The sequence below is a fragment of the Cellvibrio fontiphilus genome (genome assembly GCF_042646205.1).
GTDB lineage: Bacteria > Pseudomonadota > Gammaproteobacteria > Pseudomonadales > Cellvibrionaceae > Cellvibrio > Cellvibrio fontiphilus_A.
The window spans coordinates 1-461373 of the sequence record NZ_JBHRTF010000006.1 but is presented as its reverse complement, the minus strand read 5'-3'; the positions used below and the strand labels follow the sequence as shown (position 1 = coordinate 461373).

Here is a 461373-nt window from a genome sequence, read left to right as displayed (position 1 = left end):
AGAGAGGAATTCTTTTTTACAAAGTTTGCGCAATTGATTTTGCGACAGCGCCTGACGCTGGGTTTCAAAATAATCCCACAGGCTGACAAAGCCGAGGAAATCGGAATGCTCTGCCCAAAAACGGCGATGCATTTGATCCGCCGCCTGTTGTTTTTCTACCGGGCGCTCACGTGGGTCTTGCACCGACAAGGCGCTGGCGATAATTAATAGTTCGCGCACACAGGATTGCTCCTGCGCTGAAAGCAGCATACGCGCCAAACGCGGGTCGAGGGGTAATTTGCTGAGCTGCTGACCTACAGGGGTTAACTGGTTTTTGCTGTTAACCGCGTGCAATTCTTCCAGCAATTTAAAACCATCGCTAATCAGGCGATGATCGGGCGCGTCGATAAACGGAAATTTATGAATATCGCCCATGCGCAACTGCAACATTTGCAAAATAACCGCGGCAAGATTGGTGCGCAAAATTTCTGCATCGGTAAACGCCGGGCGAGAATTAAAATCCTCCTCGCTGTACAAGCGAATACAAATACCCTCCGCAATGCGACCACAGCGACCTTTGCGCTGGTTGGCGCTGGCTTGGGATACAGGCTCAATCGGCAAGCGCTGCACTTTCGTGCGATAGGAATAGCGGCTGATACGCGCAAAACCCGGGTCAATCACATAGCGAATACCCGGCACAGTAATGGACGTTTCTGCCACGTTGGTGGCCAATACAATGCGGCGACCGGTGTGTGGCGCAAACACGTTTTGCTGTTCCGCCAAACTCAAACGCGCATAAAAAGGGATCACTTCCATGTGCGCAAATTGCGCTTTGCGCAGCGCTTCCGCCGCTTCGCGTATTTCCCGCTCGCCACTTAAAAATACCAGGATGTCACCACCGCGCTGACCTGAACCGGTTTTTTCATGCAGTTCAATTTCATGCACGGCATCAACAATTGCAGCGTATTGATCCGGCTCTGCTTCGCTGTCATCACTATTTTCAAATTCATACAGCGGGCGATACCAAACCTCGACCGGATAGGTGCGCCCGGAGACTTCAATAATAGGCGCGTTATTAAAATGTTGGGAAAAACGCTCAAGGTCGATGGTCGCCGAGGTGATAATTAATTTTAAATCCGGGCGTTTGGGCAACAGCTGTTTTAAATAACCGAGCAAAAAATCGATATTCAAACTGCGCTCGTGCGCTTCGTCGATGATTAGCGTGTCGTATTTATTGAGGAAGGGATCGTTCTGGATTTCTGCCAGCAAAATGCCGTCAGTCATCACTTTAATAAGTGTATTTTCTGTGGATTGATCACTAAAACGAACCTGATAACCCACCTTATCGCCAAGCGTGGTTTTTAATTCCTCGGCGATGCGATTGGCAACCGTATTGGCCGCAATTCGGCGCGGTTGGGTGTGGCCGATTAGCCCTTTAACACCGCGCCCAATGCTCAAGCAAATTTTTGGAATTTGTGTGGTTTTACCCGAGCCGGTTTCACCGGCAAGTACCACGACTTGGTGGTTGGCAATGATCTGCGCAATCTCGTCGCGTTTTTCACACACCGGTAAGGGCGGAAATTCAATCTGCTCTGGCACCAGGGCCATGCGCGCTTGCACCCTGGCTTGGGAGCGCGCCAACTGCGCCTGCCACTTTTCCAGTGCGTCGCTGTAGGGCTTTTCAGCGCGCGCCAGCTTTTCAATTTCACTCAGGCGGCGCACCAGTTTGTACTGATCCGCCCCCATGACATTCACAATAGATTGTTTATAAGTTAACCAAATATTCGACATATCAACCCGGCATGCTGACCGGAGCGCTGCGGATTCAGCGCCCCGGCAAATAGGCTGGGGATAATACCCTGCGGGCTATTAGCGATTCAAACGGTTGATCAGCCAGGCGCGCAGCTGGCGCGATGCTTCATCGTCCAGTGGTGCAAGCAAGCCTTGCGCTGCTGGTGGAATTTGTTCACGCGGCCGGTCGTTATCACCAAAAATATAAAAATCGAACAGGGCTTTCCAGGCCGCACGCTCGCGCTCAGGCAAATCGCGAATAGCCAATAGCGCGTGTTTGAGCACATTCACACCCGGGCCAACAAACGCGGGCGAGGTTCGCCACCAGTAATTCACCAGTACATTAAACGCCCCCAAACCTTCCACGTGATGCCACCACATACTGGGAATATAAAGACCATCGCCAGCGTCTAATTCGGCCACCTGCCCTGCCGCCATCGCGGTTTTAAAACGCGGGAATTTTTCAAAATCGGGGTTGGCAAAATCCACCAAACTGATCTGCTGGCCCGCGGGGTTGAAATCCAGCGGGCCGGGATAAAGATTTGCCACTTGTTCTGGCGGGAAAATCGTAAAGCGCCGCCGCCCCACTACACTACAGGCCAGGTTGTCAGGTGCATCAAAATGGCAAGAAATACGCGATTTATTTCCAATCCATATACTTACCAGTGGCTTATCGGTGTGTGGGATTTTTACATCGTTATGTTCACGAAACCCCGGCAAACAGAGATCCACTGTGGTGGAGCCTACATAAAACGTAGGGGGCTGCTCATCGTTTTTGTGGATTAACAATTTATCCAGTATCTGATCCAGACTCGCGCGCACCGAGGTGTAGTTCAGCGCGGTGAAATCGGCGTTGTAAAAATAGCGCCCATTTATATCGGGTGTGCCTACAAATGCCCCCACGGGTTGGCCGCTATAAAACGAGCGCAAATAACCATCTGCCTCTTCGTGGGAGCGCAATCCCGCCTGTGCCAGCGGCCAGTGCGACGCTATGCCTTTGAGAATCACCGGCTCATTGGAATTGAGCAGCTCCGGTGGAATCTGGTGTGGATCTATGCCGTGAATTTCTTTCACGCGGGTTGGAATGTCTAGCATGATCAATTCTTCTTGTGGGTCACAGTAAGTTATGGGCGGTTGATAGGCCCTTTTATCAACCAGGATTATTGTAATAGTAAGTTCATTTTGATTGTTAATATCCGCAAAATCCAATTGCTATGGATCAGCACACAACAAGAATATTCATCAGATTATTTGCAGCCGATAAAAACGCAAAACCAGCGCACTGATGAAACCTTATCCCCACCCGAAACAAACAGTTTGTTTGCACTGGAAACACGGGTTATTTATAGAAATTCACCAAGAAATCCGCAATAATCGGTGGGATAAAAACGAATGGTTTACTATCATGAATGGCAACAGTTTTTTCCCACCATTACACCAACAATTCCGTTATCGCATTGATACCATCGGCAATGAAAAAACACCCGTATTAGTGATTGATAATTTTTTACATGAAGCAGAAGCTCTGCTTGGCTTTGCGATAAAATTTGGCGATTTTCGCGATGGAACAGAGTTTTACCCGGGCATACAGTCCAATGCGCCGGAATTTTATAGCCATGCATTACAGGCTTATTTGCCAGACCTTATGCATGAGGCATTTAATCTCAACCGGCAACATATAAATTACTCTTTATCGACCTATTCACTAATACTCACGCCGCCTGCACGATTGGCAACCGCACAATCCAGACCGCATGTTGATACCATCCATAAAGAAAAACTGGCGTGTGTGCATTACCTTTGCACGCCAGATAAAGGCGGTACCTCTTTTTATCGTCACAGAGCAACTGGCTTTGAGCAACTATCGCCAGAGCGTATGGATGTTTACGGTGAACATCTTGCCGTAGAGGCGCAAGATACAAGCTGGCAAAAAAAATACATAAATGGCTCAAACCAATACTACGAAGAAATTGGCCGATATGAGGCCAACTTCAATCGTTTGATTATGTACCCAAGTGATCTTTTACACTCTGCCTCTATTCCCGAAAACTTCCAGTTTCGCCCCAATCCAATTGTTGGCCGCTTAACCTTAAATAGCTTTATTTTTTTGAAATAATGCAGGCAATTCACTGAGCGGATAACTTTTCCTCGATACGAGCAATTAATTTGAGCACATTAGCCTGGGAAGCCAACACCATATAAATGCATTCCAAAAAACCTTTTGCATGAAGCTCTGCGACTGCACTGCCCGCCAAACTACTTAATTTGTCTTCATTGATGGTATAGAGCCCGGCAAGATTATTACGCTCACCATTTTTCAATGTAATTTCTAAAGTAACCACTTCCAGCAATTCATAGGCTAATAATGCGTCAACAAATTGCTCATTCAATGCAGTGCCATAATGGATATATTCCAATAGATCCACCATGGATTCCAAATAGGGTGAATAACCGCCATGGGGTAAAAATACCGGCTCACCTACAACTTCATTGACACGCGGACTGTCCATATCAACGTACACCAAACGGCTCGGCTGATCCCCCTCACCCGGTTTAGGTGGTTGAATCCCAATTAAAAATGGACGCCTTTTAACCGATGCAGGAATGTATTGCGCATCCCAACCTTTTTCGGACAAAAATAAATTTTCATGTTGGCGCAAACCTAACAACGCAACCGACATGAACTTTGCTGTTTCCGGGTCTTTCTTAAAAAAAATGGGATACTCATTTTGGATCGCACGAAACTCTTGTGGAAACGTCACTACTGACATTTCACCATCGCCATACTGTGGGAAATATTCACGAATCACGCGCAGATTTTTATGGTCAATATTATTTAATAATGCGAAGTTAGGCACGGCGCCTCCGGGAAAATGCAGTTTGAGCAAGTTACTAAAAAGCCGCTGTTTCCAGCGGCTTTTTTCGTGCTATTACATCATCTAATCAAATTAGAAGCTGTAGCGAACACCCAGGTTGTAACGCGCACCAGTTTCAACATAACTTGATGTCATACCAGTATCGCGTACATAGGTACGGGTATCTTCATCAGTCAGGTTCAGTGCTTCCATGGACACAGTCAAGTTATCAGTCAGGTCGTAGCTTACGCTAGCATCCAACTGGCCGTAGGCTTCGGTATAACCTGCGTAACCATTCAGGAAGTCATCGCGCCAGTTATAAGCCAAACGTGCTTGCAGACCATCTTTATCGTAGAAACCAATAAAGTTGGCAGAGTCACTCAAGCCATAAACAGCGAACTGTTCACCGGTTGATGCATTGTCAAACTCGGTATCGGAATCCACCACGGTAGCATTCGCCTGGAAGCCAAAACCTGACTCGCCAAAAGTGTGCTGCCACGCAATTTCAATACCATCGATAGCCGCTTCTTTGTTGTTAATTGGTCGGCTGATCTCGTAGTTAAGAATGGGGTCACCTGCAACGGCTGGAATATGGCCTTTGTCATTTACCCACTCAGGACGGTTGGCGCGAATCCAGGCAGAAATTTGCGGAGGTGTTGCGTTACCGCCGAGGGCTGCAAGCGCTTCATTCCAACGCGCGCCACCGAAAGGTGTACGGAAAGGCTCGGATATACCACCGGGCAACTCTTCGGTTGAACCTTCTTGCGGAGCAGAACCGCCGATGAAGTCAGCAACGTCTTTTTTGAAGTAACCCAGCGATACATAGCTGGAATCGGCGTAATACCATTCCGCGGATATATCAAAGTTGGTTGACTCCATTGGTTTCAGATTTGGGTTACCCGATGAGCCAGTAACTTCATTGCTACGCGGCGCAGCATTCCAGTTGAAACCACCTCTTAAGTCGGCAAAGTCGGCACGCGCAATAGTTTTGCTGAACGACGCACGCGCTTTAACATCGTCGGTTAAGGAGATATCAAAATCGACGTTAGGCAGGGTTTTTGAATAGCTACCCGTAGAGAAACCGTACTCGCTACCTGCAGGCGTCAGGTTGTATTCGTTACCGCCTTCCCAGTTGACCAGAGGCAGGTACGCAGACACATATTGTGATGATTCAACATCAGTAGTTTCATAACGCACGCCGACCGCCAGGTTAGATTCCATACCGGCAATCTCAGGCTTGAAACCAAACTGTACGTAAGCAAAGTCAGTGGTTTCGATGGTCAGATCGTCATTCAAACCATCGTTAGCTTTGGTGTTGTCACGGGTAGTGCAATAGGCTCTTGGGCAAGGACCGGAATCGGTGCCATAGAGTCTTGCACTCACATCCAACAATTCATGCCAGTTGGCGCGAACAATCGTGTTTTGGAAGTAAGGGCTGCTGAACTCGCTGTTATCGAAGTAGTTGGTCAGTCTGTCAATAATCCAGTAGTACTGTGGAATATCGCCAACACCATCAGCCCCTTGCACACCACTCCAAGTACCCTGGTTTTGTTGTTGGAGGCCGAGGAAATAATATTTGTTGGTGATCTCGTTAGTACCTGCACCCGCTTTAATGTTGTCGATAAAGCTATCGTCAAAGGTGTAAGTACCTTTTAACTGGTACTCATCCACCGCGGAGTCTTGATCCTGTACGCGGAAAATGTTGTTGGTCAACTGCATACGGGTAGTATCGGGGATCACCTGATCACGGCCATCTGCATACTCAAACTGCATCAGCGGATACTTTTTGGTGAAATCGACGTGTACCTTGTAGTCGTCGATGATACCGAAGTGGAACTGGTTATTGCCGCCCCACTTACCGTTAGGGCCAGAGTAGGAGTCTGATTTGTGCGCATCCAACTCCACCACCAGGTTATCGGTCACATCCCACTTAACATTCAAACCGGCAGACTTAAGATCAGACTTAGCCTGGTTGTGGTTGATCACATAGTTAAGTTCTTTGGTTCTTGCGACTTCGGTGTAAGAAAGCGGATAAGCAGGATTGGTATCACTCCATTCAATCTCAAGCGAACCGTCACCCGGGCGGGTAAACCAAAGGCCGGTGCCAAAATTGTTGTCCTCACGCTCCTGTTCAACATAGAGATAGTCCGCCGTCACGGTCAGCGTCTCTACCGGGCGATACTGGAGAGTCAGCTGGGCGTTGGTACGCTTGCGGTTTACTTCATTAACGCGGTACATGATCTCGGAGGGAAGCGCGCGGCTTCTGCCTTCCGGTACATCGGTATAACTACCGGGTAAGTCGTCCCAGCCACCTGTTGGCTTGTCGGCTTGATGGACAAACCAACCACTCACCTGGGATTGGCGATTGCCGCTATTACGCTCTTGAAAACTACCGGTCAAGGAAACGCCAATTTTGTCATCGGCGAAGGTATTGCTGAGCAAACCGGAAATTTCCGGAGTCAGGCCACCTTCCATAACTGAGGATTCATCGCGAACCGCCTTTCCTGATACAACGGCTTTCAAACCCGGGCTGCTGAGCGGGCGAGGAGTCAAAATATTGATTAATGCTCCCATACCACCTGATTGCACATCAGCGCGGCCGCTTTTAAATACTTCTACACCGGAAATGCCTTCAGACGCCAAATTGGAAAACTCAAATGAGCGGCTGGTGCCAAAAGAGGATGCAGGCATTTGACGATTGTTCAAGGTCACCAGGTTGTAACCACTGCCCAAACCACGAACAGTCACCTTGCTACCCTCACCGTTTACACGGTCAATAGATACGCCAGGGATACGCTGCAGGGATTCAGCCAGGTTGGAGTCAGGCATTTTGCCTATGTCTTCTGCAGAGATTGCATCGACCACACCTACTGCGTCGCGCTTGATATCCATAGCGCGCTGCAAGCTGCCTTTAATACCGGTAACTACGACTTCTTCCACACCATTGTCTTGCGCCATTACCGCACCGCTGAAGCCTGCCAGGGCATAGCTTGCAATCGCGCTTGCAATGATTTTTTTTCTAAAGTTGATTGGGGTTTGCATGAGCATAATCCTCGAACCGTTATTGTTATCGTAACTTGCCGCTCGTTGTGGTCGCTGCATACTGCACAGGACCCTGTGCCAGTTACTCACTAGTCTTATTTTTCCTACGCTTTCTGCCCCTTAAAGGCAGTCGCGCAAGCCTATAGTTGCCGCATCGCAAAGTTCGGGCGTCCGAGTTAATTGAGGATTGCCAAGGTGGGAAGTTCGAGTAAGGTGTTTTTAGGCGAACACAAAATTAGCCTTTAATATTCAATGACTTATAAACAGTTTATCGATGGGTAAAAAATCGTGAAATCAAAAATGACACCCGTAATCAGGCATGAGACGAATAACAGAAGCGGCAGTTGTGCGGGGAATAAGTACAAAAAAACCCGGCGAACCGGGTTTTTGCAGTAGTCGGGAAAACCGGAGAGGTTATTCCAGTAGGCTGCGCAGCATCCAGGCAGTTTTTTCATGCAACTGGATACGCTGGGTCAAGAGATCTGCAGTAGCTTCATCACTTGCCGCCTCAACCGAAGGGTAAAGCGAGCGAGCTGTGCGCACTACAGCTTCCTGGCCTTCAACCAGGAGGCGAATCATATCCTTAGCCGCAGGAATGCTCTCCTCCTCTTTGATACTGCTCAACTGCGCGTATTGTTTGTAAGTACCCGGCGCAGGGAACCCCAGGGAGCGAATACGCTCGGCAATTAAATCTACCGCTAGCGCCAATTCGTTGTATTGGGTCTCAAACATCAAGTGAAGGGTCTGGAACATAGGGCCGGTCACGTTCCAGTGAAAGTTATGGGTTTTGAGGTAAAGCGTATAGGTGTCTGCCAACAACCTGGATAAGCCTTGGGCGATTTCCTCGCGGTGCTCTTGGGTAATTCCGATGTCTATTTTCATGGTAACTCCTTATTGCGTTATCAATCGTGTTGCTAAAAACCAGTGCAGCTGTCTTGTAAGATAGATACTAAAAAACACCTTCGCCAGTAGCTTTTCCCTATAACCGGAATTGCTTATGACCCTATATCCAAGCGGCATCAATGCCTTGGCTTAATTCTGCTGGCGGCAAACTGGGGTGGGATTGGTATTTGCCACTAAGTCGCAAGCTCCCTGTATCCCATAAGCAGCCAATCGCGCCCACGGTTGCGATATTGTTTGTGTTTTTGGCGAATGTCATCGGGGCAATGTTCTGGCTCCAGGTCAAAACCCAAGCGGGTATAGAACTGGTGCAAATGAGGCAAGGCAAAGCAGTAACACCCCTGCGGGGCGAGCAACGGCAGCAATTGTTGCATCAATGAAGAGGCTAAGCCTTTTGCGCGCCAGTCTTTAGCCACCAGCAAATTGCGTAACCAGTAGTGGCCGGAGCTTTGGGGAACCAAACGCGCGGCGGCTATGATTTCTGCCACACCGGCTTGCCCAATATGATGCAGCGTAAATAGAGCTTCTGTACTCGCTGCTTTGACCCTGTAGCCTTGGCTGCGATAAAAACGATCCACCAACGCATAGCGATCTGTGGGTTCACGCCAAAAATGGATTTCTGAATCGAGGGGTTTACCCCCTAAGACATGGGTGTTGAACATCAGGATTTATCTTTGTTGCTGTCTTCTTCCATATTATCCAGCGGGAACAGATTATCAGCCATCAAATCATCCGGCATGGACAAATCCATTCCCGAATTGTCTTCCATCCCTGGCATCGCTGAACTTTCTGAAGCAGGCATGCCGGCCTGCGCCGCTGCGGGGGCAGTTGCAGTTGCCGCTTTTTCCTTAGCACTCTTGCTAAGATCGGCCGCGGAGGTGTTCAAGGTTTTCTCCATTTCTGCCAGTTCGTCTTTATGCCCTTTGCCAGCAATTACCCTATAGGCGACAAAACCCAACACCAGCACTAATAAATTGGCCAAACCTATCGCCACATAGATCAAGGTATTGGACGACTTATCACTCGCCGGCGCTTCCATAACCTCAGCGGCTGCTTCACTTGCCGCAGCAGAAGACTCGGCACTGACCTCACTGGACGCAGCCTGACCCGCCAAAAGACTGGCTTCATCGGGGTAGGCAAAATCATCCAACACAATAGTTTCCTGTAAAGGGCTGCCGTCCAGTTGAGCCCCTGTTACCTGCATGGAAATGTTGTAACGCGCCACTTCTACTGGCGAGAACGAGAACTCCCAGCGCGACTGCTCAATCGCATGAAGCTCACGCTCCAGATTATTGCCTTGGGAATTCTTGATAACAGCCGTCACCTTGGTGGCATTCACATCTACCAGTTCAAGATCCGCTGATGCCGTATAAACATAGGTTTTTTTGCCTTCGGCTTCATCGATACGCTTCTCCACACGAAACGCAGACTCACTGACATTTACACGATGAACAAACTCACGTTTGAAGGTTTTGCCATCGATAAGGATTTTTATGTCGTGGGCGCCCAAGTCACTGAAGCCATCCAACTGACCGGCAAATATTCCCTTTTCATCAGCGGGAGCTGTCAGGGAAATTGTTCTGCTTTCCTTACTCTTGGCAGAAGTAATAAAGGCTTCACCAGTCAATAAATTCAAAAAGTCTTTATTGGTGACTGTTTCTTTATTGGCGACAAAGGAATAAACCAGATCAAGAGTTTGATTGGGTTTGATATTGCTTTTGAGCGGCTCAACGAGCAATTGCAAATTACTGACTACCGTCACCCGGCTGCCGGGCGCCATCTCGGTTTTTACTTTCCATTGCCCAGCGGCAGGCTGCTGAACCGTAATAAGGTCGTATTTATCGGTGCGATACCAGGTAACGTTATTGGCTGGGTCGGTCGCGGAATATTCTTTGCCATCCGGCGCAATAATGACCGATGCCGGAACCTCTGCGCGACGAAATATAAGGGCAGTGAACTCCTGAATACTGCTGTCCACTAAAAAGCCATTTTCATCAAGGGGAACCCGCTCGGCAGGCACAGCTTGATCAAATATACGTAAAAACGTCGCCATTAATTCGTCGGCCGTATCGGCAACTTCAAACACCCCATCGGTTGCAATGGATAGTTTTTTCATCAGCTCCTGATCGGCATCAGCGGAAAGTGCGATGGTGTGTATGCGATAGTCAGAGGCTTTTAAGGCCGGCAGTAATTCGGTGAGTATGCGTTTGCGTTCATTGAGGTTGACCATTGCCTCTTTATTGATATCGACAACACCGTCGGTCAACAAAATCAGATGGCGGTTGTAGTCATTTGAAGGCGCGGCGTAGTCAGCCGCAGCCGCCTCCAATGCGGCGCCTATGTTAGTAAACATGGCCACAGAATTGATTGCCTTGGCTTTATTTGTTCCCTCAGTGCGCCATTGCGCATCCACAACCCTGTGTGGCACCAGCATGTTTACTGATTGGCCGAAGGTCCAGATGCCTGCCTTACTCTGATCTGGCAGCAAGCGCACAATTAAATCCACCGCTGGTTTGCGCAGGTTGGTGGGGTCAGTTTTTTTCATACTGCCCGATATATCAATCACTACCCGCACATCGGATGGTTTAGGTGTATTTGCTTCGCCAGCGCTACACATCGGGGCGACCAGCGCACATACAGCCAACCAGTAACACAGAAATTGTTGCATGGGCTTTTCCACTAAAAACGGATACTCAATTCGGGAAACCGGCGAATACAGCTGTTTTACCGGCGATATTGCCATTAGTTATAGCAGCTAGGCTCCAATTCGCCATTTATAACCAAATGTTCAGGGTAAATTGGACGTCAAAAAACGCAAAAAGCCAGCAAACTTGCTGGCTTTTTGGTATTGGACACATCGCAGAAAAACAAAAGGCGAAATAACGATTCACTAACGAATCGCGCGAATTGGCTCCTCGCGCAATAATTCATCCCGTGCAATTCGCTCCTCGCGACTTAAACCGCGGTTGGAGTTAGAGCGCCGTGCTGGTGCATCGTAGTCAAACTCCGGTTCATCATCCTGAGCATAGGTGCTGCGGCGCGATTGCCGCGAGTAAACATCAGCCGCTTGATGGCGAGTGCTGTGGCGGTTACGCGTTAACAGCTGGTAAATCAACGACACAATCAAAGCGCTGCCCCAGATACCAAGCAGCAGCTTAAGAATAGGTTTAATACTCATAAAACCGCCATCCAAAAAGCCGAACAGCATGGAGTAGATGGCAGGAGCCATAGTCATGGTTTCTGGATCTATGGCATAGGGAGTAAATAAAATCACCATCACGGTAATCACAAAAAAATGCGTGACTGCCCTTCCCCATCCACGAAATAACAGCCAGGCAGCAAGGGTACAACCCGTTGCACCTATCAGGTACAAGCCCCAGGCATATTGGTAATCTGTCATATTTTCCACAGTGGAATCTCCTTAAGGACGGTGTTCCAACACCCCATGGTTAGTTAACCCAACGGATAACGTAATCTTCAAAATCATCAGGATTAACATCCTGCTCATGCACCACACGGCCCGCCACCGATATGCCTGCACTGTGTACGGAATTGGGGTCGCCAGACACCAGAGGATGCCAGTCAAACAGTGGGATGCCCTCTGCGATCAGGCGATAAGCGCAAGTTTCGGGCAGCCAATAGGTTTCCGCTACGGTTTCTGGCGTCAGTACCGCGCACGCCTCTACCAATTGCTGCCGATCAGTGTATTCCTGACAGCGGCAGCTGTCATGATCCAAATAGCGGCAGGCAACCTTGGTGTAATACACATCGCCGGTGTCTTCGTCTTCCAATTTATGCAGGCAACATTTGCCGCATCCATCGCAGAGCGATTCAAACTCCTCTGGCGACATTTCCTGAAGGGTTTTACGCTGCCAAAAAACCTGTTGAGCCATAAGTTGCCCGATCAAATACCCAAGTGGAAAGTTAGTGGCCCGACAATTTGGAATTAAGTGCGCGCAGGCGCTCCGCTTCCGGGTCGCGTTCGTTACGCGGCGGCAATTGCAAATAAAATCCTTGAGTTTCCAAACTCTCTGCCACCTTTTCCACACTCGCATGGGCCAGTTTTTTACCCGGCGTTAACAACAACACCATCGCCTGTTGCGGACGTCCGAACAACTTTAATAAATCTTCTGGTACACGGGTTAAACCCTCATCCTTCTTCACATACAAATACATGCCCTCCTCCTTGGGGCTGCGATAAATTTCACAAATTATTTTCACAGGGATTCACCTTTTTGAATCAGTTGTTGCCGGGCGATATGCAATAAACCTTCACCAATCAATGGGTGGCGCCACCCCAGCAGGCGGGCGGGTAAACTGTATTGACCGCCATTCATGCCCGAGCGAACGATAAATTCGTAATCTTTTTTGCGAATCAACACTTCGGCCGGTAATTGCGTTTGCTCAGCAAATTCCCGCACGAAATTTTTTAGCGCCTTCATCAGAGGCCCTTCACTTTGCGCCAAAGGCGGATCAAGACGCTCTGGCCAGGTCGAAGGATCTTGTGCCAATACATCGGCCACTATTTTTAGAATAGTCTCAGTATCATTTTTTAAGGTGCGCGAAGGGATATCCGCTACACGTTGCAACTGCGCAGCATCCTGAATTTTTTTGCGCGCGATTTCCCACAGCGAAGCTTCTTTAATTAATCGATTGCGGGGAATGTTGCGGCTGCGCGCTTCCGTTTCACGCCAAATACACAAGGCTTTTAAAACGGCCAACTCCTGTTCGCGCAATTTCCAGGCAAAACCCACTTTTTGATAGGCATCGCTAAAATCATCGGCCTTGCGCGCATTGGCAACCAAATCAGCACAATCGTTTTTAACCCACTCCAAACGCTCGTTGGCTTTTAACAACTGCAACAACTTGCCGTACACAATCAGCATATGAGCAACATCCAGCGCTGCATATTTCAATTGCGCTGCACTGAGCGGGCGCTGTAACCAATCGGATCGGGTTTCTTCTTTGGGAATTTCAATGCCAAGTAAGTTTTTAATCAAATTCGCGTAGCCCATACCAAAACCCAAGCCAGCAAAAGCCGCCGCTACTTGGGTATCAAAAAGCGGCGCGGGCACTATTCCCAACCAGCGCTGGAATACTTCAAGGTCTTCCGAGCAGGAGTGCAGCACCTTGGTGACACCGGGGTTTAACAGCAATTCGCGCAAAGGCTCAAGTGAATTAATGGCCAGCGGGTCGATCAAATAACAACCCTTGCCATCGCCGATTTGCAATAACCCAGCGATGGGGTAAAAGGTATCGCTGCGCATAAATTCAGTATCAATCGCCAATGCTGCTTGTTGCTGCCAGCGTGCGCAAAGCTCAGCGAGTTGATCATCCTGATCAACCCAAATAGGTTCTGTAGGTATCAACATTAAAATTACAAACTTCTGCGGGAAGAAAAAGCGTGTGCCAGAGTACCGCCATCGATAAATTCCAACTCGCCACCGAGGGGAACACCGTGAGCAATACGCGAGACAGTGACATTGAGATTTTTGGCGCGCTCACTGATGTAATAAGCCGTCGCCTCACCTTCTACGGTGGGGTTGGTCGCAAGAATCACCTCGGTGATTGGCTCCTGCTGCAACAAGGTTATTAGTTGATCGACACCAATATCTTCAGGGCCAATACCATCAATAGGCGATAGGTGTCCGAGCAATACAAAATATTTTCCCTGATAGGTTCCCGCCTGTTCAATCGCCAACACATCGCCCGGGGTTTCCACCACGCATAACAAACTGTTATCGCGTCTGGTATTCGCACAAATACCGCAGTGGGCCTGCTCAGTAAGTGTGCGACAACGGGTGCAGCGCCCCACCCCCTCAACAGCTTTTTTCAAACTGAGCGAGAGACGTTCAGCGCCTGCGCGATCACGCTCCAGCAAATGTAACGCCATGCGCTGGGCAGATTTGGGGCCAACACCGGGCAGGCAGCGCAGAGACGCCATAAGCTCATCTATCAAAGGGCTGAACATATAAAAAAGCTACTCAGTCAATAAAAATTGCAGGTATTAAAATGGCATTTTAAAACCGGGGGGAATTCCCATACCGGCAGTCATTTTTTCCATGTGGCTGCGGCTCTGGGCTTCTACTTTGCGAACCGCATCGTTTACCGCCGCAGCAAGCAAATCTTCCAACATCTCTTTGTCTTCACTCATCAAACTGGCATCGATATTTACGCGTTTGACGTCGTGACGGCCGTTCATCACTACCGACACCAAACCCGCACCGGATTCACCTTTAACTTCAGCGTTGGCAAGCTCTTCCTGCATTTTCTGCATGTTGGCCTGCATTTGCTGGGCTTGTTTCATTAAATCACCAAGACCTTGCATAGCGTCCTCTCTTGAAAGTTTTTGAGAATATTGATGTGGTTGAATAGTAAAACAACAAAATCAGCTAACCGGTTGAATTGTATCTTCGCGCAAACTCGCACCAAACTGGGTGATCAGCTGCTGCACAATGGGATCATTTTTTATCGCATGAATGGCATCCTGTAATCGCTCTGCGCGCAAGCGAATCGCCATCATAGACGGGGTTTCTGCTGTCACTTGCCCCAGCTGGATATGCACACGCACCGGCTCAACAAAATAGTCGCCCAATAAATCAGCCAATCGTTTTTCGTGGCTTATATCAAACAAGGTGCTATTGGCCTCATCCAACACAAAAAAGAATTCATTGCCCTGACGCTTTACCAGCTGACAATTTGCCACAGTGCTTTGCAAAATACCGGTCACACCCAGGCCCAAATAAATTTCGGTCCAATCCGCGGGGCCCGCCTGCTCATAGGGTACTTTGCGTAAACTTTTTGGTGCTGGAGCCTTTGCCGGCTCATTGACCAAAGCCGCTACCGGCGGCTGAGCCGCCTCAGGCTTTTTTGGCTCGATTACCTCGGGCGCAGTCAGTGAAGGCGTTTCAAAATAGGCCGGAACTGGCTCGTATTCATCTTCAGCGGCGGGGACATAATCTTCATCAATCGGGGCGTTGTAGCCGGCATCCATCGCAGGAGGCTCATCCGCCGCATAGACCGGCGCTGACGGAGCTGCGGTGGCAATAGAATGCGCATTTGGTACCTCAGCAACAGGCGCAGCCTGACTTGCTGTCGGGCTGGCAGCCATTGACTGATTGACAATGTCTGCTGCGATTGCTCCAGTACCCTCCTGCGCAACCGGCTGGGCAACAGGAGGCATCACACTCATGGGGGACGCTTTGGGTTGTGCGACAGCATTTGATGCCGGCAAGGCTTGGGTTGGCATGTCGATCACCCCCTGGGGTTTGAATGCCAACATCCGCAACAAAACCATTTCAAATCCGGCCCGCGGATCGGGCGCGAGGGGTAAATCGCGGCGCCCCAATAACGCAGTCTGGTAAAAAAGCTGCACATCTTCTGCTGGTAATTGTTGCGCCAATTGCATGATGCGCTCGCGATCACCATGACTGTTATCCACGGCTTCAGGCAATGCTTGGGCAATGGCAATCCGATGTAATACCGCCAACATTTCGGCGATTGCGCTGGCGTAATCCGGCGCCTGCTCAGACATGCGCTCAACCGCCGCAAGTACCGATCTGCCATCCAACGAAGCCAGGGCATTAACTATGTCGTATACCGCTGTTTGATCAATAGTGCCGAGCATGGCACTGACTTCAGATTCAGTAATTTTGCCGGAACCATAGGCGATAGCCTGATCGGTAAGGCTCATCGCATCGCGCATACTGCCATCTGCCGCACGCCCCAAATGCCAAAGTGCAGACTCCTCGAAAGGAACCAGCTCTTCATTCAGCACAAATTTCAAATGCTGAACAATACGCTCGGGGTTCATGTTCTTGAGGTTGAATTGCAAACAGCGCGACAGGATTGTCATGGGCAGCTTTTGCGGGTCAGTGGTCGCCAGCAAAAACTTTACGTGGGGCGGTGGCTCTTCCAGGGTCTTGAGCAGTGCATTAAAACTGCTGTTGGAGAGCATATGCACTTCGTCAATCAGGTAGACCTTGTAGCGGCCACGAGTGGGGGCGTATTGAACATTCTCAAGCAGCTCACGGGTATCTTCTACTTTAGTGCGCGAAGCAGCATCCACTTCAATCAAATCAACAAACCGACCTTCAGCGATCTCTCGGCAGCTGGCGCATTGACCGCAAGGCTCAGAGCTAACGCCAGTTTCGCAATTCAGGCATTTTGCAAGAATACGAGCAATAGTGGTTTTACCCACCCCGCGGGTGCCGGTGAACAAATAGGCGTGATGTAGACGGTTGTGATCCAGTGCATTAATCAGGGCTTGTAGAACATGCTCCTGCCCAACCATTTCGCGGAATACACGTGGACGCCATTTGCGCGCCAGAACTTGATAGCTCATGCCAATTGCTGCTCTTGATAAGTGAAGTCTGGGTATTGCAAAAACAGGGCGCGATTATAGCCGCCACTAGCGGAAATAAATACCAAAGCGAAAACAAACAATCACTGGGCGAAGCAAGGTTTTGGATGAAAAAGCGACAAAACAACGGAGAAGATTACGTGGGGATATGGGTGGTGACCTAACCAGCCACACCCCGGCACATAACTTACTGCTACCGTTGCTCCCTTCCGGGCCTGGCGGGGTTTACAGATCATTATTGCGAGGGGACCGGCTAGATCACCATAGCAGCCTGCGAATATCTACCGAACTGAGTGCGGCATCGCAAGAGGCGCGCATTATCATCACTTTGTATCGCCAATGCAAGGCGGAATTTTTACAACAACACAAAAGCCTGCTTCGTGGAATATCTTTAAAACTGGCATTAAGTTGAGGTAAAGCAAAGATTTTATTTTGCTGTCGCTCATTGCAATTCCCTTTTGCGCCACTATCAACTAGGCTTGTTTAACGTTTTACCTATCAAACACACCTAAACGCTCAGGAGCATTATTTATGGCAACAGTGACCCTCAAAGGAAATCCATTCAACACTAACGGCAACCTGCCAGCAGCTGGCTCTAAGGCTCCCGAATTCAAGTTGGTAAAAACCGATCTCTCTGAAGTTTCTTTGGGTGATTTGGCGGGCAAGCGCGTTGTATTGAATATTTTCCCCAGCGTCGACACACCTACCTGCGCCCAATCGGTACGCACATTTAATGCACAAGCCAGCGCAATGGAAAATACTGTTGTGGTGTGTGCCTCACAAGATTTACCGTTTGCTTTGGCGCGCTTTTGCGGTGCAGAAGGTCTGGATAAGGTTATCCCTGCCTCTGCGTTCCGCTCCAACTTCGCAAGTGATTACGGTGTAAAGCTGGTTGACGGCCCGCTGACTGGATTGACCGCCCGCGCTGTAGTAGTGCTGGGTGAAGATGGCAAAGTGCTGCATACAGAGCTGGTCAGTGAAGTGGCCCACGAGCCTAATTATGATGCGGCGTTAAAAGCGCTGGCATAACAAGCAGCCATACGCCAGCTAAAAATGCCAGCCTCGCGCTGGCATTTTTTATAGTGCGATAACAAAAATCCCTGCCCACAATCCTGCATCATAAATTTATTTTTATGACTAAAAACTCTTAAAAAATAAGATTTTTTGACCCCCGCCTTTCTTGGTTTTAACGCCTGCCACCTATACTCAGCTGTATTACAGCGCAGCAATACAACGTATAGGCATCAATACACGGAGCCGGGGCAAGATGCTCAATCAGGAAGACCACCAAGTATCAGGCAATGATTTCACCCGCGAATTACTGGATGCAGTTCCCGCAGGCATTATTGTCGCGAGACAAGATGGCAGCATCAGTTATATCAATGCCGAAGCAGAGCGATTATTCGGTTATGCCCGACATGAATTGCTCAACCAAAACATAGAAACGCTCCTGCCTGACCGATTCAGCGGCAATCACGCAAGCCTGCGCCAAAGTTATTTACAACAACCCTCCACTCGCTACATGGGTGCCGGCCGCGATCTCTACGGCAAACGCAAGGACAACAGCGAATTTCCGCTCGAAATCGGCCTCCGTCCATTGGTAGCCGACGGTGAACATCTGGTTGTCGCGACCATCGTCAACATCACCCGGCGCAAACAGCTTGAGGAGCGCCTTTCCGCTGTCATCGACGCATCGCCCTATGGTCAGCTGCTGGTGGATGACAAGGGTGTTATTCAATTAATAAACCCCAGCCTGCTCGCTCTGTTCGGGTACGACAAAGACGAACTACTGGGTAGATCCATGGATGTTTTATTGCCCGAGCGCTACCGGGATGGGCATCAAAAATTACGCGAGGGATATGTACAAACCCCCTCGCTCAGACCTATGGGTTTGGGACGGGATTTAACTGGCCGCCATAAAAATGGTACTGAGATTCCCATCGAAATTGGCCTGAGCCCGGTTGAAACGGACGCTGGCAGAATGACACTGGCAGTGGTTACAGATATTTCCCAACGCAAACGCCTGGAGCTTAACCTCAAACAAGCCAACGCCCACCTGGAAGAGTTCACCTATGTTGCCTCTCACGATTTAAAGTCACCGCTGCGCGGCATTGCCGATCTGGTTGAGTGGATTGCCGAAGATTTGGGCGAAAATGTACCTGAGTCTGTTACCAACAATATTGGGCGCATCAAAATTAGAATCGGGCGCATGGAACGCTTGATTGAGGATTTATTACTTTATGCACGCGCAGGCAGGCGACATAAAGAATCTACCGCCGTGAATGTGCCTGATTTAATTTCCAATATTATCGAGATGCACCCTGTACCAGCGCACTTTTCCATTAAACAAGATATTCGCATTGCCGAAATTTTTGCTGCAAAAACGCCCCTGGAAACAGTGCTTCGCAACCTTTTTTCCAACGCACTTAAACATCATCACGGCACTCAACCTGAAATCACACTCAGTGCAGAGCCGAGCGGAAGTTATTGCCTGTTTAAAGTTATCGATAATGGGCCTGGCATTCCCGAAATTGCGCAAGAGCGGGTTTTCCGTTTATTCCAAACCTTAAACACACAGCATTCCAGTGGTAGCGGAATTGGTTTGGCACTGGCAAAGCGACTAACCGAGAGCCATGGCGGGCAAATTGAACTTATCAGCAATAGCGACCAACCGGGCTGCAGTTTTCATGTATGGTGGCCGCGCTTCCCGAGGAAAGATATCGATGACTAGTGAACAAAAAATCAATATTTTGTTGGTAGATGATGACGATGTCTCCGCTGAATCCGTTGTTCGCAGCCTGCGCAAAAATGCAGTGGATTTCCCCATTACACTGGCACGCGATGGTGTTGAAGCGCTGGAAATACTGCGCTCGGTTCACCCTCACCTGAGCATTGAAAAACCCTATTTGGTACTACTCGATCTGAACATGCCGCGTATGAACGGCTTTGAATTTTTACATGAAGTTCGCAGCGACAAAAATTTGCACAACAGTATTATTTTTGTATTAACCACATCAGATGCAGATTCAGATCGTGTGCGCGCTTATGAGGAAAATATTGCAGGCTATCTGGTCAAGTCATCCGTTGGCCCACAATTTTCAAAACTTGCCTCTTTACTGGAAAGCTATCGTTCAACAGTAAGCCTTCCCAATTAACAACCAATAAGTGCCTTTATTAATTGTTGACTCAGGATGAAAAATTAATATGCAGGTAACGACTGTTGTCCGCCCGGTATCGTTACTCGTCATTGAGGACGATGATGTCGATGCAGAAAAAATAAAACGACTACTGCGCAAAGGTGCACTGAATATCACAGTAACAACTGCTACATCCGCGCAGCAGGCTCTTAAGCTGATCGCCGAGCAACAATTTGATTGCGCCATTTTGGATTATCGCCTGCAAGATAGCCTTGGCACTGAACTGCTGCAGGAAATAAAACATCACAAACAAAACCCAACCCCCGTGATTATGATCAGCGGTAACAGCGATGAGCGAATTATTGCCGATGTGATGCGTGAGGGTGCGTTTGATTACATACCCAAACGCCAGCTGGATACCGATACTTTAATTAACACCCTTGAATCCAGTTTTGCTTGGGCAGAGCAAGCGCGCCTACAACAAGAAGATCTGGCTCGCTTTCACAATTTGGCCGAAGGCCTGCCGCATTTGGCATGGACCTGCACACCGGAAGGCGACTGCGACTACCTGAACCAACGCTGGTGCGATTACACAGGCGTTACGCAACAAGCACAAATAGGCAGCGGCTGGATCAATGCAGTACACCCGGATGATCGGGATTATCTTGCCAGTGTTTGGAAAAAAGCCGTTGAAGACAAACAGGAAATGTTTGTCAAATTTCGCATCCGCCGACACGATGGTATCTACCGCTGGTTTGACACCCGCGCGCTTCCCCAAAAAAATGAGCAGGGAAAAGTAATACGTTGGCTGGGAACAAATACCGATATTAATGAGATGGAATCCACCCGTTTGGCACTGGCTTACAGTGAACAATTATTTCACGCCGCTTTTGATTACGCGCCACTCGGGATGGTACTGATTAATATGCAGGGGCAAATTATCCAAACCAATCCTGCGTTACGTCACTTATTAGGTTATGACGCACTACTATTTGATGACACGCCCCCAACCAAATCGCTAATGAAAATTGGTGATCTTTTTAACCCTGAAGACATCACTAGTGCACTCATTGAATTAGAAAAACTTTACCTGGACAACAAACTATTCACCCAATATGAAACCCGCTTCCAGGCTTATGATGGCACCCATATACCGGTGATGATTAATGCTGCCTTTATCAAAGAGTTCTCAGGCGAGCCTTGTTATCTATTACAGATTTATGATTTGTCTGAGCGAAAACGTTACGAACACCAGCTATTAAAATTGGCTCACTTCGACAGCCTGACCGGGCTTGGCAACCGCGAAAAAATGAATCGGGAGATTGATTTTTTAATTCGTAAAGCCAGCCGTACCATGGCACCCTTTGCAGTGATATTTGGCGATCTGGATCATTTCAAACAAATTAATGATGGGCTGGGGCATGAAGCAGGCGATATTTTACTGAAAACAGTCGCGCGGCGACTGGAGCGATGCTTGCGCCATGAAGATGTCATTTGTCGTTTGGGTGGTGACGAGTTTGTGATTCTGTTGCCGGATATACCGCGTTTTGAAGCGGTGGTTTCGGTCGCAGATAAACTGTTACAAAAAATTCACCGCCCCATACGCTTGGGTAAAAACCGTATTCATGTTGGCATGAGCTTTGGTATCGCGCTCTACCCTACCGATGGTGATGATGCCAAAACTTTATTGCGCAATGCCGATAGCGCACTCTATGACGCCAAAGCTCGCGGTCGAGGCTGTTATCAACTCTATCGCAAAGAGTTAACTGAATATGTCCACAACCGTTTACAGCTTGATGCAGATTTACGCAAAGCAATTATTAACAATGAGTTTGAATTGCACTATCAGCCAGTGATTGACCTGGACACCCATAAGGTGACCTCGGCGGAGGCACTGATACGTTGGAATCACCCTCAACGCGGGCGTGTTGCCCCTGACGAATTTATTCCTTACGCTCAGGAAAGTGGTTTAATTTTGCCAATTGGTAAATGGATTATTAACGAAGCCTGTCGCCAGCTCGCACACTGGCGAAAACAGGGAATGGCTATCAACATGTCGATTAACGTATCGGCACGGCAATTTATGCAGCAGGACCTGGTGGAACAATTTGAAAATATGCTGGCGCAATATCAGTTAATGGGCGATCAGATCACTATTGAGATCACTGAACAAATGTTTTTGGAAAATACCGAAAACAATTTAAAACAAATCAATGAACTTAAAGCGCTAGGCATAAAAATATCGCTGGATGATTTTGGCATAGGCTACTCGTCACTCAGTTACATACTGCGCTTTGCCCCTCAATATCTCAAAATTGATCGCTCATTTGTGAGCTTGATTGGCACCGGTAAGGAACATGATGAAATGGTGAATGCCATCATAGGGCTCAACAGAATTATTCCCATGCAAATTGTTGGCGAGGGTATTGAAGAGGAACAACAACGGCATTTTCTCCATGCGCGCGGTTGCGATTTTGGTCAGGGCTATTATTTTGCACGCCCCCTGCCCGCGCCCGAACTTGAACAATTTATTCAACAACAACTGATTGCTGCAAGCGAGCAAACAGCCTTTTAAAACTCAAGCGATAGAACATTAATTGATGAATTCAAATAGCCTGCACACCGCTCAGATTTTTCAAACAGTGGCCTTTGGCAAGCGCCAAAAACTCCTGTACGTAAGGCAGCGCTAAATACTCGTCGCGCACTGCGGCATACAGTGTTGGCCATATTCCAGCCTTGCCCGCAGAGCGCACACTAATTAACCCCTGCGCCACATATTCAGCGGCCACCCAATTCGGCAGTGCACAAACACCGCGGCCACTTGCCACCAATTGCACCATCATCAAGGTTAATTCAGATGTGCGCACCGCAGCTGGTTCGATAGCAGCCGGGGTTAAAAAACGGGTAAAAACATCCAACCGGTTACGATTTACCGGATAACAAATCAATGTTTGCTCTGCCAAATCCTGCGGCAGCAAAAAATCTTTTTGTGCAAGCGGATGATGATTGGCCAGGGCGATCTGCATCTCGTAACCAAACAGTGGCACATACTGGATTCCCCTGATCTCCTGAGGGTCCGACGTGATCACCAAATCTATCTCGCCCTGCGCAAGGGCTGGCAGGGGCTCAAACGTAAAGCCGCCAGAAAAATCCAACTCAATGGCAGGCCACTGGTTGCGATACACATCGATGGTAGGCATTAACCAGTTAAAACAGCTATGGCATTCAATTGCCATATACAGGCGCCCAGCTTCGCCATGTACCAGTTTTTTAACATCGCGCTCAGCATCACTGACCTTGGCCAAGACTTCTTCCGCCAATAACAACAGCCGTTTGCCGGCCTCTGTAAATCGCAAAGGCCGGCTCTTGCGGATAAACAACTCGCACTCCACCCGCGCCTCAAGCTCTTTTAACTGATGCGAAAGCGCCGATTGGGTGAGGAACAAACGCTCTGCAGCTTCCACCAGGCTTCCGGTCTCCCGCAGGGCAAGCAGGGTTTTTAAATGGCGGATTTCAATCATGGCGATAAAACTCTTCAGATAACGGGCGAGCGTACAAAGAATATGGATGAGCTTTGTGTTCAACCATAAGCCTCAACACTACATTAATTTAATTCACGTTGAAACTTAAAATTAACAGTTTTATTCATATCAATCCTTGCTGAACAATGGCCTCACTCTCGAATAAATTGAAAAGGGTAATTTCATATGGCTCAACACCCCTACTAGCCCCATACGAAAAAGCCGCCGTGATAAACAGGGCGGCTTTTCATTTTTCAGGCTATTGTGAGGCTAAAAGTGACTTGGATTGATTACCAATGCCATTCAATTTCCGCTGTCAATTCGCGCCCACGACTGGGGACACCTGCTAACTTACCGACACCTTGTGAGGGCGTTGCGTAATCCTCATCCAGCAGATTTTTAACCTGGAGACTCAGGTCGTAACTATTTGCAAAACGGTAGCGCCACTGGGTATTCAACACCCAAAATTTATCCAATGTTGTTCTGGTAGTGGCTGTTGCCGGTGCTTCATGCTCACCTTGGTAAATACCAGCGAGGTTCCAGTTCCATCGATGGGCCGCGTAGTTAAGCTCAACCGAAGCAAGTGCTTCTGCTTCGCGAAAAGCCGTGTCCGGCAGATCCATGTAGGTGTAGCTGCTGCGCGCCGACCAGCGATCGCCCAGTTTTTGCAGCCACTCAATTTCCAGACCTTCGCTGCGTTCACTATCGCCATTCACATAGGTTCGGGTATTGCCCACAAACCCGGTGACTATGGGATGTTTGTAACTGTTTTGGAATACACCGGCGCTCAGGCTGGTAGCGCGCCAATTGCCCATTAATATCAAATCCCAGGTTTTTACAATTTCATGGCGAAGATCAGGGTTGCCAATCAGGGTTGGGTTGTTAATAAAAGCCGTTTCCGCAAGGCTAGGCGCACGGAAAGCCTCGCCGTACAAGAGTTTCAAGGTGTAGGTATCGCTAAGTTGCTCCACCAATGCCAGGCGCGGGCTGAAGCGCGCATCCACATCCGAGTAATCATCATACCGGCCACCAATCGTCAAACGGGTGGTGTCGCGCAAACTGCGAATGTATTGTCCATGAATCCCCATGGTTTCCTGTGAACCGGAAATACCAAGGGGGGTGCGCTCACTCATTGCGCCGTAATAAGTGATGGGGAATTGTCGCTGGATGAGTTGCACCAGGTTGTAGTTGCTGTAAGCGCGGGCTTCTATTTCTTCATGACGCGCAGCTTGCAGGCCCCATTGAGCGCTGGATTGCGCATCGATAGTCCAATCAGTGGTGTAGGCTAAACGGTAACTCTCTCCAGCTTGTGTTGCCTGAATCCGAAACGGATCGGTACTGCTGGGCAGGCTGACCGCCGCTAATGCTCCGGACCCCTGAACAAAACCCTCCAGCTCAAATGTAAATCGCTGATAACTTAGCGACAAATTGGACTTAATGGCGGGAGTCCATTCAATTCCCTGATCGACACTCAGATTCCATAATTCCCGCGCATGATCATTTACTTCATTGGCCGTATTTTCTGACAAATAAAAATCTTCTGATTCACCGCGGTAATACGTCAGGTCAACAAGGGTTTTTCCATGCCCTAGCCCTAGGTCCATGTTAATCACCCGGCGCGGGTCTTCGGATTGCAAAGGCAAACGAGTAAAGCTGTCGGTGATGCCCAGCGCCTGGCCCTTGTCTTCATACGCATGTAAATAAGCGTCGGCCACCCATTCATCACCCGCATGACTCCAAAGCGCATCCACTGCACGGCGCTCTTCACTGCCAAGGCCTACCGCGAGGGCCTTTTGCTGTTTGCGCGTAATAATGTTGATCACACCGGTAAAGGCAGAGCTGCCGTACACCGCCGAGCCGGGGCCGCGAATAACTTCCACACGCTCCACCTGCGCCAGAGGAAACAGTGGCATTGTGACATCCGGGCTGCCGCCACGCGGGTCATTAAACGGTTTGCCATCCACCAATAACAACACTTCCAGCGAGACGTGTGTAGTGCGGCGACCGCGGGCACTGTAGGTGTAGGCCAAACCGGAATTGGCATTGCGATTAAATTGGAAACCAGGCACCAAGCCCAGGAGTTCGTGGAGATAATCCACACCCAGGCGTTCAATCTGCTCATGGGTGAAAACCGATACGGCTGCCGGCACGGTTTTCAGCGACTCTTCCGTCAGTGTTGAGCCGGTTACCGGTGTTTCCAACAGCTGCTCCAGGCTCAGTTCAAGGTAGGCAAAATCGTCAGCACGCGCGCTAATACACAGCATACAAACTAATGCCAACAAGCCGCGCTGTAACTGATAAGCCTTTGGTTTGATCACCATAATGGAATTCTCCACGTCAATATTACCGGGCATAAAAACACCGGACCCAAATCATGCCAGTCAGTGGCAGCAAACCCTAAGCTGCTGACCACTGGGTTAGCCAGGCATCAAATTGCGCTGGCGGTAAGGCTTTGGAAAAGTGATAACCCTGAACCAACTTACACCCCTCATTCAACAAGAGTGAAAGTTCGTGTTCGGTTTCTACCCCTTCCGCAATGGTATCCATACCCAGTGACTGTGCGAGCCGAATGATGTAGCTGACAATTGCCAGCGAAGCCTCATCGGATTGCATGTCACGAACAAAGGATTGATCGATCTTTAAAATATTTACCGGCAAGCGGCGCAAATAATTCAAACAGGAAAAGCCCGTACCAAAATCATCAATAGCGATGCGGTAACCCAGATCACGAAAACGCTGCAATACCTGTATGGACGTATCCATATCACTCATCAACATACTCTCCGTCAGCTCCAGCTCCAGCGAATGGGGCGCAGCACCTGCCGCGAGCATGATGGTTTGTACTTCCTCCAAAAATCCGGGTTGGTGAAACTGCAATGCAGAGATATTGACGCTGACAACTACAGGTGCAACACCTGCCTGCTCCCACAAGGTCAGCTGGTGAGCCGCCTGGGCGATGACCCAATTACCGATAGGAATAATCAGGCCTATTTCCTCCGCCAGGGGAATAAAATCGTTGGGTGGAATCAACCCGCGCTCGGGGTGTCGCCAACGAATAAGCGCTTCTGCACCGTATAACCGCTGGTTATGGGCATCCACCTGCGGCTGGTAATGCAACTCAAGTTGGCCCAGTTCCAATGCCATACGCAGGTCATATTCCAGCTTAAGGCGATCCAATGTGCGGGAATTTAATAGCGGTGTATAAAATTGATAATTGTTGCGCCCTTTTTCCTTGGCGAGATACATAGCCGCGTCAGCATTTTTAATCAGCTCGCTGGGTGAATCGCCATCATCGGGGTACACCGCAATGCCAATACTCGGGCTGAGGTGTAAGGGCATTTCTTCTACTGAATAGGGTTTTAATAATTCCTCGCGCACTTTAATCGCGACCTCCGCAAGGCTTCGCTCGTCTTGCACCCGCGGTAATAACACCACAAATTCATCGCCGCCCAAGCGGGCAACCGTGTCGTCATTGCGAATCACATTTTTTAGCCGTTTGGCTGTTTGTCGCAGAATTTGGTCACCTGCCGCATGGCCAAGTGAATCATTGATATTTTTAAACCGATCCAAATCAATAAACAGCAGCCCTACTTTTTCTTCGCGCCGCTTGGCAGTATTGATTGCCATTTCCAGGCGATCATTGAGCAAGGTGCGATTAGGTAATTCGGTAAGGCTATCGTGATGCGCAAGGAAGTCGAGCCGCTCACGCGATTTTTTGCGCTCGGAAATATCGGTAAAAATCGCAATGTAGTTTTCAATTAAACCGTCGCCACCCAATACGCGACTAATAGAAAACCAAGAGGGAAATACCTCGCCGTTTTTGCGTTGGTTGGACAACTCCCCCAGCCAGGCACCGCGCTCATTAAGCACTGCAATCAAATTGCGAAAAAAGCCACGTGGATGCTGGCTTGCGCCCACTTGAGCGGCATCCACACCCAGGACTTCATGAGCGGCAAAACCCATCATTTTTTCGTAGGTTTTGTTGACCAGGACTATGCGAAATTGCGCATCCAAAATCATGATCGCCTCGTTGCTACCTTCAAACACCTTGGCCCATAAACGCAGCTCGGCTTCCTGATGTTTGCGCTGGGTGATATCGCGAATCACCATCACTATCTCTTGCTGCTCGCGCAGCATGATGCGCGCCTCCCAAGTGCGCACCACAGCATTAGAGGGCGACCATTCAAACTCCACCAATTGCTCGCCACGACCCGCAAACACACGCCTGATTTGCGGTGCAAGAATGCGATAGACAGGGGCAGGCAAATGCCCTTCCCCGCTAATTTCATCGTAACTGACCCACTGATCCATTTCGTGAGTGTAGGAACCCACTTGCATATCAATGACTTGTCCATCGCGATCAATACGCATAATCATGTCGGGAATGCCCGCGAGCAATGCGCGGGTTTTACCTTCGCTCACACTCACATCATGAAATGCTTTTTTAGCGCGCAAAATAAATTGCAATCGATAAGGCAAAGAGCCCCAACTGACTGGCTTGGTAATAAAATCGGTGGCTCCGGATTCGTAGGCAAGGTGAATGGATTCGATATCCCCCAAACCTGTCACCATCGCAATCGGTAAATCACGACCTCTTGGATCCTGCAGCAATTCCCGGCACAAACTAAAGCCGTCACCGTCGGGTAGCAACACATCAAGCAGGACAATATCGGGTTTTCGCTCAGCAAAACGCGCGCGCGCCGAAGCGCAATCTGCCGCTTCCATCACCTGAAAGCCTGCTTGCTCCAAAGTAATGTTGGTCATCAGGCGCGCCGCTTCGTCATCATCGATCACAAGCACGAGGCTGGAGCGTGTGTCGCCCAGAGTGATCAGCGGCACGCTGGTGTCGGGCGTAACATTACGCTCCGGTTCAAACATTGGGTGAGTATCTTTCATGCGGACAACTCCTTTCGCTCCAATTCCGCCAAACCTTCTAGCGATAAATCATAGAGCCGTAAAATACTGTCAACCTGATGCGCGGCATTTTCCATCTCACCATTGCGCGCGTTGGCTTCACAATCTCGACAGGCTGCAGCCAGATCAACAAGACCCAGATTAGCAGCGCTGTTTTTTAAATTGTGTGCCGTTTTGTAGAGCAAATTACTGTCCGCTTCTGCGACAGCTTGTGTTAATTGTTTCAATAGCCCGGGGCCAGCATTGCGAAACAACCCAATAATTTTTGGCAGCAAACCGGCACGCAATGCCTGTAATTGGCGAATGACTTGCTGATCAATTTCAATGAGCGTCGGGCTTGCAGCTGCGTCATCGGCGGCTTGCTCGGGCAACCAGCGACTGAGCATCTGGGCAAGCTGCTGCTGGGAAAATGGCTTGCTTAAATAATCGCTCATGCCCTGTGCCAAACAATATTCACGATCACCACTAATGGCGTTAGCGGTGAGCGCAATAATCGGGAGTGGGGATAATTTGCTGGCCTGTTCATAGGCGCGAATTTGGCGGCTTGCTTCAAAACCATCCATGATTGGCATCTGGCAATCCATCAATACCAGATCAAAGGATTCACGCTCCACCAGCGCCAGCGCTTCTTGGCCATTGTTGGCGATGCTTATCTCCAGCCCCATTTGCTGCAACATAGCTTTCGCCACTTCCTGATTAACCAGATTATCCTCTGCCAGCAAAACCCTGCCGCGCAGCACAATTGTTGACTCGCCAAATGCTGCCGATGCTGCAGAGGCCTGAATCGGTTTGAGCTGTGTCACTGACTCTTTGCCGCTCAAGGGTTGATAGATGAAATCACCTGCAGCTACCTGGGCGATCAGATCCCGTAGTTCTGCTTGGCGTACCGGTTTAACCAGTAACAATGCGCGCCGCGCCAAAGACTCCTGAATAGACACGCCCGCAGGACAAAGGATAATCACAACAAGTGGCAAAAAAATGGGTGAGGCCGCCAAGCTGTCCAATATCGCACTGGCATTCATATCAGCCATTGACCAGTCCACCAGCAACAGCTCAAAGGGTGCGTCGGTTTTTGCCTGCTTATTGAGAAGTGCCAGCGTTTCTGCGCCTGATTCCGCCAAAACCGGATTAATTCCCCAAGCAGTGAGATAACCACTGAGGATGTCGCGCCCGGCATCGCTATCATCTGCGACCAAAACTCGTAGAGGTTTAATTGCGGGAGTATCGGGAACAGGGGCACTGTTGGTTACCAATGCCGATGACTTTTCCAGCAATAAATCAAAATAGAAACGGCTGCCTTTACCCGGTTCACTTTCCAGCTGGATTTGCCCACCCATCATTTCCACCAACCGCTGGGAGATCGCCAAACCAAGGCCAGTGCCACCATATTTGCGGGACATGGAGCTGTCGGCCTGGGTGAAAGACTGGAATAGCTTTGCACTCTGCTCAGGTGAAATGCCTATGCCGGTATCGCGCACGGAAAACCGCAATTGCAATTGCGCTTCTTTGTCTGCAACAGAGAGCAGGCTCAGCTCCACCTCACCGCTTTCCGTGAACTTGATTGCATTGCCCAATAAGTTGGTAATGACTTGCCCAAGGCGCGGGCCATCGCCCACGACCGTTACCGGTGGCACAGGCGTTCGGCATAGCAATTCGAGACCTTTACCCTGGGCAATCGGGGCATAGCGTTCAGCGATATCTTCAATCAACGTATTGAGCTGGAATGGCATTAACTCCAACTCCAACTTGCCGGCTTCGATTTTGGAAAAATCAAGGATATCGTTGATGATAAGTAACAAGTCTTCACTGGAGCGACGCGCGACGCGGGCAAAACGTTTTTGCTTGCTATCCAGAGATGTTTCCAACAAGAGGCCCGTCATCCCCATAATACCGTTCAGGGGTGTGCGAATTTCATGGCTCATCACCGCCAGGAAATCACTTTTAGCCTTACTGGCGGCCTCCGCCAGTTCACGCGCGTACTGCAGCTCCAGGGTGCGCTCGAGTACCCGCTGCTCAAGCAATTCCTGATTCTGGCGCAACTCACTGTCTTGCATTTCAATGCGATCCAGCATGGCGTTAAAGCGTTTTGTCAGTAACCCCACTTCATCTTGAACGGCAGGCTCGGGCGCACGCGCATCGTAATGCCCTTGATCACCCACTCGCTGCGCCAGCTCACTCAAACTCCCCAAAGGCCGCATAACGCGAGAGATAAGCATCCAGGCCAAAACGCCAGATACCAATAGCGCTACCAACGCCGCCGCCAACACCCACACAATCTGGCCATAAAATTGTTGGCGCAGTGGTTTTAACGTGACATCAAGCTCCAAGTAACCCAGCGATTCATCCGCCCAGAAAACTTCTGCCCTGACCTGGGTATCGTAAACGGGATGCCCAGTAACTGACGATGCCCGGTACTCCGCCAATAACTGGTCATTGGACAGCATCAGGCGCGCTGCCGTCACCTTGGGTTCCACGCGCAATACGGCAAGGGTTTGCTGCGCTGCATCCCGGTCGGTAAACATACTTGGCGCAGCCATATTCAGCGCAGTTGCCTCCGCCAGAATTTGCAGCTGATTGTTTACCTGGGTGACTAGATAGTTGTACTGCTGCCAACTGGTTGCGAGTGCTGCACCCAATACCGCGATACTAGTTAGCAGCATGGCAAGCAAGCTGATCTTACGTGTGAGCGAGGTACCGGGCGTCATCTGCGGCATAGTTAGCGACGCTCCGTTTTAGGTTTTTTGGCCAGTTTGAGCAGCTGGCTACTGATCTTCACCCCGGAGCGCATTACCGCCTGTTTATTGATGAGAAACTCGATGCGGTTATCAGTGGTACGAATAAGCGCTATACCTACCTGGCTGTCGGAAGCACTTGGCTCATCGGCAACCAATAACACCCCCGAAGGCAACAATTGAGGCAATAACAGGTGTTCACCACTAACTGGCCGGTAAACCAGTTGGCAACTATCGAGGGAATTTCCTACATCGGCGTTATTGTCGAGGTAGATGATATGGACGGGGCGTTGCTGACGGGACTTTTTTTCAACCTGCGCCAAGGCCTGGCGGGTCGCTTCACCAGCACCCAAGGCACATAGCGATATTGGTTGATTTTTGGCTTGGGGCCACTCAATAAACTTTAAAAAGTTATAGACAAACGCAACACGCAAGCTCGCCTCGGACGCATATGCCGAAGCAACAAAAAAAGGCGTGGAGAGTAAAACAACCACGCCAGAATAAAACAAATGTCGACCAGCGACTTTGACCCAACTTCCCAGCACAGACTTCACCTTGTGCGATTCCCTCGTGCAACGCATTTTCAATCCGTTCAGGATAGCCCAGCACTGCGTGATTTGCGATAACGAGGTGTCGCATTTTCAAACGCTTACCCAGCCTTAAAACAGCATCAGGCCCGCTTGGCAAGACTAAGTGATATCATAGCGCCCAACGTTTTCTCTATTTAGTTGAGTGGCCAATCTTATGTTGTTGTTTGTCGATAACCTCACCAATGTCGATTTCAGTTTTCTGGATCCCCAACGTGGTTTGCTGGGTGAAACCTGGCTGGCAAACGTGCGTTTACACGGCGAGCTGGATGAACAAGGCATGGTGTGCGACTTCGGCACAGTGAAAAAAGTGATCCGCCATTGGCTGGATACTGAACTGGATCACCGTTTGGCAGTGCCCACTCAATCACCGCACATTCGCATTGAAGAAGACGGTGATTTTTTGAGTATTCACTGGCAGTTTGGCGACCAAGGCGAGTTCTTACATACCCGCTCCCCGCGCGATGCCATCGCCTTGGTAGATGCAGAAATACTCACCGAAGAATCGGTGGCGCAATGGTGCATTAGCCAGCTTAAACAACACTTCCCGATGAGTGTGGCGCGCCTGGAGCTAGACTTCACCCTGGAAACCATCAATGGTGCTTACTATCACTACAGCCACGGTTTAAAAAAGCACCGTGGTAATTGCCAGCGCATTGCCCATGGGCACCGCTCGCGCATCGACATTTGGGCTAATGGCAAAAAATCCCCCAAACTGGAGCAACAGTGGGCCGATGAATGGCGTGATATTTATTTGGGAACCCGTGAAGATTTAGTGGCAAAACCGCAGCATCAAGGTGTGGATTATTATCACTTTGCCTACAACGCCGAGCAGGGGCAATTCGAGATTACCCTGCCCCAGCGCTGCTGCTATTTGCTGGATACCGACACTACCGTTGAATTTATTGCGCACCACATCGCACAAAAAACCCGCCAGGAGAACCCTGAGAGTTTTGTGCGCGTGAAAGCCTATGAAGGAATTAATAAAGGAGCGATTGCGGAGGCGTAAGCCTGCCGCAATGCTTAGCTGCGCGTCAGCAGTTGATCAATTTTTTGCAAGTGCGCCACCAGTGGCGCGGAATGTAAATTCAGCACCGAAAAATATTCCTCCGCCATAGGCGCCACCGAACAATAACCGGGTAAATCTTGTTGTTGTTCGATAAGTGCATAGAGGCGCGGCAGCAACATAAATTGCAGCCATTGCGGAAAAGTCATGGTATCCAGCGCAAAAGGTTCGGTACTCGCCAGCGCTTCCTCAGCAATCATTTCTGCTTCCCACAACTGCAAACGGCGCAGCTCAGCCTCCACATCCATCAATACCGCCGCAACGGAAATATGCAGGTTGGTCATTAAGGTTTCACTCGTTTATTTGTGCACAATATGGGTAAAAGGTGGCAGCGAATTTAAAATCGCTTTGCCGTAACGTTTGGTGATAATGCGTCGATCCAACAAACTGATTTTGCCGGTATCAGTCTCGGTGCGCAGCAAACGGCCGCAGGCCTGAATTAATTTCAGCGAGGCATCGGGCACAGTAATTTCCATAAACGCATTGCCGCCGCGCGCTTCAATCCATTCCGATAATGACGCCTCAATCGGATCATCCGGCACGGCAAAGGGCAATTTGGCAATAATCACATGGGTGCAATATTTGCCCGGTAAATCCACGCCTTCGGCAAAACTCGCCAAACCAAACAACACACTGCCACGTCCGCCATCAATCGCCTGTTTGTGCTGCACCAGCATTTCCTGTTTGGAGTGATCGCCCTGCACCAGAATAATCTCGCGCAAGTCTTGCGGCATATCTTCCAACACATCCAGCATTTGTTTGCGCGATGAAAACAGAACCAGCGTGCCGGCATCGGGGTCAATCAAATTGGGTAGGTCGTCGATAATCGCAAGGGTGTGCACATCGGCATTGGTGGCTTCCACCGCCGCCGAGGGAATTTCCAGTGTGGCTTGCTGAAAATTAAACGGGCTGGGCACTACGTGGTAATTCGCATCTGCCGGTGTGCCGGCGCGCATTTGAAAACGCTGAAAATTGCCCAGTGCCGTAAGCGTTGCTGAGGTAATCACCGCGCCGCAGGCTTTTTCCCACAGGCTATATTCCAGGGTTTTGGCGGCGAGAATTGGGCTTGAGCAAATTTCCAAATCCAAACTGCCGCTGTTATCGACCGGAGTGATCCAGCGCGCTTTGGGCACGCTGCCGGGTTTATCGGGCGTGGCAAAACTCGCCCATAAATCGCGATTAGCTTCTGCGCGCGCCTGCCAGGTGCCGAGCACAGGGTAATTATTTTCCAAATCAATTTTGGGCACTGGGCAGTGGGCGTCTTCCATGGCCTGATTTAATTCGTCGCACATTTTTTTGAGCAGTTCGCTCAGGCGATCAAAACCTTTGTACAACTCCACACAGGGAACCAATAAATCCTGCGGAATAACGCCGTTATCAAAACGGTAGTGATTTTGGCGATCATCAAAAGCAATGGTTTGCGCGAGTTGATCAAACACCGGGTAGAGTTGATCCAGTCGCTGTTTGCAGTCGATTAAGGCCGCAGGCAACTGCTCGCCATAGCGATCCACATTGCCAGCGCCGCTCACCGCGCCGAGTATGGCACCCAAGGCTTTGTTGCATTGATCCAACCACTTGCTGGTGGAGAGCATGCGACTGTGGTGCGCAAAGTGGCTGAGCGCTTTTTGCGGCAGATGATGGCCTTCGTCAAAGACAAAAATTGCGTCTTCCGGCGCAGGCAAAATAGCGCCGCCGCCGAGGGCTAGATCGGCAAGCACTAAATCGTGATTGGTGACAATACAATCCACCGCGTGCATCGAATCGCGCGCTTTAAAAAAACTGCACACAGTTACATTGGAACAGCGGCGGCCAGTGCACTGGCGATGATCCGTGGTAATAATTTGCCACTCATTTTGCTCCAGCGCTTGTGGCCAGGTATCGCGCTCGCCATTCCATTTATTCGCGGCGAGTGACTCCACCATATTTTGATAGAGTTTTATGCTTTGCGCAGAAACGCTGGGGTATTCATCTTCATACAACGCTTGGGTGGGGTTGATGCCGCTTTCATATTCGGCAATCAAATTATCCAGCTTGCTCAAACACAAATAGCGGCCGCGCCCTTTAGCGAGGGTGAAAGAAAAATTCAGCCCGCTGTTGCGATGCAAATCCGGTAAATCTTTATTCACAATCTGCTCTTGCAGCGCCACGGTAGCCGTGGACACCACCAGTTTTTTACCAAGCGCTTTTGCCACGACCAAGGCCGGCAATAAATAAGCGATGGTTTTACCCGTGCCCGTACCCGCCTCCACCACACAAATATGACCGCCGGCGCGCTCTTCAATCAAACGATGATTTTCATCATCCAGTTCGATACTGCCGAGGGTTTTGGCAATTTCGGCAATCATCAATTTTTGGCCGTAGCGCGGCTTCAAGCCTTTATTTTCCAAAAAAGTGCTGTAGGCCGTTTGAATCTGTTTTTTCAGATCATCGCTAAGCATTAGATAGGGTTGCTCAATTTACTCACCACCGGGTTGGCATAAATGCCCAGCGCAATTTCACGCTGCCCTTCGGGAATGGCCGCCATGCGTGCGGCGAATGCGGCTTTTTCTGCGGTTAATTGCGCGGGGTTATAAGGTGTGTTGTTAACCCCATAATTCACCGCAGGCACTTGGTTGTGCAGCATTTCGTAGGCAAAACAGTTGGTGGCATGCAGCACGTAGTTGCCCAGAATTTGTTTATCCAGCGCGGCGACCAGCTCATCGGTATCGCGGTAATCCGCATCCAAAATATCGCCAAACGCCAGGTGCACATTGCCCTTGTCGCCCGCAATTCCCATGGCGATGCTTTTGACATCCTCGTGCTCTTCTTTTTGGTAACTGCCTTGGGTGCGCTGCAAATACAATTCGCGCGCCTTGGCCGCATCGCAAGGATCAAGCTCGTAAGAAATGGATACCGGCACAATGCGCAGTTGGCGAATGTAGGTCGCCAATTCTTCGGTTTTGGGTTTATTCAGGGCGATCATCCCCAGTACTGCGGAGTTGGTTTTATCAAAACCATCTTTGGCGCGGCCTTCGCGCTGGGCGATCCAAATACTGGAGTGCTCGTTGCAAATAGAATGATGGATATAAGACGACAAATATTTTGCAGCTTTTAATTTCTCACGCGGCGCCTGCGCCGAGCGATTCACAATAAAACTTTTGTTCAGGCGCATTAAGTCAGACACAAAGGGTTTGGTGAGCAGGTTGTCGCCAATGGCAATGCGGAGGGTATTGCTGTTGTTGTGGTAGAGCACCCAGTTAACAAATGCCGGGTCCATCGCAATATCGCGGTGGTTGCTGATAAATAGATACGCGGTTTTTTTATCCAACTTATCTAAGCCCGAGGAGGTGAGCGCTTTGACGCGCGTTGCCATCATGCTCGCCATGTATTTCTCTACCACATGCTGAAAGCCTTCAACGTCATTAATGGACGCCAACTGCTGGGTCAATTTGGCTTTCACCAAGGGTTTGAGCGCCCAACCAAACCATTGGTTCGCCTTGGGGAAACGCAGGCGCGCAACCGCATCGGTAAATTCCGGGTCAGCTAAAAGGCGATTAAGCGTAGGGCGAACTTCGTCATCGCGGTAGGGGCGAATATCATCAAAATCAGTCATAAACGGGAGTCATCTGGTAGGGCTAATGCGAGTTTTAACTGCAGTTTGTGTCTGGCGGGGCAATCCGTGCAGGCATGCCATCCCGAATGTGCTGGTATTGGGTGTGCTTTGCATAAGTGTGCGTTGCCGGCCAAAATAGGCGCACAAAATACCGAAAAGGGTCGCAAAATGCCACCACAAGCCAGCCACAACCCTCACGCCCCCTGCCCTTGTGGCAGCACAAAAACACTGCAGGAATGCTGCCTGGACTTTATCCAGCGCAAGCGTAACGCGCCCACTGCCGAAGCCTTGATGCGCTCCCGTTACAGCGCCCATAGTTTAGTGGCGGTTGACTACCTCTGGGATACCTGGAGTGCAGAGCAGCGCCTACGCTCTAACAAGAACGATATTCGCGCCTGGGCTGAAAGCTGCGATTGGCTGGGCTTACAAATTCTTGCCACCCAACAAGGCGGTGAACAGGACGACACAGGCATAGTGGAGTTTGTCGCTATCTATCGCCAGCAGGGGCAACTCCGGCAGCACCATGAAATTTCCCGCTTCACCAAAAGCTTGGGCAAATGGTTTTATGTAGATCATGCCGATGAATAAGGATGATTAATCCGCCATATATTTGGCTCATTCCTGATTGATTTGTGACACACACAGCGAAGCCAACAAAAAACTGTCGCCTGCTTATGCAATTGCTTAACGCAGCGGCGAGCGATGTTTAAAATAGCGCCAAAACATAATATACAACGCGCGTTTAGCGGCTACACTCTGCTGTGTGCTAACTGCCCAGACTACCCTCCCTGCCCTATGAAAATTTTGCTGGTTGAAGACAGTGCAACCCTGCGCCATGCCATGCGCAGCTACATCATCGACGCGGGCCACGAGCCGCTAATTGCCCGCAGCGGCGAAGAAGCGCTGCAACTGCTCGAAAATACGCCGGTAGATATGATCATTATGGACGTGGAAATGCCCGGCCTGAATGGTTTTGAAACTACCCGCCTGATCCGCGAATGGCTTGCCGGCCACTGGATTCCAATTATTTTTGTAACCGGTTTGAACGAGGATGAAAACTACCGCGAAGGTATCGAAGCGGGTGGTGATGATTACCTCATCAAGCCAGTGAGCTTTATGATCATTAAAGCCAAAATCCGCGCTATGGAACGCATCGCTGAAATGCGCGACCAGCTCAACCAGCTCAATGCTGAGTTAGAAGCTCTTAGCCAACTGGACAGCCTCACCCAAATCTACAATCGCCGCACCTTCAATGAGCTGGCGCAGCAGCAGTGGTCACAGGCAAAGCGCCATCAGCAACCGATTAGCGCCTTGATGATCGATGTAGATCACTTCAAATTGTTCAACGACCACTACGGCCACCCGGCCGGTGACAGCTGTTTGAAAAAAGTCAGTCAGGCAATCAAGGGCTGCCTGCATCGCACCAGTGATATCCTCGGGCGCTATGGTGGCGAAGAGTTTATTGTGTTGCTGCCAGAAACCGATGCCAAAGGCGCTATGCGCGTCGCAGAATCGATTGGTGAGGCGCTGGCTGAACTCAAGATCCGCCACGATATATCGCCCACCGATTCCTGGGTAACCGCGAGCATTGGCGGCGCTACCTGCTTACGCACCACCGGCCATGACTTGGAAGAGCTAATCAAAAATGCCGACCGCGCCTTGTATAAAGCCAAGCGTGCGGGGCGCAACAGAAGCTGGGTGGAAGAAGTCGCAACTCACAAAACCATTTTATTGGCGGATACCGATCAGGATTTGATCCGCCATTTCAGCGTTTGCTTGCAGGCACACTTCAATTTGTTGACGGCTGAAACCCATCACGAGTGCTTGGAATTGGCAGTTGAGCTACACCCGGATTTAATTCTGCTAGGCACAGGAATTGTTGATACCCAGGCGGGCATAGAGTTATGCAACTGGCTGGCGCGCACACCCAAAACAGCTAACTGTCAGCTGGCATTGGTTAGTGAGCAAAAGGATGCGGAACTGGAAGCACTGGGCGACAAATTAAAAATCACCCGCTTTTTTGACAAGAGCCTCAGCGCACCGGCCCTGCTTAATGCCATCGTCAAACTGCTCAACGATACACACTAATCGCCGGTGGGCCGACACCATAACATTACATGCCCGGACTGCTGACCGGGCTGTATTTCAAACTGATTAATTGCTGCGCAGCGAGTTATACCAATTCACCTCGCGTGCATACTTGTCTACCTGATCCGCCACATCCAACACCAGCGCAAACAGTGCCATACGTACCAACACACCATTATCGGCCTGACGGAAAATTGCCAGGTTCGGATTGGCATTCAAGTCATTATCCAACTCATTGGCATCGGCGCGGGAATCACGCGGCAGCGGGTGCATAATCACCGTATTGGGTTCGCAGTACTGGGTGTAAATGGATTGATTCAGGCGGAAACGGCCGCGATATAAATCAGCCTCCTCCTTACTGGCAAAACGCTCCTCCTGAATGCGGGTTGAGTAGGCGATATCAATATTGCCGATGCTGGACGCCAGCTCATCGGTAATCACCACCTTGTGGCCTGCGGCGCGCAGCTCCTCCACTATATATTCCGGCATAGCCAGCTCTTTGGGTGATACCAAGCACAGGCTGACGTTTTGAAACAGGCACAACAATTTACACAGCGAATGTACGGTACGGCCGTGTTTTAAATCGCCAATCATGGCAATGCGCAGGCCATCGATACCGCGACCATTGGAACGCAGCTCTTTGCGGATGGTGTACAAATCCAACAAAGCCTGGGTTGGGTGCTCATTGGCGCCATCGCCACCATTGAGCACCGGAACGCGGCTTCCCTCAGCAAACTCCGCCACTGAACCGGCCTGGGGATGGCGCATACAAATGACATCGCTGTAGCCAGACAACACCCGCGCGGTATCAAACAGCGACTCGCCTTTGGTAAGGGATGAACTTTCAAAACCCGTCGTTTCACGCACATTGCCGCCCAACAGGTTAAAGGCGGAACCAAAGCTCACCCGGGTGCGGGTACTGGGTTCAAAAAACATATTGCCCAAAATCGCCCCCTCTAATACGCGCGTGACCTTACGGCGCAGGGCATAGGGTTCCATGGCATCGGCCACGTCAAAAATGCGCTGGATATCCGCGCGTTCAAATTGTTTGATGGAGAGAATGTGCGCGCCAGTAAAATTCACAAGGAGTCCTTAGCGGTGAGACCGCTGACCAAAGAGGCAAAACCAAAGGGGGACAAAAACGGCCGCCATTTTAACGGCAGCAAAGCGCCAGACCAACGGCCAAGCGCAAAAAAACTGCTGGTACAAACACCAAACGGATGACGGGATTTTAATGGACAGGAATCAGCGACACCAACCGGGTATCGGCGCGCCGCTCTTTGGTGGGGAGCGAAGGCATGATGCGCGCAAGAGCCGCCTCAGCCGTTGCACGGTAGGTGGTCAACTTGCCCCCCATCACACTCAGCACCCGCGGATGATGCTCATCGTCTACCGAAAAAATCACATCTCGCGAGCGACCAAATGCCGCTTTATCGCTCTTGGGTAATACACGCAAACCGGCAAAGGTTTCTACCTGAGTGTCATCGAGAGCCAGGGCCGGGAAATAGTGCTTGAGAGTAGCCAGTAAATAGGCCTGTTCCTGCTCGCTGCAGTAGGCCAGATCCGGACGCCCCTGATAGGGTTTTTCGGTAGTACCCACCATTAATTTCCCCTCCCATGGCAGTACAAACACGGCGCGCTGATCACTGGGGGCTTCAAGATAAAAGTACTGGGACAAGAGCGGTGGCAGCAATAAATGACTGCCCTGCACCAGTTCTACCGGTGGATGTTTCACCGCCGGCTTGATATTGGATAAAACCTCTGTCGCCCAGGGGCCAGCGCAATTCACCAATACCCGGCAGCTGATGGATTGCTGCTGACCAGCATCCGTTTCTATATCCACCTTGCAGCACTGGCCATTGCGCTCAGCCCCCACAAAACGCGCAGGCATTGATAAATCCGCACCCAACAGCACCGCCGATTGCAGCACCGCACGCGTCAGCGCGGCATCGTCAGTTTGTGCTTCGTTGTAACGAAAAACAGCTTTGAGCCCCTGTTGGTTTAAACCTGTCAACTGATCCCACTCGGCGTGAGGTAACTGCCTGAATAAACTGTTGCGATCAAACCCCGACAAAGTCGCATACAAACTTAGCCCGGTGCGAATAGTCAGCGCTGTGCGTGTGGAATTTTCATAAACAGGAATATGCAATGGGCGCAGCTTTACCAACTCGGGCGCAAGGCGCAGCAATAAGGCGCGCTCGCGCAAACTTTCGCGCACCAAACCAAACTGGGCCGATTCCAAATAGCGCAAGCCGCCATGAATTAATTTAGAGGACTTGGATGAAGTGCCCGCTGCCGGTGCTGTTTGCTCGACCACTAAAACCGAGTAGCCCGCCGCTGCCGCTGCCTGAGCCACACCAGCGCCTTGAATACCTGCACCTATAACGACTATGTCGTATTTCATGAAGTCTCATCCGCAAGAAGAATCGGCCGCGAGAAACGTCAGCCACAAAAAAATCAATCAGAGTATAAACAGACTGATGCGAATGATCGATACACAAACTTCTGTACGGAATCACTGGCAATGAATAATGCCATCCAGATCATAGAGTTTGAGCAGTTTACTGGCAGCAGATGGCAATTGCCTGACCACAAGGCTTAACTCTTGCGCATGAGCCAGGCTTACCGCTGCCAACAACAGCGCTGCTATGGAGGAGTCGACCTTGCCGGTATCACTGCAATCCAGTGTGTGTACACCGGGCTGGATACTGGAGGTCAAGGCTTTGCGCAATTGGCTGAGTGTTTCAAAGCTGACCTCGCCGCGCACAAAAATCACCCCCTCATGCACCTGAATCTCACTCATGGTTTGTTGCCGCCTGATTATTTTGTTCCGTTAAATGCTGAAGGAATGCGTCCAGACCGATGCGATTAATTTCTTCATCAAATGCGCCGCGCGCAGTCACCACCAAACTGATGCCCTCCACATTCACGTCCACAATTTTCCACTCTTGCTGGTGCAATTCCAGCCGCAGAAAAAGAATCACCTGTTCTCCGCGCTCATTATTAACACGCATTTTCAGAGTAGTTTTGGACTCGGACGAATTACCCATTTTATTATCGCGTCCCAACATTTCAGGCTGTGTATTGCGATAGAGATAAAGTGTTTTGGTGTAAGTGCGAATCAGGTAGCGCTGAAACTCGCGCAAATATACTTCCCGCTGTTGCGCCGAAGCGCTGCGCCAATGTTTGGCTAGCGACAACTGCGCCATACGCGTAGTGGCCAAATACGGCAGGGCCGACTCAGCAACCAGCGCGCGCAACTGCTCAGGATTTTCCTGATAAAGCGCCTCATTGGTTTTTAATTGCGCCAAGACTTTTTCAATCGCCGCCTGCATTACCACTACCGGATCCTTGGGGGTGCCAGCCGGTTGTGCCCAAGCAGTGATCGACAGCAAAAAAACCATCGCTGGTAAAAAAATAGTTATGCTTTTTTGATGCAATATTGATGCAATTTTATTCACGGTTAGCCCCCTCTCCTACTTCTGTGCCAGACGCCGCAGCAGGCGCTGGTGTGGCGGAACCAGAAGCCGAATTTAATCCAAATTGGCCGATCAGTTTTTCCAACAAGAGTGCAGATGAAGTGAATTCTATAGTGTCGCCCGCCTCAAGCATTTCCTCCTCTGCGCCCACATCAATACCAACGTACTGCTCGCCCAACAAACCCGAAGTGATAATGCTGGCCGATGAATCCACACTAAATTGATAGCGGTTTTCAATCGCCATGCTGACTTTGGCCTGATAACTGTCAGTGTCCAATTCAATATGAGTTACGCGCCCCACCACCACGCCTGCACTTTTTACCGGCGCACGCATTTTTAATCCGCCAATATTGCTGAAATAGGCCTGCACTTCATAACTGGGCGCTGCGCGAAAGCTGGATTGATTCGCCACTTTCAAGGCTAAAAAAACAATTGCCGCCAAACCCAAGGCGACAAAAAAACCCACCCACAAATCCACTGCGGTGCGACTCATGATTAAAATCCTCTGAACATAAATGCTGTCAATACAAAATCCAACGCTAGCACTACCAGCGCAGAAACCACCACAGTGCGCGTTGTTGCGCGCGAAACACCTTCAGCAGTAGGTACAGCCGAATAACCTTCATAAACCGCAATCAAACTCACCGCAAAAGCAAAAATAATACTCTTGATAATGCCGTTCATTACATCCTGATGAAAATCCACCGCGTTTTGCATCTGCGACCAAAAGGTGCCGGCATCCACGCCCAATAATTGCACCGCTACCAAATAACCGCCCCCAATACCCAGCGCACAAAAAATCACATTCAACAGTGGCAGTGAAATAACACCCGCCCAAAAACGTGGCGCAATCACTCGCGCAACGGGTTGAATCGCCATCATTTCCAACGCGGTTAATTGCTCCGTAGCCTTCATCAAACCAATTTCGGCAGTTACCGCTGAACCCGCGCGGCTGGAAAATAACAATGCTGATAACACTGGCCCCAACTCACGCACCAAGGCTAGCGCCACAACCATACCCACACCATCACCAGAGCCAAAACGCTCCAGTGTGTCGTACATTTGCAAGCCCAACACCAGGCCCACAAACAAACCCGAAACCATAATAATTAACAGCGAGAGCACACCAATAAAGTAAATTTCCCGAACCACTAACCAAGGCCTGCGTAAACACATGGCAGACATAGCCACGACAGAAATAAAAAATCGACAAATAGCACCAAGCAATATCAACCGCCCCGTAACCTGTCGGCCTAGCGCTTCCACCGCCTGCAATAAAAATTTCATTGTGAAGGCTCCAATAATTGCTGCGCATAATCCGGCGCGGGGTAATGAAACGGCACGGGGCCGTCGGCTTTGCCATTAACAAACTGCGCAAGAAACGGATGTTCAGACTGGGTGATATCCGCGGGAGTACCTTCGGCAATTACACTGCCATCGGCGATCATATAAACGTAATCCACAATTTTCAGGGATTCTTTAATATCGTGAGTCACCACAATAGAGGTAGCGCCCAGTGCATCATTAAAACGCCGCACCAAGCGCCCGATTACGCCAAGGGAAATAGGGTCAAGGCCCGCAAAAGGTTCATCGTAAAGAATTAATTGCGGGTCCAGCGCAATGGTGCGCGCCAATGCCACCCGCCGCGCCATACCGCCAGAAAGTTCAGAAGGCATAAGCCCATGTGCACCGCGCAAACCCACCGCGTGTAATTTCATTAGCACCAAGCTGCGAATGACATCCTCCGGCAAATTGGTGTGCTCGCGCATTTGGAAGGCAATATTTTCAAACACGGTTTGATCAGTAAACAGCGCACCCATTTGAAATAACATGCCCATTTTGCGCCGCAGTAGAAACAAATCCTGCTGATTAAGCTCCGCCACCGACTGTCCGTCCACCAACACCCTGCCCGCTGTTGGCCGCACCTGCCCGCCAATTAAACGCAGAATAGTCGTTTTACCGCAGCCACTCCCACCCATTATCGCCACCACCTTACCGCGTGGAATGCGCAGGGTGATGTTGTCCAAAATCTTGCGCGCCCCATAACCAAAAGAGACTTGCTCCAGCGCCACCATTACCGACTCATCGCTCATACCCGGTTGCTATCCTTTTTTCGTAAAAATGACAGTAGCCTAAGTGTTGCCTGATACGGCAAAAATACAAGTTGGGGGGCTGATGTGGATCAAATGGGAGGGAATTAAGTTAAAGCTTGGCTATCTGCACAAGGCAGCCGCTATTACGCAACATCAATTTTTCAATCTGCATCAGCGCGTTAAATACTCGCTTGATAACAATTAGGACGGAATCAATCGCTTTATAAAAAATGCATATCCTGTTTTTTGCTGAGATTTCTTATCACTCTCTTTTTTGCGTATTCAAAACAGAAATTGTTCTTCTTTGGTGGACAGCACCAAACGTGCAAATGATAAAAATTATGCGGTGATCACTCTTGAAAAGAAAAAACACCTATTAGTTCGGGAAACCAATTCATAAACATCGCCTCTTCCCCCGTCCCAATAGTTGAAGGGGAACTCTGTAAGTTTGAATATGAATAAATTGGTTCGAACGATTCATCCCCACGTATGTGGGGGACGCATAACAGTCCTGCATCATCATTTTCTTTTAAACGGTTCATCCCCACGCATGTGGGGAACACGCAGCCTCATGTTCGTATGTTTTTACATTTTCCGGTTCATCCCCACGCATGTGGGGAACGCTGGTGGTGGTCGTTGTTTTTGGTGATGATCTACGGTTCATCCCCACGCATGTGGGGAACGCGGTGGTTATATTGATCCGCCCCCGGGCCCAAACGGTTCATCCCCACGCATGTGGGGAACGCATGCTGGCCAGTCCTATGAGTACAGCTCCGACCGGTTCATCCCCACGCATGTGGGGAACGCTCACTTTCAATTACTGCTGTTGTTCGCCATGGCGGTTCATCCCCACGCATGTGGGGAACGCATTCCCATCGGTTGGCAGATAGTCTTTAAAGCCGGTTCATCCCCACGCATGTGGGGAACGCTGCGTAATCTCGCTCCAATTTATCAGCGCGCTCGGTTCATCCCCACGCATGTGGGGAACGCGGCTGTCTCCAAATTCTCCAATAAAAGGCGAGCGGTTCATCCCCACGCATGTGGGGAACGCTTTTTGAGGTATTGCTCTATATACCCCAAAAACGGTTCATCCCCACGCATGTGGGGAACGCGTATCCCCATATATTTTGATTGCTGTATGGGACGGTTCATCCCCACGCATGTGGGGAACGCTGTGCATCGCAATCGCGTCTGGGTCGTGGTTGAGGTTCATCCCCACGCATGTGGGGAACGCATTGTTTGCAGGCCTCGTAATCTGTAGTGTTTCGGTTCATCCCCACGCATGTGGGGAACGCAGCTGGTTCCATAGCGAACATCCAAACTGATTCGGTTCATCCCCACGCATGTGGGGAACGCGACCAATCAATAATATCCGCTGCGGTTTTCCACGGTTCATCCCCACGCATGTGGGGAACGCGGATCTTGTGTTGTTGCTTCCATTTCAAATACCGGTTCATCCCCACGCATGTGGGGAACGCTTTGCTGGGGGCTTTCTCGGAGTTGACATCTTCGGTTCATCCCCACGCATGTGGGGAACGCCTATTTGTTGCGCGCTGTGCGGCGCGGCGGCGCGGTTCATCCCCACGCATGTGGGGAACGCACTTGATGCAACCCATTGATCTACCGAAAGAAAAATGGGTTGCGGAATCTTACCGATTTTTAAAGAGCAAAAACACACCACTCATAAATATTGATGATGTGTCAAATGGGATCAGCTTTTTTATCTGGAGGGAGGAAAGACACTAAGCGCAGCCCATCAAAATCCACCGGAATCCGACGATTGTTACCTAGTGTTTGAAAGTCAAAGCCAGATTCCGTATTCGTTACCCACGCCATGACGATATTGCCGTCTTCGATCATTTTTTCGCATTGCTGCCAAATCATTTCACGCACGCGGCGAGTGACATCGCCCACATACACACCCGCCCTCACCTCCAACAACCACACCGCAAGGCGACCCCGCAAACGGGGCGGAACGTTTTCAGTCACCACCATTAACATGCTCATTTCGTGCGATGTCCTTCATCACCCAAACCATCGGGATTAGGAATGGCCGGTGCGACAGATTCGGGGGGTATTTCCGGTGGTTTTATTTCACCTGCCGCAAGCACTTCTTCAATAGTGGGAATGATTTTTTCAAGAATATGGCTGCTGCGAAAAATATCGCGGCATGCCAAGCGCACTTCGCGATCTGGGTTGTGTGGTTTTTTACCGGCGATACGAAACGCGATGGGCACAACGGAATCAAATTTAAAAATATCCGCAATGTCATACACAAACGACAGTGGCTTTCCTGTATGGATAAAACCCACTGCCGGTGCATAACCTGCGGCCAGTACCGCCGCCTCGGTGATGCCATACAAACAAGACGTCGCCGCCGACAAACATTGGTTGGCAATATCGCCCTTCTCCCAATCTTTTACATCGTAATTGCGGCCATTCCACTGCACACCATACTGCTTCGCTAGCAGCCTATAAGTCTCACGCACTCGCGCACCTTCAATGCCGCGTAACTGCTCAACACTACGCCGTTGCGGTGGCGCCTCACCAAACCGCAGCTCATACATTTTGCGTACAACTTTCAAACGTAAATCATCATCCAATGCAAGTTTGGCTTGATACAACAACCGGTCTGCACGCGCGCCACCCGGCTGGCCGGATGCATACAAACGCACACCCGCCTCGCCCACCCACACCAATAATGTTCCCACTGTACTCGCCAACTTTACTGCCGCATGGGAAACGCGTGTACCTGGCTCCAACATTAAACAGGCCACCGAACCGACAGGAATATGAGTGCGAATACCCGTTTGATCGATGACTACAAAAGCACCATCGACCACATCAATTTGGCCGTATTGGATAAACATCATGGAGATGCGATCTTTCATTGGCAGGGGTTTTAGCGGAGGTGGTGGAATATCACTCATTGGCTAGCTCCAACACAGATGCGATTAGAGTTTCACTAATAAAATATCCAGAATCTCTAAGCTCATAGATTTTTGGTTTGATGCTTAGTAAAAATCCCTTTCGCTTCGCCAACAGCAAAATGCCCAGTGTACCGACAACATTTAAATGATGCGCCTTCGCCGCCAAACGCCCTGCCCGCTCATCGATAAGAATTGTCGCGGAGTGTTGGATTGCATATTCCAATGCAGACATTTCCCCAACGTCCAAGTGTTTGAGCGATGTTCTAACCACAGGGTCATCTACGATGATCAAACGACCATCAGCCAAGGCCTCTTTGATACGCAGAGCATCGCTAGATTCAGGTTTCGCAAGGCACTCAGCGATAACGGTTTGAGTAACACAGACTGAAGAAAATAATTGGCTTAATAAGGTTAAAAAATCCAACCGAGCCAACGCCAACAACGGGCTGGTGTCTGCCACCAATAATTGATTAATCCTTAAATTGCTCAAGCTCATCCGCTAACTCTTCCTTTGAGTAATCAACGATAGGGATTTTTTTCTCGGCCAATATATCCATCATTTCCGAGGCAGATACCCCCGCCACGCGCGCGGCCTGCACCAGCGTTGCCTGCTGGCTGGCAAACAACCGTATGGCAAGCGACATCCCAACACCAGACTCCAACAAAGCATCATCAAACGGCACCGCCACAAATACCGGCTGCCCATGTTTGGTGATAAGCGACAAATGCCCCAACTCCGCCTCGCGGATAAGCTCCCCTGTGCGATTGCGCAGGTCACGAACCGTAAACATCTCCATAAAAACCTCTATTGTGCCAACAAGTGTTGGCACATTTTGCGCGCTGGGTGGTTGTTTTTCAAGCAGATGTAGCTAAACCCGTGGAATAAGACGGGTTTGCATACGACATATCAGGCAGGAGCTATGGACAACATTCCACACCCAAAGGATTTGGCTGGGCCGATGCCCTGCTCCATCATTGCTATCAAAGCTGTGGGGTTTAGTACCTGCAAGACACCATCGAATAAAACAGTTTGAATTTTTCCGCTACGCTGTTCCTTATGCTTGCGAAAATTAAGAACCAACTCCTTCTGAATATTTAAAGACTGCAACAATGCAATATTCTCAAATTTTCGCTCAAGCCATGCCTGTTGTTGCTCTTCATGGATCAAAGGAACCCGTGCAGTTCGGGTAAAACTTTTCCCCTTTTTTTCCACAACGCCCTTTTCGGCATCTTTAATTGTTTTAATCGGATTAGCACGCAAACGAAAACGTAAAAACTGACCTTCATGCAGCTGCAAGGGAATCTCTCTGCAAGCCAACAATTCACCCTTAGCACCAGCCATGGGCTTATCCACAGACTGCATCAACAATTGTGCTGATTGGTTTTTGACAACATTTTCGACGCGAAATAAAAAACTTCTATTTTCATCGGGTCGGTCAGGAAACAATTGCCAAAGAGCTTTGTGCAGTTCATACGGATTTTTAGCATGCTCCCAACCTAGTTGAACTTTACTCAAGTACACGTGAATCTCCTTTTGCCTTACTCATATACACCATGCGACTGGCGAATTGACGTGGCTGATGAATGATTGGTACATCGCGTTTTTTCAGCGGGATGGAATTTGTACTAGATACATCAGCATAAACAGTGCCACCAAACGGCTCCACTAAAGCCAACGCTTCAAGATGATTCGCCGCAATAACTTCACATTCAAAAAGTGGGCGTGACAATGCGCAACTACGACGACCCAATACAGGTGTATATATGGGTTTTTGAATCGCAGCTTTCACCTGAGATAAAAGAATTGTTGCGTTTTCAGTATTCCAAATCGCCAATGTGTATTTGGCGTCTTGCCAATACTCCCGCCACGTTTGAATAGTGTCGTGTGTTTTTAAACCGTGATAATCCACACGCGCATCTTTAACGGTGTGGTAGTCAGTCATTTTTTGACCTTGCTGATCCACCCGCACCGCAAAACCTATACTAAGCACCAAGGCTTGCTGTGAGCTTTGATCAAGCCGATCAATACCCAAGCAAGCTCCAATCAATCCCAACAGAGCACTGCGCCCAGGAAAAAGCTCTGATGGTCGTAAACCCTCAAAACTTTCTCGCCCCCACGCCTGCAAAACTCCATCAAGTTTTAAAATCAAATAATCCTGCATGGTTACGCCTCCAAGGCTGTCCCATCATTGCGAACCCAAGCTTCCAAATCAGGTAAGGATGATTTGCGTTCAATTCCTGTAGGAAGATCTATCTCCTCCAAAGAAAACTCTGCACAGCTTTCATCCAACCCATAACCGCGATGCGTTTTATCCCAGTATTCATTTAGTTTTTTAACGGATGGTGTACGAAACCCACCACCTGAATCAGCTTTAATTGGCTGCTCAAATGCATTTGCTAATGAAATTGGCTGGTCAGAAAAACTGACCAAGGCTTGATCTGCAAGGTTATGCGCTGCAAAACTTTGTTGTTTTGCACTTGGCACTTCAGTGGCCAGCATATGCAAGACATGCGCTGCAATTTCCAAGGCTTTCTCACGTGGAGCATCGCCAAGATTTTTTTGCAACTGAGCAATGTTTAAGCTCGCATAACGGTAAAAAACGCCCGATGAAAACTCTTGGGTGTCCAAATGGCCGGAGCCAAGTTCTTGCAAATCATCCACTGCTGTAAACCAATCAATATCGGCATCGACGGAATGAGTGGTAATAGCGTGAGCTACGGCGAGGGCACCATCTATATTTGTCATTAAACCTGAGGTAGCCATACGCCCCGAAAGGGCTATATCCATTGCTTTGCCACACGCATTCGCCAATGCATCTGTGTTGTCAGAAAGAACTGATTTAATTTTTTTGAGCAAAAACTGATCTTTTATTTCAGCATTAGATAATTTAGGCTTTTTTGCAGTAGCTTTTCTTGCATTTTCTTTTTCAATAGACTTTTGAAGTTGATCTAATTCCTTTTCAGACAATGGCGTTTCATAGACTTCTTTTACCTTTGTACAGAGATATTTAAATTCTGAAATCGACCAAGGAGCCACAGCAACTTTTTTTGAATCCGTCGCCACTTCATCGTCGCCACCGTCTTCTTCGTCACCTGAATCTACAACTTTACTTGAAAATACTTCAATTGATTTAGCCACCCATTCCAAGCCAAGATCAAACGACTCATCCTTTCCAAGAATACTTTCAAGCTCTTGGCGCAGAAGATCCAACTGTCGAGTTCTTATAGATTTCTCCGGAAAGTGTTTCTTATAGTAATCACTCACTCGCATTGCACGCTTTAAACTCTGACTAGAAATGCGTACACGGCGTTTGCCACCAAACATCGCCGATTTTTGCATATTCATATCATCACGATTTAAACATGACGGGCTATGAGAAATTAACACATGAAAATTAACAAAATTCTTAGTCATACGATTTTCCTTGATAAAATTTTTAGAAATTAATTAACTTAAAGAATTAAGGATTACTTTTATAGGTAAAGTAATCTTCTAACAATTTACGCTTCGCCTGATCATTCCAAAAATAGAATGTTTTAGCAGCTTTTAACCAATCAACAACAGGCTCCGTCATTTGCAACAACCTGCGCAGCTGAACTAAGTCATTAGGAGCTTGTGAACGAACAACTGTGAAAAGTCGCTTCTCACTGACGTTGGCTTCTGCGAGCGCTTGGCCTAGGCTCATACCATTGGATTCATGCTTTATACAAGGCAAACAGTAAAGTACCCGCTGCATTGAGGGCTTACCTTCACGCCCTTGCAGCAGCATGTAAAATGCAGGCACCTCTACCAAATCCTGAATACTGACTACTCTGCGAAGTTCCGCTTTGTACCCAGGTTTTAAACCTTTGTAACGCTCATACATTCCTATAAAGTCGGGATCATTAGAATCACTCACGTTCAACTCCTTGCAATGTTTCAAGATTTTTAAGATGCACATTGATTAATTTACTTCGAGAAACCGCTAAGGCTTTCAGCATTTTTGGCTCTTGCTGGTAAGGATCAGTAGCTTGATTGAATAGATCCACAACAAGCGTCCTAAGACTTGATAAAAACTCGCTTATGTCTTCTTGGGGATTATCAAATTTTATGGAAGCAAGAACAGCATGAACTAATGCTTCTGAATTTTTATAGAACAAGCCAATAAATTTTGGCACCAAATCAACACCAGTACCGGCGACGCTCTTCTCCGGATTTTTTTTGTTCTTATACCCGTGACAAAAAAGGTTCAGGGAATTGTAAAGCGCATCTTTATAATCAAGTGCAGTTTGTATCAATTGATTTATTAGAATCTGATTAGATTCCCACCCATCAGCCAAAGAATAGATTTCATGCCGACGCTCTTCAATCATTGCCTTATTATTGCAATAACCACCGACAGCTAGAGTTACTACTCCAAAACGATAATTTTTGTATTGTGTAATTACAGGCACTTCTTCATAGCCTTCTTTTTCACCAATATCAGTCGCTATGAACTTAGCCAAATGCGTCCATGCAGGTTGATGCTTGGAAAAAGATGGGATGTACTCTTTTTTCTCACCTTTTTTAACAGAGAACATACGCGGGCTATATGGATGAGGCCAAAGCCCTTCAATTGTGTAATCAAATTTTTCTTTATTAAAACCACAGTACAAATCGCCTTCGAAGCCACAACAACTGCACACACCAACTGTATTATTTTTAAGCAATTCAAAATGAGTCCCTTGCCAAAAAAGTCCTCTAGTTAAACCCACGGAATTAATATTAATTTTTTCTTTACTTGCAACCTTTTCTACATAGTTCGGAGTCTGAGAACTTGTTTCTCTATGCCAAAAAATAAACCCATCTAACGAATCCTCAGTTAGGGTATTAAACCAAATGGTTTCGCGCAGTGTGCTGCCTTTTAGCATGACAGTTATAGGAACATTCCCTCTGATCCCAGCCTTGAATCCCCCACCAAGATTTGGACTATTATTTGCCGTATTAAAAAGAGCAATTGCAGCGCAGCCTCCGCAGAGTGAATTTGCAACTCCAAACGGATTTACAAAAACCTTATTTGTTCCATCATCCAAACCAGCCATAAGCTTCACGAAGTTTGTAACTTCCTTAGCGCTAACTCCCTTGAATTGCATAAAAGGCGTCTCAGGGTGATCTAAATCAAACCACTCAAGCTTATTCTCACAACCAATAGCATATTGTTGGTGACTTAAAGGTTTCGTAATTTTCTCAATTAAGTCTTTTTTATCAGTGGGAATAAACAGCACTTGCGTTAATGATGCCAACAACTGCAGGCATGCAAACTCCATATCATCCCGCGGAAGACATAAATCCCCCTCTTTTTCACCACAGAGCAATTGCTCTAATGTGATCTTTTCTTGAACACCTGCTTGCTGAATAGGTATCCATGAATCCGTCAATAAATTCATATAGCATCCTTTTCGTTAATTGCTTTTCTTTGTAAGCCAGTAGTCGAGTGATAGTTGTAGCACCATTCACCGAAAACCGTAGTCAGCTCGTTATTTGATTTTTTAAATTCAAGCCAAATCAGCCCAAGTTCGTCCGGTTGCGGAAGTTCAGTTTTTTTGCGCCACCAGCTCGCAGGAACAGATACGGTATTGAGATTGATTTTTTCGAACTTTTCACTTGCATGCAATTCATCCACTACTAATCCATTTATTAAACTACGCTTCCCCTTAGCATTTAAAAAATAAGGTACAAGGTTTAAACCCATCTCGCCATCTCGGGTTAATAGCGCAGCATTACCATCGGTATCGTCCATGCTAAAAGAACGATTCATATTAAATTTTGCCGTGTAACAGCTTGCCTTGGCTTGTTTTAGATATTCGTCATAACTTTTAATAATTTCTGCAGGCTCATTAGGCCAAACATCTTCATGATAAACCGGTTCAATCCAATCGCGGTAAATTGTCGGAAAAGAAAGAATAGAGTTTTGCTCAAAAACAGCTTGCTCCAACAATTTATGCGTTCGCCATAAAACTCTACTATTACCATAAATTAGCGCATGCAGCTGATAGTCAATTGAAGTGGGCACGAGCACAGAACAAAGTGCTTTTTCAAAACCAGATGGCCGACTACGACTATGACGATGCAAGCGACCCATTCGCTGAAAAAGTAAATCAACTGGGCACAACTGAGTAATTAACCAGTCAAAATCAACATCTAAAGATTGCTCAACAACTTGCGTAGCAATCAATAAATGCCCCTTCGCTCTTGCATCTTCTGGATCTGGCTTTTTTCCAAACAGGTCTACTACTCGCTTTTCTTTTACTTGGCGATCAGCAAACACAAAACGCGAATGAAAAATATCAATTTGTGATACGTCTAAATCGGGAATTTGTTTAATTAAGGCCAACAGCCGCTGGTAAGTATTTTGTGCCACATCAACCAAATTACAAATTAGGCATACCTGCGCACCGGATCGAACAGCATCAAGCATCCGCTGATCAAGCAATGAATTAGAAAACATGTTTTCGTCTTCTATTAATTCGATATGAACTTGAGTTTCTTGAGGTTGCTGCCCCGGCAACTCCTCAAGATTGAAATAGCTTGTTTCAGCGCTAACGCACTGAGTGATTAAAGGATAGGATTTTTCACTTTCGTCAAAGGATGATCCCCAAGCCTCGGTTAATTGTTTCTTTTGGTGCGCAGGTAAAGTAGCAGAAAGCAAAATCGCACTCCCGCCCGCCAAGCGCTGCTGCTGCAACACACCCGTCAACAACCCATACATATAACTATCGTAGGCATGCACTTCATCAACAATTAATACGCTACGCCCCACGCCAAAACCGCGTACAAACTTATGCTTAATGGGTAATACCGACACCAGCACCTGGTCAATTGTGCAAACACCAATTTGACCCAGAAATACGCGCTTACGACTCTGGGCCAACCATTGCCCGCACTGCACCAATGCCTCGTCCGCCGCCTGTACAGTTTGGGGAATAACCGCTTCTTTCAACCTAATAAAGTTATCCTGATAGCTTGCACGGCCATGCGCCAAAATCACATTGACGGTGTTGTCAAACAATATCGGAGCAGCTAACTCCAACCGTTTTAACATCGCATTAGAAGTTGCTTGTGTAGGTAACGCAAAGATAATGCTATCTGCCAAACCCAAAGCTAAAAGCTCCCAAGCATAAGCGAGCGCAGTTTCTGTTTTTCCAGAACCTGTAGATGCCTCGACCAAAGTTAGGCTTTGGGCAACCCGTAAGCCTTTCACCAAGCACTGAATTTGCCTTGGTTGATAACCATCTAGCAATTTAGAAATGCTGGGGTCAGGTTTAATTTGGCTAATAACACCTGCAGCATAAAGTGCATCAGAAGCCAGCTTAAGTCGTTTTTGATACCAAGTTTTTAAGGTACTGATTTCATTGATTGGAACTGAGTTATAAGGGAAAAAATCCGATGAGCCAATCCAATCACATACAGCACAAAAACCTGCCAACATGGTTTGTGAGTTTTCATAACCGCGCGATGTTTTTATTTCTGGGGGGTTATCGGCAAGCGAAAGACCTGCCGGAATCAGGAAAATGGCCTCAAGTAATCGAAGCCATTCCAAACGAGCAGACATCAAAGAATCAACAATGGACGTATCACAACTAACCGGCAACGCGTATCCGTCATCATTTGATTCACTTGCAGCGGGTATCGCACCATGATGCCCTGCAACTGGTGCAAACCAACTTATCCATGCAGCCCAATCTTCATTGTCACCAAACCGCCCATCACTTTTAAAGCGTTCTTCCAGATCTTGATAAAACCAATAAACTCCGGCAGGCCCATGATAATACTGATTAATTTTTTTCTGGTTTAATCCAGCATTTAAACCACTCATAGCTGAATTTACCTGCTCCCACGCACGAGGAGCCTTGAGCTGAAAGCGCACATCAAACTTGCCGTAGTCATGCAAGGCAATAAAAAATAAGACCCAAGCCTTAGTCTGAGCCTCATTTAAACCAGTCACCTGCAAAAAACTATTACGAATAACCTGGCTGTTGTTCCACCAAACCTCACCCACCGCCGCCACATCCAAACAATGGTATGGCAATAAGTGATAATCCGGCCCTTCGGCCTGCGGGTCTTTTTTTGCTTTCCCCCAATACTGAAAATAACTTTCCACTGATTTCCCCGTTCAATAGTGTTCGCATAGGCCGACTTTACACACATCAAAATAGTGCGCAATCCTGCTCAAAAATACAGGTAAACAGACTTTGCAGGTTTTTGGCAATTACAGGGCATTACCCCTCAAACAACCAGGGTTTTATGTCAGGCAGGTTTACACATACGAGTTGTTGCGCTTCGGGGGTGCCGTCCAGCATTTTGGTGCTGACTTGCATTTCGCGCAGTAAATACTGCACCAGACAACCTTTGGTGGTGATCTGCAGTAATCCATTTTGCATTTGGTAGTCATCTTCCAGTACTTGACGTTTTGGCGGGCTTAAACGGGGGTCGGGCTGCAAAATAATGGTGACTTGAGTGTTCCAGCCTTGATCATTTTCAGCAGTGTGTTCGGTTTTATCGCGCAATTCTGGTGTACCGCGAAAACGGCTGAGCACAAAATCGCGATACTCGCCAGATTTTTCACACCATGCACGCAAATGCCAACGTAAACCGGTATTAACAAAACTGTGCGGAGCGATAGTGCGCCCTTCACGATTAGGATTGCTGAGCGATACATAATCCACATCAATTCGTTTTTGCTGACGGATCGCCGCCACTAAACCGCGCATGGTTTCTGGTGCGATTAGGCGCGAAGGTAATATCAATGCTTCACAAATTGATGTATGCCTTACTGCCGCGCCCACTTCATGCAATTGACCGGTGTGAAGCCAGCGCAGGTAGTCATCTGGCTGAGCGGTGATATATTGAGGAATAAATTCTGACGTTGGAATATAAGCTTTACGTGAACTGTCGTAATAGAGATTGTTCGGCAGTTTCTCCTTATAGCTGTTGATATCTGCACTGCTCTGCTGGCGGCTTTGATTAAAATATTGCTCAAGGTCTTTGGCGTTGACTCGCCCCTCCCAATAGGCGAGCAATTCGATTAGTTGATAGCGGTAGTACAGCGCTGTTTTTTCCATAATCCTTCCTGTAATTAACAATGTAAAAATTTTTTTATTTAATTTTGACTATCCAACCACTCCGCCATCGCCAACTGCCATTTTTCAAAACGATTTTTTAATTCGCTGTTAGGTTGCGGGTGAAACACATCCTCCTGCAGTGGTGGGCTCCAACTCTCTGGCAAACCGGCAGCCATGCACGCAATGCCTTGCAAGGTTGCATCAGGGTTGTCGCTGCGGTGGACGTTAGCGTTGGTGAGGTCGGCGATTTTTTGGCAGACGGCATCGGCTTTGCTGAAGCCGCCGCTGATAATAATTTTTTGCGTGTCACCCAGTGCATTCATTAATTGCACGTTGATTACAATTTGAAAAATAACCGATTCAATCCACGCCAGAATTTTTTCATGGGGCGAGAGATTGTCGCTGAAACGACTGGTTAAATCGGTTCGCCAATAGGGTGCGCTCAAACCACCAACGGCGTTTAATAAATAACAATCGTGTATTGGGTTTAGTTGTAGCGCGGCATTGATGTCGGTTGGTGTCACCGCAAGGCCGGTGTGTTCTTGCATAAAATGTAAGGCGGCAGCAGCGCCGTTTACTGTGGCTTCCCAAGCGTAATATTTTTTCTGTTGTCCGTTTTGTTGAAGGATTTGTGGAAAACGCTGCGGGAACCAGAGTGGGCTTACTAATAAACCCTCAGGCACTTGCAAGTTTTCGCTCAAGCGCTGAATAAAAGCGCCTGTGCCTATATTGATGTAAACCGAACCCGCCTGCGGCACACCGCGCGCAAACAGCGAAGCGCCTTGATCGCGCGCGCTGGCTTTAAAGGGAATGGAGTGATCGCCCAAGTGCAAATCACCAAACTGACTGTTGTGGTACAAACATTCGGGCAATACGGCGCGCGGGATTTGAAAAAAATCCAGCAGGGTTTGCTCCCACTGATTCGCCTGCAAATTCCATAACAGCGTGCGCTGGGCGTGACCTGGATCTATCACAGAACTTGTTGGTGATGACTGTGTTTGCGATAAATCATCGCGCAACAAATGCCAAAACAAATAACTCACAATCGGCCCAATACTGAGACAATGATTGTTATGCGCCGCGATTACCGCTGGGTGATGCTCCAAACACCAACGCATTTTGCTGGCACCATAATGTGGCGATGCACGCAGGCCAGTGAGTTGTTGCAGTTGGGTGTGAGTGAGCGGAAAGTCAGTCAAATAGCTTTGACCGCGAATATCCTGCCAGCTGATCACGGGGGTGAGTGCTTCACCCGTGTGCTGATTCCAACATAAAAGTGATGAGCCCTGCCCCGCAAAACCAGCGCTGACAATCTGCCGCAGGTCATCGCCTAATTGATCTTGAATGTTTTGCAGGCTGCTGCGAATGCCTGCCAAAATCTCTGCCGGATTTTGTTCAATGTGCGCATAAGCCGAACCCGCTGGTTGCGAATGCTGGGTGGCGCATGGGGAGGAAAAAACACAGCGCAGTTCGCCGCTGTGGGTATAAACCGCAACACGAGTGCTTTGACCGCCTTGATCTATGGCGAGATGCAGTTGGTGATGCGGCTGAGTGGTTGCGGGGGCTGGGCACATAATACTTGCTCGATAAAGGAAGGCTTATCGAGCAAGTGTAGCGAGAAAAGCGCCGCTATTCGCCTGCGCTAATTGATGCAGGCCTTATTCGGCAGACGGCGGGCCCGGCATAAAGCTGTTGTAAGGGAACTGGGCGATTTTGTCGCCACCACCTTTAACCTCGGTAATTTTGGCGGGACCTTCTTTTTCCACCTCGTCGATACGCACTATGGCGTGCATAGGAATATAGGAACGCTTCACGCCGGCAAATTCGTTTTTGAGTTTTTCTTCGGCCGGGTCGATTAACAAACCGCTGCGCTCGCCGAACACAAACTCTTCAATTTCAATAAAGCCGTACATTTCGCTCTGATAAATTGCCGAGCAAAACACTTCGTACACTTGACCTTGGTTGTGGAAGATCACTTTATAAACGGGTTTAACTGCCATAAGTCTATAGCTCTTTACTGCGTGGATAATGCTGATAATACGCTTGCGCGACTAAAACAGACCTTGTACTCAAGGCTGTTTTGAAAGGGCGCGCAGGATAGCACAAGTGCCATGCGTGATTAGCACCAGTGAATAAAAAATAGCCAATACAAGTCCATCGCCCAACTAAGCCGACGGATTAACCGGTATACTGCGCGCCACTTTTTTCCTTTCTTTCCCTTTTTGTAGTCGATTAGTTATGAATTTTGCCTCTCTCGGCCTTGCCCAAGAACTGCTTCACGCCATTAAAGTCATCGGTTTTAAAACCCTTACCCCCATCCAGCAGGAGGCGATCCCTGCCGCACGCCGTGGCATAGACCTGCTCGCCACCGCCCAAACCGGCACCGGCAAAACTGCCGCTTACAGCTTGCCGGTATTGCAGCAAATGCTGGAGAAACCCAAGGGCACAGAAGCGGGTTTTGTGCGCACCCTGGTGCTGGCGCCTACGCGCGAGCTGGTGGAGCAAATCGCCGCCGCTATGCAGCAATTCGCCCAGTTCACACCGTTTAAAATCGCCACGCTCTACGGTGGGGTCAAACTTACCGGCCAGAGCGCCAAGCTGCGCGCCGGTGTGGATATTCTGGTTGCGACTCCCGGCCGCCTGAAAGAGCATGTGGCGCTGGGCAACATCAACCTCGCCAAAACCGAATTTGTCGTGCTGGATGAAGCCGACCGCATGATGGATATGGGGTTTGTGACCGATATGCACGCGATTCTCACCAGCATAGTGCGCAAACACCAGACCCTGTTTTTCTCCGCCACCAGCTCACCCTTGGTGACTAATTTGGCCAAGCAGGCGATGAATCGCCCTACCCTGATTTCCATCTCCAAGCGCAACTCAGTCGCCGAAACCGTAGATCACGTGCTCTACCCCGTGGATAGCAGCCGCAAGTACGAGCTGTTTATTCATTTATTGCGCGAGCAAAACTGGCATCAGGTAATGGTGTTCAGCAGCACCCGCGAAGAAGCGGAAAACCTGTACAAAGCATTGAAGGAAGACAAGGTGGACGCTGCCGTCATCCACAGCGAGAAAACCCAAGGCTCACGCCGCCGCGCCCTGCAGGAGTTCAAAGAGGACAAACTGCAAGTACTGGTTGCCACCGAAGTGGCGGCGCGCGGTTTGGATATTGAAGGCTTGGATTTTGTGGTGAACCTCGACCTGCCGTTTTTTACCGAGGACTATGTGCACCGCGTAGGCCGCACCGGTCGCGCTGGCCACAAGGGTACGGCCATCTCGCTGGTGACACCGGCGGAGGAGCACAAGATCTCGCTGATCGAGGAAGTGATAGGCACCAAAATCCGCCGCGAGAAAATCAAAGGTTTTGAAGTCACCGAGCAGGTGGTGAAAACCATCACCAAACCCAAAAGCGGCCTGCTCAAGCTCGCGGCCAAACCAGCCAGCAAATCCAAGGCGGGCAACCCCAAAAAATCGGCCTTTGCCAAAACTGGCAAAACCGGCGCAGCGGGCGGCCTGAGCGCAGCTAAAAAGCCGGTGCGTAAAGGCAGTAAAGATGCGCGCCCAGCGAGCAAACTCGGCTCATCCACGCGGCCGAAAAAGAAATAATCTGGGATAAAAGTAGCGCCCACAAAAAAGCCGCCCTCGATCACTCGGGGGCGGCTTTTTGTCGCCTTGAAACTGTATCAGTCGTTCAGGTCTTCGTCGTCATCCAGCTCATCAAACTCAGCGCGCGCCTTGCGAATGCCGTGGGTTGCCAGAATCTCTACATAAAAGCTTTCGCCACCAGCAGCCGCAACTTCGTCCATTTTTTTGGTGATTTCAGCCAAACGCACCGGCTCGGCGGTGTCTTGTGTTGCGCCAAACTTACAGTCGAACGCCCAGTAATCCACCCCCGCGGGCAGGGTTTTGCGGCGCTCGCGTTTTACGTATTTGCGCACTTCGTGTTTGATGGCCTCCAGCAAACGCTCGGGGTGTTTGCCCTCCACCTGAAGCTTGAATGTCTTTCTCATGTTGCACCTGCACTGAATAAAATGGCGCGCATGGTAACACGGCACCAAGGGCAAAGGGCTTTTGTGTAGGCTTTGCCGGGCAAGATGGCTATAATGCGCGCCTATTTTTCTGCGTGTTTTTTAATCAGCCGCAAGCGCTTACACGCCCCCGTGAATTTTCCCAGCAGGTAGTAGTGAGATGTCCACCACCGAAACGCCGATCAAAAAGCTCTACATCAAAACACATGGCTGCCAAATGAATGAATATGATTCGGCACGCATGAAGGATCTGCTGGGCGAATCGCACAATATGGTGCCTACCGAGAACCCGGAAGAAGCCGACGTAATCCTGATTAATACCTGCTCAATCCGCGAAAAAGCCCAGGAAAAGCTGTTCCATGAATTGGGTCGCTGGAAGAACCTGAAAAAGAAAAACCCTGAGCTGGTGATAGGTGTCGGCGGCTGTGTGGCGAGCCAGGAAGGTGAAGCCATCGCCAAACGTGCTCCCTACGTGGATTTGATTTTTGGCCCGCAAACCCTGCATCGCCTGCCGGAAATGATGGAAACCAAACGTGAAAACGGCGTGGTTGTGGTGGACGTGAGCTTCCCCGAAATTGAAAAATTTGACCGTTTGCCCCAACCAGATGCGGACGGCGTGAGCGCGTTTGTGTCCATTATGGAGGGCTGCTCCAAGTACTGTACCTTCTGCGTGGTGCCCTACACTCGCGGCGAAGAAGTGAGCCGCCCAGTGGCCGATGTGATGGCAGAAATCATCCACCTTGCCAAACAAGGTGTGCGCGAAGTGAACCTGCTGGGGCAAAACGTAAACGCCTATCGCGGCGCGGCCGAAGACGGCACCTTTGTCGATTTGGCTGAACTGATTACCTATGTCGCCGCTATCGACGGCATCGACCGTATTCGCTTCACCACCTCGCACCCGGTGGAATTTAGCGATGCCTTGATCGAGGTATATAACCAAGTTCCCGAGCTGGTAAGCCACCTGCACCTGCCGGTACAAAGCGGTTCCGATCGTATTCTCATGGCAATGAAACGCGGTCACACAGTGTTGGAATACAAATCCAAACTGCGCCGCATTAAAAAGAATCGCCCGAATATCAGCTTCTCGTCCGACTTTATTATCGGCTTCCCCGGCGAAACTGACGCTGATTTTGAAGCGACCATGAAACTCATCCACGAGATGGATTTTGATACCTCTTACAGCTTCATTTACAGCCCGCGCCCCGGCACACCGGCGGCGGATTTACCCGATGACACACCGGAAGAAGTGAAAAAACATCGCTTGGCAATTCTGCAAGATCGCATTACCCAACAGGCCATGGCGATCAGCCGCCGTATGGTGGGCAATACCGAGCGTATTCTGGTGACCGGCTACTCCAAAAAAGACCCTGGGCAATTGTGTGGCCGCAGTGAGAATAACCGCGTGGTGAACTTCCGCAGTGACAACGCCGATTTGATTGGCAAGTTTGCGGATATTTTGATTGAAGAGGCGCTCACCAACTCATTGCGCGGAACATTGTTAAGCTCTGAGCTGGATGCCGACTGGTCTAAATAAACCAACTATTTTATTTAACTGGATGAAAAAAATGCCCCGGCTGAGGAAATCAACCGGGGCATTTTTTTATGCACACTCACCAACTTATCAACCAAAAATCACAAAACTCAAAACTCAAAACAAAATTGCTTCCAGCTGATCCAGACTCACCGGCTTTAACAAACTGGCGGAGACGCCAGCCTCAACAGAGCGCTTTGCATCGGCCAACTCACCGCTGGCAATAATGATGCGTATATCAGGATGTCGCTCATGGATTCTGGCGGCACATTCATATCCGTTCATATCCGGTAAATGCAAATCCACTAAAACACTCTGGACTGAATCAACTTGCAATACAGAGAGCGCCTCATTAGCGGATTGAGCACTAAATACCTTCCAGCCCAATAGCGTTAATAGCCCGCCCATAGCAGCTAGAGCATCGGCATCATCTTCTACCACTAAAATTGATTTGGCTTCAGCACCAACAGCCGATTCAGTATCAGCATGTGAAGGTAAAAATCGGGACAAACAATTATAAAGCCGGGCCTGATCCAGAGGTTTACCCAAGTAGGCAGTGAACCCGGAATCAAAGCAGCGATCCATATCGCCTTTCATATGCGCAGCAGTCAACGCCACCAACGGCAAGGAAAAACCCTCTCGCCTTAATTGCTGCGCTGCTTGATGGCCATCCATCACAGGCATATGAATATCCATCAATACCAAATCAAGTTTTCTCCCTAATGATTTTTCTGTATTGAGAGTACGCACTACATCAGCGCCATTGCTCGCATACATCACTTCTGCTCCCGTTAATTGCACAAAATAACCAATTAACATACGGATATCGCGCAGGTCATCGGCGACCAATACACGGCCGGAAAAGCGGGGCACCTCCACGTTTTGTTCGCTGGCCTGCTCCATGTTGAATGACAACAATGCCGTATCAGCACCATCAAATTCATCCACAGCCATAGTAAAACTGAATTCACTGCCCTCACCCATTTGGCTGCGAACCTGAATCTGCCCACCCAATCGCTCCACCAGCTGTTTGCTAATCGTGAGCCCCAAACCAGTACCGGAGCGCGGGTGCACCTGAGCATTTTTGGATTGCACAAAAGGCTCAAATATCACCTTCAGTGTCTCCTCACAAATACCTATGCCGGAATCTTTTACAGAAAAACGAATTTTTCTTTTTGCATCTTCAACATGCCAGTCAATAGTGAGTAGAACTTCGCCCTGATTGGTAAATTTTATGGCATTGCCCATTAAATTCAGCAGAATCTGCCGCAAGCGCAAAGGGTCTGTATTGACAGTAATGGGTAAAGGTTCAGGCGCCTCTATGCGCAACTGCAGATTTTTATCAATCGCTGCCGCTTGCATTAAAAAATAAATATCCGTAAGAAAGGCAGCAAAAGAAACTGGTTGTTTTTCTAACTCTAACTTTCCCGCTTCGATTTTTGATAAATCGAGAATATCGTTTAACAACCCGAGCAAATGTTTCCCATTGCGATGCACTATACGAAGATGAGCCGCATTTTCAGCATCTGTTGTTTTATTCAATAGCAGCTCGGTAAAACCTAAAATCGCTGATAATGGTGTACGCAACTCGTGACTGAGATGCGCAAGGAATTCACTCTTGGAGCGATTTTCGGCCTCCGCTTTTAAACGCTCAACCCGCTCGCGTTCAACATCGCGCCGCGCCAAAGCATAACGAATAGCGCGCGCAAGTTGTTCGGCGCTCAGTGTGGACTTCACCAGATAATCCACCGCACCTGCTTGTAGTGCCTTGCGATCCACCTCCATCTGGTGAATGCCAGTCAGCAAAATAATGGGGCCGGAAAAACCAATACCGTGGGCAAATTTTAATAATTCAATACCATCGCGTGCACCGAGTTTGTAATCCATTAAACACAGGTCGTGCTTGTCTTGCTGCAACTGAGATTGACCTACCTCATAGGTGGAGGCCCAATCCAACATACAGCCTTGGCTAATGTCAGTTAATAAATCCTTGATCAGAAAAAAATCGTCTTCATCATCATCGATGATGAGCAACCTGACATTTTGCATCGCAAACACGCCTTGTAATTTCAGCTAGGGTAATTCAACAAATTCGACCCAATATTTACCCAGGGTACGCATTAGTTCAACCAGTGCATCAAAAGTAACAGGTTTAGCAATATAGGAAGCCGCGCCCAATTCATAGCCTTTTGTCATATCCTCTTCGGCTGTTGACGTAGTCAAAATCACAACAGGAATACGACGCAAATCAGGAGCTGATTTGATTTGCGCCAATGCTTCGCGGCCATCCATTTTTGGCATATTTAAATCCAACAGAATTAAACCAGGCATTGGGTACAAGCTGCGATCAGCATATTCATCTTCTCCGCGCAAATAGCGCAGTAACTGCACACCATCCTCTACAAAATACAATTCATTCAATACGCGACTTTCATGCATGGCTTCGCGAGCCAACAAGCGATCATCGGCATCATCATCAGCCATTAAAATAGTGAGTATTTTGCTGGGGGAATTCATAGGTTGATCCTTAAATAATAGCGACTTCATTCTGCTATGTGACGTAACCAAAAAGATCCTTCAGCGGCTCCATAGGCGTTTGTGTCATGGGTAAAAGAATAGTAAATACAGCACCTTCACCTGGCTCACTTTGCGCAGAGATACTGCCACCATGCCGCTCAATAATTTTACGGCATAGCGCCAAACCTATACCGGTTCCAGAGTACTCATCCCGGCCATGCAAACGCTGAAACAAACTAAATATGCGCTCAGCATACTGGGCTTCAAAGCCAATCCCCTGATCGGCAAACTGCAACCTACACCAGTGGCGATTATCATCAGCCAAAGGAGAAGCCACATTGCTTTCGCTGGTAACTGTGACTACAGGACGGTGATCGGGCAAATGAAATTTCAGGCTGTTGGTGATCAAATTCATAAATACTTGTGTCATCTGCAGACCATCTGCATCAATGATCGGCAGTGGATCAATATGAATTTGGGCTCCACTATCCTCAATTGCAAAATCAAGATCATCAAGAACACTGTGCATAATCTCGTTTAAATCCACAGCAATAAACGGACGCTGTTTGGTAGTAACACGGGAGAAGCTCAGCAAATCATCAATCAGAGCCGACATACGCTCAGAAGCCGCTTGCATACGTGCAACATAATCAGCGCCCGCCTCACCTAATTCGGCTGAAAATTTTTGCTGCAACCTATCGCCAAACGCCCGTATTTTTCGCAGCGGCTCCTGTAAATCGTGAGATGCAACAAACGCAAACTCTTCCAGCTCGCGATTACTGCGCTGTAGTTCTTCTGAGTATTGCAAGAGTGCCTGAGTGCGCACACCTACCTTCTCCTCTAATTCTGCGTTTGCACTTGCCAACGCAGAATTTAATTCTGCAACCTTGGTTGAGTTGCGATACCAGGTATAAAAAACACCCAACGATAACGCCAGCCCTATAGCATTAGCTAACAACAGCGCCATTATTATAAATTCGCGGTTTTCCGCTGCTATCGCTTTACTTTTATATAACTGCTGCAATTCCTGCTGCTCCATTTCTGCCAGCAACTGGGAAATTGCACGCATCAGTTCAATGCCCTTATCTGTTTTAACTTGTTTTATAGCAGCTCTAATTTCCTCGCGATCCGTGAGCGCAACAATACGCTGCATTTCACCGACCTTATCTGCCACATAACCACGCAGCGATGCGAAATAAGTTTTCTGCTCAGGAAATGCTGCCGTAGAATCCCCCAACTGCATCAGCAGCTTATTTACTACGCTCAGGGTTTGATGATAAGGCTCCAGATACTCGGGATCTTTAGTGAGCAAATATCCACGCTGGCTAGATTCAGCCGCAAGCAACTCACGATTCAGATCCTTGATCAGATTGACAGTTTGCAGGGTGTTATTGATTGCAATATTGTTTTGGGTAATCACATCAATGGAGCGATAAGCCAGCACAGCGCTGACAGCAAAAAAAGTAATTGCAGCAGCAAGCGCCATTATCCATACAGAATTAGGCAGTCGATTGGTAATTTTTTGGTTGAATAATACCCCTCCACCTAATAAAACATCGCTCATTCCTTCTCCTCGGGAATTCCCTCATCGCGAATAAAACGCGTATGCAATAGCCCATCCAGTAAATGACTGCACTGACGACACTCCAACAAAATAGTTTCAAAAATACTGATTGCTTTTCGTATATCACCGGTACGTTCCAAGGTTAACCTTCCCAATTCAGCATTCACGGAAATCGTATTAAGTGGATTTCGCATGCTGTGAATAAATTGGCTTTTTGGGTCATCCATTTCTATCTCCTTTTACAGCTCAACATTGCCATAAGTATTCAAGCGGTTATAGAGGGTTTTCAAACTGATACCCAATACTTCTGCCGCTTGCTTCTTATCACCCTCATAATGTTCCAGGGTTGATTCAATTAACTCTCGTTCTACTTCCTCTACCGTTTTTCCGACACGAATACCTGCTTGAGGTTGTCGCGCCATTTTTGAAAAGGGTGATGTGAGATTAAGGGGCAAAACCAAAAGCTTTTTTTGTTGATCCGCCATGATATAACCACGGTGTATAGCATGACGCAACTCACGCACATTGCCCGGCCAGTCATAATTTATTAACCGCTGCATACAGGCATCACTAACGCCTATTTCACTACCGTATTCCTGATTAAATAACTCCAAAAAATATCGCACAAGCAGCGGGATATCCTCTTTGCGGGCTCTTAACGGTGGAATATAAATAGGAAAAACAGCGAGACGAAAATATAAATCCTCACGCAAGCATCCTTGCAAAGCAATGTCTTCTTCCGTTCGATTAGTTGCCGAAATCACTCGCCCTTCAACATCAATACTGATTGTGGAGCCAAGACGAGTTACTTTTTGAGTCTCCAAGACGCGCAACAAATTTGGCTGCAAATCAAGTGGCATCTCGGTAATTTCATCCAAAAATAAGGTTCCTTTATTTGCCTGTTCAAATACGCCTATTTTCCGATGGCTGGCGCCAGTAAATGCACCTTTCTCGTGACCAAATAATTCACTGTTAATCAATTCGCGTGAAAATGCACCGCAGTTAGCCGCTACATAATTCCCCTCTGTTTGACTAGCATAGTGAATCGCGGCAGCGACCATTTCTTTCCCGACACCACTCTCACCCATCAACATAACATTTGCTTTTGTTGAGGCTACACGCTCAATCATTTCATAAACCTGTTTCATAGCAGGAGATTCACCTACCAGATGGTTGAAATGCAATGTCATTGATAAGGAAGGAATGGGGGAGTTAATTAAGCGCTGCTCATCAAAGAGTGATTGCAATTGCTGCAAATCAATCGGCTTAACCAGGTAATTAATATTGGTTCCATAAAAAGCAGTGACTATGGATTTAACAGAAGGATGACCGGTAATTAAGGTGATTTTTATTTTTTCACGATTAGGCAAGGCCTCCAATAGATGCAGACCACTACCATCCGGCAAAATTAAATCGAGTATTACGTGCGAGTAATTATTTTTGCGAAGTAAGTCACGCGCTTTCGCTACAGAATTAGCAGCTGTTACCTGGCGCCCTAATAAGCCTAACAACTGGACAGTTGCTTCTAAAAAACGCTCATCATCGTCAACTAATAAAACGTCAGTCACGACTCATATCCTCATGTTGCCAGTTAGCGGTTGCCGCATTCTAGCACCAGTCAGATAGGGGAACTTATCGCACTCAACAGTTAGCGATGCAATTCACTTTTTTGAAATTTTAATGCAGGCAGGAAGCGCCATCCCATTAAAAGAATACGCGACAAGCGGTAAGGAAAAGATGCTCTCGGATAACGAACCGCACCAACAGCCATGCCAATAAGTATAGGAGCAATAACAAAGGTTATAAAAAATGACCTGAATTGTGGCACTAAAATTCGCTTTTCTAATTGTTTCTGCAATGCGATTCTTTTTTGTGACAACTTCTCATTCTTTTGTTTCACTTCGGCACTTAAGTTCATTTTTTGCGCCCTGTATAAAGCTATCAATTTGCGCACGTGTATGGGGAAATGTCATACGCCTACGATATTTTACAAACAGCAACCGACAGGTCAGTAATAGTAAAACCTGTAATAAGAAAAAGGTTAAAACCCCTACCCCTGACTCACCTGATAAAGCCACCGCCCCCCAGGCAATCAATACAGAAAACGAACACCAGGTAAGCAAAATAATTGGCATCATTATCAACCAAAGCATCAACAGCTTTGGTAGTGAACTGACCGCGAGCAGAGCCTCTGCGCGCGCCAGATCCATAACCCCGCCTGCAAAATCCATCAACTGCTCACCAAGCTTTAAGGTCTGAGCAACATCTGCCTCCCAACTAGTAGAAGGTCCGCTTCGTGTTGCGCTAGCCAAAGCCTCCTGAAGCGATTCAGCTTCAGGAGGGGCTTTTATGGGCTTATCGGGATTCATAGTACACTCATTCACTTAACGACGATGAAGCAAGTAAGACACCAACCATCCGGCAGCAAACGCAACACCAACAGTCACCAGTGGTTTGGCACGCACAATCTCTTCAGCTTTTTCTTCCAACTCTATAGCGCGAGCCTTTCCTTCATTGAGACTATGTTTTGCACTGCTGGCAGTGGCATTACCGATAGAGCCCACCGCATCATAAATACTGGAAGTAGCCTCCTTAAATTGGGCAATTGCTTCAGCCATGGATATATCATCCATCTTTCCATTCTCATTGGTTTTCACTGAAGTTTGAGCTGATTGAATAGCCATGTTAATTACCTCTCTGGTTGTTGAAAAAATCACATCCTTAACAAACACATTACCTGCGACCACAAGTTGAATGTCCAGGTTCCAATTAAAACTACTATTCAACTACATTAAAAATTAAAACCACCATTTAACATATTGATCAGTGATAGTAATCACGCTTTGACCAACATCAAATTTTAGTGAAACTTAGGTTTAACTCAGCCATTTCTCTGCTGTCCGGCTTAGAAATTTTAAGAATTTTTTAACTTGTTAAAACTATGAGCGAGGCTTACTAAAAAAAAGTGACAAAACAAACAGTAAGAGAAATACAAAAAAGAGAATTTTTGCAATTCCTGTTGCCGCTCCTGCAATACCACCAAACCCCAACAGAGCTGCAACAATAGCAATAATAAAAAAGACTACTGAGTAGTAAAGCATGGGATGCTCCTTATGGAATATTCATCTTTTCACTCTCAACGAATACTCAACGAATATGCCAAGTATTCATTGAATAATGACAAAACCAAAAGCCATTGATTATTCAATAGTTTTTAGAGGGTGTTAGTTTTTATCCTCCAATGTCATGCCACCTAAGATGCTAAACAAAATTTTTTTTACTACCAATAAATCCAAAGGGTTACAATTTTTTGTAGCTATTGCAAAACGCGCAAACCATTGAAAACTTAAGTTACCAATACTTCCAACCTCATCAAGCCACCACACCTCATCAAGCCACTACACTTGAATCAGCTGATACAAAAATCATCAATCAACACCGCATCTGATTAAATCGCGATAAAAACCAACCTGAATTAGGTGCACCAACAATTAGCTTAAATCGCACCTTCCGATTGGCTGTAGATTAAGCAGTAGACGCAGTTGCCAGATATCCCGTGAGCCGCGTAGTACCGCAAACACCTTAAAAGAAAAATAATATTAAAAACATAAGGTTATAAAACAAACCTTACGTTTATTTTAAGATAGGAAAGTATTCAGCGAAGATTCAGCTGTAATTTAGGCTTTATCCCTTGCACCGAATGGTTTAGTCTTACTTTTCATTGAGTCACAAGAGTTTATTAACCACTTGAATACCCAGGTTACAACGCCCTCACCCATTGTTACCCAGCCATTAACGCTGGAGCCCAGCGATAGCCGCCGCCTTGCCAACCTAAATGGCCTGCTCGGCCAGCACCTGCGCCAGATCGAAGATCGCCTTGATATTGAAATCCGCAACCGAGGCTCGGAATTCCAGCTGGTTGGCCCTGCCAATAAAACCCGCGCGGCGGCCGAATTACTGCGCAATCTCTACGAATTCACCGGACATAGCGAACTTACGCCCGACGAAGTACACCTTGCCCTGCAGACCTCAGGAATCGAACAACTTATGCAACAACTCGACACTAACGAGTCCATGATTGACGGCGCCGCCCTCGACCCCAGCATCGCATCAACTACAGCCAATACTGACAACGCCGATTCCGAAGGCGGTATCACCTTAATTCGCACCAAGAAATGCACCATCAAACCCCGGGGCGCCAATCAACAGCGTTATGTACGCGCTGTACAACGCCATGACATTAATTTCGGCATTGGCCCTGCCGGTACGGGAAAAACTTATCTGGCTGTCGCCTGTGCGGTCGAAGCCTTGCTGAAAAACGAGATAGAACGGATTTTGCTGGTGCGCCCAGCAGTGGAGGCCGGTGAAAAACTGGGCTTCTTACCCGGCGACCTCGCCCAAAAAGTAGACCCTTACCTGCGCCCGCTGTATGACGCCCTGTTCGAAATGTTAGGTTTTGATACGGTTGGGAAATTGATGGAACGCGGTGTGATAGAGGTAGCACCTCTCGCCTTTATGCGTGGTCGCACCCTGAACAACTCTTTTGTGATCCTGGATGAAAGCCAGAACACCACCCGTGAGCAGATGAAAATGTTCCTTACCCGCATCGGTTTTGGCACCACTGCCGTAATTACCGGCGACCCAACCCAAATCGACCTGCCACGCGGCATGGCCTCTGGCCTACGCCATGCGATTGAGGTGTTGGACAATGTTAATGGCATCAGTTTCACTCATTTCACCTCCAAAGACGTAGTGCGCCACCCCATAGTGCAGCGCATAGTGGAAGCTTACGACGCCTTTGAGCAGAAGAATCCAAAGCCGGATGATGCGCGCTGATCATGGCCTACGAAATTTATATTGAAAGCAACAGCCAGAACCAAGCCTTGCCTGAAACAGAGCAGCTAGAGACCTGGATTGCTGCGGTATTGCGCCACCAACAGCTTGAAGACGCCGAAGTAAGCCTCTATATCGTCGATGAGGCAGAGGGTGAGGAACTTAATAGCCAATACCGCGGCAAAGATTACCCCACCAATGTGCTGTCCTTCCCAGCGGATATCCCCGAGGAAGTCGGTGTGCCACTCCTGGGGGATTTAGTTGTCTGCGCCCCTGTAGTCGAACGTGAGGCACAGGAGCAAGGCAAAACCCTCGCCGCACATTGGGCGCATATGTTGGTACATGGCACCCTGCATTTATTAGGTTTCGATCACATCGATGATGATGAGGCCGACGCCATGGAACAACTGGAAACTGAAATCATCACCGGGCTGGGTTACCAAGCCCCCTATCAAGTATTTACGGCAGAATAAAAACTGTGGGAACTAGCATCATGTCGGACGACCATCCGAGTAGCGCAACTACTGATAAACACGAACGCACCGATAAACACGAAAAATCATGGCTGGACAAGGTATTGCACGCTTTCAGTGCCGAACCGAAATCCCGCGATGAACTACTGGAAATCATTAAAGATGCGGCTGACAACCAACTGCTGGATCAGGAAGCCCTCAGCATTATCGAAGGCGCACTGGATGTATCCTCGCTGCAAGCGCGGGAAATCATGGTGCCCCGCTCCCACATAGTTGCCATTCGCCTGGATGACTCTCCGCAAGAATACCTGCCGCAAATTATCGAATCCGGCCACTCACGCTTCCCGGTGATTGGTGAAAATATCGATGATGTGAAAGGCATACTGCTGGCAAAAGATTTATTGCCCCTCGCCCTCAAAGGCACCGACAACTTCAACCTCGAAACCATTTTGCGCCCCGCCAACATTGTGCCGGAGAGCAAACGTGTAAACGTGCTACTACGCGAATTCCGTGAAAACCGCTACCACATGGCATTAGTTATGGACGAATACGGCGGCATTACCGGCCTACTGACTATTGAGGATATTCTGGAAGAAATAGTCGGTGAAATTGAAGATGAAACCGATGAAGAAGATGAGGCCTCAGACTTCATTAAACGTGTGAGCGAGACCGACTATATTGTCAAAGCGCTTACACCCATAGAAGATTTTAACGAATTCTTTAACACCCAATTCAGCGATGAAGACTTTGATACCCTGGGCGGTATTTTAATGCAGGAGTTTGGACATCTGCCCAAACGCAACGAGGTGGCACAAATGGACAAGATGCAATTCCGTGTGCTCTATGCAGACAATCGGCAGATCCACCTGGTACGCCTGACTATTCTGAATAATTAATATCCGTAATTGATTAATCTGACAATGGATTGGATGCATAGCACCCGCCCTTTAATCACGCCAAATCCCGCCAAACGGCGGGATTTTTTTAACCCTAAAGAAAAGAATTGAATTCATGGCAGACCTATTTCGCAATCTTCCCACGCCTATTGCCCTGATTATCGCCATCCTCAGCGGCGCCATGGTGACCTTTAGTTTTGCACCCTTCGATTTTTGGCCCATCTCCTTGCTCAGCCTGGTTGCACTTTCGTTATTACTCAAAGAACAAGCATCCAAACAGATACTCTGGCGCAGCCTGGCGTTTGGCCTTGGTCTATATGCAGCTGGTATTCACTGGATATATGTGAGCATTCATAACTTTGGCGGTGCAGCACCTTTATTTGCCGCTTTTTTAGTATTTATTTTTGCGGCATTCATGGCCGCTATTTTTACCCTGCCGTTTTACATTTTTGGCCGCTGGTTCAGCTATCACCGCCTCGCGCTCCTGATCGCGCTACCGGCCTGTTGGTTATTGGGTGAATGGTCACGCACCTGGCTGCTAACCGGTTTTCCCTGGCTATTTTTAGGCTACAGCCATATAGACACCTGGCTCGCAGGCTGGGCACCTATAGGCGGCGTCATGGCAATCAGTTTTGTGCTTGTGGCCAATGCCGGATTGGTCGCCGAACTGTTATGGCAAGGCAAGCAGCTACACCAGCAAAAATTACTGCTAGCTGCCGCCGCAATTATCAACCTGGGTTTTTGGATAAGTGGCGCATTCTTGAAGCAAGTCACATGGGCGGAGCCTGATAACAACCCCATCAAAGTAGGCATGGTGCAACCCAACGTAGATCAGAGCATCAAACTGACATACAACGAGAAAACTACTAAAGCCACCCTTGACCAACTGCGAGAATTGAGTACCGACCTCTGGACTAACGACTGGGTGATCTGGCCAGAAGCCGCAATCCCAACCAGCCTCACCTTTCACGACGCACTGCCGTTTTTGGAAGAGATGAACAAAAAAGCCGCTGAAAACCAAGCCGCACTGTTCACCGGAGTAATTTATGAGGATCGCGACAAACAAAAATATTACAACTCGATTGCCGGCCTGGGTGAAGGCTACGGTTTTTACCACAAGCGCCGCTTGGTGCCTTTTGGAGAATACGTGCCACTGGAGGATCAGCTGCGCGGGTTGATTGAATTCTTTAACCTGCCCACCTCATTTATTCACCTGGGCCCTCAAGACCAACACGGCCTTATTGCCAAGGGAGTACGTATCACCCCGGCCATTTGTTATGAAATAGTCTACCCGGACTTGATAGGTCAAGCCGCCAAAGAAACGCAGGTCTTGCTCAGCGTAAATAACCTTGGTTGGTTTTTAGATTCCATCCAAGCCAAGCAATTTATGCAGATGGCACAAATGCGTGCGCTGGAGACCGGGCGTTATCTGGTGTACAGCACCAACAATGGCCCAAGTGCGATCATCAACAACAAAGGCCAGATTCTCAACCAAAGCGACTCCTTCAATGCACAAACCTTCACCGGCACTATTTATGCTGTTAAGGACTGGACGCCATTTATGGTCACCAGCAGCGGCCCCTTGGTTATTCTCTCGGCATTCCTGTTATTAGCATTACAACTGCCGCTGTTGTATCGCAAACAACCAGACTGATTAACACTGCAGCAACCCGGGAGCGAACCTTGTGGCTCGCTCCCTGAAGTACCCATATCAAGGCTACTCTGGCTCGCATCACAAACACTATATATAGTCATAAATCAGCAAAATAATTATTAGAAAAAAGTCTAAGTCTCGCGCCAAACCGTCATAAATTGCATACATCACTAACAATGCGGCTTTGCCCCTGCAAGCACCGGCCTTTAGCGACTTGCCCCCAGTTTGTACCCCTGCGACTCACATCTTATCCACAGGTTTTCAAGCTTGCATAAAACCCCCAATCGCATTATCTTGTAGCCCATTCGCGATTTACCCCTAGATATAGGTGTTGAGCGCGCCAAGCACACAACTGGCGCCTAACTCTCCCAGGCTAAATCGTCAAGCTAAATTTGACCCAATTGAGCACTCAAACCTAGCCAGTCACAGTACAACCGGGCTTTGAGTGGCCAAAAGCAGTAAATGATTATGTTTTTGGAATCAGCTGTATGGGCACAAAACACCAGTCTTTGCCAACCACTAGATGTTGTGGTCTGGCCAACACTGGCAAAAGCGTGTTACAGACCCTGATTTTAATAAACATGACTCTACCCAAGGGCAACAACAGGGTTTACAACACCAAGCAGTACGATCAGGCAAAACGACAAGTAACACAACCAAACGAAACGAATAGCACGCAGGATTTATAAACCCACACTGGCTTTATCAATCCCTGTTTTACCAACCAGTCATTTCAACCAGGAAAGACCTCACGCGGGAGACGTCTATGCAAACTGACATTGAAACCACCTCAGCAACACGCAATGTGCAACAGGATATTCATGGTGGCGGAGCGCCACTAACGGCCACGGCACCGGGCCAACTGCGCGTGATTAAACGCAACGGAACGGTGGTTCCCTTCGATGCCAGTAAAATCGCAGTGGCGATGACCAAGGCCTTTTTAGCGGTAGAGGGTGGCACTGCCGCTGCCTCGACTCGCGTACACGAAACGGTGAGCAACCTCACCCAGCAAATTACCGCCACCTTCAAACGCCGCATGCCCTCTGGCGGCACCATTCATATTGAAGAAATCCAGGATCAGGTTGAGCTGATCCTGATGCGCTCCGGCGAACAAAAAGTCGCCCGCGATTACGTACTCTACCGCGAAGAGCACGCTCGTCTGCGCGCGCAGAAACAAGCCGCCTCCCAGGAACCGGATCCGGACTACCCCAGCCTGAACGTAATCCTGGCCAACGGCAGCCGCGCACCGCTGGACATTGGCCGTATGCGTACCATTGTGCGCGAAGCCTGTGCCGGCCTTGCGGGCGTGGAAGAGAAGGCGATTCTCGACGAAGCCATGCGCAACCTTTATGACGGTGTGGCGGAAAAAGACGTCAACACCTCACTGGTGATTACCGCTCGCACCCTGGTGGAAAAAGAGCCCAACTATTCGTTTGTTACCGCTCGCCTGCTCATGGATAAACTGCGCGCCGAAGCCCTGAGCTTTTTTGGTGTCGCCCAGTCTGCTACCCAAGCGGATATGGAAACCCTGTACGCGCAAACCCTGCCGCTCTACATCAAAAAAGGGGTTGAGCTGGAACTGATCTCCCCCGAGCTGCAAAACTTTGATTTGGATAAACTCGGCAAGGCCCTAATCGCCGAGCGCGATCTGCAATTCACCTACCTCGGCCTGCAAACCCTGTACGACCGCTATTTCATCCACAGTAACGACACCCGCATTGAACTGCCGCAGATTTTCTTTATGCGTGTGGCCATGGGCTTGGCGATTCAGGAAGAGCAAAAAGAAGAGCGTGCGATTGAGTTCTATCGCCTGCTGTCCTCTTTCGATTACATGAGCTCTACCCCAACCCTGTTCAACTCCGGCACATTGCGCCCACAGTTGTCCTCTTGCTACCTGACTACCGTGCCCGACGACCTGCACGGTATTTACGGCGCCATTCAAGACAACGCCATGCTCAGCAAATTCGCTGGCGGTTTGGGTAACGACTGGACACCAGTGCGCGCACTGGGTGCCTACATTAAAGGCACCAATGGCAAGTCACAGGGCGTGGTTCCCTTCCTGAAAGTGGCCAACGACACCGCCGTGGCGGTAAACCAAGGCGGCAAGCGCAAAGGCGCCGTGTGTGCATACTTGGAAACTTGGCATATGGATGTCGAGGAATTCCTTGAGCTGCGCAAAAACACCGGTGATGACCGTCGCCGCACCCACGACATGAACACTGCCAACTGGGTGCCCGATGCATTCATGAAGCGCGTGTTTGACGACAAAGAGTGGACGCTGTTCTCGCCCAACGACGTTCCCGACCTGCACGACTTGTATGGCAAAGCGTTTGAAGAGCGCTACGAGCACTACGAGCGCGAAGCCGCTGCCGGCAAGATCAAGGTTTTCAAAACCGTGCGCGCCTTGGATCTGTGGCGCAAAATGTTGGGCATGCTGTTTGAAACCGGCCACCCATGGATCACCTTTAAAGACCCATGCAACCTGCGCAGCCCGCAGCAGCACGCCGGTGTGGTGCACTCGTCCAACCTGTGTACCGAGATTACCCTTAACACCAAAGCAAATGACGAAATCGCCGTATGTAACCTCGGCTCCATCAACCTCGCGCAGCACATTGTGGATGGCAAACTCGATCAGGCCAAACTGGAGCGCACGGTGAAAACCGCGATCCGCATGCTGGATAACGTGATCGACATTAACTACTACGCCGTGGCGACCTCCAAGCAGTCCAACCTGCGCCACCGCCCTATCGGCCTTGGCATTATGGGCTTCCAGGACGCGCTCTATGAGCAGCGTATCGCCTACAGCTCACAAGCCGCCGTGGACTTTGCCGATACCTCCATGGAAGCGGTGAGCTACTACGCCATCAAAGCCTCCAGCGAACTGGCGGCCGAGCGCGGCAAGTACTCCACCTTTGATGGATCGCTCTGGAGCAAAGGCATTCTGCCCATCGACTCGATTGAAATCCTTGCGCAAAACCGTGGCGAGAATTACATCAAGGTGGATCGCAGCCAAACCTTTGACTGGGCGACGCTGCGTGAGCAGGTAAAAACCCAGGGTATGCGCAACTCCAACGTGATGGCGATTGCCCCAACGGCAACCATTTCCAACATCACCGGCGTAACCCAGTCGATTGAACCGACTTACCAAAACCTTTACGTGAAATCCAACCTCTCGGGCGAATTCACCGTGGTTAACCCGCACTTGGTACACGACCTAAAAGCGCGCGGCCTGTGGGATGCGGTAATGGTGAACGACTTGAAATACTACGAAGGCTCACTGCAAAAAATCGACCGTATTCCGGCAGATTTGAAAGCCATCTACGCCACCGCGTTTGAAGTAGAGCCCAAGTGGATCGTAGAAGCGGCCAGCCGTCGCCAGAAGTGGATCGACCAGGCGCAGAGCTTGAACCTCTACATCGCCGGCGCAAACGGTAAAAAATTAGACATTACTTACCGTATGGCATGGTTCAGTGGCCTGAAAACTACGTATTACCTGCGTGCCTTGGCCGCGACCACTACCGAGAAGTCCACCATTAACACTGGTGCACTGAACGCCGTATCGGCAGGTGGTGCAGGTGGTTTGAGCGCAGCGCCAGCGCCGGCAGCAGCGCCAGCCGAAGACGCAAGCTTTGCCCAAGCAGCACCAGTACCACTGGCCTGCTCGATTGATAACCCGGATTGTGAGGCTTGCCAATAAAACCCCCTCCCAGCCTCCCGCTGCAAAAGGGGAAGATAAAACCCCTCCCAACCTCCCCTTCAAAAGGGGAGGAGGTTGAACAGAGAGCAGCCAAGTTCCCTCCCCTTTCTAAGGGGAGGGCTAGGGTGGGGTTAGGATTAGGGTTAAACCAAGAATTCAGCTATTAAACGAGGATCACCATGCTAAGTTGGGATGATTTTGATACCGAAGAAGCCATCAAAGAAACTGCCCGTCAGGAGGCCATTGCCGCCAACCTGAATAAACCAGTGGCAGCGCCTGTAGCACCACAAGCGCAACCCACTCAAGTGGCGCAAGCACAGGCAACCGCTGCAGCGGCGGTCAATACTAGTTTCGCCGAAGCCGCTAAAGAAGCCGGTATTAGCCCGGAACTGGCCAAAGCCCGAGCCAGCCTTGCCGCACTTGACCCAGCTCCCGGTTTGGAAGAATTGCAAATGGGCGCTGCGCGTATTCAGGTAGACGAAAAGCGCATGATCAACTGCCGCGCCGACCTGAACCAATTAGTGCCCTTCAAATACGACTGGGCATGGCAAAAATATTTGGACGGCTGCGCCAACCACTGGATGCCACAAGAGGTCAACATGACCGCTGACATCGCCCTGTGGAAAAGCAAAGACGGCCTGACCGACGACGAGCGCCGCATTGTAATGCGCAGCCTCGGCTACTTCTCCACCGCCGACTCATTGGTAGCGAACAACCTCGTCCTCGCGATTTACCGTTTGATCACCAACCCCGAATGCCGCCAATACATTTTGCGTCAGTCATTTGAAGAGGCGATTCACACCCACGCCTATCAATACTGCATTGAATCTCTCGGCATGGATGAAGGCGAAATCTTCAACATGTACCGCGAGTTACCCAGTGTGGCGAACAAAGCCGCATGGAGTTTGAAACACACCCAAACCCTGGGCGACCCCACCTTCACTACCGGCACTCCAGAATCTGACCAGGAATTGCTGCGCAACCTCGTTGCATTCTATGTAGTGACCGAAGGTATTTTCTTCTACTGCGGCTTCAGCCAAATCCTCAGCATGGGTCGCCGCAACAAAATGACCGGTGTTGCCGAGCAGTTCCAATACATTCTGCGCGACGAATCCATGCATTTGAATTTTGGTATCGACGTAATCAACCAAATCAAACTGGAAAACCCACACCTGTGGAGCGCCGAATTCCAGCAAGAAGTGCTGCAAATGATTCTGGAAGGCACCGAACTGGAAATCCAATACGCCCGCGACTCCATGCCCCGCGGCGTACTCGGCATGAACGCCGCGATGATGGAAGAATACCTCCACTTCATCGCCAACCGCCGCTGCGCACAGCTCGGCTTAAAAGAACAATTCCCCGGCGCGCAAAACCCATTCCCGTGGATGAGCGAGATTATGGATTTGCGTAAAGAGAAGAATTTCTTTGAAACGCGCGTGATTGAATATCAAACAGGTGGAGCGTTGAGCTGGGATTAATTTTTTAATCCAAGCGTAGGTTGGCGCTGAGCGAAGCGATGCCCAACACACCATTTAGAACGGATTACATATTCCGGAGTGAATAAACCTGAACCGCTATTGAGTTTTGTCAGAGTTTTTCTGGTGGGGCTTGATGGCGGTTTTTTATTTGGAGCAGAGAATGAATATTTTTATTAGTTGGTCGGGAAGCCGGAGTAAGGCCGTTGCCGAAGTGATTAGCGACTGGATAAAGTGCGTTCTGCAGGCATCCCAACCATGGATATCCACACGAGACATTGATAGCGGAGCCGTGTGGTTCTCAGAAATTAATGAGAAACTAAAAGACACAACAATGGGTATTGTTTGCCTTACACAAGACAACAAAAATAAGCCATGGATATTATTTGAAACTGGAGCACTTGCTAAAGGTTTAACTACAAATAGAGTATTTACCTTTTTGATTGACCTAGAACCCGCAGACCTTAGAGATCCTCTTGCACAGTTCAACCATACAACACTCGAAAAAACGAGCGTATGGAAATTAGTCAAAACGATAAACAGTTGTTTCCCCCAAAACGCATTGGAAGAACGCATTTTGGAACAGGTTTTTACAACCTATTGGGAGCAACTGTATTCAAAAATAAATTCAGCAATAGAAAGCAATCCGGCCACTGAAGAAGTACAACCAAGATCAGAGCATGATCTACTAAGCGAGATCCTGAACAATACGAGAGGACTATCGCGCAGAGTTAGTGAATTGGAATCTTTACTAGAAAGTAAATCTTCGTTAGGAGGTCACACCTCCTTGGATCACCTAAGCACAAAGAAGAGGATAATCGAATCAATGCAAAATGGAGCATCCATTCAAGAAATAGTCTCCAATTTAAAAGACATGGGATTCCCCGAAAAAACCTCAAAAGAAATAATTAAAAAAGTAATGAATGAAAGTTTAATTGGATACTCATATGCCGATGGGATATTAGGATTATCAGACTATGATAGAAAACTGAAAAATAATGCGGAGCTAGGCAAGTTGTAAGCACGTAGGTTGGCGGTGAGCTTGCGAACCCCAACATTCGTAATCGCAAAAGGCACATTGCTTCATGAATGCGAAAAACCAATTAACGGCGCATGTATTTTGGTTTCGGTGGTTGCGGGGGCATGGTCATGTTGGGGTTCGTTCCTCACCGCCAACCTACGGAGCACCTTGAACGAATTACGCGCGGGCATGTAGGTTGGTGGTGAGCCTGCGAACTCCAACATCGCAATTGCAAACAGCACATTGCTTTGTGAATACGAAAAACCGATTAACTACACATGCATTTTGGTTTTGGTTTTGGTGATTGAGCATATAGATTAAAGGGGTCGTAGTGATTTTTTATTACGCACTAACTTAAGGGGATCAGACTAGGTAGATTATTAATGCATCCTATTCCACAGGGCTATTGTAAGGTCGAAGATGGGGATATGATTCGCGCTGGCGATTTGGCTCTGGGCAAGGTAAATTCTGCCTGTAGTCATAGCAGCTATGGCTGGAAAAATGTGGAACCACATTTAATTGGGCAGGAGTTTTTTGAAGGCGCTATTGAATTCGGTCATCCCTTTTTGTTAATCCGCAAAATCGATAGCACGTAGGTTGGACTGATGTAGCACATAGGTTGGGCAGCAATGCCCAACACGTAATTTCGATTATCAACAAAACAGACACAATACAATTTAAAACACGGAATTACTTTTTTAACTTTCGGCTTAAACGGAAACATGGACATGTTGGGCATGGCTGCCCAACCTACGGAACATCGAATGAATAATGAATTAATGGCGCAATTAACCAATGATATTATTCCGGCAATCATTGTCTTGTTGTATTCCGCTATGACGTCCATGTTCGTTGGTTATCGTGTCGTGGCAAAACGCCTTGCGCAAAGAGGTATGAAAAAAGGCAATGCAAAAGCCATTGGGCAAGCGACAGCATCGATTCTATTTTTGTTAATTGCGAGGATCTACTTTAAATTTTTGTATTGAGGTTAAGGTATAAAACCAATTAACGGCACACGCATTTTGGTTTTGGTGGTTGCGGATACATGGTCATATTAGGGTTCGTTCCTCACCGCCCCCTATTTTTTAAATTTGCGCTCAATGTGGTTGATGATTAAACTCTTTTAAACACTTAAAAAAGCTGAGCTTTTTATGAAAAAAATCACTCGTGCAGAAATGCGTGAAAAAGCAGTAGGTAGTGTGCTTGGTTCTTTGCGAATCGAGCAATTAACACCGAGCAATCTGGTTGTATCAGGAATGAAGTCCTGTGTGTTAGGTCAAGATACCACCCAACATTTATTACAAGAAGCGATCAAACACCATGCCCAAATACGCCGGGGGTGAGTGCTTTAAATACCCAGAGACTGAGGTATTAATCAATAAAGCCAACATTCGCACTCAAGACGCTCTGGATGCCTTTGAGGCAGACGTGACAGCAGTTCGACTCATTGAGTTACTGGACTCCCCTATTCCGGGCACCTTTGACCTTGCGCACCTGCAGGCGATTCATCGCCATATATTTCAGGACGTTTACGACTGGGCAGGGGAGTTAAGGCAAGTTGACATTCAAAAAGGTGGCAGCAAATTTGGCAACTGGGCTTTGGTGCCAAATTACTTAAACAAAGAACTCAAAAGAATCGCCGCGCAAAATTTCTTACTAAACCTGCCACCTGAAAAATTTATCCCTGCAATCGCACACTATCTCTCTGAAATTAATTCAGCTCATCCATTTCTTGAAGGCAACGGCAGAGCACAACGCGCATTTTGCTCACAACTCGCAGAGCAAGCCGGATTCTTCATCGACTTTGAGCAAATAGGCCGCGATGAAATGATAGGCGTGATGATTGCCAGCTTTAATGGTGACGAAAAGCCATTAGCCAACCTGCTGGAAAAAATCACTTCTATTATTGAATGATCACCATGAATAATTATTCATTGACACTTGAAGCCGAAACGCTAGTTTGCACTGAACTGCACAAGCCTTCGCCAGTGCACTCTGCCTTACGCTTTTGGTAGCCGCGCACAAGGGGCAGGCAAAGTTAAAAACTCACACACCACACAAAAAACTTACATGACAGCTACCGCCCTCTACACCGACCTCTCCGGCTATTACGATTTAATGTGTGCAGACATTGATTACCGTGAGCAGAGTGATTATGTGCGGCGGCTGCATGAGTTATTGGGCAATGGTGGAAAACACTACTTGGATTTGGCCTGTGGCACTGGCCCGCATATTCGGCATTTTATTGATTTTGGATACCAGGCTAGCGGTGTCGATATTAATCAGCCGATGTTGGATATAGCGCAAAGCCGCTGTGCAGAGGCGCATTTTAGCCAGCAAGACATGAGTGCACTGCAGCTGCATGAGGAAATGGATTTAATTAGCTGCTTTTTGTATTCCATTCATTACAATCAAAGCATCGCTCGTTTAACTGAGTGCATACAAAGTGTTTACCGCGCGTTAAAACCCGGCGGTATGTTTTGTTTTAATGCAGTGGATAAAGACCAAATAGATAATCGCCCCGGTATAAAACGCAACATCACCTACAACAACAGCGATTTTTGTTTTCAATCCGGCTGGTATTACAGCGGCAGCGGTGAGCAGCAAGCGCTGCAGTTGCGTATAGAAAAAACCACTAACGGCATTACCGAACAATGGCGCGACCAACACAGCATGGTGGCGATTTCGTTTGCGCAATTAACCGAGCTGCTCACCCCCCTGTTTGAAGTTCACCGCCTCAGCCACGACTACCAACGCATCACCCCTTGGCAAAACCAGAGCGGCAATGCGTTTTTTGTGGCGATCAAACACTAAAATCATTACCGCACCCACAAATACTCACAAAAACGGGCATGGAAAATAATTATTTTGGTGTATATTTGTGCCGGCCTCTCGGCTGAAATCGCGGTAAAACTAATAAAAAACCGCTCTCTTTTTATTTTAGGAACAAGGATTACACGATGTTAAAGAAAACCAAACTCGCATTATTTGTTGTGGCAGCATCTGCCTGTGCCTTCAGCGTTGCTGAACCTGTAAGTGTTCAGGCTAGCGTACCCTACGCTGCCGACGCCAAAATTGCACAAAATATCCGCAACGAATGCACCAAGCTAGGTACACAGTTCGCGGAGTTCACGCAGCAATTCGGCAAAAAGAATGGTGTTGAAGTTCAGCTGGTAAACAGCCTTGATACCGCCAAAGCAGGCCGTGTTTTGCAAATTGAAATCACAGAGGCAGTCAGCATGGGCAATGCGTTTATGGGACACCATAAATACTCTGCCGCGCGCGGCACTCTGTTTGAAAATGGAAAAAAACTGGCCTCTTTTGAAGCCCGCCGCCAATCCATGGGTGGTGCGTTTGCCGGCTATAAAGGTTCATGCTCAGTGCTGGGCCGCACCGTAAAAGCTATGGGCAAAGATGTTGCCGCCTGGTTGAAGCAACCAAACGACAACGCGCTGTTGGGTGATCTTTAATAGGCAAAGGCTGTGCGGATACTAAACCCGCGCAGTCGCAGAGGCTGGTCAACCATGGTTATCCCGGCTGTCCAGCTTCACACAATTTTGTTATTTCACTGCGAGATAATTTATGCGCTTGGTTAGCAATGCGATTTTAAGTTTTAACTTACTGCTATTAATTGCGTTTTCAGTTGTGCAGTGGAACGACCCCGATCCTTATATGTGGATTGCTTTTTATTTGTTGTGTGCGGCTGTGCCACTCTTGGCGCTGTTAAAAAAGCCATTGAAAATAGTGGTGATTCTGGCGGTAATCGCCTGCCTGCTGGAAATGGGCCGCACCATGCTTGGTGCTTACAATTACTATTTGCATATGGCGCAAGAGCCGCTGATGCAGGGCATGAACCCCAATAAGCCTTATATTGAAGAAGCGCGCGAGTTTTTAGGTTCCTTGATTGCATTAATATTGGTCATAATTAGCCAGTGGCTCACGCGTTTCAGTAAAAAAGAGGAAGCCGCCACGCCAAAAGTCGGCTAATCAGGGTTTACCGTTTTATTCCGTAGCTAATAACAAGAGGAGTGGACTCAATATGCATTTTCAGAAAAAACTGGGGCTGGGATTTATTGCATTTGGCATAGTGGCAATTGTGCTTGCCTACTTGCTTACCAATAGTGGTGCTTTTGTATTTTCTGCATTAATCGGTTTGATGGCGATCTTCTTCGGCGCATTCCAATTGATGATCTCCAACCTTGCCCAACAAACCAAATCTGTGGCCAAGCCTGCAGCAGGCAAATCCAAAAAAGCCCGCCGTTAAACCAGACCTGTTGATGGCGCTATTCATCAAACCAATAGCGCCTTGCTGTTTCCCGCCGTAACTCCACCGCTAACAACTGCTCATTGCGCCAACGAAAAATTAACGCGCCCTGCTCTGCCGTATTAAATGCCGTGCTTCCTATGGCTGCATAACGCGCCTTAATTTGAGGGTGCGGGTGCCCATGCTGACTGCGATACGCCGCCGAATAAACCACATACCGTGGCTTGGTATGTTTTACCCAGAGTTCACCAGAGGAACTGCGGCTGCCGTGGTGAGCAGCGGCAACTAGTGCCATTTCTGATGGAACCTGACCGGTATAAAGCAGCTGGTGTTCAACGCTGGTTTCTATATCGCCAGGTAGCAAGATATGCTGATCACCATAGCTAATCAGCAGCACACAGGATTGGTTATTGGATTTATGGCGCAAGTAAACCGATGCGGTTAGAAAACGGAACCCTATTCCTTGCCAATCCCATGGCGGTGTTTCATGGCAATTACGGGCTTGCGGAGTATTAGCGCTAAGGTTTGACCCTCGCCCCAATTCCCCCTCGTAAAGGGTTTCAACACGCATTTTATCGAGTAGCCCTTTAAGGCCACCGGCGTGATCCATATCCCTGTGGCTAATTACCAGCACATCAATTGCACTGATGCCTTGCGCCTGTAAATAGGGAGCAACTATCGCGCTGCCCGCATCAAAACTCCGGGTATATTGCGGGCCGGTGTCATAGACCAAGGTTCGCGAACCCACTTGCACCACTATGGCAGTGCCCTGACCCACGTCCAAAAAGGTGATTTTTAAATCGTCTGGCTTAGGCGGCGCAACAAAAAAATTCAAACCCGCGACCAGCACAAGGCCCAGCAGCGCGAATTGGCGCGGCAACAATCCGCGCGGCAGGAGGATAGCAGTAATACTCAACGCCAATAGCGGCAGCAACCAAGGCGAAAAAACAACCAAGGGGCTAGCCCAGGAACCAGCGTGCGCCAGTAAAAAATCCAGGAACTGTGCCAAATATTCCATAGTGCCAGCCGCCATCGACAGCAGTGCTTTACTTGCAAGAAGCCAGCTATCACCCAGCGCAGCGCCAATCAGCAACAAAGGCACCACCAGAAAAGTGATTAATGGAATGGCAATCGCATTAGCTATAGGTGCCACTAAAGAAACCGTGCTGACCAGCAGGCTCAGCGGCAACACCAGACCAATAAACATCACCCACTGGGAGCGAATAAAACCAATAAGCGCATCCTTTGGTGAAAACCCGGTCCATGGCTGGGGTGATGATTTAGCAATCAATCGACCAGAAAAATATACCAACAATAAAGCAACTGCCCCGAAGGAGAGCCAAAAGCCCATGTCATAGGCAGCGAGCGGATCCAACAATACAATCAGTGCCAGTGACCAGCAAAATATATCGCTGATAGCTATTTGACGACGCGCCAAACAGGCGGCGTAAAACAACCCCAGCATGATAAAGGTACGCATGGTAGGGATATTAAAACCGGCCAACGCCGAATAAAAACCGGCACACATCAGTGCGCCCAACCAGGCAAATACCAACGCGGGACAAGCATGCCAAACCAGTTGCACACACTTGCCCAATAGCAGCCCCGCATAAAAACCAAAGATGGCGAGAAAACCGACATGCAAACCAGATATGGCAATCAAATGGCTGGTTCCCGTTTGCTGCATACGCTGCCACTGCTCCTTTTCCACTAGCGCCGAGTCGCCAATTAACAGTGCCACCAGAATGCCGCGTTCACTACTGCCCGTATTCTCTACCACCCATTCCTGAAGTTTCTGGCGCCGCTGATTTATCCAGTCCTGCCAGTGAAATATCTGGCGCGGAGCAGCAAGCGCCTGATTGTCACTACTGGCAAGCACGTAACCAGTGGCGCCAATGCCCTGACGCAATAGCCAGGCCTGATAATCAAACCCGGCCGGGTTAACGAATCCGCGCGGACGTTTCAGGCGGACGCGCAATTGCCAATATTCACCAATAACCAGCGCGGGTAAAACCGCGGCGGCAGCCTCTTTATCGGCAAAATCACCATAGCCAGATGGCAAATACCAACTCAACTGCAGTTTATCTGGCATGTCTGCCTGGGCTAGCGGCTTACCACGGGCATCAACTACAGAAACAGGGCGAAAATCAAAACGCAGCCGTCGACTGTCGCGCTCCGGCAGACCGCTGATATGGCCAGTCACCTGTAGATCCTGCCCCACCAACGCCTCGGGTAATTGCTGATCGACCAGATCATGGCCTGCAGTCAACCCCCAGGCCAGGCCAAGACCAAAGGCAAGGACAAACCACAACCGTGGCCACACAAGAGCAGATAGAAAAATAGGGATAAGCAGTGCAATCCACCAGAGTGACAACAACTGCGGGGAGAAAGAGAAGGCAATAACGCCGAGACTAAAAACTAAAAGTTTTAACGACAATTGAAGATTCATCCTTGATGTTGTGACCTTTTATTTTCATCTTATTGAATGCCACCAGCCATAGTGTCATCCAATTGCAGTGGAGCTTATGGCAAGATCACTATGCAAACAAGTGCAATAGCCCGCCGCTTGAATAGTGTTAATTCGAGATTAAAGGCATAATGCACCATCTTTTACGCTGTACTCTGGTTTCCGGCATGGCACGCAATTTACTCAAACGTTTTTTCCCGTCACCTGCAGCAATTAAAAACAACCCCGGTTTACACTTTCTGGGTGATTTACTCCACGACCCAAACCTTTTTCATTTGAATCGCCATTCAGTATCTGTGGCTTTTTTTTGGGGATTGTTTATCGCGCTACTGCCTATTCCCGGACAAATGCCGGTAGCAGCGATTGCGGCGCTGGTATTTCGCTGCAATTTACCTATTTCTGTCGCACTGGTATGGATTACCAACCCTTTCACTATGCCCTTTTTCTTTTTCATCACTTATCAGGTGGGAAGGCTGATTCTGCAAAGTGAACCCTTACTGGTACAACCTGAATTAACCTGGGATTGGCTTGCCAATGAATTTGGCCACCTGTGGAAGCCCCTGCTTGCAGGATCTGTGCTTACCGGGCTGGTATTTGGCACGCTGGGTTATTTTGGAATGCAGCTCTATTGGCGCTGGCATGTGGCTCACAATTGGCAAAAACGCAAACGCCAGCGCGCCAGTAAAACACCCCAATAGTGCCTTCAATAAAAAAACCGCCGAAGCGGTTTTTTTATTGGCTAATAATCTCTTTTCACACGACTTATCTATTTACCCCTATCCGCCCGGTTTCTTATCTGCTTGGCTCAATCGGCAAATTATTCATACCGCAAAGCATCGGCAGGTTGAATTCGCGCGGCGCGCCATGCGGGGTAAAGTGTTACCAGAAAGCTGATAGCCAAGGCAGTAATTACCACTTTAGCTACATCTGCGACCACCAATTCAGATGGCAAATAGGTGATCGGATACACATCGGAATGCAAAAATTGCACACCAAAAACGCCCTCTATCCACTGCACCATTGGCGTCACCCAATGGGATAAGGCGATACCCAGCACCAGCCCAATTGATGTGCCGATCAAACCGATTAAACCGCCCTGAATCATAAAAATTGCCATAATTTCGTAGGTTGAAGCCCCCATAGTACGCAAAATGGCGATATCACCCTGTTTATCAACTACCACCATAATCAAGGTAGAAACCAGATTAAACGCGGCGATGGCAATGATCAAAAACAGCAGCATGCTCACCATGTTTTTTGACATCTGGATAGATTGATATACACCACCGTGGGTACGCATCCAGCTAACGCCATAATAATCGGCAGGCAAATTCTGCATAACCTCACGCACAATTTGAGGGGCCGCAAACAAGTCATCCACCTTGAGGCGTATGCCGGTCACCTGCCCCGGATAACCCGACAATTCAGCCGCCGTTCCAATATCCATTAATGCCAGAGCATTATCGATATCGGTATGAGTATCCAAAATGGCGATGACTTTGAGCACTTTTACTTTGGGCGCTGCATTTCCATCAGAGGGTAAAATCAAACTCAGGCTATCCTGAGCATCAACACGTAATTTTTCCGCTACGCCGCGACCAATCACAATCGCAGACGAATCGCCTGATAATTTGGCCAGGGTTCCATCCGGTAAAAACTCGGGTAATTTTGATGTAGTGTGTTCAAGCGCTGTGTCTATGCCAAAAATATTCACTGGCGCTACACGCCGCTGTTGACTAAGCAAGCCCTGCAGTTGCACAAAGGGCGTGGCCCCCAGCACACGGGGGTGGCGTTTTAGTTCAGCAACCAATGCTTGCGGATCTTCAATTGCCTGACGGTGATACACCATTGCCTGTGGCATAACGCCCAAAATATTCTCGCGCAGTTCTTTTTCAAAACCGCTCATGATCGACAACACCAAAATCAACAGCGCAACACCGATTGCCAAGCCTGCCGTTGATAAGCGGGAGATAAATGACACCAGATGGCTTTTGCCTTGCGCTACTCCGTAACGCGCACCGATAAAAAATAGACTGCGGCTTTGCATTAATAAGCACCGCTAGTTGCTGTGTTTTGGTCTTGAGTAAGCACCCCATCTACCAATCGCAGTGTACGATCCAGGCGTGCGGCAAGACGCGGATCGTGAGTGACCACGACAAAACTGGTACCTATAGATTGATTGAGTTCCAGCATCAGATCCTGAATTGAATCGGCGGCGTGACTATCCAAGTTACCGGTTGGTTCATCCATAAGCACACATGCCGGGTTAGTGACCAGCGCACGGGCAATGGCAACACGCTGACGCTCACCACCAGACAGTTCGGAAGGTTTGTGATCGACACGTTTAGCCAAACCAACACGCGCCAATAATTCCAGCGCACGCGCTTTAGCTTGTGCGACTGGGCACTTACCAATCAACAATGGCATGGTCACATTTTCAAGCGCCGTAAACTCAGGCAACAAGTGATGGAATTGATAAACAAAACCCAGGCTACGATTACGCAAACGGCCTCGCGCATCTGCACTCAAGCGCGACAATTGCTCACCTGCGACTATCACTTCACCCTGATCGGGCACATCCAACCCACCAAGAATATTTAACAGCGTTGATTTACCCGAGCCAGAGGCGCCGACAATAGCAACTCGCTCGCCCTTATGGATGACGAAATCCACGCCCCGCAACACATCCACTGCAAACGAACCCTGACGATAAGATTTGCTGACCCTACGACAAACCAATACGGGAGTAGCATCATTCATAGCATTTTCCAGATTATTCATAACGCAAAGCTTCGGCTGGTTCAATTTGGGCGGCGCGGTAGGCAGGGTACAAGGTTGCGACAAAACTGAGGAGAAGCGCGACCGAGCAAATGAGGACAACATCTTGCCAGAGCAAGACTGAAGGTAACTGGCTTATAAAATACACCTCGGGATCAAATACCTGCAGCCCCAACAGGGACTCCATAAATGGCATTAGCGAAGGCAACAACAGGGCAACAAGACAACCTAAAATCGCACCAATAAGCGTACCAAAGAACCCAACCGCACTACCCTGCACAATAAAAATACCCATCACTTGACGAGCACTTACGCCCATAGTGCGCAGTACAGCAATATCGGAGCGCTTATCCGCCACCATCAGTACCAGGCTGGAAACTATATTAAAGGCCGCTACTGCAATAATGATCATCAACAGTGAGCCAATAACAATCTTTTCCATCTTCACTGCCTGGAACAAGCTACCTTGGGTTTGGCTCCAATCTTTCACTTGATATTGATCCGCGCCCAACTGCTGACGCAATTCAGCCATGACTCTGGCAGCGACATACAAATCCGTCGTTTTAACGTGTAAACCTTGCGCCCCCTGATGGCGGAGGAATTTCTGGGCATCACTAAGGTGGATAAGAGCCAGTGTTGAATCAACCTGGGCCTTGGCTTCAAATACCCCTACCAAGGTAAAACTGCGGGATCGAGTGAATGCTCCCATCGGAGTCATATTAATTTCCGGCGAAGTAACTCTCACCTTATCACCGGGAGTAAGCATCAACCGGCTTGCCAGCAAGCGCCCCATCACAATTCCATATTCACCGGGCTGCAAGGCTACCATATCTCCCACCACCATTTTCTGATCGACGATGGAGACTTTTGATTCAACATCCGGCAGAACGCCCTGCAGCTCTATCGCCTCAAAACCACCGGAATAACTCACCATAGCGCTGCTAGCAATGTAAGGCGCGGCGGCAACCACTTCTGGATGCGCCTCAACCTGAGCAGCGAGAATTTTCCAATCGTCAAGAAATGGCGCTTGGTCGATGAAACCATGAGGTACTACGCTGAGAATGCGTTCTTTCATTTCACGATCAAACCCATTCATCACCGATAGCACGATTATTAGTGCCATGACACCCAGCGCCATACCAAACAACGAAAAGGCGCTAATGAAGGAGATAAATTGATTGCGGCGTTTGGCGCGTGTGTAACGCAAACCGATATAGAGAGGAATGTTTTTCAGCATGGGCGCATTAAACCTAATTGCCTGCCATTGCTCAAGTAAAAGTCAGAACGCCCAACAGCCAATAGACAAATCGACGCCACCAGAACCAGCTTGTGCTATGGTTATTCCATCATCCACAAGGGAAGATTTTGATCATGAGTGAACGCCGCAGCTACTTTCGTATTGATGAAAGTATTGCTATTGAGTTTAAAGAGGTGGAAGAGATTACCGCCAATACTGCTGCGCCCGAGTTGCAGTTTCCCGACACCCTCTCACTGAAATTCTTCGCTGAGTTACGTAAGATTGATAACGACAATGCGCATTTGTTTCATCAAATCAAAGAGGCAAGTCGGGCACTGGGCGAATACTTGCAAAACCTCAATCGCAAAATCGATATTATCAGCCAACAGGTAATGGCAGACTCCAAACCCTTGCCACCATCCAAAACGATCAAACAAGTCAACTTGAGCGAGGGAGGGGTCGCATTTGGAAGCTCCCGTTTTGTGGCTCCCAATTCGTTTATTGCCATGCGATTAATTTTTTTACCCAGTAATGCCGGGCTGGCACTGTTTGCCAAAGTCATTCGCTGTGAATCCAATAACAGTGGCGAATATCAAATTGCGGCAAAATTTCATCGCGCAACAGAAGCGCACCAACAACTGATCGGCCAGCAAATTATGCGTGCGCAAATGGCCGAACGACGCAAAAGTCATTCCCTGCAGTAATACGAGGCAAACGAATGGGCACTCTGAAAAATACCAGCCAGACTCTATTTATTTGGCTACTAGCAGCGAGCGGTATTAGCGTTGCGGCCGTCACACAGGCAGAGCAGATCAAAGTGCCCATAGGCCAACAAACTGCCGCTCAAGAAATAAAAATGCCGTCAAAAGGTATGAACAAAACCAAGGTTCAAGCCATATTTGGAGAGCCGCTTGAAACCACTCCAGCCAAAGGCCAACCGCCCATTTCCAGTTGGAAATATGCGGAGTTTATTGTGTACTTTGAGCATGAACACGTAATACATTCGGTCGCTATTTTCAAACCTCAGAAGGATCAGGAAATCATCCTGAAGGAATAGATACGATAGGTATTATCCCAAAAAATAAGGGCGCATCACGCGCCCTTATTTTTCATTTTCTCGCCCCTAGCGACGACTGATTCGGTTGATGCCATCTAATGCAGCAACCCGGTAAGCCTCAGCCATGGTTGGGTAGTTAAAAATATTATTGAGGAAGTAATGAATGTTATTGCCCTCGCCTTTTTGCGTCATAATTGCTTGTCCAATATGGACAATCTCCGCCGCTTCAGCGCCAAAACAATGCACACCCAATATTTCCAAAGTATCAACGTGAAATAGCAGCTTTAACATGCCTACATCTTCACCACTGATCTGCCCGCGAGCGGTGTTTTTAAATAAAGCACGCCCCACTTCGTAAGGCACCTTAGCTTGAGTTAGTTCAGACTCTGTTTTACCTACAGAACTAATTTCGGGAAGTGTATAAATACCTGTCGGGACATCTTGCACCGGCCGACACTCATCACCAAAAATTCCACCAGATACTGCACGCCCTTGCCCATAGGAAGAACTTGCCAAACTTGGCCAGCCAATCACATCACCCACCGCATAGATATTTTCAACCTGAGTGCGATATTCATGATTCACTTTTAAATTACCGCGATGATCAGCCTCCAAACCAATTGCTGCCAAATTTAATTGGTCGGTATTACCACTGCGCCCATTACACCAAAGAATGGCATCGGCTTTTAAACGTTTACCCGACTGCAGAAACAGAGTGACACTGCTGTCGCTTGCCTCTATCGCTTCATATTCTTCCCCGTGGCGAACAGTGACGCCGCTATCGCGCAAGTGGTAGCTCAAAGCATCGGATATCTCATCATCCAAAAATGACAATAGTCGCTCGCGATTGTTGATCAGATCAACACGCATGCCTAACCCGGAAAAAATAGAGGCATACTCGCAACCGATCACACCAGCTCCATAAATAATAATGTGGCGCGGAGTATGCTGCATTTCCAGAATCGTATCGCTGTCATAAATGCGCGGATGGTTGAAATCAACATCGGCCGGGCGATAGGGGCGCGACCCGGTGGCTATAACAATTTTGTCGGCATAAATCGTTTCTATACCGCCATCCAGCATGGCCAAATTCACGGTATTTTTATCGTGGAATGATGCCTCGCCCATGTGCACAGTAACTCTGTTGCGCACATAAAAATTGGTATGCAACTCCACTTGTTTAGGGATAACTTTTGCAGCGGATTGCAATACACGGGGAAATGTTAGTCGACGGCTATCGCCAATTTCACGAAACAGGCTGTTGGCTTTAAATTGGATAATTTGCTTTACAACATGACGCAAAGATTTGGATGGAATGGTTCCCTTGTGAGCGCAGCCCCCACCTACAAGTGCCCTATTTTCAACCACACCGACACGCTTACCTGCTTTGGCGGCTGCTATAGCAGCACTTTCTCCTGCAGGACCGGAACCGATTACCAAAAGATCATAGCTATGATCTGCCGATTTTTTACGACCAGTCAATTTATTCCCCTTAACCGATTAACCCACTGATATGCATGGACTTGCCAGATCCAGCAATATTTATTCCTTTTTCTTACTCGCGTCATATGAAAGCTCATCTGCCTTCAATTCACTACGGGTAGGTTTAGCTTTTTCCTCTGCACACTTAGCCTCATCGCCACCGCAGAGTTCACACACATAATTAGGATCGCCCAGCGCTTTTCCCACACCACCACAAGAACCAGATACCGGTTTACGGCCAGCCAGAACACTGATGGACAAGGCAAACGCAACGAATAACATCACTATTAATGTAACCACAAGTACAGCCATGATGAACCTCCAGGCTTTACTGCTTTTTCTAAAAAGCAAATGAACTATTGTTTAAAAAAAAACGAGGCGGGTTTCCCTGCCTCGTTTTCCTTTTCATTAACCGCCGAAGTCGTCTAGTAAGATATTGTCGTCTTCTACACCAAGACTTTTCAACATTTTAATCACGGCGGCATTCATCATCGGTGGGCCACACATGTAAAACTCACAATCTTCTGGCGCCGGGTGATCTTTCAAGTAGTTCTCGTAGAGAACATTGTGAATAAACCCGGTTAAACCCGTCCAGTTATCTTCAGGTTGTGGATCCGAGAGAGCCACATGCCATTTGAAATTAGGGTTTTCGGCTTGCAGCATATCGTAATCTTCTTTGTAGAACAGCTCACGCAGAGAGCGTGCACCGTACCAGAAAGACATTTTACGATCAGTCTTCAAGCGACGCAGCTGATCGAAAATGTGAGAGCGCATTGGCGCCATACCCGCACCGCCACCAATGAATACCATTTCGGCTTTGGTATCCTTCGCAAAAAACTCACCGAAGGGGCCGTATACAGTTACTTTATCACCCGGCTTCAAACTAAAAACAAATGAAGACATTTGACCAGGTGGTATTCCTTGAGACTTGGGTGGTGGCGTAGCAATACGAATATTGAACTTAACCACACCCTTTTCTTCAGGATAGTTAGCCATTGAGTAAGCGCGAATAACTGGTTCAGTTACCTTTGACTCCAAGTTAAAGAAACCAAAGCGCTCCCAGTCACCACGATATTCAGGCTCAATATCAAAATCAGAGAACTTCACGTGATGTGGAGGGCACTCCAACTGCACATAACCACCTGCACGGAAGTCAACGCTCTCACCTTCAGGTAAACGCAAAGTGAGTTCTTTGATGAAGGTAGCTACGTTGGGGTTTGATTCAACAGTAGTAACCCACTGTTTAACACCAAACACCTCTTCCGGCACATGAATCTTCATATTTTGCTTTACCGGAACCTGGCAACTTAAACGCCAGCCTTCATTTTGTTCACGACGATTAAAATGCGGTTCTTCAGTTGGCAGGATAGAGCCGCCGCCTTCGTTCACCACACATTTACATTGCGCACAACTACCGCCGCCACCACAAGCAGAAGCCAAAAATACATTATTGGCTGCCAGTGTTTGAAGTAATTTGCCGCCTGCAGGTACAGTGATGGTTTTCTCATCATTGATGAGAATTTGTACATCACCGCTATTAACTAACTTAGCCTTGGCCACCAAAATCACCACCACCAACGCGATGACGATTGCGGTGAACATGACTACACCTAATACAATCTCGATATTCATTGAATTTTATTCCTCGTCTCGCTTAGAGAGAAATGCCGCCAAAAGACATAAAGCCTAATGACATCAATCCCACGGTGATAAAGGTAATACCCAAGCCACGCAGGCCTTCGGGTACGTCGGAATATTTCATTTTTTCGAGAATACCGGCAAGCAGGACAATCGCAATCGCCCAACCTGTGCCCGAGCCCAGACCATAAACCACACTTTCAACAAAGTGATAGTCACGCTCAACCATAAACAGAGAACCACCCATAATCACACAGTTCACTGTGATCAATGGCAAGAACACACCGAGCGCGTTGTACAGCGCAGGCATAAACTTATCCATGACCATTTCCATGATTTGTACGATCGCGGCAATTACACCGATGAATGAAATGAAGCTAAGGAAAGTGAGATCAACACCGGTAACGCCAGCCCACGCCAAGGCATCTTCTTTTAACAAATAAGTCAAAATCAGATTGTTAGCAGGAACGGTAACGGTTTGCACCACAATAACGGCAATGCCTAAACCGATGGCTGCGTTAATTTTCTTGGACATCGCCAGAAATGAACACATACCCAAAAAGAAAGCTAATGCCATGTTCTCGATAAAAACCGAGCGCACAAACAGACTTAATAAATGTTCCATTATGCGATCTCCTGCGTTTTAACAGAGTTGGGCGCTATCTTGAACGACTCTTTCTCTACCTGATTTTTCTTCCAGGTACGCATAGCCCAAATAATGATGCCAATGATAAAGAACGCACTTGGCGGCAGCAAAAGCAAACCATTAGGTACGTACCAACCGCCTTCTGATATGGTTGGCAGGATTTGAATACCAAACCACTTGCCAGCACCCAGCAGCTCACGGAAAGTAGCAATAACAATCAGCAACGCTGAGTAACCAAGACCATGACCAATACCATCAAGGAAACTTGGGACTGGTGGGTTCTTCAATGCAAATGCTTCTGTACGCCCCATGACGATACAGTTGGTAATAATCAAACCAACAAATACCGAGAGTTGCTTGCTGATATCGTAAGCAACAGCTTTCAGCACCTGATCCACAACAATTACCAACGCAGAGATAATAATCATCTGCGCAATAATACGTACGCTGCTTGGCAAGTAATTGCGCACCATAGACACAAACAAGTTGGAGAAAGCTGACACCAAAGTCAAACCTATCGCCATTACCAAACTCACTTTCACACTGGACGTTACCGCCAGCGCAGAACAGATACCCAGAATTTGTAAAATAACGGGGTTATTTTCCAAAATGGGTTTGATGAGGAGATCTTTTGCTTTAACGCTCATGATTAGGCCTCTCCATTTTTCAGATTGGTCAGGAAAGGCTTGAATCCGTTATCGCCCATCCAGAATTTCATCAATTTGCTAACACCGTCACTGGTCAAGGTAGCACCGGCCAAACCATCTACTTTGTAGCCCGAATCTGGTGTTGATTCATCTACATGGCCTTTAACTACACTGACTAAAACCTCACCGGATTCGGAGTAGATTTTCTTGCCAATCCACAATTGTTTCCACTTCGGATTATCAACTTCACCACCCAGGCCTGGAGTTTCTTTTTGATCATAGAAACCGAATCCGAGAACAGTGTTAAGGTCTTTATCCAGTGCAACAAAACCAGACATAGTTGACCAGAGGCCGTAACCACGAACAGGAAGAATCACTTTGGAAAGATTGCCGCTTTCATCATTCACCAGAAACACTTTCGCGTATTTTTCACGACGAATGATTTTGGCTATATCAACCTCAGGAGCTAGCTTGTCAGACAACTCAGGCTTTTTAGCGGAAGCTGTTTGATCAAATTTGTCGACATCCGCAACCGCGTCAGTAAATTTGCCCGTTTGCAGATCGATGATTTTTACATCCACCTTTTCAAACTGGGCATCAACTGATAATGACGAATCATAAATGCCGGCAATTTTCAAAACGTTAGTTTTAAAATCCAAGGCTTTGTTTGCAGCTTGTGCGGGCTTTAAAAGAACCGCAGAACCTGCCACTAATACGGATGCCACCAAACACATAATCAATGTGACTGTGATGGTATATTTTGCTGTTTGTTGGTTAGCCACGCGCCAGTCTCCGCTTAATGTTGGATTGAACGACGAAGTAGTCGATGGTCGGTGCAAACATGTTTGCAAACAAGATTGCTAACATCATGCCCTCAGGATATGCAGGGTTGACTACACGAATAGTAATCACCATGAAACCGATCAATGCACCATAAATCCATTTGCCTGCATCAGTCATAGATGCAGATACCGGGTCAGTTGCCATGAAGAAGAGACCAAAAGCAAACCCACCGATAACAAAGTGCCACCAGAATGGCATTTGGAACATTGGGTTACTGCTGTCTGCTCCAGCCCAGTTATAAAGCAAGGTAGTCAAGGTCGCACCAATCAACACACCCACCACAATACGAGTGGAAGCTATACCCATAATTAACAGTGCAACACCACCAATCATCAGAGCCAGCGCAGAGGTTTCACCAATTGAACCCTGTTCAAATCCAATAAAGGCATCAAACCAACTGACATGGTTGACTACAGCATCCATCCCCTGTTGTGCAGCAATAGAAAGAGTTGTCGCACCGGTGTAACCATCAACCGCAGTCCAGACCGCATCACCAGACATTTCTGCAGGGTAAGCAAAAAACAGGAATGCGCGACCAGTCAGTGCGGGATTGAGGAAGTTTTTACCAGTGCCGCCAAATACCTCTTTACCAATAACAACACCAAAACTGATGCCAAGAGCAGCCTGCCAAAGTGGCAAATCCGGAGGACAAGTCAAAGAGAAAAGAATAGAAGTAACAAAGAAACCTTCATTTACTTCATGGCCACGGGTAGTAGCAAACAGCACCTCCCAAAAACCACCCACGATAAACACCGTGGCGTAAATAGGCAGGAAGTAAGCAGCACCAAGCACCAAGTTATCCCAGATGCTGTCAGGGTTGTGACCAGCAAACATAGCCGCAAGCGCGCCATGCCAGTTGTCAATCCCGGTAGCACCGGTTGCGGCAAGGATGGTATTGGCTTGCAAGCCTACGTTGTACATACCAAAGAACATAGCTGGCCATGCGCACAACCAGACGGTGATCATAATCCGCTTCAGGTCGATACCATCACGAACGTGCGAAGTGGATTTGGTTACGTCTGCCGGCTTGAACAAACCGGTGTCAATAGCCTCATAGAGGGAGTACCACTTTTCATATTTGCCGCCTTTGTGGAAATGCGGCTCCATGTTGTCGAGTAAACGTCTCAGACTCATCAATTAGCCCTCCTGCTCGATGCGAGTAAGGTTATTGCGCAGGATCGGGCCGTATTCGTACTTGCCGGGGCACACAAAGGTGCACAACGCCAAATCTTCCTCGTCCAACTCAAGGCAGCCAAGTTTTTGTGCTGTTTCAGTATCACCAACAATCAGCGAGCGCAGCAGTTGCGTTGGCAGGATATCGAGAGGCATCACCTTCTCGTAAGAACCTACCGGCACCATCGCACGCTCTGAACCATTGGTTGAGGTGGTAAAAGCAAACTTTTTACCGCCAAACAGCTTGGATAAATAAATACCCATCACCGAGAACTTATTAGTACCCGCACGCAAGTAATGCAGCATTTCACGCTCGCGACCTTCCAACAGTACGCTTACTTGGGTATGAAAGCGCCCTAAGAACGTCAAACTGCCATGGGAACGACGACCGCCAAATACTGAACCGGAAATTACACGATTCTCACCTGACTTTAGCTGCCCTTCGACCAGCGCCGATAAATCAGCCCCCAAACGAGTGCGAATCAAGCGAGGGCGTTCAACCTGTGGACCAGCCAGCGCTACAACGCGTTCAGTATTCAATTGACCGGTCACAAACAATTCACCGATAGCAATCACGTCCTGATAGCCAATAGTCCATACCGTTTTACGCGCATTGACTGGATCAAGGAAGTGAATATGGGTACCGGGGTTGCCCGCTGGATGAACACCAGCAAAAGTTTCAGCCGTGATGTTGGCGCCCTGGCCTTTCGGTAACTCAACACCAGGAGCCTGGCAAACAAAGACTTTACCTTGTGTAAGACGTGCAATCAGGGTCAAACCATTGGCAAAAGCATCTTTCTTGGCCGCAATCACAACTGCAGGATCAGCAGCCAGAGGATTGGTATCGATCGCCTGCACAAAAATGGAGCTTGGCTTGGAGTCTAATGCAGGAGCTTTACTATATGGGCGAGTGCGTAATGCAGTCCAAAGACCTGATTGCACCAGATTGTTTTGCACACTTTCACGGGACAAGTTTGCAAGCTCTGATACTGGGTATTTGGCGAACTCAACTGCTTCGCTACCATCCACATCAATCACAATCGAGTGAAATACTCTCTGATCGCCGCGATTGATTGCGGTAACGGTACCTGCTGCTGGTGATGTGTAGATAACACCGGGAGTCTTCTTGTCTGAAAAGAGCTCCTGACCGAGTTTGACTTTATCTCCTACCTGTACCGCCATAGTGGGCTTCATACCATGGTAATCAAACCCGATTAAAGCTACTTGGCGAACCTGCGGGCCATCCTCTATAGATTGATTGGGGCTGCCGGTGATGGGCAAATCCAATCCTCGACGAATCTTGATCATACGTCTCTGCCTAGTCGTTCGTGTGGATGTAGACCTGGATAACCAGGCCGCGAGGATGCGGTTAACAAGCCTAAACCAGCTATTGAAGACCGGTTACTTCCTGGCGGGAACCGGACACAACTTATGGGCGCTTGAACCGCGAGCACTCCGAGCTTATTTGCAACAAACAAGCAATACGCAACAAATAAACGAGCGGAGCATTTGAGCCAAGAACTTTCACGACATCTCTTGAGTAACTTAGTTAGTAGCCCAAAGATATGCACAAGAGATTGATTTTTGTGAAGTTTTAGATGGCCCAAGAAAATCAGCGGGATTATAAACGCGCCTCCCTACCAGCACCATAGCCATGCATCAATTTGACGCAGCTTTTATTGCGGTTTTATTGCTTCCGATTCGATACTGCAGCCGCCAACTGAAAAATAAATGCAAACAACAATAATTATCAAAAACAGCCGAGTGAGTCTGGCTGCACCTGTTTATTTCCAAAATCGACAAGCTGCGCGCCACTCACTTTCATAAAACGCAGGTAAAATGCACGGCAATTTTATTCAGCCTGGGCTCAATTGCGCGTCATGACTTATCAACAAACCAGCAAACCACCTATCTCAGACAAACCTGGCAACCGTCAATATTGGGGGCAACTCCACGGAAGTGCGCAAGCACTCACCATAGTTAATGCAGCAAAAGGTTTTGAGGGACTCAGCCTGGTAGTGACAGCAGACACCAGTACGGCAATACGTTTGGAGTCAGAGCTCAGTTTTTTCGCCAAGGGTTCCACAGATCCACTCCCGGTTTTGCATTTGGCAGACTGGGAAACCTTACCCTACGATAATATTTCACCCCATCAGGACATAATCTCAGAGCGGCTGAGCACACTTTATAAGCTACCCAATCTAAAAAAAGGCATCTTAGTGGTTCCCGTGACCACTCTTTTACAGCGCTTGATGCCTCAATCCTACTTGCTCGGAAATAGTTTGATGGTATCTGTGGGCGAAAAATTCGACCCTAATGAACTGCGTCAAAATCTTGAGCGAGCAGGTTATCACTGTGTAGATACAGTATACGAACACGGCGAATTTGCTGTGCGTGGCTCATTAATGGATATATTTCCCATGGGCAGCGAGATGCCCTACCGCATCGATTTATTTGATGACGAAATAGAAAGCCTGCGCACCTTTGACCCCGAAACACAAATGACAGTAGATAAAGTTGAGAGAATTCAACTACTACCTGCAAAAGAGTTTCCGCTCAATAAACAAGGCATTAATTTATTTAAACAACAATGGCTGGAACGCTTTGATGTCAACCACAAGGCCTGCCCGGTATTTCAAGACGTAAGTGCGGGAATTTCTCCACCGGGCATTGAATACTACCTTCCACTTTTCTTTGATGCCTGTAGCACGCTATTCGATTACCTACCCATCAATACTGTGGTTTATGCATTAGGTGACATTGAAAAATCCGCTGAAAATTTTTGGCTGGAATTATTGCGCCGCTATGAGAGTCGTCGAGTTGACCCTCTTCGACCACTGCTGGAACCGCGCACTATTTACTTGGCGATTGACGAGTTTTTTGGTCAACTTAAAAAATATTCGCGAACATTCATAGAATCTGGTGCTCTTGAAGAAAAAGCAGGCAACTACAACTTTGCCTCTAATTCTACGCCCGCTTTACCTATTAGAGCGCAAGCAGAAAACCCACTGGCCGCTCTTCAAGCATTTTTAATGGATTTTGATGGCCGCGTATTATTTTGTGCCGAATCCGCTGGCCGTCGTGAAACCCTGCTGGAATTATTGGGGCGAATTCGTATACGCCCGGACTCGCTCGATAGCTGGAACGATTTTTTAAATCACCCGGAAAAACTTGCGATTACTATAGCGCCGCTTGAACAGGGTCTCTTGCTCACCGAGCCCAAGATCGCGCTGATTTCAGAAGCACAACTATTTGGCGAGCGCATTCAACAGCAGCGTCGCCGCAAACAAACTCAGGATAATGCAGACCTTGTTGTTAAAAATCTTACCGAATTAAAAATTGGCGCCTCAGTTGTTCACATAGATCATGGCGTGGGCCGTTATCGCGGTCTTGAAACTATCACCATAGATAACCAAACCAATGAATTTTTGACGCTGGAGTATGCCGATGAAGCAAAGCTCTATGTGCCTGTTACCAGCCTGCATTTGATTAGCCGTTACAGCGGCGCGGATGATGACTTAGCGCCGCTTCACAAATTAGGCAGCGAATCCTGGCAAAAAGCACGCCGCAAAGCAGCAGAGCAAATTCGTGATACTGCTGCTGAATTATTGGAAGTTTATGCCCGCCGCGCCGCACGCAAAGGTTTTGCATTTCCAGACCCGAAAACAGCATACGAAGCGTTTGCGGCAAGTTTTCCCTTTGAAGAAACGGCAGACCAACAACGCGCTATTGAAGCAGTGATACAAGATATGCTCTCCAACAAACCCATGGATCGTTTAGTTTGCGGTGATGTTGGTTTTGGCAAAACAGAAGTGGCTATGCGCGCGGCATTTATTGCCAGTCACGGCGGCAAGCAAGTGGCCATACTGGCACCAACTACCCTGCTCGCACAACAGCATTACGAATCGCTCAAGGATCGTTTTGCCGATTGGCCGATTACTGTAGAAGTACTATCGCGCTTCCGCACTACCAAAGAAGTCAATCAAGTTCTTGAGCGTATTGCCGAGGGCAAGGTAGATATTGTGGTTGGTACACACAAACTGTTATCGCCCGATATTAAATTTAAAAATCTTGGTTTACTGATCATTGATGAAGAACATCGCTTTGGTGTGCGGCAAAAAGATCAGATTAAAGCCCTGCGCTCTGAAATCGACATTCTCACACTGACCGCCACACCAATCCCCCGGACACTCAATATGTCTATGGCTGGCATTCGTGATCTCTCTATCATCGCTACACCCCCCGCACGTCGGCTGTCGGTAAAAACCTTTGTTCGCACCTATGATGAAGCTGTTATCAAAGAAGCCATCTTGCGGGAAATTTTGCGCGGCGGCCAGGTTTATTATTTACACAATGAAGTAGACACTATTGAAAAAGTCGCGCGCGATATACAAGAGCTTATTCCGGAAGCGCGCATTGGTATCGGCCACGGACAAATGCGTGAACGCGACCTGGAACGAGTGATGTCTGATTTCTATCATAAGCGCTTCAATATAATGGTGTGCACCACAATTATTGAAACCGGAATCGACATTCCCAGCGCCAATACCATTATTATCAATCGTGCTGATAAATTTGGCTTGGCGCAACTGCATCAATTGCGCGGTCGTGTTGGCCGCTCACACCATCAAGCCTACGCTTATTTACTGACCCCTGATCGTCGTTCAATGACTGATGATGCACAAAAGCGTCTGGAGGCAATTAGTGCGGCCGAAGACTTGGGCGCAGGTTTTACACTGGCTACCTACGACATGGAAATTCGCGGCGCGGGTGAGCTACTTGGCGACGAACAAAGCGGCCAAATCCAAACCATTGGTTTCTCGCTTTATATGGATATGCTGGATCGCGCCGTAAAAGCGATTCGTCAAGGCAAGCAGGCAGACTTGGAAAAATCCCTTAGCGAAGCGATTGATATTAATTTGCGAATTCCTGCATTAATACCTGCAGACTATTTGCCGGATGTGCATAGCCGCCTGGTCATGTATAAACGTCTGGCCAGTGCAGAAAACGAAGATGGATTGCGCGATTTACAAGTGGAAATGATTGATCGATTCGGGTTATTGCCGGAGCAAACCAAAAACCTGTTCCGCGTCACCCAAATCAAAATCATGGCTGAAAATATTGGCATCGCCAAACTTGAAGCCAATGCGCGCGGAGGAAAAATCGAGTTTTCCAGCGATACGCGAGTCGATCCACTAAAAATTGTGAAGCTGGTACAAAGCCAACCACGCATCTATAAGTTGGAAGGCGCCAATCAGCTAAAATTTACCATGGACCTCGAATCAACCGAAAAACGCATTCAAACCGTGATGGATTTGCTCAATCATCTAGGTACCGATAAATAACAAAACTCTTTTTGCTATCAGTGGATTTAATTTATGGTTTATCGATTATTACAACAAATATTCAGTATCGGGTTTATAACTCTCGCTGTAGGCACATTTTATACTGCACCGAGTTATGCACAATCAAAACCATCAAATCATGAAGGCTGGTATCAGGTTGAATTGATCGTATTCGCCCGTAAAAACGATACCAGCCAGGAGCACTGGCCAAATAATATCAAGTTGCGCTATCCGGCAGACTGGGTTGAATTAAAAGAGATAAGCGATACTGAAACTAACGCTCCCGATCTCACCAAGGAGGCTTTTTATCGCCTGTCAGTCAGTGAGCGTCAACTTAACGCCCAAGCGCAGAAGCTGGAGCGAAACCCACGCTTTCAAGTGTTATTTCATAACGCTTGGCGACAAATTATCACCACCGAAAAAATGGCCAAATCTATTTTGATTCAAGGTGGGCAACAATTTGGACAACACCAGGAACTCGAAGGTAGCATTCGCTTAAGCGTAGCAACCTATCTCAAACTGCAAACTAATTTGTGGTACTCCCAATTCGATTTAAATGTCGGGCAAGAACAAACCCGACAATGGCCTGAGCTACCCAAGCAGCCAAATTATTTGGCGACGCCCATTGCGGGCCTGTCTCTAGACTCTTCACTGGAACTGGACCAAGCACTGGCAATAGAAAATCAGCAATGGGGCGAATCTATTGCCGAAGCTGGTGATGAGGCGAGTGCGAACAATAGTTATCTGACGCGTCAAATTATTTTATTGCAACAAAGCAGGGACATGCGCAGTAGCGAACTTCATTATATTGATCACCCCGTGATTGGCCTTATTATCCAAATAACACCCTACCCCGGTGCAACTCCCGCCGTCCAATGACGCCCAGGATGCTGTAGAAACAAAAACACCAGCCGGAGCTGGTGTTTTTATGGGCACAATAGATCTCAATTACTTAGCTAACTTAGCAGCAACACTACATCTTCTGCTTGCAAGCCTTTATCTCCCTGCTGTAATTGAAATTCAACACTCTGGCCTTCAGCCAGGGAACGGTAGCCATCGGCACGGATATTTCTGTAATGAACAAAAATATCCTCCCCTCCTTCTCCGCGAGTAATAAACCCATACCCACGCACGTTGTTAAACCACTTTACAGTACCAATTTCACGTTCAGACATATGAAACACCTCTAAAGCCTTGATGCTTATTGTTATTTGCTCGGTTTGCTTCATCCAATGATCGCCAGCTTAAGCCCGCGGTTATCCAAAACAACCCGGCATTTGGCACCAATGATTAGAACCAAAAACCTGGAGTTAACAGATATTAACAAATGTTTGTAATAAGAAGGAGTATTTTTATTGCTGAGTTTTCGAACGATTGGTTATATAGGCATCGTAATCCGGCACCAAGTGCGTTGATACACTGCAGAACAACGGTGAACTAATAATAAAATCGGCCGAACTTTGATTACAGGCCACAGGAATATTCCAGACCGCTGCAATGCGTAATAAAGCCTTTACATCGGGGTCATGGGGCATTGGCTCAAACGGATCCCAGAAAAAGATCAGCATATCCACCTTGCCTTCGGTAATCAGCGCACCAATTTGCTGATCGCCACCCAGCGGGCCGGAAATTAATTTATTCACCGGTAGCCCGGTTTCAGTGGCAATTAAACTGCCGGTAGTGCCAGTTGCGCAGAGTGTGTGCGCCATGAGCTGTTCTTGATGCTGCTTACACCATGCCAATAAATCTTGCTTTTTATTGTCATGGGCCACAAGAGCAATAGATTTTTTTGCCGGCAGTACAATATTTTTGTAATCCATAACTGGCTCGCTTGTGAGATATTAAATAAGTTGAGGTCATAAAAAAATGACCTTGTCCGATTATAGACAAGGTCATTTTTAATCACAGCATTGCTAGCACTTAGGTGGAAAAGCCGTTTAGTGGCTTAACTCCAACAGCAATTTATTCAAGCGCTGCACATAGGCTGCTGGGTCATTCAGCTGCGCACCTTCTGCCAAATTTGCTTGATCAAACAGAATATGCGCCAAATCGCCAAAGCGCTCCTCGTTAGCTTCGGCCTCCAATTTTTTCACCAGCGGATGCTCGGGGTTGAGTTCAAAAATTGGCTTGGATTCTGGAACCTTTTGCCCTGCTGACTCCAGCAGGCGACGCATTTGTGCGCCCATATCGAATTGACCAACCACCACACACGCAGGTGAGTCAGTTAAACGATGGGTGATACGCACTTCCGATACCTGCTCACTCAAGGCAGTTTTCACACGCTCCAGCAGCGGCTTTAATTGTTCGGCCACTTTTTCCTGCGCTTGCTTTTCCTCTTCGCTATCCAACTTGCCTAGGTCCAGTTCGCCTTTACCCACATCCTGGAACTGTTTACCTTCAAACTCTTGCAAGTGGCTCATCAGCCATTCGTCCACACGGTCAGAAAGGAGTAAAACCTCAATGCCTTTTTTGCGGAACACTTCCAAGTGCGGGCTGTTTTTTGCGGTATTAAAGTTTTCGGCAGCAATGTAATAAATTTTTTCCTGACCGTCTTTCATGCGCGCCACATAATCATCCAGCGATTGATTCTGTTCGGCACTGCCAGTATGGGTAGAGGCAAAACGCAGCAATTTGGCGATTTTTTCGCGGTTGGCAAAATCTTCTGCCGGGCCTTCTTTCATCACCTGACCAAATTCTTTCCAGAAGCTGGCGTAATTTTCTGGCTCGCTCTTGGCCATTTTGCTCAGCATATCCAACACGCGTTTGGTGAGTGCGGAACGCATAGAGTCGATGTTGGGATCTTTTTGCAAAATTTCGCGCGATACGTTCAAACTCAAATCGTTTGAGTCCACTACCCCTTTGATAAAACGCAAATAGAGCGGCAGGAACTGCTCGGCGTCATCCATAATAAAAGTACGCTGGACATATAACTTCACACCGCGCGATGCATCGCGATTGTACAAATCAAAGGGCGCACGCGCGGGAATGTAGAGCAAGCTGGTGTAATCCAAATTACCTTCTACACGGTTGTGGCTCCAACTTAATGGATCGGTGAAGTCATGGCTGACGTGCTTGTAAAACTCTTTATATTCTTCATCAGTCACATCAGAGCGTGAACGTGTCCAGAGCGCTGTGGCGGTGTTGATGACTTCATCTTCAGGTTCAGCGGCATCTTCACCAGCAGCTGTTTGTTTTTGCATCACCACCGGAATGGCAATGTGATCGGAATATTTTTTGATGATGGAACGCAAGCGCCAGTGGTCAGCAAATTCCAGTGCGTCATCTTTTAAGTGCAGCTCCACGGTCATGCCGCGGCCTTGCTTTTCCACTGACTCAACGGTGAACTCGGCATCGCCAGAACATTCCCAGCGCACCGCTTCATTAACCGGCGCACCGGCACGACGGGTGGTAACAACCACTTTGTCTGCAACGATAAAAGCAGAATAAAAACCAACGCCAAACTGGCCGATTAATTGCGCGTCTTTTTTCTGGTCGCCGGAGAGTTTTTGCATAAATTGGGCAGTGCCGGATTTGGCAATAGTACCCAGGTTTTCAATCACTTCATCGCGTGACATACCTATGCCGTTATCGCTGATGGTGAGAGTTTTGGCCTCTTTATCAAAACTGATACGGATTTTCAGTTCAGCGTCACCTTCGTAAAGATCGCCATTAGAAACCGCTTCAAAACGCAACTTATCCGCCGCATCGGATGCGTTAGAGACTAATTCGCGCAGGAAAATTTCCTTATTGGAATACAAAGAATGGATCATTAAATGCAGTAACTGCTTGGCTTCGGTTTGAAAGCCACGAGTTTCTTTGCGGGCATCAACGGTCATGTTTAACTCCTGAGTCAAATGCACAAATAAGTGAAATGAAAAGCCATCAGAGCGATAGCAGTGGGTTCTAAATGGGGCAATCAAGCAGAAATTCAAGTGGAGGTGACTAGCGGATACAACACAGCGGAGGCAACAGCGAGAGAAAAACTACAAAACAGCAAAAGTAACAGACAATAAAAAAGCCGCTTAAATAAGCGGCTTTTAAAATTGGTAGGACTAAGCAGACTCGAACTGCTGACCCCCACCATGTCAAGGTGGTGCTCTAACCAACTGAGCTATAGTCCTAAAACGCAATCCCTTTCGGGTCACAGGGCGCGCACTTTACCAAGCTGAAATCCCAAGGACAAGACCCAAACAACTTTTTTTGAGCCTTGTTTCGTCAAAGGCTTAATAACTGCCTAAACCACGCACAAGGTCGGCTTTTAAATCGCCAATATCTTCCAGGCCAACCGCGATCCGAATCAGGTTTTCGGTAATGCCAGCCTCGGCTTTTTGCTCGGATGTCAAACGTCCGTGAGTCGTTGTTGCCGGGTGCACTATGGTGGTTTTGGTGTCGCCCAGGTTGGCAGTCAGCGACATGATGCGCGTCGCATCTATAACTTGCCACGCCTCTTCACGTCCACCTTTAACGCTGAACGACAACACTCCGCCAAAAGCCGATTGCTGTTTTACCGCGAGATCATGACCAACATGACTGGGCAAACCGGCATAAAAGACCTTTTCCACGCGCGGGTGAGCATCGAGCCATTGCGCCAATTCCAGCGCATTGCGTGAGTGAGCCTCCATACGCAAACGCAGGGTTTCCAAGCCCTTAAGAAAAACCCAGGCATTAAACGGGCTCATGCTGGGGCCAGCGCTGCGGATAAAACCCAGCACTTCATCTACCAATGCTTTTGCACCGGCAACCACGCCACCCAAACAGCGGCCTTGGCCGTCGATATATTTAGTAGCTGAATGGATAATTAAATCGGCGCCGAACTTGAGCGGCTGCTGCAAGGCAGGTGTGCAGAAACAGTTGTCCACTACCAGCAGCGCACCATGCGCGTGAGTCATGTCTGCCAATCGCTGCATGTCTACAACATCGCACAGCGGGTTGGAGGGGGTTTCTACAAATACCAGCTTGGTATTGGGCGTAAAGCCCGCTTCCCACTCTGCATAGTTGGTGGGGTTTACAAAGCTGGTGGTGACACCAAATTTTTGCAGGTACTTGGTAAACATTACCGTGGTAGTGCCAAAAACACTGCGCGAGCAGAGGATGTGATCGCCAGATTTTAACAGCGCAATACAGGTGGCTAAAATCGCCGCCATGCCCGATGAAGTTCCCACCGCTGCCTCTGCACCCTCTAGCGCAGCGATACGCTCTTCAAACATGCGCACCGTTGGGTTGGTGTAGCGAGAATAAACATTGCCGGGTTGCGCGCCCGAGAATCGCTCGGCAGCTTCTTGCGCGCTACCAAACACATAACTTGAAGTAAGGTACAGGGCTTCGCTGTGCTCACCTTCGTGGGAGCGTGTTTGGCCAGCGCGAATCGCGAGTGTATCCAGTGCGACACCGAGCAGCGGGTCGCCAGCTAATTGATCGTCCAGGTTATCCATCTCAGCTCCTAATCAAACGCTCAGCCGCGTGCGGCTCCGTTGTGTAAACCAATCGGCAATTCCATTTGTTTTACTTTTTTGCCGGATTTGGCGCTGTCGTTGCGCGCTGCAGCCACTTTTTCCAAATATTCCGGTGTGACATCGCCCGCACAGTACTCGCCGGTAAAGACCGAGCAATCAAAGGCGGTGACCTGACTATTACCTTCGGTGGATGCCGCAATCAAATCGTCCAAATCTTGGTAAATCAACCAGTCGGCACCAATTTCGCGGCACACTTCTTCATCGCTGTGGCCATGTGCGATCAGCTCAGCCGTCGTGGGCATATCAATACCGTAAACGTTAGGGTACTTCACCGCTGGTGCCGCCGAGGCGAAATACACTTTTTTAGCCCCTACATCGCGCGCCATTTGAATAATTTGCTGGCAGGTGGTGCCGCGCACTATGGAGTCGTCCACCAAGAGCACGTTTTTACCTTTAAATTCCAGCTCGATGGGGTTTAGCTTTTGGCGCACCGATTTTTTGCGCTGCTGTTGGCCTGGCATGATAAAGGTACGGCCAATGTAACGATTCTTAACCAAGCCTTCGCGGAACTTAACGCCCAATTTCTGCGCCAGTGCTTGACCTGCAACACGGCTGGTGTCAGGAATGGGGATAACCACATCAATGTCATGATCCGGGCGTTCACGCAGAATTTTTTCAGCGAGTTTTTCACCCTGGCGCAAACGCGCTTTGTAAACCGAAATGCCATCCATGATGGAATCAGGGCGAGCAAAATAAACATGCTCAAAAATGCAGGGGGTTAGACGCGTTTCTTTAGCGCACTGGCGGCGATGCAATTCACCTTCTTCGGTGATGTAGATAGCCTCGCCCGGCGCGACATCGCCAATTAATTCAAAACCCAATACATCCAGAGCAACGCTCTCAGATGCCACCATGTACTCCAGACCGCCCTCTTCCGCTTCGCGCTTGCCGTAAACCAAAGGACGAATGCCGTTGGGGTCGCGGAACGCAATCAGACCATAGTTGGCAATTAATGCCACCACCGCATAGCCGCCGGTAACACGGTTATGCACGCCGGCAACTGCGGCAAACATATCGTCGGCAGTCGGGTTTAACTTGCCTTGCACTTGCAGTTCATGGGCAAACACGTTGAGCAGCACTTCAGAATCTGAGTCAGTGTTTACGTGACGCAAATCAGTTTTAAAAATATCTTCACTTAATTTGTCAGCATTAGTGAGGTTGCCATTGTGTGCGAGCGCAATACCGTAGGGCGAGTTCACATAGAATGGCTGCGCCAGCGCGGGGCCTGAGCTGCCTGCTGTGGGGTAGCGCACATGCCCAATGCCCATGTTGCCAAGCAGACGCTGCATGTGACGGGTGCGGAATACGTCCTGCACCAAGCCATTGGCTTTTTGTTGGCTCATCCGGCCATCCTGACAGGTGACCATACCGGCGGCGTCCTGACCACGGTGCTGCAAGATAGTCAACGCATCGTAAAGCTGCACATTCACATCGCGTTTACCCACAATACCTACAATGCCGCACATAAAATTGCCTCAATAACAATTAAACAAAATTAAACTTTTTCGGGTGACTCAACGCTACCGAACAACGTCATCAACCATTCACTGGTTTCTTTATAAGCCGCGACTACCCAGTCTTCACAGGCTAAAAAATGGGGGATCAGTTGCGCTTCATGCCACCATTGATCCTGGTCAACTGGCAGGAAACCTGGTAACAAAATCAATAGCGCCATCACAATAATAAATGCCCGGGCAGCGCCGAAAACCATACCAAGCAGACGATCGGTACCCGATAGTCCCGTAGCACGTACCAATGCACCAATCAGGTAACTTGCCATAGCACCGAGCAATAAAACGGCAACAAACAATACTGCGTAAGACGTCATCAAACGAAGAGATGGCGATTCAATTTGATTTACCAAGAGCGCAGCGAATTGCTCGCCAAACAATTTGGCGATTATTACTGCAGCTACCCAGATAACTAAGGACAGGGCTTCACGAACAAATCCCCGGATAATGCCAATCAAACAGGAGAGCGAGAAAATTGCGATAATGGCCCAATCAGCCCAGTTCATAAACTCGCCTGCTCCCATTTCAGCAATGAGTGATTTACAGAGGCGCGCATTCTACCAGAGGTATGCTAAAAATTGCTTTAAGGTTTGAAGGGTAAAACGCTGGAATTAACTTTTAAACGGGCATCCAGTTGTGTTTTAAGGGTCATGGCTTCCGCTTTTGTTTGCTTGGGACCAATAAACACTCGGTAAACTGTCTTCTCACCCAAGGGCACTGACCTGACATAAGCTCTATGGCCTTCAGACTGCAATTGATCGCGGAGCTTATTCGCTCCATCCTGAACACTTAAACTAGCGACCTGGATGACCCACCCCTCAGGCAAAATATGTGTCGCCACTTCGCTGGAAACAGTCTGGGAAATACTTACCGATGAAAAAGAATTACCCAGAGAGGATGCTTTGCCTGAAGAGCTGCTCATGGAGATAGCGCTTTTGGTTTCTTTAGGCAAAGTTTCTGATGCCAGCGGTTCAGCTTCATCCGGTACGAACATAGTTTCCGGTGCCGGTGCAGGCTCTATGCCCTCTGGCTGCTCTGGCTCGTTGAAATCAACCGCGGTGATACTGGGGCGACCGGGAATTTGCGAATTAGTATCCACCTGAAATTGCTGGCGATCTTTAAAAAAGCTGGGCAGGAATAAGACAGCAATAGCAGCCAAAACTGCGGCCCCAATTAAACGGTGTTTTACTGACTCTCTCACTATAACCCCTGCTGCACACGATAAATTGACACACTACAACGGACTACCAATAGCTTGGAGACCCGCAGCGACAGTGTAAAAAGAACCAAACACCATGATCAGATCATCCGGTTTGGAAGCCTGATAAGCAGCCTCAAGACAATCTGCAACACTACCATTGAAACCTACAGCGCAACCCAGAGCAGCAAGCGTCTTTTGCATCTCTAAAACACTAGCAGCGCGAGGTACAGCTCCTAAGTCAGCCAGATACCAGCGAGTGACAACGCCACTGAGATTGGACAAACTTTCACTGCGATCCTTATCTACCATCATGGCAACTACAGCATGAATTGGCCCGGACAATAACTGTGACTCTTGCAAGCGTGTCAAAAGATAAGAGGTCGCGGCGGGATTATGTGCGACATCAAAAATAATTTTTCTTTCACGCCATAATAATTGCTGGAAACGGCCAGGCATTCGCAACTTGGCCAAGCACTGAAAAGCATCTATTTTTGCAAGATCCAACCCCAACAACAAAACAACTTTTAATGCCGCTGCAAGGCTTGGCAAAGGCAATTGAGGAGCAGACTGATCATCAAAACGATGCGATGAATCCCACCAGGTCCAGAGCTGCTCAGCCGATTGCAAATAACCAAAATCGCACCCGATAAGATAAAGTTTTGCACCGGTTTTTTTTGCGTGATTAGCAATCGATTCCGGCGGGAAAGCATCGGCACAAACAACAGGCCTACCAGCGCGCATTACACCGGCTTTCTCAAAACCAATAAGCTCGCGGTTATCCCCCAGCCAATCAGTATGATCAAGTGCGATGCTGGTAATTACAGCGACATCGGCATCAATAATATTAACCGCATCCAGCCTTCCACCTAGCCCGACTTCAAGAACTATGGCATCAACGCCATGACGCCGAAATATTTCCAGCGCGGCAAGAGTACCGTATTCAAAATAGGTCAAACTAATGGGGTCAGCAGATAACTCATCAGCAAGCTGACAAGCAGCAAAGATCGTATTAAAAGCACTGCAAATTTCGTCGTCAGAGGCAGGCTCACCGTCAACCACAATCCGCTCGTTATAGCGAAGTAAATGGGGTGATGTATAGACGCCGGTAGAAAAACCGGCCGTGCGCAACAGAGCCGCCGTAGCAGTCACGCAGGAACCTTTACCATTGGTTCCTGCCACTGTTACCACCTTGGCACGGGGCTCCAGCAAGGACATTCTTTTGGCTACCACCGAGATTCGAGCAAGACCCAAATCAATTTCACGTGGATGATTCTGCTCCAACCACGAGAGCCAATCGGAAAGCGACATTAATTCCATGAAAAAATAAAGCGCCTGATTTATACAGCGGCTTTACGTGTAAATTTCGCCAAAAGTGAGGCCAACCTATCACGCATATCGCGACGATGAATGATCATATCAATGGCACCGTGTTCTAACAAAAACTCAGCTCTCTGAAAACCTTTAGGCAATTTTTGACGGATGGTTTGCTCGATGATACTTGGGCCAGCAAAACCTGCGCGCGAACCAGGCTCACAAATATTCAGATCACCCAATAGCGCCAAACTTGCGGACACACCACCATACACCGGATCAGTCATGACTGAAATGTAAGGCGTGCCTTGCATTTTCAAGCGCTCAATAACAGCACTGGTCTTTGCCATTTGCATTAACGAAATCAATGCTTCCTGCATACGCGCGCCGCCAGTTGCAGAGAAGCAAACAAAAGGAATATTTTCCTTAAGCGCGATGGTTGCTGCGCGGGTAAAACGTTCACCAACAACGTAACCCATAGAACCACCATGGAAAGCAAATTCAAATGCCACAGCAACAACAGGCATACCTTTTAGCTCACCACGCATGGCAACCAAAGCGTCTTTCTCACCGGTTTCTTTTTGCGCAGCACTCAAGCGGTCTTTATATTTTTTAACGTCTTTAAATTTCAAACGATCAATTGGCTCAACGTCAGTGGCTAATTCCTGACGATTTTGTGGATCCAAAAACATATTCAAACGTGCACGTGCACCAACACGCATGTGATGGTCACACTTAGGACAAACATTGAGTGTTTTTTCCATTTCTGGTTTGTATAAAACCGCATCACACTTAACGCATTTCTCCCACAAACCCTCAGGCACTTTATTGCTGCGCTTGGTTTCGGTGCGGGAAATACTGGGGATAATTTTATCTAACCAACTCATGGTTGCTTCTCTGTGCTCAATGTAAATGAAATTTATGGGCGCCCTATCAGACACCCCAACTATCAAGAGTCAAATTCGCCGCTCAAAGATCATCTATAGCAGCGCGAATACCACCAACTATCTGACCTACTGCACTGGCAATTTCCTCTGGATTCCGATCGGACATACTTCCCATCTTGTCTACCAATACACTGCCTACGACCACGCCATCTGCCAATGCAGCAACCGCTCGTGCAGTTTCTGGATCTTTGATGCCAAAACCGACGCACACCGGAAGGTCTGTTAACTTACCAAAATCGGCCAATTTTGCCTTTACTGCATCCACATCCAAATGACCTGCACCTGTAACACCTTTGAGCGAAACGTAGTACAAAAAGCCTGTGGCGTGAGCCGCAATTTTTTGTGCACGCGCCACTGTAGTGGTAGGAGCAAGCAGAAAAATATTGTCGAGGTCATAAGCATCCAAATGAGCTTTCAGCTGCACCACTTCTTCTGGAGGCAAATCAACCGTCAGCAACCCATCAACACCTGCGTCAGCAGCTGCTTGCGCAAAGGCTTGATATCCAAAACGCTCAACAGGATTTGCATACCCCATAAGCACAATCGGTGTTGATGTATTGGTGGCGCGAAATTGCTTTACTAACTCCAAGGTTCCCTTGAGGCTAATATGGTACTCAAGCGCTCGTTCATGGCCTTTCTGAATAACCGGACCTTCCGCCATAGGATCAGAGAAAGGAACACCTAACTCGATTACATCAACGCCCTGCTTCACCAACTCATGCATAGTTGGTAATGTTGCCTCTGGGTGAGGATCGCCATTTACGATATAAGCCACGAGAATTTTTTTGCCTGCACTTTTTGCTTGCAATAAACGCTGGGAAATACGACTCATCAATAATTCCTGATTTTTTCTGCGATGTTGTTCAGCAGTTAGATTTTTATTGGTTGAATTAAACGGTAATTCCGTCAAGCCCAGCCACAGTCAAAATATCTTTATCACCCCGCCCTGAAAGATTGGCGATAATTACTTGATCTTTGCTCATGGTTGGCGCCAGTTTTTCTACATAAGCCAATGCATGACTGGATTCCAATGCTGGCATGATACCCTCTGTTCTGGTCACTTTACGGAAGGCAGCCAGCGCCTCATCGTCGTTAATTGCAACGTAATTTACGCGACCAATATCTTTTAACCAGGAGTGTTCAGGGCCGACACCGGGATAGTCCAAACCAGCTGAAACCGAGTGAGTTTCAATAATCTGGCCGTTTTCATCTTCCATTAAATAAGTGCGGTTACCATGCAGCACGCCAGGAATCCCCCTGTTTAAGGGAGCCGCATGCTTGCCGGTTTCTATACCCAAACCACCGGCTTCCACACCGTACATTTGTACAGATTCGTCAGTCAGGAATGGATGGAACAAACCGATAGCATTAGAACCTCCGCCAACACACGCAACTAACGCATCAGGCAACTTGCCAGCCTGCTCAAGAGATTGACGACGCGCTTCGCGACCAATTATGGATTGAAAGTCACGAACTAATTGAGGGTAAGGATGGGGGCCAGCAACAGTACCAATAATGTAGAAAGTGTCATCCACATTTGTAGCCCAATCGCGCATAGCTTCGTTCATCGCATCTTTGAGTGTGCGTGAACCGGAGGTTACCGGAAAGACTTCAGCACCCAGTAATTTCATGCGGTAGACGTTAAGTGCCTGACGCTTGACATCTTCTGCGCCCATGTAGACGCGACACTTCAACCCAAGGCGAGCAGCAACTGTCGCAGTAGCAACACCGTGCTGACCGGCACCAGTTTCAGCAATAACACGGGATTTTCCGGTGAACTTGGCTAACAGAGCCTGGCCAATTGTGTTATTTACTTTGTGGGCACCGGTATGATTCAAGTCTTCTCGCTTTAAATATATCTGTGCACCACCCAACTCACGAGTCCAGCGCTCTGCCAGATACAACGGCGAGGGACGGCCAACATAGTAAGCCATATCTTTATCGAACTCAGCCTGGAAGCCTGGATCGTCCTTCAAGCGCGAATAAATTTCCTGAAGCTCATCCAGTGCATAGATAAGCGTTTCAGATACAAAACGACCACCATAGGGGCCAAAGTGACCTTCCTCATTCGGAAAAGCACTGTAATCAATCGCTGAAAAATGCTCAGTGTTATTCACCGTTTAACCACCTGTTCGGAGCCGACGATCCGCTACATTTTTGAGCAGCACGCCGTGCGTTATTGATAAATAAAGCTATTTGTTTGTGATTTTTTTTACCGGGGGAAGATTCTACACCACCGCTCACGTCAACCCCATAAACGGCAGTTGTTGTGATCGCATCACCGACATTCTCTGCGGTGAGACCGCCAGCCAACACAATGGGTACAGATGATTGACGAGGAACCCGCGTCCAATCGAAGGTCTCTCCTGTTCCACCCGGCACACCTGGGCGATATGCATCCAGTAGGATTCCCGACGCGCTGGGGTAGCGTGCGATCTCCGCGTTCACATCAACATTGGGCCGCATACGAATGGCCTTCATGTAGGGGCGCCCAAAAGATACACAATATGCCTCAGGTTCATCCCCATGAAATTGCAATAATTGCAAAGGCACCCTGTTCAATACGCTAGTCACAAACTCTGGATCAGCATCAACAAATAAGCCGGTAACTGATACAAAAGGACCAGCAGCAAGAGAGATCTGACGTGCCAACCCAGAATTGACAGCACGTGGACTGGCGGCATAGAAAACCAACCCAAGCGCATCAGCACCAGCGTCAACAGTGGCATACGCATCATCAACCGAGGTGATGCCGCAAATTTTAATGCGCATACAGGACAAAACCGGACGCTCCAAAAACCAAAGATAGACAGTGCTTATCGCAAAAGATCTGCGCATAAAATTGTGCAGGATGATAGCAGAGTTTACATGCCATCGCCGCAAAAACACCCTTCACGCCTAAACCTCACCCGCAAAACCACCAAGAGGTTCGGAGAAATAAAGAGGCCCAGGCAACACACTAGGCAACCCAAAAACGACAGGGTAATCAACCCCAACCAAATACAAACCAAACGGCTTTGCCGTAACACCCGCTGCACTGCGATCACGGGCAGCGAGCACATCGGCAACCCACTCCGCAGGCTTATCCCCTGCACCTACGGCCATAAGCACACCAACAATATTGCGTACCATGTGGTGCAAAAAGGCATTTGCCTGAACCTCTACTATGATCAACTCTCCACGCCGCACTATATGCAAATACTCTATTCGACGAACCGGACTCTTTGCCTGGCACTGTGTCGCCCGAAAAGAAGTAAAGTCATGCTGACCCACCAAATATGCAGCAGCAGCACGCATAAGATCCAGAGACAAAGGACGTGATGACCAAGTGATTTGATCGTGCAGCAACCCCGAAGGCACCTTGGCATCCGTAATCAAATATCGATAAGTACGATTCTGCGCACTAAAGCGCGCATGGAATTGAGGAGCAACCTCTTTGGCCCAACGCACACTGACCGAATCGGGCAAATAGGGGCGAGAACCACGCAACCACGCTTTTTCCGGACGGACAGCAACGGTATCAAAATGCACCACTTGGCTTGTGGCGTGCACACCCGCATCAGTTCGGCCAGCACAAACAAGCGATATTGACTCATTAGCAACGCGCGAAAGCGCCCGCTCAAGTGCCTGCTGAACTGTGCTTACACCATTGGGCTGAATCTGAAAACCATGAAAATCAGAGCCTTTGTATTCAACTCCCAGCGCAATCCTATGCATACCCTCTGGCCAGACCGTATCAGCCACGATTTCGCCACTGCGCACATAAGGTTTGGACAAAGGGACATAGTTATCAGTCATACAACACCAAATTTAAAACCTGAAAATAAAAAAAGCCTTGCAGGTTAGTGCAAGGCTTTTTTGTAAATCTAACAGTTAAACGATACGACCAAGCAGCTCATTGGCTTCGTTGCGCTGCTCTTCACTGCCCTCACTGACAACCTCAGTCAATATATCTTTTGCGCCATCGATATCACCCATATCGATGTAAGCTCTAGCCAAATCAAGCTTGGTTGCCGCTTCGTCAGCATCAGCAAGGAAATCGAGCTCCGAATCCATATCATCATCACTCAAGCCAGCCAGCTCTGATTCACCACTAGAATAAGATTCAAGATTTAGTTCATCTGATTCCGATGCAAAATCAGATAAAGCCTCAGCAAACAAATCTTCGTCTTGCTCTACCTCAAGAGGCTGCTCAAAACCAGGCAAATCCTGCTCTGCCTCAGCAGACAGAGGCGCATCGAAACCGCTGGCAACCTCTGGAAGATCAACTACTTGCCCAGGGATTTCATCATGCAACTCAAGATCGACTATATCTTTATCGCCATCAGGCACCACTGGATCAAGAACTTGTTGATCGAGCCCTGCAAACTCTTCATCCAGGTCTGCGAGGTCAAAATCCCCCGAATCAAGCTCAAGCGATGAACCGCTATCATCTTCCATGGACAAATTGAATTCGTCATCACCTACAATCGTCGCTGGACCAAAATCAACTTGACCAACCTTATCCAAGTCATCAGTCAGATTCAGCTTGGTTGAACCCAAGTCTTCAGCCAAAAGCTCTAAATCATCAGAGCCGTGCAATGGTGCAATATCATCATCGAGATCCAAGCCGAATTCAGCCTCATCTTTGGCAATCTCCCCAGCAACAAATTCGGCGATTGCAGGCTCCTCATCCAAAGCAGCCTCGTCATCAAAATCAACATCCAAACTTTCCATCTCATGATCAAGCGCAGCCAGATCAACATCCTCAACATTCATGTCAAGATTAAAGTCATCAGCAATAACTTCCAGACTTTCACCTGTTGCATTGAGATCAGGCTCAGCATCACTCAAAGCAAGGTCATCATCGAAATCGAATGTGAACTCTTCTTCAGCACTCTTGCCTTCGGTGGAAGCATCACCAATTTCATGATTTGAATCCAACTCACCAAAGGCTATTGACAGTTCAGAGACCTTGTCACCTTCCTCAGCAGAAGCACTTTCATCAAGCTCGGAGAGATCAAAATCAAACTCCGATGCGCTATCACCATCAAGTGCTGGTGCATCTCCTGAAGCGAGAGACGCTATAGTCGACTCGTCATCATCCAAATCCAGATCAAAATCAAAGTTGAACTCTGTCTCGGCATCACCTGCTAGAGACGAGGTGGCATTGTCGCTATCAGCAACTGTTTGTGTAGCTGACGATGCAGAATCATCTGAATCAAAACCATCTAATGAAAAGTCAGCGCCAAAATCATCTGAAACTTCACTGGCAACATCTGCATCCGCAGAATAATCACTCGCACCAGAAATAGTCTCGCGTAACTCAGACGCTTTGGATATGAGCGCGGCTCCTGCCATGGGTAACAGTAGCGCATAGTGTTTATCAAATGATGGAGCATTTTGCTGTTGAGCATAAACCTCCAATAACTTCATTCTGATATCAGTAGAGTTAGGGTCTTTTTCTAAAGCGTTGATCAGCATTTCCTCTGCCTGATCTAACTTACCGTAAGCTATATAGATATCAGCCTCACCAACAACATCGCCAGTTTCAGCAACAGCAGTCCTTTCACTATCATCTTCGAACAGAGAGGAATCTATTTCCTCAGAGATATCATTATTTTCATGAAAGCTTGGTTCGTCCTGCTCACCAAGAGATTCATCCACTGTGAATTGATTTTCATCTTCGTTGTGTTGTTGTTCTTGCTGCTCCTTGCGGCGGCGATAAGCATATGCTGCGCCACCAACTCCCAGCACTCCCAGTCCGGCAAGAGCCAGCAATAACGGGTTGCTGGTTACCGACTCAACCAGACTTGGCTCAGGCTTTGGCTGCTGAACAACAGGTTTAGGTTTGGGGGCTGCAGGCAAGGGAGGCTGGACAGCAGCTGCCGCACTTGATAGAGCAGACTCTTGCAGTGCAGCAGACGATACTTGGGCAATCTCTGCAGGAGCAGAATCTGGCTTAGCTGGCTCTTGGCCTGCTGCAACTTGCAGCGCACGAAGCTTTTCATTGCTAACCGCAACAAGCCGCTCCATAGTTTCGATTTGTGCCTCAAGATCTTTAACACGAGAGCCTAACTCAGTGTTTTCGGATTTAGTTTTATCCAACTCCTCCAAGGTTGCAGCAAGCTCACTTTCAAGCGCTCTGCCCGCACCGTCATTTGCACCACTCCCTTGACCAGCATTACTCCCAGCGGAGGGGGCAGCCAATTTAACCCGACCACTGACCTCCGCGGATTCAGCCTGAGTGCTACTAGAACGACGGGATGCGTTGAGCTGGGCTCCATAATTTGAGTCGCCGGTAGCCTGTGCAAACTGATTAACCGCTTCCGTTTTTCCTACAGAGCGCATTTCGCTTGCATCAGGAACGCGTAGTACTTGACCACGTCGCAGCTTGTTAATATTTCCATTAATAAAGGCATCAGGATTTGCTCGATAGAGCGCCATCATACTTTGATGTACCGAGACGCCTGAATCCTGGCGCACCCTCATGGCGATTTCCCACAGAGTGTCATTTGCCCGAACTTCATACTCACTTGGACTGATAGGAGCGCCACTCTCTACCGCCGACTTACGAGAAGGCGATGCAGACTCTGCAACAGAACTGCGAGGGGCCACAGCAGGCGCCGACTGGCGTGTTGATGTTGTAATTGCTGCTGCCGGGGCAACAACGGAAGAGGAGCGCGCATCTTCATCGAAGGTGGGCAGATCCATTAAGAGTGTGTACTCACGCAACAGCCGCCCTGCTGTCCAACGCGCCTCAATAAGGAAGTTTAAGTAAGGTTCGCGCACGGGATTACGCGAGCGAATGATAACCTTAGGGCCATCCGCGGAATCGAGATCAACCTGAAATTGTAACTCTGTGTAGAAATAAAGGCGGTCAACACCATTTCGCTCAAAGTCAGCAGGAGAAGCCAAAGTAACTAGAATTTGCTCAGCGGTCAAGTCGCGAGTATCGAGCAACTTCACCTCAGCCTCCAAGGGCTGGTTCAACGATGACTTGAGTTTAACCTCACCTAAGCCCAAAGCACTGGCATAAGGCGACAGTACAAAGGACGAAAGACCACAGGCTAAAACCAACTGACGAAGACGCATAGCGCTATCCTTTTATTATTCCACGGCTGCATTGAACCAGAGTAGGCAGACATTTTAGTTGATAAACACAGCGTCATGCAGGTTGAGTATGCTGTGTGGGAGAGGCATAAAACCTCGAATGAATCTTCAGTATCGTTCGTAAGTATTCATTATAAATAGCTTTTTATCAATACTCGGGGTCTTGACAAACCCTGCGGACACGACACTTTTTAATAGTTTTTAGGCGCTTAATGATAAAAATGTGAAAAAAGACTGACATTTAAATCCTTATTTGGGTGTTTTTGGTTATCAAAAACAAAAAACCCGAGGATTTTATCCCCGGGTCTTTTCGATACATAACACTAATAATGACTATTTAGCTTCTTTAAGGATTCGCAGCATGCGACGCAGCGGTTCGGCCGCCCCCCACAACAACTGATCACCAACGGTAAAGGCAGATAAATACTGCGGCCCCATGTTCATCTTGCGCAGACGCCCCACTGGGATATTTAAAGTACCAGTCACCTTGGTGGGTGTCAGATCACGCATGCTTGACTCGCGCTCGTTAGCAACCACGCTCGCCCATGGATTTGCGTTTGCAATCAAAGCTTCGATATCCGCGATAGGCACATCTTTATTCAGCTTGATAGTCAGTGCCTGACTATGGCAGCGCATGGCACCAATACGCACACATAAACCATCCACAGGAATTGGGTTACCATCACGCCCCAGGATTTTGTTGGTTTCCACCTGCCCTTTCCACTCCTCTTTTGATTGGCCAGTTTCCCACTGCTTATCTATATAGGGCAGCAAGCTACCTGCCAGAGGATGGCCAAAGTTAGCCTTTGGCAATTCTTCACTGCGCATTGTCTCAGCGATAATGCGATCAATTTCCAAAATAGCAGACTTTGGATCAGCCAGTTTATCGGCCACAGAGGCATGCAAAGCACCCATTTGCGAGATAAGCTCGCGCATGTTTTGGGCGCCCGCACCTGAAGCTGCCTGATAGGTCATTGATGAAACCCACTCGACCAAGCCAGCCTTAAACAAACCACCCAGCCCCATCAGCATGAGACTGACAGTACAGTTTCCGCCGATGTAATTTTTTACGCCACTGGCGATTCCATTTTTGATGACATCACTATTCACTGGATCGAGAACTATGATGGCATCTTTATCCATGCGCAGACTGGATGCAGCATCTACCCAGTAACCAGCCCACCCAGATGAACGCAGTTTCGGGAAAATTTCGTTGGTGTAATCGCCACCTTGGCAAGTGACGATTACATCCAATTGTTTTAAGTCATCTACTGAATAAGCATCTTTTAGCGCAGGTAGACCGGATGCAACAGCCGGTGCAGCGCCACCCACATTAGAAGTGGTGAAAAATACCGGCTCTATATCAGCAAAATCTTTCTCTGCTTGCATACGCTCCATCAATACAGAGCCCACCATACCACGCCAGCCTACAAAACCTACTTTCATGTATTTCTCTCTTTCGTCAACTATTGGTTACGCCAGCGCTGCAACTACGGCATCGCCCATTTGCGAGGTAGATACTTTAGTCGTACCTTCAGTATAAATATCTGCGGTGCGGAAACCTTGATCCAGCACCTTGCCGACTGCAGACTCAATTACATCTGCCACCCGTGGATAACCCAGCGAGTAACGCAGCATCATCGACACCGATAATATAGTTGCCAGCGGGTTGGCTATACCCTGCCCGGCTATGTCCGGCGCCGAACCATGGCAGGGTTCGTACATACCGCGGCCATCTTTATCCAGGGACGCCGAAGGCAACATGCCGATGGAGCCAGTTAACATGGCTGCCGCATCGGACAAAATATCACCAAACATGTTACCCGTCACTAATACGTCGAACTGTTTGGGCGCACGCACTAGCTGCATAGCGGCATTGTCAACATACATGTGAGACAGCTCAACATCAGGGTATTCTTTGTGCAAGGTATCCATCACTTCGCGCCACAGCATGGTTGCCTCCAACACATTCGCCTTATCTACTGAACAGACTTTGCGATTGCGTTTGCGCGCCATTTCAAATGCGGTACGACCAATGCGAATAATCTCACTCTCGGAGTATTTGTAGGTGTTGTAACCTTCGCGCTCACCGTTTTCCAACACACGAATACCGCGCGGCTCACCAAAATAGATACCGCCCGCCAACTCGCGCACGATCAAAATATCCAAACCTGAAACGACTTCTGGCTTGAGCGAGGAAGCCTCCACCAATTGCGGATACAAGAGTGCCGGACGCAGGTTTGCATACAAACCCAACTGCGAACGAATCTTTAACAGCCCCTTTTCCGGGCGAATCGCACGATCCAACTTATCCCACTTGGGGCCACCCACAGCACCCAGCAGAATCGCATCGGCTTTGCGCGCTTTTTCAAGCGTGGAGTCCGCCAGCGGAACACCGTAAGCATCAATTGCACAGCCGCCCATGTGGTCGCTTTCAAAGGTCAACCCCAGATCGAATTTGGTATTTACCAGATCCAATACTTTGCGCGCTTCACGCACGATTTCCGGGCCGATGCCGTCACCTTCCAGAATTAAAATATGTTTGCCCACAAGCGATCTCCAGATAAAAAATTATTTAACGACATCAAACAACCAAGGCGCTTCCACGCGACGTTTGGCTTCATAGGCGCGAATGGCATCTGCATGCTCAAGAGTTAGACCTATATCGTCCAAACCGTTCAACAAGCAATGTTTACGAAATTCGTCGATCTCAAACGGGAAGCTATCACCCCCCGGGGTTTTGACCAGCTGCGCGGAAAGATCAATGGTTAACTCGTAGCCTTCAGTGGCGTACATTTCGTTAAACAACTGATCGACAATCGCATCGCTCAACACAATGGGCAGCAAGCCATTTTTAAAGCAATTATTGTAAAAGATATCCGCAAAACTGGGCGCGATGATGCTGCGAAAGCCGTAATCATCCAAAGCCCAAGGTGCATGCTCGCGACTGGAGCCACAACCAAAATTTTCACGCGCGAGCAGAATGCTGGCACTTTGGTAGCGCGGGAAATTCAGCGGAAACTCGCTATTTAACGGGCGACCTTCACAACTTTGATCCGGTTTACCTTCATCCAGATAACGCAACTCATCAAACAAGTTTTTACCAAAGCCGGTGCGCTTGATGGATTTTAAAAACTGCTTGGGAATGATCATATCGGTATCGACATTCGCGCGATCCATCGGAGCGGCAATGCCTTGCAATAGAGTAAAACTTTTCATGGCTTCTCCTATGGATTAATTAAAAGTGCGCACATCAACAAAATGACCGGCAATCGCCGCCGCCGCTGCCATCGCAGGGCTGACCAAGTGAGTGCGCCCGCCATAACCCTGACGCCCTTCAAAGTTGCGGTTCGAGGTAGATGCACAGTGTTCACCATTACCTAATTTGTCGGCATTCATTGCCAAACACATGGAGCAACCTGGCTCGCGCCATTCCAAACCGGCGGCGATAAAAATCTGATCCAAGCCTTCGGCTTCTGCCTGAGCTTTTACCGCGCCAGAACCTGGCACAACAATCGCCTCTTTGACCGATGCCGCTTTTTGCTTGCCCTTCACGACTTGTGCAGCGGCACGAATATCTTCAATGCGCGAGTTGGTGCAGGAACCGATAAAAACACGATCCACATGAATCGACGTGATTGGCTGATTAGGTTGCAACCCCATGTACTGCAGTGCGCGAATCATGTCATTGCGCTTGACCGGATCCGGCTCATTGGCTGGATCTGGCACCTTATCCTCTACTGAAACCACCATTTCGGGTGAGGTACCCCAACTAACCTGAGGCTTGATGCTGGCGCCATCAATTTCGATGACTGCATCAAAGTGTGCGCCTTCATCACTCACGTAACTTTTCCAATCGGCGACGGCTTTTTCCCACAAGTCGCCCGTGGGTGCGTAGGTACGGCCTTTAACGTAGTCGATAGTAGTTTGATCCACCGCGACCATACCGGCGCGCGCGCCAGCTTCGATGGCCATATTACAAACCGTCATGCGCCCTTCCATACTCATGTCGCGGAACACTTGCCCACCAAATTCCATGGCGTAACCCGTGCCACCGGCAGTGCCAATTTTGGCGATAATGGCGAGCACCACATCCTTGGGGGTAACCCCCAGACCGAGCTTGCCCTCAACCTTAATCAGCATGTTTTTCATTTTTTTGGCCACCAAACACTGGGTAGCCATGACATGCTCCACTTCACTGGTGCCTATACCGTGCGCCAAAGCACCCAAAGCACCATTGGTTGCGGTATGTGAGTCGCCACAAACCACTGTCATGCCGGGTAAACAAGCGCCAGTTTCCGGGCCAATAACATGCACTATGCCTTGGCGCTTATCGTTAATTTTGAATTCGACGATGCCGAATTCATCGCAGTTGTCATCAAGGGTTTGCACCTGAATCAACGACACAGGATCTTCAATGCCCTGCACGCCATTAGCGCGCTCTTTTTGGGTGGTGGGTACGTTGTGATCGGGCGTGGCGAGGATGGAATCCACGCGCCACGGCTTGCGACCGGCCAGACGCAGACCATCAAACGCCTGGGGTGAAGTCACCTCGTGAACAATATGGCGATCAATGTAGATCAAGGCTGAACCATCGTCGCGCTGCTGCACGAGGTGGACATCCCAGAGTTTGTCGTAAAGGGTTTTAGCGGTCATGGATAGCTCCGGACAATCGGCGTACATATAAAGAGGGTTCAGCAGTCGCTCAAGAGAACTTAACTGGCTGCATGAGGGGGGATATTAAAGTGCAGCAAACCATAAAACAAACTTATCTTTTTTATACATTGCATTCCATTTTGGAATGGATTAAAAAGCCATATGGATACCCAACACCTCCAAGCCTTTGTCGCCATTGCCGAGAGCGGTTCATTTTCTGCGGCCGCCGAGCGCATGCACCTAACCCAACCGGCGATTAGCAAGCGCATAGCACTGTTAGAAGAGCAGCTGGGCACGCATTTATTTGATCGAATTGGCAGACAGGTCGCATTAACCCAAGCCGGTCAGGTTTTATTAAGCAAAGCCCGACTAATATTGAATGAGGTAATTGCGGCACAGCGAGCGATTGCCGACTTGAATGGACAGGTTGATGGCAGCTTAAGCATTGCTACCAGCCACCACTTGGGTTTGCACTACTTGCCGCCGTTTTTGCGCGCGTTTTCGGTGCGCTATCCCAAAGTGAAGTTTGATTTACATTTTTTAGATTCAGAACAGGCCTACCATGAAATACTCCAAGGAAAATTCGACCTCGCCCTCATTACGCTTGCGCTCGAACAAGACCCGCGGCTCCAAAGCCATCACCTCTGGGACGACCAGCTCCTCTTCGTCGCCGCGCCCAGCCACCCTCTTGCAGCGCAACAAAATCTTCAGCTGGCCGATTTAAGCCAGCATTCGGCAGTAATGCCAGACACCAGCACCTATACCACCCAACTCATTAATCAGCTATTCGAGAGCCAAGGTGCCATGCTCACCATTGGCATGGTCTCGAACCACTTGGATACGATTAAAATGCTGCTCAGTATCGGGCTTGGCTGGGGGCTGCTGCCAAAACGCATCCTGAACAGTGAGCTGGTGGTACTGGATGTCAAACACGACCCCATTAAACGGCCACTGGGTTGCATTCACCACAAACAACGCTCACTCAACAATGCAGCGCGCGTGTTTTTAGAGCTGCTCCAAGAGCCACACATAAAAACCTGAAAGCATTTTTTGAGTTACAGCAATCCACCTGTCACGCACGTTGACTTACACTGGCCACCAATTTAGCCCTTTAACCCAGGGGCACCCCACAACAAAAGGAAAACCTGTTATGAAAGCGCTTTCTTGCTTAACCAAATATTCACTGGCAGCAGCCTCACTGGTCATGGCCAGCCAAGTCAGTGCCGATACTGTTTTTGGTATCTACGCTGGTGCCGGCAGCTGGCAAAGCGAATATTCAGGCGATGTTGGCCAAACCTCAGCATCACTCAATGACTTGGGTGTGGATGACAATAACAACAGTTTTTATTACATCGCTGTTGAGCACCCTATTCCGCTGATCCCCAATATTAAATTGCAACAAAACGATATCAGCAGCCGCCAAACTGGCACTTTGAGCAATGATTTCAACTTGAATAACCAGTCCTTTCCAGCCGGCACTGCAGTGACTACTGACTTCGACCTAAGCTATACCGATGCCGTGCTCTATTACGAAATTCTGGATAACTGGTTAAACCTGGATGTAGGCGTTACGGTGCGCAAATACTCTGGCGAGTTAATAGCCCAATCATTAAATGCCAGTGACAGTGTTGATGTGGATGTCACCCTGCCCCTGGGTTATGCCCGCTTTCAATTCGACTTGCCCCTGACTGGTTTCTCCGCCGGGGCAGAAGCCAACCTGATTCGCTATCAGGACAATTCAATCTCTGATTACAGCGCAAAAATCAGCTACATGTTTGATTCAGCCTTGGATTTGGGGGTTGAGGTGGGTTACAAAACGGCGTCAATTCAAATCGACGAAGATGATGTTAATACTGATATTCGTTTGAAAGGCCCTTACGCAGCTGCGATTTTCCACTTCTAAACCGCACCGGAAAATTATCGCTAATCAAAACAAAGCCCCGCACCTGCGGGGCTTTGTTTTTATATCACGCAATTTACGTCAACCGATGAGCACTAGAGTGCACCAAGCTGCAAGTACAGGTTGTAATCGCCACTAAAGGTAAAACCATAACCCAAGTAAAGCGGCCCTAGCGGCGTTTCACCGCCAAGGTAAATGACTGCCGAATCCAACCAACCCTGCTCCGCACCTAAAATGTAAACCTGCTCCAAGCGTGCCGCCTCAAACCCTAAGCCCAAGCGCATATCACCATTTAAGCCCAACGGCATGCGTCCAATAATTTGTTCAGCTCGCAGGTGCGCATAAAAAGCATCATCACCCAGCAACTGATTGCGTGCATAACCGGACATATTTAAAAAACCGCCCAGCATTACCGCGTCGTATACCGGCAACTCACTATTTAACGCCGTGATGTGTGCGGCGCGCGCACCAAGTACCACATCATTCAATTTATAAACACCGCCCAGATCCACACTCAGCTTTTTGTAACCCTGCTCCTGTGAGTCAAAAAAACTAACATCCGCCCGCCAGCCGTGCGATGGGAAGTAGAGGCGATTGCGACGATCCAGATTGAGTTCAAAAATCAGCCCGCCATATTCCTCGTCGATATTGGGTATTTCAAAAGCGCTGATATCGGCACTGCCGCGCATATGATAGTCGCGCCACCCAAAGGTGGATTTACCGAAAACTCCCAAATTTTTACCAACGCTAAGCTCATAGTAAGAGGTGTCCAAGGTGTATTCAGCAACCTCATTGCCATTGACATAAATACCAATAGCGTCACGTCTTCTGGCGTAGAGCGGCTCTACAAAAAAGCGCTGGCTAGGCACTAAGGGCTGATAGAAATTTAATTCCAGTGATGGGGTTCCACCCACATCCAGCGCTGCAAAAAACTCACCGCCGTAACGATTAATCCAAGTATTGCGGTAGGCACCGCGAAAATTAAAGTTGGCTCCCCGCCGGTATTCATTATCAATCGTAAATCCAAAGGTTAGGTAATCAGCCCCCCAGTCTTTCTCACGTACTAGGATCTCCAGCGTATTTTGTTCCGCTTCGCGAACCACACGGTAATCCACATTGCTATAAAAACCATCGCCATAGGTGCGCAATAAATCCTGCTCCAGAGCGGCACGATCCAGTAGCTGATTGGGTTGCTGGCGAATATGGCGCGCCACGTAGTCTGGATGCGCGCGCTTGGTGGGAGCAATCCGGATTTCATCAATTATGACCGGCTCACGAGCAGGACTATGGCGCGTCGCCTGCCAGCGTGCATAGGCTTCGGGACTGACTGCAAGTTTGCGCAGCTGCGCCAGTTGCTGATGCGTCGCACGGTTGCCGGTTTCAGCAGCCGCCTCGTAACGGGCAAAATCTGTTGCTTTGATGTCACCCAGCTCGGGAGCGATATAAATATCAGCACCCGTCAGGCTTGAGAGGGAGCGCTCTACATTCTGCTTGGTTAAGATACCAATCATCTGCGCCGATACACTCAGCAACGAACCTATTTCCTCAGGTGCCTTAAGCGGGGAACCTACATTCACTGCAATCACACGATCCGCCTGACACAGATCTCTGGCAACCTGAACGGGCAAGTTATCCACCAAGCCGCCATCCACCAATTTACGCCCCTGATACTCCACCGGCGCCATCAAACCCGGCACCGACATGCTGGCACGCATGGCTTGGGTGAGGCTGCCCTCGCGAAACACCACCCGCTCGCCATTCCCTATATCAGTAGCAACGATTGCAAGCGGGATAGGTAGCTCCTCGATGCTGCGCTCACCTAAGTCCTCATCCACCAATTGATTGAAAAAAAGTTTGATTTTCTCGCCAGCAACAACCCCCGGTTGAATTTGCAGCCCGCGCTCCGACAAACCAACTTGAGCACCAGTAAGGTAGCGGCGGCTAATACGTTTTTGGCGATAACTCAACTGGGAGTAGTCGGCCAGATCGAGAAACATATCCGTCCAGTCTGCCTCTGCCAATTTGGCACGCATCATTGCTGGTGACAGACCTGCAGCATAAGAACCAGCCACTAAACCGCCCATGCTAGTGCCCACCACACAATCGATGGGAATACGCTCCTGCTCCAGCACCTCTATCACGCCAATGTGCGCTGCGCCACGCGCACCACCGCCACCTAATACCAGCGCAATGCGCTCTGGCTGCGCCACGGCAGGCAGAGCCATTAGCCCGCACAGGAACACCAAACCCAACTTTTTCATTACCGCACTATTCCCTTTCTGTTAGTTGATCGCGGGTGTTGGTGTAGCCGGCACCCTCAAGCCTGATTGGCGAAACCGTTTACTTTTTAGCCTATTTTGATTGCTGGGAGTTACATTTTCGTCGCCTTACGCCTTTTTTTGAAGGATAGATATTTTTAAATTCAGGCAAAAGTGAGGATTAATAAGATGATGATCTTTTTATTTCCAAAAACCACAACAGAAGCATCCCAATAAAAACAATAATTAAGTTATTTTATCTTTATTTATAGACTCAATTAAAAAAACCATCCCATCTTTATGGTGATAATAGGTAGAATAGCCTCACATTGATTTTATAGGAACTACTGCAATGACCAATCTGCAAGTTGATGACCTTAACGTCGTCTCACAAGAGCTGCTGATCTCGCCAGCAGCCTTGAAAGCAAAAATCCCATTAACTTCGAAAGCCCAGGAAGTTGTTACCCAGGGGCGCGAAGTGGTGCGTAATATTCTCGATCGCAAAGACCATCGGATATTCGTAGTTATCGGCCCCTGCTCAATCCATGATGTTGCCGCCGCCAAGGATTACGCTCAACGCCTGAAAAAGCTGGCCGATGAAGTCAGCGATACCATCTACGTTGTTATGCGCGTTTACTTTGAAAAACCTCGCACCACGGTGGGCTGGAAAGGTTTGATTAACGACCCTTACCTGGATGACTCCTTCAAAATCGAAGAAGGTCTACACATTGGACGTCAGTTGTTACTGGATATCGCTGAACTTGGCCTGCCAGCAGCAACCGAAGCGCTTGACCCTATTTCACCGCAATACTTGCACGACCTCATCAGCTGGTCAGCGATTGGCGCCCGGACAACAGAATCACAAACCCATCGCGAGATGGCCAGTGGCTTGTCATCAGCTGTTGGCTTTAAAAACGGCACTGATGGTGGACTGACTGTTGCGATCAATGCACTTCAGTCAGTATCAAAGCCTCATCGTTTCCTTGGGATTAATACTGAAGGACAAGTTGCCATTATTCATACCCGCGGCAATGGTTACGGTCACGTAGTATTGCGTGGCGGTAATGGCAAGCCCAATTATGACTCGGTAAGTGTTGCAGTTTGCGAGCAGGAGCTAGCCAAGGCAAAAGTAGTTCCCAACATCATGGTGGACTGCAGCCACGCCAACTCCAACAAAAACCATGAATTGCAAACGCTGGTTATGGAAAACGTTGCCAATCAGATTCTGGAGGGCAACAACTCAATCATCGGTCTAATGGTGGAAAGTAATATTGGCGCCGGCAATCAAAGTATTCCCGCCAACCTGTGCGACCTGAAGTACGGTGTATCAGTGACTGATGCCTGTATCGATTGGGAGACAACCGAAGCTAGCCTGCGCAAAATGCGCGATACCATCAAGGAAGCACTGGTCAAAAGGGCGCAGCAATAACCTCCCCCCTCTATCAAAGCGGCCATTGACGGCCGCTTTGATTTATAGAACATTTCTACTTTTTACCTCCAATAAAGTTAGCCTCTTCACATATTGTTAAAGACATCGACACAACCCCCTACCTTTGTGTGGTCTTTTGACTATATCGCTGTTAGATTTTCCTCCCCCCAAAAGTGCACGGAACGCTGCAAAATCCCGGATATAACCGCTAAGCACGAGGGTTTCTATGAGTATCAATCCACTGTTAAAACCCGCTCTCACGAGTCAGGCAAATAACTCTCACGCCCAAGGATTTACACCTTTACTCAAAGCGATAGAGGCAGGCGAATTTGTATTAAGTGTTAGCAATATGCTGGGCTGCGATTACATTTTCATCAATCACAAGGGCGCTCATGCTCTTTTAAGCCCCCACCAATTACACAAGACCATTCGCGAACTTCTGGACATACTGGACACATCCCCCCGCCAAAGCTTGATAGTCAGTGCAGACCAGTCAGATTCAGGTGCGCTGATATTTACCCGATACGATTACGTTTGGGAAAACCGCAAGGTAGTTCGGGTCAATGCAAACGCAGTTAACAATCCAGAACAAATAGATTTCATGCAGATGATGCTCGACTGCAGCTCAACTTGCTGATGCAGATGCACTAGCAAGCTACCTATCAATAGCCTAAGCTTTAAATCATTATTAAACGGCGCGTCAAAGAACCGCTGTAAGTATCGGCAACCTATTCAGTCAATCAGTTGGATATCAGATCCCGAACCGGGCTAGACCTCACCCTGCAGGCTAGCAACCAGTAGCAACACTTTGACGAGTAGCACCTCTATGCCGAGCCTTTTTCGCAAGACCATCGCCACAATCTCAGCCCTCTATCTTGCTTTCTATGCACTTGGCCCAACTGCCGCAGAACAAAAAACTGTGGTTACCAACATGAAATCCAATGTCCAGACGGATTACATGAATGGCCTTTTAAAACTTGCACTTTCTTATTCATCAACAAAGTACACCTTTGCAACCACGCCCGAGGTTTACTCCCGCCCAAGGGTTATGGAATCGGTTCGATCCGGCAGCATCTCCGTTATGTGGGGAGGTACATCAGAAGAAATGGAGCGCGACTTTATCCCGGTTAGAATTGATGCCTACAGAGGGCTGATGAATCATCGACTGTTTTTTATCCGCAAGGGTGATCAAGCACGCTTCGACAATATCTACAGCCTTGAAGATCTTAAAAAAGTAAGAATGGGCCAAGGACGCAGCTGGCAAGATGCGTCCATTCTGGAAAATGCCGGTTTCGAGGTAATAAAAGCAACTAAAAAACCCAGCCTGTATCACATGTTAGATGGTGGTCGATTTGATGCATTCCCCCGTGGCGCTAACGAGGTATGGACTGAATTGAATGCATTTCCTGAGCTGGCACTCACTGTAGAAAAACGCTTGGTTTTAATTTATCCCCTACCAACGTATTTTTTTGTTAGCCCCAAAGACCCTGAGCTGGCAAAAGACATAGAAAATGGGCTTGAATCGGCGATTAAAGACGGCGCCTTCGATAAATATTTTTACGGCAGCCCTGAAGTACAAGAAGCCTTGGAAAAGGCAGACCTACCCAACCGACGCGCCATTCGTATCGATAACCCCTACCTGCCCAAAGCAACACCACTAGACAGGAAAGAGCTGTGGCTTGATCTGACCCGTCAAATGCCAGCACCTGACGCTACCCCAGACACCACTATCCCGTTAGATAGCAGCGCGACTGATTAATAGCATTCCCTCGCCACCAAAGCACCTTAATAGACGAGCCAGGAAACTTTCTGGTATTAAAAGAATCCCTTTAACGCCCCCTGCCCGCCTTGGCGGGCACTCTCCTTTTAATCACCCTTTTCCGCTATCATGACCAAGGGGCTGCAGTTGTTTCGCCCTATGACAATATCGATCCAATGACGCGCCGCGTTTTTGACCTTTTGAGATGCTCTGTATGCAAATTGCTGTTGTGAGATTGTTAAAGTTTACAATGATCGGCTTTTTAATAGGACTTTCGCTGAGGGGGTTTGCGGCCACAGAAGAGCTGTCACCCACCCCCGAACAAAGCAAGGCAGTTGTCGATCTAGTAGAAAAACTCAACAAAGAGCACTACCGCGATCAAGAGCTTAACGACGCCCTCTCTTCCCGTTATTTGGATGAGTATCTAAAGTCACTGGATAATGCCAAGAATTTTTTCTTGCAATCCGATATCAACGAGTTTGAAAAATTTCGTAAAACCTTTGATGACGACTATAAAAAGGGTCAGTTGGACAATAGTTTTGCCATTTATAACCGGTTCGATAAGCGCATGGTCGAGCGCCTGGAAAAAGTCATCAAAGAATTAGAAGATCCAAAAACCAAATTCAATTTTGATGTAGAAGAATCAATCAGCATTGACCGCGAAAAAGCAGCTTGGCCCGCCGATGCCAAGGAAGCCGATAATTTATGGCATAAATACCTTAAATCAAACTTACTTAATTCCATGCTTGCGGGAAAAAGCCTGGAAGAAAGTAAAACTACGCTGCGCAAACGCTACGCCAATCAGTTGCGTAGACTCAAGCAACAAACTCCCGAAGAAGCATTCAGTGTGATGATGAACTCACTCACCACGCTCTATGATCCGCACACCAATTATTTATCGCCAGAGAATGCCGAAAACTTTGATATCAGCATGTCTCTTGAATTGCAGGGCATTGGCGCCGTGCTGCAGAGCGAAGACGATTACACCAAAGTAAGCAGCCTGGTTGTTGGAGGCCCGGCACACAAACAAGGCCAGTTAAAACCCAATGATAAAATTGTATCCATCGCACAGGGAGCCGACGGCGAATTTGTGGATGTGGTGGGATGGCGCTTGGATGAAGTTGTGAAACTCATTCGCGGCCCTAAAGGCACCATTGTTCGCCTGGAAGTTATGCCTGCTGATCCGACCGCGACAGTAAACAAACAAATTACTATTAAGCGTGAGACGGTAAAGCTGGAAGATCAAGCCGCCAAAAAAGCCGTTTTTGAAATTAAAAATGGCGATTCAATTTATAAGCTGGGCGTGATTGACATACCTACTTTTTATATGAATTTTGAGGCTTACCAAAAAGGTGACCCCAACTATAAAAGTACCACACGCGATGTTTACAACTTGCTGAATGAGCTCAATAAAGAAAAAGTTGACGGCATAATTATTGATTTGCGTGATAACGGTGGCGGCTCTCTGCCAGAGGCAGCAATGCTCACAGATTTATTCGTAGATCCGGGTCCGGTAGTACAAATTCGTCAAAGTGACGATACCATTTCACGCAATTATCGCGCCTACCAACCTGCAGTTTATCGCGCACCAGTTGCTGTATTAATCAACCGTTTGAGCGCTTCGGCATCAGAAATTTTCGCTGGCGCGATTCAGGATTACGGACGCGGTATAGTAATAGGCTCTACCACCTTCGGTAAGGGTTCGGTACAAAATCTGGTGGATTTAAAGCATGGCCGTTTAAAAATTACCGAAGCAAAGTTCTATCGTATTTCTGGCGATAGCACCCAGCACAGAGGAGTCATCCCTGACGTCACATTACCCAGCTTGCTGGACCCCAATGAAATTGGTGAAAGCAGCTATGATAATGCCCTGCCTTGGGATCGAATTCACCCTGCACCGCATCAGAACTACTACAACATCAGTAAGTTCCTGCCGCGCATTGAGACTGCGCATCAAGAACGTTTGGCGCAAGATCCCGAATTCATCTACCTGAACAAACAGAGCAATTTATTTAAAGAAGCTGCCGCAAAAAAAGAAGTTTCGCTGCGCCTTACCACACGTAAAGAAGAACAAAAACAACTTGAAGATCGCCTGTTAAAAATGGAAAACGAATTGCGCGCAGCTAAAGGAGAAAAGCCTTATGCAGACTACGCAGCACTCAAAGCAGACAAGGGTGAAACTGACAGCGAAGACGCACCAGAACAGGCACAAAACAAAGAGATAAACCCTAAAGAAGATCCCTATTTGATGGAAGCGGGTCATATTCTGGCGGATTTCATCGGTCAGCTCAAACCAGCCGAATCCAAAGTTGCCCAGCAATAATTTTCTCTAACCTACTAATTACACCCGGGCAGAAGTTGCCTGGGTGTTTTTTTAATGAGTTCAGTCATGAAGGCAATATCTTTTAACGTCAATAGCATACGTACCCGCCTGCACCAGCTCACAGCAGTGATTAATACACACAATCCGGATTTTATTGGGCTGCAAGAAACCAAAGTAAATGACCCCGACTTCCCCCTGCAAACAATTCAAGAACTTGGCTATCACGTAGAATTTTTTGGCCAAAAAACACATTATGGTGTCGCACTACTTTCAAAATATCCCTTCAAAAAAGTTATTAAAGGTTTCCCAACTGATGTGGATGATGCACAACGCCGTTTTATTGGCGGTGTTTTTGAAACTCCGCTTGGAGAAATCACTATTTACAATGGCTACTTCCCCCAAGGCGAGAGCCGTGACCATGCGGTGAAATTTCCAGCCAAGCGAAAGTTCTATGCAGACCTTATCGACTACATCGAACAATCAGAATCGCCAGATAAACAGCTAATCGTTATGGGCGATATGAATATTTCTCATCAGGATTTGGACATAGGCATTGGCGAGGTAAACCGGAAACGCTGGTTAAAAACAGGTAAGTGCAGCTTTTTACCGGAAGAGCGCGAATGGCTGGATAATCTTCTTGCGTGGGGGTTAAAAGACAGCTTCAGGGAGCATCACCCTGATGTGTGCGATTTATTCAGCTGGTTTGACTACCGCAGCGGCGGTTTTGAGGATACCCCCAAACGCGGCCTGCGAATTGACCTGATTCTCTTAACCAAAAGCCTGCAGGAGAAGTGCGTAGCCAGTGGTATTGATTACGATGTGCGCGCGATGGAGCGCCCATCAGACCACTGCCCCGTTTGGGTTGAATTTAAACAATAAAATGAAGGCGCCAATTAGTAATCGCTAATTGGCGCCCACTATCAGTTTACCGGCTACCCGCACATTTTAGGTAAATGAGTTTTCAATATTTCCGCCAATCTCCGCGTTGCGGGCCCGGCAAAATCGCGATCAGCAAAAGTAAGGTAAGTCGTTACCTCGCGCACCGCCCCCAGATCAACAGGCAAATACTTTAATTTTCCTGCCGCAATATCATCCTGAGTGTAAGCATCCGGTAGCCAGGCATACCCCAGACCAAGGCGAATCGCATCAAGCGAGGTTTTGATGTGACTCACCGTCCAGCGTTGATCGGCCTCCTGCCAGCCTTCACTGCGACGACGATACTGCCCCGAGTCGCGCACGATAATTTGTCGATGCTGACGCATATCCTCATAAGTAATGGGCCGGCCAAGGTGCTGCAATGGATGATCCGGGCTGGAAACACCACGCATAGTCACTGTAACCAGCTTTTCCCCCATAAAGCCGGTAGGAACTCGCCCTCCAATTGCCAGATCAACCTGGCGTTGTAGCAGCGCATCTTCAGTGCCACTGAGCACAGACTCAAACACTTCAACTCGTGTATCAGGAAAATCCTCTGCAAAAACAGCCAGGCACTGAAGCACACGCGCAGGAGGAATGATGATATCAGCAGCAATTTTCACCAAAGGCTCGACCTGTACCGACAAACAACTCGCCGACTTTTCCAAACGTTCAGCTTGCTCCAGCAACTGTTTGGCACGTCGATACAACAACTCACCTGCAGGTGAGGCTACAGCCTTTCGCCCCTGCAACTGAAATACTTTCACACCTAAAGCAAGCTCAAGCTGGGAGATGGCATAAGAAACGGCGGATTGGCTTTTGTTAAGCAACTCCGCTGCTTTGGCATAACCCCCAGCGTCTATTACCGCCAGCAGCGCGCGCCACTGTTCTAGCGTCACTTTATTTTCAGTAGTTACCAAACCTGTGGGAGTTTGATCCTGCATCATGATTTACCTGTAGCGGCCCAGTATCGATTAAATAATTAGATCATAAACCACTAAATATCACTATTTATCATTCATCACTCAAATCATTAAATAGCCTCATGGCAATAAGGCCAATTAAATGAGGACAATGAAATGGCAACTCTTTTACAAATTAATAGCAGCTTGTTTGGCGAAAATGGCAACTCCAGTCAACTGACCCAGGAGTTTGTGGCGCGCTGGAAAGAACAGCATCCTGAAGGCACAGTGACAGTTCGGGATTTTGCCAAAGAGTCTGTGCCCCACCTGGATGCAGCGCGTGTACAGGCGCTTTTCACACCAGAAACGGATCGCACAGCTGAGCAGCAAGCTGTAGTGGACTACTCGGATAAAATTATTGCTGAGATCCAAGCGGCCGATGTGATTGTAATCGGCGTGCCGCTGTATAACTTCGGTGTACCATCAACTTTAAAAGCCTATTTCGACCACATTGCCCGCGCTGGCGTCACGTTTAAATATACCGAGACAGGGCCCGTTGGACTGCTCGACAACAAGCCGGTTTATATAGTGGCAGCACGCGGTGGCGTTCACAAAGGCCAGCCAAGTGATACACAAAGCCAGTTTCTGACGAACTTCCTGAGTTTTGTGGGCCTCAAAGATGTACGTTTTATTTATGCTGAGGGGCTGAATATGGGCAAAAAAGATGAAGCCTTTAGTGCCGCCAAAGCAACCATCAGCGAGGAAGTGGCCGCCTAAGCGGCACTTCCAGCGCACAATCCGTTAAGGGGGTAAACCATGCAACGCCAGTTACAACAAATCCTTCAGGGACGCGAAACCAGTGACGGCGCCGGTGTGCGCATAAAACGTAGCCTTGGGCAAAATCAACATGCACGCTTTGATCCATTTCTGATGCTCGATGAATTCGGCAGCAGCAGTGCCGATGATTATATTGCCGGCTTTCCCGCACACCCTCACCGCGGCTTCGAAACTGTCACCTACATGCTGGAAGGCCATATGCTGCACGAAGACCACATGGGCAATAAAGGTCATTTGCGCAATGGTGATGTACAGTGGATGACAGCGGGACGTGGCATCATTCATTCGGAGATGCCACAACAAGAACAAGGGTTGATGCGTGGTTTCCAACTGTGGCTTAACCTGCCGGCAGCAGAAAAAATGAAGCCCGCGCATTATCGGGATATTCCGGCTGCGCACATACCCACCGCAGAATTGCCCGGTGGCGGGCAAATTAAAGTGATTGCAAATACTGCCGTAGTCAGCAACAACATCGTGAGCGGCCCAATACAGGGGTTATCCACCGAAGCTATTTATTGGGATATTCATCTGCCGATAAATGCAGTGTTTAACCACGCTATTCCGGGCGAACACAACACTTTCATTTATGTATACGAAGGTGATGTTGCCATCGGCGAGGACAAGCGAAAACTTACCCGGGGTAACGCCGGATTATTGAGCAAAGGCGATGAGCTGAGGGTTGAAGGGCTGCAGGAAAACACGCGCTTTCTGGTCATATCGGGCAAGCCACTGAAGGAACCCATTGTTCAATACGGCCCATTTGTGATGAATACAACGGATGAAATTGAACAAGCTATTCAGGATTACCGCGCAGGTACGCTGACCGGTTAAATCGCCATCAAACAAAAAGCATCGCCACCTTCCGGGTTAGCGATGCTTTTTAATAAACAAACACGCTTTACAAGATCACAATTTCAGCGCTGGATTAACATTCTTCCACCAAAGTACGCAAATCATCTTGCGTTTGTTTTTGGCAATTACATTCAATCAGCCTGACCTTTGCATATTGCTCCGCAACTGCTATGGCCGCGCAGTTGATGATATCCAAATTACCGGCATAGGTCGGCAAGTAATCGCCAACACCCTCAACAATCAGCTCAATTTGCACACCACCATCAATAAGCTTGGGCGATCCTTGCAATTGATAACCTGGCACATAGGTCTGCACCCGCTGTTCCATTTCATTCAAGGCAAGCTGCAACTTTGCAAGATCAATATTATCTGCATAGGCACAAATTCTATTTAACATAGGTTTGCCTGCATGTGCCTCGTTGCTCAGCAGTGCCACTTCAATCGACTCAATACCTGTGTATTTGTATAAACCGCTGCGAGTATTGCGATAATACTCTTCGATATTAGCAAGCGTTGCCGGCCCTATAGAATCAGGTGAAACCAGTGATGTAACGCTCAGCTGTTGGATATTAGGGATCACCTTCACCAGGGCCTGCGCCAGAGGAATAGAGGATTGACCGCCACAGGAAATCATACTGATATTTTTATTTTCCAACACTTCGTTCATCCCCAGCGCAGGCACGCAACATTCGCCGATTTGGGAAGGTGTCAGATCAATCGCAAAAATGCCCAACTGATCTAGGCACTGCGCATGCGCAACATGGTCTGCTGCAGAAGTCGCATCAAATACAATGTCACAATGAATATTTGGAGCAAAAAAAGTATTAATCCCTTTATCCGAAACCGGGATTCCCAAACCCTGGGCGTATTGCATACCCGCTGACTGCAAATTTCTTCCCGCAAAAATGACAGGTTCCAACCAAGCAGAGCGCTTAACTTTCAATAAAAGATCAGTACCTATTTTCCCCGTCCCCAGAATACCTACACGTAATCGACCGGAAAACTCCGAACCACTCTTATGTTTTTTATCTGCAAAAATATCATCCTTCAAAACTGATGTAATGAACTGCATAATCCAATCCTTAAAATTATCTCATCAACCGAATTTTTTCGGCTGCCACTATAGCGGCGCAACAATTTCACAATAATTTCAGAATGAGAACAGTAAGGATCAATTTTCGCGAAACACCTCGCATAAAATAAAAATCAAAGCCTATGAAAATCATATAAATATAAATTTATAAATATGATTATTTTTTGATTTATCTATGTAATTCATGAATTTTTTAAACAATACGGCAATCACGCAATTTTAAACGCCATAATTTTTTTGTTTTCTTGAAAAGGCCTACCATCTGATCATTCAGATGTTCATAATCGCGCGCCCGCCTCACAGGCAAAATCATAATAATGAATGGCGGATGAAAAAATCGTTTAACGATCATGACTGTACTTTGACCTGAGGTTTTGTCGAAGTGATTTTTTTTGACAATTGACAACCCTTAAAAACACAAAGAAAGGAGTATCAGATGGTTAAACAACCGAAATATTATTTTGAATCCATTCTGGGTATAGCAACACCTTGGTACATTCAAAACTTTGAAATTGATGAAAGAAATAAAATAATAAAAATCACCATTGGCTATCACACAGAAAAATCTGCTTTTTCGCTCTTCAGTAAAAAGAACGATACAAAAGCTTCAAGAATTGAACAGAACAATCAACAAAAGCGCTGGACACATACGCGAATCGGGCAATATAGCTGCCAGGTTATATCTTCTTTTTACGATTCAACTATTTGCACTGCAGGAATTGGCCGCGAAAGTTTATTGCAGCCTCATTTTATTGGTGAGGCTAATCGCACCTACACACATCAGTTGCGTCAGCAAGTGGCACTGGCAAATACACGAGGTCTAACTAGCGAAGCCATATCCTACATGTTACTGGTTGAGTTATCGCTGGTTGAAGAAATAATTAACGACATTGAAAAAACGCCAGAGACTTATAGGCAAGCATTGTTATTGCCAACCGAAATTGATCCCATCTGGGAAAACATGGTTTACGACAAGTTTCACCTAAAGACTCAATCATTCCCACTTCGCTTAATGCTCTCTAAAATAAAGTTGAATATTATTGACCCCAATATAAACAGCTCGATTAGTGAAGCTGTTACTGAGTTACGGAAATTTTTCATATCCCAAGTTAATCATTTGACTACAGAAGTTAGCCAAGTCTGTGCAATAACAGCTAAAAAGCAAGATACTGAAGAGCGCCAAACCGGAGCAGCCAAACTAGTATTGCCTGCGTTAAAAAATAGCATTTGGCTTAAACTTATCACCGGAAAACTTGACTTAAAATCCACCAATGTTCCGTTAAACTTATTTCTGGTTCGCTTACGTCACGCATTTTCACAGACAGATGACAACCAACAGCGAATCAATACCCTTAATTCACTGCGCGAATTCTTCAGAAAAAATGCACGCAACCTTAAGCGGGAATTGATTTTAATTAATCAATTAATGAATGCACCGGAAGATAGCCAATTTACACTTCCTGATGCGAGCAGTAGTGTCTGGCAGAAAATACTCAAAGACGACTCATTCATTCCAAGCTCCCATATTGCCTATAAATTATTATTAGCCAACCTGCGCTCACAACTATTGATGAATCCCGACCCTGTGGTTGAACTCAACGCTGCCCGCAAAATCAGAGACTTCATTAAACACAATCAGCGCTTTATGCAACAAGAGTTGCGTTTGGTAATGACCAACAGCCAAACATATTAATCTGTCACCCAAGGAGCAACCTATGGCATACGAAGCCGATATTAGTATTCGCAGCGAGCTCATCGGGCGCGCAGAACTTATTGAAAAAATAAACCGCGGTGATTATTTAGTAATTGCTGCAGATGAATCCCTACTGGCTGATCTACCATCCGGCAATTGGATAGCAGGTACAATCCCCTACTTTATGACAACAGAGGGTGGTAAGGCTGATCGCACATCGATGTTTGTACACACTATAGAGGGCGTACAACCATCCAAGGCACCGCGTATTGCTCTTTATGATGTCAATTCTATTTCCCGAATAGCACAAGAAGCGCCGGAACACGGTTTCACCATCGTAATTTTGCCAGCCATGTCAGAGATTCATTTGAGTTATGCGCAACATTCGCCTGAATACCCGAATATGTATTTCTCTCCCATTATTGGTTGGATTTCTGGTGTGCATTTGGATGAGCTGGGTAAAAATAGCGCCAAAGTTGGCTTTGGACCGGCGAGAGGCATGCTTTTTGATCAGCAAGCAGTTGCAATGCACATTCCACTGCCGGTAAATCAATTAGCGAACATAAATATTGTTAATTTATTTACCCAAGGAACAGGTCCGGAAATCAAATTTAAAAACACCGGCTTCAGCGCTAGCGATTGCACCATCAATGGTGAGCCAGCCAATCTCGTGGATTACATCAAACACGCCAAAATTGACACTCGTTTACCGCTGGTTGCGAATTATTCGGGCGTGATGGTCAATGTCAGTATCCAGCAGCTCGATGAATACAATAACAAAGTAGATTTATATGCACCGGTGTTTGCCGACATCAGTTATCGATTTGCCAAACCAGTAGACAATTATTTGGAAAGTTTTAACAAAGAATTATCTGCGTCAGCCAGCGAGGGAATCTCTTTCTCCTGCAACTGTATTTTGAATTATCTTTATTCTGAACTCGAAGGGAAAAAGACCAGAGATCTAACCGGCCCTATCACTTTTGGGGAGGTTGCCTATCAGCTGTTAAACCAAACCTTGGTATACCTGAGCTTAACAGGTGGCTCTCGCTAACCCGGTTATCAGCTTTTCAAGACTGTCTAATAATTAACAATAAATAATAAAAAGAATTACCGGCGGGAAATAAAAAGGCGGACATTGTAGTGTCCGCCTTTTGTTTTAGGAATGAGCCAAAAAAATTAACGGCCAGCACTATATGCCTGAATGTATTGTTGCAAGGTTTTTTCATTGCGGCGAATAAAATCTATGTCGGCTTGAGGAACGGCTAGCACTGCGGGGTCGGCTTTTTCTTTTAATTCTTTAGCCTGCTCTTCAGTTACCTTGCCTAGGTCACCCAATAAAAAATAAGCAGCTATAGCATTACCCAGCTTCGTACTTAAACGCATATATTCGCCTATCGACTTCCAGCCATGTTGACGCGCTACTTTAGTCGCCTGCTCCATTAAGTTTGCCTCGCGCAGTACGCGCTCAATTTGCTCATCTTGCTGCAGCGGCGATAATGCCTCAAACGTTTTAAATGACTCAGGGGTGAGATGATAGGCATCCACTGCTTGTACCAGTGGTGCCATGTCACGATTACTTTGCATCCAACGATTGACTGACTGCACATTCAAATTATTGTTGTCTGGCAGCAACTGCGCATTTGCGCTAACCGCAAGAAGGCCGAAAAAAAATAATTTACATACAACAAAAAAAGCGTTCATTTTTTATAACCAATCTATTTAAGAGACACGCAAACTGACGGCGGTGGTTAAAGACCACACCCAAAAGAAAAAGAACACCAGGAATGGTGTCAGTAAACCCAACGACAAGCCTGCAACCCCCTTGCCCTCGTAAAACGGATAAAACACAAAGAGTTGGATCAAGGTTGGAATCAGCGCGATAACAAAACTGCGTGCAAAAGTACTACTTGCATAAATGGGTAGCAAAAATAACAAGCCCCATAAACCGCCCCACACAATACGCGGATACATCCAATGGGGTGATACCGAGCCAGACAGACGCACATTTAACGACTGTGTGATTCCGTAATAACTGAACAACCACATCACCACACACATAACTAACCCACCCAAACAACCTGCGCCGAATACCGTCAATGCATTTCTCATAATCACCTACTTATTACTAATCATTAATAACCGGAGCATTACCAGCCTTGGTGCTGTTTATTTTGCCCCTCGCAAAGGTATCGGGCGACAGTGTAGCACCGCAACTTAACACTTGGTTACACGAAGTCCCCGGAGTGAGCTGCTACAATAGCCGCACAGTTTTTAGCCAGCACTTTCCGGCGAAAACCCGTTTCATTCATTTATTACCGGCGATTGTATTATGTTTCGTTTTTTTGAAAGCCTGATAAAACCCTTTCCGCCTGAAGAACCCACCAGCCCACCCAAAACCCTCTATGCCTTTTGTCGCCACTACAGCCGTGGCGCTGAGTTTTATTTAATCGCCATGGCACTATTCACCGGCCTGATTGCGGTTTTGGAGGTGTCGCTCTTTGGTTTTTTGGGCGATTTGGTGGACTCACTCAACCAACACTCGCCTTCCAGCTTTTGGGCGGAATCGCGCCGTGAATTACTTTGGATGAGTTTTATTCTGCTGGTGGGTTTGCCGCTGTCGGTGTTGATGCACTCACTATTAATGCACCAAACCCTGCTCGGCAATTTCCCCATGCGCATTCGCTGGCAGGCGCATCGCTACTTGCTGGGGCAGAGTTACCAGTTTTATCAAAATGAATTTGCCGGTCGCGTCGCTACCAAGGTGATGCAAACCGCGCTGGCAGTGCGCGAAACCATTATGAAATTACTGGATGTGCTGCTCTACGTTATGGTGTATTTCAGCAGCATTCTGGTGCTGGCTTTTGCGCTGGATTGGCGCCTTGCCCTGCCGCTGATTGTGTGGTTTTTTGCCTATTGCGGTTTGCTCTATTACTTCTTACCGCGACTTTCCAAAATCTCTACCGCGCAGGCTCACGCTCGCTCAGACATGACCGGCCGCTTGGTAGATACCTACACCAACATTTCTACGGTTAAATTATTTTCGCATTCCAATCGCGAAGCCGATTATGCCAAACAGGGCATGGAATATTTTTTAACCACGGTACACCCGCAAATGCGACTTGCGACTTTGTTGGGCACTAGCGTTTGGGTGATTAGCGTTATTCTTATTTTTTCCATTGCCGCCACATCACTCTGGTTGTGGTCTAGTGCCGCGATTACCACCGGTGCTATCGCCGCTGCTGTGGGTTTGGTGCTGCGTTTAAACGGTATGGCGCAGTGGATTATGTGGGAAGTCTCTGCCCTGTTTGAAAATATCGGCACCGCTCGGGATGGGTTAAATACTCTGGCGATTCCCCGCGACGTTCAGGACAAACCTCAAGCCAAAGCCTTGGTGGTACAACAGAGCGCGATAGATTTTCAGGCGGTTTGTTTTAATTACGGCAAACCCCAAGGCCTGCTACAACATTTTAATTTGCACATTAAGCCCGGTGAAAAAATTGGTTTGGTGGGCCGCTCTGGCGCGGGCAAATCCACACTGGTGAATTTACTGCTGCGTTTTTACGATGTGGATGCCGGCAGCATTCTGATCGACAACCAAAACATAGCCGAGGTCAAACAAGAGAGCCTGCGCGCGCAAATTGGTATGGTGACTCAGGATACCTCGCTACTGCATCGCTCAATTCGCGACAACCTGCTCTATGGCAAACCCGATGCGACCGAAGCCGATATGATTCGCGCTGCACAACAAGCGGAAGCTCACGATTTTATTATGGGCTTGAGCGACAACGAGGGGCGCACCGGTTATGACGCCCACGTGGGCGAGCGCGGCGTGAAGCTCTCTGGCGGCCAGCGCCAGCGCATTGCGATTGCGCGCGTGCTAATCAAAAACGCGCCCATTTTAATTATGGATGAAGCGACTTCAGCGCTGGATTCAGAAGTGGAAGCGGCGATTCAAACCAATTTAACCACACTCATGCAAGGCAAGACGGTGATTGCGATTGCCCACCGTTTATCCACGATTGCGGCGCTGGATCGTTTAATTGTGTTGGACAAAGGCCAGATTATTGAACAGGGAACCCACGCTGAACTCATCGCCTTAGGCGGCGTTTATGCGCAGCTGTGGGCGCATCAATCGGGCGGTTTTTTAGGCGAGTTTTAATTTTTTATTTAGATGTTAAAAAAAAATCGGCGGGTCACACCAACCCGCCGATTTTTTATACTAGACCTTGCACTGTGAGCTTTATTTTTTAGCGAAGTACATATCCCAAATCACCAAGACAATGCCTACAAAAAAACCAATATGCGCAACCACAGCTCCCAGGGCAAACAACCAGCCCATCCACAAAGCGCCGCCGGTTTCCGGGTTAAACAAGCTGTAAAGCATGATCGGTGCGGCACAAACAAGCACCAACATTAAACTGAGCGCAATAATTTTTATACCGCGTGGCGATTGACTGCGCAGCACCGCGCGGATGGGGTTCCACATAGCCCTACCACATCAAATCATCGGGGATGACATAATCCTTGTAGGGGTCATCTTCATCGACTTTGTTGTCTTGTTTGGTATTGGCAACCACTACGTATTTTTCATCGCGCTGGGCGATTTTATCGGCCACTATGCGCGGCACTAATTCATAGCCCTCGCCGAGTTTCACAACCGCTAACAGGCCACGGGCAATTTGCTCTAGCACCAGTGGCGATACCCGCATTTTTTTAATCAGTTTGCCATCGGTAAAGTTGTATTCCACATCGTTTTCACCGGCGCCTTTTTTCTGGCGATGATTTTCAATCAGTTGTTTGATTTGGGCGGCTATGGCTTTTTGTTGCAACTCCAAATCCCGCTGGCGATTTAATTCGCGGTCGCGCTCAGCTTTTTCCAAACGCGCTTGCTCGGCGGATTGTTTTATTTCATCCACTTTTTCTTCGTTGGAGCGGCGCGCCACATTATTTTCTTTGCGCTTTTCTTTGTTGGCTTGTTTCGCTTTTTTGGTGTCGATTAAACCGGCTTTTAACAGTTGATCTTGCAGTGAGGCCATAAAAAATTCCGATCAAGTCTGGTGATTGGCGAGGTAGTTAGTGGCTGAATAGTGTTCCCTAACCCACTGCGCGCGTTTGGCGATAGCTGCGCGTTTTTCCGCGTTGTGATTATCCAGGTGTTTAACCTGCAAGGCCAAACGCGGGTGATTTGCAAATCGCGCGCGATGCGTTGCCAAAAATTCCCAATAAAGCGTAGTGAAAGGACAGGCGTTGTCGGTCTCGGCTTCATCGGGTTTATAGCGGCAGCCAGCGCAGTAGTTGCTCATTTTGGCAACGTAGCGGCCAGTGGCAATGTAGGGCTTGGACGCCATTATGCCACCATCGGCGTATTGGCTCATCCCTAAAACATTCGGTAGTTCTACCCACTCCACGGCATCCACATACATGGCCAAATACCAGGCGTGAATCTGATGCGGCTGGGTTTGCCACAGCTGGGCAAACAAGCCCGTCACCATCAACCGCTGAATGTGGTGACCGTAACCATGATCCAGTACTTGCTGAATGCTCTGCGCCAAACACCGCATATCCACCTGCCCCGTCCAGTAAAAATCCGGCAGGTTATGCCGGGCATCCAGCGCATTCATGCTGTGCCAATCCGGCATCAAACTCCAATACAAACCGCGCACAAATTCGCGCCAGCCCAGAATTTGGCGAATAAACCCCTCCACGGCATTCAGTGGCGCCTTGCCCTGTGCATAGGCTTGCTCGGCGGCCTGAATCACTTCCAGCGGCGACAGCAGTTTGAGGTTAAGCGCTGCCGATAGCCGCGAGTGGTAGAGCCAGGGTTCATTAGTCCACATGGCATCCTGATACTCGCCAAACAGCGGCAGTTGCTTGGCGATAAAAAACTCCAACAACTGCAGTGCCTGTTGGCGCTTCACCGGCCAGCCGAAACTCATCAAGTTGCCGGGGTTGTCAGGCAACAGGCGAGTGACGGTGCTTATAGCCGATTGGGTAATCTCATCCGCAACAAACAGCAACGCCTCGTCCAGCAGCCCCGGCCCTTGGCTGGAGAAGGTGCCGCGATTGTCTTTGTCGTAGTTCCAATCACCGCCTTCGGGTTGGTCGCCGCGCATAAGAATGCCGGTGCGCTTGCGCAACTGGCGATACCAGTACTCCATGCGCCACTGCTTTTTACCCTTTTGCCAAGCGCTGAACTCACCGGGTTTGGCGATAAAGTGATTGTCTGCCAACAACTCCAGCGGCAGTTGCCGGTCAGCACAATAGTGTTTGAGGCTCTGCAGTACCCGATAATCCCCCGGCAGCACCAGCTTCAGGCTCTGCACCTGATACTGTTGCAGGCTGTGCGCCAGCGCGCTGGTTAAACTCTGATGCGCCGAGTTGATTGTCGCCTTACCTTCGTTTGGCGATAAGTCGCTTGTATCCAAGGATAAATAATCCAGCGGCAAACCTTCGTCGCGCAGGCTCTGGGCAAAGTGGCGCATGGCCGCCAAAAACAGCACGCTGCGCTGCTTGTTGGAGGGCACGTGAGTGCTCTCCTCCATGACTTCGGCCATCCACAGGCGATCTTTTTGGGGGTCAAAACCTTCGAACAATAAGCTATCGCGGTTGAGCTGATCGCCGAGAATCAGGCATAAATGGCGAATCGCTTGCCGTGCTTGGGTATTAGGCATGGTGTGAATTGTCCCCAGTGGTTTTGGGTGAATGTTTACGCGCCGCGGCGCCACAGGCTTTGGAGCAATACTTAACCTGCTCCCAATCGCGCTCCCACTTTTTACGCCAGGTGAAGGGGCGCTGACAGTAAACGCAGGTTTTTTGCGGCAGATGTTGTTTTTTCATGATGTTGTTTTTTCATAGCGATATGGCCGTGCAGCTTATGGCGACAGAATACGTTGCCGCTGCCCACTGGTATCATTCGCGTCTGTTTTTAATCCCAACTGGTTAACTGCATTCTGCCTATGACTTCTACTACCCCCAATAGCTGGGACATTTTTTGCCGCGTGGTTGATAACTTTGGCGATATAGGTGTCTGCTGGCGGCTCGCCCGCCAATTAATCAATGAACACCACCAAAACGTGCGTCTGTGGGTAGACGACTTGAGCGCACTCACCCGTATTTGGCCAAGCGCGCAAGTCAGCCCACAACAATGGCTGGAAGGCGTTGATGTGCGCCACTGGCCGGTGGAGTTTGATCCTACTATTGAACCCGCAGCGGTGGTGATTGAAGCCTTTGCCTGCGACATGCCCGCATGTTTCCTGCACACCATGGCAGCGCGCAAAAACCAGGCACAAGCACCGCGCTGGATCAATTTGGAGTATTTGAGTGCAGAACCTTGGGTGGAGGAGTGCCATGGCATGGCCTCGGTTCACCCCGCCACCGGGCTGCGCAAGACTTTTTTCTTTCCCGGTTTTACCCAACGCACCGGCGGCCTGTTGCGCGAGCAAACGCTGTTGGCCGAGCGCGATGAATTCCAGGAAACTGCACGGCACACATGGCTTGCGCAGCTGGGTATTGAACCCGCCGCTGACAGCTTATTGATTTCACTCTTCGCCTACGAAAACCCGGCGATAAATGGCCTGCTGCAGGCGTGGCAGCAATCGCCCCAGCCGATTTACTGCCTTGTGCCGGAAGGGAAAATTCTCAGCAGTATCAACACCTATCTGGGTAAAACCCTGACTGCGGGGGATAGTTATAGCAGTGGCGCGCTCACCCTCAAGATCATTCCCTTCCTGATCCAAACGCAATACGACCAGCTGCTCTGGGCCTGTGACATCAACTTTGTGCGCGGGGAGGATTCTTTAGTGCGCTCACTCTGGGCGGCAAAACCCATGGTGTGGCACATTTATGTACAGGAGGAAGACGCGCATCTGGTCAAATTAAATGCATTTCTGAATCAGTACGCGCCGGAGTTACCTACGTTAAATATCGCACTTCAGCAATTCTGGCGGGATTGGAATGAACAGGGCTATAGCGATGCAAGCTGGGACCAGCTCATAAAATGGCTGCCGCAGTGGCAGCAACACGCCCGCCGCTGGAGCGACCAACTGAGCCAGATGCCTGATTTGGCCCGACAACTTATCAACTATTGCCAGCAAACTTGAGCCAATACGGCCTTGTGCAGGGCAAAAAGCACTACAGAAAAGCCATAAACAACTGTATAGTAGCGCGCCTATTTTCACCTTTGGGGAGCCTTGGCATCACGCGCTGCGTGGTCTTGGGTCGCCCTGCTCTTACATTAACCATTGCAAATCAGGATCTACCATGAAAATTGCACAAGACTGTCGCGCTGGCAACGTCGTAATGATCGACGGCTCACCCTGGGTTATCCAAAAAGCGGAATACAACAAATCTGGCCGTAACTCTGCTGTTGTAAAAATGAAGCTGAAGAACCTGTTGAACGGTATCAATACTGAAACCGTATACCGCGCTGACGACAAGTTCGAAGACATCCAATTGGATCGCAAAGAAGTAACCTACTCTTACTACGCTGACCCAATGTACGTATTCATGGACCCAGAGTTCAACCAATACGAAGTAACTGCAGAAGAATTGGGCGACCTGTTGCCCTGGATGGAAGATGGCATGGAAGACGTGTGTGATGCCGTGTTCTACGAAGGTAAAGTTATCTCTGTAACTCCACCTAACGCAATCACTCGCGAAGTGGCTTACACCGAACCTGCAGTGCGTGGCGACACCTCTGGCAAAGTGATGAAAACCGCAAAACTCAACAACGGCACTGAATTGCAAGTGGCTGCGTTTGTTGAAATCGGTCAGAAGATCATCATCGACACCCGCACCGGCGAATACAAATCACGCGCTTAATCGCGGATTAGTTTCGCAATAAAAAATGGCGCCCTGGGGCGCCATTTTTTAGGGTGTCTGTTTAAGCTGCACGTAAAGCCTGTTGGTTGCCGTTTGCAGCAATGACAACTGAATTGCGCTATCGCCCTGCACAAATTTATGCACCTCGGCATTGCCATCCGCACGTAAAACTTCGTGGCTGAAACCAGCATCCACAAATCCCTTCAGGTAATGATCAAGCGCGTCGGTTAATGCCGCTCTGCCTTCGTAATCTACCGTTAACAATTCGCCATCACGCGCAAACGCGGTACGCACCAAACCGGGGAAGCGCGCCACCGGGCCTGGGTCAATACCACTGACATCGCGCTCGGGCAAAGCCTTGTTTAGGTCAATGTTAGGCATCATTTGCTCCACCTGATTTTTTAGCTCAGGTACTACATTTTGCGCCTGCTCCACCAACTCCAAGGCTTGAGCCTGAGCTTGGGCTTTGACTTCTGGCACCACATTTTCCAAAGGCTGGGTGAGTTCCTGCAGCGGCTGTTTAAGCTGTTCAAGTGGTTGCCCGAGTTGCTCTAGCGGCTGTGCCAGCTCCGTTAAAGGTTGTGTGACCTCCTCCAGCGATTGCGCAAGTTCTGGTGAAAGCTGTTGTAGTTGTGCCAGTGCATTTTCTGGAATCAGCGAACCCATATCACCCGAGGACGCTTTGCCCCATAACCAAGCAGCTATGGAAATCAGCAACCAGAGTAACAATGCCACCAGAGTGAGAATCACCACCCCGATAATAATCCAGGTGCGTTTTTTAATACGCCCTAAAAACGACATCGCTTTCATTGCCCCACCGGTATTGTGCATATTCATGGAATGTTTCTCTCATCAAATTGATTTAATAAAAACTGATTTTTAATCCTTAACACCTGGATTACTCAATTCAAAACACACCATTCATCACACCATAAACACCTACACCTCATTCGCGAAAGATTATTTTTGCTGCAGCGCCCAATAGCAGCGCGGCAATAAAACCAGTAACAACACCACACCCAAAACCGTCGCCTCAAAATAACTGGAGCGCACCTGCATTAATACATGAATCCAGCCCAATATGGCGATGAGATAGATGGACTTGTGCAGACGCATCCAGTTGGCACCCATGCGCCGCATCATGCGCTGGGTAGAAGTAATGCCCAAGGCAATAAGCAAAACAATCGCCGGCAGTGTGACCAGAATATAAGGTCGCTCGACTAATTCTTTCGCAAAGCGCGACACATCCAAACCAAGAATAAACACCAAAAAAGCAGTCATATGGAGCAGCGCATAAAACAAAGCGAACAAACCCAGCATGCGGCGATGGGCTTGCAGCCAGCGAAATTGTAAGTAGCGGAATTTAATTAAACGGCGCAGCGGCGTTACCGCCAGGGTGATAAATAAAAAATACAGCGCCCATTCGCCCGTAAATAATACGATGGTGCTGGCGGGGTCGGCGCCGAGTTGTTGAGTGAGCGTTTGATAAACAATAAACGCCAAGGGAATCAGCGAGCAGAAAAAAATAACCAAGCGGCGCCACACAACAGGCATTAGTTTTGGCCTCAATAAAATTTACGCAAATCCATGCCTTTATACAGGTGCGCCACCTGCTCCGCATAACCATTAAACAATTGGGTGGGAATAATGTTGGGTTTTAGCAGACCACTCGGCAAACGCCGCTCCTCTGCCTGGCTCCAGCGCGGGTGACTCACCTGTGGATTTACATTCGCATAAAATCCATATTCATCCGGTGCCAACATGCTCCAAGTAGTTTTGGGTTGTTTTTCCGTGAATTCAATTTTTACGATGGATTTAATGTATTTAAAACCGTACTTCCAAGGCACCACCAAACGCAGCGGCGCACCATTTTGATTGGGCAAAACCTTGCCATATAAACCTACCGCCAGCGTGGTGAGTGGGTGCATGGCTTCGTCCATGCGCAAGCCTTCGCGATAGGGCCAATCGATGGTGCTGAAGCGACTTTTTTGTTCCGGCATTTCTGAAGGTCGCTCAAGTGTGGTGAAGGCAACAAATTTTGCGTTGCCGGTTGGCTCTACACGCTTGATTAAATCTGCCAGCGAAAAACCTATCCAAGGCACTACCATCGACCAAGCCTCCACACAGCGCAGGCGATACACGCGCTCCTCCAAGGCCACACCTTTTAATAAATCCTCCAAGGTATAAGTACCGGGCTTGGCAACTTCACCAGCAATTTCCACCGTCCAGGGGTGCGCGGTCAGCGTGTGGGCATTCGCAGCGGGATCGGTTTTGTTGTAACCAAACTCGTAAAAATTGTTGTAGCCAGTGACATGCTCGTAGGGAGTGAGCGACTCCGTCAGCTGGGTTTGAGCTGCCTTGGCGCTGGCAATTTGTTGCTTGAGCCAATCCGGGCCTTTGACCTCGGCCTCTGCCACATGCGCAGGCTCCGCTAAAACACGCGGCGCGGCTGACATGCCAATACCCAGCGCAGCTACACTCATGGCACCGCGCATAAATTCACGGCGCGCCTTGTAAATTGCTTCGGGGGTAATCTCGGAGGATGGAATATCACTGGGTTGTTTGATCAGCATAGCGCCCTCGGTGTAACGCCTTTAAGTTTCACGCCGGAATTTAGCGTCTTACAAACACAAGGTTTTTACCTTGGTAATCACACACATAATAAAGTTCACCCAAGACGGAACAATATTCAGCGCTCAAGCCAGCAGGCGAGTTGATCGCTTCACTCACCGCCATGGCGGCTTTATCTTGTTTTAAAAACCCAAACATGGTTTCAAAGCGCTGGGCGAAATCCAAGCCTTTGGTTTGTAAATCTTGATAAAGAAAGGCGAACTTGCGATAACTCATGGTCACTCCACAGAGTCCAATTTCACACATCTTGGCGATGTACTGTTGGTAAGCTGCGGCCAAGTCATAGGCGCGACCAGTTGATGCGGGCAATTCCATTTTATTCGCTGCAGTTAACACGCCCGGGGTTAAACGGTGATTGGCACGATTACCGGTTAAGCGATAACTGACTTGCCCACATACCAGTTCAGACTGCCGTAGCTCGCACTGGTCCGCTGCATTCGCTTGAACAGTATTACGCAGTGTGGCACGCGCAGGTTCACTGGTATGCAACGGCCTTGGCGCTGAATGGGAAGGGCTAACACTGGTTGCATCCACCGGCGCCGTTGCTGCTTGTGCCGCCGGTACAGCAGGCGATTTTTTACTGGGTGCAACCAAAGCAATCCCATTGCGCTGCGCCGGGCGTTTTAGCAACGAGAACTGCACCTGTTCATTATTTTTTTTAAATTGATGAAACGGCGGCAGCTGTTTGGTTTGCGCCTTGGCTTGTAACTGGCAGTAGACCTGCTCGTAATAAGTTTCTGCCGCCGCAAAACAAAATTGATTAGCATCTGCGCCACTACTGAGCAGCATCATTATAAAAACACTGGCATTCAGGTAGCGCATAAGCCTGCTCATGGTTGGGGGTTTAGTGTCGAATCAGCCAGCACTGGTGGATTTTGCCATTGCGTTTGAAATCCTCATCAATCGTGCGCGCACTAATATCTTCAATAGTGAAATTCGCCAGTGCGTCGCTGTCCAATTTAAAACTGCGCAGGTTGTTGGAGAAAATCAAAGTACCGCCTTCTGCCAGCGAGCGCATAGCATGGTTAATCATGCTCACATGATCACGCTGTACGTCCAGCACATCTTCCATGCGTTTGGAATTGGAGAAGCTCGGTGGGTCGAGCAATATAAGATCAAACTGTTGATCGTTCTGCTCCAACCATTTTAAACAGTCGGCCTGCTCCAAACGGTTGCGCGATTCACTCAAACCATTTAACGCAAAATTTTTGCGCGCCCAGTTGAGGTAAGTGTTGGACATATCCACACTCACCGTATAACGCGCACCTGCCATAGCAGCATGCACACTGGCGGTAGCGGTGTAACAGAATAAATTCAAAAAGCGCTGGTCTTTAGCCATATCGGCAATCATGAGGCGCACCGGGCGGTGATCCAAAAACAAACCGGTATCCAAATACTGCCACATATTAATGTGCAGCTTGGCAGCGCCCTCCTGCACACTGAACAGGTCGCCGGTGGGGCGCTCACTCAGCTTTTCATACTGGCTGGTACCTTTATTGCGCCGGCGCTGTTTGTAGCTGATGTTCGCTGCGGGAATATCCAGCGCAAAGGGCACGGCCATTTCAATTTCTGCAAAACGCGCTGCTGCTTTTTCTTCATCAATGGATTTAGGGGCAGCGTATTCCTGCACATGGGCATACAACTGCGGTGCGCGATTAGGTTGGGTCTGGCCGCGATAAATATCAATCGCCGCGGCATATTCCGGCATATCGGCATCGTATAAACGATAACAACTGATGTTGTTTTTCTTCGCCCATTTTTCCAGTTGTTTCATATTTTTTTGCAGGCGGTTAACCAGCATCTGCGCACCATTAGTCAGTGCGGCGGCCTGCTCTTTTTTGTTTTCAACTTTTACCTTGGCCTCGGCTTGTTCGCGCACCTCGGCATCTTTACTGAAGCGGGCGTCTTGCTCTACGCGGCTTTGCACAAAGGCATCGGCGTTAATAGAGAATATCAGCAATTCGCTGGCGATAGTGCCGTTAAAAAATTTGTATTTTTTATCCGCGCGCAAACCCATTTGTTTGCCCAGCTCCGGGTTACCGGTAAAAACACCGGCGCGCCAACCTTGGAATTCATTACGCAAACGCTCACCCAAGTGGGCGTAAAGTAATTTGAGCGATTCGATTTCCCCCAAGCGCTCGCCGTAAGGCGGGTTGCTCAGTACCAAACCAAATTCCATGGCGTGGTTGTGGGTGGGTTTTACAAAATCTTTTAATTCTTTGCGGCTGACACGCAGCCAGTGATCCAACTCGGCGCTGACAATATTTTCCTCTGCGGCGCGGATCACTTTAATATCGGCATCGTAACCGCGAATTTCCGGCAGATTGTCCCGCGCGAGGCCGGCTTTTTTGCGTGCAAAGGCTTCATCGCGCAGCTCCAACCAGATATCGCTGCGGTGATTGAGCCAGCGCTCAAAACCAAAGCTGCCGCGCAGTAAACCGGGGGCAATATCCGCCGCGATTAACGCTGCTTCAATCAAGATGGTGCCCGAACCACACATAGGGTCGAGCAGTGCGCCACCTTGCGCGGCAATCTCCGTCCAGCCGGCGCGCATCAAAATGCCGGCGGCAAGGTTCTCCTTCATGGGTGCACTGCCCTGTTTGATGCGATAACCACGGCGGTGCAGGCTGTCGCCCGACAGGTCGATACTGACAATCACTTTGCTCTTGGCAAGGCGCACATTGACGCGCAGATCCGGGTCGCGTTTGGCGACCGAGGGGCGCTCGCCGCTGAAGTCGCGCAGGCAGTCCACAATGGCATCCTTCACCTTCAGGGCGCCGAATTGGGTATTGCGGATGCCATCGTTAGTGCCGATGAAATCTACCAGCAAACTGCCGCTGGGGCTCAGATGCTCCTCCCAGCGCAGCTCGCGCACACCGTCGTACAGTTCCTCCTGGCTGTTGGCCTCAAAACTGGCCAAGGGCAGCAGCACCTTGTTGGCAAGGCGCGACCAGAGGCAGACCCGGTAGGCGGTTTCTATCTCACCCGAGAAATAGATGCCTGCCACTGTCTCGCGCAGCTCTTGGGCGCCCAGGGTTTGCAGTTCGGTGTAGAGCAAGCCTTCCAGCCCTTTGGGGCAAGTGGCGAAGTATTGATAAGTCATTAATGCTTCCAGGATGAACTTTTGTGCCAGAGTGAACTTTTATGAATGCCACCTGACTAAAACAAGGTGTTTGTCATTAAGTTGTCAAATACATTTGCTAGGCCGATATGCCATATAGAACGGCCTATGTATAAAAATTTAATCGTTCACGGTTCAGGTTAAATCTGGTGTACTCACCAAACCTGTCAATTCCAAGGAGAACCCAAGAAACAGTCATACCGGCAAGTGAAAGACCGCAACACCGCTTTCGTCGATAAATTTATCTATCGATAATCCACAACTTAGAGGTGCTATTACTGATGAAACGTCAAAAACGTGACCAAACAGAACGCGCATTTGTAAAAGGGTATCAAGCAGGTATTGATGGGCGTTCAAAAAGTCTCTGCCCCCATGAAACTGGCCAAGCTCGCCAACAATGGCTGAGTGGCTGGCGCGAATCGCGCATCGATCAATGGGATGGCTACAGCCGTTTGGCACAGGTTCAAAAAGTCAGCAACATTCAACCCATGTCCATGAGTGGTTAAACCTACCTTGGCAACCACTTATTTAGTACTCCACTAACACTGAGTACACTCAACAGACCGATTAATTATTTATCAATCATGTCCAATGAATAAGCCCGCTACTGCGGGCTTCGCTGTTTCTATAACCACCAGAAATTACAAACCCTTTTGGTAACTGGCGATACCTCCTGCTGCTCGTGCGACCAGTGCCGGACCTTCGTAAATAAACCCGCTATACACCTGCACCAGGCTGGCGCCCGCGCGAATTTTATCGGCCGCACTGGCACCATCCAAAATCCCACCAACGCCGATGATGGGCAACTTACCGCCCAAACACGCATTCAGGGTTTTTACTACATAAGTGCTTTTGTCGCGCACCGGCAAACCACTTAAACCACCTGCCTCATTGCCGTTTTCGTATTCTTCTACGCCCACACGGGTGATGGTGGTATTGGTGGCAATCACGCCGTCCATACCCTCTTGCAGCAACACACCAGCAACCTGGTGGATCTCGCTTTCATCCATGTCAGGTGCGATTTTTACCGCAATCGGCACATAGCGGCCGGTCGCTCTATGCAATTCAGCCTGCGCTTTTTTGAGCGGCGCCAGGAGTTGCGACAGCGAATCGCCAAACTGTAAATTGCGCAGGCCAGGGGTATTGGGCGAGGAAATGTTGACGGTGATGTAATCGGCGTAGTCATAGACCTTGCGCAAGCAGATCAGGTAATCGTCAACTGCATTTTCTACCGGCGTCACCGCGTTTTTGCCGATGTTAATGCCCAAAATGCCTTTGTAGCGGCGCTTTTTCACCTGTTCTACCAAGTGATCCACACCCTTATTGTTAAAACCCATGCGATTGATGATGGCCTGAGCTTCAGGAATGCGGAACAAGCGAGGCAAGGGGTTGCCCGGCTGCGGGCGCGGGGTAATAGTGCCAATCTCCACAAAACCAAAGCCCAGAGCGCCCAGCGCGTTGAAGTAATCGCCGTTTTTGTCCAAGCCTGCGGCCAAACCCACGGGGTTATCAAATGTGAGGCCCATCACCTGTACCGGATTACTTGGCACCTTGGCAGTAAAAAGCCCAAGCAGGCGTAAACGCTCGGCAGCACCAAGCATATCCAGACTGAGTTCATGGGAAGTTTCGGCGTCGAAGCGGAAAAGCACATCGCGAATTTGCTGATACATGGCAGGCTCTTGGCGGATCAATAAGGAGATTCAAGGGAGATTAAAAACAGGCCGCAAGGATACTGGATTACGCCCCTCAAATCACCCCAAAAGCCGGTATTTGTCTGTCGGGATTAGCCCAACCGCTGGATGGATTGAAAGCGATTTTGCTCATCAAAGTTGATTTGAAAGATACCGCTCACGCCGTTATGTAGCACAAACGGCCGCAGTATAGCGGCCGGAAAACGGATACTGCGCCCATCCACACTTTGCGCATGAACGGTTTTGGCACTGCCTTGGTACAGCCGCTGGAATTCCTCGGCAGAAATAAACAAGCTGACTACGATTGTGTTCAAACAAACCCCGCTTCAACTGAATAATGCAAATCACGCTATTCAGATTTTAAATTGCAGGGTGTTTTCCAACAAGCGATCCGCGCCTTGCCGCAAATTCAAACTGTACCCCAAGGTTTTTTGTACCTGATCCAGGATATTTTCAGAGGAGTCGCCAAGCTCGCGTGTGCTGCGCGACATTTGTTCCGCAACGGCCGCTTGCTGCTCGGCCGCTGTTGCAATTTGGGTATTTAAATCGCGCAGCATTTCTACGCTTTGCACAATTTGTTGCAGCGACTCACCCGCGCTGGCCGCACTTTGCACTGAATTCTGCGCTCCTTCAAAACTCTGCAAAATAATATTCACCGCTTTACTTGCCCGTTGCTGCAGCTTTTCAATAACACCCCGAATTTCGGCGGTGGAATCCTGGGTACGTTTTGCCAATGAACGCACCTCATCCGCCACCACGGCAAAACCTCTGCCCTGCTCTCCGGCGCGCGCGGCTTCAATGGCTGCATTTAATGCCAGTAAATTAGTTTGCTCGGCGATACTGCGAATCACCTCCAGCACAGCGCTGATATCAGCAACATCACCCTGCAACTCGGTGATAATCATTTTTGCATCGCCGACATCACTGCCCAAACGATTAATGGCTGCAATCGCCTCATTCACGCGCGTGCGCCCTTCCAGCGCTGTATCCCGTGCAACATCGGTGGCAGAACTGGCTTCTACACAGGTGCGCGCTACTTCGCGTACCGTTGCCGCCATTTCTGTTGCCGCCGATGCAGACTGCTGGGTTTGATTATTCTGCTGATCCAACTCACCTTTGGTTTCATCGGTAACGGCTTGTAACTCTACCGACAATTTATTGACCTGATCCGCAGAGCTTTGGATGTTGTTAATCAAGTGCGCCACCTGCCCCACCATCGCCGCCAGGTTATGTGCCACCTCGCCGATAACATCCCGGCTGTGAACCGCGAGCGTTTGGGAAAAATTACCGTTTTTTAGTTGCTGGGTAAGGTTGTTGACTGAATGCACACTATGATTCAAGGCCGTGAGAATCCCCATAGCGACATAACAGCCCAGGGCAATACAGGCCAAGGCCACTGCCAATAATAAAAGACGGGTATTTTCCGCCTGATCGCGCGCCAGTGAAGCACTTGCCAGTAACTCTTCGCTGGCCAGGGCATCAACCGCTGCAAGCGCATCAATCGCGGCCGTCGCCTGGGAGAAAAATACCGTGTTGGTAACACGCGGGGGGACAATCGCAAGTGCATCCTGCAGTAGCAGATTATCGAGCTGGGAAATTGCCGTTTTGAATTTTTCTACCGCAGCGGAAAAGTGATTGGCAAGGTCGCGGTTCTGATTCAGCAATTGTATTTGTTGCTCAAAATCGGCCAGGGTGCGCTGCATACCAAAATGCAGCCCTACCAAAGTTGCACGCTCTTCGGCGGTTACCTGCTGATCAGTTAACGCACCCGCACCACGGCCACGCAACTGCCCGAGCAATTCTTGCAATTCGGGAATCTGGAACAGGGTTAATTGTGAAAGATAATAATTGTCGCGTGTGGATTGCAGTTCAATATCAAAATAATCCACCAACAAAGTCATTTCTGCATGCACCCGCGCAATTAAACCGGTGTGAGCAGTAAAACTTTTGGCCGCATCTTTTTCGATGCTGGATAATTTCAGGCTGCGCCAGGCTTGCTCTATATTGCCCAGCTCGGTTTTAAACTCCGTTGTTTCATTAATGCGCTTAATAATACCGGCAAGATTCTGATCCAGAGACTGCTCTAACGCCTGCAAGGCTGCAGCCTTGTCATTGGCACCAGACAAATACTGCGCCATTAAGCCGCGATGTTGTGCAAAACCCAAAGCAATAGGTTTAACGGCCAGGATCAAATCGACTCCAGTCTGGGTTCGCTCTGCCGACACTAATACGCGGCTACTTTGCGACCACTGCAGATGCAGTAACCACAAAAATGGCACCAGAAATATTAAGACTATGGTGAGCAACTTGTTGGAAAACGACATGGTATTTGCCAACTTGACCGCTGGCGCAAAAAGACTGGACATAACAACTCCCTGAAAACGTTCACTGCACCAAAAATGCGCAGCAAAATAACAAGCAAGACAATAACTATTGTCACTTGAGAGATACTAGTAGACAAACCAGCGGAGGCAAACTCTTTTCAGGTTTCAATGATTTCAAACAACTTTTAATAAGGTTACGTAGTTTTTAATATTCTTAAAAAAAATAATAAAAAACCCCGAGCTATGTCGGGGTTTCAGATGTGTTGGTATAGGTATTGGTTTTAGTGTTAGTAAAAAAACACTTAACCCACCGGCTAACGCGGCTTGCGGAATACCGTCACTGCGGTGCCCTCCACCTGCGCCATGGCGCTGAGGTTAGTCAGGTTGGTGGCGCCGGTGGTGTTGGCGACTTGCGCCCACACACCTGCCGGTAAATTCACAAAGCGATTAGCGCCGCTGTTGTACACAATAAATAAATCATGGCTATCCCGCGGGCTGGTGATGTGCCCGGTGACCACTTCTCCGCCAAACTCTGCCGGGCGCGCCACCGCCAAATACTGGGCGATTTCAGCATTGGTAGTCATGCGCAAACCGGCGTGGCTGCGGCGCAGATTGATGAGATCTTTGAAGTATTTAAAGGTCGCAGCGTTACTGATTTTGTTGTTCCATTTGATGCTATTAAAACCATCGGGCGCGTTGTAAGTATTGTGCGTGCCGCCGTGGGCGCCAAAATTCCACGCACTGGCAATGTGCATTTGCTCGTTGTTGGTTTTGGTGCGCAAAAATTCATCGCCGGCGTGTACAAAGGGAATGCCTTGGCTGGTGAACACTATGCCCATACCAAAATTCGCCACACGTTTGGCATAACCCAAATTAGCCGGTGGTGTCAGGCTCAGCACTTGATGCGATGAATTTTGCACCACGTTGCTGGCAAGGCTTAAATAAATCTTGTCCCACAAACCGAAATTATCGTGCGCAGAAATATAGTTAATACTCTGCTCCGGGTCGGCGCTGTAATTGCGGAACCAAGTGCCGTTGCGCGAATCATTGGCGCTGTAGGGCGATGCGCGCATGCCGTCGTAAATCGCCCAGCCACCATCGGCAGGGTTCAAATTATTAAACATGTAGGCGGTGCTGGTGCCATCGTTATTGCCTTTAATGGCATCGCGGAAAGCTCCGTTAAATACGCCTACATGTTCCTCCACCATAAAGCGGGTGGTGCCATAGCGCACACGCTGACCTTCTTTGGAGTCACCGGCATAACCGTTCCAGGGCTCGCCGTAGAGCAGCAAATTGCGATCCGCAAATTTAGTATTTAAATGGCGCCCCCACTTCTCCACTTCGGCGTAAGAAAAAATACCAATCAAATCGAAACGGAAACCGTCGATGCCATATTCCTCCACCCAGTATTCCAATGAATCCTGAATTAAACGGCTCACCATAGGTTGATCGGCGTCGATGGAATTGCCGGTGCCGGACAAATCGGTCGCGGTGTAATATTTTGACGAAATAGTTTCAAACATTTCTTTGGCAAAGGTGTGGTTGTACACCACATCCATAATCACGCGAATGCCAGCTTTGTGAAATTCATTCACCATGGTTTTGAATTCGCGCATGCGGTTTTCGTAATCCAATGGTGTTTGTGAATAGCGCTCTTCCGGCACGTTGTAATTGCGTGGGTCGTAGCCCCAGTTGTAACAGGGGTCGGAATCCGGCAGGCCATCGCAGGTGGCATAGTCATACACCGGCAAGAGTTGCACATGGGTCACACCCAATTCTTTCAGGTGATCCAGCCCGGTTTTGGTGCCATTTAATACAGTGCCTGCTTGCACCATGCCCAAATATTTTCCGCGGTTATTGGTGAGTACACCGGAGCTGGGGTCGATGGTGAAATCGCGCACGTGCACTTCATAAATAATTGCATCTTCACGCGCAACTAACGCGGGGCGCGGCGCCCAACCACCCGCTAATTGCGTGCGACTAGTGTCCATGACGATATTGGTATTGGTTTGCGGCTTAATCATTTTGCCGTAGGGGTCGCGCACTTCGGTGCCGTTGATGAGGAAGCTGTATTCCGCAAGGCGCAAATCACCATTCACCGCCACCTGATACACATTGGTGTAGCCGTTAAAGTCAGGCACTTTTTGCAGGTTGTGCGTAATGCCATTGACCTTAACCTTGACGTTGGCTGAGTCTGGCGACCAGATAGAAAAAATCGTTTTTTCTGGCGTGTAAACCGCACCTAACGTAGATACTGCCACTGGGCAATTTTGCGTGCAGGCGAGTTTTTCCAGTGTGAAGGCACGGGTCTGGTCGTTGACGGTAATTTTGTAATCGCCGCTGCCTGTTTGATAAATATCGGCACCAGATTGATCGAGAATTTTATCGCTATTGGTGTCGCCATAATTTTGCGCCCAATTGCCATACACATCGAACTTGAAGCGCTGATTGGTTTGACCATCCAGGCTGACCGTTAATTGCCAGGTATTGTTGCCCACCAAGGTCATGGGTGTGGCCGCCCAGTTATTGGCTGTGCCGCGGAAATAGAGCGATGGAAAAACCTTGCTGAATCCACTCTGGTCGCAACTGCTGACCACTTGCGCGCTAATGCTGTTGTTGGTGGTATTAAACGAAATTTTGTAACGGGTGTTGGCGTTCACCACATAATCGGTCGCGGGAAAACTTTGCGCCCAGTTGCCGTAGCGATCAATTTTAAAACGCGGCGCGCCGTTGCTGTCGCCTGCACCAAACAGCTGGCAGGTTTCAAAACTGGTGGCAGAAGTTTGTGTCATGGCCGTAGCGGCCCAATTATTGGGTGTGCCACGGAAAAACCAATCGGCGTAACTGTATTGGGAAATACTGACGGCAGCGAATAGTCTCGCCGCCACTAACATGGCATTGCGTGATGTCATTTTACTTGCCTCGTTATCATTATTATCGGCTGTCAAACTGATAGCCTGTGTATACACATGGATAAGCCATAGGCTTGCATACATGGTCGGCTATCGGCTTGTAAAAAAACAGGCTGGCGCGTAAAGCTGCATACGTATTCATAATGCCCAACCGATTTTTTTATAAAAAATCAGATGGACTCACAATGCTGGGTGGCCTGCGCCAGATCCAGTAAATCGCGTAAAGCGACAGCAATCATCGCAAAATCGGTGCCGTTAACTGCCTGCAGTTCATTCACCATGGATTTCCAGCGCCCAATCAGCAATTGATGTTGTGCACTCCAACGTTCAATTAATTGCTCAACGTCTAATGGCTCAACCTTTTCAAGGTCATCCATAAACCTGACCAACGACACGCTCAGGTTGCGCAATTGCGATTCCAAATCACCAAGATAGGCTTCGCGCGCCATGGCCTGCCAAAAATTATCCACTGGCAAGTTGGAAATCTGGGCAGAAAACCAGGGCAAACTCAAGTGATTGCCCAGCGCAAAATATACCTTTGCCAAGTTATCGACCGATTGATTGGCGATGCGCGCCGCTTCTACCACGCTCAAGCCGGAATAGAGATCGGCAGGGTGTGCCGCGCGTTTCACCAGCGGCTCAGGCAACCCCAGTGTGCGCAAATGTTCGCTGGTCGCTAACCACTCTTGCAGCGCCTCGCCGCTTAATAAATTCTCTAAATTTTCGTTGATATGCATCATGCCTTGGGAAAACAATTGGACTTCGTTAACCGGGTTCAAATAACTGCGCCGATTGCGTAAAAACCAGCGAGTGGCGCGGCGAATTTTACGCATCATGCTGTTAATTAATTGCAGCTGCAGCGCCGCTGAAATATTTGCCGAGCTGCGCTCCAGCGCCGCCAGGAACTCGGGCATCGCATAAATATCGCGCGCAATCACATAGGCTTTGGCGATATCCGCCACACTCGCGCCCGTGGATTCCATTAGCCGCTGCGCAAAACTGATGCCCATGGTATTCACCATGTCATTGGCGATTTGGGTTGCCACTATCTCGCGGCGCAAACGGTGGTTGCGCAAGGCCAATGGAAATAGCTGCGCAATTTTTTGCGGAAAGGCCGTTTCAATAAACGCGGCCATGTAATCATCATCGGCGATAGTCGTTTGTGTTAAATCCTCTTTTAACACGGCTTTGGCGTAGGAAATTAAAATCGCCAACTCTGGTCGCGTTAAACCTTTACCCTGGGTTTGGCGCTCCAACAACAAATCATCCGTAGGTAAAAATTCCAGTTTGCGATTCAGCCGGCCCTGCTGCTGCAAATAATTCATGACCCGACGATACTCGGCGCTACGCGCCAAAGCCTCGGATTGCGCCACACTAATGGCTTGCACCTGCCGGCGATTGTTATAGAGCACCAGCTGCGCCACATTGTCGGTCATATCCATGAGTAATTGGTTGCGCTGCTTGGCGGTTAGATCGCCATTGGCAACTATTTCATTCAATAAAATTTTGATATTCACTTCATGGTCAGAACAATCAACACCACCGGCGTTATCGATAAAATCAGTATTACAGGCGCCGCCATTTAAACAGTATTCAATGCGACCGCGTTGGGTCATGCCTAAATTGCCACCTTCGCCAAATACCTTACAGCGCAGTTCCTCGCCATTCACCCGCAGGTTGTCGTTAGCTTTATCGCCAACATCAGCGTGGGTTTCTGTGGCCGCTTTGACATAGGTGCCAATGCCGCCGTTCCAAATCAAATCAACCGGCGCTTGTAACAATTGGTGAATAAATTCAGTCGGTGTAAGGCTGGTGGCATCTATCGCAAAACAAGCGCGCATTTGCGGCGTAATCGCAATAGCTTTGGCGCTGCGCTCAAATACGCCGCCACCTTCACTCAGTAATTTTTTGTCGTAATCTGCCCAGGTACTTTTTGGCAGTAAAAATAAACGCTGCCGCTCCGCAAAACTCGCAGCAGCTTCCGGGTTGGGATCAATAAAAATATGTTGGTGATTAAATGCGGCGACCAATTTGATCGCCGATGACAAGAGCATGCCATTGCCAAATACATCGCCCGCCATATCGCCAATACCCAGCACGCTGATCGGCTGGTTTTGCACATCGATACCTTTTTCATGGAAATGGCGCTGCACTGAAATCCAGGCGCCGCGCGCGGTAATGCCCATGCCTTTGTGGTCGTAGCCCTGACTGCCGCCTGATGCAAACGCATCGCCCAGCCAGTGGTTGTATTGCTGCGAAATTGCATTGGCGATATCGGAAAAACTCGCCGTACCTTTGTCGGCAGCTACTACCAAGTAGGGATCGTTTTCGTCGTAACACACCACTTCAAGCGGTGCGACCACACGGCCATCAATAAAATTATCGGTAAGGTCAAGCAGGCCGCGAATAAACCATTGATAGCAGGCAATGGCCTCTTGCTGTTGTTGCTCGCGCGTTGCATTGGCGGGCATTTTTTTACACACAAATCCGCCCTTGGCACCACTCGGGACAATCACCGCATTTTTAACTTGCTGGGCTTTTACCAGACCCAAAACTTCCGTGCGATAGTCCTGCAGGCGATCCGACCAACGCAGCCCGCCGCGCGCAACTTTACTGGTGCGCAAATGCACCGCTTCCATGCGCGTGGAGTAAACAAATATTTCAAACAGCGGGCGCGGTTCAGGAATTTCCGCCAAAGCGCGCGGCGCAAATTTTATGGATAGATAAGGTTTATAACCCCCTTGGTCATCGCGCTGGTAAAAATTAGTGCGCAGGCTGTTATCGATCAGCGCCATAAAACGGCGAATAATGCGATCATCATTCAGGTTTTGCACTTGATCCAATTCACTCACAATACGCGCGCGAATTTGCTCCAATGCGGCCGCTGTTGACTCGCTCTGCTGCTGCGGATCAAATTTGGTGTGAAATAAATTAATTAACTGGCGCGTTAAGCTCGCCTGATTAACCAAGGCCTTGGCAATATAAGTATTGGTTAATGGAAACAGGGTTTGGTGCATGTAGCTGGCGTAAGCGCGCAAGAGTACAACTGATCGCCAGGGCAACCCCACACTACCAACCAAGGCATTAAAAGTATCGTCATCCGCCTCACCCTGCCAGATTGCAATAAACGCATCCGTCAGGACATTTTTTAACAGCGAGAAATCAAGCGTCGCTTGCGACTGGTGTTCCAGTTTGAAATCGTGCACCCAAACAACTTGCCCCGATTTATTTGCAATATCGTAAGCCGTTTCACTGACCACCCGAAAGCCAAGGTTCTCCAATACCGGAATAACATCGGACAGCGCCAGAGTGGTATGGGGATGAAAAATTCTGAACTGCAAACTGGCACCAGCCTCCTGCCCCCGCAATTGATAAATGCTCAGCGCGATAGGCGCTACCTGACGCAGGCTGCGTTTATCGGCAGGTGTTGTTTGCTGTGCGGGCAACTGCTGCAAAAGTTGCTGGATAATCTGGATATCCTGCACCGCCGTGCGCGCGTCATATTGCTCCTGATAACCGGTTGGAAATGCATCGCGGTATTCACGCAGCAGTTGGGCACTGGCTTCTTCGCCGTGCGCCTCTTGCAAGGCGCCCAGTAAAAAATCCTCCCAGGAGCGGGTGATATTGACTATGCCCGCTTGCAGCGCAGCCACATCAACTTGGAGCGGCTGGTGTTTATCCAACTTAAACACCAGATAAACCCGCGCAAGAATGGATTCTGAAAAATAGGTAGTAAATTCACACTCTTGCGAGCCAATCGCTTTACCAATTAATTCCTGGATTAATAGGCGAATACGGGTGGAGAAATAATCGCGCGGCACATAGACAATAAAATTAATAAATTTTCCAAACGGATCGCGCCGCATAAACAAACGCACCATAGAGCGCTCGTTGATTCGCGCTACCCCCATGAGCGTTTCAAATAATTCTGCACTGCTACTTAAAAAGATTTCATTGCGCGGAAACGTTTCCAACAACTGACGAAAGTTTTTGCCGTCGTGACTGGATTCCTGCAATCCGCTGCGTGCAAATACCTGTGCAACTTTGGTGGCAATCAGGGGAATGTCGTTGGGGTTCATCAAATACACCGCAGAGGTGTACAGCCCAAGGAAACGCGCCTCACCTATCACTTCACCGCGCTCGTTAAACCGTTTAACAATTACATAATCGGAATAAGCGTAGCGATGCACGCGCGAACGCAAGGAGGATTTGGAAAATACAATCGGCTGGGGCACCAAATGGAAACGCGCCATGCCGTCATTGAATTGATCAACGGCCAGCAGCGCTGGTGAGCTTTGGCGCAAAGCAAAAATCCCCAGGCGCTGAGCGGGAATTTCACGCAGCGCCTTTTTACCCTCCAGTTCGCAGAATTCATATTCTGAATAGCCGAGGAAGGTAAACCTGTCCTCCGTCAGCCAGCGCAAAAACGCCTTGGTTTCCTGCACCCGCGCAACACAGGCAGGGTCCTGGATGTGATTGAGGTTTTGTTCGGCAGCCAGTGCGGCGGCTCGCATTGGTTGGTAGTCGGCGACAACCCTTTCCACCTCGGCCAGTACGCTGTGCAAGGCCGCTTGTATGGCGGCCATTTCCTGCGCATCGCTGTGCGCGCTAATCTCCATCACAATCAAGGCTTCGTGATTGTCGGCAGCTTCGGGGCCATTGCGCTCACTCAGGCTCACTAACTGCGCCCCATCGCGCATCACTTTTAATACGGTGCTTTTAATGGTGTAAATGGGAATGCTGCGGCGGTTCAATTCAATGCGCAGCGAGTCCACCAAAAAGGGCATGTCGCGCTGTAGCACCGCCAGTACACTGTGCGAACTCACCCAACCGTCCTCTGCGAGCGAGGGATTAAAGAGGCGTATTTTGGGCTGCTGGCGATCAAACACCGCCAGAAACTGCCACCATTGGTAGACACTGCCAAAAACATCACTCAGGCGTTTGCCCTGCAGTTCATCCAGCGGGTAGTGATTAAAAAAATAACCGGCAAACTGGTTAAAGGCGGGCGGCTCGCTAGGGCCCAGCTGCTCCTTGGCGTAGCGGGTAAATTCTTCAAGAAACCCGGCGGGATGACACTGGCTCACCAAAGCGCTGTTCATAGAAACTCCCTCGTCTTTGCATCGCGGTTGAATCCTTTAAGCCTAGCCGAAAAATCCCTGTAAACACTTGAAATCACAAGGAACTGACACCAACAAGTGCAGTCTATTGAGCGCTTTGTGAAGCCGTAGCGCAGGCAGGTAACGCCGTCAGTCATCAGGTATCAATCAATACCCAACCCTGACAGCTCTCTTAATGACAACCAAAGGTCTTCAATCCCAATGCAGGCACATGAACAATTACAGTCGCTGAACACCTGGCTTAATGACCAAATTATCGGACAGGAACACCTCATCCAACGTTTGTTAATCGCACTGCTGGCCGATGGCCACCTGCTGGTAGAAGGCGCTCCCGGCCTTGCCAAAACCAAGGCGATTAAAACCCTCTCCCAGGCGATTGAGGGCAACTTCCACCGCATCCAGTTCACTCCCGATTTACTGCCTTCCGACGTTACCGGCACCGATATTTATCGCCCCGAGCAACACCGTTTTGAATTCCAGCCCGGCCCCATTTTTCACAACCTGGTGCTGGCGGATGAAATTAACCGCGCCCCGGCCAAGGTGCAGTCAGCACTGCTGGAAGCCATGGCCGAACGTCAGGTGAGTGTGGGCAGCAAAACCTACCCACTGCCCGGTTTGTTTATGGTGATGGCAACCCAAAACCCCATCGAACAGGAAGGCACCTACCCGCTGCCCGAAGCACAGCTGGATCGCTTCCTGTTACATGTGGTGGTGGATTACCCAAGCATTGATGCCGAGCGCCGGATTCTGCAGCTCGCGCGCAACGAAGCCGCGGCAGTTGCGGTAGCGCAGCCACCGGTTATTTCACAAGCGGGTATTGAAGCGGCGCGCAAAGAGATTCTGAACATTCACATGGCGGAGAGTGTGGAGGACTACATAGTCCACCTGATTAACGCCACCCGCCGCCCCGCCCAGTATTCCGCAGATTTAGCGGAGTTGATTGAATACGGTGCCAGCCCGCGCGCCACCATTGCACTGGATCGCTGCGCGCGCGCCCACGCCTGGTTGGAAGGCCGCGATTTTGTCAGCCCCGATGATGTACAAGCGGTTGCCCATGACGTGCTGCGCCATCGCCTGATTTTAAGTTTTGAAGCAGAAGCCACAGGTACTACGGCCAATCAGGCGATAGACCAACTACTCGCCGCCGTGCCGCTGAGCTAGGAAGCGCGTTATGGCTAACCTCCAGCAGGATTTAAACCCGCGCGGTGCCTACACCGAGTTGGCGAGTTTGCTGCGCTGCCGTTTTTCTGCGCAGGATCTAAAACTGTTTGCCCATCGCCCCGCGCGCAGTTTGTTGTCGGGCGGCGAGCGCACTCGTTTCCGCGGCCGGGGTATGGATTTTGAAGAAGTACGCCTTTACCAGCCGGGCGACGATATCCGCTCCATCGATTGGCGGGTTACAGCGCGCACCCAGGTGGCACACACCAAAATTTTCCGCGAGGAGCGTGAGCGCCCGGTGTTTATGCTGGTCGATCAACGCTCGCCGCTGTTTTTTGGTAGCACCCGCTGCTTCAAATCAGTAATGGCAGCACATATCGCCGCCCTGCTCGGTTGGGCCGCACTTGCCAATGGCGACCGTTTGGGTGCATTGGTATTTGGTGATTACAGCCAGCGCGATGTTCGCCCGCGTCGCAGTAAACACGCGGTGCTGGAATTGCTGCACCAATTGCAGGATTACAACCATCGCCTGACATCGCCAGTTACGCCAGAACCGACGACGACCGCGTCAGGGCAAATTTCCACAGCCAATACACTAACTGACATGCTTGCCGATGCGCGGCGCATTGCCAAACCCGGCTGCGCGCTATTTATCATCAGCGATTTTCACGACCTGGATGGCCATGCCGAGCAACAATTATTTGAGTTAGCTCGCCATACGGATGTCACGCTGATTCATGTTTACGATCAGCTCGAACGCGAATTAATCAGTAATGCAGCACTCACCATCAGTAATGGCAGGGAGCGCTTGCAACTTGCGGCTAACCAAAAGGCTTTTCAACAGGCTTACAAAAACCAGTTTGATCAGCAATTACAGTTGCTCAGCGGTTTGTGTAAACGGCTGCGCATCCCCTTGTTAAGTTACGCCACGCAAGATGATATCCACGAAGGCCTGCGCAAAGCATTCGGGCGTAGGAAATAATTCAGGGTTTTATCGCCAAGGCTTTAATGCTCCAACAAATAATTAATCTGTGAACAATAGCTATGCAACCAACGCCAACTCCCTTGGATCAATTAGCCGATATTCATTTACCTGCTGAACCCGGCTGGTGGCCGCTAGCGCCCGGCTGGTGGATATTACTGGCACTGGCCATTGGTGCGCTGATGTTATTTTTGTGGTGGCGCCATCGCCAACAGCAGAACCGTTACCGGCAGATTGCACTGCAGGAACTGGATGCAATTTTTAACCAATACCAGCAACAGCAAAACGCTGCCGACTATTTACACCAACTCAGTGTGTTGTTGCGCCGCACCGCTATTACCGCTTATCCGCAGAGTTTCAACGCCAGCATAAAAGGTACTGAGTGGTTGAATTGGTTAGATGCCAACTGCCCCGCCCTGAGCACCAGATTTTCCAGTGATTTAGGGCAAAGTTTAGTGGCCAATGCCTATCAAAAAAATCCACAGGTTGATGCACATGCGCTTTATCAGCTGAGCAAGGAATGGATCAGCTTGCATCGCACAACATCAGCCAGGAAAAAAATATCCACCAAGAAAACAATTACCAAGAAGACAACCACTGCGGTGGAGACAACTCATGTTTGAAATGCAGTGGCCCTGGCTCCTCCTGCTCGCCCCTTTGCCGCTGGCGATGCAGTTATTGCCCGCTAAAAAGCGCGTGGAAGCCGCGTTGCGCGTTCCTTTTTATCAACACGCAAGCCAATTGGAACAACACCACAAACTGGGGCTGAACAAACGCCCGGCAAAATTATTGTTGCTGTGGCTTATCTGGTTATCCTGTTTGCTGGCTGCCACCAATCCGCAATGGGTAGGCGAACCCACCAGCATGCCATCCAGCGGGCGGGATTTATTAATGGCCGTGGATATCTCCGGCAGTATGGAACAAACCGACATGACCATCGCCGGGCGCGGTGTTACGCGGTTAATGGCCGTAAAAAAAGTGATTGGTGAATTCGTAGTGCGCCGCAACAGCGACCGCATGGGTTTAATTTTATTTGGTGCCCAAGCCTATTTGCAGGCGCCACTCACCTACGACCGCCAAACGGTTAACCAATTATTGCAAGAGGCACAAATTGGTTTTGCCGGCCGCGAAACCGCAATCGGCGATGCGATTGGCCTTGCCGTAAAACGTTTACGTGACCGCCCCAATGCCAGCCGGGTCTTAGTGTTATTAACCGATGGCGCTAACACTTCCGGCCAGCTCTCGCCCGAGAAAGCCACCGAATTGGCACAACAAGCCAAGATTAAAATTTACACCATCGCCTTTGGTGCTGAGTCTATGGAAGTACAAGGGCTTTTTGGCTCGCGCACCATTAATCCTTCACGCGATTTGGACGAGCCAGGCATGATTAACATTGCCGAAAAAACTGGCGGTAAATATTTTCGCGCGCGCAATTTGGAAGAGCTGGAAAATATTCACCGCGAATTGGATCGCCTCGAACCTGTAGAAATGGAAACAGAAACCTTTCGCCCGGTTCAAACCTTATTTTATTGGCCACTCGCCCTTGCCTTGTTGTTGAGCCTGCTGCTTGCCAGCTGGCACCTTTGGCAGGGCCGCGCAACCCGTGTGGAGCAGGCATAATGCTGGACACATTTATTTCCCAATTTCATTTTTTGCGCCCGCTGTGGTTAATTGCACTGGCGCCTGTGCTAGTGATTGCACTCTTACTCTGGTATCAAAAACACACGGCTAAACAGTGGCAGCAAATGGTTGCACCGGAACTGTTGAAATATTTATTGGATGGCCAAACCACGCGCATCAATCCCTGGCAATTTTTGGTGTTGTTATTAGCCTGGGTTATTAGTTGCCTTGCACTTGCCGGCCCCAGCTGGGAAAAACGCCCGGTCGCCGTGGAGCAAAATTTACAAGCACTGGTGATTATGTTGGATCTCTCACCTTCGATGATGAGTGAAGATGTAAAACCCTCACGTCTGGTGCGCGCCCGCCTAAAAATTGCCGACATACTGCGTGCACGCAAAGATGGCCAAACAGCTCTGTTGGTTTATGCCGGTGATGTGCATGTGGTTACACCACTCACCGACGATGGCGAAACCATCAATAATATTATTCCCGCACTCCACCCCAATATAATGCCCGCGCGCGGCAGCAATACCGAAGCTGCAGTAAGCCGCGCATTGCAACTGTTGAAAGATGCCTCCATCACCCAGGGCGATTTGTTATTAATTACCGATGGTGTCGATGAAGATGCACAGTACACAGTGCGCGACATCATGCAGCGCGAACCGCAATACCGTTTATCTATCCTCGGCGTCGGTGGCGATACCCCTACCCCCATTCCCAGCAGCAAAGGTGGTTTTGTTCGCGACAATAGCCGTAATCTGGTCACCACCAAACTCAATAGCGGTGAATTGCAGCAGTTAGCTGGCGATAGCCGTGGGCGTTACCGAACACTGGGCAATACCAGTGCAGATATAGATTACCTGCTCAATTTTCCTGCGCCGGTACAAGCAGAAACACAAAAAGTAGAACGTGAATTTGACAGCTGGTATGACCGTGGCCACTGGCTGGTGTTATTGCTATTACCCATTGTGCTTTACAGTTTCCGTCGCGGTGTATTGCTGGGCTTTTTGTTAGTGCCACTGCTGGGTTTAACACCGAACACCAGCTACGCCATGGAGTGGAGCGATTTATGGAAAAACAAAAACCAGCAAGCGCTGGATGCATTGCAGCAAGGCAATGCAGAACAAGCCGCGCAAAATTTTACTGACCCACAATGGAAAGCCAGCGCCCAATTCAAGGCGGGCAATTATGCTGAAGCCGCCAAGGGTTTCGCCCAAGAGGATAGCGCAGTAGGCCACTACAATCGCGGCAATGCCCTGGCAAAATCCAATCAATTACCCGAGGCTATCAAAGCCTACGATGAAGCATTAAAACGCGACCCTGAATTTGCTGATGCAAAAAAGAACCGCCAATTGGTAGAAGAAGCTATCAAGCAGCAACAAAATCAGGATCAACAAGACCAGCAAAATCAACAGCAGGAAAATAAAGAGCAAGACAAACAGGATCAAGGTAATAAGGATCAACAAAACCAGGATCAGCAAGACCAACAGCAACAGGACCAAGATCAACAGGACAATAGCCAGCAAAATAACCAACAAGATAATCAGGATCAGCAACAACAAAACGATCAGCAAAACAACCAACAAAACGAACAGCAACAAAATCAATCTGAGCCTGAACAACAAGATCAACAGCAGGATCAAGAGCAGCAAGAACAGAAAGAACAGAAAGAACAGAAAGAACAGAAAGAACAGAAAGAACAGCAAAAAAATGACGCCCAACAAATGACCGAAGAAGAACAAGCAGCGGAAGCGCAAAAGCGCGAACAAGAGGAACAAGCCGCGCAAGCTGAACAACAAATGCTTGAACAGACAGAAGACGAGCTGACCGATGAAGAGCGTCAGGCCATGGAGCAATGGCTGCGGCGAGTGCCTGATGATCCAGGTGGTTTGTTACGCAACAAATTCCAGTATGAGTATTACAAACGCAATCAAGAAATTATGAATGGCGATTGGACACCACCGGAAAACGGTGCTGAAAACCGCTGGTAAATCGCCAGATAAAACTCAAGGTAACACAGCGCCCGGGCGCGCAATTGCAATGGAAAAAACAATGAGAGAATTTGCTTTTGGTTTTCAATGTCACGCGCGGCGATCATTTGGAGTGGCATTGTTATTAACCCTGTTATTCACTGCCGTTAATACCTATGCCGCCAACCTGACCGCCAGCGTCGACCGCGACATTCTGGGTTTGGACGAAACCTTTACTCTGGTGCTGCGCTACGACCGCCAAATTAATGCAACACCGGACTATGAATTGCTGCGCAAGGATTTTGATATTCTCAATACCCAAAGCGGCACCCAAATGAGTATTATCAATGGCAACATGGAGGCCTCTACCGAGTGGAAAATTGCACTGGCCCCCAAACGTATTGGCCAGCTGTTAATTCCCTCGTTCAACATAGACGGCGCCGTCAGCGATGCAATCCAGATTACCGTAGAAGGGAAAAGTCGCTCACCACAAAACGGCGACAATCAGGTCACAGTCGAACTGGAAACCAATAAAGATTCTGCTTACGTGCAAGAGCAAATTATTGTCACCCTGCGCCTTTACACCACAGTGGGTTTAAGCGGAATTGATTTGCAACCACTGCAAGTGAAAGACGCCTTGGTAGTACAGTTGGATGAAAAACAATATCAAACAAAAATTAATGGGCGCCCCGGCGCTGTGGTAGAAACCCGTTACGCCTTATTCCCGCAACAGAGCGGCGAATTATTAATTCCCAGCGTGCTTTATCAGGTGTCGCTGGACGCAGGGCAACAGGATTTATGGGACAGATTTTATGGCAACAGCCAAAGCAATATTCGTCGTTTGCGCACCGAGGAACAGCGTTTAGCGATCAAATCCGCACCGGCTGCCAACAATAGCCAAGCCTGGTTGCCGGCGAACAACGTCGAGTTGGTGGAGCACTGGAGCGCCAGTGTGGATTCACTCAAGGTGGGCGAACCTATCACCCGCACTATCACCATAAAAGCAGATGGTTTAACCGCAGGGCAAATCGCACCACTGCAGCTGAGCAATCCAGATGGCCTCACCTTTTATAACGATCAGGCACAAACCGACGATCAAAAAACCACGGCGGGAATTCTGGGTTCGCGCATAGAAACCATCGCAATAGTTCCCACCAAAACGGGCAGCTTCACCCTGCCGGAAATCAAGGTCAACTGGTGGGACACCAACAACCAGCGCTTTCAAACAGCAACCCTGCCTGCAGTCACCTTGAATGTAAGCAGTGGAGCCATGTCATCCACACTGGATGACACTGCTAATGCTCAGGTGGATGACACCACTGAGCCTGCTGCAGTGCCAGTAAATACCGACCTCAGCAGCTTAAGCACTACCGATGCCGACACCCAAACAGAGAGCGCACCAACCTGGCTTTACCTGACTAATCTGCTGACTTTATTGACCAGCTTGTTTTTTGGCTGGCAGTGGTTGCGCGCGAAAAAAATGCAGCAAGCCGTGCAAGATACCCATCAACACGAAAAATTATCGCTTGAATCTGAAGCGGCAGCCTGGAGTAATTTAAAACATGCACTGGGCGACAACAATTTGCCGCAATTGCGCAAAAGTATTATTGAGTGGAGCCGCATCTATTGGCAGGACAAAACCCTGAGCAGCCTGCAGGGTGTAGCGGCGCGCGCAAAAAACCCTGAGTTGGATATTCATTTACAAAATTTGGATAGCGCGATTTTCAGTAGCCAAAACACTGGTGTGGATACTGATCCTTTGTTGCAATTACTGGTCAATATTCGCCGTCGCAAATACAAAAAAACGGCTGCCGGTGAGCAGTTGCAGCCGCTGTATAAAACATAATGTTTAAACTAGCCGGCGCACCCACCAACCCCGAGTGCGCCGGCAATTACGCAGAATGATATTCCAATTGTTCAATCTGGCGATCAAACTGATTTAACACATGCTCAATGCATTTGGTTGCTAACCTGAAATAATCCTGCGCTTGAATACTTGGGCGGTCCACCACCAGTTGGGTTTCAATACAATGCAACAAGTGTTGAATTTCACGGCGCGACTGTTCTGGCCAGCTTGCATCCACACTGGATGCAATTTTATTGCGTAAATGATTTAACTGAATGCGCAACACACTGGAGCACTGCCCTTTTGCTGCAACGCCGGTGCCCAAGGCCCGCGCCTGGCCTATGTATTCAGCAATCGATAATAAATAGCGCCAGTCGGTATCCATGGCATCGCCCGTGATTTTGGTCAGGTGATGTACATCAGCCACATCGTCAATTAAATAAAGTAGATTCGCGATAAAAATATTGTGTTGTTTGAAATTTTTATCGGCATCACCTTGCTGGTATAAAACACCCAAGCGCGACCAGTGATCCAGCAAACTACTCCACTTAACATTGTTGTGCATCCATTCACCGGCTGCATCCACCTCCGCCATACTTCGCTTAATCTGTTGCTCAAGAAGTTGTATATCCAGTTTGGCTGCCTCATTACCATTGATAAAACCCGTGGTTAAACCGCGGTGCTGTTGCACGTAAGTTAATAAACTGCGCAATATTTTTATGTAGGTAATGCCCTGCATAAAAAGTTTTGAAGCGGCCTGCCGCCGCAGTTGTAGAGAGGCCAACAAAAAAACAATAAAACCTACGGGAACGGCCAACAGCGCCAGTGTGAACAACAGGGGAGTTTCCATTATTTTTACTCCGCTTGATAAGTCAGTTTATGAAGGTGATCTGCAATTTCTGCCGCTTGTCCGGCCCGAAAACTATTCTGATTAGCCAGGTCGGCAACGGTTTCTATATGTTTTGAAATTTCGCGCGCCGCAATACTTTGCTGGCCAGCGGCCACAGCAATTTCATCGATCAAACCAAACACTGTAGTAGTGGTTGTTAAAATAGCGCTTAGAGAGGCATCTGCATTGGCAACTTCTCTCAAGGAGTTATCTGTTTTTTCCACCACGCTCCTCATACTGCCGGACACCTGCTGCATGCTTTCTTGCACGCGCGCGATATTGGCTGCAATTTCTGCGGCAGAACCATGACTGCGCACCGCAAGCGCACGCACTTCATCCGCTACCACCGCAAAACCGCGCCCATGCTCACCGGCGCGCGCCGCTTCTATAGCCGCATTCAAGGCCAACAAATTGGTCTGGCCGGCAATATCACCAATGATTTTGGACATGGAGGTTACGTTGAGCATGAGTGCATCCAACTGACTTACCCGCGCTTCGGTTTCTCGGGCGAGGCTGGCAACATCATTTACCTCGCGACTGGCGCCCGCCAGGGATTGGCCGCCTTGTTTGCTCAATTCACAAGCGCTGGTTGCGGCATCGCGTGCGGATGAAATACGGCTGCTGATATCATCAATACTGTGACTGATCTCGGTAATGGCTGCCGCGCTGGATGTTGTTGCGTTGGACTGATAAGCCGCACTTTTTGAAACTTCTTTGGCGTTGGTGGCTAACTCCAGGGATGAGTGCCCCATTTCTTTCACTGCATCGCGATACTCGGCATTGCGCCGTTGGCGATTTTTAAATACATCGATAAAGGTATCGTGCAAACCTTGCAAAGGGCCAACAACCAGTTGGTTCCAATCCGCCGCCTGTTCGCGATCCACTGCCAGTAAATAGTGTTTTATGCCGGCAATATCTTTATTTAAACCACCAATAACCCCCAATATCAAAACCACAATAAACAACAGCGGCACAATCATCCAGATATTCACGGTTTCCAGTGCGATGGCACTTGCCACTAATAACAGGTTGCCAAAAATGGCCGCCAACAATACCCAGGATTTAACAGAAGCAACTGCCTGCCCCAAAAAACGCACCATTACCGCCTCCACACACACCTTTCACCCGGTCAACCTTATCGCTTTAATGTTTGTTCATTTAAGCTGCATCAAAAACCGGAACGCATTGACTGCTTCACTGTTTTTTTGCCCTGTGAGGGCGCAGTTTTTTAAACAGTGCACCATGAGTGATAACAGCTAATAGCGATAAGTTTCATAAAATAAAAAAGCACTGCTTTTTTAAGCTTTCAGCCGTTAGTTATAAAGCATCACGGACAAAAACCGAGCATTGCATTAGGTGTGCTTCAACATTCGTGCCATTTATTGCAGAGATGGAATTAGCGGCGAGAGCCACTGCTTTTAATGCGGAGTGTTATGGGAAAGGTGCGACTCATTTGCCAGTACAACACCATTGCGACCATTGGCTTTGGCTAAATATAAAGCAACATCAGCGCGTTTAAACCAATCATTGACTTTGCTGGAGTTCAGCTCTGCCACACCAAAGGAGCAGGTTATCGCAGTTTTTGAGGAGAGCTTATGGCCGGCAATTAATGCGCGCAAATTTTCTGCCAGACCAACTGCACCTTTAGCACTGGTATTGCAACAGATGATGGCAAATTCTTCGCCACCCCAGCGCACCAAATAGTCATCCTCGCGTATATGTTTTTGAATAAATCGCGAAAGCTCTATCAATACTGCATCACCTTCTGCATGGCCAAATAAATCGTTAATTCGTTTGAAGTGGTCTATGTCCAACAAAATCAGTGAAGAAATATTATTTTTGCGGATATACAAGTCAATCACTCTGGTTAACACATCGCGCAGCCCCGTTCTATTCAAGCAACCGGTTAGTGCATCGTGTTTTGCCATGGACTCGTATTTTTCTTTCTCGATACTTAAAAATTTATTGATCTGCGCCAGATCAGCCTCGCGCTTGCGCGCTTGTTTATTTTCCTGATGAAGTTTATTGAGATTGTAAATGGCGTGGACGACTGAAAATACCAACCAAAAAATAACTAACACCAAATAGAGATCTTTTGCTGCAATCCATTTACCTGTCAGCTCCATTTGGATAAACCCGATATTCACCAAACGCTCAAGCGTATTGTCACCGGTAGAAATTTGCAGGTATTTGATGTTATCAAACCGAAGCCCGGCATATGTCGCCTCCGGGTGTGCAAAAATCCACCAGGACGGCAAATTAAACCCGGCCAAGTTCATTTCATAGTCTGCAATACCAGTGACCGGCGCCAGGGTATGCATATTGGCTCGCCCGTGTATGTTGCCTGCCCTGCCCTCATCATTGAGCAAATACACCAGAATGGTGTCTGGCTCAGTTGACTTGAACTCAAGTGTCAGTTTCATCCTGTCAAAGCGCGACAAATCCAACCCTTGTTTGGATGCATCTGCCAGAGGAATCATCAAACTACAAAACGGAAAGGTGGAGGATTTTTTAATCTGACAATTCAGGACAATCTTGTTTGATTGTGCCTCCAGACTGGCAATAGAAACACCGCCATTAAATTCATCGTTGAGCATGGAGATTGGCAGGTCACTTGCTGCAGATACCAAATAGCGGTAGTTCATTCCCCAGTGCTGCCAAACTATCAACACTATGGATAAGACTACCGGTATAAGGTAAACATAACTCTTTGATGGTAATTGGATAGAGGAAAATTGCATAAGAAGCCAGCAAGGCGCAGCCATTATTCGCTTAGGTTCATTCAGTATAGACCGACATCAAAAACCTTGTTTTGCAGATCAACATAAAAAATGGCCGCTCCTGGGGCGGCCATTTTTTAAAAAGCTGCTGCGCTTTATTTGCAAATTTCTCTAGCGCAGGCTTTTGCTCACTACTTCAAATACATCTTTGGAAAGCTCAGGCTCGGCCATAATTCGCTCCAACTGGGCCCTCATCAACTGCTGGCGAGTTGAGTTGTATTTTTTCCACTTGGTGAGCGGTGTTAATAAACGCGAGGCAATTTGCGGGTTTTGTTTATTAAGCTGGATTATTTGATCCGCTAAAAATGCATAACCTGCGCCCTGATTCGCATGAAAGTTAATTGCATTGCTGTTGCAGAAGCTTGCAATCAACGCGCGAATTTTGTTGGGGTTTTTGCCATCGTAGCCAGCATGATTTTGCAGCGCTTTTACTTTATCCAGTGTATTGGGCAGCACACAGCTGGCTTGCACTGTGAGCCACTGGTTAACTACTAGCGACTCATGCTGCCAACGCGCATAAAAATCGGCCAATGCCTGCTGTGCAATTGTCTGCCCCATCTGGGCTTCACTATTCACCAGCTGGGTTAACGCCGCCATCACATCGGTCATGTTATTGCTAGTGCGATATTGGTTTTCACAGGCGTGAATAAATTGCTCATCGTTCAGCAACATTAAATAGGCGAGCGCCACATTTTTTAAGCTGCGCGCCGCTATAGCGTCAGCGGTTGCCGCGTAAGTTTGCTGATGATCATACGCGGTATAAATGCGCGCAAACTCATCGCGCAACTCACGCGCCAGTGCTTTACGCACAGCTAAACGGCTGTAGTGAATCGCCTCCACATCCACTTCATCGGCCAGTTCACTCAAATAAGCCTCGGATGGCAAACTGAGCATATAGGCCACCATTGCCTGATCCAGGCTTTGGTCCTGCAACACACTGCGATAGGCAGCGATTAAATCGGCATCTACAGCCCACCCGGACAAGTCGCCGCCCTGCTGGAACTGTTTCATCGCTGCGGCAATCGCTTGTAAACCCAATTGTTGGCTAGCTTCCCAGCGATTAAAACCATCGCTATCGCGGCTCATCAACAACACCAGGTCAGCACGACTGTAATTAAAATGCATTTTTACCGGCGCAGAAAAACCACGCAGCAAACTGGGTACAGGTTTTTCCTGTACGCGTTCAAAGACAAAGGTTTGTTCCGCCTGGGTAAGCTCTAACACCTTGTGGGTGTTATCGCCGGTTTCAAAATCCGGTGCAGTGCCCTTAAGGTTGAGTGGCAAGTCACCTGCGCTCCCCAAAAGCCCCATAGCGATAGGAATGTGGAAAGGTAATTTCTGCTGGCATTCCGGTGTGGGTGGGCAGGATTGTTTAATGGTTAACGAATATTCTTGCGCGGCTTCATCGTAATGCTCAGCGATATCCAAACGCGGGGTGCCCGCTTGTGAATACCAACGTTTAAATTGGGTTAAATCGCGGCCTGAAGCATCTGCCAACGCAGCGACAAAATCTTCGGTGGTAACCGCTTGACCATCGTGACGCTCAAAATATAAATCTGTGCCTTTGCGGAAATTTTCTTTGCCGAGCAAGGTCGCTAACATACGAATAATTTCAGCGCCCTTTTCATACACGGTCATAGTGTAGAAGTTGGAAATTTCAATATAGGACTCAGGGCGAATCGGGTGCGCCATGGGGCCGGCATCTTCAGCAAATTGCAGGGTGCGCAACAGGGTTACATCTTCCACCCGTTTTACCGTGGGCGAGCCCATGTCCGCAGAAAACTCTGAATCGCGATAAACGGTAAAACCTTCTTTCAAACTCAACTGGAACCAATCGCGACAAGTGACGCGGTTGCCGCTCCAGTTGTGAAAATATTCGTGTGCCACCACGCCTTCTACCCGCTGAAAACCAGCATCGGTGGTTGTTTCAGGCTTGGCGAGAACGCAGGAGGTATTAAAAATATTCAGGCCTTTATTTTCCATGGCGCCCATATTGAAATCATCCACCGCGACAATCATAAAAATATTCAGGTCGTATTCGCGGCCATAAACATCTTCATCCCAGCGCATGGAATTTTTTAGCGAGGTCATGGCGTGCTCGCATTTATCCAGGTCTTTGGGTTCAACAAATATTTTTAAGCAGACGTCGCGCCCGGAGCAGGTGGTAAAACTATCTTCAATGTGCGCCAAATCACCGGCAACCAGCGCAAATAAATAAGCCGGTTTTTTAAAGGGATCGTGCCATGTTGCATAGTGGCGATTATTTTCCAGCTCTCCCTGATCAATCAGGTTGCCATTGGACAAGAGCACCGGGAATTTTTTATCCGCTACCACTGTGGTAGTGAATTCACTCATGACATCCGGGCGATCCAGGTAGTAAGTAATTTTGCGAAAGCCTTCTGCCTCACACTGGGTGCAATACATAGTGCGCGAGCGGTACAAACCCTCCAGCGAAGTATTGGCTTCCGGTTTTATTTTAGTAATGGTGAGCAGTTTAAATTCTGCCGGTGTATTAAAAATGGTGAGGCTCTCCTCGCCAAATTGATAATCACCCTCTGCAAGTATTTTTCCATCCAGCGCGATAGAGACTAACTCCAGATCAGCACCCTGCAATTTGAGTTGGGTGGCTGTACTGGTCGCCGCCGGGTTGCGATACAAATCCAGCATGGCACTGACAATCGTCTCGCCCTCATAGATTTCCACGCGCAAATCGGTTGTCCTGATCAAATAATCAGGTACTTGATAATCCTTTAGGTAAATCGTTTTGGGTGGTTGGTTTTGGGCGGGAAGCGATTGTTCAACTGCAGTCATAATAAATTCCTGGGTCGCTAAAAAATAAAAAGGTTATTCAACCCACTTGATGGGTTTATCGCTTTGAGCATGGTCATGATCGTGATCCTCGTCACCGCAAAAAGTGTGCGGCTCAGGCGGAATGTAACCTGTGTGTTGATCTGGCGGGAGGTTTTTGTGCTCATACGCGATAACAGCTTGCATACATAATTGGCGCTGCTCACTGGAGAGGCGATTGCCGTCGGGCCACTTACCCAACTCCACAGCGCGCTTCAGGTTTTGATAAATTTCCGGTGTGAGACTGGAAAGTAATTGTTGTAAATTCATAAGTCAGCTCTGACAAAAAATAAAACAAAAATAATTCACACGGTGATACGGCGACTAGTCACCAGCGCGTAGCAAGCCCCGGCAACCAAACCACCAAGATGCGCTGCATTGGCCACTGAACCGGCAATAAAATAATCCACAATTCCGGTCATACATAACACCAGCCAAAACAACATAAAACCAATCAGTGCAGGCGATACAGCCACCAGAGGATGAGGGTTTAAGCGCTGGCGCACCGCAATAAATCCAACCAAGGCGTAAACCACGCCTGACATACCGCCAAAATTGGACACGCCACTCCACCAATATTGCGTGAGGTTGGATGCAACACCCGTTACTACTACAAACAATAAAAAGCCCCACCGCCCCTGTAAGATTTCCAGGCGGCGACCTAAATCCCACATCCACAGGCTATTAAACAAAAAATGAAAAATGCCAAAGTGCAAAAAAATCGGCGTCAGTAAACGCCATAGCTCACCGCGCGCATAGGAGTCGGCCAAAGGCACATACTGGGTATCGGTAAAGTCCTGAAAACTGAACAGGTGCAGCAAAGCGCGGCCAGTTTCCGTAGCAACCACCAAGGCACCCAACCCACTCAAGGCAATCAGGATAAGTACCACGGGTGTGTAAAGCGCTTGTGTCATCAACGACATCTCTGAACCCGCGGAATAGACAGCAGCATCAGGCGCAGTTTGTGCATCGATCACCGGTGATAATTGTGCACGACCATCGTCCAATTGCTGTAAAAAATCTTGCAGTGCAGGAATCACATCTGCATCCACTACCGCTAAACATTGGCGGGCATTTTCTTCCGTGATGCGATGCACCAAACCGCGTGCCTGCAAGTATTGGCTGAGAGCGGTTAAATCCTGATCCAGGGGAAAATATTTTACGGCGATCCAGTTCAAAAGCAGTTTCCACTCAGCGTAAGGGCACAAAATAATTAAGGATCAACATAGACCCAAACAAATTTATCGCGCTGCAATTGTGCCTCACCATCCATACGGTATGCCACCAAACGGCCGTATTTAACTGCGCTGTAATCCAGGCAGGCCAAATTATTGGCGATAGGTTTGGGGCTGCCAGTAAGCCAGTAATGACCTACAAACAAAGGGGGCTGCTGCGCGTCGTAGTAGACCATTTGCGAGCGATGTTCGGGCGCTATATCCATGGTGGCTATGTGTTCCGGCAGCGGATCTGGCTGAAACAACAATTGCCCGTAAGTTTTGGCATCCGGCACCCAAAACTTGGTGCGAAACGCATGACGCACGTACCCATCGGACGAGACTATTTCAACACCCTCAGGCAGAGGCAGGTCGATACCTCCGGTCAGGCGCGCACGCGTGCGATATTCCACACTGCCTTTGTCGCAGGAGCGCCGCACAAACTCCCAATCGATACACCCATCGCCATAACGCGCCCTGTGCCTATGAATTAGCGGCGAGTCCCAACAAGCATGTACGGCGCGGAACACTTGATGGGTCAGGGGGTGCTCGATTTCCAAAAACAGCGGCAAGCTTGCAAACCAATCCAAAAATCCACGCCACTCATGGGGATAAGCAGAAAATTGTTGCAGGGTTTCAGCAATCTGGCGGGCCGCCGAGGGGGTGTGTTTACGCAGGTATTCATTGCTGCCGGGGGCAACCGGCGTGCAATAGGTCATGGCATTAAATTCATGATTGCCGAGCACAATCAACGCGCTGCCCTGCTCCACCATGTTGCGCACCAGATGAAGGGCTTCGCGCACCCGGGGGCCGCGGTCAACTATATCGCCGAGGAAAATCGCCTGACGTGAACTGTGGCGATAGACACCGCGAATCTTTTTATAGCCCATTAACTCCAGCAGGCGCACCAGCGTTTGTGCACAGCCGTGAATATCGCCGATCAAATCGTAGCCCTTGGCCTCACCCAGGCTTGCAGCTACTGACACCGGCGCCTCACTCTCGACCATAACAATGTTTACTCTCGCAACAAGTGCCCACCCCAGCCCAACTTGGAGCGGCAGCGCTGGTAGAAGTTGTAATCAAGCGGATGCAGTAGCTCCAGCAACTGCTCCTTTTTGCGGATGCAGATTTCATCCCCTGTTTGCACCTCTACGTGAGAGCTGCCATCACAGGTCACCATTGGCTCGGCGCGATTATGTTCGCCAACACGAATGCTGATTTCACTATTGCCGGCCACCACAATCGGGCGACTGCTGAGCGTGTGCGGATTCATTGGCACTACCACTATGGCATCCAGGGTGGGATGCAAAATCGGCCCGCCACCACTGAGCGAATAAGCGGTAGAACCAGTGGGAGTGGAAACAATCAAACCATCGGAGCGCTGGCTGGTGACAAATACGCCATCCACATAAATTTCAAACTGCAGCATGTGGATAAATTTCCCCGGGTGCAGCACTACATCGTTGAGCGCATCAGCCTTGTCTATCACTTGGCCATCACGCTTGACCTCCATATCCAACAGAAAACGCTTTTCTGCCGTGAATTTACCGGCCAGCACTTCATCAACCTTGTTTTCAATATCGTCGGGGGTGATGTCGGTTAAAAAACCCAAACGGCCGCGATTTACCCCCAATAGGGGCACATGGTATTTAGCCAGTGCACGAGCACCGCGCAACAAGCTGCCATCGCCCCCCACCACAATAACCAGGTCGCATACCTGGCCCAGGGTTTCCATGTCGATTACTTGCTGCGCCGCCGCAACCAAACTGGCGTCAGTAATCAGGCCAGCGGTTTCCGCCTCAAGTACAAACGCTTTATTGCGCAGCTGTAAAAACCGGATAAGCCGCTTGATGGAATAAACCGCGCGCTCGTTGTTGAGGTGGCCAATTAGGCCGATGGTAGAAAAATGTGTCATAAGATTCACTGGGAGCGCCAAGAAGTGGGCCTAAGCCGGAATGTCTGTGGGCTATTATAGCCCTCATCAGCACCGAGGCTTCACTTTATGCAAACCCACACTATCGTCAACCTGAACCTATTGGCCTCATTGCGTCACCAGGCAGTGCGCGACCTCGCCTGGTGCTGCTTTAGCTCACCGTTACTTGCAGCGCTCCCCGAAAGCGATGCACAGATTTTACCGCTCCCGGATGGGGGTCATGAAATAAACCAGTGGCTGACACAGCTGGATCGACATCCCGAGCCATTACTCCAGAGTCTCGCACAAGCCAAAAGCACACGGCTGGGCATTTATTACGAGCACTTGTGGCGCTTTTATTTTTCCCAGCACCCCCGCTGGCAATTGCTTGCTCAAAATCTGCCGGTTTACAAGGGCAAGCTCACACTCGGGGCATTCGATTTTTTGTGCAAACACGGCGATGAATATTGGCATATTGAAACTGCAGTGAAATTTTATTTATGCGACACGCATGATCCGCAACAAGCCAACGCTTGGCACCATTGGCTCGGCCCCAATAGCAACGACCGCCTGGATCTTAAACTGGCACATTTGACTGAGCACCAGTTGCCGCTGCATCAATCGGCAGAAGGACAAGCATTACTGACAAAAACCTTTCCACAAGCCAAGCATTGGCACACAGGCCTCTGCTTGCAGGGCTATCTCTTTTCGCCTGCACCACCAAAACTTTCCAGCAGTGACTTGGCGCAATCCATTCCTGGCAAGTACTTTCTGAGGCCAAGTCACAGCCACACCAATCAGGGCAGCGGCTTTTGGTGGTATTTACGGGATTTTTTAGCGCTGATATCCGATTGCAACACAGCAACCGACCAACACGCAGCCGCAGATCTTCACTGGGTAATTCTGGAATATCATCAATGGTTTTCACCAATTGAATTGAGAGATGAAGCCAGCCTGCAGAATCCGCTTCGATTATCAGAGCGTATCAGCCAACATCTGCTACAAACACAACGGCCGCTGATGTTAGCGGCCGTTAAAAAATATGATGCTGGTGATAAATCTACAGAAATCGTTTGGCGTGAACACCTGCGCGCGTTTGTAGTACCAAACGAATGGCCCCACCAGCAAACAAAGCACTAGCCCTATTTGCCGGCTACCGCCAAGCCATCACGCAGCAAATAGTTTTGCGTATCCGCCAAATAGTGCAGGCGAGCATTGGGGGTAAATAATTGATCACAAGCATCCAGCGCCAGGGTTTTGTAACCCTGTTGCGCTAACAGGTGTGCTGCTGCCCGGCTGCGACGCCCGGTGTCGCAATAAAATACGTAAATATTTTCTTTGTTTAGCAGCCTGCTTTTTATAGCGAGGATGTGAAGCGGAATATTCGCCGCCTGCTGTAGATGCCCCTCGCTGTATTCATCCTCACTGCGAACATCAACCATTACTGCGCCCTTGGCAAGCGCGCCCTCTAATTCGTTAAAGGCCAGCGTTGCAACCAGCGGTTCTTTTAGCAGACGATAGAAATCTTGTTTGGCAAGGCACATAAGAACGCCATCGGTGCGCATTACCACACTGGCATTGCGCGGTGCATCATTGACCAATGCATCCTCACCAAAGCAACGCCCCACACCAATGGTAGCCAAATGTTCGCGCTTATTACCCTCATGGCGCATCACATCGGCCTCACCCTCTTTAATGAAATAACATTGGTCGCCAATTTCACCCTGGCGAATAATCACATCGCCGGCATAGACAACTTGTGAGCGCAAGCGGGAAAAAATTTGCTCCACATTTAACGGTGGGACTTTAAAAAACAGGTTGGAGCGCAACACTGTCATCATCCAGTCCACGTCTTCATCCAAATCGCGCTCACGGGAAATATTCAGCTGCAGATAATCCGCCACTTGGCTCCAGGTCAGCAATTTATCCAATTGCTCGCTGTTGATTCGCAACAGACTGCAATCTGTTTCAGCAACCGCCGTCACCTGTCGCGGCTGTTGATGCGCAATAGGAAATAAAGAGGAGCGCCCTTTGATTAAACTGCGCGAGCCATCCTCAGCTACCAGGCTCACATCACCATGCAACAAATAAAGGTGCTGCCCGTCATAATTCCCTGCGCTGAACAACAACTGACCGGCACAGAGGGTTTCAGGTACAGCATGCTCAAGTAGCGCAAGCAAATGGCTTTCACTCATGTCCTTTAGTGGCACTAGGGTATGCGTTAAATTCAGATCAAATTCAACGTCCGGCAGAGGTAGAGATTTTTGTGCATGCATAACAACTTCCTTCAAGGTGAAAGCCGATTTTCAAGGGCAGATAAACCCGCGCCGCCCCTGTAAACCACCCGAGTGAATCGCAACCAGACGCGAACCGCGCGGCCAATAGCCTTGTTGCGCCAGGGAATGAATTCCCCAAAACATTTTTATTGTATAAACCGGGTCCAAACGTATCGCTGTCTCACGCTCAAACCTACGCCAAAACTCAAACAATTCGCCACTGGGCTTTTTAGCGTAGCCTCCCGCATGAAAACCGGAAATTAATCGCCAGTTATCTGCAGCGATGGAACGTGTAACACTCAATTGGCGATAGGTACTGGCAATATCCAATCCCAAGCTACCCTCACCTTTCAATACCGAAAAGCCAATGGCAGCTTTTTGTTGATCGATACCGGCTGCCAATCCAGCCAAACTGGTGCCGGTGCCTACCGCTATACAGGCCGCGGTATAGTCGCCCTGCATTTGCAGCTCAAGTGCTTGCCCCAATAGCTGCATACCACGAGCGCCCTCAAGATTAGCGCCTCCCTCAGGAATAAGATATGACACGCCATAACAAGCTTGCAGCTCGGATAACCAATCTGCCTGGGTTTTGCGATCGTACTCAGTACGGCTGATGAATATCAATTTCATCCCCCAAGCCTCAGCATCGATCAATGTTGGGCTTAACTTCACCGGTCGTTCACCACGAATTACACCAAGCGCCCTTAAACCGTAGCGATTGGCTGCCGCAGCCAAAGCATGTAAGTGGTTGGAATAAGCACCACCAAAACTGATCAGCTGGGTGTAACCTTTAGTTCGGGCAGACTGCAAATTAAAGAACAGTTTATAGAATTTATTGCCTGATAATTCTGCATCCAACAAATCATCCCGACGCACCCAAAGCTCAATACCCTGCTGGGAAAGCTCTCTGGTTTTTACCTCCTGCAAAGGCACGGCTAGTGCCGTCTTAAGCAATTCTTGAGCTGTATCTATGACCACTTGGCACCACACTCGCTGCATGTATAAAGCCACTGCTCGCAGCCAGTACCAAAACTGTTAACTACGGCTATCAGCTACCATTCCCAAAGCAACCGCTTGATGCTGTGCACAGCGATCACTCTCACCCGGGTGAAATTCTAGCGGAGTTTCAATCGCACGAATGCTCCGCCCACAGGCCTTGCCACGTGCATCAGTAGCATTACAACATGGCATCTGATGGTGAGCCAACCAGGCAAGGTATACCGGTTCATTGACTCCAACCTTGGCTGCTGCATAGGCATTGGGGTTCTCCAAATAGACACCTATATCATCCAAAGGAATAGCCACCTCGCCCAAGCCGGGCAAAAAGGTCACCAGATTTACCCCCGCCTTGACCAAGCGGGCAAGCAATTGATCACCGCTATTTTTTAGCAGCTGTTGGGTTTCCTGTTTTAACTGCGCTATCTCTTCCTTGAGCGTATTTTCATTTTGATGTCGATAAAACAACTCGACTTCGCGCATATCCAGCATTTCACGCAGTTCCGCTGTGGCCGCTTGGATCTTTGCATCCAACTCCAAGGCAAAATTTTCCTGCAGCAATTGAATTTGACTGGACTCGCCCTGCTGGGCAGCCTTGAGTTTATGGGCAAAGTACTCGCGCATCCCCTCAACTTTGGTGGCCTGTATATCAAGAGTTTCTTTCAATGTTTGATTGCGCTCTTGCAGGTCTTTGTTCTCTTGGGACAATTGCTGCAACTTTTGCTGGTAAGCCAACACTCGCTCCTGATGCTCTTGCTGCAAGCTGTGCAGCTTCACCTGTTTCTGATTCATCAAGGTGGCGATATGTAAACTTTGCTCTTTTGTTAACTGCTCTACTTGCTTTGCCAACTCAGCGTTGTAGTACTCGTGGAGACGTTGCTCCAAGGCAGCCTGCTCGCGCGCAAAGGCTTGCTGATCAAATGTCGCTTGCGGCGCAACAGCTCCACTTGACACAGTAACCGTCGGTTTTTCCGCCTTTGCTATCAACCCGAGACGGTTTGCTCTGACTGCATCGCGAATCACAATAAAAGTATTGTTACCCGCTTGCATCGATGGATCCCAGAGATTTTTTTGGTGCCAAGCCACAGGACACTGGCTATAACAAGCTAACCTAACAGGGCCACCGCCCATATCTGGCCCAGTACCTGCAGACTCCAGTAACTGCTGTAGAGGCACATTCCAGCGCCTATCCACCATGCCTTTTGCGTCAAAACTAATCAGGAAAAATACTATACCGACAACCCGGAGCTCGGCATCCAACTGCAGATAAGTTGCCTTGGCAGAGGTACCTGCAAAATCAGGTACGGGAATAAAACCATCAAGAATGGCCTCAAATTCGGTATACAAAAGCTCACGCGCCAATCGCCCCTGATCAAATAGGAAAACAGCCTCAAAGCTTGGGGTATTCAGGTGCGCACTGGGGGAATTGGAGTGTGGCATGGGCAGAAATCTCAAGCCTGAATTAGGGACAACTTGAGTATAGGAAATGAGACGCCAAAAAACCGTGAACAATCGCCCGTCAAAATGACTTTAAAAGAAATTTGCAACCGCTTCGACGGAAAGAAGCAAAAAAGAAAAAACGAGCCAAACCTGCAGTTATTAGCTCTGAGAGAACAAGAAAAGGATGGTTATAAAAAGAGAAAGAATCAAAAGGAATAAAAGTAGTGCCTTCAGCTTAACGCCCCAGCTTAAATGTCCGAATAATCTTCGTATGAATCATCATCACTATCGTCGTATTGACTGTCTAACAGGTCTTCAATGTAGTCTTGCATGCTTAATCTCCTTTGTGTGTCTTTGATACGCCAATGGATGGACAAACAGATCAATATCTTGTTCCCGCACCAGAGCGCATACAGAAAAACTAACAAGAAGATATGACATTTTGATGTCAGCAGAAAAACAAAAAGCCCGCAACCAGTGCGGGCTTTTATAAAAGTGGCGGACCGGACGGGGCTCGAACCCGCGACCTCCGGCGTGACAGGCCGGCATTCTAACCGACTGAACTACCGGTCCGCATGCTTCTCAAACGTAATTTTGCATTGTTTATAAAAACGTTATCGCTTTTTAAACAGCTCTTGTTCATGAGAGCACAAAATTTTGGTGGGCGGTACAAGACTCGAACTTGTGACCCATGCCTTGTAAGGGCATTGCTCTACCAACTGAGCTAACCGCCCCTCGTTGAGAGGTGCGCATTCTATCGAATCTGTATCTCGTGTCAAACTTTTTTCAGCAAAACAACAAAAAAAGTTTTCATCAGGACAAATAAAGGCCAGCAGCGCACAAAACATCGACAAGGCGGCGAAAAGCTGAACTGTAATTGCCTTGCAACCCGTTGAACTCGATATATTTAAGCCTAACGAGTAAATTATCCTCTTAGTAGCGGCCCAAATAGTAGCAAGCAATGAAGATACCAGACCCATTTGCCAATCTATCGCCTAACGACTCAATTACCGGCTTAGGGTTGATAGTGATTTTTTTGCTGATTTTACAAACCCTGCTCATTATTGGGTTGCAGCGCAGCAGGATGAGCAACAAGCGCGCCCGCAACGCGCTCAAGGAATCACAAAAAGCACTTGAGCAGCGTATTCGCGAGCGTACCGATAGCCTTTATCTGACTAATAATTTACTTGTTGACGAAGTGGCTCGCCACGAAAATACCGGGCGCCAACTGCGTGAAACCAAGCTCTATTTACAGAGCATGATCAACTCCATGCCCTCAATTATTATCGGCGTCACTGCCGATGCCGAAATAACTCACTGGAATGCAGCAGCTGAAAATACGTTTGAAATTTTTTCGCAGGACGCACTGGGCAAAAAAATAACCTCGCTACTGCCGCGCTTCCCTATCACCCTGCAGATGATTCAAACAACTATTCGCGAGGGAGAGCAAGTCTCCACACAACATGCCGAACAAAAACCTGAACAAAAAAATCGTTACTTTGAAATTACTATTTACCCATTGATTTCAAGCAGCCAACAAGGCGCAGTCATTCGAATGGATGACGTAACCTTTAAAGTCACCATTGAAAACCTGATGATCCAAAATGAAAAAATGTTTTCTTTGGGAGAAGTTGCCGCCGGGATCGCTCATGAGATTAATAATCCGCTCAGCGTTATTTTACAAAACGCCCAAAACATAACACGCCGCACCGACCCAAACCTTGCAATGAACCAAGCGCGCGCACAACAGTTATCTGTAGATTTGCAGGCATTAGACGCCTATTTAAAAGCCAGCGATATTCCACAGATGTTGGATGCAATGCGTGAGGCCGGAGAGCGCTCTGCCAGCATTGTGCGCAACATGCTTGAGTTTTCGCACAATTCAAAACGTGTTATTGATTTTATCGATATAAAACATGTTATCGACCAGACCATCGTACTCAATCGCAGCAGTCAGCATGCAAACACAATAAACGATAATATCCCGATAAAAATCACTACTGAATATTGCGAACCACTACCGCCTGTGAAAGCGTCCGCACCTGAACTTCAGCAAGTACTTTTAAACTTATTACGCAATGCAACCCAGGCATTTGACCAACAAAAACCAGATAGCCCTTGCATTTGGATAAAAGTATTTACAGACGCTAATCATCTTGTGATAGAGGTTCAGGACAATGGCCCAGGCATGACAGATACTGTGCGCGAACATATTTTTGAGCCATTCTTTACCACTAAAGAAGTTGGTTCGGGTACAGGCCTTGGGCTATCGGTTTCCTACTTTATTATTACTGAACGCCATCAAGGTTCTATTGACGTAAAAACATCCCCCGGTAAGGGCAGCTGTTTTATTATTAAATTACCCATAGGAAATTAATAAAAATGATCAACTTCCGCCAAATTACTCGCTTAAGCCTAATCACATTGTTGTTGAGTGGTTGTGCAGCCACCCCACCAACTAGCGACAACAATACGCTTGCAGCTGCAGCAGAAAAAATTCTATACAAGAATGTTTATTACAATGAAATTTTTGCCAAGTGTGCAGCACTAGGCGGAGAGATAGAAGTTGATGCAATAAATGTTCAGCAGGATTGGCTAAACGCCAATGCCAAGCTCGTTGCCGCTGCTGATAACTTTTACAGCCAACAGCAAGCAGACAATAGCTTCGAGTATGCAGGGCTAACGCTTGCCCCCACTGCGATTCGTATGGCATTACAGGCAAGCCAGGAAGCCCAAACTGAACTGTCACTCAACAAACGTAGCATTGCAAACCAACAAAAAACTTGCTCTTTTATGCTTGCCAAAATGTCAGATGCCGGCCTGTCATTGACCTCAGACCCACAGGTTGCCAACGCACAGGCAGGCCTAATGAACGAACAACTTTTAGATATCAATGCTCTTAATTCACCACGTTTGGCCGGCAATATAAAAAGCATCCCCGCCGGAAAAAGCTATTTCAGTATTAACAAAACCCACCAAAACAACTGCCCGGATGCCTATACGCTGGTCATAGCCAATGATTGGCCAAAAGAAGCCTATGCTAATTTTTGTGGCAGCAAAGCCATGGAAGTCCTGCTATGCGACTGGGGCAAATGTGAGGCAAAAAAGTTATAATGGCCAAAAACAAGCTCCGGCAAGCCGGAGCTTGAGCCTTTTATAATGAGCTATTTATGAATCCTACCGACTTCTCCCCTGCCAGTTACCAGCATCAACTAGACGAAAAAATTCATCGCATCCAAGCAGATTTCTCCGTTTTTTCTCTTCCTGATATTCAAGTCTTTCCGTCGCCGGAAAAACATTACCGTATGCGAGCTGAATTTCGTGTATGGCATGAGAAAGAACGCACTGACTATATTATGTTTAGCCAGGACGAATTTAAGCGCCCTTATCCGATTTATGAATTTCCGGTGGGTTCAGTATTAATTAATACGCTGATGCCACGTTTACTCACGGAAATTAATAGCGATGAATTGCTGCGCCACAAACTTTATCAGGTTGAGTTTTTAACTACCCAAAGTGGCGAAGCATTGATAACACTGATTTATCACAAAGCACTGGGAGAGGACTGGATCACGCGTGTTAGCCGCCTGAAAACCGAACTCGGAATTGATGTGGTTGGCCGCAGCCGCAAACAACGTGTATTGGTTGATCGCGACTATGTAATAGAACACTTAACTGTGGCGGGACAAACCTACGCCTATCAACAAGTAGAGGCCAGCTTCACCCAACCAAATGCAAGTGTATGCGAGAAGATGCTGGGTTGGGCTGTTGAACATAGCAAAGAGATAGGCGGTGATTTATTGGAGCTCTATTGCGGAAATGGCAATTTCACCCTGCCCTTATCGCGCAATTTTGACAAGGTACTGGCAACCGAGGTATCAAAGACCTCCGTTGAATCTGCACAATTTAATATTGCAGCCAACAAAATTAACAACATTCAAATTGCGCGCATGTCGAGCGAAGAATTTTCACAGGCAATGGATGGTGTGCGGGAATTTAACCGTTTGCGTCATGTAAATTTGGCTGACTATAATTTTTCAACTATTTTTGTAGATCCACCACGCGCCGGTCTTGACCCACACACTACAAGTATCGCCCAAGGCTTCGATAATATTATTTACATATCCTGCAACCCGGACACATTGCGCGATAATTTAACATCCATTACGCAGACGCACACAATTACCGCCTTTGCTATTTTCGACCAGTTTCCCTACACCCACCACCTGGAATGCGGTGTAATCCTGAAAAGAAAATAAAGAGTCAAACCTGCAGAGATTTCACCATATAAAATGCAGGCCCCGCATAAGTTGCTAAATGCTGTCGCTGGGCTTGCATCAAGTTTTCAAAAGTCACAAACCCCAACTTCTCCCAAAAGCCTTTTGAATTCTGCACTGACACCAAGGCTGCGTGAGTCAAAGCATCATGTGGCACCTGTGCCAAGGCATGCTTAACGATAAATGGCCCCAAACCATAACCGACAGCCGCACGGCTGATTGCAAGATCATGCATATAAAATGTATCGGCTGATGGCTTATGTGAAAACTCACAACCCCAAGGGCTGACTTCTCCCAAATTTGTGTAATAACCCACCAGATAACCGCACACCTCACCGCGTCGCTCAACTACCCAGGAGGTGTCGGCTGTTTGGATAAAACGCTGGGTTATGACTTCGTCTGTTTCAAGTATTTCATCAACATAAGCTTCAGACTGAATGCGAATAACATCCGCGAGATCACGCAATTGCATAGCGCGACAAATAAATGGGGACATAAATATTTCTGCTTAAAATGTACGACCTAAAATACGCTTGGCGGCATCCATTACAAAATCATTAAAGGTAGCCTCCTGTTGCAGTCGTTCAATATCGAACTTGCGCTGTTCAGTTACCGAAAGCTGCTTCCAAGCCTCCAGATAAGGAATATGGCTGGTTTTATCACGCAGCTGAAAAAAGGCGGAAAATTCTGTTTTTACCTCGCCATTAATATCAAGACTCTCCAACAAGCCCGCTATACGAATACTTGCCTCAGTTAAACTAAGTTCATCATTGTGGAGCGCCTGGGCCAATATCTGGATACTTTTATTAATCCATTCACGTTGCGCCATTTGTGCCTGTTGATTAGCTAATTCTTGCGCAGCTAATTTTTCTTTGCGCGCCTTCTCCTGGCGATAAACTAAAAACACCAAACGTCCGGCAATTGCTGTCAAAACCAGAATAATAACCAAGGCAAAAATCATAACTACAGATGTTAAATTCATACTTAATCTCTTTTATGCTCCAAATCAATCAGGCTTGGATGCGGTAGATTCCTGCTCTTCATCAGCGCCAATCAGCAATTCTTCACTGTCCGGCTCCGCCCCTGCATCCTCCAGTAAATGACTGGCAATGGTCTTTTTGGTTTTTGCGCCCAAACGTCGAATATCATCCACTCGTTTAACCAAATTGCCGCGCCCTGTCTGCAACCTTTCACGGGCTTTGTTGTAGGCCTCCTGGGTTTTATTTAGCGAATTACCTATGTTATCCAGCGATTCCAACAACAACACAAACTGGTCGTGTAATGCACCGGCATCCTTGGCAATACGTTCGGCATTCTTATTTTGCTTCTCGTAGCGCCAGATATTTTCTACAGTGCGCAGAGTAGCCAAGAGGGTTGTTGGACTTACCAAGACTATGTGGCGATCATAAGCCTCGCGGTACAAGCCAGGCTCATGCTGTAAGGCAAACATAAACGCAGCTTCGATAGGAATGAAAATAAAAACGAAATCCAGCGCTTTTATCCCTTCAAGTTTTTCGTAGTCTTTAATACTTAAATTCTTAATATGATTACGCAAAGAATTAACGTGGGCGTTTAAATAATATTTACGCTCGGCTTCATCTTCAGCGCTGCAAAATTTTTCGTAATCAACCAGCGAGCATTTTGCATCGATAACTATGTCCTTATTTTCCGGCAAATGGATGATGACATCAGGCATCAACCGTGATCCGTCACTGGCGGTAAAATTAACTTGCGTATCGTACTCACGCCCTTTTTGCAGCCCCGACTCCTCCAGCAAGCGCTCTAGCACCACCTCACCCCAGTTCCCCTGAGCTTTAGTATTGCCCTTCAAGGCTTGAGCCAAGTTAACTGCATCTTCACCAATTTTTTGCGCCTGTTTTTGTAGCTCTACCACTTGGCCGGCCAAACGGTTGCGCTCAGCACTCTCTTTTTCATAGGCATCTTCCACTTTTTTACGAAATTCAGAGAGTTGTAATTTTAATGGATCAAGAGTGGTATCCAGCAAGCTTTTACTGTTGACATTAAATTGCTGCTGTTTATTTTCAAAAATTTTGTTAGCGAGGTTTTCAAACTCTTTAGCCAAATCTACTTTTGCGTTTTGCAGCAAAGCCAACTGCTCGGCAAAGTGTTTGCGCTCTTGCTCCAGACGGGTTTTGAGCTGGGCATTTTCTTGCTGGGAAGCAATTAGCTGATCGTCCTTACGCAATAGTTGTTGCTGCAAATCAGTAAAATGTTGGGTTTTTTCGCGCAAGGCTGCCACTTCCTGCTGGGCAACTCCGAGTATCTGGCGCTGTTCGCGCTCTTGCAGCTGCGTATTATTCAGTTCACTGCGCAAATCACCCAATTGCATTTTTACCTGGGCTAATTCGTGCTGTTGGGCTGCTTCGCGCAGTTCATGGGCATGCTGCATTTGCACACGCACAGCCTCAAGCTCAAGCGTTTTGGCCATCAGGGTTTGATCTAAACGACGGTTGAACAACCAGTAAACGAGCAGCGCCCCGGAAAACAACCCGCCCAGTGCAGCCATTAACAAGATTATCGAAGGATTCACAAACAACTCCAGAGGTTGAAACACAGCTAGGCTTTACCAACGCCGGCCGCTAAAATTGCCGGCATTTTAGCAATATATCTTCAGTTGCAGGCTAGCCGATTTGTCCCAGTCCCATAGTTCCCCAGTACCCCAAGCCAAGCCCGCCACTATCCTGGTATTCGATTCCGGCGTAGGCGGCCTGAGTGTTGCGCGCGAAATCCAACAGCGGCTGCCCGCCCATCCCTTAATTTATGCTTCGGACAACGCTTTTTTCCCCTATGGCACCAAAGGCGAAGACGAGTTGATTACGCGTGTGGATAAGGTTATTGGCGAGCTGTTACTGCGCTATCAGGCAGAGATATTAGTGATAGCCTGCAACACTGCCAGCACCCTTACCCTGCCTCATTTGCGTGCCAAACTGGATTTACCCATTGTGGGTGTGGTGCCAGCCATTAAACCCGCGGCGCAACTCACCAAGAGCGGTGTAATAGGCTTACTGGCAACACCGGCGACTGTTGCACGCCCTTACACCCATGAATTGATCCGTGAATACGCCCCCCAATGCGATGTTATTTCCCTAGGCAGCAGCGAGCTGGTAGAAATCGCTGAACAGAAGTTGCGCGGTGAAAACATTGATCGCGCTGCACTGGCCACAATCGCCGTTAAATTGATGCAGGCAGACAAAACAAAAACAATGGATGTACTTGTACTTGCGTGCACTCACTTTCCATTATTGCGAGAAGAATTAGCGCAGCAGCTACCCAGTGAACTCAAATTGATTGATTCAGGTGAGGCCATTGCGAGGCGCGTAGAGTTTTTATTGACGAGCCACAACAAATTGCCGGCCAGCGATGATCCGCGTCCTTTACACCGGGCAGTTTTCACCAAGCATACCCCGCAGGCTCAAGCGCTTGGCCCTGCCCTCGCAGGATTTGGCATCCAGCATCTGGACTATCTGGAGATTTGAAGCTCCATCGCCCTTTCGGTTAATACCCGAAGATATGCGCAAGCCTAAGCTCAACGACGAATCCGCAAAAAACATTCACCCCAAAACAAAAACGCCGCCTACTCATTTGAGTACGCGGCGTTTCCACAAAAAATAATGCTTAACCGATGGTCAGTTAGCAACCAACATTACAGATCCGTGATTGGCTTGTATTTGGGAACCAACACTTTCATCACGCCCCAGGCCAGCAAATAAGCAAGTGCGCAGAAGCCGAACATGATCGCGTAACCCGTTTCGATCTTGCCCAGAGAATCGTAGTAATCAAATAACCAGCCCGCTGTTTTTGATACTGCCACACCACCCATACCGCCAGCCAAACCGCCAATGCCGACAACCGAGGCAACACTTTTCTTGGGGAACATGTCTGACACTGTGGTAAAGATATTTGCCGACCATGCCTGGTGAGCCGATGCACCTATACCAATCAAGATAATTGGCACCCAGAAACTAATGTGACCAAATGGTTGTGCCAAAAGTACAACCAATGGGAAGAGTGCGATCAACAACATCGCCTTCATGCGGCCATCGTAAGCGGTATAACCACGGTTAATGAAATACATGGGCAATGCACCACCGCCAATACTGCCAATCATGGTCATACTGTAGAGCACGGTAAGTGGCAACATTAATTCTGTGCCTTTAATCCCGTATTGTTTGGCGAGGAAAATGGGCAGCCAGAACAGGAAGAACCACCAGACACCGTCGGTCATAAACTTGCCAAAGGTGAAGGCCCAAGTCTGACGATAAGTCAGCAATTTAAACCAGGAAACTTTTTGTTCACCGGCATCATCCAGCTGCAGCTGTTCTTTTTCACTGTCACTTTCAATGTAGGCGCGCTCGTTGGCACTCAACCGTTTTTGTTCAGTGGGTTTGTCATAAAAGATGTGCCAGAAAATCATCCAGACAAAACCTATAGCGCCGATGATGATAAACGCTGTTTGCCAGCCCCAATGAGCTGCAATCCAGGGCACTGTCAGCGGCGCCAGAATAGCGCCTACGTTTGCACCCGAGTTAAAAATACCCGTCGCAAAGGAGCGCTCCTTCTTGGGGAAATACTCTGCCGTTGCTTTGATTGCCGCCGGAAAGTTACCCGCCTCACCAATGGCAAGCACTGCGCGCGACATCATAAAACCAATAATCGATACCGGAACCGCGGCGATACCTGCCAGGGCCAATACATGGTTTGACCACTCGCCAATCGGCACTGCATAAGCATGCATGATAGCGCCCAGTGACCAAACAAAAATGGCGAGCTGATAACCCCACTTGGTGCCGATCTTGTCGATAATACGGCCGGCAAACAGCATGGAAATAGCGTAGACAAATTGGAATACGGCGGTGATGTTGGCGTAATCCGAGTTGGTCCATCCGAACTCTTTGGAGAGGTCAGGAGACAAGAGGCTGAGAACTTGCCGGTCCAGGTAATTGACCGTGGTGGCGAAGAATAACAAGGCACAGATGGTCCATCTGTACTTACCAATGGTGTTAGTGCCAATGGTTTGCTGGCCAATAGATTGCTGGTTCATAAGGTCACTTGCTTATCGTTATGGAACTCAAAGGAGTTAATCGCCGAACTTTTGTGATCGCACAACCCAATACAGCCAGAAAACAATATCGTTAGATGCGCTACAAAAGCCGGGGGCGATGAGATGCTCCTCACCGGAAGTATTGACCTTGATTTGCCTGATTGCTTACGCAAGTTGCCTTTTCGGCATTCTGAGTGCTTTCCTTTAGCAGTTGCACAGTGAGCAGAGCTACTGCGACCTTGAACATCCGGCTGTTCGTTTTGTTATTGTTCAAAAAGTACCATGATTCCCGCAGGCAAACAAGCAAAGAGATTTGCTAACTCCTTGTGTGACAAAGGCTTATAACCAAACTTTACACCCTGTTGCGGTCAACACCAGCGAATCTGCAGGTCGCAAGGGCAATGGTTAGGGTGCCATAATGACGCCCACTTTTTCGTGCTATCGATTACAAAGCCCAGGCGATATTTATCATGGTTGATACCTATTTCGAGATTTCCCCATACCTTCAGGCTATCCAGCAAAACCAATTGATCATCACCGCCAATAATCGCTTGCGCAACCATTTGCTGCGCGCTTACGGTCAGTGGCAACTGGGCAACAATACCAGCGTGTGGCCTACCCCACGGGTTTACTCTTTGAGTCAGTGGATCAGCTCACTGTGGGGTCTGTTGCAACGACGCACCTACCCTGCGGCAGCAGTGCGTATAGTGAATAATCTGCAGCGCCAGCTGCTGTGGGAAAATATCATCAAAGAGTCATCGCTGGCCGAGGCACTCTTGCAGGCCGAACCTCTGGCACAAACCGCCGACAATGCCCTGCGCAATCTGGAACTTTGGCAATTAAGCTATCAGGATGTAAAAGATGCCGAGCCATTAGCCGGCACACAGACAAATAGTTTCTGCTGGCTGACCTGGGCAGCAGAATTCAACGCAAAGCTTGTTAGCCTCGGTTTCATCACTCAGGAACAAGCCAATCAAATAATTATTGATGCATTTAAACAGGGTGCATTGCACACCGAGGCAGTCATTCATCTCACTGGATTCGATGACATACCACCGCAACATCAGGATCTTATTAACTCTGCCTGCCAAGTACTAACCAGTATTAAACCGCACCAAAACCACAGCCGATTAACGCGTACAGAAACACCAACACCGGAACAGGAAATACGCGCAGCGGCACTCTGGAGCAAACAACAACTGGAAAATAATCCTGAGGCTATGATTGGCATTATCGTGCCCAACCTTGGGCAGTGCCGCGATCAGGTAGAGCGAATTTTTATTGAAGTGTTTGAACCCCTGGCGGCATTACCAGACCAGCCACGCTACACCTTGCCCTTCAATTTTTCAGCCGGCACACCACTTGCTACCACCCCAATTATCGCCGCCACATTAGATTTGCTCGAATTGCAAAAATCCACCTGGAACCTGGAAGCGATTTGCAACCTCTTGCTTTCACCTTTTTTTGGCGATGCCGATAACGAATTGATATTACGCGCGCAACTTATTCAACGCTTGCGCAAACTCGGCCGCTTTACCATTAGCCTGGGCGACCTCCGCTATTATTGCCAACAGCTTTCCAGCAAATTGCATATTCCCGATAGCAACACTCATCTGGCAACTCGCTTGGTGCAATTGGAAAATTATCGACGCCAAAGTTTTGGATTTCATACCGCAGAATATTGGTGTGACTTTTTTCAACAGCATTTACAGCTATTGGGCTGGCCTGGCTCACGCCGGTTGGATAGCCAGGAATACCAACAGCTCATGTTGTGGAATCAAGTACTGGATAACTTTTTACAACTGGATGGTATGGGTGTTCATTTCAGCTACAGCAATGCCATCCAACAACTGCGCAGCATTGCAGGCAAAATGCCATTTCAGGCACAAACTCCCCAGTCGCCAATCCAAATTTTGGGCGCTCTGGAGGGCGCAGGCTTGGCATTCAGTCACTGCTGGGTAGTCGGGCTTCATCATCGCCAGTGGCCGCCAGTACCGGCCCCCAACCCACTGCTGCCCATCAATTTACAGCGCAACAAAAAAATGCCACACGCTAGCGCAGAGCGCGAATTAGAATTTGCACGCGCCTTAACTGCCCACTATCAATCCTGTGCCCCTGAAGTGATTTTTAGTTCTGCCCACAGCGATGATGGCAGCGAGTTAAGCCCCAGCGCATTAATTCGTCATTTATCACCAACACCACTGAGCGACATCATCCATAGCGACACCAGTAGTGCCGAAAACTATCGCCGCCTTGCACAAGCAAAAGACTGGGAGCTGGTAGATTGCGCCACAGCTCCCCTGCTGGATATCACCCGGGAAACTGTGCGTGGCGGCGCCAACCTTTTTAAAGAACAAGCGGCCTGCCCGTTTAATGCGTTTGCCCGTTTGCGCTTGGGTGCGCAAACAATCGATGCTCCTGTGATTGGTTTTTCTGCAATCGAACGCGGCAATTTACTGCACGATGCACTGGCCAATATCTGGCGCGATTTAAAAGATCAAAAAAACCTTATTGCGCTAGCCGATGAAACACTCGTCAACTTAATCAATAAACATGCACAACAAGCCATAGACACCCTTAAACAAAAACGCGGAACCAGTATTGGTGCCTATTATGCGCAGCTGGAACAAGAGCGATTGAGCGCACTATTAGCTGATTGGCTAGCGCAAGAAAAAACCCGCCCTCCATTCAAGGTTATTGCTATTGAAGAGGCCGTAGAAATTAACTTCACCGGTTTACCACTGAAATTACGCATAGACCGTATCGATGAACTGGCTAGCGGCGACTTAGTATTAATTGATTACAAAACTGGCAACCCCAAAGCTGCCAGCTGGCAAGGCGAACGTATGGATGAACCCCAGCTGCCACTTTATGCGGTTACAGCACACAACAAGATTAACGCCATTGCCTTCGCCCAAATTAATGCTAAAGCCATGCAATGGATTGGTACCGGCGAATTGCAAGTAATGCACGAAGGCATTTTCCCCGGCAAACAAAGCTGGCAGGAGCAGATACACGAGTGGCAAACCAATTTGCAACAACTCGCGCGGGATTTTATTCAGGGGGATGCCCGCGTCGATTTGAAAAACCCTGCCGCCGCTCAATACGCTGAAGATTTATTAGCCTTGAATCGCCTACCTGAAGCTGATGCGCTCACCACTTTTATAAAAAATCCGCAGGGAGCTATTTAATGACGGATATCAATAACCAATTGCTGCAGCAACCTGTTGACCAACAGGTACGTATAGATGCGCTCAACCCACAGAGTTCATTTGCGGTATCTGCACCCGCAGGTTCCGGTAAAACCGGGTTGCTCACACAGCGAGTGCTAACCCTGTTGGCCAGCTGCGATGAACCAGAAGAAGTGTTGGCAATTACCTTTACCCGCAAGGCCGCGGGCGAAATGCAAGACCGTATTATGCAGGCTCTTTGGCATGCAGCCGACACGCCGGAACCGAGCGACCCACACGCCCTGCGCACCTGGAAAATTGCACAAGCGGTTCTGCAACGCGACCAGCAACTGCAATGGAATTTATTGCAAAGTCCGCAGCGCCTTCGCGTGCAAACCATTGACAGTTTATGCCGTTCAATCACCAAACAATTGCCACTCGCCAGCGGCATAGGCGCACAACCAGACACACTGGATGATGCTGAACAAGCCTATGCCTTGGCCGTGCGCGAATTATTTACTTTTCTGGAAGATGACACACCACTACGCCAAGATTTAACGCAGTTACTTCGACACCTGGATAACAACCTTCCAGCTGTCGAAAAATTGTTAACCGGTTTACTTGGCAAACGGGAACAATGGCTTGGCATTCTTTTGCAAGCACGGCATGAAGAAGCGCGCATCTACCTGGAAGCAGTATTGAGTGATGTGATTCGTGAACATTTACAGCTAGTAACCCGCAACCTGCTGCTGCACGCCAGCGAAATCTGCCAAATTGCTGATCGCGCCGCAACTAACTTACAAGATGAAGGCGAACGAAAAAATCGCATTCACGAATTATCAGGTATTACCCATTTGCCAGCAGCAGAGCCGGAAGCCATACCAGAATGGTTAGCTATTTGCGATTTATTGCTGACCAATAGCGGCGGCTTTCGCGCGCGCCTGACCAAGAACGAGGGCTTCCCCGCCGGCAAAGAACATGCTGAATTAAAAAACCAATTCAGCGCACTAATTGCCGCGCTCAGTGAAACAGCACCCGATACCGCAGAAATTTTGCATGAAGTGCGCAGCTTGCCACCTGCGTTTTATGCTGAACACCAATGGCAATTGCTCGACAGCCTCACCAGCATTCTGCCGGTGCTCGCCGCACAACTAACAGTGGTTTTTAAACAATTACGTGCAACTGACTACACAGCCATCAGCCAAGCCGCATTAAATGCACTGGGCGATGAAGACTCACCCAGTGATTTAGCCTTGCAATTGGACTATCGCATTCGCCATATTTTGGTCGATGAATTTCAAGATACCGCCAGCCCCCAACTTGAATTACTAAAAAAACTTACCAGCGGCTGGCAAGCGGGCGATGGCCGCACACTGTTTATTGTGGGCGATGGCATGCAATCCTGTTATGGTTTTCGCAATGCCAATGTCGGTTTGTTTTTGGATGCGCGCCAGCAAGGCATAGGCACAGTGCATTTATCAGCGTTGGATTTGCGCGTGAATTTCCGTTCACAAGCCGGTGTAGTCAACTGGGTAAATCAGGTATTCCAACACGCTTTTCCTGCACAGGACGACATTAGTCGCGGCGCAGTGTGTTACTCACCTTCAGTCGCTTTTAAACCCGTATTGGAGGGCAACGCCGTCGATTTTTATATCTGCCCCTTCTCTGCAGAAAATAAAAATAACTATGGTGATGAAGGCGATGAAGACACACAAGACGATAGTTTATCCAAAACACAAGCCCAGCAACTGGAGGCCGAAACAGTTGTAACACTGGTCAAACAAGCAAAACAAAATGATGCTCAAGGCAGCATTGCGATTCTGGTACGTACACGCAATCACCTTAAAAGTATTTTGCCAGCGTTAACCGCCGCAGGTTTGGATTACCAAGCCACTGAAATTGATAGCCTCGCCAGCCGCATGGCAATTATCGACTTACTGTCCCTGACTCGCGCTCTATTAAATCCGGCCGACCGCATAGCCTGGTTGGCAATTTTGCGCGCGCCCTGGTGCGGGTTGGACCATCACGACTTGCATGCAATAACTACCGCCGATTTAACCGATATCAATCCACGTCTTAACGACAATGAATTTGCCGTGCTGCTGCTGCAATTATTAAATTTTGAAAAAATAACGGCACTTAGCAACGCAGGAAAGAGTATTTTAAAACGTGTAGTACCAATACTGCAGAACACCCTTGCGGAAAAATATCGCAAGCCACTGCGTCAATGGATAGAAGGCGCATGGTTTGCACTGGGCGGCCCAGCGACATTACTGGACAACAATGATCAGGAGAACATCAACAGTTTTTTTGCACTGCTAGATAAACACCAGGAAGGTGGCAGCATTCCTGACTGGCAGGCATTTCAAACAGCGATTGACCGGTTATTTGCCGCGCCCAAAGCCGATGCAGATCCGAAACTGCAAGTGATGACTATTCATAAATCCAAAGGCCTGGAATTTGATACGGTAATCATTCCCGGCCTTGACCGCAGCGCCCGTAAAGACGACAAACAATTACTGCTATGGCAAGAGCGAATCAATCACCGTGGAAAAAAACAACTGCTGCTAGGCTCACTTGCCGCGACAGGCAAAGAAGAGGATCCGCTCTACCGCTTCATGCGCCGCGAGGCTGAAAAACAGCAGGCGTTTGAAGCAACTCGTTTGTTATATGTAGGCTGCACTCGCGCCATTAAACGTTTGCATTTAATTGCCTGCATCAACCACAAAGATGAGATTGCGCAAGCACCAGCCAAAAACTCACTACTGCACAGTATTTGGCCTTTTGTAAAAGACCATGCACAAACACTAAAACACAATGCATCGTTCAACGTTGAAATTAATCGTGAACGCAAACCAGGTTTGCAACATTTATTGCGCCTCAAACCCGATTGGCAAATGCCACCACTGACGGATGTAAAACTACTGGATGCTTACCGCGGTCATGAATTTGGCAGCAACGCCGCAGAGACGCTTGAAAACCCATTAAACATCCCCGAAGTGGAAACCACCAATGCACGACTCGCTCGTCACACCGGCACTATTATCCATAGCGCTTTGCAAGCACTGGTTGAAAATAAACTGGTAAGCAAAAATTACTGCGTACCGGCGGCTGAATTTATCCATCAGCAACAACCATTGTGGAAAATTCAACTGCAACAACTTGGCTGGTATGGCGACAAGCTGGACAAAGCATTAGGTAAAATTGATCTGGCAATAATGCGAACGCTCGCCAGCGAACAAGGCCGCTGGTTATTGGATTGTGATCACGAGCAAAGCGCTTGTGAGCTATCGCTTATGCAAAAAAATAGACTCGATATCAAAGAATCCATTATCGACCGCACGTTTATCGCAAACGGAGTGCGCTGGATTGTCGATTACAAAAGTAGTGAGCCTGACAGCGAAGAACCAGAAGACGAGTTTATTGCGCGCGAGCTGGCCACCTACAAAACACAGCTGGCAAATTATGCAAAGCTGTTGGGAGCAACAGCAGCACACCCGATAAAAACAGCACTTTATTTAGTCCAACTCGCAACATTGGTTGAGATTTCCTAACGCCATAAGACCAACACTTTAATTCGCCACAGCCAACCAGTATCTGATTGACCCAAGTCAAACTATTGTTTGCCTTGGATGTTTTAATGGCTCCACTAATAAGGAGCCTGGCATGAGAGAAAGATTTTACAAAAAAATGGCGGGAACTTCGGCGGTGTTTATTCCGGCGGATTTCAACCATGCATCACCGGTAGAGCGCGATGGCCTTGTGTGGACGGATACAGAACTTAGTATGCCGGATAGCCCGCAAATCTTGCGCTGGAAAGCACCACTGGAAACATCGCTGGCGCTGGAAGGGCTGGAAGAATATGACCCGCCTTCTGCGGGCGATGCGCGTTATGTAGTAAAACTGGGAATCGGGTTTGTCTATATTGGCAAAATCCGCGGCTGGGTAGCACTGACGGATTTTGCGTGACCGGCGCTAAACCGTTCGCCGCCAAATGAGCATCCCCAGCCAACCAAATCCAAAGGAAAACACCAGCCCAATAAAATGACTTTTGTTTATTCCCACCGCGACAACCGCTTGGTTGTTATCCTCAGGATTTACATAAACCGGTATCCGGTCGCCATTTTTTAAGCCGGCAGGCGGGCGACTGATACCAAACCCGACCCGGGTACCGCGAAATTCCCTGCCATCAATCTCGTAGCGATACGTCAGCCAACGGCCTCCGTAGTAACCACTGGAGAATCCGCTACGTATTTCGTTGGTTACTACCCCCGTGTGCACAGGCCAACTTGCCGCCGCCGAGCTTTTTGCCATGTTGCGCGTACTGGATAAAAACAACATCACTGCAGCAATAATGCACAAACCAAAAAAAATCGAGCGCAACCGCTGGTATTTAATCTCTATTTCCTGACTCATCATGTTCCTGCCCGGTATTCTTTGCTGATCAATATACATCAGCGGAAATTGCTGCATTTAGGCTTTGTTTTTCTTTACCACTGATCATTAAACAAACCGAACCGCATGACTTATCAAATGTATGTTCTGAAAAATGGGAGGCCTGAATATATATTATCGCGCCATAAAAATTTAAACCTATACTCTTAAACAAGTTACACACTGGAGAAGCAATACAGCAACCGGACAGTTGCTGCAGGAACAGGATAAAAGTTGGAGACTTTTTTGAACCTATTACATCACTACCGCACATTATCCCCTACCCAGCTCTGGCGACTTGGCAGTCAACGGGAAAAAGCCCTTATTTTTGGTGGTTGGTGTGCACTGGTACTGGCGAGTGTTGCACTCGGACTGTTATCAGTCATGAACAGTTGGTCGGGATTGCCACTTGCGTTTGGCGGGGTCACTGTTTACCTCACCGCTTATCCCACACTCATTATCTGTTTGTTTCTCACGCTTACCTGCGGCTGGCGCTGGGGCGCCATACCGGCGTATTTATCCACTTTGGCACTCGCGTTTTATTCCGGCATGCCCTGGCACTGGGCGATAATCTTTGCCTGTGCCAATCCCTTGGGGTTTGCAATTATGGCAGTGGGGTATCAAGCCATTCCCGTCAGTAAAAAGCTGCGCGATTCCAATTCAATCCTGTTTTATATCCAGCTGAGTTTTGTAGCCAGCATATTCAGCTCAAGTGGCGCGCTTATTTGGTGCTACACCAACCATATTGATCGCACAGGCTTATTAGCCATCTGGCAGGGCTGGTGGCTGGGCGGGTTTCTCCAGAGCGTGCTTATTGTTGGCCCACTACTGGCTGTTACCTGGCCATTTATTACGCGCTGGCAACACCGCCACCCCAAATATTGGCGGGCAGCCAGTGGCAATGTTCGCCGCTCAGTGCTGCGGCTATTGGGTGCCATATCCACCAGTGTGCTGGTTTATGGGGCGGCCACCATTGAATTGGCAGATGCAAACCTGAATCAGGCTCTCGCCGCGAATCCTTCCGCAGTGACAGATGCCATCTCGGTATTACAGCAGACGACCTGGGTATTTTTCTGGGTGTTTGCGATGATAATTTTGTTCATCGCCTTCTTTGGCTATCAACTATTCACCCGGTGGCAGCAATCCACCGACAAGTTGCTGCGTGAACTGCACAGCGCCAATGAGCGTCTGGAAAGCCTGGCGCAAATCGATGGGCTGACGGGTTTATTAAACCGTCGCACCATGGATGAACGCCTGACCAAAGAATGGCAGCGCGCCAAAAGAACCGGCAACGGCAGTGCGCTAGTATTGCTGGATATAGATCACTTCAAAAACATTAATGATCGATATGGCCACGCAGCAGGCGATTTGGTCATCCGTACTATCGCCGGGGCAATTCAGGCTGAAGCCAGGGGCATGGACCTCGCCAGTCGCTATGGCGGTGAAGAGTTCGTGATTTTACTGCCCCAGACCGACACCAGTGGCGCAGTACAATTTGCCGAGCGAATACGCGCTCGTGTGGCTACTGCTGTCGGCTACCACGAAACCCATACCTTACAAGTGACCGTCAGTTTGGGAGTCGCTATTTTTTCACCGCAAGACAACAACTTTAACCAGTGGCTAGCGCGAGCTGACCGGGCGTTGTACGCCGCTAAGGCTGCAGGGCGCAACCAAGTGATGGTGGCAGATTAATCCAGCAATCCCCAGTAATAAAAAAACCGCACATAGAGTGCGGTTTTTAGAAGGTTGCCTGTCGAGCGACAGGTCAAACTAGCGAGACGAATTAGAGACCAATTACGTTTTCCGCTTGCGGACCTTTTTGGCCCGGCTTCACATCAAACTCAACACGCTGACCTTCAGCCAGGGTTTTAAAACCCGAACCACTGATAGCGCTGTAGTGTACAAATACATCTTGCCCGGCTTCACTTGCGATAAAACCAAAACCTTTGGATTCATTAAACCATTTAACGGTACCAGTACTTCTAGCCATAATTAACCTCGGTGTTTTTAATAAAAATGAATACTCCACAAGGGATTAAGCTGGTGAATTCAGATCTTACTTATGAAAAACAGAACGAGGTGCTAATAGTTTTACTGCTAGAACAACGATGCGACTTACCATAAATAATGCTGCTAACTGACCAGCAGATCCAATATATTATCGAGCCAACTGCAAGTAAAGAGGCTCTTTTAGCAAACCAGCCTTCTTTTTGGTTATAAGCCGACATCAATAACCAGTGTTGCCCCAATACCGATATTTCCGCTCACATTTGAGCTAAATCAACTATTTACCACCTCCAGTAAAGCTGCAACAATCCCTTTTTATCTGGTGGTGCAAGTGCTAGCACCATGACTATTAATCGAGGTGCCGGCGCCATGACAGTTAATCAAAATATCGTAAAAACCCAAGATGCAAACTGTCCTCACGATAAACGAGTCAGCTGCGGTAATTGCCGGCTAAATACCATTTGCCTACCTATCAGTTTGCACATTGAGGATATCGACCGCCTAAACGGTATCATCCAACGCGGTAAGCCTTTGCAAAAAGGCGATTATCTCTATCGCGCCAATGACCATTTTCACTCGGTTTATGCAATACGCTCCGGTGCGGTAAAGGCGCTGACCCTGAGCGATAATGGAGAAGAGCAAGTCACCGGTTTTTATTTGCCCGGAGAAGTAGTGGGCATGGATGGCATAGCTGACAACCGTTACACCAACTCCGTAATCGCACTGGAAACCGCATCTGTGTGCGAAATCCCCTTCAATCGGATGGAAGAATTAAGTTTACAAATACCTAATTTGCAACGTCACTTCTTCCAACTTATGAGCCGTGAAATAACCCAGGACCAGCAGATTATTACCTTACTCAGCAAAAGCAGTGCCGAAGAGCGCATAGCCGCATTATTACTGAGTATTTCCAGCCGCAATAGCCGCCGACAACTTTCGGCCAATGCATTCCGCCTGCCCATGTCACGCACCGACATAGGCAATTACCTGGGTTTAACCATTGAAACCGTCAGTCGTATTTTCACTCGCCTGCAAAAGCAAAATGTTATTTCAGTCGATAAAAAAGAAGTACTCATTACCGATATGGAATTACTCCGCAATATCGCTAATGGCGATGGCCACTGCTAAATTGCAGCATAAAACTTTCATGAGAATCCGTAATGATTAGCAACCCGCGTTTGCAAGCCACCCTCTCTGCGTTTGATAGAGCCAACCTGCAAGACCCCAATACTGAAATAGTGGACGGCAAGCCTGTTGCCAAAGAATGGATTTACGGGCAGCGAATGAGCAAGCAGCTGCAAGTATTTTGCCCCCAAGCTTCAGAGGCACTGCAGCTCGCCGCTCGCAGCCAGCATATTTGTCGCTGGAAAATACCTCGCGCTGACTATCCTATGGATCGTGCGGGTTACAAAAGATGGCGACTGGATCTTGCCCAATTACACGGTGAAATAGCCGGCAATATCATGGCTGAAGAAGGCTACGATGAAACCATGGTCGCGCGCGTGAAAGATCTGTTGCTAAAACGCAGTTTGAAGCGCGATGAAGAAGTGCAAACACTGGAAGATGTTATCTGTCTGGTATTTATTGAATTTTATCTGGAAGATTTTGCCAGCAAACACGATGAAACCAAACTGATCGATATCATCCGGAAGACCTGGAACAAAATGTCAACCAAAGGTCACGAAGCCGCATTGAAATTGCCATTACGCGATGAAATGTTAACCTTGGTTGGCAAAGCACTTAGCACCGACAACTGATCTCTATTGCTACAACCCTGTTGATCCAATTCTTGGCGTAAATTATTAAAAAGGAAACCACCGTGTACCTAGCTCTAAAACACCTGCATTTAACCTTCGTTGCTCTCTCATTATTGATTTTTGTAGTGCGCGGCCTCTGGTTATTTATGCATTCAACCATGCTTGACAAAAAACTATTCAAAATAGCACCACATATTATCAATACCATTATGTTGGTGAGCGGTATTATTTTGGCTGTACATCTGGGCATGAAACTCGGTGAGCATACTTGGCTGATGGCTAAAATTATCGGCTTGATTGTGTTTATTATTTTGGGTGTGGGCGCATTCAAAGTTCGCCATCCGCTTGCGCAAAAAATACTCTGGGTAGATGCCCTGGTTGTTTTTGCCTATATCGTCAGTGTGGCAATCACTAAAAGTCCAATGGGATTCCTCAACTAAAAGGACAAACACGTCAGTGGCGGTTAGACGCCGCTGATGTGTCATCCAGAGGCTGCAATACGCAATTTCACCCTCACCTCGCCTTTGCTAAAACACTGCATTTATCAAGTACTTATCCCTTTCTCTTCCCACCTTTAATTACCCTGTGCAAGAACAATACATTTATTTGCATTTTTGGATATTTGAACCATATTTAGATCAAGAAGTAATTAATAAGGTTGATTTTATTTACAATACTTGACGTTTTTTAAAAAGTGATTTATATCACGTATCTGCTGTTTAGCTTTCCAATAACTTTAATAATCGGCGAACTCTATGAATAAAATAATCTCGACCATTATCCTTTTTTGCTTTGCTCAAATGACATTTGCGTGCGATGAAACATGCAAACGCACCAAAGCTGAAGCGGCAAACAATATTAAATTTGCCACCTATCTCAACGCAAAATACTGCAAAACCACCGGTGTGGATTTTTTGCTTCAGGGGCGTAAAAGTTTACAAGCTTATCGTGAAAAACAACTGCCAACGGCGCATCGCGGTGGAGCTAAAAATATCCGCAACTTTATTCTGCAACGCAAAGACTGGCTGCAAGAGTGCGACAATTACCTGCAGTTAACTGAACAGGGCCGTATTTTTCGCGATAAAGAAAGTACGGAAAAAATTCTTGGCTCATTGACTACTACTGCTGAGGAACTGCACAAAATCATGATGCGGCCACGTGCGGAGGTCGAGAGTCTGGAAGTGGTTACCGCTCCGGCAGCACAAAAATTTGATGAATTATTCAAGCATGTAGACACGCACTACCTTGAGCTACAGCGTCGCGGCTTGCTTTAAATAGTTATTATTTACCCCATAAAAAAAACCGGCGAATTTACGCCGGTTTTTTTTATGGGTATCGAACGAATCAGGATTTCTTTTTTAGCGAAAGCACAGGGCGCTCTGGTTTGTCCGGGCGCTCAGCGAATTGGCGAGCGAGTTCTTCACGGGCCTTTATCGCTTCTGTCTTGGCAGTTGCCGCGGGACTAGACTGCCAGGATTTAGGTGCACTACCACCGGACTTCGCCAAAAACTCCAAGCCGGATCGCAATAACCGCGCCTGATCGACAAAACTGATGCCCTCAGGAAACTTACCTGGATAAACATCGCTCGGATCCTTGGGATTACCTTCGATGCGGATACTAAAACCGCTCGCATGAGTTGCTGTGCCAGCGGCCAAATCAGCCACCCAATCCTCAAAATTCATAGATACCACTAATACTGATTAACGAAAGGCTGCATTAAAACATAAATTATTTATGTGACAAAATAGCGTTTTACTATTTCTTGTCCATGTAAGGCAACAGGTGATAGCGCCGCACCATTAGCCATTTACTGCTGCTGCATTATCGGCAGCTTGGGATTTACGGCGCTGCTCTTCACGCATCTCCAATTTCTGTGCGCGACGCAACTGCCGTTCTGGAGGCAATACACCTATATGCCCCTGATTGCGCTGTTTGGCCAACTCGATTTGTTTTTGACGTTCGGCGAAACGGGTCTTTTGTTCAACGGTAAGCTTGTCGTAACAGCGCGGGCAGCAAACTCCCAACATGTAACGATCAGACTGTTTATCTTCCTCAGTAATCGGGTAACGGCAGCCATGGCATTGATCATAAACGCCTTTTTCCAATTTATGATTCACCGCCACACGGTTATCAAACACAAAACATTCGCCGCGCCACAGGCTCTCTTCCTCTGGAACTTCCTCCAGATATTTGAGTATGCCACCTTCCAAGTGATAAACCTCTTCAAACCCCTGCTCTTTCATGTACGCAGTGGACTTTTCGCAGCGAATACCACCAGTGCAGAACATGGCAACTTTTTTGTGTTTTTTCGGGTCAAGATTTTCTGCAACATAAGCCGGAAACTCACGGAAGGTTTCCGTTTTTGGATCAATTGCCCGTTCAAACGTGCCAATTTCATACTCGTAAGAGTTACGGGTATCTATGACCACTACATCGGGGTCACTGATGAGCGCGTTCCAGTCTTGGGGTTTTACATAGGTGCCCACAATTTTTTGAGGGTCTATGCCGTTAACTCCCATAGTGACGATTTCTTTTTTGAGCTTAACCTTCATGCGATAAAAAGGCTGCTCTTCATAAAAAGACTCTTTATAACTGAGATTGGCAAAGCGGCCGTCAGCATCCAAAAATGCACGCAAGCCATCAATCGCCTCACGACTCCCCGAAACTGTCCCGTTGATCCCCTCCTCTGCCAACAACAAAGTTCCTTTGATTCCCAGCTCATCACACAGGCTTTTTAAGCGCGGCACCAAGCTTTCATAATCAGGCAATTTGACAAATTTATAGAGGGCAGCAACAACAATCTGGGTCATAAATGGCACTTAAACAGTAAGAGTGAACATAAAAGTAAATCTGAAATGATCGATCAGATCACAGGGCGCGCATTATAGGCGCTTGTTTTTTGTACAGCCAGTATTTATTGGTCGTCGTGTTTACTTCCACCAAGACACTGCGGCGATGCAGGAACAGCCTTGTTTGCAAGCCACTCTTCCGGGCTAAAGGTGTGCAAGGCCAGTGCGTGAACACCATTTTGCAACTCCTCAGCGAGGCAGGCATAAACCGCCTGATGACGCTGTACCTGGCGCTTACCCGCAAACACTGCGGTAGCGAGTAATACCTTGAAGTGAGTCTCTGAACCGGGAGGTACAGAGTGCATATGGCTTTCGTTTATGACTTCCAGATGCATTGGCTGGAACTGCGCCGTCAATTTGGACAGTATCCGGCTTTCAACAGGCTTCATGATCGGGTCACTCCAGAGGTACAAAATTTTACGCGCATTCTAACGACAAAGGCCTAGACTGTGTTGACCTGAAACAATTTGTCACCTTTTTTCATCTATTTATCGACCCACACAGGTGCCATGCCAACCGGGGAACTTCCATGAGCGATCAGCGATTCTTTTTTGATCGACGCAAAGGTGCTGACCGTCGCCTTGATCGCGACCCCTGCAAATATTTGCCGCTCGATTTGTATCACCGCAAGCGCCGCAAATCCAAGGAGCGCCGCACCGCCGATCGCACGCTACAGCAGGATGTAGAAGCCTTTTTAGGACAAACCGCTTTAGGCGGAACGCAGGATAAAGATATTTCACACTGATTGAGCTGCAATTCCCCAAGCCAGTAACAGCATAAAAAAAGCCCCGCACAAGGCGGGGCAAACAACGACATCGGGATAAGGACTGAAGTTTAAAACGCACCGGCACTGGCTTTGGCCCGAATCAGCGTAGGTATACAGCCAGTTTGCGCTTGGTAATTTGTTTCGACGGCGGCCATCAAACGAGGAATAACTGCTGCTGGAGCAACAGCAACCACACAGCCGCCAAAACCGCCGCCCGTCATGCGGGCGCCAGCCTGCCCAGCTCCTGCCTCGACCAATATATCTACCAGGGTATCAATAGCAGGCGTGGTGATATTAAAGTCATCGCGCATGGAAGCGTGGGACGCAAGCATTACTTCGATCAAGGCAGACAAATCGCCGGCCGCCAATGCCGCCGCCGCGGCAAGCGTGCGGGCATTTTCGGTCAATACATGGCGCGCACGACGAAAACTTAAATCATCCAACTTACCTTCCGCCGCCAGCAATTGATCAAGCTCTACCGCGCGCAGGGAAGTCTGACCAAAAAAGGCCGCCGCCGCTTCACACTGCTGGCGACGCTGGTTGTATTCACTATCGACCAAACCACGCTTTACACCGCTGTGTACGATCAGTATTTCCCAATCCGCCGGCATAGACACAGGGCGAACCGAAAGATCCTGACAATCGATTAACAGCGCCGCATTTTCCTGGCCACGGGCAGAAATCAACTGATCCATGATCCCGCAGTTACAACCCACAAAATTATTTTCTGCTGCCTGCCCGACCAAAGCCGCTTTTGTCGGGTCAATCACTTCGCCACTGAGCGCAAGTAAGGCGCGGATCAAGGCAATCTCCAGGGATGCAGAACTACTCAAACCTGCACCCGCCGGTACATTACCAGCGATATACAAATCACCACCGGCCAGACGAAAGCCGTTTTTACGCAATTCCTGAACTACGCCGCGTACATAATTTGGCCAGGATTCCTCAGCGTTATGCGCTTGAACCGCATCCAAATCAACAGTGCAGGATTGGTTATCAAAGTTATAAGCAACCAGCTTCAGCTGTCGATCATCTCGCGGTGCTATAGCGATATAGGTGTTGTAGTTGATCGCCGCTGGCAGCACAAAACCGCCGTTGTAATCCGTGTGCTCACCAATGAGATTAACGCGCCCTGGCGCCTTCAAGGTAGTCACTGGTTGATAGCCAAAAAAAGCGGCAAACATTTCGCTCACACGAGCGTTAGAAAGTGTTGTCACACCCACTTACCTCAATCTGAAATGAATAGGGGATTGCTGGCGCAAGCGCTCGGCAGCTTGTTCTGGCGACAGATCGCGCTGGGCCTCGGCCAACATTTCATAACCCACCATAAACTTGCGCACAGTGGCGCTGCGCAACAACGGCGGGAAGAAGTGGGCATGCAATTGCCAATGTGCGGCGCTATCCGCATTAAATGGTGCACCGTGCCAACCCATTGAGTAGGGGAATGAACACTCAAAGAGATTGTCATATCGGGCGGTAATATCGCGCAGTATGTCGCCCAGGCTGATTTGCTGGGCCTGATTCAATTCGGTAATACGGGCACAAGCCTGCTTGGGTAAGAGCAGGGTTTCATAGGGCCAAGCCGCCCAAAAGGGCACTACCACTAGCCAGTGTTCATTTTCTACCACCACCCGCTCGCCACTCACCGCTTCTTTGCGAGCATATTCAAGCAATAGCGATTGCTGATGTTGTTGGAAATAAGCGCGCTGTTGCTCGTCCTCTTTACTCACCAACGTAGGAAGCTGTGACTGCGCCCAAATCTGGCCATGTGGATGCGGGTTTGAGCAGCCCATTACCGCACCTTTATTTTCAAATATTTGTACGCTGGGGAACTGCTTGCCCAGCTCAGCAGCTTCATCCATCCAGGTGCAAATCACTGCGTGCATCTCTTCATCAGTGAGCAAGGGCAGGGTTTTGCTGTGATCCGGCGAAAAACAAATTACGCGGCTGGTGCCGTACTCTGCCTGAATCTGGAAGAGAGGGTCGCCAGATGCAGGAGCGTCTGGAACTTGCGGCATTAGCGCAGCAAAGTCGTTGGTAAACACAAACGTGGTCTTGTAAGGCGGATTGCGTTCGCCACCTGCGCGTTGATTGCCAGCACAAAGATAACAACTGGCATCATGAGGCGCGCTTTCTGGCCATTGGTTGGACTCTTGCTGACCTTGCCACGGGCGCTTGGTGCGATGGGGTGAAATAAGTAGCCATTCACCGGTGAGGGGGTTATAGCGGCGATGCGGGTGCTCGTTAACCGAAAAAGTTTCTGCCATAAATTACCTGTCACTTGGGCATATAAATATGATAATTATTTAATGAGCCTAATTTACCCCAATCGCCAGCAGATCACAATCCATAAATCCTGCTTTTTTATGGCAAATACCAATGCTCAAGAGCCACAAATTACACTGGGGAATTCATCTTTGCCCCACTGAAGGCTGATTAAAAAACAAAACCCCGGCAACAGCGATTGCCGAGGTTTGTAGACGCCAATAAAAATCAGGCAAAGCGATTAAATGCCACTATGCCCCACACAATAGCCAACAACAACAAACTCATAAATACCAGTGCCGAGCCTATATCCTTAGCGCGACCAGATAACTCATGGCGCTCGGAGCCAGTGCGATCCACCACCGCCTCTACCGAAGAGTTGGCGAGCTCCGCCATCCACACCCAAAAGATACTGCTGATTAACAGAATCAACTCTATGTGGGTTTGCGCCAACCAAAAAGCGACTGGAATCAGCAGAACGCCCATAGTGATTTCCTGACGAAACGCCGCTTCATACTTCCAACTGGCAGACAAACCTTTCATTGAATAGCCAAAAGCATCAATTACTCGCGCTATACCGGTTTTACCTGGCTTACCCATTCGTTATCTCCACCACTTTTCATTTATGAACCCGGGAAAGGCACTGTTGCCCTGCCCGCCAAATGTCATTGCACCTTCACCAAGCATTCACAGAAGCGTCATACAGCAGTGCTAAAAATGATCGCGGAGAGAGCAAAAAAACTTCGCTCTTGTTCATCTGCAAATCACTAATGGCGGTGAATCATGAATACTTTCCTACAGCGAGTCCATCACTTGGACACACTGGCATTCTTGTGGGTACATGTGACAAAACGCTTTCAATATCGTCGTTCCGTGAGATTTATTTCCGCCACCGGTGATGGCCCCACCTATTTGTGTATCGCACTGCTATTGGTGTTACTGGAACCACTAGCCGGTAGCGCTTTTTTTTGGGCAGGCATTATCGCGTATTGCTTTGATGTGAGTCTTTATCTACTCCTGAAAAACCTGATCAAACGCGACCGTCCAGCAGTAAAAATTACTAGCTACCAAGCATTTATTACCCCCTCTGACCAATTCAGCTTCCCCTCCGGTCATACCGCTGCCGCTTTTTTATTTGCTTGTCTGGTACTGAATTTTTATCCGCTGTTTGCGCTGCCGTGTTTTATCTGGGCAGCAGCGGTGGGCGCTAGCCGCGTACTTCTGGGTGTGCACTACCCCACCGATCTGGTGGCCGGGGCAATCCTGGGCAGCACTTGTGCGTTCTGGGGAATTTATTTGCACCAACTGTTAATCACATTGCATTAACGCAAGAAACAACTGATCCAAGTACTAATTACGCCATTGTTCAGGAGCTCACTGCATGAAAATTTTATACGGCGTCCAGGGTACTGGAAATGGGCACACAACCCGCGCAAGGATAATGGCAAAAGCACTGGCGAATGCGGGAGCTCAAGTCGATTGGGTATTTTCCGGCCGCGCGCGCGAACAATATTTTGATATGGATGCCTTTGGCGACTTCAAAACCTTCCGCGGCCTTACCTTCGCGACGGAACATGGCAAAGTGCGTTACCTTAAAACCGCGCTGACCTCAAACCTTGCGCAAGCTTATCGCGATGTAAAAAGCCTGAATGTAGATGGCTATGATTTTATTATTAATGACTTTGAACCCATCAGTGCCTGGGCGGCAAAACTAGCGGGAAAACATGTCATAGGCATATCCCACCAAAACGCATTTTTTTATGACATACCCAAAGCTGATGACAATATTTTTGTGCGCTGGTTTATGCGCAATTTTGCTCCGGTAAACCAACCCATTGGGTTGCACTGGCATCACTTTGGGCAGCCCATTCTGCCACCGCTGGTAGAACACAGCTCCTACACCAACACTATTACCCCGAAACATTATTTGGTGTACCTACCCTTTGCAGGCCTGGACGATATTCTGCCGCAGTTACAGGAATTTCCTGATTACCATTTTTTTGTTTATCAACCAGTACCTGCCGCTTATGACCGCGATCATATTCATGTTCGTCCCTTTTCACGCGAAGGATTTCAAATAGATTTACACCGCTGTGAAGGCGTTATTTGCAGTGCTGGATTTGAACTACCTAGCGAAGCAATTCATTTGGGTAAAAAAATTCTGGTGCAACCTGTCGCCGGGCAAATGGAACAAAAATCCAACGCTATAGCCTTGGAAAAATTAGGTTTAGGCACAGCGACCAAACAATTGGATGTCTCCACCCTAGCCCGCTGGTTACAGCAAGCCACCCCCAATCGCCCACGCAATTATCCGGATGTAGCAAAAGCATTAGTCGATTGGCTGGTGACTGAGCGAGGCAAAAATATGGAAGCCTTACAGCAACAATTATGGCAACCCTTGTTGCTGCAAGATTCGAGTGATGCACTGCAGGCGAAAGAAAAACAACAGGCAGGCGCTCTCGCACATTCTGCGAATGCGTGAGGTAACTCAATCAAAAGAAATTTTTTTCTGCCGTGCGGATTTAATAGCGCCACGCTGGGCTTTTTCATCCATACGTCGCTGCCGGGATGAAAATGTAGGGCGTGTGGCATGACGAGCCTTGGGGACTTTGAGTGCCTCCAGAATAATCTCGCGCAAACGCATCAATGCATCATCGCGATTTTGCTCCTGGGTGCGATAGGTCTGGGCCTTAATCACCAAGACGCCATCATTGGTGATACGTTTATCACCCAGAGCAAGTAAACGGGATTTGCAAAATTCACTTAACGAAGAATTGGGGATATCAAAACGCAAATGTATCGCACTCGACACCTTGTTGACATTCTGGCCCCCCGCCCCTTGAGCGCGCATCGCAGTCAGTTCGATCTCACCAGCGGGAATGAGGGTAGACGCATTAATGCGCAACATATTAATGCTGCTCTACAGGTTGGAAGAAGCGCAGTGTTTTTCGCTCGTCCACCAATACCGGCTGCAGCTCTCGATCAAACCGGGTTCGCCATGAGTGCCAGCGAACAATAAGCCCGCCTATTGCCAAGCCGGTAAAACCCGCCAAGGTAGTTATCGCTTCCTGGGCAAAAAAAGCGTGTGCCAATGAGGTAAGTGTCACCAACGAGATGATTGGCACCAGGTAAACCAATAGCGACCCTTTGGCGATCACCTCTTCAGGAATACCTATCTGGATTTCGTCACCCAATTTGTACTGGGCAGGGTCGCGACCATCCAGCAGCACCCATATATAGGCGCTGTGACCATCCCACTTGTTGAGCAAACTGTGACCACAGCCCTTTTCTGCTTTACAGGAACCACAGGCGGACTTCTTGATAGTCTCTACCCACACACCTTCAGTTTCCACAGAGACAATTCGGCCATTTTCAATAATCATGGGATAACCCTGCGCGACTTAAATACCGCTTATATTTTGCGCAATTTTTTGCGCCGTGACGACAGGAATTTCACCAACAACTGTAATCCGGTAATTTTTATCACCGCTCGTTAGAGCATCCATCACCGCAAGGGTGGCACCACGCTGGGCAACACCTTCGGGAACGGCGCCAGTAGCCTCCTCAATAAATACCGAAAAAGTCGTCAGGCCATCGGTGTACATCAACATATCAATTTGGCTTTTAACCTGCCGCTGACCGACAAAGGCAAAACCTGGAGGAACCCACTGCAAGCTCCAACGCTCCGGCTGTTTGTTGGCGGAGGGATTGCAATCAGCAAGTTGTGGTATGGCCGCGCGGTGCAAACGCGCTTTTGGCTCGCGCAGATTTTCTATCTTAGGACTAAGATCGAGATCGATAAACTGATAGCGCTCCAAAGGACGTGCGGATTCATCTACCAGCCATGACTTGAGTACCAAGCCGGTTTCATTATCAATTGTCAGTAGGGAACTGTGCCTGAAAGGATCGAGCGGCAAAGCCAATAAAGCTGTCGCCTCACGGCCAGCTACTCGCTCGGGGCCACGAATTTCGAATCGGTACAGCTGATCGAGCCGTGTGAGGTTCACCCCCAGCTGACTGATTTTCCCCTGCAGTAATTGATCCCCCAGAGACTCACACCCAAGGGTTTTACCGGTGCGAATCACCTCGCGCTCAGGGCCATTTAAATACTGCAAACGCTCATGCTCTACCCCATCCTCTACCCAGTGGATAATCCTGAAACTCTGTAACGCCGGATTATCTTTATGCTGATAGGTAAACGATCCCTGATAATTAAGGGTTGGCGGGATAGTGGCCATTTTACGCAGTAAGCTCGCCACCTCTGGCGATTGAATTTCAGCCGCCGTTGGCGCTACAACAGTAGATTGCGCAGAAGCAGGAGCCGATGAAAACGCCCCATCACTTTGTGCTGCAGCAAAAGAAGAGGATAGCAACAAAATAATCGCCGAGGCTGTACCAAACTGAAGGGTTTTATGCAGGGATGCAGGAATTAACATGCTGGACTCGAAGAGAGGAAATCAGGTGCGCAGCATAACTGCTTCACCTGATTTTACAAATATTGCCGGGAGGCGGATGACGCAGACGAGCGTTAACTGATTATTCCTCCTCGACCAAAATTACCCGGGTGTAAGGCAACATACCCTGACCGCTATTCAATGAAGCGTTATCAGTGTGCTCCTGAATTAACTGGTTTACGTAACTGCTGATATCTTCATTGTAAACCGGGGCGGCCTGCTGGCGCGGCACAAACATCACACGCCGACTTTCCTGTGGGCGGGATTCATAACCACTCTGGACTGCCACAGTGCGCGCCGACAACGCTGGGGCATTAATACCTGAAGGTAAATTAGCCGCCTTGCTTTCTGAAGCTGGTGCCGGAGCAGCAGCGATCCCACCGGATGTCATAGCATCAAGATCCGCACCAGGAGCTTGGTATTGCTGAACACCTAAAATAATCGCACCCGCTACTGAAGCAGCTACAGCCACACGCCCTGCTTGCTGCCACCAACGTTGTTGGGGAACAGAAATTGCCGCCTCTGCAGTTTGCCCGGATAAAGCAGTACTGACAGATGCCGCGACTGAATAGGTTTCTTCTGCGTCAATCGCTGCGCTAACACGAGAGGCAAAATCGCTACTTGCCAATACCGGGATGTCACCCTTTAAGCCTGCACTGGCGATTTGATAACGCGACCAGGTCGACTTCAGTTCAGGATCCGCTTGCAAAGCTTTGAGCAACCTCTGCAGCTCTAGTTCGGAAGCCTGATTATCCATGAGTGCTGATAAAGATTCGGCTAGCACTGGTGATTGGTTTTGCTCTGTCATTCTCGCTAAAGCCTCTTTGTGCAAATGCAGGGGGTGCAAAAAGCAGTGGTGGTATTTCCAGTTATGTAACGCTGTACCTGATATGACTAAACACTAGTCAATTGGTTCAAAGATTTACAAAAAAATGTGAAAGTTTTTCAAGGGACATTAAATATCCTCAACCAAGGGTTTGATTCGCTTATCAATTGCCTCCCGCGCGCGGAAGATCCTCGAACGAACAGTCCCCACAGGGCAATCCATAGCCTCAGCAATTTCTTCATAACTCAAACCATCAATCTCGCGCAGGGTCACTGCCGTGCGCAAGTCATCGGGCAAATCCTTAAAGGCTTGGGCGATAGTATTCTCAAGCTCCTCACACAACACATTGTGCTCGGGTGTATTGAGTTCATGCATACCGTCATTGCCGTCAAAAAACTCGGCATCTTCAATTTCCACATCGCTGGATGGTGGGCGGCGGTTGCGGGCGACTATATGGTTTTTGGCTGTATTGATGGCGATCCGGTAGATCCAGGTATAAAAGGCGCTATCACCGCGAAAATTAGGCAGGGCGCGATAAGCTTTTATAAATGCCTCTTGGGCCACGTCCTGAGCCTCGGCATGATCACGGATAAAACGACTAATTACCGCCAGCACTTTGTGCTGGTATTTAATCACTAGCAAATCAAACGCGCGTTTATCGCCTTTTTGAACTCGCTCGACCAGTTGCTGATCAACATCAGGCGCTAGTTGCGCTGTCATTCTTAAACCCCCAAGGGAAACACATCTTATGCAAAGTCTATTGGTTCAAAGCCGCTTATAGACAAAACCCCAAATTAAAAGTTCAAGCGGTATTATACGAGGTTATTAACCACAAGGCTGTTTAGTTCGTATATAGCACTTGATCCTTGGCCGCGACCGAGCCAGAACGCTTAATAACAGCAAGGCTTGGTATACTTACCGCACCTTCACCCTTTCTTTATATATTCCGGGTTTGATTTGAATGAATAAACACTATCAGTACGACGTTCTGGTAATTGGTTCTGGTGCAGCCGGTCTGACCCTGGCACTGAGCCTTGCAAAACATGCCCGCGTTGCGGTGCTCAGTAAAAATGCAATCAATCAGGGCTCTACCTGGTATGCCCAGGGTGGAATTGCCGCCGTACTGGATGATCAGGACTCTATTGATGCCCACGTTGCCGATACCTTGATCGCGGGGGCCGGTCTTTGCCATGAGGATGCGGTTCGTTTTACTGTCGAGCACAGCAAGGCTGCGATTCAATGGCTGATCGATCAGGGCGTAAATTTCACCAAAGAAACCGCCAACGGTGATTACCACCTCACCAAAGAAGGTGGGCATAGCCACCGCCGCATCATCCATAGTGCAGATGCAACGGGCCAAGCAGTGCATTCCACCCTCATCGAACAAGTACAAAAACAGCAAAACATTGATATTTTTGAAAACCATGTCGCCATCAACCTGATTTCACAAGCTGATGCCGATTCGCGCAAACTGCGCTGTAGCGGCGCCTATGTACTGGATAACAACAATGACGCCATCCATGTTTTTCAGGCAAAAGTGGTGGTGTTGGCGACCGGAGGTGCGAGCAAGGTTTACCTTTACAGCAGCAATCCAGATAGCGCCAGCGGTGATGGTATCGCTATGGCTTGGCGCGCGGGCTGCCGCGTAGCAAACATGGAATTTAATCAATTCCATCCAACTTGCCTCTTTCATCCACGCGCTAAAAACTTTTTAATCACAGAAGCCCTGCGTGGTGAAGGCGCCTATTTAAGGCTGCCGAGCGGCGAACGTTTTATGCCGCGTTTTGATGAACGCGAAGAGTTGGCGCCACGCGATATTGTGGCTCGTGCAATCGACCATGAAATCAAACGTTTGGGCTGCGATTTTGTTTATTTGGATATAAGCCATAAATCGCCAGAGTTCATCGCTGAGCATTTCCCCACAGTAAAAGCTCGCTGTCTCGAATTCGGCATAGACATCACCAAAGAACCCATTCCCGTTGTACCCGCTGCGCACTACACCTGCGGAGGCGTGGTAGTGGACAAAAATGGCCAAACTGATTTGCAACATTTATACGCGATTGGCGAGACGTCTTTCACTGGTTTACATGGTGCCAACCGCATGGCTAGCAATTCCCTGTTGGAGTGTATCGTCTACGCCCAATCTGCTGCTCAACATATCCTCGCCAAGCTCGATAAGATCAATCCGCCCGATAGGTCTCCCCACTGGGATGCCTCACGAGTGCGCGATTCCGACGAAGACGTGGTGATTTCACACAACTGGGACGAGCTGCGCCGTTTCATGTGGGATTACGTGGGTATAGTGCGCACCCATAAACGCCTGGAACGCGCTACTCATCGTATTAAACTGCTACAAAAAGAAATTGCTGAGTACTACAGCAACTACAACATCAGCAGTGATTTGATTGAGCTGCGCAACCTGGCGACTGTAGCCGAATTGATTATTCGCTCAGCCCATGAGCGCAAAGAAAGTCGCGGATTGCACTTCTCTCTCGATCATCCTGAGAAGTCACCTATCGCGCGCGACACTATTTTAGTACCCACTAATTTTGCCGGGCAGGATGTTATTGTCAGCAAGGATAGTTAGCGCGGCCTAGCTCTTGGGTTTCAAACAAGCTCGCAACCAGGTGCGCAAACGCGCCTGGTCCCTGGCATCAAGGGCATCCATCGCGATAAACACGTTTTTAATTACCCCAGCCTGGTTTTTGAGCGGCAACATAATCAGCCAAGGCCAACAGAGCACCTCCCCCGCCAGCTGATACTTAACATCGCCTCCCGATCCAGTAAAAATCCAGCAGCCCTCTTCAACACTATCCACTACTCCCGAATAGCCTCCACTTGCTGCTTGATAAGCTAGCAAACCCACCGGAATTGCGGCCTTTTGTCTCAAGTACAAATGCACTAACCAGCCACTGGATAGTATTGCAATGCAGAGACAAAGAATGGATTTAACAAGTCCGGTATTGCTATCAACCCAGTAAGGAGCAAACGCGACCCATATTGCGGCCACCATGGCGCAATAAAACATCAGGTATAAGCGACGTAAAAAAGAGGAATCTGAGATGGAGAGCACCGCCAGAGGAGGCAGTGCCCTGAGTTGGACATCAGACAGTTCAAGCGAACCGATAGTAGACTGATCCGAAGGTTGAGAATCAGTGGTGAGTTTTTTGAAGCCCTGTATTTGCACGAATAACATCCACAATCCGTTGTAATTCCGGTTTATCCGGATTTTCGCGACGTAAAAACCAGGCAAACAAATCCTGATCCTGTTCCTCTAGCAACAACCAATAAAGTTCCTTATCGCTTTGCTCCAGAGTTGGATAAATATTCTCCAGAAATGGCATTAATACCAAATCAAGCTCCAACATACCGCGTCGACTAGCCCAAATTAAACGATTTTTATCCACGCTAATACCTGCATCAATGATGTAAAGCCCACATTATAAACGAGCAACTTGCCAAAGGTTTAGTTTGACTAGAGAATCGCGCTGCCTTTGGTTAATTTGCGGAAATTGCACCATGTTTACTCCAGCTGTATCGCCCACCACCCACCTTGTTGGGCTTAGCAATCAAACACTGTTATTGATCAGGGGCCCTGATGCCAGTAAGTTCCTTCAGGGCCAAGTCACGTGTGATATTAAAGAATTAAGCCAACAGGTCACTCGTCTGGGCGCACAATGCAATCCCAAGGGTCGGGTTCTACTCAGTTTCCGCGCTTTACAAATGGATAGCGAAACTATCGCTCTGCGCTTGCCAGCAAACATGATGAGCTCTGCACTCAACACATTGGGCAAATATATCGTTTTCTCCAAAGCCAAACTTCATGACGCACACAATGATTTTGTGATCATGGGTCTATTTGGCGAATCGGCACACAAGGTTGCAGCTGTTTTTTTTGATCAGCTACCTGCCGGTGACGATGCATGGATTACAAAAGACGGCAGCTACCTTATCCAATTAGCGCCCGATCGATTTGAGTGCTGGATACCCTCAAGTGAGCTGGACACTTTTCTCGCCGCTGTCGGTCCACAAACACAAAATGCCACCATTAATGATTGGCAACAGCTGGATATTGCCGCAGGAATTGCCGAGGTTTATCCCGAAACCTTTGAACTCTTCACACCACAAGAATTAAATTACCAACTGGTAAACGCCATCAATTTTCGCAAAGGGTGTTATACCGGGCAGGAAATTGTTGCGCGCCTGCACTATCGCGGAAAACTTAAACGCCATATGTATCGCTGTGAATACAAGGCTCATGAATTGCCATTACCCGGAACACCAGTCATCAACAGTTCAAACGGCCACACCATGGGCGCAGTGGTCATGGCAACAACAAGTAACGAAGGAAAAATTGAGTTACTCGCATCACTGTTTGATGAAGCACTGGATGAGGCACAAGTAGAGTCCGCCACAGAAAAACTCGGCCGATTAGACCTACCTTATGCTATACCTACAGCAGACGGCACCCTTCAATAAATAGATGTCAGGACAAGCAATGAATCCCATCGCAGAAAAAGTACGCCAGGAAATCATCACTGCCATTGAGAAAGACCAGCTAGTTTTACCTACCCTGCCGGAGGTTGCGCTCAAAGTAAGAGAGGTTGCAGACGACCCGGACGCGGATATCGATAAGCTCACACTGGTTATTGGCAATGACGCGGCGTTAAGCGCTCGAATCATTCGTGTCGCCAATAGCCCTTTACTGCGCGCCAGTCGAGCAATTGAAGATTTACGCACAGCGCTTATGCGCCTTGGCATTCAGTACACCTGTAATATTGCTACCGGTCTGGCCATGGAGCAGATGTTTCAAGCGACCTCGGATCTCGTCGATATGCGCATGCGCGAAGTTTGGAGCCGCTCCAGTGAAGTTGCTGGCATCAGTCACGTTCTCTGTAAACACTACACCAAATTGCGCCCGGATCAGGCAACCTTGGCTGGCCTTGTCCACAAAATTGGTGTTCTACCGATTCTTACGTATGCTGAAGACCATCCTGCCCTACTAAAAGACAGCTTTACCCTGGATGCAGTAATCGAAGAACTCCATGCTCCCTTGGGTGATTTGATACTGAAAACTTGGGGATTTCCAGAAGAGCTGGCCCATATACCTACGCAACATATAGATTTTCAGCGCTCTATACCCAAAGCCGATTATGCCGATGTGGTTACCGTTGCCATGCTACAAAGCTATTTGGGAACAGACTCAGCCATGACAACAATTGACTTCACCAAAGTCAGGGCGTTTGAGCGCTTGGGGCTTGATCCCGACATGCAAGTCAGTGAATCAGAAGATTTAAGTGCAGACATGGAAGCCGCCATGTCCATGCTTGTGTAGGAATTCGATCAGCATCTACTCGAAAGTGGCTCCGGGGCACTGGGCCACTTTCCCAACATTCCACCAATCAAATCATTTCACTCTGGTCGATTTTCCGGCCACCTTCTCAACAGATTTACCCGGCAATAACGGGCCAGTAGATTCGCGAAGAATAATGCTCGAGTTCAGCATGCTGGCAGGTAGCTGTATATCCTTACCTCGCAATTGTTTGAGCAGTAAGTCAGTCGCTTTTTTTGCCATCTGACGAATCGGCTGGCGAATAGTAGTTAGAGATGGCCATATTTGATGTGCAACCGGCGTATCGTCAAACCCGGCCACGGACAAGTGACCGGGAATTTTTATATTCATTTGATGAGCTACCATCATTACACCAGCGGCCATGTCATCGTTTGCTGCAAATATCGCCGTTGGCCTATCGGCCAATTCCAGCAATTGTTGCGCACAGGCCTCTCCGGACTCAAACGAGTTATCCCCCTGCGCAACCAAGACCGGCATAAGGGGTAATTCGTTTTCAATGAGCGCGGCCTTGTAACCCTCATAGCGCAGTGACATTGCACGGTGATCCGGATGCCCGCAGATAAAACCAATACGTGAATGCCCCTGGGCAATAAGCTGACAGGTCATATCGTAGGATGCTTCTTCATCATTGGTTTCAACATAGGGTGACGCCGATTTATTCTCCGTCGGTGCAACACGCACAAAAGGGATATTCATTTTTTTGAGCAGCGATATCACCGCCATATTGTCGGAGAGCGGCGGCGTTAACATCACACCATCAACGCGCTTTTCCAAAATCAAATCCGTTACTTCCTCAATCAGATTGGGGTCGCGATGAATAGCCGGGTGTACCAACAACTCGTAGCGCTGCGGACGACAAATTTCCAGCACGCCCTCCTGAATATCCAACACATAATGCGCACTGGGGTGCCCGTAAATTAACCCCAGCAGATAGGAGCGATTACCCGCCAGACTGCGAGCAGATTGATTAGGGCGATAACTCAACTCACGGATAGCGGCCTCTACTTTCTCACGCGTAGCCGGCCTAACATTGGGCTCGTTATTCACCACACGCGACACAGTTTTCATTGAAACACCGGCCAGCGCAGCAACATCATCAATGGTTGCTTTAGTCAATTGAATTACCTCTGCTTTATATTTTTATAGGTCAATGTGACCATAAGAAAACGAGCTTGCAACCGATTGTAGTCCGACCACAAACAATGTGACAGCTTTATAAGCTTGCATTATAGTACCGCGCGCTTACGTCAGCTTGCTCAAGCCGCGTAAAGACGCCAAGGTTATATCGGCAACTTTATTTTAAGACCACGACAACGACAAACAATTTATAACAACGAGGTAACAACCCCATGGCCAGCATTCCGCAAGGCTCAACACAACCAGTAGATTCGAATGACGAAACGTCATATACGATTCCCTTGATTATTGTAACTATCTTGTTTTTTATGTGGGGCGCCATTACCTCACTGAACGACGTACTTATCCCCCACTTAAAAGGGATTTACAATCTGAGCTTTGCGCAGGCAGCACTTGTACAGGTGTGGTTTTTTGGCGCTTACTTTCTGGTATCAATTCCTGCAGGCTTGTATGTACGCAGCTTTGGCTATCAAAAAGGTGCGGTTACTGGTTTGGTAATCGCTTCTGCAGGTTGTGCGCTGTTCTATCCTGCAGCATCCAGTGGCTATTATTTTTTCCTCTTTGCACTTTTTATTCTCGCGTCGGGCATTACCGTACTACAAGTCGCGGCAAATCCTTATGTTGCTGTACTTGGACCAGCAAAAACTGCATCGAGCCGCCTTACACTTACCCAGGCATTCAACTCACTCGGAACAACGCTTGCACCTAAATTTATTGCCGGATTAATTCTTGGCGGTGCGACTTTTCTTACCGCTGAAGAAATAGCAAAACTTGACCCTAATGGATTAGCAGCTTACCGCCTACAAGAAGCCTCTTCAGTGCAAGGCCCATACCTTGTTGTAGCCGGCATGCTACTAACCTTGGCAATTGTTTTTGCAATTATTAAATTACCTAAAATCGCTCAAGCTGAAGATGACGCAAAACAAAGCTTTAAAGAGGCATTTGTCTCTAACATTGAAGCCATTAAACAATTCCCTCACCTCTCTCTTGGCGTTATAGGAATTTTTGTTTATGTAGGAGCCGAAGTCTCTATAGGCACCTGGCTTGTTAATTATTTAGGGTTAACTAATATCGCAAATATGGATGAGGCTGACGCAGCAGCTAACTACCTTTGGTTGTATTGGGGAGGCGCAATGGTGGGTCGATTTATTGGTTTTGCTGCACTACGCTTTTTCCGCCCAGGCATGGTACTGTTTACGTGCGCCTCGGTATGTACATTGCTACTAATGTCTGTGGTATTTATGGATGGAAAAATAGCCATGTGGTCGATCATACTTATTGGTCTATTTAACTCTATTATGTTCCCAACTATTTTCACTATGGCACTGCATAACCTTGGCAAATATACAAGTCAAGGCTCAGGCTTGCTGTGTATGGCCATTGTTGGCGGAGCAGTAATTCCTTACATGCAAGGCACGTTGGCTGACAATATTGGCCTGCAATTGTCATTCCTGCTACCAGCAATTTGTTATGTTTTCATTTGTTTCTATGGTAAAAAATACGCATCACTTTACGATAAAAAACAATACTCGTGAGAGCATTTGCAACAAATAAAAAATGGGCGCCGGGCGCCCATTTTTTATTTAACGCTCCGATTAATTCACCTCACCAACGCTCACTTGCAGCTTTATCCGCCTGATTCTCCTCTACCCATATTTCGCCCTCCTCCGTAATTTCCTTTTTCCAAAAGGGAGCTTGGGTTTTTAAAAAATCCATTAGAAATTCTGCCGCTTGAAATGCCTGTTCGCGATGCTTACTGGTCACGCCAACAAATACAATTTGATCCATCAAATGCAATCGGCCAACTCGATGAATAATGCGGACTGACAACAAATCCCAGCGCTGTTTTGCACTCTCCAATATTTGTTCCAATACCAGCTCTGTCATACCAGGATAATATTCCAGTGAGAGCCCCGATACACGCCGCGATTGATTCATCTCCCTGACTCGGCCAACAAAAAATACCACCGCTCCAGCATGTGCATCACCCGTTACCAAGCTTGCGTACTCATTACCCACATCAAAATCATCTTTTTGAATAGCAATTGAAAAAGGCATATTAACCCCCCGTTACCGGTGGAAAAAACGCCACTTCATCACCAGCCTTTAATGACAAATTACTCCGAACATATTGATGATTAAGTGCGATAAGTATTTTTTTGCTCTCGATGAATTGCTTCCAGTGCGGATTGATCTCACAGAGGTATTTTTTCAATTCATCAATCGATTTAGCTTCAGCCGCTTGAACCTCTATACCCTCACAACCGAGCTGCTCACGCAATTGGGCTAAAAAAACAATCCGAATCATTCTCAAAGCACCTCGGTTTGCACACGTCGATAATGACCACGCCGACCGCCCATTTTCTCCAACAGGCAGACTTGCTCAATCACCATTCCCATATCTACAGCTTTACACATGTCGTAAATCGTCAGCGCGGCTACACTTGCAGCGGTAAGCGCCTCCATTTCTACCCCGGTTTGCCCAGTTAATTTGCAGTAACTGGTAATTTCGACACAAGAATTTGCCTCATCCAGACTGAAATCTACCGAAACTTTACTCAATGCCAAAGGGTGACATAACGGAATCAAATCGGCACATTTTTTTGCCGCCTGAATTCCCGCAATGCGCGCCACCGCCAGAACATCACCTTTTTTCAGGCTGTTATTTTTAACCTGCTCCAAAGTCTCGGGCTGCATAACTACGCGCGCAAAGGCTCGCGCTTCGCGAATGCTGGCAGGTTTATCAGACACATCCACCATGCTCGCGCAACCATGAGAATCTATGTGAGTTAATGACATAAACGGTTTCTTCCTCATATTGGGCCAGTTTGCTGTGCAGCCCTATTCAAATATCGATATCATAAAGCACCATGCCAATAACAATTGGCATTTTATATTACGCCTTCATATTTCGAACCCTAATGACATCACCTAAACTCCTTGATCACCGCTTCACGCTCGCCCCCATGATGGAATGGTCTACTTCAGACTGTCGTACCTTTTGGCGCATGCTCAGCAAAAAAGCCGTGCTTTACAGTGAAATGGTAACCACAGGTGCGCTTTTACACGGTGACCGCAAACGTTTTTTAGATTACAACGCCTGCGAACATCCGCTTGCTCTACAGCTTGGAGGTAGTAACCCCAAGGATCTTGCCCAGTGCGCGATCATCGCAGAAGACTGGGGTTACAATGAGGTAAACCTGAACTGCGGCTGCCCAAGCGACAGAGTACAGAACGGCATGATTGGCGCTTGTTTGATGGCGGAACCTGAATTAGTGGCTGAATGTATTGCTGCCATGCGCAACGCGGTAAAAATTCCGGTTACGGTCAAGCACAGGATTGGTATCGATGACATGGAGGACTACGCGGGTCTCGAAAACTTCGTGCGAACCATTGCCGCCACAGGTTGCGATACCTTCATAGTACATGCCCGCAAGGCATGGCTTAAAGGACTTAGCCCAAAAGAAAATCGTGAGATTCCACCCCTACAGTACGACAAAGTTTATCAGTTAAAACAAGACTTCCCTCACCTGAATATTATTATCAACGGCGGCATCACCACACTGGAACAATGTAAAAATCTACTGCAAGAAGTAGATGGTGTAATGATTGGTCGGGAGGCGTACAGCAACCCTTATCTGCTTGCCAACGTTGATCAGGAAATTTACGGCTGTACAACGCCTGTTATTAGCAGGGAGCAAGTCATGGAACAATTCAGGGGATATTGCATCGAACAATTGCAATCAGGGGCTCGCTTAAACCATTTAACACGGCACATCCTGGGGCTTTATCAGGGACTTCCGGGCGCCCGACAATTCCGCCGGATAATTAGTGAACAGGCACATAAGCCAGGCGCTGGAATAGAGGTACTGGAACGCGCGCTTGCTGCTGTAAATGAGTTACCATGAGCAGAAATCAGATAAATTAGAGAACCTGAAAGGTTATGCATTTATCGCTTTATAAGAAATGAGCACTTCATTCAAAAAGTCATTAAGACTATAATATTTCTAACGGCAATAAAACGAACATCAACCACGTTATATCAGCAATAGGATTACTACTGTGACTAGCAAACTCGAACAACTGAAGCAATTTACCGATGTTGTAGCCGATACCGGCGATATTGAAGCCATTCGCCTTTACAAACCACTGGATGCAACCACCAATCCATCACTGGTGTACAAAGCAGCACAAATGCCGCAATACCAAGATTTGTTAACTGCCTCTATCGCCGCCAGCAAAAGCATTTCGAACAGTGCAGAACAACTGAGTGCCGCCTGCGATCATTTGGCGGTAGGTATAGGTTTGGAAATATTGAAGATTGTTCCCGGCCGTATATCCACTGAAGTGGATGCTCGCCTGTCATTTGACACCAAGGCCTCTATCGCTAAAGCCCACCAATTAATTGCTCTGTACGAAAAAGGTGGAGTTGATAAATCGCGCGTATTGATCAAACTGGCGTCCACATGGGAAGGTATTCGCGCCGCAGAAGTTCTGGAAAAAGAAGGCATCAACTGCAATCTGACATTGTTGTTTGGATTTAATCAGGCCGCTGCTTGCGCAGATGCGGGTGTATTTCTGATTTCCCCTTTTGTTGGTCGTATTTTGGATTGGTACAAAGCCAACACGGACAAAAAAGAATATACCGCTGAAGAAGATCCGGGTGTGATCTCTGTGCGCCAAATCTACAACTACTACAAGCAAAACAACTACAACACTGTGGTTATGGGTGCGAGCTTCCGCAACATCGGTGAGATTGAAGCGCTTGCCGGTTGCGACCGCCTCACCATCAGCCCTCAATTGCTACAGGAGCTGGATCAAGACAAGGGCGAGTTGAAGCGCATTTTGTCTCCTAACAACGTGGGAGAGAAAATTGCAAAACAAATCGAAACTGAAGCTAGCTTTCGCTTTGGTCTTAACCAGGATGCAATGGCGACAGAAAAGCTCGCCGAAGGCATTCGCGGTTTCGTGAAAGATCAAATCAATCTAGAGAACCTGTTAAAATCCCGTGTTTAATAAGCTCTCCAGATTTATCGAGCGCCACCTGCAAATAGGTGGCGACTCTCTCGCGCTTACTGACCACCAGAAACAACTGGCGGTTGCTGCATTGTTAGTAGAAATTGCAATAGCAGATCACAAATTTTCAGAAGCGGAAACCGTTAAGCTCAGTCAGTTGCTCGCACAAAAATTTTCTATTGAGACAGAAGAAATAAACGAGTTAATTGATCTCGCCAAAACGGAATCTAATCACGCCACCTCTCTTCATCAGTTTACACATATAGTGAATAGTCAATGCTCGTCAGACGACAAACTACGACTGATAAAAGCAATGTGGGAGATAGCCTACGCCGATGGGAATCTGGACAAGTACGAGGATTATATGATTAGGAAGATTGCAGATTTAATTTACGTTTCGCACAGCGATTTTATCAGGACAAAAAACCTGGTCAAAACCGGACTGAAGCTGTAACGAAGAGTTTGAACGTTTGCGACCGGGAAAATCAGCAGTTCTCGAGCATGTTAACAAGATTGCGAAAGGTGTCTGCGTTTGTCGTATTTAATCCCATCAAAATTTTGTGCGCTTCCAAGACCTTTTCTTTCACAGCCCTCTCATCACAGTTAACGCAATTTAATGGCTGGGCATCCAACACAGGCGCATCCAAACTATCAACTATCGCAAATATATCGTTGAAGCCCATGGTTTGAAGAATACGTTGAATACTGGGGTTGCTTGCAAGAATCACCGGCACTATACCGCATCGCTCCTGCCCCAAAATCGAAATTTTTGCCATTAAACCAAGTGTTGTGCTGTCTATCGCTTCAGCATCTGAAAGATCGAAGAGCACTGAAGTGAAGTTTTCACTTTTAAACATAGCATCGATAAATTGATCGAATGATACGCACAAAGTCAGGCGAACATCACCTAGCATTTTAATGATGTAAACACCATTGTGGTCGGCAACTAAAATTTGGCCGGGTTTCATCAATTTATACCCCTAGAAATCGATAAGACCGCAATATCATCAGGATTATCGCGAATCTCTTTTATCACCAAAGTATTACAGACTGAATCCAAAGTGCCAGTGCTCGCAGCAACCAACTCTAGTAAATGCCTCTCTTTTTCGGCCAACTCAGACTGAGGCAAAGTTTCCAACACACCATCTGAAAAACATACTAGTGCAAAGGTTTCAGGCAAATCTCTCTCATAAAGCTGCCAACTGACATCTTTAAAAATGCCGGCCGGCTTTCCCTGACCACCAAGGTATTCCGCCCCTTTTGCTGTGATTAAAATGGGCATTGGCAAATGTCCCGCCACTACATAATGCAGTTTGTGCGTTTGGGTATCTATGACCCCCACAAAAAGCGTCAGATGATGACTCAGTCGTGTCTCATGCAGCTCGCGGTTGATTTGTCGCAGCATCTGATCGGCACCATCAACAAAGGAGTTTTCGTCGCCAAACAATCCCTCTTCACGCACCATTCGACTTACCAGATGCTTCAGCCAAATAGTAACAAACGCAGACGAAGCGCCATGGCCGGAAACATCGGCAAGATAAAACGCAAGATAACGCTGCTTTATGTGAGCGTAGTCAACAAAATCACCACTCAAAAAAAGTGATGGAATTATTGTGTGGGCTACTTTATACCCCTCCTGCGTGGTCAGACCTGATGGCATCAGTCGTCGCTGTACACGGCGTCCGGCTATCTGATCACGCTCCAAAGCCCTAAGGTTTTCTTTAAGTTCGCGGTTGGCATTTTCCAATTGCACCCTGTAGCGCGAATTTTCAGCCTCCAAATCCTGCCTATCCAAGACTTTATTAATCGAATGAACAAGAACTTCCAAGTCCACCAGAGGTTTTATCAAGTAATCGCGAGCCCCAAGTCGCAAAGCAGCGACAACGTCGTTCATCACACCCGCCCCCGATACCACAATAACTGGCAATTGTGGGAACTTTTCATGAACTGTTTGCAACAACTGCAAACCATCGCCGTTGGGCATGCGTAAATCTGTTATCAAGAGATCGGGGAGTGTGACAGCTGATTGAAGAAGGTGGAGCGCAGAGTGAGTATCTGTTGCAAACTCCACAGCAAAACCACTATCCGACAGATAGGTAATAAGGCTTTGGCGGACGAGGGCATCGTCATCGATGATAAGCAGCTTGCGGCTTGCGGGTGTCATCTTCTGCTCGGACGTGAGGTTCAAATGGATCGAAGGCCGATCAATAAAGCGCGTAACACTACTCCTTCACCAACAGGGTTGCAAGTTGATCTTAGCTATTCCAGATAGGCTTTTATTGTGTTTAATTGGCGCAGCAAAGGCTTGATCGAAACCGATAACTACGCCGACAAAAAACCAATTTTATTGAGGCTTTTTATTCTTTTTGTCACGTTCAGCCTTTCTGCGAAGCTCAACCAGTTGGCGCTGCGTCAACTTGGCCTTACGCTCTGAATAGGGGTTCTCGTTATTACGAAACTCGATTTTTATCGGCGTGCCATGAAGATCCAATACGCGGCGGAAAGTTTTCTCCAGATATTTGGTGTAATGACTAGGCACATCGTTGGTCTGGTTGCCATGGATGACAATAATCGGTGGGTTATGCCCACCGGGATGGGCATAACGCAATTTAATACGCCGCCCTTGAATCATAGGCGGTTGATGCTCGCGCACGGCGTCTTGCAAAATTCGGGTAAGGTAATTGGTGCTAAATTTGTCGGTGGCGGATTGGTAAGCCAATTCGATGGATTTGTACAGGTTCCCTACCCCAGTGCCATGTAAAGCTGAAATAAAGTGGATAGTTGCAAAATCCACAAATCTTAGCCGACGCTCAATTTCCTTTTTCACATACTGTTTATGTGATTCATCCAAACCATCCCACTTATTGAGAGCAATTACCAGAGCGCGCCCCGCCTCAATAGTAGTCCCCATAAGATGAAGATCCTGTTCAACGACGCCTTCACTGGCATCCATTACCAGAACAACTACATTAGCGTCAGCAATAGCCTGCATGGTTTTAACAATAGAAAACTTTTCTACCATCAGATCTATGTTCTTGCGTCGACGCACACCTGCGGTATCGATAATGGTGTAAGGCTTATCAAAGCGAGTGTAATTTATGTAAATACTATCTCGTGTAGTGCCAGGCTGGTCATAGACAACTACCCTATCCTCGCCCAGCAAGCGGTTTACCAGTGTTGACTTTCCTACATTCGGGCGCCCCACGATGGCGATTTTGATGCCTGTGGCCTCTTCTGGCTCATAACCTTCGGGAAACTCAGGAATCTCAGCCAGAACTTCTTCCATAAGAGATCTGACACCGCGACCATGACTTGCGGTTGTTGGATACACCTCACCTAAACCCAATTCATAAAAAGGAGCCAATGCTATATCTGGATCTGTGCCATCAATTTTGTTGGCAACCAGATAGGTTTTTTTATTATGTACACGCAGATGTTTGGCGATCATCTCGTCAGCCGGATTCAACCCTGCACGACTATCAACGATAAAAAGTACTATGTCAGCCTCTTGAATAGCCAGCAGGGATTGCCCGGCCATCATGCTGTCTATGCCTTCTTCTTCACCGCTGATTCCACCTGTATCTATCACAATAAAGCGACGGTTTTCCAAGACGCCTTCGCCGTATTTACGGTCACGGGTCAACCCTGGGTAATCTGCCACTAAAGCATCGCGAGATTGGGTCAGGCGATTGAAAAGAGTGGATTTACCCACATTAGGGCGGCCTACAAGTGCTATTACAGGGATAATCATAGAGGTATCAATGAGGTAGATGTCAGAGTGAAGGCGGGAATCGCCTAAAAATCAATTTTGCCTAAAAACAAAACCAGCCGCAGTGAAGTTTACCATTAATCACTCAAGGTAAATTCAGCGGCTGGTTTTATCTAGTGGTAAATATGGAGCCTACTTTTCTTTCTCAGCGCGAAATGCGATTAACTTGCCACTATTGGTGAACACATAGAGTGTTTCGCCATTGGTTTGCATGGGAGCACGGGCACCTTTACGATCCACTCTTGTACGGGCAGCAAATTGACCATCATTTTGATTGAGAACATGCATGTAACCCTTGTAGTCAACCACCGCCAGATAATCGCCAAATACCTGAGGGCCATTTAAGTTACGACGCAACAATTGTTCGTTAACCCATAACTGCTCGCCGGTAGCTGTGCTGTAAGCAGCAACCTTTCCATCGGAGAGAGATACAAACACCTTGTCAGCAGAAACAGCAAGGTTTTCACTGGTAGATCCGTCGATACCCCACAGTGGGCTACCTGTACCTCTTGATATGGCACTGACTCGTCCCTGAAAAGTACCAACATAAATAACGCCATCCCGCAGGATAGGACTCGCGTGTATGTCAACCATACGCTCCAACTCAGAACGTCCTTTGGGTGATGCAATCCGCTGCTCCCACAAAATCAACCCATTAGAAGGGTTGAATGCCATCATCCTGCCGTTTGAAAAACCTGTGTAAATGGCGGTGTCGGTGACAATTGGAGAAGGTGTTCCACGCAACGTAAGCACTGGGGGTTGGTTGTCATAAAACCAAAGCTGCTCTCCGGTTTTGGCATCCAGCGCATACAACTTACCGTTCACCGACTGTGCAGCTACCACAGAGCCGTTAGTGCGGGGAGCGGAAACTACCTCTCCGGGTAGCTGTTTACGCCAAAGTTCATCGCCACTCTCTTTGGACAAAGCCATGACTTCGCCCGCGTAGGTCGCGACCAACAACATACCGTTTTCGGCCGCTATACCACCAATAATCTGACGATTGGGGTCCGCCGCAACGAAAAAGCCTTTTAACCAAGCCCACAATCCTTGATTGGCTTTGTTAATCTTGCGCGACCAGAGCTTTTTACCAGTTTCAGCATTCACCGCAACGACAAGCCCTTCAAAGTCCACGGCATAGATGGTGTCGCCATCCAATGCTGGAGTGAGACTACTAAAACCTTTGTTTTGACCTTCGCCTATACCACGCTTCCAAACCCGATCCAAGTCGATGGTTTCTTCAAAATCGACCAATTCCATAGGTTCGTTCCCGGTTTTTTTGCTAAACCAGGAACATCCGGAAACAGCGAATGCACAAAGCAAAACCAGCCAGCTAAAGTGCCTCACAGAGACTTGCGTCATTTATTTCTCCTCAGCAACAGGGGCTGCCGGTACAGAATCGTTCACTTTCAAATCATCAACTTTCATTTGCAACAACATGTAACGCTCTTGCTGCTGTGGATCAATTGAAGCCAAGGCTTTTTCAAATGACGTTCTAGCTGCGTCCAAGTCACCCTGTAATTTTAAAATATCACCGCGCGCTTCGGCATAATCAGCAACAAACGCTGCCGCAGGCTCTGGCGTTAATTGGGAAAGCGCCTCATCGTAGGCTTTTTGTGCTGTTAATACGCGAGCCAAACGCAAACGCGCCAACTGCGCGGTTGCAGCATCGGGTTTGGCAGATAAAACCCATTTAAGTTCACTTACTGCTGCATCCAGCTTGTTATCTTCAACAGCTAATTTTGCTAGAAAAAATGCCGCACTGTGTGCATACATACTTTTGCTATTGATTTCTTTGAGTTGACCTGCCAAATGAGCGACTGTCGCTTTATCGGCATCGGCAATTACTTTGCCTGACTCAACGGTTACCAACTTCAATAACTCTTCATAAATCATTGACGCTTTTTCTGCAGTCTGACGCTTTTGATCCTGCCATGTGGTGTAACCGAAATAACCAATTACAGCAACCAGCACAGCAATCACAACGGTTTTACCGTAATCTTTCCACCAACGTTTCATTACTTCTAATTGTTCTTCTTCTGACAAATGTACGCTCACAATCGACTCCTATAGGCTTTGCGCAGGACGCAAGAGATATTAATGATTTAAAAACGTTATTTTTTTATTCAAGCGATTGCAAATAAACAATCGCTTCATCAAAGCTTAGCAACTGCTGCTCTAGCTCATCGCGCAGGAATTTGATACCAACTTTGTCGGATTTAACTTCATCCTCACCCAGAATTAATGCCATCTCCGCACCACTCTTATCAGCTCGTTTTAATTGGGTTTTAAAATTGCCACCACCGCAATTAACCATCAACCTTACAAAGGGTAATTCGTCGCGAATGCGCTCAGCAAACTTTATTGCCTGTGGTTGCACATCACCCACCGCAACCAAATAAATATCCGTTTGCTGGTCCAATCCATCAGGTACAACCTCAGCAGCTTGCAGCAATAACACCAAACGCTCAAGACCAATACCAAAACCAACTGCAGGTGTTGGTTTTCCACCCAATTGTTCAACTAGGCCATCGTAACGTCCACCTGCACAGACAGTACTCTGGGAGCCTAATTTGTCAGTGACCCACTCGAACGCCGTTTTACCATAATAATCAAGCCCGCGCACCAAGCGCGGATTTACCTGATAAGCCACGCCTGCAGCGTTAAGAAGACTTTTCAGGCCTTCAAAGTGCTCGCGTGAAACCTCGTCCAGATAATCCAACAAAACAGGCGCTGCATCTAAAAGACGCTGGGTATTAACATCTTTTGAGTCCAGAATACGCAAAGGGTTTGTATCAAGACGGCGCTTACTATCTTCATCCAGCTGATCTTTTACACCATCAAGATAAGCCACCAAGGCCTGTTTATAAGCGGCGCGCGCGTCTGCACTGCCAAGCGAATTAATTTGTAAACGAACATGTTCCGCCACACCCAAGTCCCGCAAAATTCGCGCGCTTAATACCAAAACTTCTGCATCAATATCGGGTCCCTGAATACCGAAGGTCTCAACACCGATCTGGTGAAATTGGCGATAACGTCCTTTTTGTGGACGTTCGTGGCGAAACATAGGCCCCATATACCAGAGGCGTTGTGTTTGATTGTAAAGCAGACCATTTTCTTCGCAGGCACGCACACAACAAGCAGTACCTTCCGGGCGCAGAGTCAAACTATCGCCATTGCGATCCTCAAAGGTATACATTTCTTTTTCTACAATATCGGTTACTTCACCGATAGAGCGTTTAAAAAGTTCGGTCGCCTCAACAATAGGAAATCTGATTTCTTGATAGGCATAGCGCGCAAGTATGTCAGTAACTACAGACTCTACGTATTGCCAAAGTGGCGAATCTGCCGGAAGCAGATCATTCATACCGCGAATTGCTTGTATTTTTTTCAATTTAAAACCTTGTCAGTCGTTTTAAAAACATCAGGCTTTCGCGATGATATTTTTTGCGTCTTCATCAATTTTTGCCTGCTTTTGTGCAGCTTTTGCACGAATAAGGCGTTCGAGATTGTCCACTAGATTCTCATTGGTTAGTTTTTGATTCGGCTCACCATCAATGTAAATCAAATTACTTGGCGTTCCTCCTGCAAGCCCTAAATCAGCCTCTTTAGCTTCACCGGGTCCATTTACTACACAACCGATCACAGCGACATCCAGAGGCACAGTAATGTCCTCTACTCGCTGCTCCAAGTCGTTCATCGTTTTAATCACATCAAAATTTTGGCGAGAACAACTGGGGCAAGCGATGAAATTCACACCTTTACTGCGTATTTTTAAACTGCGCAGCATATCCCAACCGACTTTGATCTCTTCAACTGGATCGGCAGCCAACGAAACACGGATGGTATCGCCTATACCATCCATTAACAGTGCACCCAAACCAATCGCCGATTTAACGGTACCTGAGCGCAACCCACCTGCTTCAGTAATTCCCAGATGCAGTGGCTGCTCAATTAAGCTAGCCAATTTGCGATATGCAGCCACAGCCATAAAGACATCAGAAGCTTTAACACTCACTTTAAAATTCTGAAAATTTAATTGATCAAGAATTTCTACGTGACGCAACGCAGATTCAACCAATGCATCAGGAGTTGGCTCGCCGTATTTTTTCTGCAAGTCTTTTTCTAGAGAACCGGCATTAACGCCGATACGAATAGGAATATTCAAATCACGGGCTTTGTCGACGACCGCCTTAATGCGTTTTTCGCGGCCTATATTGCCAGGGTTAATACGCAAGCAATCAACACCCAAGTCAGCAACACGCAGGGCGATACGATAATCAAAGTGGATATCGGCAACCAACGGAATGGTAACCTGCTTACGGATAGCACCAAATGCTTCTGCAGCATCCATTGTCGGCACGGATACCCTCACTATATCGGCGCCTGCAGCCTGAATGCGACGAATTTGCTCAACAGTCGCACTGACATCTGTAGTTTCGGTATTGGTCATGCTCTGTACCGAAATAGGCGCATCACCACCCACGGCAACATTTCCAACCATAATTTGTCGGGACTTACGACGTTTTATAGGAGACTCGCAATGCATAACTTTTCCCGATTTATGTCCAATGAGATGATCGGCCTACTGACCTACTTTTAATGAAAGAACATTAGTTGATGATAATGGTGTAAATGCAAAAGGCTCACCATCTAATAAAATATTGGCCGCCAATGCATTGCCCAGCTTTACATCGAATGGAGCTCGGCCACGCAACTGCAGCGTACTTCCAGCTGCCTGTAAATCAGCTGCAAGCACATCGCCATTAGCATCGCTGACTTCGACCCAACACTCAGCACTGAATGTCAACGTAAGCACGGAAAGCTCAATTGAGCCGGAGGTTCTTGGCTGGCTTTGCGACTCCGAAGAAGATTCCGTAAAAGCACTCAATTCTGCAGCTGCAGAGCTAATCTCTGAGTTTACAGTACTGCTTTCTGTATTTCTGACAGCGTTATTTCCTGTATTTTTAACAGCATTACTTTCTGAATTAACGGGACTACTGTCCGCACTCGAGGAATTTGCAAGTGCTTGTAGGTCGTCAGGAATTTTGACTACCTCAGCCTGCAAGGCAAGAGAGCTTGTGGTGTCACCTACCGATATGTTTGTCGGTGATTCTGAACTCAGCGCATGTAAGCTGACAGTACTTTTTGCTGGAATTTCACGTACATCTAATTGCGGTACGACGGCTGCAGGACGATTGATAACAGATTGCTGGCGGTTATCAAAAAACCAAATAGAAATCAGCCAAATTATCGCCAATAAAATCACAATAGCTGCAGCAAACTTCCCAATAGGTTTTGCGGCGGACTCAGTCTTTCGAGGGAGCGACTGTTCCGTCGCTCCCGTCTTTTGTAAAAATCGATCATAGGCAGCTAACAGCTGCAGCACATCCAAGTGAACCAGATTGGCGTAGGCGCGCAAGTAACCACGCACAAAAGTGTCAGCCCCCATATGACGATAATCATCCATCTCCAGCGAACGGACTTTGGTAAGCGTCATGTAAAGCTCTTTTGCAACTTGCTCCTGGCTCAGATTGGCCCGTTCACGCGCCCATACCAGTAACTTACCCGGAGAAAGATCTCTTGAGCGGCCATCGTCAATGTTTTTTTTGTCGTCGTCAGAAATCATTTTTAGCCTGTAAAAAGCGCAAATTGCCTCACATCATCGTTTGTTTGTATTCAAGATATTCTCTTGAATAGGGATAGCGATTTTTCAACATCAATAAATAACTAGCTTCTTTGTCTTTGTTACCAAATACACGCTCCAGGCGAATGCCCAATAACAATGAACGAGGCGTTACCTGCCCCAAAGCTTGATATCTATCCAAATGCTGTTTCGCGGCAGCGTAATCTTGCTTTTGGAAGTTAATATCAGCTAGCTCTATATGTGCATCAGCCATACCGCGATCAAGGACGGCGGCGTGCTCCAAGGCAGCTTTGGCGCGCTCGTTTTTACCCAACAACAAAGCAGTTCGCCCTACATTAACCAATGCCGATGCACGATCGGTATATTCAATGTCAGCTGCAGCCAATTCAAATTGCTCCAACGCCTCTTCGTAGCGTTTTGCACCAAATAAAAATACACCGTAATTGTTGCGCGCCAATGTGAAATTCTTTTTGGCTTTTATAGCCTTCTTAAAAGTTTCCTCTGCCAACTCTGGCTCACCTTCGAGTTGATACAAACGCGCCAAAGTCTCAGTAGCATCAGCTGAGTTGCGATTTATTTCCGCCGCCTTACGCAAATGATGGCGCGCAGACTCACGGTTACCCCTATCGATATACCCTTGAGCCAATTTGATGTGCAATTCTAAAGACTTGGCCTTATCGACAGGTCGATTCGGTTTTCCACCTTCAGAGACACATCCCGTCAATAACACAATCGCCATCAGGCTCAAGGTCAGTAATTGCAGTAGTTTATGCTGTTTATTGCTTTGCATTAACGCACCTACCTTCAATCAAATTGCCAGTGTTAAGAGGCCAACCAGAACTACTGGTTAACAATTTTAATACTTTGCACTTCATCAAACTGCGCGCGATAGCGCTCACTGCGGCGGGTAACATCATTCACCTGCCCCGCTAATTGACCGCAAGCGGCATCGATATCGTCACCGCGCGTGGTACGCACGGTGGTGATATAACCCGCCTCCATCAAAATATCCTGAAACTTGCGCAACGCATTGTTGCTAACGCGCTTGTAGTTAGACAAATTAAAGGGATTAAATGGAATCAAATTAATTTTTACCGGCACATCACGCAGTAACTCAGCCAACTCGTGAGCGTGATGTGGGCGATCATTCACCTGATCGATCAAGGTATATTCGATAGTGATTTTGCGATGGGTGTCTGGCATGGCCTCAATGTAGCGCTTGGCCGAGTCCAGCAACATGGCGATAGGATATTTACGATTGATGGGCACCAATTCATTACGCAGCTCGTCATTGGGCGCATGTAACGAAATCGCAAGACAGGCATCGGTATACTGGCTCAAGCGATCCAACTGCGGCACAACACCGGAAGTACTTAATGTGACGCGACGCTTGGAAATGCCATAAGCATTGTCGTGCATCATTAAATTCATTGCGTCAACGACATTGTCGAAGTTTAAAAGCGGCTCACCCATTCCCATCATCACCACGTTAGTCACACGACGTGGACCATTGGCAGCCAGCTGACCAAAGGATTTTGCGGCAATCCACACCTGCCCAATAATTTCTGCGGCAGTCAAATCGCGATTAAAACCCTGTTTGCCGGTCGCACAGAAGCTACAATCCAACGAACAGCCAACTTGCGATGAGACGCACAGCGTGCCGCGATCACCATCGGGAATAAAAACCGTTTCAATGACGTTGCCGCCACTCACTCGAATTAAAAATTTGCGTGTGCCGTCGGTGGAATCAAATTGCTGCACCACTTCAGGCAGGCGAATTTCGGCAATATTTTTTAATTTTGCGCGCAAATCTTTACTAACATTGGTCATGTCATCAAAGTTGTCAGCGCCGAGCTGGTGAATCCATTTCATCACTTGAATGGCACGAAATTTTTTTTCGCCGATGGATTCAAAAAATGCAATCAATTTGGCTTCGGGCAGGCCCAATAAATTCATTTTGGCAGAGCCTTCTGCAGCAACCGCATCTGCGGATGAAATAGAATTGGTTACTTCAGACATGGCTCAACACCTATAAAAAAATAAAAACAATTAACGCAGATTAACTTCGTTGCTGGCAAAGAAATAAGCAATTTCACGCGCAGCGGATGCTGGCGAATCGGAACCATGTACAGCATTCATATTGATTGCTTCAGCATAATCCGCGCGGATAGTACCCGGCGCCGCTTTTGCCGGATCGGTTGCACCCATCAGCTCACGGTTTAGCGCGATAGCATTTTCACCGGATAGCACCTGCACAACGACCGGGCCAGAGGTCATAAATTCAACCAAACCCTCAAAAAAAGGCTTGCCATGATGTTCAGCATAAAAACCTTCTGCCTGAGCGCGGCTCAACAACATCATACGCTGGGCAGCAATTTTCAAACCGGCCTGCTCGAAACGGGCAACAATCGCACCGATCAGATTCTTACGCACTGCATCAGGCTTGATAATGGATAAAGTTTGTTCAACAGCCATGAGAGACTCCACACAATTTTCTGGTTAAGTTAGCGCCTTCTATACCGCAACCAGCGATTCAGGGGCCCACAAAATACAAAACCCGCGAATTATACGCGGGTTTACCGTATTTTTATATGTAGCTATTTGATTAATAAACAAAAACAGCCAAGGTTTTAAGGCTTTACCAAGGGTTTAGTTCACGCTGAGGGCACGATCCTGTATTCGCTTAACCATGGCCTTAAGCCCATTGCCACGCGTAGAACTGAGGTGCTGCAACAAATCCAGCCGGGCAAAATAAGCATCAATATCAAATGCCAGGATCTCGCCGGGTGTTTTACCGTTAAACGCAGCCAACACCACACCCAACAATCCTTTCACGATAAACGCATCGCTATCAGCCTGAAAAAACAATTTTCCATCACGCTGCTCATCCACCAACCATACCTGGCTTTGGCAGCCCCGCACCAAGTACTGCTCAATACGCAGGGCAATATCCATGGGAGGCAACTCTTTGCCCAAGTCGATAATGTATTTGTAGCGCTCCTCCCAATTATCAAAAAAACCGAGTGTATCTATGATGTCATCAGCGGTTACATCTATACCGAACTGGGTCATTAAAAGTCCTCAATGGGGCACAAATACCCGCAAAAACATAAAACTCATCAATAAAACATACCCGTTTGCAGCTGGGCTTCTTCACTCATCATGTGGCGCTGCCAAGGAGGATCAAATAACAGCTCAACCTTTACCGACTTTACATTCGGCACCAAACGCACACGGTATTCCACATCGCCCACCAACACCGGCCCCATACCACAGGCGGGCGCAGTCAGTGTCATACGCACCTCTACCTGCTTGGTTTGCTGGTCGATATTGACACTGTAAATCAACCCCAGATTAACCAGATCCACCGGGATTTCAGGATCGTAAACACTGCCGAGTGCCTGCCAAACTTGATCTTCCTGTATTAGATCATCTGCGGGCGCTGGAAACTCGATGTTGGTAGGCTCAAGCCCTAGCAGGTGAGCATCAGTACCATCCACACGCACCATTTGACCATGATAAGTAAGAGTGTAGTTACCACCCAAGGCTTGGGTTATGGTAACGAAAGTACCTTCAGGAATTGTAAGCGGTGTGCCGTCCGGCACCCGCCGGGCCGGGCAATCGGCCTGGGCAACCACCATGCGTCTTTCAGACATAGAAATTCTCTCGGCAGACGCCGCTTAATTAATGCTAAAACTCTCACCACAACCACAGTAATCCTTGGCGCGCGGATTGTTAAATTTCAATTGGCGATTCACACCTTCGGTCACGTAATCAATCTCAGTACCACTGACGACAGATAAACTGGCTGAGTCCACCAGAAGCTCGACCCCCGCCTCCAAAGGCAGATGCAAATCATCAGCCTTGGCCTCAGAAACCAAATCAACCACATACATCCAACCGGTACAGCCGCTTTGTTTTACGCTCAAACGAACGGCTGAGGCATTTTTACTCGCGCTCAATTGGCGCTTGAAATGCGCAGCAGCAGCCGGGGTGACAACGACCGTGTCTTGTTGCGGATCAAATGAAGCGATACTCATGATCTACTCCGATTTACAGCTCAATCAGGATGATAGATTTATCATCACACTAAAAAGGTTTTTGCTTTTTCAATCGCCACAAACAAGCGATCTATTTCGGCAAATGTATTGTAAAAACTAAAGCTGGCGCGCACAGTCCCGGGAATACCGAATTGATCCATGATGGGCTGGGCGCAATGATTGCCGGTACGCACAGCAACACCCTGCTTATCCAACAATACCCCCACATCGGCGGGGTGAGCGCCGTCAATCAGAAAGCTCATCACCGAAGCCTTATTGGCAGCAGTACCTACCAGCGTCAAACCTTCCGTTGAACGCGCTTTTTCCTCGGCATAGGCCAGCAATGCCAGTTCATGTTCGGCAGCAGCCATACGATCTAACGACTGTAAATAATCAATTGCTGCACCGAGCCCGATGGCTCCAGCAATATCCGGCGTTCCGGCTTCAAATTTATAGGGCAGCTGATTAAAGGTAGTCCCCGCAAACGAAACAGTTTCAATCATTTCACCGCCGCCCTGATAGGGAGGCATAGACTCCAATAAATCCGCCTTGCCATAAAGCACACCCAAGCCTGTTGGGCCAAATACTTTATGTGCGGAAAAGGCATAAAAATCGCAATTCAGTTTTTGCACATCCACCGCCCAGTGGCTAACTGCCTGAGCACCATCGATCAGCACTCGCGCGCCCACAGCATGCGCGAGCTTAATAATTTTCTCGACAGGGTTTACGCTACCCATAGCGTTGGAGACATGACCAACTGCAACCATTTTTACCCGGGCATCTAACATGGCATCGAATGCCAACATATTGATACTGCCACAGGCATCAACGGGGATAACCTCCAGTACCGCACCGGTAGATTGGGCAATAAGTTGCCAAGGCACTATGTTGGCGTGATGCTCCATAGCAGACACCAAAATACGATCACCGGGCTGCAAGTTAGCTTTACCCCAAGAGGCTGCAACCAGGTTAATGCTCTCGGTAGTACCACGCGTCCAGATGATTTGTTTGGTCGAGGGAGAATTTAAAAACTGTGCAACTTTTTCACGCGCAGCCTCGAACTTTACTGTGGCGCGATCCGCCAAGGCATGGGCACCCCGATGTACATTACTATTGTCATTGCGGTAGTAATCGCAAATCGCATCGATCACTGCATTGGGTTTTTGTGTGGTGGCCGCATTGTCCAAATAAACCAGCGGCTGCCCATTCACTTCTTGATGCAGGATCGGAAAATCTGCGCGAATTTTTTCCACATCAAAGGCCGACTTAGTCATTTGCCAACTCCAAACTCAGCTCGCGACCAAACAGTCGGGCCAGGCGCGGCTGCAGATAATCATGCACTGCTGGCTGAGCGATTTGCTCCAGAAGCTCATTGATAAACCCAAAGCTCAACATAACGTCCGCCTCAGCGCGCGACAGACCGCGACTGCGCAAATAATAACGGGCATTTTCATTCAGCTGACTGATAGTTGCACCGTGAGCGCACTTCACATCATCGGCATAAATTTCCAATTCCGGCTTGGTATTCACTTCCGCCTTGTTGGATGTCAGTAGATTTTTATTGCTCAATTCCGCCAAGGTTTTTTGTGCGTCTTTATGAATGTAAATGCGACCATTAAAAATCGCCTGCGCTGAGTCGCTCACAATGCCACGAAACACTTCATTCGACGTACAATGGGGAACCCAGTGACAAGTGTTGGTGTGGTAATCCACTAGCTGTTGGTTGCGCGGCAAATAAACACCCTGCAAATCCAACTCTGCACCAGGCCCGCGATGGTTCATCTGATAATCAATGCGCATCAATTTAGCGCCCAGCGCCAACGCAAAACCGCGCAGCCGGGCATTACGCTGCAAATCCACATGCACTGCGCCAATATGCTGTGCATGCTCCGCTTCCATATTCAAACGGTAATGATGCAAATTGGCACCATCGGCCAATTGAATTTCAGTCAATGCGTTTACAAAGCCGGATGAAGCGTCACTAGTTGCGATGTAATGCTCAACAACTTCCGCCTGGGCATTTTCTTCCAGCACAATTAGCAATCGCTGATTGGTGGCAACCTCTTCGCCTGTCGCGACATGAATAAGGTACACAGGTTTTTCCAAACGCTGTGCACGCGGCACATGCAATAAAACACCATCGTCCAGCCATGCATTATTAAGCGTGGCAAACAGGTGGCGCTCACCCTGTACAATTTTGCCGAGGTATTTTTCGATTAACGATTGCTGCTCATTATTTGCCTCGGAAAAACGCACCACACATTCTGCTTGTGTAGAGTTTTTAGCACTAAATACGCCATTGATAAAAACCAAACGTATCGCATCCAGAGGAATCAAATGGCTATTAATAGCTTCATCCAATTCAGCTGATTGGCCAAACGCAGGCAACAGCGTTTTTTGCAGACCTTGCAAAGGTGTGTACTTCCAATGCTCGGTTTTACGTGTTGGCCAGGTTTGCGCTAACCAATCATTAGCAGCCCGGGCACGAAAGTCTTGCAACCAACTCACTGGTTGCTGCTGCGCGGCAAGTAAGATCGCTTGCTGTTGAAAATCTGTCATGGCTTATACCGCTCCAGTTTCAAGCCAACCGTAGCCTTTCTCTTCCAGCTCCAGCGCTAATTCTTTGCCGCCAGTTTTTACGATGCGACCATTGGCTAACACATGGACATAATCCGGCACTATGTAATCCAGCAGGCGCTGATAATGCGTTACCACAATAAAGCTGCGCTCTGGTGAACGCATGGCATTTACGCCATTGGCAACAACTTGTAGCGCATCAATATCCAAACCTGAGTCGGTTTCATCCAGAATGCACAAGCTGGGTTCAAGCAGCATCATTTGCATAATTTCGTTGCGTTTTTTCTCGCCACCGGAAAAACCTTCGTTGACGCCACGCTTTAAAAAAGCCTGATCAAGGCTGACACGCTTACTGGTGTCACGTGCAAGCTTCATAAATTCCACTGCTGACAATTCAGGCAGACCGGCATGTTTGCGTTTGGCATCTACCGCTGCTTTCAAAAATTCCATATTGCTGACACCGGGAATCTCCACCGGGTACTGAAATGCCAAAAAAAGACCTTCGCGAGCGCGCTCCTCAATGTCCAGATCGAGCAAATTTTTACCATTAAACGTGACGCCACCACCGGTAACCTCATAACCATCGCGACCTGACAACACATTGCCCAGCGTACTTTTGCCTGCGCCGTTAGGCCCCATAATCGCGTGTACTTCACCGGGATTAATCGTTAAATTTAAGCCCTTGATAATTTCTTTCTCTTCAACACGCGCAAACAAATCAGTAATGCGTAACATAAATTTTTTAGTCCGATAGTTTTCTAACACGGTAAATTCAAATTTTAATTTTTGTTGGGCCAAAATAAATTCGCACCAGCAACCAGCCCAACCAACATTTTTATGGTGGGCGTTAACCCACAGAGCCTTCCAAACTGACTTCCAATAATTTGCCCGCTTCTACGGCAAACTCCATGGGCAGCTCTTTAAACACTTCGCGACAAAAGCCATTCACAATCATGGACACTGCTTTTTCTGCATCCAAGCCACGCTGTTGGCATAGGAACATTTGGTCTTCACTCACCTTGGAGGTGGTTGCCTCATGCTCTATGACCGCGCTTGGATTTTTACTTTCAATATAGGGAAAAGTATGTGCGCCACACTTGTCGCCAATCAGTAGCGAATCACACTGGGTGTAATTGCGCGCACCTTCGGCGCCCGGGTTAATACGCACCAGACCACGATAGGCATTGGAGCTTTTACCGGCGGAAATACCTTTGGAAATGATAGTGGACTTGGTGTTTTTACCAATGTGAATCATCTTGGTGCCGGTATCGGCTTGCTGATAATTATTGGTGAGCGCGACCGAGTAAAACTCGCCGACACTGTTGTCGCCACGCAAAACACAGCTTGGGTATTTCCAGGTTACTGCCGAGCCAGTCTCCACTTGTGTCCAGGAAATTTTGGCATTGGTGTGGCACACGCCGCGCTTGGTCACAAAGTTGTAAATACCGCCCTTGCCTTCCTCGTTACCTGGATACCAGTTTTGTACGGTGGAATATTTAATTTCCGCATTATCGAGCGCAATTAATTCCACGACTGCAGCGTGTAGTTGGTTTTCATCGCGCATGGGGGCGGTGCAGCCTTCGAGGTAACTCACATGAGAACCTTCATCAGCAACAATCAAGGTTCGCTCAAACTGACCGGTGTTTTGTTCGTTAATGCGGAAATAGGTAGACAACTCCATAGGGCAACGCACACCTTTGGGGATGTATACAAAGGAGCCATCAGAAAATACCGCTGAATTGAGCGCGGCGTAGTAGTTGTCTTTTTGCGGCACCACCGAGCCAATATATTTTTTAATCAGCTCGGGATATTTTTGTACCGCTTCACTGATGGAGCAAAAAATCACGCCCGCTTCCAGCAGTTTTTCGCGAAAGGTAGTAACCACAGACACAGAGTCAAACACCACATCCATAGCAACACCAGCAAGCGCCGCTTGCTCGTGCAGAGGAATGCCAAGTTTTTCGTAGGTGCGCAGTAATTCGGGGTCGACTTCATCCAAACTTTTGGGTTTGGAATCCATGGATTTTGGCGCTGAATAATAGGAAACAGCCTGAAAATCAATATCGTCGTATTTGACGTGCGCCCACTCTGGCTCAGTCATTTCCAACCAAGCGTGATAAGCCTTAAGTCGCCATTCCAATAACCACTCTGGCTCATTTTTTTTGGCCGAGATAAAACGAATCACGTCCTCGTTTAAACCGGGCGGCAAAGTTTCGGCATCAATCGCCGTGTGAAAGCCGGCGGCGTATTCTTTTTTAATGAGCTGTTCAACTTGTTCGGACATGATAATTACCCTGTGTGCACCGGCCTGCATCAGGCCTTTTGCAATTTGCTGATAACACTGCGCAAATGCTCAATCGCAAATTCAATTTCTTCGGCCGTGGTGTAACGGCCAAGACTAAAACGTAAGGAAGCTTGCGCAGTTTCATCACTCAAACCAATCGCTTTTAATACATAACTGGGCGACATACTCGCCGAGTTACAAGCAGAACCGCTGGATAGCGCCAAATCGCGCAGCGACAGCAGCAACATTTCGCCATCAGCACCGTCAAACGCGACATTTAAAATTCCACTGACGCACTCATTAACAGATCCGTTGCGTGTTACACCGGGCAGATCAGCAATACCCTGCCAAAGACGATCACGTAGCACTCTGATACGTTGGGAATCAGCATCAAGATGCGCCTGCGCGAGCCTGGCTGCCTCACCCATTCCCACCAATTGATGGGTAGCAAGCGTACCTGAGCGCATACTGCGTTCATGGCCACCACCGTGGATTTGCGCAGCAACTTTGACGTTGGCCGCACGCTTCACATAAAGCGCACCAACACCTTTGGGGCCATAAAATTTGTGCGCCGACAGCGAGAGCAAATCAACACCCAGGCCCTGCACATCAATAGCGATTTTGCCGGCGCTTTGGGCGGCATCGCAGTGAAACAAAATGTCGCGCGCATGACACAGCGCCACTAGCGACTTGATATCGTTAATACAACCCAACTCATTGTTGACTTGCATAAGGCTTACCAAAAAAGTATCTGCCTCAAGCGCAGCAGCCAGGTTTTCCACTGTTACCAGACCCTCTGCATTTGGCACCACACGGGTTATGCGAAAGCCGCGCGTTTCAAGCCAGGCAGCAGGGTCTAATACTGCTTTGTGCTCAATCGCCGAAACAACAATATGACCGCCAACCGGATGAGCAAGACGATAAGTTTCTGCAATGCCTTTTAACGCCAGGTTATTGGACTCTGTCGCGCCGCTAGTCCATACAATTTCGCGCGGATCGGCATTGATCAGCTGGGCAACATTCGCACGCGCTTCCTCAACCAGTTCTTCAGCTTGCCAACCATAGAGATGCGCGCGCGATGCGGGATTGGCAAAAGTACCGTCCAGCGTAAGACATTGGGCCATGGCAGCAGCAACTTCAGGAGCAACTGGCGTGGTGGCGGCATAATCGAGATACACTGGTTTACGCAAAAACGGATTACCTTGATACAAAGGGAGAAAAAACCAACATCTAAACCAATTAAAACTAATTAATTTCGCTAACCACTATATGGTCGGCATGCGATTGGGATGAGCGTAAACGTAAATTTTGCAGTTCACTGACCGCACGAATATCTTTGCGCGCAACCAAATCAGCAAGGCTGATTTCACTTAAAAACCGATGAATTTGTTCGCTCAGATTTTCCCACAAATGATGTGTCAGACAGACCTCACCCTCGTGGCAATTACCCTTGCCCTCGCAACGGGTAGCATCCAGGGACTCACTGACTGCATCTACCACCTGGGCCACGGAGATATCTGCAGTACTACCCATTAATTGATAGCCGCCCCCTGGGCCGCGCACGCTTTTGACTAGCTTAAACTGGCGAAGACGCGCAAAAAGCTGCTCAAGGTAGGATAAAGAGATACCTTGGCGCACCGAAATATCAGCAAGGCTTACCGGCCCCTTGTCGCTGTGTAGCGCAAGGTCCAGCATCGCTGTTACCGCATATCGTCCTTTGGTGGTGAGTCTCATAGTCGCTAAACCCCGGGGGAGCAGAACGCCAAATCGGCGCGAGGGAGGCAATTATTGGCAGGCAAAAAACCTGCCGCCTAATTCCGAGTATTTTACTCAGGTATTCCGCCTTTTCCAACACCCAAGCCCTCCTGCTTTGCCAGAGTGACTGTTCTAATTGGCTATTCGAGCGGTTTATTGGTGCTGTTTACATCTTTAGTGAGATCGCGCATGGCATCCAAACCGGGTTTGTGACCTAGCTTGGTCATGACCTTGCCGCTGTAGTGGATATAGTTCTGCACGGCCGTTAATACACCGCGCAGAATATTGAATTCCATTTGGTCCATGCGCACCCGGTTGTACAGCCGGCGCAAGCGGGTCATGGTTTGTTTGGGGTTGTCGCGATCCAGAAAGTCCAGCTCCACCAGGGTTTGCTCCAAATGCTCGTAGTAGCTTTCCATGGCCTGGGCATCAACCGGTGGCATGTCCCACTGGTGTTGCGGCAGAGTATTACCCTCCGCCGCCATCAAATAGGCCATGCGGATTTCATAGCTAATCACCTGTACTGCAGTCGCCAGGTTGAGCGAGCTGTAATCGGGGTTGGCTGGGATGTGCACGTGGTAATTACACTTGTGCAGCTCTTCGTTGGTGAGGCCGCGATCTTCGCGCCCAAACACTATCGCCACTTCATGACTGGCTGCCTCTGACCAGACACTTTCACCGCACTGACGCGGATCCAGCAGCGGCCAGGGAATACGGCGCTCGCGGGCGCTGGTGCCTACTACCAAGCTGCAACCGGCGATGGCTTCATCCAGGGTTTCCACCACTACGGCATTATCCAGCACATCGGTTGCGCCCGCTGAGCGCCAGACGGCCTTATCCGAGGGAAACTCTTGCGGCGACACCAAATAAAGTCGCCCTAAGCCCATGTTTTTCATCGCCCGCGCCGTACCGCCGATATTGCCCGGGTGACTGGTATTAACCAACACAATGCGAATATTGTTAAAAGGCTGGGCTGACATAGGCGATCTCGCTGACAGGGTTGATGGAAGCAGGCAAATGGCGCGCAGTATAACGACACTTATGACTAGCCTCCAGCACAGGCTTACCGCTATAATTCGCGCCCTCGGCGAGAGGTAGGGCAATGAATGCCCATGACCTGCGGCCCCGCTCTTTTACAATCCCCACCCCTGAACAATCAGGCGCGCTGGCATCTATCCATTATGGAGATGTGCTCCAGCAGCCATTAATTGGTGCTTTATGGAACCCATGTTAACCATTGCTTTGCGCGCTGGTCGCAAAGCTGCCGAACTGATTGAACGCGCCTTTGAACGCGTCGACCTGCTCACTATCGAAACCAAAAGCCGCAACGACTATGTCACCGAAGTGGACAAAGCGGCCGAAAAAGAAATCATCTACCACCTCCGTAAAGCCTACCCGGATCACAGCATTCGCGGTGAAGAAGGCGGCCACCAAGCCGGTAAAAATCCAGACTACGAATGGATTATTGACCCGCTCGACGGCACTACCAATTTTATTCACGGGGTTCCTCACTTCTCTATTTCCATCGCCTGCAAATATAAAGGCCAAATCGAACACGCCGTTGTTATCGACCCGATTAAACGCGAAGAATTTACTGCCAGCCGTGGCCGTGGAGCCGCCTTGAATGGCCGCCGCCTGCGTGTTTCCAGCCGCCGCACACTGGAAGGCTCACTGATTGGCACAGGTATTCCCTTTAGTGGTTACGCACTGGAACATATTGGCCCTTACCTCGCCTGTGTGCAGGAAATTGCGGGGCAAACTTCCGGCATTCGTCGCTGCGGTTCAGCGGCGCTGGACTTGGCCTATGTAGCAGCCGGTCGTTTTGATGCATTCTGGGAAATGAACCTGAACGAGTGGGATATTGCTGGCGGTGTCTTGCTGGTTAAAGAAGCTGGTGGTTTGGTGAGTGATTTCAATGGCGGCGTGGATTATTTGGAAACCGGCCACATTGTGTGCGGCTCGCCAAAAGTGTTTAAGCCGATTTTGCAAATCGTGCAGAAAAATCTGGGGCATTTGAAATAAGCTCATGACACAGCAGCTTTTTTAAAAAATGCTGTCATAAAAAAACGGCGAGTCAGCAATGGCTCGCCGTTTTTTTATGGGTTAACACAATACTTACACCTTGGCTTGAACCGCTATTGCATCCCAACTGGCATGGATGATTTGTTCGAGCATGGTGTCATCAACGCTCACGAAGCCCTGCAGGGATTTACGGGCAATCTCGAAATAAGGCTCAAATGCCAGCGAGAAAAGAATTTCGTCAGGGAAGTTTTTAAGCAGCTGCTGCTCGCGCCCGCGAATAAAAAAGGTGAACAAGGGTTCCAGTACAACTTTCGCCTCTTCGTGCCGACTGCGCAGTAAGTCTGCGGGTAAATGATCGAATTGACCTTTGCTTAAAATCATTTCCGGCTGCTGCTGGAATAGCGCCCAAAAACGGCGACACATACCTTGAAACTGCTCGTACAACGACATTTCCTTTTCCACGCTGATAAATACCTCCCGCCCTACGGTTTCAATAATCTGACTGTGTAATTTTTTGATCAGATCTTCCCGATCAGCAAAATACAAATAGACCGTACCAGTGGCTACGCCTGATTCTTTGGCAACATCGCGAATGGAAAAGCCGTGAAAACCACGGCTCGCCAAAAGTTTTAAGGTTGCCGCCAGAATCAGCTCACATTTATTAAGACTCATAAGATGACTCAATGCGTTTTATGGTCGTCCGCTGGCTTGGCTGGAAACCAACGCTGGGCCAAGCGGAATACCACGACAAAAAATACCGGCACAAAAAATATCGCCAGTACCGTTGCAGAAAACATACCGCCAAATACACCGGTGCCTATGGCATTTTGGCTGCCTGAGCCAGCGCCAGTGCTAATCACCAAGGGGGTTACACCGAGCATAAACGCGAGGGAGGTCATGATAATGGGGCGTAAGCGCATGCGCACGGCCTCCATAGTTGCCGCAATTAAGTCCATACCCTGCTCGTAAAGTGCTTTGGCGAATTCAACGATCAAAATCGCATTTTTTGCCGCCAACCCAATAGTGGTCAGCAACCCCACCTGAAAATACACATCGTTGGATAGGCCGCGCGCCATGGCAAACACTACCGCACCAAGAATCCCCAGTGGCACAACGAGAATGACTGCAAAAGGCACCGACCAACTCTCATACAAAGCCGCCAGACAGAGAAAAACAATCAGGATCGACAAGGCATACAACAGCGGCGCCTGATTACCTGACTCGCGCTCCTGCAGTGACATGCCCGTCCATTGGTAGCCAATACCGGCGGGCAATTTCGCGATGATCTCCTCCACTGCCAACATCGCATCACCCGAGCTGACACCCGGTGCACCCTGTCCGATGATGTTCAGGGAAGGCACGCCGTTGTAGCGCTCCAAGCGCGGCGAACCATAAATCCAACGGCCAGAGGTAAACGCCGAAAAAGGAACCATCTCGCCTTTGTCGTTGCGTGCATACCAGTTTTTGACATCCTCCGGCAGCATGCGGTACTGCGCATCGCCCTGTACAAAAACCTTTTTCACCCGCCCTTTATCGATAAAGTCGTTCACATAAGACGCCGCCCACACGGTAGAAAAGATGGCGTTGATGTCGCTCAGCGATACGCCCAGTGCGGCAGCTTTTTCTTGGTTGACGTCCAACTTGAACTGGGGGTTATCCTCCTGACCGTTCGGGCGCACACCGACCAAGCGAGCGTCCTGGGCAGCCATGCCGAGGAATTGATTGCGCGCTTGCATCAAGGCCTCATGCCCCAAGCCGCCCAAATCCTGCAGCTGCAGGTTAAAACCCGATGAGGTGCCCAGTTGGGTAATCGCCGGTGGCACAAAGGGGAATACCATCGCTTCTTTGATTTGCGAAAAAGCGCCCATGGCTCGCCCGGCAATACTTTGCACATGCTGGGATTCGTCGGTGCGCAGGCTCCAATCTTTCAGGCCAACAAAAGCGATACCGTTATTCTGGCCGCGCCCACTAAAACTAAAACCAATCACCGAAAATACCGAGCGCACATTGTCCGCTTCGTTTTCCAGATAGTGCTGCTCTACACGATCCATCACCGCCATGGAGCGCTCTTTGGTCGCCCCGACCGGCAGCGTCATTTGGGTAAACATAATGCCCTGATCTTCATCGGGCAAAAATGAACCCGGCAAGCGGGTAAACAACAGCCCCAGCACAATGACAATCGCCACATAAATCGCCATATAGCGACCGGTTTTACCCAACATACCGCCTACGCTGCGCTGATAACCGTCAGTGGCGCGGTTAAAGTTGCGGTTGAACCAGCCAAAAAATCCACCTTTTTGATAGTGATCATGACTGACCGGCTTGAGCATACTGGCGCAGAGTGCGGGAGTAAGGGTGAGCGCAACGATGACCGACAGCACCATCGCGGATACGATGGTGATAGAGAACTGGCGATAAATAACCCCGGTAGACCCACCAAAAAACGCCATAGGTACAAATACGGCTGAAAGCACCAGAGCAATACCAATTAATGCGCCGGTAATTTGCTGCATGGATTTACGGGTAGCCTCGCGTGGCGAAAGCCCCTCCTCCGCCATCACCCGCTCCACGTTCTCCACCACCACAATGGCATCGTCCACCAGCAAGCCGATGGCCAGCACCATGGCAAACATAGTGAGGGTATTGATGGAGAAGCCGAATACCGAGAGCACTGCAAAGGTTCCCAGCAATACCACCGGCACCGCAATGGTGGGGATCAGCGTGGCGCGGAAGTTTTGCAGGAAGAGGTACATCACCAAAAACACCAGAATGATGGCCTCAATCAGGGTTTTTACCACTGCTTCAATCGATAGTTTCACAAAGGGAGTGGTGTCGTAGGGGTAGACAATTTCCAGCCCCTGCGGGAAAAAGCCCTGCAGCTCGGCAATGCGCTTGCGCACCGCGTCGGCAGTATCCAGCGCGTTAGCACCGGATGCCAAAGTGATTGCTAAACCGGTTGCCGGGCGATTGTTGTACTCAGTTTCAAACTGGTAGTTTTCACCGCCCAGCTCAATACGCGCCACATCTTTCAAGCGCACCTGTGAGGCGTCTTGATTAACACGCAGCAGGATATTGCCGAACTCCTCCGGTGTAGACAGGCGTGTCTGTACCACGATGCTGGCGTTGATATCCTGCCCCGGCAAGGCGGGTGTACCGCCCAACTCGCCCGCCGCGATCTGCGCATTCTGTGCACGGATAGCGGTGGCAACGTCGCTGCTGGTCAAGCTGTAGGTGGCGAGTTTGCTGGCGTCCAGCCAGATTCGCATCGCATACTGGGAGCCGAACAGGGTGATCTGCCCCACCCCGTTAACCCGGCTCAACTGGTCTTGCACATTGGCGGCTACATAGTCGGCAATGTCGTATTTATCCATGCTGCCATCGCTGGACACAAAACCTATTACCATCAAAAAACCGGCAGAGGATTTAGTCACGCGAATGCCCTGCTGCTGGACTTCCTGAGGCAGTAGGGGCATGGCGGTTTGTAATTTATTTTGCACCTGTACCTGGGCGATGTCCGGGTCGGTACCGGCCACAAAGGTCAGAGTCACTTCACCGCGCCCGCTGGACTCACTGGTGGACGACATGTACTGAACATTATCGATACCGGTTAGCCCCTGTTCGATAATCTGGATGACAGTGTCCTGCACTGTCTGTGCAGATGCGCCCGGGTAATTCGCACTAATGCTCACCGCGGGCGGTGCCACATCAGGGTATTGGGCGACCGGCAGCTTGAAGATGGAAAGCGCACCCGCGAGCATGATGATGATGGAAATCACCCAGGCAAATACCGGGCGATCTATGAAGAATCTGGCCATTAGTTACTCCCCCGCTGAATTACTATCGGCAGCGGGAACCGCTTTTACCGGCACGCCGGGCTTCACTTTTTGCAGCCCTTCTACAATCACCTGATCGCCTTCCGCCAGACCATCCAACACCAACCATTGATCGCCAACAGCACGGCCAGTGATTAACTGACGCTGTTCCACTATTCCCTCTTGGCTGACCACCATGGCGGTTGCACTGCCGGTGCGGTCGCGAGTCACACCGCGCTGGGCAACCAAGATGGCATTATTGCGAACCCCTTCTTCCACTTGGGCACGCACAAACATTCCCGGCAATAACAACCGGTCGGGGTTGGGGAATTGCGCCCGCAGGGTTACCGTACCGGTCGACTCATTCACCCCGACTTCGGCAAACTGCAAACTACCCTCGTGTTCATAGAGACTGCCATCCTCCAATATCAGACGCACCTTGGCAGAATCAACGGCGACTACCTGTCCATGCTTCATTTGGCGACGCAGCTGTAACAGCTCATCAGCTGACTGGGAAACATCTACATAAATGGGATCAAGCTGCAATATATCCGCCAGTACATCTGCCTGGCCGGCATTGACCAGCGCCCCTTCGGTCACGGCGGACTTACTGATCACACCATCAATAGGCGCCAGCACACGGGTGTATTTAAGGTTGATACTGGCAGACTCAAGCGCCGCCTTGGCAACAGCAACCGCAGCCCTGGCCTGATTCCGCGAGGCCAGTGTATCGTCGTAGTCTTGTTGGCTAATTGCCTTTATCGCCACCAAGTTTTGATAGCGCTTTTCTCTGGCGTCAGCGGCTGCCAGTGCCGCTTGGGCGCGGGCCAATTCAGCTTGGGCACTGGAAACAGCAGCTTTATAGCTTGCCGGATCTATCTGATAGAGTGCCGTACCCGCTTTGATCTCTGCCCCTTCGGTAAATAACCGCTGTTGGATGATGCCACTGACTTGTGGGCGGACCTCCGCTTTGCGAAATGCCGAGGTACGCCCCGGCAACTCGGTTTGCAAGGGCAAATTACTCGCAGCAACTGTCACGACTCCCACTTCTGGAACAGCTGGGGCTGCTTTGGCTGCACCGGGGCTTGTACTGTCACAACCCGCTAACAACAACACCAAAAAGCTTGCGACAGCAAAAGGCGCAGCGCGCACAACCTGAACCCGAGAGCGAGGCATCATCTTGAAACTCCTTAAACAACTGCCACTCGTTGGCGTACCAACATCAGATAGCAAGAATGAAAAATAAAATGAACAATCGTTCATTTTGAGAATGATAGAGATTTCAAGGGCAAAGGCCACCCGACTTTGCATTAATTAACTTTATGCAAAGCTGGGTAACGGGCGTAGGGGTAATAGCGGGGCGATTACCCCAGGGGAGCCAAATAAGGCATAAGCTAGTGGTCGTGGAGCAATTGGTTAAACACATCAATCAGGCGATGAATATCTACCGGCTTGGTCAGGTAATCAAAAAAACCGGCACTTCGCCCTCGCTCTATATCATAGGGCATAGCATTCGCCGATAAACCGATCACCGGCACCGCACTGGTCGAAGGGTCGCTTTTCAGCACACTCAGCACCTCATAACCGTCCATGCCAGGCAGGTTGATATCCAGAATGACCAAGTCAGGATTGAGACTGCGCGCTTTGTAGATTCCCAGAAAAGCCTCCTCGGCCACCTCCAACTCCAGCTGTGGGTAACGATCAAAAATTTGTCGCAGCAACCGCACATTGGTGGGGTTGTCCTCCACGTACAATACCTTGCAAGAGCGAGTAACATTTAAACTGGCAGGAGCGTAGTTTTTGGTGCCAGATGGTTTTTGGATAGGCTCATCATTCCACTCAGTGGCAATCGGAAAATCTATCCAGAAAGTAGTGCCAACGCCCTCCTCACTGACAAAATCCAGCTTGCCCCTCATCATCTCTACTAATTGTTTGGTAATAACCAAACCGACACCGGAACCTTCGATATTGGAATTTTCAGCGCTCAGCCGATTAAATGGCTGAAATACCTCATTTTGGCGCTGCAATGGAATACCGCGCCCCGTATCGCGCACACTAATGCGCAATTGCGCGCCGTCCACAACCGCCAAATGCACCTCAACCTCGCCGCCAACGCGGTTGTATTTCACCGCATTACTGAGCAGGTTGAGCAATACCTGTTTTACCCGCACATTGTCCGCTACTGCATAGGTATTGTTCAGTTGGCCAAGGCTCGCACTCAGGCGAATGCCTTTCGCATCAGCCAGCGGTTGCACGAGGGTAAAACACTCATTAATCAGGCGCGACACCAATACTGGCTCCAACGAAACCGTCATATTGCCCGATTCAATCTTGGCCAAATCGAGCACATCATTAATCAATTGCAACAAGTGCTCTCCGGCCTTGCGAATCTCGCGCACATTTTCAATTTGCTGGGGCTTGAGGTTGCCGTCATATTCAAACAGCTGGGTATATCCAAGAATGGCATTGAGCGGTGTGCGCAGCTCGTGGCTCATGCTGGATAAAAATTCAGATTTGGCACGGTTGGCCTGCTCTGCTTGCTCCTTGGCTTGGATTACACGCTCTTCTGCTCGCTTGATTTCGGTAATGTCCATATTGCTGCCGGACATCATAATTGGCTGGCCCTGATCATTAAAAACGGCACGACCACGGCCGCGAATCCAGCGAATGTCGCCCTGCTGGCTCACCAACCGGTATTCAACATCAAAGGGCGCACGGCCAGCCATGTGCTCGATCAAGGCATTATCAAAAATAGGCAAGTCTTGCGGGTAAATATGCTTGCGCCAGATTTTTAAGCGATCCTCACCCTCGGTCAGCACATCATCCAAATCGTCATAACCCAGCAACTCCCAACAGCGATGGGAAAAATGGAAGCCTCCGCGATCAGCGTACCACTCCCAAATACCATCGCTGGAAGCCTGAATAATGCGCACTTGACGCGCTTCACTTTCACGCAGCGCCGCTTCCACTTTTTTAATTTCGGTGATGTCGAAATTCACCCCGGACATAACCGTAGCCTGACCACTTTCATCACGCAGAGAATCGGCGCGCACCTGAGTCCAAATATAATCGCCAGACTTGGTTCTAATGCGATAAGAAACATCCAGGGGTTTGCCGCTGCGCAAATGCTGACGCGCGGCTTCTACTGCATACTCGCGGTCGTCGGGGTGCATATACATGAGAACTTTACCGGCATCGCTAATACTCTCCGCGTCTTCGGGGCCATAACCCAAGCGCTCCCAAAATCCACCAGACCATTCGATGTGCTGGGTATGTAAATTCCACTCCCAAAAACCGTAGCCACTGCCGTTAAAAATTCGCTGAAAGCGCCCCACCGTTTCACGCAGGAGTTCAATATCGTCGCTGAACTGTAACGATGGACTGAAGCTGATGTGTTCGATCATAAGAGTTTGCCGCAAGTGTACTGAGTGAAAAGATGGCCGAAATTCTTTGCTCACACAAGGATTAAAAGATCATGCCCTGAAAACAACAACAGCGCCAAAAGGCGCTGTTGTTTAACACAAGGATTATCAAGGTGCCTCATGCCCCTCGACACCATCTTCCTCTTTTGGTTTGGGCATTAAATCTTCTTTGGTAATGCCAAGCGCAGCCGTTATGTTTGCACAGATATACACAGAGGAATAAGTACCAGCAACAATACCGATAATCAGCGCTAAGGCAAAACCTTGCAATACCTCTCCCGCGATGAAATATAAACAAAAAAGCACAATAAATACCGAGGCAGAAGTCATGATGGTTCTACCCAATGTTTGGGTAATAGAAATATTGATAACTTCATGCGGATTGGTTTTGCGTAAAATCCTGAAATTTTCACGAATACGATCGTAAATTACGATGGTATCGTTAATCGAATAGCCGATAAGAGCAAGGATTGCCGCGAGTACGGTTAAATCGAAATCCCACTGAAAGAACGCAAAAAAGCCCAAGGTTACAATGACGTCGTGAACCAATCCAATGATTGCACCGATTGAAAACTTCCATTGGAACTGCACAGCCACATAAAGGAAAACCAGCACAAATGCGACAACCATGCCTAAACCGCCTTGATCGCGCAATTCATCACCAATTTGCGGTCCCACAAACTCACTACTGCGCAATTCGATATTTGCCCCTGTAGCCTGCTCCAGATCAAGAATTATCTGATTGAGGTAAACAGAATCAATTGAGTTTTCCAAATTAACAAGCAGCTTGCCGTCGCGCTGTTGGTACTGGATACGGCCATATTTATCCGCAGTGAATAGGTTTTGCTGTTGAACCAATTGTTCACTGATATTGGCGATCACCAAAGTATCAGCAAACCCTTCGAGTTCACGCGCCGGGCGCTCCAATGCTTCGAGGCTGGCACCATTTCCCAAGGCAGCGACAGTAGCAGCTAATTTTTCCTGCGCTTTTACTTTCATCTGATCCTGGGTGCGAATCATTACTTCTTGATCCGAACCAAAGAGCACAGCAACCGGGCTTTTCAACTCCTCTTTTTCCAACACTTCACGAATCTTATCCAGATCAGCCGGACGGTCGAGTAAGACCTCCAACTGGGTACCACCAGTAAAATCAAGACCAAGCTTCAAGCCATTGATGGCGAGAGATCCAATTGAAATGATTACGATGATGATGGACAGTGCAGAGGTGTAGTGCCTCATGCCCATAAAATCGATAATACGTAGTTCTTTTGTCATGGCAGCAGCCTCTTAAATCGAAATTTTTTGTAAGTTTTTACGGCGGCCATAAACCAAGTTGGCAAGGGCGCGGCTACAGCTAACAGAGGCATACATGGTAGTTATGATCCCAACGATCAAGGTGACCGCAAAGCCTTTGATTGGACCAGTACCAATCGCAAACAAAATCACACCGACAATCAATGTCGTTAAGTTCGCATCAAGAATCGTGACAAATGCCCGTTCATAACCTGCATAAATTGCCTGTTGCGGTGAAGCGCCATTTTTGAGCTCCTCACGAATGCGCGAGTGAATCAACACATTGGCGTCCACCGCCATACCTATGGTTAAGACTATACCGGCGATACCGGGGAGGGTCAGGGTTGCACCAAACATAGACAACATGGTGATCACTAATAATACGTTTAAGGCAAGCGCAATATTGGCAAAAATACCGAATACACGATAAGCAAGAACCATAAATAAAACGACGAGACCAAACCCCCAAAGAGTAGCGTTCACGCCGTTTTTGATATTTTCTGTGCCCAGAGAAGCACCAATAGTACGCTCCTCCACAAAGTGCATAGGCGCCGCAAGTGCACCGGCACGCAACAATAAGGCAAGCTCGGAAGCCTCAGCAGGGCTATCAAGACCGGTAATGCGGAATTGCACTCCCAGCGCACTCTGAATAGTTGCCAAGCTAATCACTTTGCGCTCTACATATTGAGTCATCTTTTCCACGTCTTCGCCCGCCGCATTTTTCACAATTTGTGTGCGGGTTTTGTATTCAATGAAAAGAATACCCATTTGACGCCCCACATTGTTGCGGGTTACACGGTGCATGTGCGTTCCGCCGAGACTATCCAACGTAATATTTACTTGCGGCTGATTCGTTTCAGGATCAAAACTACTGGTGGCGTTAGATACGCGATCACCAGTGACAATGAGTTGCTTTTCCAATACAGCATTACCACGCTGCATTTGCATCAGTTCATCTTTAAAGGGGAACTCTTCTTTATTGGATACCAAGGTGTCGGGTGATGCACCTAAACGGAATTCGAGGTTGGCCGTTTTACCGATAACTCGTTTGGCTTCTGCCGGGTCTTGTATCCCTGCAAGCTGAACGATAATACGATTGCGACCTTGTCGTTGCACAATAGGCTCAGACACACCCAATTCATTAACGCGATTACGTAATGTGATCAGGTTTTGGCTGAGTGCGTAATCCTCTATCTCGCGAATACCTGCTTCAGTAAAACTGGCGATGTAGCTGAACTCACTCGCACCTGAATCAGCATCTACTTTGCTAAATAGCAGTGTTGGATAATCGCTACGCAAAAGGCTTATCGCTTCATCGCGCGCTTCCGCAGTGCGGAATCTGGCAACAATCTGGTTATCTTTTTGAGCAGCTACTGAGCTATAACGTACCTTGGCTTTGCGCATCTTGTCTTTCATGTCATCGGCATTTATTTCCTGGCGTTTGGCAACCGCAGAAGCTGTATCCACCTCCAGCAAAAAATGCACACCACCCGCAAGATCAAGGCCCAACTTAAGCGGCTCAGCCCCTAATGCCTGCAACCAGGCTGGAGTCGTTGGAGCAGTATTTAATGCAACCACATAACCATCTCCAAGCGCCTGCTGGACAGTTTTGCGGGCAAGCATTTGCTGCTCTGCTTTTTTTATGCGCAGCATTGCTGTTTTTTCATTCACCTCGCCACCAAAAGCTTCGATATTAGCCGCCTTTAGTGCCTCCTCCATTTTGGCCAAGACCGGTGCATCGATCACTTTGGCGCTCGAATCGCCAGAGACCTGTATTGCTGGATCAGGCGCGTAGAGGTTAGGAATAGAATAGATGACACCAACTACCGTGAAAAAAAGTAGCAGCAGATATTTCCATAATGGATAGCGATTTAGCATAGGGTTTTCCCAAGTTGTCTGTGGCGGAGACTAGCAATCGCACAAGCGTTACATCTAATTACGCGAATCTATTCCACCTTATTTTTACTTGCACACCGTCTGATTGTGGACGGCGGTATGGTCAAGGGCACCGGATTATAACCCTAATTTGCGCCCAACAACGATGCCGGTATTAACTAGTCGGCGCCGGTGGAACATCCAAGCCCTGTCGCCCATAAAAATTGCTCAAAAAGGCATCAAATGTCCCATTACTTAAGGCTGTACGCATATCAGCCATTATGCGCTGGTAATAACGCAGGTTGTGGATGGTATTGAGCTGGGCGCCCAGCATCTCATTACATTTATCCAGGTGATGCAGGTAGGCGCGGGAGAAATTTTGGCAGGTGTAGCAATCGCACATCGCATCAAGCGGGCCAGTATCTTCACGATATTTTGCATTGCGTAGCTTGATAACACCCTCGCTAGTAAACAGGTGGCCGTTGCGGGCATTGCGAGTAGGCATAACACAGTCAAACATATCCACACCGCGGCGCACCCCTTCCACAAGATCTGCAGGCTTACCCACCCCCATAAGATAACGGGGTTTGTGCTTGGGCATTTGTGGAGCGAGATGCTCCAGGATGCGCAGCATATCCTCCTTGGGTTCCCCTACCGAGAGGCCGCCAATGGCATAACCATCGAAACCTATCTCCACCAATCCAGTGAGCGATTCGGTGCGCAGGTTTTCGTACATTCCGCCCTGAACAATGCCGAACAAGGCAGAGGGATTATCACCATGGGCAACTTTGGAGCGCTTGGCCCAGCGCAATGACAACTCCATAGAATCGCGCGCTTCATGAACAGTCGCCGGGTAGGGAGTGCACTCGTCAAAGATCATGACTATGTCGGAACCCAAATCGCGCTGAACCTGCATCGACTCTTCCGGCCCCATAAATACTTTGTTGCCATTGATTGGCGATTTGAAGGTAACCCCGTCTTCGGTAATTTTGCGCAGTTTGCCCAAGCTGAACACTTGGAAACCACCGGAGTCGGTCAGGATCGGCCCCTTCCACTGCATAAAATCATGCAAGTCACCATGGGACTTAATTACTCCGGTGCCAGGGCGCAGCATCAAGTGAAAGGTATTTCCCAAAATAATCTGAGCACCTATGTCTTCAATATCCCGCGGAGTCATACCTTTTACTGTGCCGTAGGTGCCCACCGGCATGAATGCCGGGGTTTCCACAGTACCGCGCGGAAATTTCAGACGGCCGCGACGCGCCCTGCCCGTCTGGCTGTCCAACTCAAATTCCATAAAACAATTGTCGCTCACAATATTCTCTCTGAGGTAGGGTACTTATGCCTGGGCCTGACCAACAGGCTGCTGGGCCGCGGCGGGATTGCGGGTGATAAACATGGCATCGCCATAGCTGAAAAAACGGTATTGCTGCGCTACTGCTTCTCTATAAGCCGCCATAGTAAAACCATAACCAGCAAAGGCAGACACCAGCATAATCAACGTGGATTCAGGCAAATGAAAATTGGTGATCAGTGCATCCACCACCTGAAAGCGGTAACCGGGGTAGATGAAAATGTTAGTTTCGCCCTGATAGGGATGAATCTCACCCTTTTGCGCAGGATCAGCAAAGCCCTGTGCTGCGGATTCCAAACTGCGCACGCTGGTAGTACCCACGGCGATTACGCGCTTACCCGCCGCCTTGGTCGCTCGAACCAGTTCACAGACCTCCGCCGATACATCCATAATTTCCGAATGCATCTGGTGCTCGGCGATATTATCGACGCGCATGTTTTGAAAAGTACCTGCGCCCACATGTAAAGTAACAAACGCGATATTCACACCCTTTGCACGCAGCTCTTGCAACATCAATTCATCAAAGTGCAATCCAGCAGTAGGCGCCGCGACTGCACCTTGCTTTTCCCCATAAACTGTTTGGTAACGCTCGCGATCCGCGGCCACATCTTCACGATCAATGTAAGGTGGCAATGGCATATGACCGATGCGCTCAAGCACTTCCAGCACCGGATCATCCCCCAGGAACTCCCACTCAAACAATGCATCCTGACGGGCAGCCAATTGCACGCGAGTTCCGTCTTGCAAGATCACCTGTGAACCCACTTTTGGCGCTTTACTGGCGCGCGTATGGGCGAGCACACGGCGATTATCCAGAACACGCTCGACTAAAATTTCCACCTGACCACCGGAAGTCTTCTGGCCAAACAGACGCGCTGGAATTACCCGCGTGTTGTTAAACACCATCAAATCACCCGGCTCAACAAGATTGAGCAGATCGGGAAACTGGCCATGATGCAACTTGCCGGTAACACCATCCATCTGCAGCAGGCGACTACCGCGCCGTTCGGCAGCTGGCATCCGGGCGATAAGGGCATCAGGCAAATCGTAATAAAAATCCTGGCGACGCATAGGAAGGAACTTAAAAACTTAAAAAGGTTGAATGATAATTCCAGACTGGAACGACAAATAAGAATCGGCTAACTGCCAAAAAGTGGGCGCAAGGGTATACCAATTTGCGCCAAGTTTAAATTAGCGAGGCTTGCCGATGCTCCAGGCTGTTGCCGACAGAGTTTTGTTCACGAAAAGCTAATTTTTAACCAAACCGTTCAGCAAATAACGGTTTTAAATCATTTTTGAAATTAGTGTTTGACAGGAGAGTTCAAATCATTAGAATGCGCACCACTCGCCAGTGTGGCGGAATTGGTAGACGCACCGGATTCAAAATCCGGCGCCCTTAAAAGCGTGTCGGTTCGAGTCCGACCACTGGCACCAAATCCGAAAAGAGCTTACAGCAATGTAAGCTCTTTTTTTATGCCCGGTATTTACCACCTCACTGCTATCAGCAGGAATGGTTTTGCGCAGACCAGCCAAAGCGCCTATCATTCGTCACCTGCCCCCGTCCATATTTGCCACCCCATCGACACAACATGAATCAATACAGCCAACCACAAGCAATTATGTTTGCCGATGTTTCTGGCAGCTCAGCGCTGTACAAACGCCTCGGCAATGAATCTGCCAAGGCGATTATTGACGAGTGTGTGCAATTTATGACGGCACTCACCATAGTGCATGAAGGTACGCTGGTGAAAACCATCGGCGATGAGATCATGGCGCGCTTTGACAAGGCCGGCCAGGCCTGTGAAGCCGCCATCGCCATTCAACTTCGTGCCATCAAAGAGCCACACCTCAAAGAGCTGGGAATACGAATCGGGATCGCTTATGGCGAGGTGCTTATTACTGCGGATGATGTCTTTGGCGATCAGGTCAACAGCGCCGCCTGCGTTGCACAAATAGCCCGCGCCAATCAAATTGTCATCACCCAGGCAACAGTGGATGCCCTCAGTCCACAGTTGCGCCGCGACTGTCAGATGTTCGACCGGATCAATATCAAGGGAGAGCAGGAAGAGACTGTTATCTATCGCTTGCAATGGGAACACACAGGCAACAACAACCGCGCCACTATGGTGGTTCCATTGGATGACATCACTGGTTTTGCCGAAAAATTTCAACTGCAATTACAGTTAAAAAAAGGGACGACTTTATTACTCCCCGAACAGACGCCCTTCGCCATAGGACGCGACCTCAACAGAGCGCAACTGCTCATCGAAAGCGAATTCGCATCGCGTGAACACTGCCATATAGAATTTCGGCGCGGCAAATATGTGTTAGTTGATCACTCAACCAATGGCACCTACGTTTATCAGGAAGATCAACCACCCATTTATTTACGCCGCGAGGAGCTTCCTTTGCAGGGCAAAGGGTTTATCGGACTTGGCCAAACACTCACCGGTGAACACGAATGGGCGATTCATTTCTCGCTTTAATACCTTTACACGAACCCAACCCTCCGGCTCTAAAACTTCCAAAAGGCCTCGCACAAAAACGCCATGACCAACTCAGCGAACACACCAAAAACCACCACCCAACACAATGATCAATACCAGGCACCCAGCCTCGCACGCAGGCTGGCAGCAATGGTTTATGACAGCCTTTTGCTGATGGCAGTAAGTATTTTGTATGGTGCCCTGGCGGTCGGGCTCAACCTATTAATCAACGGCGCACCAGCGACTGGAGAGCGAGTCAGTTGGGGGCATTGGGGGATTCTGGTTTTTATTGGCTGGATCTTAACGCTGTGTTTATTTTTTTGTTATTTCTGGTGCAAATCCGGTCAAACCCTTGGCATGAAAACCTGGCGAATAAAAATGTTCGACAGCCAATCAATGGATTTACCAAGCCTAAAACAAGCTGCTGTCCGCTGCGTGTTGGCACCAGTATCCATGTTACTTTTCGGGGCAGGCTATTGGCTTATTTACATCAACCCGGAGCGCCAGACATTACACGACAAACTCAGCAAAACCCGGGTTTTATTATTGGCAAAAACCAAAAAATAAATCAGCAAAAGCAATATCAACACAACGCGATCAGCGCGCCCTATTAAGCAAGTACAAACCCAACAAGATACACAGGCTAATCGGAATCAAAACCGCAATGATCGGTGGGAATCCGAATACCAAGCTTGATGGTCCGAGTAACTTTTGTAACAGCAGAAAAACAACACCGAAGACTACTCCGGTAAAAATACGCTGCCCCATAGTCACACTGCGCAAGGGGCCAAAAATAAACGAAATGGCGATCAGCACCAAACTGGCCGTAGCAAGTGGCTGCAGGGCTTTTTGCCAAAAAGCCAAGCTGTAATTGCCAGCGGACAAGTTTTGCTCATGCAAATAGTTTGTGTAGTAGTGCAAATTACGCATCGACAGATCTTCCGGTTTTAGCACCAGAATATTGAACAAATTAGGGGTAAACGGCGTATCCCAACGGCGCGATGGTATAGTTTCATTGCGCAAACCATCAGCGGTTATATGCGTTATCGAGACATCCTGCTCCTGCCAATACCCATCCTCATAACGCGCCTGCTTGGTAAAACTGGCTGACTGCAATCGCTGCTGTTCATCGAACTTATAGCGCGTCAGACCATAGATAACGCCATTAGGCAAAACTGCACTCACGTGCATGAATTCGTTACCTTCCCGATTCCACATATTTTGCGGCGCGGCCTGGGTAGTGTTGTATCTCAAATAATGCCGGCGGTTATCGGCCATTTGCTCGGTATAGGGTGCAACAAACTCACCAAGCAACAAGGCCACTGCAATAAAAATAATCGCCGGGCGCAGCGCGATCCAAGTAATACGCCTTACCGACACCCCGGCAGCACGAACCACCACCAACTCACTACTGCTAGCCAAGAGTCCAAGTCCGGCAAGGCAACCGATCAAACAAGAGTATGGAATAAGATCATACAAACGGCGCGGTACAGTAAGCGACATGTAATAAAAGGCTTCCAGCGCGGTATAGGCACCCGATGTTTTTTCCAGCTGGGCAATCAAACCAAAAATAAAATCCAACGCAATAAAAACCAGTAAGGTCATTGCGATTGCATAAAAAACGGTGCGCGATATATAGGCAGTGATTTTAGACACGAGCACCTCCAACTACTTTGGCACGCGACAGAAATAAAGCCTGCCAATTGAGCATCAACAGCCCCAATACTAAAAACGGAATATGCACCACCCACAAGCCGAGGTTGTAATGCAGATCACCTTCGCTCACCGCACTGCGCGCGTTAATTAAAAAAGCAAGGTAAAAGATATAAATCAGAATTGCTGGTAGCATTTTTAGATAACGCCCTTGCCGCGGGTTAGTTTTGCTTAACGGCACTGCAAACAAGGTGGCAATCAACACCATAAGCGGCATGGACAAGCGCCATTGCAAGGTCGCTTTACTTTCCAGATCGTCCGCCGCAAAAAGTGCCGCTGTTGTTTTTGCATCTGACTCACTTTCAATTTCAGCAGCACTGGTCGTGGGCGGCAAATACCTGCCCCACTCGCTAAAACTGGTGATGGTGAATTCATTAGTTCCCGGCAAACCCTCGTAGCGATATCCATTATTCAACACAAGATAACGCTGGCCATATTCGGGGTTGTAAGCTTGAGTTCCGGTTTGTGCGACAACAATCGTCGAGCCGTATTGCGAATCACGCTGGGCAACAAATACATTCTGCAGCAACTTGTTGTCTTCACTCACCTGTTGCACATAGGTCATGATGCGCCCTTGGCCTATGGCTTGAAATCGCCCTTGCTGCAGACTTTCAAACTCACTGCGATTGCGCTGCTCGGTCAGTACTTGCTGGGTCATTTGCGCCCCCAAAGGGCTCAACCAAAAACTGAACAGGGCCACAATCGCAGCGACAATAATTGCAGGCACCATGGTCATGCGCACCAGCTGCCACTGACTCATACCTGTCGCCGATAAAACCACCATCTCACTTTCGATATACATACGCCCATAGGCCAGAAGTACTGCCAAATAAAATCCAAGCGGCAATATCAATTCCAACAAGTTGGGCATGCGATAAGTGATGATGGTAAACAACACATCCACCGCAAGTTTGCCTTCAGCGGCATCATCAAGGTAATCGCCAAATTTGCCTGAGAGGAAAATGGTTAACAGCACTGCACTTACAGCCAGCGCAGTAACCAATAAATCACGCGAGAGGTATCGAAAAATAATCAATGGACTAATCCTGTCGGTAAGCATGGCGTTGTGCATAACCTTGTCGTAGCAAGATTTCAGGCTAGTGACACAAACCTCTTTTCAAGGTTCCGCTGATGCCACATTTTGCCGCCATAAACGCTAAAAACTGTGGCATTATCACGCACAGCGCCCGATTTGTCTTGAGCGAATTATCAATTGCCCTAGCATCCATAAAGGACACCTTATGACCTCCGCTAAAAGTACCTCAAAGAAAAGTACCGCCAAAAAAACCGTCACTAAAAGTACTGAAAACACAGGTTCCAAAAGCCTGGGCAAAACTGCAAACCAGCAGGCAAAGACCAGCGCAAAAAATAACCTGATTCAATTCACTAGCAAAACCCTTGACCCTGTTACGCAAAACTCCGACTGCCTGGTTATTGGCTGCTACGAAGGCTTGAAACTAACCGCTGCCGGCAATGCAATTAATGCGGCCGATGCACAACAATTGGAAGCGCTGCTTAAACGTGAAAACTTTCAGGGAAAAGCCGGGCAAACCTTATTGCTGTTAAACCCGCAAGGTATTGCCGCTGAGCGCCTGTTGGTGCTGGGCTTGGGAGCGACAAAGGAAGGTGCGGTAACTGCAGATAACTTTCGCAAAGCCGTACAGAAAATCGCCGATGCTCTGCGTGCTACTCCCTGTAAAGATTTAACCTTAGATCTGAGTGATGTGGTCGTGCATCAACAATCGCAGTCCTGGCAAGCGCGTCAGGTAGCAGAACAGTTAAGCCTACTCGACTATCGCGCCGACAAACTCAAAAGCAAACCGGCAGAAGTAAGCCTTCAATTAAAAAAAGTTATCTTTGCTGCCAACAAAACCGAAGTTGCCGAGGCAAATAAAGGCCTGACATTAGGGCAAGCCATTGCCAAAGGCGTCAACCTGGCAAGGGAATTAGGGGATTTACCTGGCAACATTTGCACCCCCAGCTATCTCGCGGATCAAGCCAAAAAACTGGGGCGCAGCCATAACAAACTCACCGTTAATGTGCTGGAAGAAAAACAACTCAAGGAATTGGGTATGGGATCTTTCCTGTCAGTCGCCGCAGGTAGCGATCAACCGGCAAAGTTGATAGTGCTGGAATACAAGGGCGCAGGGCAAAAACAAGCTCCGGTCGCCCTGGTAGGCAAAGGCATTACCTTTGATACCGGCGGCATCAGTCTAAAACCGGGCGCAGCCATGGACGAAATGAAATATGACATGTGCGGCGCAGCCAGTGTGCTCGGCGCTTTCCAAACGCTGATAGACCTGGCACTGCCAATCAATGTGGTTGGTGTGATTGCGGCCACCGAAAACATGCCTAGCGGCGGCGCCACCAAACCCGGCGACATAGTGACCTCTATGTCTGGCCAAACCATCGAGATATTAAATACAGATGCCGAAGGCCGCTTGGTACTTTGCGATGCCCTCACCTACACCGAGCGTTTCAAACCCAAAGCAGTAATTGATATAGCCACCCTGACCGGCGCCTGTGTTATTGCCTTGGGCAACCATGCTACCGGCCTGTTCAGTAACAGCGACACACTAGCCAAAGCACTTCTGGCTGCCGGTGATGAAGCGGCAGACCGAGCCTGGCAAATGCCGTTGTGGGATGAGTACCAGAAGCAACTGGACAGCAATTTTGCCGATATGGCTAACATTGGTGGTCGCGAGGCTGGCAGTGTGACCGCGGCCTGTTTCCTGTCACGTTTTGCCAAAAAGTTTGACTGGGCACATTTGGATATCGCCGGCACAGCCTGGCGCTCTGGTGGAGCAAAAGGCGCAACGGGACGCCCGGTTCCGCTACTGGTGCAATTCCTGTTGAATCAAATTAACTCCAGCAAAACCAAATGACGCAGATTGATTTTTATGTACTGCCCGAAGCAACCAGCGAAGCCCGCTGGTTGTTTGCGTGCCGCCTGATCGACAAGGTACAGCGACTGGGCATGAGAACTCTGGTGGCGATGGATACAGAAGCAGAGGCCCGTCAGTTTGATCAACTGTTGTGGACGTTCAAACCGGAAAGTTTTGTACCACACCAGCTGATTAACGCCGGCAAACCAGCTCCGGTAGAAATTACCTTCAATGATCAAACTGGAGATCACCAGGGTTTATTGCTTAACTTGAGCAAAACCATACCTGCCTATTTCAGTCGCTTTGAGCGCCTGATTGAAGTGGTAATCCAGGAACCGCTGAGCCTGCAAACCAGCCGCGAAAGGTTCAGTTTTTATAAGCAGCGCGGCTACCCTATTGAAACTCGCAAGCTGTAATTTACCCGGCAGCAAGCATCAGGTAAAAAATATTATGGCCAATAGCAATAAAACCAAAGCCGAAATTTTACAAGAACTTGAATCTATCAAAGGCCTGCTTTTGGAAGAGGATGACATCCCTATCTTGCAGGCTATTGATCAGAGCTTTCAGGAAGAACCACCCGCCCCCTCGGCGACACAAGTTCATAACCCGTCTGTACTACCGGGCCAGACTTCCTTATTTGGTGACGAGCCAAACCAGGCGCGCCAACAGCCATTTATGCAGACAAAACCCCTGCAAACGCCCCAAAACATGGCTCGCCCACTTGCCAAAGCCAGCGGTGAAAACCCCTTTTTGCCACAACATATTCGCGAGCGATTGCACGGCAACAATCCGCCACCGTTATTTGAATATGAAACCGCCAAAAAAATACTGAACTCAACCAAACATATCGCACATAAAATCAACAAACCGCGACAAGCCTTGGTGGATGACGTACTCGGCAGCCTTATGCCATTAATAGAGCGCGAATTGCGGCATCGCCTGTTTGCGATGAGCGTGGAGGATTTGGAAAAATTGCTCAATGAGGATGAGGATTAGACCGGCGTTAATTCATCTGCCGATTTCACCTGAGCAAAGGCCCAAATTGCGATTAACACCAAAACAACATTTACCATAAACACCTGGTGATAACCAAAATAATCGGCCACCAGCCCCACCAATAAACTACTGAATAAATTGCCTAGATGGGTGGAGTTGGTATATAGCGCTGACGCACTCCCCGCACGCCCCGGCATAAGCGCCTGAATAACCGACACCCCCACGCCAGCCAACAAACCAATAAAAATCGCATTAAATAATTGCAGCAAAAATAGATGCCACAACTTAGTAGCAAGATACACCCCCACAAACAAACACAGCGCGGCAATACCGGCACAGCGAATAAGATTTAGCAGCCGAAAACGGCTGGCATAGTGCCCGGCAAGCAACATAAATGGTACTTCCAGTACCGCTGTAGTGCCCATTAACCACCCCATCCACTGAGCCTCAATCTGCAGATTATCTTTCAAATGAATCGGCAAGCTAATGAGATAGGCGTTATTCACGCCCCACAGCAGCGAAAAGGCCAATACACAAAACCACAATGACCGTTTTACCGCAGGTGTCAGAGGTGGGAGCATCAAACCTGCATCCCTGTTGCAGCCCTGCGCCGATTTTTTTTCAAGGCGCGGCAACAATTTAAAACTCAGGAGTGCCACCACCAAATACAACACTGAGGCAACAAAATAACTCAGCGTAAAACTGAAATAAGTCGCCAACAAAAAACCGGCGGGCGGGCCTGCTACCCAGGCAAACGCAATTTGGGCTCGCATAATCGCGTTAAAGAGCGGAATGCGTTCGGCGGGAATTTCTGCCTCGGCGTAATCCAGGCTGTAGGCCATAATCTGGGCAAAGGACACCATAGATAAACTGAATAGCAGGATTGCAGTCACTGCCACCAACCAATAATTGCGCGAGAGCGCAAAAATCACGCAGGCAAAAAATCCCAACACACAAAAACTGACCACCAACGGACGACGATCCGCAAGCCGGTCAGACCAGTGGCCTATCCAATGGTTGTAGACAATACTGGCGAGAGCGATTCCACCAAATACCAAGCCCACCAGCAGTGGACGCACGCCAATTTCCTTGGCCAGGAACAGGCTAAACGTCGGCAGAACCAAGGCACCAACAATACCGACGATAAAAAACAGCAGGTAAATTCCCAGAGCTGTCGGACGAAACAAGGGAGAGGACACAGGTATTACCCAAGGTTAAACAAGAAACCCCATAATAGCTGAAACCGGTTACCCCCCCTAGGCTGAGCAAGTGATTTACGACCTGACATCGGTGCTTTCTGTATAATCGCGCCAATCGCCCAAGGGCACTCGTCACTGAGGACAGAACATGCACTGCATCAGTATCCAAATTTCTCCCAAACACGCACGCGACTTTGATCGGGCCGCGTTTTTACAGCGTGTACGTGCCATTCGCTCACCAGAGGTGGATGCTATTGAAGAAAAGGGAAAATTGTTTTTAAGCTTCAATTTTTTTACCGAGTTTCCAGCCCAACTTTGGCAAGAATTGCAGCAAGCGCTTTACCTTGACGCCAGCTATGCCCCCAAAATCGCCCCAGTTTCCATCGCTATTTGCGAAGGCGAAACCGAAGACGATTGTTTACTACTGCATCACTTTAACGGCGACGAACCACTCGACCGTTTTGCTTGATCACCCAACATCAGCTCAATCCGCCCAGTACAGAGTTATTCATGTCGACAATTAATTGGTTCCCCGGCCATATGCACAAGGCCCGCAAGGAAATTGCGGAAGTAATGCCCCATGTAGATGTGGTGATAGAAGTTATCGATGCACGCATCCCCTTCTCCAGTGAGAACCCATTGGTGCCCAGCCTGCGTGGCGATACGCCGCTGATTAAACTGCTTAACAAGGCTGATCTGGCTGACCCTGCAATTACTGCACTCTGGGTAGAAAAAATGGAGCAGGAAAAGGGCGTAAAAGCCCTGCCCGTCAGCCAACAGCGGCCCGATCAAATTCGCAACCTGCTCAATGTGTGTACCTCACTGGTAAGCGAACGTCAGCGTGAGGTCCGCCCTGCGCGAGTGATGATTATGGGTATTCCTAACGTGGGTAAATCCACGATTATCAATACCCTTGCGGGACGCGTGATTGCCAAAACCGGCAATGAAGCGGGTGTGACCAAGGCACAGCAGAAAATCAAATTGGAACAGGGTATTTTGCTGACCGACACCCCCGGGTTCTTGTGGCCCAAATTATCGCCACCATCCTGTGGATACCGCTTGGCTATTACCGGCGCAATCAAAGACACTGTCTTTGACTACGCCGACATCGCCCTTTATGCCGCTGAATATTTACTCAAGGCCTACCCTGAAGCCTTGAAAAAACGTTACGGTTTGGATGAGCTGCCAGAAACTGATGTGGAGTTGCTGGACGCAATTGGTATCAAACGCGGCTGCACTCGCAAAGGTGGCGGTGTGGAAATCCAAAAAGTTGCTGCGATTTTGATTACTGAATTACGTGCAGGACTACTCGGCCCAATCAGCTGGGAAACACCAGCCATGACACAAGAGGAAGTACTGCGAGCAAAAGAGGAAGACGAGCGCAAAAAAATTGAAAAAGAAGAAGCAGATCGTATCCGCCGGTTGAAAACCCGTAAAAATCGCCGCTAAAGCCATTGCAGTAGTTCAAGCAGCTAGCTGCTTGAACTACTAGCGCGCTACAGACCCCAACAAACTACGCACGTAAGCGGCCAATGCCTGAGGTGTTGGATTCTCAGCTAAATCCTCAGGTAATTTTTTTACGTGCCAAACCACAACCCAATCCAGGTGTTCACCCGGCGCAAGCGTTTGGATGGATGCCTGCTGCTTCATTTCGATAAAGATATGCTCAACGTGGGCAAAAATTTCGATCTCACTTTCACCCTTGGCAGTGGTGCCTGCAGGGCTGTCGCTAAACTCTTTAACCAATAGATAGCCTTGATCCACATAAGCCATCCAGCCCTCTTTTCCGTCTTGCATCATCTTGTGATGATCGGTGCGAATTTTTTTGCGGTCGTAATCGAACCAGGTAAGTTCATCAACCGTTTGCACATCCAGAGAGTAAAAAAGGCCGCTGGAAATTTCACTATCCCCACTGGGAAAAAACAAACTGCCCGATGATGGCAAACGGGTTACCTCCAGCGGTGCAAGATTTTTAGACTCATTGCTGTGATTGGTAATGCGATACTCAATAAGGATTCGGTCATCACCATTGGGGCGGTAAGTTTTGGTGAATTGATAACCGGTACGTGGATCGATTTCACTCATCAAGACCACACGATCATCTTCAGTGGTCAGGCGATAAGGTTTGTTATCCAGAACATCGATTGGCGGCCAGCCCCAATCAGATTGAGGGCTAGACCAAAGTACGGTTCCCCAATCGGTGACCTTGTCCAGGTCCACAATAGGAACCAGTATTTCGTGACCAGCATACTTGAGGGAGGAAATACGCCCACCGACTTTGGGCATAATTTCCATACGCACCTTACCCTGCTTTATCAGCAGGCGGGAGCCATCCTGTGTGCAAAAGTGGGGTAAGTCTGCCGCCTCCTCGTTACCTTTGCCGCATCCGGTCATAGCCAATGTGGCCAGAACCAACGCTGCGATCAGGGAATAGCGTTTAATCATTGTCTATCGAAATCCTCTAGCAGTAGCGCAACTGCTACCAAGGTTTAAGCCGCTGGGGCAAGTATTTACAGTAAATTTACACTCGCCCCAGTGTACCCATTTTTTGCGATGGCAACCATTTTAGCGGCGGTAAAGCCTAGTAAAGCAAGGTAAATAATTTACGCTGGAACTCAATGGACAAGGGGTCGGCTTTGCCCAATGAGGCAATAATTGCGTTGAATGACTGGCGCGCCTCACCTTCCGCAAAGTTGCGATCCTTGCGCAAAATTTCCAGTAAATGCTCCAGCGCCAGCCGATGCTCTGCCTCTTGGTGGTACTGCAGCGCCAATTGCAAACGCAGTTGCATATCCTCCGGCGCGCGCGCATAAGCTTCTTCCAGCGCCGCTAATTCCGGTGTTTTTGCGGCTTGTTTTTTCAGCGACAACTGCGCCATGAGCTGCTGGTAAAACTGATCCTGATCCACCATTTTAATGCCGGCCAATACCGCCTCGGCATTATCAATGCGGTTTAATTCCAAATGACACTGGGCGATAAGCAAGGCTACTGCAGCAAGCTGGTTCGATTGTTCATACACCTGCCGCAATAATGGTAACGCCTCAGAATATTGGGACTGGCTGATGAGTTCCCGCGCCTGCTGAAGCGGTGCCTCCCAGGGTTTAGGCAAATGTTTACTCAGTAATTCGCGCACTTGCACTTCCGGTAAAGCGCCGGCAAAACCATCGATTGGCTGACCGTCTTTCATGACCATCACGGTAGGCAGGCTGCGCACCCCAAATTGCGAGCTAATCATCTGCAGATCATCAGCATTTACCTTGGCGAGCAAAAATGCGCCGGCGTATTCAGTGGCTAGTTTTTCCAGCACAGGCATTAAATTTTTACAGGGGCCACACCACTCAGCCCAAAAATCAATCACCACCGGGCGTTTGAAGGACTCATCAATCAGATACTGCTGGGCATTTTCCAGGCTAATATCGACCTGGGTTAATAAAGAATTAGATAAAGCCGCGTTAGTCATTGTTCTTTACTCCATCTCACGCACACTGACAGTAATATTTTCGCTCGCCGTAGATACATACGCTATGCCTTCGGTAATGGTGACACTGAGTTTCATGGTTTTATCCGCTAGAGCAGATAGCTGTTGTAACTCATCCGCCGCAAAATAATGAATGCTCACCTTAGCCAATGCACGAATTGCAGCGGCGTTGCTTTTCCACCAAATATCCATGCCGCGACCATAACTGAATACCCGCACAGCTTGCGCTTGGCTGCAGGCTTTTTTGAGTCGGTCCGGTGCTGGCTGCCCTACTTCGATCCATTGCAAAATGGTGCCGTTATCATGTTTTAACCAGAGATCCGGTTCGTCAACGGATGATAAGCCTTTGGTAAAAGTTAAATTTTCCGCAGCGCAATAACAAAAGGCTAGAATGCGCACCATCATGCGCTCCAGGGTTTCCGAAGGGTGTAATGCGACCGTCAGGTTATAATCGCCGTACACACCGCGATCCATATCCGCCAGGGTAATTGTCGCCTTATAAATAGTTGCCTTTTCTGCCACTGTTGATTCTCACTTAATCATTGAATTTTCATTTATTAAAAAGTTAACCCATGCCCGATACCTCGTTTGAAGCACCGCAAAAATTTGAATTAATTGTCACCCAAGCTGAACAAACAGCACTGGATTTATTAACCGAAGGTACCGGGCTTTCCAAACAGCGAATCAAAGATGCGATGAACAAGGGCGCAGTCTGGTGGACACTCAAAGGCAAAACCCTGCGCTTGCGCCGCGCGACCAAGGTTTTATACAAGGGGTCTCGCATTCAATTTTTTTACGATGAACAAGTACTGGCACGCAAACCGGAAATCGCCCGTTTAATTTACGATGCAGGCAACTACAGCATTTGGTTCAAACCGCCAGGTATGCTGTCGCAGGGATCACAATGGGGCGATCACTGTAGCATTTTACGGTGGGTAGAAGTGAATGGGCAATTTAGCCAAGGGCGGGAAAAGCGCGAGTGTTTTCTGGTGCACCGCTTGGATGGCGATGCCAGCGGGCTCATTATCCTCGCACACGACAGCCAAGCCGCAGCAAAATTATCCACGCTGTTTCAGGCGCGCGACATGCGTAAATCCTATCAAGCCTGGGCGGTGGGAGAATGGCTCATACCCATACAAGGCCTAACCATCGATGAAACGCTAGATGGCAAAACAGCCATCACCCATGTCAAAAAAATTCGTACAGAAAATAATAAAACGCTGGTTGATATCAACATCGACACAGGGCGCAAACACCAGATACGCCGACACCTTGCCAATCGCGGCCACCCAATTGTGGGTGACCGCGCTTACGGAACCAAGGCCAGTGTAGGTTTGCAATTACTGGCCTATCGCTTGGAATTTATTTGCCCCTTTAGTCAGCAAACTGTAGTAGCAGAGCTGCCTAAAGAGATGCAATTTAACTGCTAGTTATTCAGTCAGCGCTTGTAGTGCTGCCACCACATACACCAAGGGTGCGTTCCAGTTAATCGCAATTTCGTTACTTGCGTAACTGCAATAGTGGTCAAGATAGGACTTAGCTGGAATAGCTGATGGATAAGGCACCGGACAATCACTTTTATCCTGTTGCTGTGGTTGGGGACCGCCGGCGATAAACCCGGGGATAGGCGCCTCTATGCCATCGGCGCCCGAGGGACGATGATGCGGATGCAGGGTAGATTTGTGGCCAAAACCAGTTACAAAGGATGTATCCACCGCATTGCGACCCAATACATAATCAAGCGCTGACTGCGCCGCATCCAAATAATCGCGCTCACCCGGATTTAACTTATAAGCTTGCACCAGCATCATTGCCTGCCCCAATGCAACTGAATTGCTGCCCCAGATAAAATCGCCTGTCTGCATAGTGACGCGATAAGCGGAACCCGCCCATACCGAGCGCAATTGATTGGCCAGCCCTTGAATGCGCCCAAGAATCAACGTCTGATCTGCTACTGCACTGAGGCCGGCACGATGGTGAGCCAATGAGATCCAACCCAAGCTGCGCACATCACCCCAGGAGGGCACTGTCGCACTGGTATTAGCGGCGTTGGCTGCCTGATAGTAGCTATCGTTTTGGGTGGCTATGTAAAGTTCGGCCGCCGCCCAAAAAAACTCATCGCCCAGATTGCGGTCGCCATATTCACCCGTTTTGATATCCGCAGGTTGCTGGTAAACAACCGCAGGGTTGGCCTGTGCCCACTGCCAAGCTGATTCAGCAGCTGCCAGCATGCGCGCAGACAAGCCCGGCAGTTCGTTCTCATAAGCTGCAAATATCCGGCTAGCAGTAGCCATTACCGCTGCAAAATCCAGTGCTGCCGCCGTCGTTTTTTGCACCAGATAACGCTCACTGATGGCTTGATGCGGCATTACCTCACCATCAAAATTTTTATTGGTGAGCTTGTGATAAACACCTCCATCTGCGGGATCTTGCATGCTTAGCATCCACTCCAGATTCCACAGGGCTTCATTTAATAGATCGGGGATGTTGTCACCGCTTTCAGGAATATTCAGGCGCTGTGCGGCGAACAAATCGGGAAAATGCTCGTAAGCGGCCAGCAGTGAATAAGTCGATATGCCGGAGTTAACAATATATTTGTTGTAGTCGCCTGCGTCGTACCAACCTTTGGGGCTGCTAACAACCGTACCCTCTGGTCGCTCTGCTGTGGCTGCAGAGGCATGGATCAACACTCGCGTATCGGGGTGCCCCAGTGGGCGCGCATAAACACCTGCATGCTGGGGCAATAACTCAGCGCTGCTGCGATTGAAATAAAAGGCTTTAATACTCGCCGCCGTTAGCGCTTCATATACATCCTCCGCAATATCAAACGCCGCTGAATCAGCCAAGCCGTCTACCCGCAACTTATAAGTGCCGGGGGTTTTAACGCTGGAAAAATCTGCCAGTTTTACTTTTTCGTCGGCTTCCGCCCAAGTTGCTGCCGCCGTTAAATCGCCATTAAAAACCACAGTACCACTGGCCGAATCAACCAGTGCAAAACCTGTGGCAGCCACATCAGGTATCAGCGCCCATTTAGCTGAACCGGGCAAAAAACCTAATTGGTTGAGTTTGATCTGCTGCGCTGTCGCACTGGCACTACTACTGCTCGCAGCAAGCGCGGAGGAAGCTGTTTTTGCCGAGCTTGCCGATTCGCCTTGATCGCTACCACCACCGGTGCAGCCCGGCAGTAAAACAAACAAGCCGAGCAGCATAAGTACAGGCATCACTGGGTTCGATGTCATTAAAGTCATTCATTTTTCTCCGTTATCCGGCAAGGAGGGCTTGCCGTTGTCGTCGCTATTGCTGTTATCTTTTTTGTTTATCGGTGAATAAAACCGGGGCAAAACTATCAAGACTGCGACAGCATTACGCCCCGCTTTGCGCTAAAAACCCAAAGTGGTGATTCAGTGCAAGCGGAGTCTGGAGATGAAGCGGAGGGAGATCAAATCGCTAATATTTTCTTTACAAAAGGAATAGTAAGTTTACGTTGCTCAGCCAAAGAGGCGTGATCGAGGCGCTGCAACTGCCAGAACAATTCATTTGTGTCGCGCGGCAAACGCTGAATGATGTACTGGGCAACCTCATCACCCAGTTCCAACCCACGAGCACGGGCGCGCAACTGCAGAGCTTGCTGCTTATCTTCATCATTCAAACTTTGCACTTGATAAGTCAGCCCCCACTGCAGCCGGGAACGCAAGTCTTCAAGGCCAAGGGCCAGCTCACGCGGGCTTTGTTCAGCCGCCACTAATAACCGCTTGCCAGCATCGCGCAAACGATTGTAGAGGTTAAAAATGGCTAACTCCCAGTCAGACCGCCCGGCTATCGTGGGAAGACAGTCCAGGCATACAAAATCCACTGCATCCAAACCGACAAACAGCTCATCGGGTGCATAACCAGCTAAATCGCGCAAAGGTAAATACTGTACCGAAAAACCAAGGCGCTGCGCCTCATGACAAGCGGCCTGCAGCAGATGAGTTAAACCACAGCCGGGCGCCCCCCACAGGTAGACAAACAAATCACCCGCGCCATTGAGCTGCTGACGCAGCCCCTGCAACACCATGGCGTTATGGGTACCCGCGGGGGCATAAAAGTTTTCAAATGTGGCGTCATCATTCAGGTTGACGCCAAGGGATAATTGCTGTGGCAAGTTAACCATGATTACTTCTGCCAAACATAAACCAGGGGATCCTGCAGACTACCGGCAGGGACTACCGCTGTTACACTGGCGTCAGAGGTCTGGTCATCCGCAGCAACTTCAGCTGCACCGCCATTAGCCATCTGCTCGCTAGCAAGTGCACGTTCAAAGTCCGCCATGGCCTCAGCATCTATACCCTCAGGCAATGGCGCCTCACCCTCAGTTGATGACGCTTCGTTCCCGGCTGACACCTGCGGCACAACCGAAGCCACATTCTCCTGCACCAAATTCAACCGACGCCCAAGCGCTAAGGTGTTCATCAATAAACGAACATCAGCTTCTGTGGTTAAGCGCACAACCACAGACTCCGCTGTTACTGAAACAATTTCCATTCGCTGCACCATAGCAAGCCCTTGAAGATAGGCCTGAGCCTGCTTGAAGGCAGCAAAACTCTTAATATTGCCAATCCGCAACACAATAGGCTGCGCCCCTTGGCTGCTGGGCATTATGGCGTACTGATTAGCGAAATAATCTGCCGCCTGCTCAATAGCGTTATTGAACAAGCCCTTCACTTCAGGTGTTTCGTCTTTCTGGGTTGTTTGATTATCACCATGAATCAACAACCACTCCGCCAACCAAGGGCCCTGACTCGGCTCAACTGGCAGTTCGGTCGCCGCACTTGTATTTTCTTGCGGCACACCGGGCGCCTCAATATCAGTAGCAGCAATCTCAGTCGCTAGTGGATCAACAATCACCGCGGGAGGTATGGGGCCCATGCTGGAAGGGGTATAGCGGCCAATCAAGATCGCATCAGCCTTGTAACGAACAGACGCTGCCTTTATTTTCTCCAGATTCAAATCCCACAGATCACCGGCGGAAAGTAGCATTTCTTCCGTTTGATCATGCTTGGGAAATACCAATGGCAAACCACGATAACTTGCAGCACTGTTGAGCGCCTGCATATCAATTACTTCAGGCACCACACTCAAGCCACGCTGATCCTTGGATACTAACCAGACCAATAACTTGGGGCGCTGGGCTGGCCAAATAGGTAATTGGGCATCTTTTAACAGTTTGCCAATCGCCTGGGGTTCGTAATCCAACTGCAATGCCAGTGCAGTAAAACTGCGAGTGCCCTCGATGAGCTTTTCGCTGGATGATTTGTAGCTAAAACCAAACAGATAGTTTTGTGCATTTGGCACTGCGGCACGAATAACAGGGTTATCCAGCGCATCGCGTTGCCCTGAAACACGCACAATCAACTCACCAAAAGTCGCACGCGCTGCGGCATTGCGTTCAGATTCGGACTGCGATTTCACCAGCGCCTGGGCGCGGTAAATATCCACCTGTTGCGCGGCATGAAGATGGGCGGCAAGACCGAAACATTGCACAAATAAAAGAAGACTAACTGCTAATGGTAGGCGCACCAGATTAACCCCTGAAAATGGCCACAAAATAGAAAGGTCTGCATTGTAACAGGCTTAAACCAGCCAACGGCAAGCAAAACCAACCCCCGAATAACTTTCAAGGCTAAAGCGCTTTGCACTGCAAGGTGCTGGATAAGCTGTTAGAATGGCGGCCTTTGTGCGACACGAGAGTGTCTCCTTTGAAATGCTACCCACAGGTCTGCGGAGTTTTACTCTTAGGTAGCGAGGCGAAAGCCTGACCTTATCTTAGATACACCACCCCTGCGGGATTCCATTCCGCAAGGGATTGGACTCTCCCGCATACAAACGAGAGAGGTATCCACAAGAGCTTGCTGTTAACCAACAGTCCTTGCTCACATCAATCAAAGGGGCATTAATGCTCCGTTTCGTAATGCTTGGCTCCAGACTATCGGGGTATCAAGCCTGACATGTGTCTGTCAGTTCACTAGATCGACATGCGTCGGAGGCCAACTCCTGCGTGTGAAGCTCGATTGACAATGTCCCTACCAGCTTGCTGGTACTAAATCTTGGTAACAAGGTTGGTTCAAGCCCGAATTGCACGGGTTTGAAGAGGCTAGTGACAGTACCTGCATGGCTAACTTATGTGAATCATCGACTGAACCCTCGTCACCATTGATGAGCCTACGGCAATTATCGGCTCTAGCCAAACGGCACCGCAGTTGGTCTGCACAGTAAAGGTATGTGTAGCGACACCACACAACTTGCCGGGGGAAAGATGAAGCCTAAACAGGGAATCGGTGCGAAACGGGGAACGTGGCAATCCCGACCACTCGCCAACGGCCAGAACATCGGTACAGGCAGGCAACTCGCAAGGGGTGCTGATGGGTGTGGGGAATGGGAGGATGTAAGAAGCGAATGACTCCTTGTAATGAGGGGTATAGCGGTTGAAATATTACCGACTGGGGCAACCCTGGCTGACGTACATCTGGTTTACACGCGCGTGAACTTTTGCTGATTTCAATCTATTAACTCACCTGAAGGGTAGACACTGCCCTTCGGGGGAGTAGTCCGCCTGACGGGTAGTTATTTCTATCCATTCAGGAGGACTGTATGAATCTACCATCGGAAACGATGCACGCTGCGTCCTCTGGTGGGGCGACAGGCTGGCACCAGATTGACTGGGAAAAGGCTTATCGCTCCGTTCGGAAGACGCAATTGAAGATCGCGCAGGCGACTAAGGCCGGTGATTGGCGAAGGGTTTTTCGACTTCAACGATTACTCGCTCACTCGTTTTACGGGCGCTGTATGGCCGTCAAGCGGGTAACAGAGAACCGGGGTCGCAAGACACCGGGCGTGGATGGTGAAACATGGAGTACGCCCACCGCCAAATGGAATGCCGTGAAGCGTTTATCACACAAGCGGGGCTATCAACCAAGACCGCTAAAACGGGTATGGATACCCAAACCCGGCAAGCAGGAAAAGCGTCCACTAGGCATCCCGACGATGTTGGATCGGGCAATGCAGGCGCTCTACTTGCAAGGATTGGAGCCTGTTGTAGAAAGCACCAGCGACCTGAAAAGTTATGGCTTCCGGCCTGACCGATCAACCGCTGATGCGATGGTGGAACTCTTTCACTTACTGGCGCCCGCTGTGGCACCGGTATGGATTCTGGAGGGGGACATCAAGGGCTTCTTTGACAATATTAACCACGAGTGGCTATGCCGTAATGTTCCCATGAACAAATCGGTGTTAAACAAATGGTTAAAAGCCGGTGTGATCGACAAGCACCAGTTTGCAGAAACGAAGGCAGGAACACCGCAGGGTGGCATTATTTCGCCCTGTTTGGCTAACGCCACACTGAACGGATTGGAAAACCAACTAAAAGCATATTTTGTGCAAACGGTTGGGCTGACCAAATCCAAAAAGCTTGGGTTACAGGTGGTGAGGTATGCGGATGATTTTGTGATTACAGCCTTCTCGAAAGAGCTGCTGGAAAACGAAGTGAAACCTTGGGTAGAGGAATTCTTGTCGGTACGAGGGGTTCAGCTATCACAGGAGAAAACGCGCATTACTCACATCAACACCGGCTTTGATTTTCTGGGATGGAATTTCAGAAAATATGTGCCCAAGTCGCCGTATCGAAAGGCCAAGCTGTTTATCAAACCATCCAAGAAAAATGCGCAAGCGTTTTACCAAAAGGTGGCAGCGATTATTAAAAACAGCGGCGCACTAACGCAGGAAGCGTTAATTGGCCAATTGAACCCGGTGTTGCGGGGATGGGCGGAGTACCATTCTCCAGTGGTGGCAAAGCAAACCTTCAGCAAGCTGGAGCATCTAATCTTCTGGCGAATCTGGCGGTGGGCAAAACACCGGCACCCTAATAAGTCCACTGAGTGGATTCGGAAGCGATACTTCAAATCCATTGGTGAACGAAAATGGGTGTTTGCGCTAGCGCATAAATTGCAATCAGGAGACGTAAGGTATCGCCGACTCTACGGGTTAGCGAGCACCCCAATCGTGCGCCATAAGCGTCTACCAACGGACTACCATCCGTATGACGCGGAGCACGAGGAAAAATGGGAAGCACTAAGAATCCAGCGGATGCGGCATAAACTGCGCTACCGCAAAGAAGTCTGGTCAATTTTCGCCAGACAACTGGGTTTGTGTGCTTACTGTGGTGGCGGAATATCAATGCAAAGTGGCTGGCATGATCATCACATCGTAAGACGTGTTGACGGCGGGTCTGATCGCAAAGATAACCGTGCATTGCTTCATCCTAACTGTCACGCTTTGGTTCATAGCCGAGGTTGCCCAGAAAAATTGCGATATAGCGGCTTGGAGGCGTAGAATCCGCACCTTTGTAACGTGTAACGTCGCCGGTCAGATTTTCTGACTTGCTGTAAGCTTGAGCCGTGTGCGATGAAAGTCGCACGCACGGTTCTTAGGGGGGAATGGGGCAGTAATGCCCTGTTCCTACCCGACTTTTAAATCACTCCAATTGCAAGAGCTGTGAGCCACTTCATATGAGCCAAAACCAAACCCCTACTCCATCCCTTAGCTACAAAGACGCTGGTGTTGATATCGAAGCCGGCGATGCACTGGTCGAGCGCATCAAAAGTGTCGCCAAACGTACCCGTCGTCCTGAAGTGATGGCCGGTCTGGGCGGTTTTGCCTCTCTCGTAGAAATTCCAGCGGGTTATCGCCAACCTATTCTGGTGTCCGGTACTGATGGCGTTGGCACCAAACTGCGCTTGGCAATGAACCTCAACAAACATGACACCATAGGAATCGATTTGGTTGCCATGTGTGTAAATGATTTGGTAGTCACTGGCGCCGAGCCACTGTTTTTCCTGGATTATTACGCAACCGGCAAGCTGAATGTCGATGTTGCCGCTTCGGTTGTTGCTGGTATTGGCGATGGCTGCGAACTTGCCGGCTGCGCTTTGGTGGGCGGCGAAACCGCGGAAATGCCCGGCATGTACGAAGGTGAAGATTATGATTTGGCCGGCTTCTGTACCGGAGTAGTGGAAAAATCCGAAATTATTGATGGCAGCAAAGTGCAAGTGGGCGACACCCTTATCGCGCTTACCTCAAGCGGCCCTCACTCCAATGGTTATTCGCTGATCCGCAAAATCATCGAGGTTACCAACGCCGATCTGACGCAGGACTGTGGCGGCCGTCCACTGGGGGATGCGCTCATGGAGCCAACCCGTATTTACGTTAAATCGGTACTGAAACTGATCAAAGAATCACAAGTGAACGCCATGGCACACATCACTGGTGGCGGGCTCACAGAAAATATCCCCCGTGTATTACCTGAAGGCACCAAAGCAGTTATCGACACCAAAAGCTGGGCTTTCCCACCGGTGTTCCAATGGCTGCAACAAGGCGGCAACGTGGATATGCGCGAAATGTACCGCACCTTTAACTGCGGCGTGGGCATGGTTATCGCTATACCTGCTAGTGAGAAAGACAATGCCTTGGCTATTTTGCGCAACGCTGGCGAAAACGCTTTTGTGATTGGTCATATTGCGGCTGCAAGCGCGGAAGAACACCAAGTGGATTTACAAGGCCTCTGATACATGTCCACCATTCACCCAAGCCCGCTGCGAGTTGTTGTACTTATTTCCGGCAGCGGCAGCAATCTACAAGCACTCATAGATGGCATGAAAAGCGGCGATTTGCCCATCGAAATTGCCGCTGTTATCAGTAATCGCCCCGATGTGTTTGGCCTGACGCGCGCGCAAGAGGCAGGCATCCATACCCAAGTATTGGATCACAAAAACTTCGATAGCCGCGAAAGCTTCGATGCTGAACTCATTCAGACAATTGATAATTACACGCCAGGCCTTGTTGTGCTTGCGGGCTTCATGCGCATCCTTACGCCGGAATTTACCCAGCATTATTTGGGGCGAATGCTTAATATCCACCCGTCACTGTTGCCCAAATTTCAGGGCCTACACACTCATCAACGTGCGCTGGATGCGGGCGAAAGCCACCACGGTGTAACTGTACATTTTGTTACCGCAGAATTGGACGGTGGCCCTGCCGTAGTTCAAGCGCGAGTCCCCATATTTACTGGTGATGATGCCAGCACTTTGGCAAAAAGAGTTCAACGTCAAGAGCACGTCATTTATCCCCTTGCAGTAAAGTGGTTTGCTCTGGGTAAATTGACCATGCAGGAAGGTCACGCAGTGCTAAATGGTGAACTTTTACCGGCCACGGGTTATCAAATTGAAGCCAACGAGCCATAAAAGGATCCCCTATGTTTCGCTTTAGAGTTGTTTTGTTAACTGCCAGCCTACTGATAGGCACTACGACCGCGTGGGCCGCAGAAGCGCCCAAAACGTTCGATAATGAATACAGAGCCAAACTCTATGGCTTTAACATTACCGTGACCAATAGACTCACTAAAACCCAAGATGGGAAATACGATTTATTGTTCAAAGCTGACTCAATGATCGGGAGCATTACCGAGCAGAGTCACATGCAATGGAATCAAACACAACAAACCATTACTCCCCTGACTTACACCTATGCTCGCCGCGGACTAGGCAAAGATCGCGACGCTAAATTAACCTTTGACTGGCCAACGAAAACCGTCACCAATAACGTACAAAAAACCAGCTGGGAGATGGATATCGCTCAAAAAGTTCAAGATAAATTGAGCTACCAGTTACAGATGCAGCAGGATTTGATCAATGGGCACAAAGACTTTGAATACCAAATAGCCGACGGTGGTCGCCTAAAAAAATATAAATTCACCACGGTGGGCGAAGAGCTATTGGAAACCCCCCTGGGCAAAGTAAACACCGTGAAAATAAAACGCAGCCGGGAAGACAATGACCGTGTCACCTACGCCTGGCTAGCCAAAGACTGGAATTATTTGCTGGTTCGCTTGCAACAAGAGGAAAAGGGAGACGTTTATACCATCTACATTCACAAGGCGACGTTAGATGGAAAAGTAATTTCCAACTTCTAATACATTAATCGATTTAACTTAACCATAAAGGCTCATTATGAACATCTCAGAAAATTGCGTTGCAAGCTTCCACTACACCCTGACTGATGGCTCAGGCAAAGTACTCGACTCGTCCGAAGGCCAGGAGCCGCTGTCATACCTGCATGGTGCTGGCAACATTATTCCGGGCCTTGAAGATGCATTGGAAGGCAAAAAAGTAGGCGATAAACTTAATGTTGCTGTTAAAGCTGCCGAAGCCTACGGCTTGCGCGACGATAGCTTGGTGCAACAGTTGCCATCCAACATGTTCTCAGGCATCGATAAAATTGAAGTTGGAATGGAGTTTCATGCAGAAACTGAACAAGGTCTACAAGTTGTGACCGTCACCCAGGTTGAAGGCGACCAAGTCACTATCGATGGGAACCACCCTTTGGCAGGCGTAGACTTAACGTTTGATGTTGAAATCACCGATATTCGTGCAGCGACTGAAGAAGAGCTAAACCACGGCCACGCCCATGGCGCAGGCGGTCATCACCACTAAGAAATCGATAGGCATACAAGCCACAAAAACAACAAAGGCTCCACTCAGGAGCCTTTGTTGTTTTTGTATGATGCGATTTATTTCAATTCAACTTTTTGCTCGCCACAGCGAGCGCACTTATAAACAGTCACCAACTTTCCCTGCTTAACATCAAACCGCTTTTCCTTCACGACCTGCCATTTATGAAAACCACTTCGACACAAAGTCTTGCCCTTATGTTTATCGACAGGGCTAGGTTTTTTAAATGGGATAATATCGCCCATAACAGCACCACAGAAAGTTAAGTGCGCGGGAGCGTAACACCACGCTGCCCCTGATACTTACCACCCCGATCACGATAGGATGTTTCACAAACCTCATCTGTTTCAAAAAACAGCATTTGCGCGACGCCTTCATTAGCATAAATTTTTGCGGGCAGCGGCGTGGTATTGGAGAACTCCAGCGTAACGTGCCCTTCCCATTCAGGCTCCAAGGGAGTGACATTTACGATGATGCCGCAGCGCGCATAAGTAGATTTACCCAGACACACGGTCAAAATACTGCGAGGAATACGGAAGTATTCAACAGTCCTCGCCAAGGCAAATGAGTTTGGCGGGATGATACAGACATCACTTTTTATATCGACGAAACTTTTTTCATCAAAATTTTTGGGGTCTACAACCGTTGAGTGAACATTGGTAAAAATCTTGAATTCATCAGCGCAGCGAACATCGTAACCGTAGCTAGATGTGCCATAGGAAATGATACGCTGGCCGCCAGCGTCCTGACGAATTTGACCCGGCTCAAACGGTTCAATCATACCCTGCTGCTCTGCCATACGGCGCATCCACTTGTCAGATTTGATGCTCATAGCTTCCCCTATTGCAATTTGTTAAATGGCGCGCATCATAGCCCTTTTAGCATCGAAAAACATCCGAGGCTATGAATTCACAAGCCTGAAAGGCATGCCTGCTAACTGCCCCATTGGAGGTAAATCACTATTGTCGCCAGTCTCTCGAATGCACTCCTCCATCATAGATTCGATACTACTGCGCATAGTTTCAAGAGCAATCAGCTGCTGCTCAAGCTGCTGCAAATAAGTACTTAATAATTGCGCCACTCCCTGATTGCGCCGCATTGGGTCGGAATAAAGTGCCAATAACTCCCTGCACTCTTCCAGTCCGAATCCAACAGCCCTGGCCCGCTGAATAAACCGCAACCGCTCCACATCATCAAGGGAATATGATCTGTAACCATTGGACAGCTGGCGCGCAGGCACCACCAAGCCAAGCTGTTCATAAAAGCGAATGGTTTTGCTCGGCAAACCCGAAGCCTGCGACACCTGACCTATATTCATCTCTCAACCTTTTTTTCCGCTGACCAAACCTTACATTAAAGGAAAGGTTTGAGCATCAAAATTTTATTTCTACGATCTGATTGACCGCTGAATCACATACTTTTTAGTCAAATTTTATGATTAAAAACTATTGTCAGCACCCAATAAATTTTATTTATTTATAAAAATCAAAAACTTACAATTAAATATTGACAAAGTAATTTAATAAACCAAAATAAACTCAACAACCGATCTAAATCCCCTCAAGAAAACATGAGAAGCAGCAATGGAATACCTCGACATTAATCATGCCGAATGGCCAAAAATGTGGGATGAACTTGCCAGCTATGGATTGAATGCTGGAGACCCCTTGTGCGTGAATGAAGGTCATTGCTGGGAATACATGGGGTCAAGCGCACACCATCACCACCTGCGCCACAGCTGTCATCCACTAACCAACAAAACCGAGTACGTTTATATTGAACGTGCTGGCGCAGCTTTACGTTGGGCATGATATTCAACGCCGCTGAACAAGCGTGACCTTTGCCACGCTCGCTGGATTTACCATCCTATCTACTGCAAAAATATGTTAAGGTTTGGCCGCATTAAAACAGCGACACACCATTAACCCTAAAACTACAAACCAACAATAACAATGAAACGCTTCGCCCTATTTGTTGGCATTGGCGGGATATCCAGCCTAATCCAATTCCTACTATTAATAGTCTTTGTTGAATCGAAACTCTTGTCGGAAGTCACAGGCTCCGCTGCAGGATATTTGCTGTCATCATTTTTTAATTATTGGGCAAATTACCGTTTCACGTTTAACAGCAAACGCCGGCACCGGGAAGCATTTCCCAGATTCGTTGTAGCGGTTGGTATTGGCCTGTTATGCAACACTTCATTATTTGCAATTTTCTTATGGCTCTTCGACAACTTCTTACCCATCCCTTGGGTAGAGAACTATCTAGTCGCTCAGTTCATCGCAACCGGACTAACGGTCTTTATTAATTTTGCGGTTCAAAAATTCTGGATATATAGGAATCATTAACATGGCTAGCCACACTCCCTCTCTCGCCGTTGTCATCCCCTGCTACAACGAAGAAGAAATGCTCCCCAAGACTTTAGCCACTATGCTTTCTCTGCGAGAGGGGATGATAAGCCGAGGAAAAATAAGCGCCGATTCTAAAATTTATTTGGTGGACGATGGCAGTAAAGATAGAACATGGGAAATTCTCGCTCGTGAAGCCACAGCGAATTCGGCATTAGTTGCGGTAAAACTCTCGCGCAACAAAGGGCACCAAAATGCGCTGTATGCCGGATTATGCGCGACAACCGAAGACATTACTGTAAGCATCGACGCTGATTTACAAGATGACCCAAAAAACATTGAAGCTATGGTGGATGAATACCTGAAAGGTAACGATGTAGTTTATGGTGTACGTTCAGCGCGTAACACCGATACATTTTTCAAACGTTTTACCGCTGAAGGTTACTACCATTTAATGAAAAAAATGGGCGTTGATTTAGTATTCAATCATGCTGATTTTCGCCTACTGTCACGCCGTGCGTTGGAGTCACTAAAAGAATATGATGAATCCAATCTTTTTTTACGCGGTATAGTACGTGAAGTAGGTTACCCCTCATCTGTAGTGGAATATGAGCGCCAAGCTCGTGAAGCCGGCGAAAGCAAATATCCACTTAAAAAAATGTTGTCATTTGCATGGAAAGGCATTACTGCATTTTCTACTGCCCCACTGCGCATGATCACTGTTCTAGGGCTTGTCTCCGGCTTTGCTTCTTTTTCGCTCATTGCCTGGGTGTTAGCGATACGCTTTTTTACTGATAACGCAACTCCTGGTTGGGCATCGGTATTATTACCTTTGCTGTTTATTGGAAGCGTTCAGCTTTTATGCTTGGGCGTTATCGGGGAATATCTCTCAAAAATTTACGAAGAAGTCAAAAGACGCCCTAAATTTCACATCAGTGAAATAGTAAAAAAGGATTAATTTCAACGCTCTCTAAATAGAAACTATTTATGAATGCTCAAGAATCAAAATTGGCGCCCCGCACCATTAGACCTTTGAATGGATTCTTACCAATATCACACCATGTCACTATGCCTAATAGCGTGCTACAGGGCTACTTGATGTTAGTGGTGACTATAAATTTTGCCTTCTTATTTTTGAAAGGATACAGCCAAGATTTGGGTTACTGGCAAGACTGGGTAAGGCAACTTTCTACCGGTGGCTACGATGGCTTTAATGGCAACTACCCTCCTGTTTATATTCATTGGCTTTTTCTAGTTGGAAAGTTTTACAACCTCACCGCAATACCGCTTGAGCACAATGATTTACTAAAATTTCTCACGCAACTCCCTGTAGTAGCATCTCATTGTTCGCTAACAGTCATTATTTTTCGTCAGTTGCAGAAAGCAAGAGCTAATCCTCTCGCACAACAAATGGTCATGATTCTTACCGTATTTAATCCCGCCATTTTGGTAAACGGCCCCATTTGGGGGCAGATAGACCTAGTTCCTGCCGTCATGGTCTACTGCAGCCTGGTCGCTGCCAGCAGCTGGCGCTACGCATATCTTGCAATCCCCTTGTTTGCATTAGCATTACTCACAAAGTTCCAAAGCATTGCTTTTGCCCCTGTATTTGGTTTTTTATTTTTTACTAAAATTCGCCAACATATTATTGGCATTCTGATTTCGCTCGCACTGGGAGTGTTAATTTTTTTACCATCAATTATTGCAGGTCACTTTTGGCAATCTGTCCGCCAAGCGTATATAGACACTTTAGGACAGTACCCGATGACAACCTTCAATGCGGCAAATATATGGATTCTACTCACGGGCAATACAGTACCCGATAATGTGATTCTTTTTGGTGTACAGGGCGACACCATTTGGGCGCGCATATTTATGGCTAAGCATTTCGGAATGTTATTATTCTCATGCGTATCACTTTTAGTGTTTGCTCATGGCATTTATTTTCTAATAAAAAATAAAATCTATATCGCCAGCAACCAACTCCTCAGCTACTCACTGTTCTCTGCCAGCATTTGTGCGCTCGCTTTTTTTGCACTCCTGCCTGCAATGCATGAACGCTATCTTTTCCCCGCTGCGATAATGGCACTGGGGTTCTGCGCCTCGGCTCGTCAGAAAATATTCTATCCCGCACTGATAAGCATGGCCTGTGCGTTAAATATGCTCATCATTCTAGAAATCAATGGCTCGGACATCTGGGTAGGCTTATCCTGGTTAACCCTTGGCCTATTGATTGTAGCGCTCATAGATCAGCTATCTAACCACCAATTTCTTTCCAAAGCAGCACGAGGCTTAAAACATCTTTACCGGATTCCGCTGTTCGGACTTTGGTTTTTCATATTAGCCAGCAGTGTAATGTTGCTGTATTTTTTTGACCGCTATCACCTACATCAAATACAACTCAGTGAACAACAAGTTTTATTAACAGATTTGCCACTTAACTATGCGCGCCAGGATCATGGGGCCATGGCAATTAATCGAAGCTTTGACGGCAATAAGTTATCTATTGCAAACCGTCGATACGCTCAGGGAATTGGCACTCATTCGAGATCAGACATTCAATATCAACTACCTGAAAGTGCAAAAACTTTTAGCTTCAAAGCAGCACTTGATGATGAAGTTGGAACCGCTGATGTTAAGTTTTCGGTGTGGGGCGATGGAAAACTACTATGGGAATCACCCGCGATATACGGTTATGAGCGCAACATCCCTACTCAATACATAGATGTTACTGGTATCAAGCTATTAAATCTTAAAGTTGATCCCTTAAAAGATGACAAATGGGATCACGCCAATTGGGTGAATACAATAATTGAGTTAGAAGCTAAGCAATAACAGTAAATCTTGCCAGCAGATAAGCAGGCGACCAACAAATAACGACGACATAAACAATTCAGGGATAACAATAAATGAGACAAGTATTTTCAAGCTTTTTCAGATCGAAAACCGTCTATGTTTTGATCACCCTAGCAATTCTTTTTGTATCTACACTAAAAATCACTCAACCAAAACTCTCAAACTTTTCGCTTATTGCACCCTCTGGCAACCTTTTACAGATCGATCACCCCGGATTTATGCAATCTCCGGAAAGTGGTGTTTATCGCCTCAGCGGGACGCTAACAATAAAGAAATTTTCCACTGAAATTTTAAGGTTCATTCCAGATGACGAAATTCTTTCGCTCACAGTAAATGGCCAACCTATCAATCTGAATATTATTCCAGATCATCTGCGCAAAGATTACAACCGCGGCTTTACCTATGACCTCAGTAGTTATTTGAATGATGGCGACAATAAGGTTGAGATGGTTTACACAGACCAAGGCGGCTTAATGGGGATAGTCATTAGCGGTGAAGCGCATGGTGTTCCGCTTGGATTGATGTACCTTCTAGGCACATTGTTTTCGATAGTCCTATCGCTAAAAGTACTCGGCAAACTACAAGTCGCTAGTCCTATAAAAGTTATCTTCATCGGCGCACTCTTAATTCGGATTTTTTATTTTTCCGTAACGCCCGCTGATGTGCGCGATCATGACTTGGGAGATCACATAGGCTATAGCGAATACCTAAGTAAACACTGGATGCCTCCGCCTGTTGATTACGCAACCGGCGGTGCCTTTTTTCACCCCCCGCTTTATTACTACACTGGTGCACTGGTTTATCGTACAACCCAGCTGTTTGAGCCTCACAACAAGGTAACGATCTATCGCGCGCAACAAATGCTTAGCCTTTTTTACTCAATGGGCTTTGTTTTATGCGGGTTATTAATACTTAACGAATTATTAAATGAGTATCAGCACAGGTTAAAAACACAATCACGGGCTGAGATATCAGCGATCAAGTCAACTGAATCTTCATTATTTTGGTTAATGGGTTCACTCTTCGCTTTTTGGCCAGTTTCAATTATCCATTCCGTTAGGATTGGCAACGATCCAATGCTTTACTTTCTATTTAGTGCCAGTTTGTACTTTATTGTTCGCTGGTATCGCAGCGATCAGAAACGCCACCTGATGCTGGCAAGCATCATTGGTGCAGCTGCAATAGTAACAAAAGCCAACGGAGAGATTTTGGTAGCTGTACTGGGTGTGATTGGCCTTTTCAAAATGATTAAAAGTGGTGAGTGGGCCCGTTATTTTAAAATGTCTATCGCACCAGTGTTGATTATGTTTGTAGCGGTAGCCATTACAGTTGGCCCCGGTTTAATTCTTAAACTCGAAGGCAAACGCGACAAACTGTATATTGATAATATCGACGGGCTTTCAAAGGCAAACCTGGTGGGCAACACAGCAGCAAATTATTTTTGGTTTGATGCCAAGATATTTATTACCGAGCCTTACACTGACCCTTATGACGACCGCATGGGACGTCAATTTTTTTGGAATTACCTGGGCAAAACGGGCTTATTCGGGGAGTTCAAATATCCAAGCCTGCTCTCAACCAACATGGCAGTGGTGTGTAGTTTTTTTGCGGTGTTGATGCTCCTGTACTGTGTCACCGGCCTCTATCACATGGGAAGGCAGGATATAGCCATAATGGCTCCGATCTTGTTATCCGGATTCTTTCTGTGGGCCGGAGTAACATACATGCGTATGACGTTTCCGGCGAATATCGATTTCCGCTACATAGTGCCAATCCTGATAACCTTCTGCGGGCTTTATTCCGCAAGCATTTTAGTGTTTGAGCGCAAAGGTATTATCAGGATGGCGACTATAGGAAAAACAATTGCATTTGCGTTCATATCGAGTGGTATTCTTTTTATTCTTGGTATCGCCTGATTTCACACAGATTAAACAGCGCGCGCTTCGCGCGCTGCGACACCGGTATATTTCCACTTACCTTGACGCCAACGCCATCCTTTAATTAAAGCTCGAACTAACTCATCGAGTATCGCAGCAATTAATAATCCATAAAGCCCCAGCCCTAATGGAATCGCCAGTACATATGCAAGGGGGACAGAGAAAAGCCAAATAACGGTAATGCTGGATACAGATGTAAAAGTTGCATCACCCGCGCAACGTAAAACACCGCCAACAATAATATTTACAGTGCGCCAAGGCTCCGCTAAAAAACTCATCGCAAAAGCCCAAATTCCTATGGCTATAACCTCTGGGTCGTCACTAAAAACAGCAAGAATGGGCTGATTGAATACCAACCAAACGAGCGCCAATATTGTTGTACCCAAAAGGGCAATTTTTAAGCTCTGTTTTAATTGTCGATCAACACGATCAAATTCTTTGCGCCCTACAAGTTGGGCAATAATAGATTCTGTAGCCATACCAAGAGCCACAGATACCATCAAACAAAATAAAAACGTATTGTAAGCATAAACTTTAACTTTTAACGCGAGATCACCTACTTCTGCAGCAATCCAATTCAATGCAATCATATATGCTTGGAAAGACATAGGCTCAAGCACTGAGGGTGCAGCAATCATTATCACGGGCGCCATGAGTACTGAAAAATTTTTCCAACCCTCGCGCAATGGAATATGTATCCGCAATTTTAAATGCACAACAAGAGCAACAAATAATAAACTTGAACCAGCTGCAATAACGCTAGCAACAGCAACCCCTTCAACACCCGTCGGTGGAATCCACATAAAACCGTAGACAGCAATCGCATTGCCGATCACATTCACCACAAACAAGATAATGTTGCTGTAGGTATTCCACTGTGGTTCACCGTAAATATTTAATACAGTTTGATAAATTACACGGCAGCCCCAAAGCGCTACCATCCAACCGATGATGGACAAATATGTACGCGCATGCTGTTCCACATCCGCACTTAAAGACATAGCTGATGCAACCCAGGGGCCACCATTGTTAAGGGTCAATGCAGCAATTAATGCAAGCACAAGCACGAAAATGGCATAGGCAGCGATAGTGGCATTACCGCGTTGATAATCATTGGCACCTATACGTTGGCTAGCGATACTCGCCCCTGCAAAAGCGCTAACAATGAGAAAAGCATTAGCTACAAACACCAAAGGAGTAACTGCTCCAACCGCAGCAGCTGCACCATCCGAGATTCGGCTCAAAAAATACATATCAATCAAGGGAATCGTATAAGTTACCGCCTGATCCAGGAACATTGGGCGGCTCATCCCCCAAATACCTTTATCCAACACGCGGCTTTGCGGGACAGTTTTATCGGAAGATTTCATAGCGTACAACTTGCCAGATAGAGGAAGGAAACCAAACCCGGTCTGCGGGCTTGGTTGTAGTGCATATTATATAGCGGGGCTTATTTTTTGGGACTAGTTCCTACAGCCACCTATGCCGCCTCGCGCAACACCACGGCAGGAGGAGTAGTTACAGTGTGACGACAGCAGATGTAACCCAGGGAGGCAACAAACAGCGCACCACTTAAAGGAGAAATCAACCAAAACAGGTAGTGTGGCTGAATAGGAGTTTCCAACACAAAAGTCTGCAAACTAATCAGTAAAATCTCTGTTCCCACAATAGCAATTAAACCGGCGAGAAAGCCCAATATCGCAAATTCAGCACAAATACTGCCAACAATTAAACGACGCGGACTTCCTAGCGCACGTAACAGTCCTGCCTGTTGTTTTCGTGTAGCAATACTACCCATAACCGCAGCAAGCAACACCAAGCAACCACCAATAAGTGTTAACCATAAGACCAGCAAAACGCCATCACTTACCTGATTAATAATGGTGCGAATCTGGCCGATGATTCGATCCAACTCCATGACTAAAATAGTAGGGTGATCCAATAATAATTTATTGATTACCGACTTTTGATCAGCAGGCAAATAAATACTGGTGATAAAAGTGGGTGAGTAGGAATCCAGCGATCCCGGCTCGAATATAAAAAAGAAGTTCGGACGCATACTGCGCCAATCCAGACTCCTAAAACTGGCAACCTCTGCATCCATCAACAAACCACCGAATGAGAACTGCAGTTTATCGCCAAGCTTCAAACCGATTTCTTTTGCCGTACCCTCCTCGACTGAAACACCGGGTAGATTTGCTGAGCTTCGCTGCCAGGTATCCCACCACTTTCCTGCAAGAATTTTATTATCTTCAGCAAGCTTGTCAGACCAGGTAACATTCAACTCCCGACGCAACGCATTAGCTGCAGCGCGCTGTTCCTCGGTAGTTTCAACACCATTGATGTGTGTGAGACGCGCACGCATCATCGGATAAATGGGTTCAGGGCGCACATTGTTATCGGCCAATATAGCCTGCACATCACTGAGCTCAGCGGGAGGAATGTTGACAAGAAAGTGATTCGGCGCTTCATCAGGCACCTGCACCTTCCATTCTTCAATGAGCGAAGTGCGTACAATGGTAAGCGTAAATAACAGCATAATAGCTACCGCAAACACCAGAATTTGCACCAGACTTTGACCGCGTTGTCGCTGTAAATTAGCGAATGCCAAGCGCCAGAATCCCCCAAGATGCAATACCATTTTTTTGCTCAGCGCTAATAAACCAAAGGCGGCAATAATAGTGACCAGAATGACTGCCAATAAAGCACCACTAATACTTAGAGCCAGTGCAATATCGCGGCTAAACAATACCACCAAAGAAAGTACTGCAAATAGCGCCAGTAATCCTTGTTGCCATACTTGAGGCATACTCACACTCAGTTCGCGACGTAAAATTTTTAGTGGTGGTATACCAGGCAAATGCCATAGCGCAGGTAACGCAAAAAAAACCAGGCATAAAATACCGCTAAAAAAACTCAAAGCATAAGGGTAGAGACTCGCTGAGCCCAAGCGAATTTGGTAGGCCTGTTGCAAGCTTAACGCCACAAAACGCTGAAGCAACTCCCCCACAAATAAACCGATTAGCGATGCGATAATGGCAAGCAGCAGTAGTTGCGAAAAATAGAGGCTGCGAATTAACTTGGCGCTTGCACCTAAACTTTTCATCAATGCAACTTGATCTGTATGTCGCGCCGAAAATTGACGCGCACTAATTGCAATTGCAACTCCAGCAAGCAATACCGCAATAACTGCAGATAACAATAAAAACTGACGACTAGTATCTAACGTGCGCCCTACCCTTTCTTGTGCAGAATTAATATCAACCAATCGCTGATGCTTATTCAGCTTTGGTTTTAAATCTGCAATAAAACTTTTCAATCGATTATTATCATCCGCAACTACTAACCATTGATAGTCGACTCGACTGCCGGGCTGCACAACTTGGGTTTTTTCCAAGTCAGCAATATTCATTATCAATCGCGCCCCAGTCATACTAAAAGGATTAGCGCTATCGGGCTCACGAATCAGTACACGGCTAATGCGCAGTTCATACTCACCTACTGCAACACTGTCGCCCAGCTCAATTTTTAACAATGGCAATAGGCGTGAGTCTACCCAGGCCTCTCCTGATTGTGGAACCTGTGTAGCGACTTCAATATCACTGGCTTTCATCGCAAATGGTATAGTGCTGACCTCAAAATTACCGCGTAATGGGTAACCTTGATCCACTGCCTTAACCGAAGCGAGATGCATTTCATCGCCGGCAAATACCATAGAAGAAAACAATGCCGCTTTAGTGTAACGAATGCCTGCTTGTTCAGCCTCCTGCTCCCATTCGCTGTTGTGGGGCTGGGAGCCGCGTACAATATAATCTGCGCCCAATACGCTATTGCTTTCGCTAATCAGTGTGGCTTCCAAGCGATCAGTAAAAATTGCGATGCCACTGAGCACCGCTACCGCCAACATTAACGAAAAGCCAAGCAGTTTTAATTCGCCGCTTCGCCAATTGCGTCGCAATAAATTAATAGCTAGTTTCATACTGCTACTCCCGCCCGGAAACCAAAGTACCTGCTGCCAATTCAACGCGACGCAAACATAACTGGGCTAATCGCTCTTCGTGTGTAATAAAAATTAGTGTTGTGCCCTGAGCGCGATTCAATTCAAAAAGAAGCTCAATAATGCGTGCGCCTGTAGCACTATCCAAATTGCCTGTAGGTTCATCGGCAAACAATACCTTGGGTTCACTGGCAAAGGCGCGGGCAATTGCAACACGCTGTTGCTCACCGCCCGATAACTGTTGAGGGTAATGATGTAGCCGTTGCCCCAAACCGACGCGCTGCAAAAATTCACGCGCTTTGCTGCTCGCCGCTTTGTCACCACGCAACTCCAATGGCAACATGACATTTTCATGGGCACTGAGCCCCGGTAATAACTGAAAGGATTGAAAAATAAAGCCCAGATTGTCTGCGCGAACTTTTGCGCGCCCCTCCTCATCCAAGAGTGAAAGATTTTTCCCATTAAGAATTACTTCTCCACTGGTTGGCACATCCAGCCCAGCAAGAATACCTAGCAAGGTTGATTTGCCCGAACCGGAAGCGCCGGTGATAGCCAGCGATTCGCCGGGATTTACATTGATCGAAATAGGATGAAGGATTGTTAGCCTGCCCTCCTGAGTATCAACCTCTTTAGTAACTGAATTTGCTTGAACCATAGCAACAACAGACATAATTAAGTAACCTTTATCCAATAGCGGTGTTAAACAACCCAGGAAAATAACGAGCATTCGTACATCATTAGAATCATTCTATTAACATAGGATTTTGATAACCATGCGCAAGCTGAAGATTTACTTGTTTTTACTCCTGACAATTGTCACCAGTCAGAGCTATGCAGAGGCACCGACAAAAATCCTGGTCATGGGCGACAGCTTAAGTGCAGGCTATGGAATAGATATCAACGATGGTTGGGTTAGCTTGCTCGAAGAACAATTAACGCAAGAGAGCAATGTTCAGATCATTAATGCAAGCGTTAGTGGAGAAACCAGCTCTGGAGGTAAAAATCGTTTACCGGCGCTGTTGACTCAACACCAGCCCGACATAGTGATTTTAGAGCTGGGCGGAAACGATGCACTACGCGGCCAACCACTCAAATTACTCGAACAGAATTTACAGTTCATGATAGACGCCAGTAAAAAAGCCAACGCCAAGGTACTACTTGCAGGGATGCAGATACCCCCCAATTACGGCGCGAGATACAGCAATCAATTTAAAGCGCTTTTTCCTGCATTGGCAGAAAAAAATAAAACAGGGTTGATACCTTTTCTGTTAGAGGGCATTGGCGGAAACACTGAGCTGATGCAGCGGGATGGCATTCACCCTACGGCAGAGGCTCAACCCATTATTGTGGAAAATGTTAAAAAGGAATTGGTAAAAATTTTATGAAAAAAGCAAAAGCTTTAGTGAGTTACAACCACCGGTTCAAGGTGATCAACCAATAGCTGCAAATTTGTTTTACCACGGAATTCGTTAATGTCTAGCTTAAAAGCAACACGAATTTTTTTTAGCTCTTGATTGGGCCAAAAAGTGGTGTCTACATTGAATGCAATCGCATCAATTAACTGCTGACCTTGAGCATCAATTGCCAAGGTCATTTTCAGATGGTTGGCGCCAACGAGCTTTTGTTGTAGCAAATAAAACTCACCATCAAATACCGGCTCAGGAAAATGCTGCCCCCAAGGACCAGCATCACGCAGCTGACTAGCGAGCTGTATAGAAAACTCCTGCGATTGAAGTTCACCATCACTTACAACAACAGCTTGCAAATCCTCATCTTTTAATTGCCGCCGAACTTCTGCATCAAAAGCCCGGGCAAACTCATCAAAATGCTCGCGCAACAAACTCATTCCAGCTGCCATTGCATGGCCACCAAACTTTTGCAACAAGTGTGGATGACGTGCAGCTACAGCATCCAGTGCATCGCGAATGTGAAACCCGGGAACAGAACGAGCGGATCCTTTGATTTGGCCATCACCGACATCCGCAAAAACAATCGTTGGACGGTGATATTTATCTTTTATACGCGAAGCCAAAATACCTATCACTCCCTGGTGCCAGGTTTCATCAAATAAACATAATCCCCAAGGTAGCTTATCCGCATCATCATGTAATATTTTTTGCAGCATAGTCATAGCCTCCTGCTGCATACCTGTTTCTATAGCCTTGCGATCGCGATTTAATTCGTCGAGCTGGGCCGCCATTTCCCGCGCAAGATTTTCACTTTCGCACATCAAACATTGAATACCGAGGGACATATCATCTAAGCGCCCCGCTGCATTTAAACGCGGCCCCAATGCAAAACTAAAATCACTTGCCACCAATTTGTTAGCCTGTTTGCCCGACACTTCCAGCATCGCTTTGATTCCAGGGCGGCACACACCTGCGCGAATACGCTGCAGGCCCTGTGCGACTAATATACGGTTGTTGTAATCCAGCGGCACCACATCAGCAACGGTTCCCAATGCTACCAAATCTAAAAAGCCCGCCATGTTTGGCTCCGGAATACCGCTCTCTTCAAACCAACCCATTTGGCGAAGTTCAGCGCGCAATGCATTCATCACGTAAAAAATAACACCCACGCCAGCAAGATTTTTACTGGGAAACTCGCAGCCAGGTTGATTGGGATTCACAATCGCATCGGCATCAGGCAATTGCGTACCCGGTAGATGGTGATCGGTTACTATCACCGCAATACCAAGATCACGAGCCACACTTACTCCATCGACACTAGAGATACCATTATCCACAGTAATAATAATGTCTGGTTGCTGTGCCGCTGCGACAGCAACAATTTCTGGTGTTAGCCCATAGCCATACTCAAAACGGTTTGGAACCAAAAAGTCCACATCGGGCAAACCAAAGGCTTTTAATGCCAATACTGCTAAAGCACTACTAGTTGCTCCGTCTGCATCAAAATCACCAACAACAAGTATTCGGGCCTGAGCAACCACCGCGTCTGCCAGTATACTCACAGCCTCTGCCAACCCCTTGAACGTGGGCTTGTGTAAATTTGCCAATGAATATTGCAGTTCGTTAGCACCTAGCACACCACGCGCTGCATAAATACGCTGTAACAAAGGATGAAATGAGGCATCAAACTCAATTAGATTTGAATACTCGCGACGGCGTATTTTTTTTTGCATAAAAATATTCTTGAAAAATAAGGGCGATGATTGAGCAAAACTTATGCTCTATATATCAATTCTTGATTGCAAATAAAAACGCCGCAGGAGTTGATCCCTGCGGCGTTTTTCTCACGGTATTTCAGCGAGATTATTTGCGTACATTTGCGGCAACAAATTGCTGCACTTTAGCCAAATCTTGCGGAAGTACAGTGTAACGTTCATCGCGCTCGAAAAGATCCTGCATATGATGCGGCAATGCCGGGTCAGTATCCTGACCTGCTTTGCGTACCGCCTCGGGGAACTTGGCTGGATGTGCAGTTGCAAGTACTACCATTGGAATATCCTTGCGGCGACGTGTTTTACGCGCCGCCTCAACCCCAATAGCGGTATGTGGATCAAGCAGGTATTCGGTGCGATCGAATACTGAACGAATTACATCGATAGTAACCTCATCACTCACACCATAACTGGTAAATAATTCGCGCGCGCGTACCAATGCTGATTCTTTTAAAGTCATACTGCCAGATTTAAAATCTTCCATCAGCTGACGAATGGCATTGCCATCGCGATCGTATAAGTCAAACAACATACGCTCAAAATTGCTGGACACCATAATATCCATACTGGGCGATAGAGTATGCTGCAACTGATGTTTACTATGATCATTGCTACTGATACAGCGATGCAAAATATCATTGCTGTTGGTAGCAATAACTAGTTGATCAACGGGTAAGCCCATTTTTTTGGCCAAATATCCAGCAAAGATATCGCCGAAGTTACCAGTAGGAACCGAAAAGGCAACTGGGCGATGCGGTGCACCCAAAGCCAGCCCAGCGTAAAAGTAATAAACGATTTGGGCCATAATGCGCGCCCAGTTGATCGAGTTAACTGCAACCAATTGGCGGCCATCAGGTAGAAAAGATTGGTCGCCAAAACTGGCTTTCACCATATTCTGGCAATCGTCAAAATTTCCTTCGAGGGCGATGTTAAATACATTAGGAGCCAACACCGTCGTCATTTGACGGCGCTGAACATTCGATACACGGTTATGCGGATGCATAATAAAAATATCGATATTATCGCAGCGACGACAGCCTTCGATCGCAGCAGATCCTGTATCACCAGAGGTAGCGCCCATGACTACTACTTTTTGGTTGCGCTTTTTCAACAGGTGATCAAGCAAGTGCCCCAGGAATTGCAACGCAAAGTCTTTAAATGCCAGAGTTGGCCCCTGGAACAATTCCAGAATCCACTCGTTGTGTGCGGTTTGTACCAGCGGAGCAATGGCATCGTGACGGAATGTTGAGTAAGCATCAGCGATAATTTTTTTGAAATCCTCATCGCTGACGGCGCCAGCAACAAAAGGTTTCATCACATTAAATGCCAGTTCTTGATATGACAAACCCGCCCACGAGGCGATTTCTTCCTGGCTGAAGGTTGGCAAGGTTTCTGGCACATACAGCCCACCATCAGGTGCCAAACCGGTGAGCACAACCTCTTCAAAATTAAGTGCTGGCGCAAGGCCGCGGGTACTGATGTATTTCACGGTAGGAATCCTAAATTATTTCAATGCTTCAACACGGATGCGCTGTACCGCACCGGTAATAGAGTCAAGCGTTTCTATGCTACGAATCGCGGCGGTGAGTTTCTTGTCCTGCACTTTATTGGTAAGCAAAATCAGTGGTACGGTAGACTCGCCCTCTTTGGCTTCGCGCTGAATCATCGCCTCGATACTAATGCCCGAATCGCTCAGGATAGTGGCTATTTTTGATAAAACACCCGGCTTATCCTGCGCCGACATGCGCAAATAGTTAGCGGTTTCTACCTCTTCGATAGCCAGTATGGGCTGCGCCGAAACAAAATCTGCACCAAAACCCAAATAAGGCACACGGTGTTCCGGCGAAGCCGTAAGCGTGCGCGCCACATCAACAATATCACCGACAATTGAGGAGCCTGTAGGTTCAGCACCCGCGCCTGCACCGTAATACAACGTAGCGCCTACAGCATCACCTTTTACCAACACTGCGTTCATCACACCATCAACATTAGCAATCAGGCGCTTTTCAGGGATTAGCGTGGGATGTACACGCAGTTCAATTCCTTTATCAGTACGACGTGCAATGCCAAGATTTTTAATGCGATACCCCAGCTCCTCAGCGTAGGTCACGTCCTCAGTAGCAATTTTGGTAATTCCCTCAGTAAATACCTTGTTGATTTCAAGCGGAATACCAAATGCCAGCGACGCAAGGATTACCAGTTTATGCGCAGCGTCTATACCCTCAACATCAAAGGTTGGGTCAGCTTCGGCATAGCCTAGCGCCTGGGCTTCGGCCAAGACATCTTCAAAAGAGCGACCCTTGTCGCGCATTTCAGTGAGAATGAAGTTACCCGTGCCGTTAATAATGCCGGCGAGCCATTCAATCTTATTTGCTGCCAAACCCTCGCGAATCGCCTTGATAATAGGGATACCACCAGCAACAGCAGCCTCAAAAGCAACGGTCACACCTTTGGCTTTTGCCGCAGCAAAAATTTCATTGCCGTGATGGGCGATCAAAGCCTTGTTAGCGGTAATAATGTGTTTACCATTTTCAATCGCTTTGAGAATAAGATCCTTAGCAACAGTGGTACCACCCATTACTTCAACCAGAACATCTACATCCGGGTTATTCACCACATCAAATACATCTCGAGTCACATTAAATGCGGATGTGTCGCAATTGGGGTTATCACGACGTGCGCCAATTTGCACTATGGTAATGTCGCAGCCGGCACGGGCATCAATCAGCGCCTTATTGCGCGTGAGAATATTTACTGTACCACTGCCCACGGTGCCAAGACCGCAGATGCCAACTCTTACCGGTTTCAAGGTGAATTCCTCGTTAAATGCTAGTGAAAACTACGCCAATAATAAAAAGACGGCCACCATACTCATGGTGGCCGTCAGTGTCAATGCAGGGGTAAAGCGGTTGGCAAGAACTTTCAAAGTAGGGGTAAACACACCATAAAAGTTATATACCCAGAGTTTTTGCAAGCTCTTCAGGAGGCAAATAGCCGGGCATCAATTTGCCATCCGGCAAGAACAGCGCGGGCGTTCCATTAACCCCCAACTGGCCACCTAACTGAAATTGTTTAGCTACCGGATTATCGCAAACCGCATTGGCAACTGTTTGGCCTGCCTTTAATTTAGTCATAGCATCTTGCTTGTCTTTGGCGCACCAAGTAGATATCAGCTTATCCGCAGAAGGGCTAGGAATACCCGCGCGCGGATAAGCCAAATAACGGATCTCTATACCTAAATCGTTGTAGCCCGGTTTTTCTTGACCACCTTCGTTGTAGGTGTGCATCTGACTATGCAACTTGCGACAGTATCCGCAATCGATATCAGTAAACACATACACAACAGCTTTGGTTTTACCTTTCGGTTTAAAAACAATACTGTCTTTTGAATTCAAGCTAGCTAGAGCCTTTTTACGCTCCTCGATAACATAAGGATCTTCAATTTTTGAAAATCCACTCGCATCAATTCCAAACACTTCACCAGCGATAAATTTGTCACCCTCTGGTGTAACGAACAACAACGGCCCACCCGGAACCTGCACTTGGTACAACCCCTTAATAACAGCAGGGCGAGGCTCACCAAAATTAATATCAGGACGCGCCTGACGCAGTTTTTCCAAAATGGTTTCCTCAGTGGTTTTACGCTTTAACAGTTCACCCTGGGCTGAAGCGATAGGTACCGATATGCATGCACTGCCTGTAAAGCCCAGCAAAGCGATAAAACCAAATTTTTTTAATGTTTTTATCATCTAATTATCTCTTAAAAGTGAAGAAAATATGGATTTAACACCTGACTCCTAACCGCGCGGATGATGCTCTGCGTGTTGCTGCTTCATGCGCAGTTTTGCCACGTGGGTATAAATCTGTGTGGTGGACAGATCACTGTGACCGAGCAGCAACTGTACCACACGCAAATCGGCACCGTGATTCAATAAATGGGTCGCGAAAGCGTGCCGTAAAGTATGCGGCGACAAGTCCTTCTGTATTCCGGCCACACTCGCCCAGTGCTTAATGCGATACCAAAAGGTCTGGCGCGTCATCAGCTGGGCACGCGCGCTGGGAAATACTACCTCATCAGGAAGATTATTCAGCAAAATAGGTCGCGCTTCGCAAAAATACCTCTGCAGCCATGCCGCCGCCTCTTCCCCCATTGGGATAAGCCGCTCTTTGCTGCCCTTTCCCATCACACGAACAACATTTTGTCGCAAATTAATCTGTGACATGGTCAAGCCCACCAGCTCACTCACCCGCAGCCCACAGGCATAAAGAACCTCTAACATGGTTCTATCACGCAAACCTATGGGATCATCAGTATCGGGCGCAGCAAGCAATGCTTCGACATCAGCTTCAGTTAAAGATTTCGGCAAGGAAGGCGATAATTTTGGATTATCGATAAGCGCCAGAGGATTTTCAGATAACCTGTTTTCACGCAAAAGATAACGATAAAAGCCGCGCAAGCATGACAAAAAACGTGCTGCGGTCCGACTGGAAAGCCGGGCTTGCAGGCGATCATTCAAATAATCCTGAATCAATGCCGCGTCAGCACTTATAAGATCCCTTCCACAGCCCGCCAACCATAGGGCAAACTGACTCAGGTCGCGCCGGTAAGACTCTTGAGTATTAGCACTTAGGCCTTTTTCCATCCAAATAGCATCAAGGAAATCTCCAATTAATAAGGAATCCCCAATAGAAATATTACCTCGACTATCCCCGGTCATAATTCTCAACTGTTTCGATAATCATTTACGCGGACTTTAGCCATTTACTCTCGCCACGGCAACGCCATGCCAATAAACAAAAAGCCGGACAGTATCCTGTCCGGCTTTTTGTTTTTCACACACTCGTTAAAAAGCAAATGTGAAAAGTAAAACTTATACCAACTTCTCTTTGATACGAGCAGCCTTACCAGTAAGGTCACGCAGGTAATACAGCTTAGCTTGACGCACATCGCCACGACGCTTGAGAACAACGCTCTCAATCAATGGACTGTGAGTTTGAAAGGTACGCTCAACACCAACACCGTGAGAAATTTTGCGCACGGTAAAAGCAGAGTTCAAACCACGATTACGAATAGCAATTACAACGCCTTCGTAAGCCTGTACACGCTCGCGATCACCTTCTTTTACTTTCACGTTTACAATAACAGTATCGCCTGGTGAAAATTCGGTAACGCTTGCTTTCAGTTGTTCGTTTTCCAACGCCTGAATAATTGGGTTAGTCATTGATATTCTCCTAAGAGTCTATAGCTTCACAGCTAGAGTTTGTCGTATCAAGGTCACGACGATATTCCGTCAACAGCTTTTGCTGCTCCTCGGTTAATTTTATTGCATGCAATAAATCTGGCCTTTTTAGCCACGTTCGCCCTAACGCTTGTTTCAAACGCCAGCGCCGAATAAGTTCGTGATTACCCGACAACAACACCTCAGGTACACGCATTCCTTCAAAATCTTCCGGACGAGTATAGTGGGGGCAATCCAACAAGCCGTCCGTAAATGAATCCTGCTCTGCAGAGAGAGCGTGCCCCAAGGCACCGGGAATCAATCTTATCACTGCATCGATCAGCACCATTGCTGGCAGCTCACCGCCGCTTAGTACGTAATCACCAATGGACCATTCTTCATCGATAACAGTTTGCAATAAACGCTCGTCAATCCCCTCATAGCGACCCGCCAAGAGAATCATTTTGGAGCATTTGGCCAACTCAGTTACACCAGCCTGATCCATTGTTCTGCCTTGTGGCGACAGGTAAATAACTTTTGCGTCATTACCCGCCCATTGCTTCGCCTCTGCAATTGCATCGCGCAAAGGCTGAACCATCATTACCATTCCAGGACCACCGCCATAGGGGCGATCATCTACTGTTGAATGGCGATCATGGGCAAAATCACGTGGCGTTATAACTTTTAACTCGACAAGCGATTGCTTAATCGCCCTGCCGGAAACACCAAACCCGGAAATCGCATTAAACATTTCAGGGAAGATAGAGATAACCGCAATCTTGAGCAATTGACGATAACTCCTCTCGCCTTTAATGTGCGCGATCGACTGGTTCCTAGAACTCGGGATCCCAATCCACCAGCATTTCGCCAACGGTCAAATCAATCGACAAAACGAACTGATCCGGCACATAGGGAATCAAACGTTCACGCTGGTCGATACTTCCAGCATCGCCGGCAACTACCAGCACATCATTAGCGCCCGTCTCCATGATTTTGGAAACAACACCTAGACGCTGCCGCTTGCCATCAAACTGCGTAAATACCACTAAGCCTTCCAACTGACTCCAATAGTATTCACCCTCATCCAGCTCAGGCAGCAAATCACGTTCAATTGCAATATCAGCCGCAGTGTACTGCATAGCTAGATCACGATCATCTACACCAACAATGTGCGCAACAAAAGCGTCGCCATGCGGTCTGGCATCATCGATTTCGATTTTTTTTACACCATGCTTGCTCTTCAGGAACCAAGGATGATATTCAAAAAGATTCTCTTGCGGCTCAGTGTAAGAGTGGACTTTCACCCACCCTTTCACACCGTAAACAGCGGTAATTCGCCCGACGTTAACTAAATTGGATTCCGCAGACATCAGGCGCCTTTACTGTTATGAGCAAACGATTAAGCTGCTTTCTTGCTTTCTTTAACCAGTTGTTCAGCGCGCTCGGAAAATTGCGCACCTTGACCAACCCAGTATTGCAAACGATCTGCATCGATGCGCAGACGCTCTTCTTGACCACGGGCAACCGGATTGAAGAAACCGATGCGCTCAATGAAGCGGCCGTTACGGGCGCTACGGCTGTTAGTTACGGTCAGATGATAAAAAGGGCGCTTTTTAGAGCCACCACGTGACAGACGAATAGTTACCATTGAGGTCTTCTTCCTGTGTTTACTGTAAGGGAAAGGCAAGCCTTTCAAGTTAAAATCGTTAGTCGCACAATAAGCTGTACGAAAGGCGCGGCATTTTAAGGGAAAGAAATAGCTTTGTATAGGCCGCAGAGGCAATCAACAGTATTACCCCCCCCTAGTGACTGTGGGTTGGAGTCAATCCAACCACTAAATCTAGTCAAACATATCCGCAAATCGATTAGTAAATTGCAAATCAATAGCTTGCACGAAACCCGGGAGAGTCAACTGCTGCTGATCCACCCGGATCATCGACTCATCAATCAGCCCTTCACCAAAATGGTAAATAGTAGAAAAATCACCTTTCAGTGCAGCCGCATCATAATCAGTGGCCGCCGCCTGAACCTGCTGCCTAGCAGCTTTGTACTGGGCAAACTTTTGTTCGCCATAACGACGCTCTAACATTGCATCCACAATATGAGGGGCAAAAATACTGGCGGTCGCATTGTTACCACCAAAGCCTTTTGAATTCAGAAAGGCAACATCGATTGGCTCTTGACGAATTTGGTCGCTGGTGGAGATAGCCAGTCGCTCCGCATAAACATCATCAGCCACCTTATCGATGGTTTTGATGCCCGGCACTATGCCGTATTTAAAAACCCCCAAACTGGCAATCAACTGCTCGCCGCTTGCGGCCGATAAAGAATGACCCACATAAGCTTTGACCGCCGCCACAGGCCAATTGGTAATATTAAAAACTTTGGCGATCTGATCAAAAATCTGCGATTCAGTCACCCGATTTTGTGGCGTGCTTGAACCATGCGCCTGAATCAAGGAGCGCTTCTGCACAGACTCATCACCAAGGATTGCCCGGGCAGAAGCGACAGCCTTAGCCATGGTGATGTAATTGCCTGGCCCCGGTGCAGAAATGGACTTTTTAAAACCATCCGCATTGATGAATACGTCACCCACGGCGCCATGAACATCCGCACCCAACTCCATCACTAATGCATCATCCATCAATACGATGTATTGGCTCGCCTCTGCCATAGTAAAGCCAGCATTCTCACCGAAAGGTCGGCTGGTGCGACGCGGATCTGCCTCGTCCACGCCATCCAATTTCTTCAGCTTGTCTTCGCTTGCAAGCGCCCCCATGGTTGCGTAACCATCTATGATTTCAGCCACTATCGGGGCTTCCGCGCAACCAACCAGAGCGACGCGGCACTTACCGGCAGATATATCATCAGCGGCCGCCTGTAGGTTGTACAGAAAGGATGCGCAAGCACCGGTGATAGCACCCGTCTGCCCTACACTTCCCAGAATATAGGCATTCACGAAGTCAGCTGGCATGGTATTCAAACCCAAAGGGCACTGCTTAGCGCTTACCCGATTACCTTTCAAGCGGGATTGCAACAATCCACCAAAGCCGTTTTCATCCATCTGGCTCATCACATTACTGGCATACACCCCAACCTCATCAGGCTGTACCGCGCTAATAATTGTCTGCCAGGATAGACCTGTCGACCTGAGCGCATCTGAAGCACCTATGACCGCCAGTTGCAATGCACGGGGATGGTAATGTGAGTTATAGAGCGAACCCGGTTCAAAACCGCGCGGCATTTGGCCAGCTGATTTCACCGGCAAATCGCGGTAGCTATCAAACTTGACATTCAGCCCTGACGGCGCGGTTACGCGCACCCGATCAGTATCCACCTCTTCCAACTGCCAGCCCTCTGGAACAGGCTCCGGCAGGTCACGCTTGCGCAATTCAAATACCAAGGGCGCGCCCTCAAGCCCAATGGTCGCCGACTTTTGCCAGTGCGCAGCATCCACATCAAAAAAGGTTTTATCGATACGTCTTATTAGGGTCCCGTCCAGAATTTCGGCGCCGTATCGCACCTCAATCTCCGGCAGACCCAACGGCTGGCCTTCCCGATCACGGTAACTTCCGTCAGCAAAGCTGATCAACCCCATCATCACTGCCAATCCAGCCAAGGTCTCCTGGCGTTCTGCAGCATCAAGGCTTTCGATGACCATCCGGCGATAAGCATGGTGACCCGAACTACGCCCTGCGGCGTTGAATCCCCCAAACCCCACAATAATCGGCAGGCGTGCAAGTGACATAAAAACTCCACCATAAACAGCAATAAGTAGAGCAAGTGTATGGCGATAAGCTTTTTTCACTACATTTTGATTTAGCCATTTTATCTGCTAAATTGGCCAATAGAACATATTCCTTTGAACTAAAAAATGACCAACAACCCGCCAGTAAAAATCTGCTTTGTGCTATGTGAACAAATGCTCGCCACAAGCAGCACCCTGCCGATGGAAATGCTGCTGGCAGCCGAAAGCGCTGGCCACACCATGCCGGAAGCCTCCCAAAGACGGCGAATCGACATCCAGACAATAGCCATTTCGCCCGATCCAGTGATGGTTCGAACCGGTATGCACTGGCACCCAGACAAGACAATCAACGACACCGCGTCATACGATTTGATCTACATCCCGGGACTTTGGCGCAACCCCCGCCCTATTGTCAGGAGAAACGCTGCCCTCATTCCCTGGCTGCAACAACAACATCAAGATGGAGCGATCATTAGTGCGGTGGGAACAGGGTGTTGTTTTCTCGCCGAGGCGGGACTACTGGATGGTAAAGCAGCAACTACGCACTGGCATTATTTCGACCAATTTCAGCGCGACTACCCCTTAACCCATTTGAAGCGACAATACTTTATTACCCAAGCGGGAAGTCTTTACTGCGCCGCCAGTGTCAACTCTCTTGCAGATTTGACTGTGCATTTCATTCAACGCTTTTTTGGAAAAAAAATTGCAAGCCATGTGGAACGGCACTTTTCACATGAAATCCGAAAATCTTATGAAGCAAGCGGATTTTTTGAAGCCAACAACAACCCTCACCCCGACGAACAAATTACCCAGATTCAGATTTGGCTGGAAGATAACTATCATCGCGAGATTTTATTTCCCCAGGTAAGTGAACGCTTTGGGATGAGTGTGCGCACACTCAACCGGCGTTTTAAAAATGCATTGGGAAAGACGCCTCTAGAATATTTGCAAGACATCCGCATTAATACCGCGAAAGACCTTTTAAAAACCAGCAACTTATCAATCGCTGAAATCGCAGACAAAGTAGGCTATCAAGATACGAATTACTTCACCATGTTGTTTAAAAAGAAATTGGAGATAACTCCGAATGCTTATCGCGAGACAGTGAGAGCAAAACTCTTCAGAACCTAACTCGCTAAAACCAAAAGGCCCCGCGATCTTTTGATGCAGGGCCTATTACGGGTTAGGGGAAATTAATTTTCCAACTTATGCAGCACTAACCTGGTCGTTAATCGCGGCTGTGTTTTCATTTGGTACTACAGTAAGCTTTTCTGCAGTTTGTATTCCAATAGGAATACTGCGCGGCTTCATGGACTCAGGAATAATTCGCTGCAAATCTATGTGCAAAAGACCATTTTCGTAATGCGCTGATTGTACCTGTACGTGATCAGCTAATTGGAACCGACGCTCAAAACTACGCGCCGCTATTCCTTGATGCAAATAAGTGCGCTGTTGCTCATCACCTGTTTTGTTTGCCGATACAGTGAGGTTATTTTGGTTCACCTCAATATTTAATTCCGACTGATCGAAACCGGCAACCGCCATGGTAATACGGTATTTATCTTCACCAGTCAGCTCGATATTGTAAGGCGGATAGCTTGGCTGGTTCTGTTCGGTGCGAGAGAGACTATCCAGCAAATTAGCCATGCGATCAAAACCAATTGCTGAACGATAAAGTGGAGAAAAATCAAAATTACGCATATTCAATATCCTCAAATGAGCAATAAGAAGTAGTTTGGGCCTATCATCAGATCAAGCCAGTGTTGCAATGTAATCCTCTGCCGAGCGATCACATTGACAAAATTAAGGGCGCTCAAAGAATTTTCAAGGACACGCAAGTTATTTTTTCAAAATTTTTTTCAATGCCTCCGCTAAACTAGGATATAAATATTCAAACCCTTGCTGCTCAGCATTTCGCGGCACCACCCTTTGACTGGATAAAAGCAACGCATCCGCCATTTCACCGAACAGCAAGCGCAAGACGAAAGCCGGCATTGGCAGGAGTGCTGACCGCCCAAGACATGAAGCTAATGTTGAGGTAAAAAGATTATTGGGGACAGGCATGGGCGCCACGCCATTGAACACTCCGACAGCCTGCGAATGGGCCAGCAGATAGACAAACAGGCGAACCAAATCCTCCCGATGGATCCATGACATATACTGATCCCCGCTACCCATTCGCCCGCCCAACCCCATTTTAAAGGCCGGAAGCATTTGTCTTAATGCGCCACCATCAGCATCCAAAACTATACCTATACGAACCAAGCACAAACGGACGGATCGAGAAGCAAACTGCTGCGCAGCCGCCTCCCAATCGCGGCACAATTCAGCCGCAAAGCCTTCACCAACAGCAGACGACTCAGTAAGACACTCCGAACCTCGACTGCCATATACCCCAATAGCACTGGCGTTAATGACAACCTCAGGAAATTGCTCTTGCGCTAAAAAAAACTGATAGAGACGATTTGTAAAATCAACCCTACTCTGCCTAAAACGTAACTTTAGGGAATGATTCCAGCGCCCCGCCCCCAGCGGCTCCCCCGCCAGATTCACCAAAGCAAAAAACTCTATACCAACCAGCCCATCTAACTGCTCAACCACCCGAATACCAGCACCAAGCTTCTTTATTGCGCGACGAGAATTACGCGACAAAACCCATACTTCACAACCCAACTTAATCAACTCATGACAAAGGTGGCCGCCAATAAATCCACTGCCACCTGCAATCAAAATCTTTTTACCCGCCAGGGATACATTTTCCATTTGCAACACCATTAATTCATTTTGCACGACTGATGTTTTTTTACTCTGAAACGGCATAGATCGATCAGTATACATACCCGACAGAAGCAAGGTATGACATTAAGATCAGAAAGTGCTAAGCAAGAGATCAAAATATTATTAAGAAAACCAGTGTCAAAACTTGATATTTATTGAAGGACGTTCCATATAAGAAGAGAGGGTAATAATACTTATCAATAGGTCAACATCCCTCCTTCCATAAACGTTAAGGAGCTTTACGATGAAACCTGCTGTCGACGTTGTATATCGTGATCTGGACTCTTCTGCCGCACTAAACGACATCATCACCAAAAAACTCGAAAAACTTAACCGATACACCGATCAAATCGTTCACAGTCGAGTTGTTCTCGATGCTCCTCACCAGCACAAGCACAAAGGCAAACAATACCGGGCGTCTATCGAACTAGACATCAAAGGCCATCCTGTCGCAATTACCCAGGATGACGAATCTATACACGTAGCTGTACGTGATGCATTTTCTAGCGCAGAGCGCAAAGTGAAACAAATTGCAGCGCGCTATCGCAATCGCTAAGCAAATATCAGTTCGTCATTGCCCGCAAATAAAAAGGCCGGAACCCATAGGATCCCGGCCTCTGTTAAAACTTAAAATATTATTTGGATAGTTTTGTAGATTTTTTACTGATCAATACATTTAAATTATTGAGGGATTGCATATGACTATAAATCAATTCTAATCCATCACGCTTAAACAAATCCAAAACATCCGCATCGGCAAGAGCTTTTAACTTTTCACGCTTAACAACGTAAAAGCCAGTAAGGTTCATATTGGCATCTTCGCGCCCTTTGAACGTGATATTCGCTTGCATCGGTTCAAGCAAATCCAACTCATGAAGACGTTTGCAAAACACTTTGGTCATTTCAGCGCGATACTGGTAATCCTTTAAAAACTCCACCACCTCTTTCAAATGAGCGCTCTGCTCACCATTTTCCTCAAATAGCTTGCGCCCTTTACTTCCATCTTTAATCACCGTTGAGCTATCTGCATCGATACACAATGCCATAGTATCAGCGGCTTTATCGCCGCCCAGCACAAAGGGATAACGACGTACAAACGCCGGAATGTAACGAGAAGTAAATTGGTTTTTCTCGTTCAAAAGCAAGTTCTCACCTTCTTTCAGCCCCATAACAGCCAGTGGAATATATTCCCCCTCAGTGGCAGTAGCCGAAAACACAATGGGGAACTCGGCAGCCGCAAAAGGAATTTCAGTTGCCAACACAGGAACTGAGATCATGTGTGACACAAAAGAATAATCCTCAACCATTACTGCCCAGTTGCGATGAGTTTCGGATGAGAGCGGTTGAATATTGTCATAAATCATTAATTGCTTTGCCACGAGAATACCTCTATTTATTTTCTTTGCAGGGATTTAGCGATAAATAATACAAGCTCGAATGTTAGCACTTTAACAAAAGCTTGCCACTAGAGATGAAAACAAGAGAAAGGAGAGGGTGCGAACAATGAAAAACAATGGCAATAAAAAAGCCGCTTAAAAGCGGCTTTTTTATTGATTGGTCGGAACGGCGGGATTTGAACCCACGACCCCCACACCCCCAGTATGGTGCGCTACCTGACTGCGCTACGCTCCGACATTTTCACAAGCTTGGCCAGAGTCTGGCCCTCGCGAAGGATCGGCATAATACCCTAATTTATTAGTAATGCAATTAGAGTTTTCTACAATTGGTTCTTTGTCATGTGGTGCAATGGTGCATATTTGCCAAGAAACTAGAAATCGACACTAACGAATTGATAACGCTATTTAACACTCAGCAAATCAAGAACATGCTCCAAGTCATCAATCATGCGCTCGACTAGCCGATTAAGTTGGCTTGCGTTTGCTGGCGCAGAATCATTAGACATCTGCAAGCGGGCACCACCAATTGTGAAGCCTTGATCGTAGAGCAAACTGCGTATTTGACGTATTGTCAGCACGTCCTGACGCTGGTAATAGCGCCGATTACCACGACGTTTCACAGGATTTAATTGGGGGAACTCCTGTTCCCAGTATCGCAATACGTGCGGCTTCACTGCACACAGCTCACTGACTTCACCAATAGTGAAATAACGCTTACCGGGTATTACGGGAAGTTCGTCGTTATGACTCGGTTCCAACATAAGCTTCTACTCGCGCCTTAAGTTTTTGTCCTGGACGAAAGGTAACAACGCGACGGGCGCTGATGGGAATTTCTTCGCCCGTTTTGGGATTACGTCCAGGACGCTGGCTCTTGTCACGCAACTCAAAATTGCCGAAACCAGAAAGTTTGACCTGTTCATTGTTTTCCAAAGCATGGCGGATCTCTTCAAAGAAAAGTTCCACCAGCTCTTTGGCTTCACGTTTATTGAGTCCGAGATCCTCATAAAGTTTCTCGGCCAAATCTGCTTTGGTCAAAGCACCATCCGACATAGTTATTATTCCCTATCTGAGGGTGGCGGAAAAATTCACCTCCAGATAGCGAACAATCGAGTCAATGGAGGCGTTGATCTCATCTTCATTAAGAGTGCGTGAAGGATGCTGAAAGGTCAACCCCATTGCGACACTTTTTCTATGTGGATCAATGCCTTTGCCCATATATACGTCAAAAATCTTTAAGTCGATGAGCTGTTCACCTGCCTGGGATTTTACGGCTGTAAGCAAGACTTCCGCACTCAATGCACGATCAACTAACACAGCCAAATCACGACGCACTTCCGGGAATCTGGACAGGGAAGCAAACGTAGGAATACGGGCAGACAACAAAGCCGACAAGCGAATCTCAAACAAATATACGGCCTGTGGGAGATCCAACTGTTGCTGCAGGCTTGGATGCAAGGCACCAATTACACCCTGCCACTCGCCATCTCGATAAATACCGGCGGTTTGGCCGGGATGGAGCGCAACCTGCGCCTCAGGCCTGAACTCAAATGCTTGTTGATCACCTGTCAAGGCAAGCAAAGATTCAACATCGCCCTTAAGATCAAAGAAATCCACAAGCTCCGCCGCATTTGCCCATGACTCCGGCGAGCGATTACCGTAAATCAAACCGGCGAGCATAGACTCTTGTCGCAACCCATCCGCTGCAGGAACAAAGCGCAAACCTGACTCAAATAAACGTACACGGTTTTGCTGGCGATTAAGGTTATTGCGCAACACTGTTACCAGGCCAGGCATAAGGCTGGTACGCATCACCGCCATATCGGCACTGATAGGGTTGCGCAATGTGACAGGAACTATCGCTGGGTCGAACAAAGCCGATAGCTTCGGTTCAATAAAACTGTAAGTGATGGCTTCTTGATATCCACGGGCGATCAGTTGCTTGCGCAGTGCCGGCAGCCCTATTTTGGCCTCTGGATGAGCCTCGATATCCATGGGAGCGGCCAGACTGCGAGTCGGCAAGCGATTGTAGCCGTACACCCGCGCCAACTCCTCAAGCAAATCTGCCTCAATAGAAATATCAAAGCGATAACTCGGGATATTAAAAGTCCAGCCCTCAGCGGACTGGGACTTAAGTTTCATCCCTAGACGAGAAAGTATATCCACCACCTCCTCATCAGCCATTTCAAGACTCAGTCCGCTCAGAATACGAGCTTTACGTAAAGTCACTTCACGCGTTTGTGGCAAATGTTCATTGCTGGCACAGATCAACGGCCCCGCATCGCCACCAACAATTTCCAGTAATAATTGTGTAGCGCGCTCAATTGCATCTACCTGAAGCTCGTAGTCCACTCCACGCTCGAAGCGATGAGACGAATCAGTGTGCAATCCATAAGAGCGGGCGCGACCAGCAATCGCAAGTGGATTGAAAAAAGCACTTTCAAGGAAAATGTCACGCGTTGTTTCAGATACGGCACTGGCCTTACCACCCATTACTCCGGCAATTGCCAGCGCGGCGCTTTTATCGGCAATGACCATGGTATCAGCATTGAGTTTTACCTCTTGCCCATCCAACAGCACCAGCGACTCTCCCTGATGGGCAAGGCGTACATGGATCGCTCCATTCAAGCGAGCCAAGTCAAATGCGTGCATCGGCTGCCCCAATTCAAGCAGCACATAATTAGTAACATCTACTACAGCATCGATACTACGCAAACCGGAGCGAACCAATTTATCTTGCAACCAAGCCGGACTAGGGCGGCTAATGTCGATATTGCGTATGACACGCCCTGCATAACGACTACAAGCATAGCCAGCCTCCAAATGGACCGGAAAAGTATCGTCTATGGTCGCAGATACTGCAGGAATAGCCGGCGCGGTTACTGGGGCACGGTTTAATACACCCACCTCACGCGCTATACCTTTCACACTCAAACAATCACTGCGATTGGGCGTCAGATCCACCTCGATCAATTTATCATCAAGATTTAAATACTCACGAAGGTTCACACCAACCGGAGCATCGGCAGGCAGCTCCCACACGCCAGAATCATCATCGCCCGCTTTCAATTCAGTCTGGCCACACAACATGCCAAAGGATTCAATACCGCGCAGCTTGGCTTTTTTAATTTCAAACTCGGGCAGCTTTGCGCCAATAGTGGCGAAGGGAATCTTGATGCCTACACGGGCGTTAGGCGCACCGCAAACAACCTGTGAGAGACCCTCGAGGCCTGCCACTTGGCATACGCGTAATTTGTCAGCATCAGGATGCTGCTCACAGCCTACAATTTCACCAACAATAACTCCGCTAAAATCACCTGCAACTGACTCAACCGCATCCACCTCAAGCCCGGCCATAGTTAACTGCGCGACCAACTCGTCGGTGCCTATTTCAGGATTAACCCATTCACGCAACCAGGATTCACTGATTTTCATAATTTATTCGTTCCGTTAAAACTGTTTTAAGAAGCGCAAATCGTTTTCAAAAAACAGACGCAAGTCATTCACGCCATAGCGCAACATTGCAAGACGCTCTACCCCCATACCGAAGGCAAAACCGGTGTAAACCTCAGGATCAACACCGCTGGATTTAAACACCTCAGGATGCACCATTCCACAGCCACCCACTTCGAGCCAGCCAGTGTTCTTACACATACGACAGCCCTTACCGCGGCACTGGGTGCACTGTATATCCATCTCAGCAGAGGGCTCAGTAAAAGGAAAATAAGAAGGACGGAAACGCACAGGAACATCAGCTTCGAAAAATGCTTTTAGAAATTGATCCATGGTGCCCTTCAAGTCGGCAAAACTGATATTTTTATCAACCACCAAGCCTTCCACCTGATGAAACATGGGGGAATGAGTTACATCAGAATCGCAGCGATAAACGCGCCCAGGACAAATCACCCGAATCGGTGGCTGCTTATTTTCCATAGTTCGCACTTGTACTGGAGACGTATGAGTACGCAGCACATGGGTGTCATCGACATAAAACGTATCGTGCATTGCACGTGCGGGGTGATGTGATGGAATATTAAGTGCTTCAAAGTTGTGGTAGTCGTCCTCAATCTCCGGGCCGACTTCAACGCTGTAACCCACAGCGGCAAAAATTTCTTCAATACGTTGTAATGTGCGAGTAACGGGGTGCAATCCACCCGTATGCTGGCCGCGCCCTGACAAGGTGACATCGATAACCTCATTGGCGAGCTTTGCATCGATTTCTGCCTTCTCAAGCAAGTGCTTGCGCTGACTCAATGCCTCTTGAACTGCGTCCTTTGCCTTATTGATTTCGGCTCCGGCAGTCGGGCGCTCTTCCGGTGTCAACTTGCCGAGCGTTTTCATCAGCGATGTAATGCTGCCATTTTTACCCAGATAGTTCACGCGCACGGAATCCAGTGCAGCAAGATCCTGGGCATCATTAACTGCTTTGAGCGCTTCTTGGGTAAGCGCAGCGAGATTTTCCATCTGCTTTTCCAATTTGAATCGTTAAATAAAGCCATAAAAAAAGGGAGGAACCAAAGCTCCTCCCCTTTTCATCGCGTTCACAAAAACTCTTTCGAGCTTTCCGTTGCTGGACGATTAAGCAGCCAGAGCTGATTTAGCCTTCGCAACAACAGCAGCAAATGCCGCCTTGTCATATACAGCCAAGTCGGCCAGTACACGACGATCGAGAACGATGCTCGCCTTTTTCAAGCCAGCAATCAATTGGCTGTAGGTCAAACCTTCAGCGCGAGATTGAGCATTGATACGAGTGATCCACAAAGCACGGAAATTACGCTTTTTAACGCGACGATCGCGGTAAGCATATTGACCAGCTTTGATAACAGCTTGCTTGGCAACACGGAAGGTACGCGAACGTGCACCGTAGTAACCTTTAGCAGCTTTTAATACTTTCTTGTGACGACGACGCGCCTCTACACCACGCTTAACACGGGCCATATTTCTATCCTCTCAAAATTAATAAGCGCTATTAGATAGCACGGAACAAACGTTTTACGCGTGGTACATCGGCTGCATCAACGATGCTGGTGCCGCGCAGTTGGCGCTTACGCTTGGTCGTCATTTTGGTCAGGATGTGGCTCTTGTTAGCGTGCTTGAATTTGAAGCCCGCGCCAGTCTTTTTGAAGCGCTTTGATGCGCCACTGTGTACTTTAGCTTTGGTTGCCATGTGATAGAACTCCACACATTTAGGTAAATAATATAAATAATCAAGGCAGCTAAAAGCCCGACTATTTTCTCTTTTTGGGGGCGATCACCATGGTGAGCTGCTTACCTTCCATTTTGGCAGCCTGCTCTACGGTGCCCAATTCGGTGAGGTCGGCTTCGATGCGTTGCATCATCTCCATCCCCAACTCTTGGTGGGCGAGTTCGCGGCCACGAAACTTTAACGTTATCTTGGCCTTGTCCCCATGCTCCAGGAAGCGGATTACAGCTTTCAACTTCACCTGATAATCTGCTTCCTCCGTCCCTGGGCGAAATTTCATTTCCTTCACCAACTGCTGCTTTTGTTTCTTCTTGGCAGCAGCTTTGGTTTTTTTGATCTCAAACAGATGCTTGCCGTAATCCATAATCTTACAGACTATTGGATCGCTATCAGCAACGATCTCTACCAAATCCAGTGTTGCCGCTTGAGCCTGCGCGAGCGCTTCACTCAGGGGAACGATACCAACTTGCTCACCTTCGGCATTAATTAAACGAACCTGTTTGGCTTCGATCTGATCGTTGATCCGCGCCTTTTTAGAATTGCCTTTGGCTGCGGGAGCGTTATCTCGTTTGATAGTTGTATCTCCAAATAATTAATAGGAACGAATCTTTTGCTTTTTCACACTTATCAGGCAGAAATATTTCTGCCTCGACGCGCTATATCGGCGGTCAAGTGCGCGATGAAAGCTTCCAGAGTCATTACACCCAAGTCTTGTCCGTCCCTTGTGCGAACTGCAAGTGATTGATTTTCAACCTCTTTATCGCCAATGACGAGCAGGTAGGGTACCCGCTGAATTGTGTGCTCGCGGATTTTAAAGCCGATCTTCTCATTTCTCAAGTCCGGAATTACCCGGAAGCCCTGCTCGCGCAAGGCTTTTTCGATCATTTTGACGTAATCAGCCTGATTGTCGGTGATATTCATGACCGCTACTTGAGCTGGCGCAAGCCATGTAGGGAAAGACCCCTCGTAATGCTCAATCAGTATGCCCAAAAAGCGCTCGAAAGACCCAAGAATCGCACGGTGCAACATAACCGGGCGCTTGCGCTGATTGTCTTCAGCAACAAATTCCGCATCCAAACGTTCTGGCAGCACATAATCCAGTTGGATAGTACCGCACTGCCATGAACGACCAAGCGCATCCTTGATTTGATATTCAATCTTCGGACCATAGAAAGCCCCCTCACCCGGCAACTCTTCCCACTCAAGTCCAGCCGCTTTGAGTGCAATACGCAAACCCTCTTCTGCCTTGTTCCAGGTTTCCAAACTACCTGCGTATTTTTCTGGGCGCAGAGACAGTTTTACCGCGATATCGGTAAAGCCAAAATCGTCGTAAACGGATTTGAGCATTTGGTTGAATGCAGCCACTTCGCTAATCACTTGCTCTTCAGTACAGAAAATGTGCGCATCGTCCTGCACAAATCCACGCACACGCATAATGCCGTGAAGTGCACCAGAAGCTTCATTGCGGTGACAAGAGCCAAATTCAGCCAAACGCAGCGGCAAATCTTTATGCGAGCGCAAACCATGGTTAAAAATCTGGATATGGCCGGGGCAGTTCATCGGCTTAACTGCAAAATCGCGTTTTTCCGATTCAGTGGTAAACATATTGTCGCGATAGTTTTCCCAGTGGCCGGATTTCTCCCATAGGGTGCGATCCATAATCAGCGGCGTTTTTACTTCCTGATAGCCCCAGTCATTTTGTTTGGTGCGCATGTACTGTTCGATTTGTTGCCACAGCGTCCAGCCTTTTGGATGCCAAAACACCATGCCCGGCGCTTCATCTTGCAAGTGGAACAAATCAAATTTCTTGGCGAGCTTGCGGTGATCGCGCTTGGCCGCCTCTTCCAACAAATTCAAATAAGCTTTTAACTGCTTGGCATCGGCAAACGCAGTGCCATAGATGCGCTGCAACATTTTATTGTTGGAGTCGCCGCGCCAGTAGGCGCCTGAAGTGCGCATCAATTTAAAGTTCAAGCAAAAACGCATGTTGGGCACATGCGGGCCACGGCACATATCCACGTATTCTTCATGGTGATACAGACCCGGCGTGGCATCTTTAGGCACGTCGCGATCCAAAATTTCCAGCTTGTAAGTCTCGCCACGCGCAGTGAAAACATCATAGGCTTCTTGCCAGCTGACTTTCTTTTTTACCACGTCATATTCGGTTTTTGCTAATTCCAGCATGCGCGCTTCCAAACGGGCGATATCCTCGTCGGTCAGCTTGTGCTCCAAGTCGATGTCGTAATAAAAGCCGTTGTCGATGGTTGGGCCGATGGCCATTTTCACATCGGGAAATAGCTGTTTGATTGCGTGACCAAGCAAGTGTGCGCAAGAGTGGCGGATGATTTCCAAACCATCTTCATCTTTCGGAGTGAAAATAACCAAGTTAGCATCTTCAGTGATCAAGTCATGTGCATCGACACGCTGGCCTGTGGTATCACCATTTAAATAGACGCGACCACCTAAAGTAGCCTTGGCCAAACCAGCGCCGATAGAGGCGGCAACTTCATAGACAGTAACGGGATTTTCAAACGGACGTTTGGAGCCGTCGGGGAGAGTAATTACGGGCATGATAAACCTCAGTCAGTGGTGGCCCCTACGAAAGGTCACGTGATAAAAGCGGGAATCGCAAATAAAAAGCCCGCACTTACGAGCGCGCGGGTCATTGGGCTGGCGAGTATAGGGGACTCGGGGAAGCTGAGGCAACCTCAGGAAGATGACAACAAACAGCTGCGGTTGCACCATTTAAGCACTGCCACTAGCAAGCCAAATAATGCGCATGCACTTAATGCGACCATTATCTCGTGCCAATGGGGAGAAAAAATCACCGTATATCCCTGTCCTTTAATCAGCGATGAAAAACTGGAAACCGCAAAAGGCATCCAGAATAAACGAAAGGTTTGCCAGGGATTCGCCCATGGTGATTGCCCACTACTCACACTCAGCATCAGGGCAATACCAATAACAACACTGATACCCACCGCATTAATCCAGATTTTGGGGTTGGGATCAAAGTGGAAATACACGGTAACCAGATACCAAATTAAATAAAACCACAGCACCATTTTGCCTGGTTTGAGTTGGGCAAAATAATTGACAACCGATAGCAAAAACACTGGCATTTTTCCTCTTGATCTTAACTGGATTAGTAACATCCAAGCACCAGCAGGAACAATGCCAGTTATAACGCTACTCTTGAACAGCAAGTGCCCAGCCACCACCGAGTGCTTTGTATAAATCTACTGCGGCATTCAAACGCGACAAACGTTGCTGCACCAGCGAATCCTGGGCTTGGAACAAACTTCGCTGTGCATCCAGTAGCGACAACAAATCATCGCTTCCGGCCCTGTAACGCGCCTCGGTCAATGTCAAACTGCGCGCAGCATTCGCCACAATTTCTTGCTGACTGGCTTCCTGGCGCTGGCCGACATCGGCTGCAACCAGAGCGTTATCCACTTCCTGTAAAGCCGTAAGAATGGCTTTGTGATACTGCAAGAGTAACTCACTGCGGCGCGCTTCACTTAATCGTTTCTGATTCAGCAAACGCCCGCCATTAAATACAGTTTGTGCCAGCGATAGCGCCCAGCCAGATGATTGTGTGACCGGATTCAAACTGAACAATTCGGTTGCTGATTTTCCCGCGTTAGCACTTAAGCTGATACCAGGCAACAATGCCGCGCGGGCAACATCTATATTGGCATTAGCCGCACGCAGATTAGCTTCGCTCGCTGCCAAATCCGGGCGACGGTTTACTAAATCGGCGGGCGTACCGGCGGCAATTTGCGGTACAGCAATATCCAATAAATATTCTGTTGCAAGCGCAAATTCTTGTGGTGTTTTTCCTAGCAAAATAGCCAGCGCCGATTGGGTTTGACGTGCCTGCAACTCCAAGGGCAAGAGTGAAGATTGCTGGGTTAGCAAGTTGGTTTTTTGCTGCGCAACATCTGCCGCTGTTGCCGCACCATTGTTGTAACGAGCCTGAACGATATTTTGTACGCGCTCAGCAATAGCAACATTTTTATGTGCAGTGGCGATGCGCTCCTGTAGCGCCAACCACTGGAACCAACTGCTGGCAATGGCTGCATTAATACTCAAGGCTGCCGCCTCCTGATCATAACGGCTTGCGGCGTAGCCCGCTTGTGCAGCGGTGCGCCCAGCTGCAATACCGCCCCACAAATCCACCTCATAGCTGATGTTTACACTCGCACGGGTTGATTCACTGCGACTGTTACTTCCGCCTTGCGGTTCAGTTCGCGATTCACCGGATGATGCACTGGCACTGAGCGATGGAAATAAACTTGCATTGGCAATACGCATTTGCAACTCAGCTTGTTTTACCCGCTCTGCCGACATTAATAAATCCAGACTCTGCTGTTGCGCAACTTGCATTAAATTATTTAACACTGGCGATTGAAATGCGTGCCACCAATTCGAATCCAGGACTGTATTTTTGGTAGCCACTTGATGAGAGACAGATGAATAGTTATCCGCATAATTAATCTTTGGCGTTTGCACCGGGCCTGATGCGCAAGCCGTAATGAATACTGCTGAGCTCAGTAGCGATAATATTTTAATTTGCATAATTACTCCGTCGCCAAGGCTGTAACTGGATCAAGGCGAGCTGCTTTGCGCGCAGGCAAATAGCCAAACAATAACCCCGTAAGGAACGCACAGCTAAATGCCAGAATCACCGGTGTTAATGAATAAGCAACAGGGGTTCCAAGCTTGGCAATTAACATCGCTGCGCCAAGCCCAATAGCAACACCAATGACACCGCCCAGTGCAGACACCACCAAAGCCTCAATTAAAAATTGCTGCATAATATTGCGTGTGCGTGCACCGGTTGCCATACGCACACCAATTTCCCGGGTGCGTTCGGTAACACTGACCAACATAATATTCATCACACCAATTCCGCCCACTAATAACGATATGGCGGCGATGGAACCCAATAAAAATGTCATGGTATTTTGTGTTTCAGAAACCATATCAATCAGCGATGACATACTGCGGATATGGAAATCTTCCGTGCCGTGCCGTTCCAACATGAGTGCATGCACACGGGTTTGCACTGCTTCCATGTTTTTTTCATCATCGACAGAGATAGTGATATTGCGCAGAAACCGCTGACCAATAACACGCAGGCTGCCAGTTTTAAACGGTACAAAAACCCGATCATCTTGATCTTGCCCACCGGGATCTGCACCGCGCTCACTCATGACACCAATCACTTGAAAGAGCACATTATTGATAATAATAAATTCGCCGAGTGGATTTTTATCCGCAAACAATTTTGTTGCCACCGACTTACCCAGAACGACCACGGTGGCATAATTTTTTTCGTCCTCAGTGGTAAAAAATGTACCGCTGGCAACAGGCCATTTGCGCGCATCGGGAAATTCTGCAGCGGTAGCATTTACTTCGGTGGTGTGATCTACATTGCCGTAACGCAGGGTAAAACTGCCGTTGAGTTCGGGCAGTACAGCAGCAATATGTGGCAGCTGGGCGATAGCAGTTACATCTTCCGGCACCAAGGTAGCCACTTCACCACGTCCGCGCTGGTTAGGGCCGCCCGGGCGCACCAGCAATAAATTACTACCCATAGCGCTGATGCTGTCCACAACCGATTTTTTTGCCCCGTCGCCAATGGCCATAAGGGCAATGACAGAAGCCACACCAATCACAATACCCAAGAGCGTTAATACAGTACGGAAAATATTGCTATGCAAGGAGCGAAACGCAGTTTTGGTTGCTTCCAAAATTTCGGTTTTAAGTTTGGGTGCACCCTGCAACCTGTGCTCACTTGCTGGCAATACTTGCGGGATAGTGGGGCCAGGGTCGGCAATAATTTTTCCATCGCGGATTTCAATCAAACGCTGCGCATGGTGTGCCAATTCTGCATCGTGGGTAATTAAAATAATGGTGTGCCCCTGTGCAGATAATTCCTTTAACAAGCGCATCACTTCTTTACCGCTGTGGCTATCCAATGCCCCTGTTGGCTCATCAGCAAGAATAATCTGGCCGCCATTCATCAAGGCGCGCGCAATAGAAACACGCTGCTGCTGACCGCCAGATAATTGATTGGGGCGATGATAAAAACGCTCCTGCAAACCCAGGGAGCTTAATAATTGTGTAGAGCGTTCACGTCGGGCCTGCGCTGTCATACCCGAATAAGTCGCTGGCATCTCCACATTTTCACAGGCGTTGGAACCGGCCAGCAAATTGTAACTCTGAAATACAAAACCAAAGGCTTCGCGGCGTAGTTGTGCAAGGCCATCGCTGTCCAACCCAGCCACATTATTGCCATTAAAAAAATATTCACCGCTTGTCGCGCGATCAAGGCAACCAAGAATATTCATTAACGTCGATTTGCCCGAACCCGACTGCCCCATGATGGCAACAAATTCACCGGGATAAATTTCCAGATCAATACCCTGCAATACCTGGGTTGCAATTTCGCCGTTGCGAAATGTTTTGGTTACAGCGGATAATTTAATTAAGGGCTGCATGGGATTAGTCATTTCCATTAACGTCTGCCCATTCCCATACCTGGCCCACCCATGCCCATACCTGCCACTGGTTTGGCTTGAGTGGGACGCGAGCTGCCGCTGATAACTTTTTCGCCTTCGTTTAACCCTGTGATAATGTGTGCCTGCACACGATTGGTAACCCCCACCAATACCTTGCGCTCTTCAATATCGCCATTATCTTGCATGATTTTTATGGTGGCGGGCCGCTTGTGCAACGCGCCGCTACTAGCGGCGTTAATATTTTCACTGCGCGATTTCCGCTCAGCATTCGGCGCATCACTCTGTGACCGCTCCGCACGCGGCGTAGCAAAAGTGACCGCAGACATAGGTACGAGCAGCACGTCTTTTGCTTGTGATTCAATAAAAAAAACTTGTGTGCTCATTTGTGTCATTAATAAACGGCTTTCATTCGGAACATCAAATAGTGCGTTATACAAAACCACATTGTTAAGAATTTCTGGCGTAGGTTGAATACGATCCAACTTGCTATACCAGCGCCGCCCCTTGCTACCCAGAGTGGTGAAATAGACCTCCATACCTTTGCGCAGCCTACCTATATCTGCCTCGGAAACCTGCGTCTGTACTGTCATAGTAGAGAGGTCAGCAATACGCATAATGGTCGGTGCCATTTGATTGGTATTCAAGGTTTGGCCCTGACGTGAAGTGATGGAAACGACAGTGCCGTCAATCGGCGCATAAATTTTTGCGTAATTGAGATTGGCCGCCTCCACCCGCAAGGTAGATTCGGTTTGCTCGATCTGCGCCTGCAAAGCCTTGAGTTGTGCTTGCGCTGATTTCAAACTGGCTTCAGCTGTTTGTAGCGATTCGCCAGTAGTTGCCGCCTCCTTAAACAGATTTTTTTCGCGCGTATATTTAATGTTTGCCAAACTCAATTGCGCTTCGCGATCCAATAGTTGGGCCTGCTGGGTGCGCAGGGAAGCGCGGGTAGCATCCACGCGCGCGGCATAAACCGTTGCATCTATTTCGGCCAGCAAATCACCGGCTTTTACTTCTGAACCCACATCGACATGCAATTTTTTTAATTGCCCGGAAACCTGCGCCCCCACATCTACGTAATCTTGCGGTTGCAAAGTGCCTGTCGCTGTCACCAGATTTTCGATATCACCACGAACCACAGTTTCTGTTGTGTAGGTGACGGAAGTATTGTCATCCGCCCACAAGATTCGCCATAAACCAAAAACGGCCAGCAACACCAATAAAACAATCAGTGCTGTGGTGCGACCAATAGAAAATAAATAATTAACTGTAGAAAAAATAGCCATGAACAATAGCATCCATTAAATCTATAAACGGCAGAACTGCCATAAACACAGGGAGGTAAATATAGTGATTATAGGGATTGTGCGGTGACAGAAGTGTCACTCACGAGAGGGTTTAACACTTGTTGCACAATCATCAGCGATGATTAAAAGGAAAGAAACGAGTGTTAATACACATCGCGACAGTAGCGCTGCTGATCCGCCAGCTGTGCCAACAGTTCCGAACCTAAAATATCAAGCAATGCTTCATCCACTGCTTGGGCCATACCTTGCAAACTGCCACACACGTAAATAGCTGCGCCGGATGCAACCCACTCGCGAATCAAATCTGCTTTGGGCGGTAATAAATCTTGCACGTAACACAGTTGACCCGCTTGCGCATCGCGCGAGAAAACTTTATCCACGCGGTTCAGCAGTCCAATTTTTTGCCACTGCTGAATATCGGCCGCAAAAAAATCATCGGCAAATTGTGTGCGCTCACCAAAAAACAACCAATGTTTTCCCGTAGCACGCGCCGGGTTGGCCAGATGCGAGCGCAGCCCGGCAATGCCCGTTCCGTTACCAATTAAAATGAGTGGCACTTGTGCTGGGGGCGAATGAAAATGGGGATTAGTGCGCACCCGTAAATGAATGATGCTATTCAATTCTGCCTGGGCAGTTAACCACCCGGAACCCAAGCCTAGCTCGCCATTCGGCGCACGCACCTGACGCACCAATAAATCGAGTGAGCCTTCCGCGGGCACAGTAGCGATAGAGTATTCGCGATGCGGTAAATCAGGAGAATTGCGCGGGCCTATTTCCACAATATCACCCGCCTGCCAAAGCGCTAAATCAGCAGTCAGCAACCCGTTCAGGGGTTGTAACTGTAAGTGATAAGCTGGCGCACCCGGGCTTGCCGGATTAATACATTCGCGCGCGACAAGCCGCCATTCTTCGTAAGCTGGTTTGCTCCAATCGCTAAAATAAGAATTGCCGGAAATTTGCCCAAGATAATATTGCCAATGGCGCAAAGCACTTTCATCAAGCTGATCCACCTCTATCACATCGGTGAGAAAATTAGCGCCGCGCTGATGCAATTGATGATAGAGCTGATGTGCAAAGCCACAAAAATGTTGATAGCTGGAATCACCTAAACCCAACAGTAATACCTGCAAATGCGACAAAGCATTTTGACCCAAGGGCGACAAATGACGCGCCATAAAACGGTTGCCGTTATCAGGCGCCTCACCCTCCCCATAAGTGCTGGCGATGATTAATAGCTGCTGTGTGTGTAATAAATATTCCGCTGTGAGTTGATTAAGTGCAATCAACTCTGCTTTTTTTCCCGCTTCACTTAACTGCTGTAAAGTTTGCCGGGCGATACGCACAGCGTTGCCAGTTTGGCTGGCATAAGCAATTAGTATCCCAGCATTAACAGCAGACGAGACAGCAAGTGGATTTTGCCCCGCTGGTTGCTGCTGTCGTTGCTGTTGCCGAAAGTTGCGCCAGCAGAACCAGCACAACAACAGGTAAATTAAAATTAAAGCGCTTGCGGCTAGATAACGCACAATTTATTCCGGCAATACTTCAAAGGTAGCGACATAACTGCCTGCGCGAACACTGGCCGGTTTTTTGGCTTTATTATCGCGGTAATTTGCACTTAACCAATACATGCCTGCATGCGGCCAGGTGACAGAAATATTGCCCTTGTTATCGGACTCAAGTTCAATCGCCGCCTGGTCATTACGGTAGCGCATGCCGCCAGGAATAATGGTCACCTTCACGCCAGCAACGGGTTTGCCATCCATTTGGAATTGAAAGTTCGCTGCTTCGCCGGCAAACAAATCATTCGGATGAGTAATGGGCACCAATTCCAAACCTTGTTTACTGGGTGTTAATACCGAGTCACTGGGCGAGCCGGCAGTCACAAACGTTTCCATACGGCGAGAGAATTGCGACACTTCTAAATTCTTGGCTTTTTTAGGCACCATTTTGTCAAAGTCGGCTGGATTAGCCCGCTCACCGCGACCTGGCCACATTTTTCGCTCACCACTTTCTGTTTCCCAACGCGCCATTAAACCGCTGGATGCCACTGCGATTTTATAGGTGCCTTTTTGTGGCAATTGCACATCAAACGTGCTGCGGTATTTTGCGGTCATGGCATTTTGTACTGGCAGTGTGGCACCATCCGGTGCGGTAACCACAACACCTTCTGCACGCATGGGGGCATGATCGGCGTGAAAAATATCGTTGGACACGGCGGCATCAATACTCACCCAGGCATCATCACTGGAGAGCACGGTGGCACTTGGCAATAACCAGGCGCGGTGAGCTTGTGCTGTTAATGGCAAACACAGAACCAGTGCGGTGCAGAGTGTGGTTTTGAGTAAACGATTCATCATTATTCCTCTTAAAAAATCCAGTTAATAAAATTTTTATACAATAATTCCTGCCCTTAAGGCGTGATTTTTACTTCACCCAATTCTTTTTTGCCGGTGGCGGATTGCACAGCAGTAACAGGCCAGGTAAAGGGTACTTTTACCAATTCACGCCCACCTACTTCGCGCGCCGCGTCCACCATCAGCACATAATTACCCGGTTTTAATTTGCCCAGAGGCGCTTTGCCCTCAGCAAAAGTGACAGTGTGTTTACCGGGTGCACGTGTTGCACCACTCACACCATCCACCGGCATATCGGTATCGCGACCGATACGGCGCCACCACTGGCGCATATCTTTCAGCCACTCTTCTCCCTTTTCACTTTTTTCACCGCGCGATTCCAGTTGATACCACACCGCTAAATTAGTGCTCTCGCCTTTTTCATTTTCCAGCCAAAGTGCAACATAAGGTTTGTGATATTCAGCAACCTCAAGCGTTGGAATTTCTACCGATACCTGTAAATCCGCAGCCATGGCTGAAGAAATACTCATAACTGACAACAGCGAACTTATGGCATAACGCAAACGCATATTAACTCCCTCACTTCACAGTATTTTTTAATGGATAAATAATAAAAGCAGCACCCAGGGCGCCACCAAACCCAACCCAACCATAGGCCAGGTTGCGGGGCGACCACTTGCATAACGCTTTAACAAGAGCAAGCCTGTTATACAGAAAATAATGCAGGCAATTGCAAAAAAATCGAGAAACCAACTCCAGACTTCAGGGGTATTGCGGGCCTTGTGCAAATCATTGAAATAGGAAATCCAACCGCGGTCTGTCAGTTCGTAAGTCAATTCGCCGGAAGCCAAATCAATACTTAACCAGGCATCACCACCGGGGCGCGGCAGCGACACATAAATTTCATCCTCACTCCACTCGGCTAATTGCTTGTGAACCTCAATGTGCTGCGTATCTGCCAACCAAGCGCGCAGCGTTTCTGGCAAGGGTGCTTGTTCTGCGTCCGGCACAGATATGGCAGCCAGTATTTGTGCCGGCAACTGTGCTTCTTTGGTGATAATTTCCGGCGTCGCTTTTATATCCGCCGCATGATTAAGCGTGATGCCGGTGATGGAAAATAACAGCATGCCCACCAAACAAATTGCCGAACTAATCCAATGCCATTCGCGCACACTGCCTAGATAAAAACGAATTGGTTTTTTAGCGTTTAGCATTACACCTGCGCCCACTGCCGCAATAAATTATGGTAGTGCCCCGTTAGCCCCAGCACTTCATCACAGTCGCCCACTTTTTGGCGCAGTGCTTGGATATTGCAATCCAACTCATGCAATAAACTGCGCTGCCAATCGTCGCGCACCATGCTTTGGGTCCAGAAAAAACTGCACACACGTTCGCCACGAGTGACTGGCGCAACCTGATGCAAACTGGTGGAGGGATACAAAATCAAATCGCCGGCCGGCAGTTTTACTTCGTGGCTGCCGTAGGTGTCCTGCACAATTAATTCACCACCGTCGTACTCATCGGGTTCAGACAAAAACAAGGTTGAAGAAACATCGGTGCGCAAACTCAAATTGCTACCGGGCATCAAACGGATCGCACCATCGACATGAAAGCCGTAATGCTCACCACCGCGGTAGGCATTAAATAGTGGCGGCACTATGCGCAGCGGTAGCGCTGCCGACATAAACAGTGGATTGGCGTAAAGTGTTTTCAAAATAATTTCGCCCAACTCACGCGCAAGGGGGCTATCCACAGGCAGCTGGCGATTATTTTTTACTTGCGCCCCCTGCACACCGACAGTGGCTTTGCCATCTACCCAATCGGTTTGTTGCAAGCGCGCACGGAATTCTGCCACCTGCTGTTTGCTTAATACCTCTGGAATGTGGATTAACATTATGTCCCCGCAGAAGCGCAATAAATTGCGCCCGATAAACAGTGGCTAAAAAATTAATGTTCAACAAATAAACGGTGCAAATAAATAAAGGGCGCAATAAATTGCGCCCCTACGCAGCATTGTGTTTTTAATTAAAACGAAAAATTCACACCCAAACGTGCCGACAAGGGCGCACCGGGGTAATAGCGTGAACCACCGTTATTCAAACTCGCCACATAATCTTCATCGGTGATGTTGAGAATATTGAGCTGAACACTGAGGTTTTTAGTCACCGGGTAAGAGGCCATAGCATCAAATACCCAGTAATCGCCAAACTCCAACATAGAGCGTGTGCTTTGTGCCGCCGCATTCACCGTGCTGGAACTGACCATAGAATCCACATAACGCGCACCGCCACCAATTAACAAACCGCTGTCAAACGTGTAGCTGTTCCACAGCGTAAATGTCATCTCTGGTGACCACTGGATAGCACCACCTTCGTTGTTGCCCGAGGCTTCATTGGCAGGAGTATCCGGGTTATCCACTGTGCGATTGCCACGGGTAATTTCATTATCCATAAATGCCAAGCCCGCGCTGATTTGCCATTTGTCGGTTAATGAACCCACTGCGCCCAACTCCACACCCTCCACTTGCTTTTCACCCAGAGCAACAGAGGAGCCATCAGGATTGGTTGCAATTTCGTTTTCATTGGTACTGCGGAATAACGCGGCGGTCAGGAATAATTTATTGTCCAATACATTCCACTTGGTACCCACTTCGGCATTGGTGCCTTTTTGCGGATCAAGATTCGGATTGTTGATGTTATTCGCAGCGTTGGTAGTATTGAGTGCGAAATTGGCGCCGCCCGGTGGCAATTCCGAGGTTGCATAACTCACATACACAGAGCCGTTGGCTGTTGGTTTATAAACGCCACCCAATTTCCAACCGAATAATTCATCGCTGAGTTTGGCATCGCTCGCCAACAAGGTGCCTACCGGAATGGTTTGCACTGCAGGTGCAGTGACAGCGGCTTGGCGAGTCACCACATCAGTTTTGGTATGGAAGCGGTCTGCACGCACGCCCGCGCTCAATTCCCACTGATCATTCAAGGTGATGGTGTCCTGCGCATAGAATGCGTAAGTGGTGGTTTCACCATCAGTTTTTGCACCGGTGCGATGCACCGGTTGGAATACATCGCGCGTGCTTGGGTTATAAAGATTGGCACCAACCTGACTCACAGTCGTCGAGGAGGTTGACGATGTGAACGGCATGCTCATGGTGTAATTTAATTGGCTTTCGTAAATAAATTCGATGCCTGATACCAGATCATGCTTTACACCACCCGCATCAAACGAAGCGGTTAAATTTGTTTGGTTAGTGAGAATTTGGTTGGTTTGGTCTTTACCTTGACGCGAGCGCGAAATCGTCCAGCTTTCGGAATTTGCAGGCGTCGCAAAAGTGATGGCATTAACGCCCGTTAACAGCTGGTCTTGATTGGTGCGACCGTAACGCGAGGTGTTGCGCAGGGTGACGCCTTCGGCCAGATCTTGCTCAATGCGAACAGTGACCATGTTGGCTTTTACATCGTTGAAATCGCTGGTGGAACCGTAGAAATTTTCTGTGTCTACGCGCTCCGGTGTTTGGCCTGCCAGCGCGCCAGTTGCAAAAATTGCGTTGTAATAACCATCCAAACCAATTGTGGGAATACCACCATCAGGCACACCGGATTGCTCCATCGACAACACATTTATGTAGGTGCGGGTATCGGTTCCCAGACCTAAACCCAATGAAGCAGCAAAGCCCTGGAAGTTGTTTTCCACTTCATCGCGACCGTCCACGCCGGCATCCTGTTTCATCAGGTTTACGCGCACTGCGGTGTTTTCACCCAAGGTGCGATTGACATCCACCGTGGCGCGTTTGTAATCCGCTGTACCACCAATAACAGTGCCTGAAGTTGCATCCTCCTGATTAGCCACTTTTGAACTCAGGTTGACATAACCCGATGCCGCACCGCGGCCGTTATCCACACCGGCCGGGCCTTTGGCGATTTCCACTTGCTCGGTATTAAAGGTATCGCGGCTAATGCTGCCTAAATCGCGAATACCATCCACATAGATGCTGCCTTGGGTATCAAAGCCGCGCATAAAAATGGAGTCGCCGGTGGAGGTATTGCCGTTCTCACCCATCAACATGGTAATGCCGGGAGTATTGCGCAGGGCTTCACTCAGGGTGGTGGCGGACTGCTGTTGGAATAACTCTTTTTTCACCACCACGATGGTTTGCGGAGTATCCACCAATGGCTGGGTAAATTTGGGTGAACTCACCTGCTCTGCCTTGTAGGAGTCCAGCGCCTTGGCCTCTACTTTTACGGTATTCAACTTTTTTGTTGTCTTGGGCGCATCTTGTGCCAGAGCGCCGGGGGTTGCAGCCAGAAAAATAGCCGACGAAAGTGCAGTAGCCCCAAGCTGTAATGCCTTCACATGCTTTTTGGCCACAATGGATGAGTTGGTTGGTTTTCCGATGGTCATAACAAGCCCTTGTAATAGTAAAGAAACGGATCACTGTGCGGCGCGCATAATAACGAGAACCATTATCAATAACAATAGTAATAATTCTCATTTACTTATGGTAATAAGGCTTGTTACGGTGTTTTTACATTCCCTTTTAAGTTCTTTGACGTATTGACATATAACCAAAAGAGATTAATCATCAATATTAATATTACAATTCTTAGAACAGGTGATTTATCCATGCTGCCGCGATCTCTGGCCTCACTCGTGTCACTGCTGGTAATCCAACTCCTGACCAGTCACCCGCTATTTGCATCCTCACCCAGCCACCCCTCCGACACACAAACCGACGACATTAAATTGCGCTTGGGTGCAGAAGACTCCTGGCCACCCTACAGCGATGCAAGCGGCAAAGGCATCTCCGTCGACCTGATTAAAGCGGCATTTAAAAATTCCGGGGTAACGCCTGTTTTTCATGTTCTGCCCTACGCACGGGTATTACACGATCTGGACTCAGGAAAAATTGACGGCGGCTTTAACGTTAATCGCCAGTCCACCACAGAGGCGAAATACATTTTTGGCGAGGTGCCGCTACTGAGGGTGAAGTCTTATTGGTTTTTTGCGGCGGGCCATCACCCGCAAATCCAATCGATAAAAGAAGTGCCGGATAAATTTCGTGTCGGTGTGATTCGCGATTACGAATACGGCGATGATTACGAGCAACAGCGCTACCGCTTCACCGAGGTTAAAGTAAGCCAGCAATCGCAAATCATCCGCATGTTAAAACAAGGCCGAATAGATGCAGGCATTATGTTTGAACGGGAAGCCGAATACGCTATGCGCCAATTGCAAATTAAAGCGGGAATTTTTGACAAGCGTTTTTTGAATCATGAGGGCGATGTTTATCTCGCCTTTTCCCATAAAAGTCCGCGCGCACGCTGGATGGCACAAGAGCTGGATAAAGGCTTATTAATGCTGAAGCAAACCGGGGAATATGATCGCTTGATTGCCCATCAAACCAATCACTAACCATCGCAGATTTAAACCGCAAGCCTGAGTGTTTTATCATCCACTGGCACTAACCGAATCTGTGGCGATGGATGAAAAATCGCTTTCACTAAATAGCGGTAAATATCTTTATCAATTTGTGGTTTGGGGTTATTCGCCAAAATCTCCCCATAGTCGGCTGGCGATTCCGCAATACCTAAAATGCACCAGTTGTTAATCAGCAAATGCTGCTCCATGCCATTCCCGGCATTCTTTTCAATCAGCGCCAAGGTGCCGCGATAAGGCCAAGTTTTTAGTGCCTGCTGCGACAGCGCATGCAATAGCTTCACATTGTGCTGCAGCGCAGATTCTTTGCCCACACAAAAACCCTGGCATTTTTTTAATTGATGACTGGTGCAAGGTCGATTGCTGCCGGTTTCAATAGCACACACCTGGTAACACAAATTATGCTGTTCGCACAGACGCTGCAATGTTTGTTTGGCTTTTGCCGCCGCCGGGAATAAACCATAGACTTTTTGCTGCGCCGGCAACTGCTGGCTAATGGGAATAATACGCGGACTGAGCAGTTGATTCTGCTGCACCAATTCAATGGTATAAAACTGGCTCACGCGCCGCAGCTTGCGGTTGTAAAGCGGCTGCAGGGCTTTGACTTTTTTGGATTCCAAAATCAGCGCCGACAATTCTCCCGCGGTTTGCTCATAAGTAATGCTGCGCGTCTGCTGGCAAATGGTCATCTCTTTGGCCGATTTATGGTCGGCCGTAAAGTGCGATAACACCCGTTTGCGAATATCCACACTTTTACCTATGTAAAGTAACTCGCGCTGCTCGCCCCAAAAATAATAAATACCGGGGCTGGAGGGCAGCTCGTCAATCAAACTCGCATCCACCCCTGTGGGCATTGCGGTGTTGCGCTGCTGCGCGGCAATCGCATCGGCCAATTCGCTGGGGGATTTTTCGCGCTCGGCAATGCGCATAAATTCGTAGGTCGCCAGCGCATCATCCAGCGCGCGGTGGCGCTGATTCACAGTAATATTGTGGCGGGCGATAATTTTTTCCAAACTGTGGCCGCTGTGCTGCGCATATAAATAGCGCGACAATTTTACTGTGCACAACAATTTGGATTTAAAGCGATAGGCCAAACGTGCAAATTCGTTGCGAATAAACCCGTAATCAAAGCGCACATTGTGCGCGACAAACACCTTGTCCTGCAGGCGCAGCACAATTTCTTTTGCCACCTGCTCAAAATAGGGCGCATCCTCCAGCATCGCCGGCGTAATCCCGGTAAGCCGCTGAATACCCGCGGGCACATTGGTGCGCGGATTAATCAGGGTAGACCAACGGCTCACGCCCTCGGCGGTAACCTCAACAATCGCAATTTCAATAATGCGATCACGCGTTACATTACCGCCGGTGGTTTCTATATCCACTATGGCGCAGGGCAGAGGAAAATGGTTGAACATATGGGGATGGGTCGCCGTTGGTATGACTTCGCTTTGGTAAGGAGCCAGGTCGCTAGGTAAAGAAATGGATTACGTACCCTCAAGCTTGCAGGATCATCCAGACCGAATCCTTCGTATTCACCAGCAATAAATAACCCGACACCTGTAAATCTTTTTGATCCCAAGGGGGACTAGCCCTGTCGCGTTTAATACAAAGCCACTGTACTTTACAAGATACAAGAGTGATACAGAGGAGGTTATTGGTACTAATAAAGGAGAGAAGGTATGATTGCGTGCTTATTAATAAAAACAGGGACCTACTATGACAAGAATGCTAAACACCACGACAACGACAAGAATGCGGCTCAGATCCTTGGTGCTGGGGGCAATTTTCCTGCAACTACTTGGCTGCACAACTGTAACGCAGCAACCCAAAAACATAACCACGCCTTTTCACACTTCGGACTGGCAAACAGAATTACCTAAAGAAGGAACTGCCAGAATCAGTTTTAGCCTGCCCCAATATGCTACTGCAGAAATAAGATTATTGAAGGGTAAATCAGAACCTAAAAAAAACCCTGCCACAGTCATCAGACTAACCGATGAAAATTGTACCCTTGGTCATTTAACCTCGGTCAGCACATTTAAAAATTACGCCGAAAAGATTCACTACTTTGAACAAGAAGCGGCTTGGAATAACAACCATAGTCTTACCCTGTCGTGGAATAAACAGGGCAAGCTAAGCGTTCAATTGAATGGCGAGCAAATGGAAGTATCGCTTGAGCGTGATATTAATAGGTTACACATTACCAGCGCACACAAACCGGTTTACATAGAACAAATTGAATTCGCAACAAAATAATAGCAAGGAGCTTATATGTCTTTATCAAACAAAACCAAGTTTATAGTTGCAGCACTCATCACATTGTGGAGTAATTTTCTGTGCGCTGACTTTGAGCTTGGAATGAATTACTACAATGCCGGTGACTTTGAAAATGCCTATAGGGAGTTTTATGACGCTGCGCGCTACGGTGATCACGATGCACAAAATAATATTGGCGTTATGTATTACCGCGGTGAATACCAGCCCAAAAATATCATTATGTCATACGCCTGGATGGCACTCGGCGCACAAAATGAACCTGCGAGCGACGCAGCGCTGCACAACAAAATTTTGGCAAAAATGACTCCCGCTGAGCAACAAATAGCCAAAGAAGAATTTCAAAAACTATTAGCAGAATATGGCGATGCGGCGATAGAAGAAAAACTAACTCCAGCACTTGCTGGCACTTCTCTTGATGTTAAAAGCCAGCGTGCGATTAAACGGGTTCCACCTAGCTATCCAGATGCCATGCTCAGACAGGGCGCATCCGGTTTTGTAGATATGGTTTTTACCATCGACAAACACGGGTTTACGCGCGACCACACCCCTACCTATTCTGTTTCAACCGCATTTACAAAAGCAGCAACCACGGCGCTGCGTCAGTTTCAATTTGAGCCGATGAAAGTAAATGGAAAGCCGGTAGATGTTAACGGAATGCGTATGCGGTTCACATTTGAGGTTAAGGGAACTAGCTACAGCAAAAGTAAGCTCGATAAAACCATCGTTGATATGCGCGCAAAAGCCGAATCGGGGAGCGATAAAGACAAGCTTGGCTACGCCTACTTCCTGGAACTACTCCCCTCTTTCGCCAGCGATTACAAAACTGATGACAACCCCAATAAATGGTACGTAGAGGCCGCCAATCAGGGCAATGGCGTGGCGAGCTACTTTCTGGGGCGCAATATTCTTTACGGCAATATGTGCACCCAGAATTCAGCGCAAAGTATGGGTTGGTTGTTAAAAGCGGCTAAATCCGGTGTTGTGGATGCGCAATACATGCTCGCAATAGAATCCTTCAGTGGCGCGCGTTTTGAAAAAAATGAAGATAAAGCTTTTTATTGGCTAACACGTTCAGCAACTACCAGCCCAGCTGCAAAATTACGCTATGCCTGGATACTCGCAACACATCCAGACACCAAACGCCGTGATGGAAAACTGGCGAACCAGTACCTTTCACAAATTGCCAAGAACCATTTGGATCGCCAGACTTACTTACGCACCCATGCTGCAGTTGCAGCCGAAAATGGTGATTTCAAACAAGCGGTTAAATGGCAAAAACAGGCATTAAGAGACGCGCGAGCGCTGGATCTGCCTGATGAGTATTTACAACAACAACTCGCCAGTTATTCCGCACAAAAACCCTGGCGAGAAGAAATTTAATCGCGGCAATTAATGCCACAGAAAATAAAAATCCCGCTGCGGTTACACCCCAGCGGGATTTTTTATATCAAGCACTTCAATTTCACATAGGCAATTACATATAGGCGTTAGTACGATCCGTATGGTCGGTGACATCGCGAATGCCTTTTAGCTCTGGCAGTTTATCCATTAGCTGGACTTCAATGCCCTGCTTGAGGGTGATGGCGACCGACCCGCAACCCTGGCAACCACCACCGAATTTGAGTACAGCGATCATATCTTCGGTCACTTCCACCAAACTCACATTGCCACCGTGGGAGGCAAGGCTGGGGTTTACATCGTTATAGAGCACATAGTTGATGCGATCTTCCAGCGGGCTGTCGTCGGTCACGCGCGGCATTTTGGAGTTGGGGGCGCGAATAGTGAGCTGGCCGCCCATGCGGTCGGGTGAGTAGTCCACCTTGGCGTCTTCCAAAAATGGCAAACTGCGCTCTTCAAAATACGCGTTAAAGCCTTTGAGCGGCACCACCACATCGCCCTCTTTTTGCTCGCCGGGGCGGCAGTAGGCAATACAGGTTTCCGCGCTGGGTGTGCCGGGGTTGGCGACAAACATGCGAATGCCTATACCGTCGTTGTCCTTTTGTTTATCGAGCAGTTCTTTCAAGTAGTCCTGGGCGGATTCGGTGATATCAACGTTGACCATATAAACCTTTCAGAAGCTGGGGGCATTCGCTGAGTGATAACTACCGACTTGGCGACTGCACAGATGTACAAATAATACCCGATTAAATTACTCGGGTATTCTACTGTAAACTCCCCCCGCAGGCACTAGCCACGCCGGTAAAGAAGCCGCTAAATTTCTATGGGGGTCATAGTCATAGTTGATTAACCGGGCTAAACCAGCGCCCCAACGTGGCTTTTCTGCTAGAATTTGCGCCACTTTTTCTATATCAAACTTTTTTGATATAGCTCTGCCATTTCTTATCAAGCTTTATATACAGACAGGTTCCCCATGACTGCACCCGCTGCCCTGCAAGCCCGCATTAGTTCACTCCACCAAGCCATTAAAGAGCGCATCCTGATTCTGGATGGCGGCATGGGCACCATGATCCAAAGCTATAAGCTGCAAGAGGCTGACTATCGCGGCACACGGTTTGCGGATTACCACATGGATATCGCCGGCAATAACGACCTGCTCAGCATCACCAAACCCGAGGTGATCCGCGAGATCCAGCGCGCCTACTTAGAAGCCGGTGCGGATATTCTGGAAACCAACACCTTCAACTCCACGCGCATTTCCATGGCCGATTACGACATGGAAGACTTGGTGCCGGAGTTAAACTTCGCCGCTGCCCGACTCGCGCGCGAGCTGTGCGATGAGTTCACCGCCGCCAACCCCGGCAAACCGCGCTTTGTGGCCGGCGTTGTTGGCCCAACCAGCCGCACCTGTTCTATATCGCCCGATGTAAACGACCCCAGCGCGCGCAATGTGACCTTTGATCAGTTGGTGGAAAATTACGTTGAAGCCACCGATGCACTGGTCAAAGGCGGCGCCGATATTATTTTGATCGAAACCATTTTCGATACGCTCAACGCCAAAGCCGCCGTGTTTGCGGTGCACAAATATTTTGATGAAGCCGGTTTTGAATTGCCGATTATGATTTCCGGCACCATTACCGATGCCTCTGGCCGCACCCTATCCGGCCAAACCACCGAGGCGTTTTACAACTCCCTCGCCCACGCGCGCCCACTGAGCATGGGTTTGAACTGTGCGCTCGGCGCCAAAGAGTTGCGCCAATATGTGCAGGAAATGTCGCGCATCGCCAACTGTTTTGTGAGCGCCCACCCCAACGCCGGTCTGCCCAATGAATTTGGTGAGTACGACCAAACCGCGCAAGAAATGGTGGCGATTGTGGAAGAATTTGCCGCGAGCGGCTTCCTCAATATTATCGGCGGCTGCTGCGGTACTACACCTGCGCACATTAAAGCCATCGCCGAGGCCATGGCCAAATACCCGCCGCGCCAAATTCCCGAGATTGAACCCGCGTGCCGCTTGTCTGGCCTTGAGCCGTTTAACATCACCAAAGACTCACTGTTTGTAAACGTGGGCGAGCGCTGCAACGTGACCGGTTCGGCGCGCTTTAAAAAATTAATCGTGGAAGAGGACTACACCACGGCGCTGGAAGTAGCGCTGGAGCAGGTGGAAAACGGCGCACAGATTATCGACATCAACATGGACGAAGGCATGCTCGATGCCGAAAAAGCCATGGTGAAATTTTTAAACCTGATTGCCGGCGAACCGGAAATTGCACGCGTGCCAATTATGGTGGACTCCTCCAAATGGGAGGTGATTGAAGCCGGTCTGAAATGTATTCAGGGCAAGCCGATTGTGAACTCTATTTCGCTTAAAGAAGGCGAAGAAGAATTTTTGCAAAAAGCCAAACTCTGCATGCGCTACGGCGCAGCCGTGGTAATTATGGCCTTTGACGAAAAAGGCCAGGCCGACACCATGGCGCGCAAAAAAGAAATTTGCGAACGCTCTTACCGCACACTGGTCGATAAAATTAATTTCCCACCGGAAGATATTATTTTTGACCCGAATATTTTTGCGGTCGCCACCGGCATAGAAGAACACAACAACTACGCCGTAGATTTTATTGAAGCCACCCGCTGGATTCGCCAAAACCTGCCCCACGCCGGCGTGAGCGGCGGTGTGTCCAACGTGTCCTTCTCCTTCCGCGGTAACAACCCGGTACGCGAAGCCATTCACTCGGTGTTTTTGTACCACGCGATTAAAGCCGGCATGAACATGGGCATTGTGAATGCCAGCCAGTTGGCGGTGTACGACGATTTGCCGCAGGAATTAAAAGACAAAGTAGAGGATGTGATTCTCAACCGTCACAGCGGCAGCACCGAAGCGCTGTTGGATATTGCCGAAAAATATCGTGGTGACGGCGCAGCCAGTGAAGCAAAAGAAGACGCCGAATGGCGCTCATTGCCCATTGCCAAACGCATCGAGCACGCATTGGTAAAAGGTATTTCCACCTATATTGAAGCGGATACCGAAGAAGCGCGTAAGCACTACCCGCGCCCGCTCGATGTCATCGAAGGCCCACTCATGGATGGCATGAACGTGGTAGGCGATTTGTTCGGCGCCGGCAAAATGTTTTTGCCGCAAGTGGTTAAATCCGCACGCGTCATGAAACAATCGGTTGCCTATTTGCAGCCGTTTATCGAAGCCGAAAAAACCGAAGCTTCCAAACCCAACGGCAAAATTTTAATGGCCACAGTAAAAGGCGATGTGCACGACATTGGTAAAAACATTGTCGGTGTAGTGCTGCAGTGCAACAACTTTGAAGTGGTTGATTTGGGCGTGATGGTGCCCTGCGATAAAATTCTGGACACCGCCATCGAACAAAATTGCGACATCATTGGGCTGTCCGGTTTGATTACACCCTCACTGGATGAAATGGTATTTGTCGCGCGCGAAATGGAACGCCGTGGCATCAACAAGCCATTAATGATTGGCGGCGCTACCACCTCCAAAGCGCACACCGCGGTAAAAATCGACCCGGTATTTAACCTCAACCAAGTGGTGTACGTGGCAGACGCTTCACGCGCGGTGGGTGTGGCCAGCACACTCTTGTCCGATGAACTGCGCCCCAAATTTGTGGAAGATTTGCAGCAGGAATATGTAGAAGTGCGCGAGCGCAACGCCAACCGCAAACCGCGCGGCACAGTGCGCTCCTACCCCGAAGCCATCGCCAAGGGTTTAAAACTGGATTGGGACAACTACACTCCGCCAGCACCCGCCTTCACCGGCATCAAAGTATTTGAAGATTACGATTTAAATACGCTGGTGGATTTTATCGACTGGACACCATTTTTTATCAGCTGGGACTTGGCCGGAAAATTCCCGCGCATTCTAGAAGATGAAATAGTCGGCGAAGCCGCGCGCGCCTTGTGGGCAGACGCGCAACAAATGCTGCGCAAACTCATCGACGAAAAACTGATCCGCGCCAACGGTGTCATCGGTTTCTGGCCAGCGAATTCCGTGGATAGCGATGACATCGCCGTATTTGATGCAAACGGTAAACAAATTTCCACACTGCATCACATTCGCCAGCAACATTTAAAACAAGGCATGGAAAGCAAACCGCACATGTCACTCGCGGATTTTGTCGCCCCCAAAGCAACCGGCAAACAGGATTACATCGGCGGCTTTGCCGTGACTACCGGCATAGGCGCAGAAGAACTCGCCAAGGAATACCAAAACGCGGGCGACGACTACAACAGCATTATGGTCAAAGCCCTCGCCGACCGTTTGGCCGAAGCCTTTGCTGAACACATGCATCAACGTGTGCGCAAAGAATTCTGGGGTTACGACCGCGATGAAAATCTGACGAACGAAGATTTAATCAAAGAACAATACAAAGGCATCCGCCCCGCCCCCGGCTACCCCGCCTGCCCGGATCACACCGAAAAGGCCACGCTGTTCAAGTTATTGGATGCGGAGAAAAACACCGGCATCACCCTAACCGAACACTTCGCAATGCTGCCAACCGCCGCCGTATCCGGTTGGTACTTCGCGCACCCGGAGGCAAAATATTTCAATACGGATAAGATTGAAAAGGATCAGGTGGAGAGTTTGGCGTTGCGTAAGGGTGTATCAGTGCAGGAGATTGAGCGCTGGTTGAGTCCGGTGTTGGCTTATGAGCCAGGGGCTGCGGAGTAATTCGTAGCCCGCAAGGAGTGAACGGATTGCGGGGCTTTGCCGAAAGGTGAAGCCCGCATTTCGCTAGGCTTCATGCAGGCTAGTTGCTAGGTGTTTCATGGAGCGAATTGCAAGCAATCCGCTCCATGATATTTAGAAAAACACAATAATAACCGTGATTAAAACAACAATAGTTGATAGCAGTAGTTTTGTACTTACTTTCAACCGATCAACACACAAAAGTAATCTCAGTAAAGATTCAGCACTAGCCGATTTTGACTCCAAAATAACCAACTTCAAATTTTTCTCTTCCACTTCCAAAGAAATTTTTTGATTCGCCATAAAAATGATTCCTGCAAATTGAGTATAGAAAGTTAAAAAAGCAGTTACTTCCATACACAACAGAATCAGTTTTACCATCTACTTTTGGCATTAGCTTGTTTCTTATACATCCAAACAAATTTGGGGTGCGTCGAATTTTTCGTATAAAACCGGTAAATTCCATCTTAACCAATAAGCACTTTATACCTTCAATTATTGCCCTTCTAATGCAATTAATGGTGTAAAAATCTTTATAACTTCTTAGCCCGAAGGTGCCATACGCATCAATCCTTCCCCAACGAGTTTTAAAATTATTCGAATTGCTTTCAAATGCAGAAAACGCCTTCGTCATTGCAATAGCAATTTTCGAAGCGTCAAATGGAACAACAGTTCCATTTCGTTTAATAACCCTTAGCTCCCCCCTCAACTCTCTTTCAAGCAGCTCGATATTAATTACTTTGTGGATCCCAACTAAATGTGAATTATCTTCCTCTCGGCAAATTGAACTATTCATATGATGATCTCTCGTTCACTTCCATTCACTTTTATTGCCACAGTGCCGCCATTTTTCTGGGCCTCTACGGCAAGCTTTAAGAGCGTCAAAGATCTGCGCAACACATCAGAATTATTGCTTAAATGCAGAGCCACTCGGAGCTCATCTATCAACTCAAGAGTATGTTCATCAAACCTGTAAGATTTAAGAGTTTTCGACATAATCAAAATCTACGCTAAAACAATGTATGCCAAATGTACATACAATTAACATACATTGCAATAGAACTCGAAAAATATCATGACTTCCCTTTTTTAATGGTTTCAACCACCGTAGTACTGGGGCGCTTCTTAGCTTCGCTGACGGGAATGAATTGACCAGTTTTAGCGTCACGCCCGATTTTTGAGGATTTTGATTTAGCCATAACATGCTTCTATTGAATTGACTGGATATGGGTTTTAAGTACAGAGCACAACATACTGTACAGGCATCCAGACCCTACGCCGATCAAAAAATATACGCAATACCTGTATATAGATAATTTTTTTGTTTAAACACAGAATAATCCAACATATTGGGTCACATGCAATTCAACAGCGAGACTCCAAATCCAATAGTTTCAATTTATACGCTACGAGCGTATAGTTAAATCTGTACGCAAATAACGTATAGGGATATTATGAAAGCAACCTTTGTGGAACTGCCGCCGTTTGAGCGGTATCGAAAGAACTACCTTGATGACGAAGCGTTTCGCGCTCTCCAACAGGAGCTAATGCAATCGCCTCTGGCGGGCGATGTCATGATGGGCACAGGAGGTTTACGCAAACTCCGCTTTTCTGACCCGCAGCGAGGCAAAGGTAAACGCGGCGGAACGCGGATTATTTATTATTGGTGGGATGGCGGTTCGCAATTTTGGTTATTCACGCTCTACAACAAAGACGAATTGGCAGATTTAACCAATGACCAACGACAATTACTTTCTCAAATGTTAAAGCAAGAATTAAAAGCCAGAGGTGCCCAATGAAACGCAACTTGTTCGACGAGTTAAGCGAAGGCTTTCAATCACTCCGCGATGAACGCGAGGGTAAAATCACTTTAAAGAAACATGCCGCTGAAAAAATTGCAGCACCTGAATTAAAAAGTGGTGAACTTGTGCAGCTGCGCGAAAAACTGAATGTATCCCAAGCAGTGTTCGCACAATACCTGCGCATTAATAAACGCACATTGGAAAACTGGGAGCAAGGCCGTGCAAAACCTAATGCTCAGGCAGCTGTGTTAATTAAATTAGTCGAGAAATATCCCGATACCTTATCCCGCTTGGCAAATGTTTAAATGGAGCACGCTATGACCGAAGTAACACGTGACGAATTACTCGAAGCTTTAAAAATTGCCTTTTGTTATATGCCTAAAGCCATTGAGGTAAACAAATACGAATACGGTGATAGATACCAAACCGTGCTCGACCATATTCAAACAGTGCGTGAAACTCTGCTAATGAGTGGTATAGACCCGGAAGAAGTTTATGGTGAGGTGAACCCGGATATCACGCCGAATTCCTCTTACTGAAAACCGATTACTAACTTTATGGCTTAGGCAGTAATGCCAATTTTTTAACTGATACGGAAATTAAAAAATGAATAAAAAAATTATTATCAGCGCCCTCACCTTTTCATGTGCCTTTAGCGCTGCAGTAAACGCTGAAATTATTCACTGTAAAAATGCTGCAGGTAAATTGGTATACACCGATAATCCACGCAATTGTGCGGATAAGCATCAATTACCACAAACAGTAAAAATTACTCAAACTGAAAGCTTTTACAACGAAATCCCAGATTTACTGCAAACCTTAAACAAGGCTGGTTTTGCGGGTGATGGACAGCAATTTTGCGCACCGGTTGCGGTTTCTAATTCGCTTGTGTGGCTGGAAGACAATAAGGATGAGCAGTACCAAATTGAGTTAGTACATAAACTCAGCTCAGCAGCCTACATGAATACCAACACCAACAACGGCACCAGTGTTTATGAAGTAGCCCAAGGTGTACACAAATATGCAACAGAACGCTGGGGCAGTTACAAAACATTGCAGTACAGTGGCTGGCGGCCAGTAGCAAAGCAGTTTCGCAGCGGGCAGCAACCCACGGTGGATTGGATGACCAGCGCCTTACATCGCAAAGGCGCGGTTTGGTTGAATGTAGGCTGGTATAACCGCAATGGAACCGACTACCAGCGGGCCGGCGGCCACTGGGTAACGCTGGTAGGCTATGAACAGGGGAAATTAATTATTCACGACCCTGCTCCACGCGCGGGGCAAAGTTTTAGCAACCAGTACATTACCTTGGAACCCATCAGCGGCGGCAAGCTGATTCACAAGCAAAGAATCACGCCCGCCCAAGGTTATTTTGTTATTGCAGATGGCATGTATACCTCATCCAAAGGTTCACTCGCAGTGCTTGATGGCGCGGTGAAATTTGAGCTTTATTAACGCACTATATTTGCCTACAAAACATTACAACTCCCGCCACCAATATTTCTAAAATCCCTCAAGATAACTACCCATTTCAAAGGAGGATTTATGAAAATTATTAAGCCACTGGCGCTACCCCTCGCAATCTTAGCTGCGCTGTTGACCGCTTGCGGTGGAGCAAACTCTAACCCAGCTGCAAAGGCGGAGCCGAATATGCAGCAAGCCAAACCCAGCAAGCAGGTTAAAGTTTTTAAAGCTGACCAGTCTGTTCAATGTGAAAGCGAAGGCATTGCACTGGATGATGCGCGGTTGGAGCTGGCGAGTGCGGGAATAGATGTGATTTGTGCGCAAAAAGGTCACGATGGTTTAAACCGAATTGCCATGTGCGGCGCCGACACCGGTAGTTTGAATGTGTTTGTCATTCACCCCAACAACCTGGTGGACGCAGAAAAACTGGGCTTTCAATCCACTAGTGAATTGCCTGAGTATCAAGATCGAGTCTGCGAGAATTAAAAAACCTTCTACTAAAGCCGTTGGGCAATAAGACCAACGGCTTCATAAGCTGCCATTGCCTCACTCACCGCGCTTAGTCGCAATAATTTTCAGCTACACTCTAGCTCAATGTTCCCCCTGCATGAGCGGCTTATGGAAATCTCACAGTTTTTAAACCTGATGGTGGAAAAACAGGCGTCGGATTTGTTTTTTAGTACCGGCGCGCCGGTCAATATAAAAATAGAGGGCATTACTCACCCATTACAAATGCATACGCTGGCACCGGGGGAAATAAAACAGCTGGCCTATTCGCTGATGAGCCAAAAGCAAATCGCCGAGTTTGAAGCCAAGCTGGAAATGAATATGGCGATTTCCGCAACGGGTATTGGCCGTTTTCGTATTAATATTTTTTTGCAGCGCGGCGAAACCGGTATGGTGATTCGCTACATAAAATCCAAAATCCCGCCGCTGGCTGCCTTGGGTTTGCCGCCCAGCCTTGAAAGACTGATTATGCTCAAGCGCGGTTTGATTCTGGTCACAGGCGCGACGGGTTCAGGTAAATCCACCACGCTGGCCGCGATGATTAATCACCGCAACGAGCAGGCCACCGGCCATATTTTAACGATTGAAGATCCGCTGGAATTTATTCACGAGCACAAGCACTCCATTGTGGATCAGCGCGAGGTGGGGCTGGATACACTCTCCTACGAGGAGGCGCTTAAAAACGCTCTGCGCGAAGCGCCGGATGTGATTATGATCGGCGAGATTCGCGACTTGGCTACCATGCAGCAAGCACTGAATTACGCAGAGACTGGGCATTTGTGTTTATCCACCCTGCATGCCAACAACGCCAACCAAGCGATAGAGCGGATAATTAATTTTTTCCCTGATACTGCACGCCATCAATTATTGCTCGATTTGAGCATTAATCTGGCAGGCATTATTTCCCAGCGTTTGATTCCCGGCCTACACCAAAAATTAGTGCCAGCTGTTGAGGTAATGTTGCAATCGCCCTACATCAGCGATTTGATCAGCAAGGGCGACATTTCCAGCATTAAAGAGGCCATGAGCCGCAGTAATGATTTAGGAATGTGTACTTTTGATCAAGCGCTCTACCAACTCTTCAAAGAAGGGCGAATATCGCAGCAAGAAGCACTGCAGAATGCAGATTCACATACTGATTTGGCCCTGCGTATGCGACTGGAAGGCGGGGTGGAAACCAGTGCGACGGATAAGGCTCTACATCAGCTATCTATTGATGAATAGCACTTGCCTTGATCTACTCGGTAAAAATACTGGCTGATAAGGCTTAATCCTGCCCGCTAAAAATACGCATAAACATGCAGTAGTTTCAGGTAAGCTAATCCGGTTTTTAGTTGGGCAGCGCTCGGTGAGCGCCTATCCACTGGCCAAATAAAAAATGGCCGATGCCTGTTCACTTTTTTGCTGTAACTGATACTGACCATGAATTTAATTTTACTCTCCCCCGAAGATTTAACCTCGCCTTCCAGCGCTGTAATAACAGATTTGCGCCGTTTAACACACATCAAAAACATTCACGGCGCTGCAGTGGGCGATACACTCAAGGTCGGGATGCTCAATGGCAATATGGGCAAAGGCACAATTACGGGGCTGGGTGAAAGTGAAATTTCACTGGCACTGGATTTAACCGAGCCGCCGCCAGCAGCCCTGGATTTAACGCTGGTATTAGCACTGCCGCGCCCAAAAATGTTGCGCCGAATTTTGCAAACCATTGCGACCCTGGGTGTTAAAAAATTGCACCTGATTAATTCTTACCGCGTGGAAAAAAGTTATTGGCAAACGCCGTTTTTGGAAGCGGCCAATATTCATGAGCAATTATTACTAGGCTTGGAACAGGGCTGTGACACGCGCTTGCCACAGGTGCACCTGCACAAGCGTTTTAAACCTTTTGTGGAAGATGAATTGCCCGCGTTAATTGCGGGCACCCGCGCACTGGTAGCGCACCCCTACACGCCCAATGTTTGCCCCAGTCAAATTGATTATGCACTTTCGCTGGCCGTTGGCCCTGAAGGTGGTTTTATTGAATACGAAATTGCACTGCTGCAAAAATGCGGTTTTGAAGCGGTACATTTGGGTGAGCGGATTATGCGGGTGGAAACCGCCGTGCCGTATTTATTGGGCCGATTGTTTTAACGCGGCCCTTATTATTTTTGGCAGGCTTTTGAGGATTGTTAACGCAGTTTTACCTATTTTCCCGCGCCAGTATCACTTCAAATTCGTTGATGGGTACGGCGCGGGAGGCCAGATAGCCTTGGTAATAATCGCAGCCGTAGGATTTTAAAATTTCCAGTTGCTCTTTTTCTTCCACACCTTCAGCAACTAATTCCATATCCAGCAAACGGCCCATGGTAATAATCGTTTCTACCAAGACCCGGTCGTTGCGATCCACAATAATATCGCGCACAAATCCCTGATCGATTTTTAACGTGCTTACTGGCAGACGTTTCAAGTAACTGATGGATGAATAGCCGGTGCCGAAATCATCGAGCGAGAAGCTGACGCCCCGCTCATTCAGGGTAGTCATGGTCGCAATCGCATCATCCACTCGCTGGATAACTATGCCCTCAGTAATTTCCATATCGAGCGAATTGCAGGGAATAGCATATTTATCCAGTACGGCTAGCACATCGTCCACAAAGGCATCGCGGCGGAATTGGCGCGGGCTGATATTAATACTGAGCTTCATACCTTCTTGCCAAAGCCCGGCTCGTTTCCACTGCACTAGTGTTTTGCAGGCATCTTCCAATACCCACTGGCCGACATCGATAATCATGCCGGAGGTTTCCAGCACGGGAATAAAATCGCCCGGCGGTATCATCCCTTTCGCTGGATGATTCCAGCGCAGTAGCGCTTCAGCGCCCACCACGCGGCCAGACTTAATATCGATTTTGGGTTGGTAATAAAGCTCAAATTGCGCTTCATCCAACGCGCGGTGTAAATCGCCTTCCATAGTGAGCTGGCGACTCACTTTATCGGCCATTTCTTCGTTGAAGAATTCAATCGAATCGCGACCCTTTTCTTTTACCTGGTACATGGCGGTGTCGGCATAACGCAGCAGCTCATGTACGGAATTATTTTTGTCCGGATAAACCACCACCCCCACTGAGCAGGTCACACGCAATTCCATGTTGTCGTACAGGTAGGGTTGGGAAATGATGGTGCGAATTTTTTCACTGATCTCGCCCGCGCGCAGCGCAGCAGTTTCTATGTTTTGATCCAGCACTGTGAGCACTACAACAAATTCGTCGCCACTCAAACGCGCCACCAGATCTTCTTCGCGCACTGACTGCTGCAAGCGCTCGGCAACCACTTCCAACACCCGGTCACCCACCGGATGACCCAGTGAATCGTTAATGGTTTTGAATTGATCCAAATCGATAAATAACACTGCACCAAAATAACCGTGGCGTTCGGCGCGGCGCAACTCATGCTCCAAACGCTCCACCAGTTGCAGGCGATTGGGCAGGCCGGTCAGTGCATCGTGGTGCGCCATAAATTCCATTTTGGCTTGGGCATTTTTGCGCTCGGTAATATCGACCGACACAATAAGCGCAACTTTTTCGTCGTAAAACGCCAGCGGCATAATGTGGGTTTGCAAAAATAATTGTTTACCCGTCGCGGTCACAAAACGCTCTTCAATAACATCCAGCTCTTCATTGCCGCGAATCACGCGATAATCATTTTGCAGCATGGTGTCTATATCAAATACTGAATTTTTGAGTAGCTGGCGCACGTGCAAGTTGCGCATTTGTTCCGGCGTATAACCCAATTCATTGGCGAGGGCTTTGTTAGCAAACAGGTAATAGCCGGCGATGTTGCGCGCACCAATCATTACCGGTAAGTGGTCGATAATCTGACGTAGGTGCTCTTCACTTTTGCGCAGCGCTAATTCCACCGCGCGGCGTTTGGCGAGGGATAATTCCACCACATCTAACAATTGGTTGGAGCTGGCAATTAACTGGGCGAGTTCATCTTTGCGATGCGGGGGTAATTGGGTGAGGCGGTTTACACCGGGGTGATCGGGGTTGATGTTGTTGATCTCACGCGACAAACGCACCAGCGGTTTAGTGAGGGTGTAATAAAACACAATAAATAACAGCAATACCAAAAACATATTGCGCAATAAACCAGTCATCAACGCCGTTTTGGAGCGGTTGTAAAAACCCTCCAGCGCCAGATCCATGTCCACCGAAAAACGGATACTGCCCGAGGTGCCATCGCTGTAGCCCGGCAGTAATAAATTGGCGGTGTATTCGCGGGTATTGTCGGTAATTCTGCTGGTGAGCCAGCGGGTGGTGACTTCCGGGCGCGCGCTGCTGCCTTGGGCGAGCACATTGCCGGTATCGTCATAAATCACCACTTCATAAATAAAACCGTAGCGCAGCAGGCCATTCACAACTTCGTAGGAGAGTTCATCGTCCAGTGTGGATACCGAGCGAACGGCCGGCGGCGTAGCAACCTGGATAACACGGTCGATAAGGGATTTAAGTTCTTTTTCCTGATTGAGGAAATCCAGATAAAGCTGAACGGAACTCAGCAGAAAACTCAGCACAAACGCCAGAATGATGCCGATCTTGGCAAGTTGAAAAGATATGCCATTAAAAAATGAAGGCGCTTTATCTCTCATTAACCTTGGACTTCCGGGATATGAATGTTTTTATCGGGAGGGCATTTACGTTACATCCGGGAGCGCAACTCTGGCGGCGTAATCGCTGCAATTACCCCGGATGTTTCCTTGTTTCGCCAGAGTATAGAACAAACTAATCGCTGGCGCCGGAATCAATAAATTTATTTTCATAAGTTTCAATAACCTAAAGCAACTCCGCCGCATCGCGCCAAGACATAGAAAAACTGCGGCCAACGGCGGGCTGGGTCAGCTCCCCGCGGCAAATATTCAGCGCTGCCCTGAAATCAGCATCCGAGTTAAGCGCAGCGAGGCCGGCATCGGCAAGGCGCAATATGTAACCCAGTGTGGCATTGGTCAGGCCCAGCGTTGCTGTGCGGCCTACGGCACTGGGAATATTGGCGACACAGTAGTGAATCACCCATTCCTCCACATAGGTTGGCTGATGATGGCTGGTGGGACGCGAGGTTTCAAAACATCCACCCTGATCAATTGCCACATCCACCAGCACACTGCCCTTTTCCATTTGCCCGATAAGGTGGCGAGACAGCAAACGCGGAGCGCTGGCACCGGCATTTAACACGCTACCGATAATCAAGTCGGCCTGCAGCGCCGCGGCGTTGATCCGCTCCTGAGTGGCGAATTCACAGACTACCCTGCCGCGCCAAAGGTCATCCAACTGGCGCAACCGGGGAAGGGATTTATCCATAATTCGCACCTGCGCCCCCAAGCCCACCGCCATAGCAGCCGCATTGGCCCCCACCACACCACCACCCAGAATCAGTACATTGGCTGGCGCAACGCCGGGGATTCCCCCCAACAATATGCCCTTGCCACCTTGCGCCATTTGCAGGTGGTGCGCGCCCGCCTGCACCGCTACCCGTCCGGCAATTTCTGACATAGGTGCCAGCAGTGGCAAACGCCCGCTGTGATCAGTCAGGGTTTCATAGGCAAGACAACTGGCGCCAGAGGCGAGCAGTGCCTCGGTAAGCGACTGGCTGGCAGCGAGGTGCAGGTAGGTAAACAACAGATGGTCTGGCCGCAGTAGTGAATATTCTTCCGGCTGCGGCTCTTTGACTTTAACGATTAGCCTTGCGCCTGCGTATAACTCTGGGAGGCTGGCAACTATTTGGGCACCAGCTGCCAAATAGTGGTCATCGGTGAAGCCAGAGGCTGCACCAGCACCGGTCATCACCAGCAGCTGATGCCCACGCTGTACCAGCTCAGCAGCACCTGAAGGAGTCAGTGCCACGCGGTTTTCACCGGGTTTTATCTCTTTGGGGATACCAATTCGCATAAACACCTCCACAGTTATAAGGGGAGTATAGCGAAGGGCTGGCGTGCGGTGATTGGATTAAAAAACAGGCAAATTGGCCTGAGTTATGCTGCACTTAGGTTGTAGTGGTTTTTTGACGCCAGTTTTATCACCGTCAGTGAAGCAATGAAGTGCTGACTGATTAAGGCGTAACGAGGTAGCTATGGGCATCTGTGTCAATGAATTAAGTGAATGGATTATCAAACCCAGCCTGGAGGCACTAGGGAACTATTCCCCACTCGCCGAGCAATTACTTCTGGCAACTGCCGCCCAGGAATCGCTGCTGGGGCTGCACTGCTACGATGGGAAAAGCGAAGGTATGGGGCTTTATCGCATCACCAAAGCCAAACATCGCGCGCTCTGGGATGGCTACCTGATCCAATTCCCCGACCTCGCCTCGCGACAGCGCGGCCTCGCCAGCCAACAGCAGTTTTTACTCGACCCCGAACGGGAGCTGATCACCAACCTGAGTTACAGCACTGGTATGGCCTGGATGATTTACCGACAGGCCGGCATTAACCCCGGAGCTGCTTGCGATCCACTCAGCATGGCGCAGCTCTGGGCGGCGTTTTTTGATAATGGCTGTGGCGCTGTAAGGAATACCGACGTGTTTCTACACAATTACCAGCAGTTAATTGCACCCTATTTACCGCGCAAAGTGGCCTGAAAAATCGGCTAGTGGATATCCAACACATCCACGTATTGCACCGCATCGGCGATGGGTTTAGTCGGCAGGCTAATACTGCAACTATCGTCCTCATCCCCTGCCGGATTCTGCTTGTTGATTTGCAAATTCATAAAATCAAACAAATTCACATCACCCAATTGTGATGGCTGGACATTGCGGATCGCCGAAAAAATGGTTTCCGTGCGGCCGGGGAACTGGCGCTCCCACTGCACCAACATATCTTTCACCACCTGACGCTGCAGGTTTTCCTGGGAGCCGCAGAGGTTGCAGGGAATAATCGGGAAGCCTTTCATCTCCGCAAAACGGGCTATGTCCTCTTCCGCGCAGTAAGCCAAGGGGCGTATCACTATGTTGCGCTTGTCGTCGGAGAGCAATTTGGGCGGCATGGCTTTTAATTTGCCGCCGAAGAACATGTTCAAAAACAGGGTTTCGATAATGTCGTCGCGGTGATGCCCGAGCGCGATTTTGGTCGCCCCTATTTCATCGGCAAACCCATAGAGAGTGCCGCGGCGCAAACGTGAGCAGAGGCCGCAAGTGGTTTTTCCCTCCGGCACCACTTCTTTCACAATGCTGTAGGTGTCGCGCTCGATGATGTGGAAAGGCACACCCAGGTCGGCCAAATACTGCGGCAGTATGTGCTCGGGAAAACCGGGTTGCTTTTGATCCATATTTACCGCCACGATTTCGAAGGAAATGGGCGCGGTTTTTTGCAAGCTGAGCAGTATGTCCAGCATGGTGTAGGAGTCTTTTCCACCAGAGAGGCATACCATTACCTTATCGCCATCCTCAATCATGCCGTAATCCACAATGGCGGAGCCGGTCAACCGACGCAAACGCTTTTGCAGCTTATTAAATTCAAGACGATCTTTGCGTTCGTGTAACTCTTTCATGGACGTGCACTCATGGCTTCAGGACAAGACATTGCCGCGACCAACCGGCGGCGGCGCGCATTGTACGGATTTTACCCGCAAGTTGAAATCAATGACCGCCAGTAGGCAAACCTTTGCCGGTTCCAGCCCAGTATCAGCTAGCGTAAAGTGGCCGCAAGCCCGTAAAGACTGGCTCATAGGCGACTGGCACAGCGCTTGCTCTACTCAGGACAAATGCCCCGCCTATTGCTGCCGGGGCGACCTGTTGCCGCGAGGAGTTTTCATGTCGTTTTTCGATAAATTCTTTAAAAAAGACCAGCGCAAAGACGCAGGCAATAACACATCAAACGCCAGTGACAGCGCCACCCGCCTAGCCGTACCCGATGAGCACCAATCGCTCTGGGACTTAAAAGACCAGCGACAATTGCTGGAGGTAAAAATTACCGGCAGCAGCCGCAGCTACCAAAGCATGATCATCGCTATCGACCAGGAGCGCGGTTTACTCTGGCTGGACGACTTGTTCCCGCAGCAGTTGATACTGGATGCGGGTGATGAGCTGTGCATACGCCACCACCGCAACACCGAAGAGCTAGTCATTTGTGCACCGGTCATCGCCCTGGGCTCCAGCTATGGCACCTCTGGCATTGCCATTGAGCTGCCGCCTTTTGCTTACTACCAACCGCGCCGTCGCTACCCGCGCTACACCATCGGCCACCAATCTCCACTGTCGGTAAAAATCCGCCCCATAGGCCAGGACCCCAGTTTTGGCACACTGCAGGATATTTCCGTTGGCGGGATGCGCATTATGGTCGCGGGCAACTTGCTGCCGCATTTGCGCCATGGTGCAACCATGCCGCTGTGCGAGGTCAACTTGAGCGATGAGCTACAGATTCGCTGTAAGGCGCGCATCTGCGCTTTCCGGATGGGCCGCAGCCCTTACCGACACACCCAAATCAGCCTTGAATTTCTTGACCTGCAGGAGGACAAACGCGCGGCCTTGGGCCGATTTCTGCGCGAGCAACAATTTAATTCCAGCCTGGAACTCGGCGCGCTACAACAACATCGCCCGGGCACCGATAAATCACGCGGACGCGCTTACGCCGCATGATCGCAATGAGCCAGAGGCATCACCCAATGACTCCGCCAGCGAATAGTCGCACTAGAGATTCGGTATTTTTGAACTAGGCTTGATTAACCAGCTGCCGTAAACACCCAAGCAGCGGCGGGGATTTCATCGACGTAACTCAGGATTTACACATGCGTAACAACGGCCATCTCACCGGTAGGGAAGTACAGCTTTCATCAAGGGATGAAATTGTCTCTTCTTCTAATCTGCGCGGCGACATTGAATTTTGCAATGATACCTTCTGCCGCATCTCCGGCTTTAGCCATGACGAATTAATCAATCAACCACACAATATTTTACGGCACCCACAGATGCCACCAGCGGCCTTTGGCATGCTGTGGGAAACCTTAAAAGCCGGCAAACCCTGGATGGGCATAGTCAAAAATCGCTGTAAAAACGGCGATCATTATTGGGTAGATGCCTACATCACCCCGCTGCGCCAAAATGGTCAAATTTATGGTTATGAATCGGTGCGGGCAAAAGCGGAACCACACCTAATCAAGCGCGCCGAAGCGGTTTACGCGCGAATCAACCAAGGTAAAGCGCCCTACTCCGCCGCTGAAAAATATTGGAGCCAGTACGGCAATAGTGCGATTGTTGCTGCTGTCAGCTGGGTATTGTTGTTAGTCGCCAGTGGTTTTCTTGGCAATCTGTCGGCTGGAGTTGCGCTAACCAGCCTGGTTTTGGGTGTATTATTCGGGGGCGTGGCGCATACGCTGCAACAAAGCCGCATCGCTCAAGCGCTACAGGAGGCTCGCGCTACTATTAACGATCCATTTGCAGCCTACATCTACACAGGCCGCTGTGATGCTATGGGGGAAATCGAACTGGCACAGCATGCGATTAAATCGCGCCTGCGCACCGCCCTTGGCCGTTTTGGTGAATCAGCAAAAGAACTACAACACAAAGCTGAAGCCGCGCATCATCACGCCAGTAAGACCTATGAAGGCATGACTGCGCAGCAACGCGAAACAGCCGGTGTGGCGGCCGCCATGCAACAAATGGCACAAGCGGTTCAGGAAGTGGCCAGCGGTGCCAATCAGACATCCATCGCCACTGGCACCGCGATTGATGAAGTGGAAAAAGGCAATCAGGTAATTGAGGGTGCACGCACAGCTATTGATGATTTATCCAAAACAGTTGCCAACCTTGGCAATGTGCTGAACAAACTCAGCGAGGACAGCAGCAAAATCGCCAGCGTCGTTGATGTGATTCGCGGTATCGCCGAGCAAACCAATTTGTTGGCACTGAACGCGGCGATTGAAGCGGCGCGAGCCGGTGAACAGGGGCGTGGATTTGCGGTAGTAGCAGATGAAGTTCGCTCACTTGCCCAGCGCACTCAGGAATCCACTGGTGATATCCAACAAATTATTGGCAATTTGGGTAAGGCGACCGATGACGCCAGCGTCAATATGAAAAATTGTTTGAATCTGGCTGACCGCAGCGTGTTGGAAATGAACAATGTGCGCGCCGCGCTGGATTCCATCTCGCAATCGGTAAATACCATCGATCAAATGTCACACCAAATTGCCACTGCAGCCGAGGAGCAGTCCTCGATGGCCTTGGAAATTGAACGCAACACCCAAACGATTGCGCAAATTTCTGATCAAACCCAGCAGGAAGTCAGCATCGCCGATGGGCTTAACAGCGAAATGGACAAGCTATCGCATAAGCAGTTGGATTTGATTGTCCGCTTTAATTAATGCGGCACTTCACTTCGGCGAAATAGATTCAGATTTTTGAAACTTTTTTCGCTAAAGTGGAGCCACATTGTTTAGCATTATCGGCATGCCGGTTTTGGACTTTCTCATGATATACAACCATCAAATTGCCCCACAGGATCTACTCCGCCTGGATCGCGAACACGTCTGGCACCCCTATACCGATTTCACCAATCCCGGTTTGATTACACCCATCACCCGCGCGCAAGGAGTGGAATTACAACTCGCCGATGGCCGCGTATTAATTGACGGCATGTCCTCTTGGTGGGCAGCGGTGCATGGTTACAATCACCCGGTACTGAATCAGGCAGTGATTGATCAACTCGGCAAAATTGCCCATGTGATGTTTGCCGGTATAACCCACGAACCTGCGGTTAAACTTGCAGCAACTCTCGCCCGCATTACGCCACAAGGTTTAAATAAAGTTTTCTTTTCTGATTCAGGTTCAGTGGCAGTAGAAATAGCGCTGAAAATGGCGCTGCAGTACTGGCACGCCCAGGGCCAGGCCCAGCGCACCATGTTTTTAACCTTAAAACGCGGCTATCACGGCGACACCTTCGGCGCCATGTCGGTGTGCGACCCGCATTCGGGCATGCACCATTTATTTCATCACACCCTGGCGCATCATTTATTTGCTGAAGCACCGACCTGCGGATTTGATGACACCTTTCAAGAGAGTCACATCGCCAAATTTGCCCAGCTAATTCAACAACATCGCCAAAAAATCGCAGCGGTTATTTTGGAACCTATAGTCCAAGGGGCTGGAGGGATGCGCTTTTACTCGCCGGAATATTTGCGCCGGGTGAGAGAGCTGTGCGACAAGCACGAAATTTTGCTGATAGTTGATGAAATTGCGACAGGCTTCGGGCGTACCGGGAAATTATTTGCGTGTGAGCATGCCGGTATAAGCCCGGACATTATGTGTTTGGGTAAAGCACTCAGCGGCGGTTACATCACCCTTGCAGCAACACTGTGCAATGACAAAGTCAGTAACGGCATTGCCAGCGGCGACAATCCGGCTTTTATGCATGGGCCTACCTATATGGCCAACCCCCTCGCCTGCGCTGTTGCCAATGCGAGCATTGAATTACTGCTCAGCACTAATTGGCAGGAACGCGTTGCGGCCATAAGCCAGCAAATGCGCGACGAATTAGCACCTTGCAAGGATTTTTCCTACGTAAAAGACGTTCGCACTCTGGGCGCTATTGGCGTAGTGGAATTACATGAGCCAGTAAACACAGCGCAACTAATGCCGCTATTTATCGAACAAGGTGTTTGGGTTAGGCCTTTCGGCCATATTATTTATTTGATGCCGCCATTTATTATTAACCCGGAGCAACTTAGTCGATTGACTTCTGCAGTATTAAAAGTCGTTTCTGCTCTCGCAGACTGAGTGTAATTTTTTAACATCAAAAATAAAAACGCCCGCGTATATCCCAAAAAATACGCGGGCGTTTTTATTACCAAGTGTTCACTAGCGCACTTTATTTTATCTTGCGAATCCCAACTGCCTCACGCACTTTTTCCAACATAGGCTTGCTGTAGGCGCGCGCTTTTTCTGCACCTTGCTGCAACACTTCCTCGATATGCGCAGGGTTGGCAAGCAGCGCTTCATATTTCTCGCGCGCCTCCGCCAACTGACTGTTAATTAATTCAAACAACTGCCGTTTGGCTTCACCCCAAGCTATACCATCAGCAAATTGCTGACGCATTTCTGCCGTTTGCTCCGGGGTAGCAAAGGCTTGCCAAATTTGGAATACCGGTGAAGTATCCGGATCTTTCGCCTGACCTGGCTCAAGCAAGTTAGTGAGAATTTTATTGATGGATTTTTTTAGTTGTTTTTCTGGCAAAAATAACGGGATGGTATTGCCGTAGCTCTTGCTCATCTTGCGCCCGTCCAAACCTTGCAATACTGCCACACTGTCATCGACCAAAGCCTCCGGCAATACAAAATGCTCGCCGTAGTGGTGGTTGAAACGACCGGCAATATCGCGCGCCATTTCAATGTGTTGAATCTGATCGCGACCTACCGGCACCTTGTGCGCATTGAACATCAAAATATCCGCAGCCATCAAAATCGGGTAGGAATACAAACCCATGGTAATAGCAAAATCCGGATCTTCACCTGCCGCAACATTGGCATCCACCGATGCTTTATAGGCATGTGCACGATTCATTAAACCTTTGGCCGCCATACAAGTCAGCATCCAACAGAGTTCGGGAATTTCAGGCACATCGGACTGGCGATAAAAAATAGCGTTGTTGACATCCAGGCCCAAGGCGAGCCAGGTGGCGGCAATCTCGCGCGTTGATTGATGAACCAGTTCAGGCTCCTGGCATTTGATCAACGCATGAAAATCAGCAAGGAAATAAAAGGATTGTACATCCGCACGCTGGCTGGCCTGGATGGCCGGGCGAATCGCGCCCACATAGTTGCCCAAATGCGGGGTGCCCGTGGTGGTAATGCCGGTTAAAACACGTTGCTTGCTCATGGTGCCCTATCTGTTATTTATCAAAATATTCACAGGAAAATTCAGGGCGCCATCATACAGGCTAGCGAAACGCCCAGCCAGCATAGTCGGAACCGGGCGAGCGCACGGGACTACAGCGTTAATCAGCGTCAAATCCCGTGGTAACAGGCTTCGGCGTCGCGCAGCACATAACAATCAAAACCCGCCTGGTTTAACAAATGCGCTGCGACGTGACAGCGACGACCAGAATCGTCAGTCACCAAATAAACATTATTAAAATCGAGATTTTTTAAATGATTACGCAGTTGGTTGAGCGGAATATTTTGACTGCCCGGAACCGCTTGCATACGACGCTCAAGAGGCAGGCGCACGTCAATGATTTGATAAGGCGCAGCATCGGACGGACGATTGCGCAACTCTTCAGCACTCATATAACGCAGCACCGGCTCCTGCAAAAGTTCACGAAAATCCTCCTTGTTCAAGCGCATCACCTTGCCCGGCGTCAGCATTTTTACTGTGGCATTGCGCGTGGTTTCACCCACCAGCGCCTCCTCGCCAAAATAATTACCGGGGCGCAGCGCCGCAAGAATTTTCCCCGCCGGATCAATTACCGTAGCGCTGCCGGATTCCAACACATAGAAAAATTCACCGCGCTCGCCTTGTTTAATGACTATTTCATCGGCCTGAACTTTTTGCGCCACAAAACGGATGAACAGCTGACGGATATTGGCAGGTGGCAAACGGCTAAACAGTGGTGACTGCAAAAGCGACGACATCCAATCGTTATCATCATGCAAGCTCACTCCTGGAATCTCTACCTCTTCGTCGCTGGATTCACTCCAGGCAAGCACCAGATCGAGAAAATCACTGTCGACCGCCAGTAGTGTCACGTCGGATTTTGCGACCGCAGACACTTGAGTCGGCTGGGTGATATTCAATGGAGAGCGACGTGATTCGCTCGCAGGGTTAATGGTGCTGACTTGAAAAGCAGAGTCGATCAAGTCAACCGTACCGCCAACAAGGTATACCTTCTCGGGAAATGGGCGGCCGCGCTTGAAAATAATCGTGCCCTTGGGCACATCGCGCAGCGAGGCCTTCTCGGCAACCTGAATTAGATACTCATGGCTGAGCGTATTGAAGGGCGCAAAAGAAGCTAATACATCAAGGCTAATCGCCATGGGGAAACTCCATTAACACAGCAGTGAATAATAAAACCCGATGCTAATGGAGGTATTTCATCGGGAAAGCGGCGCGATTATAAGCGTAGCCCTTGGGCTTGGCGCAGACTTGTCCCTAGTCTTTGTACTGGGTCACAGCACAGATGAGAGCGATGGCGCGTCAACGACTGCTTAGCAAGGCCATCGGCGGCTTGGCGTAACAGAAATACACCACCACCGCGCGGTATAAATTCCAGGCATCCTGTACTCCAGCCAACTCGCGAATGGAATGCATGGCGAAGGTTGGGCAACCAACATCAATTGTTTTTACACCGACTTCAGAGGCGACTACCGGGCCGATAGTACTGCCGCATCCCATGTCAGTGCGCGCCACAAAGGCCTGCACCGGCACATCAGCCGTTTCGCAAAGCAGACGGAAAAATGCACTGGTTTCGCTGGTAGTCGCGTAACGCTGATTAGCGTTGACCTTGATAACCGGGCCACGATTCAGCAATGGGCCATGATTCTCGTCATGTTTATCCATAAAATTGGGGTGAACACCATGAGCATTGTCCGCTGAAATCATCATCGAACGCTCGATAACACGAATGCGCGATTCGGTTTCGGGCAGCAATCGCATCAAAAATTGCTCCAGCATCGGCCCTTTGGCACCACAACAGGAGGCACTGCCTACCTCTTCGTGATCGGTGCAGATCAGCAAGCTGGATACCTGATCATCCGCCTCCAACAGCGCTTGCATGCCCACATAACAGCTAAGCAAGTTATCCAGACGGGCACTGGCAATAAAATCCTGCTCCAAGCCAACCAAAGCGGGCGGCTGGGTGTCGTAAAGGCTTATTTCATAATCCAATACCTGGCTCACCGGCAGCTGTGGCTGGCTGGCTTGCAGCTCCGCGTGCAGAAGACTGCGAAAATCCGGCAGCACGCTATCCTCAGTGGGCAACTGCAATATCAGCGGCACTATGTCTTTTTGTGCATTGATAGAACGGTTGTTATTGGCATCGCGATCCAAATGAATAGCAAGGCTCGGCACGATTGCAACGGGGCGCTTGAAATCCACCAGTGCACTGGCCATCTGCCCGGACTCATCGCGATAAGTTACGCGGCCGGCCATGGATAGATCACGGTCATACCAGGGAGCCAATAAAGCACCGCCATACACTTCCACTCCCAACTGGAAATAGCCGCGACGGTTTAACTCGGCGCGAGGTTTTACCTTAAGGCAAGGACTATCAGTGTGAGCGCCCAGCATACGAATCCCGCTGTCCAACAAATCTGAACGACCATAGATGAAAGCAATGATAGAGGAATCATTGCGGGTAACCAGGTAGCGCTTGCCTGGCACTAATTGCCACGAATCCGCCTCATTCAATTGCTCAAATCCGGCTGCTAAAAAACACTCAGCCAGATTGCGTGTTGCATGAAATGGAGTGGGAGATGCTTGCAGGAACTTAAGCAGGCCAAGGTTAAACCCGGATTGGGTATAGACAGCAGAACTCATAAGGTCACCAAAAATTTGTTCGCAGGTTATTTCACTAACAAGTCATGAGTATCGCGAATACGCTGGCGCTTTTGCCAGGAGACGGTATCGCGCAGGTACACAGGCTCTGCTTCAAGTACATTTATCGCCGCCCCTTCTTGCCATAAACGAGCGGCAATCAAGGCCATATCTTCCGCCGAGGGATGTACATCCAAAATCAGCGATTGCGGTGCAAGTTTTTGTAGCGACGGGTAGTGCCAACCAGGCCCAACAGCAGCAAAACCACCCGGTATAACCGGTAAAACCTGCTCAACCAGCAGTTCTGGATTTATCACCACTTCATCGACCATAGGTTCCAGAAGCCCAGCGGCTTGCCCAGTGGGTTGATAGGCACACCAGTAGATTTCATTCATCCGCGCGTCCAATGCAACCATCACCGGCTGTTTGCTGGTTGGGTTATTACGGTAAAAACCCAGCGCCATTGCCTCCAGGGTAGATACCGGAATAACCGGAAGATTCGCCCCAAAAGCTAAACCTTGCACTATACCTATGCAAATACGTAAGCCAGTAAATGAGCCTGGGCCACGCCCAAACGCAATAGCATCCAAATCCGTTAACCCAATTCCATGTCCGGCCAATAGCTCATCCACCATGGGCAAAAGCCGCTGGGTATGGCTTTTGGCCGCAAGTTCAAAGCTGGAACTCAACTCGCCATTCGCATATAGCGCCACAGAACAAGCATCGGTTGATGAATCGAGGGCTAGAATAACTGCCATAAAACGCGACCCTTGCAGTAAACCAATAAAAATCAGCGATAAGATAGGAAGCAGCTGTTTGACCTGACAGCAAAAACGGCAGGCAAAAAAATAGGCTCCGGAGAGCCTATTATGAACGCTAAAGCGCGATTAACCCAAGACAGTCAACAGCTGCTGACGAATAGAATCAACGCTACCTATACCACTGATACGAGTGTATTTAGGCACTTTGGTATTACCCGAGGCTGCAAGCTCCTGATAAAAACCCACCAAAGGCTCGGTTTGATCGTGATAAACACCCAAGCGTTTGCGCACAGTTTCTTCTGTGTCATCAGGGCGTTGGATCAGCGGCTCACCGGTCACATCATCATGACCTTCAACTTTGGGGGCGTTATAAATAATGTGATAGACACGCCCAGAAGCTTCATGCACGCGGCGACCACTCAAGCGGGAAACTATCTCTTCATCAGGAACGTGGATTTCGATCACATGATCAATATCAACACCCGCTTCCAGCATGGCTTCTGCCTGTGGAATAGTGCGAGGAAAACCGTCGAACAGGAAACCATTGGCGCAATCAGTAGAAGTAATTCGCTCTTTTACCAGTGCAATAATCAGATCATCAGGCACTAATCCACCCGAGGCCATTATATCCTTTGCCTGTAAACCAAGAGGTGTACCGGCTTTTACGGCGGCACGCAGCATATCGCCAGTGGAGATTTGGGGAATGCCAAATTTCTCCATAATCAGTTGCGCTTGAGTCCCCTTACCCGCACCTGGCGCGCCCAACAAAATCACTCTCATCTCGGATTGCTCCTCAGCATTATTTTTTATCGCGACGGCATCAAACACCCTACGCGAACAGCGACACAAAAGTGCCTGACAAAAGAGGCGATACGATACACGCCCATGACGGCAATCACAATACGCGCCCCCGAGGCCAACCTTTCGTTACCTCGCCGAACAACAGCACAACCATTGCAACAGATGCCCCCTTAGCACGATTAAAACCATCCTCATTTTATTTTCAAAACAGCGCTTTCATCCTATAATAATGCCTAATCACTCGCACCTCCGGGATAAGTATATGCCTGCCTCTATTGAACTTGATGAATATGACCGCAAAATTTTGCGTGCACTCCAAGAGAACGCTGATTACTCAATGGCTGATTTGGGCGCCATGATAGGCCTGTCTCACACCCCTTGCTGGCGCCGCCTGAAACGTCTGGAAACTGAAGGTGTGATTCGCGGAAAGGTCACCCTGCTCGATCCCAAATTATTAAATTTGGGCGTCACTGTTCACGCCTACATCACCATCAAAAATCACGATGGCAACTCACTGGAAGCATTTGAGCAAGCAGTGCAGGCGATTCCAGAGGTGGTTGAATGCTATTCAACCAGTGGTGAGAAAGATTATGTATTGCGGGTGGTAGTTGAAAGTGTTGAGCACTATGAGCGCCTGATGAAAGAGACCTTAATTCATCTACCCAATATTGGTTCAATTAACTCTGCGTTTGCGCTCAAACAAGTCAAATTCACGACCCAGCTGCCGCTTTAAAACGCGGCCTTTTACCGCCGCGTTGTGCAACCATGCATCAAACTCGGAACTGGGCTAACAACTGTCTTAATTGAATCGACAATTCATTCAGATGCTGGCTCTCCTGCGCAGTTCGGGATGCATCCTGGGCTGTATTCATCGCCAGCGAGTTGATTTGCACCAGATTCTTGTCTATCTCCGCCGTTACTGAACTCTGCTCTTCTGCTGCCGTGGCGATTTGCAACGTCATATCTGCTATTTCTTTTACTGCCGCGCCAATTCCCTTGAGTGATTGACCTGCGTCGTTTGCTGATGTTGCTGCTTCGGCAGTCATTGTAGAGCTGCTACCCATAGCCTCTACTGCACGCTGCACGCCTTGCTGTAACTGCCCCAACATCCCCTGGATATCAGCGGTAGATTGCTGCGTTCTACTGGCCAGAGTACGCACTTCGTCAGCCACCACTGCAAAACCACGCCCCTGTTCACCCGCGCGCGCAGCTTCAATCGCCGCATTCAGTGCTAACAAATTGGTTTGCTCAGCCACTCCGCGAATGACATCAATCACCGATGTTACGTTTTTGGCCTCCCCTTCTAAATGCGACATAAAATCAGCAGTTTCATTGATACGAACCGCCAACTGTTGCACTCGCTCTACTGCAATACGAATTCGCTCCTGACCACTATCGGTAATATTGGTTGCCTCGCGGGTATTTTGCGCGGTGCTACTGGTGTTACGCGCCACCTCCTGAATAGCCATACTCAATTCGTTAACGGCTGCAACCACCATAGTAATAGCCTGACATTGATCATCCGCAGCGCGCTGACTATTGCTGGAGACCTCCAGTAATGCTTCCGCCGTTTTGGAAACTTCGGCGGCATTATTCAAAACACTCGCGATGATGCGCTGCAACTTCTCCATAAAGTGATTAACGTGAGTAGCCAAATGGCCGAGTTCATCGTTAGTTTCAACAGGAACACGAATGGTCAGGTCGCCATCACCCTCGGCAATGTTTTGGATGCGATGACTAATCTGGCTCACTTGATTGGCCACAAGAACGGGTAAGAAAAATGCTGCGATCAAACTAACCAGCGCACCCGCTATCAACGACATTAATAAATAGCGCTCAGCCTCATCTTGGCTCAGGTCAATTTGACGACTAAATTCATCGACATGAGCCAAACGCTTTTCTTGTAACTGATCTATATAGGTACGCACATCATCAAATGCTGTGGCGGCTTCACCATAGGATTTTTGTAATGCCAAAGCACGGGTGTTTTCATCGGAAGCGCGCGCATCGCGCACCACCTCATTGGCCAAATCACTCCAGCGCTTGAATAAGCGAGCGAATTCGTCGCGCTCGGCTTGGGTTGAACTATTGGACAAATCCAAGGATTTATTAATTCGATCAAGGGCTTGCTGGGCGTTATCGCGCTGCTCGGCAACTAATGCATCTGCAGCCATGTCAGATTGCAACAGTGTTCGCTCGGCAACCAGTGCTTGGTATAAATCCCTATCCGCTTGAATGAGCAACTCAATTTCGGGCAGGTTAACCTTGGCGATGGTTACAGCATTTTCACCTAGTCGATGACTGGTATTCATCGAGTAGATTCCCATGTAAACCACCAACACCACCAGCAATAGCAGCGGCAACCTGATTTTCCAACGGAGATTCAACCCCTGATACCAAGCAAACATAATGCACCTCTTTGGATTTCTACATTGCAGGAACTGCTTGATATGTCGCAGGAACTGCCTGATGTAAAGTCTAGTAAAATTCGGCAGACTTGCTATTTAGTTTGGGGATTTATGATTTTTATTACCGATAACACAAATCAAAAGTTCTCATTGATGTATTTAATGTTCAAGTAATCATCCAGCCCATAAATTGAACCCTCCCGTCCCCAGCCCGATTGTTTTATGCCGCCAAAGGGCGCCATTTCATTAGAGATCAGACCGGTATTAATTGCTAACATGCCGGTTTGCAACTGCTCACCCAATCGCTGAATGCGGGCGTAATCGCGGGTAAAAACGTAAGCAGCCAAACCATAAACACTGCGATTGGCTAACTCGATCACCTGAGCTTCCTCATCAAATGCAATCAGAGCGGCAACTGGCCCAAAAATCTCTGTTTCTGCCAAGGCAGCATGGGCAGGAACCTGGGTTAATAAGGTGGGAGGATAAAAATATCCCTGTGTAGCGTTAACTGATGATTGATAGGCGACTTGCGCACCGCAGCTTATGGCCTCATCGACCAACTGCTGCACTTTTAATAGTGCTGCTGGCGAAATAAGTGGCCCGATTGTTGTTCCCTGTTCAGCACCCTTGCCAATACGTAAAGCGCGCATCGCCACCTCAAGTTTTTCACTAAAAGCGGTGTAGATATCACGCTGCACATAAAAGCGGTTGGCACAGACACAGGTTTGTCCGGCATTGCGAAATTTGGATGCTATGGCACCGGCTACCGCCGCATCCAGATCTGCATCATCAAACACTATGAAAGGTGCATTGCCCCCCAACTCCAAGGTGATGCGTTTTACATCCGCCGCACACTGTTGGATTAACAATTTGCCCACCGCCGTAGAACCGGTGAAGGAAATTTTGCGCACCAGCGGATTGCCAGTTAATTCTGCACCTATAGCTGCCGCATCACTGCCTGTCACAATATTAATTACCCCGGCAGGAATACCAGCCTCTTGGGCAAGTGCTGCAAGCGCAAGCGCCGATAGCGGTGTTTCTGCTGCAGGTTTTGCAACTAAGGTACAGCCAGCGGCCAATGCGGGAGCGAGTTTGCGGGCAAGCATCGCGTTAGGGAAATTCCATGGGGTGATCACAGCAACTACACCAACGGGCTGCTTGATAACCGATATGCGCTGATGACGAGAAGGCGCAGGAATAATATCGCCATTGATACGCTTGGCCTGCTCCGCAAACCACTCTATATAACTGGCGCCATAGGCAATTTCTGCTCTGGCTTCGGCCAGTGGCTTGCCCTGCTCAGCCGTCAGGATTTGTGCGAGTTCCTCCTGGTGCTGCATGACTAAATCAAACCAGCGCCGCAGTAAAAGGCTGCGCTCTTTAACAGGTGTTTGCGCCCAATCAACCTGCGCTTTTGCAGCGGCCTGAATCGCACGCCGTGCATCTGCTGCATCCATATCAGCAACTTGAGCGATCAGCTCACCACTCGCTGGGTCAAACACCGGAAATTGTTTGCCTGATTCAGCTTCGCACCAATCTCCGGCAATCAATGCTTGTGTGCGCAGCAGCGCTAAACCATCGGGAAAGATCATGATAAATCTGGGTCGATCGAGGATTTGGAGCGTTTTTTGGCAATGGGTTTCACACCAATCTTACGCGCTTGGTTGCCATCTACTTCAGCCACTGTCCACAACATGCCGCTCCACTCAGCGTTATCACCCACCACCAACTTGTCGCCTACCAAATGGGTGATAAGTTCATTAAGGGTTTTGTGATGTTCGTATCCTTTCATATCCAGGGAGTACAGCATTGCCAAATCATTCAGTTCGGCATCGCCCTGAATGATAAAGTCGCCAAAAAAAGTTAAATCCAAATTACGTTTGGGCGCCTGACTAAAGAGTTTACCCAGTGCGGGCAGATCGGAATCATGACCAATAACACAAAGCACATCTCCTGCCATCAGGCGGGTACTACCTGATGGATGGAGTAGTTCATGGTCGCGGAATAAGGCGGCAATACGCGTGTTTTCGGGCATATGCAGCTCACGCAATGCAGCACCTATGCACCACTTTTCGGCCCCCAATTTGTATACAAACAATTCCCACTGGCTGGTGACATGAATTTCCAGCCCTGCACGTGACATAGGTGATGGCACCGAGGGCACAACCACCCTTGCCTTACGCGCCGCCAGCCCCAGGGTAGTACCCTGTACCAGCAGCGACACCAGCACAATAAAAAAGGCAACGTTAAAAAATAATTGCGCATTAGGAAGCCCCGCCATTAAGGGGAATACCGCCAAAATAACCGGCACAGCGCCGCGCAAGCCAACCCAGGAAATAAACGTGCGCTCGCGCCAATGAAAACTGCGAAATGGCAAGAGACCAATAAATACAGACAAGGGACGCGCAAACAAAATCATCCACAAAGAAAGCAGTAACGCTGGAATCGCGATGGGCAATAAATCACTCGGCGTAAGCAACAGCCCAAGCACCAAAAACATGCCTATCTGGCTGAGCCAGGCAAGGCCATCAAACATGTGCAAAATACCGTGGCGATTGCGAATGGGGCGATTGCCCAACAGCAACCCGCAGACATAAACGGTCAAGATTCCACTGCCACCCACGGCACTGGAAATGGCATAAAGCATAATGCCGCCACTTACGGCTAACAGCGGGTAAAGGCCACCAGCAATCGAAAGTCGATTAATCAATTGCAACAACAACCAGCCGCCAGCCAACCCCAGGAGGATCCCCAAACCAAATTGCTGTATGAGACTGGTTAATACCGACCAACTAAAACTGGTCTCACCCGCCGCCAGCATCGCAATAAGGGTCACGGTTAAAAACATAGCCATAGGGTCGTTACTACCGGATTCAATCTCCAAGGTAGAACCAACCCGCTCATTCAAACCCTTGCCATTTAATAAATTAAAAACCACAGCTGCATCGGTAGAGCCAACAATCGCACCTATTAATAGGCCTTCCAGCAACGACAAATTAAATAACCAGGCAGCCGCCAACCCCGTCAGGCCGGCAGTTATAACCACGCCAACGGTTGCCAGAGACAAGGCAGGCCAAAGCGCAACGCGGAAAGTGGCTGCACGGGTACGCATACCACCATCCAGCAGGATGATGGCAAGGGCCAGGTTACTCACGAGATATGCGATTGAATAATCGTTAAAGACTATGCCGCCGGGGCCATCCACACCGGCCAGCATACCCACCCCCAGAAAGATCACCAAAATAGGTACGCCAACCCGGGTAGAGATGGAGCTCAGCAAAATACTGGCGGCAACCAGTAGCGCGCCAATTAACAATATGTTGTTGACTGTGATGACGTCCAAATAAGCAGCCCTTTCTCAGGAAGTTCAATAAAAACAAGCACTAATGGAAATCGATTGTAACCCGCCAATGCCGCAGGCTGTCAAAACAAAGCGTGAACTACAGGCGAATTTACCCAAGCTATCGCCTGCTGAATGCCTCATTTTCGTGCGACTTCAAGCCAAAAATGCAGCTATAATTCGCGCCATTACTTTCACTGATTAAGTTGTCCTTCATGCTCAATAAAGATGCTCTACAACAACTCTCGCAATTAAAGTCCAGTATTGTCGCCGCAAAAGATATAGCTCAGGGCACGGTGCGCACCACGACCAAACGTTTTGGTTTTTTAATTCTAGACGATGGACGCGAAGCATTTATCGACCCAGAGCAGATGATGCGTGTACTGCCTGACGACCGGGTTGAAGCAGAAATAAACACCAACAGCAAAGGGCAATTTGAAGCAAAACTTACTCGCCTGATTACACCCGGCCTTACCGAATTTGTCGGCAAGTATGTCAACAAGGGTTCTACCGATTTTGTTGAGCCCGATGTACCCAACTTTAATCGCTGGTTATTTATTCCGCCCTCTGAGCGCAAAGGCTATAAGGTTGGCGACTTTATCCAGTGCACTGTTGCCCGCCATCCATTTAATAGCGAAGGCAAAACCCAAATACACATTTTGCAACGCCTGGGCACAGCCGATGAGCCAGGCGTAGAGAGCCGCTACACAATCGCCAAATTCCAAATGCCGTTTGAGTGGAACGCGCCAACACAAAATCAAGCAGGTAGCATTAATTGGTCACCGCTGACCTTTGACAAAGGTGAATTGGATCTAACCCAATTGCCGTTTGTCACCATCGATTCTGAAAACACCCGCGACATGGACGATGCAATTTATATTGCTGCTACTGACGATGGTTGGGAGCTGATCACCGCCATCGCCGACCCTAGCAAACATATCGATTTTGGCAGCCCGCTCGAATTAGCTGCGCGGGCACGTGCCAGCACCCATTATCTGCTCGGCCAAACAGTAACTATGTTGCCGGTGGATTTATCGCATGACACTTATTCATTGGTGCCAGAACAAAAACGCCCCGCATTGATCTGCCGCATGCAAATTGCACGCGATGGCGCCATTAAACAATTTGAATTCGCCGAGGCGCTGATTCGCTCCCAATCAAAATTGAGTTACCAAGGTGTCTATGACGCGCTGACTGCCGAAGTATCTACACTCGGTGCGCCTGCTCATATTCACGACATGCTGGTGCAACTAAAAGATTTTGCACAGGCGCGTGCGCTTTATCGACAAACCTATGCGCTAGTCATGGAAGATCGCCCTGACTATGCATTTGTGTTGAATGATGTGAAAAAGATTGATCATATTGAAAAACGCGAACGCAATATTGCGCACCGGATGATCGAAGAAGCCATGTTGGTTACCAATATTTGTGCAGGCGAATTATTTTTGCAGCACCCGGGCTGCGGTATTTTTTCCAGCCATGTTGGCTTCCGCCCCGAGCGTTTGAATGATGCTCTTTCCCTTATTCAAGAAGACCGCCCGGATTTAACACCGGGTGATTTAACCCAACTGGATAACTTCACCCGCCTGTTTCGTGAGTTGCGCCAAAACAGTGACAACAATCCGGTAAATAGCCGTTTACATTCTCTGTTGCAGCGCATGCTACAGGCTGGCTCCCTCACTTTTGATCCTGTGGGTCACTTCGGTTTAGGGTTTAATGCCTACGCCATGGTTACCTCACCAATACGCCGCTACAACGATTTATTCAATCACATGGCAATAAAACGCATTTTGCGTGGTGAACCGCCATTGGCATTAAAAGATAAAAAACAGTTTGCCGAGCAATTACAAAACCAATTAAACAATGGTCGTCAGGCCTGCCGCTATGTTGAAAGCTGGCTGGGCTGTCACTTCGCCAATCAACACATCGGCAGCGTGCATCTCGGTAGTGTTGCGCTGGTCAATTCTTTTGGTATAGGAATTAAATTGGATGATTGGGGGCTGGATGGTTATGCACTGCTCGCACCCAAGGATGGCGAAATCAAAGCGCAATTTGATTCCCGCCGTTTAAGTTTAACCATCGAAGGCAAAACTTATCGTTTGGATGACAAGGTCCATGTACTCATCCACAGTGTTGAACTGGACAAACGCAAAATAAATCTGGAAATCATCAGCGAAGAAACCGCGCAGCGGCTGAGCGCCTGGCTCTAGCAGCGCAACATCACGGCGGGAAGTGGCATGGCAAAACAATATTGGTTGTTCAAAGCAGAACCCCATATTTATGGCATAGATCACCTCGCCGCAGCGCCTGACAAAATCGGCCGCTGGGATGGTATTCGCAATTATCAGGCGAGGAATTTTTTACGCGACCAGGTAAAACTGGGCGATGAGGTATTTATCTATCACAGCAGTTGCAAAAATGTTGGCATAGTCGGCACCGCCAAGATTATAAAAACCGCGTACCCCGACCCCACTCAATTTGATCCAGAAAGTGATTACTACGATCCAAAATCCAACCGCGAAAATCCGCGTTGGGTTTCAGTAGATATTCAACTGACTAAAATATTTACCCGACTGATTCCGCTTGCAGAACTAAAAAGCCACCCAGCGCTGGAAAATATGGTGCTGATTAAACAAAGCAGGCTTTCCACCCAACCGGTGAGCGCGCAGGAGTGGAGCACTATCCACTCTCTGTTGAAATAGTTTGCAGTAACGTTGAAGTAATTTATAAAAACAAAGGGCGCTATAAATAGCGCCCCTGTGAAAAAACAATAATTAAATTACTCGTCCGCCATGCGATCCTGGGCTTTACTCATGCCAGTTTCCGGTTCGTCTTTTTCATCGATGGGATCCAGACCTGCGTCATCGCCATCCTCTTCATCTTCTTCAACCGCGCCATCGGACATTTGACTCTCTTCAATCAAAATAGCTTCCGGCGTTTGAATACCAATGTGATAGGCCGCAAAACCGGGCAACACTACCTGATCCAGAGCCATACCAATAATTCGGCCGGTATAAGGTGACTTAATAGTAGTGCGCGCATTAGTGATAGGGTCTGTTACCGTGCCCAAAACATCATCCTCCTTTACGCGCTGGCCGAGTGTCGCCTTACTAAATAAAATTCCACTTTGGTTAGCGCGCACCCATGCCGAACGATAGTAAACAGGGGCTATACGAGTCCAACGTTTTTGTTTCCCATACATACCCATCTTGGCCAAAAGGGTATTCACGGCAGCAACGCCCTCATCCACGACACTGCTCTGTATGGCCATAGGTTCGCCAGCCTCCAGCGTTACTGCGGGAATTCCTGCACGCACCGCAGCTGCGCGCAATGAATTGGGGTTACCGCGGCTGTTCAGCACCGCTATTGCTCCAAAACTTTGCGCAAGCTTGGCAACATTTTCATCGCTCAAGTCAGCACGCAATTGCGCAAGGTTGGTGCGATGAAATGAACCCGTGTGAATATCCACAAGCGCATCACAATGCATAATTACATTGCTAAAAAAAGAGTGCGCCAAACGTGATGCAGAGCTGCCATGGGTATTGCCGGGAAAGTAACGATTCCAATCGCGACGGTCAGGCAAATAACGCGAGTTACGACGAAACCCCATGATATTGGCAACCGGCACACCAATAATTGTGCCCGTCAGATTCGCCGGCTCTATGCCATAAACGACACGACGAATCATTTCTATTCCGTTTAATTCATCACCGTGTACTGCGGCGGTCAAACACAAGGTTTTACCGGGCGTCGCACCGTTCACTACCAGAATCGGCGTTTCCTCACTGAAACCACCAACGGCAGTTTCTGAACTCCAGGTCAAACGTACCGAACTGTTGGGTTTTACTTCTTGCCCCAATATAAATTTAGAGAGAGAAATGGGCTCTGCAGCCCCATCAAGCGCAACTCCAGCTTCTATAACTTGTCCGGCCAGTGGCTGGTTATCTTGCACTAAGGGTGTTGAATCCTGCTTTCTCTGCAACGCCGGTTCGCTTGATTGGCTACTGAATGACGAAACCATACTACTTGCGAGACTTGCACTGGATGTAGACGACACGGACATAGCACTGCTTTCACTCACAGCGGACGACAGCATAGCTACCGATTCAGTGTCAGAAATTGAAGACGATGAAATGGCAGCAATGGAAGAAGCTGCCGCCAGACTGGAAGCGGATGATGGAATTTGGTTATGCTGCGCCGCTTCGAGCCCTGTATTAGTACCAACAGGGAGTGTGCGCTGATCCTGGGCTGCTAGCGGCAGAGAAAGTGCCGCTGCAAAGCATCCAACAAACAAACTAACACGCATGAAAGGGCTGGGTTTTAAAGTGTGATGACTCATAGTAGATATCTGTTGAACAAGCCGGCGTCTCATCAGTCTGGCACCTGGATATTAAAGTCGCAATTATGCAAAGAACCGTTTGGAGCACAGCGCTTGACGCTAGAAAACAAATAATGGATAAAAACAATTTCGATGGTGTCAGAATAGTTCTTGCGTTGATTGTTGTTTTTGCACATATCTCAGCACTCACAACGCTGCCTGAATTTCACTCTCTTGCAACATTCTTTGATTCAAATTTCGCCGTAAAGGGGTTCTTTGCAGTTAGTGGTTTTCTGGTGACAAAAAGTTTTGTGGGTTGCAATAGCTTGATTGAGTTTGCCGAGAAACGTTTCCGTCGCATATATCCAGCCTACACAGCCAGTCTATTACTCTGCCTTGTCATAGGCATCGCAACCTCTTCACTCGCGATAACAGAGTTTCTTTCATCACCCGAAACCATCAAATACCTGTTTGCTAATCTCGCTTTTTTAAATTTCCTTCAACCTGAACTGCCTTACGTTTTTGATGACAACCCCATGCGCGAGCTGAACGGTTCACTGTGGACAATAAAAATAGAAGTGATGCTTTATTGCTGCACGCCACTGATTGTTTATTTATTCAGCAACTGGGGAAGCTTGAAAACAACGGCAATAATTTTCGCACTCAGTGTTACATGGGTCTATTTTTTTAAATCACTTTACACCGGAAATATCGGCGAAGTGATTGCCCGGCAATTTCCCGGACAGCTCAGCTATTTTGTAGTCGGAGCCTTATTCGCAATTAACACTTACGCCATGAAAAAACTGATCTGGATAACTTTATTAAGCACATTAGGACTATTCATTTTACATGCCCCTTTGGCCAGACTACTTATCGAGCCAATAGCCTATTCATCAATAGTAATTTACTGCGCAACCAAAGCTGCGAGAAATTTTCACCTGGGGCGATATGGCGATATATCCTACGGTATTTATTTGTATCACTTCCCAATCATCCAACTATTAATACATTGGGGATTGTTTGCACTTGATCCTTGGCTTGGATTAACACTAAGCCTGATAATAACTCTTGGTGTTGCTCTACTCTCTTGGCACTTTGTTGAAAAACCTTTTCTCAAACGAAGCTCGCATTACCTTATTGCAACCAAGAGCTAGTTCCTAGTAGCGAATAGACTCGGCTGACCAAGTATTGCCCTGGCAGGTCAGCCGCTCTTAACTATTCCCACTCAATGGTCGCTGGTGGCTTGCTCGATACGTCGTAACACACGCGCGATACACCAGCAATTTCGTTGATGATTCGACCTGATACCTTCTCCAGTAGTTCATAGGGCAAATGTGCCCAGCGCGCGGTCATGAAATCGACGGTTTCTACCGCGCGCAGTGAGATTACCCACTCGTAGCGACGACCATCACCAACCACACCAACGGATTTCACCGGCAAGAACACCGCAAAGGCTTGTGAGGTTTTGTGATACCAACCGGAAGCGTGCAGCTCCTCCAAAAAGATGGCATCGGCTTCACGCAAAATATCGGCATATTCTTTTTTCACTTCACCAAGAATACGCACCCCCAAACCCGGGCCGGGGAATGGATGACGGTAAACCATGTCGTAGGGCAAGCCCAACTCCAAACCGATTGCGCGCACCTCGTCTTTGAACAATTCGCGCAGCGGTTCAACCAGTTTAAAGGCCATGTCTTCTGGCAAACCGCCCACGTTGTGGTGAGATTTAATCACGTGCGCTTTGCCAGTTTTGGCAGCGGCAGATTCAATCACATCCGGATAAATAGTGCCTTGCGCTAGCCATTTCACCTCTTTGAGCTTAGTGGCTTCCGCATCAAACACGTCGATAAACGTACCGCCGATAATTTTGCGTTTTTTCTCCGGGTCACTCTCGCCCTTGAGATTATTCAAAAACTGGTCTTGCGCATCGGCGCGAATCACATGCACGCCCATGTTTTTAGCAAACATGTCCATGACTTGATCGCCTTCGTTTTTGCGCAACAGACCGTTATCCACAAATACGCACGTCAGCTGTGAGCCAATGGCTTTGTGCAACAATGCCGCCACTACCGAGGAATCCACACCACCGGAAAGGCCGAGCAACACCTTGTCGCCACCGACTTGTTCACGCACTTTTTTGATGGCGTCTTCAACGATATTGGCGGGGGTCCAGAGCGGCTCGCAGCCACAGATTTGCAACACAAAATGTTCAAAAATGCGCTTGCCTTGCAGAGTGTGAGTCACCTCCGGGTGGAACTGCACACCAAAGAATTTTTTCGCTTCGTTGTACATGCCGGCAATCGGGCAAGAGGGCGTGGAGGCCATCAAGCTGAAACCTTCGGGCATTTTGGTGACCTTGTCGCCGTGGCTCATCCACACATCCAACAGCGCACTGCCATCGGTATCTACATGGTCTTTGATGTCGCTTAACAGCGATGACTCGCCCGCAACTTTAATTTGCGCGTAGCCAAACTCACGAATGTTGGAGCCTTCGACCAAACCACCCATTTGCATGGCCATGGTTTGCATGCCGTAACAAATGCCAAATACCGGCACACCCAAATCAAACACCGCTTGTGGTGCACGTGGCGAACCTGCAGCCGTGGTAGATTCAGGGCTGCCCGCCAGAATGATGCCTTTAGGGTTGTAGGCACGAATTTCTTCGTCGCTCATATCCCAAGCGCGAATTTCTGAGAAGACACCAATCTCACGCACACGACGCGCGATTAACTGGGTGTACTGCGAACCAAAATCGAGGATCAGGATTCGCTGTGCGTGGATATCGTGAGACATATGGGTTCCTGCTCAATAAATAAAAAGAAGATAAAAAAGAAATCGACTTAAATGAAAAACTCGGGCAGAACCCGAGTTTTTGCGATAAGACTGAAGCGAAGTAAATTAACGACCGCTAATCGGGTAGTTAGGCGCTTCTTTGGTAATTTGTACATCGTGCACATGGCTCTCACCCATGCCCGCTGCGGTTACACGCACAAATTCAGGCTTGGTGCGCATGGCTTCCAACTCTGCACAGCCGGTATAACCCATGGCTGAACGCAAACCGCCCATGAGTTGATGCACAATCGCCGCCAGTGGGCCTTTGTAGGGAACGCGCCCTTCAATGCCCTCGGGTACCAATTTTTCAGCACCGGCGCTGGCATCTTGGAAATAGCGGTCGCTAGAACCTTGTGTTTGCGCCATAGCACCCAGTGAACCCATGCCACGGTAAGCCTTGTAAGTACGACCTTGATACAGCTCTACCTCGCCCGGCGCCTCTTCGGTACCCGCAAACATAGAACCCATCATCACCGCGTGAGCACCTGCGACGACGGCTTTCGCAATATCACCTGAGTAACGAATGCCACCATCGGCGATTGCCGGAACACCGGTTCCTTTAAGCGCAGCTACCACATTGGCGATAGCAGAAATTTGCGGCACACCGACACCGCTGACGATACGGGTGGTACAAATCGAACCTGGGCCAATACCTACTTTGACCGCATCCGCACCAGCTTCAACCAGTGCGAGTGCCGCAGCGCCAGTGGCGATATTGCCGCCAATGACTTGCACCTCGGGGTATTTGGCTTTGATAGCGCGCACGCGATCCAATACGTTTTTGGAGTGACCGTGGGCAGTATCTACCACCAGCACATCCACACCGGCTTCCACCAGCGCCGCAACCCGCTCGTCGGTGTCACGACTGGTGCCCACACTGGCACCCACACGCAAGCGCCCTTCCGGGTCTTTACAGGCGTTGGGGTATTTTTCAGCCTTGTTCATGTCTTTAACGGTAATCAAGCCGGTTAGCTCAAAGTTATCGTTAACCATCAGGACTTTTTCAATGCGATGTTTGTGCAGCAAATTGCGCACTTCTTCCGGGGTAAAACCCTCTTTGACGGTCACCAGCTTTTCTTTGGGGGTCATGATACTGGAGACGCTGGCATCCAGATTGGTTTCAAAGCGTACATCGCGACCAGTCACTATGCCGACCAAATCGCCATTATGCAGTACCGGAACGCCCGATATGTTGTGCTTGCGCGTGAGCGCGATCAGATCGCGAATGGTCGCCGCTGAGTCAATGGTGATAGGGTCTTTCACCACACCGGCTTCAAATTTCTTGACCGCGCGTACTTCCGCCGCCTGGGCTTCAATGGACATATTTTTGTGGATGATCCCGATACCACCTTCCTGCGCCATGGCAATCGCCAAGCGGGATTCGGTTACGGTATCCATCGCCGCTGAAATAAGGGGGATATTTAATTGAATCTTGCGAGTCAACTGAGTCTTCAGGGAGACGTCTTTCGGGGTGACATCCGAATAACCTGGCACCAATAACACATCATCAAAGGTGAGGGCTTCTTCAGCAATTCGCAACATAGCATCCAACCTCAAAGCGGAGAAAAATAAGCGCGAAAGTATAGCGACTTGGGCGCCGCCGGTAAACCAAAAACCACAATATCTAGTGGTCGCAAACCCGGCTGGGCGCCGATTAAGGCTATACCCTGCGGGGTGCATCCCCTAGAATGGCACCCTATGACAACTACACATTTCACCGCCGATCCAGCAAGCAGCCCCGCCAATAACGGGCGCGAGATTTTCAGCGTGAGCCAGCTCAATCGCCACGCGCGCCAACTGCTGGAAACCCACCTGCCACTTTTGTGGGTAGAGGGCGAACTTTCCAATGTCTCCACCCCCTCCTCCGGCCACTGGTACTTCACCCTCAAAGACGACCAAGCCCAGGTGCGCTGCTGCATGTTCCGCAATCGCAACATGCTGGTGCGCTTTAAGCCCCAGCAAGGGCAGCATGTGTTGCTGCGCGCACGAGTCAGCCTGTATGAGGGGCGTGGCGACTACCAACTGATTGCCGAACACATGGAGGAAGCCGGCAGCGGCGCCTTGCAACGCGCGTTTGACGAACTCAAACATCGCCTGTCGCAAGAAGGCCTGTTTAACGAGGCGCACAAAAAAGCCCTGCCACCACTGCCGCAACACATAGGGGTCATTACCTCGCCCACCGGTGCCGCAATTCGCGATGTATTGAGCGTACTGGAACGGCGCTTCCCGAGCATTCCGGTCACCGTGATTCCAGTTGCCGTGCAAGGCAAAGAATCGGCGCCACAGATCGTCAAGGCGATAGAGCTCGCCAATCGCTGCGGTTTATTTGATGTACTGCTACTCACCCGCGGCGGCGGCTCGATGGAGGATCTCTGGTCGTTTAACGACGAAAATGTCGCCCGCGCGATTTTTAACAGCCAGTTACCTATAGTCTGCGGCGTGGGCCACGAGGTTGACTTTACCATTGCCGATTTTGTCGCCGACCTGCGCGCGCCCACACCTTCTGCAGCGGCCGAGCTGCTGGTGCCAGACGGCGACGAGTGGCTGGATAAATTTATCGGCTTTGAAGTGTTGTTAGAGGAAGCTATGCAGCGGCGACTACAGCAGTGGCAGCGGCATTTACATCACCTACAGCAACGTTTACGCCACCCGCGCGAGCGCCTGGAGCAGCAAGCCCAGCGTTTGGACAACCTGGAGCTGCGCCTGAAAAACCACATCAAACAGCTACTGAGGGACCACAAAAATAATGTGCAGCAACTTAGGATTCGCCAGCAAGCGCACCATCCGCAGCTGCGACTAGAACAACTGAAGGAGCGAATTGCCGCAAACAGCGCAAACTTGCACAAGGCACAAATACGCATTCTTCAGCGCAAGCAGCAAAACCTGATCGAAACCCTGCGCCTATTAAATACACTGAATCCGCTTAGCACCCTGGAGCGAGGTTACGCGTTAGTCACCGATTCCCAAACCCGTAAAGTTATCACCAGCAGTGAACAGGTGATTCCGGGCAGCGAAATCAGCGCGCGCCTCGCGCAGGGTGAATTAATCTGCAGAGTGGAACAAGTGAGAAGCAAATCCGATAGCTGAGATATGAAAGCCCAGCCAGATAGATCTACTTACAAAGATAGATCTACTCATAAATACTAGTCGTATAGATTGCGAAGTAATTTTGCGGCCAGTATATTGGCCAACTTCTTGTCGGAGCGCCTTGGTGCCTCACCTGCGGGTGAGCCATACGGAGGCTGAGATGGGTTCGGCCCAATCCGTAGAACCTGAACAGGCTAATACCTGCGGAGGGAACAAGGCACATCGCAACTGCTATTGCCCGCTCTCCGCCTCGACACTGGGGCACTATGACAACCAAATCGACAACAACTGAAGCGACAAACACCTCAACACCTGAGCGAATTGCTATTGCTGGCGCAGGCTTATTGGGGCGCCTACTCGCCTGGCAACTCAACCAAGCAGGAATTGATGTCACGCTGTTTGAGGCTGGAAGCTTCACCATCACCAATCCGCAATCCAACCGCGCCGCCGCATTCACCGCCGCCGGCATGGTCGCACCACTGAGCGAAGCTGTTGTATCGGATGCGGGTGTTTATCGCATGGGGCAATTTGCCCTTGGGCATTGGCCGCAGTGGGTAAAACAATTAATAGATACGTCCGCTTGCTCACCCAACGACGAATTATTTTTTAATAAGGGCAGCCTAGTGGTTGCCCACCCACAAGACACCGCCGAGCTGGAACAATTTGAACGGGAATTGAAATTCGTTATTCCTGAGTGTCGCCATTACCAGCGAGTCACCCAATCGCAGATCCATGAACTGGAGCCAGACCTGAGCCAACACTTTCAGCATGGCTTATTTCTTGAAGAAGAAGGGCACTTGCACAACCGCCGATTTTTACACCAGCTAGGTGAAGCGATTTTGCACAGTAATATCCATTTGCGCGAACACAGTCAGGTAAGTGTTTCTCCCGGCAAAGTTTCCTTTGATGGCATCAGCGAAAATTTTGATCTAGTGATCGATTGTCGCGGCATAGGCGCCAAACCACAATTAAAACAATTGCGCGGTGTACGCGGCGAAACACTGCATGTGCAAACAACAGAAATACAATTGCAGCGCCCTGTGCGCCTGATGCATCCTCGCTATCAACTCTATGTAGTTCCGAAACCGGACAACTTTTTCGTGATAGGCGCAACACAAATCGAAAGCGAAGACCGCTCTCCCGTTACCTTACAATCTAGTCTCGAATTGAGCAGCGCGCTCTATACGCTGTCACCCGCATTTGCAGAAGCGCGAATTATTGAAATGGACAGCAATTTGCGCCCGGCATTTATGGACAACCTACCCAAAGTCACCGTTGCGAATGGGCTTATCACGGCCAATGGTTTATTCCGCCACGGATACTTGTTAGCACCGGCAGTCGTTGAAAATATTCTCGCGCATGTTTTGCAGCGAGGCGAGCCTGTTTTTTCAGATATTCTAAACCGACATTAACTTATGAAAATTCAATTAAGCGTTAATAATGAGCCGCACGAAATTGCCATCAATACCTCACTTGGCGATGCATTGACAAGATGGGGTTATGGCGATGGCAAAATTGCAGTGGCGATCAATGGCGAATTTGTACCGCGCTCCACCTACAGCGAACGCTTGCTCCAGCAAGGCGATTTAATCGATATAGTCAAACCCGTGGGCGGAGGCTGATATGAGCATTACCACACCTGAAAAAGATTTCACTCTCTATGGCGAGCATTTTTCCAGCCGTTTTTTATTAGGCACTGCACTCTACGCATCACCGCAATTAATGCGCGACTCAATCACACAATCGCGCTGTGAAATAGTCACACTGGGGTTACGCAGGCAAAACCCGGCCAATCGCGATGGCGATGCTATTTGGCAATATATTCAGGAAAGTGGCTGCCGTTTACTACCCAACACTGCAGGCTGCAAATCCGTTAAGGAAGCAGTGACGCTTGCAGAAATGTCGCGCGAGATTTTTACTACGGACTGGATCAAGCTGGAAGTGGTTGGCGATGATTACAATTTGCAGCCCGATCCTTTTGGACTAGTGGAAGCGGCCGAAATTTTAATTAAAAAAGGTTTTAAAGTTTTACCCTATTGCACTGACGATTTAATTTTGTGCAAACGCCTGTTGGATGTCGGCTGCGAAGTGCTGATGCCTTGGGGTTCACCGATTGGCACAGGACAGGGTTTATTAAACCGCTACAACTTGCGCACCCTACGCGAGCGCATTAAGGATGTACCGATGATTATCGACGCAGGACTTGGCGCCCCCTCACAAGCGACAGAGGCAATGGAAATGGGCTTCGATGGCATCCTGCTAAATACTGCGGTCGCCAAAGCCCATAACCCACCACTCATGGCAGAAGCCTTCGCTGATGCAATAGATGCAGGCCGCAAAGCGTTTAACGCGGGGTTGATGCAAAAACGCCAAACGGCCAGCCCCAGCACACCTACGATTGGGCAACCATTTTGGCACCAGCAATAGCCGAAAGCTTTAGCGCAACCATTAATTCAGCGGCTGATCCGGGCGCTCCAGATAGCCGCTGATATTCATAAAACCTTCTTCAATGCGCGCGCGGATTGTTGGATCTTTAGCCTCACCTGACGCAATATACATTTGCACCATTCTACTCAAGCGCTGCAAATGAAATAGCATTTCCTGCTGCACCAGTGACGCATCGGCCACCACCTTGCTCATCCCTACACCCTCATCGCTTGCCATAGACTCCAGGGACTCTCGCAAATCCGCCTTGAATAACATGGTGCCTTTGAAAGTGGTTGCTATGTGAAAGATAATATTCTGCAGCGCATGCAGCTTTCTATCACCATGGGTATAACCCACTGCCGTTAAACAATCGCGCAACTGTATAAACCAATTTTGTAAATGTAAATTTTGCTGCAGCATACGCTCAGCAAATTCCGGCACACCACTGCCGTGCACCACATTCGGCAAAGGTAATTCACTGCGATGAATCATAGTCGATACAATTTCACAACTGCGATAAAGATAAGCTGCACGATTCATTTCCAGCACAGGAATCACCTCTCGCCAGCGACGCCCCTGTGCTTTAAAACGATTAAAATAAATACCAACAACAGCATCAGCAACTGCAAGTATCTGCCCCGCAAGTGATAATTCACTTTCCACTTTGGCAAGTGGATAGCCAGTACCATCACACCGCTCGTGATGCTCCGCTACCGCAGCAACAATAACTGCAGGAAGCCCAGGAACCGAGGCCAATATAGAGCGGGAAATTTCTACATGCCCTTGAATATGCTGCCAATCTTCTGTGCTCAATTTTTCGGTTTTATGTAAGATTTTTGGATCAACAAAAAGCATGCCTATGTCATGCGTCATGCCCGCCCAAAAAACGTCAGCTGCATCACTTGGCGGCAGGCGCATTTCTTGCGCGATATATAACCCCCACAAACCAACACAAAGTGTTCTTTGGAATAAATCATTCATCTGGGAGGACATGACTGTCAAAAATTGTTGCACCAAGGGAAACTTATCCAATTCAGCACAAACAGGTTCGAGTGAACTGAGTGGATGTTTACGCTCTGCAAGCGACTGAAAGTATTCCGTAGAACGAATGGTATCAAGTAGATACTGCAACAAACCGGCTGCGCTAATGAGAGAGGATAACCGCACATAGTGGGCAAGCGGCTTGGCAAGTTGCTTACCCTGTAAAAGACGATAAGCCTGTTCATCGACCGGAGCAGCTGCCGCAAGCAACAAGTTCCCATCAACAGTAACAATATCTTCTATTACAGTGACCGGATTGGTTGTCGACAAATTAACGAGATAACGCAGATAAGGATCCAAAGCTGATGGACTCCATTCAAAAAATTGACCTCCCCTGCCGATGTATTTTTATTTACGGCAAGCCTCCTCCATGTTTTATTTTCCTATCAATCAATTCAAAACAATCACTCTAACCAATCTAGAAAAATACAAAAGTAATAAAGTGTTACCCACTTAGCGAATTGTCATGCTCCACACCCACACGCTAACCAAACCTAATAACAAACTATAACCCACCACCGAGGCAGCCAAACGCGGCGCCAAATTGTGCGCTGTAGCCAATACGCCGGCTGAAATCATCGCCGGCATAGCCGCCTCAAGCACAATCACCTCAGCTGCCACACCTTGAATACCAAATAGCTCAAGGCCTAGCCATGCAAATGCAGGGGTGACAATCAAGATATAAAACAAACCTAACAACAGTGGAGATAAATACTCCCGCTCAAGGGAAAGCTGCCACTGCAGCCCCACGGCAACCATCACCACAGGAACCAGTGTAGATGATATTCGCGCAAGCACTAGCTGCAACCACTCAGGGTAAACCCCAAAAACACCCACCAGAAATGCAATAACCAGAGTAATAAACGGCGGAAAAAGCATAATATTGCGCAAAATTTCCACGACCGAACTATGCCCAGCTGAAAAGTAACAAGCCATGGCTACACCCACCGTATTGAGTGCGATAAATGTTCCCAATTGATCGTACAAAATGGTGTAAGGCAAAGCCTCTGCACCTAAATGCGCCTCTATCAGGGGAATACCTACAAACCCCGTATTGCCGAGAGTTACCAAGAGCATCATCGCCCCCGTCACTGGCCTTGACCATGAAAGCACACGCGCCGTAACCCAAGTGAGTAGCGCTGCAAACAACATAATCAGCCAAGCGGAAACGACAGTAATCACTGCCTGATGGTTGAAGTGAAGCTTGGGAATTTCAAGTAACACCAACGCCGGCAAGGCGACATAAATCACGTACAAATTAAGCGAAGCTGCCGCATTCTCTGGCAAACGTTTGCTGCGCCGAAATAACAGCCCAACCAATAAACAAATGATCACTAGCGCAATATTGGACATAAATAGAGTTAAAAATAATTAATCAATTCCAGCCAGTAGCCCTAATAGCCGCGTCCTGCAACTTAAAGATGGCTAGTATTCTAGCCGCCGGATTTAACCTTGATCAGAAACAATGGCATAAAAAAACCGCATTGCTGCGGCTTTTTATTTTTATGAACGGTGTAATTTAAACATGGTGCCCGAGGCCGGACTTGAACCGGCACGACCAAAAGATCGACAGATTTTAAATCTGTTGTGTCTACCGATTTCACCACTCGGGCAGAGTGCTTTTACGTCGGTACGCAAAAGGGAAAGTGGAGGCGCGATCCGGAGTCGAACCGGACTAGCTGGATTTGCAATCCAGAGCATAACCGCTTTGCTATCGCGCCTTTTCGGTCGGGTAGGAACAGGTCATTACTGACCCATTCCCCCCTAAGAACCGTGCGTGCGATTTTCACCGCACACGGCTCAAGTTTACTGCAAGCTGATATAACCAGCCGGCAACATCAGAGAGGCGCGAATCTTACACACCTAACCCACTGTATTGCAACTCTTTTATGCACCCTTGACTATGAATCAAGGCGTGACAATTTGGATGAAGCAATGCGCGGTTATCTTTGCGATCAGACCCGCCATCAACACGTCTTACGATGTGATGATCGTGCCAGCCACTTTGCATTGATATTCCGCCACCACAGTAAGCACACAAACCCAGTTGTCTGGCGAAAATTGACCAGACTTCTTTGCGGTAGCGCAGTTTATGCCGCATCCGCTGGACTCGCAGTGCCTCCCATTTTTCCTCGTGTTCCGCGTCATACGGATGGTAATCCGTTGGTAAACGCTTGTGGCGCACGATTGGGGTGCTCGCTAACCCGTAGAGTCGGCGATACCTTACTTCTCCTGATTGCAATTTATGCGCTAGCGCAAACACCCAACTTCGCTCACCGATGGATTTGAAGTATCGCTTCCGAATCCACTCAATGGACTTGTTAGGGTGTCTGTGTTTTGCCCACCGCCATATTCGCCAGAAGATTAAATGCTCCAGCTTGCTGAAGGTTTGCTTTGCCACCACTGGAGAATGGTATTCCGCCCATCCCCGCAACACCGGATTCAATTGGCCAATTAACGCATCCTGCGTTAATGCGCCGCTGTTTTTAATAATCGCCGCCACCTTTTGGTAAAACGCTTGCGCATTTTTCTTGGATGGTTTGATAAACAGCTTGGCCTTTCGATACGGTGACTTAGGCACATATTTTCTGAAATTCCATCCCAGAAAATCGAAGCCGGTGTTGATGTGAGTAATGCGTGTTTTCTCCTGTGATAGCTGAACTCCTCGTACTGACAGAAATTCCTCTACCCAAGGCTTCACTTCGTTTTCCAGCAACTCTTTCGAATAAGCTGTAATCACAAAGTCATCTGCATATCTCACCACCTGTAACCCAAGTTGTTTGGATTTAGTTTTACCAATCGTCTGCGCAAAGTGCGTTTTTAATTGGCTTTCCAATCCATTCAGAGTGGCGTTAGCCAAGCAGGGCGAAATAATCCCGCCCTGCGGTGTTCCTGCCCTCGTTTCTGCAAACTGGTGCTTGTCGATCACACCGGCCTTTAACCATTTGTTTAACACCGCTTTGTTCATGGGAACATTACGGCATAGCCACTCGTGGTTAATGTTGTCAAAGAAGCCTTTGATATCACCTTCCAATATCCAAGTCGGTGCCACAGAGGGCGCCAACAAGTGAAAGAGTTCTACCATCGCATCAGCGGTTGATCGGTCAGGCCGGAAGCCATAACTTTTCGGGTCGCTGGTGCTTTCTACAACAGGCTCCAATCCTTGCAAGTAGAGCGCTTGCATTGCCCGATCCAACATCGTCGGGATGCCTAGCGGGCGCTTTTCTTGCTTGCCGGGTTTGGGTATCCATACCCGTTTTAGCGGTTTTGGTTGATAACCCCGCTTATGTGACAAACGCTTCACGGCATTCCATTTGGCAGTTGGCGTACTCCATGTTTCACCATCCACGCCCGGTGTCTTGCGACCCCGATTCTCTGTAACTCGCTTTACGGCCATACAGCGTCCGTAGAATGAGTGAGCAAGTAATCGTTGAAGTCGAAAAACCCTTCGCCAATCACCCGCCTGCGTCGCCTGCGCGATCTTCAATTGCGTCTTCCGAACGGTGCGATAAGCCTTTTCCCAGTTGATCTGGTGCCAGCCTGTCGCCTCGTCAGAGGACGTAGCGTGCATCGTTTCCGATGGTAGATTCATACAGTCCTCCTGAGTGGATAGAAATAACTACCCGTCAGGCGGACTACTCCCCCGAAGGGTAGTGTCTACCCTTCAGGTGAGTTAATAGATTGAAATCAGCAAAAGTTCACACGCGTGTAAACCAGATGTACGTCAGCCAGGGTTGCCCCAGTCGGTAATATCTCAACCGATATACCCTCGATTACAGAGAGTCATTCGCTTTTTACACCCTCCTATTCCCCACACTCATCAGCGCTTCTTGCGAAGCCCCTGCCTGTGCCGATCTTCTGGCCGTGGGCGAGTGGTCGGGATTGCCACGTTCCCCGCTTCGCATCATTTCACTGTTTAGGCTTCATCTCTCCTCCGGCAGCTTTGAGGTGTCGCCGCACATACCTCTACTGTGCAGACCAGCTGCAATGCGATTTTGGCTAAAGCCGATAATTGCCGTAGGCTCATCAATTGTGACGAAGGTTCAGACGATGATTCACGTATGTTAGCCATGCAGATACTGTCGCTAGCCCCAATAAACCTGTGCAATTCAGGTTTAAACCTGCCTTGTCACCAAAGCATGGCACTGTAGAACAGCAGGGACATTGTTAATCGAGCTTCACACCTCAAGGTTGGCCCTCAAAGCATGTCGATCTAGCGAACTAACGGACACACGTTAGGCTTGATACCCCAAACAAAGATATGGAGCCAAGCAATACGAAACGGAGCACATTTACATGCCTCCGATGTTGAAGTAAGCAAGAACCGTCAAGCGACAGCGAGCTTATTCTGATATACCTCTCTCACTTGTATGCGGGAGAGGTAGCCCATACGGGATACATCCCGCAGGGGTTAATAATGATAAAACTAATATGCTATTTGTTTTTGGTGGCTAGCTACCACGCACCGGAGACACGTAAAACGTGTCGCACAGAGGCCGCAATTCTAGCGGACTCGTTTTGAAAATCCTAGTCTTTTATCAGACTGCTTATAAGGTTTTTTAGCGATTGCTCAAATGCTGTGCAAGTCGATTAAAAAGCCGTTATTTTTTTTCTTGCGCTGGCAATAAAAAGGGCCAAGCAGCGCGCAAATAAAGAATCATCGACCAGAGCGTCAAAATGGCTGCACCCGCCAAAGCGACAAAGCCTATCGGAATTAATAAAGGGATATTGGTTAGCAACACAATAATGGCCGTCATTTGCAGGGTCGTTTTGATTTTACCAATACTGGATACCGCCACACTGGCGCGCTGGCCCACCTCAGCCATCCACTCACGCAATGCCGAAATAACAATTTCGCGCCCTACAATCACGGCCGCTGCCACCACAAACCAAGCCGATTCATAGTGCAGGGTTACCAACAATAACAAGGCGATAGCTACCATTAGCTTATCTGCAACCGGGTCCAGAAATGCGCCAAAAGGAGTGCTTTGGTTGTATTTGCGCGCAACATAACCATCTGCCCAGTCAGTGATGGCAGCCAAACTGAAAATGATGGCGGTAACTATGTGGGACCAACCGAAGGGAAGATAAAAGACAATTACAAACAGCGGAATCATAAATATCCGCAACAGGGTCAACTGGTTAGCAAGATTCATAGCGGGGTCCAGGGTGGAGCTAAAAGTCATATAACTGATCGCGATAATACACCAGCACCGGGGTTTTCACATCCCATGACGCTTTTGTGACACCACAGTAAAACCTAAAACTCACATCAGTCGTTATGGAAGAAACCGTAGATTTCTTCAGCGAGCTTTTGGCTTATTCCGTTTACACGCGCCAAATCACTGATGCTCGCGTTTTGTATTTCCTGCAAGCCACCAAAGTGACGCAGCAATTCACGCCGCCTGCTTGCGCCTATACCGGGGATATCCTCCAAGGTTGAGGTTTTACGTTTTTTATCGCGTCGTTGCTTGTGCCCGGTAATAGCAAATCTGTGCGATTCATCGCGGATGTGTTGGATCAGATGCAGCGCCGGCGAATCACCGGGCAGGACAATCTCCTCTCCGGTGTCACCATCAAATAGCGTTTCAAAACCAGCCTTGCGCGTAGTTCCTTTTGCCACACCAATCAACTGCACCCCTTGCACGCCCAAGTCGGCAAGCACCTCAATGGCTTTCCCCAGCTGTCCCTTACCACCATCAATCAACAATATATCGGGCAATTTGCCTTCGCCGTTCTGCAGCCGGGTATATCGGCGAGTTAAGGCTTGCTCCATTGCTGCGTAATCATCGCCAGGGGTAATGCCTTCTATGTTGAAGCGACGATAATCTGACTTAAGTGGGCCGTTGGTATCAAAGACTACACAACTTGCAACCGTTAGTTCGCCGCTACTGTGGCTGATATCAAAACATTCAAGACGCTGCGGAGTCTCCTCCAATCCCAACGCTTCTTGCAGAGCTTCAAAGCGATCCAGCGAGCTTTTTTTGTTGTTAATGTGGGCAATCAAATTTTGATAAGCAGCCGTTGCAGCCATCTGCAACCATTGCGCCCTGTGGCTACGTACCTGATGGTTAATAAAAACTTGTCGCCCTGCTGCCTGCTGCAAGGCAGATGCAATCACCTCGCCATCCTCCAGCGGCTGACTCAGGATAACCTCGCGGGGAATATCGCGCCCGGTACTGGCCAGATAAAACTGCGGAATAAATTCGGCGAGAATCTCGGCAGGCGTTTCGGCCAAGGTCGCCGAGGGATAAAAACTTCGACTACCCAGAATTCGCCCCTGACGAATAAATAAAATATGAACACAAATAGCCGCCGCACGCATTTCAGCTGCAATTACATCTATATCACCATTACCTTCCTCAATAACCTGCTGGGATTGCACAGTGCGCAAAGCCGTGATTTGATCACGATAATTTGCCGCCTTTTCAAACTGTAATTGCTGTGCGGCGCCATCCATTTGGTCCGCCAGTTCAGCCAGCAATTTGTCACTGTTTCCCGTTAAAAAAAGGCGGGTGTGATGAAGGTCTTTTTTATAGTCCTCTGGTGAAATGAACTCTACGCAAGGCGCAGTACAACGTTTGATTTGGTACTGTAAGCAAGGTCGAGTGCGATTTTTAAATACGCTGTCCTCACACTGGCGTGTGCGAAAAGTTTTTTGCAAAAAGTTCAGGCTATCTTTAACCGCACCCACATTAGGAAATGGCCCGTAATAGTCCCCACGTTTTTTTTTGGCGCCGCGATGAAAAGAAATGCGCGGATATTCCTCGCCACTGGAGATAAAAATATAAGGGTAGGATTTATCGTCTCGCAACAGAATATTGTAGGGTGGACGATTGGATTTAATCAGGTTCTGCTCAAGAATTAAGGCCTCTGTTTCGCTGGCCGTAACTGTGACTTCAATTCGCGCGATACGTGCAACCAATGCCTGGGTTTTTGGTGTCAGGCCAGTTTTACGGAAATAGCTGGAGAGCCGCGCCTTGAGGTTTTTGGCTTTGCCGACATAAAGGATTGCACCGTCAGCACCGAACATTTGGTAAATGCCCGGCTGCTGGGTGGTACTACTTAAAAAACGGGAGTGATCGAAAAGTTCGGCAGGCTCTTGTGTCATGACAGCACTGTTTGCCAAATCTCAATATTTAACAAAAGGAGCGGCAGCCACTTAAACGACTGCCTCGGGATCAAGAAGATTATGTTTCACCGCCAACAGCGTCAGCTCGACATCACTATTAATGGAGAGCTTCTCAAAAATGCGATAGCGATAGGAATTAACCGTTTTTGGACTCACGCAAAAAGTAGTTGCTATATCGTTCACTTTTTGGCCATTCGCAATCAACATAGCAGTTTGAAGTTCACGTTGTGACAGTTTTTCAAAAGGCGATTCCTGATTACTCGCCCCAGAAAAAGTTCTGAGTGCTAATTGCTGCGCAATTGAATTGCTCATGTAGAGCTCGCCGCGAATCACCTTATTGATGGCATCCGTGATTTCAGTAAACTCCGCTCCTTTGGTGACATAACCCACCGCGCCCGCCTGCATCAAACGGGTTGGGTAAAGATCATCATCACAAGCGGTAACAGCGATAATTTTCAGTGTGGGATTAACCGAGAGCAGCTTTTTGGTCGCTTCAAGGCCGCCCATACCGGGCATTTTTACATCCATTAATACTACGTCAGGCTTCAATGCGCGCGCCTTGGTTACCGCCTCTTCACCACTTTTGGCATCCCCAACCACTTGATAGCCGTTTACATCGGCCAACATACGCACTATCCCCATGCGAACTAGATCGTGATCATCGACTACGAGAATCTTTGTCAAACTAGCCCCCAATCCGAAACCGGACTTATCAACATTGTTTTTATTAAAGCGACAGCCAACCCAGGTTTGCTGCTACGTTTTTCACGATTGTAGTGAGACTCCGGACAAACTACCACTACTTAATCGCCCGTTGGCGCATTCTTAAATACCGATAATCTTTTTCTCGGGACTTTTATTTAATACTTTAGTTATGAAGAAGGTTGATCGTCAAAAACCAGCAAGCTCCGCCAGTAAACAGCCCGGTCAGGGATAGACACGCGGCTCCATTTCCAAACTGACCCCAAACTCGGCATATACCGAATCCTGAACCCGTTTTGCCAAGGCTAACACCGCGCTGCCGTATAAGTGTTGCGGATTGGTCAGCACTAGCGCTTGCTGCACGTGGACTTGGGCACCATCGGCAGTTTTGCCGCGCCATCCCGCTCTATCTATTAACCAGGCAGCAGCTAACTTGGCAGAATCCTCATTTACAGCATAGCTGACAATATCCGGATACTTGGAGCGTAAAACAGACAGTTGCCCGGTACTGATAATAGGGTTTTTAAAAAAACTGCCAACGTTGGGAATGAGCGCAGGATCTGGTAGTTTTTCCGACCGTATAGCAATAACTGCATCGCTGATTGCTTGCGGAGTTGGCTTCTCCACACCTGCGAGTGCATGTTGCAACGCAGGGTAAGACAGGTTTGGTCTGGGCGTTTTAGCCAGGCAAAAAGTGACCGATGTAATCACATACTGGTCTTTCAAGGTGTGTTTAAAAATACTGTCGCGATAGCCAAAACGACAACTTTCATTAGTAAAGTTAACTGTCAGGCCTGAGCGAATTTCAAGCGCAGTTAGCTCGCTGATCAAATCCTTTACCTCAACGCCATAAGCACCAATATTTTGAATAGGTGCCGCCCCTACACTACCCGGGATAAGTGATAAGTTTTCCAACCCATAAAATCCCTCGGCCAGGGTGTACTCAACCAGTTGATGCCAATTTTCGCCGGCGGAAACTTTTAACCAAACAAAATTTTCATCTTCCGCGATGAGTTCTTTACCCTGGGATTTGAGCTGGATTACCACGCCGGGAAAATCGCTCTGCAATACTATGTTACTACCGCCCCCCAACAACAAATGAGGCAGGTTTTCAGTGCGCGAGAAAGCCAAAGCCTCACGCAGCTCGCTATCGTTGTGTACTGCCACAAAATAATCGGCGATGGCGGGTACAGCGAGGGTATTTAATTTCTGCAAATTAAAATGGGGCAAAAAAAGTGGCACAGCAATTTCACCTGAGGATTGGATTTGTGTAGAAGCTGGTTGATAGGTTGTCTAATACAAGCGCTGACGGATATGCGTTAACAGGCCTTCGGCAGCCGCTTCCACTAAATCCAACACCAATTCAAAACCATCTGCACCACCGTAATAAGGATCAGGCACCTCGCGATAATCACTGCGGTTACCAAACTCCAGAAACAGCCCTAAATGACCGGCAAAATGCTCAGGTTTGATGCGCTGCAAATCTGCCAAATTAGCTTTATCCATTGCCAACACATAATCAAATTCATCAAAGTCGCTGGTTTTCACTTGGCGCGCACGCAGTACGGACAAGTCATAACCGCGCTTGCGCGCAGCAGCTACAGTACGGGAATCTGGCGCCTTACCAACATGCCAGTCGCCGGTACCCGCTGAATCTACGGTAATTTTTTGATCCAGCCCCGCTTTTGAAACCAATTCACGAAAAATACCGTCAGCCGTTGGCGAGCGACAAATATTGCCGAGGCAAACAAATAAAACCTTGGTCATAAACCCTCTGCAAATATCGAATTAATTTTCAAGTAATGATTTAACGCGTAGCAAATCTGCTTCGGTATCTACACCGCCCGGTACAGCAGCACAGGCTTCAGCAATGTGGATGGCTTCACCATTGGCCAACACCCGCAGTTGTTCAAGTGATTCAATAGTTTCAAGCTGTGCTTGGGGCCAGGTTACAAAACGATGCAATAAAGCCACGCGATAAGCGTAGATACCAATATGGCGCTGAGCGGGAAAATTATCAGGCAGGGAATTAACATCAGCCCGCGCAAAAAAATCGCGTGGCCAAGGGATAGGCGCACGACTGAAATAAAGCGCCCTACCCCGTTGGTCAGCCACAACTTTCACAATATTCGGATTACGGAAATCATCCAATGAATGAATTGGCTCACTCAAAGTTGCCATACCGGCAAATTCATTACTGGCAATATTTTCAGCAACCTGATTGATAACCGCAGGCGGAATCAACGGCTCATCGCCCTGCACATTGACCACTATATCGCCCTCACCCAGCCCCAGCTGGGTGACTACTTCCTGCAACCGATCTGTACCGGAGTTATGCGCAGCCGACGTCATGCACACTCGCGCACCAAAACTTTTTGCTACAGCCTCGATGCGTGCATCATCAGTGGCAATCACCACCTCTGTGGCGGCACTTGCACAGGCGCGTTCGTAAACATGCTGGATCATGGGTTTACCCGCTATCTCTTTGAGTGGTTTAGCGGGTAGACGAGTAGAGGCATAACGCGCAGGAATAACAACATAAAAACGCATGGCAAGATTCCGCCTGATAGTAAAAGTTAAAGCCCAAAACGGGATTTTTTTTGTTCAATAATTCGTTCAATTCGCTGGATAAAAGCCGGCCAAAATGTATCGGGCAAGGTTGCATTGATTGCCAGGTAATACCAATCCGGCTGGGCAAATCCCTGGCATTTGACGGCGTCTTTTTCTGTCATTACTACCGGCAAATTGTTATTAAAAATAAAATCGTTCGCTGTGTATGCATGATGATCAGGGAAGGCGTGCAAAACTCCGTGAATATTGCATTCGGCAAGGGTATTCACAAATCGCTGGGGGTTACCAATACCCGCAACAAGGTTTACGGCTTGTCCGTCCAGATAAGCCAGCGCCTGAACTTCACCGGTTGCCACTCGCACCAGTGACTGGGCGCAAATTTGCATAGGAATGAAATACATATTCTCGAATCTGGGCAGGGTGAAATTGTCGTCAGGCGAATTCACAATAACCCAGTCGACACTGGCCAAACGGCTGACCGGTTCGCGTAAAGGGCCCACCGGCAAACGCCAACCATTGCCAATCCCTCGCTGCCCATCCACTACAGCAATTTCGATATCGCGCCCCAATCGATAATGCTGCAAGCCATCGTCACTGAGCAATAGATCGCAGCCCAGGTCTTCCAACAAGCGTGCGGCCGCAAGGCGATCAGCACCGACGCAAACAGCGCAGCCAGTCTGTTGGTAGATACTCATGGGCTCATCACCTGCCTGGGCTGCTGTGCTATCCGCCCCCAGCAAATAAGGATAGTTTTCTGCCCGACCACCATAGCCACGACTCACCACACCCGGATTGTATCCCTGAGCCTGCAGGCCTTTAACCAGAGCAATCAGCAAGGGAGTTTTGCCAGTACCGCCAACCGAGATATTGCCCACCACTATAAGCGGCGTGGCGAGAGTTTTTTGCTGCCAGCGCAATAAACAGTATCGACGAATCATCGATAAAAGGATGAATAACCAATTCAGAGGGAGGAGCAACAAAGTCCAGCGACTTTTGCCATACCAGGCAGACAACCAGATGTCACTGGCGCTGGTCTGGTGTTTAGCCTTGGAGGAGGAATTCAATCGGGTAACCTTGTTCTTTAGAGCACCAAAATGACGAGGGCTTTTGTATGATTCACACAAAAGCCCTGCGAAATCGCCAGGGTAACTGGCGCAAATTGTAACCGAGTTGTCAGTCTTTTTCAGGCTCGGGTTGACGGGTAGTAATGCTCAAACGCGCAAAGCCCAGTTGTCCGGCGACATCCATGGCTTGAACCACGGCTTGATGGGGGGTTTTAGCATCAGCGGTTATCACCAAGGGCAACTCATTATTGCCTTCCGAGGTTTTCTCCAGGGCGGACTTCAGGGTAACCGCTTTATCGTTTACCAAAGCCAGCCCATTAACAGAGTAACTGCCATCGCTATTGATAAGGATTTCAATTTGTTCAGGCAACTCACTGCTCTGCTCACCTACGGCTTCAGGTAAATCCACACTCAAGTGAGTTTCCTTGGTGAAGGTGGTTGAAACCATAAAAAAGATCAGCAGCAGGAATACCACATCGATCAGGGGCGTGAGGTTAATCCCCTGATCTTCTACTTGTTGGCGACGAAATTTCACCTTGCGAGACCCCGCAGCTTAAACCAGTTTCACATCGACACGGCGGTCGCTGTGCAGGGCATCCACCAACTTGATGGCTTCTTCTTCCATAGTGACCACTATGGTATCGATGCGGCGCTGGAAGAAGCGATGGGCAATCATAGCGGGAATCGCCACCACCAAACCTGCAGCGGTTGTGTAGAGCGCGACCGAAATACCGCCAGCCAATACCCCGGTATTACCGGTGCCCTGGATCATAATCGAGTTAAACACCTGGATCATGCCGAATACCGTACCCAGCAAGCCCAATAAGGGGGCGACATTGGCAATAGTGCCCAGAATATTCACATAGCGCTCCAGCTCATGAATGACTTGGCTGGCGGCCTCCTGAATAGAATCTTTCATAACTTCACGGCCATGTTTGGAGTTGCTCAAACCGGCTGCCAAAATTTGGCCAAGCGGGGATGACTGCTTAAGCTCGCGCAATTTAGTGGCATCCAACTGGTTGTTTTTAATCCAACTCCAGACCTGTGCTAACAGGGTTTTGGGGGCAATTTTGGTAGGGTTCAGTGTCCAGTAACGCTCGGCACTTACAGCAATAACAATTAATGAACAAGCCAGAATCGGCCACATCAAAAAACCACCAGCCAGAAATATTTCAAACACAGAAACCTTCCTCTTTTTAATTATCCAAAACCGGGGGCGCTTAGCGCCAAACGCGGCGTACATTACCACAAGATTTCACCCTTGCCATTGAACCTCATGCGATAGCATGCCAACAGGGATACAAAACTTTGAGCAAATACAAACTTTTTGCCACTTAACCTTCATCTTGGGCAATTAATCTTCAGAAGTATGTGTTTTTACACCCACATTCTGCAGATACCCAAACAGAGGGAAGGCCATGAAAATTGCTCATATCACCAGCCTGGGAAATCAATTTGACCAAACCATCCAGCGCTACAAAGCCTTGGTATATCCGCGTCGACATATCGAGTATCGCCGCTGGCTGCGCCAACAAACGCGCACATCGCCAAGCCATCTCCAGACACTGGGACAACCATTGGTCGTGTTTGACTTTCGCGATAATCGAATTGACGGCCCGCAAGGCCGACGGTTTTACGGACTTTTTATTTTTTTTGTTCGCAACGGATTTCATCCCATTTTTACCGATAACTATTTGGTACTCGGCAACATTCAGGAGAAGTTCAAGCAATTATGCTTGCGGGAAGATTTTAGTATTTTGTCCCATGAGCAGGATTTAACCGATGGTTATGTGTTGGTAACGGACAAGTGGTATTCCAGCCTTTCCCGACGCGCCGGAAAAATTATCACGATTAATTATCAACCGGATTATTCAGCAAGTGATGCTTGTTTTCCCATGCCATTTCCACTCTTTCCCTCGCTTTACGCTACCGGAGAAGATTTGCGACTGAAGGATTACCGTAAACAACAACGGCAGTGGAAAATATTTTTTGGTGGCGATGCAGCAGCAAAAAAATACAACAAAAATTCCATTCGGAAAATTTATAACAAACTTAGCCGCGCGCAAATATTGGAAATATTATCGGCCAGTTTACCCGGGGAATTATTGCTGGAACTAACCTCCGACGAAACACTTCGCCGCGCCGAACAAACCATCAGCAAGGGAGTGGTAATTATGAATACGCGGCATTGTAAAGTGGAAAGTGAAGCGTGGCTGGGCACCATCGCACGCGCCGATTTTTTCCTCGCCTGCCCCGGCGTGCGCTACCCCATGTCGCACAATCTGATTGAGGCCATGGCCGTCGGCACCATTCCAATAACCCAATACCCGGAGCTGCTTTTCCCCGCATTGGAGCAAGGCAAAAATTGTCTGGTGTTTACCTCGGCAGCCGAATTACCCGCCCTAATCCACAAGGCAAGGGCAATGCAGGGCGAGGAACTCGCCGCGATGAAAGCCAATGTGCAAAGCTACTATGATGAATTTCTCTCACCGCAATCGGCCATTCCACGCTTACTGGCGCATCGCCCAAAACACATCAGCCTGAGGTTGCTGCCCTTCCTCAAACCGGGAGGCGGTTTTGCGTGATCCGTGAGAGTGGCGTCTGGATTTCCCTTGGTGCTGCTCTATAGTTACTGGATGCAATGGGTTTAAGCCGCTGCATATACCAGCAGTTAGCCCTTGGAAAACCTTGGCACCCGGAACACCTTGGCAACAACCAAACTCCCCACCTGTCCAGTAGAGAAGCGCATGATCGATAGCGAACAGCAGCATTATTGCCGCCACTTGATTGAAGCGAATAAAAAGCACCGGGTGACAACCACCCAACCTATCTACAACCGCCAAGGGGTACTGCTGTTAGCCAAAGGTGCCGATATGGACGAGCGGCGCGCACAGGTACTGCTGGAACATAAACTACTCAAACCACTGGAAGAATGTGTCGCCATTGCCGATAGTTTAAATGCACATCAACTGTTTGATTATCTGAATAACTTTTCCCGCCGGCTGCCCGGCTTATATGCCGTTACCTGCCAACCGGAATTCCAAAACACCCTGCGCTCCATGTGTTTGTTTTATGAACGCTACCCGCTCTTGCACCAAAACCTGACTATGCTGGCACTCAGGTGCAAATCGATTTATTACCAGGGGCTATTTTGTGCGCTCGCCGGTGTGGCCATCGCCAGTAAACTCCGGCTCAGTTTACAAGAACAGCAAACTACCTTTGTTGCCAGCCTTTTTCACGATGTTGGTTTCTTGTACCTGGCGCCCGAGTTATGCACCAAAACCCAGGATTTCACCGCTGCAGAATGGAAGGCTTTGCAGGCGCACCCACTGATTGCCCAACGTTTTTTAGCGATGGTGCCCGACCTGCCCGGCGCTATTGGCGAGGCGATTGCCGATCACCACGAACGCATTGATGGCACAGGCTTTCCACGTTATTTATTTGGCGACAAGATATCCATGGTCAGCCAGATTATCGCCGCCACCGACAACATAGTGCACAACCACAATCGCTACCAAAGTTATGGCCCGCATGCGCACCAGATGCTGCTCGCCGCACTGAAGCTCAGCGACAATATTTATTTCGAATCGGTTTACGATGCAGCGACGGTACTCTTCAAAATCGCGCCCAAACCTACTGCGGCGATTAACCAACTGCCCTCCAGTGACCTGTTGCTGGCGCGCCAACAAAAATTGCGCACACAATTTTCCACCGCTAAAACACTGGCACAACAACTGACCCAACACTCCAAACATCCCGGCGTGCGCTCCATGCTGGCAGCCATGGCGCGCCTGGGAATCTGCGTGGCGCGCAGTGGAATCCTGCAGCCCGAGCAAGAGGAATGGCTGCGCGGTATAAGCAGCGAAAACAGCAATCAGGATGGCTTTTCTCTTATTGAAATCAGCGTAATGCAAGACCAAATCTACGATCAGCTAGTACATTTGAAAAACCTGATGGAGCGATTGGTAGAGGCACTGCCGCAGGACGATCAACAACTGGCACATTTCAATACCAGCCTGGAAAAAATCGATTTGGATACCACCGCCTTTGCCTAGCCTTACCAATCGTTTGTCCGTTGAAACCGTGAGTATTTTTATCGCCGAATGATAGGGACAAATGGCGCTTGCGTATTGCAGGGAAACAGAAAGGAGTTACGCAATGCGCAAAGCGATTTACTGGTTTAGATATGATTTACGTTTGGAAGATAACCCCGGCTGGAGCCAACTGGTAGCCAATAACGATTGGGTGATTGGTGTTTATGTGATGCCATCGCGCTGGCTCTTACCCCAGCGCTACCAACAAAAAAGTCTGGGCCTGCATCGTCAGGAGTTTTTATTGGAATCGCTGCAACAACTGCGGCAAAACCTGCGCGAAAAAGGCAGCGAATTAATTCTGATAGTGGGTGAACCTGCCGCAGCGCTCAGTCGCCTCATTGAAGAATGGGACATAGGCGCCATAACAGTGGCGGAGCATCCGGGTAGCGATGAACAGGCAGACGTGCAACGCCTGCGAGAAAAAATTGATATCCCCCTGCGCACCGTGGAAAACTTCACACTGTTTGATCGCGCCGAGTTGCCGTTTAATCTCACCGAGCTTCCGCTGATTTTTTCCCAATTTCGCAAATGGGTAGAAACGCGCCCCTTCACCAGATCATTACCCCCGGCGCCACGCTTGCGCCAGCCTGTTGTGTTGAACAACTCGCCCTGTGAACTGGATCAATGGCTGGGTATTGTGCGTGCGCAACAGTTGGTGCAACCGGGTGATTCCAAACGCCTGCCCTTTCGCGGTGGCAGTACTGCTGGTCTGGCGCAGCTGCATTATTTTTTGGCCGGGCAGCATTTAATCAACAATTACAAAAATACCCGCAACGGTTTGGATGGCTGGGATTTCTCATCAAAACTGTCACCTTGGCTAGCCAACGGCTGCCTGTCAGCGCGACAGGTAGCACAGGCCATTAAAGATTATGAACAGGCCCACGGTGCCAATGAGTCCACTTATTGGCTCTACTTTGAATTGCTGTGGCGTGAATATTTTCAATGGCTCGCTTTCCGTTTTGGCAAACGGCTGTTTGCATTGCGCGGCATTCAGGATAAAAACCCGCTGCTGAGTTTTTACCCTGAGGCTTATACGGCTTGGTGCGCTGGCAATACCGGCAATGCTTTTGTCGATGCGTTTATGCGTCAACTCGCCGCTACTGGTTGGATGAGCAACCGCGGCCGTCAAATTGTCGCGAGCTATCTCATCAATCAACTGGGTGTCGATTGGCGCTATGGCGCGGCCTGGTTTGAACAGCAGCTTATCGATTACGACTGCGCCGCCAACTGGGGCAATTGGCAATACCTGGCGGGTGTAGGCACAGATCCACGCGGACGGCGGGAATTTAATATCCAAAAACAGCGCGATAGCTACGACCCAGATGGAAGCTTCATTGCGCGCTGGGTCGGCTAGGCCGGGCGCGCAAGCCCGGTCAAAACCGGCGTGAAAGGGATCGCGATTCACAAAATGGCTTTATACTGGCGTCCCTTTCCAATAGTTATGGGTAAACCATCTTGAGCATCAATTCCCCTGCCCCGGCATACAACGCCAGCACCAATACCTCTGAAGCTGACCGCGCCGCGTTTATCAGCTGGTTAACCGCCAACACTGTGGCGGAACTACAGGCCGCGCGCGATAACGAAGCCGCCTTACACCAAGCGGTGAAAAACTATGTTCAGCACGCGCTTGCCGCTGAGCTGCCATTTGAAGACATAGAAGAAATACTGGGTATTAATGAGCCTTGTATTATGGACTTGGCGGAATTATCCGAAGCGGATGAGGAAGCGGTTGTTGATGCATTTGAAGACCTGTGCAATGCCTGATATGTCTAGCTCATCGCTCTGGCAACACCAGTCCACAGACCAGTCTGAACTCTACCATCGCCGCTTTAGCGGGGGCGATCAAACCAGCCTAAAACAAGCCGTGGAAGCCTGCGCAACCAAAGCTGTTGAGCTTTTGCACAGAAACATTCAGGATGAATCGCTGTTTCTGTTGTTTGAATGGAACGCCGCTACAGCTCAACTCAGAGCAGTGGTTACCGATGCCGATAAAAAAATCGATAGCCCCTGCGTGGTTCTGGCAGAGTTTGGGGATCTGCTGCAATCAGCCACTGCTGACATAGCGACCAACATCCAATTTTTGTTGAGTGATTTTTTAGCGAGCTATAGCCCATTTTTTCGCTATTCACTCGTGGCAATGTTTCACAGCGGTTCGCGCGCCGCAACAACCCTGCTCTAAAACAATCCATCCCCAACGCCGGTTGTGCGATCCTCAGCTATAGTTAGTTGACTGCGGCCATAGGCATATGGCCGCAGCCTTCTGGATGCTCATCGTCTACTCATGATTTGCCGGAGCCAGCCTATGAATCCCTATCACCAGAGCCTGATTTTGATTGGTATGCCCGGCGCGGGCAAAAGTACCCTGGGCCTGTTATTGGCCAAAAATCTGGCAAAAGATTTTATCGACACCGACCTGCTGATCCAGTTGGAGCATCGCAAAACATTGCAAGATATTTTGCATCAACAGGGCTATATGGCACTGCGCGAGCAGGAGGAAAAAGTACTGCTGAATGCCCATTATCCCAACCACGTTATAGCAACTGGTGGCAGCGCGGTTTACAGCCAGGTGGCTATGAATCACCTCAAGCAGTTTGGGCCTGTGGTTTTTTTGGACTTGGGCTTGGACGCTTTGGAAAAACGTATTACGAATATGGATAGCAGAGGCATAGCCCGCCCCGCCGGGCAAAGTTTTGCAGAGGTTTACAGCGAGCGACGCCCACTGTACTTGCGCTACGCGGATATAGTGATCGACTGTAGCGATAAATCTGCGGATGAAATAGTGGATGAAGTCATTTGCCAGGAGGCGAATGCTTTTGCAGCCGCCGACGCCTGAGTATTGCAACACGCCATGTATTAAAACAATTCTATCCGGCTGTCGTGCTCCTCAGCATGTTGCACGGCAGCATCAGGCGCATCAAGTAAATGTGCAACGTTATCCAGCTCCTGTACCAGACTACGGAAATGCTCCTCCACTGCCTCGGTCGTCTCCTGCAAACCCTCCAGTGATCCAAGTGCTTTTTCTGATAACCCCAGCAGCGCCGATTCCTGTTCCATATTCAAATCAAACCCCGTAGCCAGCAATCGCAAAGAGTCCGACAGCTCCGTCATAATGTTCTTGACAGCATTGCGATTATCGCGCGATGACATTTCCAACAACATCATTACGGTGCGAGTGTTGTCCTGCTGGGCTTTTAACAGGGAATTCACTTTCAGCGTTTTTGCGCGGGCTTCTGCGATAGAAACCAAATGCGCCAGTACATCGCGCAAACGGCCATAACGCTCCTCCTCATTCACCGGAGCATCGGTAATTAACAATTGCAGGTGAGTGAAACTAAATAATAAAAAGCGCCCTTGGGAAACAATTCGTGCGTCTGAATCCTGAGCTAAATTTAACAGCCGTAAGTAGGAAGGCGAGATATCGGGCGGGAATAAATGAACTTCATCGTCAAAGATAAATTGCACCATGCCATTCAGGTTTAAATCGGCAAGACAGGCATGGATCAATTGTGCCAATCGCTCCAGCTCCATGACTTCTTGCACTTTCTCAGCAAAAATGGCCACTGTGCCCATTTCCGATGCCGATGACATGGCAGTAAAAGCAATAGCAGAAAAACTTTTCAGCTCTTGCTGCATTGCCTGCAGTGCGCGTTTGTCGTCCTGTACTTTTTTCAGGATTAAAGCGTAATCGGCGGCGCTACTCACGGCGGAAACATAGGCATCCACATAGTGGTGATTGAGCGGCATTTCCAAACCAGGGCGCGGTTTTCCATTCAACAACATGAGTTTTGGTAGCTCCGCCGGCAGCAAATCAAACCAATCAGGTTCCGCCAGGCTTAACCCCTCCCCCATCACACAAGCACCTACCGAGCAGGCCAATGCAGAAAATGCATCAGCAGAATTGATTTGTTGGCGATAGGCCGCTGCTGTTTCCGTTAACTCGCCGGCGGCATTCACAAGCAAATGCTGATCGGGCACCCGATAATACTCGGCAGGGTTTCCTAACAACCACAATACATCCATAAAATCATCCTCGACATAAACTCACTCTGCCGATCAATTTGATCGCAGTGACTAAAATATAGCCAAGAATTCACACCCGGCTAAGTTTTTTACTTGGCCTCAAGGGTGAAATTTATGTGCCATCAGCGTAGAGTGCGACCCATAAACAAACTCGGGAGTTTTTATGGACAAGATCAATGAGCAAAACAGCGATGCCAATCCAGACACCCCCGGTGGCGAGCAGACACACGCAGCAGCGATGGAGCTGAGCGCGATAGAAGCGCGGGTTTTGGGCGCATTGATGGAAAAGCAACTGACAACACCCGATCAGTATCCGTTGACACTGAACAGCCTCGCCCTGGCTTGCAACCAAAAAACCAGCCGCGAACCTATCAGCAATTATGAAAGCGGCCAGTTACAGCGCTGCCTGAGTGAACTGCAAGACCGCCAGTTAATCAGTGTGGATTATGGTGCCCGCGCCGCGCGTTATGACCAGCGCCTGACACGGGTGCTAAGCGTGGACAAAGCTACCCAGGCGATATTGACGGTATTGTTACTGCGCGGCCCGCAAACCGTTGCAGAAATTATGACGCGCACCCAGCGTATGGTGGAGTTTGCCAGCCATCACGTACTGGAAGAAAAGCTGCAGCAGTTGTGCGCCAAAACCAAACCAACGGTAATGCATATCCCCAGACAAATGGGGCAACGGGAAGATCGTTACATGCACCTTTTGTGTGGCATGCCGGATTTGACTGCCATTGCCGCCATGCAAAGCAGCACAATCGCCAGCCGCAGTGGTAGCGAAGAACACAACACCCAGATGGAACAAAAAATCGAACAGTTGGAAAACCGTATTATGTTATTGGAAAAACAAGTCGCTACGCTGATGGAATTAAATGGCGTTAGCAATGCGGATATTCAATAAGTTTTTTCAAAATCACTTTTTTAAATGAAGTAAGTTTTTTAATAGAGCAAGTTAGCAAGGTAAAAACCATGACCGATGTAAACACCAAAAAAGCCCCACAACGCAGTAAACGTTTGCGTAAAAAATTATTTCAAGACGAATTTGCCACCTTCGGCTTTGAGTTGGAATGTGAATTTAAAAGCGACCTGAGCGAAGAGAAAATCAGTGAATTTGTGGACAGTTTTTTTATTGATGCCATCAATGGCGAAGATTTGGTGTTTGGCGGCGGCCTGTCCAGCAAACGTCTCTCCGGTTTTGTTGGCTCCGCCAAACGTTACGGCTCTGCAACCGAAGCAGATAAAGCCAAGCTGCACGCCTGGTTAAGCGCACAACCACAAGTGGCCAAAGTGGAGCTGAGTGAAATTATTGACGCTAACTATTACAGTTAATTGAATAAAGCACAGCCACCAGGTTTGGCTGTGCTAAAAAGATATAATGCCTGCCTTCTTTTATACCAACAGTTGAAATACTATAGAACGCAGAGGTTAGTGCTCAGGGATGCGCACAGCGTTAAGAATAATGAAGATGTAATGGATCTGTAAGGTGTTTTTGTTTTCATGACGGTGGGAACGCTCTTTATATGACAATTGAGTTTTATAAGCGTATTGCCTATCGTTTGATGCGAGCAAGCTTAGCGATAGCCCTAACTCTCGGGCTTATTGTTGCTGTGTTTCAGGTGGTTGTAGATTTAGATAATCAACGCCAGCAAATTGATAATCATGTCGATGAAATTTTTAGTGTTGTAAGAAATTCTGCGCAACGTGCAGTGCACCAATTGGATGCAAACCTGGCTGACGAAGTTATCAAAGGCTTGGAAAATTACAACTTTATTACCTACGCCGCTATTTTGGATGATCGCGATCAGGTCATCGCCGATTACTCTTCAACTCCCCCGCCCTCCGATACCCTGTGGCTAACGCGACTCATTGCCGAGGAGATCAAAACCTACCAGCTTGACCTTATCTATACCAACGGCATTTATGAGGGGAAACTGGTACTGAGCGTAAGTAATGACTTGGGTTTTGCACCTTTTTATGATCGGGGAATCACTATTCTGGTGTCGGGCATTCTCAGAAACCTCAGCCTGGCGCTGGTACTTTTTGCCCTTTTCCATTTTATGCTCACGCGCCCTCTGGTCACTATCGCCAAGCGCTTCTCACTAATCCGGCCCGACCAAACCGAGCAAAAACGTATCGACCATGTTGACGGCCATCAATTTGATGAACTCGGCTACATCGTCAACGATGCCAACAATTTTCTTGCGGCACTCGAACGTTGGCAAACCGGTTTAACCAAAAGTGAACAACAATTGCGCCTTATTTTGGATACCAGCCCCAACCTGGTATTTGCGGTTGATGACAATTATCGGTTTATTTTTGCCAACACCACCACTGAACAGTTTTATCAGAAACCGCAAGTCGATCTGATTGGTCAGGATTACTGCAGTGTGCACAAAAATATCAACAAGGAAGAAGCCAAAGCATTGCAGCTTAGTTTGGATCGGCTGGATTTTAACGACCCGCAAGGGCTTACGGTGGAGCACAGCCTTACCAGTGCGCGCGGCGATAGGCTGGTGATCCAAATGACCTTTATCGCCTTCCATCTCGATGGAAAAGCCTGCGTGCTTATTGTTGGCTTGGATGTAACCCAGCGAGTCAAAGCGGAAGAGCGTGTCGAATATCTGGCTTATTTTGATACGCTCACCGACTTGCCCAATCGCAACTTATTTCAAAACCAATTAAAAAAAGATGTTCGCCGTGCAAACCGCACTCACACTTTTGGTGCGCTTTTGTTTATCGACTTTGATGAATTCAAACGCATTAACGACACCATTGGCCATTCGCTTGGCGATGAACTTTTACTAAAACTCTCAGTAAAAATACGCAAGTTATTACCGGAATCTGACACGCTTGCCCGTTTAGGGGGCGACGAATTTGTTATCAGCTTGCCGGATTTGGACAAAGACCTCGAGCAAGCCAAAGACCAGGCAATAACCCTGACCAAACACCTGCTCGCAACAATCAACGCACCGGTAGCACTGAGCAATGGGGCTGAATTTGTTGTCAGTGGCAGCATCGGGATTGTGATGTATCCCTTCGAGGACAGCGATACCGAGGTTCTCTTGCGTTTCGCCGATACCGCCATGTACAAAGCCAAAGAGCATGGCCGCAATGGTTATCAGTTATTTGAAGAATCCATGGCGGCAGAGGTTCACAGGCATGTGCAATTGGAGTCAGATCTGCGCGAAGCGATCAAGACAAAGCAGTTTTCCATGGTGCTGCAACCTATAGTGAATGGCCTCTCGGGCAACCTGGTGGCAGCAGAGGCTTTGATTCGCTGGAACCATCCAACCCAAGGCTTGGTTTCACCCAATGACTTTATTCCCTTCCTTGAAAACTCCGGCATGATCGTCGACGTTGACTATGTGATGGTGGACAAAGCCTGTGCGTTTTTAAAAGAGTTAATGACCGCAGGCGCACTTCCCGCTGATTTCCGCATCACCCTAAACCTGTGCGCCAACACCCTGTATCAAGCCGATTTTGTTGAGCGTATTGTTGCTATTGTAGAAAGCTACGGCGTTTCAGAGCGCAATATTGAGTTTGAAATTACCGAGCGCGCCGCACTGCATCGCCTTGATGAAGTGGTCGCTAAAATTGTCACACTACAGCGCCGTGGCGCGACTTTTTCACTGGATGACTTCGGCACTGGCTACAGCTCGCTCAGCTACTTAAAGCGCATCCCGATCAATAAAATCAAAATCGACAAATCCTTTATCGATGACCTGATGGTCAACAGTGAAGATGAAGTGCTGGTGGAATCCATCATCGCCATCGCCCGCACCATGAAATTGGCAGTAGTTGCCGAAGGGGTTGAGACACAGATGCAGGCAGACTGGCTGAATCGCTATAGCGATATTTGTTTTCAGGGATACTTGATTGATAGACCCATGACACCAACCGCCTGCCGCCTGAAATACATGCCCAAGCAATCGCCAGAGCTGCAAATAGAGAAGTAACCGCTGGCAGAACAGGTCACTTAAAGTGGCCAAAACTGGCGAATATTCCCAAAAAATATGTGACACGCCCAACAAAATAAACTTTTTATATACTATTTCTAAATAATTAAATTTATTTTTAATAACAATAAAGAATATATAAATACAGTTATAATCCTCATTTTTTTATACCGATCCGGCCTATCCAAGGATTCTTATTAGCTCAAGTTTCAGGCTAAAAACCGCGCAATTTCGGACAAGTTGCAGAACTTGAGGCTCTTCACTCTGTTCACTTTTTGATTTGCAGTTTCCCAATTCACTCTGGCATCAAACGCTTTAATCGAACAAAAAACACCCAAAGCAAAAAATTGCGGCACTGTCGTCAAAATTCACATCTGGATATAATTTGCTCACTTTGAAATCACCGAAGGGATGCGCAACGCGAGATTTATCCTGTAAATGCTAAACCACATCAAGTTACTCGATTTAAATATCCCCAGCGATCAACAAATACTTCCTAGCGCTCCACTCAACCTCTCACGAGAAACCTCCACCTACGCGGATATGATCGTCAACTATCTGCAACTACTGGGCATCGATAAGGTGTTTGGTGTGCCGGGTGGCGCTATAGAACCCTTGCTTAATGCCCTGGCGCGCTCCGAGCGCAATGGCGGCCCGCGATTAGTCGTGGCGCGGCACGAGTGTGGCGCCGCGTTTATGGCCGAAGGTTACAGCCGTGAAACGGGAAAAATGGGCGTGGTCTGTGCGACTACTGGCCCGGGCGCCACTAACTTGATCACCGGCATCTGCTCTGCAATCAGCGAAGAAATACCCATGTTGGTGATTACCGCGCAAACTCCGCTGCCAAAATTTGGCAAGCGTGCGCTGCAGGAATCCAGCTGTACGGCGATTGATACAGTGGGCCTGTTCCGCCACTGCACCCGCTACAACACTCTCATATCGCACCACGAACAGCTGGAAAGTAAATTGGTGTCGGCGTTAATGGCCGCCCATCGCACTCCCCAAGGGCCGGCACACATCAGCATTCCTTCCGATGTATTGCGTACACCGGCACAGATAAAACCGCACATCCATGCTGATCTTTTGGTGCATGACTTTTTTGTTTCCGACGAGTCGGCCATCAATCGTCTCTGCGAAAAATTGGGGCGCGTGAACACTATTGCGGTTTATGTAGGCAACGGCGCGGGCAGCGCGCACAAAGAAATTATTCAATTTATTGAGTTGACGGGCGCCGCCTTTGTCACCGGCCCTATGGGAAAAAGTTGGGTAGATGAAACCCACCCGCAGTATCGCGGCGTCTATGGTTTTGCCGGCCACGACAGCGCTAAAGAGTTATTCCAGGGCGATAAAATTGACCTGATTATTGCAGTGGGTGCCGCCCTTGGGGAGATGGGAACCAGCGGCTGGAACGATGATTTGCTCAATACCAAGCTGGTGCATATTGATTCATCCGTAGAACACTTTACCCGCTCGCCCATGGCCAACCTCCATGTATTTGGCAATTTGCACACCATATTTACCCGGCTGATTGAAAACGTGGCAGCGGCGCGCAAGTGGGGCCGCACCTGGCAAACCATTCCCGGCAATACCGAAAAAAATGTCTTGGGCGCCATGGTTACCCTGCGTGAACCGGAAAAATGTTTGAGCGATGCCAGCCCCATTAAACCCCAGCGACTTATGGCGCATTTGGCGCTCACCTTGCCTGAAGATACACGCGTATTTGTCGATGCTGGCAATGCCTGGGCCTGGGCGACCCATTATTTTGTGCGTTCCAATAACGAAGGTTATTACCGCATCGCCATGGGTTTTGGTTCCATGGCTTGGGCAATTGGCGCGGCGATTGGTAGCGCTTTTGTGAAAGACACCGGCCCTACCCTGTGTTTGGTGGGCGATGGTTCCTATTTGATGAGTGCACAGGAAATAACCGTAGCGGCGCAGCACCAACTGCCGGTGGTATTTATGGTGTTAAACGATGCCGCACTGGGCATGGTGAAACACGGCCAGCGCTTGGGCAATCAGGAATCCATCGGCTGGGAACTAAACAGTATCAACTATGCCGCCATGGCCGAAGCCATGGGTGTTGAGGGTATCGTCATTACCTCACCCCAAGAGTTGTGCGATTTGGATATGCCTGCACTCTTCGCCAAAAACGGCCCCACCCTCATTGATGTGCGAATTGATCGCGATGAGGTTCCGCCCATGGGCGATCGTATCAAAGGCCTGGCCATGAATGGCTCGGCAACCCCCGGTGGCTAAGCAGATCAAACCTGATCCCTATAACAACCACCCATGATTTTCCTGAATTTTTATCCACACTTATTGTATTAAATGAGAGGTTTTGCCGTGTCCCATATAGAAGCAACCGGTAGTTATCTACCCTCCACCGTCGTCCTCAACAGCGAATTTGTGGGCGGTAACGCCCTGTTTGAATCCATGGATGAATACTTCTCCGGCTATGAAGAGCGTCGTCATGCCAGCGCAACGGAAACCGCCTTGATGATGGCAGTAGAAGCCGCTAAAGATGCCTTGGCCAACAGTAAATACACAGCGCTGGATATAGATTTGATTATCGGCATTATCCAACCCAGCCGAAATGTGTATGGCGATGATTTGAATTTGATGCAACATGAATTAGGCGCATGGAACGCCTCGGTGTTGCCAATCAACACCGCCTGTTCCTCGTTTATTACCGCATTAAATACGGCGGATGCCTTAATCAGTACCGGCAAAAATAAAGTGGTGCTTATTGTGACCTCCACCGACTGGGTTCACACCATGCTGGACACCACCAAACCCAATTTTGCTTTTGCAGGGGACGGTGCTGGCGCGGTGATTCTGGATGGTTCTACAGAATCCTTTATTGATAAATATGAACTCAACAACACCAAGCCGGAAGTGTTTAATGCGCTGGTAATGAAAAACGCGCAATTTACCCAACAGAAAGAATTTTTTACCGTGCGCCCGCCAGAGGGCAGAACTACCGTGAAAGATTTAATTTTATTTCCCATGTCAGTTGCCAAAACACTGCTGGATAGAAACCCGCAAGTAGCCGTCGATAAAGTCATCATGCATCAGTCAGGTTTGAAAATGATGCAAGTCTGGGCGGATAAACTGGAAATTGCCGAGGACAAAATTCGCCACACCATAGGCCTCTACGCCAATATGACAGTGGCCAATATTCCAGTCACACTGGATTACTGGCGCAAAAAAGGTGATTTACAACGCGGGGAAAAAATATTGTTTATGGCACCCTCAGCGGGCGGATATTCCATTGCCATGTTGTGGCAGTATTAATTTCTAAAGCGATTTTTTAGACGAGCCTCTGAGGCCAGCAGAGGCTCGGCTTTACTCCGGGTGATTCAATTATTTAACCAGCGTGGCGTAAGGCCCCAAAATACTTGCCAGCTCACCCGATTCGCGCAGCATTTCCAACTGGGTATTTAACTGCTCGATAAATTGGCTATTTTTAGCGTTTTTATGGCACACCACTGAGGCGCCCTCGCCTTCAAAAACAGATAGCGATTTATTGTATTCCGGAATAGCCACCCCCAGTTTTTGCGCGGCGAGAAAAACATCCGGCGTAAAACCGACAATCGCATCTACCCGTTTTTTGGTGAGCATATTGACGCGCACTTCTTCACTGGCGACTTCGTCAACCGTTGCATTAATTCCCTGCAAATAAATATTGCGATCAAAGCCCAACCAAATAGCCACTTTTTTATTGTTTAACTCGTTAAACGCAGCAATGGTTTTTTCACCTTGCCGTGTAAAAACGCGCATGCTGATGTAATCAACAGGGTTAGACGCAATAAACTCGTAGCCTTTGGTTTGTTCCGCAAAATGAGTGCCGAGTGAATTTAAGGATGATGGAAAAATACAATCGGCGCCCTCAGTGAGGTTGCGCACCGCACGCGTCAGGGGAAAAATCACCAGATTAAAATCCAGTTTTTTTTCAGCCAATTTTTCTACGAGTTTATTGTATTGGTCGCTGCCATTTTCACGCAGCCGGTACTCCAGCGCCACGCCAGCAATTTTGATGGGGGCATCGCCTTGGGCATCAAGGTTAGCTTCAAGGTTGGATTCAGTGCTGGCATCAACCGTAGTCTGCGCCACTGCAGTTGCAGCCAGCAAAACGCCCGCCAGAAAAAAACCGCTTTTGTAGAGTTGTTTAAGGTTCATCGCCGCCAATCCTATGTTAGAAGCTGTATTCCAGCGCAAGCCCAAATTCACGTTGACGACCATAGGTCGCACTTGAAATTCCCACCGAGGCCAGTTCACTCACACCACTGAGGAAATAGGTTTCATCCGTCAGGTTGTTGCAAAACAGCGAGGCCTTAATAGTCTCCTGCGGGTTGAGCCAACTGAGCGACGCATTCACCAAGGTAAATGCGGGTTGCGCGATGGATTCGGTATTTAATGGATCATTATAGGTTTTACTTTTGTAACTGAATTCCAATGCACTGGTCAGGCGACCATAATGCGTGAGCGAATAATCGTATTCGCCTCTGACAAAACTATTCCACTCTGGAATTTTTTGTAGCTTCTGGTTTTTATTTAACAACGCCCCCTGCTCTAACTCAACGTAGCGCGCATCCAAATACCCAAGCCCCGTGCGCAGGCGAACATTATCGGCCAGTGTCACCACTGCCTCAAATTCAGCGCCATCAATAGCAGCTTTAGCGGCGTTGTCGATAGTCACCGCAATCAAATTATTAGCCCCAATGGTGAGCACCGACACCTGCATATTGGTGTAATCGGTAGTAAACACCGCGCCCTGTAAATACAGCCAATCGTATTGTTGTTTGAAACCCAGTTCGTAGGTAGTGGCGTTTTCCGGATCAAAGGTATCAATCACCGGCGTGCCGCTTTGTGTGTCGGTGGCCGGGTTGACCAGGCGGCCGTTGTAACCACCGCTTTTAAAACCTTCGCTGTAACTGGCGTAGAGCATGCTGTGCTCATTAAGGTCGTAAGAGATATTTAACCCCGGAGATACTTCGCGCCAAACGTCTGCCGGTTTGTGTTGCGGGCCAATCAGTTGCACACCGGTATTGACGGTGGCGTTGTCGATAAAAAATTCTTTTTGTTCACGCGTCATGCGTAAACCACCGGTGACTTCCCAGGCTTTGTGCGTCCACGACAGCTGACCAAACAGCGCGCGGCTATCAACATCCACCTCATTATTCACATCAAAGGTGGCGTCGGCGGCACCGCCGGTGGCTTCAAATAAGCCGCCCAAAAAAACCACGTCTTGCTGGTTGGTAATCGCTTCTTGCAAATAAAAAGCGCCCAGCGTCCAGGTCAAACTCTCGCCGCTGCTGCCGGTCAAGCGCAGCTCCTCGCTGAATTGTGATTGCTCATCGCGGTTCACCACACTGCCATAAGCCAGTGGAGAGCCATCGGCATCGCGCGCATAGGTGCCTTCCATCGCGCGGTAGCCGGTGACGGAGGTCAGGGTCAGGCTGGGGGATAATTCAATATCGCCGCTTACCGACACACCTTTTACCTCCAGATCGTCCTGTGAGGGGCCGGTGCTGAAGGTGTTAAAACCATCGCCTGTGGGGAGCCAGCGGGTATCCCACTGGGTATCAAATTGCGGGCCGGCGATGAGTGCATTAAATAGCTCCCAGTTGGTCAGCGGCTCGCCCGGCGGCAGCGTGCTCAAATCGCGGCCTTCGGTGATATCAATCATCACCTCGGCGGCACCGTTTTGACGCTGGTGGGTGTAGTCGCCACTGAAACGGAAATCCATATGCTCGGCAGGCTGCCAGTGCAACAGGCCTTTTAAAGTGCTGCGGTTGATATTGCCCTGATCTTTGCCGTCCAGTGTGCGCTCTACATATCCATCGCGATTTTCATCGAGCAATGAGAGACGGCCAGTCAAATTATCGGCCAATGGCCCTTCCGCGCTGAGTGCCAGATCTTGTCGATCTTTACTGCCACCGATGACGGTGACACTGCCGCGCGCCTCGCTGGCGGGCAGGCGCGAGATCACATTCACCGCGCCGCCAATGGTGTTTTTGCCAAACAGGGTTCCCTGGGGGCCGCGCAATATTTCCACGCGCTCGATGTCGTTTACTTTGAGCACACCACCCACCGAGCGGGCGATGTAAACGCCATCCAAATAAACACCCACACCGGGGTCATTGGTGGCGAGAAAATCATTTTGGCCAATGCCGCGAATAAATACGGCTGCCGCATTGCTGGTGCCGGAAATAGGGGGCGATGTGGAAAATTCTACGTTGGGCGCCAGCGCCGCCAAATTGGAAATATCGCTGATGGTGGGGCTGGAAAGTACATCAGCACCAAAGGCGGTGATGGCGATGGGTACATCCAACACGCTTTCTTCACGCTTTCTGGCGGTGACCATCACCTCTTCCAGCGGTTTTGTTGCTGAGGTTTGCGGCGCGTTATTGTCATCCTCGCTGAGCGCCGGTAGTGTCCATCCTTGGCCAAGCAGCAGCAACAGCGCTGACAGGCTTAATTTATTCTTAGCAGAATAAAAGGACATGTATTTTTACCTCGAAGGGCATGTGGGTAGGTTGAAGCTAACAACCATTCTTGGCGCATGAAACCATTATTGGCGCATGACATCAAACCATTTCTGGCGCATGACTGGCGCATAAATAGTAGCTTGGTTAGGCGACAACAACGACAGGTGATGAATGAATAATACAAAACAACTGGTGCTGGTTTACGACAAAGAATGCCCCGCCTGCGATAACTACTGCCGGCTGGTACGCATACGCGCCGACATCGGCGAATTGGTGCTGTGGGATGCGCGCGAACCCGGGCCAATCATGGATGAAATTACCGCACTCGGGTGGGATATAGATCAGGGCATGGTATTAAAACTGGAACAACAACTTTATTACGGTTCGGATGCAATCCACATGCTGTCGCTGCTCAGCAGTCGCTCGGGAGTTTTTAATCGCCTGAATTACTGGCTATTCAAATCCAAACGGCTAAGTCACTGGTTATACCCGCTGTTGCGCAGCTTGCGGAACCTGCTGTTAAAAATATTGGGCAAAACCAAAATCAATAATTTGGGTTTATCCAACAACCATAGGTTTTAGCGCCGGCCAATAGTGTTAAGCCTGCAACGCGGGCATCACAAACGGCAGCAGTGTCAGGCCCGCAACAAAAATAATCGCGATAACCAAACCGATAAAACGCAGGGGTTGGGCACAAAAATGTTGCCACAGGTTGGGCGCCTGCCCCGCCTCTACGAGCTGGGCATAATTTTGTTGCTGGCGCGCCGCGCGTTCGGATTGGTAGTCACCCAGTAATTTGCGCGCCTCTTCTTCGCGCGAGCCGTCTGCCAACCAAATTGCATCCAACCCCACGCGAAATAATCCCGCATCTGTTTCGTAGTAAGCAATCTGGTGTTCATCCAAGAGGTTGCGAATTTCCTGAGCTTCATCGTCAGGCACCTGTGCGAGTTTAAATAATAATCTGGCCATAATTGTCGTGAGTTAAGTGGATGGGGAAGTTTAGCCTGGCGGGGATGAGGCAAATTTCATTTTCCATGTCATAGCGACTATGATCAAGCCTAACACCTCATGTGCAAGATAAGGATGACTGTGTTGCTGTTTCGATTCGAACTGACCAATAACCAAGATCCTGCTAGCCAAGATCCTAACAAAAGAGATCAGGCGCAACAGGTGCAACTTCACCTGAGTGGCAACTGGCAACTTGGCAAAGCTCCCGAGGGTGAAAGCCTCTGCGCGGCAATTCCACCCGGCTGCCAACAGATCACTGTTATTAGTGACCAACTCCAGCAGTGGGACTCCAGCCTCGCCGCTGCGCTTCTGCAGGTTGCCCGCCAGTGCGAGCAACAACAAATCACACTGGACACCCGCCAAACCCCGGAAGCCTTGCAACAACTGCTACAACTCGCCACCGCCATCCCCAGTTACAAACCCCAAACAAAAACCACCGATTCGCGCTGGTTCAGCCAATTGCCAAACACCCTCGCTGCACAGTGGAAAGGGGTGCGGCGCACGCTGGTATTTGTCGGCGATATTAGCCTCGCCTTGGGCAACTGGTTGGCAGGCAGGGCGAAAACTCGCCGGCAGGACTTGTTCTTTTTTATCCACCAGGTGGGGCCGCGCGCACTGGCGATAGTGACGTTGATTGCACTGCTGGTGGGCATGATTTTGGCCTATTTGGGTTCAGTGCAATTACGCCAATTGGGTGCGCAGGTTTATGTCGCCGATTTGGTAGCGATTGGTATGGTGCGTGAAATGGGTGCGTTAATGACGGCCGTTATTATGGCGGGCCGCACCGGTGCAGCTTATGCAGCGCAACTGGGCACTATGCAAGTGAATGAAGAAATTGATGCGCTCAAAACCATGGGTATCTCCACCATGGAATTTTTAGTGCTGCCGCGTTTGCTGGCTCTGGTTTTTATTATGCCGCTGCTGTGTATTTATGCCGATGTAGTCGGCATTTTTGGCGGTGCGCTGGTAGCCACCAGTATGGATGTGAATCTCAACCAATATATTTTACAAACCCAGGGCGCAGTGGATTGGGTGGACATTACCACTGGCCTGATTAAAAGTATTTTCTTTGGCATATTGATCGCTATTGCCGGGTGTCAGGCCGGTATTGAATGCGGCCGCAATTCCGATGCCGTGGGTATGGCGGCGACTAATGCGGTAGTGCGCTCAATTGTTTATCTGGTCGTTGCAGATGCCGCGTGTAATATCCTTTACGACAAGCTGGGTATTTAAATGAATCGCTCAACACCATTTATTCAGGTACAGAATTTAAGTATCGGCTATGGCAGCCGCATAGTGCAGCAGGATTTGAATTTTAACGTTCGCAAAAACGATATCTTTTTTATTATTGGCGGTAGCGGTTGCGGTAAAACCACTTTATTGAAACACATGATTGGTTTAATTGCCCCAAGTCAAGGCGAGGTATTGTATGAGGGCGTTAACTACTACCAAGCCAGCGAAGAAACCCAATTGAGTTTATTGCAGCGCTGGGGAATTACCTATCAGTCCGGTGCTTTATTTTCCAGTATGACCCTGGCTGAAAATGTTGCCCTGCCCTTGCAGCTGTATACGGATTTATCGAGCAAACAAATTGCAGAAATAGTCTCCTATAAATTGGCGCTGGTTGGACTTGCCGGTTACGAGACATTCTACCCGGCAGAAATTAGCGGCGGCATGCATAAACGTGCCGGGCTTGCCCGCGCTATTGCGCTGGACCCGCAATTATTATTTTTTGATGAACCCTCCGCCGGGTTGGACCCTATCAGCTCCCTGCGGCTTGACCAGTTAATTGTGCAGGTGTGTAAAGCGTTGAATTCCACGGTGATTATTGTTTCGCACGAATTGCCCAGTATTTTATCCATAGGCACCAACTGTGTATTTTTGGATGCACAAGCCAAAACCATGCTGGCCTCGGGCGACCCGAAACACCTGGTGCAACACAGCCAGAATGAAAAAGTGCGGCAATTTTTGAGCCGCGCAGGTACAGCCCACACTGACACCCAATTGCCACAGACGTAGAAGCTAAACATGAGCCAACAAAAATCTTTTGCTATAGGTGCTTTTATTGTAGGCGCCATCCTTTTGGTGTTTGTCGCACTGCTATTTTTTTCAGGCGGAAATTTATTTTCGCAAAAGGAACGGATAGTCATGTACTTTGAGGAATCAGTGCAAGGCTTACAGATAGGCGCCCCCATCAAACTCAAAGGTGTGGTGCTAGGGGAAATCACCGACATCCAAATTAATTTTCCCGATGAAGATGAGGGTAAAAACCCGGTCATCGGCAGTGAAAAAAATACCATCGCCACGCGCGTAACCGCTGACCTGGCCCTGCAGCGCATCAGCCGCACCGGCACCACAGTTGACCGCAGTTTTTTTGAAGACGCCATCAGCAAGGGGCTGCGCGCGCAATTAAATTATCAAAGTTTTTTAACTGGCTTGTTGTATGTAGAACTGAATTTCTTCCCTGATACAGAACCAAAACTCTACAAGCTGCAAGATGATTATTTGGAGATTCCCACCGCCCCTACCGCGTTTGAGGAAATATCCAAAAACCTGCAAGAAATAAACATCAAAGGTTTAATCGACAACCTGGACAAACTCACCACCAGCGTCAATAAGCTGGTTCAAACCGGCGTTATTGAACAGACATTGAGTAGCGTAAAAACAGCGGCAGACTCTTTTACCCAAGTATCGGGCACCATCAATAACGAAGTTGTGACCTTAAGTAAAAACCTGACCGCAACTAACCAAGAACTAAAAACGCTGCTGTTAACGCTTAACAAAGAAACGCCTTTACTCGCCGCCAACATGAACAGCAGTTTGGTAGAGCTGCAAAAAAGTTTGGATCAGTTCAGCAAAGCGGCCGGTGGTATTAACCAGAGTTTTTCTGAAGATTCCCCGCTCATTGTGCAACTGACCGAAACACTGGAAGACGTAAGCCGTTCAGCCAAGGCCTTTCGCAGCCTGAGTGAAACATTGGAACAACAACCGGAAGCGCTATTGCGCGGCAAAAAAATAGCGGATGAGGAACCTTAAAATGATGCGCATAACCCTGCTTCTGGTGTTAGTCAGTGTGATTTATGGCTGCCAGCAATCCCCGCGTAAAAATATTTATTTACTCAGCGCCGACCCAGTGCCTGCCGCTGAACAACATGCAGCGATTAATCAAGTAATTGGTTTAGGCCCGATTAGTCTGGCAGATTATTTACAGCGTTCATCCATAGTGCGCAACAAGGATGCCAATCGCTTGCAGCTAGTTGATATTGAACACTGGGGCGAACCGTTGGACAAAGGCATCAGCCGGGTATTGGCGATTAACTTGATGAATAAAAATCCACAGCGGGTGATTGAAAACTTCCCCTGGCGCAGCTATGCCACACCAGACTACAGCCTGCGCATCACCGTTTATGATTTGCAAGTGATTCATGGTGAAGCGAGCATTAATGCCAACTGGAAATTAATGAGTAACGACAATAAAAAAATCATTCATCAACAACATTTTGTGCGCCGCATAGCCTGTGGCAATAGCGCCGCAGAAATTGCAAAAGCCTACAGTGAATTATTTGCCGAGCTGGCGACAGAAATGGATAAGGCGATTGCCTTGGCGGAATAACACTGCACCATTTTTGTTGCGGCGGTGTTTTATCAACAAACCATTTTCATGACTGAAAAGTGCAAGGAGTTTTTATGAAAGTCGCTGTATTCAGTACCAAACCCTATGACCGCGAATTTTTAACCCAAGCCAATGCACTGCTCGCACAGCCACATGAATTGGTTTTTCATGAAACCCAACTCAATACTCACTCTGCATTACTCGCCCAGGGTTGTCAGGCAGTCTGCTGTTTTGTGAATGACCATGTGGATGCCGATGTACTGCAGCAACTCGCTGCCCAGGGCGTAACACTGGTGGCACTGCGCTGCGCCGGTTTTAATCAGGTTGACTTGGCGGCGGCCAAAAACCTGGGCATTACTGTGGCGCGGGTGGCGGATTATTCCCCCCATGCCGTGGCCGAACACGCGCTGGGGTTGATGTTGATGCTCAACCGCCATTTGCATCGCGCCTACCACCGCGTGCGTGAAAACGACTACTCGCTCAACGGCCTACTGGGTTTTGATATGGTGAATAAAGTGGTCGCGGTGATTGGCACCGGCAAGATCGGTGAAGTATTTGCCCGAATTGCACTCGGGCTGGGCTGCAAACTCATCGCCTACGACCCCCAACCCAACCAGGCACTGGTGGAAGCCGGTGTGACCTATGTACCACTGGAGCAGCTTTGGCCCCAGGCCGATGTCATTTCCCTGCACTGCCCACTCAATAGCAGCACCCATCATTTAATTAACAGCGAGAGCATCGCGCGCATGAAAGAGGGGGTGATGATTATTAACACCGGGCGCGGCGGGCTGATTGATACCCGCGCCGTCATCAGCGGTTTGAAAAGTAAAAAAATCGGCCATTTGGGATTGGATGTGTACGAGGAAGAAGGCGATTTGTTTTTTGAAGACAACTCCAACCAATTGCTGCAGGACGATGTATTTGCGCGCCTGCTGACCTTCCCCAATGTGGTAGTTACCGGCCATCAGGCATTTTTTACACGCGAAGCATTGACCGCTATAGCGCGTGTGACCCTCGCTAACATCACCCACTTTGAGCACAACGAGCGGGACAAAATGTGCACCGTGAATTAACGCGCAAACTCAATACGCAAACTCAATAAAGGATCTAGCGATGCCCAACCTCAACCGCCCATTACCCCCGGCACTCGCCATATTAAACACCCTGGCGGCTGACCTCTGGTGGAGCTGGAACCACGCGGGGGATGCGCTCTGGCACAGGCTTAACCCCGCGGTATGGCAAAACACCGGCAACCCGGTGAGCGTATTGCAATTCACCAGTAACCAGCATTTGGAAAAACTGGCGACCGATCAGGAATTTCTGCAACTACTCGCCCAGTTGGTCGCCGAGCGCGACCGCTATCTGGCGGCGCCGGGTTGGTATGACCAGCACTGCCCGGAATCGCCGCTCAAAACCATCGCCTATTTCAGCATGGAGTTTGGTGTGTGTGATGCCCTGCCCCTCTACGCGGGCGGCTTGGGTATTTTGGCGGGGGATTACCTGAAAACGGCCAGTGACTTAGCGGTGCCGCTGGTCGGTGTAGGGCTGCTGTACCAGGAGGGCTACTTTCGCCAAAGTTTTGATAACCAGGGCTGGCAGCAACAGACCTATCTATTTAACGACCCCGGCAGTTTGCCCTTGACCCCGCTGTTGGATAGCGATGGCAGTTGGATGGATGTAGCCACCAACTTCCTCTGCCGCGAAGTTTTGTTTCGCGTCTGGGTAGCGCAGGTCGGGCGGGTAAAACTCTACCTGCTGGATAGCAATCACCCCTGCAACCAGCCGCGCGACCGGGGCATTACCAGCCAGCTGTATGGCGGTGGCACCGAACTGCGGCTGGTACAGGAAATCGCCCTGGGTATTGGTGGTTGGCGACTGTTGGAACAGCTGGGTATTGAGGTGGATATTTGCCACCTCAACGAAGGCCACGCCGCCTTTGCCACACTGGAGCGCATTCGCGCCTACTGCACCAAATACCGCGTCGATTTTTGGCAAGCACTTTGGGCAACCCGCAGTGGCAACCTGTTTACTACCCACACCCCGGTCGCCGCCGGGTTTGACCGCTACCCCGCCGAGTTGCTGCGCCGCTACGCCGGAGAAATAGCACCGGAAATGGGTGTAAACATGGAGGACATACTCGCCTTGGGCCGCGCCAACCCCAAGGATGAGCAGGAAGACTTCAACATGGCCTATTTGGCCATGCGCACCTGTGCTTACAGCAACGGGGTCAGTGAATTACACGGCCGCGTAAGCCAGCGTATTTTCCAACCTTTGTTCCCCCGCTGGCCCCAGCGCGAGGTGCCCGTCGGCCATGTCACCAATGGTGTACACATTCCCAGCTGGGCCTCGGATGCCAGCAACAGGCTGTGGCAGCAATCGTTTGGCGATCATCTCTGGCAGGGCGATGAAACCGGCCTGACCCCGGATCGCTGGAAAACCCTGAGTGACGAGCAACTCTGGCAACTTATCAGTAGCGGCCGCGCAGATTTGGTGGACTACGCGCGGATGCGCTACCAGCGCCAGTGGCGCCATGAATCCAGCGGTGCCAGCTGCAATGTGCCACCGCCACGGCCGCTGGACCCCAATATTCTCACCCTGGGTTTTGCGCGCCGTTTTGCCGAGTACAAACGTCCGGACCTGTTACTACATGACCCGGAACGTTTGGCGGCTCTGTTATGCAATCACCGCTATCCGGTACAACTGCTGGTGGCCGGTAAAGCCCACCCGGCCGACAAACTGGGGAAAGCCAAACTGCAACATTGGCAGACGTTTTTGCAGCGTGAAGACATAGCCAAACACTTGATGTTTATCGAAGACTACGACATCGCCCTCGCCCGCCGGCTGGTGCAGGGCGTGGATGTATGGATCAACAACCCGCGCCGCCCCTGGGAGGCCTGTGGCACCAGTGGCATGAAAGTGCTGGTCAATGGCGGGCTGAATTTGTCCTCGCTGGATGGTTGGTGGGCCGAAGCCTACCAACCGGAGCTGGGCTGGGCGCTGGGCAAGGGCGAGGAATATGGGCCGGAACATGACGCGGCCGAGGCGGAACAGCTGTATCAACTACTGGAGCAGCAGATTATCCCCTGCTTTTACGAGCGCGATAACAGCGACCTGCCGCGCCGCTGGTTGGGGCTAGTACGCACCAGCATGATGCAGCTCACCCCGCGTTTTAGTACCAATCGCATGCTGCGCGACTACCTTGAACGCTACTACATTCCCGCCGCACACCAGTATCAGGAGCGCACCGCCAATCAGGGCGCGCTTGCCCATGAACTTCAGCAGTGGCAGAAACACATGGCACAGCATTGGCATGAAATTCATCTTGGCAATCTGGTGGTTGGTGAAGATGTAGATGGTCTTCTGGCAGAAGCCCAGGTGTATCTGGGCGGTATAGCCCCCGCGCAGGTGGTAATTGAAATTATTGCCGACCCTGTTGGTGAGCTGCCCGCGGCATCGGTTCAGATGACGCTGGCCTACCCACTCAGCGGTGCAATTAATGCCTACCATTACCAGGCCAGGTTGCCCGCCCATCGCCCCGCCAGCGATTGGAGCCTGCGCGCCCGAGCCTACCACCCCAAGGCACAATTGCCGGCCGAAAATCCGCTCATTCTGTGGGCGGACTAAACCATTCACCGGCAAAACACTGCCAATAGGCTAACCTTCAGTTGAGCGCGGCTGTTTATACCAAGCAGCGCAATTTGCGCCCACTGTGATCAATTTAACAACAAGCCGCGTAACTGGATTAGGCGGTGAAATTGGTTTTTTCAGGAGTTTGTTGTGCTGCGATTCGCTCTGGCTTGTTTCACCGCGTTATCCATAACCTATCTCATGCTCCATCACCCCATGGCCAGCGCGAGCACTAGTGCCCCGGCAGTCAATACGGTGCGCATCGCCACGGGTGAATTCGCACCCTGGACTGGCAAAGACCTGCCACACAGCGGCCACGTCAATCATATTATTGCCAGTGCTTTTGCGGCCGAAGGCATTGAAGTTGAATTTATATACCTGCCCTGGAAACGCGCCTTTGAAGAGACTCGCTTGGGTAAATTTGACGCCACCAGCTACTGGTATGAAAACAGCGAGCGGCGCGAGGCTATGTTATTTAGCGATGCCCTAATCGTTAACCGTACCGTTTTCTTCCAGCGCGCCAGTACCGAGCCTATTGATTGGAAAAGCTTTAGCGACCTCAGCCAATACCGCATGAGCGCCACCCTCGGCTTTACCTACACCGAGGCGTTTTACCAGGCGATTGAAGCCCACACCATCAACCCGATTATGGTTCCCTCGGATATCCAAAACATAAAACTGCTGCTCGCCGAGCGGGTCGATTTGTTTGCCACCGACGAGATGTCAGGCTTTTACATGGCAGCGCAACTCAGCATAGATCCGCGCAAATTGCGGGTCATAGAACCTGCACTCAACTCCCCCGAGGGTTACTTACTCACCAGTAAAACCCACCCCAACGCCCAGTGGTTAATACAAACCTTTAACCGCGGCCTCAAAAAAATCAAAGCCAATGGCAGCTATCGCAACATTCTGGATCGGGTAGATAACAGCAGCTTTTACAACCCAAGGGTGAGCAGCAAATAACCGGTACTAGCTACCGCAATGCAATACACCAGCGCAGGAATCAGGGTGAAACGAATTACCTCGCCCTCGCGCCCCACCAGTTTCACTACCGACACCGCCGCCACTACATTCAGCACACACACCATATTGCCCGCGTTGGCACCCAGCATTTGAAGGGCGAGCACCCAGTGTTCCGGTAGGCTTGCGGCCTGGGCGGCATCCTGCTGCAGGCGGGCAAACATCATGTTGGAGAAGGTGGAAGAACCGGCGATAAAACTACCCAACGCCCCAATAAACGGGGCGACCAAGGGCCACTGGCTGGCAAAGGTCTCGGCGGCAACCTGCCCCAGCGCCTTGGGCATAGCCGCCAAACCGGCGTGATTAACATCCGAATTTAAAAAGATACGCACCATAGGCACAGACGTACCCAAGGCAATACTCGTGGGCAACAAACGTCCGAAGGAAGCGACCCAAACCGCGCGGGTCTGCGCCAAGGGCAAGCGGTAGGCCAGTGCAATCGCCGCCGCGACCAACACAAACACCGTACCCGGCAAGTACAAAGGCGTTATGCGCGCCGATATGCTGGTGCCCAGCAAGCCCGTAAACTCAATCGCCACAGCTTGCAACATCGCCTTAAACGGCAACGCATCAAGGCGCGTCAGCACCAGAACACCCGCCACTAGCAGGTAAGGAAACCAGGCTTTCAGCAGGCTCATGGCTGGCTTGGATTGACTTAGTGAATCTGCTTCGCTGTTAGCAGGAAGCTCTTGCGCTGGTTCCGGCAGGCGCCAAACGGTTTTGGGCAAGAGCCAGCCGCGTTTTGCCGCCGTTACCACCAGCACCAAGCCGATTAACGACCCCAACAGGCTGGGAAATTCCGGCCCCAGCAGCTGTAACACCACAAAGGCTGGCAGGGTAAAAGCCACACCGGACAAAAGCGCAAAACGCCAGAGCACCAAGCCCTCGCGCCAGCTGCGGTTAGCGCCAAAAAAGCGGGTTAACAAACTCACCATTAACAGCGGCAGCCAACTGGCGATAAACACATCCAGCGTCAGCGCACTCGCGGCAATTAACTGCAACTGCTCGGGTGTCGCCCCTTGCATGCCCTGCCCCAAGCCCACTACTACTGGCGTGCCCACCGCACCAAAGGAGACCGGCGCACTATCGCCCAAGAGCGCCATAACCACCGCCGCCATAGGCGGAAAACCCAGTGCCACTAACAGCGGCGCACCAATGGCCGCCGGCGTACCAAAACCGCTGGCACCTTCCAAAAAAGCGCCAAATAACCAGGCGATGATAATGACCTGCACCCGATGATCTGGTGAGATGCGCGCAAAACCAGCGCAAATCACCTTGATCGCCCCCAGTGCCGTAAGAGTGTTCAGCAGCAGAATCGCGCCAAACACGATCATCAAAATAGTGAAGGCGATTACCCAGCCTTCCAGTACCGACGCCGCCAACTGCACCGCCGGCACCTGCCACACATAAAACGCAAAGGCAGCGGTAATAACCAAACTCAAGGGCATAGCGCGGGTAGCTGGCAGGCGCAGCAGCACCAGCAAGACAAATACAGCGAGGATAGGCACAAGGGTGGTGAAGAGTTGCAAATTGGTCATGGTTTACCAAACACCCTGGCGAAGAACCTTGTGATCTCAAGGGCGCATGGTTTCAACCATGCGCACAAAATCATCAACACCATTGCGCACCTGAGCCAAGCCACTCGCCACCTCACTGATACTCTCCTCACCGTGCAAAGCAATACCAGTGATCTGGTTAAGTTTTGAATCTATGTTGTTAATCAAATTCGTGTTGTTTTGTACAACCTTGCTAATTTCAGCGGTAGCTTTTGCGGTGTCTGCTGCAAGTTTTCTCACCTGATCGGCGACAACTGAAAAGCCCCTACCGGAATCACCGGCGCGCGCCGCTTCAATTGCCGCATTCAAAGCAAGCAAGTTAGTCTGGTCTGCAATCGAACGTATGGTGGTTACTATGTCATTAATATTTTTAGACTGAATATTTAATTGCGCTCCGATTCTGGAGGCTTCTTTTACTTCATCGGCAATGTGATGCGACGTTTCGATCGCTTCATTAAGAACTGTTACCGCATTTGAAGTAATCTGGGAAGTTTGTTCAGAAGTCGCTGCTACCGCAAGCGATTTATCCAAAGCAAACAATACGGCATTTTTGTTGTTCAGCTCCACCTGTGTCTTAGTCACATCACACGCAATTTTAATAATTTTGATTACTTTTCCATGCGGATTTTTTACAGGAAAATAATTGGCAGACAAAAATATGGGCTGGCCAGTTTTACCCATTCGTTCAAACGTGCCCGAAAATGACTTACCAGCAGTTAAATCCCGTCAAAAATTTTCATATTCGCGTGTTCCGGCGATAGCAGAACTGCAAAACATTCGGTGGTGCTTACCAATGACTTCATTCTTAGAGTAACCGACCACTTCCAGGAACAAATCGTTAACATCCAGTATGTGCCCTTGTGGATCAAAACTAATAACAGCGGTATTGTTGTGAATTGCCTTCAAATCATCCTGTAAGGATTCCAATTGCAGTCTTTCCGTTTCTGCAGCTAGCTTTTCACGACCACTTTTCATTAGCGAAAAAAATTCCACAGTGCGCTCCTTGGGTAATTGCTCTTAAACTACAGTGACATAGGCAGAAATGAATTACAGTTTATTGAACAACAATCAACTTTCGTACCACATCCCTTTACCCTACTTAAACCTTATAGGCAGCTAATTGCCGCTGAATATCTTCCGACAGTTGGGACAAAGCTTCTGAAGCGCGCAGCGTTTCCTGGGCACGCACCTGATTCTGATCACCCGCTGCATTGATATTGGAAATACTTTTATTGATATCTTCCGCAACATGGCTTTGCTGAACAACCGCATGAGAAATCCCACTGTTCAGATCACTGAGCGACGAGACATTACGCAATACAGCCTTGATTGACTCGCCTGAACTTTGGGTGCCCGTCAGATTAGTGCGCATCATTTCATCAGCTAATCGCATCTGCTCCATTGCACGCTCAGAATCGCTCTGGAAGCGTTTAACCATAGTATCTACTTCAGCAGTAGACGCTTGGGTACGGCTTGCCAAAGATCGAACCTCGTCTGCAACCACCGCAAAACCTCGCCCTTGTTCACCTGCGCGTGCGGCTTCAATTGCCGCATTTTTGGCTAATTCACCAATTTCATCTTCTCGCGCAACATTAAAACGTAACGTTAAATCGCCCTCACCATCAACTATATCGTGCAAACGTGCCGTAGTTTGATGCAGGGGAGCAACAACCACTTTTTGAATAAGCAGATAGACAATAAGCAAAAATACCAAACCAATCACAACAATAAACGCACTCAACATTAAAGAGAGATCACGCACTGTGGACTGAATTTCAGTCACAGAATAAGCAGTGATAATTTCATAACCCCAAGCATCAAAACGCGAGGTTTGCAGGCGCCATTCACTACCGGGATCAGCGAGGATTTTTTGGGCGGTTTCTGCAGAGACGTTGTCAGAGTGGACTCTTATCGCACCGGCATTATCGCGAATGACCACGAACCCTTGCTCCAACACGCGGCTAGATGCAATAGCGGTAAATAAATCGCTCAAATCCGCTTTGTAACCTACATACCAAATACCAAGGGTTTCACCCCGTCGATTGGACATAGGTTCATAACCAGTGAGATAGGGGCTACCTAAAATATCAACCAGTCCGTAGAACGCAGCTCCTTGCTGAATCTTTTTGATGGCGGCACCCTGCGGCGCGAGGATAGTGCCAATCGCTCGACCTGTAGGGGTCATCACGTTAGTTGAAACACGAACAAATTCTTCGCCGTCCCTTGCAAAAATAGTGGCGGTGCCACCCATGATGTTAGCTACCCGATCCACAAGATCGAACTGATTCGCGACAGGTGTTTCGCCCAACAACAGGTTATTAGTCTCGCGGTCATTGACGCGTATCCGCTCGCCCACTTGTGGTTCACCTAATTCGGCGCCAAATTCCCGCAATAACCGCATGCTGCTTCTCACCCGCTCCATCATCATGGTGTCGGTGAGAGTTAATAAGCGTATCGCTTCACGAGAGATATTGTTGCTTTCGAGCAGCGCACGATCCTGCACCAGTTCGCTTTGATGTCGATATACCAACATCACAGCCACAAGAACCGCGAGCAACAAAATCGCCCCCAAGGAATACATAAATTTTTTGGCGATGGACATATACCTCTCCTGATATTCAACTCCCAGTCGCACCACTTTGTCGCCGCTAAAACCTGCATAAATAAAGGGGAGCAACATCAGTGTAGTGCGAAAAACAACCAGCTCCAGCGCCAAAATAAAATTTTTGCCAGGCGAAAATCACCACGCTTTTAACAGTAGATTGGATCAAAAAATATTTACAAATCCTCACTACCCTGGCTTTTGACGCCAGAGGTATAGTGCGCAGCTGTTTTATTTGTCGGATTTTTGGTTATGTCTGCCTCCCAACCCATGGTTGCTACCGGCTTCCCTATTGGCCCCGCGCAATACCTCTCCACCCGTTTTGCCTTTCTGATTACCGGCCTTGCCATGTCCGCTTGGGCACCGCTGATTCCTTTTGCCAAGGCGCGTTTGGCGATTGGCGAATCTACCCTCGGCCTGCTGATTCTCTGTTTTGGCATAGGCTCGCTGATGGCTATGCCAGTGACCGGGCCGCTAGTGAATCGCTACGGTTGCCGCCGGGTCATCACCATCAGTTTATTGTTGATGTGTATCAGCCTCGTCTGCCTTGCCATTTCCCCCGGCATTCCCGGTATGGCGTTAAACCTGCTTGTTTTTGGCATGATGCTCGGCGCTACCGATGTCGCCATGAACATGCAGGCGGTGGTAGTAGAAAAAGCCAGTGGCCGCGCCATGATGTCGGGCTTTCACGGGTTTTATAGTTTGGGCGGGATTTTCGGTGCGGTGATTATGAGCGCGTTAATGTGGTTGGGTTTATCGCCCTTCCATGCCCTGCTCTGCCTTGCCTCAGTGCTATTGCTGATGCTGGCCTACGCCGCTAAAGATCTGTTACCGGCGGATCGCAATGAAAATACCAACGGCGAGCGCGAACCGTTTTTTGTGGTGCCGCGCGGTAAAGTGTTGCTCATTGGCAGCCTGTGTTTTATCGCCTTTCTCGCCGAAGGTGCTGTGCTGGATTGGAGCGCGGTATTCCTCAACACCCTGCGCGGAATTGATCCGGTGTATGCCGGACTGGGCTTCGCCTGCTTCTCGGTTGCTATGACCATTGGTCGCTTTACCGGCGACAAAATCGTCAACGCATTGGGCGGCACCCGTGTTGTGCTTTGGGGTGGGTTGTTTGCCGCGAGCGGATTTTTACTCGTCGTTCTGGTTCCCTACAGCCCTGCCGCCTTTATCGGTTTCACCCTGATTGGCGTGGGCGCCTCCAATATAGTGCCGGTACTTTTTACCGCCGCCGGCAACCAAACCTCCATGCCCATGGGCTTGGCCATAGCCGCCGTAGTAAGTATGGGTTATGCAGGTTTATTGGCAGGCCCGGCAGTGATTGGATTTATCGCCGAGCTGACCAGTTTGAGTGTGTCTTTTGGCTTGGTCGCGCTGGGTTTATTAGCGCTGGCAAGTGCGGCGAAAAAGGCGACTGCGCGATAAGGCTGACAAATTATTCGGAAAGCATTTTTTCTGCGGCAACTTTCAGCGGTTCCAAATATTGCTCTATCACCGCTGCAACTGATTGAGGGTCTATATCCCCCAAGTAGTTGTGCACCAGAATATTGCGAAAGCCGCTGATTTCGCGCCAGGGGATTTCAGGAAATTGTTGCTTTAATTCGGCAGGTAATTGCTGTGTAGCTTCAGATAAGGTCTGCAAATTACGCACTGCAGCATCGTAGAGAATATCATCCTGCTGAATATCGCCGCGCGCCTGGATACGGCGTATTTTGGCAATGGAATCCAGGATATGCAGTGCATAGGGCTGCCAGGATTTAGTCATAGCTCCACCGCTTCACTCAAGACCGAGGCGCGGAGGTGGCAATTTAGTTCGTGCTCCGGAATCAAATCAACCCTGCGCCCCAAGAGGCTGGATAAGCGCTCCGCTAGCGGCAGGCGCTGCTTGAACAAATCGTATCCTTGGGGAAAATCTACCAGGAAATCCACATCACTCTGAGGACTTTCCTCTCCGCGGGCGACTGAACCAAATACACGAATCCTGCGCGCACCAAACTGCTGCGCCAAGGCGTTAATAGTCGCTTTTTGCTGGTGTAAATCTTCGAGCAACATATATCCCCCCAACTAACGCAACACACTTCAGACTAAATCAATTTATAGTCTACGCCTTGGCAATTATTTATCTAGCGCGAAAACACCACCGTCTTGGTGCCATTAAGCAATACCCGATGCTCCGCATGCCAGCGCACAGCGCGGTTTAAAACCACCGCTTCAATATCGCGACCAATTTCTGCCATTTCATCGGGCGAGTTGACGTGGGAAACACGCTCAACTGATTGCTCGATAATCGGGCCTTCATCCAAATCCGCCGTTACAAAATGCGCGGTGGCGCCAATCAGTTTCACGCCGCGATCAAAGGCTTGATGATAGGGTTTTGCGCCTTTAAATCCGGGCAAAAATGAGTGGTGGATATTAATCGCGCGGCCATTGAGTTTGTGACACAAATCATCGGACAGAATTTGCATATAACGTGCGAGCACTAAAAAATCCGCCTGCAAATCCTGCATGAGTTGCCACAACTGACCTTCTTGCTGGGGTTTGGTATCTGCCGTGATGGGCAAATAATGAAACGGCAGTTGATACCATTCGGTTAAATCGCGCATCACATTGTGATTGGAAACCACACCGACAATATCAATCGGCAGCGAGCCGTTTTTCCAACTGTTCAGCAACGCATTCAAACAATGCCCCCATTGCGAAACCGCAATCAGCACACGCGGCTTACTCGCACTATCAAAAATATTCCAATCCATTTGGTACTGCTCACCCAGCGGTTTAAACAGCGAGCGAATTTGCCCTAGGTTGTAACCATTGGGGCATTCAAAAACCGTGCGCATAAAAAAGCGATTGCTTTGCACATCTTCAAATTGCGACGACTCTTTAATGTTAAAACCCAAAGTCGCAAACAAGGTAGCAACGGCGGCCACCAAGCCTTTGGAATCCTGACAACTAAAGGTTAAAACGATTTCCTTAACAGCAGACATGTGATTTCTCTTTATCAAATTCAATTCAGGGCAACAGTCATCAATAGTGATAACAGCATTGCACCACAATTATCATTTCATTTTCAACGCGATAAACCAGCCGATGCTCGCGATCAATCCGCCGCGACCAATAACCCAACCAATGATGTTTTAACGGTTCAGGATCGCCAATGCCACTGAATGGTTGGCGTTGAATTTCGTTAATCAGGGTATTAATGCGTTTTAGTGTTTTTGTATCCGTTCGCTGCCAGTAAAGGTAGTCTTCCCATGCATTATCCGCCCACGCCAATATCATTCCTCAATCAACCCCCGCTGCGTCGCCTTCCCGGCGGCAACCTGATTAATTGCATCATTTAAGCGCGCGGCATTTTTTGGGCTAGCCATCAAATAGGCGGTTTCTTCATAAGCCTGAAAATCCTCCAAGCTAATCACCACCGCTGGCTTACCATTCTGGCGGGTAATCAACACCGGCTTGTGATCGTCATTCACCTTGTCCAGCACACTGGCCAGATCATTGCGAAACGCGGTATAGCTCATTGTATCCATAGGTCATCTCCCCAAAAGGATATGTAGAGACCTCATGCTACCTGTACTTATTTCTGTACGCAACCAAGATAGTAGGGGGATTTTACAAGCAGGTGCGCAACTTTGAAGGCTGGGGAAATGTGTATGGCGCCCTTAGGGGAAACAGGCGCCCATAGAATTTAAATTTCACTCAACCCACGCATTTCTAACTTCAGCAAACTCATCAGCGGACTCACCTATTTCCCGCCAATTATCTATAGCTTTATTCAACACGTCGTCCTTATGCTCATAGACTTCATCTATTTTTTTAGCGAGTGAAACTGCTACACGACGAAGGTTTATTTTTTCTCCGATATTAATATCTAGTTTCCCATTCTTGTAGTCACTCTCTTCAACCAACTGAATCAAACGTTTACCGATAATATTTTTAAATGAAGCAGGAAAAAAACCGTCATTCTCATTTAAAATTCGGCGGGCAATTCCCATTCCCTCTGCCAAGCTGGCCGATCTATTCCATTGAATAAACTGGATTAACAATCCATAACTTTCTGACCACAAATCAACCAATTTTCGGTTTAAAGCAATGCAACGAATAGCCCTATGCGCATCAATTTGTATTATTTTATTATTCCCATGTAATGCATCAGCAATGAGACCCATCAAGGTTTCTCTTAATTCAGGTAAAACATGTATACACGCAGCACGAGCTTCAAGAGTGCGAATCTCTTGACTGCGCATATCATCTAACAAATTGAAAAGTTTAGTTTTTTCCTTTTTTGCCAATCTGGAATTAAGACTAGGTCCAATAGCGATTGCAATTAGATCAGCAATACGGCCTAAGCGCTTATGAAACTCCTGCTCTCCGCCAAACAATCTATTCTGACTAGGACTTTTCTCATTTTCTAATCTATTTTTATCAGCCTTCCACCAAAGCTCAACTTTTTCTAAAAGCTTAAGTGCATCCTTTTTCACCCAAAGTTGATCATCACCCTCTGATGCTCCGATGATTTCATGAACTAAAGTGATATCTCCATCTGTAACTTCATACCCCCGCTCACTAGCCTGCACAGGAAAGTTAGCGCCATCCACATACTGTTTAAATATCTCCTTCGGAAAAATATCGTCAGGATGTGGTAATTTCAGAAACACAAATTTATAAAAATCAGTATCGGCGGGAAATCCAATCTCATCGACTTTAGCCCACAAAGCATTAGAGAAGCGCTGCTTTTGAGAAGCATCCAAAATATTTAATTCACATAGTTTACTTAAAGAAGTCACTGACCATTGCCGCTGCTCTGCGCTTGCATTCAGTGCACCCAGCAACAAACCATCTATAGTTATGTCAGCAACATCCATTTTCGGTTTAGACTCACTCTTTCTATCACCAATAGTTAACCATTGCGTTAATGAGACATAATTCATTTGATCTCGTAGACCCAAGTTCCGAGGGAAATCAACATCAAGAATTTTAGTTAGAAATTGGTACTGCTCAGGTTTAGACAAGCATGCAAAAAAACCACGAACCAACTTATGGATATTGAAGAATTTATTCTTGTGTGCCGAGGCGTAAACATCCGTTATGAACGAGAGAATTCTATCCTTAATCTGAAGTGAACACTTGCAACAAAAGCGAGAAATGACATCCGGTAGAACACTCGCTAAGCGATTTTCCATGCAGTCGCCTCCAAACAACTCCCCGCGCTTTAACGCCGCATGAAAGGACTCTAGCGCCCCCAAGCAAGTGCCAATTAAATCATCGCATTCAACTGCCTTTAACTTGCATATACTCTCGCGATTAAAGAGCTGATCAATTACACGTGAATTATCCCCCAATCGAAAGAATATTGAGCGCACCCAATAGGGCGAATCATTTGCCAAATGCGGCAAATTAGTCACTACAGACTTCTGCTCAAATATCATATTTCGAACACGAAAGGAAAACCCTACATCTTCAAATAATCGAAAAAAAGAATAAGCATTTAGCCTATCCTTATCTTGCCCGAAATAACTAGACCCACTGGATAAAAGTAATTTCAATTCACCCCACGGGTCACATCTATCAGACTTAAGCTCATCCCAGCGCTGATTAAATGATTTTGCTTTTTTTGATCTAATCTCACTTCTAACAGACCTAAGTAGTTCTTGCCACTTACTCTGCCTACCATTTACATTTTTATCGCCTTTCCAATCCTTTTCTCCACTCCAATCTTTTTTATCTTTCAAGTCATCCCAGTCTTCTTTCCATGTAACAAACATATTGCCTTCCCTACTCCAATCTTCCTGAAAACGCGCGCACATTAATTCCTCTTCCATAGAAGATGCGACCGTATCCCAGCGATCAAGATCCCACTCTAACCACCTACAGGCAACCATTTGATAGGCCTCATGCGACAAACCCACAACAGTATTAGCATCTTTCCCTGCTTGATACTTTATACGAGTCTCATATAACGCCTCCTCTATCTCTGACTGTATTTGCCCCCCATCAAACTGACCCAATTCTGCCATAGCAAAGCAACGTATACTTTTCCAAAGTGGTTGGGATGAGGTAGGCTTCCACTTTCTTAAAGACGTTCTTGCATTAGACAAATCCAATTTGAAAAGAAAAAATAGATATTCTTGGTAATAAAAAAATTCACTCTGCTCGTCAGAAAAATGGCTACGCCTCGACTCTAGCCGACGCTTTAACTTATCCCATTTTTCATCTTTACCCTTTTCACGATAATAGCGTAGGAGAGAGAAAGCTATTGCTAACCACGCAGATTTAATAGCATCCCATTCAAGAGAGTTATTTGTTTTATCAGTGCAACGTATAGACGCACCCATATCGGCATCTGAATCCCCCTCAAATGGACAGTACTTTTTGAGCATGCTTTCGCAAGATTGAGCAACATGATCAAAGATAGGCAGCAAGCACTTTTCAATACGCCAAACCAATTCCCCAAAATATTGAATATCTAATCCATCGCGAAGTTCGCCTACTTCAGCATCCATTTCAGCAGACAACCAACGAGACGTGTAGAAAAATAAATTCGCACGATTTTCATGGGGCAACACAAGCCAACCTGGATAGGTTAAGCGCTGATCACGCCAAAACTCCACTACATCTTTCAGTTCAATTAAGGAAATTTTTTGGTTTGTTGGCCCCCATAATAAATTGCGACTTTCATGAGAAGACCGAGGCCAATCCAAACGACTAGGATCCTTAATGTCGAGAAATTCGAATAATTTAGTTAATGCCGCTTTGTGATCATTTTTGGCAACTCCATCGCATAGCGACATATCCACCACAATAATATTTCGTTTGGCCAGCAATAGTTGCTGGGCTGTAGAAAAAGAACTGGCACTGATTAAATAGATAGGCTGGGTACCTTCACCCCCAACCTGATCCCTAACCCAACCAATCCAATGCAAAAAATTTGGATCATCTCCAGAAAAGCCTATTAGACATAGAGTATTTTCAAGCAATGCTTGACGCACGGTGTTCACAAAGGCGGCATGTGTTTGCGGATATTTACGATAGTCTTCTTCAGTGATAATAAAAGGGAGATGCGCAGGAAAACTACCATGCAATTTTATAATTCTCGGCTTTTGCGCATAGGGTAAATCGCTTTGGTTAACCATATACGAATAGCGGTGTTTAATAACCTCACGACAAGCCCGCTCAAGCAGGGTATCGTAATTGGTCGTTAGAACATCTACCCAAGGTAAATTCAATAGACCAACATGAAGGTTTGATGGTTTAGCACCAAGATCAGGAATATCACTTTTTAATAGCGCATCAAGTGCAGGGCGGCCAACTACAGATTCCACCTCTTCCGCAACCTTCAACAAACTGATATAGGATTTATCGTCAGCGTCAGGCGTTTTGCCATGCGCCTTTTCATATAGTTTGTCACCTAGCTGCGCCCAAGTGGGATAATCACGACTAGCATTTTTGCTAAAGCCAGCACCTACCATAACTGCAGCTCGGCCACTCCAAAGCCTTTCGGCAATTTGGGATAGGTGGGGGGCGATTGAATCGGGGATTGATTTATCTTTTGCCATTATTGACTCTTCCGTAAATGTTCCATGCATCGGAATAGTAGCAGTAAATTGTTGGGCCTGACCTCAACTCCTTTGTAGCAACGAATAATTTTCGGCAGCGATTTCCATATCTACCCGAAAACCAATCGTTCCATCAACTAGTACCTAGTAAAATGCCAACCTGAAGCATACTGATTCCCCAATACCCTAAACACTGCCGAAACATATGAATAAACCGGGCTGAGGCATTCGGGAATTTTGCGGCCATCGAAGTACTCTGCTGGAATTAACACAACCCCAACCTCAGTAAAAAGACATCTATCTGCAGTAAAATTGATAAGGAAAAGGCTGAAAGCAAGTTAACTTTAGAAATGAAGACACTCAACTTGGTCTTGCCATATAAAAGACAGAGGTCAAAAACTGAAGTAGTTTTTACCAAACGTCTAATAAAAGAAACGTCTTACAAAGCAGCTTCAGGGGAGAAAGAGATGTATAGCGCGGCAGTATTTTGTGTTAAGTCAACGTCAGAGTAATACAAAGAAAACTCATATTGTTCTTTTAATGCATGACTCAGTACTTCAAATATATTATTGGCCTGCTCAGTCGTGCTCGCAGCGACAGAAATTTTACATTGCGTTGTCCGGCAAGTGACGCCTTGCAGAGCCAACCCGGAAAATGCTTCATTATTTACAAACCAATTCGATAACTTCTGCTGTTCAGCTTCTGCCCATTGTTGATTAACCGCTTCGCTATTAAATTCCTGCGCGAGCACGCTGGATAACTCTTCAGGATTGTTATTAATCTTTCCGAGTATTTCGTTAGCTATCATTTTGGATTTTAACGTTTGTAACTCCAGGGCAGTTTGCTTATTTAATTCAGTCTGCGCAGTATCCAGGTTATCTGACTCGGCAGTTTGGATGATCTCCGTTGATGAACTGCTTTGCGCTATCGCCATACGTTTGCGCAGACTATTAAGTTCTTGCAACAAGTTGGCATTTTGATTTTTTAGCTGTTCAAGCAGCACAAGTGTTGATTCGTTTGATTGGGCGATTTTATGCGAGGCATTATCTGCGGGTGTCGCATAAAAATTTCCCATTAAAAAACCTGCAACTAGAGCTACGCCAATCAAAACCACTTGTTGTTTCATAAAATTCCCTCTGGTTTAAAAAGCCCTTACTTTGTTCAAGCAAGGGCCAGTATTCAGATTTCACTACCCGTCATTTTTATTAAAAAATTAAGGGTTAGTACACGTGGTTTTCTGACAAACATAAGTACCGTTATTCCAAACTGTGGAACCACCGGCTGCAGAACATGCACGGCCGAAAGACTCCATACACCAGTTCTCGCCATTGCATGACTGACCAATATTGATATTGCTAGTTGTGCACACGGGCGCAGGAGTTGAACTTACCGAACTGCTGGAGGAGGCACTGCCTAAATAAAACGATGGGTTAGTACAACTGCCCAGGTTTACATATGGAGAGTTGACCGTAATGGTACAGCTGCCGGTGTTAGTTCTTGTACGCTGGGCAATTAATAGTGGCGCCATTTGTGGCCGAGCAATAAAGCAGCCATCGACTGATGTCCAAGAACCGTAAGCGCCGCCACCGCCCAAATAAGTCCAGCTACAGGAAACAGGAGTATTTGCCTGTGCATTCATTGCAATTGATGAGACAAAAACAAAACCAAGCAGGCTTAAGAATTTCATAAAACGCATAAAGTACCCTCTTCAATTAATATCCAAATTTGCCTTCCGTCCTTGATGACATCAGTGTCAAAGGATAGGCCGAAGCATTTAGTCATTCTTACTAAAAGGTGTCAAGTTAATGAGTGACAAAACCCCATGCGCAAATAAAAAATTAAGTAGTAAATAATTTTTACGAAATTAAAAAATTTCTCTAATAAATAAAATTTCATATGAAAATTTTTTTGCAGCATTTAAAAATCAATTTCGCTTAAATCATCCTAAAAATTCCCCACGCAACATAGTGCACGCCTTTCCGCTCAATAAAACACGCTCACCTTGCCAATCCAGAGTTAATAATCCGCCACGAGGCGATGTCTGGTATGCACGCAGATGTGTTTTACCCAAGCGATTCCCCCAATAACAGGCCAGCAAACAATGCGCAGAGCCTGTGACCGGGTCTTCATGGATACCTACCTTGGGTGCAAAAAAACGCGACACCATATCCAAGCCGGAACCTGCATCGCCCGGAGCAGTGAGGATTAATCCGCGCGTGGTAAAGGATGCAATCAAGTCTGCATCTGGCACAAAACAACGCACCGCTTCTGCGCTATCTAACACAGCGATCACATCATCGCGCCCTTGTCCAAACCACTCGGGTTGTTTGGACAGCAGTTGCACCAGCGCGGCTGGAACCTGTGCGATAGGCTGGGGAATATCTGCCGGAAAATTCAGTTGGATTTCATCGCCCATTCGCGTTGCAGATAACAAACCACTGGCCGTGTGAAAATTCAGTGTCGCTGCTGTCTCACCAGCATGCTGCCAAAGTGCATGGGCAGCGGCGAGGGTGGCATGACCGCAGAGGCTGACTTCTACTTGCGGTGTAAACCAGCGCAGGTTCCAACTGCCATCAGCGCGCTGATGCACAAAAGCTGTTTCGGCTTGATTCATTTCCAATGCGACATTTTGCATCCAGCTGGCAGGCTGTTCTTGATTCAAAATACACACACCTGCGGGATTGCCACTAAACGGTTGGTCGACAAAGGCATCCACTAAATACATGGGGTAGTGCATAGCAAGCTCCTGTTGAGGTGAATGGGATAATTTACCGAAAGCACTTGCACTTGGCGCGTATAACTTTACTTTTCGCTGTTATTGTAAATTTGCTACCCTGAAATTCTTTTTCACATCAAGGCAGTAGCCCTCTTTATGGAACCCATCATTATTCTGGTCGCTTTTGCTGGCGGCCTCGCGGCATCGTTTTTGCGTTTGCCGCCCCTCACCGGATTTTTAGTAGCCGGTTTTGCCCTGAATTTCATGGGCTACGAACTCAACGACAATATTCAATTTATCGCCGATTTGGGAGTAACCCTGTTGTTATTCACCATCGGGCTGAAATTAGACGTGCGCTCACTGCTCAAAATAGAAATTTGGGGCGGCGCTACCCTGCATATGCTGCTGACAACTGCGGCGATTACGCTGTTGTTTATCGCACTTAAAAGCCTGGGCTTGGCGGCGCTGCTGAATGACATGCAGTGGAGCAGTTTTGTGCTGATTGGTTTTGCGCTCTCCTTTTCCAGCACGGTTTTTGTCGTAAAAATGCTGGAGGAACGCAGTGAGAGCCAATCCATTTATGGTCGCATCGCGATTGGCGTGCTGGTCATGCAGGATATTTTTGCAGTAATTTTCCTCAGCGCCTCCACCGGAAAACTACCCAGTATCTGGGCGATTTTGCTGCTGGGCCTTATTCCCTTGGCGCCCATTCTACGCCGCCTGCTCGACCGCCTTGGTCACGGTGAAATGCAGGTTTTGTTTGGATTTTTGTTGGCGATGGTCGTGGGCTACGCGTTATTTGAAGCCTTGGGCGTAAAGGGTGACTTGGGGGCATTGGTGGTGGGAATGTTGCTCTCCACCCATCGCGCGGCACCGGGTTTAGCAAAATCGCTATTCAACATTAAAGAGCTTTTTTTGGTCGCCTTTTTTCTCAGCATCGGCCTGATGGCTGACCCAAGTTGGGAGCATTTGGCCTGGGCTGTGGGCCTGCAGTTATTGCTGCCGCTACAAATTTTGTTATTTATGCTGCTCTTGCCACGGTTTCGCTTGCGCTTGCGCACCAGTTTCCTCACCAGCCTTGGCTTGGGTAACTATTCCGAATTCAGCCTGATTTTAGCCAGCCTTGCAGTTGCGGCCGGTTGGCTGGCCATAGATTGGCTGGTGATTATTGCGCTCGCGGTATCTTTAAGTTTTGTATTTTCTGCCATCGCCAATGCTTACAGCGAACGCCTTTATCAATACTTTGTTGCCAAGCGCCCTGACCTGCCGCTGGAAAAATTGCGCCCACAAGATCGCCCGCTGGATTTAGGCGATGCACAAGCGATTGTATTTGGTATGGGGCGTATTGGTCGCGGTGCTTACCATCGCTTAAACGACACCTATAAATTGCGGGTATTAGGTGTGGACAACAACCCACTGCGCATTGAACACCTGCACAAGGTGGCCGATATGTGCCTTGCCGAAGGCGATGCATCTGACTCGGATTTTTGGGATAAGTTGGTAAATACCGATCAGATACAATTGATTGTGCTGGCGATGCCTTATCACCAAGGCAACGTGTTTGCACTCAAACAATTAAAACACCGCCGCTTCAAAGGCAAAATTGCCGCCATAGTGCAATATGAAGAAGAGGTAGAGATGTTGCGCAGCCTTGGCGCCAATGCCATTTTTTATGTTTACGATGGCGCCGGCCAAGCGCTTGCTGACAGTGCAATGCATGAGCTGTTGTCTATGCCAAACGCGGCAGCCAGTATTTAGGGCAAAGCTCGCCCAGTGATATCACACTGACAACCGCCAATTATGCAGAATTCACTCTTTGATGAATCACCCCAGTCACAGGCTGGGTTGATTCAAACATCTGGCAATTTTGTTGCGCCAATGACACCGCAACCGGAGTGCATAGCGCTTGCAGAAGCGCTGCCCGCGAAGGTGCGGCTCGGTACATCATCCTGGAATTACCCAGGCTGGAATGGACTAGTGTGGAATGGTGATTACACCGAATCAAACTTATCGCGTCATGGACTGGCAGCTTATGGCCAGCATCCACTGTTTCGCACCGTCAGTATCGACCGCAGTTTTTATCGCCCACTTAACCTTGCCCAGTTCGCGCAATATGCCGCGCAAGTCAGCAACGATTTTCGTTTTGTGGTGAAAGCCCCGAGTTTGGTTACCGATGCGTTGGTGCGCGATGACAGCGGTCGCGGCAGGCGCGCCAATGCCAATTTCTTAAACGCCGCAGATGCTGTGCAATTATTTGCGGAGCCGGCACTGCAAGGCCTGCAACACAAATTAGGTGCACTGGTTTTTCAGATCAGCCCCCTGCCCGCTCACTGGCTCGCACAGATGCCCAAATTAATAGACCGTTTGCACCTGTTATTAAAATCCATTCCCGATTTAAAAAGCATCGCCCCTGATGGTGTTGTCGCCGTTGAAGTGCGCGACCCGCAGTGGTTAACACCGCAATTTGTGGCGGCATTACGCGATACCGGCGCGACTTATTGCATGGGTTTACATGCAAAAATGCCGCGTATTAGCGAGCAGCTTCCCATTCTGCGCGCGCTCTGGCCCAGGCCATTTGTCTGTCGCTGGAATTTAAACCCGGTACATGGCGCATTTGGTTATGAAGATGCCAAAGATGCCTATGAGCCTTACGACAAGATCATCGACCCGGACATAGAAACACGCATGGCGCTGGTAAAAGTGATTAGCGGAACAGCCAGTGGTGGGCAGAATGTATTTGTCACACTCAGCAATAAAGCAGAAGGCTCCGCGCCTTTATCGGTAATCGAATTGGCGCGGGCCCTTAAAGGAAATAGTTAGTACAAGTTCAGGCTTATCACCCGCTAAAACCGAAAACGCCCGGATAACGAATACATATCCACTACCTGATCCGCCAGATAAATCCGGCGCGCACTAACCCCGTAGGACAAGCGCTCGGTTAAACCCAGATCCAACCGAATTCCCGCCAGCGGTGCAACACCACTGTCGCTTTGCAGGGTGATTGCTTGCTGGTTAGTTTCTTTTTCGTCTTGCCACAAATAAGCGCCCGCCTCCAGGGAGATAGTCACCGGTTGGTCGCGCAGCAGGGTTAAACCCTGCACTAGAGTCCAACCACTGGCGCTGACCGGGTAGGCATTCGCGAAGTCGCGCTTGAAGGCGGTTAAGTCGGTGTCACCATCCAGTGTCATATCCACTGTTACATCGCCCAGCTCCAGATAGCCCAATTCGCTGTAGGTGTAGTCGTGCCATTGGTAGCCCAGGGCAATTTGGTAGCCACGGCGGTCAATGTCGTATTTGTCCACCGTGAACGCATGACCCGCCGCACCCAGCGATTGGGTGAACATGGCTTCGCTTTGGTCGCCTTCCACATTGATAAGGTCAACCCGCACAAAGGCTTTGCCGTCGGTAAGTGCCTGGGTGGAGGCCGAGGTGGCGATCAGTGCCAGGGCCATCAAGCCCCGGCGGTTTTTTCCTGTAAACCATTTCATCATCAATACGCTTCCTAATAACAAGAGCCAGAGTCCGTTAACCGCACCACCGCCTTTGGATTTGACAGTGACATCCGGTGCTGGCGGCGGAGGTGGTGGTGGCTCTACCGGCAGTGCACTACTTACCGCACCTGGGTCTACCACCGCGGAGTTCACCAAACCATCGTCATCGTTCGGGCCGCCATCTTCAATGGTTAACTGCACGCACATATGGCCTGCGGTCAAGCCGGGTGTCCAATCTGCTGCACCGGGCGGTGGGCAGTAACCGGGGTTGCCAGCAGCTGAATGTACGGCGTTGTCCGCATCTGCAATAAAGGTTACCCAACGACCATTCTGGTACTTGCGATAGACCGCATTGGCCGGAATCGCCGACCGCTGCGGAATAACTACACGTACTGATTGGCCGGGGGTTGGCAAATCGCGAATCGCAAAGTCAAACACGCCACCCACAGGCTCAAAGGCGGGGTCGACAGCCAGATTGTCGAGCTGCCCTATTTCCTGATCCAGAATCTGCACACCACCGGAACTACTGCCACGCGCAAACAAGCCCAAACCACAGCGTACCCCCGGATCGCACTCAATCAGGAAGGCGTTGGTGGTATTACTCTGCTGCGGCAGTATGTTGGTCGATGGCATGTTATCCAAATAATCAGGAATACCGTTATCATCGCTATCGCCGGTACCTTCCAATGAATCGCTAATGCCGTCCTGGTCAGTATCAGTATTGATATCCAACACTGGCAGGGTACTTACTACGCGGAAGTAAGCTGAAGCTCTCACGCTGGCACCGGCTGAGTCGGTTACCGTCAGTTGCACTTGTTGGCTGCCCACCAATCCTGTTGCATCAAATATTCTGACCGAATTGGTGATATCGCCATCAGTGTCAGCCAAGCCGGTGGTGGCAGACCAATCGTAGCTATGGGTATCACCCTTGTTGGCATCGTTGACCGTTGCGGTGACAGAAACGGGGCCGCCATTTGGTGTAATCAAGCTGGTATTCACACCACCTTGGCTAATACTCAGGCTAACAATAGGAGGGATATTGCCTTGGCGAATCTCAATTGTGTGACGATTAGCCGCACCCGCATTAATCCCTTCCCCGAGCACCACCACCAATTGACTATCGCTAAAGCCACTGACAGCAGCAAGGCTTACCGGAACAGCCACTTCCAATTGCCCGGCCTGGGTGAAGGTGACACTGCCACTCACCAGGTTATGTTCTGCTGGTGTTGCTGTAGTTGAGGCATCAACCACAAATGGCACGGTAAGTGGGTATACAGGTGATGGGCCATTGAGCAATACACGGAACTCCACCTCACTGTCGCGAATAGCAATTTGCGACTTACTCAGGGACACGATTGGCTTGATATTTACTAGCTGTATCGCTTCACCTGTTACGCCCACCGCATTGGTGGCACGCCATTGCACCTCGTGACGACCTGGCGGCAACAACACTGTATTTTCTGCCGTGAAGCCTTCTGCAAATGTGGTGCAGCATTCGTTGCCGGATACACCATCTGCAGCCAAGGCCTTGAGCAGAGCGTTGATGCTCTCTGGGGTTGCATCAGGATTGGCGCCCAACAATTGACGCAGAGTGATCGCCGTAAACAACCCGGTGGCATTCACTTCCAAATCGGCAGGCGCAGTGACCACTGGCTGTAATGGGTCGATGGTTGACAACACTTCGATATCAAATGCCGGCAAATCCGTTGTGGCCACACCATCGCTGACACTGATAACAATGTTGCCCGATGTACCCGCATCACTGCCTGCTGGAGTGCCAGTCAGTGCGCCGGTGGCCGTATTAAAGCTTGCCCATGTTGGTTTGTTAGTGATGCTAAAGGTCAGAAGGTCACCTGTATCTACATCGCTCGCGGTTGGAGTGAAGCTGTAAGCAGTATCCTGATCCAAGCTGGTTGATGGCGTGCCGCTGATCACTGGCGCATCGTTCACCGCTTCAACCGTCACGTTCACAGTGATACTTGCACTCAGGTTGCCATCGCTGACGGTGACAACAAAATTATCGCTACCCTGGTAATTCGCTGTAGGGGTGTAACTTACAACGCCAGCCGCTGAAACACTCGCATCGCCCTGTTGTGCAGGTGCAGTAATAGTCCAAGTCAAGCTGTCACTTTGGGCATCTGTTGCAGTAAGACTCAAGCTGAACGGCGTAGGGCTTCCATCCTCACTCATAGACACATTAGTACTGCTGCCCTGAGTAATCACTGGGGCCGTGTTCTCCGTTGTTACCTCAAATGACTGCTCCACCGGCGCAGCAGCTAAGTAGGCACTATTACCGCTCTGACTCGCCGTGAGCGTACAAGTACCTTCAGCAATCAGGGTAACAACGCCACCCGATGTCACGGTACAAATGCCAGTAGTTGAGGAACTAAAGGTAGGCGTTAGACCAGAGGAAGCGGTCGCAGAAACCGTAAGCGGCGCGCCGACCAATTGATCAGCCAGAGCGTTAAATGTGATGGTCTGCGATCCGATAGGCGTTACCGCATTGGAAGCCGCTGAAGCAGCACCAGAACCAACACTGTTAGTCGCCACTACCGTAAAGGTGTAAGCGGTGCCATTAGTCAAACCGGTAAAGGTATAGGGCGAGCCGGTTGCCGCACGGGTAATGCCACCGGGGTTCGCTGTCACTGCGTAACCTGTGATAGCTGAACCACCATTAGAGGCTGGCGCAGTAAAGGTCACAGTGGCTTGGGTATTGCCAGCGGTTGCTGTGCCAATCGTTGGGGCATCCGGAACTATGGCATTCACCGCAAAGCTACGGCTCACTTGGGTTGCAGCTAAATAGCTGCCATTACCTGCCTGGTCAGCATTAATCGTACATGTCCCTGCACTTACAAAGGTGAGTAGGCCACCGGTAGTGATAGTACAAACACCGGGCGTTGATGATGTAAAGGTCGGCGTCAGGCCGGTTGCGTCAGTAGTGGCTGTAAGGGTTGGCGAAGTACCAAAGGTTTGCGGTCCCGGATTCGCAAAGGTAATGGTCTGGGTGGCCGCCGGAGTGATCGAATTGGATGCGCCCGATGAAGGGCTAGTACCGGCTACGTTGTCGGCTGTCACGGTAAAGGTGTAGGCCTGTCCGTTGGTCAAACCGTTGATCACAATCGGCGAAGCGGCACCGTTTACCGGTGCTACATCCGGCGGGCTGACGGTCACTGTATAGCCAGTAATTGTGGTACCGCCTGTGTTGACGGGCGCAGTAAATGCCACGCTTGCCTGGGTATCGCCAGCAACGGCAGTTCCTATGGTTGGAGCACCGGGCACTGCAGGGTTAACAGTGAACGAACGGCTCACCTGGGCTGCAGGCAAGTAGGATGAATCGCCTGCCTGATCCGCATTAATCGTACAGGTACCTGCCGTTACAAAGGTCAACACACCGCCACTGGTAATAGTACAAACACCGGTAGTGGATGAGGTAAAGGTCGGCGTCAAACCGGAATCGGATGTCGCTGTCAGTGTTGGCGAAGTACCGTAAGTCTGCGCTCCGGGGTTGGCAAAGGTAATGGTTTGCGGTGCTGCCGGAATAATCGAGTTGGACGCGGCTGACGCTGCACCGGTACCAGCCGAGTTAGTGGCAGTCACCGTGAAGGTATAAGACACGCCGTTGGTCAAACCGGTCACAGTGATTGGAGATCCAGCCCCTGTCCCTGTTGCACCACCGGGGTTGGCAGTGACGGTGTAACCCGTAATCGCCGCCCCGCCAGTGCTGGCAGGTGCGGTGAAGGTTACTGAAGCTTGGGTGTCGCCCGCAGTGGCAGTGCCAATGGTAGGCGCGCCCGGCACTACCGCATTTACAGTGAAGCTGCGGGACACAGTGGGTGCAGCATTAGTACTGGCGTTGCCCGCCTGATCTGCGTCAATGGTACAGGTGCCAGCGGTCACAAAGGTCAAGGCACCACCAGAGGTAATAGTACAAACACCGGTTGTGGACGAGGTAAAGCTAACGGTTAAGCCGGAGGTTGCGGTCGCGCTCAGCGTTGGCGTAGTGCCAAAGTTCTGCGCACCGGGGTTGGCGAAGGTAATGGTTTGGTTAGCTTTGGGCGTTGCCGAGTTGGAGGCACCCGATGCTGTACTGGTGCCAATCGCATTGGTTGCAGTGACGGTGAAGGTGTAAGCCGTTCCATTGGTCAAGCCGGTCACGGTAATGGTACAAGCTGCAGGGCCAGCACAACTACCGGTGGCACCACCGGGACTAGCCGTAGCTGTGTACTGGGTAATCGCCGAACCACCGTCACTACCGGGGGCGGTGAAGGTGACATCTGCCTGTCCATCACCCGCCGTTGCAGTGCCAATGGTCGGGGCGTCAGGTGCAGAGATAGCATTGCTCACAGTCACGCCATTGCCGGTGGTATCGGCAATAACCACTGCAGCATCTGCACCGGCGTTCCAATCTTCAGCGGCTGCCAGGTTATAAGTCGCCCCCCCCACTGAGCTGGTGCCATTTTTATTCAAAAGCAAGTTAACTGCGTTACGGTCGGTTGCACTGAGCGTAAGGGTGAAGCTGGTACCGGAAGTCACTTCTACATTGCTGGTATCAGTCAGGGCATAGGTGCCGCCGCCCTGCCCGGTAAAGGTAAATTTGTTGGCCACTATGTCATTGGTAGCGCCATTTGATTTCAACAAACCTGTAGCAGTTACTACCAAGGCACCGGTGGAGGCATCGTAGGTGGAACTGGTGATGGCGGGCACAGCCACATTACTTACAGTAATACCGTTACCAGAGTTATCGACAATCGCCACCGCAGCATCGGCGCCAGCGTTCCAATCTTCGGCCGCCGCCAGGTTGTAGGTGGAAATATCCGTGGAGAGAGTGCCATTTTTGTTGAGGATCAGGTTAGCCCCTGCCCTGTCTGTTGCACTCAGGGTTAACGTAAAACTGGTGCCTGAGGTGATCTCCACATTCGCCGTGTCAGTCAGGGTATAGGTGCTGCCACCTTCGCCGGTGAAGGTGAATTTGTTGGCGATAATTTCGTTGGTGGCGCCACTGAGTTTTTTCAGGTCAGTGCCTGTAACAGCTAATGCCCCTGTGCTGGCATCGTAAGTGGCAGATGTGACAGTAGGCACAGCAACTGTCGCTGTTATGCCATTGCCTGTCAGGTCAGCAATGGCTGCTGAGGCAGCGATAAAACCCGCCGCACCGGCGAGGTTGTAGGTAGTACCACCAGTAGAGCTGGTACCGTTTTTATTCACAATTAAATTCACTGCCGCACGGTCAGTGGCGCTGAGGGTCAGGGTGAAACTGGTAGCAGAGGATATTTCAACATCGGCGGTATCAGTCAGCGTATAAGTAGTGCCGCCCTCACCGGTCAGGGTTAAATCGCTCGCATCAACATCATTGGCTGCACCGCCGGTTGCAGTGAAGGTAGTGCCAGTAACTACTAAGGAACCGGTAGTGGTGTTGTAAGTGGCAGAGGAGATGGTGGGTGTTGGTACCGTATTGAGGACAAAACTATCGAAAACATCGAAGAAGCCTGAACTATTTGAGTAAATTACAACACGATCAACATTATCAAAAGTACTGTTCAGGGTAACCGTGTAGGCTCCTGCCGTTTCATCAAAACCAGTTCCCGTAGTTTGCGTACCCGTTGAGGCGGCATCCCTGAAGCCTTCTGCCGAAGCAAAGCCTCCGCCAAATGCATTGATATAGAAGCTGGTGAAATCGAATTCGTTACCCGACGTGGTCTGGATAGTAATCGTTTCAACGCCAGTAAATGCACCAGCAAAAAGGCCTGCACTACCACCCTGCCCATCATCGGTATCCTGAAACCAATTGGCTGCGCTGTAGGTAATGGTGAAATCACCTTGGGTAAAAACAGCCGACCCATGGTCAGCACTTTCGACGAACCCGGAAGCATTAAAATCGATGGTGACATTGGATGGTATTGAGGCGCCATAGCTCAAAACACTTATCATCATGGTTACCACAAAGCACAGCATGGAACACAACCTGATGCCAATGCTCTTGCTCGCCGGTTTTAATGGTCGAGCCAAATAATGGTCGTGATGACCGGTTTTGCAGCTTGTCATAAAAGCCTCTCAACAAACTAATGATCCACTGAAAAAATTTCGATAACTCGAGAAATGCTTGGCTCTCAAGTTATCGAAGTGCATTGCCCTGCTTTACATATTAAAGACGAAATATTAATTACGTGATGGATATACACCTTCCAACGCAATAATAAAATTCATACCCAAGTAAGGGTTACGAATTCCCACCGGCTGCCCACCGCCAACTGGAGCCACTGCGACAGTGCCGCTGGGTGTAACACTACCATGCGCACCACCAAGGTTTGCCTTGGTTGAATCCGGAGCAGTTCCCGAAAACAAACCATTGAAGGTCACATTACTCGGGCCTGCCTTTGCCGTAGTTGCAGAAAGGTAGGTAGTCGCACCGGCAGCCGGTGCAACCATCGCCGTTGCTGTGGTAGTTGCAACATCAACCGTGGTGGTCACATTACTTGGAGTTCCGGTAAACGTTGCTGTTGGAGCGTGAACTGGCAGCTGTCCGACAGTAAGGTTAACGTTTTCAACACCGGCAACCTGCCCAAGGACAACAGGAGTCAACCCGCCGCCAGTGCCCGTACCCACTGGGCTGCGACCTTGCAAGTTGGGTAACCCAAAGGTTGTTTGCCCATTACCACCGTAAGTAGTACCCAGGATAGAAAAGAGTGCACTATTGGTAGAGATGGCCAACAACTGCCCATTACAAAACGCCCAGCCACGTGGAGCAAAAGTACCGGCAAACATGCGAATTTCGCCAATAAACGGATCAGACATGATTTCTCCTTAACATTTAATTTGAATAACATTGATTTTTTAGCATCCTTAACCTCAATAAGCTTACAAACCCATTAAAGCGCTACAACTCCTGATTTTTACCATCACCTTAACGCAGCAACAAACCGCCTGCGGCTTCAAGCTGGTTAATGACACTTGAGCTTAGGCCAGAGATAGCAGAGTTACCATTACACCAGATAACGTCATCCACGATTGATAACCCACCAATCTCTACCAACACAGCAAATCATGAGTCGCAGAAGATTCAATCACGCTGAAACCCAAATTCAGATACAACTTTTTTGCGCCTATATTCTGCTGATCAACACTCAACTGCACTCGCAACTTCTCTTGCTGTGCAAGATCTTTCAAGCTACGCAAGATGGCGGAGCCATAACCCTTGCTGCGTTTCTCTTTGAGCAAAACAAAATCGATCAGCCGCAAATAGCTATCGCTGATATCCACTAACAATTTACCAATAGGCTGATTGAGAATTTCGATAATGTATAACTGTGCAGCGGGAAAGTTCGCGCAGTAAGAGACCTGCTGCAGTTGATATTGCTGTTTTAATAATCCGTCTATTTGCTGGGGAGCCAAGGGTAGCTGATAAAAATGTTCGCGCGTGGAAACGAATAACGCCTCTGCAAAATCCGAGTCGTTTTCTGTGGCGCGGCGCAGGCTAATTGCACCGGGCAATACAAGCCTCCTAAGCATTTGTAACCTCTGCCTTGATATTGTTATTTATCAATCGCTGGTAAGTCTGGCCCAACTCTGCGTTTATTCGTTCAAGATTATGCGAATCAAATACCTGTCGCTTTTTAACACTATCGTTGGCAAACATCTGATCAGTATGCTTGGAATGAAATCTTAGGCGATTATTAATGCTGCGCTCTGCCCGGTTATCCAGCTCACCGCAAAAAAAACGACATAGCGCGACTATTTGCCGTGACCCCAACTGGGAATAATCCATCACACAGGAGCCGCTAGTGGCGGCAGACATTTCATCAAGCAAACTAGCAATGACATGAACAGGATAGTCCAAACCGGAAACTTCGTAGTCTTTTTTATGCAACTGGGGAAATGCCTGTGTCAACAAAGTGTCGCCCACCATGTGCCTGCCCGGAAATTTCTTGTGGGACGCCAAAATCTCAACAGGGTCGCGCACCAAAAATACAACAGGTACATCGGGATACATTTCGCGAATTAGATGCCAATAAAAAATATCCCAGGCATTCCATTTAATAACCATATGTGGTCGCTGGGGGAAAGCGGCGGCTTGTAAATTAATAAATGTGCGCAGTGAAACTTGTAGCTGTTGTTGCGACAACTGTTGGTCCAGCAATAATTCCGTGAGCAGTGGCGACTCAGAAAACACGCAGGTAGATTCAAGTTCCGACAGGCACCCGGATACCAGCGTTGAACCGCAGCGCGAGAGGTGAAAAATAAAACCTGCCGGTTGAGCTTGGGCAACAATAGCCTGTTGTGCAAATGCCAAGGTTGTACATGGCTGGACAATTTGATTTAACAACAGCTGGCGATAACGGGAAATTGTTTCATCCTGAAACGGCTCAGTGGCATGGCCAACAGGCACTAACCACTTCACCCACTGGCCTTTGGTTTGATAGCGATAAGGTAACCAGCGGCCCGCCAGCGAAACCTCGGATGAACCAGAAACTACGGGCAGATCAATGGGTATTTGGTTTAAGCGATTAATTTCACTCAGCAATTCATCATTATTTAACTGCGGGCAACACCACAGGTTTTTTAGATAAGCCAGCAACTCGCTTAAGGATTGGATCTGGCAGCAAATAGCCACATGCTCTGGTGAACTGATCAATCTGCAGTAGTGCGAAAAGTAATTACTCATGTGCAACACCTGCATAAATTTGTTCGCACAACCAGGTGTTGGCGACACAATCAATCACCAGATTAATCCGGTCTTGGCTGCCGCGATTATAAACTTCGTGAAGTTGATCGGCGTTGAAATACCAAAGTTCACCCGCGCGCATGGGAATCTTTTTGTTGTCGACTAAAAAACTAACGGCATCACTGGTATGAATCGGCAAATGCAAACGCGCTTCACCGTATTCGATGCTTAACTGATGGTCGCGATGCGGTTTTATTTCTGCGCCGGCTTTTAAACGCATTAAACGCGCCGCTTTAATGGGGCACTGCAGTTGGTTAAAAATGGAAGTAATTACCGGGCAATGTGCTAAAAGGGGTAAATTTTCCCAGTCATCGCCATCGGCTATGGCAAAACCTTGCAGGATCGGATGAGCATCCAGATATTGTCGCTGACAGCGTAGCGGCAGCACATCCCAACCGCCGCGGTAATCGTTTTTATTAACGTGCTCTACCCACTCACCTGATGCTGGTGTTATGCCAAGCAGCTGGTTAACTTCATACTGCAGGGCCGTTTGCTGAAGGCTACAGGCAAGCCGTGCAAAAGAAACCGTTGGATTTTCCATTCACTACTCTCTTATCTCTTGAACGAAAATCCATTTCATTTTTTGCCAGATAAAATTTCAAATAACACACAAGGGCCGCAAAGTCACAAAATTGCCATCAGCAAAAACGGTAGCCCGATGAATGCCAGAAGTGTAGACACTAATACCATTGCCGCCACTTCTTCCGGTTTGTGACCGTAACGCAGTGCCAGCAAGTAGTTAAACACTGCCACAGGCATGGCAGATTGCAATAACACCACATTACGCGAAACACCGGTCAAGCCCATTAATTCACACACTAATATGCCCAACAGCAAACCGCCGCCCACCCGAATAACGCTGAAAAACAAGCTGCGTTTCCAGAAATGAATTTTTAAGGTGGCCAGTGAAACGCCCAGCGCCAGTGTCATTAAGGGAATGGCGATACCACCAAGCAAATCCAAGGTGTTGGTCATCCAACGCGGTAACTGGGTGTTAGTGAGCAACAGGGCCACAGCAATTGCCATGGCATAAATCACCGGTTGTTTGGCGATTGATGCCATGCGTTTGAAAATATTGCCTTCGCTAGTGGCGACCATCAATAAACCGACAGTGAAGGTCGCCACCATCATCACCATAAATGAACCCAGCGCGAGTGCAAGCCCCGTCTGGCCGTAGGCAAACAAACACAAGGGCAAACCCATATTGCCGTTATTGGGAAAAACCAGCGGCGGCAAATAAGTGGCGATTTCCAATTTCATCCAGCGCAGCAAAAACCAGCCAAACAATCCCATGGCCGTCATGATGATTGCCGTAGCCAAGGCCACCTGCCCCATCACCGCCGGCTGAATTTCCACCTTGGTCATAGCGCTGATAATCAAACAGGGCGTGCCTATATTCATCACCAGGCGCGAAATAAAATCCGCCGGAAAATCGCTACCGGATTTTCCCCAAATAAAACCGGCGCCAACAGAAATCATAATGGGAGCAAGAATGGCGAAAAGTTCGCTGAACATAGAGAGCACTTAACAATCAAGGTGATTAAATTTAACGCTGTCATACCCTTGTCATCTTTTCGCGGCAGGATAATTTCTGTACGCAAGGAAGCCTAAGGATAAAAACAGCAATTAAGGAGAAGAAAGGATCTCGGCAGGGCTGCAGGTAGGGATATCGATAAGGATATAAGCTACAGAATTAACAAAGGGGCAAACGCCCCTTTTTTATCTCCCCAGGTAAAACAACCCACCGGTTAAAACAAACTTTTTGCCACCATGCGGATTTCTTGCACATTGGTCATCACCAGAGTGAGGCCGCCAGCCACAATGGAATTATCCGGCGGCTCCAATTTTTGATAGGCCGTTAACTCAGTGATGGGCGGCAAATCATTTTTTGCATGGCTAAGTTTGATCGAGTGGTACAGCCCCAGATTGAGAATATCGATTAAATTAATTGGCCCTTTATTTTCGCCAGACCAATTACCGATATTGTGAATAACATTTAAATACTGGCTGTCCACCTGCCAGTTTTTTAAGGTGATAACACCCAGTGATTTAGCGTACTCACGACAAAGGGCGACATAGACCGGCAGCTCAGGTGTTTCATCGGTTTTTTTAAATGCCGACAAAACCGCCAGAGTGCCTACTTCACTCAACAAGGCAGCCATCAGCACCTGGTCCGGCACCACTTTACCCACGCGCTTGGCGATAAAAATACTCAGGCTGGCTTTCAGCGCCATGCGCCGCCAAGCCTCTACAAACAAGCGCTTGTGTTTGAAGGAATGCACCGAAAATAAACTTTTGATGGAGTGCACCATGGTGATGCGCTCCACTTGATTCATTCCCAGCAGGCGTACTACTTCCAATAAGGTTTGCGGTGGGGTTTGCAAACCAATCAATGGACTTGAAGCGTATTTGAGCAAAATGGCAGACAGTGCAGGATCTTTGGCGAGCAGTTTACTCAGCTCAACCATGGACAAATCAGACTGCTCCAGTGCATTGCGAATTTCAAAGGTAATGGAGGGCAAACTGGGCAACTGTTCATTGCCCGCAAGTAAATCGCTGACCAGGCCGCGATAAATGGAGTAATCAGGTTGAACGGGCTGCACATTCAATTCCATAAGGTAGATAAATTTTTAATCCGCTATTTTTGGCTGGGCAAAGCCTAGCAGATTTGCGCGCCCTCGCCTATTCACATCGCCTCTGCCTGCGTTAACCAAACTGTTATCAAAGCTTCAACAAACTGTCGCTTTTCTGTCGCCGTTCTGCAACATGGAATGTTTTTAATCGCTTGCATCCGCATTTTGACGCCGTTTTTTATCACTACAATTAGGAAGCAACCGATGACCGACCATACCGCTTATGAAATTGACAACTCTGGTATAGAGCCAAACCGCAATCACTCCAGTAACCCTCACTTTGCCGACATTCTGCAAAAGCGCCGCCAGTTCCTCAAAGGCAGTTTGAGCACAGCGGTTGTGGCATTTATGGGCACCAGCCTGGTTGGCTGCGGCGGCGATGATGACAATGACAATCGCTCCTCCAGCAGTTCCTCTTCCAGTTCCAGCGCACCGGCGTCTTCCAGCAGCAGCGCAGCTTCATCCTCAGTAGCTCCACTGCTGGGTTTCACCGCGATAGCCACTACCCGCGCCGATGCCATTACCGTCCCGACAGGTTATACCGCCACCGCGTTTGTTCCCTGGGGCACTCCTCTCACTGGCAGCATGCCTGCCTTTAAAGCGGACGCCAGCAACACCGGCGCCGAACAAGAACAGCAAGTGGGCGCGCACCACGACGGTATTCATTTTTTCCCGATGGATGCCAAAACCACCGCTACCAATTCCAGCGAAGGCCTGCTGGTGATGAACCATGAGTACATCGACCACAACCTGATGCATCCCAATGGCCCAACCTTGGGCGCAACACGCCCAACCGATGAAGTGCGCAAAGAAATTGCCGCCCACGGTGTGAGCGTTATTCACATCCGCAAAAACGGCAGCAACTGGGAAGTAGTGAACGGCAGCCCGTTCAACCGCCGCATCACCGGCGCAACGCCAATGGACATTCGCGGCCCAGCGTCTGGCTCGGCGAAATTGGCAACCAAATACAGCCCCAACGGTACTTCCACACGCGGCACCCTGAATAACTGCGGCATGGGTTCAACCCCCTGGAATACTTACCTGACTGCAGAAGAAAACTGGGCCGGTTATTTTGTTAATAAAGATGCAACACCACCACGCGAACACAAGGAATACAGCGTACCGGCTAACAATGGTCGCTATTACTGGGAGCTGGCGGATTCCGGCGCTGACGAATACATCCGTTTTGATGCATCAACCAAGGGTGCCAGCGCAGTAGATGACTACCGCAACGAACCCAATACCTTTGGCTGGATGGTAGAGATTGACCCCTTCGACCCAGAAAGTCGCCCGCAAAAGCGTACCGCTTTGGGCCGCTTTGGCCATGAAGGTGTGATTTTTGCCCCCGCCGTAGAGGGCCAACCTATTGTGTGTTACTCCGGTGACGACTCGACTAACGAATACATTTACAAATTCGTCAGCGCCGAGCCTTATCACAAGGCTACTGCCGGTGGTTACTTGCTGAATACCGGCACTCTCTATGCTGCTAAATTCAACGCTGATGGGACTGGTGAATGGCTGCCACTGGATATCACCAACAGCAACTTCATCGCCAAAGCCGCCACTGCCGGCGTGACTTTTGCCGACCAAGCGGATGTACTGATCAATACCCGCCTCGCCGCCGATGTGATGGGCGCGACCAAAATGGATCGCCCGGAATGGGGCGCGGTTCACCCGGAAACGGGCGAGGTGTATTTCACCCTCACCAACAACACCGGCCGCACCACGACCGATGCTGCCAACCCGCGCGCCAATAATGCTACTGGCCATATCATCCGCTGGCGCGAAACGGCCAACAGCAACACCAGCTTTAACTGGGATATTTTCCTGCTCGGCGGCGATGTTGGCACTACCACCGGCGAAGGAGCCTCTGCCGTTGCCCTGACAGCGGATAACCACTTTGCCAGCCCGGACGGTTTATGGATGGACCCACGCGGCGTGCTTTGGATCCAGACCGACATGAGCGGCAGCCAACAGGCTAGCGGCCCATACGGTAACAACCAAATGCTGGCCGCTGACCCGGTAACCAAACAAGTCAAACGCTTTTTTGTAGGGCCGGTAGATGCTGAGGTAACTGGTGTAACCGCAACACCAGACATGAAAACCCTGTTTGTAAATATCCAGCACCCCGGTGACCGCTCTACCCCCACAAACTTCACCAGCCACTGGCCAGAAGGCGGTAACGCACGCCCTCGCTCGGCAACGGTTATTGTGACCAAAAACGATGGCGGCATGATCGGCGCCTAACACAGGCCAACTGATTTAATAATCCAGCCGACAGGGAGGTCGCCTAAATAATAAACCTGCCTTTTGAATACCCGAGCGGATTTGCCCTCGGGTATTTTTCGTTACAACCAACAAATGTAGATCTATGCGCCAAGCGCCATCAAAGGTTTATCTCGCACACAAAAAATGCGTGACGCAACCAACAAAATTTGATGCCACAAGCAACGGGAAAGAGTTTTTTTTATTGCAAAGTGATATTTTAAAAACAAAATTGACAGCGCTATCATTTATTCCCGAAATGCACTGCGGCAGGGGTAAAAAATACTGCATCCAGCACAATAACCCTTTTTAATACAAATACTTATAATATAAATGAACACCCTGCAAGCATGATAACACCTGAATTTTTGTACCAATAAAACACTGTTCACCCATAACAATAATAGCGATAGCAAACACAACAATAACAAGCGGCAAATTCAATCAACCAAGCCATGGCTGGTGTGCGTTTTAAGAAACAGTAAAACGCCCTACAGGAGTAACAACGGTCCATACCCACCTGCAGTTCATTTTTGGTAAATACAATAAAACTACCGGGATGATAGGTGAAAAAACAAAAGTGCTCTGGCACTTTCAACACCACACGCAAGGATCAATACGATGAAAACTTCATTGCGCAAAACCCTCGGCATAGCGTCGCTGCTAGGCCTGAGTATGGTTGGCGTGAGTCAGGCTCAAGCGGCAGTTTGTAGCTACACGCTCAACAACGAATGGAATACCGGCTTTCAGGGAACTATCAGTATTACCAACAATGGCACTACCGCCATCAACGGCTGGACAGTCGGTTGGGCCTATACCAACAACCGCATCACCAGCTCATGGAACGCTACTCTCAGTGGCAACAACCCCTACAGTGCCAGTGCATTGAGTTGGAACAGCAGCATCCAACCCGGGCAGACCATCAGCTTTGGTGTTCAAGGCAACAAAAACGGTAACACTGCCGAGATACCAGCCATCACCGGCAGCGTCTGCGGTAATACTCCCGGCAGCTCCGCGCCCAGCAGTGTGCCGCCCGCCAGCTCATCCAGCCTGGCCAACACCTCCAGTAGCCAGCCCAACCAGTGCGCATCACAATGTAATTGGTACGGCACGCTTTACCCAACCTGCAAAACCACAACCAATGGTTGGGGTTACGAGGACGGCAGAAGCTGTATCTCTACCGCTACCTGCACCAGCCAACCATCGCCCTTTGGTGTGGTATCAAACTGTGGCATTAGCTCCAGTGCAGTAACTACCAGCTCGTCATCATCCCTGCGCTCATCCAGCTCAGTGGCGACTACGCCTTCCTCCTCAAGCGTTTCATCAAGTCTGGTGCCACCAAGTTCCAGCTCGATCAGCAGCTCATCACTCATTAGCAGTTCAACAACCAGCAGCAGTTCCTCGGTTGTTAGCAGCTCAATCGCCAGCAGCTCCGCCGTCAGCATGAGCAGCTCAAGCGTTGGCAGTGTTGGCCCGCGTTTGGATAACCCCTTTGTCGGTGCACAGTGGTACATAGACCCTATCTGGTCGGCCAAAGCACAGGCGGAAACCGGTGGTTCCAAAATCGCTAACTACAACACAGCGGTGTGGATGGATCGCATCGGTGCCATTGCCCCTACCGATGGTAGCTGGGGCCTGCGCGACCATTTGGATGCCGCGCTGGCGCAAAAAGCTAACGTGATCCAGGTAGTGGTCTATGACCTGCCCAACCGCGATTGCCATGCGCTGGCATCTAACGGCGAGTTGAAACAAGGCGTGGAAGGCACTACCCGCTATCGCACCGAGTACATCGATGTGTTGGCGTCCATCTTTGCCGATCCGAAATACCGTGAATTGCGCATTATTGCGATCATCGAGCCGGATTCACTGCCTAACCTGGTGACTAACCTGAGCACTCCAGCCTGTCAGCAA

409 protein-coding genes, 7 tRNA genes, 1 other RNA gene, 1 pseudogene, 1 CRISPR repeat array and 1 riboswitch (1 of these 420 only partly in view) are annotated in these 461373 nt (G+C 48.7%); of the genes and pseudogenes, 146 read left to right on the top strand and 272 right to left on the bottom strand.

Translation table 11 applies throughout. The annotated features are described in order from the left end of the window. Positions 1-1770 carry the 5' portion of an ATP-dependent RNA helicase HrpA gene (gene hrpA / locus ACFODX_RS15870; protein WP_378120932.1) on the bottom strand. 2193 nt of this gene lie to the left of the window's left edge, so 1770 of the gene's 3963 nt are visible here — the first part of the coding sequence; it begins with the start codon at positions 1768-1770; its stop codon lies off the left edge, out of view. A gap of 78 nt (positions 1771-1848) precedes the next feature. Continuing rightward, positions 1849-2865, bottom strand: coding sequence for a cupin-like domain-containing protein (locus ACFODX_RS15865; RefSeq protein ID WP_378120930.1), 1017 nt, complete (start codon positions 2863-2865; stop codon positions 1849-1851). A gap of 190 nt (positions 2866-3055) precedes the next feature. Between ACFODX_RS15865 and ACFODX_RS15860 the strand changes: the two genes are divergently transcribed. Continuing rightward, positions 3056-3886 (top strand): DUF6445 family protein, encoded by an 831-nt coding sequence (locus ACFODX_RS15860; RefSeq protein WP_378120928.1) that lies wholly within the window; start codon positions 3056-3058, stop codon positions 3884-3886. 10 nt (positions 3887-3896) lie between these two features. On the opposite strand, the gene ACFODX_RS15855 is transcribed toward ACFODX_RS15860, so the two are convergent. The 14 genes from ACFODX_RS15855 to ACFODX_RS15790 all read right to left on the bottom strand — a co-directional run bounded on the left by ACFODX_RS15855 (position 3897) and on the right by ACFODX_RS15790 (position 17375). Beyond that, the gene (locus tag ACFODX_RS15855) at positions 3897-4628 is read right to left on the bottom strand and encodes a SapC family protein (RefSeq protein WP_378120926.1); all 732 of its coding nucleotides are present in this window, start codon (positions 4626-4628) and stop codon (positions 3897-3899) included. Between the two features lie 90 nt (positions 4629-4718). Next, positions 4719-7667, bottom strand: a complete 2949-nt coding sequence (locus ACFODX_RS15850) for a TonB-dependent receptor (protein WP_378120924.1) — start codon at positions 7665-7667, stop codon at positions 4719-4721. 414 nt (positions 7668-8081) lie between these two features. Next, entirely contained in the window at positions 8082-8549 is a 468-nt protein-coding gene (locus tag ACFODX_RS15845) for a Dps family protein (RefSeq protein ID WP_378120922.1), read from the bottom strand. A 194-nt stretch (positions 8550-8743) separates the two neighbouring features. Continuing rightward, positions 8744-9229: a GNAT family N-acetyltransferase gene (locus ACFODX_RS15840; RefSeq protein WP_378120920.1), complete on the bottom strand. Its 486-nt coding sequence runs from the start codon at positions 9227-9229 to the stop codon at positions 8744-8746. Next, entirely contained in the window at positions 9229-11235 is a 2007-nt protein-coding gene (locus ACFODX_RS15835) for a VWA domain-containing protein (RefSeq protein WP_378120918.1), read from the bottom strand. Before ACFODX_RS15835 ends, ACFODX_RS15840 begins: the two co-directional genes overlap by 1 nt. A gap of 222 nt (positions 11236-11457) precedes the next feature. After that, positions 11458-11967 (bottom strand): hypothetical protein, encoded by a 510-nt coding sequence (locus ACFODX_RS15830; RefSeq protein ID WP_378121027.1) that lies wholly within the window; start codon positions 11965-11967, stop codon positions 11458-11460. A gap of 49 nt (positions 11968-12016) precedes the next feature. Beyond that, complete coding sequence (locus ACFODX_RS15825; RefSeq protein ID WP_378120915.1) at positions 12017-12460, bottom strand: YcgN family cysteine cluster protein; 444 nt, start codon at positions 12458-12460, stop codon at positions 12017-12019. Between the two features lie 31 nt (positions 12461-12491). Continuing rightward, positions 12492-12788, bottom strand: coding sequence for a YcgL domain-containing protein (locus ACFODX_RS15820; RefSeq protein WP_324258823.1), 297 nt, complete (start codon positions 12786-12788; stop codon positions 12492-12494). Continuing rightward, positions 12785-13939: a ribonuclease D gene (gene rnd / locus ACFODX_RS15815; protein ID WP_378120913.1), complete on the bottom strand. Its 1155-nt coding sequence runs from the start codon at positions 13937-13939 to the stop codon at positions 12785-12787. The genes ACFODX_RS15820 and rnd overlap by 4 nt, the downstream gene beginning before the upstream one ends. Before the next feature lie 5 nt (positions 13940-13944). Then, entirely contained in the window at positions 13945-14538 is a 594-nt protein-coding gene (gene recR / locus ACFODX_RS15810; RefSeq protein ID WP_378120910.1) for a recombination mediator RecR, read from the bottom strand. 36 nt (positions 14539-14574) lie between these two features. After that, entirely contained in the window at positions 14575-14895 is a 321-nt protein-coding gene (locus tag ACFODX_RS15805) for a YbaB/EbfC family nucleoid-associated protein (RefSeq protein WP_378120908.1), read from the bottom strand. 60 nt (positions 14896-14955) lie between these two features. Beyond that, positions 14956-16911, bottom strand: a complete 1956-nt coding sequence (gene dnaX / locus ACFODX_RS15800) for a DNA polymerase III subunit gamma/tau (protein ID WP_378120906.1) — start codon at positions 16909-16911, stop codon at positions 14956-14958. A gap of 177 nt (positions 16912-17088) precedes the next feature. After that, an RNA gene (gene ffs, locus ACFODX_RS15795) (signal recognition particle sRNA small type) lies at positions 17089-17184 on the bottom strand. A 68-nt stretch (positions 17185-17252) separates the two neighbouring features. Beyond that, positions 17253-17375, bottom strand: coding sequence for a hypothetical protein (locus ACFODX_RS15790; RefSeq protein ID WP_378120904.1), 123 nt, complete (start codon positions 17373-17375; stop codon positions 17253-17255). A gap of 85 nt (positions 17376-17460) precedes the next feature. On the opposite strand from ACFODX_RS15790, the gene tpx reads away from it, so the two are divergent. The 4 genes from tpx (at position 17461) to ACFODX_RS15770 (ending at position 22641) form a co-directional block, all read left to right on the top strand. Then, positions 17461-17958: a thiol peroxidase gene (gene tpx, locus ACFODX_RS15785; RefSeq protein WP_324258818.1), complete on the top strand. Its 498-nt coding sequence runs from the start codon at positions 17461-17463 to the stop codon at positions 17956-17958. 238 nt (positions 17959-18196) lie between these two features. Continuing rightward, a complete protein-coding gene (locus ACFODX_RS15780) occupies positions 18197-19660 on the top strand; it encodes a sensor histidine kinase (protein ID WP_378120901.1) in 1464 nt (487 codons plus the stop codon). After that, the gene (locus ACFODX_RS15775) at positions 19653-20084 is read left to right on the top strand and encodes a response regulator (protein ID WP_378120899.1); all 432 of its coding nucleotides are present in this window, start codon (positions 19653-19655) and stop codon (positions 20082-20084) included. Before ACFODX_RS15780 ends, ACFODX_RS15775 begins: the two co-directional genes overlap by 8 nt. A gap of 49 nt (positions 20085-20133) precedes the next feature. After that, the gene (locus ACFODX_RS15770; protein ID WP_378120896.1) at positions 20134-22641 is read left to right on the top strand and encodes an EAL domain-containing protein; all 2508 of its coding nucleotides are present in this window, start codon (positions 20134-20136) and stop codon (positions 22639-22641) included. A 31-nt stretch (positions 22642-22672) separates the two neighbouring features. Here the strand turns inward: ACFODX_RS15770 and ACFODX_RS15765 are convergent, their stop codons facing one another. The 5 genes from ACFODX_RS15765 to ACFODX_RS15745 all read right to left on the bottom strand — a co-directional run bounded on the left by ACFODX_RS15765 (position 22673) and on the right by ACFODX_RS15745 (position 31814). After that, positions 22673-23650: a LysR family transcriptional regulator gene (locus ACFODX_RS15765; RefSeq protein ID WP_449245636.1), complete on the bottom strand. Its 978-nt coding sequence runs from the start codon at positions 23648-23650 to the stop codon at positions 22673-22675. A 227-nt stretch (positions 23651-23877) separates the two neighbouring features. Next, positions 23878-25941 carry a TonB-dependent receptor plug domain-containing protein gene (locus tag ACFODX_RS15760; RefSeq protein WP_378120894.1) on the bottom strand — a complete coding sequence of 688 codons (2064 nt, stop codon included), beginning with the start codon at positions 25939-25941 and terminating at the stop codon, positions 23878-23880. A gap of 43 nt (positions 25942-25984) precedes the next feature. Further along, positions 25985-28483, bottom strand: a complete 2499-nt coding sequence (locus ACFODX_RS15755; protein WP_378120892.1) for a two-component system response regulator — start codon at positions 28481-28483, stop codon at positions 25985-25987. Next, a complete protein-coding gene (locus tag ACFODX_RS15750) occupies positions 28480-31215 on the bottom strand; it encodes a response regulator (RefSeq protein ID WP_378120890.1) in 2736 nt (911 codons plus the stop codon). Before ACFODX_RS15750 ends, ACFODX_RS15755 begins: the two co-directional genes overlap by 4 nt. Before the next feature lie 2 nt (positions 31216-31217). Continuing rightward, positions 31218-31814 carry a YfiR family protein gene (locus tag ACFODX_RS15745; protein ID WP_378120888.1) on the bottom strand — a complete coding sequence of 199 codons (597 nt, stop codon included), beginning with the start codon at positions 31812-31814 and terminating at the stop codon, positions 31218-31220. Positions 31815-31977: 163 nt separating this feature from the next. Between ACFODX_RS15745 and ACFODX_RS15740 the strand changes: the two genes are divergently transcribed. After that, positions 31978-32829 carry a 6-carboxytetrahydropterin synthase gene (locus ACFODX_RS15740; protein WP_378120885.1) on the top strand — a complete coding sequence of 284 codons (852 nt, stop codon included), beginning with the start codon at positions 31978-31980 and terminating at the stop codon, positions 32827-32829. A gap of 14 nt (positions 32830-32843) precedes the next feature. Here ACFODX_RS15740 and ACFODX_RS15735 read toward each other — a convergent pair whose 3' ends face one another. Genes ACFODX_RS15735 through ACFODX_RS15725 form a run of 3 tightly spaced genes read right to left on the bottom strand, consistent with a single transcriptional unit; the run spans position 32844 to position 36478 of the window. Beyond that, entirely contained in the window at positions 32844-33170 is a 327-nt protein-coding gene (locus ACFODX_RS15735) for a YqcC family protein (RefSeq protein WP_378120883.1), read from the bottom strand. 15 nt (positions 33171-33185) lie between these two features. Continuing rightward, entirely contained in the window at positions 33186-35324 is a 2139-nt protein-coding gene (gene dinG / locus ACFODX_RS15730) for an ATP-dependent DNA helicase DinG (RefSeq protein ID WP_378120881.1), read from the bottom strand. After that, the gene (locus ACFODX_RS15725; RefSeq protein WP_378120879.1) at positions 35324-36478 is read right to left on the bottom strand and encodes a 1-acyl-sn-glycerol-3-phosphate acyltransferase; all 1155 of its coding nucleotides are present in this window, start codon (positions 36476-36478) and stop codon (positions 35324-35326) included. The genes dinG and ACFODX_RS15725 overlap by 1 nt, the downstream gene beginning before the upstream one ends. A 168-nt stretch (positions 36479-36646) precedes the next feature. On the opposite strand from ACFODX_RS15725, the gene ACFODX_RS15720 reads away from it, so the two are divergent. Beyond that, the gene (locus ACFODX_RS15720) at positions 36647-37066 is read left to right on the top strand and encodes a YchJ family protein (RefSeq protein WP_378120877.1); all 420 of its coding nucleotides are present in this window, start codon (positions 36647-36649) and stop codon (positions 37064-37066) included. A gap of 207 nt (positions 37067-37273) precedes the next feature. Next, complete coding sequence (locus ACFODX_RS15715) at positions 37274-38566, top strand: diguanylate cyclase (RefSeq protein ID WP_378120875.1); 1293 nt, start codon at positions 37274-37276, stop codon at positions 38564-38566. A gap of 66 nt (positions 38567-38632) precedes the next feature. Here ACFODX_RS15715 and ACFODX_RS15710 read toward each other — a convergent pair whose 3' ends face one another. From ACFODX_RS15710 to ACFODX_RS15615, 20 genes are all read right to left on the bottom strand, one after another. After that, a complete protein-coding gene (locus ACFODX_RS15710; RefSeq protein ID WP_324258803.1) occupies positions 38633-39649 on the bottom strand; it encodes an aspartate carbamoyltransferase in 1017 nt (338 codons plus the stop codon). Between the two features lie 148 nt (positions 39650-39797). Beyond that, positions 39798-40970, bottom strand: a complete 1173-nt coding sequence (locus ACFODX_RS15705) for an FAD-dependent oxidoreductase (RefSeq protein ID WP_324258802.1) — start codon at positions 40968-40970, stop codon at positions 39798-39800. Between the two features lie 111 nt (positions 40971-41081). Beyond that, positions 41082-41369 (bottom strand): STAS domain-containing protein, encoded by a 288-nt coding sequence (locus ACFODX_RS15700; RefSeq protein ID WP_324258801.1) that lies wholly within the window; start codon positions 41367-41369, stop codon positions 41082-41084. Then, positions 41362-42027, bottom strand: coding sequence for an MlaC/ttg2D family ABC transporter substrate-binding protein (locus tag ACFODX_RS15695; protein WP_378120871.1), 666 nt, complete (start codon positions 42025-42027; stop codon positions 41362-41364). Before ACFODX_RS15695 ends, ACFODX_RS15700 begins: the two co-directional genes overlap by 8 nt. Continuing rightward, positions 42020-42538: an outer membrane lipid asymmetry maintenance protein MlaD gene (mlaD, locus tag ACFODX_RS15690; RefSeq protein WP_378120869.1), complete on the bottom strand. Its 519-nt coding sequence runs from the start codon at positions 42536-42538 to the stop codon at positions 42020-42022. The genes ACFODX_RS15695 and mlaD overlap by 8 nt, the downstream gene beginning before the upstream one ends. Positions 42539-42540: 2 nt before the next feature. Continuing rightward, positions 42541-43332 (bottom strand): lipid asymmetry maintenance ABC transporter permease subunit MlaE, encoded by a 792-nt coding sequence (gene mlaE, locus ACFODX_RS15685; protein ID WP_378120867.1) that lies wholly within the window; start codon positions 43330-43332, stop codon positions 42541-42543. Then, positions 43329-44138 (bottom strand): ABC transporter ATP-binding protein, encoded by an 810-nt coding sequence (locus ACFODX_RS15680; protein ID WP_378120864.1) that lies wholly within the window; start codon positions 44136-44138, stop codon positions 43329-43331. The genes mlaE and ACFODX_RS15680 overlap by 4 nt, the downstream gene beginning before the upstream one ends. Before the next feature lie 473 nt (positions 44139-44611). Further along, positions 44612-45738: a CRISPR direct-repeat array (repeat unit 29 nt; unit sequence CGGTTCATCCCCACGCATGTGGGGAACGC). Positions 45739-45839: 101 nt separating this feature from the next. After that, a complete protein-coding gene (gene cas2e / locus ACFODX_RS15675) occupies positions 45840-46145 on the bottom strand; it encodes a type I-E CRISPR-associated endoribonuclease Cas2e (protein ID WP_378120862.1) in 306 nt (101 codons plus the stop codon). Next, entirely contained in the window at positions 46142-47068 is a 927-nt protein-coding gene (gene cas1e, locus ACFODX_RS15670) for a type I-E CRISPR-associated endonuclease Cas1e (RefSeq protein WP_378120860.1), read from the bottom strand. The genes cas2e and cas1e overlap by 4 nt, the downstream gene beginning before the upstream one ends. Then, positions 47061-47564 carry a DUF3368 domain-containing protein gene (locus ACFODX_RS15665; protein ID WP_378120858.1) on the bottom strand — a complete coding sequence of 168 codons (504 nt, stop codon included), beginning with the start codon at positions 47562-47564 and terminating at the stop codon, positions 47061-47063. Before ACFODX_RS15665 ends, cas1e begins: the two co-directional genes overlap by 8 nt. Then, positions 47539-47859 (bottom strand): type II toxin-antitoxin system prevent-host-death family antitoxin, encoded by a 321-nt coding sequence (locus tag ACFODX_RS15660; RefSeq protein WP_378120856.1) that lies wholly within the window; start codon positions 47857-47859, stop codon positions 47539-47541. The genes ACFODX_RS15665 and ACFODX_RS15660 overlap by 26 nt, the downstream gene beginning before the upstream one ends. Positions 47860-47975: 116 nt before the next feature. After that, a complete protein-coding gene (gene cas6e / locus ACFODX_RS15655) occupies positions 47976-48584 on the bottom strand; it encodes a type I-E CRISPR-associated protein Cas6/Cse3/CasE (protein ID WP_378120854.1) in 609 nt (202 codons plus the stop codon). Then, positions 48577-49230, bottom strand: coding sequence for a type I-E CRISPR-associated protein Cas5/CasD (gene cas5e, locus ACFODX_RS15650; protein ID WP_378120852.1), 654 nt, complete (start codon positions 49228-49230; stop codon positions 48577-48579). Before cas5e ends, cas6e begins: the two co-directional genes overlap by 8 nt. A gap of 2 nt (positions 49231-49232) precedes the next feature. Then, positions 49233-50483, bottom strand: a complete 1251-nt coding sequence (cas7e, locus tag ACFODX_RS15645) for a type I-E CRISPR-associated protein Cas7/Cse4/CasC (protein ID WP_378120850.1) — start codon at positions 50481-50483, stop codon at positions 49233-49235. 46 nt (positions 50484-50529) lie between these two features. After that, the gene (gene casB / locus ACFODX_RS15640) at positions 50530-50967 is read right to left on the bottom strand and encodes a type I-E CRISPR-associated protein Cse2/CasB (RefSeq protein ID WP_378120848.1); all 438 of its coding nucleotides are present in this window, start codon (positions 50965-50967) and stop codon (positions 50530-50532) included. After that, positions 50960-52474, bottom strand: a complete 1515-nt coding sequence (gene casA / locus ACFODX_RS15635; RefSeq protein WP_378120846.1) for a type I-E CRISPR-associated protein Cse1/CasA — start codon at positions 52472-52474, stop codon at positions 50960-50962. Before casA ends, casB begins: the two co-directional genes overlap by 8 nt. Beyond that, positions 52471-55188 carry a CRISPR-associated helicase/endonuclease Cas3 gene (cas3, locus tag ACFODX_RS15630; protein ID WP_378120844.1) on the bottom strand — a complete coding sequence of 906 codons (2718 nt, stop codon included), beginning with the start codon at positions 55186-55188 and terminating at the stop codon, positions 52471-52473. Before cas3 ends, casA begins: the two co-directional genes overlap by 4 nt. A 118-nt stretch (positions 55189-55306) precedes the next feature. Then, the gene (locus ACFODX_RS15625) at positions 55307-56149 is read right to left on the bottom strand and encodes a helix-turn-helix transcriptional regulator (RefSeq protein WP_378120841.1); all 843 of its coding nucleotides are present in this window, start codon (positions 56147-56149) and stop codon (positions 55307-55309) included. Positions 56150-56187: 38 nt separating this feature from the next. Further along, complete coding sequence (locus ACFODX_RS15620) at positions 56188-57723, bottom strand: FGGY family carbohydrate kinase (RefSeq protein WP_378120839.1); 1536 nt, start codon at positions 57721-57723, stop codon at positions 56188-56190. An 84-nt stretch (positions 57724-57807) separates the two neighbouring features. Next, on the bottom strand, positions 57808-58149 hold the full coding sequence (locus ACFODX_RS15615) for a DUF1820 family protein (RefSeq protein ID WP_378120837.1): 342 nt from the start codon (positions 58147-58149) through the stop codon (positions 57808-57810). Positions 58150-58387: 238 nt separating this feature from the next. Between ACFODX_RS15615 and ACFODX_RS15610 the strand changes: the two genes are divergently transcribed. Further along, the gene (locus tag ACFODX_RS15610; RefSeq protein ID WP_378120834.1) at positions 58388-59752 is read left to right on the top strand and encodes a DEAD/DEAH box helicase; all 1365 of its coding nucleotides are present in this window, start codon (positions 58388-58390) and stop codon (positions 59750-59752) included. Positions 59753-59829: 77 nt separating this feature from the next. Here the strand turns inward: ACFODX_RS15610 and ACFODX_RS15605 are convergent, their stop codons facing one another. Continuing rightward, complete coding sequence (locus ACFODX_RS15605) at positions 59830-60156, bottom strand: DUF6172 family protein (RefSeq protein ID WP_378120832.1); 327 nt, start codon at positions 60154-60156, stop codon at positions 59830-59832. 178 nt (positions 60157-60334) lie between these two features. Here ACFODX_RS15605 and miaB point away from each other — a divergent pair, with 178 nt between their 5' ends. Then, on the top strand, positions 60335-61708 hold the full coding sequence (gene miaB / locus ACFODX_RS15600; protein ID WP_378120830.1) for a tRNA (N6-isopentenyl adenosine(37)-C2)-methylthiotransferase MiaB: 1374 nt from the start codon (positions 60335-60337) through the stop codon (positions 61706-61708). A gap of 114 nt (positions 61709-61822) precedes the next feature. Here miaB and ACFODX_RS15595 read toward each other — a convergent pair whose 3' ends face one another. The 9 genes from ACFODX_RS15595 to ACFODX_RS15555 all read right to left on the bottom strand — a co-directional run bounded on the left by ACFODX_RS15595 (position 61823) and on the right by ACFODX_RS15555 (position 68887). After that, a complete protein-coding gene (locus ACFODX_RS15595; protein ID WP_378120828.1) occupies positions 61823-63754 on the bottom strand; it encodes a response regulator in 1932 nt (643 codons plus the stop codon). A gap of 24 nt (positions 63755-63778) precedes the next feature. Continuing rightward, positions 63779-64222 (bottom strand): response regulator, encoded by a 444-nt coding sequence (locus tag ACFODX_RS15590; RefSeq protein ID WP_378120826.1) that lies wholly within the window; start codon positions 64220-64222, stop codon positions 63779-63781. 34 nt (positions 64223-64256) lie between these two features. Further along, a complete protein-coding gene (locus ACFODX_RS15585) occupies positions 64257-65786 on the bottom strand; it encodes a sensor histidine kinase (RefSeq protein ID WP_378120824.1) in 1530 nt (509 codons plus the stop codon). Then, positions 65783-66013 carry a histidine kinase gene (locus ACFODX_RS15580; RefSeq protein ID WP_378120822.1) on the bottom strand — a complete coding sequence of 77 codons (231 nt, stop codon included), beginning with the start codon at positions 66011-66013 and terminating at the stop codon, positions 65783-65785. The genes ACFODX_RS15585 and ACFODX_RS15580 overlap by 4 nt, the downstream gene beginning before the upstream one ends. Before the next feature lie 12 nt (positions 66014-66025). Then, the gene (locus ACFODX_RS15575; protein WP_378120820.1) at positions 66026-67354 is read right to left on the bottom strand and encodes a sigma-54-dependent transcriptional regulator; all 1329 of its coding nucleotides are present in this window, start codon (positions 67352-67354) and stop codon (positions 66026-66028) included. 80 nt (positions 67355-67434) lie between these two features. Next, positions 67435-67704: a hypothetical protein gene (locus tag ACFODX_RS15570; RefSeq protein ID WP_378120818.1), complete on the bottom strand. Its 270-nt coding sequence runs from the start codon at positions 67702-67704 to the stop codon at positions 67435-67437. Further along, on the bottom strand, positions 67670-68155 hold the full coding sequence (locus tag ACFODX_RS15565) for a hypothetical protein (protein WP_378120817.1): 486 nt from the start codon (positions 68153-68155) through the stop codon (positions 67670-67672). The genes ACFODX_RS15570 and ACFODX_RS15565 overlap by 35 nt, the downstream gene beginning before the upstream one ends. 15 nt (positions 68156-68170) lie before the next feature. Then, the gene (locus ACFODX_RS15560; protein ID WP_378120815.1) at positions 68171-68470 is read right to left on the bottom strand and encodes a hypothetical protein; all 300 of its coding nucleotides are present in this window, start codon (positions 68468-68470) and stop codon (positions 68171-68173) included. A gap of 255 nt (positions 68471-68725) precedes the next feature. Further along, a complete protein-coding gene (locus ACFODX_RS15555) occupies positions 68726-68887 on the bottom strand; it encodes a DUF1328 domain-containing protein (protein WP_378120813.1) in 162 nt (53 codons plus the stop codon). A gap of 646 nt (positions 68888-69533) precedes the next feature. Between ACFODX_RS15555 and ACFODX_RS15550 the strand changes: the two genes are divergently transcribed. The 15 genes from ACFODX_RS15550 (at position 69534) to ACFODX_RS15480 (ending at position 84099) form a co-directional block, all read left to right on the top strand. Further along, a complete protein-coding gene (locus tag ACFODX_RS15550) occupies positions 69534-70622 on the top strand; it encodes a PhoH family protein (RefSeq protein ID WP_378120811.1) in 1089 nt (362 codons plus the stop codon). A 2-nt stretch (positions 70623-70624) separates the two neighbouring features. Beyond that, complete coding sequence (gene ybeY, locus ACFODX_RS15545) at positions 70625-71092, top strand: rRNA maturation RNase YbeY (RefSeq protein WP_378120809.1); 468 nt, start codon at positions 70625-70627, stop codon at positions 71090-71092. Positions 71093-71112: 20 nt separating this feature from the next. Next, positions 71113-71988, top strand: coding sequence for an HlyC/CorC family transporter (locus ACFODX_RS15540; protein ID WP_378120807.1), 876 nt, complete (start codon positions 71113-71115; stop codon positions 71986-71988). A gap of 115 nt (positions 71989-72103) precedes the next feature. Then, positions 72104-73642 (top strand): apolipoprotein N-acyltransferase, encoded by a 1539-nt coding sequence (gene lnt, locus ACFODX_RS15535; protein WP_378120805.1) that lies wholly within the window; start codon positions 72104-72106, stop codon positions 73640-73642. Positions 73643-74408: 766 nt separating this feature from the next. Continuing rightward, entirely contained in the window at positions 74409-77339 is a 2931-nt protein-coding gene (locus ACFODX_RS15530; RefSeq protein WP_378120803.1) for a ribonucleoside-diphosphate reductase subunit alpha, read from the top strand. A gap of 179 nt (positions 77340-77518) precedes the next feature. Beyond that, positions 77519-78817, top strand: a complete 1299-nt coding sequence (locus tag ACFODX_RS15525; protein WP_378120801.1) for a ribonucleotide-diphosphate reductase subunit beta — start codon at positions 77519-77521, stop codon at positions 78815-78817. 160 nt (positions 78818-78977) lie between these two features. Further along, the gene (locus tag ACFODX_RS15520; protein ID WP_378120799.1) at positions 78978-79835 is read left to right on the top strand and encodes a TIR domain-containing protein; all 858 of its coding nucleotides are present in this window, start codon (positions 78978-78980) and stop codon (positions 79833-79835) included. A gap of 383 nt (positions 79836-80218) precedes the next feature. Beyond that, positions 80219-80431, top strand: a complete 213-nt coding sequence (locus tag ACFODX_RS15515; protein ID WP_378120797.1) for a hypothetical protein — start codon at positions 80219-80221, stop codon at positions 80429-80431. Between the two features lie 168 nt (positions 80432-80599). Beyond that, positions 80600-80821 (top strand): hypothetical protein, encoded by a 222-nt coding sequence (locus ACFODX_RS15510; RefSeq protein WP_378120795.1) that lies wholly within the window; start codon positions 80600-80602, stop codon positions 80819-80821. A 165-nt stretch (positions 80822-80986) separates the two neighbouring features. Continuing rightward, positions 80987-81178 carry an antitoxin VbhA family protein gene (locus ACFODX_RS15505; RefSeq protein WP_378120793.1) on the top strand — a complete coding sequence of 64 codons (192 nt, stop codon included), beginning with the start codon at positions 80987-80989 and terminating at the stop codon, positions 81176-81178. After that, on the top strand, positions 81156-81749 hold the full coding sequence (locus ACFODX_RS15500; protein WP_378120791.1) for a Fic/DOC family protein: 594 nt from the start codon (positions 81156-81158) through the stop codon (positions 81747-81749). Before ACFODX_RS15505 ends, ACFODX_RS15500 begins: the two co-directional genes overlap by 23 nt. Positions 81750-81905: 156 nt before the next feature. Further along, positions 81906-82649 carry a class I SAM-dependent DNA methyltransferase gene (locus ACFODX_RS15495; RefSeq protein ID WP_378120789.1) on the top strand — a complete coding sequence of 248 codons (744 nt, stop codon included), beginning with the start codon at positions 81906-81908 and terminating at the stop codon, positions 82647-82649. 146 nt (positions 82650-82795) lie between these two features. Then, a complete protein-coding gene (locus ACFODX_RS15490) occupies positions 82796-83305 on the top strand; it encodes a hypothetical protein (protein ID WP_378120787.1) in 510 nt (169 codons plus the stop codon). 112 nt (positions 83306-83417) lie between these two features. After that, positions 83418-83822, top strand: a complete 405-nt coding sequence (locus tag ACFODX_RS15485; RefSeq protein WP_378120785.1) for a transmembrane 220 family protein — start codon at positions 83418-83420, stop codon at positions 83820-83822. A 52-nt stretch (positions 83823-83874) separates the two neighbouring features. Then, positions 83875-84099: a hypothetical protein gene (locus ACFODX_RS15480; RefSeq protein ID WP_378120783.1), complete on the top strand. Its 225-nt coding sequence runs from the start codon at positions 83875-83877 to the stop codon at positions 84097-84099. A 19-nt stretch (positions 84100-84118) separates the two neighbouring features. On the opposite strand, the gene ACFODX_RS15475 is transcribed toward ACFODX_RS15480, so the two are convergent. Beyond that, entirely contained in the window at positions 84119-86536 is a 2418-nt protein-coding gene (locus ACFODX_RS15475; RefSeq protein WP_378120781.1) for a DNA internalization-related competence protein ComEC/Rec2, read from the bottom strand. 197 nt (positions 86537-86733) lie between these two features. Between ACFODX_RS15475 and ACFODX_RS15470 the strand changes: the two genes are divergently transcribed. After that, positions 86734-87264, top strand: coding sequence for a DUF2062 domain-containing protein (locus tag ACFODX_RS15470; RefSeq protein WP_378121023.1), 531 nt, complete (start codon positions 86734-86736; stop codon positions 87262-87264). Between the two features lie 119 nt (positions 87265-87383). Here ACFODX_RS15470 and ACFODX_RS15465 read toward each other — a convergent pair whose 3' ends face one another. Genes ACFODX_RS15465 through ACFODX_RS15455 form a run of 3 tightly spaced genes read right to left on the bottom strand, consistent with a single transcriptional unit; the run spans position 87384 to position 90581 of the window. Next, on the bottom strand, positions 87384-88613 hold the full coding sequence (locus ACFODX_RS15465; protein WP_378120779.1) for a lipoprotein-releasing ABC transporter permease subunit: 1230 nt from the start codon (positions 88611-88613) through the stop codon (positions 87384-87386). Beyond that, positions 88613-89347 carry a lipoprotein-releasing ABC transporter ATP-binding protein LolD gene (gene lolD, locus ACFODX_RS15460; protein WP_378120777.1) on the bottom strand — a complete coding sequence of 245 codons (735 nt, stop codon included), beginning with the start codon at positions 89345-89347 and terminating at the stop codon, positions 88613-88615. The genes ACFODX_RS15465 and lolD overlap by 1 nt, the downstream gene beginning before the upstream one ends. Then, positions 89340-90581, bottom strand: coding sequence for a lipoprotein-releasing ABC transporter permease subunit (locus tag ACFODX_RS15455; RefSeq protein ID WP_378120775.1), 1242 nt, complete (start codon positions 90579-90581; stop codon positions 89340-89342). The genes lolD and ACFODX_RS15455 overlap by 8 nt, the downstream gene beginning before the upstream one ends. Before the next feature lie 134 nt (positions 90582-90715). Between ACFODX_RS15455 and ACFODX_RS15450 the strand changes: the two genes are divergently transcribed. Together ACFODX_RS15450 and ACFODX_RS15445 are read left to right on the top strand one after the other, a co-directional pair. Beyond that, positions 90716-91285, top strand: coding sequence for a PilZ domain-containing protein (locus ACFODX_RS15450; RefSeq protein WP_378120773.1), 570 nt, complete (start codon positions 90716-90718; stop codon positions 91283-91285). 14 nt (positions 91286-91299) lie between these two features. Then, positions 91300-91638, top strand: a complete 339-nt coding sequence (locus ACFODX_RS15445) for a hypothetical protein (RefSeq protein WP_378120771.1) — start codon at positions 91300-91302, stop codon at positions 91636-91638. A gap of 66 nt (positions 91639-91704) precedes the next feature. Here the strand turns inward: ACFODX_RS15445 and sthA are convergent, their stop codons facing one another. The 8 genes from sthA to ACFODX_RS15405 form a co-directional block, all read right to left on the bottom strand. After that, complete coding sequence (gene sthA / locus ACFODX_RS15440; RefSeq protein WP_378120769.1) at positions 91705-93120, bottom strand: Si-specific NAD(P)(+) transhydrogenase; 1416 nt, start codon at positions 93118-93120, stop codon at positions 91705-91707. Between the two features lie 60 nt (positions 93121-93180). After that, the gene (nqrM, locus tag ACFODX_RS15435; protein ID WP_378120767.1) at positions 93181-93432 is read right to left on the bottom strand and encodes a (Na+)-NQR maturation NqrM; all 252 of its coding nucleotides are present in this window, start codon (positions 93430-93432) and stop codon (positions 93181-93183) included. Between the two features lie 96 nt (positions 93433-93528). Further along, on the bottom strand, positions 93529-94752 hold the full coding sequence (nqrF, locus tag ACFODX_RS15430; protein ID WP_378120764.1) for an NADH:ubiquinone reductase (Na(+)-transporting) subunit F: 1224 nt from the start codon (positions 94750-94752) through the stop codon (positions 93529-93531). Between the two features lie 22 nt (positions 94753-94774). Further along, positions 94775-95383 (bottom strand): NADH:ubiquinone reductase (Na(+)-transporting) subunit E, encoded by a 609-nt coding sequence (gene nqrE / locus ACFODX_RS15425; protein ID WP_078043125.1) that lies wholly within the window; start codon positions 95381-95383, stop codon positions 94775-94777. After that, on the bottom strand, positions 95383-96051 hold the full coding sequence (locus tag ACFODX_RS15420; protein WP_378120762.1) for an NADH:ubiquinone reductase (Na(+)-transporting) subunit D: 669 nt from the start codon (positions 96049-96051) through the stop codon (positions 95383-95385). Before ACFODX_RS15420 ends, nqrE begins: the two co-directional genes overlap by 1 nt. Before the next feature lie 2 nt (positions 96052-96053). After that, the gene (locus ACFODX_RS15415; RefSeq protein WP_378120759.1) at positions 96054-96833 is read right to left on the bottom strand and encodes a Na(+)-translocating NADH-quinone reductase subunit C; all 780 of its coding nucleotides are present in this window, start codon (positions 96831-96833) and stop codon (positions 96054-96056) included. Further along, on the bottom strand, positions 96826-98028 hold the full coding sequence (locus ACFODX_RS15410; protein WP_378120757.1) for an NADH:ubiquinone reductase (Na(+)-transporting) subunit B: 1203 nt from the start codon (positions 98026-98028) through the stop codon (positions 96826-96828). The genes ACFODX_RS15415 and ACFODX_RS15410 overlap by 8 nt, the downstream gene beginning before the upstream one ends. A 3-nt stretch (positions 98029-98031) precedes the next feature. After that, positions 98032-99375, bottom strand: a complete 1344-nt coding sequence (locus tag ACFODX_RS15405; protein WP_378120755.1) for a Na(+)-translocating NADH-quinone reductase subunit A — start codon at positions 99373-99375, stop codon at positions 98032-98034. A 572-nt stretch (positions 99376-99947) separates the two neighbouring features. Between ACFODX_RS15405 and mfd the strand changes: the two genes are divergently transcribed. Beyond that, positions 99948-103412, top strand: coding sequence for a transcription-repair coupling factor (gene mfd, locus ACFODX_RS15400; RefSeq protein ID WP_378120752.1), 3465 nt, complete (start codon positions 99948-99950; stop codon positions 103410-103412). A 33-nt stretch (positions 103413-103445) separates the two neighbouring features. Then, on the top strand, positions 103446-104291 hold the full coding sequence (locus tag ACFODX_RS15395) for a CsiV family protein (protein ID WP_378120750.1): 846 nt from the start codon (positions 103446-103448) through the stop codon (positions 104289-104291). A gap of 77 nt (positions 104292-104368) precedes the next feature. Here the strand turns inward: ACFODX_RS15395 and ACFODX_RS15390 are convergent, their stop codons facing one another. The 19 genes from ACFODX_RS15390 to leuC form a co-directional block, all read right to left on the bottom strand. Next, positions 104369-104587 (bottom strand): cold-shock protein, encoded by a 219-nt coding sequence (locus ACFODX_RS15390; protein WP_324258751.1) that lies wholly within the window; start codon positions 104585-104587, stop codon positions 104369-104371. A 177-nt stretch (positions 104588-104764) separates the two neighbouring features. Then, positions 104765-105232 carry a methylglyoxal synthase gene (locus ACFODX_RS15385; RefSeq protein WP_378120747.1) on the bottom strand — a complete coding sequence of 156 codons (468 nt, stop codon included), beginning with the start codon at positions 105230-105232 and terminating at the stop codon, positions 104765-104767. 117 nt (positions 105233-105349) lie between these two features. Next, positions 105350-107248, bottom strand: coding sequence for a molecular chaperone HtpG (htpG, locus tag ACFODX_RS15380; RefSeq protein WP_378120745.1), 1899 nt, complete (start codon positions 107246-107248; stop codon positions 105350-105352). Positions 107249-107456: 208 nt separating this feature from the next. After that, positions 107457-107533, bottom strand: a tRNA-Val gene (locus ACFODX_RS15375). Positions 107534-107635: 102 nt separating this feature from the next. Then, positions 107636-108844: an O-succinylhomoserine sulfhydrylase gene (locus ACFODX_RS15370; RefSeq protein WP_378120743.1), complete on the bottom strand. Its 1209-nt coding sequence runs from the start codon at positions 108842-108844 to the stop codon at positions 107636-107638. 20 nt (positions 108845-108864) lie between these two features. Beyond that, a complete protein-coding gene (purF, locus tag ACFODX_RS15365) occupies positions 108865-110391 on the bottom strand; it encodes an amidophosphoribosyltransferase (protein WP_378120741.1) in 1527 nt (508 codons plus the stop codon). 29 nt (positions 110392-110420) lie between these two features. Then, a complete protein-coding gene (locus ACFODX_RS15360) occupies positions 110421-110942 on the bottom strand; it encodes a CvpA family protein (RefSeq protein ID WP_378120739.1) in 522 nt (173 codons plus the stop codon). Positions 110943-111019: 77 nt separating this feature from the next. Then, positions 111020-111637 (bottom strand): SPOR domain-containing protein, encoded by a 618-nt coding sequence (locus tag ACFODX_RS15355; RefSeq protein WP_378120736.1) that lies wholly within the window; start codon positions 111635-111637, stop codon positions 111020-111022. A 33-nt stretch (positions 111638-111670) separates the two neighbouring features. Continuing rightward, complete coding sequence (gene folC, locus ACFODX_RS15350; RefSeq protein ID WP_378120734.1) at positions 111671-112954, bottom strand: bifunctional tetrahydrofolate synthase/dihydrofolate synthase; 1284 nt, start codon at positions 112952-112954, stop codon at positions 111671-111673. Positions 112955-112974: 20 nt separating this feature from the next. After that, entirely contained in the window at positions 112975-113835 is an 861-nt protein-coding gene (gene accD, locus ACFODX_RS15345; protein ID WP_378120732.1) for an acetyl-CoA carboxylase, carboxyltransferase subunit beta, read from the bottom strand. An 82-nt stretch (positions 113836-113917) separates the two neighbouring features. Then, positions 113918-114727, bottom strand: coding sequence for a tryptophan synthase subunit alpha (gene trpA / locus ACFODX_RS15340; RefSeq protein WP_378121021.1), 810 nt, complete (start codon positions 114725-114727; stop codon positions 113918-113920). 58 nt (positions 114728-114785) lie between these two features. Then, entirely contained in the window at positions 114786-116012 is a 1227-nt protein-coding gene (gene trpB / locus ACFODX_RS15335; RefSeq protein ID WP_378120730.1) for a tryptophan synthase subunit beta, read from the bottom strand. After that, positions 116005-116667 carry a phosphoribosylanthranilate isomerase gene (locus ACFODX_RS15330; protein ID WP_378121019.1) on the bottom strand — a complete coding sequence of 221 codons (663 nt, stop codon included), beginning with the start codon at positions 116665-116667 and terminating at the stop codon, positions 116005-116007. Before ACFODX_RS15330 ends, trpB begins: the two co-directional genes overlap by 8 nt. A 126-nt stretch (positions 116668-116793) precedes the next feature. Beyond that, entirely contained in the window at positions 116794-117693 is a 900-nt protein-coding gene (gene truA, locus ACFODX_RS15325) for a tRNA pseudouridine(38-40) synthase TruA (RefSeq protein ID WP_378120728.1), read from the bottom strand. A 75-nt stretch (positions 117694-117768) separates the two neighbouring features. Further along, positions 117769-120969: a FimV/HubP family polar landmark protein gene (locus ACFODX_RS15320; RefSeq protein ID WP_378120726.1), complete on the bottom strand. Its 3201-nt coding sequence runs from the start codon at positions 120967-120969 to the stop codon at positions 117769-117771. A 351-nt stretch (positions 120970-121320) separates the two neighbouring features. Beyond that, complete coding sequence (gene asd / locus ACFODX_RS15315) at positions 121321-122433, bottom strand: aspartate-semialdehyde dehydrogenase (protein ID WP_378120724.1); 1113 nt, start codon at positions 122431-122433, stop codon at positions 121321-121323. A gap of 27 nt (positions 122434-122460) precedes the next feature. Next, positions 122461-123537, bottom strand: coding sequence for a 3-isopropylmalate dehydrogenase (leuB, locus tag ACFODX_RS15310; RefSeq protein ID WP_378120722.1), 1077 nt, complete (start codon positions 123535-123537; stop codon positions 122461-122463). Between the two features lie 21 nt (positions 123538-123558). Next, positions 123559-124206, bottom strand: coding sequence for a 3-isopropylmalate dehydratase small subunit (gene leuD, locus ACFODX_RS15305; RefSeq protein WP_378120720.1), 648 nt, complete (start codon positions 124204-124206; stop codon positions 123559-123561). A 15-nt stretch (positions 124207-124221) separates the two neighbouring features. After that, a complete protein-coding gene (leuC, locus tag ACFODX_RS15300; protein ID WP_378120718.1) occupies positions 124222-125643 on the bottom strand; it encodes a 3-isopropylmalate dehydratase large subunit in 1422 nt (473 codons plus the stop codon). Between the two features lie 162 nt (positions 125644-125805). Here leuC and ACFODX_RS15295 point away from each other — a divergent pair, with 162 nt between their 5' ends. Next, positions 125806-126684 carry a LysR family transcriptional regulator gene (locus ACFODX_RS15295; RefSeq protein WP_378120716.1) on the top strand — a complete coding sequence of 293 codons (879 nt, stop codon included), beginning with the start codon at positions 125806-125808 and terminating at the stop codon, positions 126682-126684. A gap of 109 nt (positions 126685-126793) precedes the next feature. Next, a complete protein-coding gene (locus ACFODX_RS15290) occupies positions 126794-127546 on the top strand; it encodes a TIGR04219 family outer membrane beta-barrel protein (protein ID WP_378120714.1) in 753 nt (250 codons plus the stop codon). A 92-nt stretch (positions 127547-127638) separates the two neighbouring features. Here ACFODX_RS15290 and ACFODX_RS15285 read toward each other — a convergent pair whose 3' ends face one another. Beyond that, a complete protein-coding gene (locus tag ACFODX_RS15285) occupies positions 127639-129804 on the bottom strand; it encodes a patatin-like phospholipase family protein (protein ID WP_378120712.1) in 2166 nt (721 codons plus the stop codon). Between the two features lie 349 nt (positions 129805-130153). On the opposite strand from ACFODX_RS15285, the gene ACFODX_RS15280 reads away from it, so the two are divergent. From ACFODX_RS15280 to xthA, 5 genes are all read left to right on the top strand, one after another. Continuing rightward, a complete protein-coding gene (locus ACFODX_RS15280; RefSeq protein WP_378120710.1) occupies positions 130154-131230 on the top strand; it encodes a 3-deoxy-7-phosphoheptulonate synthase in 1077 nt (358 codons plus the stop codon). Positions 131231-131456: 226 nt separating this feature from the next. Continuing rightward, positions 131457-131867, top strand: a complete 411-nt coding sequence (locus ACFODX_RS15275) for a hypothetical protein (protein ID WP_378120708.1) — start codon at positions 131457-131459, stop codon at positions 131865-131867. Between the two features lie 189 nt (positions 131868-132056). Continuing rightward, entirely contained in the window at positions 132057-132989 is a 933-nt protein-coding gene (locus ACFODX_RS15270) for a diguanylate cyclase (RefSeq protein WP_378120706.1), read from the top strand. A gap of 250 nt (positions 132990-133239) precedes the next feature. After that, complete coding sequence (locus ACFODX_RS15265; RefSeq protein ID WP_378120704.1) at positions 133240-135312, top strand: carboxy terminal-processing peptidase; 2073 nt, start codon at positions 133240-133242, stop codon at positions 135310-135312. A 66-nt stretch (positions 135313-135378) separates the two neighbouring features. Then, on the top strand, positions 135379-136191 hold the full coding sequence (xthA, locus tag ACFODX_RS15260) for an exodeoxyribonuclease III (RefSeq protein ID WP_378120702.1): 813 nt from the start codon (positions 135379-135381) through the stop codon (positions 136189-136191). A 53-nt stretch (positions 136192-136244) separates the two neighbouring features. Here the strand turns inward: xthA and ACFODX_RS15255 are convergent, their stop codons facing one another. Next, positions 136245-137174 carry a LysR family transcriptional regulator gene (locus ACFODX_RS15255; protein ID WP_378120699.1) on the bottom strand — a complete coding sequence of 310 codons (930 nt, stop codon included), beginning with the start codon at positions 137172-137174 and terminating at the stop codon, positions 136245-136247. 132 nt (positions 137175-137306) lie between these two features. Between ACFODX_RS15255 and ACFODX_RS15250 the strand changes: the two genes are divergently transcribed. Next, a complete protein-coding gene (locus ACFODX_RS15250; protein ID WP_378120697.1) occupies positions 137307-137906 on the top strand; it encodes an FMN-dependent NADH-azoreductase in 600 nt (199 codons plus the stop codon). Positions 137907-137945: 39 nt separating this feature from the next. Next, the gene (locus tag ACFODX_RS15245) at positions 137946-138797 is read left to right on the top strand and encodes a pirin family protein (protein ID WP_378120695.1); all 852 of its coding nucleotides are present in this window, start codon (positions 137946-137948) and stop codon (positions 138795-138797) included. Between the two features lie 94 nt (positions 138798-138891). On the opposite strand, the gene ACFODX_RS15240 is transcribed toward ACFODX_RS15245, so the two are convergent. Then, positions 138892-139890 (bottom strand): acetylating acetaldehyde dehydrogenase, encoded by a 999-nt coding sequence (locus ACFODX_RS15240; RefSeq protein ID WP_378120693.1) that lies wholly within the window; start codon positions 139888-139890, stop codon positions 138892-138894. A gap of 457 nt (positions 139891-140347) precedes the next feature. On the opposite strand from ACFODX_RS15240, the gene ACFODX_RS15235 reads away from it, so the two are divergent. Further along, positions 140348-141604 (top strand): hypothetical protein, encoded by a 1257-nt coding sequence (locus tag ACFODX_RS15235; RefSeq protein WP_378120691.1) that lies wholly within the window; start codon positions 140348-140350, stop codon positions 141602-141604. 22 nt (positions 141605-141626) lie between these two features. Then, positions 141627-142655, top strand: coding sequence for a DUF6976 family protein (locus ACFODX_RS15230; RefSeq protein WP_378120689.1), 1029 nt, complete (start codon positions 141627-141629; stop codon positions 142653-142655). A gap of 125 nt (positions 142656-142780) precedes the next feature. Here the strand turns inward: ACFODX_RS15230 and ACFODX_RS15225 are convergent, their stop codons facing one another. Beyond that, entirely contained in the window at positions 142781-143305 is a 525-nt protein-coding gene (locus ACFODX_RS15225) for a hypothetical protein (protein WP_378120687.1), read from the bottom strand. Between the two features lie 18 nt (positions 143306-143323). Further along, a complete protein-coding gene (locus tag ACFODX_RS15220) occupies positions 143324-143713 on the bottom strand; it encodes a hypothetical protein (RefSeq protein WP_378120685.1) in 390 nt (129 codons plus the stop codon). A gap of 220 nt (positions 143714-143933) precedes the next feature. On the opposite strand from ACFODX_RS15220, the gene ACFODX_RS15215 reads away from it, so the two are divergent. Next, the gene (locus tag ACFODX_RS15215) at positions 143934-145763 is read left to right on the top strand and encodes an ABC transporter ATP-binding protein (RefSeq protein ID WP_378120683.1); all 1830 of its coding nucleotides are present in this window, start codon (positions 143934-143936) and stop codon (positions 145761-145763) included. An 81-nt stretch (positions 145764-145844) separates the two neighbouring features. Here ACFODX_RS15215 and ACFODX_RS15210 read toward each other — a convergent pair whose 3' ends face one another. Genes ACFODX_RS15210 through ACFODX_RS15195 form a run of 4 tightly spaced genes read right to left on the bottom strand, consistent with a single transcriptional unit; the run spans position 145845 to position 148441 of the window. Further along, complete coding sequence (locus tag ACFODX_RS15210) at positions 145845-146090, bottom strand: hypothetical protein (RefSeq protein ID WP_378120681.1); 246 nt, start codon at positions 146088-146090, stop codon at positions 145845-145847. 4 nt (positions 146091-146094) lie between these two features. Then, on the bottom strand, positions 146095-146640 hold the full coding sequence (locus ACFODX_RS15205) for a DUF2058 domain-containing protein (protein WP_378120679.1): 546 nt from the start codon (positions 146638-146640) through the stop codon (positions 146095-146097). Between the two features lie 12 nt (positions 146641-146652). Beyond that, complete coding sequence (locus tag ACFODX_RS15200; RefSeq protein ID WP_378120677.1) at positions 146653-148275, bottom strand: cryptochrome/photolyase family protein; 1623 nt, start codon at positions 148273-148275, stop codon at positions 146653-146655. Further along, complete coding sequence (locus ACFODX_RS15195) at positions 148268-148441, bottom strand: DUF2256 domain-containing protein (RefSeq protein ID WP_378120675.1); 174 nt, start codon at positions 148439-148441, stop codon at positions 148268-148270. Before ACFODX_RS15195 ends, ACFODX_RS15200 begins: the two co-directional genes overlap by 8 nt. 119 nt (positions 148442-148560) lie before the next feature. On the opposite strand from ACFODX_RS15195, the gene earP reads away from it, so the two are divergent. After that, positions 148561-149703, top strand: a complete 1143-nt coding sequence (gene earP, locus ACFODX_RS15190) for an elongation factor P maturation arginine rhamnosyltransferase EarP (protein WP_378120673.1) — start codon at positions 148561-148563, stop codon at positions 149701-149703. Positions 149704-149863: 160 nt separating this feature from the next. Next, positions 149864-150424: an elongation factor P gene (gene efp / locus ACFODX_RS15185; protein ID WP_378120670.1), complete on the top strand. Its 561-nt coding sequence runs from the start codon at positions 149864-149866 to the stop codon at positions 150422-150424. 48 nt (positions 150425-150472) lie between these two features. On the opposite strand, the gene ACFODX_RS15180 is transcribed toward efp, so the two are convergent. The 5 genes from ACFODX_RS15180 to rlmKL form a co-directional block, all read right to left on the bottom strand. Beyond that, positions 150473-151261 (bottom strand): hypothetical protein, encoded by a 789-nt coding sequence (locus ACFODX_RS15180; RefSeq protein ID WP_378120668.1) that lies wholly within the window; start codon positions 151259-151261, stop codon positions 150473-150475. A gap of 123 nt (positions 151262-151384) precedes the next feature. Next, positions 151385-151978 (bottom strand): protein-methionine-sulfoxide reductase heme-binding subunit MsrQ, encoded by a 594-nt coding sequence (locus tag ACFODX_RS15175; RefSeq protein ID WP_378120666.1) that lies wholly within the window; start codon positions 151976-151978, stop codon positions 151385-151387. A gap of 11 nt (positions 151979-151989) precedes the next feature. Continuing rightward, on the bottom strand, positions 151990-152997 hold the full coding sequence (gene msrP / locus ACFODX_RS15170; protein WP_378120664.1) for a protein-methionine-sulfoxide reductase catalytic subunit MsrP: 1008 nt from the start codon (positions 152995-152997) through the stop codon (positions 151990-151992). A gap of 40 nt (positions 152998-153037) precedes the next feature. Further along, positions 153038-153889 (bottom strand): hypothetical protein, encoded by an 852-nt coding sequence (locus ACFODX_RS15165; protein ID WP_378120662.1) that lies wholly within the window; start codon positions 153887-153889, stop codon positions 153038-153040. 10 nt (positions 153890-153899) lie between these two features. Further along, a complete protein-coding gene (gene rlmKL, locus ACFODX_RS15160) occupies positions 153900-156158 on the bottom strand; it encodes a bifunctional 23S rRNA (guanine(2069)-N(7))-methyltransferase RlmK/23S rRNA (guanine(2445)-N(2))-methyltransferase RlmL (protein ID WP_378120660.1) in 2259 nt (752 codons plus the stop codon). A gap of 299 nt (positions 156159-156457) precedes the next feature. Between rlmKL and rmf the strand changes: the two genes are divergently transcribed. After that, positions 156458-156682: a ribosome modulation factor gene (gene rmf, locus ACFODX_RS15155; RefSeq protein ID WP_324258706.1), complete on the top strand. Its 225-nt coding sequence runs from the start codon at positions 156458-156460 to the stop codon at positions 156680-156682. Positions 156683-156817: 135 nt separating this feature from the next. Here rmf and ACFODX_RS15150 read toward each other — a convergent pair whose 3' ends face one another. The 5 genes from ACFODX_RS15150 to ACFODX_RS15130 all read right to left on the bottom strand — a co-directional run bounded on the left by ACFODX_RS15150 (position 156818) and on the right by ACFODX_RS15130 (position 168202). Then, entirely contained in the window at positions 156818-157846 is a 1029-nt protein-coding gene (locus ACFODX_RS15150) for a quinone-dependent dihydroorotate dehydrogenase (protein WP_378120657.1), read from the bottom strand. Between the two features lie 113 nt (positions 157847-157959). After that, entirely contained in the window at positions 157960-158181 is a 222-nt protein-coding gene (locus ACFODX_RS15145; RefSeq protein WP_378120655.1) for a DUF2835 domain-containing protein, read from the bottom strand. 39 nt (positions 158182-158220) lie between these two features. Then, positions 158221-160233, bottom strand: coding sequence for a methyl-accepting chemotaxis protein (locus ACFODX_RS15140; protein ID WP_378120653.1), 2013 nt, complete (start codon positions 160231-160233; stop codon positions 158221-158223). Between the two features lie 272 nt (positions 160234-160505). Further along, positions 160506-163103 carry an alpha-amylase family glycosyl hydrolase gene (locus tag ACFODX_RS15135; protein ID WP_378120651.1) on the bottom strand — a complete coding sequence of 866 codons (2598 nt, stop codon included), beginning with the start codon at positions 163101-163103 and terminating at the stop codon, positions 160506-160508. A gap of 170 nt (positions 163104-163273) precedes the next feature. Further along, on the bottom strand, positions 163274-168202 hold the full coding sequence (locus tag ACFODX_RS15130; protein WP_378120649.1) for an NAD-glutamate dehydrogenase: 4929 nt from the start codon (positions 168200-168202) through the stop codon (positions 163274-163276). 219 nt (positions 168203-168421) lie between these two features. Between ACFODX_RS15130 and ACFODX_RS15125 the strand changes: the two genes are divergently transcribed. The 6 genes from ACFODX_RS15125 to ACFODX_RS15100 all read left to right on the top strand — a co-directional run bounded on the left by ACFODX_RS15125 (position 168422) and on the right by ACFODX_RS15100 (position 175796). Beyond that, positions 168422-169381, top strand: a complete 960-nt coding sequence (locus tag ACFODX_RS15125; RefSeq protein WP_378120647.1) for an AAA family ATPase — start codon at positions 168422-168424, stop codon at positions 169379-169381. 10 nt (positions 169382-169391) lie between these two features. Next, positions 169392-170360: a DUF58 domain-containing protein gene (locus tag ACFODX_RS15120; protein WP_378120645.1), complete on the top strand. Its 969-nt coding sequence runs from the start codon at positions 169392-169394 to the stop codon at positions 170358-170360. 62 nt (positions 170361-170422) lie between these two features. Continuing rightward, positions 170423-170983, top strand: a complete 561-nt coding sequence (locus ACFODX_RS15115; RefSeq protein ID WP_378120643.1) for a DUF4381 domain-containing protein — start codon at positions 170423-170425, stop codon at positions 170981-170983. Continuing rightward, the gene (locus ACFODX_RS15110) at positions 170976-171980 is read left to right on the top strand and encodes a vWA domain-containing protein (RefSeq protein ID WP_378120641.1); all 1005 of its coding nucleotides are present in this window, start codon (positions 170976-170978) and stop codon (positions 171978-171980) included. The genes ACFODX_RS15115 and ACFODX_RS15110 overlap by 8 nt, the downstream gene beginning before the upstream one ends. Next, a complete protein-coding gene (locus ACFODX_RS15105) occupies positions 171980-173971 on the top strand; it encodes a vWA domain-containing protein (protein ID WP_378120639.1) in 1992 nt (663 codons plus the stop codon). The genes ACFODX_RS15110 and ACFODX_RS15105 overlap by 1 nt, the downstream gene beginning before the upstream one ends. Positions 173972-174083: 112 nt before the next feature. Continuing rightward, entirely contained in the window at positions 174084-175796 is a 1713-nt protein-coding gene (locus ACFODX_RS15100; RefSeq protein ID WP_378120637.1) for a BatD family protein, read from the top strand. Positions 175797-175842: 46 nt separating this feature from the next. Here the strand turns inward: ACFODX_RS15100 and ACFODX_RS15095 are convergent, their stop codons facing one another. From ACFODX_RS15095 to ACFODX_RS15060, 8 genes are all read right to left on the bottom strand, one after another. After that, positions 175843-176646, bottom strand: a complete 804-nt coding sequence (locus ACFODX_RS15095) for a nitrate- and nitrite sensing domain-containing protein (protein ID WP_378120635.1) — start codon at positions 176644-176646, stop codon at positions 175843-175845. Positions 176647-176651: 5 nt separating this feature from the next. Further along, on the bottom strand, positions 176652-177785 hold the full coding sequence (locus ACFODX_RS15090; protein WP_378120633.1) for a methyl-accepting chemotaxis protein: 1134 nt from the start codon (positions 177783-177785) through the stop codon (positions 176652-176654). A gap of 318 nt (positions 177786-178103) precedes the next feature. Further along, positions 178104-179426 carry a GGDEF domain-containing protein gene (locus tag ACFODX_RS15085; RefSeq protein WP_378120631.1) on the bottom strand — a complete coding sequence of 441 codons (1323 nt, stop codon included), beginning with the start codon at positions 179424-179426 and terminating at the stop codon, positions 178104-178106. A gap of 150 nt (positions 179427-179576) precedes the next feature. After that, positions 179577-182276 carry an aminopeptidase N gene (gene pepN, locus ACFODX_RS15080; RefSeq protein ID WP_378120629.1) on the bottom strand — a complete coding sequence of 900 codons (2700 nt, stop codon included), beginning with the start codon at positions 182274-182276 and terminating at the stop codon, positions 179577-179579. A gap of 33 nt (positions 182277-182309) precedes the next feature. Next, the gene (locus ACFODX_RS15075) at positions 182310-182582 is read right to left on the bottom strand and encodes a YeaC family protein (RefSeq protein ID WP_378120627.1); all 273 of its coding nucleotides are present in this window, start codon (positions 182580-182582) and stop codon (positions 182310-182312) included. A gap of 35 nt (positions 182583-182617) precedes the next feature. After that, complete coding sequence (locus tag ACFODX_RS15070) at positions 182618-183490, bottom strand: rhomboid family intramembrane serine protease (protein WP_378120625.1); 873 nt, start codon at positions 183488-183490, stop codon at positions 182618-182620. A gap of 35 nt (positions 183491-183525) precedes the next feature. Then, positions 183526-184533 carry a metallophosphoesterase gene (locus tag ACFODX_RS15065; protein ID WP_378120623.1) on the bottom strand — a complete coding sequence of 336 codons (1008 nt, stop codon included), beginning with the start codon at positions 184531-184533 and terminating at the stop codon, positions 183526-183528. Positions 184534-184541: 8 nt separating this feature from the next. Next, the gene (locus ACFODX_RS15060; RefSeq protein ID WP_378120621.1) at positions 184542-185441 is read right to left on the bottom strand and encodes an NAD(+) kinase; all 900 of its coding nucleotides are present in this window, start codon (positions 185439-185441) and stop codon (positions 184542-184544) included. 87 nt (positions 185442-185528) lie between these two features. On the opposite strand from ACFODX_RS15060, the gene ACFODX_RS15055 reads away from it, so the two are divergent. After that, positions 185529-186578, top strand: a complete 1050-nt coding sequence (locus ACFODX_RS15055; RefSeq protein WP_378120619.1) for a DUF1853 family protein — start codon at positions 185529-185531, stop codon at positions 186576-186578. A gap of 2 nt (positions 186579-186580) precedes the next feature. Here the strand turns inward: ACFODX_RS15055 and ACFODX_RS15050 are convergent, their stop codons facing one another. The 3 genes from ACFODX_RS15050 to ACFODX_RS15040 are packed head-to-tail and all read right to left on the bottom strand — an operon-like array spanning position 186581 to position 190150. Next, positions 186581-187714 carry a cyclic nucleotide-binding domain-containing protein gene (locus ACFODX_RS15050; RefSeq protein ID WP_378120617.1) on the bottom strand — a complete coding sequence of 378 codons (1134 nt, stop codon included), beginning with the start codon at positions 187712-187714 and terminating at the stop codon, positions 186581-186583. Positions 187715-187744: 30 nt separating this feature from the next. Next, positions 187745-188713: a 1-aminocyclopropane-1-carboxylate deaminase/D-cysteine desulfhydrase gene (locus tag ACFODX_RS15045; RefSeq protein WP_378120615.1), complete on the bottom strand. Its 969-nt coding sequence runs from the start codon at positions 188711-188713 to the stop codon at positions 187745-187747. 36 nt (positions 188714-188749) lie between these two features. Beyond that, a complete protein-coding gene (locus tag ACFODX_RS15040; RefSeq protein ID WP_378120613.1) occupies positions 188750-190150 on the bottom strand; it encodes a hypothetical protein in 1401 nt (466 codons plus the stop codon). An 84-nt stretch (positions 190151-190234) separates the two neighbouring features. On the opposite strand from ACFODX_RS15040, the gene ACFODX_RS15035 reads away from it, so the two are divergent. Continuing rightward, positions 190235-190369: a hypothetical protein gene (locus ACFODX_RS15035; protein WP_378120611.1), complete on the top strand. Its 135-nt coding sequence runs from the start codon at positions 190235-190237 to the stop codon at positions 190367-190369. A 277-nt stretch (positions 190370-190646) separates the two neighbouring features. Here ACFODX_RS15035 and ACFODX_RS15030 read toward each other — a convergent pair. Both ACFODX_RS15030 and ACFODX_RS15025 read right to left on the bottom strand, forming a co-directional pair. After that, positions 190647-190723: transfer RNA gene (locus ACFODX_RS15030), tRNA-Asp, on the bottom strand. Between the two features lie 85 nt (positions 190724-190808). Next, positions 190809-190884, bottom strand: a tRNA-Val gene (locus ACFODX_RS15025). A gap of 227 nt (positions 190885-191111) precedes the next feature. On the opposite strand from ACFODX_RS15025, the gene ACFODX_RS15020 reads away from it, so the two are divergent. From ACFODX_RS15020 to trmA, 3 genes are read left to right on the top strand one after another with little or no spacing between them, the layout of a single operon-like run. Continuing rightward, positions 191112-192527 carry a two-component system sensor histidine kinase NtrB gene (locus ACFODX_RS15020; protein ID WP_378120609.1) on the top strand — a complete coding sequence of 472 codons (1416 nt, stop codon included), beginning with the start codon at positions 191112-191114 and terminating at the stop codon, positions 192525-192527. A gap of 5 nt (positions 192528-192532) precedes the next feature. Then, positions 192533-193264 carry a hypothetical protein gene (locus ACFODX_RS15015; RefSeq protein ID WP_378120607.1) on the top strand — a complete coding sequence of 244 codons (732 nt, stop codon included), beginning with the start codon at positions 192533-192535 and terminating at the stop codon, positions 193262-193264. A gap of 56 nt (positions 193265-193320) precedes the next feature. Next, positions 193321-194409 (top strand): tRNA (uridine(54)-C5)-methyltransferase TrmA, encoded by a 1089-nt coding sequence (trmA, locus tag ACFODX_RS15010; RefSeq protein ID WP_378120605.1) that lies wholly within the window; start codon positions 193321-193323, stop codon positions 194407-194409. 4 nt (positions 194410-194413) lie between these two features. On the opposite strand, the gene ACFODX_RS15005 is transcribed toward trmA, so the two are convergent. From ACFODX_RS15005 to rmuC, 3 genes are read right to left on the bottom strand one after another with little or no spacing between them, the layout of a single operon-like run. Beyond that, complete coding sequence (locus ACFODX_RS15005) at positions 194414-194923, bottom strand: GNAT family N-acetyltransferase (protein WP_378120603.1); 510 nt, start codon at positions 194921-194923, stop codon at positions 194414-194416. Between the two features lie 12 nt (positions 194924-194935). Further along, positions 194936-195409, bottom strand: a complete 474-nt coding sequence (locus ACFODX_RS15000; RefSeq protein WP_378120601.1) for a DUF2489 domain-containing protein — start codon at positions 195407-195409, stop codon at positions 194936-194938. A 24-nt stretch (positions 195410-195433) separates the two neighbouring features. Beyond that, entirely contained in the window at positions 195434-196978 is a 1545-nt protein-coding gene (rmuC, locus tag ACFODX_RS14995) for a DNA recombination protein RmuC (protein WP_378120598.1), read from the bottom strand. A gap of 100 nt (positions 196979-197078) precedes the next feature. On the opposite strand from rmuC, the gene murI reads away from it, so the two are divergent. Further along, on the top strand, positions 197079-197924 hold the full coding sequence (gene murI / locus ACFODX_RS14990; RefSeq protein ID WP_378120596.1) for a glutamate racemase: 846 nt from the start codon (positions 197079-197081) through the stop codon (positions 197922-197924). 167 nt (positions 197925-198091) lie between these two features. Here the strand turns inward: murI and ACFODX_RS14985 are convergent, their stop codons facing one another. Continuing rightward, positions 198092-199489 (bottom strand): MFS transporter, encoded by a 1398-nt coding sequence (locus ACFODX_RS14985; protein WP_324258676.1) that lies wholly within the window; start codon positions 199487-199489, stop codon positions 198092-198094. 470 nt (positions 199490-199959) lie between these two features. Between ACFODX_RS14985 and ACFODX_RS14980 the strand changes: the two genes are divergently transcribed. The 3 genes from ACFODX_RS14980 (at position 199960) to ACFODX_RS14970 (ending at position 206628) form a co-directional block, all read left to right on the top strand. Next, the gene (locus ACFODX_RS14980) at positions 199960-202680 is read left to right on the top strand and encodes a PD-(D/E)XK nuclease family protein (RefSeq protein WP_378120593.1); all 2721 of its coding nucleotides are present in this window, start codon (positions 199960-199962) and stop codon (positions 202678-202680) included. Continuing rightward, positions 202680-206213: a UvrD-helicase domain-containing protein gene (locus tag ACFODX_RS14975; protein WP_378120591.1), complete on the top strand. Its 3534-nt coding sequence runs from the start codon at positions 202680-202682 to the stop codon at positions 206211-206213. The genes ACFODX_RS14980 and ACFODX_RS14975 overlap by 1 nt, the downstream gene beginning before the upstream one ends. Before the next feature lie 112 nt (positions 206214-206325). Continuing rightward, positions 206326-206628, top strand: coding sequence for a hypothetical protein (locus ACFODX_RS14970; protein ID WP_378120589.1), 303 nt, complete (start codon positions 206326-206328; stop codon positions 206626-206628). Positions 206629-206634: 6 nt separating this feature from the next. Here the strand turns inward: ACFODX_RS14970 and ACFODX_RS14965 are convergent, their stop codons facing one another. After that, positions 206635-207078, bottom strand: coding sequence for a DUF3592 domain-containing protein (locus ACFODX_RS14965; RefSeq protein ID WP_378120587.1), 444 nt, complete (start codon positions 207076-207078; stop codon positions 206635-206637). Between the two features lie 261 nt (positions 207079-207339). On the opposite strand from ACFODX_RS14965, the gene ACFODX_RS14960 reads away from it, so the two are divergent. Further along, positions 207340-208785 carry a GGDEF domain-containing protein gene (locus ACFODX_RS14960; RefSeq protein ID WP_378120585.1) on the top strand — a complete coding sequence of 482 codons (1446 nt, stop codon included), beginning with the start codon at positions 207340-207342 and terminating at the stop codon, positions 208783-208785. A 91-nt stretch (positions 208786-208876) separates the two neighbouring features. Here ACFODX_RS14960 and ACFODX_RS14955 read toward each other — a convergent pair whose 3' ends face one another. Further along, positions 208877-209083, bottom strand: a complete 207-nt coding sequence (locus ACFODX_RS14955; protein WP_007641948.1) for a cold-shock protein — start codon at positions 209081-209083, stop codon at positions 208877-208879. Positions 209084-209469: 386 nt separating this feature from the next. Between ACFODX_RS14955 and fnr the strand changes: the two genes are divergently transcribed. The 4 genes from fnr (at position 209470) to ACFODX_RS14935 (ending at position 212131) form a co-directional block, all read left to right on the top strand. After that, positions 209470-210228, top strand: coding sequence for a fumarate/nitrate reduction transcriptional regulator Fnr (fnr, locus tag ACFODX_RS14950; RefSeq protein WP_378121017.1), 759 nt, complete (start codon positions 209470-209472; stop codon positions 210226-210228). 32 nt (positions 210229-210260) lie between these two features. Next, positions 210261-210857, top strand: coding sequence for a DUF4202 domain-containing protein (locus ACFODX_RS14945; RefSeq protein WP_378120582.1), 597 nt, complete (start codon positions 210261-210263; stop codon positions 210855-210857). A 62-nt stretch (positions 210858-210919) separates the two neighbouring features. Next, positions 210920-211297 carry a SirB2 family protein gene (locus ACFODX_RS14940; protein ID WP_378120580.1) on the top strand — a complete coding sequence of 126 codons (378 nt, stop codon included), beginning with the start codon at positions 210920-210922 and terminating at the stop codon, positions 211295-211297. Between the two features lie 360 nt (positions 211298-211657). Continuing rightward, positions 211658-212131 carry a hypothetical protein gene (locus tag ACFODX_RS14935; protein WP_378120578.1) on the top strand — a complete coding sequence of 158 codons (474 nt, stop codon included), beginning with the start codon at positions 211658-211660 and terminating at the stop codon, positions 212129-212131. Positions 212132-212201: 70 nt separating this feature from the next. Here the strand turns inward: ACFODX_RS14935 and ACFODX_RS14930 are convergent, their stop codons facing one another. The 3 genes from ACFODX_RS14930 to ACFODX_RS14920 all read right to left on the bottom strand — a co-directional run bounded on the left by ACFODX_RS14930 (position 212202) and on the right by ACFODX_RS14920 (position 214096). After that, positions 212202-212540, bottom strand: a complete 339-nt coding sequence (locus ACFODX_RS14930) for a hypothetical protein (protein WP_324258667.1) — start codon at positions 212538-212540, stop codon at positions 212202-212204. A gap of 117 nt (positions 212541-212657) precedes the next feature. Then, positions 212658-213668 carry an oxygen-dependent tRNA uridine(34) hydroxylase TrhO gene (gene trhO / locus ACFODX_RS14925; protein ID WP_378120576.1) on the bottom strand — a complete coding sequence of 337 codons (1011 nt, stop codon included), beginning with the start codon at positions 213666-213668 and terminating at the stop codon, positions 212658-212660. A gap of 104 nt (positions 213669-213772) precedes the next feature. Further along, positions 213773-214096 (bottom strand): BolA family protein, encoded by a 324-nt coding sequence (locus ACFODX_RS14920; RefSeq protein ID WP_378120574.1) that lies wholly within the window; start codon positions 214094-214096, stop codon positions 213773-213775. Between the two features lie 140 nt (positions 214097-214236). Between ACFODX_RS14920 and ACFODX_RS14915 the strand changes: the two genes are divergently transcribed. Continuing rightward, positions 214237-214452 (top strand): hypothetical protein, encoded by a 216-nt coding sequence (locus ACFODX_RS14915; protein WP_378120572.1) that lies wholly within the window; start codon positions 214237-214239, stop codon positions 214450-214452. Between the two features lie 89 nt (positions 214453-214541). Here ACFODX_RS14915 and galK read toward each other — a convergent pair whose 3' ends face one another. The 3 genes from galK to ACFODX_RS14900 form a co-directional block, all read right to left on the bottom strand. After that, complete coding sequence (galK, locus tag ACFODX_RS14910) at positions 214542-215690, bottom strand: galactokinase (RefSeq protein WP_378120570.1); 1149 nt, start codon at positions 215688-215690, stop codon at positions 214542-214544. Between the two features lie 6 nt (positions 215691-215696). Then, on the bottom strand, positions 215697-216740 hold the full coding sequence (locus ACFODX_RS14905; protein WP_378120568.1) for a UDP-glucose--hexose-1-phosphate uridylyltransferase: 1044 nt from the start codon (positions 216738-216740) through the stop codon (positions 215697-215699). 226 nt (positions 216741-216966) lie between these two features. Beyond that, a complete protein-coding gene (locus tag ACFODX_RS14900) occupies positions 216967-217338 on the bottom strand; it encodes a diacylglycerol kinase (protein ID WP_007641976.1) in 372 nt (123 codons plus the stop codon). A 183-nt stretch (positions 217339-217521) separates the two neighbouring features. Here ACFODX_RS14900 and ACFODX_RS14895 point away from each other — a divergent pair, with 183 nt between their 5' ends. Both ACFODX_RS14895 and ACFODX_RS14890 read left to right on the top strand, forming a co-directional pair. Beyond that, a complete protein-coding gene (locus ACFODX_RS14895; protein WP_378120565.1) occupies positions 217522-218064 on the top strand; it encodes a phosphatase PAP2 family protein in 543 nt (180 codons plus the stop codon). A gap of 55 nt (positions 218065-218119) precedes the next feature. Continuing rightward, positions 218120-219220, top strand: coding sequence for an MJ1255/VC2487 family glycosyltransferase (locus ACFODX_RS14890; RefSeq protein ID WP_378120563.1), 1101 nt, complete (start codon positions 218120-218122; stop codon positions 219218-219220). A gap of 6 nt (positions 219221-219226) precedes the next feature. Here ACFODX_RS14890 and arfB read toward each other — a convergent pair whose 3' ends face one another. The 5 genes from arfB to rpoE all read right to left on the bottom strand — a co-directional run bounded on the left by arfB (position 219227) and on the right by rpoE (position 222738). Then, positions 219227-219646: an alternative ribosome rescue aminoacyl-tRNA hydrolase ArfB gene (arfB, locus tag ACFODX_RS14885; RefSeq protein ID WP_378120561.1), complete on the bottom strand. Its 420-nt coding sequence runs from the start codon at positions 219644-219646 to the stop codon at positions 219227-219229. Position 219647: 1 nt separating this feature from the next. Further along, the gene (locus ACFODX_RS14880) at positions 219648-220121 is read right to left on the bottom strand and encodes a SoxR reducing system RseC family protein (RefSeq protein WP_378120558.1); all 474 of its coding nucleotides are present in this window, start codon (positions 220119-220121) and stop codon (positions 219648-219650) included. An 18-nt stretch (positions 220122-220139) separates the two neighbouring features. Next, positions 220140-221174: a MucB/RseB C-terminal domain-containing protein gene (locus ACFODX_RS14875; protein WP_378120556.1), complete on the bottom strand. Its 1035-nt coding sequence runs from the start codon at positions 221172-221174 to the stop codon at positions 220140-220142. A gap of 100 nt (positions 221175-221274) precedes the next feature. Continuing rightward, positions 221275-222000, bottom strand: a complete 726-nt coding sequence (locus tag ACFODX_RS14870) for a sigma-E factor negative regulatory protein (RefSeq protein ID WP_378120554.1) — start codon at positions 221998-222000, stop codon at positions 221275-221277. Positions 222001-222147: 147 nt separating this feature from the next. Next, positions 222148-222738: an RNA polymerase sigma factor RpoE gene (rpoE, locus tag ACFODX_RS14865; protein ID WP_324258654.1), complete on the bottom strand. Its 591-nt coding sequence runs from the start codon at positions 222736-222738 to the stop codon at positions 222148-222150. 241 nt (positions 222739-222979) lie between these two features. On the opposite strand from rpoE, the gene nadB reads away from it, so the two are divergent. Further along, entirely contained in the window at positions 222980-224605 is a 1626-nt protein-coding gene (gene nadB, locus ACFODX_RS14860) for an L-aspartate oxidase (protein WP_378120552.1), read from the top strand. A gap of 6 nt (positions 224606-224611) precedes the next feature. Here the strand turns inward: nadB and ACFODX_RS14855 are convergent, their stop codons facing one another. Together ACFODX_RS14855 and ACFODX_RS14850 are read right to left on the bottom strand one after the other, a co-directional pair. After that, the gene (locus ACFODX_RS14855) at positions 224612-225205 is read right to left on the bottom strand and encodes a protein YgfX (protein WP_378120550.1); all 594 of its coding nucleotides are present in this window, start codon (positions 225203-225205) and stop codon (positions 224612-224614) included. After that, positions 225171-225425, bottom strand: a complete 255-nt coding sequence (locus ACFODX_RS14850; RefSeq protein ID WP_378120548.1) for an FAD assembly factor SdhE — start codon at positions 225423-225425, stop codon at positions 225171-225173. The genes ACFODX_RS14855 and ACFODX_RS14850 overlap by 35 nt, the downstream gene beginning before the upstream one ends. 112 nt (positions 225426-225537) lie before the next feature. Between ACFODX_RS14850 and ygfZ the strand changes: the two genes are divergently transcribed. Then, positions 225538-226497 (top strand): CAF17-like 4Fe-4S cluster assembly/insertion protein YgfZ, encoded by a 960-nt coding sequence (ygfZ, locus tag ACFODX_RS14845; RefSeq protein WP_378120546.1) that lies wholly within the window; start codon positions 225538-225540, stop codon positions 226495-226497. Positions 226498-226516: 19 nt separating this feature from the next. Continuing rightward, positions 226517-227353, top strand: coding sequence for an HDOD domain-containing protein (locus ACFODX_RS14840; protein ID WP_378120543.1), 837 nt, complete (start codon positions 226517-226519; stop codon positions 227351-227353). Between the two features lie 72 nt (positions 227354-227425). Here the strand turns inward: ACFODX_RS14840 and ACFODX_RS14835 are convergent, their stop codons facing one another. Beyond that, entirely contained in the window at positions 227426-228487 is a 1062-nt protein-coding gene (locus ACFODX_RS14835) for a LacI family DNA-binding transcriptional regulator (protein WP_378120541.1), read from the bottom strand. A 233-nt stretch (positions 228488-228720) separates the two neighbouring features. Here ACFODX_RS14835 and fucP point away from each other — a divergent pair, with 233 nt between their 5' ends. Beyond that, positions 228721-230043, top strand: coding sequence for an L-fucose:H+ symporter permease (fucP, locus tag ACFODX_RS14830; RefSeq protein WP_378120539.1), 1323 nt, complete (start codon positions 228721-228723; stop codon positions 230041-230043). A gap of 70 nt (positions 230044-230113) precedes the next feature. Here the strand turns inward: fucP and moaE are convergent, their stop codons facing one another. Genes moaE through moaC form a run of 3 tightly spaced genes read right to left on the bottom strand, consistent with a single transcriptional unit; the run spans position 230114 to position 231307 of the window. Further along, entirely contained in the window at positions 230114-230566 is a 453-nt protein-coding gene (moaE, locus tag ACFODX_RS14825) for a molybdopterin synthase catalytic subunit MoaE (protein ID WP_378120537.1), read from the bottom strand. A gap of 1 nt (position 230567) precedes the next feature. Beyond that, entirely contained in the window at positions 230568-230816 is a 249-nt protein-coding gene (gene moaD, locus ACFODX_RS14820; protein ID WP_378120535.1) for a molybdopterin converting factor subunit 1, read from the bottom strand. Positions 230817-230818: 2 nt separating this feature from the next. Next, positions 230819-231307 (bottom strand): cyclic pyranopterin monophosphate synthase MoaC, encoded by a 489-nt coding sequence (moaC, locus tag ACFODX_RS14815; protein WP_378120532.1) that lies wholly within the window; start codon positions 231305-231307, stop codon positions 230819-230821. A 122-nt stretch (positions 231308-231429) separates the two neighbouring features. On the opposite strand from moaC, the gene dusA reads away from it, so the two are divergent. The 3 genes from dusA to ACFODX_RS14800 all read left to right on the top strand — a co-directional run bounded on the left by dusA (position 231430) and on the right by ACFODX_RS14800 (position 233978). Continuing rightward, positions 231430-232416 (top strand): tRNA dihydrouridine(20/20a) synthase DusA, encoded by a 987-nt coding sequence (gene dusA / locus ACFODX_RS14810; protein ID WP_378120530.1) that lies wholly within the window; start codon positions 231430-231432, stop codon positions 232414-232416. Between the two features lie 154 nt (positions 232417-232570). After that, positions 232571-233524, top strand: a complete 954-nt coding sequence (tal, locus tag ACFODX_RS14805; protein ID WP_378120528.1) for a transaldolase — start codon at positions 232571-232573, stop codon at positions 233522-233524. Continuing rightward, complete coding sequence (locus tag ACFODX_RS14800) at positions 233517-233978, top strand: tellurite resistance TerB family protein (RefSeq protein ID WP_378120526.1); 462 nt, start codon at positions 233517-233519, stop codon at positions 233976-233978. The genes tal and ACFODX_RS14800 overlap by 8 nt, the downstream gene beginning before the upstream one ends. A 31-nt stretch (positions 233979-234009) precedes the next feature. On the opposite strand, the gene ACFODX_RS14795 is transcribed toward ACFODX_RS14800, so the two are convergent. The 21 genes from ACFODX_RS14795 to trmJ all read right to left on the bottom strand — a co-directional run bounded on the left by ACFODX_RS14795 (position 234010) and on the right by trmJ (position 254573). After that, entirely contained in the window at positions 234010-234492 is a 483-nt protein-coding gene (locus ACFODX_RS14795; protein ID WP_378120524.1) for an STAS domain-containing protein, read from the bottom strand. Continuing rightward, positions 234492-235688 carry a PP2C family protein-serine/threonine phosphatase gene (locus ACFODX_RS14790; RefSeq protein ID WP_378120522.1) on the bottom strand — a complete coding sequence of 399 codons (1197 nt, stop codon included), beginning with the start codon at positions 235686-235688 and terminating at the stop codon, positions 234492-234494. Before ACFODX_RS14790 ends, ACFODX_RS14795 begins: the two co-directional genes overlap by 1 nt. A 180-nt stretch (positions 235689-235868) precedes the next feature. Then, entirely contained in the window at positions 235869-237272 is a 1404-nt protein-coding gene (gene der, locus ACFODX_RS14785) for a ribosome biogenesis GTPase Der (RefSeq protein ID WP_378121015.1), read from the bottom strand. 153 nt (positions 237273-237425) lie between these two features. After that, positions 237426-238652, bottom strand: coding sequence for an outer membrane protein assembly factor BamB (gene bamB, locus ACFODX_RS14780; protein ID WP_378120520.1), 1227 nt, complete (start codon positions 238650-238652; stop codon positions 237426-237428). After that, positions 238653-239348: a YfgM family protein gene (locus tag ACFODX_RS14775; RefSeq protein WP_378120518.1), complete on the bottom strand. Its 696-nt coding sequence runs from the start codon at positions 239346-239348 to the stop codon at positions 238653-238655. It abuts the gene before it with no gap. A gap of 64 nt (positions 239349-239412) precedes the next feature. Next, complete coding sequence (gene hisS / locus ACFODX_RS14770; protein ID WP_378120516.1) at positions 239413-240684, bottom strand: histidine--tRNA ligase; 1272 nt, start codon at positions 240682-240684, stop codon at positions 239413-239415. Positions 240685-240714: 30 nt separating this feature from the next. Beyond that, entirely contained in the window at positions 240715-241839 is a 1125-nt protein-coding gene (gene ispG, locus ACFODX_RS14765; protein ID WP_378120514.1) for a flavodoxin-dependent (E)-4-hydroxy-3-methylbut-2-enyl-diphosphate synthase, read from the bottom strand. 36 nt (positions 241840-241875) lie between these two features. Next, positions 241876-242919: a RodZ domain-containing protein gene (locus tag ACFODX_RS14760; protein WP_378120512.1), complete on the bottom strand. Its 1044-nt coding sequence runs from the start codon at positions 242917-242919 to the stop codon at positions 241876-241878. A 28-nt stretch (positions 242920-242947) separates the two neighbouring features. After that, positions 242948-243727 (bottom strand): type IV pilus biogenesis/stability protein PilW, encoded by a 780-nt coding sequence (gene pilW, locus ACFODX_RS14755; RefSeq protein WP_378120510.1) that lies wholly within the window; start codon positions 243725-243727, stop codon positions 242948-242950. Positions 243728-243777: 50 nt separating this feature from the next. After that, positions 243778-244956, bottom strand: coding sequence for a 23S rRNA (adenine(2503)-C(2))-methyltransferase RlmN (gene rlmN / locus ACFODX_RS14750; protein ID WP_378120507.1), 1179 nt, complete (start codon positions 244954-244956; stop codon positions 243778-243780). Positions 244957-244986: 30 nt separating this feature from the next. Then, the gene (gene ndk, locus ACFODX_RS14745) at positions 244987-245412 is read right to left on the bottom strand and encodes a nucleoside-diphosphate kinase (protein ID WP_378120505.1); all 426 of its coding nucleotides are present in this window, start codon (positions 245410-245412) and stop codon (positions 244987-244989) included. 174 nt (positions 245413-245586) lie between these two features. Next, positions 245587-246009, bottom strand: a complete 423-nt coding sequence (locus ACFODX_RS14740; protein ID WP_378120503.1) for a SufE family protein — start codon at positions 246007-246009, stop codon at positions 245587-245589. Between the two features lie 47 nt (positions 246010-246056). Further along, positions 246057-246593, bottom strand: a complete 537-nt coding sequence (gene sufT, locus ACFODX_RS14735) for a putative Fe-S cluster assembly protein SufT (RefSeq protein WP_378120501.1) — start codon at positions 246591-246593, stop codon at positions 246057-246059. Between the two features lie 24 nt (positions 246594-246617). Continuing rightward, positions 246618-246977: a HesB/IscA family protein gene (locus ACFODX_RS14730; RefSeq protein WP_378120499.1), complete on the bottom strand. Its 360-nt coding sequence runs from the start codon at positions 246975-246977 to the stop codon at positions 246618-246620. 44 nt (positions 246978-247021) lie between these two features. Then, positions 247022-248251, bottom strand: coding sequence for a SufS family cysteine desulfurase (locus ACFODX_RS14725; RefSeq protein ID WP_378120497.1), 1230 nt, complete (start codon positions 248249-248251; stop codon positions 247022-247024). Beyond that, on the bottom strand, positions 248244-249536 hold the full coding sequence (gene sufD, locus ACFODX_RS14720; RefSeq protein ID WP_378120495.1) for a Fe-S cluster assembly protein SufD: 1293 nt from the start codon (positions 249534-249536) through the stop codon (positions 248244-248246). The genes ACFODX_RS14725 and sufD overlap by 8 nt, the downstream gene beginning before the upstream one ends. A 3-nt stretch (positions 249537-249539) precedes the next feature. Then, positions 249540-250319 carry a Fe-S cluster assembly ATPase SufC gene (gene sufC / locus ACFODX_RS14715; protein ID WP_449245659.1) on the bottom strand — a complete coding sequence of 260 codons (780 nt, stop codon included), beginning with the start codon at positions 250317-250319 and terminating at the stop codon, positions 249540-249542. An 82-nt stretch (positions 250320-250401) separates the two neighbouring features. After that, positions 250402-251838, bottom strand: coding sequence for a Fe-S cluster assembly protein SufB (gene sufB / locus ACFODX_RS14710; RefSeq protein WP_378120491.1), 1437 nt, complete (start codon positions 251836-251838; stop codon positions 250402-250404). A gap of 29 nt (positions 251839-251867) precedes the next feature. Then, positions 251868-253028 (bottom strand): aminotransferase class V-fold PLP-dependent enzyme, encoded by a 1161-nt coding sequence (locus tag ACFODX_RS14705; protein WP_378120489.1) that lies wholly within the window; start codon positions 253026-253028, stop codon positions 251868-251870. Positions 253029-253083: 55 nt separating this feature from the next. Then, positions 253084-253572 carry a Fe-S cluster assembly transcriptional regulator IscR gene (gene iscR / locus ACFODX_RS14700; RefSeq protein WP_324259163.1) on the bottom strand — a complete coding sequence of 163 codons (489 nt, stop codon included), beginning with the start codon at positions 253570-253572 and terminating at the stop codon, positions 253084-253086. Between the two features lie 161 nt (positions 253573-253733). Continuing rightward, positions 253734-254573 (bottom strand): tRNA (cytosine(32)/uridine(32)-2'-O)-methyltransferase TrmJ, encoded by an 840-nt coding sequence (gene trmJ, locus ACFODX_RS14695; protein WP_378120487.1) that lies wholly within the window; start codon positions 254571-254573, stop codon positions 253734-253736. A 238-nt stretch (positions 254574-254811) separates the two neighbouring features. Here trmJ and ACFODX_RS14690 point away from each other — a divergent pair, with 238 nt between their 5' ends. After that, complete coding sequence (locus ACFODX_RS14690; RefSeq protein WP_324259161.1) at positions 254812-255615, top strand: inositol monophosphatase family protein; 804 nt, start codon at positions 254812-254814, stop codon at positions 255613-255615. A 93-nt stretch (positions 255616-255708) separates the two neighbouring features. On the opposite strand, the gene ACFODX_RS14685 is transcribed toward ACFODX_RS14690, so the two are convergent. The 8 genes from ACFODX_RS14685 to queA all read right to left on the bottom strand — a co-directional run bounded on the left by ACFODX_RS14685 (position 255709) and on the right by queA (position 268442). Further along, positions 255709-256287, bottom strand: coding sequence for a TetR/AcrR family transcriptional regulator (locus ACFODX_RS14685; protein ID WP_378120484.1), 579 nt, complete (start codon positions 256285-256287; stop codon positions 255709-255711). 8 nt (positions 256288-256295) lie between these two features. Next, positions 256296-259430 (bottom strand): efflux RND transporter permease subunit, encoded by a 3135-nt coding sequence (locus tag ACFODX_RS14680; RefSeq protein ID WP_378120482.1) that lies wholly within the window; start codon positions 259428-259430, stop codon positions 256296-256298. A gap of 3 nt (positions 259431-259433) precedes the next feature. After that, entirely contained in the window at positions 259434-260606 is a 1173-nt protein-coding gene (locus ACFODX_RS14675; protein WP_378120480.1) for an efflux RND transporter periplasmic adaptor subunit, read from the bottom strand. A gap of 215 nt (positions 260607-260821) precedes the next feature. Continuing rightward, complete coding sequence (locus ACFODX_RS14670; RefSeq protein WP_378120477.1) at positions 260822-262831, bottom strand: hybrid sensor histidine kinase/response regulator; 2010 nt, start codon at positions 262829-262831, stop codon at positions 260822-260824. 126 nt (positions 262832-262957) lie between these two features. Next, positions 262958-264124, bottom strand: a complete 1167-nt coding sequence (secF, locus tag ACFODX_RS14665) for a protein translocase subunit SecF (protein WP_378120475.1) — start codon at positions 264122-264124, stop codon at positions 262958-262960. 12 nt (positions 264125-264136) lie between these two features. Further along, on the bottom strand, positions 264137-266020 hold the full coding sequence (gene secD, locus ACFODX_RS14660; protein WP_378120473.1) for a protein translocase subunit SecD: 1884 nt from the start codon (positions 266018-266020) through the stop codon (positions 264137-264139). 172 nt (positions 266021-266192) lie between these two features. Then, positions 266193-267314 carry a tRNA guanosine(34) transglycosylase Tgt gene (gene tgt / locus ACFODX_RS14655; protein ID WP_449245657.1) on the bottom strand — a complete coding sequence of 374 codons (1122 nt, stop codon included), beginning with the start codon at positions 267312-267314 and terminating at the stop codon, positions 266193-266195. A gap of 42 nt (positions 267315-267356) precedes the next feature. Beyond that, a complete protein-coding gene (queA, locus tag ACFODX_RS14650; RefSeq protein WP_378120469.1) occupies positions 267357-268442 on the bottom strand; it encodes a tRNA preQ1(34) S-adenosylmethionine ribosyltransferase-isomerase QueA in 1086 nt (361 codons plus the stop codon). Positions 268443-268718: 276 nt separating this feature from the next. Here queA and ACFODX_RS14645 point away from each other — a divergent pair. The 3 genes from ACFODX_RS14645 to ACFODX_RS14635 all read left to right on the top strand — a co-directional run bounded on the left by ACFODX_RS14645 (position 268719) and on the right by ACFODX_RS14635 (position 270424). Then, positions 268719-268805 (top strand) — tRNA-Leu (locus ACFODX_RS14645). Positions 268806-268960: 155 nt separating this feature from the next. Further along, the gene (locus ACFODX_RS14640) at positions 268961-269857 is read left to right on the top strand and encodes an adenylate/guanylate cyclase domain-containing protein (RefSeq protein WP_378120467.1); all 897 of its coding nucleotides are present in this window, start codon (positions 268961-268963) and stop codon (positions 269855-269857) included. Positions 269858-269920: 63 nt separating this feature from the next. Next, positions 269921-270424, top strand: a complete 504-nt coding sequence (locus ACFODX_RS14635) for an RDD family protein (RefSeq protein WP_378120465.1) — start codon at positions 269921-269923, stop codon at positions 270422-270424. A 30-nt stretch (positions 270425-270454) separates the two neighbouring features. Here the strand turns inward: ACFODX_RS14635 and lptG are convergent, their stop codons facing one another. Both lptG and lptF read right to left on the bottom strand, forming a co-directional pair. Further along, positions 270455-271513 (bottom strand): LPS export ABC transporter permease LptG, encoded by a 1059-nt coding sequence (gene lptG / locus ACFODX_RS14630; protein WP_378120463.1) that lies wholly within the window; start codon positions 271511-271513, stop codon positions 270455-270457. Further along, on the bottom strand, positions 271506-272606 hold the full coding sequence (lptF, locus tag ACFODX_RS14625; RefSeq protein WP_378120461.1) for an LPS export ABC transporter permease LptF: 1101 nt from the start codon (positions 272604-272606) through the stop codon (positions 271506-271508). Before lptF ends, lptG begins: the two co-directional genes overlap by 8 nt. 205 nt (positions 272607-272811) lie before the next feature. On the opposite strand from lptF, the gene ACFODX_RS14620 reads away from it, so the two are divergent. The 3 genes from ACFODX_RS14620 to ACFODX_RS14610 are packed head-to-tail and all read left to right on the top strand — an operon-like array spanning position 272812 to position 275451. Continuing rightward, a complete protein-coding gene (locus ACFODX_RS14620) occupies positions 272812-274455 on the top strand; it encodes a leucyl aminopeptidase (RefSeq protein WP_378120459.1) in 1644 nt (547 codons plus the stop codon). Further along, positions 274452-274871 carry a DNA polymerase III subunit chi gene (locus ACFODX_RS14615; protein ID WP_378120457.1) on the top strand — a complete coding sequence of 140 codons (420 nt, stop codon included), beginning with the start codon at positions 274452-274454 and terminating at the stop codon, positions 274869-274871. The genes ACFODX_RS14620 and ACFODX_RS14615 overlap by 4 nt, the downstream gene beginning before the upstream one ends. A 34-nt stretch (positions 274872-274905) precedes the next feature. After that, entirely contained in the window at positions 274906-275451 is a 546-nt protein-coding gene (locus ACFODX_RS14610; RefSeq protein ID WP_378120455.1) for a hypothetical protein, read from the top strand. On the opposite strand, the gene ACFODX_RS14605 is transcribed toward ACFODX_RS14610, so the two are convergent. Continuing rightward, on the bottom strand, positions 275448-276650 hold the full coding sequence (locus tag ACFODX_RS14605; RefSeq protein ID WP_378120453.1) for a sugar efflux transporter: 1203 nt from the start codon (positions 276648-276650) through the stop codon (positions 275448-275450). The two genes, ACFODX_RS14610 and ACFODX_RS14605, sit on opposite strands and share 4 nt — an antisense overlap. Before the next feature lie 148 nt (positions 276651-276798). Between ACFODX_RS14605 and ACFODX_RS14600 the strand changes: the two genes are divergently transcribed. Then, positions 276799-277119 carry a hypothetical protein gene (locus ACFODX_RS14600; RefSeq protein ID WP_378120451.1) on the top strand — a complete coding sequence of 107 codons (321 nt, stop codon included), beginning with the start codon at positions 276799-276801 and terminating at the stop codon, positions 277117-277119. A 41-nt stretch (positions 277120-277160) separates the two neighbouring features. After that, entirely contained in the window at positions 277161-278099 is a 939-nt protein-coding gene (gene ylqF, locus ACFODX_RS14595; protein ID WP_378120449.1) for a ribosome biogenesis GTPase YlqF, read from the top strand. Between the two features lie 39 nt (positions 278100-278138). Here the strand turns inward: ylqF and ACFODX_RS14590 are convergent, their stop codons facing one another. The 3 genes from ACFODX_RS14590 to ACFODX_RS14580 form a co-directional block, all read right to left on the bottom strand. Then, positions 278139-279095 (bottom strand): DUF4380 domain-containing protein, encoded by a 957-nt coding sequence (locus ACFODX_RS14590; protein WP_378120447.1) that lies wholly within the window; start codon positions 279093-279095, stop codon positions 278139-278141. Between the two features lie 136 nt (positions 279096-279231). Continuing rightward, the gene (gene trxA, locus ACFODX_RS14585; RefSeq protein WP_378120444.1) at positions 279232-280110 is read right to left on the bottom strand and encodes a thioredoxin; all 879 of its coding nucleotides are present in this window, start codon (positions 280108-280110) and stop codon (positions 279232-279234) included. Between the two features lie 6 nt (positions 280111-280116). Beyond that, positions 280117-280650 (bottom strand): YaeQ family protein, encoded by a 534-nt coding sequence (locus tag ACFODX_RS14580; protein WP_378120442.1) that lies wholly within the window; start codon positions 280648-280650, stop codon positions 280117-280119. A 50-nt stretch (positions 280651-280700) separates the two neighbouring features. On the opposite strand from ACFODX_RS14580, the gene ACFODX_RS14575 reads away from it, so the two are divergent. After that, positions 280701-281558 (top strand): RluA family pseudouridine synthase, encoded by an 858-nt coding sequence (locus tag ACFODX_RS14575; RefSeq protein WP_378120440.1) that lies wholly within the window; start codon positions 280701-280703, stop codon positions 281556-281558. Here the strand turns inward: ACFODX_RS14575 and ACFODX_RS14570 are convergent, their stop codons facing one another. The 3 genes from ACFODX_RS14570 to ACFODX_RS14560 form a co-directional block, all read right to left on the bottom strand. Further along, positions 281559-283376, bottom strand: a complete 1818-nt coding sequence (locus ACFODX_RS14570; protein ID WP_378120438.1) for a glycoside hydrolase family 9 protein — start codon at positions 283374-283376, stop codon at positions 281559-281561. A gap of 191 nt (positions 283377-283567) precedes the next feature. After that, positions 283568-284281 (bottom strand): DnaA regulatory inactivator Hda, encoded by a 714-nt coding sequence (gene hda / locus ACFODX_RS14565; RefSeq protein WP_378120436.1) that lies wholly within the window; start codon positions 284279-284281, stop codon positions 283568-283570. 2 nt (positions 284282-284283) lie between these two features. Then, positions 284284-285687, bottom strand: coding sequence for a DUF2066 domain-containing protein (locus ACFODX_RS14560; protein WP_378120433.1), 1404 nt, complete (start codon positions 285685-285687; stop codon positions 284284-284286). A 1071-nt stretch (positions 285688-286758) separates the two neighbouring features. Here ACFODX_RS14560 and ltrA (ACFODX_RS14555) point away from each other — a divergent pair. From ltrA (ACFODX_RS14555) to slyD, 5 genes are all read left to right on the top strand, one after another. Continuing rightward, the gene (ltrA, locus tag ACFODX_RS14555; protein WP_378120431.1) at positions 286759-288495 is read left to right on the top strand and encodes a group II intron reverse transcriptase/maturase; all 1737 of its coding nucleotides are present in this window, start codon (positions 286759-286761) and stop codon (positions 288493-288495) included. Between the two features lie 176 nt (positions 288496-288671). Further along, positions 288672-289727 (top strand): phosphoribosylformylglycinamidine cyclo-ligase, encoded by a 1056-nt coding sequence (purM, locus tag ACFODX_RS14550; protein WP_378120429.1) that lies wholly within the window; start codon positions 288672-288674, stop codon positions 289725-289727. A gap of 3 nt (positions 289728-289730) precedes the next feature. Continuing rightward, a complete protein-coding gene (gene purN, locus ACFODX_RS14545) occupies positions 289731-290402 on the top strand; it encodes a phosphoribosylglycinamide formyltransferase (protein ID WP_378120427.1) in 672 nt (223 codons plus the stop codon). An 11-nt stretch (positions 290403-290413) separates the two neighbouring features. Next, positions 290414-291130, top strand: coding sequence for a DUF3108 domain-containing protein (locus ACFODX_RS14540; protein WP_378120425.1), 717 nt, complete (start codon positions 290414-290416; stop codon positions 291128-291130). A gap of 37 nt (positions 291131-291167) precedes the next feature. Next, entirely contained in the window at positions 291168-291650 is a 483-nt protein-coding gene (gene slyD / locus ACFODX_RS14535; protein WP_378120423.1) for a peptidylprolyl isomerase, read from the top strand. A 77-nt stretch (positions 291651-291727) separates the two neighbouring features. Here the strand turns inward: slyD and ACFODX_RS14530 are convergent, their stop codons facing one another. From ACFODX_RS14530 to ACFODX_RS14520, 3 genes are all read right to left on the bottom strand, one after another. Beyond that, positions 291728-291913, bottom strand: coding sequence for a hypothetical protein (locus tag ACFODX_RS14530; RefSeq protein WP_378120421.1), 186 nt, complete (start codon positions 291911-291913; stop codon positions 291728-291730). Positions 291914-291930: 17 nt separating this feature from the next. Beyond that, the gene (gene dcd, locus ACFODX_RS14525) at positions 291931-292500 is read right to left on the bottom strand and encodes a dCTP deaminase (protein ID WP_378120418.1); all 570 of its coding nucleotides are present in this window, start codon (positions 292498-292500) and stop codon (positions 291931-291933) included. Between the two features lie 69 nt (positions 292501-292569). Continuing rightward, entirely contained in the window at positions 292570-292986 is a 417-nt protein-coding gene (locus tag ACFODX_RS14520; RefSeq protein WP_378120416.1) for a MerR family transcriptional regulator, read from the bottom strand. Between the two features lie 265 nt (positions 292987-293251). Between ACFODX_RS14520 and ACFODX_RS14515 the strand changes: the two genes are divergently transcribed. The 5 genes from ACFODX_RS14515 to ACFODX_RS14495 all read left to right on the top strand — a co-directional run bounded on the left by ACFODX_RS14515 (position 293252) and on the right by ACFODX_RS14495 (position 298788). Then, positions 293252-293479, top strand: a complete 228-nt coding sequence (locus ACFODX_RS14515; RefSeq protein WP_378120414.1) for a 4-diphosphocytidyl-2C-methyl-D-erythritol kinase — start codon at positions 293252-293254, stop codon at positions 293477-293479. 141 nt (positions 293480-293620) lie between these two features. After that, positions 293621-294016: a GtrA family protein gene (locus ACFODX_RS14510; protein WP_378120412.1), complete on the top strand. Its 396-nt coding sequence runs from the start codon at positions 293621-293623 to the stop codon at positions 294014-294016. A gap of 1 nt (position 294017) precedes the next feature. Then, a complete protein-coding gene (locus ACFODX_RS14505) occupies positions 294018-294974 on the top strand; it encodes a glycosyltransferase family 2 protein (RefSeq protein ID WP_378120410.1) in 957 nt (318 codons plus the stop codon). A 29-nt stretch (positions 294975-295003) separates the two neighbouring features. Further along, entirely contained in the window at positions 295004-296851 is a 1848-nt protein-coding gene (locus ACFODX_RS14500; RefSeq protein WP_378120408.1) for an NPCBM/NEW2 domain-containing protein, read from the top strand. Between the two features lie 74 nt (positions 296852-296925). Beyond that, a complete protein-coding gene (locus ACFODX_RS14495) occupies positions 296926-298788 on the top strand; it encodes a hypothetical protein (RefSeq protein WP_378120406.1) in 1863 nt (620 codons plus the stop codon). Between the two features lie 11 nt (positions 298789-298799). On the opposite strand, the gene ACFODX_RS14490 is transcribed toward ACFODX_RS14495, so the two are convergent. The 3 genes from ACFODX_RS14490 to ACFODX_RS14480 form a co-directional block, all read right to left on the bottom strand. Beyond that, positions 298800-300179 carry an MATE family efflux transporter gene (locus tag ACFODX_RS14490; protein ID WP_378120404.1) on the bottom strand — a complete coding sequence of 460 codons (1380 nt, stop codon included), beginning with the start codon at positions 300177-300179 and terminating at the stop codon, positions 298800-298802. Positions 300180-300289: 110 nt separating this feature from the next. After that, entirely contained in the window at positions 300290-302788 is a 2499-nt protein-coding gene (locus ACFODX_RS14485) for an ABC transporter permease (RefSeq protein ID WP_378120401.1), read from the bottom strand. A gap of 4 nt (positions 302789-302792) precedes the next feature. Next, the gene (locus tag ACFODX_RS14480; protein WP_378121013.1) at positions 302793-303476 is read right to left on the bottom strand and encodes an ABC transporter ATP-binding protein; all 684 of its coding nucleotides are present in this window, start codon (positions 303474-303476) and stop codon (positions 302793-302795) included. A gap of 103 nt (positions 303477-303579) precedes the next feature. On the opposite strand from ACFODX_RS14480, the gene ACFODX_RS14475 reads away from it, so the two are divergent. Then, positions 303580-304191 carry an arylesterase gene (locus ACFODX_RS14475; protein ID WP_378120399.1) on the top strand — a complete coding sequence of 204 codons (612 nt, stop codon included), beginning with the start codon at positions 303580-303582 and terminating at the stop codon, positions 304189-304191. Between the two features lie 14 nt (positions 304192-304205). Here ACFODX_RS14475 and recJ read toward each other — a convergent pair whose 3' ends face one another. From recJ to ACFODX_RS14425, 10 genes are all read right to left on the bottom strand, one after another. Next, complete coding sequence (gene recJ, locus ACFODX_RS14470) at positions 304206-305948, bottom strand: single-stranded-DNA-specific exonuclease RecJ (protein ID WP_378120397.1); 1743 nt, start codon at positions 305946-305948, stop codon at positions 304206-304208. Between the two features lie 130 nt (positions 305949-306078). Beyond that, positions 306079-307476 carry a threonine synthase gene (thrC, locus tag ACFODX_RS14465; protein ID WP_378120395.1) on the bottom strand — a complete coding sequence of 466 codons (1398 nt, stop codon included), beginning with the start codon at positions 307474-307476 and terminating at the stop codon, positions 306079-306081. Positions 307477-307491: 15 nt separating this feature from the next. After that, positions 307492-308796, bottom strand: a complete 1305-nt coding sequence (locus ACFODX_RS14460) for a homoserine dehydrogenase (RefSeq protein ID WP_378120393.1) — start codon at positions 308794-308796, stop codon at positions 307492-307494. Positions 308797-308938: 142 nt separating this feature from the next. Continuing rightward, complete coding sequence (locus ACFODX_RS14455; RefSeq protein WP_378120390.1) at positions 308939-309736, bottom strand: DsbC family protein; 798 nt, start codon at positions 309734-309736, stop codon at positions 308939-308941. Between the two features lie 48 nt (positions 309737-309784). Further along, positions 309785-310705 (bottom strand): site-specific tyrosine recombinase XerD, encoded by a 921-nt coding sequence (gene xerD, locus ACFODX_RS14450; RefSeq protein ID WP_378121011.1) that lies wholly within the window; start codon positions 310703-310705, stop codon positions 309785-309787. A gap of 153 nt (positions 310706-310858) precedes the next feature. Further along, complete coding sequence (rplS, locus tag ACFODX_RS14445; protein WP_255356037.1) at positions 310859-311215, bottom strand: 50S ribosomal protein L19; 357 nt, start codon at positions 311213-311215, stop codon at positions 310859-310861. 4 nt (positions 311216-311219) lie between these two features. Beyond that, positions 311220-311993 (bottom strand): tRNA (guanosine(37)-N1)-methyltransferase TrmD, encoded by a 774-nt coding sequence (gene trmD, locus ACFODX_RS14440; RefSeq protein ID WP_378120387.1) that lies wholly within the window; start codon positions 311991-311993, stop codon positions 311220-311222. A 46-nt stretch (positions 311994-312039) separates the two neighbouring features. After that, positions 312040-312576 (bottom strand): ribosome maturation factor RimM, encoded by a 537-nt coding sequence (gene rimM / locus ACFODX_RS14435; protein WP_378120385.1) that lies wholly within the window; start codon positions 312574-312576, stop codon positions 312040-312042. A 29-nt stretch (positions 312577-312605) separates the two neighbouring features. Next, on the bottom strand, positions 312606-312854 hold the full coding sequence (gene rpsP, locus ACFODX_RS14430; RefSeq protein WP_007642190.1) for a 30S ribosomal protein S16: 249 nt from the start codon (positions 312852-312854) through the stop codon (positions 312606-312608). 192 nt (positions 312855-313046) lie between these two features. After that, a complete protein-coding gene (locus ACFODX_RS14425; protein WP_378120382.1) occupies positions 313047-314954 on the bottom strand; it encodes a beta-ketoacyl synthase in 1908 nt (635 codons plus the stop codon). 126 nt (positions 314955-315080) lie between these two features. Here ACFODX_RS14425 and ACFODX_RS14420 point away from each other — a divergent pair, with 126 nt between their 5' ends. After that, positions 315081-316085 (top strand): GlxA family transcriptional regulator, encoded by a 1005-nt coding sequence (locus tag ACFODX_RS14420; protein WP_378120380.1) that lies wholly within the window; start codon positions 315081-315083, stop codon positions 316083-316085. Positions 316086-316160: 75 nt separating this feature from the next. Here ACFODX_RS14420 and ACFODX_RS14415 read toward each other — a convergent pair whose 3' ends face one another. Both ACFODX_RS14415 and ACFODX_RS14410 read right to left on the bottom strand, forming a co-directional pair. Continuing rightward, a complete protein-coding gene (locus ACFODX_RS14415) occupies positions 316161-316655 on the bottom strand; it encodes an Hsp20 family protein (protein ID WP_378120377.1) in 495 nt (164 codons plus the stop codon). A gap of 138 nt (positions 316656-316793) precedes the next feature. Beyond that, positions 316794-317774 carry a TIGR01777 family oxidoreductase gene (locus tag ACFODX_RS14410; RefSeq protein ID WP_378120375.1) on the bottom strand — a complete coding sequence of 327 codons (981 nt, stop codon included), beginning with the start codon at positions 317772-317774 and terminating at the stop codon, positions 316794-316796. A gap of 202 nt (positions 317775-317976) precedes the next feature. Between ACFODX_RS14410 and ACFODX_RS14405 the strand changes: the two genes are divergently transcribed. Next, positions 317977-318288: an HPF/RaiA family ribosome-associated protein gene (locus ACFODX_RS14405; protein WP_378120373.1), complete on the top strand. Its 312-nt coding sequence runs from the start codon at positions 317977-317979 to the stop codon at positions 318286-318288. A gap of 79 nt (positions 318289-318367) precedes the next feature. On the opposite strand, the gene ACFODX_RS14400 is transcribed toward ACFODX_RS14405, so the two are convergent. From ACFODX_RS14400 to ACFODX_RS14305, 20 genes are all read right to left on the bottom strand, one after another. Next, the gene (locus ACFODX_RS14400) at positions 318368-319111 is read right to left on the bottom strand and encodes a SapC family protein (protein WP_378120371.1); all 744 of its coding nucleotides are present in this window, start codon (positions 319109-319111) and stop codon (positions 318368-318370) included. Between the two features lie 176 nt (positions 319112-319287). Beyond that, positions 319288-319364: transfer RNA gene (locus tag ACFODX_RS14395), tRNA-Pro, on the bottom strand. Between the two features lie 166 nt (positions 319365-319530). Then, entirely contained in the window at positions 319531-319890 is a 360-nt protein-coding gene (locus tag ACFODX_RS14390; protein ID WP_378120369.1) for a MerR family transcriptional regulator, read from the bottom strand. Next, positions 319871-320179, bottom strand: a complete 309-nt coding sequence (gene ihfA, locus ACFODX_RS14385; RefSeq protein WP_007642205.1) for an integration host factor subunit alpha — start codon at positions 320177-320179, stop codon at positions 319871-319873. Before ihfA ends, ACFODX_RS14390 begins: the two co-directional genes overlap by 20 nt. 12 nt (positions 320180-320191) lie before the next feature. Beyond that, the gene (gene pheT / locus ACFODX_RS14380; RefSeq protein WP_378120366.1) at positions 320192-322561 is read right to left on the bottom strand and encodes a phenylalanine--tRNA ligase subunit beta; all 2370 of its coding nucleotides are present in this window, start codon (positions 322559-322561) and stop codon (positions 320192-320194) included. Between the two features lie 15 nt (positions 322562-322576). Beyond that, entirely contained in the window at positions 322577-323590 is a 1014-nt protein-coding gene (pheS, locus tag ACFODX_RS14375) for a phenylalanine--tRNA ligase subunit alpha (RefSeq protein ID WP_378120364.1), read from the bottom strand. A gap of 114 nt (positions 323591-323704) precedes the next feature. Further along, entirely contained in the window at positions 323705-324064 is a 360-nt protein-coding gene (rplT, locus tag ACFODX_RS14370) for a 50S ribosomal protein L20 (RefSeq protein WP_039913342.1), read from the bottom strand. 31 nt (positions 324065-324095) lie between these two features. Next, the gene (gene rpmI / locus ACFODX_RS14365; RefSeq protein WP_007642209.1) at positions 324096-324293 is read right to left on the bottom strand and encodes a 50S ribosomal protein L35; all 198 of its coding nucleotides are present in this window, start codon (positions 324291-324293) and stop codon (positions 324096-324098) included. A 61-nt stretch (positions 324294-324354) separates the two neighbouring features. After that, complete coding sequence (gene infC / locus ACFODX_RS14360; protein WP_324259189.1) at positions 324355-324903, bottom strand: translation initiation factor IF-3; 549 nt, start codon at positions 324901-324903, stop codon at positions 324355-324357. A 53-nt stretch (positions 324904-324956) separates the two neighbouring features. After that, a complete protein-coding gene (gene thrS, locus ACFODX_RS14355; RefSeq protein WP_378120360.1) occupies positions 324957-326900 on the bottom strand; it encodes a threonine--tRNA ligase in 1944 nt (647 codons plus the stop codon). A gap of 137 nt (positions 326901-327037) precedes the next feature. Continuing rightward, positions 327038-327451: a hypothetical protein gene (locus ACFODX_RS14350; RefSeq protein WP_378120358.1), complete on the bottom strand. Its 414-nt coding sequence runs from the start codon at positions 327449-327451 to the stop codon at positions 327038-327040. Positions 327452-327518: 67 nt separating this feature from the next. Then, positions 327519-328910, bottom strand: coding sequence for an efflux transporter outer membrane subunit (locus ACFODX_RS14345; protein ID WP_378120356.1), 1392 nt, complete (start codon positions 328908-328910; stop codon positions 327519-327521). Positions 328911-328912: 2 nt separating this feature from the next. After that, a complete protein-coding gene (locus ACFODX_RS14340; protein ID WP_378120354.1) occupies positions 328913-330856 on the bottom strand; it encodes a MacB family efflux pump subunit in 1944 nt (647 codons plus the stop codon). Continuing rightward, complete coding sequence (locus ACFODX_RS14335) at positions 330856-332142, bottom strand: efflux RND transporter periplasmic adaptor subunit (RefSeq protein WP_378120352.1); 1287 nt, start codon at positions 332140-332142, stop codon at positions 330856-330858. Before ACFODX_RS14335 ends, ACFODX_RS14340 begins: the two co-directional genes overlap by 1 nt. A 164-nt stretch (positions 332143-332306) precedes the next feature. Then, positions 332307-333686: a sulfite reductase subunit alpha gene (locus tag ACFODX_RS14330; RefSeq protein ID WP_378120350.1), complete on the bottom strand. Its 1380-nt coding sequence runs from the start codon at positions 333684-333686 to the stop codon at positions 332307-332309. A 3-nt stretch (positions 333687-333689) separates the two neighbouring features. Further along, positions 333690-334517, bottom strand: coding sequence for a DUF4198 domain-containing protein (locus ACFODX_RS14325; RefSeq protein ID WP_378120348.1), 828 nt, complete (start codon positions 334515-334517; stop codon positions 333690-333692). A 56-nt stretch (positions 334518-334573) separates the two neighbouring features. After that, entirely contained in the window at positions 334574-335086 is a 513-nt protein-coding gene (locus ACFODX_RS14320) for a DUF2271 domain-containing protein (protein WP_378120346.1), read from the bottom strand. Positions 335087-335113: 27 nt separating this feature from the next. Continuing rightward, on the bottom strand, positions 335114-335731 hold the full coding sequence (locus tag ACFODX_RS14315; RefSeq protein ID WP_378120344.1) for a PepSY-associated TM helix domain-containing protein: 618 nt from the start codon (positions 335729-335731) through the stop codon (positions 335114-335116). Next, the gene (locus ACFODX_RS14310) at positions 335731-336411 is read right to left on the bottom strand and encodes a Fe2+-dependent dioxygenase (protein WP_378120343.1); all 681 of its coding nucleotides are present in this window, start codon (positions 336409-336411) and stop codon (positions 335731-335733) included. Before ACFODX_RS14310 ends, ACFODX_RS14315 begins: the two co-directional genes overlap by 1 nt. Positions 336412-336542: 131 nt before the next feature. Further along, positions 336543-338918, bottom strand: coding sequence for a catecholate siderophore receptor Fiu (locus ACFODX_RS14305; protein ID WP_378120340.1), 2376 nt, complete (start codon positions 338916-338918; stop codon positions 336543-336545). Positions 338919-339140: 222 nt separating this feature from the next. Here ACFODX_RS14305 and ACFODX_RS14300 point away from each other — a divergent pair, with 222 nt between their 5' ends. Continuing rightward, entirely contained in the window at positions 339141-339929 is a 789-nt protein-coding gene (locus ACFODX_RS14300; RefSeq protein WP_378120338.1) for a substrate-binding periplasmic protein, read from the top strand. 11 nt (positions 339930-339940) lie between these two features. On the opposite strand, the gene ACFODX_RS14295 is transcribed toward ACFODX_RS14300, so the two are convergent. After that, complete coding sequence (locus ACFODX_RS14295; protein ID WP_378120336.1) at positions 339941-341368, bottom strand: exonuclease domain-containing protein; 1428 nt, start codon at positions 341366-341368, stop codon at positions 339941-339943. Positions 341369-341669: 301 nt separating this feature from the next. On the opposite strand from ACFODX_RS14295, the gene ACFODX_RS14290 reads away from it, so the two are divergent. Both ACFODX_RS14290 and ACFODX_RS14285 read left to right on the top strand, forming a co-directional pair. Further along, positions 341670-342209, top strand: coding sequence for a hypothetical protein (locus ACFODX_RS14290; RefSeq protein ID WP_378120334.1), 540 nt, complete (start codon positions 341670-341672; stop codon positions 342207-342209). 15 nt (positions 342210-342224) lie between these two features. Beyond that, positions 342225-343610 carry a tetratricopeptide repeat protein gene (locus ACFODX_RS14285; protein WP_378120331.1) on the top strand — a complete coding sequence of 462 codons (1386 nt, stop codon included), beginning with the start codon at positions 342225-342227 and terminating at the stop codon, positions 343608-343610. A 94-nt stretch (positions 343611-343704) separates the two neighbouring features. Here the strand turns inward: ACFODX_RS14285 and nfuA are convergent, their stop codons facing one another. Further along, positions 343705-344292 (bottom strand): Fe-S biogenesis protein NfuA, encoded by a 588-nt coding sequence (gene nfuA / locus ACFODX_RS14280; RefSeq protein WP_324259095.1) that lies wholly within the window; start codon positions 344290-344292, stop codon positions 343705-343707. Positions 344293-344601: 309 nt separating this feature from the next. Here nfuA and metH point away from each other — a divergent pair, with 309 nt between their 5' ends. Next, the gene (gene metH / locus ACFODX_RS14275; protein WP_378120329.1) at positions 344602-348324 is read left to right on the top strand and encodes a methionine synthase; all 3723 of its coding nucleotides are present in this window, start codon (positions 344602-344604) and stop codon (positions 348322-348324) included. Between the two features lie 616 nt (positions 348325-348940). On the opposite strand, the pseudogene ACFODX_RS14270 reads toward metH, so the two are convergent. Continuing rightward, positions 348941-349045, bottom strand: a pseudogene (locus ACFODX_RS14270) (ATP cone domain-containing protein); the annotation flags it as partial. 370 nt (positions 349046-349415) lie between these two features. Then, positions 349416-349541, bottom strand: a complete 126-nt coding sequence (locus tag ACFODX_RS14265; RefSeq protein ID WP_378120326.1) for a hypothetical protein — start codon at positions 349539-349541, stop codon at positions 349416-349418. Between the two features lie 255 nt (positions 349542-349796). On the opposite strand from ACFODX_RS14265, the gene ACFODX_RS14260 reads away from it, so the two are divergent. The 7 genes from ACFODX_RS14260 to ACFODX_RS14230 all read left to right on the top strand — a co-directional run bounded on the left by ACFODX_RS14260 (position 349797) and on the right by ACFODX_RS14230 (position 354248). Beyond that, entirely contained in the window at positions 349797-350141 is a 345-nt protein-coding gene (locus tag ACFODX_RS14260) for an addiction module toxin RelE (protein ID WP_378120324.1), read from the top strand. Continuing rightward, the gene (locus ACFODX_RS14255) at positions 350138-350449 is read left to right on the top strand and encodes a helix-turn-helix domain-containing protein (RefSeq protein WP_378120322.1); all 312 of its coding nucleotides are present in this window, start codon (positions 350138-350140) and stop codon (positions 350447-350449) included. Before ACFODX_RS14260 ends, ACFODX_RS14255 begins: the two co-directional genes overlap by 4 nt. A gap of 12 nt (positions 350450-350461) precedes the next feature. Further along, complete coding sequence (locus ACFODX_RS14250) at positions 350462-350683, top strand: penicillin-binding protein (RefSeq protein WP_378120319.1); 222 nt, start codon at positions 350462-350464, stop codon at positions 350681-350683. A 67-nt stretch (positions 350684-350750) separates the two neighbouring features. Then, positions 350751-351599 (top strand): C39 family peptidase, encoded by an 849-nt coding sequence (locus tag ACFODX_RS14245; RefSeq protein ID WP_378120317.1) that lies wholly within the window; start codon positions 350751-350753, stop codon positions 351597-351599. Positions 351600-351689: 90 nt separating this feature from the next. Next, positions 351690-352094, top strand: coding sequence for a hypothetical protein (locus ACFODX_RS14240; protein WP_378120315.1), 405 nt, complete (start codon positions 351690-351692; stop codon positions 352092-352094). A gap of 132 nt (positions 352095-352226) precedes the next feature. Then, positions 352227-353339 (top strand): PilT/PilU family type 4a pilus ATPase, encoded by a 1113-nt coding sequence (locus tag ACFODX_RS14235; RefSeq protein WP_378120313.1) that lies wholly within the window; start codon positions 352227-352229, stop codon positions 353337-353339. A gap of 198 nt (positions 353340-353537) precedes the next feature. Beyond that, positions 353538-354248, top strand: coding sequence for a 16S rRNA (uracil(1498)-N(3))-methyltransferase (locus ACFODX_RS14230; protein WP_378120311.1), 711 nt, complete (start codon positions 353538-353540; stop codon positions 354246-354248). Positions 354249-354297: 49 nt separating this feature from the next. Here the strand turns inward: ACFODX_RS14230 and ACFODX_RS14225 are convergent, their stop codons facing one another. After that, on the bottom strand, positions 354298-356742 hold the full coding sequence (locus tag ACFODX_RS14225) for a putative bifunctional diguanylate cyclase/phosphodiesterase (protein ID WP_378120309.1): 2445 nt from the start codon (positions 356740-356742) through the stop codon (positions 354298-354300). 184 nt (positions 356743-356926) lie between these two features. After that, positions 356927-358036, bottom strand: a complete 1110-nt coding sequence (ald, locus tag ACFODX_RS14220; RefSeq protein WP_378120307.1) for an alanine dehydrogenase — start codon at positions 358034-358036, stop codon at positions 356927-356929. Between the two features lie 181 nt (positions 358037-358217). Here ald and ACFODX_RS14215 point away from each other — a divergent pair, with 181 nt between their 5' ends. Further along, complete coding sequence (locus ACFODX_RS14215) at positions 358218-358721, top strand: hypothetical protein (protein ID WP_378120305.1); 504 nt, start codon at positions 358218-358220, stop codon at positions 358719-358721. 8 nt (positions 358722-358729) lie between these two features. On the opposite strand, the gene ttcA is transcribed toward ACFODX_RS14215, so the two are convergent. Beyond that, on the bottom strand, positions 358730-359632 hold the full coding sequence (gene ttcA / locus ACFODX_RS14210) for a tRNA 2-thiocytidine(32) synthetase TtcA (RefSeq protein WP_378120303.1): 903 nt from the start codon (positions 359630-359632) through the stop codon (positions 358730-358732). Positions 359633-359894: 262 nt separating this feature from the next. On the opposite strand from ttcA, the gene ACFODX_RS14205 reads away from it, so the two are divergent. The 3 genes from ACFODX_RS14205 (at position 359895) to bioA (ending at position 363851) form a co-directional block, all read left to right on the top strand. Beyond that, the gene (locus ACFODX_RS14205) at positions 359895-360719 is read left to right on the top strand and encodes a flagellar brake protein (protein WP_378120301.1); all 825 of its coding nucleotides are present in this window, start codon (positions 359895-359897) and stop codon (positions 360717-360719) included. Between the two features lie 149 nt (positions 360720-360868). Further along, positions 360869-362440 (top strand): methyl-accepting chemotaxis protein, encoded by a 1572-nt coding sequence (locus ACFODX_RS14200; protein WP_378120299.1) that lies wholly within the window; start codon positions 360869-360871, stop codon positions 362438-362440. A 106-nt stretch (positions 362441-362546) separates the two neighbouring features. Beyond that, complete coding sequence (gene bioA, locus ACFODX_RS14195) at positions 362547-363851, top strand: adenosylmethionine--8-amino-7-oxononanoate transaminase (RefSeq protein ID WP_378121008.1); 1305 nt, start codon at positions 362547-362549, stop codon at positions 363849-363851. 91 nt (positions 363852-363942) lie between these two features. Here bioA and ACFODX_RS14190 read toward each other — a convergent pair whose 3' ends face one another. From ACFODX_RS14190 to adk, 5 genes are all read right to left on the bottom strand, one after another. After that, on the bottom strand, positions 363943-364950 hold the full coding sequence (locus ACFODX_RS14190; RefSeq protein WP_378120297.1) for a tryptophan--tRNA ligase: 1008 nt from the start codon (positions 364948-364950) through the stop codon (positions 363943-363945). A 128-nt stretch (positions 364951-365078) separates the two neighbouring features. Beyond that, complete coding sequence (locus tag ACFODX_RS14185; RefSeq protein ID WP_378120295.1) at positions 365079-366107, bottom strand: cyclic nucleotide-binding domain-containing protein; 1029 nt, start codon at positions 366105-366107, stop codon at positions 365079-365081. Positions 366108-366267: 160 nt separating this feature from the next. Beyond that, entirely contained in the window at positions 366268-367608 is a 1341-nt protein-coding gene (locus tag ACFODX_RS14180) for a M18 family aminopeptidase (RefSeq protein WP_378120293.1), read from the bottom strand. Positions 367609-367634: 26 nt separating this feature from the next. Next, entirely contained in the window at positions 367635-368363 is a 729-nt protein-coding gene (tsaB, locus tag ACFODX_RS14175) for a tRNA (adenosine(37)-N6)-threonylcarbamoyltransferase complex dimerization subunit type 1 TsaB (protein WP_378120290.1), read from the bottom strand. A 129-nt stretch (positions 368364-368492) separates the two neighbouring features. Further along, positions 368493-369146 (bottom strand): adenylate kinase, encoded by a 654-nt coding sequence (adk, locus tag ACFODX_RS14170; RefSeq protein WP_378120288.1) that lies wholly within the window; start codon positions 369144-369146, stop codon positions 368493-368495. Positions 369147-369429: 283 nt separating this feature from the next. On the opposite strand from adk, the gene ACFODX_RS14165 reads away from it, so the two are divergent. Continuing rightward, a complete protein-coding gene (locus ACFODX_RS14165) occupies positions 369430-369900 on the top strand; it encodes an Lrp/AsnC family transcriptional regulator (protein ID WP_324259076.1) in 471 nt (156 codons plus the stop codon). Positions 369901-369937: 37 nt separating this feature from the next. Here ACFODX_RS14165 and ACFODX_RS14160 read toward each other — a convergent pair whose 3' ends face one another. The 3 genes from ACFODX_RS14160 to ACFODX_RS14150 all read right to left on the bottom strand — a co-directional run bounded on the left by ACFODX_RS14160 (position 369938) and on the right by ACFODX_RS14150 (position 374918). After that, positions 369938-371575, bottom strand: a complete 1638-nt coding sequence (locus tag ACFODX_RS14160; protein ID WP_378120286.1) for a methyl-accepting chemotaxis protein — start codon at positions 371573-371575, stop codon at positions 369938-369940. A gap of 137 nt (positions 371576-371712) precedes the next feature. Continuing rightward, positions 371713-373167, bottom strand: coding sequence for an NAD-dependent succinate-semialdehyde dehydrogenase (locus ACFODX_RS14155; RefSeq protein ID WP_378120284.1), 1455 nt, complete (start codon positions 373165-373167; stop codon positions 371713-371715). Then, the gene (locus tag ACFODX_RS14150; protein ID WP_378120281.1) at positions 373164-374918 is read right to left on the bottom strand and encodes a potassium/proton antiporter; all 1755 of its coding nucleotides are present in this window, start codon (positions 374916-374918) and stop codon (positions 373164-373166) included. The genes ACFODX_RS14155 and ACFODX_RS14150 overlap by 4 nt, the downstream gene beginning before the upstream one ends. A 212-nt stretch (positions 374919-375130) precedes the next feature. Here ACFODX_RS14150 and ACFODX_RS14145 point away from each other — a divergent pair, with 212 nt between their 5' ends. Next, positions 375131-377125, top strand: coding sequence for a VacB/RNase II family 3'-5' exoribonuclease (locus ACFODX_RS14145; protein WP_378120279.1), 1995 nt, complete (start codon positions 375131-375133; stop codon positions 377123-377125). Positions 377126-377152: 27 nt separating this feature from the next. Then, complete coding sequence (locus tag ACFODX_RS14140; RefSeq protein WP_378120277.1) at positions 377153-377617, top strand: EVE domain-containing protein; 465 nt, start codon at positions 377153-377155, stop codon at positions 377615-377617. Between the two features lie 77 nt (positions 377618-377694). On the opposite strand, the gene ACFODX_RS14135 is transcribed toward ACFODX_RS14140, so the two are convergent. Beyond that, a complete protein-coding gene (locus ACFODX_RS14135; RefSeq protein WP_378120275.1) occupies positions 377695-379254 on the bottom strand; it encodes a succinylglutamate desuccinylase/aspartoacylase family protein in 1560 nt (519 codons plus the stop codon). A gap of 113 nt (positions 379255-379367) precedes the next feature. Between ACFODX_RS14135 and ACFODX_RS14130 the strand changes: the two genes are divergently transcribed. Beyond that, positions 379368-380387: an acyltransferase family protein gene (locus ACFODX_RS14130; protein ID WP_378120273.1), complete on the top strand. Its 1020-nt coding sequence runs from the start codon at positions 379368-379370 to the stop codon at positions 380385-380387. A gap of 61 nt (positions 380388-380448) precedes the next feature. Here the strand turns inward: ACFODX_RS14130 and guaA are convergent, their stop codons facing one another. Both guaA and guaB read right to left on the bottom strand, forming a co-directional pair. Then, positions 380449-382026, bottom strand: a complete 1578-nt coding sequence (guaA, locus tag ACFODX_RS14125) for a glutamine-hydrolyzing GMP synthase (RefSeq protein WP_378120271.1) — start codon at positions 382024-382026, stop codon at positions 380449-380451. 105 nt (positions 382027-382131) lie between these two features. Next, positions 382132-383607 (bottom strand): IMP dehydrogenase, encoded by a 1476-nt coding sequence (gene guaB / locus ACFODX_RS14120; RefSeq protein WP_378120269.1) that lies wholly within the window; start codon positions 383605-383607, stop codon positions 382132-382134. Between the two features lie 156 nt (positions 383608-383763). On the opposite strand from guaB, the gene xseA reads away from it, so the two are divergent. The 4 genes from xseA to ACFODX_RS14100 all read left to right on the top strand — a co-directional run bounded on the left by xseA (position 383764) and on the right by ACFODX_RS14100 (position 387579). Further along, the gene (gene xseA, locus ACFODX_RS14115; RefSeq protein ID WP_378120267.1) at positions 383764-385152 is read left to right on the top strand and encodes an exodeoxyribonuclease VII large subunit; all 1389 of its coding nucleotides are present in this window, start codon (positions 383764-383766) and stop codon (positions 385150-385152) included. Positions 385153-385254: 102 nt separating this feature from the next. After that, a riboswitch (TPP riboswitch) is annotated at positions 385255-385381 on the top strand. 37 nt (positions 385382-385418) lie between these two features. After that, on the top strand, positions 385419-386564 hold the full coding sequence (locus tag ACFODX_RS14110; protein WP_378120265.1) for an FAD-dependent oxidoreductase: 1146 nt from the start codon (positions 385419-385421) through the stop codon (positions 386562-386564). Between the two features lie 3 nt (positions 386565-386567). Continuing rightward, entirely contained in the window at positions 386568-386774 is a 207-nt protein-coding gene (thiS, locus tag ACFODX_RS14105) for a sulfur carrier protein ThiS (protein WP_378120263.1), read from the top strand. A 1-nt stretch (position 386775) separates the two neighbouring features. Beyond that, positions 386776-387579, top strand: coding sequence for a thiazole synthase (locus ACFODX_RS14100; protein ID WP_378120260.1), 804 nt, complete (start codon positions 386776-386778; stop codon positions 387577-387579). Between the two features lie 21 nt (positions 387580-387600). On the opposite strand, the gene ACFODX_RS14095 is transcribed toward ACFODX_RS14100, so the two are convergent. The 14 genes from ACFODX_RS14095 to ACFODX_RS14030 form a co-directional block, all read right to left on the bottom strand. Next, positions 387601-388920, bottom strand: coding sequence for an HD-GYP domain-containing protein (locus tag ACFODX_RS14095; protein ID WP_378120258.1), 1320 nt, complete (start codon positions 388918-388920; stop codon positions 387601-387603). Between the two features lie 153 nt (positions 388921-389073). Then, entirely contained in the window at positions 389074-389973 is a 900-nt protein-coding gene (locus ACFODX_RS14090; RefSeq protein WP_378120256.1) for an AEC family transporter, read from the bottom strand. A 173-nt stretch (positions 389974-390146) separates the two neighbouring features. Then, positions 390147-390233: transfer RNA gene (locus ACFODX_RS14085), tRNA-Leu, on the bottom strand. A 34-nt stretch (positions 390234-390267) separates the two neighbouring features. Then, positions 390268-390341: transfer RNA gene (locus ACFODX_RS14080), tRNA-Cys, on the bottom strand. A gap of 134 nt (positions 390342-390475) precedes the next feature. After that, on the bottom strand, positions 390476-392212 hold the full coding sequence (ltrA, locus tag ACFODX_RS14075) for a group II intron reverse transcriptase/maturase (protein WP_378120254.1): 1737 nt from the start codon (positions 392210-392212) through the stop codon (positions 390476-390478). Positions 392213-393221: 1009 nt separating this feature from the next. After that, positions 393222-393776 (bottom strand): CDP-diacylglycerol--glycerol-3-phosphate 3-phosphatidyltransferase, encoded by a 555-nt coding sequence (gene pgsA, locus ACFODX_RS14070; protein WP_378120251.1) that lies wholly within the window; start codon positions 393774-393776, stop codon positions 393222-393224. 116 nt (positions 393777-393892) lie between these two features. Then, positions 393893-395731 (bottom strand): excinuclease ABC subunit UvrC, encoded by a 1839-nt coding sequence (uvrC, locus tag ACFODX_RS14065; protein ID WP_378120249.1) that lies wholly within the window; start codon positions 395729-395731, stop codon positions 393893-393895. Between the two features lie 51 nt (positions 395732-395782). Further along, on the bottom strand, positions 395783-396436 hold the full coding sequence (locus ACFODX_RS14060; RefSeq protein ID WP_324259014.1) for a response regulator: 654 nt from the start codon (positions 396434-396436) through the stop codon (positions 395783-395785). 243 nt (positions 396437-396679) lie between these two features. Next, positions 396680-397696 carry a UDP-N-acetylmuramate dehydrogenase gene (gene murB, locus ACFODX_RS14055; RefSeq protein ID WP_378120246.1) on the bottom strand — a complete coding sequence of 339 codons (1017 nt, stop codon included), beginning with the start codon at positions 397694-397696 and terminating at the stop codon, positions 396680-396682. Between the two features lie 51 nt (positions 397697-397747). Continuing rightward, the gene (locus ACFODX_RS14050; protein WP_378120244.1) at positions 397748-398221 is read right to left on the bottom strand and encodes a low molecular weight protein-tyrosine-phosphatase; all 474 of its coding nucleotides are present in this window, start codon (positions 398219-398221) and stop codon (positions 397748-397750) included. A 21-nt stretch (positions 398222-398242) separates the two neighbouring features. Next, on the bottom strand, positions 398243-399004 hold the full coding sequence (gene kdsB, locus ACFODX_RS14045) for a 3-deoxy-manno-octulosonate cytidylyltransferase (RefSeq protein WP_378120240.1): 762 nt from the start codon (positions 399002-399004) through the stop codon (positions 398243-398245). 26 nt (positions 399005-399030) lie between these two features. Beyond that, positions 399031-400089, bottom strand: a complete 1059-nt coding sequence (gene lpxK, locus ACFODX_RS14040; protein ID WP_378120238.1) for a tetraacyldisaccharide 4'-kinase — start codon at positions 400087-400089, stop codon at positions 399031-399033. A gap of 109 nt (positions 400090-400198) precedes the next feature. Further along, positions 400199-400624, bottom strand: coding sequence for an ExbD/TolR family protein (locus ACFODX_RS14035; RefSeq protein WP_378120236.1), 426 nt, complete (start codon positions 400622-400624; stop codon positions 400199-400201). Positions 400625-400642: 18 nt separating this feature from the next. Continuing rightward, positions 400643-401269: a MotA/TolQ/ExbB proton channel family protein gene (locus tag ACFODX_RS14030; protein ID WP_324259008.1), complete on the bottom strand. Its 627-nt coding sequence runs from the start codon at positions 401267-401269 to the stop codon at positions 400643-400645. Between the two features lie 238 nt (positions 401270-401507). Between ACFODX_RS14030 and ACFODX_RS14025 the strand changes: the two genes are divergently transcribed. The 6 genes from ACFODX_RS14025 (at position 401508) to ACFODX_RS14000 (ending at position 407016) form a co-directional block, all read left to right on the top strand. Beyond that, a complete protein-coding gene (locus ACFODX_RS14025; protein ID WP_378120233.1) occupies positions 401508-402674 on the top strand; it encodes a glycosyltransferase in 1167 nt (388 codons plus the stop codon). Between the two features lie 162 nt (positions 402675-402836). Next, positions 402837-404144, top strand: coding sequence for an HD-GYP domain-containing protein (locus tag ACFODX_RS14020; RefSeq protein WP_378120231.1), 1308 nt, complete (start codon positions 402837-402839; stop codon positions 404142-404144). Positions 404145-404247: 103 nt separating this feature from the next. Beyond that, a complete protein-coding gene (locus tag ACFODX_RS14015) occupies positions 404248-405537 on the top strand; it encodes a DASH family cryptochrome (RefSeq protein ID WP_378120229.1) in 1290 nt (429 codons plus the stop codon). 101 nt (positions 405538-405638) lie between these two features. After that, a complete protein-coding gene (locus ACFODX_RS14010; protein ID WP_378120227.1) occupies positions 405639-405947 on the top strand; it encodes a hypothetical protein in 309 nt (102 codons plus the stop codon). Next, positions 405940-406362, top strand: a complete 423-nt coding sequence (locus ACFODX_RS14005; RefSeq protein ID WP_378120225.1) for a hypothetical protein — start codon at positions 405940-405942, stop codon at positions 406360-406362. Before ACFODX_RS14010 ends, ACFODX_RS14005 begins: the two co-directional genes overlap by 8 nt. A 123-nt stretch (positions 406363-406485) precedes the next feature. After that, positions 406486-407016, top strand: coding sequence for a shikimate kinase (locus ACFODX_RS14000; protein WP_378120223.1), 531 nt, complete (start codon positions 406486-406488; stop codon positions 407014-407016). A gap of 20 nt (positions 407017-407036) precedes the next feature. On the opposite strand, the gene ACFODX_RS13995 is transcribed toward ACFODX_RS14000, so the two are convergent. Next, complete coding sequence (locus tag ACFODX_RS13995; protein WP_378120221.1) at positions 407037-408203, bottom strand: hypothetical protein; 1167 nt, start codon at positions 408201-408203, stop codon at positions 407037-407039. Between the two features lie 163 nt (positions 408204-408366). Here ACFODX_RS13995 and ACFODX_RS13990 point away from each other — a divergent pair, with 163 nt between their 5' ends. From ACFODX_RS13990 to ACFODX_RS13970, 5 genes are all read left to right on the top strand, one after another. Then, positions 408367-409107, top strand: coding sequence for a YceH family protein (locus ACFODX_RS13990; protein WP_378120219.1), 741 nt, complete (start codon positions 408367-408369; stop codon positions 409105-409107). A 68-nt stretch (positions 409108-409175) separates the two neighbouring features. After that, complete coding sequence (locus tag ACFODX_RS13985) at positions 409176-409535, top strand: YggL 50S ribosome-binding family protein (RefSeq protein ID WP_378120217.1); 360 nt, start codon at positions 409176-409178, stop codon at positions 409533-409535. A gap of 191 nt (positions 409536-409726) precedes the next feature. Beyond that, on the top strand, positions 409727-412162 hold the full coding sequence (locus ACFODX_RS13980; RefSeq protein ID WP_378120215.1) for a putative bifunctional diguanylate cyclase/phosphodiesterase: 2436 nt from the start codon (positions 409727-409729) through the stop codon (positions 412160-412162). A 438-nt stretch (positions 412163-412600) separates the two neighbouring features. Beyond that, complete coding sequence (locus ACFODX_RS13975) at positions 412601-414418, top strand: thiamine pyrophosphate-binding protein (RefSeq protein WP_378120213.1); 1818 nt, start codon at positions 412601-412603, stop codon at positions 414416-414418. 87 nt (positions 414419-414505) lie between these two features. Continuing rightward, entirely contained in the window at positions 414506-415456 is a 951-nt protein-coding gene (locus ACFODX_RS13970) for a 3-oxoacyl-ACP synthase III family protein (RefSeq protein WP_378120211.1), read from the top strand. A 69-nt stretch (positions 415457-415525) separates the two neighbouring features. On the opposite strand, the gene ACFODX_RS13965 is transcribed toward ACFODX_RS13970, so the two are convergent. Together ACFODX_RS13965 and ACFODX_RS13960 are read right to left on the bottom strand one after the other, a co-directional pair. Next, on the bottom strand, positions 415526-416341 hold the full coding sequence (locus ACFODX_RS13965) for a substrate-binding periplasmic protein (RefSeq protein ID WP_378120209.1): 816 nt from the start codon (positions 416339-416341) through the stop codon (positions 415526-415528). Positions 416342-416357: 16 nt separating this feature from the next. Continuing rightward, positions 416358-418670 carry a TonB-dependent receptor gene (locus ACFODX_RS13960; protein WP_378120207.1) on the bottom strand — a complete coding sequence of 771 codons (2313 nt, stop codon included), beginning with the start codon at positions 418668-418670 and terminating at the stop codon, positions 416358-416360. Positions 418671-418824: 154 nt separating this feature from the next. Between ACFODX_RS13960 and ACFODX_RS13955 the strand changes: the two genes are divergently transcribed. Continuing rightward, complete coding sequence (locus ACFODX_RS13955; protein WP_378120205.1) at positions 418825-419235, top strand: DCC1-like thiol-disulfide oxidoreductase family protein; 411 nt, start codon at positions 418825-418827, stop codon at positions 419233-419235. Between the two features lie 15 nt (positions 419236-419250). Here the strand turns inward: ACFODX_RS13955 and ACFODX_RS13950 are convergent, their stop codons facing one another. Next, positions 419251-419622 (bottom strand): DUF6164 family protein, encoded by a 372-nt coding sequence (locus ACFODX_RS13950; protein WP_378120203.1) that lies wholly within the window; start codon positions 419620-419622, stop codon positions 419251-419253. A gap of 201 nt (positions 419623-419823) precedes the next feature. On the opposite strand from ACFODX_RS13950, the gene ACFODX_RS13945 reads away from it, so the two are divergent. The 7 genes from ACFODX_RS13945 to ACFODX_RS13915 all read left to right on the top strand — a co-directional run bounded on the left by ACFODX_RS13945 (position 419824) and on the right by ACFODX_RS13915 (position 427864). Further along, positions 419824-420894, top strand: coding sequence for an ABC transporter permease (locus ACFODX_RS13945; RefSeq protein WP_378120201.1), 1071 nt, complete (start codon positions 419824-419826; stop codon positions 420892-420894). Further along, positions 420895-421680 (top strand): ABC transporter ATP-binding protein, encoded by a 786-nt coding sequence (locus ACFODX_RS13940; protein ID WP_378120199.1) that lies wholly within the window; start codon positions 420895-420897, stop codon positions 421678-421680. It abuts the gene before it with no gap. A 9-nt stretch (positions 421681-421689) separates the two neighbouring features. Then, positions 421690-422697: an MlaD family protein gene (locus ACFODX_RS13935; protein ID WP_378120196.1), complete on the top strand. Its 1008-nt coding sequence runs from the start codon at positions 421690-421692 to the stop codon at positions 422695-422697. Between the two features lies 1 nt (position 422698). Next, positions 422699-423274: a PqiC family protein gene (locus ACFODX_RS13930; RefSeq protein WP_378120194.1), complete on the top strand. Its 576-nt coding sequence runs from the start codon at positions 422699-422701 to the stop codon at positions 423272-423274. Between the two features lie 74 nt (positions 423275-423348). Continuing rightward, positions 423349-424347, top strand: coding sequence for a 2-hydroxyacid dehydrogenase (locus tag ACFODX_RS13925; RefSeq protein ID WP_378120192.1), 999 nt, complete (start codon positions 423349-423351; stop codon positions 424345-424347). A 40-nt stretch (positions 424348-424387) separates the two neighbouring features. After that, positions 424388-426898, top strand: a complete 2511-nt coding sequence (gene glgP / locus ACFODX_RS13920; RefSeq protein WP_378120190.1) for an alpha-glucan family phosphorylase — start codon at positions 424388-424390, stop codon at positions 426896-426898. Positions 426899-427051: 153 nt separating this feature from the next. Continuing rightward, positions 427052-427864 carry a substrate-binding periplasmic protein gene (locus tag ACFODX_RS13915; protein ID WP_378120188.1) on the top strand — a complete coding sequence of 271 codons (813 nt, stop codon included), beginning with the start codon at positions 427052-427054 and terminating at the stop codon, positions 427862-427864. Here ACFODX_RS13915 and ACFODX_RS13910 read toward each other — a convergent pair. The 4 genes from ACFODX_RS13910 to ACFODX_RS13895 form a co-directional block, all read right to left on the bottom strand. Next, the gene (locus ACFODX_RS13910; RefSeq protein ID WP_378120186.1) at positions 427837-429459 is read right to left on the bottom strand and encodes an L-lactate permease; all 1623 of its coding nucleotides are present in this window, start codon (positions 429457-429459) and stop codon (positions 427837-427839) included. The genes ACFODX_RS13915 and ACFODX_RS13910 overlap by 28 nt on opposite strands. 36 nt (positions 429460-429495) lie before the next feature. Further along, on the bottom strand, positions 429496-430158 hold the full coding sequence (locus ACFODX_RS13905; protein WP_378120184.1) for a methyl-accepting chemotaxis protein: 663 nt from the start codon (positions 430156-430158) through the stop codon (positions 429496-429498). A gap of 45 nt (positions 430159-430203) precedes the next feature. Next, positions 430204-430470 carry a PAS domain S-box protein gene (locus ACFODX_RS13900; protein ID WP_378120182.1) on the bottom strand — a complete coding sequence of 89 codons (267 nt, stop codon included), beginning with the start codon at positions 430468-430470 and terminating at the stop codon, positions 430204-430206. 106 nt (positions 430471-430576) lie between these two features. Further along, positions 430577-432079: a Cache 3/Cache 2 fusion domain-containing protein gene (locus ACFODX_RS13895; RefSeq protein ID WP_378120180.1), complete on the bottom strand. Its 1503-nt coding sequence runs from the start codon at positions 432077-432079 to the stop codon at positions 430577-430579. A 252-nt stretch (positions 432080-432331) separates the two neighbouring features. Here ACFODX_RS13895 and ACFODX_RS13890 point away from each other — a divergent pair, with 252 nt between their 5' ends. Beyond that, positions 432332-433507: an MFS transporter gene (locus ACFODX_RS13890; RefSeq protein ID WP_378120178.1), complete on the top strand. Its 1176-nt coding sequence runs from the start codon at positions 432332-432334 to the stop codon at positions 433505-433507. Between the two features lie 10 nt (positions 433508-433517). Here ACFODX_RS13890 and ACFODX_RS13885 read toward each other — a convergent pair whose 3' ends face one another. The 9 genes from ACFODX_RS13885 to ACFODX_RS13845 form a co-directional block, all read right to left on the bottom strand. After that, a complete protein-coding gene (locus ACFODX_RS13885; protein ID WP_378120176.1) occupies positions 433518-433847 on the bottom strand; it encodes a HepT-like ribonuclease domain-containing protein in 330 nt (109 codons plus the stop codon). Continuing rightward, positions 433844-434134, bottom strand: coding sequence for a nucleotidyltransferase family protein (locus ACFODX_RS13880; RefSeq protein ID WP_378120174.1), 291 nt, complete (start codon positions 434132-434134; stop codon positions 433844-433846). Before ACFODX_RS13880 ends, ACFODX_RS13885 begins: the two co-directional genes overlap by 4 nt. Positions 434135-434205: 71 nt before the next feature. Beyond that, entirely contained in the window at positions 434206-435066 is an 861-nt protein-coding gene (gene purU / locus ACFODX_RS13875) for a formyltetrahydrofolate deformylase (RefSeq protein WP_324258980.1), read from the bottom strand. 40 nt (positions 435067-435106) lie between these two features. Then, positions 435107-435361 (bottom strand): Txe/YoeB family addiction module toxin, encoded by a 255-nt coding sequence (locus ACFODX_RS13870; RefSeq protein ID WP_378120172.1) that lies wholly within the window; start codon positions 435359-435361, stop codon positions 435107-435109. Further along, a complete protein-coding gene (locus tag ACFODX_RS13865; protein WP_040391565.1) occupies positions 435358-435612 on the bottom strand; it encodes a type II toxin-antitoxin system Phd/YefM family antitoxin in 255 nt (84 codons plus the stop codon). The genes ACFODX_RS13870 and ACFODX_RS13865 overlap by 4 nt, the downstream gene beginning before the upstream one ends. A gap of 165 nt (positions 435613-435777) precedes the next feature. Next, on the bottom strand, positions 435778-439638 hold the full coding sequence (locus ACFODX_RS13860; RefSeq protein ID WP_378120170.1) for an SIR2 family NAD-dependent protein deacylase: 3861 nt from the start codon (positions 439636-439638) through the stop codon (positions 435778-435780). Positions 439639-440077: 439 nt separating this feature from the next. Next, positions 440078-440764 carry a S10 family serine carboxypeptidase-like protein gene (locus tag ACFODX_RS13855; RefSeq protein WP_378120168.1) on the bottom strand — a complete coding sequence of 229 codons (687 nt, stop codon included), beginning with the start codon at positions 440762-440764 and terminating at the stop codon, positions 440078-440080. An 87-nt stretch (positions 440765-440851) separates the two neighbouring features. Then, on the bottom strand, positions 440852-441334 hold the full coding sequence (locus tag ACFODX_RS13850; RefSeq protein WP_378120166.1) for a hypothetical protein: 483 nt from the start codon (positions 441332-441334) through the stop codon (positions 440852-440854). A 243-nt stretch (positions 441335-441577) separates the two neighbouring features. After that, positions 441578-442375, bottom strand: a complete 798-nt coding sequence (locus ACFODX_RS13845) for a PhzF family phenazine biosynthesis protein (RefSeq protein ID WP_378120164.1) — start codon at positions 442373-442375, stop codon at positions 441578-441580. 135 nt (positions 442376-442510) lie between these two features. Between ACFODX_RS13845 and ACFODX_RS13840 the strand changes: the two genes are divergently transcribed. Both ACFODX_RS13840 and ACFODX_RS13835 read left to right on the top strand, forming a co-directional pair. Continuing rightward, a complete protein-coding gene (locus ACFODX_RS13840) occupies positions 442511-444112 on the top strand; it encodes a cation:proton antiporter domain-containing protein (protein ID WP_378120162.1) in 1602 nt (533 codons plus the stop codon). A gap of 42 nt (positions 444113-444154) precedes the next feature. Continuing rightward, positions 444155-445174, top strand: coding sequence for a DUF72 domain-containing protein (locus ACFODX_RS13835; protein WP_378120159.1), 1020 nt, complete (start codon positions 444155-444157; stop codon positions 445172-445174). 23 nt (positions 445175-445197) lie between these two features. Here ACFODX_RS13835 and ACFODX_RS13830 read toward each other — a convergent pair whose 3' ends face one another. The 7 genes from ACFODX_RS13830 to ACFODX_RS13800 all read right to left on the bottom strand — a co-directional run bounded on the left by ACFODX_RS13830 (position 445198) and on the right by ACFODX_RS13800 (position 457167). Further along, positions 445198-451887 carry a beta strand repeat-containing protein gene (locus tag ACFODX_RS13830; protein WP_378120157.1) on the bottom strand — a complete coding sequence of 2230 codons (6690 nt, stop codon included), beginning with the start codon at positions 451885-451887 and terminating at the stop codon, positions 445198-445200. A gap of 114 nt (positions 451888-452001) precedes the next feature. Next, entirely contained in the window at positions 452002-452637 is a 636-nt protein-coding gene (locus ACFODX_RS13825) for a phage tail protein (RefSeq protein ID WP_378120155.1), read from the bottom strand. A 231-nt stretch (positions 452638-452868) separates the two neighbouring features. Then, on the bottom strand, positions 452869-453351 hold the full coding sequence (locus tag ACFODX_RS13820) for a GNAT family N-acetyltransferase (RefSeq protein WP_378120153.1): 483 nt from the start codon (positions 453349-453351) through the stop codon (positions 452869-452871). After that, positions 453344-454504 carry a sulfotransferase family protein gene (locus tag ACFODX_RS13815; RefSeq protein WP_378120151.1) on the bottom strand — a complete coding sequence of 387 codons (1161 nt, stop codon included), beginning with the start codon at positions 454502-454504 and terminating at the stop codon, positions 453344-453346. The genes ACFODX_RS13820 and ACFODX_RS13815 overlap by 8 nt, the downstream gene beginning before the upstream one ends. After that, entirely contained in the window at positions 454497-455105 is a 609-nt protein-coding gene (locus ACFODX_RS13810) for an aspartyl/asparaginyl beta-hydroxylase domain-containing protein (RefSeq protein ID WP_378120149.1), read from the bottom strand. The genes ACFODX_RS13815 and ACFODX_RS13810 overlap by 8 nt, the downstream gene beginning before the upstream one ends. An 83-nt stretch (positions 455106-455188) precedes the next feature. Next, a complete protein-coding gene (locus ACFODX_RS13805) occupies positions 455189-456079 on the bottom strand; it encodes an AEC family transporter (RefSeq protein ID WP_378120147.1) in 891 nt (296 codons plus the stop codon). 233 nt (positions 456080-456312) lie between these two features. Next, entirely contained in the window at positions 456313-457167 is an 855-nt protein-coding gene (locus ACFODX_RS13800; RefSeq protein WP_378120145.1) for an HDOD domain-containing protein, read from the bottom strand. 234 nt (positions 457168-457401) lie between these two features. Between ACFODX_RS13800 and ACFODX_RS13795 the strand changes: the two genes are divergently transcribed. The 3 genes from ACFODX_RS13795 to ACFODX_RS13785 all read left to right on the top strand — a co-directional run. Then, positions 457402-459444: a PhoX family protein gene (locus ACFODX_RS13795; protein WP_378120143.1), complete on the top strand. Its 2043-nt coding sequence runs from the start codon at positions 457402-457404 to the stop codon at positions 459442-459444. Between the two features lie 124 nt (positions 459445-459568). After that, on the top strand, positions 459569-459775 hold the full coding sequence (locus tag ACFODX_RS13790; RefSeq protein ID WP_378120141.1) for a hypothetical protein: 207 nt from the start codon (positions 459569-459571) through the stop codon (positions 459773-459775). A gap of 308 nt (positions 459776-460083) precedes the next feature. After that, a partial coding sequence (locus tag ACFODX_RS13785; protein WP_378120139.1) for a glycoside hydrolase family 6 protein occupies positions 460084-461373 on the top strand: 1290 nt, incomplete at its 3' end.

Excerpts from the sequence above, each read along its gene's own strand:
- ACFODX_RS15865 (WP_378120930.1), bottom strand. The coding sequence starts at position 2,865 with ATGCTAGACATTCCAACCCGCGTGAAAGAAATTCACGGCATAGATCCA.
- ACFODX_RS15860 (WP_378120928.1), top strand. The coding sequence starts at position 3,056 with ATGAAACCTTATCCCCACCCGAAACAAACAGTTTGTTTGCACTGGAAA.
- ACFODX_RS15850 (WP_378120924.1), bottom strand. The coding sequence starts at position 7,667 with ATGCAAACCCCAATCAACTTTAGAAAAAAAATCATTGCAAGCGCGATT.
- ACFODX_RS15845 (WP_378120922.1), bottom strand. The coding sequence starts at position 8,549 with ATGAAAATAGACATCGGAATTACCCAAGAGCACCGCGAGGAAATCGCC.
- ACFODX_RS15840 (WP_378120920.1), bottom strand. The coding sequence starts at position 9,229 with ATGTTCAACACCCATGTCTTAGGGGGTAAACCCCTCGATTCAGAAATC.
- ACFODX_RS15835 (WP_378120918.1), bottom strand. The coding sequence starts at position 11,235 with ATGCAACAATTTCTGTGTTACTGGTTGGCTGTATGTGCGCTGGTCGCC.
- ACFODX_RS15830 (WP_378121027.1), bottom strand. The coding sequence starts at position 11,967 with ATGACAGATTACCAATATGCCTGGGGCTTGTACCTGATAGGTGCAACG.
- ACFODX_RS15825 (WP_378120915.1), bottom strand. The coding sequence starts at position 12,460 with ATGGCTCAACAGGTTTTTTGGCAGCGTAAAACCCTTCAGGAAATGTCG.
- rnd (WP_378120913.1), bottom strand. The coding sequence starts at position 13,939 with ATGTTGATACCTACAGAACCTATTTGGGTTGATCAGGATGATCAACTC.
- recR (WP_378120910.1), bottom strand. The coding sequence starts at position 14,538 with ATGTTCAGCCCTTTGATAGATGAGCTTATGGCGTCTCTGCGCTGCCTG.
- ACFODX_RS15805 (WP_378120908.1), bottom strand. The coding sequence starts at position 14,895 with ATGCAAGGTCTTGGTGATTTAATGAAACAAGCCCAGCAAATGCAGGCC.
- dnaX (WP_378120906.1), bottom strand. The coding sequence starts at position 16,911 with ATGAGCTATCAAGTTCTGGCGCGCAAATGGCGTCCACGTGTATTCCGC.
- ACFODX_RS15790 (WP_378120904.1), bottom strand. The coding sequence starts at position 17,375 with ATGAGCGACAGCAAAATAAAATCTTTGCTTTACCTCAACTTAATGCCA.
- tpx (WP_324258818.1), top strand. The coding sequence starts at position 17,461 with ATGGCAACAGTGACCCTCAAAGGAAATCCATTCAACACTAACGGCAAC.
- ACFODX_RS15780 (WP_378120901.1), top strand. The coding sequence starts at position 18,197 with ATGCTCAATCAGGAAGACCACCAAGTATCAGGCAATGATTTCACCCGC.
- ACFODX_RS15775 (WP_378120899.1), top strand. The coding sequence starts at position 19,653 with ATGACTAGTGAACAAAAAATCAATATTTTGTTGGTAGATGATGACGAT.
- ACFODX_RS15770 (WP_378120896.1), top strand. The coding sequence starts at position 20,134 with ATGCAGGTAACGACTGTTGTCCGCCCGGTATCGTTACTCGTCATTGAG.
- ACFODX_RS15760 (WP_378120894.1), bottom strand. The coding sequence starts at position 25,941 with ATGCCCGGTAATATTGACGTGGAGAATTCCATTATGGTGATCAAACCA.
- ACFODX_RS15755 (WP_378120892.1), bottom strand. The coding sequence starts at position 28,483 with ATGAAAGATACTCACCCAATGTTTGAACCGGAGCGTAATGTTACGCCC.
- ACFODX_RS15750 (WP_378120890.1), bottom strand. The coding sequence starts at position 31,215 with ATGCCGCAGATGACGCCCGGTACCTCGCTCACACGTAAGATCAGCTTG.
- ACFODX_RS15745 (WP_378120888.1), bottom strand. The coding sequence starts at position 31,814 with ATGCGTTGCACGAGGGAATCGCACAAGGTGAAGTCTGTGCTGGGAAGT.
- ACFODX_RS15740 (WP_378120885.1), top strand. The coding sequence starts at position 31,978 with ATGTTGTTGTTTGTCGATAACCTCACCAATGTCGATTTCAGTTTTCTG.
- ACFODX_RS15735 (WP_378120883.1), bottom strand. The coding sequence starts at position 33,170 with ATGACCAACCTGCATATTTCCGTTGCGGCGGTATTGATGGATGTGGAG.
- dinG (WP_378120881.1), bottom strand. The coding sequence starts at position 35,324 with ATGCTTAGCGATGATCTGAAAAAACAGATTCAAACGGCCTACAGCACT.
- ACFODX_RS15725 (WP_378120879.1), bottom strand. The coding sequence starts at position 36,478 with ATGACTGATTTTGATGATATTCGCCCCTACCGCGATGACGAAGTTCGC.
- ACFODX_RS15720 (WP_378120877.1), top strand. The coding sequence starts at position 36,647 with ATGCCACCACAAGCCAGCCACAACCCTCACGCCCCCTGCCCTTGTGGC.
- ACFODX_RS15715 (WP_378120875.1), top strand. The coding sequence starts at position 37,274 with ATGAAAATTTTGCTGGTTGAAGACAGTGCAACCCTGCGCCATGCCATG.
- ACFODX_RS15705 (WP_324258802.1), bottom strand. The coding sequence starts at position 40,970 with ATGAAATACGACATAGTCGTTATAGGTGCAGGTATTCAAGGCGCTGGT.
- ACFODX_RS15700 (WP_324258801.1), bottom strand. The coding sequence starts at position 41,369 with ATGAGTGAGATTCAGGTGCATGAGGGGGTGATTTTTGTGCGCGGCGAG.
- mlaD (WP_378120869.1), bottom strand. The coding sequence starts at position 42,538 with ATGAGTCGCACCGCAGTGGATTTGTGGGTGGGTTTTTTTGTCGCCTTG.
- mlaE (WP_378120867.1), bottom strand. The coding sequence starts at position 43,332 with ATGAAATTTTTATTGCAGGCGGTGGAAGCGCTAGGCCGACAGGTTACG.
- ACFODX_RS15680 (WP_378120864.1), bottom strand. The coding sequence starts at position 44,138 with ATGAGCGATGAGTCGGTAATGGTGGCGCTGGAGCAAGTCTCTTTTGGT.
- cas2e (WP_378120862.1), bottom strand. The coding sequence starts at position 46,145 with ATGAGCATGTTAATGGTGGTGACTGAAAACGTTCCGCCCCGTTTGCGG.
- cas1e (WP_378120860.1), bottom strand. The coding sequence starts at position 47,068 with ATGAGTGATATTCCACCACCTCCGCTAAAACCCCTGCCAATGAAAGAT.
- ACFODX_RS15665 (WP_378120858.1), bottom strand. The coding sequence starts at position 47,564 with ATGAGCTTGAGCAATTTAAGGATTAATCAATTATTGGTGGCAGACACC.
- ACFODX_RS15660 (WP_378120856.1), bottom strand. The coding sequence starts at position 47,859 with ATGTTTACGGTTCGTGACCTGCGCAATCGCACAGGGGAGCTTATCCGC.
- cas5e (WP_378120852.1), bottom strand. The coding sequence starts at position 49,230 with ATGCAGGATTATTTGATTTTAAAACTTGATGGAGTTTTGCAGGCGTGG.
- cas7e (WP_378120850.1), bottom strand. The coding sequence starts at position 50,483 with ATGACTAAGAATTTTGTTAATTTTCATGTGTTAATTTCTCATAGCCCG.
- casA (WP_378120846.1), bottom strand. The coding sequence starts at position 52,474 with ATGAATTTATTGACGGATTCATGGATACCTATTCAGCAAGCAGGTGTT.
- ACFODX_RS15625 (WP_378120841.1), bottom strand. The coding sequence starts at position 56,149 with ATGGAAAAAACAGCGCTGTACTACCGCTATCAACTAATCGAATTGCTC.
- ACFODX_RS15620 (WP_378120839.1), bottom strand. The coding sequence starts at position 57,723 with ATGTGCCCAGCCCCCGCAACCACTCAGCCGCATCACCAACTGCATCTC.
- ACFODX_RS15615 (WP_378120837.1), bottom strand. The coding sequence starts at position 58,149 with ATGGCAGTTAAACCCGTTTATAAAGTGATCTTCCACAACCAAGGTCAA.
- ACFODX_RS15610 (WP_378120834.1), top strand. The coding sequence starts at position 58,388 with ATGAATTTTGCCTCTCTCGGCCTTGCCCAAGAACTGCTTCACGCCATT.
- ACFODX_RS15605 (WP_378120832.1), bottom strand. The coding sequence starts at position 60,156 with ATGAGAAAGACATTCAAGCTTCAGGTGGAGGGCAAACACCCCGAGCGT.
- miaB (WP_378120830.1), top strand. The coding sequence starts at position 60,335 with ATGTCCACCACCGAAACGCCGATCAAAAAGCTCTACATCAAAACACAT.
- ACFODX_RS15595 (WP_378120828.1), bottom strand. The coding sequence starts at position 63,754 with ATGCAAAATGTCAGGTTGCTCATCATCGATGATGATGAAGACGATTTT.
- ACFODX_RS15590 (WP_378120826.1), bottom strand. The coding sequence starts at position 64,222 with ATGAATTCCCCCAGCAAAATACTCACTATTTTAATGGCTGATGATGAT.
- ACFODX_RS15585 (WP_378120824.1), bottom strand. The coding sequence starts at position 65,786 with ATGAGCGATGTTTTATTAGGTGGAGGGGTATTATTCAACCAAAAAATT.
- ACFODX_RS15580 (WP_378120822.1), bottom strand. The coding sequence starts at position 66,013 with ATGGATGACCCAAAAAGCCAATTTATTCACAGCATGCGAAATCCACTT.
- ACFODX_RS15570 (WP_378120818.1), bottom strand. The coding sequence starts at position 67,704 with ATGAACTTAAGTGCCGAAGTGAAACAAAAGAATGAGAAGTTGTCACAA.
- ACFODX_RS15565 (WP_378120817.1), bottom strand. The coding sequence starts at position 68,155 with ATGAATCCCGATAAGCCCATAAAAGCCCCTCCTGAAGCTGAATCGCTT.
- ACFODX_RS15560 (WP_378120815.1), bottom strand. The coding sequence starts at position 68,470 with ATGGCTATTCAATCAGCTCAAACTTCAGTGAAAACCAATGAGAATGGA.
- ACFODX_RS15555 (WP_378120813.1), bottom strand. The coding sequence starts at position 68,887 with ATGCTTTACTACTCAGTAGTCTTTTTTATTATTGCTATTGTTGCAGCT.
- ybeY (WP_378120809.1), top strand. The coding sequence starts at position 70,625 with ATGGCCTACGAAATTTATATTGAAAGCAACAGCCAGAACCAAGCCTTG.
- ACFODX_RS15540 (WP_378120807.1), top strand. The coding sequence starts at position 71,113 with ATGTCGGACGACCATCCGAGTAGCGCAACTACTGATAAACACGAACGC.
- lnt (WP_378120805.1), top strand. The coding sequence starts at position 72,104 with ATGGCAGACCTATTTCGCAATCTTCCCACGCCTATTGCCCTGATTATC.
- ACFODX_RS15530 (WP_378120803.1), top strand. The coding sequence starts at position 74,409 with ATGCAAACTGACATTGAAACCACCTCAGCAACACGCAATGTGCAACAG.
- ACFODX_RS15525 (WP_378120801.1), top strand. The coding sequence starts at position 77,519 with ATGCTAAGTTGGGATGATTTTGATACCGAAGAAGCCATCAAAGAAACT.
- ACFODX_RS15520 (WP_378120799.1), top strand. The coding sequence starts at position 78,978 with ATGAATATTTTTATTAGTTGGTCGGGAAGCCGGAGTAAGGCCGTTGCC.
- ACFODX_RS15515 (WP_378120797.1), top strand. The coding sequence starts at position 80,219 with ATGCATCCTATTCCACAGGGCTATTGTAAGGTCGAAGATGGGGATATG.
- ACFODX_RS15510 (WP_378120795.1), top strand. The coding sequence starts at position 80,600 with ATGAATAATGAATTAATGGCGCAATTAACCAATGATATTATTCCGGCA.
- ACFODX_RS15505 (WP_378120793.1), top strand. The coding sequence starts at position 80,987 with ATGAAAAAAATCACTCGTGCAGAAATGCGTGAAAAAGCAGTAGGTAGT.
- ACFODX_RS15500 (WP_378120791.1), top strand. The coding sequence starts at position 81,156 with ATGCCCAAATACGCCGGGGGTGAGTGCTTTAAATACCCAGAGACTGAG.
- ACFODX_RS15495 (WP_378120789.1), top strand. The coding sequence starts at position 81,906 with ATGACAGCTACCGCCCTCTACACCGACCTCTCCGGCTATTACGATTTA.
- ACFODX_RS15490 (WP_378120787.1), top strand. The coding sequence starts at position 82,796 with ATGTTAAAGAAAACCAAACTCGCATTATTTGTTGTGGCAGCATCTGCC.
- ACFODX_RS15485 (WP_378120785.1), top strand. The coding sequence starts at position 83,418 with ATGCGCTTGGTTAGCAATGCGATTTTAAGTTTTAACTTACTGCTATTA.
- ACFODX_RS15480 (WP_378120783.1), top strand. The coding sequence starts at position 83,875 with ATGCATTTTCAGAAAAAACTGGGGCTGGGATTTATTGCATTTGGCATA.
- ACFODX_RS15470 (WP_378121023.1), top strand. The coding sequence starts at position 86,734 with ATGGCACGCAATTTACTCAAACGTTTTTTCCCGTCACCTGCAGCAATT.
- ACFODX_RS15465 (WP_378120779.1), bottom strand. The coding sequence starts at position 88,613 with ATGCAAAGCCGCAGTCTATTTTTTATCGGTGCGCGTTACGGAGTAGCG.
- lolD (WP_378120777.1), bottom strand. The coding sequence starts at position 89,347 with ATGAATAATCTGGAAAATGCTATGAATGATGCTACTCCCGTATTGGTT.
- ACFODX_RS15455 (WP_378120775.1), bottom strand. The coding sequence starts at position 90,581 with ATGCTGAAAAACATTCCTCTCTATATCGGTTTGCGTTACACACGCGCC.
- ACFODX_RS15450 (WP_378120773.1), top strand. The coding sequence starts at position 90,716 with ATGAGTGAACGCCGCAGCTACTTTCGTATTGATGAAAGTATTGCTATT.
- ACFODX_RS15445 (WP_378120771.1), top strand. The coding sequence starts at position 91,300 with ATGGGCACTCTGAAAAATACCAGCCAGACTCTATTTATTTGGCTACTA.
- nqrM (WP_378120767.1), bottom strand. The coding sequence starts at position 93,432 with ATGGCTGTACTTGTGGTTACATTAATAGTGATGTTATTCGTTGCGTTT.
- nqrF (WP_378120764.1), bottom strand. The coding sequence starts at position 94,752 with ATGAATATCGAGATTGTATTAGGTGTAGTCATGTTCACCGCAATCGTC.
- nqrE (WP_078043125.1), bottom strand. The coding sequence starts at position 95,383 with ATGGAACATTTATTAAGTCTGTTTGTGCGCTCGGTTTTTATCGAGAAC.
- ACFODX_RS15420 (WP_378120762.1), bottom strand. The coding sequence starts at position 96,051 with ATGAGCGTTAAAGCAAAAGATCTCCTCATCAAACCCATTTTGGAAAAT.
- ACFODX_RS15410 (WP_378120757.1), bottom strand. The coding sequence starts at position 98,028 with ATGAGTCTGAGACGTTTACTCGACAACATGGAGCCGCATTTCCACAAA.
- ACFODX_RS15405 (WP_378120755.1), bottom strand. The coding sequence starts at position 99,375 with ATGATCAAGATTCGTCGAGGATTGGATTTGCCCATCACCGGCAGCCCC.
- mfd (WP_378120752.1), top strand. The coding sequence starts at position 99,948 with ATGACTTATCAACAAACCAGCAAACCACCTATCTCAGACAAACCTGGC.
- ACFODX_RS15395 (WP_378120750.1), top strand. The coding sequence starts at position 103,446 with ATGGTTTATCGATTATTACAACAAATATTCAGTATCGGGTTTATAACT.
- ACFODX_RS15390 (WP_324258751.1), bottom strand. The coding sequence starts at position 104,587 with ATGTCTGAACGTGAAATTGGTACTGTAAAGTGGTTTAACAACGTGCGT.
- ACFODX_RS15385 (WP_378120747.1), bottom strand. The coding sequence starts at position 105,232 with ATGGATTACAAAAATATTGTACTGCCGGCAAAAAAATCTATTGCTCTT.
- htpG (WP_378120745.1), bottom strand. The coding sequence starts at position 107,248 with ATGACCGTTGATGCCCGCAAAGAAACTCGTGGCTTTCAAACCGAAGCC.
- ACFODX_RS15370 (WP_378120743.1), bottom strand. The coding sequence starts at position 108,844 with ATGGATAACCTGGACGATCAATTAGCTGGCGACCCGCTGCTCGGTGTC.
- purF (WP_378120741.1), bottom strand. The coding sequence starts at position 110,391 with ATGTGCGGCATTGTAGGTATTGTGGGTAAACGCGATGTGAATGTGCAG.
- ACFODX_RS15360 (WP_378120739.1), bottom strand. The coding sequence starts at position 110,942 with ATGAACTGGGCTGATTGGGCCATTATCGCAATTTTCTCGCTCTCCTGT.
- folC (WP_378120734.1), bottom strand. The coding sequence starts at position 112,954 with ATGGAATTAATGTCGCTTTCCGATTGGCTCTCGTGGTTGGAGCAGAAT.
- accD (WP_378120732.1), bottom strand. The coding sequence starts at position 113,835 with ATGAGTTGGTTAGATAAAATTATCCCCAGTATTTCCCGCACCGAAACC.
- trpA (WP_378121021.1), bottom strand. The coding sequence starts at position 114,727 with ATGAGTCGTATTTCCCAGCGTTTATTGCAAGCAAAAAGTGCAGGCAAA.
- ACFODX_RS15330 (WP_378121019.1), bottom strand. The coding sequence starts at position 116,667 with ATGCGCATTAAAATTTGCGGCATCACCTCGGTTGATGATGCGTATGCC.
- truA (WP_378120728.1), bottom strand. The coding sequence starts at position 117,693 with ATGACTGATAACTATGTCCCTTTGTCCAAACCTTATGTGCGCAGTGGC.
- ACFODX_RS15320 (WP_378120726.1), bottom strand. The coding sequence starts at position 120,969 with ATGCGTCTTCGTCAGTTGGTTTTAGCCTGTGGTCTTTCGTCCTTTGTA.
- asd (WP_378120724.1), bottom strand. The coding sequence starts at position 122,433 with ATGAAAGTAGGTTTTGTAGGCTGGCGTGGTATGGTGGGCTCTGTATTG.
- leuD (WP_378120720.1), bottom strand. The coding sequence starts at position 124,206 with ATGAAAAGTTTTACTCTATTGCAAGGCATTGCCGCTCCGATGGATCGC.
- leuC (WP_378120718.1), bottom strand. The coding sequence starts at position 125,643 with ATGACCGCTAAAACCCTTTACGACAAACTCTGGGATGTCCACCTCGTG.
- ACFODX_RS15295 (WP_378120716.1), top strand. The coding sequence starts at position 125,806 with ATGGATACCCAACACCTCCAAGCCTTTGTCGCCATTGCCGAGAGCGGT.
- ACFODX_RS15290 (WP_378120714.1), top strand. The coding sequence starts at position 126,794 with ATGAAAGCGCTTTCTTGCTTAACCAAATATTCACTGGCAGCAGCCTCA.
- ACFODX_RS15285 (WP_378120712.1), bottom strand. The coding sequence starts at position 129,804 with ATGAAAAAGTTGGGTTTGGTGTTCCTGTGCGGGCTAATGGCTCTGCCT.
- ACFODX_RS15280 (WP_378120710.1), top strand. The coding sequence starts at position 130,154 with ATGACCAATCTGCAAGTTGATGACCTTAACGTCGTCTCACAAGAGCTG.
- ACFODX_RS15275 (WP_378120708.1), top strand. The coding sequence starts at position 131,457 with ATGAGTATCAATCCACTGTTAAAACCCGCTCTCACGAGTCAGGCAAAT.
- ACFODX_RS15270 (WP_378120706.1), top strand. The coding sequence starts at position 132,057 with ATGCCGAGCCTTTTTCGCAAGACCATCGCCACAATCTCAGCCCTCTAT.
- ACFODX_RS15265 (WP_378120704.1), top strand. The coding sequence starts at position 133,240 with ATGATCGGCTTTTTAATAGGACTTTCGCTGAGGGGGTTTGCGGCCACA.
- xthA (WP_378120702.1), top strand. The coding sequence starts at position 135,379 with ATGAAGGCAATATCTTTTAACGTCAATAGCATACGTACCCGCCTGCAC.
- ACFODX_RS15255 (WP_378120699.1), bottom strand. The coding sequence starts at position 137,174 with ATGATGCAGGATCAAACTCCCACAGGTTTGGTAACTACTGAAAATAAA.
- ACFODX_RS15250 (WP_378120697.1), top strand. The coding sequence starts at position 137,307 with ATGGCAACTCTTTTACAAATTAATAGCAGCTTGTTTGGCGAAAATGGC.
- ACFODX_RS15245 (WP_378120695.1), top strand. The coding sequence starts at position 137,946 with ATGCAACGCCAGTTACAACAAATCCTTCAGGGACGCGAAACCAGTGAC.
- ACFODX_RS15240 (WP_378120693.1), bottom strand. The coding sequence starts at position 139,890 with ATGCAGTTCATTACATCAGTTTTGAAGGATGATATTTTTGCAGATAAA.
- ACFODX_RS15235 (WP_378120691.1), top strand. The coding sequence starts at position 140,348 with ATGGTTAAACAACCGAAATATTATTTTGAATCCATTCTGGGTATAGCA.
- ACFODX_RS15230 (WP_378120689.1), top strand. The coding sequence starts at position 141,627 with ATGGCATACGAAGCCGATATTAGTATTCGCAGCGAGCTCATCGGGCGC.
- ACFODX_RS15225 (WP_378120687.1), bottom strand. The coding sequence starts at position 143,305 with ATGAACGCTTTTTTTGTTGTATGTAAATTATTTTTTTTCGGCCTTCTT.
- ACFODX_RS15220 (WP_378120685.1), bottom strand. The coding sequence starts at position 143,713 with ATGAGAAATGCATTGACGGTATTCGGCGCAGGTTGTTTGGGTGGGTTA.
- ACFODX_RS15215 (WP_378120683.1), top strand. The coding sequence starts at position 143,934 with ATGTTTCGTTTTTTTGAAAGCCTGATAAAACCCTTTCCGCCTGAAGAA.
- ACFODX_RS15210 (WP_378120681.1), bottom strand. The coding sequence starts at position 146,090 with ATGTGGAACCCCATCCGCGCGGTGCTGCGCAGTCAATCGCCACGCGGT.
- ACFODX_RS15205 (WP_378120679.1), bottom strand. The coding sequence starts at position 146,640 with ATGGCCTCACTGCAAGATCAACTGTTAAAAGCCGGTTTAATCGACACC.
- ACFODX_RS15200 (WP_378120677.1), bottom strand. The coding sequence starts at position 148,275 with ATGCCTAATACCCAAGCACGGCAAGCGATTCGCCATTTATGCCTGATT.
- ACFODX_RS15195 (WP_378120675.1), bottom strand. The coding sequence starts at position 148,441 with ATGAAAAAACAACATCTGCCGCAAAAAACCTGCGTTTACTGTCAGCGC.
- earP (WP_378120673.1), top strand. The coding sequence starts at position 148,561 with ATGACTTCTACTACCCCCAATAGCTGGGACATTTTTTGCCGCGTGGTT.
- efp (WP_378120670.1), top strand. The coding sequence starts at position 149,864 with ATGAAAATTGCACAAGACTGTCGCGCTGGCAACGTCGTAATGATCGAC.
- ACFODX_RS15180 (WP_378120668.1), bottom strand. The coding sequence starts at position 151,261 with ATGAATATGCACAATACCGGTGGGGCAATGAAAGCGATGTCGTTTTTA.
- ACFODX_RS15175 (WP_378120666.1), bottom strand. The coding sequence starts at position 151,978 with ATGCCTGTTGTGTGGCGCCGCTTGGTTATTTTTTTCTGCTCGCTGATT.
- msrP (WP_378120664.1), bottom strand. The coding sequence starts at position 152,997 with ATGCTGATCAAACAACCCAGTGATATTCCATCCTCCGAGATTACCCCC.
- ACFODX_RS15165 (WP_378120662.1), bottom strand. The coding sequence starts at position 153,889 with ATGAGCAGGCTTATGCGCTACCTGAATGCCAGTGTTTTTATAATGATG.
- rlmKL (WP_378120660.1), bottom strand. The coding sequence starts at position 156,158 with ATGACTTATCAATACTTCGCCACTTGCCCCAAAGGGCTGGAAGGCTTG.
- rmf (WP_324258706.1), top strand. The coding sequence starts at position 156,458 with ATGAAACGTCAAAAACGTGACCAAACAGAACGCGCATTTGTAAAAGGG.
- ACFODX_RS15150 (WP_378120657.1), bottom strand. The coding sequence starts at position 157,846 with ATGTATCAGCAAATTCGCGATGTGCTTTTCCGCTTCGACGCCGAAACT.
- ACFODX_RS15140 (WP_378120653.1), bottom strand. The coding sequence starts at position 160,233 with ATGTCCAGTCTTTTTGCGCCAGCGGTCAAGTTGGCAAATACCATGTCG.
- ACFODX_RS15135 (WP_378120651.1), bottom strand. The coding sequence starts at position 163,103 with ATGACATCACGCAATGCCATGTTAGTGGCGGCGAGACTATTCGCTGCC.
- ACFODX_RS15130 (WP_378120649.1), bottom strand. The coding sequence starts at position 168,202 with ATGAACAGCGCTTTGGTGAGCCAGTGTCATCCCGCCGGGTTTCTTGAA.
- ACFODX_RS15125 (WP_378120647.1), top strand. The coding sequence starts at position 168,422 with ATGCAGGCACATGAACAATTACAGTCGCTGAACACCTGGCTTAATGAC.
- ACFODX_RS15120 (WP_378120645.1), top strand. The coding sequence starts at position 169,392 with ATGGCTAACCTCCAGCAGGATTTAAACCCGCGCGGTGCCTACACCGAG.
- ACFODX_RS15115 (WP_378120643.1), top strand. The coding sequence starts at position 170,423 with ATGCAACCAACGCCAACTCCCTTGGATCAATTAGCCGATATTCATTTA.
- ACFODX_RS15110 (WP_378120641.1), top strand. The coding sequence starts at position 170,976 with ATGTTTGAAATGCAGTGGCCCTGGCTCCTCCTGCTCGCCCCTTTGCCG.
- ACFODX_RS15105 (WP_378120639.1), top strand. The coding sequence starts at position 171,980 with ATGCTGGACACATTTATTTCCCAATTTCATTTTTTGCGCCCGCTGTGG.
- ACFODX_RS15095 (WP_378120635.1), bottom strand. The coding sequence starts at position 176,646 with ATGGAAACTCCCCTGTTGTTCACACTGGCGCTGTTGGCCGTTCCCGTA.
- ACFODX_RS15090 (WP_378120633.1), bottom strand. The coding sequence starts at position 177,785 with ATGGTGCGTTTTTTGGGGCAGGCAGTTGCTTCTGTTAAATCCTGGGTA.
- ACFODX_RS15085 (WP_378120631.1), bottom strand. The coding sequence starts at position 179,426 with ATGCAATTTTCCTCTATCCAATTACCATCAAAGAGTTATGTTTACCTT.
- pepN (WP_378120629.1), bottom strand. The coding sequence starts at position 182,276 with ATGACTGCAGTTGAACAATCGCTTCCCGCCCAAAACCAACCACCCAAA.
- ACFODX_RS15075 (WP_378120627.1), bottom strand. The coding sequence starts at position 182,582 with ATGAATTTACAACAATTACTTTCCAGTCTCACACCGGAAATTTATCAA.
- ACFODX_RS15065 (WP_378120623.1), bottom strand. The coding sequence starts at position 184,533 with ATGGTCGAGAGTGAGGCGCCGGTGTCAGTAGCTGCAAGCCTGGGTGAG.
- ACFODX_RS15060 (WP_378120621.1), bottom strand. The coding sequence starts at position 185,441 with ATGACACATTTTTCTACCATCGGCCTAATTGGCCACCTCAACAACGAG.
- ACFODX_RS15055 (WP_378120619.1), top strand. The coding sequence starts at position 185,529 with ATGCAAACCCACACTATCGTCAACCTGAACCTATTGGCCTCATTGCGT.
- ACFODX_RS15050 (WP_378120617.1), bottom strand. The coding sequence starts at position 187,714 with ATGCATGCACAAAAATCTCTACCTCTGCCGGACGTTGAATTTGATCTG.
- ACFODX_RS15045 (WP_378120615.1), bottom strand. The coding sequence starts at position 188,713 with ATGCAGCGAGTGTGGTGCCAAGTGGTCATAGATACAGCTCAAGAATTG.
- ACFODX_RS15040 (WP_378120613.1), bottom strand. The coding sequence starts at position 190,150 with ATGCCACACTCCAATTCCCCCAGTGCGCACCTGAATACCCCAAGCTTT.
- ACFODX_RS15035 (WP_378120611.1), top strand. The coding sequence starts at position 190,235 with ATGACTTTAAAAGAAATTTGCAACCGCTTCGACGGAAAGAAGCAAAAA.
- ACFODX_RS15020 (WP_378120609.1), top strand. The coding sequence starts at position 191,112 with ATGAAGATACCAGACCCATTTGCCAATCTATCGCCTAACGACTCAATT.
- ACFODX_RS15015 (WP_378120607.1), top strand. The coding sequence starts at position 192,533 with ATGATCAACTTCCGCCAAATTACTCGCTTAAGCCTAATCACATTGTTG.
- trmA (WP_378120605.1), top strand. The coding sequence starts at position 193,321 with ATGAATCCTACCGACTTCTCCCCTGCCAGTTACCAGCATCAACTAGAC.
- ACFODX_RS15005 (WP_378120603.1), bottom strand. The coding sequence starts at position 194,923 with ATGTCCCCATTTATTTGTCGCGCTATGCAATTGCGTGATCTCGCGGAT.
- ACFODX_RS15000 (WP_378120601.1), bottom strand. The coding sequence starts at position 195,409 with ATGAATTTAACATCTGTAGTTATGATTTTTGCCTTGGTTATTATTCTG.
- ACFODX_RS14985 (WP_324258676.1), bottom strand. The coding sequence starts at position 199,489 with ATGAACCAGCAATCTATTGGCCAGCAAACCATTGGCACTAACACCATT.
- ACFODX_RS14980 (WP_378120593.1), top strand. The coding sequence starts at position 199,960 with ATGGTTGATACCTATTTCGAGATTTCCCCATACCTTCAGGCTATCCAG.
- ACFODX_RS14975 (WP_378120591.1), top strand. The coding sequence starts at position 202,680 with ATGACGGATATCAATAACCAATTGCTGCAGCAACCTGTTGACCAACAG.
- ACFODX_RS14970 (WP_378120589.1), top strand. The coding sequence starts at position 206,326 with ATGAGAGAAAGATTTTACAAAAAAATGGCGGGAACTTCGGCGGTGTTT.
- ACFODX_RS14965 (WP_378120587.1), bottom strand. The coding sequence starts at position 207,078 with ATGATGAGTCAGGAAATAGAGATTAAATACCAGCGGTTGCGCTCGATT.
- ACFODX_RS14955 (WP_007641948.1), bottom strand. The coding sequence starts at position 209,083 with ATGGCTAGAAGTACTGGTACCGTTAAATGGTTTAATGAATCCAAAGGT.
- fnr (WP_378121017.1), top strand. The coding sequence starts at position 209,470 with ATGACAGTTAATCAAAATATCGTAAAAACCCAAGATGCAAACTGTCCT.
- ACFODX_RS14945 (WP_378120582.1), top strand. The coding sequence starts at position 210,261 with ATGATTAGCAACCCGCGTTTGCAAGCCACCCTCTCTGCGTTTGATAGA.
- ACFODX_RS14935 (WP_378120578.1), top strand. The coding sequence starts at position 211,658 with ATGACATTTGCGTGCGATGAAACATGCAAACGCACCAAAGCTGAAGCG.
- ACFODX_RS14930 (WP_324258667.1), bottom strand. The coding sequence starts at position 212,540 with ATGAATTTTGAGGATTGGGTGGCTGATTTGGCCGCTGGCACAGCAACT.
- trhO (WP_378120576.1), bottom strand. The coding sequence starts at position 213,668 with ATGACCCAGATTGTTGTTGCTGCCCTCTATAAATTTGTCAAATTGCCT.
- ACFODX_RS14920 (WP_378120574.1), bottom strand. The coding sequence starts at position 214,096 with ATGAAGCCTGTTGAAAGCCGGATACTGTCCAAATTGACGGCGCAGTTC.
- ACFODX_RS14915 (WP_378120572.1), top strand. The coding sequence starts at position 214,237 with ATGAGCGATCAGCGATTCTTTTTTGATCGACGCAAAGGTGCTGACCGT.
- ACFODX_RS14905 (WP_378120568.1), bottom strand. The coding sequence starts at position 216,740 with ATGGCAGAAACTTTTTCGGTTAACGAGCACCCGCATCGCCGCTATAAC.
- ACFODX_RS14900 (WP_007641976.1), bottom strand. The coding sequence starts at position 217,338 with ATGGGTAAGCCAGGTAAAACCGGTATAGCGCGAGTAATTGATGCTTTT.
- ACFODX_RS14895 (WP_378120565.1), top strand. The coding sequence starts at position 217,522 with ATGAATACTTTCCTACAGCGAGTCCATCACTTGGACACACTGGCATTC.
- ACFODX_RS14890 (WP_378120563.1), top strand. The coding sequence starts at position 218,120 with ATGAAAATTTTATACGGCGTCCAGGGTACTGGAAATGGGCACACAACC.
- arfB (WP_378120561.1), bottom strand. The coding sequence starts at position 219,646 with ATGTTGCGCATTAATGCGTCTACCCTCATTCCCGCTGGTGAGATCGAA.
- ACFODX_RS14880 (WP_378120558.1), bottom strand. The coding sequence starts at position 220,121 with ATGATTATTGAAAATGGCCGAATTGTCTCTGTGGAAACTGAAGGTGTG.
- ACFODX_RS14875 (WP_378120556.1), bottom strand. The coding sequence starts at position 221,174 with ATGTTAATTCCTGCATCCCTGCATAAAACCCTTCAGTTTGGTACAGCC.
- ACFODX_RS14870 (WP_378120554.1), bottom strand. The coding sequence starts at position 222,000 with ATGACAGAGCAAAACCAATCACCAGTGCTAGCCGAATCTTTATCAGCA.
- rpoE (WP_324258654.1), bottom strand. The coding sequence starts at position 222,738 with ATGACAGCGCAACTAGCGCCTGATGTTGATCAGCAACTGGTCGAGCGA.
- nadB (WP_378120552.1), top strand. The coding sequence starts at position 222,980 with ATGAATAAACACTATCAGTACGACGTTCTGGTAATTGGTTCTGGTGCA.
- ygfZ (WP_378120546.1), top strand. The coding sequence starts at position 225,538 with ATGTTTACTCCAGCTGTATCGCCCACCACCCACCTTGTTGGGCTTAGC.
- ACFODX_RS14840 (WP_378120543.1), top strand. The coding sequence starts at position 226,517 with ATGAATCCCATCGCAGAAAAAGTACGCCAGGAAATCATCACTGCCATT.
- fucP (WP_378120539.1), top strand. The coding sequence starts at position 228,721 with ATGGCCAGCATTCCGCAAGGCTCAACACAACCAGTAGATTCGAATGAC.
- moaE (WP_378120537.1), bottom strand. The coding sequence starts at position 230,566 with ATGCCTTTTTCAATTGCTATTCAAAAAGATGATTTTGATGTGGGTAAT.
- moaD (WP_378120535.1), bottom strand. The coding sequence starts at position 230,816 with ATGATTCGGATTGTTTTTTTAGCCCAATTGCGTGAGCAGCTCGGTTGT.
- moaC (WP_378120532.1), bottom strand. The coding sequence starts at position 231,307 with ATGTCATTAACTCACATAGATTCTCATGGTTGCGCGAGCATGGTGGAT.
- dusA (WP_378120530.1), top strand. The coding sequence starts at position 231,430 with ATGACATCACCTAAACTCCTTGATCACCGCTTCACGCTCGCCCCCATG.
- ACFODX_RS14795 (WP_378120524.1), bottom strand. The coding sequence starts at position 234,492 with ATGAAACCCGGCCAAATTTTAGTTGCCGACCACAATGGTGTTTACATC.
- ACFODX_RS14790 (WP_378120522.1), bottom strand. The coding sequence starts at position 235,688 with ATGACACCCGCAAGCCGCAAGCTGCTTATCATCGATGACGATGCCCTC.
- bamB (WP_378120520.1), bottom strand. The coding sequence starts at position 238,652 with ATGACGCAAGTCTCTGTGAGGCACTTTAGCTGGCTGGTTTTGCTTTGT.
- ispG (WP_378120514.1), bottom strand. The coding sequence starts at position 241,839 with ATGCATTGCGAGTCTCCTATAAAACGTCGTAAGTCCCGACAAATTATG.
- ACFODX_RS14760 (WP_378120512.1), bottom strand. The coding sequence starts at position 242,919 with ATGATTTCTGACGACGACAAAAAAAACATTGACGATGGCCGCTCAAGA.
- pilW (WP_378120510.1), bottom strand. The coding sequence starts at position 243,727 with ATGCAAAGCAATAAACAGCATAAACTACTGCAATTACTGACCTTGAGC.
- rlmN (WP_378120507.1), bottom strand. The coding sequence starts at position 244,956 with ATGTCTGAAGTAACCAATTCTATTTCATCCGCAGATGCGGTTGCTGCA.
- ndk (WP_378120505.1), bottom strand. The coding sequence starts at position 245,412 with ATGGCTGTTGAACAAACTTTATCCATTATCAAGCCTGATGCAGTGCGT.
- ACFODX_RS14740 (WP_378120503.1), bottom strand. The coding sequence starts at position 246,009 with ATGACCCAGTTCGGTATAGATGTAACCGCTGATGACATCATAGATACA.
- sufT (WP_378120501.1), bottom strand. The coding sequence starts at position 246,593 with ATGTCTGAAAGACGCATGGTGGTTGCCCAGGCCGATTGCCCGGCCCGG.
- ACFODX_RS14730 (WP_378120499.1), bottom strand. The coding sequence starts at position 246,977 with ATGAGTATCGCTTCATTTGATCCGCAACAAGACACGGTCGTTGTCACC.
- ACFODX_RS14725 (WP_378120497.1), bottom strand. The coding sequence starts at position 248,251 with ATGACTAAGTCGGCCTTTGATGTGGAAAAAATTCGCGCAGATTTTCCG.
- sufD (WP_378120495.1), bottom strand. The coding sequence starts at position 249,536 with ATGACAGATTTTCAACAGCAAGCGATCTTACTTGCCGCGCAGCAGCAA.
- sufB (WP_378120491.1), bottom strand. The coding sequence starts at position 251,838 with ATGTCCGAACAAGTTGAACAGCTCATTAAAAAAGAATACGCCGCCGGC.
- iscR (WP_324259163.1), bottom strand. The coding sequence starts at position 253,572 with ATGAGACTCACCACCAAAGGACGATATGCGGTAACAGCGATGCTGGAC.
- trmJ (WP_378120487.1), bottom strand. The coding sequence starts at position 254,573 with ATGTCAGCCCAGCCTTTTAACAATATTCGCATTGTGTTGGTTAATACC.
- ACFODX_RS14690 (WP_324259161.1), top strand. The coding sequence starts at position 254,812 with ATGGAACCCATGTTAACCATTGCTTTGCGCGCTGGTCGCAAAGCTGCC.
- ACFODX_RS14685 (WP_378120484.1), bottom strand. The coding sequence starts at position 256,287 with ATGAGTCTTAATAAATGTGAGCTGATTCTGGCGGCAACCTTAAAACTT.
- ACFODX_RS14680 (WP_378120482.1), bottom strand. The coding sequence starts at position 259,430 with ATGGCCAGATTCTTCATAGATCGCCCGGTATTTGCCTGGGTGATTTCC.
- ACFODX_RS14675 (WP_378120480.1), bottom strand. The coding sequence starts at position 260,606 with ATGATGCCTCGCTCTCGGGTTCAGGTTGTGCGCGCTGCGCCTTTTGCT.
- ACFODX_RS14670 (WP_378120477.1), bottom strand. The coding sequence starts at position 262,831 with ATGATCGAACACATCAGCTTCAGTCCATCGTTACAGTTCAGCGACGAT.
- secF (WP_378120475.1), bottom strand. The coding sequence starts at position 264,124 with ATGACAAAAGAACTACGTATTATCGATTTTATGGGCATGAGGCACTAC.
- secD (WP_378120473.1), bottom strand. The coding sequence starts at position 266,020 with ATGCTAAATCGCTATCCATTATGGAAATATCTGCTGCTACTTTTTTTC.
- tgt (WP_449245657.1), bottom strand. The coding sequence starts at position 267,314 with ATGGAATTTGAGTTGGACAGCCAGACGGGCAGGGCGCGTCGCGGCCGT.
- queA (WP_378120469.1), bottom strand. The coding sequence starts at position 268,442 with ATGCGTCGCCAGGATTTTTATTACGATTTGCCTGATGCCCTTATCGCC.
- ACFODX_RS14640 (WP_378120467.1), top strand. The coding sequence starts at position 268,961 with ATGAATCAATACAGCCAACCACAAGCAATTATGTTTGCCGATGTTTCT.
- ACFODX_RS14635 (WP_378120465.1), top strand. The coding sequence starts at position 269,921 with ATGACCAACTCAGCGAACACACCAAAAACCACCACCCAACACAATGAT.
- ACFODX_RS14620 (WP_378120459.1), top strand. The coding sequence starts at position 272,812 with ATGACCTCCGCTAAAAGTACCTCAAAGAAAAGTACCGCCAAAAAAACC.
- ACFODX_RS14615 (WP_378120457.1), top strand. The coding sequence starts at position 274,452 with ATGACGCAGATTGATTTTTATGTACTGCCCGAAGCAACCAGCGAAGCC.
- ACFODX_RS14610 (WP_378120455.1), top strand. The coding sequence starts at position 274,906 with ATGGCCAATAGCAATAAAACCAAAGCCGAAATTTTACAAGAACTTGAA.
- ACFODX_RS14600 (WP_378120451.1), top strand. The coding sequence starts at position 276,799 with ATGCACTGCATCAGTATCCAAATTTCTCCCAAACACGCACGCGACTTT.
- ylqF (WP_378120449.1), top strand. The coding sequence starts at position 277,161 with ATGTCGACAATTAATTGGTTCCCCGGCCATATGCACAAGGCCCGCAAG.
- ACFODX_RS14590 (WP_378120447.1), bottom strand. The coding sequence starts at position 279,095 with ATGATTAAACGCTATTCCCTGATCGCAGCGTTGGTTCTGGCCACATTG.
- trxA (WP_378120444.1), bottom strand. The coding sequence starts at position 280,110 with ATGACTAACGCGGCTTTATCTAATTCTTTATTAACCCAGGTCGATATT.
- ACFODX_RS14575 (WP_378120440.1), top strand. The coding sequence starts at position 280,701 with ATGCCCGATACCTCGTTTGAAGCACCGCAAAAATTTGAATTAATTGTC.
- ACFODX_RS14570 (WP_378120438.1), bottom strand. The coding sequence starts at position 283,376 with ATGACTTTAATGACATCGAACCCAGTGATGCCTGTACTTATGCTGCTC.
- hda (WP_378120436.1), bottom strand. The coding sequence starts at position 284,281 with ATGGTTAACTTGCCACAGCAATTATCCCTTGGCGTCAACCTGAATGAT.
- ltrA (WP_378120431.1), top strand. The coding sequence starts at position 286,759 with ATGAATCTACCATCGGAAACGATGCACGCTGCGTCCTCTGGTGGGGCG.
- purM (WP_378120429.1), top strand. The coding sequence starts at position 288,672 with ATGAGCCAAAACCAAACCCCTACTCCATCCCTTAGCTACAAAGACGCT.
- purN (WP_378120427.1), top strand. The coding sequence starts at position 289,731 with ATGTCCACCATTCACCCAAGCCCGCTGCGAGTTGTTGTACTTATTTCC.
- ACFODX_RS14540 (WP_378120425.1), top strand. The coding sequence starts at position 290,414 with ATGTTTCGCTTTAGAGTTGTTTTGTTAACTGCCAGCCTACTGATAGGC.
- slyD (WP_378120423.1), top strand. The coding sequence starts at position 291,168 with ATGAACATCTCAGAAAATTGCGTTGCAAGCTTCCACTACACCCTGACT.
- ACFODX_RS14530 (WP_378120421.1), bottom strand. The coding sequence starts at position 291,913 with ATGGGCGATATTATCCCATTTAAAAAACCTAGCCCTGTCGATAAACAT.
- dcd (WP_378120418.1), bottom strand. The coding sequence starts at position 292,500 with ATGAGCATCAAATCTGACAAGTGGATGCGCCGTATGGCAGAGCAGCAG.
- ACFODX_RS14520 (WP_378120416.1), bottom strand. The coding sequence starts at position 292,986 with ATGAATATAGGTCAGGTGTCGCAGGCTTCGGGTTTGCCGAGCAAAACC.
- ACFODX_RS14515 (WP_378120414.1), top strand. The coding sequence starts at position 293,252 with ATGGAATACCTCGACATTAATCATGCCGAATGGCCAAAAATGTGGGAT.
- ACFODX_RS14510 (WP_378120412.1), top strand. The coding sequence starts at position 293,621 with ATGAAACGCTTCGCCCTATTTGTTGGCATTGGCGGGATATCCAGCCTA.
- ACFODX_RS14505 (WP_378120410.1), top strand. The coding sequence starts at position 294,018 with ATGGCTAGCCACACTCCCTCTCTCGCCGTTGTCATCCCCTGCTACAAC.
- ACFODX_RS14500 (WP_378120408.1), top strand. The coding sequence starts at position 295,004 with ATGAATGCTCAAGAATCAAAATTGGCGCCCCGCACCATTAGACCTTTG.
- ACFODX_RS14495 (WP_378120406.1), top strand. The coding sequence starts at position 296,926 with ATGAGACAAGTATTTTCAAGCTTTTTCAGATCGAAAACCGTCTATGTT.
- ACFODX_RS14490 (WP_378120404.1), bottom strand. The coding sequence starts at position 300,179 with ATGAAATCTTCCGATAAAACTGTCCCGCAAAGCCGCGTGTTGGATAAA.
- ACFODX_RS14485 (WP_378120401.1), bottom strand. The coding sequence starts at position 302,788 with ATGAAACTAGCTATTAATTTATTGCGACGCAATTGGCGAAGCGGCGAA.
- ACFODX_RS14480 (WP_378121013.1), bottom strand. The coding sequence starts at position 303,476 with ATGTCTGTTGTTGCTATGGTTCAAGCAAATTCAGTTACTAAAGAGGTT.
- ACFODX_RS14475 (WP_378120399.1), top strand. The coding sequence starts at position 303,580 with ATGCGCAAGCTGAAGATTTACTTGTTTTTACTCCTGACAATTGTCACC.
- recJ (WP_378120397.1), bottom strand. The coding sequence starts at position 305,948 with ATGCAAAAAAAAATACGCCGTCGCGAGTATTCAAATCTAATTGAGTTT.
- ACFODX_RS14455 (WP_378120390.1), bottom strand. The coding sequence starts at position 309,736 with ATGATAAAAACATTAAAAAAATTTGGTTTTATCGCTTTGCTGGGCTTT.
- xerD (WP_378121011.1), bottom strand. The coding sequence starts at position 310,705 with ATGACCGGGGATAGTCGAGGTAATATTTCTATTGGGGATTCCTTATTA.
- rimM (WP_378120385.1), bottom strand. The coding sequence starts at position 312,576 with ATGTCTGCGGAATCCAATTTAGTTAACGTCGGGCGAATTACCGCTGTT.
- rpsP (WP_007642190.1), bottom strand. The coding sequence starts at position 312,854 with ATGGTAACTATTCGTCTGTCACGTGGTGGCTCTAAAAAGCGCCCTTTT.
- ACFODX_RS14425 (WP_378120382.1), bottom strand. The coding sequence starts at position 314,954 with ATGTCACTTGCACGCCTGCCGATTATTGTGGGGTTTGGGGGATTCAAC.
- ACFODX_RS14420 (WP_378120380.1), top strand. The coding sequence starts at position 315,081 with ATGACCAACAACCCGCCAGTAAAAATCTGCTTTGTGCTATGTGAACAA.
- ACFODX_RS14415 (WP_378120377.1), bottom strand. The coding sequence starts at position 316,655 with ATGCGTAATTTTGATTTTTCTCCACTTTATCGTTCAGCAATTGGTTTT.
- ACFODX_RS14410 (WP_378120375.1), bottom strand. The coding sequence starts at position 317,774 with ATGCCGTTTCAGAGTAAAAAAACATCAGTCGTGCAAAATGAATTAATG.
- ACFODX_RS14405 (WP_378120373.1), top strand. The coding sequence starts at position 317,977 with ATGAAACCTGCTGTCGACGTTGTATATCGTGATCTGGACTCTTCTGCC.
- ACFODX_RS14390 (WP_378120369.1), bottom strand. The coding sequence starts at position 319,890 with ATGTTGGAACCGAGTCATAACGACGAACTTCCCGTAATACCCGGTAAG.
- ihfA (WP_007642205.1), bottom strand. The coding sequence starts at position 320,179 with ATGTCGGATGGTGCTTTGACCAAAGCAGATTTGGCCGAGAAACTTTAT.
- pheT (WP_378120366.1), bottom strand. The coding sequence starts at position 322,561 with ATGAAAATCAGTGAATCCTGGTTGCGTGAATGGGTTAATCCTGAAATA.
- pheS (WP_378120364.1), bottom strand. The coding sequence starts at position 323,590 with ATGGAAAATCTCGCTGCGCTTACCCAAGAAGCGCTCAAAGCAGTTAAT.
- rplT (WP_039913342.1), bottom strand. The coding sequence starts at position 324,064 with ATGGCCCGTGTTAAGCGTGGTGTAGAGGCGCGTCGTCGTCACAAGAAA.
- rpmI (WP_007642209.1), bottom strand. The coding sequence starts at position 324,293 with ATGGCAACCAAAGCTAAAGTACACAGTGGCGCATCAAAGCGCTTCAAA.
- thrS (WP_378120360.1), bottom strand. The coding sequence starts at position 326,900 with ATGCCCGTAATTACTCTCCCCGACGGCTCCAAACGTCCGTTTGAAAAT.
- ACFODX_RS14350 (WP_378120358.1), bottom strand. The coding sequence starts at position 327,451 with ATGCCAGTGTTTTTGCTATCGGTTGTCAATTATTTTGCCCAACTCAAA.
- ACFODX_RS14345 (WP_378120356.1), bottom strand. The coding sequence starts at position 328,910 with ATGCAAATTAAAATATTATCGCTACTGAGCTCAGCAGTATTCATTACG.
- ACFODX_RS14340 (WP_378120354.1), bottom strand. The coding sequence starts at position 330,856 with ATGGAAATGACTAATCCCATGCAGCCCTTAATTAAATTATCCGCTGTA.
- ACFODX_RS14335 (WP_378120352.1), bottom strand. The coding sequence starts at position 332,142 with ATGGCTATTTTTTCTACAGTTAATTATTTATTTTCTATTGGTCGCACC.
- ACFODX_RS14325 (WP_378120348.1), bottom strand. The coding sequence starts at position 334,517 with ATGAATCGTTTACTCAAAACCACACTCTGCACCGCACTGGTTCTGTGT.
- ACFODX_RS14320 (WP_378120346.1), bottom strand. The coding sequence starts at position 335,086 with ATGCGTTTGCGTTATGCCATAAGTTCGCTGTTGTCAGTTATGAGTATT.
- ACFODX_RS14315 (WP_378120344.1), bottom strand. The coding sequence starts at position 335,731 with ATGCTAAACGCTAAAAAACCAATTCGTTTTTATCTAGGCAGTGTGCGC.
- ACFODX_RS14310 (WP_378120343.1), bottom strand. The coding sequence starts at position 336,411 with ATGTTAATCCACATTCCAGAGGTATTAAGCAAACAGCAGGTGGCAGAA.
- ACFODX_RS14305 (WP_378120340.1), bottom strand. The coding sequence starts at position 338,918 with ATGACCATCGGAAAACCAACCAACTCATCCATTGTGGCCAAAAAGCAT.
- ACFODX_RS14300 (WP_378120338.1), top strand. The coding sequence starts at position 339,141 with ATGCTGCCGCGATCTCTGGCCTCACTCGTGTCACTGCTGGTAATCCAA.
- ACFODX_RS14295 (WP_378120336.1), bottom strand. The coding sequence starts at position 341,368 with ATGTTCAACCATTTTCCTCTGCCCTGCGCCATAGTGGATATAGAAACC.
- ACFODX_RS14290 (WP_378120334.1), top strand. The coding sequence starts at position 341,670 with ATGACAAGAATGCTAAACACCACGACAACGACAAGAATGCGGCTCAGA.
- ACFODX_RS14285 (WP_378120331.1), top strand. The coding sequence starts at position 342,225 with ATGTCTTTATCAAACAAAACCAAGTTTATAGTTGCAGCACTCATCACA.
- nfuA (WP_324259095.1), bottom strand. The coding sequence starts at position 344,292 with ATGGTCAACGTTGATATCACCGAATCCGCCCAGGACTACTTGAAAGAA.
- metH (WP_378120329.1), top strand. The coding sequence starts at position 344,602 with ATGACTGCACCCGCTGCCCTGCAAGCCCGCATTAGTTCACTCCACCAA.
- ACFODX_RS14265 (WP_378120326.1), bottom strand. The coding sequence starts at position 349,541 with ATGGCTAAATCAAAATCCTCAAAAATCGGGCGTGACGCTAAAACTGGT.
- ACFODX_RS14260 (WP_378120324.1), top strand. The coding sequence starts at position 349,797 with ATGAAAGCAACCTTTGTGGAACTGCCGCCGTTTGAGCGGTATCGAAAG.
- ACFODX_RS14255 (WP_378120322.1), top strand. The coding sequence starts at position 350,138 with ATGAAACGCAACTTGTTCGACGAGTTAAGCGAAGGCTTTCAATCACTC.
- ACFODX_RS14250 (WP_378120319.1), top strand. The coding sequence starts at position 350,462 with ATGACCGAAGTAACACGTGACGAATTACTCGAAGCTTTAAAAATTGCC.
- ACFODX_RS14245 (WP_378120317.1), top strand. The coding sequence starts at position 350,751 with ATGAATAAAAAAATTATTATCAGCGCCCTCACCTTTTCATGTGCCTTT.
- ACFODX_RS14240 (WP_378120315.1), top strand. The coding sequence starts at position 351,690 with ATGAAAATTATTAAGCCACTGGCGCTACCCCTCGCAATCTTAGCTGCG.
- ACFODX_RS14235 (WP_378120313.1), top strand. The coding sequence starts at position 352,227 with ATGGAAATCTCACAGTTTTTAAACCTGATGGTGGAAAAACAGGCGTCG.
- ACFODX_RS14230 (WP_378120311.1), top strand. The coding sequence starts at position 353,538 with ATGAATTTAATTTTACTCTCCCCCGAAGATTTAACCTCGCCTTCCAGC.
- ACFODX_RS14225 (WP_378120309.1), bottom strand. The coding sequence starts at position 356,742 with ATGAGAGATAAAGCGCCTTCATTTTTTAATGGCATATCTTTTCAACTT.
- ald (WP_378120307.1), bottom strand. The coding sequence starts at position 358,036 with ATGCGAATTGGTATCCCCAAAGAGATAAAACCCGGTGAAAACCGCGTG.
- ACFODX_RS14215 (WP_378120305.1), top strand. The coding sequence starts at position 358,218 with ATGGGCATCTGTGTCAATGAATTAAGTGAATGGATTATCAAACCCAGC.
- ttcA (WP_378120303.1), bottom strand. The coding sequence starts at position 359,632 with ATGAAAGAGTTACACGAACGCAAAGATCGTCTTGAATTTAATAAGCTG.
- ACFODX_RS14205 (WP_378120301.1), top strand. The coding sequence starts at position 359,895 with ATGTCGTTTTTCGATAAATTCTTTAAAAAAGACCAGCGCAAAGACGCA.
- ACFODX_RS14200 (WP_378120299.1), top strand. The coding sequence starts at position 360,869 with ATGCGTAACAACGGCCATCTCACCGGTAGGGAAGTACAGCTTTCATCA.
- bioA (WP_378121008.1), top strand. The coding sequence starts at position 362,547 with ATGATATACAACCATCAAATTGCCCCACAGGATCTACTCCGCCTGGAT.
- ACFODX_RS14190 (WP_378120297.1), bottom strand. The coding sequence starts at position 364,950 with ATGAGCAAGCAACGTGTTTTAACCGGCATTACCACCACGGGCACCCCG.
- ACFODX_RS14185 (WP_378120295.1), bottom strand. The coding sequence starts at position 366,107 with ATGGCGATTAGCCTTGATGTATTAGCTTCTTTTGCGCCCTTCAATACG.
- ACFODX_RS14180 (WP_378120293.1), bottom strand. The coding sequence starts at position 367,608 with ATGAGTTCTGCTGTCTATACCCAATCCGGGTTTAACCTTGGCCTGCTT.
- tsaB (WP_378120290.1), bottom strand. The coding sequence starts at position 368,363 with ATGGCAGTTATTCTAGCCCTCGATTCATCAACCGATGCTTGTTCTGTG.
- adk (WP_378120288.1), bottom strand. The coding sequence starts at position 369,146 with ATGAGAGTGATTTTGTTGGGCGCGCCAGGTGCGGGTAAGGGGACTCAA.
- ACFODX_RS14165 (WP_324259076.1), top strand. The coding sequence starts at position 369,430 with ATGCCTGCCTCTATTGAACTTGATGAATATGACCGCAAAATTTTGCGT.
- ACFODX_RS14160 (WP_378120286.1), bottom strand. The coding sequence starts at position 371,575 with ATGTTTGCTTGGTATCAGGGGTTGAATCTCCGTTGGAAAATCAGGTTG.
- ACFODX_RS14155 (WP_378120284.1), bottom strand. The coding sequence starts at position 373,167 with ATGATCTTTCCCGATGGTTTAGCGCTGCTGCGCACACAAGCATTGATT.
- ACFODX_RS14145 (WP_378120279.1), top strand. The coding sequence starts at position 375,131 with ATGCTCAATAAAGATGCTCTACAACAACTCTCGCAATTAAAGTCCAGT.
- ACFODX_RS14140 (WP_378120277.1), top strand. The coding sequence starts at position 377,153 with ATGGCAAAACAATATTGGTTGTTCAAAGCAGAACCCCATATTTATGGC.
- ACFODX_RS14135 (WP_378120275.1), bottom strand. The coding sequence starts at position 379,254 with ATGAGTCATCACACTTTAAAACCCAGCCCTTTCATGCGTGTTAGTTTG.
- ACFODX_RS14130 (WP_378120273.1), top strand. The coding sequence starts at position 379,368 with ATGGATAAAAACAATTTCGATGGTGTCAGAATAGTTCTTGCGTTGATT.
- guaA (WP_378120271.1), bottom strand. The coding sequence starts at position 382,026 with ATGTCTCACGATATCCACGCACAGCGAATCCTGATCCTCGATTTTGGT.
- guaB (WP_378120269.1), bottom strand. The coding sequence starts at position 383,607 with ATGTTGCGAATTGCTGAAGAAGCCCTCACCTTTGATGATGTGTTATTG.
- xseA (WP_378120267.1), top strand. The coding sequence starts at position 383,764 with ATGACAACTACACATTTCACCGCCGATCCAGCAAGCAGCCCCGCCAAT.
- ACFODX_RS14110 (WP_378120265.1), top strand. The coding sequence starts at position 385,419 with ATGACAACCAAATCGACAACAACTGAAGCGACAAACACCTCAACACCT.
- thiS (WP_378120263.1), top strand. The coding sequence starts at position 386,568 with ATGAAAATTCAATTAAGCGTTAATAATGAGCCGCACGAAATTGCCATC.
- ACFODX_RS14100 (WP_378120260.1), top strand. The coding sequence starts at position 386,776 with ATGAGCATTACCACACCTGAAAAAGATTTCACTCTCTATGGCGAGCAT.
- ACFODX_RS14090 (WP_378120256.1), bottom strand. The coding sequence starts at position 389,973 with ATGTCCAATATTGCGCTAGTGATCATTTGTTTATTGGTTGGGCTGTTA.
- ltrA (WP_378120254.1), bottom strand. The coding sequence starts at position 392,212 with ATGAATCTACCATCGGAAACGATGCACGCTACGTCCTCTGACGAGGCG.
- pgsA (WP_378120251.1), bottom strand. The coding sequence starts at position 393,776 with ATGAATCTTGCTAACCAGTTGACCCTGTTGCGGATATTTATGATTCCG.
- uvrC (WP_378120249.1), bottom strand. The coding sequence starts at position 395,731 with ATGACACAAGAGCCTGCCGAACTTTTCGATCACTCCCGTTTTTTAAGT.
- ACFODX_RS14050 (WP_378120244.1), bottom strand. The coding sequence starts at position 398,221 with ATGACCAAGGTTTTATTTGTTTGCCTCGGCAATATTTGTCGCTCGCCA.
- kdsB (WP_378120240.1), bottom strand. The coding sequence starts at position 399,004 with ATGCGTTTTTATGTTGTTATTCCTGCGCGTTATGCCTCTACTCGTCTA.
- ACFODX_RS14025 (WP_378120233.1), top strand. The coding sequence starts at position 401,508 with ATGAAAATTGCTCATATCACCAGCCTGGGAAATCAATTTGACCAAACC.
- ACFODX_RS14020 (WP_378120231.1), top strand. The coding sequence starts at position 402,837 with ATGATCGATAGCGAACAGCAGCATTATTGCCGCCACTTGATTGAAGCG.
- ACFODX_RS14015 (WP_378120229.1), top strand. The coding sequence starts at position 404,248 with ATGCGCAAAGCGATTTACTGGTTTAGATATGATTTACGTTTGGAAGAT.
- ACFODX_RS14005 (WP_378120225.1), top strand. The coding sequence starts at position 405,940 with ATGCCTGATATGTCTAGCTCATCGCTCTGGCAACACCAGTCCACAGAC.
- ACFODX_RS14000 (WP_378120223.1), top strand. The coding sequence starts at position 406,486 with ATGAATCCCTATCACCAGAGCCTGATTTTGATTGGTATGCCCGGCGCG.
- ACFODX_RS13995 (WP_378120221.1), bottom strand. The coding sequence starts at position 408,203 with ATGGATGTATTGTGGTTGTTAGGAAACCCTGCCGAGTATTATCGGGTG.
- ACFODX_RS13990 (WP_378120219.1), top strand. The coding sequence starts at position 408,367 with ATGGACAAGATCAATGAGCAAAACAGCGATGCCAATCCAGACACCCCC.
- ACFODX_RS13985 (WP_378120217.1), top strand. The coding sequence starts at position 409,176 with ATGACCGATGTAAACACCAAAAAAGCCCCACAACGCAGTAAACGTTTG.
- ACFODX_RS13980 (WP_378120215.1), top strand. The coding sequence starts at position 409,727 with ATGACAATTGAGTTTTATAAGCGTATTGCCTATCGTTTGATGCGAGCA.
- ACFODX_RS13975 (WP_378120213.1), top strand. The coding sequence starts at position 412,601 with ATGCTAAACCACATCAAGTTACTCGATTTAAATATCCCCAGCGATCAA.
- ACFODX_RS13965 (WP_378120209.1), bottom strand. The coding sequence starts at position 416,341 with ATGAACCTTAAACAACTCTACAAAAGCGGTTTTTTTCTGGCGGGCGTT.
- ACFODX_RS13960 (WP_378120207.1), bottom strand. The coding sequence starts at position 418,670 with ATGTCCTTTTATTCTGCTAAGAATAAATTAAGCCTGTCAGCGCTGTTG.
- ACFODX_RS13955 (WP_378120205.1), top strand. The coding sequence starts at position 418,825 with ATGAATAATACAAAACAACTGGTGCTGGTTTACGACAAAGAATGCCCC.
- ACFODX_RS13950 (WP_378120203.1), bottom strand. The coding sequence starts at position 419,622 with ATGGCCAGATTATTATTTAAACTCGCACAGGTGCCTGACGATGAAGCT.
- ACFODX_RS13940 (WP_378120199.1), top strand. The coding sequence starts at position 420,895 with ATGAATCGCTCAACACCATTTATTCAGGTACAGAATTTAAGTATCGGC.
- ACFODX_RS13935 (WP_378120196.1), top strand. The coding sequence starts at position 421,690 with ATGAGCCAACAAAAATCTTTTGCTATAGGTGCTTTTATTGTAGGCGCC.
- ACFODX_RS13930 (WP_378120194.1), top strand. The coding sequence starts at position 422,699 with ATGATGCGCATAACCCTGCTTCTGGTGTTAGTCAGTGTGATTTATGGC.
- ACFODX_RS13925 (WP_378120192.1), top strand. The coding sequence starts at position 423,349 with ATGAAAGTCGCTGTATTCAGTACCAAACCCTATGACCGCGAATTTTTA.
- glgP (WP_378120190.1), top strand. The coding sequence starts at position 424,388 with ATGCCCAACCTCAACCGCCCATTACCCCCGGCACTCGCCATATTAAAC.
- ACFODX_RS13910 (WP_378120186.1), bottom strand. The coding sequence starts at position 429,459 with ATGACCAATTTGCAACTCTTCACCACCCTTGTGCCTATCCTCGCTGTA.
- ACFODX_RS13905 (WP_378120184.1), bottom strand. The coding sequence starts at position 430,158 with ATGGGTAAAACTGGCCAGCCCATATTTTTGTCTGCCAATTATTTTCCT.
- ACFODX_RS13895 (WP_378120180.1), bottom strand. The coding sequence starts at position 432,079 with ATGTCCATCGCCAAAAAATTTATGTATTCCTTGGGGGCGATTTTGTTG.
- ACFODX_RS13890 (WP_378120178.1), top strand. The coding sequence starts at position 432,332 with ATGTCTGCCTCCCAACCCATGGTTGCTACCGGCTTCCCTATTGGCCCC.
- ACFODX_RS13885 (WP_378120176.1), bottom strand. The coding sequence starts at position 433,847 with ATGACTAAATCCTGGCAGCCCTATGCACTGCATATCCTGGATTCCATT.
- ACFODX_RS13880 (WP_378120174.1), bottom strand. The coding sequence starts at position 434,134 with ATGTTGCTCGAAGATTTACACCAGCAAAAAGCGACTATTAACGCCTTG.
- purU (WP_324258980.1), bottom strand. The coding sequence starts at position 435,066 with ATGTCTGCTGTTAAGGAAATCGTTTTAACCTTTAGTTGTCAGGATTCC.
- ACFODX_RS13870 (WP_378120172.1), bottom strand. The coding sequence starts at position 435,361 with ATGATATTGGCGTGGGCGGATAATGCATGGGAAGACTACCTTTACTGG.
- ACFODX_RS13865 (WP_040391565.1), bottom strand. The coding sequence starts at position 435,612 with ATGGATACAATGAGCTATACCGCGTTTCGCAATGATCTGGCCAGTGTG.
- ACFODX_RS13860 (WP_378120170.1), bottom strand. The coding sequence starts at position 439,638 with ATGGCAAAAGATAAATCAATCCCCGATTCAATCGCCCCCCACCTATCC.
- ACFODX_RS13855 (WP_378120168.1), bottom strand. The coding sequence starts at position 440,764 with ATGAAACAACAAGTGGTTTTGATTGGCGTAGCTCTAGTTGCAGGTTTT.
- ACFODX_RS13850 (WP_378120166.1), bottom strand. The coding sequence starts at position 441,334 with ATGCGTTTTATGAAATTCTTAAGCCTGCTTGGTTTTGTTTTTGTCTCA.
- ACFODX_RS13845 (WP_378120164.1), bottom strand. The coding sequence starts at position 442,375 with ATGCACTACCCCATGTATTTAGTGGATGCCTTTGTCGACCAACCGTTT.
- ACFODX_RS13840 (WP_378120162.1), top strand. The coding sequence starts at position 442,511 with ATGGAACCCATCATTATTCTGGTCGCTTTTGCTGGCGGCCTCGCGGCA.
- ACFODX_RS13835 (WP_378120159.1), top strand. The coding sequence starts at position 444,155 with ATGCAGAATTCACTCTTTGATGAATCACCCCAGTCACAGGCTGGGTTG.
- ACFODX_RS13830 (WP_378120157.1), bottom strand. The coding sequence starts at position 451,887 with ATGACAAGCTGCAAAACCGGTCATCACGACCATTATTTGGCTCGACCA.
- ACFODX_RS13825 (WP_378120155.1), bottom strand. The coding sequence starts at position 452,637 with ATGTCTGATCCGTTTATTGGCGAAATTCGCATGTTTGCCGGTACTTTT.
- ACFODX_RS13820 (WP_378120153.1), bottom strand. The coding sequence starts at position 453,351 with ATGCTTAGGAGGCTTGTATTGCCCGGTGCAATTAGCCTGCGCCGCGCC.
- ACFODX_RS13815 (WP_378120151.1), bottom strand. The coding sequence starts at position 454,504 with ATGAGTAATTACTTTTCGCACTACTGCAGATTGATCAGTTCACCAGAG.
- ACFODX_RS13810 (WP_378120149.1), bottom strand. The coding sequence starts at position 455,105 with ATGGAAAATCCAACGGTTTCTTTTGCACGGCTTGCCTGTAGCCTTCAG.
- ACFODX_RS13805 (WP_378120147.1), bottom strand. The coding sequence starts at position 456,079 with ATGTTCAGCGAACTTTTCGCCATTCTTGCTCCCATTATGATTTCTGTT.
- ACFODX_RS13795 (WP_378120143.1), top strand. The coding sequence starts at position 457,402 with ATGACCGACCATACCGCTTATGAAATTGACAACTCTGGTATAGAGCCA.
- ACFODX_RS13790 (WP_378120141.1), top strand. The coding sequence starts at position 459,569 with ATGCGCCAAGCGCCATCAAAGGTTTATCTCGCACACAAAAAATGCGTG.